This window comes from Bacillus vallismortis, from assembly GCF_004116955.1.
Classification (GTDB): domain Bacteria; phylum Bacillota; class Bacilli; order Bacillales; family Bacillaceae; genus Bacillus; species Bacillus vallismortis.
In genome coordinates, this window is sequence record NZ_CP026362.1 from 3,743,014 (window position 1) to 4,204,386 (window position 461,373).

446 protein-coding genes, 19 pseudogenes, 4 riboswitches and 4 other annotated features (1 of these 473 only partly in view) are annotated in these 461,373 nt (G+C 44.2%); of the genes and pseudogenes, 322 read left to right on the forward strand and 143 right to left on the reverse strand.

Annotated features, from left to right (window positions below):
* The first annotated feature begins 161 nt into the window (after positions 1-161).
* The 8 genes from BV11031_RS19845 (at position 162) to BV11031_RS19880 (ending at position 7,801) form a co-directional block, all read left to right on the forward strand.
* Entirely contained in the window at positions 162-2,000 is a 1,839-nt protein-coding gene (locus tag BV11031_RS19845; RefSeq protein WP_129550928.1) for a beta-glucoside-specific PTS transporter subunit IIABC, read from the forward strand.
* Between the two features lie 22 nt (positions 2,001-2,022).
* The gene (gene bglH / locus BV11031_RS19850; RefSeq protein ID WP_129550929.1) at positions 2,023-3,432 is read left to right on the forward strand and encodes an aryl-phospho-beta-d-glucosidase; all 1,410 of its coding nucleotides are present in this window, start codon (positions 2,023-2,025) and stop codon (positions 3,430-3,432) included.
* Positions 3,433-3,534: 102 nt separating this feature from the next.
* Entirely contained in the window at positions 3,535-3,981 is a 447-nt protein-coding gene (locus BV11031_RS19855; RefSeq protein WP_129550930.1) for a universal stress protein, read from the forward strand.
* 378 nt (positions 3,982-4,359) lie between these two features.
* Positions 4,360-4,914: an SdpA family antimicrobial peptide system protein gene (locus BV11031_RS19860; RefSeq protein ID WP_039075011.1), complete on the forward strand. Its 555-nt coding sequence runs from the start codon at positions 4,360-4,362 to the stop codon at positions 4,912-4,914.
* Entirely contained in the window at positions 4,905-5,876 is a 972-nt protein-coding gene (locus BV11031_RS19865) for a sporulation-delaying protein SdpB family protein (RefSeq protein ID WP_039075012.1), read from the forward strand. The genes BV11031_RS19860 and BV11031_RS19865 overlap by 10 nt, the downstream gene beginning before the upstream one ends.
* Before the next feature lie 19 nt (positions 5,877-5,895).
* A complete protein-coding gene (locus BV11031_RS19870; protein WP_039075013.1) occupies positions 5,896-6,465 on the forward strand; it encodes a sporulation delaying protein family toxin in 570 nt (189 codons plus the stop codon).
* 107 nt (positions 6,466-6,572) lie between these two features.
* Positions 6,573-7,508 carry a MerR family transcriptional regulator gene (locus BV11031_RS19875; protein ID WP_129550931.1) on the forward strand — a complete coding sequence of 312 codons (936 nt, stop codon included), beginning with the start codon at positions 6,573-6,575 and terminating at the stop codon, positions 7,506-7,508.
* The gene (locus BV11031_RS19880) at positions 7,508-7,801 is read left to right on the forward strand and encodes a hypothetical protein (RefSeq protein ID WP_231559193.1); all 294 of its coding nucleotides are present in this window, start codon (positions 7,508-7,510) and stop codon (positions 7,799-7,801) included. Before BV11031_RS19875 ends, BV11031_RS19880 begins: the two co-directional genes overlap by 1 nt.
* Positions 7,802-8,359: 558 nt before the next feature.
* On the opposite strand, the gene BV11031_RS19885 is transcribed toward BV11031_RS19880, so the two are convergent.
* A complete protein-coding gene (locus BV11031_RS19885; protein ID WP_121643648.1) occupies positions 8,360-9,124 on the reverse strand; it encodes a TerC family protein in 765 nt (254 codons plus the stop codon).
* Between the two features lie 446 nt (positions 9,125-9,570).
* On the opposite strand from BV11031_RS19885, the gene BV11031_RS19890 reads away from it, so the two are divergent.
* From BV11031_RS19890 to BV11031_RS23100, 20 genes and pseudogenes are all read left to right on the forward strand, one after another.
* The gene (locus BV11031_RS19890; protein WP_129551032.1) at positions 9,571-10,506 is read left to right on the forward strand and encodes a DMT family transporter; all 936 of its coding nucleotides are present in this window, start codon (positions 9,571-9,573) and stop codon (positions 10,504-10,506) included.
* 169 nt (positions 10,507-10,675) lie between these two features.
* A pseudogene (locus BV11031_RS19895) lies at positions 10,676-17,450 on the forward strand (DNRLRE domain-containing protein); the annotation flags it as partial.
* A 265-nt stretch (positions 17,451-17,715) separates the two neighbouring features.
* Positions 17,716-18,189: a hypothetical protein gene (locus BV11031_RS19900; RefSeq protein ID WP_129550932.1), complete on the forward strand. Its 474-nt coding sequence runs from the start codon at positions 17,716-17,718 to the stop codon at positions 18,187-18,189.
* Between the two features lie 170 nt (positions 18,190-18,359).
* Positions 18,360-19,124 (forward strand): annotated as a pseudogene (locus BV11031_RS19905) (RHS repeat-associated core domain-containing protein); the annotation flags it as partial.
* Between the two features lie 87 nt (positions 19,125-19,211).
* A complete protein-coding gene (locus BV11031_RS19910; protein WP_129550934.1) occupies positions 19,212-19,571 on the forward strand; it encodes a YxiJ family protein in 360 nt (119 codons plus the stop codon).
* A 67-nt stretch (positions 19,572-19,638) separates the two neighbouring features.
* Positions 19,639-20,532, forward strand: a pseudogene (locus BV11031_RS22710) (RHS repeat-associated core domain-containing protein); the annotation flags it as partial.
* Between the two features lie 13 nt (positions 20,533-20,545).
* Positions 20,546-21,103: an SMI1/KNR4 family protein gene (locus tag BV11031_RS19920; protein ID WP_041906188.1), complete on the forward strand. Its 558-nt coding sequence runs from the start codon at positions 20,546-20,548 to the stop codon at positions 21,101-21,103.
* Between the two features lie 13 nt (positions 21,104-21,116).
* Positions 21,117-21,578 carry an SMI1/KNR4 family protein gene (locus BV11031_RS19925; protein WP_164998442.1) on the forward strand — a complete coding sequence of 154 codons (462 nt, stop codon included), beginning with the start codon at positions 21,117-21,119 and terminating at the stop codon, positions 21,576-21,578.
* 253 nt (positions 21,579-21,831) lie between these two features.
* Positions 21,832-22,242: a YxiG family protein gene (locus BV11031_RS19930; RefSeq protein WP_129550936.1), complete on the forward strand. Its 411-nt coding sequence runs from the start codon at positions 21,832-21,834 to the stop codon at positions 22,240-22,242.
* 142 nt (positions 22,243-22,384) lie between these two features.
* Complete coding sequence (locus BV11031_RS19935; RefSeq protein WP_129550937.1) at positions 22,385-22,807, forward strand: WapI family immunity protein; 423 nt, start codon at positions 22,385-22,387, stop codon at positions 22,805-22,807.
* Between the two features lie 100 nt (positions 22,808-22,907).
* Positions 22,908-23,288 (forward strand): DUF2750 domain-containing protein, encoded by a 381-nt coding sequence (locus BV11031_RS19940; RefSeq protein ID WP_129550938.1) that lies wholly within the window; start codon positions 22,908-22,910, stop codon positions 23,286-23,288.
* A 75-nt stretch (positions 23,289-23,363) separates the two neighbouring features.
* Positions 23,364-23,516, forward strand: a complete 153-nt coding sequence (locus tag BV11031_RS23095; RefSeq protein ID WP_238930363.1) for a hypothetical protein — start codon at positions 23,364-23,366, stop codon at positions 23,514-23,516.
* Positions 23,517-23,535: 19 nt separating this feature from the next.
* On the forward strand, positions 23,536-23,844 hold the full coding sequence (locus BV11031_RS23410; RefSeq protein ID WP_425267089.1) for a YxiG family protein: 309 nt from the start codon (positions 23,536-23,538) through the stop codon (positions 23,842-23,844).
* Between the two features lie 207 nt (positions 23,845-24,051).
* Positions 24,052-24,507, forward strand: coding sequence for a hypothetical protein (locus BV11031_RS23200; RefSeq protein WP_276569927.1), 456 nt, complete (start codon positions 24,052-24,054; stop codon positions 24,505-24,507).
* On the forward strand, positions 24,504-24,902 hold the full coding sequence (locus BV11031_RS23205; protein ID WP_276569926.1) for a hypothetical protein: 399 nt from the start codon (positions 24,504-24,506) through the stop codon (positions 24,900-24,902). The genes BV11031_RS23200 and BV11031_RS23205 overlap by 4 nt, the downstream gene beginning before the upstream one ends.
* A 158-nt stretch (positions 24,903-25,060) precedes the next feature.
* Positions 25,061-25,447, forward strand: a complete 387-nt coding sequence (locus BV11031_RS19955; RefSeq protein ID WP_206702312.1) for a hypothetical protein — start codon at positions 25,061-25,063, stop codon at positions 25,445-25,447.
* Between the two features lie 17 nt (positions 25,448-25,464).
* A pseudogene (locus tag BV11031_RS19960) lies at positions 25,465-25,938 on the forward strand (DUF2716 domain-containing protein).
* A 26-nt stretch (positions 25,939-25,964) separates the two neighbouring features.
* Complete coding sequence (locus BV11031_RS19965) at positions 25,965-26,261, forward strand: YxiJ family protein (RefSeq protein WP_129550939.1); 297 nt, start codon at positions 25,965-25,967, stop codon at positions 26,259-26,261.
* Positions 26,262-26,274: 13 nt separating this feature from the next.
* Positions 26,275-26,730 carry a hypothetical protein gene (locus tag BV11031_RS19970; RefSeq protein WP_129550940.1) on the forward strand — a complete coding sequence of 152 codons (456 nt, stop codon included), beginning with the start codon at positions 26,275-26,277 and terminating at the stop codon, positions 26,728-26,730.
* 17 nt (positions 26,731-26,747) lie between these two features.
* Positions 26,748-26,876, forward strand: a pseudogene (locus tag BV11031_RS23100) (hypothetical protein); the annotation flags it as partial.
* Between the two features lie 213 nt (positions 26,877-27,089).
* On the opposite strand, the gene BV11031_RS19980 reads toward BV11031_RS23100, so the two are convergent.
* On the reverse strand, positions 27,090-27,611 hold the full coding sequence (locus tag BV11031_RS19980; RefSeq protein WP_129550942.1) for a DUF2812 domain-containing protein: 522 nt from the start codon (positions 27,609-27,611) through the stop codon (positions 27,090-27,092).
* Positions 27,612-27,613: 2 nt separating this feature from the next.
* Positions 27,614-27,946 (reverse strand): helix-turn-helix transcriptional regulator, encoded by a 333-nt coding sequence (locus tag BV11031_RS19985; protein WP_129550943.1) that lies wholly within the window; start codon positions 27,944-27,946, stop codon positions 27,614-27,616.
* A gap of 164 nt (positions 27,947-28,110) precedes the next feature.
* Between BV11031_RS19985 and BV11031_RS19990 the strand changes: the two genes are divergently transcribed.
* Positions 28,111-29,259, forward strand: a complete 1,149-nt coding sequence (locus tag BV11031_RS19990) for a rhamnogalacturonan acetylesterase (RefSeq protein ID WP_129550944.1) — start codon at positions 28,111-28,113, stop codon at positions 29,257-29,259.
* 81 nt (positions 29,260-29,340) lie between these two features.
* Positions 29,341-30,780, forward strand: coding sequence for an ATP-dependent RNA helicase DbpA (gene dbpA, locus BV11031_RS19995; RefSeq protein WP_129550945.1), 1,440 nt, complete (start codon positions 29,341-29,343; stop codon positions 30,778-30,780).
* Positions 30,781-30,799: 19 nt separating this feature from the next.
* On the opposite strand, the gene BV11031_RS20000 is transcribed toward dbpA, so the two are convergent.
* A complete protein-coding gene (locus tag BV11031_RS20000; RefSeq protein ID WP_129550946.1) occupies positions 30,800-32,086 on the reverse strand; it encodes an MFS transporter in 1,287 nt (428 codons plus the stop codon).
* Between the two features lie 206 nt (positions 32,087-32,292).
* On the opposite strand from BV11031_RS20000, the gene BV11031_RS20005 reads away from it, so the two are divergent.
* The 5 genes from BV11031_RS20005 to BV11031_RS20025 all read left to right on the forward strand — a co-directional run bounded on the left by BV11031_RS20005 (position 32,293) and on the right by BV11031_RS20025 (position 38,689).
* Complete coding sequence (locus tag BV11031_RS20005; protein ID WP_129550947.1) at positions 32,293-32,973, forward strand: hypothetical protein; 681 nt, start codon at positions 32,293-32,295, stop codon at positions 32,971-32,973.
* A 94-nt stretch (positions 32,974-33,067) separates the two neighbouring features.
* A complete protein-coding gene (gene licT / locus BV11031_RS20010) occupies positions 33,068-33,901 on the forward strand; it encodes a transcriptional antiterminator LicT (RefSeq protein ID WP_129550948.1) in 834 nt (277 codons plus the stop codon).
* 313 nt (positions 33,902-34,214) lie between these two features.
* Positions 34,215-36,047, forward strand: coding sequence for a beta-glucoside-specific PTS transporter subunit IIABC (locus BV11031_RS20015; RefSeq protein ID WP_129550949.1), 1,833 nt, complete (start codon positions 34,215-34,217; stop codon positions 36,045-36,047).
* A 20-nt stretch (positions 36,048-36,067) separates the two neighbouring features.
* Positions 36,068-37,492, forward strand: a complete 1,425-nt coding sequence (locus tag BV11031_RS20020) for a glycoside hydrolase family 1 protein (RefSeq protein ID WP_129550950.1) — start codon at positions 36,068-36,070, stop codon at positions 37,490-37,492.
* A gap of 93 nt (positions 37,493-37,585) precedes the next feature.
* Complete coding sequence (locus BV11031_RS20025) at positions 37,586-38,689, forward strand: hypothetical protein (RefSeq protein ID WP_129550951.1); 1,104 nt, start codon at positions 37,586-37,588, stop codon at positions 38,687-38,689.
* 38 nt (positions 38,690-38,727) lie between these two features.
* Here the strand turns inward: BV11031_RS20025 and BV11031_RS20030 are convergent, their stop codons facing one another.
* Together BV11031_RS20030 and citH are read right to left on the reverse strand one after the other, a co-directional pair.
* Positions 38,728-39,309: a DUF421 domain-containing protein gene (locus BV11031_RS20030; protein WP_129550952.1), complete on the reverse strand. Its 582-nt coding sequence runs from the start codon at positions 39,307-39,309 to the stop codon at positions 38,728-38,730.
* 96 nt (positions 39,310-39,405) lie between these two features.
* Entirely contained in the window at positions 39,406-40,686 is a 1,281-nt protein-coding gene (gene citH / locus BV11031_RS20035; RefSeq protein WP_121643626.1) for a citrate transporter CitH, read from the reverse strand.
* A 200-nt stretch (positions 40,687-40,886) separates the two neighbouring features.
* On the opposite strand from citH, the gene BV11031_RS20040 reads away from it, so the two are divergent.
* The 3 genes and pseudogenes from BV11031_RS20040 to BV11031_RS23415 all read left to right on the forward strand — a co-directional run.
* Positions 40,887-42,947: a catalase gene (locus tag BV11031_RS20040; RefSeq protein ID WP_129550953.1), complete on the forward strand. Its 2,061-nt coding sequence runs from the start codon at positions 40,887-40,889 to the stop codon at positions 42,945-42,947.
* 49 nt (positions 42,948-42,996) lie between these two features.
* A complete protein-coding gene (locus tag BV11031_RS20045; RefSeq protein ID WP_129550954.1) occupies positions 42,997-43,287 on the forward strand; it encodes a protein YxiS in 291 nt (96 codons plus the stop codon).
* Between the two features lie 82 nt (positions 43,288-43,369).
* Positions 43,370-43,697: pseudogene (locus BV11031_RS23415) on the forward strand (DUF3298 and DUF4163 domain-containing protein); the annotation flags it as partial.
* Positions 43,698-43,753: 56 nt separating this feature from the next.
* On the opposite strand, the gene BV11031_RS20055 reads toward BV11031_RS23415, so the two are convergent.
* A complete protein-coding gene (locus BV11031_RS20055; RefSeq protein ID WP_121643623.1) occupies positions 43,754-44,947 on the reverse strand; it encodes a NupC/NupG family nucleoside CNT transporter in 1,194 nt (397 codons plus the stop codon).
* A gap of 127 nt (positions 44,948-45,074) precedes the next feature.
* A riboswitch (purine riboswitch) is annotated at positions 45,075-45,176 on the reverse strand.
* A 326-nt stretch (positions 45,177-45,502) separates the two neighbouring features.
* On the opposite strand from BV11031_RS20055, the gene BV11031_RS20060 reads away from it, so the two are divergent.
* A complete protein-coding gene (locus tag BV11031_RS20060) occupies positions 45,503-46,219 on the forward strand; it encodes a CoA transferase subunit A (RefSeq protein ID WP_129550955.1) in 717 nt (238 codons plus the stop codon).
* Positions 46,216-46,872: a 3-oxoacid CoA-transferase subunit B gene (locus tag BV11031_RS20065; RefSeq protein WP_129550956.1), complete on the forward strand. Its 657-nt coding sequence runs from the start codon at positions 46,216-46,218 to the stop codon at positions 46,870-46,872. The genes BV11031_RS20060 and BV11031_RS20065 overlap by 4 nt, the downstream gene beginning before the upstream one ends.
* Before the next feature lie 51 nt (positions 46,873-46,923).
* On the opposite strand, the gene BV11031_RS20070 is transcribed toward BV11031_RS20065, so the two are convergent.
* From BV11031_RS20070 to BV11031_RS20085, 6 genes and pseudogenes are all read right to left on the reverse strand, one after another.
* The gene (locus tag BV11031_RS20070) at positions 46,924-48,060 is read right to left on the reverse strand and encodes a 5-methyltetrahydropteroyltriglutamate--homocysteine S-methyltransferase (RefSeq protein WP_129550957.1); all 1,137 of its coding nucleotides are present in this window, start codon (positions 48,058-48,060) and stop codon (positions 46,924-46,926) included.
* Between the two features lie 77 nt (positions 48,061-48,137).
* Positions 48,138-48,244: riboswitch (SAM riboswitch) on the reverse strand.
* Between the two features lie 68 nt (positions 48,245-48,312).
* Positions 48,313-49,446 carry a 5-methyltetrahydropteroyltriglutamate--homocysteine S-methyltransferase gene (locus BV11031_RS20075; RefSeq protein ID WP_129550958.1) on the reverse strand — a complete coding sequence of 378 codons (1,134 nt, stop codon included), beginning with the start codon at positions 49,444-49,446 and terminating at the stop codon, positions 48,313-48,315.
* An 85-nt stretch (positions 49,447-49,531) separates the two neighbouring features.
* Positions 49,532-49,638, reverse strand: a riboswitch (SAM riboswitch).
* A 343-nt stretch (positions 49,639-49,981) separates the two neighbouring features.
* Positions 49,982-50,235: pseudogene (locus BV11031_RS22720) on the reverse strand (hypothetical protein).
* Between the two features lie 303 nt (positions 50,236-50,538).
* Positions 50,539-50,664 carry a hypothetical protein gene (locus tag BV11031_RS23210; RefSeq protein ID WP_052245596.1) on the reverse strand — a complete coding sequence of 42 codons (126 nt, stop codon included), beginning with the start codon at positions 50,662-50,664 and terminating at the stop codon, positions 50,539-50,541.
* A 109-nt stretch (positions 50,665-50,773) separates the two neighbouring features.
* Complete coding sequence (gene pepT, locus BV11031_RS20080) at positions 50,774-52,006, reverse strand: peptidase T (protein WP_129550959.1); 1,233 nt, start codon at positions 52,004-52,006, stop codon at positions 50,774-50,776.
* 202 nt (positions 52,007-52,208) lie between these two features.
* Positions 52,209-53,087 carry a LysR family transcriptional regulator gene (locus BV11031_RS20085; RefSeq protein WP_129550960.1) on the reverse strand — a complete coding sequence of 293 codons (879 nt, stop codon included), beginning with the start codon at positions 53,085-53,087 and terminating at the stop codon, positions 52,209-52,211.
* A gap of 131 nt (positions 53,088-53,218) precedes the next feature.
* On the opposite strand from BV11031_RS20085, the gene BV11031_RS20090 reads away from it, so the two are divergent.
* Positions 53,219-53,725, forward strand: a complete 507-nt coding sequence (locus BV11031_RS20090) for a YbhB/YbcL family Raf kinase inhibitor-like protein (protein WP_121643616.1) — start codon at positions 53,219-53,221, stop codon at positions 53,723-53,725.
* Positions 53,726-53,839: 114 nt separating this feature from the next.
* Positions 53,840-54,862 (forward strand): UDP-glucose 4-epimerase GalE, encoded by a 1,023-nt coding sequence (gene galE / locus BV11031_RS20095; RefSeq protein ID WP_129550961.1) that lies wholly within the window; start codon positions 53,840-53,842, stop codon positions 54,860-54,862.
* Positions 54,863-55,485: 623 nt separating this feature from the next.
* Here galE and BV11031_RS23420 read toward each other — a convergent pair.
* Positions 55,486-55,824, reverse strand: a pseudogene (locus tag BV11031_RS23420) (DUF4352 domain-containing protein); the annotation flags it as partial.
* A gap of 276 nt (positions 55,825-56,100) precedes the next feature.
* Positions 56,101-56,203, forward strand: a riboswitch (guanidine-I (ykkC/yxkD leader).
* Between the two features lie 71 nt (positions 56,204-56,274).
* On the opposite strand from BV11031_RS23420, the gene BV11031_RS20105 reads away from it, so the two are divergent.
* Positions 56,275-57,111 carry a YitT family protein gene (locus tag BV11031_RS20105; protein ID WP_121643613.1) on the forward strand — a complete coding sequence of 279 codons (837 nt, stop codon included), beginning with the start codon at positions 56,275-56,277 and terminating at the stop codon, positions 57,109-57,111.
* 40 nt (positions 57,112-57,151) lie between these two features.
* Here the strand turns inward: BV11031_RS20105 and BV11031_RS20110 are convergent, their stop codons facing one another.
* A complete protein-coding gene (locus tag BV11031_RS20110) occupies positions 57,152-58,609 on the reverse strand; it encodes an aldehyde dehydrogenase family protein (protein WP_129550963.1) in 1,458 nt (485 codons plus the stop codon).
* Positions 58,610-58,791: 182 nt separating this feature from the next.
* Between BV11031_RS20110 and BV11031_RS20115 the strand changes: the two genes are divergently transcribed.
* The 4 genes from BV11031_RS20115 (at position 58,792) to BV11031_RS20130 (ending at position 62,674) form a co-directional block, all read left to right on the forward strand.
* A complete protein-coding gene (locus BV11031_RS20115) occupies positions 58,792-59,685 on the forward strand; it encodes a PucR family transcriptional regulator (protein WP_129550964.1) in 894 nt (297 codons plus the stop codon).
* A gap of 118 nt (positions 59,686-59,803) precedes the next feature.
* Positions 59,804-60,901 (forward strand): maltodextrin ABC transporter ATP-binding protein MsmX, encoded by a 1,098-nt coding sequence (gene msmX, locus BV11031_RS20120; RefSeq protein ID WP_129550965.1) that lies wholly within the window; start codon positions 59,804-59,806, stop codon positions 60,899-60,901.
* Positions 60,902-61,003: 102 nt separating this feature from the next.
* Positions 61,004-61,732 (forward strand): ZIP family metal transporter, encoded by a 729-nt coding sequence (locus BV11031_RS20125; RefSeq protein ID WP_129550966.1) that lies wholly within the window; start codon positions 61,004-61,006, stop codon positions 61,730-61,732.
* Between the two features lie 102 nt (positions 61,733-61,834).
* Entirely contained in the window at positions 61,835-62,674 is an 840-nt protein-coding gene (locus BV11031_RS20130; RefSeq protein WP_129550967.1) for a polysaccharide deacetylase family protein, read from the forward strand.
* A gap of 13 nt (positions 62,675-62,687) precedes the next feature.
* Here the strand turns inward: BV11031_RS20130 and BV11031_RS20135 are convergent, their stop codons facing one another.
* The 3 genes from BV11031_RS20135 to cimH form a co-directional block, all read right to left on the reverse strand.
* Positions 62,688-62,891: a hypothetical protein gene (locus tag BV11031_RS20135; RefSeq protein ID WP_039075055.1), complete on the reverse strand. Its 204-nt coding sequence runs from the start codon at positions 62,889-62,891 to the stop codon at positions 62,688-62,690.
* A gap of 57 nt (positions 62,892-62,948) precedes the next feature.
* Positions 62,949-64,637, reverse strand: coding sequence for a M56 family metallopeptidase (locus tag BV11031_RS20140; protein WP_129550968.1), 1,689 nt, complete (start codon positions 64,635-64,637; stop codon positions 62,949-62,951).
* Between the two features lie 122 nt (positions 64,638-64,759).
* Positions 64,760-66,112 (reverse strand): citrate/malate transporter CimH, encoded by a 1,353-nt coding sequence (gene cimH, locus BV11031_RS20145; RefSeq protein ID WP_039075056.1) that lies wholly within the window; start codon positions 66,110-66,112, stop codon positions 64,760-64,762.
* A 558-nt stretch (positions 66,113-66,670) separates the two neighbouring features.
* Here cimH and cydA point away from each other — a divergent pair.
* The 5 genes from cydA (at position 66,671) to BV11031_RS20170 (ending at position 73,424) form a co-directional block, all read left to right on the forward strand.
* Positions 66,671-68,074, forward strand: coding sequence for a cytochrome ubiquinol oxidase subunit I (gene cydA / locus BV11031_RS20150; RefSeq protein WP_129550969.1), 1,404 nt, complete (start codon positions 66,671-66,673; stop codon positions 68,072-68,074).
* Positions 68,061-69,074, forward strand: a complete 1,014-nt coding sequence (gene cydB, locus BV11031_RS20155) for a cytochrome d ubiquinol oxidase subunit II (protein WP_129550970.1) — start codon at positions 68,061-68,063, stop codon at positions 69,072-69,074. The genes cydA and cydB overlap by 14 nt, the downstream gene beginning before the upstream one ends.
* Positions 69,074-70,786, forward strand: a complete 1,713-nt coding sequence (gene cydD / locus BV11031_RS20160) for a thiol reductant ABC exporter subunit CydD (protein WP_129550971.1) — start codon at positions 69,074-69,076, stop codon at positions 70,784-70,786. The genes cydB and cydD overlap by 1 nt, the downstream gene beginning before the upstream one ends.
* Positions 70,783-72,510: a thiol reductant ABC exporter subunit CydC gene (gene cydC / locus BV11031_RS20165; protein ID WP_129550972.1), complete on the forward strand. Its 1,728-nt coding sequence runs from the start codon at positions 70,783-70,785 to the stop codon at positions 72,508-72,510. The genes cydD and cydC overlap by 4 nt, the downstream gene beginning before the upstream one ends.
* 83 nt (positions 72,511-72,593) lie before the next feature.
* On the forward strand, positions 72,594-73,424 hold the full coding sequence (locus BV11031_RS20170) for an NAD(P)H-hydrate dehydratase (RefSeq protein ID WP_129550973.1): 831 nt from the start codon (positions 72,594-72,596) through the stop codon (positions 73,422-73,424).
* A gap of 27 nt (positions 73,425-73,451) precedes the next feature.
* Here the strand turns inward: BV11031_RS20170 and BV11031_RS20175 are convergent, their stop codons facing one another.
* On the reverse strand, positions 73,452-74,825 hold the full coding sequence (locus BV11031_RS20175) for a cytosine permease (protein ID WP_129550974.1): 1,374 nt from the start codon (positions 74,823-74,825) through the stop codon (positions 73,452-73,454).
* 210 nt (positions 74,826-75,035) lie between these two features.
* Here BV11031_RS20175 and sigY point away from each other — a divergent pair, with 210 nt between their 5' ends.
* From sigY to BV11031_RS20205, 6 genes are read left to right on the forward strand one after another with little or no spacing between them, the layout of a single operon-like run.
* Positions 75,036-75,572, forward strand: a complete 537-nt coding sequence (gene sigY, locus BV11031_RS20180) for an RNA polymerase sigma factor SigY (protein WP_129550975.1) — start codon at positions 75,036-75,038, stop codon at positions 75,570-75,572.
* The gene (locus BV11031_RS20185; RefSeq protein ID WP_129550976.1) at positions 75,565-75,882 is read left to right on the forward strand and encodes a YxlC family protein; all 318 of its coding nucleotides are present in this window, start codon (positions 75,565-75,567) and stop codon (positions 75,880-75,882) included. The genes sigY and BV11031_RS20185 overlap by 8 nt, the downstream gene beginning before the upstream one ends.
* On the forward strand, positions 75,882-76,088 hold the full coding sequence (gene yxlD, locus BV11031_RS20190; protein ID WP_129550977.1) for a sigma Y negative regulator YxlD: 207 nt from the start codon (positions 75,882-75,884) through the stop codon (positions 76,086-76,088). The genes BV11031_RS20185 and yxlD overlap by 1 nt, the downstream gene beginning before the upstream one ends.
* Entirely contained in the window at positions 76,085-76,273 is a 189-nt protein-coding gene (gene yxlE / locus BV11031_RS20195) for a sigma Y negative regulator YxlE (RefSeq protein ID WP_121643596.1), read from the forward strand. Before yxlD ends, yxlE begins: the two co-directional genes overlap by 4 nt.
* A gap of 6 nt (positions 76,274-76,279) precedes the next feature.
* A complete protein-coding gene (locus tag BV11031_RS20200) occupies positions 76,280-77,167 on the forward strand; it encodes an ABC transporter ATP-binding protein (protein ID WP_129550978.1) in 888 nt (295 codons plus the stop codon).
* Entirely contained in the window at positions 77,164-77,940 is a 777-nt protein-coding gene (locus BV11031_RS20205) for an ABC transporter permease (protein ID WP_129550979.1), read from the forward strand. The genes BV11031_RS20200 and BV11031_RS20205 overlap by 4 nt, the downstream gene beginning before the upstream one ends.
* Here BV11031_RS20205 and BV11031_RS20210 read toward each other — a convergent pair.
* From BV11031_RS20210 to katX, 4 genes are all read right to left on the reverse strand, one after another.
* A complete protein-coding gene (locus BV11031_RS20210; RefSeq protein ID WP_129550980.1) occupies positions 77,937-79,139 on the reverse strand; it encodes an MFS transporter in 1,203 nt (400 codons plus the stop codon). The two genes, BV11031_RS20205 and BV11031_RS20210, sit on opposite strands and share 4 nt — an antisense overlap.
* A gap of 91 nt (positions 79,140-79,230) precedes the next feature.
* Complete coding sequence (locus BV11031_RS20215) at positions 79,231-80,154, reverse strand: DMT family transporter (RefSeq protein ID WP_129550981.1); 924 nt, start codon at positions 80,152-80,154, stop codon at positions 79,231-79,233.
* Positions 80,151-81,128 (reverse strand): guanitoxin biosynthesis L-arginine gamma (S) hydroxylase, encoded by a 978-nt coding sequence (gene gntB / locus BV11031_RS20220; protein WP_164998444.1) that lies wholly within the window; start codon positions 81,126-81,128, stop codon positions 80,151-80,153. Before gntB ends, BV11031_RS20215 begins: the two co-directional genes overlap by 4 nt.
* A 131-nt stretch (positions 81,129-81,259) precedes the next feature.
* Positions 81,260-82,903, reverse strand: a complete 1,644-nt coding sequence (gene katX, locus BV11031_RS20225) for a catalase KatX (protein WP_129550983.1) — start codon at positions 82,901-82,903, stop codon at positions 81,260-81,262.
* Between the two features lie 128 nt (positions 82,904-83,031).
* On the opposite strand from katX, the gene BV11031_RS20230 reads away from it, so the two are divergent.
* The 7 genes from BV11031_RS20230 to licH all read left to right on the forward strand — a co-directional run bounded on the left by BV11031_RS20230 (position 83,032) and on the right by licH (position 89,609).
* A complete protein-coding gene (locus tag BV11031_RS20230) occupies positions 83,032-83,622 on the forward strand; it encodes a DNA-3-methyladenine glycosylase (RefSeq protein WP_121643589.1) in 591 nt (196 codons plus the stop codon).
* A 28-nt stretch (positions 83,623-83,650) separates the two neighbouring features.
* Positions 83,651-83,809, forward strand: a complete 159-nt coding sequence (locus BV11031_RS20235; protein ID WP_129551034.1) for a hypothetical protein — start codon at positions 83,651-83,653, stop codon at positions 83,807-83,809.
* A 387-nt stretch (positions 83,810-84,196) separates the two neighbouring features.
* Complete coding sequence (gene licR, locus BV11031_RS20240) at positions 84,197-86,122, forward strand: transcriptional regulator LicR (protein ID WP_129550984.1); 1,926 nt, start codon at positions 84,197-84,199, stop codon at positions 86,120-86,122.
* 128 nt (positions 86,123-86,250) lie between these two features.
* Positions 86,251-86,559 carry a PTS lichenan transporter subunit IIB gene (gene licB / locus BV11031_RS20245; RefSeq protein WP_003218755.1) on the forward strand — a complete coding sequence of 103 codons (309 nt, stop codon included), beginning with the start codon at positions 86,251-86,253 and terminating at the stop codon, positions 86,557-86,559.
* A gap of 15 nt (positions 86,560-86,574) precedes the next feature.
* Positions 86,575-87,933, forward strand: coding sequence for a PTS lichenan transporter subunit IIC (licC, locus tag BV11031_RS20250; RefSeq protein ID WP_121643587.1), 1,359 nt, complete (start codon positions 86,575-86,577; stop codon positions 87,931-87,933).
* Positions 87,934-87,951: 18 nt separating this feature from the next.
* Entirely contained in the window at positions 87,952-88,284 is a 333-nt protein-coding gene (gene licA, locus BV11031_RS20255) for a PTS lichenan transporter subunit IIA (RefSeq protein WP_129550985.1), read from the forward strand.
* Positions 88,281-89,609: a 6-phospho-beta-glucosidase LicH gene (gene licH, locus BV11031_RS20260; protein WP_121643586.1), complete on the forward strand. Its 1,329-nt coding sequence runs from the start codon at positions 88,281-88,283 to the stop codon at positions 89,607-89,609. The genes licA and licH overlap by 4 nt, the downstream gene beginning before the upstream one ends.
* A 30-nt stretch (positions 89,610-89,639) precedes the next feature.
* On the opposite strand, the gene BV11031_RS20265 is transcribed toward licH, so the two are convergent.
* From BV11031_RS20265 to BV11031_RS20295, 7 genes are all read right to left on the reverse strand, one after another.
* On the reverse strand, positions 89,640-90,731 hold the full coding sequence (locus BV11031_RS20265; protein ID WP_129550986.1) for a branched-chain amino acid aminotransferase: 1,092 nt from the start codon (positions 90,729-90,731) through the stop codon (positions 89,640-89,642).
* 141 nt (positions 90,732-90,872) lie between these two features.
* Positions 90,873-91,631 carry an SDR family oxidoreductase gene (locus BV11031_RS20270; RefSeq protein ID WP_129550987.1) on the reverse strand — a complete coding sequence of 253 codons (759 nt, stop codon included), beginning with the start codon at positions 91,629-91,631 and terminating at the stop codon, positions 90,873-90,875.
* Between the two features lie 87 nt (positions 91,632-91,718).
* Positions 91,719-92,897, reverse strand: a complete 1,179-nt coding sequence (gene dltD / locus BV11031_RS20275) for a D-alanyl-lipoteichoic acid biosynthesis protein DltD (RefSeq protein WP_129550988.1) — start codon at positions 92,895-92,897, stop codon at positions 91,719-91,721.
* Positions 92,897-93,133 (reverse strand): D-alanine--poly(phosphoribitol) ligase subunit 2, encoded by a 237-nt coding sequence (gene dltC / locus BV11031_RS20280; RefSeq protein ID WP_039075079.1) that lies wholly within the window; start codon positions 93,131-93,133, stop codon positions 92,897-92,899. Before dltC ends, dltD begins: the two co-directional genes overlap by 1 nt.
* A gap of 16 nt (positions 93,134-93,149) precedes the next feature.
* Positions 93,150-94,337, reverse strand: coding sequence for a D-alanyl-lipoteichoic acid biosynthesis protein DltB (gene dltB, locus BV11031_RS20285; protein WP_129550989.1), 1,188 nt, complete (start codon positions 94,335-94,337; stop codon positions 93,150-93,152).
* Positions 94,334-95,845 (reverse strand): D-alanine--poly(phosphoribitol) ligase subunit DltA, encoded by a 1,512-nt coding sequence (gene dltA, locus BV11031_RS20290; RefSeq protein ID WP_129550990.1) that lies wholly within the window; start codon positions 95,843-95,845, stop codon positions 94,334-94,336. The genes dltB and dltA overlap by 4 nt, the downstream gene beginning before the upstream one ends.
* A gap of 17 nt (positions 95,846-95,862) precedes the next feature.
* A complete protein-coding gene (locus BV11031_RS20295; protein WP_003227330.1) occupies positions 95,863-96,012 on the reverse strand; it encodes a teichoic acid D-Ala incorporation-associated protein DltX in 150 nt (49 codons plus the stop codon).
* 448 nt (positions 96,013-96,460) lie between these two features.
* On the opposite strand from BV11031_RS20295, the gene BV11031_RS20305 reads away from it, so the two are divergent.
* Entirely contained in the window at positions 96,461-97,396 is a 936-nt protein-coding gene (locus BV11031_RS20305; RefSeq protein ID WP_129550992.1) for a 1,4-dihydroxy-2-naphthoate polyprenyltransferase, read from the forward strand.
* A gap of 141 nt (positions 97,397-97,537) precedes the next feature.
* On the forward strand, positions 97,538-98,170 hold the full coding sequence (gene ywaC / locus BV11031_RS20310; protein WP_100739848.1) for a GTP pyrophosphokinase YwaC: 633 nt from the start codon (positions 97,538-97,540) through the stop codon (positions 98,168-98,170).
* Between the two features lie 28 nt (positions 98,171-98,198).
* On the opposite strand, the gene BV11031_RS20315 is transcribed toward ywaC, so the two are convergent.
* The 3 genes from BV11031_RS20315 to BV11031_RS20325 form a co-directional block, all read right to left on the reverse strand.
* Positions 98,199-99,566 (reverse strand): M28 family metallopeptidase, encoded by a 1,368-nt coding sequence (locus BV11031_RS20315; protein WP_129550993.1) that lies wholly within the window; start codon positions 99,564-99,566, stop codon positions 98,199-98,201.
* 151 nt (positions 99,567-99,717) lie between these two features.
* Positions 99,718-100,959 (reverse strand): tyrosine--tRNA ligase, encoded by a 1,242-nt coding sequence (gene tyrS / locus BV11031_RS20320; protein WP_129550994.1) that lies wholly within the window; start codon positions 100,957-100,959, stop codon positions 99,718-99,720.
* A gap of 41 nt (positions 100,960-101,000) precedes the next feature.
* Positions 101,001-101,213, reverse strand: a binding site (T-box leader).
* Positions 101,208-101,723, reverse strand: coding sequence for a MarR family transcriptional regulator (locus BV11031_RS20325; protein WP_129550995.1), 516 nt, complete (start codon positions 101,721-101,723; stop codon positions 101,208-101,210). It overlaps the preceding feature by 6 nt.
* Before the next feature lie 150 nt (positions 101,724-101,873).
* On the opposite strand from BV11031_RS20325, the gene BV11031_RS20330 reads away from it, so the two are divergent.
* Both BV11031_RS20330 and BV11031_RS20335 read left to right on the forward strand, forming a co-directional pair.
* Entirely contained in the window at positions 101,874-102,587 is a 714-nt protein-coding gene (locus BV11031_RS20330) for a YwaF family protein (protein ID WP_129550996.1), read from the forward strand.
* 110 nt (positions 102,588-102,697) lie between these two features.
* Positions 102,698-103,558 carry a glycosyltransferase family 8 protein gene (locus BV11031_RS20335; protein ID WP_129550997.1) on the forward strand — a complete coding sequence of 287 codons (861 nt, stop codon included), beginning with the start codon at positions 102,698-102,700 and terminating at the stop codon, positions 103,556-103,558.
* Positions 103,559-103,608: 50 nt separating this feature from the next.
* Here the strand turns inward: BV11031_RS20335 and sacY are convergent, their stop codons facing one another.
* The 3 genes from sacY to BV11031_RS20350 form a co-directional block, all read right to left on the reverse strand.
* Entirely contained in the window at positions 103,609-104,451 is an 843-nt protein-coding gene (gene sacY, locus BV11031_RS20340; RefSeq protein WP_039075088.1) for a transcription antiterminator SacY, read from the reverse strand.
* A 53-nt stretch (positions 104,452-104,504) separates the two neighbouring features.
* Positions 104,505-105,884, reverse strand: coding sequence for a sucrose-specific PTS transporter subunit IIBC (locus BV11031_RS20345; protein ID WP_121643555.1), 1,380 nt, complete (start codon positions 105,882-105,884; stop codon positions 104,505-104,507).
* A 451-nt stretch (positions 105,885-106,335) separates the two neighbouring features.
* Positions 106,336-108,273, reverse strand: coding sequence for a minor protease Epr (locus BV11031_RS20350; RefSeq protein WP_129550998.1), 1,938 nt, complete (start codon positions 108,271-108,273; stop codon positions 106,336-106,338).
* 227 nt (positions 108,274-108,500) lie between these two features.
* Here BV11031_RS20350 and celB point away from each other — a divergent pair, with 227 nt between their 5' ends.
* The 3 genes from celB (at position 108,501) to BV11031_RS20365 (ending at position 112,240) form a co-directional block, all read left to right on the forward strand.
* Positions 108,501-109,817, forward strand: a complete 1,317-nt coding sequence (gene celB, locus BV11031_RS20355; protein ID WP_129550999.1) for a PTS cellobiose transporter subunit IIC — start codon at positions 108,501-108,503, stop codon at positions 109,815-109,817.
* Positions 109,818-109,915: 98 nt separating this feature from the next.
* A complete protein-coding gene (locus tag BV11031_RS20360; RefSeq protein WP_121643553.1) occupies positions 109,916-110,593 on the forward strand; it encodes a DUF2711 family protein in 678 nt (225 codons plus the stop codon).
* Positions 110,594-110,902: 309 nt separating this feature from the next.
* The gene (locus tag BV11031_RS20365; RefSeq protein WP_129551000.1) at positions 110,903-112,240 is read left to right on the forward strand and encodes a Kelch repeat-containing protein; all 1,338 of its coding nucleotides are present in this window, start codon (positions 110,903-110,905) and stop codon (positions 112,238-112,240) included.
* 216 nt (positions 112,241-112,456) lie between these two features.
* On the opposite strand, the gene glxA is transcribed toward BV11031_RS20365, so the two are convergent.
* Positions 112,457-112,837, reverse strand: coding sequence for a glyoxalase GlxA (glxA, locus tag BV11031_RS20370; protein WP_039075093.1), 381 nt, complete (start codon positions 112,835-112,837; stop codon positions 112,457-112,459).
* A 122-nt stretch (positions 112,838-112,959) separates the two neighbouring features.
* On the opposite strand from glxA, the gene BV11031_RS20375 reads away from it, so the two are divergent.
* On the forward strand, positions 112,960-114,147 hold the full coding sequence (locus BV11031_RS20375) for a class I SAM-dependent rRNA methyltransferase (RefSeq protein WP_129551001.1): 1,188 nt from the start codon (positions 112,960-112,962) through the stop codon (positions 114,145-114,147).
* A gap of 35 nt (positions 114,148-114,182) precedes the next feature.
* Here the strand turns inward: BV11031_RS20375 and BV11031_RS20380 are convergent, their stop codons facing one another.
* The 4 genes from BV11031_RS20380 to BV11031_RS20395 all read right to left on the reverse strand — a co-directional run bounded on the left by BV11031_RS20380 (position 114,183) and on the right by BV11031_RS20395 (position 116,765).
* Positions 114,183-114,380, reverse strand: a complete 198-nt coding sequence (locus tag BV11031_RS20380) for a YwbE family protein (RefSeq protein ID WP_121643551.1) — start codon at positions 114,378-114,380, stop codon at positions 114,183-114,185.
* Positions 114,381-114,414: 34 nt separating this feature from the next.
* Positions 114,415-115,617: an MFS transporter gene (locus BV11031_RS20385; RefSeq protein WP_129551002.1), complete on the reverse strand. Its 1,203-nt coding sequence runs from the start codon at positions 115,615-115,617 to the stop codon at positions 114,415-114,417.
* A gap of 102 nt (positions 115,618-115,719) precedes the next feature.
* On the reverse strand, positions 115,720-116,397 hold the full coding sequence (locus BV11031_RS20390; protein ID WP_129551003.1) for a CidB/LrgB family autolysis modulator: 678 nt from the start codon (positions 116,395-116,397) through the stop codon (positions 115,720-115,722).
* Entirely contained in the window at positions 116,379-116,765 is a 387-nt protein-coding gene (locus BV11031_RS20395; protein WP_015714922.1) for a CidA/LrgA family holin-like protein, read from the reverse strand. The genes BV11031_RS20390 and BV11031_RS20395 overlap by 19 nt, the downstream gene beginning before the upstream one ends.
* A 105-nt stretch (positions 116,766-116,870) precedes the next feature.
* On the opposite strand from BV11031_RS20395, the gene cidR reads away from it, so the two are divergent.
* From cidR to BV11031_RS20425, 6 genes and pseudogenes are all read left to right on the forward strand, one after another.
* Positions 116,871-117,776, forward strand: coding sequence for a cidABC operon transcriptional activator CidR (cidR, locus tag BV11031_RS20400; RefSeq protein WP_039075098.1), 906 nt, complete (start codon positions 116,871-116,873; stop codon positions 117,774-117,776).
* Between the two features lie 7 nt (positions 117,777-117,783).
* The gene (gene thiM, locus BV11031_RS20405) at positions 117,784-118,599 is read left to right on the forward strand and encodes a hydroxyethylthiazole kinase (RefSeq protein ID WP_129551004.1); all 816 of its coding nucleotides are present in this window, start codon (positions 117,784-117,786) and stop codon (positions 118,597-118,599) included.
* The gene (thiE, locus tag BV11031_RS20410) at positions 118,599-119,267 is read left to right on the forward strand and encodes a thiamine phosphate synthase (RefSeq protein WP_129551005.1); all 669 of its coding nucleotides are present in this window, start codon (positions 118,599-118,601) and stop codon (positions 119,265-119,267) included. The genes thiM and thiE overlap by 1 nt, the downstream gene beginning before the upstream one ends.
* A 146-nt stretch (positions 119,268-119,413) precedes the next feature.
* A pseudogene (locus BV11031_RS23110) lies at positions 119,414-119,791 on the forward strand (Efem/EfeO family lipoprotein); the annotation flags it as partial.
* A gap of 18 nt (positions 119,792-119,809) precedes the next feature.
* A complete protein-coding gene (gene efeB / locus BV11031_RS20420; RefSeq protein ID WP_129551006.1) occupies positions 119,810-121,060 on the forward strand; it encodes an iron uptake transporter deferrochelatase/peroxidase subunit in 1,251 nt (416 codons plus the stop codon).
* Positions 121,061-121,151: 91 nt separating this feature from the next.
* A complete protein-coding gene (locus BV11031_RS20425; protein WP_121643546.1) occupies positions 121,152-121,754 on the forward strand; it encodes a DsbA family oxidoreductase in 603 nt (200 codons plus the stop codon).
* Between the two features lie 87 nt (positions 121,755-121,841).
* Here BV11031_RS20425 and BV11031_RS20430 read toward each other — a convergent pair whose 3' ends face one another.
* Positions 121,842-123,383 (reverse strand): solute symporter family protein, encoded by a 1,542-nt coding sequence (locus tag BV11031_RS20430; RefSeq protein ID WP_010329043.1) that lies wholly within the window; start codon positions 123,381-123,383, stop codon positions 121,842-121,844.
* Complete coding sequence (locus BV11031_RS20435; protein ID WP_010329042.1) at positions 123,380-123,688, reverse strand: DUF485 domain-containing protein; 309 nt, start codon at positions 123,686-123,688, stop codon at positions 123,380-123,382. The genes BV11031_RS20430 and BV11031_RS20435 overlap by 4 nt, the downstream gene beginning before the upstream one ends.
* Before the next feature lie 129 nt (positions 123,689-123,817).
* Between BV11031_RS20435 and BV11031_RS22730 the strand changes: the two genes are divergently transcribed.
* Positions 123,818-123,958 (forward strand): hypothetical protein, encoded by a 141-nt coding sequence (locus BV11031_RS22730; protein WP_162985568.1) that lies wholly within the window; start codon positions 123,818-123,820, stop codon positions 123,956-123,958.
* Positions 123,959-124,128: 170 nt separating this feature from the next.
* Here BV11031_RS22730 and slrA read toward each other — a convergent pair whose 3' ends face one another.
* Positions 124,129-124,287 carry a transcriptional regulator SlrA gene (gene slrA / locus BV11031_RS20440; protein WP_010329041.1) on the reverse strand — a complete coding sequence of 53 codons (159 nt, stop codon included), beginning with the start codon at positions 124,285-124,287 and terminating at the stop codon, positions 124,129-124,131.
* A gap of 332 nt (positions 124,288-124,619) precedes the next feature.
* Between slrA and BV11031_RS20445 the strand changes: the two are divergent.
* The 4 genes and pseudogenes from BV11031_RS20445 to galT all read left to right on the forward strand — a co-directional run bounded on the left by BV11031_RS20445 (position 124,620) and on the right by galT (position 128,494).
* A pseudogene (locus BV11031_RS20445) lies at positions 124,620-125,308 on the forward strand (TetR/AcrR family transcriptional regulator).
* 17 nt (positions 125,309-125,325) lie between these two features.
* Complete coding sequence (locus tag BV11031_RS20450; protein ID WP_026014464.1) at positions 125,326-125,709, forward strand: GtrA family protein; 384 nt, start codon at positions 125,326-125,328, stop codon at positions 125,707-125,709.
* 67 nt (positions 125,710-125,776) lie between these two features.
* Positions 125,777-126,949, forward strand: coding sequence for a galactokinase (locus BV11031_RS20455; protein WP_010329038.1), 1,173 nt, complete (start codon positions 125,777-125,779; stop codon positions 126,947-126,949).
* Positions 126,950-126,952: 3 nt separating this feature from the next.
* Positions 126,953-128,494 carry a UDP-glucose--hexose-1-phosphate uridylyltransferase gene (gene galT / locus BV11031_RS20460; protein ID WP_010329037.1) on the forward strand — a complete coding sequence of 514 codons (1,542 nt, stop codon included), beginning with the start codon at positions 126,953-126,955 and terminating at the stop codon, positions 128,492-128,494.
* 69 nt (positions 128,495-128,563) lie between these two features.
* Here the strand turns inward: galT and BV11031_RS20465 are convergent, their stop codons facing one another.
* Positions 128,564-128,809 carry a GlsB/YeaQ/YmgE family stress response membrane protein gene (locus tag BV11031_RS20465; protein WP_003222176.1) on the reverse strand — a complete coding sequence of 82 codons (246 nt, stop codon included), beginning with the start codon at positions 128,807-128,809 and terminating at the stop codon, positions 128,564-128,566.
* A gap of 512 nt (positions 128,810-129,321) precedes the next feature.
* Between BV11031_RS20465 and qoxA the strand changes: the two genes are divergently transcribed.
* Genes qoxA through qoxD form a run of 4 tightly spaced genes read left to right on the forward strand, consistent with a single transcriptional unit; the run spans position 129,322 to position 133,268 of the window.
* On the forward strand, positions 129,322-130,287 hold the full coding sequence (qoxA, locus tag BV11031_RS20470; RefSeq protein WP_082246315.1) for a cytochrome aa3 quinol oxidase subunit II: 966 nt from the start codon (positions 129,322-129,324) through the stop codon (positions 130,285-130,287).
* Positions 130,288-130,314: 27 nt separating this feature from the next.
* Positions 130,315-132,264, forward strand: a complete 1,950-nt coding sequence (qoxB, locus tag BV11031_RS20475) for a cytochrome aa3 quinol oxidase subunit I (RefSeq protein ID WP_010329035.1) — start codon at positions 130,315-130,317, stop codon at positions 132,262-132,264.
* Between the two features lie 13 nt (positions 132,265-132,277).
* On the forward strand, positions 132,278-132,892 hold the full coding sequence (qoxC, locus tag BV11031_RS20480) for a cytochrome aa3 quinol oxidase subunit III (protein ID WP_010329034.1): 615 nt from the start codon (positions 132,278-132,280) through the stop codon (positions 132,890-132,892).
* Position 132,893: 1 nt separating this feature from the next.
* The gene (gene qoxD / locus BV11031_RS20485; RefSeq protein ID WP_010329033.1) at positions 132,894-133,268 is read left to right on the forward strand and encodes a cytochrome aa3 quinol oxidase subunit IV; all 375 of its coding nucleotides are present in this window, start codon (positions 132,894-132,896) and stop codon (positions 133,266-133,268) included.
* A gap of 41 nt (positions 133,269-133,309) precedes the next feature.
* Here qoxD and ywcE read toward each other — a convergent pair whose 3' ends face one another.
* Positions 133,310-133,576 (reverse strand): spore morphogenesis/germination protein YwcE, encoded by a 267-nt coding sequence (gene ywcE, locus BV11031_RS20490; protein ID WP_081638379.1) that lies wholly within the window; start codon positions 133,574-133,576, stop codon positions 133,310-133,312.
* Positions 133,577-134,071: 495 nt separating this feature from the next.
* Here ywcE and BV11031_RS20495 point away from each other — a divergent pair, with 495 nt between their 5' ends.
* From BV11031_RS20495 to BV11031_RS20505, 3 genes are all read left to right on the forward strand, one after another.
* Positions 134,072-135,256: an FtsW/RodA/SpoVE family cell cycle protein gene (locus BV11031_RS20495; protein WP_010329031.1), complete on the forward strand. Its 1,185-nt coding sequence runs from the start codon at positions 134,072-134,074 to the stop codon at positions 135,254-135,256.
* Positions 135,257-135,361: 105 nt separating this feature from the next.
* Complete coding sequence (nfsA, locus tag BV11031_RS20500; RefSeq protein WP_010329030.1) at positions 135,362-136,111, forward strand: oxygen-insensitive NADPH nitroreductase; 750 nt, start codon at positions 135,362-135,364, stop codon at positions 136,109-136,111.
* Between the two features lie 174 nt (positions 136,112-136,285).
* Entirely contained in the window at positions 136,286-137,287 is a 1,002-nt protein-coding gene (locus BV11031_RS20505) for an LLM class flavin-dependent oxidoreductase (RefSeq protein ID WP_010329029.1), read from the forward strand.
* Positions 137,288-137,321: 34 nt separating this feature from the next.
* Here BV11031_RS20505 and vpr read toward each other — a convergent pair whose 3' ends face one another.
* Positions 137,322-139,742, reverse strand: coding sequence for a serine protease Vpr (gene vpr / locus BV11031_RS20510; RefSeq protein ID WP_010329028.1), 2,421 nt, complete (start codon positions 139,740-139,742; stop codon positions 137,322-137,324).
* A gap of 527 nt (positions 139,743-140,269) precedes the next feature.
* On the opposite strand from vpr, the gene BV11031_RS20515 reads away from it, so the two are divergent.
* Together BV11031_RS20515 and sacT are read left to right on the forward strand one after the other, a co-directional pair.
* Positions 140,270-140,572: a hypothetical protein gene (locus BV11031_RS20515; RefSeq protein ID WP_010329027.1), complete on the forward strand. Its 303-nt coding sequence runs from the start codon at positions 140,270-140,272 to the stop codon at positions 140,570-140,572.
* 39 nt (positions 140,573-140,611) lie between these two features.
* Positions 140,612-141,442, forward strand: a complete 831-nt coding sequence (gene sacT / locus BV11031_RS20520; RefSeq protein WP_010329026.1) for a sac operon transcriptional antiterminator SacT — start codon at positions 140,612-140,614, stop codon at positions 141,440-141,442.
* A 37-nt stretch (positions 141,443-141,479) separates the two neighbouring features.
* Here the strand turns inward: sacT and BV11031_RS20525 are convergent, their stop codons facing one another.
* Complete coding sequence (locus BV11031_RS20525) at positions 141,480-142,250, reverse strand: formate/nitrite transporter family protein (protein ID WP_010329025.1); 771 nt, start codon at positions 142,248-142,250, stop codon at positions 141,480-141,482.
* A 301-nt stretch (positions 142,251-142,551) separates the two neighbouring features.
* On the opposite strand from BV11031_RS20525, the gene scrA reads away from it, so the two are divergent.
* The 3 genes from scrA (at position 142,552) to BV11031_RS20540 (ending at position 145,715) form a co-directional block, all read left to right on the forward strand.
* Positions 142,552-143,937 carry a PTS system sucrose transporter subunit IIBC gene (gene scrA / locus BV11031_RS20530; RefSeq protein WP_010329024.1) on the forward strand — a complete coding sequence of 462 codons (1,386 nt, stop codon included), beginning with the start codon at positions 142,552-142,554 and terminating at the stop codon, positions 143,935-143,937.
* The gene (sacA, locus tag BV11031_RS20535) at positions 143,934-145,373 is read left to right on the forward strand and encodes a sucrose-6-phosphate hydrolase (RefSeq protein WP_010329023.1); all 1,440 of its coding nucleotides are present in this window, start codon (positions 143,934-143,936) and stop codon (positions 145,371-145,373) included. The genes scrA and sacA overlap by 4 nt, the downstream gene beginning before the upstream one ends.
* Before the next feature lie 93 nt (positions 145,374-145,466).
* Positions 145,467-145,715: a hypothetical protein gene (locus BV11031_RS20540; RefSeq protein ID WP_010329022.1), complete on the forward strand. Its 249-nt coding sequence runs from the start codon at positions 145,467-145,469 to the stop codon at positions 145,713-145,715.
* A 90-nt stretch (positions 145,716-145,805) separates the two neighbouring features.
* On the opposite strand, the gene BV11031_RS20545 is transcribed toward BV11031_RS20540, so the two are convergent.
* The gene (locus BV11031_RS20545; protein ID WP_010329021.1) at positions 145,806-146,621 is read right to left on the reverse strand and encodes a bifunctional hydroxymethylpyrimidine kinase/phosphomethylpyrimidine kinase; all 816 of its coding nucleotides are present in this window, start codon (positions 146,619-146,621) and stop codon (positions 145,806-145,808) included.
* A gap of 143 nt (positions 146,622-146,764) precedes the next feature.
* Between BV11031_RS20545 and BV11031_RS20550 the strand changes: the two genes are divergently transcribed.
* The 5 genes from BV11031_RS20550 to BV11031_RS20570 all read left to right on the forward strand — a co-directional run bounded on the left by BV11031_RS20550 (position 146,765) and on the right by BV11031_RS20570 (position 149,900).
* Positions 146,765-147,103: a PadR family transcriptional regulator gene (locus BV11031_RS20550; protein ID WP_010329020.1), complete on the forward strand. Its 339-nt coding sequence runs from the start codon at positions 146,765-146,767 to the stop codon at positions 147,101-147,103.
* Entirely contained in the window at positions 147,096-147,731 is a 636-nt protein-coding gene (locus tag BV11031_RS20555; protein WP_010329019.1) for a permease prefix domain 1-containing protein, read from the forward strand. The genes BV11031_RS20550 and BV11031_RS20555 overlap by 8 nt, the downstream gene beginning before the upstream one ends.
* Positions 147,732-147,778: 47 nt before the next feature.
* Positions 147,779-148,312, forward strand: a complete 534-nt coding sequence (locus BV11031_RS20560; RefSeq protein ID WP_010329018.1) for a hypothetical protein — start codon at positions 147,779-147,781, stop codon at positions 148,310-148,312.
* Positions 148,313-148,401: 89 nt separating this feature from the next.
* Complete coding sequence (locus BV11031_RS20565) at positions 148,402-149,208, forward strand: glycosyltransferase family 2 protein (protein ID WP_010329017.1); 807 nt, start codon at positions 148,402-148,404, stop codon at positions 149,206-149,208.
* A 14-nt stretch (positions 149,209-149,222) separates the two neighbouring features.
* Positions 149,223-149,900, forward strand: coding sequence for a uracil-DNA glycosylase (locus BV11031_RS20570; RefSeq protein WP_010329016.1), 678 nt, complete (start codon positions 149,223-149,225; stop codon positions 149,898-149,900).
* 25 nt (positions 149,901-149,925) lie between these two features.
* Here the strand turns inward: BV11031_RS20570 and BV11031_RS20575 are convergent, their stop codons facing one another.
* On the reverse strand, positions 149,926-151,296 hold the full coding sequence (locus BV11031_RS20575; RefSeq protein ID WP_010329015.1) for an aldehyde dehydrogenase: 1,371 nt from the start codon (positions 151,294-151,296) through the stop codon (positions 149,926-149,928).
* A 167-nt stretch (positions 151,297-151,463) separates the two neighbouring features.
* Between BV11031_RS20575 and BV11031_RS20580 the strand changes: the two genes are divergently transcribed.
* The 3 genes from BV11031_RS20580 (at position 151,464) to BV11031_RS20590 (ending at position 153,560) form a co-directional block, all read left to right on the forward strand.
* Positions 151,464-151,781: a YwdI family protein gene (locus BV11031_RS20580; RefSeq protein ID WP_010329013.1), complete on the forward strand. Its 318-nt coding sequence runs from the start codon at positions 151,464-151,466 to the stop codon at positions 151,779-151,781.
* 20 nt (positions 151,782-151,801) lie between these two features.
* Entirely contained in the window at positions 151,802-153,127 is a 1,326-nt protein-coding gene (locus tag BV11031_RS20585) for a purine/pyrimidine permease (RefSeq protein ID WP_010329012.1), read from the forward strand.
* Positions 153,128-153,188: 61 nt separating this feature from the next.
* Positions 153,189-153,560 (forward strand): DUF423 domain-containing protein, encoded by a 372-nt coding sequence (locus BV11031_RS20590; protein WP_010329011.1) that lies wholly within the window; start codon positions 153,189-153,191, stop codon positions 153,558-153,560.
* Between the two features lie 42 nt (positions 153,561-153,602).
* Here BV11031_RS20590 and gerQ read toward each other — a convergent pair whose 3' ends face one another.
* Positions 153,603-154,136 carry a spore coat protein GerQ gene (gene gerQ / locus BV11031_RS20595; protein WP_010329010.1) on the reverse strand — a complete coding sequence of 178 codons (534 nt, stop codon included), beginning with the start codon at positions 154,134-154,136 and terminating at the stop codon, positions 153,603-153,605.
* A 319-nt stretch (positions 154,137-154,455) separates the two neighbouring features.
* Between gerQ and spsA the strand changes: the two genes are divergently transcribed.
* The 18 genes and pseudogenes from spsA to BV11031_RS20690 all read left to right on the forward strand — a co-directional run bounded on the left by spsA (position 154,456) and on the right by BV11031_RS20690 (position 173,092).
* Entirely contained in the window at positions 154,456-155,226 is a 771-nt protein-coding gene (spsA, locus tag BV11031_RS20600; RefSeq protein ID WP_010329009.1) for a spore coat dTDP-glycosyltransferase SpsA, read from the forward strand.
* A gap of 4 nt (positions 155,227-155,230) precedes the next feature.
* Positions 155,231-156,655, forward strand: coding sequence for a CDP-glycerol glycerophosphotransferase family protein (locus tag BV11031_RS20605; RefSeq protein WP_010329008.1), 1,425 nt, complete (start codon positions 155,231-155,233; stop codon positions 156,653-156,655).
* 22 nt (positions 156,656-156,677) lie between these two features.
* Positions 156,678-156,782, forward strand: a pseudogene (locus tag BV11031_RS23425) (hypothetical protein); the annotation flags it as partial.
* 93 nt (positions 156,783-156,875) lie between these two features.
* Positions 156,876-157,745, forward strand: a complete 870-nt coding sequence (locus BV11031_RS20615) for a GNAT family N-acetyltransferase (RefSeq protein ID WP_010329006.1) — start codon at positions 156,876-156,878, stop codon at positions 157,743-157,745.
* A 473-nt stretch (positions 157,746-158,218) separates the two neighbouring features.
* On the forward strand, positions 158,219-158,959 hold the full coding sequence (locus BV11031_RS20620; RefSeq protein WP_010329005.1) for a sugar phosphate nucleotidyltransferase: 741 nt from the start codon (positions 158,219-158,221) through the stop codon (positions 158,957-158,959).
* Complete coding sequence (gene rfbB / locus BV11031_RS20625) at positions 158,959-159,906, forward strand: dTDP-glucose 4,6-dehydratase (RefSeq protein ID WP_010329004.1); 948 nt, start codon at positions 158,959-158,961, stop codon at positions 159,904-159,906. Before BV11031_RS20620 ends, rfbB begins: the two co-directional genes overlap by 1 nt.
* A 12-nt stretch (positions 159,907-159,918) precedes the next feature.
* Positions 159,919-160,770: a dTDP-4-dehydrorhamnose reductase gene (rfbD, locus tag BV11031_RS20630; protein WP_010329003.1), complete on the forward strand. Its 852-nt coding sequence runs from the start codon at positions 159,919-159,921 to the stop codon at positions 160,768-160,770.
* Positions 160,763-161,218, forward strand: coding sequence for a dTDP-4-dehydrorhamnose 3,5-epimerase family protein (locus BV11031_RS20635; protein WP_010329002.1), 456 nt, complete (start codon positions 160,763-160,765; stop codon positions 161,216-161,218). Before rfbD ends, BV11031_RS20635 begins: the two co-directional genes overlap by 8 nt.
* A gap of 324 nt (positions 161,219-161,542) precedes the next feature.
* Positions 161,543-162,007 carry a biofilm surface layer hydrophobin BslB gene (bslB, locus tag BV11031_RS20640; protein WP_003222098.1) on the forward strand — a complete coding sequence of 155 codons (465 nt, stop codon included), beginning with the start codon at positions 161,543-161,545 and terminating at the stop codon, positions 162,005-162,007.
* 171 nt (positions 162,008-162,178) lie between these two features.
* A complete protein-coding gene (gene rocG, locus BV11031_RS20645; RefSeq protein WP_010329001.1) occupies positions 162,179-163,450 on the forward strand; it encodes a glutamate dehydrogenase in 1,272 nt (423 codons plus the stop codon).
* A 239-nt stretch (positions 163,451-163,689) separates the two neighbouring features.
* Positions 163,690-165,237: an L-glutamate gamma-semialdehyde dehydrogenase gene (pruA, locus tag BV11031_RS20650; RefSeq protein WP_010329000.1), complete on the forward strand. Its 1,548-nt coding sequence runs from the start codon at positions 163,690-163,692 to the stop codon at positions 165,235-165,237.
* 319 nt (positions 165,238-165,556) lie between these two features.
* Entirely contained in the window at positions 165,557-166,795 is a 1,239-nt protein-coding gene (locus tag BV11031_RS20655; protein WP_010328999.1) for an MFS transporter, read from the forward strand.
* A gap of 403 nt (positions 166,796-167,198) precedes the next feature.
* Complete coding sequence (gene bacA, locus BV11031_RS20665) at positions 167,199-167,813, forward strand: prephenate decarboxylase (protein WP_010328998.1); 615 nt, start codon at positions 167,199-167,201, stop codon at positions 167,811-167,813.
* Complete coding sequence (gene bacB / locus BV11031_RS20670) at positions 167,803-168,516, forward strand: 3-((4R)-4-hydroxycyclohexa-1,5-dien-1-yl)-2-oxopropanoate isomerase (RefSeq protein WP_010328997.1); 714 nt, start codon at positions 167,803-167,805, stop codon at positions 168,514-168,516. The genes bacA and bacB overlap by 11 nt, the downstream gene beginning before the upstream one ends.
* Positions 168,513-169,274, forward strand: a complete 762-nt coding sequence (bacC, locus tag BV11031_RS20675; protein ID WP_010328996.1) for a dihydroanticapsin 7-dehydrogenase — start codon at positions 168,513-168,515, stop codon at positions 169,272-169,274. The genes bacB and bacC overlap by 4 nt, the downstream gene beginning before the upstream one ends.
* Positions 169,275-169,292: 18 nt before the next feature.
* Positions 169,293-170,711, forward strand: coding sequence for an alanine--anticapsin ligase (gene bacD, locus BV11031_RS20680; RefSeq protein ID WP_010328995.1), 1,419 nt, complete (start codon positions 169,293-169,295; stop codon positions 170,709-170,711).
* On the forward strand, positions 170,708-171,892 hold the full coding sequence (gene bacE / locus BV11031_RS20685; protein WP_026014463.1) for a bacilysin exporter BacE: 1,185 nt from the start codon (positions 170,708-170,710) through the stop codon (positions 171,890-171,892). Before bacD ends, bacE begins: the two co-directional genes overlap by 4 nt.
* Positions 171,893-173,092 carry a transaminase BacF gene (locus BV11031_RS20690; RefSeq protein WP_010328993.1) on the forward strand — a complete coding sequence of 400 codons (1,200 nt, stop codon included), beginning with the start codon at positions 171,893-171,895 and terminating at the stop codon, positions 173,090-173,092.
* 14 nt (positions 173,093-173,106) lie between these two features.
* Here BV11031_RS20690 and bacG read toward each other — a convergent pair whose 3' ends face one another.
* Together bacG and hemQ are read right to left on the reverse strand one after the other, a co-directional pair.
* On the reverse strand, positions 173,107-173,886 hold the full coding sequence (bacG, locus tag BV11031_RS20695; RefSeq protein ID WP_010328992.1) for an NADPH-dependent reductase BacG: 780 nt from the start codon (positions 173,884-173,886) through the stop codon (positions 173,107-173,109).
* Between the two features lie 135 nt (positions 173,887-174,021).
* Entirely contained in the window at positions 174,022-174,786 is a 765-nt protein-coding gene (hemQ, locus tag BV11031_RS20700) for a hydrogen peroxide-dependent heme synthase (RefSeq protein ID WP_010328991.1), read from the reverse strand.
* A gap of 268 nt (positions 174,787-175,054) precedes the next feature.
* Here hemQ and pta point away from each other — a divergent pair, with 268 nt between their 5' ends.
* The 4 genes from pta to BV11031_RS20720 all read left to right on the forward strand — a co-directional run bounded on the left by pta (position 175,055) and on the right by BV11031_RS20720 (position 179,025).
* Positions 175,055-176,026, forward strand: a complete 972-nt coding sequence (gene pta / locus BV11031_RS20705; protein ID WP_010328990.1) for a phosphate acetyltransferase — start codon at positions 175,055-175,057, stop codon at positions 176,024-176,026.
* A 145-nt stretch (positions 176,027-176,171) separates the two neighbouring features.
* A complete protein-coding gene (gene cysL, locus BV11031_RS20710) occupies positions 176,172-177,071 on the forward strand; it encodes a cysJI operon transcriptional regulator CysL (protein WP_129551007.1) in 900 nt (299 codons plus the stop codon).
* 47 nt (positions 177,072-177,118) lie between these two features.
* Positions 177,119-177,964, forward strand: a complete 846-nt coding sequence (ywfL, locus tag BV11031_RS20715; RefSeq protein WP_129551008.1) for an octanoyl-[GcvH]:protein N-octanoyltransferase — start codon at positions 177,119-177,121, stop codon at positions 177,962-177,964.
* 170 nt (positions 177,965-178,134) lie between these two features.
* Positions 178,135-179,025 (forward strand): carboxylate/amino acid/amine transporter, encoded by an 891-nt coding sequence (locus BV11031_RS20720; RefSeq protein ID WP_026014462.1) that lies wholly within the window; start codon positions 178,135-178,137, stop codon positions 179,023-179,025.
* A gap of 143 nt (positions 179,026-179,168) precedes the next feature.
* On the opposite strand, the gene BV11031_RS20725 is transcribed toward BV11031_RS20720, so the two are convergent.
* The gene (locus BV11031_RS20725; protein WP_010328987.1) at positions 179,169-179,951 is read right to left on the reverse strand and encodes an RsfA family transcriptional regulator; all 783 of its coding nucleotides are present in this window, start codon (positions 179,949-179,951) and stop codon (positions 179,169-179,171) included.
* A 214-nt stretch (positions 179,952-180,165) separates the two neighbouring features.
* On the opposite strand from BV11031_RS20725, the gene BV11031_RS20730 reads away from it, so the two are divergent.
* From BV11031_RS20730 to BV11031_RS20755, 5 genes are all read left to right on the forward strand, one after another.
* On the forward strand, positions 180,166-180,390 hold the full coding sequence (locus BV11031_RS20730) for a YuzB family protein (RefSeq protein WP_003222050.1): 225 nt from the start codon (positions 180,166-180,168) through the stop codon (positions 180,388-180,390).
* A 160-nt stretch (positions 180,391-180,550) separates the two neighbouring features.
* Complete coding sequence (locus tag BV11031_RS20735) at positions 180,551-181,852, forward strand: HD domain-containing protein (RefSeq protein WP_010328986.1); 1,302 nt, start codon at positions 180,551-180,553, stop codon at positions 181,850-181,852.
* A 35-nt stretch (positions 181,853-181,887) separates the two neighbouring features.
* Positions 181,888-182,388, forward strand: a complete 501-nt coding sequence (locus BV11031_RS20740) for a YwgA family protein (RefSeq protein WP_010328985.1) — start codon at positions 181,888-181,890, stop codon at positions 182,386-182,388.
* A gap of 96 nt (positions 182,389-182,484) precedes the next feature.
* Positions 182,485-182,712 (forward strand) — a binding site (T-box leader).
* Between the two features lie 32 nt (positions 182,713-182,744).
* Positions 182,745-182,967 (forward strand) — a binding site (T-box leader).
* Between the two features lie 32 nt (positions 182,968-182,999).
* Positions 183,000-183,221: a binding site (T-box leader), on the forward strand.
* Positions 183,222-183,275: 54 nt separating this feature from the next.
* On the forward strand, positions 183,276-185,192 hold the full coding sequence (thrS, locus tag BV11031_RS20750) for a threonine--tRNA ligase (protein WP_010328984.1): 1,917 nt from the start codon (positions 183,276-183,278) through the stop codon (positions 185,190-185,192).
* 119 nt (positions 185,193-185,311) lie between these two features.
* Positions 185,312-185,731, forward strand: a complete 420-nt coding sequence (locus tag BV11031_RS20755) for a MarR family transcriptional regulator (RefSeq protein ID WP_010328983.1) — start codon at positions 185,312-185,314, stop codon at positions 185,729-185,731.
* Between the two features lie 42 nt (positions 185,732-185,773).
* Here BV11031_RS20755 and BV11031_RS20760 read toward each other — a convergent pair whose 3' ends face one another.
* Positions 185,774-185,962, reverse strand: coding sequence for a 2-hydroxymuconate tautomerase (locus BV11031_RS20760; RefSeq protein WP_003222038.1), 189 nt, complete (start codon positions 185,960-185,962; stop codon positions 185,774-185,776).
* A gap of 108 nt (positions 185,963-186,070) precedes the next feature.
* Here BV11031_RS20760 and BV11031_RS20765 point away from each other — a divergent pair, with 108 nt between their 5' ends.
* Positions 186,071-186,730 (forward strand): site-2 protease family protein, encoded by a 660-nt coding sequence (locus tag BV11031_RS20765; RefSeq protein ID WP_010328982.1) that lies wholly within the window; start codon positions 186,071-186,073, stop codon positions 186,728-186,730.
* A 12-nt stretch (positions 186,731-186,742) separates the two neighbouring features.
* Complete coding sequence (locus tag BV11031_RS20770; protein ID WP_010328981.1) at positions 186,743-187,261, forward strand: YwhD family protein; 519 nt, start codon at positions 186,743-186,745, stop codon at positions 187,259-187,261.
* Positions 187,262-187,572: 311 nt separating this feature from the next.
* On the opposite strand, the gene BV11031_RS20780 is transcribed toward BV11031_RS20770, so the two are convergent.
* Complete coding sequence (locus BV11031_RS20780) at positions 187,573-189,648, reverse strand: transglycosylase domain-containing protein (RefSeq protein ID WP_010328980.1); 2,076 nt, start codon at positions 189,646-189,648, stop codon at positions 187,573-187,575.
* A gap of 201 nt (positions 189,649-189,849) precedes the next feature.
* On the opposite strand from BV11031_RS20780, the gene speE reads away from it, so the two are divergent.
* Complete coding sequence (gene speE / locus BV11031_RS20785; protein WP_003227543.1) at positions 189,850-190,680, forward strand: spermidine synthase; 831 nt, start codon at positions 189,850-189,852, stop codon at positions 190,678-190,680.
* A gap of 61 nt (positions 190,681-190,741) precedes the next feature.
* Positions 190,742-191,614, forward strand: a complete 873-nt coding sequence (gene speB / locus BV11031_RS20790; RefSeq protein ID WP_010328979.1) for an agmatinase — start codon at positions 190,742-190,744, stop codon at positions 191,612-191,614.
* Between the two features lie 277 nt (positions 191,615-191,891).
* On the opposite strand, the gene BV11031_RS20795 is transcribed toward speB, so the two are convergent.
* From BV11031_RS20795 to rapF, 6 genes are all read right to left on the reverse strand, one after another.
* A complete protein-coding gene (locus BV11031_RS20795; RefSeq protein WP_041952542.1) occupies positions 191,892-192,452 on the reverse strand; it encodes a hypothetical protein in 561 nt (186 codons plus the stop codon).
* Positions 192,445-193,092 carry an ABC transporter ATP-binding protein gene (locus tag BV11031_RS20800; RefSeq protein ID WP_010328977.1) on the reverse strand — a complete coding sequence of 216 codons (648 nt, stop codon included), beginning with the start codon at positions 193,090-193,092 and terminating at the stop codon, positions 192,445-192,447. The genes BV11031_RS20795 and BV11031_RS20800 overlap by 8 nt, the downstream gene beginning before the upstream one ends.
* A 1,475-nt stretch (positions 193,093-194,567) precedes the next feature.
* Positions 194,568-195,356: a membrane protein gene (locus BV11031_RS20815; RefSeq protein WP_010328974.1), complete on the reverse strand. Its 789-nt coding sequence runs from the start codon at positions 195,354-195,356 to the stop codon at positions 194,568-194,570.
* A gap of 156 nt (positions 195,357-195,512) precedes the next feature.
* Positions 195,513-195,986, reverse strand: coding sequence for a DUF2712 domain-containing protein (locus BV11031_RS20820; protein WP_010328973.1), 474 nt, complete (start codon positions 195,984-195,986; stop codon positions 195,513-195,515).
* Between the two features lie 244 nt (positions 195,987-196,230).
* A complete protein-coding gene (phrF, locus tag BV11031_RS20825) occupies positions 196,231-196,350 on the reverse strand; it encodes a phosphatase RapF inhibitor PhrF (protein WP_003222023.1) in 120 nt (39 codons plus the stop codon).
* Positions 196,334-197,479, reverse strand: a complete 1,146-nt coding sequence (gene rapF / locus BV11031_RS20830) for a response regulator aspartate phosphatase RapF (RefSeq protein WP_010328972.1) — start codon at positions 197,477-197,479, stop codon at positions 196,334-196,336. The genes phrF and rapF overlap by 17 nt, the downstream gene beginning before the upstream one ends.
* Before the next feature lie 229 nt (positions 197,480-197,708).
* Between rapF and BV11031_RS20840 the strand changes: the two genes are divergently transcribed.
* From BV11031_RS20840 to BV11031_RS20850, 3 genes are read left to right on the forward strand one after another with little or no spacing between them, the layout of a single operon-like run.
* Entirely contained in the window at positions 197,709-199,064 is a 1,356-nt protein-coding gene (locus BV11031_RS20840) for a YncE family protein (RefSeq protein ID WP_010328971.1), read from the forward strand.
* Positions 199,065-199,104: 40 nt separating this feature from the next.
* The gene (locus BV11031_RS20845; RefSeq protein ID WP_010328970.1) at positions 199,105-200,478 is read left to right on the forward strand and encodes a YncE family protein; all 1,374 of its coding nucleotides are present in this window, start codon (positions 199,105-199,107) and stop codon (positions 200,476-200,478) included.
* Positions 200,479-200,517: 39 nt separating this feature from the next.
* The gene (locus BV11031_RS20850) at positions 200,518-201,891 is read left to right on the forward strand and encodes a YncE family protein (RefSeq protein WP_129551009.1); all 1,374 of its coding nucleotides are present in this window, start codon (positions 200,518-200,520) and stop codon (positions 201,889-201,891) included.
* A 6-nt stretch (positions 201,892-201,897) separates the two neighbouring features.
* On the opposite strand, the pseudogene BV11031_RS23430 reads toward BV11031_RS20850, so the two are convergent.
* The 5 genes and pseudogenes from BV11031_RS23430 to BV11031_RS20865 form a co-directional block, all read right to left on the reverse strand.
* Positions 201,898-201,999 (reverse strand): annotated as a pseudogene (locus tag BV11031_RS23430) (bacteriocin biosynthesis protein AlbG); the annotation flags it as partial.
* A pseudogene (locus BV11031_RS22735) lies at positions 201,993-202,136 on the reverse strand (ATP-binding cassette domain-containing protein); the annotation flags it as partial. The pseudogenes BV11031_RS23430 and BV11031_RS22735, both read right to left, overlap by 7 nt.
* On the reverse strand, positions 202,133-202,294 hold the full coding sequence (gene albB, locus BV11031_RS20855) for an antilisterial bacteriocin subtilosin biosynthesis protein AlbB (RefSeq protein WP_010328969.1): 162 nt from the start codon (positions 202,292-202,294) through the stop codon (positions 202,133-202,135). The pseudogene BV11031_RS22735 and the gene albB, both read right to left, overlap by 4 nt.
* 54 nt (positions 202,295-202,348) lie before the next feature.
* Positions 202,349-203,653, reverse strand: a pseudogene (albA, locus tag BV11031_RS20860) (subtilosin maturase AlbA).
* A gap of 134 nt (positions 203,654-203,787) precedes the next feature.
* A pseudogene (locus BV11031_RS20865) lies at positions 203,788-203,916 on the reverse strand (subtilosin A family bacteriocin); the annotation flags it as partial.
* Between the two features lie 313 nt (positions 203,917-204,229).
* On the opposite strand from BV11031_RS20865, the gene BV11031_RS20870 reads away from it, so the two are divergent.
* The 4 genes from BV11031_RS20870 (at position 204,230) to fnr (ending at position 208,464) form a co-directional block, all read left to right on the forward strand.
* Positions 204,230-204,658 carry a YwiB family protein gene (locus BV11031_RS20870; RefSeq protein ID WP_010328968.1) on the forward strand — a complete coding sequence of 143 codons (429 nt, stop codon included), beginning with the start codon at positions 204,230-204,232 and terminating at the stop codon, positions 204,656-204,658.
* Positions 204,655-206,325 carry an arginine--tRNA ligase gene (gene argS / locus BV11031_RS20875; RefSeq protein WP_010328967.1) on the forward strand — a complete coding sequence of 557 codons (1,671 nt, stop codon included), beginning with the start codon at positions 204,655-204,657 and terminating at the stop codon, positions 206,323-206,325. The genes BV11031_RS20870 and argS overlap by 4 nt, the downstream gene beginning before the upstream one ends.
* A 135-nt stretch (positions 206,326-206,460) precedes the next feature.
* Positions 206,461-207,648 carry a nitrate transporter NarK gene (narK, locus tag BV11031_RS20880; RefSeq protein ID WP_010328966.1) on the forward strand — a complete coding sequence of 396 codons (1,188 nt, stop codon included), beginning with the start codon at positions 206,461-206,463 and terminating at the stop codon, positions 207,646-207,648.
* Positions 207,649-207,747: 99 nt separating this feature from the next.
* Positions 207,748-208,464: a fumarate/nitrate reduction transcriptional regulator Fnr gene (fnr, locus tag BV11031_RS20885; protein ID WP_010328965.1), complete on the forward strand. Its 717-nt coding sequence runs from the start codon at positions 207,748-207,750 to the stop codon at positions 208,462-208,464.
* Positions 208,465-208,496: 32 nt separating this feature from the next.
* Here fnr and BV11031_RS20890 read toward each other — a convergent pair whose 3' ends face one another.
* On the reverse strand, positions 208,497-209,216 hold the full coding sequence (locus tag BV11031_RS20890) for a YwiC-like family protein (RefSeq protein ID WP_010328964.1): 720 nt from the start codon (positions 209,214-209,216) through the stop codon (positions 208,497-208,499).
* 143 nt (positions 209,217-209,359) lie between these two features.
* Here BV11031_RS20890 and BV11031_RS20895 point away from each other — a divergent pair, with 143 nt between their 5' ends.
* The 8 genes from BV11031_RS20895 to BV11031_RS20930 all read left to right on the forward strand — a co-directional run bounded on the left by BV11031_RS20895 (position 209,360) and on the right by BV11031_RS20930 (position 220,824).
* Complete coding sequence (locus tag BV11031_RS20895; protein ID WP_010328963.1) at positions 209,360-209,836, forward strand: cyclic nucleotide-binding domain-containing protein; 477 nt, start codon at positions 209,360-209,362, stop codon at positions 209,834-209,836.
* Between the two features lie 415 nt (positions 209,837-210,251).
* The gene (locus BV11031_RS20900; RefSeq protein ID WP_010328962.1) at positions 210,252-213,938 is read left to right on the forward strand and encodes a nitrate reductase subunit alpha; all 3,687 of its coding nucleotides are present in this window, start codon (positions 210,252-210,254) and stop codon (positions 213,936-213,938) included.
* Positions 213,928-215,391: a nitrate reductase subunit beta gene (gene narH, locus BV11031_RS20905; RefSeq protein WP_010328961.1), complete on the forward strand. Its 1,464-nt coding sequence runs from the start codon at positions 213,928-213,930 to the stop codon at positions 215,389-215,391. The genes BV11031_RS20900 and narH overlap by 11 nt, the downstream gene beginning before the upstream one ends.
* 25 nt (positions 215,392-215,416) lie before the next feature.
* On the forward strand, positions 215,417-215,971 hold the full coding sequence (gene narJ / locus BV11031_RS20910; RefSeq protein ID WP_010328960.1) for a nitrate reductase molybdenum cofactor assembly chaperone: 555 nt from the start codon (positions 215,417-215,419) through the stop codon (positions 215,969-215,971).
* Positions 215,968-216,639, forward strand: coding sequence for a respiratory nitrate reductase subunit gamma (gene narI, locus BV11031_RS20915; RefSeq protein WP_129551010.1), 672 nt, complete (start codon positions 215,968-215,970; stop codon positions 216,637-216,639). Before narJ ends, narI begins: the two co-directional genes overlap by 4 nt.
* A gap of 139 nt (positions 216,640-216,778) precedes the next feature.
* A complete protein-coding gene (locus tag BV11031_RS20920; protein ID WP_129551011.1) occupies positions 216,779-217,408 on the forward strand; it encodes a YitT family protein in 630 nt (209 codons plus the stop codon).
* Positions 217,409-217,506: 98 nt separating this feature from the next.
* Entirely contained in the window at positions 217,507-219,009 is a 1,503-nt protein-coding gene (gene cls, locus BV11031_RS20925; protein ID WP_010328957.1) for a cardiolipin synthase, read from the forward strand.
* 90 nt (positions 219,010-219,099) lie between these two features.
* Entirely contained in the window at positions 219,100-220,824 is a 1,725-nt protein-coding gene (locus BV11031_RS20930; protein WP_010328956.1) for an ABC transporter ATP-binding protein, read from the forward strand.
* 50 nt (positions 220,825-220,874) lie between these two features.
* Here BV11031_RS20930 and BV11031_RS20935 read toward each other — a convergent pair whose 3' ends face one another.
* From BV11031_RS20935 to cls (BV11031_RS20955), 5 genes are all read right to left on the reverse strand, one after another.
* Positions 220,875-221,168 carry a hypothetical protein gene (locus BV11031_RS20935; RefSeq protein WP_010328955.1) on the reverse strand — a complete coding sequence of 98 codons (294 nt, stop codon included), beginning with the start codon at positions 221,166-221,168 and terminating at the stop codon, positions 220,875-220,877.
* Positions 221,165-221,374 (reverse strand): helix-turn-helix transcriptional regulator, encoded by a 210-nt coding sequence (locus tag BV11031_RS20940; RefSeq protein ID WP_010328954.1) that lies wholly within the window; start codon positions 221,372-221,374, stop codon positions 221,165-221,167. Before BV11031_RS20940 ends, BV11031_RS20935 begins: the two co-directional genes overlap by 4 nt.
* 134 nt (positions 221,375-221,508) lie before the next feature.
* Positions 221,509-221,781 (reverse strand): hypothetical protein, encoded by a 273-nt coding sequence (locus tag BV11031_RS20945; RefSeq protein ID WP_010328953.1) that lies wholly within the window; start codon positions 221,779-221,781, stop codon positions 221,509-221,511.
* 80 nt (positions 221,782-221,861) lie between these two features.
* A complete protein-coding gene (gene uvsE / locus BV11031_RS20950; RefSeq protein WP_010328952.1) occupies positions 221,862-222,824 on the reverse strand; it encodes a UV DNA damage repair endonuclease UvsE in 963 nt (320 codons plus the stop codon).
* Between the two features lie 12 nt (positions 222,825-222,836).
* On the reverse strand, positions 222,837-224,033 hold the full coding sequence (cls, locus tag BV11031_RS20955) for a cardiolipin synthase (RefSeq protein ID WP_010328951.1): 1,197 nt from the start codon (positions 224,031-224,033) through the stop codon (positions 222,837-222,839).
* A 154-nt stretch (positions 224,034-224,187) separates the two neighbouring features.
* On the opposite strand from cls (BV11031_RS20955), the pseudogene BV11031_RS20960 reads away from it, so the two are divergent.
* The 4 genes and pseudogenes from BV11031_RS20960 to pyrG all read left to right on the forward strand — a co-directional run bounded on the left by BV11031_RS20960 (position 224,188) and on the right by pyrG (position 230,001).
* Positions 224,188-226,304: pseudogene (locus tag BV11031_RS20960) on the forward strand (heterodisulfide reductase-related iron-sulfur binding cluster).
* On the forward strand, positions 226,301-227,440 hold the full coding sequence (locus BV11031_RS20965) for an acyl-CoA dehydrogenase (RefSeq protein WP_010328949.1): 1,140 nt from the start codon (positions 226,301-226,303) through the stop codon (positions 227,438-227,440). Before BV11031_RS20960 ends, BV11031_RS20965 begins: the two are co-directional and overlap by 4 nt.
* Before the next feature lie 182 nt (positions 227,441-227,622).
* Positions 227,623-228,156, forward strand: coding sequence for a DNA-directed RNA polymerase subunit delta (gene rpoE, locus BV11031_RS20970; RefSeq protein ID WP_010328948.1), 534 nt, complete (start codon positions 227,623-227,625; stop codon positions 228,154-228,156).
* A gap of 237 nt (positions 228,157-228,393) precedes the next feature.
* Complete coding sequence (gene pyrG / locus BV11031_RS20975) at positions 228,394-230,001, forward strand: glutamine hydrolyzing CTP synthase (RefSeq protein WP_010328947.1); 1,608 nt, start codon at positions 228,394-228,396, stop codon at positions 229,999-230,001.
* A gap of 83 nt (positions 230,002-230,084) precedes the next feature.
* Here the strand turns inward: pyrG and BV11031_RS20980 are convergent, their stop codons facing one another.
* Positions 230,085-230,606 (reverse strand): DUF2529 domain-containing protein, encoded by a 522-nt coding sequence (locus tag BV11031_RS20980; RefSeq protein ID WP_010328946.1) that lies wholly within the window; start codon positions 230,604-230,606, stop codon positions 230,085-230,087.
* Between the two features lie 165 nt (positions 230,607-230,771).
* On the opposite strand from BV11031_RS20980, the gene spo0F reads away from it, so the two are divergent.
* From spo0F to BV11031_RS21035, 11 genes are all read left to right on the forward strand, one after another.
* Positions 230,772-231,146 carry a sporulation initiation phosphotransferase Spo0F gene (spo0F, locus tag BV11031_RS20985; protein ID WP_082022673.1) on the forward strand — a complete coding sequence of 125 codons (375 nt, stop codon included), beginning with the start codon at positions 230,772-230,774 and terminating at the stop codon, positions 231,144-231,146.
* A gap of 178 nt (positions 231,147-231,324) precedes the next feature.
* A complete protein-coding gene (locus BV11031_RS20990; protein WP_010328944.1) occupies positions 231,325-232,182 on the forward strand; it encodes a class II fructose-bisphosphate aldolase in 858 nt (285 codons plus the stop codon).
* A 118-nt stretch (positions 232,183-232,300) separates the two neighbouring features.
* Positions 232,301-232,939, forward strand: coding sequence for a fructose-6-phosphate aldolase (gene fsa / locus BV11031_RS20995; RefSeq protein WP_010328943.1), 639 nt, complete (start codon positions 232,301-232,303; stop codon positions 232,937-232,939).
* 378 nt (positions 232,940-233,317) lie between these two features.
* Positions 233,318-234,607, forward strand: a complete 1,290-nt coding sequence (locus tag BV11031_RS21000) for a UDP-N-acetylglucosamine 1-carboxyvinyltransferase (protein ID WP_010328941.1) — start codon at positions 233,318-233,320, stop codon at positions 234,605-234,607.
* Positions 234,608-234,638: 31 nt separating this feature from the next.
* Complete coding sequence (gene glpX, locus BV11031_RS21005; protein ID WP_010328940.1) at positions 234,639-235,604, forward strand: class II fructose-bisphosphatase; 966 nt, start codon at positions 234,639-234,641, stop codon at positions 235,602-235,604.
* Positions 235,605-235,817: 213 nt separating this feature from the next.
* Positions 235,818-235,979, forward strand: a complete 162-nt coding sequence (locus BV11031_RS21010; protein ID WP_052245600.1) for a hypothetical protein — start codon at positions 235,818-235,820, stop codon at positions 235,977-235,979.
* 30 nt (positions 235,980-236,009) lie between these two features.
* On the forward strand, positions 236,010-237,293 hold the full coding sequence (gene rho / locus BV11031_RS21015; protein ID WP_010328939.1) for a transcription termination factor Rho: 1,284 nt from the start codon (positions 236,010-236,012) through the stop codon (positions 237,291-237,293).
* A 118-nt stretch (positions 237,294-237,411) separates the two neighbouring features.
* Positions 237,412-237,612, forward strand: coding sequence for a 50S ribosomal protein L31 (gene rpmE, locus BV11031_RS21020; protein ID WP_003151132.1), 201 nt, complete (start codon positions 237,412-237,414; stop codon positions 237,610-237,612).
* An 86-nt stretch (positions 237,613-237,698) separates the two neighbouring features.
* Entirely contained in the window at positions 237,699-238,286 is a 588-nt protein-coding gene (locus BV11031_RS21025) for a thymidine kinase (protein WP_010328938.1), read from the forward strand.
* A gap of 287 nt (positions 238,287-238,573) precedes the next feature.
* Complete coding sequence (gene malS, locus BV11031_RS21030; RefSeq protein ID WP_197156061.1) at positions 238,574-240,271, forward strand: oxaloacetate-decarboxylating malate dehydrogenase; 1,698 nt, start codon at positions 238,574-238,576, stop codon at positions 240,269-240,271.
* An 83-nt stretch (positions 240,272-240,354) separates the two neighbouring features.
* Positions 240,355-241,311 carry an AEC family transporter gene (locus BV11031_RS21035; RefSeq protein WP_010328937.1) on the forward strand — a complete coding sequence of 319 codons (957 nt, stop codon included), beginning with the start codon at positions 240,355-240,357 and terminating at the stop codon, positions 241,309-241,311.
* A gap of 38 nt (positions 241,312-241,349) precedes the next feature.
* On the opposite strand, the gene racA is transcribed toward BV11031_RS21035, so the two are convergent.
* Both racA and gloA2 read right to left on the reverse strand, forming a co-directional pair.
* Positions 241,350-241,904: a chromosome-anchoring protein RacA gene (racA, locus tag BV11031_RS21040; protein ID WP_010328936.1), complete on the reverse strand. Its 555-nt coding sequence runs from the start codon at positions 241,902-241,904 to the stop codon at positions 241,350-241,352.
* A 121-nt stretch (positions 241,905-242,025) separates the two neighbouring features.
* Entirely contained in the window at positions 242,026-242,412 is a 387-nt protein-coding gene (gene gloA2 / locus BV11031_RS21045; protein ID WP_082246313.1) for an SMU1112c/YaeR family gloxylase I-like metalloprotein, read from the reverse strand.
* Positions 242,413-242,537: 125 nt separating this feature from the next.
* Here gloA2 and prfA point away from each other — a divergent pair, with 125 nt between their 5' ends.
* From prfA to BV11031_RS21060, 3 genes are all read left to right on the forward strand, one after another.
* On the forward strand, positions 242,538-243,608 hold the full coding sequence (gene prfA, locus BV11031_RS21050; RefSeq protein ID WP_010328934.1) for a peptide chain release factor 1: 1,071 nt from the start codon (positions 242,538-242,540) through the stop codon (positions 243,606-243,608).
* Position 243,609: 1 nt separating this feature from the next.
* A complete protein-coding gene (gene prmC / locus BV11031_RS21055) occupies positions 243,610-244,476 on the forward strand; it encodes a peptide chain release factor N(5)-glutamine methyltransferase (RefSeq protein ID WP_129551013.1) in 867 nt (288 codons plus the stop codon).
* A gap of 61 nt (positions 244,477-244,537) precedes the next feature.
* Positions 244,538-244,828: a DUF5316 family protein gene (locus BV11031_RS21060; protein ID WP_010328933.1), complete on the forward strand. Its 291-nt coding sequence runs from the start codon at positions 244,538-244,540 to the stop codon at positions 244,826-244,828.
* A 12-nt stretch (positions 244,829-244,840) separates the two neighbouring features.
* On the opposite strand, the gene BV11031_RS21065 is transcribed toward BV11031_RS21060, so the two are convergent.
* Complete coding sequence (locus BV11031_RS21065) at positions 244,841-245,203, reverse strand: UPF0715 family protein (RefSeq protein WP_010328932.1); 363 nt, start codon at positions 245,201-245,203, stop codon at positions 244,841-244,843.
* A 140-nt stretch (positions 245,204-245,343) separates the two neighbouring features.
* Here BV11031_RS21065 and spoIIR point away from each other — a divergent pair, with 140 nt between their 5' ends.
* The 18 genes from spoIIR (at position 245,344) to BV11031_RS21155 (ending at position 259,618) form a co-directional block, all read left to right on the forward strand.
* Positions 245,344-246,021, forward strand: coding sequence for a stage II sporulation protein R (spoIIR, locus tag BV11031_RS21070; protein ID WP_010328931.1), 678 nt, complete (start codon positions 245,344-245,346; stop codon positions 246,019-246,021).
* Between the two features lie 66 nt (positions 246,022-246,087).
* The gene (locus tag BV11031_RS21075; RefSeq protein WP_010328930.1) at positions 246,088-246,531 is read left to right on the forward strand and encodes a GNAT family N-acetyltransferase; all 444 of its coding nucleotides are present in this window, start codon (positions 246,088-246,090) and stop codon (positions 246,529-246,531) included.
* 157 nt (positions 246,532-246,688) lie between these two features.
* Entirely contained in the window at positions 246,689-247,729 is a 1,041-nt protein-coding gene (locus BV11031_RS21080; RefSeq protein WP_010328929.1) for an L-threonylcarbamoyladenylate synthase, read from the forward strand.
* 77 nt (positions 247,730-247,806) lie between these two features.
* Positions 247,807-248,364, forward strand: a complete 558-nt coding sequence (locus BV11031_RS21085; RefSeq protein WP_010328928.1) for a manganese efflux pump MntP — start codon at positions 247,807-247,809, stop codon at positions 248,362-248,364.
* A gap of 74 nt (positions 248,365-248,438) precedes the next feature.
* Complete coding sequence (locus BV11031_RS21090; RefSeq protein ID WP_010328927.1) at positions 248,439-248,891, forward strand: low molecular weight protein arginine phosphatase; 453 nt, start codon at positions 248,439-248,441, stop codon at positions 248,889-248,891.
* 156 nt (positions 248,892-249,047) lie between these two features.
* The gene (gene rpiB, locus BV11031_RS21095; RefSeq protein WP_010328926.1) at positions 249,048-249,497 is read left to right on the forward strand and encodes a ribose 5-phosphate isomerase B; all 450 of its coding nucleotides are present in this window, start codon (positions 249,048-249,050) and stop codon (positions 249,495-249,497) included.
* A 12-nt stretch (positions 249,498-249,509) separates the two neighbouring features.
* The gene (locus BV11031_RS21100; RefSeq protein ID WP_010328925.1) at positions 249,510-250,052 is read left to right on the forward strand and encodes a TIGR01440 family protein; all 543 of its coding nucleotides are present in this window, start codon (positions 249,510-249,512) and stop codon (positions 250,050-250,052) included.
* Positions 250,053-250,256: 204 nt separating this feature from the next.
* Positions 250,257-251,504, forward strand: coding sequence for a serine hydroxymethyltransferase (glyA, locus tag BV11031_RS21105; protein WP_010328924.1), 1,248 nt, complete (start codon positions 250,257-250,259; stop codon positions 251,502-251,504).
* A 135-nt stretch (positions 251,505-251,639) separates the two neighbouring features.
* Positions 251,640-252,269, forward strand: coding sequence for a uracil phosphoribosyltransferase (gene upp / locus BV11031_RS21110; protein WP_010328923.1), 630 nt, complete (start codon positions 251,640-251,642; stop codon positions 252,267-252,269).
* A 417-nt stretch (positions 252,270-252,686) separates the two neighbouring features.
* A complete protein-coding gene (atpI, locus tag BV11031_RS21115) occupies positions 252,687-253,070 on the forward strand; it encodes an ATP synthase subunit I (RefSeq protein WP_010328922.1) in 384 nt (127 codons plus the stop codon).
* A 7-nt stretch (positions 253,071-253,077) separates the two neighbouring features.
* Positions 253,078-253,812: a F0F1 ATP synthase subunit A gene (gene atpB / locus BV11031_RS21120; protein WP_003221896.1), complete on the forward strand. Its 735-nt coding sequence runs from the start codon at positions 253,078-253,080 to the stop codon at positions 253,810-253,812.
* 45 nt (positions 253,813-253,857) lie between these two features.
* Complete coding sequence (gene atpE, locus BV11031_RS21125; RefSeq protein WP_003151167.1) at positions 253,858-254,070, forward strand: F0F1 ATP synthase subunit C; 213 nt, start codon at positions 253,858-253,860, stop codon at positions 254,068-254,070.
* A gap of 162 nt (positions 254,071-254,232) precedes the next feature.
* Positions 254,233-254,745 (forward strand): F0F1 ATP synthase subunit B, encoded by a 513-nt coding sequence (gene atpF, locus BV11031_RS21130; protein WP_003221894.1) that lies wholly within the window; start codon positions 254,233-254,235, stop codon positions 254,743-254,745.
* Positions 254,742-255,287 (forward strand): F0F1 ATP synthase subunit delta, encoded by a 546-nt coding sequence (locus BV11031_RS21135; protein ID WP_010328921.1) that lies wholly within the window; start codon positions 254,742-254,744, stop codon positions 255,285-255,287. Before atpF ends, BV11031_RS21135 begins: the two co-directional genes overlap by 4 nt.
* Before the next feature lie 16 nt (positions 255,288-255,303).
* Positions 255,304-256,812: a F0F1 ATP synthase subunit alpha gene (gene atpA, locus BV11031_RS21140; RefSeq protein WP_010328920.1), complete on the forward strand. Its 1,509-nt coding sequence runs from the start codon at positions 255,304-255,306 to the stop codon at positions 256,810-256,812.
* Positions 256,813-256,888: 76 nt separating this feature from the next.
* A complete protein-coding gene (gene atpG, locus BV11031_RS21145) occupies positions 256,889-257,752 on the forward strand; it encodes an ATP synthase F1 subunit gamma (RefSeq protein WP_010328919.1) in 864 nt (287 codons plus the stop codon).
* A 25-nt stretch (positions 257,753-257,777) separates the two neighbouring features.
* On the forward strand, positions 257,778-259,196 hold the full coding sequence (atpD, locus tag BV11031_RS21150; protein WP_010328918.1) for a F0F1 ATP synthase subunit beta: 1,419 nt from the start codon (positions 257,778-257,780) through the stop codon (positions 259,194-259,196).
* A 23-nt stretch (positions 259,197-259,219) separates the two neighbouring features.
* Positions 259,220-259,618: a F0F1 ATP synthase subunit epsilon gene (locus tag BV11031_RS21155; protein ID WP_010328917.1), complete on the forward strand. Its 399-nt coding sequence runs from the start codon at positions 259,220-259,222 to the stop codon at positions 259,616-259,618.
* Between the two features lie 32 nt (positions 259,619-259,650).
* Here the strand turns inward: BV11031_RS21155 and BV11031_RS21160 are convergent, their stop codons facing one another.
* On the reverse strand, positions 259,651-260,124 hold the full coding sequence (locus tag BV11031_RS21160) for a hypothetical protein (RefSeq protein WP_010328916.1): 474 nt from the start codon (positions 260,122-260,124) through the stop codon (positions 259,651-259,653).
* 177 nt (positions 260,125-260,301) lie between these two features.
* Here BV11031_RS21160 and BV11031_RS21170 point away from each other — a divergent pair, with 177 nt between their 5' ends.
* The 20 genes and pseudogenes from BV11031_RS21170 to BV11031_RS21260 all read left to right on the forward strand — a co-directional run bounded on the left by BV11031_RS21170 (position 260,302) and on the right by BV11031_RS21260 (position 275,741).
* Positions 260,302-260,532 (forward strand): DUF1146 family protein, encoded by a 231-nt coding sequence (locus tag BV11031_RS21170; RefSeq protein WP_010328914.1) that lies wholly within the window; start codon positions 260,302-260,304, stop codon positions 260,530-260,532.
* 133 nt (positions 260,533-260,665) lie between these two features.
* Complete coding sequence (locus tag BV11031_RS21175) at positions 260,666-261,406, forward strand: YwmB family TATA-box binding protein (RefSeq protein ID WP_010328913.1); 741 nt, start codon at positions 260,666-260,668, stop codon at positions 261,404-261,406.
* A gap of 33 nt (positions 261,407-261,439) precedes the next feature.
* The gene (murA, locus tag BV11031_RS21180) at positions 261,440-262,750 is read left to right on the forward strand and encodes a UDP-N-acetylglucosamine 1-carboxyvinyltransferase (protein WP_010328912.1); all 1,311 of its coding nucleotides are present in this window, start codon (positions 261,440-261,442) and stop codon (positions 262,748-262,750) included.
* A gap of 194 nt (positions 262,751-262,944) precedes the next feature.
* Entirely contained in the window at positions 262,945-263,976 is a 1,032-nt protein-coding gene (gene spoIID / locus BV11031_RS21185) for a stage II sporulation protein D (RefSeq protein ID WP_010328911.1), read from the forward strand.
* A gap of 392 nt (positions 263,977-264,368) precedes the next feature.
* Entirely contained in the window at positions 264,369-265,052 is a 684-nt protein-coding gene (locus BV11031_RS21190) for a vWA domain-containing protein (protein ID WP_010328910.1), read from the forward strand.
* A 131-nt stretch (positions 265,053-265,183) separates the two neighbouring features.
* Positions 265,184-265,324 (forward strand): hypothetical protein, encoded by a 141-nt coding sequence (locus tag BV11031_RS22740; RefSeq protein WP_010328909.1) that lies wholly within the window; start codon positions 265,184-265,186, stop codon positions 265,322-265,324.
* 52 nt (positions 265,325-265,376) lie between these two features.
* Positions 265,377-266,051, forward strand: coding sequence for a vWA domain-containing protein (locus BV11031_RS21195; RefSeq protein WP_010328908.1), 675 nt, complete (start codon positions 265,377-265,379; stop codon positions 266,049-266,051).
* Positions 266,052-266,143: 92 nt separating this feature from the next.
* On the forward strand, positions 266,144-266,305 hold the full coding sequence (locus tag BV11031_RS21200) for a hypothetical protein (protein ID WP_010328907.1): 162 nt from the start codon (positions 266,144-266,146) through the stop codon (positions 266,303-266,305).
* A 244-nt stretch (positions 266,306-266,549) separates the two neighbouring features.
* Complete coding sequence (fdhD, locus tag BV11031_RS21205) at positions 266,550-267,338, forward strand: formate dehydrogenase accessory sulfurtransferase FdhD (protein ID WP_010328906.1); 789 nt, start codon at positions 266,550-266,552, stop codon at positions 267,336-267,338.
* Positions 267,339-267,353: 15 nt separating this feature from the next.
* Positions 267,354-268,379 carry a GTP 3',8-cyclase MoaA gene (moaA, locus tag BV11031_RS21210; protein WP_010328905.1) on the forward strand — a complete coding sequence of 342 codons (1,026 nt, stop codon included), beginning with the start codon at positions 267,354-267,356 and terminating at the stop codon, positions 268,377-268,379.
* A 186-nt stretch (positions 268,380-268,565) separates the two neighbouring features.
* Positions 268,566-269,699, forward strand: coding sequence for a response regulator aspartate phosphatase RapB (rapB, locus tag BV11031_RS21215; protein WP_010328904.1), 1,134 nt, complete (start codon positions 268,566-268,568; stop codon positions 269,697-269,699).
* A gap of 162 nt (positions 269,700-269,861) precedes the next feature.
* Positions 269,862-270,341, forward strand: coding sequence for a hypothetical protein (locus BV11031_RS21220; RefSeq protein ID WP_010328903.1), 480 nt, complete (start codon positions 269,862-269,864; stop codon positions 270,339-270,341).
* A gap of 71 nt (positions 270,342-270,412) precedes the next feature.
* The gene (locus BV11031_RS21225) at positions 270,413-270,601 is read left to right on the forward strand and encodes a stress response protein CsbD (RefSeq protein ID WP_010328902.1); all 189 of its coding nucleotides are present in this window, start codon (positions 270,413-270,415) and stop codon (positions 270,599-270,601) included.
* Between the two features lie 410 nt (positions 270,602-271,011).
* A pseudogene (locus BV11031_RS23120) lies at positions 271,012-271,380 on the forward strand (transporter substrate-binding protein); the annotation flags it as partial.
* A gap of 95 nt (positions 271,381-271,475) precedes the next feature.
* A complete protein-coding gene (locus BV11031_RS21235) occupies positions 271,476-272,006 on the forward strand; it encodes an ATP-binding cassette domain-containing protein (protein WP_244215811.1) in 531 nt (176 codons plus the stop codon).
* A gap of 98 nt (positions 272,007-272,104) precedes the next feature.
* Positions 272,105-272,422: an urease subunit gamma gene (ureA, locus tag BV11031_RS21240; protein WP_010328899.1), complete on the forward strand. Its 318-nt coding sequence runs from the start codon at positions 272,105-272,107 to the stop codon at positions 272,420-272,422.
* The gene (gene ureB, locus BV11031_RS21245; protein ID WP_010328898.1) at positions 272,419-272,793 is read left to right on the forward strand and encodes an urease subunit beta; all 375 of its coding nucleotides are present in this window, start codon (positions 272,419-272,421) and stop codon (positions 272,791-272,793) included. The genes ureA and ureB overlap by 4 nt, the downstream gene beginning before the upstream one ends.
* Positions 272,790-274,499: an urease subunit alpha gene (gene ureC, locus BV11031_RS21250; RefSeq protein ID WP_010328897.1), complete on the forward strand. Its 1,710-nt coding sequence runs from the start codon at positions 272,790-272,792 to the stop codon at positions 274,497-274,499. The genes ureB and ureC overlap by 4 nt, the downstream gene beginning before the upstream one ends.
* Before the next feature lie 132 nt (positions 274,500-274,631).
* Positions 274,632-275,033 (forward strand): Rrf2 family transcriptional regulator, encoded by a 402-nt coding sequence (locus tag BV11031_RS21255; RefSeq protein ID WP_010328896.1) that lies wholly within the window; start codon positions 274,632-274,634, stop codon positions 275,031-275,033.
* A 66-nt stretch (positions 275,034-275,099) separates the two neighbouring features.
* Complete coding sequence (locus BV11031_RS21260; RefSeq protein WP_010328895.1) at positions 275,100-275,741, forward strand: NAD(P)-dependent oxidoreductase; 642 nt, start codon at positions 275,100-275,102, stop codon at positions 275,739-275,741.
* Between the two features lie 250 nt (positions 275,742-275,991).
* Here BV11031_RS21260 and BV11031_RS21265 read toward each other — a convergent pair whose 3' ends face one another.
* Positions 275,992-276,381, reverse strand: a complete 390-nt coding sequence (locus tag BV11031_RS21265) for a DUF5362 family protein (RefSeq protein ID WP_010328894.1) — start codon at positions 276,379-276,381, stop codon at positions 275,992-275,994.
* Between the two features lie 145 nt (positions 276,382-276,526).
* Between BV11031_RS21265 and BV11031_RS21270 the strand changes: the two genes are divergently transcribed.
* Positions 276,527-277,300, forward strand: a complete 774-nt coding sequence (locus BV11031_RS21270; RefSeq protein WP_010328893.1) for a MerR family transcriptional regulator — start codon at positions 276,527-276,529, stop codon at positions 277,298-277,300.
* A 20-nt stretch (positions 277,301-277,320) separates the two neighbouring features.
* Here the strand turns inward: BV11031_RS21270 and cls (BV11031_RS21275) are convergent, their stop codons facing one another.
* Entirely contained in the window at positions 277,321-278,769 is a 1,449-nt protein-coding gene (gene cls, locus BV11031_RS21275) for a cardiolipin synthase (protein ID WP_010328892.1), read from the reverse strand.
* A gap of 243 nt (positions 278,770-279,012) precedes the next feature.
* Between cls (BV11031_RS21275) and BV11031_RS21280 the strand changes: the two genes are divergently transcribed.
* Complete coding sequence (locus BV11031_RS21280; protein WP_010328891.1) at positions 279,013-279,447, forward strand: DUF5392 family protein; 435 nt, start codon at positions 279,013-279,015, stop codon at positions 279,445-279,447.
* A 131-nt stretch (positions 279,448-279,578) separates the two neighbouring features.
* On the opposite strand, the gene pseI is transcribed toward BV11031_RS21280, so the two are convergent.
* The 9 genes from pseI to BV11031_RS21325 all read right to left on the reverse strand — a co-directional run bounded on the left by pseI (position 279,579) and on the right by BV11031_RS21325 (position 287,723).
* A complete protein-coding gene (gene pseI / locus BV11031_RS21285) occupies positions 279,579-280,628 on the reverse strand; it encodes a pseudaminic acid synthase (protein ID WP_010328890.1) in 1,050 nt (349 codons plus the stop codon).
* Positions 280,629-280,674: 46 nt separating this feature from the next.
* The gene (pseH, locus tag BV11031_RS21290) at positions 280,675-281,265 is read right to left on the reverse strand and encodes a UDP-4-amino-4,6-dideoxy-N-acetyl-beta-L-altrosamine N-acetyltransferase (RefSeq protein WP_010328889.1); all 591 of its coding nucleotides are present in this window, start codon (positions 281,263-281,265) and stop codon (positions 280,675-280,677) included.
* A gap of 15 nt (positions 281,266-281,280) precedes the next feature.
* Positions 281,281-282,372: a UDP-2,4-diacetamido-2,4,6-trideoxy-beta-L-altropyranose hydrolase gene (gene pseG / locus BV11031_RS21295; RefSeq protein WP_010328888.1), complete on the reverse strand. Its 1,092-nt coding sequence runs from the start codon at positions 282,370-282,372 to the stop codon at positions 281,281-281,283.
* 15 nt (positions 282,373-282,387) lie between these two features.
* Positions 282,388-283,146, reverse strand: coding sequence for a cytidylyltransferase domain-containing protein (locus BV11031_RS21300; protein ID WP_010328887.1), 759 nt, complete (start codon positions 283,144-283,146; stop codon positions 282,388-282,390).
* Between the two features lie 11 nt (positions 283,147-283,157).
* Positions 283,158-284,354 carry a UDP-4-amino-4,6-dideoxy-N-acetyl-beta-L-altrosamine transaminase gene (gene pseC / locus BV11031_RS21305; RefSeq protein WP_010328886.1) on the reverse strand — a complete coding sequence of 399 codons (1,197 nt, stop codon included), beginning with the start codon at positions 284,352-284,354 and terminating at the stop codon, positions 283,158-283,160.
* A 14-nt stretch (positions 284,355-284,368) separates the two neighbouring features.
* Entirely contained in the window at positions 284,369-285,313 is a 945-nt protein-coding gene (locus BV11031_RS21310; RefSeq protein WP_010328885.1) for a dTDP-glucose 4,6-dehydratase, read from the reverse strand.
* A gap of 19 nt (positions 285,314-285,332) precedes the next feature.
* On the reverse strand, positions 285,333-286,337 hold the full coding sequence (locus tag BV11031_RS21315) for an SDR family NAD(P)-dependent oxidoreductase (protein WP_010328884.1): 1,005 nt from the start codon (positions 286,335-286,337) through the stop codon (positions 285,333-285,335).
* A 379-nt stretch (positions 286,338-286,716) separates the two neighbouring features.
* Entirely contained in the window at positions 286,717-287,235 is a 519-nt protein-coding gene (locus tag BV11031_RS21320; protein ID WP_010328883.1) for a DUF5362 family protein, read from the reverse strand.
* Complete coding sequence (locus tag BV11031_RS21325; protein WP_082246312.1) at positions 287,232-287,723, reverse strand: GNAT family N-acetyltransferase; 492 nt, start codon at positions 287,721-287,723, stop codon at positions 287,232-287,234. The genes BV11031_RS21320 and BV11031_RS21325 overlap by 4 nt, the downstream gene beginning before the upstream one ends.
* 140 nt (positions 287,724-287,863) lie before the next feature.
* Between BV11031_RS21325 and spoIIQ the strand changes: the two genes are divergently transcribed.
* Together spoIIQ and BV11031_RS21335 are read left to right on the forward strand one after the other, a co-directional pair.
* A complete protein-coding gene (gene spoIIQ / locus BV11031_RS21330; RefSeq protein WP_010328881.1) occupies positions 287,864-288,736 on the forward strand; it encodes a stage II sporulation protein SpoIIQ in 873 nt (290 codons plus the stop codon).
* 95 nt (positions 288,737-288,831) lie between these two features.
* Entirely contained in the window at positions 288,832-289,269 is a 438-nt protein-coding gene (locus tag BV11031_RS21335; RefSeq protein ID WP_010328880.1) for a VanZ family protein, read from the forward strand.
* Between the two features lie 24 nt (positions 289,270-289,293).
* On the opposite strand, the gene BV11031_RS21340 is transcribed toward BV11031_RS21335, so the two are convergent.
* From BV11031_RS21340 to amtB, 3 genes are all read right to left on the reverse strand, one after another.
* Positions 289,294-289,875: an undecaprenyl-diphosphatase gene (locus BV11031_RS21340; RefSeq protein WP_010328879.1), complete on the reverse strand. Its 582-nt coding sequence runs from the start codon at positions 289,873-289,875 to the stop codon at positions 289,294-289,296.
* Between the two features lie 176 nt (positions 289,876-290,051).
* The gene (locus BV11031_RS21345) at positions 290,052-290,402 is read right to left on the reverse strand and encodes a P-II family nitrogen regulator (RefSeq protein ID WP_010328878.1); all 351 of its coding nucleotides are present in this window, start codon (positions 290,400-290,402) and stop codon (positions 290,052-290,054) included.
* 11 nt (positions 290,403-290,413) lie between these two features.
* Positions 290,414-291,628, reverse strand: a complete 1,215-nt coding sequence (amtB, locus tag BV11031_RS21350) for an ammonium transporter AmtB (RefSeq protein ID WP_010328877.1) — start codon at positions 291,626-291,628, stop codon at positions 290,414-290,416.
* A 258-nt stretch (positions 291,629-291,886) separates the two neighbouring features.
* Here amtB and BV11031_RS23125 point away from each other — a divergent pair.
* The 3 genes and pseudogenes from BV11031_RS23125 to BV11031_RS21360 form a co-directional block, all read left to right on the forward strand.
* Positions 291,887-292,206, forward strand: a pseudogene (locus BV11031_RS23125) (hypothetical protein); the annotation flags it as partial.
* Between the two features lie 216 nt (positions 292,207-292,422).
* Complete coding sequence (gene pucI, locus BV11031_RS21355) at positions 292,423-293,895, forward strand: allantoin permease (protein ID WP_010328876.1); 1,473 nt, start codon at positions 292,423-292,425, stop codon at positions 293,893-293,895.
* A gap of 104 nt (positions 293,896-293,999) precedes the next feature.
* On the forward strand, positions 294,000-295,406 hold the full coding sequence (locus tag BV11031_RS21360) for a right-handed parallel beta-helix repeat-containing protein (RefSeq protein WP_010328875.1): 1,407 nt from the start codon (positions 294,000-294,002) through the stop codon (positions 295,404-295,406).
* A gap of 93 nt (positions 295,407-295,499) precedes the next feature.
* Here the strand turns inward: BV11031_RS21360 and BV11031_RS21365 are convergent, their stop codons facing one another.
* Together BV11031_RS21365 and BV11031_RS21370 are read right to left on the reverse strand one after the other, a co-directional pair.
* Positions 295,500-296,690, reverse strand: coding sequence for an MFS transporter (locus BV11031_RS21365; RefSeq protein WP_010328874.1), 1,191 nt, complete (start codon positions 296,688-296,690; stop codon positions 295,500-295,502).
* A gap of 21 nt (positions 296,691-296,711) precedes the next feature.
* Complete coding sequence (locus BV11031_RS21370; RefSeq protein ID WP_010328873.1) at positions 296,712-297,125, reverse strand: MarR family winged helix-turn-helix transcriptional regulator; 414 nt, start codon at positions 297,123-297,125, stop codon at positions 296,712-296,714.
* Between the two features lie 222 nt (positions 297,126-297,347).
* Here BV11031_RS21370 and BV11031_RS21375 point away from each other — a divergent pair, with 222 nt between their 5' ends.
* The 5 genes from BV11031_RS21375 to flhP all read left to right on the forward strand — a co-directional run bounded on the left by BV11031_RS21375 (position 297,348) and on the right by flhP (position 300,752).
* Entirely contained in the window at positions 297,348-297,458 is a 111-nt protein-coding gene (locus tag BV11031_RS21375; protein ID WP_082022679.1) for a protein usd, read from the forward strand.
* Between the two features lie 14 nt (positions 297,459-297,472).
* Positions 297,473-297,754 (forward strand): sporulation transcriptional regulator SpoIIID, encoded by a 282-nt coding sequence (spoIIID, locus tag BV11031_RS21380; protein WP_010328872.1) that lies wholly within the window; start codon positions 297,473-297,475, stop codon positions 297,752-297,754.
* Between the two features lie 180 nt (positions 297,755-297,934).
* Complete coding sequence (mbl, locus tag BV11031_RS21385) at positions 297,935-298,936, forward strand: cell shape-determining protein Mbl (protein ID WP_003221803.1); 1,002 nt, start codon at positions 297,935-297,937, stop codon at positions 298,934-298,936.
* 161 nt (positions 298,937-299,097) lie between these two features.
* On the forward strand, positions 299,098-299,910 hold the full coding sequence (locus BV11031_RS21390; RefSeq protein ID WP_010328871.1) for a flagellar hook-basal body complex protein FlhO: 813 nt from the start codon (positions 299,098-299,100) through the stop codon (positions 299,908-299,910).
* Between the two features lie 32 nt (positions 299,911-299,942).
* Positions 299,943-300,752, forward strand: a complete 810-nt coding sequence (flhP, locus tag BV11031_RS21395; RefSeq protein ID WP_010328870.1) for a flagellar hook-basal body complex protein FlhP — start codon at positions 299,943-299,945, stop codon at positions 300,750-300,752.
* Positions 300,753-300,772: 20 nt separating this feature from the next.
* Here flhP and rapD read toward each other — a convergent pair whose 3' ends face one another.
* Positions 300,773-301,837, reverse strand: a complete 1,065-nt coding sequence (rapD, locus tag BV11031_RS21400) for an aspartate phosphatase RapD (RefSeq protein ID WP_010328869.1) — start codon at positions 301,835-301,837, stop codon at positions 300,773-300,775.
* A gap of 192 nt (positions 301,838-302,029) precedes the next feature.
* Here rapD and fabZ point away from each other — a divergent pair, with 192 nt between their 5' ends.
* Positions 302,030-302,455: a 3-hydroxyacyl-ACP dehydratase FabZ gene (gene fabZ / locus BV11031_RS21405; RefSeq protein WP_010328868.1), complete on the forward strand. Its 426-nt coding sequence runs from the start codon at positions 302,030-302,032 to the stop codon at positions 302,453-302,455.
* Positions 302,456-302,528: 73 nt separating this feature from the next.
* Complete coding sequence (mscL, locus tag BV11031_RS21410) at positions 302,529-302,921, forward strand: large conductance mechanosensitive channel protein MscL (RefSeq protein WP_010328867.1); 393 nt, start codon at positions 302,529-302,531, stop codon at positions 302,919-302,921.
* A gap of 156 nt (positions 302,922-303,077) precedes the next feature.
* Here the strand turns inward: mscL and BV11031_RS21415 are convergent, their stop codons facing one another.
* Entirely contained in the window at positions 303,078-303,488 is a 411-nt protein-coding gene (locus BV11031_RS21415) for a YwpF-like family protein (protein WP_010328866.1), read from the reverse strand.
* A gap of 174 nt (positions 303,489-303,662) precedes the next feature.
* Between BV11031_RS21415 and BV11031_RS21420 the strand changes: the two genes are divergently transcribed.
* From BV11031_RS21420 to BV11031_RS21435, 4 genes are all read left to right on the forward strand, one after another.
* Positions 303,663-304,046, forward strand: a complete 384-nt coding sequence (locus tag BV11031_RS21420; protein WP_010328865.1) for a hypothetical protein — start codon at positions 303,663-303,665, stop codon at positions 304,044-304,046.
* Between the two features lie 76 nt (positions 304,047-304,122).
* The gene (gene ssbB / locus BV11031_RS21425; protein ID WP_010328864.1) at positions 304,123-304,464 is read left to right on the forward strand and encodes a single-stranded DNA-binding protein SsbB; all 342 of its coding nucleotides are present in this window, start codon (positions 304,123-304,125) and stop codon (positions 304,462-304,464) included.
* 224 nt (positions 304,465-304,688) lie between these two features.
* Entirely contained in the window at positions 304,689-305,465 is a 777-nt protein-coding gene (glcR, locus tag BV11031_RS21430) for a transcriptional regulator GlcR (protein WP_010328863.1), read from the forward strand.
* Positions 305,466-305,470: 5 nt separating this feature from the next.
* The gene (locus BV11031_RS21435; RefSeq protein WP_010328862.1) at positions 305,471-306,328 is read left to right on the forward strand and encodes a Cof-type HAD-IIB family hydrolase; all 858 of its coding nucleotides are present in this window, start codon (positions 305,471-305,473) and stop codon (positions 306,326-306,328) included.
* Between the two features lie 120 nt (positions 306,329-306,448).
* Here the strand turns inward: BV11031_RS21435 and BV11031_RS21440 are convergent, their stop codons facing one another.
* Both BV11031_RS21440 and BV11031_RS21445 read right to left on the reverse strand, forming a co-directional pair.
* The gene (locus tag BV11031_RS21440) at positions 306,449-309,217 is read right to left on the reverse strand and encodes a DEAD/DEAH box helicase (protein ID WP_010328860.1); all 2,769 of its coding nucleotides are present in this window, start codon (positions 309,215-309,217) and stop codon (positions 306,449-306,451) included.
* Positions 309,204-310,814, reverse strand: coding sequence for an SWIM zinc finger family protein (locus tag BV11031_RS21445; protein WP_010328859.1), 1,611 nt, complete (start codon positions 310,812-310,814; stop codon positions 309,204-309,206). The genes BV11031_RS21440 and BV11031_RS21445 overlap by 14 nt, the downstream gene beginning before the upstream one ends.
* Positions 310,815-311,018: 204 nt before the next feature.
* Here BV11031_RS21445 and BV11031_RS21450 point away from each other — a divergent pair, with 204 nt between their 5' ends.
* From BV11031_RS21450 to BV11031_RS21495, 10 genes and pseudogenes are all read left to right on the forward strand, one after another.
* Complete coding sequence (locus BV11031_RS21450; RefSeq protein WP_003221769.1) at positions 311,019-311,162, forward strand: YwzD family small protein; 144 nt, start codon at positions 311,019-311,021, stop codon at positions 311,160-311,162.
* Between the two features lie 230 nt (positions 311,163-311,392).
* Complete coding sequence (tkmA, locus tag BV11031_RS21455; protein WP_010328858.1) at positions 311,393-312,139, forward strand: protein-tyrosine kinase activator TkmA; 747 nt, start codon at positions 311,393-311,395, stop codon at positions 312,137-312,139.
* On the forward strand, positions 312,129-312,845 hold the full coding sequence (locus BV11031_RS21460) for a CpsD/CapB family tyrosine-protein kinase (RefSeq protein ID WP_010328857.1): 717 nt from the start codon (positions 312,129-312,131) through the stop codon (positions 312,843-312,845). The genes tkmA and BV11031_RS21460 overlap by 11 nt, the downstream gene beginning before the upstream one ends.
* Positions 312,846-312,894: 49 nt before the next feature.
* Positions 312,895-313,659 (forward strand): tyrosine-protein phosphatase, encoded by a 765-nt coding sequence (locus BV11031_RS21465; RefSeq protein ID WP_010328856.1) that lies wholly within the window; start codon positions 312,895-312,897, stop codon positions 313,657-313,659.
* Positions 313,660-313,853: 194 nt separating this feature from the next.
* Positions 313,854-315,176, forward strand: coding sequence for a UDP-glucose dehydrogenase family protein (locus tag BV11031_RS21470; RefSeq protein WP_010328855.1), 1,323 nt, complete (start codon positions 313,854-313,856; stop codon positions 315,174-315,176).
* 372 nt (positions 315,177-315,548) lie between these two features.
* Positions 315,549-315,971, forward strand: a complete 423-nt coding sequence (locus BV11031_RS21475; protein WP_010328854.1) for a YwqH-like family protein — start codon at positions 315,549-315,551, stop codon at positions 315,969-315,971.
* Between the two features lie 9 nt (positions 315,972-315,980).
* Entirely contained in the window at positions 315,981-316,241 is a 261-nt protein-coding gene (locus BV11031_RS21480) for a YwqI/YxiC family protein (protein WP_010328853.1), read from the forward strand.
* Positions 316,242-316,259: 18 nt separating this feature from the next.
* On the forward strand, positions 316,260-318,227 hold the full coding sequence (locus BV11031_RS23435) for a T7SS effector LXG polymorphic toxin (RefSeq protein ID WP_010328852.1): 1,968 nt from the start codon (positions 316,260-316,262) through the stop codon (positions 318,225-318,227).
* An 18-nt stretch (positions 318,228-318,245) separates the two neighbouring features.
* Positions 318,246-318,602 carry a hypothetical protein gene (locus BV11031_RS21490; RefSeq protein ID WP_010328851.1) on the forward strand — a complete coding sequence of 119 codons (357 nt, stop codon included), beginning with the start codon at positions 318,246-318,248 and terminating at the stop codon, positions 318,600-318,602.
* 8 nt (positions 318,603-318,610) lie between these two features.
* Positions 318,611-318,700, forward strand: a pseudogene (locus BV11031_RS21495) (endonuclease V); the annotation flags it as partial.
* A 30-nt stretch (positions 318,701-318,730) separates the two neighbouring features.
* Here the strand turns inward: BV11031_RS21495 and BV11031_RS21500 are convergent.
* The gene (locus BV11031_RS21500; RefSeq protein WP_010328850.1) at positions 318,731-319,597 is read right to left on the reverse strand and encodes a helix-turn-helix domain-containing protein; all 867 of its coding nucleotides are present in this window, start codon (positions 319,595-319,597) and stop codon (positions 318,731-318,733) included.
* Positions 319,598-319,753: 156 nt separating this feature from the next.
* Between BV11031_RS21500 and BV11031_RS21505 the strand changes: the two genes are divergently transcribed.
* A complete protein-coding gene (locus BV11031_RS21505) occupies positions 319,754-322,042 on the forward strand; it encodes a beta-L-arabinofuranosidase domain-containing protein (protein ID WP_010328849.1) in 2,289 nt (762 codons plus the stop codon).
* A gap of 58 nt (positions 322,043-322,100) precedes the next feature.
* On the opposite strand, the gene BV11031_RS21510 is transcribed toward BV11031_RS21505, so the two are convergent.
* Positions 322,101-322,982 (reverse strand): LysR family transcriptional regulator, encoded by an 882-nt coding sequence (locus tag BV11031_RS21510; RefSeq protein ID WP_010328848.1) that lies wholly within the window; start codon positions 322,980-322,982, stop codon positions 322,101-322,103.
* Positions 322,983-323,104: 122 nt separating this feature from the next.
* Between BV11031_RS21510 and BV11031_RS21515 the strand changes: the two genes are divergently transcribed.
* Together BV11031_RS21515 and BV11031_RS21520 are read left to right on the forward strand one after the other, a co-directional pair.
* A complete protein-coding gene (locus tag BV11031_RS21515) occupies positions 323,105-323,650 on the forward strand; it encodes a flavodoxin family protein (RefSeq protein WP_010328847.1) in 546 nt (181 codons plus the stop codon).
* The gene (locus BV11031_RS21520; RefSeq protein WP_010328846.1) at positions 323,647-323,871 is read left to right on the forward strand and encodes a hypothetical protein; all 225 of its coding nucleotides are present in this window, start codon (positions 323,647-323,649) and stop codon (positions 323,869-323,871) included. Before BV11031_RS21515 ends, BV11031_RS21520 begins: the two co-directional genes overlap by 4 nt.
* A gap of 27 nt (positions 323,872-323,898) precedes the next feature.
* Here the strand turns inward: BV11031_RS21520 and chrA are convergent, their stop codons facing one another.
* From chrA to chrS, 3 genes are read right to left on the reverse strand one after another with little or no spacing between them, the layout of a single operon-like run.
* On the reverse strand, positions 323,899-324,435 hold the full coding sequence (chrA, locus tag BV11031_RS21525) for a chromate efflux transporter ChrA (RefSeq protein WP_010328845.1): 537 nt from the start codon (positions 324,433-324,435) through the stop codon (positions 323,899-323,901).
* Entirely contained in the window at positions 324,432-325,025 is a 594-nt protein-coding gene (chrB, locus tag BV11031_RS21530) for a chromate efflux transporter subunit ChrB (protein ID WP_039075273.1), read from the reverse strand. Before chrB ends, chrA begins: the two co-directional genes overlap by 4 nt.
* A 14-nt stretch (positions 325,026-325,039) precedes the next feature.
* Positions 325,040-325,516, reverse strand: coding sequence for a chromate efflux transcriptional regulator ChrS (gene chrS, locus BV11031_RS21535; RefSeq protein ID WP_010328843.1), 477 nt, complete (start codon positions 325,514-325,516; stop codon positions 325,040-325,042).
* 213 nt (positions 325,517-325,729) lie between these two features.
* On the opposite strand from chrS, the gene ggt reads away from it, so the two are divergent.
* Positions 325,730-327,307, forward strand: coding sequence for a gamma-glutamyltransferase (ggt, locus tag BV11031_RS21540; protein WP_010328842.1), 1,578 nt, complete (start codon positions 325,730-325,732; stop codon positions 327,305-327,307).
* A 4-nt stretch (positions 327,308-327,311) separates the two neighbouring features.
* On the opposite strand, the gene BV11031_RS23140 is transcribed toward ggt, so the two are convergent.
* The 4 genes from BV11031_RS23140 to BV11031_RS21555 all read right to left on the reverse strand — a co-directional run bounded on the left by BV11031_RS23140 (position 327,312) and on the right by BV11031_RS21555 (position 329,240).
* Positions 327,312-327,512 carry a DUF4181 domain-containing protein gene (locus BV11031_RS23140; protein WP_276569925.1) on the reverse strand — a complete coding sequence of 67 codons (201 nt, stop codon included), beginning with the start codon at positions 327,510-327,512 and terminating at the stop codon, positions 327,312-327,314.
* Between the two features lie 18 nt (positions 327,513-327,530).
* Positions 327,531-327,662: a hypothetical protein gene (locus BV11031_RS23215; protein ID WP_010328841.1), complete on the reverse strand. Its 132-nt coding sequence runs from the start codon at positions 327,660-327,662 to the stop codon at positions 327,531-327,533.
* Positions 327,663-327,818: 156 nt separating this feature from the next.
* On the reverse strand, positions 327,819-328,436 hold the full coding sequence (locus BV11031_RS21550) for a flavin reductase family protein (RefSeq protein WP_010328840.1): 618 nt from the start codon (positions 328,434-328,436) through the stop codon (positions 327,819-327,821).
* A gap of 168 nt (positions 328,437-328,604) precedes the next feature.
* Entirely contained in the window at positions 328,605-329,240 is a 636-nt protein-coding gene (locus BV11031_RS21555) for a CotG/ExsB N-terminal domain-containing protein (RefSeq protein ID WP_010328839.1), read from the reverse strand.
* Positions 329,241-329,385: 145 nt separating this feature from the next.
* Between BV11031_RS21555 and cotH the strand changes: the two genes are divergently transcribed.
* Positions 329,386-330,477, forward strand: coding sequence for a spore coat protein CotH (gene cotH / locus BV11031_RS21560; RefSeq protein ID WP_010328838.1), 1,092 nt, complete (start codon positions 329,386-329,388; stop codon positions 330,475-330,477).
* Between the two features lie 37 nt (positions 330,478-330,514).
* Here cotH and alsR read toward each other — a convergent pair whose 3' ends face one another.
* Positions 330,515-331,402 carry an acetoin biosynthesis transcriptional regulator AlsR gene (alsR, locus tag BV11031_RS21565; RefSeq protein WP_010328837.1) on the reverse strand — a complete coding sequence of 296 codons (888 nt, stop codon included), beginning with the start codon at positions 331,400-331,402 and terminating at the stop codon, positions 330,515-330,517.
* Between the two features lie 158 nt (positions 331,403-331,560).
* Between alsR and alsS the strand changes: the two genes are divergently transcribed.
* From alsS to BV11031_RS21580, 3 genes are all read left to right on the forward strand, one after another.
* Entirely contained in the window at positions 331,561-333,273 is a 1,713-nt protein-coding gene (gene alsS, locus BV11031_RS21570) for an acetolactate synthase AlsS (RefSeq protein ID WP_010328836.1), read from the forward strand.
* Positions 333,274-333,334: 61 nt separating this feature from the next.
* A complete protein-coding gene (gene budA / locus BV11031_RS21575) occupies positions 333,335-334,102 on the forward strand; it encodes an acetolactate decarboxylase (protein WP_010328835.1) in 768 nt (255 codons plus the stop codon).
* 97 nt (positions 334,103-334,199) lie between these two features.
* Positions 334,200-334,727 carry an NAD(P)H-dependent oxidoreductase gene (locus BV11031_RS21580; protein WP_010328834.1) on the forward strand — a complete coding sequence of 176 codons (528 nt, stop codon included), beginning with the start codon at positions 334,200-334,202 and terminating at the stop codon, positions 334,725-334,727.
* A 39-nt stretch (positions 334,728-334,766) separates the two neighbouring features.
* Here the strand turns inward: BV11031_RS21580 and BV11031_RS21585 are convergent, their stop codons facing one another.
* The 8 genes from BV11031_RS21585 to BV11031_RS21620 form a co-directional block, all read right to left on the reverse strand.
* Entirely contained in the window at positions 334,767-335,069 is a 303-nt protein-coding gene (locus tag BV11031_RS21585; protein WP_010328833.1) for a DUF3892 domain-containing protein, read from the reverse strand.
* A 155-nt stretch (positions 335,070-335,224) separates the two neighbouring features.
* On the reverse strand, positions 335,225-335,764 hold the full coding sequence (locus tag BV11031_RS21590; RefSeq protein ID WP_010328832.1) for an SH3 domain-containing protein: 540 nt from the start codon (positions 335,762-335,764) through the stop codon (positions 335,225-335,227).
* A 108-nt stretch (positions 335,765-335,872) separates the two neighbouring features.
* Entirely contained in the window at positions 335,873-336,790 is a 918-nt protein-coding gene (gene rbsB, locus BV11031_RS21595; protein ID WP_010328831.1) for a ribose ABC transporter substrate-binding protein RbsB, read from the reverse strand.
* A 12-nt stretch (positions 336,791-336,802) separates the two neighbouring features.
* The gene (gene rbsC, locus BV11031_RS21600; protein ID WP_010328830.1) at positions 336,803-337,756 is read right to left on the reverse strand and encodes a ribose ABC transporter permease RbsC; all 954 of its coding nucleotides are present in this window, start codon (positions 337,754-337,756) and stop codon (positions 336,803-336,805) included.
* Between the two features lies 1 nt (position 337,757).
* Positions 337,758-339,239: a ribose ABC transporter ATP-binding protein RbsA gene (gene rbsA, locus BV11031_RS21605; protein ID WP_010328829.1), complete on the reverse strand. Its 1,482-nt coding sequence runs from the start codon at positions 339,237-339,239 to the stop codon at positions 337,758-337,760.
* 15 nt (positions 339,240-339,254) lie between these two features.
* Positions 339,255-339,650, reverse strand: a complete 396-nt coding sequence (gene rbsD, locus BV11031_RS21610) for a D-ribose pyranase (protein WP_010328828.1) — start codon at positions 339,648-339,650, stop codon at positions 339,255-339,257.
* On the reverse strand, positions 339,647-340,528 hold the full coding sequence (rbsK, locus tag BV11031_RS21615; RefSeq protein WP_010328827.1) for a ribokinase: 882 nt from the start codon (positions 340,526-340,528) through the stop codon (positions 339,647-339,649). The genes rbsD and rbsK overlap by 4 nt, the downstream gene beginning before the upstream one ends.
* Positions 340,521-341,510, reverse strand: a complete 990-nt coding sequence (locus tag BV11031_RS21620) for a LacI family DNA-binding transcriptional regulator (RefSeq protein ID WP_010328826.1) — start codon at positions 341,508-341,510, stop codon at positions 340,521-340,523. The genes rbsK and BV11031_RS21620 overlap by 8 nt, the downstream gene beginning before the upstream one ends.
* A 781-nt stretch (positions 341,511-342,291) precedes the next feature.
* Here BV11031_RS21620 and pgsB point away from each other — a divergent pair.
* From pgsB to BV11031_RS21645, 5 genes are all read left to right on the forward strand, one after another.
* Positions 342,292-343,473, forward strand: a complete 1,182-nt coding sequence (gene pgsB, locus BV11031_RS21625) for a poly-gamma-glutamate synthase PgsB (RefSeq protein WP_010328825.1) — start codon at positions 342,292-342,294, stop codon at positions 343,471-343,473.
* A gap of 14 nt (positions 343,474-343,487) precedes the next feature.
* The gene (gene pgsC, locus BV11031_RS21630; RefSeq protein WP_003227889.1) at positions 343,488-343,937 is read left to right on the forward strand and encodes a poly-gamma-glutamate biosynthesis protein PgsC; all 450 of its coding nucleotides are present in this window, start codon (positions 343,488-343,490) and stop codon (positions 343,935-343,937) included.
* An 18-nt stretch (positions 343,938-343,955) separates the two neighbouring features.
* A complete protein-coding gene (pgsA, locus tag BV11031_RS21635) occupies positions 343,956-345,098 on the forward strand; it encodes a capsular polyglutamate synthetase PgsA (protein ID WP_010328824.1) in 1,143 nt (380 codons plus the stop codon).
* A 14-nt stretch (positions 345,099-345,112) separates the two neighbouring features.
* Positions 345,113-345,280, forward strand: a complete 168-nt coding sequence (gene edmS, locus BV11031_RS21640; RefSeq protein WP_010328823.1) for an extrachromosomal elements maintenance protein EdmS — start codon at positions 345,113-345,115, stop codon at positions 345,278-345,280.
* A 140-nt stretch (positions 345,281-345,420) separates the two neighbouring features.
* Entirely contained in the window at positions 345,421-346,662 is a 1,242-nt protein-coding gene (locus BV11031_RS21645; protein WP_010328822.1) for a C40 family peptidase, read from the forward strand.
* A gap of 34 nt (positions 346,663-346,696) precedes the next feature.
* On the opposite strand, the gene ywtE is transcribed toward BV11031_RS21645, so the two are convergent.
* Entirely contained in the window at positions 346,697-347,557 is an 861-nt protein-coding gene (gene ywtE, locus BV11031_RS21650; protein ID WP_010328821.1) for a 5-amino-6-(5-phospho-D-ribitylamino)uracil phosphatase YwtE, read from the reverse strand.
* 156 nt (positions 347,558-347,713) lie between these two features.
* Positions 347,714-348,700: an LCP family protein gene (locus tag BV11031_RS21655; protein ID WP_010328820.1), complete on the reverse strand. Its 987-nt coding sequence runs from the start codon at positions 348,698-348,700 to the stop codon at positions 347,714-347,716.
* Positions 348,701-349,029: 329 nt separating this feature from the next.
* Here BV11031_RS21655 and BV11031_RS21660 point away from each other — a divergent pair, with 329 nt between their 5' ends.
* A complete protein-coding gene (locus BV11031_RS21660) occupies positions 349,030-350,403 on the forward strand; it encodes a sugar porter family MFS transporter (protein ID WP_010328819.1) in 1,374 nt (457 codons plus the stop codon).
* 38 nt (positions 350,404-350,441) lie between these two features.
* Here BV11031_RS21660 and BV11031_RS21665 read toward each other — a convergent pair whose 3' ends face one another.
* Genes BV11031_RS21665 through gerBA form a run of 3 tightly spaced genes read right to left on the reverse strand, consistent with a single transcriptional unit; the run spans position 350,442 to position 354,126 of the window.
* Complete coding sequence (locus tag BV11031_RS21665; protein ID WP_129551014.1) at positions 350,442-351,566, reverse strand: spore germination protein GerBC; 1,125 nt, start codon at positions 351,564-351,566, stop codon at positions 350,442-350,444.
* The gene (gene gerBB, locus BV11031_RS21670) at positions 351,563-352,669 is read right to left on the reverse strand and encodes a spore germination protein GerBB (protein WP_010328818.1); all 1,107 of its coding nucleotides are present in this window, start codon (positions 352,667-352,669) and stop codon (positions 351,563-351,565) included. The genes BV11031_RS21665 and gerBB overlap by 4 nt, the downstream gene beginning before the upstream one ends.
* Before the next feature lie 5 nt (positions 352,670-352,674).
* Positions 352,675-354,126, reverse strand: coding sequence for a spore germination protein GerBA (gene gerBA, locus BV11031_RS21675; protein WP_010328817.1), 1,452 nt, complete (start codon positions 354,124-354,126; stop codon positions 352,675-352,677).
* A 262-nt stretch (positions 354,127-354,388) separates the two neighbouring features.
* Here gerBA and manA point away from each other — a divergent pair, with 262 nt between their 5' ends.
* Both manA and BV11031_RS21685 read left to right on the forward strand, forming a co-directional pair.
* On the forward strand, positions 354,389-355,339 hold the full coding sequence (gene manA, locus BV11031_RS21680; protein ID WP_010328816.1) for a mannose-6-phosphate isomerase, class I: 951 nt from the start codon (positions 354,389-354,391) through the stop codon (positions 355,337-355,339).
* Positions 355,340-355,467: 128 nt separating this feature from the next.
* A complete protein-coding gene (locus BV11031_RS21685; protein ID WP_010328815.1) occupies positions 355,468-358,113 on the forward strand; it encodes an N-acetylglucosaminidase in 2,646 nt (881 codons plus the stop codon).
* A 38-nt stretch (positions 358,114-358,151) separates the two neighbouring features.
* On the opposite strand, the gene BV11031_RS21690 is transcribed toward BV11031_RS21685, so the two are convergent.
* The 6 genes from BV11031_RS21690 to BV11031_RS21715 all read right to left on the reverse strand — a co-directional run bounded on the left by BV11031_RS21690 (position 358,152) and on the right by BV11031_RS21715 (position 365,048).
* Complete coding sequence (locus tag BV11031_RS21690; RefSeq protein WP_010328814.1) at positions 358,152-360,011, reverse strand: CDP-glycerol glycerophosphotransferase family protein; 1,860 nt, start codon at positions 360,009-360,011, stop codon at positions 358,152-358,154.
* 18 nt (positions 360,012-360,029) lie between these two features.
* Positions 360,030-361,199 carry a CDP-glycerol glycerophosphotransferase family protein gene (locus tag BV11031_RS21695; protein WP_010328813.1) on the reverse strand — a complete coding sequence of 390 codons (1,170 nt, stop codon included), beginning with the start codon at positions 361,197-361,199 and terminating at the stop codon, positions 360,030-360,032.
* Between the two features lie 3 nt (positions 361,200-361,202).
* Positions 361,203-362,228 (reverse strand): ribitol-5-phosphate dehydrogenase, encoded by a 1,026-nt coding sequence (locus tag BV11031_RS21700; protein WP_010328812.1) that lies wholly within the window; start codon positions 362,226-362,228, stop codon positions 361,203-361,205.
* The gene (locus BV11031_RS21705) at positions 362,225-362,938 is read right to left on the reverse strand and encodes an IspD/TarI family cytidylyltransferase (protein ID WP_010328811.1); all 714 of its coding nucleotides are present in this window, start codon (positions 362,936-362,938) and stop codon (positions 362,225-362,227) included. The genes BV11031_RS21700 and BV11031_RS21705 overlap by 4 nt, the downstream gene beginning before the upstream one ends.
* Positions 362,939-363,027: 89 nt before the next feature.
* Positions 363,028-364,179: a CDP-glycerol--glycerophosphate glycerophosphotransferase gene (locus BV11031_RS21710; protein ID WP_010328810.1), complete on the reverse strand. Its 1,152-nt coding sequence runs from the start codon at positions 364,177-364,179 to the stop codon at positions 363,028-363,030.
* A gap of 95 nt (positions 364,180-364,274) precedes the next feature.
* On the reverse strand, positions 364,275-365,048 hold the full coding sequence (locus BV11031_RS21715; RefSeq protein WP_010328809.1) for a WecB/TagA/CpsF family glycosyltransferase: 774 nt from the start codon (positions 365,046-365,048) through the stop codon (positions 364,275-364,277).
* A 508-nt stretch (positions 365,049-365,556) separates the two neighbouring features.
* Here BV11031_RS21715 and tagD point away from each other — a divergent pair.
* From tagD to tagH, 6 genes are all read left to right on the forward strand, one after another.
* Positions 365,557-365,946, forward strand: coding sequence for a glycerol-3-phosphate cytidylyltransferase (tagD, locus tag BV11031_RS21720; protein ID WP_010328808.1), 390 nt, complete (start codon positions 365,557-365,559; stop codon positions 365,944-365,946).
* A gap of 94 nt (positions 365,947-366,040) precedes the next feature.
* Entirely contained in the window at positions 366,041-367,231 is a 1,191-nt protein-coding gene (locus BV11031_RS21725; RefSeq protein WP_010328807.1) for a CDP-glycerol glycerophosphotransferase family protein, read from the forward strand.
* A 35-nt stretch (positions 367,232-367,266) separates the two neighbouring features.
* Positions 367,267-370,488 carry a CDP-glycerol glycerophosphotransferase family protein gene (locus BV11031_RS21730; protein WP_129551015.1) on the forward strand — a complete coding sequence of 1,074 codons (3,222 nt, stop codon included), beginning with the start codon at positions 367,267-367,269 and terminating at the stop codon, positions 370,486-370,488.
* 17 nt (positions 370,489-370,505) lie between these two features.
* Positions 370,506-371,720, forward strand: coding sequence for a glycosyltransferase family 4 protein (locus BV11031_RS21735; RefSeq protein WP_010328804.1), 1,215 nt, complete (start codon positions 370,506-370,508; stop codon positions 371,718-371,720).
* 208 nt (positions 371,721-371,928) lie between these two features.
* A complete protein-coding gene (gene tagG / locus BV11031_RS21740; protein WP_010328803.1) occupies positions 371,929-372,756 on the forward strand; it encodes a teichoic acids export ABC transporter permease subunit TagG in 828 nt (275 codons plus the stop codon).
* A 19-nt stretch (positions 372,757-372,775) separates the two neighbouring features.
* Complete coding sequence (gene tagH / locus BV11031_RS21745; protein WP_010328802.1) at positions 372,776-374,359, forward strand: teichoic acids export ABC transporter ATP-binding subunit TagH; 1,584 nt, start codon at positions 372,776-372,778, stop codon at positions 374,357-374,359.
* A 38-nt stretch (positions 374,360-374,397) separates the two neighbouring features.
* Here the strand turns inward: tagH and galU are convergent, their stop codons facing one another.
* A complete protein-coding gene (gene galU, locus BV11031_RS21750) occupies positions 374,398-375,276 on the reverse strand; it encodes a UTP--glucose-1-phosphate uridylyltransferase GalU (protein ID WP_010328801.1) in 879 nt (292 codons plus the stop codon).
* Between the two features lie 342 nt (positions 375,277-375,618).
* On the opposite strand from galU, the gene BV11031_RS21755 reads away from it, so the two are divergent.
* From BV11031_RS21755 to wecB, 4 genes are all read left to right on the forward strand, one after another.
* Positions 375,619-376,983, forward strand: coding sequence for an alpha-glucosyltransferase N-terminal domain-containing protein (locus tag BV11031_RS21755; RefSeq protein WP_010328799.1), 1,365 nt, complete (start codon positions 375,619-375,621; stop codon positions 376,981-376,983).
* Positions 376,984-377,017: 34 nt separating this feature from the next.
* Complete coding sequence (locus tag BV11031_RS21760; RefSeq protein WP_121643397.1) at positions 377,018-378,538, forward strand: glycosyltransferase; 1,521 nt, start codon at positions 377,018-377,020, stop codon at positions 378,536-378,538.
* A gap of 73 nt (positions 378,539-378,611) precedes the next feature.
* On the forward strand, positions 378,612-380,522 hold the full coding sequence (locus BV11031_RS21765; protein WP_026014459.1) for a glycosyltransferase: 1,911 nt from the start codon (positions 378,612-378,614) through the stop codon (positions 380,520-380,522).
* Positions 380,523-380,544: 22 nt separating this feature from the next.
* Entirely contained in the window at positions 380,545-381,687 is a 1,143-nt protein-coding gene (wecB, locus tag BV11031_RS21770) for a non-hydrolyzing UDP-N-acetylglucosamine 2-epimerase (protein WP_010328797.1), read from the forward strand.
* Between the two features lie 39 nt (positions 381,688-381,726).
* On the opposite strand, the gene tagU is transcribed toward wecB, so the two are convergent.
* Positions 381,727-382,647, reverse strand: coding sequence for a polyisoprenyl-teichoic acid--peptidoglycan teichoic acid transferase TagU (gene tagU / locus BV11031_RS21775; protein ID WP_010328796.1), 921 nt, complete (start codon positions 382,645-382,647; stop codon positions 381,727-381,729).
* Positions 382,648-382,858: 211 nt separating this feature from the next.
* On the opposite strand from tagU, the gene BV11031_RS21780 reads away from it, so the two are divergent.
* From BV11031_RS21780 to BV11031_RS21840, 13 genes are all read left to right on the forward strand, one after another.
* The gene (locus BV11031_RS21780; protein ID WP_010328795.1) at positions 382,859-383,182 is read left to right on the forward strand and encodes a hypothetical protein; all 324 of its coding nucleotides are present in this window, start codon (positions 382,859-382,861) and stop codon (positions 383,180-383,182) included.
* Positions 383,183-383,209: 27 nt separating this feature from the next.
* Positions 383,210-385,363, forward strand: a complete 2,154-nt coding sequence (locus BV11031_RS21785) for a SpoIID/LytB domain-containing protein (protein ID WP_010328794.1) — start codon at positions 383,210-383,212, stop codon at positions 385,361-385,363.
* A gap of 88 nt (positions 385,364-385,451) precedes the next feature.
* A complete protein-coding gene (locus BV11031_RS21790; protein WP_010328793.1) occupies positions 385,452-386,939 on the forward strand; it encodes an N-acetylmuramoyl-L-alanine amidase in 1,488 nt (495 codons plus the stop codon).
* 225 nt (positions 386,940-387,164) lie between these two features.
* Positions 387,165-389,072, forward strand: a complete 1,908-nt coding sequence (locus BV11031_RS21795) for a glycosyltransferase family 2 protein (protein WP_010328792.1) — start codon at positions 387,165-387,167, stop codon at positions 389,070-389,072.
* 234 nt (positions 389,073-389,306) lie between these two features.
* Complete coding sequence (locus BV11031_RS21800) at positions 389,307-389,966, forward strand: exopolysaccharide biosynthesis polyprenyl glycosylphosphotransferase (RefSeq protein ID WP_010328791.1); 660 nt, start codon at positions 389,307-389,309, stop codon at positions 389,964-389,966.
* 55 nt (positions 389,967-390,021) lie between these two features.
* A complete protein-coding gene (tuaB, locus tag BV11031_RS21805) occupies positions 390,022-391,473 on the forward strand; it encodes a teichuronic acid biosynthesis protein TuaB (protein ID WP_121643782.1) in 1,452 nt (483 codons plus the stop codon).
* The gene (tuaC, locus tag BV11031_RS21810; protein ID WP_010328789.1) at positions 391,470-392,645 is read left to right on the forward strand and encodes a teichuronic acid biosynthesis protein TuaC; all 1,176 of its coding nucleotides are present in this window, start codon (positions 391,470-391,472) and stop codon (positions 392,643-392,645) included. Before tuaB ends, tuaC begins: the two co-directional genes overlap by 4 nt.
* Positions 392,646-392,699: 54 nt before the next feature.
* On the forward strand, positions 392,700-394,085 hold the full coding sequence (gene tuaD, locus BV11031_RS21815; RefSeq protein WP_026014458.1) for a UDP-glucose 6-dehydrogenase TuaD: 1,386 nt from the start codon (positions 392,700-392,702) through the stop codon (positions 394,083-394,085).
* Between the two features lie 84 nt (positions 394,086-394,169).
* Entirely contained in the window at positions 394,170-395,636 is a 1,467-nt protein-coding gene (gene tuaE / locus BV11031_RS21820) for a teichuronic acid biosynthesis protein TuaE (RefSeq protein WP_010328787.1), read from the forward strand.
* 29 nt (positions 395,637-395,665) lie between these two features.
* Complete coding sequence (gene tuaF / locus BV11031_RS21825; RefSeq protein ID WP_010328786.1) at positions 395,666-396,346, forward strand: teichuronic acid biosynthesis protein TuaF; 681 nt, start codon at positions 395,666-395,668, stop codon at positions 396,344-396,346.
* Between the two features lie 24 nt (positions 396,347-396,370).
* Positions 396,371-397,129: a teichuronic acid biosynthesis protein TuaG gene (tuaG, locus tag BV11031_RS21830; RefSeq protein WP_129551016.1), complete on the forward strand. Its 759-nt coding sequence runs from the start codon at positions 396,371-396,373 to the stop codon at positions 397,127-397,129.
* A 28-nt stretch (positions 397,130-397,157) separates the two neighbouring features.
* The gene (tuaH, locus tag BV11031_RS21835) at positions 397,158-398,351 is read left to right on the forward strand and encodes a teichuronic acid biosynthesis protein TuaH (protein WP_129551017.1); all 1,194 of its coding nucleotides are present in this window, start codon (positions 397,158-397,160) and stop codon (positions 398,349-398,351) included.
* A 144-nt stretch (positions 398,352-398,495) separates the two neighbouring features.
* Positions 398,496-399,572: an MraY family glycosyltransferase gene (locus tag BV11031_RS21840; RefSeq protein WP_010328783.1), complete on the forward strand. Its 1,077-nt coding sequence runs from the start codon at positions 398,496-398,498 to the stop codon at positions 399,570-399,572.
* Between the two features lie 72 nt (positions 399,573-399,644).
* On the opposite strand, the gene BV11031_RS21845 is transcribed toward BV11031_RS21840, so the two are convergent.
* Entirely contained in the window at positions 399,645-400,757 is a 1,113-nt protein-coding gene (locus BV11031_RS21845) for an LCP family protein (protein ID WP_010328782.1), read from the reverse strand.
* Complete coding sequence (locus BV11031_RS21850; RefSeq protein WP_129551018.1) at positions 400,757-401,410, reverse strand: YigZ family protein; 654 nt, start codon at positions 401,408-401,410, stop codon at positions 400,757-400,759. Before BV11031_RS21850 ends, BV11031_RS21845 begins: the two co-directional genes overlap by 1 nt.
* 215 nt (positions 401,411-401,625) lie before the next feature.
* On the opposite strand from BV11031_RS21850, the gene degS reads away from it, so the two are divergent.
* From degS to minJ, 30 genes are all read left to right on the forward strand, one after another.
* The gene (gene degS, locus BV11031_RS21855) at positions 401,626-402,783 is read left to right on the forward strand and encodes a two-component sensor histidine kinase DegS (protein ID WP_010328781.1); all 1,158 of its coding nucleotides are present in this window, start codon (positions 401,626-401,628) and stop codon (positions 402,781-402,783) included.
* Positions 402,784-402,865: 82 nt separating this feature from the next.
* Positions 402,866-403,555 carry a two-component system response regulator DegU gene (gene degU, locus BV11031_RS21860; protein WP_003219701.1) on the forward strand — a complete coding sequence of 230 codons (690 nt, stop codon included), beginning with the start codon at positions 402,866-402,868 and terminating at the stop codon, positions 403,553-403,555.
* Between the two features lie 97 nt (positions 403,556-403,652).
* Entirely contained in the window at positions 403,653-404,498 is an 846-nt protein-coding gene (locus tag BV11031_RS21865) for a DegV family protein (protein ID WP_010328779.1), read from the forward strand.
* Between the two features lie 104 nt (positions 404,499-404,602).
* Entirely contained in the window at positions 404,603-405,976 is a 1,374-nt protein-coding gene (gene comFA / locus BV11031_RS21870) for an ATP-dependent helicase ComFA (RefSeq protein ID WP_010328778.1), read from the forward strand.
* Positions 405,977-406,035: 59 nt separating this feature from the next.
* Complete coding sequence (comFB, locus tag BV11031_RS21875) at positions 406,036-406,332, forward strand: late competence protein ComFB (RefSeq protein WP_010328777.1); 297 nt, start codon at positions 406,036-406,038, stop codon at positions 406,330-406,332.
* A complete protein-coding gene (locus tag BV11031_RS21880) occupies positions 406,296-407,018 on the forward strand; it encodes an amidophosphoribosyltransferase (protein ID WP_010328776.1) in 723 nt (240 codons plus the stop codon). Before comFB ends, BV11031_RS21880 begins: the two co-directional genes overlap by 37 nt.
* Before the next feature lie 71 nt (positions 407,019-407,089).
* Positions 407,090-407,509 carry a TIGR03826 family flagellar region protein gene (locus BV11031_RS21885; protein WP_010328775.1) on the forward strand — a complete coding sequence of 140 codons (420 nt, stop codon included), beginning with the start codon at positions 407,090-407,092 and terminating at the stop codon, positions 407,507-407,509.
* Positions 407,510-407,588: 79 nt separating this feature from the next.
* Entirely contained in the window at positions 407,589-407,855 is a 267-nt protein-coding gene (flgM, locus tag BV11031_RS21890) for a flagellar biosynthesis anti-sigma factor FlgM (protein ID WP_010328774.1), read from the forward strand.
* Positions 407,856-407,869: 14 nt separating this feature from the next.
* Positions 407,870-408,352, forward strand: coding sequence for a flagellar protein FlgN (flgN, locus tag BV11031_RS21895; RefSeq protein WP_010328773.1), 483 nt, complete (start codon positions 407,870-407,872; stop codon positions 408,350-408,352).
* Between the two features lie 18 nt (positions 408,353-408,370).
* Positions 408,371-409,894 (forward strand): flagellar hook-associated protein FlgK, encoded by a 1,524-nt coding sequence (flgK, locus tag BV11031_RS21900; protein ID WP_010328772.1) that lies wholly within the window; start codon positions 408,371-408,373, stop codon positions 409,892-409,894.
* Positions 409,895-409,903: 9 nt separating this feature from the next.
* Positions 409,904-410,800, forward strand: coding sequence for a flagellar hook-associated protein FlgL (gene flgL / locus BV11031_RS21905; protein ID WP_010328771.1), 897 nt, complete (start codon positions 409,904-409,906; stop codon positions 410,798-410,800).
* Between the two features lie 46 nt (positions 410,801-410,846).
* The gene (locus tag BV11031_RS21910; protein WP_010328770.1) at positions 410,847-411,422 is read left to right on the forward strand and encodes a DUF6470 family protein; all 576 of its coding nucleotides are present in this window, start codon (positions 410,847-410,849) and stop codon (positions 411,420-411,422) included.
* A 20-nt stretch (positions 411,423-411,442) separates the two neighbouring features.
* The gene (gene fliW, locus BV11031_RS21915; protein WP_010328769.1) at positions 411,443-411,874 is read left to right on the forward strand and encodes a flagellar assembly protein FliW; all 432 of its coding nucleotides are present in this window, start codon (positions 411,443-411,445) and stop codon (positions 411,872-411,874) included.
* Positions 411,868-412,092 carry a carbon storage regulator CsrA gene (gene csrA, locus BV11031_RS21920; RefSeq protein WP_010328768.1) on the forward strand — a complete coding sequence of 75 codons (225 nt, stop codon included), beginning with the start codon at positions 411,868-411,870 and terminating at the stop codon, positions 412,090-412,092. Before fliW ends, csrA begins: the two co-directional genes overlap by 7 nt.
* Before the next feature lie 143 nt (positions 412,093-412,235).
* On the forward strand, positions 412,236-413,150 hold the full coding sequence (gene hag / locus BV11031_RS21925; RefSeq protein ID WP_010328767.1) for a flagellin Hag: 915 nt from the start codon (positions 412,236-412,238) through the stop codon (positions 413,148-413,150).
* 231 nt (positions 413,151-413,381) lie between these two features.
* On the forward strand, positions 413,382-413,711 hold the full coding sequence (gene flaG, locus BV11031_RS21930) for a flagellar protein FlaG (RefSeq protein WP_010328766.1): 330 nt from the start codon (positions 413,382-413,384) through the stop codon (positions 413,709-413,711).
* Between the two features lie 16 nt (positions 413,712-413,727).
* Positions 413,728-415,224 carry a flagellar hook-associated protein 2 gene (locus tag BV11031_RS21935; protein ID WP_010328765.1) on the forward strand — a complete coding sequence of 499 codons (1,497 nt, stop codon included), beginning with the start codon at positions 413,728-413,730 and terminating at the stop codon, positions 415,222-415,224.
* Positions 415,225-415,245: 21 nt separating this feature from the next.
* Positions 415,246-415,647: a flagellar export chaperone FliS gene (gene fliS / locus BV11031_RS21940; protein ID WP_010328764.1), complete on the forward strand. Its 402-nt coding sequence runs from the start codon at positions 415,246-415,248 to the stop codon at positions 415,645-415,647.
* Positions 415,644-415,985: a flagellar protein FliT gene (fliT, locus tag BV11031_RS21945; RefSeq protein ID WP_010328763.1), complete on the forward strand. Its 342-nt coding sequence runs from the start codon at positions 415,644-415,646 to the stop codon at positions 415,983-415,985. The genes fliS and fliT overlap by 4 nt, the downstream gene beginning before the upstream one ends.
* Before the next feature lie 9 nt (positions 415,986-415,994).
* The gene (locus BV11031_RS21950; protein WP_010328762.1) at positions 415,995-416,372 is read left to right on the forward strand and encodes a DUF8042 domain-containing protein; all 378 of its coding nucleotides are present in this window, start codon (positions 415,995-415,997) and stop codon (positions 416,370-416,372) included.
* Between the two features lie 195 nt (positions 416,373-416,567).
* The gene (hpf, locus tag BV11031_RS21955; RefSeq protein ID WP_010328761.1) at positions 416,568-417,137 is read left to right on the forward strand and encodes a ribosome hibernation promotion factor; all 570 of its coding nucleotides are present in this window, start codon (positions 416,568-416,570) and stop codon (positions 417,135-417,137) included.
* Positions 417,138-417,305: 168 nt separating this feature from the next.
* Positions 417,306-419,831, forward strand: a complete 2,526-nt coding sequence (gene secA / locus BV11031_RS21960; RefSeq protein ID WP_010328760.1) for a preprotein translocase subunit SecA — start codon at positions 417,306-417,308, stop codon at positions 419,829-419,831.
* A 69-nt stretch (positions 419,832-419,900) separates the two neighbouring features.
* A protein-coding gene (prfB, locus tag BV11031_RS21965) for a peptide chain release factor 2 (RefSeq protein WP_121643378.1) occupies positions 419,901-421,002 on the forward strand; the annotation gives its coding sequence in 2 pieces (ribosomal slippage) (positions 419,901-419,972 and positions 419,974-421,002; 1,101 coding nt in all).
* Positions 421,003-421,168: 166 nt separating this feature from the next.
* Positions 421,169-422,014: a YitT family protein gene (locus tag BV11031_RS21970; RefSeq protein WP_010328758.1), complete on the forward strand. Its 846-nt coding sequence runs from the start codon at positions 421,169-421,171 to the stop codon at positions 422,012-422,014.
* A gap of 48 nt (positions 422,015-422,062) precedes the next feature.
* Positions 422,063-422,404, forward strand: coding sequence for a cytochrome c551 (gene cccB / locus BV11031_RS21975; protein ID WP_010328757.1), 342 nt, complete (start codon positions 422,063-422,065; stop codon positions 422,402-422,404).
* Between the two features lie 236 nt (positions 422,405-422,640).
* Entirely contained in the window at positions 422,641-423,327 is a 687-nt protein-coding gene (gene ftsE / locus BV11031_RS21980; RefSeq protein WP_010328756.1) for a cell division ATP-binding protein FtsE, read from the forward strand.
* Positions 423,320-424,210 (forward strand): permease-like cell division protein FtsX, encoded by an 891-nt coding sequence (gene ftsX / locus BV11031_RS21985; protein WP_010328755.1) that lies wholly within the window; start codon positions 423,320-423,322, stop codon positions 424,208-424,210. The genes ftsE and ftsX overlap by 8 nt, the downstream gene beginning before the upstream one ends.
* A gap of 136 nt (positions 424,211-424,346) precedes the next feature.
* Entirely contained in the window at positions 424,347-425,789 is a 1,443-nt protein-coding gene (gene ctpB / locus BV11031_RS21990) for a carboxy-terminal processing protease CtpB (protein ID WP_129551019.1), read from the forward strand.
* A gap of 384 nt (positions 425,790-426,173) precedes the next feature.
* Positions 426,174-426,527 carry a swarming motility protein SwrAA gene (gene swrA, locus BV11031_RS21995; protein WP_052331638.1) on the forward strand — a complete coding sequence of 118 codons (354 nt, stop codon included), beginning with the start codon at positions 426,174-426,176 and terminating at the stop codon, positions 426,525-426,527.
* 80 nt (positions 426,528-426,607) lie between these two features.
* A complete protein-coding gene (gene minJ / locus BV11031_RS22000; protein ID WP_010328752.1) occupies positions 426,608-427,804 on the forward strand; it encodes a cell division topological determinant MinJ in 1,197 nt (398 codons plus the stop codon).
* Positions 427,805-427,851: 47 nt separating this feature from the next.
* On the opposite strand, the gene BV11031_RS22005 is transcribed toward minJ, so the two are convergent.
* The 3 genes from BV11031_RS22005 to BV11031_RS22015 all read right to left on the reverse strand — a co-directional run bounded on the left by BV11031_RS22005 (position 427,852) and on the right by BV11031_RS22015 (position 432,357).
* Positions 427,852-429,186 carry an MFS transporter gene (locus tag BV11031_RS22005; RefSeq protein ID WP_010328751.1) on the reverse strand — a complete coding sequence of 445 codons (1,335 nt, stop codon included), beginning with the start codon at positions 429,184-429,186 and terminating at the stop codon, positions 427,852-427,854.
* Between the two features lie 31 nt (positions 429,187-429,217).
* Positions 429,218-429,784, reverse strand: coding sequence for a TetR/AcrR family transcriptional regulator (locus BV11031_RS22010; protein ID WP_010328750.1), 567 nt, complete (start codon positions 429,782-429,784; stop codon positions 429,218-429,220).
* A 77-nt stretch (positions 429,785-429,861) separates the two neighbouring features.
* Positions 429,862-432,357 carry a PEP/pyruvate-binding domain-containing protein gene (locus BV11031_RS22015; RefSeq protein ID WP_010328749.1) on the reverse strand — a complete coding sequence of 832 codons (2,496 nt, stop codon included), beginning with the start codon at positions 432,355-432,357 and terminating at the stop codon, positions 429,862-429,864.
* Between the two features lie 439 nt (positions 432,358-432,796).
* Between BV11031_RS22015 and BV11031_RS22020 the strand changes: the two genes are divergently transcribed.
* From BV11031_RS22020 to hag (BV11031_RS22035), 4 genes are all read left to right on the forward strand, one after another.
* The gene (locus BV11031_RS22020) at positions 432,797-433,027 is read left to right on the forward strand and encodes a CsbA family protein (protein ID WP_010328748.1); all 231 of its coding nucleotides are present in this window, start codon (positions 432,797-432,799) and stop codon (positions 433,025-433,027) included.
* 184 nt (positions 433,028-433,211) lie between these two features.
* On the forward strand, positions 433,212-435,197 hold the full coding sequence (gene uvrB / locus BV11031_RS22025) for an excinuclease ABC subunit UvrB (RefSeq protein WP_010328747.1): 1,986 nt from the start codon (positions 433,212-433,214) through the stop codon (positions 435,195-435,197).
* A gap of 7 nt (positions 435,198-435,204) precedes the next feature.
* Positions 435,205-438,078 (forward strand): excinuclease ABC subunit UvrA, encoded by a 2,874-nt coding sequence (uvrA, locus tag BV11031_RS22030; RefSeq protein ID WP_010328746.1) that lies wholly within the window; start codon positions 435,205-435,207, stop codon positions 438,076-438,078.
* Positions 438,079-438,434: 356 nt separating this feature from the next.
* A complete protein-coding gene (gene hag, locus BV11031_RS22035) occupies positions 438,435-439,349 on the forward strand; it encodes a flagellin Hag (RefSeq protein ID WP_010328745.1) in 915 nt (304 codons plus the stop codon).
* Positions 439,350-439,551: 202 nt separating this feature from the next.
* Here the strand turns inward: hag (BV11031_RS22035) and BV11031_RS22040 are convergent, their stop codons facing one another.
* Positions 439,552-439,788 carry a hypothetical protein gene (locus tag BV11031_RS22040; RefSeq protein ID WP_010328744.1) on the reverse strand — a complete coding sequence of 79 codons (237 nt, stop codon included), beginning with the start codon at positions 439,786-439,788 and terminating at the stop codon, positions 439,552-439,554.
* 220 nt (positions 439,789-440,008) lie between these two features.
* Here BV11031_RS22040 and BV11031_RS22045 point away from each other — a divergent pair, with 220 nt between their 5' ends.
* Genes BV11031_RS22045 through BV11031_RS22060 form a run of 4 tightly spaced genes read left to right on the forward strand, consistent with a single transcriptional unit; the run spans position 440,009 to position 442,020 of the window.
* On the forward strand, positions 440,009-440,335 hold the full coding sequence (locus BV11031_RS22045) for a hypothetical protein (protein ID WP_010328743.1): 327 nt from the start codon (positions 440,009-440,011) through the stop codon (positions 440,333-440,335).
* A gap of 24 nt (positions 440,336-440,359) precedes the next feature.
* Positions 440,360-441,457, forward strand: a complete 1,098-nt coding sequence (locus tag BV11031_RS22050; RefSeq protein ID WP_010328742.1) for a DUF4097 family beta strand repeat-containing protein — start codon at positions 440,360-440,362, stop codon at positions 441,455-441,457.
* Positions 441,458-441,461: 4 nt separating this feature from the next.
* The gene (locus BV11031_RS22055) at positions 441,462-441,659 is read left to right on the forward strand and encodes a PspC domain-containing protein (RefSeq protein ID WP_003219770.1); all 198 of its coding nucleotides are present in this window, start codon (positions 441,462-441,464) and stop codon (positions 441,657-441,659) included.
* A 1-nt stretch (position 441,660) separates the two neighbouring features.
* Positions 441,661-442,020, forward strand: coding sequence for a phage holin family protein (locus BV11031_RS22060; protein WP_010328741.1), 360 nt, complete (start codon positions 441,661-441,663; stop codon positions 442,018-442,020).
* A 26-nt stretch (positions 442,021-442,046) separates the two neighbouring features.
* Here BV11031_RS22060 and BV11031_RS22065 read toward each other — a convergent pair whose 3' ends face one another.
* Together BV11031_RS22065 and BV11031_RS22070 are read right to left on the reverse strand one after the other, a co-directional pair.
* The gene (locus BV11031_RS22065) at positions 442,047-443,258 is read right to left on the reverse strand and encodes an MFS transporter (RefSeq protein WP_010328740.1); all 1,212 of its coding nucleotides are present in this window, start codon (positions 443,256-443,258) and stop codon (positions 442,047-442,049) included.
* A gap of 20 nt (positions 443,259-443,278) precedes the next feature.
* Positions 443,279-443,779, reverse strand: coding sequence for a MarR family transcriptional regulator (locus BV11031_RS22070; protein ID WP_010328739.1), 501 nt, complete (start codon positions 443,777-443,779; stop codon positions 443,279-443,281).
* Positions 443,780-444,214: 435 nt separating this feature from the next.
* On the opposite strand from BV11031_RS22070, the gene pchC reads away from it, so the two are divergent.
* A complete protein-coding gene (pchC, locus tag BV11031_RS22075; protein ID WP_010328738.1) occupies positions 444,215-444,961 on the forward strand; it encodes a cyclo(L-leucyl-L-leucyl) synthase in 747 nt (248 codons plus the stop codon).
* 14 nt (positions 444,962-444,975) lie between these two features.
* Positions 444,976-446,193 carry a pulcherriminic acid synthase gene (cypX, locus tag BV11031_RS22080; RefSeq protein WP_010328737.1) on the forward strand — a complete coding sequence of 406 codons (1,218 nt, stop codon included), beginning with the start codon at positions 444,976-444,978 and terminating at the stop codon, positions 446,191-446,193.
* Between the two features lie 39 nt (positions 446,194-446,232).
* Here the strand turns inward: cypX and BV11031_RS22085 are convergent, their stop codons facing one another.
* A complete protein-coding gene (locus BV11031_RS22085; RefSeq protein WP_010328736.1) occupies positions 446,233-446,706 on the reverse strand; it encodes a MarR family transcriptional regulator in 474 nt (157 codons plus the stop codon).
* A 164-nt stretch (positions 446,707-446,870) separates the two neighbouring features.
* On the opposite strand from BV11031_RS22085, the gene BV11031_RS22090 reads away from it, so the two are divergent.
* Positions 446,871-450,746 (forward strand): lamin tail domain-containing metallophosphoesterase family protein, encoded by a 3,876-nt coding sequence (locus BV11031_RS22090; RefSeq protein ID WP_010328735.1) that lies wholly within the window; start codon positions 446,871-446,873, stop codon positions 450,744-450,746.
* A gap of 19 nt (positions 450,747-450,765) precedes the next feature.
* Here BV11031_RS22090 and BV11031_RS22095 read toward each other — a convergent pair whose 3' ends face one another.
* Genes BV11031_RS22095 through nagA form a run of 3 tightly spaced genes read right to left on the reverse strand, consistent with a single transcriptional unit; the run spans position 450,766 to position 453,430 of the window.
* Entirely contained in the window at positions 450,766-451,497 is a 732-nt protein-coding gene (locus tag BV11031_RS22095; protein WP_010328734.1) for a GntR family transcriptional regulator, read from the reverse strand.
* A gap of 17 nt (positions 451,498-451,514) precedes the next feature.
* Positions 451,515-452,243 carry a glucosamine-6-phosphate deaminase gene (gene nagB, locus BV11031_RS22100; protein WP_010328733.1) on the reverse strand — a complete coding sequence of 243 codons (729 nt, stop codon included), beginning with the start codon at positions 452,241-452,243 and terminating at the stop codon, positions 451,515-451,517.
* Entirely contained in the window at positions 452,240-453,430 is a 1,191-nt protein-coding gene (gene nagA / locus BV11031_RS22105; protein ID WP_010328732.1) for an N-acetylglucosamine-6-phosphate deacetylase, read from the reverse strand. Before nagA ends, nagB begins: the two co-directional genes overlap by 4 nt.
* A 181-nt stretch (positions 453,431-453,611) precedes the next feature.
* Between nagA and hprK the strand changes: the two genes are divergently transcribed.
* The 5 genes from hprK to BV11031_RS22130 are packed head-to-tail and all read left to right on the forward strand — an operon-like array spanning position 453,612 to position 457,498.
* Positions 453,612-454,544: an HPr(Ser) kinase/phosphatase gene (hprK, locus tag BV11031_RS22110; protein WP_010328731.1), complete on the forward strand. Its 933-nt coding sequence runs from the start codon at positions 453,612-453,614 to the stop codon at positions 454,542-454,544.
* Positions 454,545-454,557: 13 nt separating this feature from the next.
* Positions 454,558-455,367, forward strand: coding sequence for a prolipoprotein diacylglyceryl transferase (gene lgt, locus BV11031_RS22115; protein WP_010328730.1), 810 nt, complete (start codon positions 454,558-454,560; stop codon positions 455,365-455,367).
* Between the two features lie 23 nt (positions 455,368-455,390).
* On the forward strand, positions 455,391-456,329 hold the full coding sequence (locus tag BV11031_RS22120; RefSeq protein WP_010328729.1) for a nucleoside recognition domain-containing protein: 939 nt from the start codon (positions 455,391-455,393) through the stop codon (positions 456,327-456,329).
* On the forward strand, positions 456,326-456,976 hold the full coding sequence (gene ppaX / locus BV11031_RS22125) for a pyrophosphatase PpaX (RefSeq protein ID WP_010328728.1): 651 nt from the start codon (positions 456,326-456,328) through the stop codon (positions 456,974-456,976). Before BV11031_RS22120 ends, ppaX begins: the two co-directional genes overlap by 4 nt.
* 3 nt (positions 456,977-456,979) lie before the next feature.
* Entirely contained in the window at positions 456,980-457,498 is a 519-nt protein-coding gene (locus BV11031_RS22130; protein WP_010328727.1) for an acyltransferase, read from the forward strand.
* 23 nt (positions 457,499-457,521) lie between these two features.
* Here BV11031_RS22130 and pelC read toward each other — a convergent pair whose 3' ends face one another.
* Both pelC and BV11031_RS22140 read right to left on the reverse strand, forming a co-directional pair.
* Positions 457,522-458,187, reverse strand: a complete 666-nt coding sequence (gene pelC / locus BV11031_RS22135; RefSeq protein WP_010328726.1) for a pectate/pectin lyase PelC — start codon at positions 458,185-458,187, stop codon at positions 457,522-457,524.
* Positions 458,188-458,427: 240 nt separating this feature from the next.
* Positions 458,428-459,177: a C39 family peptidase gene (locus BV11031_RS22140; protein ID WP_010328725.1), complete on the reverse strand. Its 750-nt coding sequence runs from the start codon at positions 459,175-459,177 to the stop codon at positions 458,428-458,430.
* 237 nt (positions 459,178-459,414) lie between these two features.
* On the opposite strand from BV11031_RS22140, the gene BV11031_RS22145 reads away from it, so the two are divergent.
* The 3 genes in view from BV11031_RS22145 to hisD are tightly spaced (each overlapping or abutting the next) and all read left to right on the forward strand, a layout consistent with a single transcriptional unit that may run on beyond the window.
* Positions 459,415-460,590: an ATP phosphoribosyltransferase regulatory subunit gene (locus BV11031_RS22145; RefSeq protein ID WP_010328724.1), complete on the forward strand. Its 1,176-nt coding sequence runs from the start codon at positions 459,415-459,417 to the stop codon at positions 460,588-460,590.
* The gene (hisG, locus tag BV11031_RS22150; RefSeq protein WP_010328723.1) at positions 460,583-461,224 is read left to right on the forward strand and encodes an ATP phosphoribosyltransferase; all 642 of its coding nucleotides are present in this window, start codon (positions 460,583-460,585) and stop codon (positions 461,222-461,224) included. The genes BV11031_RS22145 and hisG overlap by 8 nt, the downstream gene beginning before the upstream one ends.
* On the forward strand, positions 461,221-461,373 hold the beginning of the coding sequence (gene hisD / locus BV11031_RS22155; RefSeq protein ID WP_010328722.1) for a histidinol dehydrogenase. The gene runs 1,131 nt beyond the window's last position; the window shows 153 of its 1,284 coding nt (coding positions 1-153); it begins with the start codon at positions 461,221-461,223; the stop codon falls past the right edge of the window. The genes hisG and hisD overlap by 4 nt, the downstream gene beginning before the upstream one ends.

A 461,373-nucleotide genomic window follows, 5' to 3' on the forward strand; every position in this document is an offset into this window, starting at 1 on the left:
ACCTAAATGGTGCAGGTGCAGGAGGAGACTCTCGCAATCTGTGTCATTTAGGTTTTTTTATTCTCAATGTAGGAGGTGATGCGGCAATTGATACAAAAAAAGCTGGAGAAAGGCGGCCACCTTTCATCCAGCGGGTCCCCCCAAAAAAAGGAGGTATACACATGGATTATGATAAATTATCGAAAGACATATTACAACTCGTAGGCGGTGAAGAAAACGTTCAGCGCGTGATTCACTGCATGACGAGGCTTCGTTTTAACCTTCATGACAATTTGAAGGCGGATCGCGGTCAATTGGAGCGGCTGCCGGGTGTGATGGGCACAAATATCAGCGGCGAGCAGTTTCAAATTATTATCGGAAACGATGTGCCGAAGGTGTATCAGGCGATGCTGCGGAACAGCAATCTCAGTGATGAGAAGAGCGCGGGTTCATCCTCGCAAAAAAAGAATGTGCTGAGTGCGGTCTTTGATGTGATTTCTGGTGTGTTTACCCCGATTCTTCCGGCGATTGCAGGAGCAGGGATGATTAAAGGGCTTGTTGCGTTAGCTGTTACATTCGGCTGGATGACAGAGACGAGCCAGGCACATGTGATTCTTTCGGCTATCGGTGACGGCGCGTTCTACTTCCTGCCGCTTCTGCTTGCGATGAGCGCGGCGAGAAAGTTCGGAAGCAATCCATATGTAGCGGCGGCGATTGGGGCGGCGATTCTGCACCCGGATTTGACGGCGCTGCTTGGAGCGGGGAAACCGATTTCCTTTATCGGGCTTCCTGTAACCGCTGCCACGTATTCGTCAACAGTCATTCCGATTTTGCTGGCGATTTGGATCGCATCGTATGTTGAGAAGTGGATTGACCGGGTCACCCACTCTTCTCTGAAGCTGATTGTGGTTCCGACCCTGACATTGCTGATTGTTGTACCGCTGACGCTGATTACAGTCGGTCCGTTAGGCGCTATTTTAGGAGAATACTTGTCTGTCGGTGTAAACGTTTTATTTGATCATGCAGGGCTTATTGCAATGATTTTGCTTGCGGGAACATTCTCTTTAATCATTATGACGGGCATGCACTATGCACTGGTGCCGATTATGATTAACAACATCGCCCAAAACGGGCACGATTACTTGCTGCCAGCTATGTTTTTGGCGAATATGGGGCAGGCCGGGGCATCCTTTGCCGTTTTCCTTCGCTCCAGAAACAAAAAGTTTAAATCACTTGCGCTCACAACGAGTGTCACGGCGCTGATGGGGATTACAGAACCTGCGATGTACGGCGTGAATATGAGATTGAAAAAACCGTTCGCGGCGGCTTTGCTGGGTGGCGCGGCCGGCGGAGCATTTTACGGTGTGACGGGTGTTGCTTCCTATATTGTCGGGGGGAATGCGGGTCTGCCGAGTATCCCTGTCTTTATCGGCCCAACGTTTATTTACGCCATGATCGGTCTTGTGATTGCGTTCGCGGCGGGAACAGCGGCAGCTTATCTCATTGGTTTCGAGGATGTGCCGTCTGACAGTGATCAGCAGCCGTCTGTGACAAATGGCCATGAAGGCAGCGGAGAAATCATTCACAGTCCGATTAAAGGTGAAGTAAAGGCATTAAGTGAAGTCAATGACGGAGTGTTTTCTGCCGGGATCATGGGGAAAGGATTCGCGATTGAGCCGGAAGAAGGAGAAGTAGTTTCACCTGTGAATGGCAGCGTTACCACCATTTTTAAAACAAAACACGCGATTGGCATTACGAGTGATCAGGGAGCTGAAATTCTCATACACATTGGATTGGACACGGTGAAGCTGGAAGGACAATGGTTCACCGCTCACGTCAAAGAAGGCGACAAGGTCGCGCCGGGCGATCCGCTCGTTTCCTTTGATCTCGAACAAATCAAAGCGGCGGGATATGACGTCATTACCCCGGTGATCGTGACCAACACAGATCAATATTCGATTTCGCCGGTGAAAGAAATCGGCAAAGTGCAGACAAAAGAGGCGCTGCTTGCTTTATCTTAAAAAAACTGATGGGGTGATCAATATGAGTTCAAATGCAAAACGATTTCCAGAAGGATTTTTATGGGGCGGCGCGGTTGCCGCTAACCAAGTCGAGGGTGCTTATAACGAGGGCGGCAAGGGGCTTTCAACGGCTGACGTATCACCGAACGGCATTATGTCTCCATTTGATGAGTCGATGACGTCCTTGAATCTGTATCATCACGGAATTGATTTCTATCATCGGTATAAAGAGGACATCGCTTTGTTTGCGGAAATGGGGTTTAAGGCATTCCGCACATCCATTGCGTGGACGAGGATTTTTCCGAATGGCGATGAAGAGGAGCCAAATGAAGAAGGCCTCAACTTTTACGACGATCTGTTTGATGAGCTGTTAAAGCATGAGATAGAGCCTGTTGTCACCATCTCTCATTATGAAATGCCGCTCGGTTTAGTGAAACAGTATGGCGGCTGGAAGAATCGCAAGGTCATCGAGTTCTATGAACGTTATGCCAAAACTGTTTTCAAACGTTATCAGCACAAAGTGAAGTACTGGATGACGTTCAATGAAATCAACGTGGTGCTCCATGCGCCATTTACCGGCGGCGGGCTTGTTTTTGAAGAAGGAGAAAACAAATTAAACGCGATGTACCAGGCCGCGCACCACCAATTTGTGGCCAGTGCTCTTGCCGTCAAAGCGGGCCACGAGATCATCCCTGATTCGAAAATCGGCTGTATGATAGCGGCAACGACAACTTATCCGATGACACCTAAGCCGGAGGATGTCTTCGCGGCACTGGAGAATGAACGCAAAACCCTTTTCTTCTCTGACGTGCAGGCTAGAGGCGCGTATCCGGGCTATATGAAACGCTTCTTAGCAGAAAATCATATTGAAATTGAAATGGCTGCTGGCGATGAAGAGATTTTAAAAGAACATACGGTGGATTACATCGGATTCAGCTACTACATGTCGATGGCGGCAAGCACTGATCCAAAAGAACTCGCAAAATCAGGGGGCAACCTGCTGGGCGGCGTCAAAAACCCTTACCTGAAATCATCCGAATGGGGCTGGCAGATTGATCCGAAGGGCTTGCGAACCACGCTCAACACCTTATATGAACGCTACCAGAAGCCGCTGTTTATCGTGGAAAACGGCCTTGGTGCGGTAGACAAAGTGGAGGAGGACGGCTCTATTGAGGATGATTACAGAATCAACTATCTGCGAGAGCACCTCATTGAAGCCCGGGAAGCGATTGCTGACGGTGTCGACCTAATCGGATACACGTCGTGGGGGCCGATTGACCTTGTCAGCGCATCCACGGCAGAAATGAAAAAACGCTACGGCTACATTTATGTTGATCGGGACAATGAAGGCAACGGAACATTAAACCGCATCAAGAAAAAAAGCTTCGACTGGTATCAGCAGGTCATCGCCACAAATGGAGAGAGTCTCTGACAACTTTTTGAATACTCATGCGCCTCAATTGACAATAACCGGAAGCAGGCGGACAATAAAAGAGAAAGATGAACCACCCACAGTCTGAAAGGCGGGAAGAGCATGTTTAACAAAATGATAGTTGCGATTGACGGATCAGACATGAGTGCAAAAGCGCTTGAAGCCGCAGTGCATTTGGCCAAAGAACAGCAAGCGGAACTAAGCATTCTTCATGTGGGGAGAGAAGCCGTCGTCACGACTTCTTCTCTGACGGGAATTGTCTATGTGCCTGAACATTTTATTGAAGAAATCAGGGGCGAGGTTAAAAAAGAAGGCCTGAACATCCTTGAAAAGGCAAAAGAACAAGCAGCCGAGAACGGCGTTCAAGCTGAAACGATTTACGCGCAAGGCGAGCCTGCGTATGAGATTCTAAACACCGCAAAAGAGAAAAGCGCCAGCCTGATCGTAGTCGGCAGCCGGGGCATCAGCGGACTGAAAGAAATGATGCTTGGAAGCGTCAGCCATAAAGTGTCTCAATTATCGCCCTGCCCTGTATTGATTGTTCGATAAAAGAATAAGTGATTAGGTCTAATAGAAAAATAAAAAATTGAATTACGAAATATGAAATTAAGAAATCTTATAAACATCGAAAAAATTAGAAAAGGGTTAGTGATTTATAGTAAAAGAAATTCGGATGATTTTGAATAATTTGTAGAGGGAGCTAATAAGCTCTCTTTTTTTTATCAAAAAAACTTGAATGTATAGTGAGTAAAAACGGGTTACTAATATATTGAATAATAGAAAATAAAAATAAACATACAGAAAAACAAAAAGGAAATTAAATTTATTAAAGAATAAAACAACCAAATAAATACAGTTCTATTTTACCTTTTTCTTTTATGTAAATATATGTATAATAACCATTAACAAATATACAGGAGATTCGATATGAATAAAAGTTCGATAAAAAACAAGAGTTTTCTAATGTTAGTAGTCATTTCTGCTGTGTGGATGGTTTTTATAGGTAAGTCGATCATTGCCGTTTTACCCGCAAATCCATGGTCTTCAAATTTAGATGAACAAAGTTTCATGAAAACTCTATATCCTCAGGGTTGGGGGTTTTTCAGTAAAAATCCTAGAGAAGAAATGGTAAATGTCTATGAAACTAAAAATTATACACAGGCAGTTTCTTGGCCAAATAATAGCTTTAAGAACATTTTCGGGTTAGACAGACATGGAAGAGCGCAAGGGATTGAGTTGGGATATTTAATCGAACAGATTCCAAGCTCTATAGAATGGAAGAACTGTCATGACGGATCAAGAGCTTGTTTAAAAAAGACTGATACTTTATTTGCTATAAAAAATAAAACACCTAATCCATCTTTGTGCGGAAACTTAGGTTTATCCAGAGAAACACTTATACCTTGGGCATGGAGCAATAAAAGTAGAAGTAATATTTCAAAAGAATCTAAAGTATTGAGAGTTGAAGTTAAATGTTCTTAAATGGAGGTGTTTATAAGACATTCAATGAAAAAACTTTTAATTGGGTTAATTGTAACTATCCATGGACAAATGTTTATGGATTAGCAAGAAGTTTAATGGCTTTGTCGACAGCTCTAACACTTATTTTTAATGATGCCAGTGTGTTTTTTAGACCAGCTAGCGGAATAGATACTTATCCTTATTGTCCAAAAACTATTCCAAGTGTTTTTTGCCTTACCTCAAATGATTATTCTCATCTGAATATAGTACGGTGGATTTGTGTATTGTTATTGATAATTATAGCAACTGGCTGGCGACCGAGAATCACTGGGTTTTTCCATTGGTGGATCTGTTATAGTTTGCAAGTTTCTGCACTTACGATTGATGGTGGCGAACAGGTGAATGCGGTATTTACTCTATTGCTCTTACCTATAACATTAACCGACGGTAGAAAATGGCATTGGTGTAATAATAAAGTAAGTGACATTAAAAGCAACGGAGAGTTTTATGCTAGGATGATAGCGTTGGTCTCTTTTGTTGTAATAAGAGTACAAGTTTCTATATTATATTTTAATTCATTTATAGCTAAGTTAGGTGAGGAAGACTGGATTAATGGAACAGCAGTTTATTACTATTCTCAACATTTAATGTTGGGATTTCCAGAGCCGATACTTCATGTGTTTCAATTTATAATCACTAGTAAATATATTGTGGTAGCTACTTGGGGAACATTGCTCATTCAGTTTTTATTATTTGCAGCTATACTGGCACCGAAAAAAAGTTGGAATCTTTTATTCTATATAGGACTGCTCATGCATGATATTTTTGCAATTATGTTTGGTTTGATTAGTTTTTCTATGATTATGTGCAGTATTTTAATTTTATATTTAAGACCTTTAGACAAACCTTTCAAGTTTAAAAAAATGAATCTTAAAAAAGGTTTATTAGAAAGGGGGGATAAACAAAAGGTTCTGAATTATTAAATAAGAAGGGGGAAAAGAAATGAAAGGGAATTTCATCAACAAAAAAAACTTAATATTCATTCTTTTTGTATTGTTAGTTTCATCAATTACATGTCATTTTAACTCTGCTGAGGCTATCGAAGGCCATAAATTTTCTGGTGAAGAAATTTATGCTGGTGTAGCCTTTGGGCAAGGAGATGTAGCAAAACTTTTTCCGGAAGTTTGGAGCAAAGAGAATTTGAAAAAATTGTCTACAAAAGAATCGAAGAGAAAAGCACTTAAGTTAATCGCAGAAATGAAGGAAGTAGATCCAGACTACTTCAATAATTTAGAGAAAGCCATTTATGAAAAAAAGGATCCAAAAGAAGTCAAGGAACTTCTTACAAGAAGCGGAAAAATTCTAAAAAAAGTTGATCCAAATATTTCTGAAAATACTCAAGTTGACTCTGCCGAAGGAGCTTGTGTCACATTTGTTACGTGGACGGCAGTAGCTGCTATATGGGTAGCTGTTGTGGCCGGAGCAGTTGTTGTAGCTTCCACTGTGACTAATGATAAAACCTCTTTGATGAATGAAATGCTTACTAAAAACATGGTGGAGAGATTAAATTAAACTCTAAAATGGATCTTAATTTTAAAAAGTTAAGATCCATTTTTTTATTGACATATCCCTCACGGACACCTTTAAGATAAAAGTGAAAACTCTAAGGGGTGAATGTAATGAATATTAAACAAGTATCTGAATTAACAGGTTTAACCAAAAAAGCGATTAAGTATTATGAATCTGAAGGATTAATTGAAGTTAATAAAAACCCAACGAATCAGTATAGAGAATATTCGGAAAAAGAAGTTTCTCAGTTGAACTTAATTGCGTCCCTTCGATTGCTTCATATGCCTATAAAAGAAATTAAATCTCTTCTAATTGGAGAAAGAAGGCTTTCAGAATTACTAAATGAACAGTTAAATCAAATTAATATAAATTTAAAGCAGCTTGAGCAACAAAGATTATTAACAGAGACTCTCATACAAAATATAAATGAAATAGACGATTTTAGTGATAAGGTTAAAATTTTAGAAGACACTTTGCAGTTAAAAGATCAAGAAAAGAAAGAATATATACTGGATAAAATCTTGAGAATATTCCCGGGTAAATTTGGTGAATTTGTTGTTGTTATGTTTGAGCCTTTTTTAGAAGTTACTATTGATAATGAGAGTAAACGCTTGGATTGGTTAAATTTAGTTAGTTATTTGGATGACATAGAAGAGGTAGAGGATAATCATCCGATTATGAAGTTAATTATGGAAAATGAGCAAGAGTTGGAAAGACTTAAGAAGAGCAATTATGATACTGTAAATAAAATAATTAATAAAGACCCTGAACTAATTGAGCAACAAAAACAAGCAATAATAGACTTGGTTAAAAATGTTAAAACAAGTGAAGAGTTTAAAGAGAATTTTATTAAACAAGTAAATAGCGGAAATGACCTTCCACAATTAAAAGAAGGAAGTAAATTTAGTGATATGTTATATAAAATAAGTTCTAAGTATAAGCTCTTTTTAGACAATCAAACAGAAATAAAAAAACAAGCCGATGCAGAGTTAGGATTTGATTCAAAGCAATTTTTAGAAGCCATTATAAAGGGTGAAAGAGATTGATGAACTATATTATTGGCGGGATTATATGCTTATTATTTGCCTATTTAATTGGTGTAAAAAAAATATTAGTGCTATTAATAAATTACAATGACTTTACTTTTTTAGGTGATAAGGATAAGTTATCAAAAAGAATGGGGATTATACTATTTATAATTGGAGTATTCACTATATTAATGCCTTTGTTACTTATGGTTTTTGGCGTTTTAATAAAAAGCATATATACAGTCATAATAATTGCTTTAGTCTTACTTGCTTCTTTATTTATTGTAGTTCCATACTTTCAAATCAAATAAATGACTTCATTCAATGTAATCTAGTCTAAGGAAAAAATCTGAGAATTTATACACAATATGCAATCAAAAGAACAGAGTTATTTTCCTAGACGGTAAACCATAGAAGATATAACCTATTGTGACCATTATTCTGGACAAAAGTTTATGGTGTTTAATTGCTTGATGAAAGCGCCAATTTTGATTTTTAATATGACTAGTGTGTTTCTTAGACAGTTAGCGATACATATCTTCATTTTCCAAAAACTACTCGTTTGAATTTTTGTATTGCTAATTTTATAGTGACTAGCTGACGTCCGAAAATCACACTTGAGTAATTCAATGGTAGACTTGATTAAATGGCTGTATAAGTGAACACTGTTTGAAGAAGAGTAGAGTTTGTATTTTCTGTAATTTTGTAACTGTTATTCTTATGTTCCAAGAAAACACAACTAAAAATACAAGATGTTTTTTGGTGCGAATCTTTACCAAAAGAGGCGACTCCCATTGATACCTAAGGGATGACGCCTCTTTTTGTTTTCAATGCGTGTAGCGGCCTTGTTCACATAATAGTCCCGTATGCTATTTCTTTGCTGCTTTATTGGCCGGCGCAAACCAACCGAATAATGCAATGGCTATTAAGACGCCGTAGAAGATCAGCGTCCAGGTGGTGCTGTGCGGAAAGTGGTGATCCAGAATCCCAATATCCTCATGGGCAAGGGTAATGACCACCAGTTTGACACCGACCCAGGCCACAATGGCATAAGCGGTTGTTTCCAGTGCAGGGCGTTGATTAAGGAGCTTAACAAACCAGGTTGCTGCAAACTTAATCAGGATCAGGCCGGCAATCCCGCCGAGGACAACAACAGCAAACTGTCCTCCATCCATGCCGCCGAAATCATCAAGCGGTGAATCCGGAAGGCCGAGCGCTAAAGCAACCGCAGCTAGAATCGAATCAATGGCAAAAGCGAGGTCCGCTAAAGCAATCTTTCCGACTGTGGGCCAGAAACCTTTTCCGGCAGCCTCCTCTTTCGCTTCCTCATGAATGTTTTCATTTTTTTTCCCGAAACGGGCTTTTATCACATGCTTTAAGCCCAGGTAAAGAAGATACGCTGCTCCTATCGCCTGAATCTGCCAGACATTTGCGATAAACGAAATGGCAAAAAGCGCCCCAAACCGAAAGGCAAATGCCATGAGGATTCCATAATTTATCGCTCTTTTTTTCTGATCATCGGGTAAATGCTTGGCGATCACTGCCAGTACAAGGGCATTATCAGCCGACAGCAGTCCTTCTAATCCAATTAAAATGAGTAATGTCCAAGCATATTCCAACCAGATAGACTCCATCAACATCTTTCCTTTCTAAAACGTAAAGTGTGCTGTAAAAGGTGCGATATCAACAGCATTCCCCTTCTCATCTATCGTTAACCCAATTGAGTAGGTTGGTATTTATTGGGGGGCTTCTTGCTGGCAGAAACCAGGAATGTACATTGCAATATGCGAAATGATTTGTGATACATCATTTAAGTATAGTGTCCGTATTGTTTAAAATTACCAAAGAATAATGTAAAATAGCGAAAAAAAGAATATAATAAATACAGGTGCACAGACTTTGAGGCGTAAAGCAACTTCTAGCGGTCAGCGTGTCGTTGGAGTAGAAAATGAAACGGATGAGATGTCAGAATTTATAGTGAATAATGCTCAAACCCTGTATAGACGATGGCTGAATAATGGGGAAGCAACTTGCAGTTGGGGTGCTTTCCCTATACATAACTGGAGGTAGAATACGCTTGATGCAACAGGATTTTTCCATTTCGTCGAAACAAAAATCAACAGCCGTGCTGAAAATGGTCATCTCCATGGTGATTTTCGGTTCCATCGGCTTTTTCTCGGAGCATACCAATCTGCCGTCATTTGAATTGGTATTTGTCCGCTGCCTTTGGGCGACGCTATTTTTAAGCTTCTGCTGGCTAGCGTCCGGCCAGTATAAAACTGAAAAGTGGAGCAAGAGGGACGTGCTGCAGACATTGGCGTGCGGTTTCTTTCTTGTATTCAACTGGGTGTTCTTATTTAAGTCTTTTGAAGAAACATCTGTCACGATCGCCATCTCCGTGTATCATCTTGCACCGGTGCTTGTTCTTCTTCTGGGGAGCATCATCTACAGAGAAAAATTAAACGTCATCTCCGTCAGTTCCATCATCATCTGTTTTCTGGGAACGGCGCTGATTTCCGGAATTAATGGCAGCACATCACTAACACAGCTGATGGGATCAGGAATCATTTGGGCCGTTCTCGCCGCGTTGTTTTATGCGTTTACCACTTTATTGGGAAAAGGCATTCAAAACCTCAGCCCTTACACGACCACCTTCCTGCAAACGGGTTTAGGGATCATCATCCTGATTCCGTTTATTCACTTCGGCGCTTTTGCCGGACTGTCTCAGGGGAACTGGATCATGGTGGTGTCTACCGGAATCATCCATACGGGTATTGTCTATTTGCTGTTTTTTGATAGTTTACGATTTTTATCAACGAAATTTATTTCCATCATTGTCTTCCTCGACCCGGCTGTCGCGATCGTGCTGGATACCGTCTTCACAGGCTTTCGCCCGGACCTCTACCAAACACTAGGCATCGTGATGATCTTTGCTGGCATGGCTTTGACGCTTGTCAGGAAGCGGGGGAAGGCGGAGTTGGTTGCTGAGGATAAGGATGTTGAACAAGTTCAATAATGACAGGAAGAGTGTGAAAAGGCCTAATGGGCCTTTTTTTGTTTTAGGTCAATTGACTCTCGCTATTCCTTAAAATAACATAAACTTTCTAGAAAAATATTGTAATAATATTTCATTCTAGTTAAGATTATTGGGTAAATATTACGTTTGTTACAAAAGGAGAGAGGAAATGAAAAAAAGAAAGAGGCGGACCTTTAATAGGTTCATTGCGGCATTTTTAGTGTTGTCTTTAATGATTTCAATATTGCCGGCAGATGTACTGGCAAAAACCACAGAAGAAGAGGCTGGAAATCGTATCGTTGCTGATGATCCAGAAGAAACGCTTCAGAATGAACAAACAAAACAAGCGGTGCCTTTTCCTCAACATGATATAAACAAAGAGGGAGAGATCACCTCAGAAAGAACAGAAAATACAAAGCTTTATTATGAAGGAGACGGTGTTTATAAACAGGAAGTATATCCTGAGCCTATTCATACAAAGGAAACACCGAATGCTGACTGGGAAGACATTTCTCCTGAGTTAAAAGAGTCGACAAGCAAACAAGTCGAGACAGAGAATGCCACCCTGAAGTCAGATTTTCAAAAGCAAATGAACAACGGGCTTTATGCGACTTTTGAGCACAATGACCACAAACTTACATATTCACTTGTAGAAGCGAAAGGCCCAAATAAAACTTCACTTACTCCGAAAGATACCTCAGCAGACTATAAGACCGACAGTAATGAGATTGTGTATCCGGATGTGTTTCCGAATATTGATCTTCAGACTTTCACATTCAACGAAAACATCAAAGAAGATGTAGTCCTCCATCAGTATGATGGATACAACACATTTACATTTCAGGTCAAAACCGATTTACAGGCTAAAGAACAAGAGGATGGATCCATTGATTTTTCTGATGAAAAAGGCAAAGTTGTTTTTTCTGTGCCTAGACCTTTTATGACGGATTCAAAGTTAGATGAACTTTCCGGTGAGGTTGAACGGTCGGACAAAGTCAGCTACAAGCTGGAAAAGAATGAAGAAGGGTATTTGCTTCACCTCACAGCAGACGAGAACTGGCTGAAAGACCCGGAACGCGTATATCCAGTATCTATCGACCCGTCAACATCTTTATCTGTTTCATCAGATACGTTTGTCATGAGTGCCTATCCGACGACAAACTATTCGGCGTCCTCGCAAAAATGGGATGCTAATTTAAAGGCTTATGTGCTGAAAACGGGCTATTATGACAAAACAACAGGCACAAACTATGCGTTCATGAAATTTAACAACCTAAAGCCAATTCAAAATATGACTGTCACTAAAGCTACATTAAAAACATACGTCGCCCATTCCTATTATGGAACAAAGGCAACCGGTCTCTGGCTGGATACAGTCAACAGCAATTATGATCATGCAAAAGTAACTTGGAACACGAAACCCGCATCTAAAAATATCGGAAAAGCAGACGTCCATAAAGGACAGTGGGCGAGTTACGATGTGACTGCGGCTGTAAAGTCATGGAATTCCGGTGGAGCCAACTATGGATTTAAGCTTCATGCAAACGGAAACGGCAAAGAATACTGGAAAAAACTGATTTCATCAGCGAACTCCGCCAATAAACCGTATATTGAAGTGACATACACCATACCAAAGGGAAACACACCTGCTGTTAAAGCATACAGTAACGGGAACGGCACTGGCTTTTTCAATATCAGCTGGAAAAAGACCGATGGTGCAAAAGGTTATAAGGTGTGGATTTATAATGGGAAAGAATATCAAGCGATCTCAGTCGGCAACACGACATCCTGGAGCTCAAAAGGGAAAAACATTTGGCCGACAAGTGCAGAAATTTCATCCGGTAAGTACAAGCTTCACCTTGATGGAAAAGGCGGAACTGAATTAGCGCTAGATCCATCCCCCGTGTATAAGAATTCCGGCGGAAGCTATGCCACAAGCAAAAACTATTGGATTGGCGTCAGTGCGATCTTTGACCAGGGAGAAGGAGCAATGTCCGCACCGGCAAAGCCTGTTATCCCTCATGTAGGAAAAGCGCAAGCACCGTCAACAAAGGGCTACAATAATGGGAATGCCACAGGGTACTTCGATCTTTCTTGGAAAGCTGTATCTGGTGCAACCGGCTATAAAGTTCAGGTGTTCAATGGGAAAGGCTTTGAGACACTTGATCTCGGAAATCAGACGTCTTGGACCACCAAGGGAAAAAAGATCTGGCCGACAAGTGCAGAAATCAAAGCGGGAAAATATGCTCTCCACCTAAAGGACGGAAATGGAGCAGAGCTGCCGATCAATCCCGGACCAACCTATAAAAACGCTGGTGGCGATGCAGCCAAAAAAAATTACTCATTTAAAATCATCGCCTATAACAAAGACGGCGAAGCCATTGCATCACCGGCTGCCAACCCGACACTTCCTGATATCGCTAAACCAAAGAACTTATCCGGTTATGTGTATACAAACACAAAATCAAGCAAAACCGGCTATGTGAATTTGATATGGGAAAAGGTTCAACATGCGAAAGGCTATAAAATTAATATCTATAACGGCAAAGAATATCAGTCCTATGATGTTGGGGACGTGGATCATTGGACAACCCAAAATAAAAACATCTGGCCGACGTCTGAGGAAATAAAAGCCGGAAGCTACAAACTGCATACAGACGGAAAAGGCCGTGAATTGGCACTTGACCCGTCACCTGTCTATAACAATGCAAATGGAAATTACAAAGGGAAGAAGAATTATTCTTTCACTCTTTCCGCCTATGATGCGAATGGTGAAACGATTCCGACAGCACCCTTTAACCCAACGTTCCATGAAGGCGCAGAATTCCTTGGAACAGAAGAATACTGGTCTATCATTGAATATCCCAAGCGGCCAGTTAAACGGTGCGACAGGAAATGTCATTGTAAATGAAGAAGATCTGTCAATTGACGGGCGCGGGCCGGGACTTGGATTATCGAGAACCTACAACAGTCTTGACAGCTCCGATCACTTATTTGGACAAGGCTGGTATGCTGATGCAGAAACATCTGTCATCTCGACGGACGGCGGGGCAATGTATATTGATGAAGATGCTTCGACTCATCGCTTTACGAAAAAAGCCGATGGCACGTATCAGCCGCCGACCGGTGTCTATCTTGAATTAACAGAAACAGCTGATCAGTTCATATTAAAAACAAAGGATCAAACCAACGCTTATTTCAATAAAAAAGGCGGCAAACTCCAAAAGGTAGTGGATGGCCATAACAATGCAACTGTCTACACTTACAATGACAAAAATCAACTGACAGCCATTACAGACGCATCAGGCCGCAAGCTCACATTCACATATGATGAAAATGGCCATGTGACTTCCATCACCGGACCTAAGAATAAGAAGGTTACCTACTCATATGAAAATGATTTGCTGAAGAAGGTTACGGATACAGACGGGACTGTCACAAGCTATAACTATGATGCGGAAGGGCGTCTTGTCAAACAGTATTCAGCCAATAGTACCGAAGCAAAGCCTGTCTTTACCGAATATCAGTATAGCGGACATCGTCTTGATAAGGCGATCAATGCTAAGAAAGAAACATATGTCTATAGCTATGATGCTGATAAAAAGACGCTTCTCATGACACAGCCGAATGGCCGGAAAGTAAAGTACGGCTATAATGAAGCGGGAAATCCCATTCAGGTCGTTGATGATGCGGAAGGGCTCAAAATTACAACGAATACAAAATATGAAGGCAATAATGTCGTAGAAGATGTAGATCCAAACGACGTCGGAACCGGAAAAGCAACAGAAAGCTATCAATATGACAAAGATGGCAACGTTACATCGGTTAAAGACGCATATGGAACAGAGACATACGAATACAACAAAAACAACGATGTCACAAAGGTGAAGGATACCGAGGGGAATGTCACGGATATTGCCTATGACGGACTGGATGCTGTATCCGAAACCGATCAGAGCGGAAAATCATCTTCAGCAGCTGTTTATGATCAATACGGAAATCAGATTCAATCCAGCAAAGATTTATCAGCCTCAACCAATATTCTAAAAGACGGAAGCTTTGAAGCGCAAAAATCCGCCTGGAGTTTGACTGCATCTAAAGACAGCGGCAAAATCTCAGTCGTCGCCGCTAAAAGCGGAGTCCTTTCCGGATCAAAGGCACTGGAAGTCTTAAGTCAATCAACGACTGCCGGAACAGATCTCGGGTATTCGTCAGCGACACAAACAGTGGAGCTGGAGCCGAATACAACCTATACATTAAGCGGGAAAATCAAAACAGATCTATCGAAATCAAGAGCCTATTTTAACATTGATTTGCGAGACAAAGATCAAAAACGTATTCAATGGATTCACAATGAATACAGTGCATTAGCCGGGAAAAATGATTGGACCAAACGGCAAATCACTTTTACGACTCCAGCACATGCAGGAAAAGCTGTTGTGTACATGGAAGTCGATCATAGAGATAAAGATGGCAAAGGAAAAGCATGGTTTGATGAAGTCCAGCTGGAAAAAGGAGAAGTTTCGTCAAGCTATAACCCAGTTCAAAACAGCAGTTTCACATCGGCAACGGAAAACTGGAGCGCAAGCGGGGCATCCGTTGATTCTGAAGAAGGCTTTAATGATGAGGTATCATTAAAAGCTGCCCGGACCAGTGCGTCCCAAGCCGGATCAGTAACAAAACAAACCGTTGTCTTAGGGCAAAGCGCAAACGACAAACCGGTTTATCTCACACTGACAGGCATGTCGAAAGCCAGCAACGTCAAATTTACAGATGAAAAAGACTATTCTCTGCAAGCGAATGTCACTTACGCGGACGGCAGCACAGGTGTATACAATGCGAAATTCCCTTCTGGAACACAGGAATGGAACCGCGCAGCTGTTGTTATACCAAAAACAAAGCCGATTAATAAAGTCGATATCAGCATACTGTTCCAAAAGAGCGCGACAGGAACCGCGTGGTTTGATGATATCCGTCTGATTGAAGGAAGCCTTCTAACAAAAAGCACGTATGACAGCAATGGTAACTATGTGACCAAGGAAGAGGACGAACTAGGTTACGCCACTTCAACTGATTACGATGAAACGGGTAAGAAAACAGCTGAAACGGATGCAAAAGGCGACAAAACAACCTATACGTATGATCAGGCAGACCAATTGACAAACATGACGCTCTCCAACGGCACGTCTATCCTTCACAGCTATGATAAGGAAGGCAATGAGGTAAGCAAAACCATTCGGGCGGGAGCAGATCAAACCTATCAATATGAATATGATGTCATGGGCAAGCTTGTCAAAACAACTGACCCTCTGGGTAATGTGCTAGCAAGCGAATATGATGCCAACAGCAACCTGGCCAAAACCATTTCACCAAATGGCAACGAAGTGTCTCTTTCTTATGATGGAACAGATCGGGTGAAATCAAAATCGTATAACGGTACAGAAAAATACAATTTCACGTATGACAAAAATGGAAATGAAACATCGGTCGTTAATAAAGAGCAGAACACCACAAAGAAACGGACATTTGACAACAAAAACCGTTTAACCGAATTGACTGACCGCGGCGGCAGCCTAACGTGGACATACCCTAGTGACTCCGATAAGCTGAAAACCTTCTCGTGGACTCATGGGGACCAAAAAGGAACGAATCAATTTACGTATAACAAGCTGGATCAAATGATTGAGATGAAAGACAGTACATCTTCATATTCATTTGATTATGATGAAAATGGAAATGTCCAAACCTTTATTACGGGCAACGGCGGCGGAACAAGTTTTTCATATGATGAAAGAAACCTTGTAAGCTCGCTGCATATCGGCGACAAAAATGGCGGAAGCATTCTGACAGAAAGCTATGAATACGACGCCAACGGAAACCGTACCACTATAAACAGTTCAGCAAGCGGCAAGGTGCAATATGAGTATGGGAAGCTGAATCAGCTTGTCAAAGAAACCCATGAAGACGGTACTGTTATTGAATACACATATGATGGATTCGGCAACCGGAAAACCGTTACAACTGTAAAAGACGGTTCGAGCAAAACGGTGAACGCTTCTTTCAACATCATGAACCAGCTGACAAAAGTCAATGAAGAAAGCATCTCTTACGATAAAAACGGCAACCGCACATCCGACGGTACATTCACATATACGTGGGATGCGGAGGATAACCTGACCGCCGTTACAAAAAAAGGCGAAGACAAGCCATTCGCAACATACAAATATGATGAAAAAGGAAACAGAATCCAAAAAACCGTCAACGGAAACGTCACGAACTACTTCTATGACGGAGACAGCCTGAACGTCTTGTATGAAACGGACGCAGACAACAAAGTTACAAAATCATACACGTACGGTGACAGCGGCCAGCTGTTATCCTACACAGAAAATGGCAAGAAATATTTCTATCACTACAACGCACACGGCGACGTCATTGCCATCTCAGACAGCACTGGAAAAACCGTTGCCAAATATCAGTACGACGCATGGGGAAATCCAACAAAAACCGAAGCAAGTGATGAAGTAAAAGACAACCGCTACCGCTACGCAGGCTACCAATACGACGAAGAAACCGGCCTGTACTATCTCATGGCCCGCTACTACGAGCCAAGAAACGGCGTGTTCCTCTCACTTGACCCAGACCCGGGCAGCGACGGTGATTCATTGGATCAGAATGGGTATACTTATGGAAATAATAACCCGGTGATGAATGTTGATCCGGATGGGCATTGGGTATGGCTTGTGGTAAATGCCGGATTTGCAGCCTATGATGGGTATAAGGCATATAAATCAGGTAAAGGGTGGAAAGGTGCTGCTTGGGCAGCTGCTTCTAACTTTGGTCCTGGGAAGATATTTAAGGGAGCTAGTCGGGTTTATAAAGCGGTTAAAAGTTACAAATTCGTTCGAAAATCAAAAGGTGTAAAATATAGAGGGAAAATAAGGAAGAGTAATAGATATGTTACATTTAAAAAACCAGTAGCGAAGGGGGGAAAACGGAACAGCACTGTATATTGGATAAAGAAGAAGAAAATGCATCAAAAAAGAAGATATGATCATCGAGGATGGGCAAAATACGATATTGATTATACTAATCATGGAAACGCAAAAGAACATCCAATAGTTCCTCATAAGCATAGATGGGATTGGAGTAAAGTGAAGCCAAGACAACGATGGGAGAGACCATAAGGTATAGATTAGGAGGCAAAGAATGAGAATTGTATTAGAAGATAATGATCAATACTTTAATTTAAAACTCTTATTAGACAAGATAGATTTGAAAATAGAAGAATATAATTGGCTTATCAGTGATCTTTCTGATATAACATTGTTTGAAAATAAAAATTATATTGAGCATGAATTATTCTCAAGACACTTAGAATTCGTGTATATAAAAGGTGAAAATTTAAAGGAGATACTCAGTACTTATGACATCGTTCCCACTTTTGGAGTATTTACAGCTGTCTCTAAATCATTGAATAAACTGTCTCTATCCTCGGTACCAGTTATTAATGAGAATAGGGCTTATTGGGATAAAGACTACAACTCGCCAGTAGAAGGAGCTGTATTCGAAGTCGGTTTTTTTGACTCCTCTGATATTGTCTTCACGGGCTGCCCTGAGTTAATAGTTAATCTCAAAAGGCTATTACCAAATGTAAAAACAATTGAGGAATATTTAGGATAATACTTAGTGTAGTGTGGTTATGGGAAACAAATTAATTTGTTATAAGAGCAAAAAAAGCTTGTATCAATAAGCGATACAAGCTTTTTTTAGAACAAATCTGAATGATAAATGACAAAGAAAACAAGAGAAAGAATAATCAAATGAAAAGAACTTGAGAAATTGGCGTAGATGGTGACAGCGGCCAGCTGTATCCTACACAGAAAATGGCAAGAAATATTTCTATCACTACAACGCACAAGGTGACGTCATTGCAATCTCAGACAGCTGGAAAAACCGTTGCCAAGTATCAATATAACGCATGGGGAAATCCAACGAAAACCGAAGCAAGTGACGAAGTAAAAGACAATCGCTACCGCTACGCAGGCTACCAATACGACGAAGAAACCGGCTTGTACTATCTCATGGCCCGCTACTACGAGCCAAGAAACGGCGTGTTCCTATCGCTCGACCCAGACCCAGGAAGCGATGGAGATTCACTAGATCAAAACGGATATACCTATGGAAACAACAACCCGGTCATGAATGTCGATCCAGACGGCCATTGGGTATGGTTTGTTGTCAATGCAGGATTTGCGGTATATGATGGATACAAAGCTTATAAATCAGGCAAGGGTTGGAAAGGCGTAGCGGTTGCAGCCGCATCAGGATTTGTAGGTGGTGGAAAGTTAAAATTAACAAAAAAAATCGGAAAATGGGCCACCTCAAGACATTGGTATAAAGGAACATTTAAAACTAAAAGAAAGTCATTGGACTATCATCATAATAAACATATTGTGAGAAATGGTAAATCTTACAGTAAAAAGAGATATACAAAAGTTGCTAGAGCATTTTATAGATCTAATAAGCATTTACGCGAAAAAGTAATACTAGCTACTGGAAAAAAAGGTTACAGGATTAAGAATGGAAAAAGAACTGGTTATTACACAAGAAGTTGAAAGGTAGTTACATTTGTGAATAATAAATGGAAGAAAAAGAAAAAGCGTTAATTTTAATTTCTACAATATAGAAGGGCCTGAATATGGATGAAATTTTTTAAAAGATATAATATTGATCAAAAAACATTAGATGAGTTCAAAAAATATTATGTATTATTACATGGTCCGTTTCCAAATGATATGTATGATTTTGAAGACGAAACAAATACTTCTTTAGATGAATTTTATGAATTTTTTTCCTTAATAACTGGAAGTTTAAATTATATAATTGAAGATAAAAAAATTCCTAGATATCAAAGAGAAATGTTGAAAAAAACGTTCTATGAACATTATCCTCATTTTAGGAATTATAAAAGTGATATTTTAAAATATCAAGAATTAAGTGAATGCTTAGAATTTCATGAAAAAATTAGGATTTTGATTAATAAGCTTATAACAGGAGTATGAATCTTTAAACTAAAATAATAAACAAAAACAGCTGTCAAGTATATTTGACAGCTGTTTTAATTAATTCGGGAAAGACACAATTTATTTTTACAGCGACAGTCTGAATGTGTATACTTTCACAAAAGCATACACATACGGTGATAGTGGACAACTGCTAGCATTCACGCAAAATGGCAAGAAATATTTCTATCACTACAACGCACAAGGTGACGTCATTGCAATCTCAGACAGCACGGGAAAAACCGTTGCCAAGTATCAATATGACGCATGGGGAAATCCAACAAAAACCGAAGCAAGTGATGAAGTAAAAGACAACCGCTACCGCTACGCAGGCTACCAATACGACGAAGAAACCGGCCTGTACTATCTCATGGCCCGCTACTACGAGCCAAGAAACGGCGTGTTCCTATCGCTCGACCCAGACCCGGGCAGCGACGGCGACTCATTGGATCAAAATGGGTATGCTTATGGAAATAATAACCCGGTGATGAATGTTGATCCGGATGGGCATTGGGTATGGCTTGTGGTAAATGCCGGATTTGCAGCCTATGATGGATATAAGGCATATAAATCAGGTAAAGGGTGGAAAGGTGCTGCTTGGGCAGCTGCTTCTAACTTTGGTCCTGGGAAGATATTTAAGGGTGCTAAGAGGGCGTATTCTTTTGCGAAAATCGCTAGTAAAAGAAGGTCCGCTGTAAAAAAGGCTTGGCAGCAAGAACGGGACTTAATTATTCGAACAGGAAAAGGAACTAGAAAATGGTCTAATAAACGGAAAGCTGAAATTGTTCGAAAGGGGAAGGCTAAAGGAATAATTGGTCATCACATTAATAATGTCAAACATCACCCAAGATTAGCAGGAAATCCAAATAATATTAGACTTGTAACAAGGAAAGAGCATTATCGTTTGCATCATAACGGAAAATGGAGAAAGAAAACTACAGGAAAAATGATAAAAAGATAAGGAATGAGTTTTATTGGATATAATTAAAAAAATTGAAGAACTATATCATGAAGACCATAGGAAACTTCGAACTGGAACAATTTTATATGGGAATGTAAATGATGGTATCTGGCACACAACTATTCATGCTCCACTTGACCTGAACGACCTTAAAGAATTGAATTGTGAAATATCTAATATTCAAGGCCAACTTCCAGCGAGTTATCAAAATTTCTTAATGAAAACAAATGGAGCCTATTTATTTGACCTCATTCATATTACCGGAAAGAGCAGAAATCAAAAAGGAATGTCTCATGAGGAAAAGATACATGAACCCAGGTATTTAGAAGAGTTCTTAAAAGATTTTACTCTTTCTAAAAAAGGGAAGGCTTTGCTGGAGAATTATTTCTTTTTTGCAGAATCATACGTTAACGGTACAGTATATGCCTTTGATAAAGATGAACATGTTATCGAGTTTACAGACGGGCGCTATAAGAAAATTCGAGAATTTGAGAGTTTAGATGTTTTATTGGCCAGAGTATTTGAGACTGGCTCTGAAGACTATCGACAAAGAAATTTTCTAGAATTTTAAAGAGGTGAATTTTTTGAATCAAAAGTTAGAAATTCAACTCAAACGGATATCTAAAAACAAAAATTTTCGGTTAAATAAGGGTGCAAGTACAACAGTCATCAATCATTTTGAGAAAAAATGTAAGGAAATAATACCTGAAGAATATAAGATTTTCTTTAGTTACATTAATGGCGGGGATATGGATGGAATTGAAATCGCCTGTATACATGATCCGACAGAATCTTATCAAAAAGAAACCCTTTATCTCAAGCCGCTTGAGAGGTCTGATTTTCTAGCTATAACAGATAAACGGGGCCTATTCATATTTGGAGTAGAGACTTATGGAGATCTTTATGTGTTGGAAATGAAGACGGGGGTCATTTTCTGGTGGGATCATGAAGAAGATTGTTTACGAAAAAAATGGAAAAGTTTAAATGATTTTTTAAAAGAAAAACTAGATGAGATAGAAGAGGATACAGTAGAACTATTCTTTTAATTCGGCATAAACTTATATCTTTGGAGAATACAGAATTGAACGAAACAGGATTCTGGACATATGGCTGCTTGCTGCTAATGTCATATCTTTTAGAAATAAACTTAATAAATTTATTAACATTTTTAAGTAGAGATAGAAGGTGTAAACCATATAACGTGTACTGATTAAACTAAGTACTAGTAAGCCTTCTTAGAAGTGGTGAACACCAAGCCGCTCTTATTAAAGAGTTTATGGGTTTAGTTAGGAGATGGAAATGTACAAAACAATAGAACAATGGATTGATTATATAGACGGGGGATGCAGTGTTTTAAAGGTCGATTATCAGTTCTTTAAAAAAGAACTCTTACTTGAGATTCAGGTTGCTCAAAATAAAGCTGAATATACGCATAATATTCTATTTCAAAATGTAGCTTCTGTTTATTTTAATGGAGGTGATGGTGATATCAGATTGGAAAAGGTTGTTCCGGAGGAGTTCAATTGGCAAGTATTTGAGATGAGTTATCATCCAGAAGGAATCGGGAATCTATCAAATCCGGAAATTCCAGAGTATCAATCAAATGCTAACTTTCTCATTGACATGAACAGAATGCTGATTGCTATAGAAGCTGAAACAGTTCGCTTTGATGATCAATCGTTTTATGCATACCATTCAAATCATAAATAAACACCTCACATAAGAAAGGTTGTCAGCCTTTTACGAATTAACAGGGGCCAGACAATATGTAAACGGCGATGGCTTCACAATTTTAAACAGCATTAAAAGGAAATAAATGATTATTATAATAACCGCCATAAAAGGAGGCAGCATGGCCAAAATTAGAGACGATTGTCTTGAACTTGAACTAACACCGAGAAGGTATCAGGAAATGGACGATGATCCATTTATTTTATCCATATTTGAGTTGTTGGAAAATAAGAAAGCGATCATTCGCGATTTTTCCGCTGTTTTATTAGAAAGTGAATATAAATTGCTGATATCTGGAATTAAAATGTTGATAATGGGAAATCAAGATAAGATAAATGTAGAAACCATTGAACCACTTTTAATTCTCAGTATTAATAAAGAAAACGGAAATTACAGCTTTAAGATTAAAATTATACTTGAAGATGATAGGAAGTTTAACTCTAATTTGTTTGAGATTACCTGTAATAAAGAGAAGCTAGAATGCTTTGCAGAGGGATTAAAATTAAATCTGGAAAATGTTAAAAAACCTTCAAAACTCCCCTAACTGTTCCGCTGACTTATCGAAAGAATAATCAGATGTTATATCCGGAGAGGCATTAGATAAGGTCAAGGACTAGCCGATTGCTTATAAGGATGAGTGAAAAATGAATGAAAAAGAATTTGAGATGACATTAAAGTTAGATCCTGATAAAAGATATCGTTATTTTATTAAGAAAGTTGTTGACTATGAAGAAGTCTGGTCATTATGTAATGACGAGGGATGGGTTACATCAGAAGATGAAACCGGTATACTACAGCTGCATTTTTGGGCGACAAAAGAACATGCAAATCATTGTGCTATGAAGCAATGGAAGGACACAAGTCCAGAATCAATTTCCTTGGATGATTTTATAGAAAATTGGCTCCCTGGAATGCTTGAAGATGGAGTCGGTATATCAATATTTTTTAACAATCGTGATTCAGTTTCAAAACCAATACCTCTGGTTCTTGAAGATATTGAAGAAGAATTACAAAACTATTCCTGAAAAAGTATTTTAATTGTCTAAAGTATTCCATCTGTATGTTAAACCTTTTACTAAAAGTTTAGTGAGGAGTAAGATATGAACAGTATTGAGCAATGGATAGACTATATAAATCACGATGTTAATTGCTTTTTGCACGATATTAATTTTGAATTTCTAGAGAATAGATTAACTATTTATCTTAAGTTATATGAAGGAGGAGAAAAAGCCACTTTAAAAGAAATTTCATAAGAATGTTAGTGGAATTTATATCAATTGTAGTGTTCATAGTAAATTTGATAAAACTGTACCCATTGATACTAATTGGTACCTTGAAGAGATAAGTTATTTCAAAGAAGGAATTGGAAAACTACAAAATGATATATTAGGTAGTCAAGTCTTAAATGCTAATTTTCTTATAGAATTTAACGGGACTTTACTTGCCATAGAATCAAAAAGTGTATCCTTTGATTCTAAAGAATATCAAGTGCTTCATTCTCATGAAAAAACTGAAAAAAACCAAAGAAATCATATATTGTCTGGGATCAAGAAATTTTTTTCAAGAAGGGAGGATTCCTGATTGATTCGGAATTGAAGATTATGAATCGAATGCAAACGTTTTGATTGGGATTAATCAAGCAGTTTATGCAGTTGAAAATGAAAAGGTTTTCTTTGATTCAACTGAAATATATGCTTCAGTATAAGAAGCAATCGTAAGGATGACAACAAATATTATCTGGGAGTACTTGATGAGATTTTGTCGAAAGCTTCTTGAAAGGTGGCATATATGTCTGATTTACTTTTTAAAGAATTACACAGAGTAACAGAGAAAGGCAAAATTTTATTATCAATGAATGATTCAGTATTCATTGTGTTGACCCAGCAGGAACGAAATGAATATGGATACATCAATCATATAGCTCTTTATTCAAGCACTGACGGCCGATTCATAAACAGCTATAACGTACATACCGACAAGCAAGTCATAAATGTTCAAAAATTTGATGATTCATTTTTGTTTTTAATTGATAAAGAGTACGAGGATGGAATAAGTAACGCAGAACCCAACATATCCGTGTGGAGTCCGCTCAAAGGATTCTATCAATCTTTTTATGCGCGGCGATACATTAATTCAATGAGGATAGATCAAAATAAAAATCTATGGGTTGGATATGATGAAATGGGCATATTTTCAGGCGTTGATCAGGAAATACGCGCAAGAGGAATGAAAAATTCATTTTGAAAAATGAAGAATATGAATTGTACTCCGATGATGGTAGTTCATGCGTGATTGACCAATATTATTCTACTTTTGTAAGTGAAGACGCCATCTATTTGCATTACAGATCGATGGGAGAAGACTATATACAAAAACTCAAATTATCGGGAGAAACATTAGGACAATATAAGGCTGAAATAGAGTTTCATTCCTGTATCCAAAACGGCTCGGATCTTTACTTATTCATATGGGATGACTCATATCATATAAAAAAAGCAGCCAAGACAACTGATATGCAAAGCTTTGTAGAACATAAGATGTTGAATGAGAATACTGGTGAAGATCTATGTTTTGCCCAAGTAGCTGTATATAAAGATAAGTGTGTAGGAATTGATCGTCATCATAATTTTATCTGTTAAATAATAAGCAGCTTGTTTTGGATGAGAAACAAAATCTATGGGTCGGTTTATGTGATGAAGGGATTTATCATGATGAAAATCCCAATGGACATAGTGTATGGTGTTTTTCGTTAGATGGTCAGCAGAAGGAAATACACATTGATAGAAAGCTCGAAGAAATGGATGCACCGGCTGTAGATGATTGTTATGGGCTTGCAGAAAAAAACGGCTTGATTTATATGCTGTATTACGGAGATGCAGTCATTGCCGCATTTGATGAAACGGTCGTGAGACGGGTGTGGATTCTGTCGGATAAAGAGCCGAACTCAGAAGCTTTTGATCAGCTCGTGATATCCGAAGAAGGTTTTTTGGTTACGTTCAATTGTTACAGTGCAGACCTTAAGTCATCTCTTTATTTGATTTCTGCCGATGTGAGTCAAGAGATGGAAGAGATCACATGCTGTGATTCGAACGATGAAGCCCTAGACGTTCAACAGCTGAAACTGACAAGTAACGCTGTTTACGCAGTGACCTCTTCTGGTGTTTATAAGCAGGATATCCAATAATGTGTAGGGGTGGGATGATGGTGAATTGGCGCGCTATAAGTCATACAAAACAAGACCGCATCTGGTCAAAAGTGAACAAGCTCATAAAATGGAAGCCCGGAAGCAGATTTCATCATATCATCCCGTCTGATCCATATCGAGTGTTTGATATCTCAAGCGCGAGTCATAATGATGTGAGCGGAGTGCTGAGTGATTTAGAGACTTCTATTTTAAAAGCATTTCAATTATGTACTGGAAAGAACGATGTGATGTACGCATTAGATTGGCAGCATGACGGATATACTTTTAGTCCTCATCAGGCAATGCCTCAGGATGAATTTGGCGAATGGTCTGTTCCCGTATTTCCAAATGGAGACTATTATTTCTTTTTTCATTAGGACTTCTCTTGGGGACTTTTGGGAGACCCGTGGAAATGTACAATCACTGTGTTTGGTGAAGAGCTGTTGGAGGCGATAGATAATGATCCGCCTATCTTGTTTCAAAATAAATGAGATTGTTGCGGAAGGGAGAGGATCGCGTGTTTGAAAAACTGAGAAAAAGACAGCAAGAGCTTGAAGAAACGCCGTATCCTGATGAATTGTACGGCTTTGAAGCGGAAATATATGAGTTTTTTATGCTTATTGCCGGCAGTTTGGGTTATGTGCTGGCGAATAAAAGGATGCCCCGGCATCAGCGGCATTCGTTGGAGAGAAGCTTTTTTGAGGTGTATCCTGACATCCCGCTGGATATGATCAAACACGATACTGATTTGTATCATCACATTCTTTTGTACGAGCAAGTCAGACAAGAGATTTGCGCTGCGCTATCCAACTAATAAGGAGGATTATATGGAAAAAACCTCTATAAGCAGTATCGGCAATTTGGGCATGATCGAGCTTAAGCCCGATCAAAATGTTAAGTCATGCGAACTTGGAGATGCTGAGTCTTTTTATCGTTTTTGGCAAGGGCTTGTCTATGAGCGAATCATGATACAGGTGATAACGACTGGTTCATTTATAGAAGACCTGTCCGAGTACTTTGAAGGTTATGCTTACAAGGTGACGAAGCTGGCGAAACGAGAATTCCATTTCCAATGCGTATTACATGATGCAGACCGGGACATTGCAGGTTTTCTCTTTCTGTTAGCTTCTATCAATGACGATGTTTTTCTGATCACTGATCCTCAACCGGATAAAAGCTATTTTTCAGAAGGGAAGCTCCAACGCCTCACGGACTCAGGCGAACGGATCATGTGGTTTGAATACGATGCTGTGGACATCTATATGGTTGGCGATGAATCATAAAAATAGGAGGAATCCATATGAATATCACACAATATGAGAAAATGAAAAAGCATCTTTCTCACACGGATACAGGTCCATTTACATTAAACGAGTTTACTTTCTATATGAAAGCAGATGAACGTTATATTCAAATTCCTGTGTTTGAATTAAAACTATCAGCTCAAACCTGTGACATTCATCTGCGGTTTGAAGACATCAGTGCATCGAAGCTGGATGATCTTGAATCCATCGATGGGGTTGAGTTGGAGATTGAACCGACTGATGATCAATGGGAAAGGCTCCGCTATTATGTGTATGATCAAGAAAACCAAATGAGTTTCTATTGTGGAGGATGGGATGTGATCAAGTGTGACAAGAAGTCACACTGATTTTCGCCACTTTCCAAGCGTTCTTGCTATTGTTGCGGCATATGTCACAAGAAACGGGATAGTCACAATTAGGAAAAACAAAGGCACCCAATTTGATAATCCGGTTACATAATGGAGTGTAATGGACAAGAGAGTCAGGAAACTCAAGGTGCAGGTGACGTTTCGCACGTCTTTTTCGCTTCTTTTATATTTCTCTTTCATGGTGGATTGATCACTGTATATCGGCGAAGTCCCGGGCTCAGCCGAAAAGATATGCATTCCATGGAAAGAGCAAACACGCTCCCATCCGGCCGCTTCAAACATCTCAGTGTATTCTGCCAAGCTTTCTTCCCCAACATCATGATAATCAATACTGTAGATCAATTTCCGCGGCTCAGCTTTTCTAAGCTTATACCCCATAAACGCAAAAGAATCGAGCACCCAGCCCTTGCTGGCCATATCACTGAGTTTCTTCATATCTTTTTCTTCTGAAAAAGCCAAGCCGTCGGACATCATATATTTTTTCTGTTTCATGATTAATCCCCTTTCAATTGTTGAAAAGCGCGTTCGCCGTGTTCAGCCATCACTTTTCTGCGCAGAATTTCTTTTTTGAGTAATTCTTGGCCGTGCAGGGTGGTCTGGTACACTTTGCGGCGCGGGTTGTCATTGTTGACAAGCTCAATGATCTCTCCCTGCAGTAATTTCTTTAACAATGTATATAAAGTAGCTGGGCCGATCGTAAAGGAGTCATCGGTCATTTCCTCAATCTCCTGCATGATCGAATATCCATGCTTTGGCTCCAGCAATGTTAAGACAATATAATAGGCTGGATCGGTAAGCTGATCCATTTCCTGACGTTGCTTTGGCAAGGTGTCACCTCATTTCTTATATCAATAAATGATATATCACTTACTGATATACTAAAATCTTCCTTTTTGTATGTCAACGCTATTTTTTTCTGCACTCAATCATCATAAAGAAACAATCACCGAGTATGCATTAATGTATGCGTTTTCATAGAGGGGGAGTCTTGATGAAAAAATGGATGGCTGCGGTTTTTGTGATGATATTGATGCTGGGTTTGGGCGGGGTTAAGAGTGTGAAGGCTGCAGAGCCGAAGGTGTATCAGTTTGACTTTGGGAGCGGTTCGGTTGAGCCTGGTTACATTGGTGTCAGGGCGTCTGATCGGTATGACCGGTTAAAGGGCTACGGTTTTCAAACACCGGAGAATATGAAAGATGTGGCGGCATCCGGGACTGGTGTGAAGAGCGATGCGGTTCAGTTTTTGGCGTATGGGACGAAAAGCGACAATACGTTTCATGTGGATCTCCCGAACGGCCTTTATGAGGTGAAGGTGACGCTTGGCAATACAGCAAGGGCCAGTGTGGCGGCGGAGGGTGTGTTTCAGGTCATCAATATGACGGGGGACGGCGCGGAGGATACGTTCCAAATCCCTGTCACTGACGGGCAGTTGAATCTGCTGGTGACAGAGGGGAAAGCAGGCACCGCTTTTACGCTCAGCGCCTTGAAAATCAAGAAATTGTCTGATCAGCCTGTGACGAATCGAACCATTTATGTCGGCGGTGATTCGACGGTGTGCAATTATTATCCGCTCAACAGCAGCAAGCAGGCGGGCTGGGGGCAGATGCTGCCTCACTATATCGATAAACATACCTTTCAAGTGAGAAACATGGCGTCTGGAGGGCAGATCGCGAGAGGGTTTCGAAATGACGGACAGCTGGAGGCGATCTTGAAGTACATTAAGCCGGGGGATTATTTTGTGTTGCAGCTGGGCATTAATGATACAAATCCGAAGCATAATGAATCTGAAGCGGAATTTAAGGAGTTGATGCGTGATATGATCCGCCAGGTGAAAGCAAAGGGGGCGGAAGTCATCCTTTCCGCACCACAGGGACGGGCGACAGATTTTACGCCTGAAGGCATCCATTCGTCTGTCAACCGATGGTACAGGGCTTCTATTTTGGCCTTGGCCGAAGAGGAAAACACACACCTCATTGACTTAAATGTCCTCAGCTCGGCTTACTTTACATCAATCGGCCCGGAAAAAACTCTCGCGCTATACATGGACGGAGATACGCTGCATCCAAACCGCGCGGGAGCCGACGCACTGGCGCGATTAGCCGTTCAGGAGTTAAAACGCCAGGGAATCGATGGTTTTTAATACGTCATTTTTCGACAAAACACATATGCCCTCGCCAATTAGAGTATAATGAGAACATCTGCAAGAGACAGGAGTTTATACATGAGTCATTTTACAAACTATCAAATCAGCCATGACATTTTACGAGCATTAGATGGACTGGGATATACAGAACCGACCAAGGTGCAGCAGAGCGTGATCCCCGCTGCTCTTGAACGAAAAGATCTTGTCGTCAAATCACAGACGGGAAGCGGAAAAACGGCTTCATTCGGGATTCCTCTTTGTGAGCTGGCGGATTGGGATGAAAACAAGCCGCAGGCGCTTATTTTAACACCGACCCGGGAGCTTGCGGTGCAAGTACAAGAGGATATCACAAACATCGGACGCTTTAAACGGGTCAAAGCGACCGCGGTGTTTGGAAAGTCATCCTTTGACAAACAAAAAGCTGAATTGAAGCAAAAAAGCCACATCGTTGTCGGCACGCCGGGGCGTGTTCTGGATCATATTGAAAAGGGCACGCTGCCGTTAGACCGTCTCTCCTATTTGGTCATTGATGAAGCAGATGAGATGCTGAATATGGGCTTCATCGAGCAAGTAGAGGCGATCATCAAGCATCTGCCGACTGAGCGCACGACAATGCTGTTTTCGGCGACGCTGCCGGAGGATATTGAGAAATTAAGCCGTCAATACATGCAAAACCCCGAGCATATCGAAATCAAAGCGGCCGGGCTAACGACAAGGAATATTGAACATGCGGTAATTCAAGCAAGAGAAGAGAATAAGTTTTCTTTGCTGAAGGATGTGCTGATAACGGAGAACCCCGACAGCTGCATCATCTTCTGCCGGACGAAAGAGCATGTCAATCAGCTGACCGATGAATTGGATGACTTAGGGTATCCATGCGATAAAATTCACGGCGGAATGATTCAGGAAGACCGTTTTGACGTTATGAATGAATTCAAACGGGGCGAATATCGGTACCTCGTCGCGACAGATGTCGCCGCGCGCGGGATTGATATTGAAAATATCTCCCTTGTCATCAACTATGATCTGCCGCTTGAAAAGGAAAGCTACGTCCACCGCACGGGCCGGACGGGGCGCGCAGGAAACAAAGGAAAGGCCATTTCGTTTGTCACAGCCTTTGAAAAACGGTTTTTAGCTGACATTGAAGGGTATATCGGGTTTGAGATTCAAAAAATAAAAGCCCCTTCTCAAGAAGAAGTGGCCAAGAAGAAACCTGATTTCCTAGCTAAACTAAATGACCGTCCGGCATTCAAAAAGGAAAAAAGCGAAGAGCTGAATAAAGACATTATGAAGCTGTATTTTAACGGCGGAAAGAAAAAGAAAATCAGAGCCGTTGATTTTGTAGGAACGATTGCCAAAATTGATGGTGTGTCAGCTGATGACATCGGCATTATCACGATCATGGATAACGCCTCCTACGTGGAGATTTTAAACGGCAAAGGCCCTCATGTTCTCAAAGTGATGAAGGATACAACCGTCAAAGGGAAAAAGCTCAAGGTGAATAAAGCGAATAAATGATAAAATGACCTGCTCCCAGTTAAAGGGGCAGGTCGTTTTTTTGCTGGCTGACATCGGTGCCAGTCTCCTCCGGAACGAAAGCAAGGATCACAATACCGATCACAAATAAAACAATCAGGCTGAACACCGCGGTTGACGATTTTCCAGTCAGCTGAGCGGTAACGGCGATGAGCAGCGGCCCCATAATGGAAGCGAATTTACCGAAAATGTTGTAGAAGCCGAAGAATTCATTAGCGTGGCGCTTTGGCACGAGCTTGGCGAAATAGGATCGGCTCAGGGCTTGAATGCCGCCCTGTGAGGTAGCGACAAGCATAGCCAGTATCCAGAAATCAAGCGTTGTTTCCATAAAGTAAGCATTTACACAGACAATCATATAAATGACGATCCCAACGTACAGCATTGTTTTCCCCGTAAAGCGTTCCGCAAGCCTCCCGTATACAATAGAAAACTGCGCGGCGACCACCTGGGTGACAAACAGGATGATCAGGAGGCTGGTGGGACTGATCCCTAAATCAGACCCATAGGAGGTCGACATCGTAATAATCGTGCCGACTCCGTCGATATAAAAGAAATAAGCAAGCAAAAAAAGGAATAACGCCCGATACTGCCTAATCCGCATCATCGTTTGGCCGAGCCGCTTAAAGCTGTTAAGGACGATATGCGGCTCTCTTTTGATGGAATAGCGCTGATGGACATGTTTCAGCATCGGAATGGTAAACAGCCCCCACCAGGCAGCCGTTATGAAAAAGGATAGCTGGCTTGCGGCAGATACAGACATCGGTATCTTCTCTGATTGTGCAAGCAGGATAACAGCAATGCTGATGATAAATGGAATCGTGCTTCCTATGTAACCCAAACCAAATCCCCGCGCAGAGACGACATTCATCCGTTTTTCCGACGTGACGTCAACGAGAAAGGCATCATAAAACACGTTGGCGCCGGAAAAACCGATCGCCGATATCGTATAAAACAGCAATAAAAGCAGCCAATGTTCACTCGGAATAAAGGCAAGCGTCGCGGTGCTGGCGACACCGGCTGACACAAAGAAACCAAAGAACTTTTTTTTGCACCCTTCATAATCGGCGATCGTGCCTAAAATCGGACTGAGCATGGCAAGAATAAATGTTGAAATCGCAATGGTGTATCCTAAATAGGCAGTCGATTGAGCGGCTCCGACGCCGCTTTGTGCAACCGCCGCTTTATAAAATAACGGAAACACCGCGGTGGTTACGACAATCGAGTAAGCGGAATTTGCCCAGTCATATAACATCCAGCTGTTTTCTTGTTTCGTAAAACGTTTCATCATCAGAGCCCCTCTCCGGTAACGATATTTCTATTGTACGAGAAATGGGACAGAAAAGAATGGAATGAACGTCAATTTTTACAAAATATTTATGTTTTTGTACTTTAAATCATACTTTTGGTTTATTGCTGGGTGTAGGTGTATCTGGTACCATTTATCTATATTTTGCCGTATTTTCCAGAAGGGATTCAGCAGAGAGGAGACAGAGCATGAGGCGAATAGGCTTATGCATAAGCCTGCTGATCACAGTTCTTGTGATGAGCGCATGCGAAAGTGAAGATGAGGCTCAGACGTTTGCAGATTGTAATCAAGAGACAGTAAAACAAACCACAACCAAACCGATGACCAATAAGAATAAGTGGGACTTCCAGACCCTCCCAAGCGATATGCAGCTGGCCATTGTATTCAGTTCCATGATACGTGTAAGCGAAGCATTTGATTATGGAATCGGCAATCCTGAATACTTCGTCCGGAGCGGCATGACGGAGGAAGAAGCAAACATTGCGAGGCAGAATCTCGAATCGATTCAACTTAAAAGTAAATCGCTCAAACAACAAAATAGTGAGGCAATCGCTTTGATTCAAAAAACCAGCAATCAAGAAATGAGCCGCAACGAAGTGCAGCAGCTGAAGGAAAACCGAGCCGCTTTTTTTGAGGTCACAGACAGTATGATCACACTCATCAGCCAAGTCACACCGAAAAACGCGAAGAAGATAAGACAGCAGCTGGATCAGCTGAAAACACAATATACGCAATACAGCGCTGAAAGCGTGAAAATCATGAACAGCATTGTCGAAAAGCAGGGAGCAGACAAGGCATCATTTGAGCGCCATCTGGAGGAGCTGCTTCAGAAACACCCCGGACAGCCGGTGCTGAGTGGATTGTATTGACCTGCCCGACTCTTTCCCTGATGATATTGACCTAGTACAAAAAGAATGTACAATCAAGGTGTAGTCTGTTCTTAGTTGATTGGAGGAACATATCATGAAAATTGCGAAGGTGATCAACAATAATGTCATCAGCGTGGTCAATGAGCAGGGAAAAGAATTGGTCATTATGGGCAGGGGGCTCGCATTCCAGAAAAAGACCGGTGATGATGTCGATGAGGCCCGCATTGAAAAGGTGTTCACGCTCGATAACAAAGATGTATCAGAAAAATTCAAAACCCTTTTGTATGATATACCGATCGAGTGTATGGAAGTATCCGAAGAGATTATTAGCTATGCGAAATTAAAGCTTGGCAAAAAGCTCAATGACAGCATCTATGTGTCGCTGACCGACCATATTAACTTCGCGATCCAGCGCAATCAGAAAGGGCTTGATATCAAAAACGCCTTGCTGTGGGAAACAAAGCGGCTGTACAAAGACGAATTTGCGATCGGCAAAGAAGCGCTGCAGATGGTGAAAAACAAGACTGGCGTGTCTCTGCCGGAGGATGAAGCAGGCTTTATCGCACTGCATATCGTAAACGCCGAGCTCAATGAAGAGATGCCTAATATCATCAACATTACAAAAGTCATGCAAGAGATTTTGAGTATTGTAAAATACCATTTTAAGATTGAATTCAACGAAGAATCGCTTCACTATTATCGGTTTGTCACCCACTTAAAGTTTTTCGCCCAGCGTCTTTTTAACGGCACACACATCGAAAGCCAGGACGATTTTTTGCTGGAGACAGTAAAAGAAAAATATCATCGCGCATATGAATGCACGAAGAAAATTCAAACTTATATTGAGCGGGAGTACAAACATAAACTCACCAGTGACGAGCTGCTGTATGTAACGATTCACATAGAAAGGGTCGTCAAACAAGCATAATGAAAGCGTTGACATTTTCATTTCCTTATGTTAATTTTTTCTTACATTCATATATGATGTTGTTAGGATTGTTACTGATAAGCAGGCAAAACCTAAATTACAATAAGTGCGGATGATCTCTGTCTGTGCTGATGTAATTTAGGTTTTTATTTTTTTCGGAGGGATGGTGATCATAGCGTTTTACAGAAAAAAACGAATAAGAGCGTATCATAGGATTGTTACTGGTCAGGCAGGCAAAACCTAAACTACTTGTTCCTATTGCGGTAGGGGTAGTTTAGGTTTTTTATTTTTTAACAGAAGGGATGAGAGGGAAATGGGGGTTCAAGCAGCGGCAAAAGACATTTTACAGCTGGTCGGCGGGGAAGAAAATGTGCGTTCTCTTGTACATTGTGCGACACGCTTGCGTTTTACATTAAACGATCGGTCGAAAGCAGACAAAAATAAAATTGAAGCTTTGGACGATGTCGTCACGGTCGTGGAAAGCGGCGGGCAGTTTCAGGTCGTGATCGGCAATCGCGTTTCAGAGGTATATCAAGAGATTGGAAGAATATCTAACCTGCTGAATGATGACCGAGATGAACGTTCTGCCCAGAAAGGGAATCTGTTCGGGCGGCTTGTGGACATCGTATCAAGCATTTTCACTCCTTTGCTTGGCGTGATGGCGGGAGCGGGAATTTTAAAGGGCCTGCTGATGATATGCACAAATGCCGGCTGGCTCAAAACAGAGGAAACGACGTATACCATCCTGTATGCCGCTGCGGACAGCCTGTTTTACTTTCTTCCGCTCTTGCTGGCCGTCACCGCTGCCCGAAAGTTTGGCGCGAATCTCTTTGTTTCTGTCACAGTTGCCGGAGCGCTTATTTATCCAACGATCATTGAGCTGAAGAACGGCAATGCGGAAACGGACTTTTTCGGGATTCCAGTCGTGTTAATGAACTACACTTCAACTGTGATACCGATCATTCTGGCGATTTTTGTGATGAGTTATGTTGAGAAGTATTTGAACCGGGTGATTCATGACAGTGTGAAAACCTTCATCATCCCGCTGATTTGTCTGGTAACCATTGTGCCGCTTACACTAATCGTCTTTGGCCCGGTTGGTGTAAACGCGGGAAATGCCATCGCGTCTGCGATACTGGCCATCTTCAGCTTTAACCCGATGCTGGCCGGCGCTGTGATCGCGGCACTCTGGCAGATTCTTGTCATCTTCGGCATCCACTGGGGGATTGTGCCGGTTATTTTAAATAACATTGCGGTCAATGGGCAGGATTCGATCAAACCAGCTACTGCCGCGGCCGTATTTGCACAAACAGGAGCGGCTCTCGGTGTCATGCTGAAAACGAAAAACAAAAAATTAAAGGCGCTTGCCGGTTCCGCCGCTGTCACAGGGATTTTTGGCATTACAGAACCAGCCGTGTACGGCGTGACGCTCAGACTGAAAAAACCTTTTGTATGCGGTGTCATTAGCGCAGCCGTTGGCGGAGCGATTATCGGGCAGGCCCACAGCGTCGCCATCGCTTCTGGCGCACCGGGTCTGTTGACAATTCCGATTTTCTACGGACAGGGCTTTGCCGGGTTTATCTTGGGAATCTCGGTATCTTTTATTCTATCAATCATCCTCACGTACATTGTCGGGTTTGACGATCCCGCGGAGCAAACAGAAACCAGAGCAGAACCATCTGCACCCTCCATTCGCCGTGAAGAGATCAGCAGCCCGTTAGAAGGAAAAGTGGTTCCGTTAACAGAAGTGAAGGATAAAGTGTTTTCATCTGAGACACTCGGAAAGGGAATCGCGATATTGCCGGTAAAAGGGAGACTTGTCGCGCCAGCGGATGGCGCAATATCAACCGTTTTCCCGACTGGCCACGCATTTGGCATGGTGACTGATCGGGGTACAGAAATCCTTATTCACCTCGGATTTGATACGGTAAAGCTGGAAGGAAAACATTTTTATCCTAAAGTCGTGCAGGGGCAAGCCGTCAAACAAGGTGATTTGCTTGCTGAGTTTGACCTTGATGACTTGCTAAAGGCGGGATTTGATATGAACACGCCGATCGTCATCACAAACGCAGCGCATGATACTGACGTCATTCAAACAGATCAAAAGCATGTCAAAATAGAGGAACGAATTTTTTCTTTAATCTAAAACCATTGGAGGAATAGACGATGAATTATCAAACACTTGCAGCATTTCCAGAGCATTTTTTGTGGGGGGCATCGACTTCAGCCTATCAAGTGGAAGGGGCGTGGAACGAAGACGGGAAAGGCCCGTCAGTGATTGACGCGCGCGACAGCTATCCTGAGGGAACGACTGACTTTAAAGTCGCCAGCGACCATTACCATCGCTATAAAGAAGACGTTGCCTTGTTTGCTGAAATGGGCTTTAAAGCGTACCGTTTTTCCATCGCGTGGACGCGAATTATTCCTGACGGCGACGGTGACATCAATCAAAAGGGAATTGAGTTTTACAGCAATCTGATTGATGAGCTGCTCAAATATAAGATTGAGCCGATCGTCACGATGTATCACTTTGATCTGCCGAATGCCCTGCAGAAAAAAGGAGGCTGGTCGCAAAGGGCGACAATTGACGCGTTTGAACGGTATGCCAAGGTATTGTTTGCGCACTTCGGCGACCGTGTGAAGTACTGGCTGACTATCAACGAACAAAACATGATGATCCTGCACGGCAGCGCTTTAGGCACACTTGACCCGAATCTCAAAAACCCGAAAAAAGAGCTGTATCAGCAAAACCATCATATGCTGGTGGCGCAGGCAAAGGCCATGAATCTCTGCCACGACATGCTGCCGGCAGCGAAAATCGGCCCCGCCCCAAATATCGCGCTCATCTACCCGGCGTCTTCGAAACCGGAGGATATTATGGCGGCTTTCAACTATAATGCGATTCGAAACTGGCTCTATTTAGATATGGCCGTTCATGGGCGCTACAATACGACGGCGTGGGCTTATATGAAAGAAAAAGGCTATACGCCGGTTATTGAAGATGGTGACATGGAGATTCTGCAATCCGCGAAGCCTGATTTTATCGCCTTTAACTACTACACCTCCCAAACAGCAGAAGCAAGCAAAGGCGACGGATCGGATGAATCGGCCCGCGGAGGGGACCAACATTTGAAAACGGGAGAAGACGGCGTTTACCGCGGCAGCAGCAACCCGCATTTGAAGAAAAATGACTTCGGCTGGGAGATTGATCCGGTCGGTTTCCGCTCCACACTTCGAGAAATCTATGACCGTTACCAGCTGCCATTGATCATCACAGAAAACGGGCTTGGCGCTTTTGATCAATTAGAAGAAAATGATACGGTCAATGACGAGTACCGCATTGACTACTTAAAACAGCACATCGAACAAATTCAATGGGCGATCACAGACGGCGTCGATGTATTTGGCTACTCCCCATGGTCAGCTATTGACTTGATCTCTACACACCAAGGCTGTTCGAAACGCTACGGCTTCATTTACGTCAACCGGGACGAATTTGACCTGAAGGACCTGCGCCGCATCCGAAAGAAAAGCTTTTATTGGTATAAAGAACTGATTGCTTCAAATGGCGAGGTATTGAAAAATAGTTAATTGTATACAAATTGTGAATATTGAGTTATAAATGTAAATGGGTTAACATTCCCTGCCGATATGTACTGTATAAAATCTGGAAGGAGTTTGTATATGAAGAACAAAAAAAGATTTTCATTGCCCTTTTTGTGTACGGTCTTGATTGTGGCCTTTAGCTTTTGCCTGACTTCACATGCTGCTGCACAAAGCGTTCCAAAAGAGAAGGCGATCATGAAGCAGCAGGAAACATTGAAAAACCATAAGGAAATGAAGGATGTTTCTTTAAAGCAAGCAGATGCAGGAAGCCTTAAAATGGATCAACATGAAGAAACCATGAAAGTAAAGAAACCGGCTAATGAGAATGTGTTTAAGACAGCTTCCATGTACAACTCCGAAGACCAGGTATTTGATACTTCCTCTGTACTTAACGAAAGTAACCCGGACGATATGTACTTTTTCAGTACGTCGTCAGACCGAACGCTGATTACACGAATTTTGTCTGCCAACAGCCAGTATCATTTAACATTGTATGTGGTCAATTGGGATACGGGTGAAGCACAGCCGACTACTATCGAAATGGATGCGGGGAACCTAGTGCTTTTAAAAGAGCTTCCGGCCGGCGATTATATGATTCGGGTGTATTCTGAAGGAACGCTGGGCGATTCATATCACATTCAGTTAAATGCAAAAAACCCTGCAAATTACACGAGCGTGCAGTCGATCACCTCTAATCTGCAAACCTTTGTAGCTGAGTACGCAGACGGTTCTGTTTATGCAAACGGGACATTGTTATACAATACCGGCACAAAAACATCTTCATTAAGCTGGGAAAGAGAATATTATTTTTCGCATGGCGGCGGGTATAATCAGCGTACCCACTCTATTTCGGATGTCAAAGTGAAAAGTGTTTCGGCTCCTGTTACCTATCATTCAAGTTATGCCAGCTCAAATTCGGCAGTAATGGTTTACTTAGATACGGGCACTTTGTTTATGCACCATGTATCAGCGTATCAGTCAGGGGGAGGCTACGAAGACTCTTTTCTTGATACATTGGGCAAAAAAACCCCTAGAAGGCTAGATGCGGATGATCAAACTTACGGAGACCATATTTTAATCGTAGATACAAAAACCGGCAAAGCAATCGATTTTTTCAGTGTTTTAAATTACTACTATGCATCGGGTGTAGAAAGCTTGCCGGTCATTTCATATATCCAATAAGTTCAATCACTCGGGCTGTTTCTGCACAAGGAACAGCCTTATTTTAGTTTGCCAGATGGAGTGGAATGACCGTTTTTAATTTCTTGAAAAATGTTTTCTTGCTTTTCTGGCTCAGGCTGTTGAACTGTGGTTTCGGCCGGCATGTTCATCAGTTTCTTAAAATCGCCCATCGTGAGCGGTTTCTTGTCATCTTGTAATTCATATCCGATTTGGCCGTTTGCTTCAATCGTTGCATGCTTAATGTCCTTTATGCTGGAAACTCCATGAATCCTGATTCGCATTTCAAGCTGGTCAGCTGTCAGCCGGAGTTTTTTCATGTTTTCTACATGGAGTTTGCCATCTTCAATCACTAATTTCGCTTTGCCGGTTAAGAACTTTTCCATCCAATTGGCCTTCACTTGGAACCATTCCATGAGGATGAGAGCAACAGTAAAAATACTGGCTGCCACAAGGGTTTTCCATAAACTTGTCTCTATTATTGGCTGGACAATAATCGTACCAATGGAAATCATCACCACAGTTTGTGCCAACGTCATTTGAGAGATTGACTTTCTCCCTGAAATTCTGAGTAATATGATGCCGGATACAATTAAAATGAGTGCTTGCCAAGCAAAATTCATGCGATCACCTTTTTGTTTTGATTTTTTCATAGTATGATCTTAGGGTTTCGGATTATACAGGAGAAAAGAGATTCAGCCAGCGGAATCCTTTTCTCATTAAAACGAAATAATCCCAATCAAAAGCGCCGCAATCGTCATCACAATCGTTGTCCCCACTGCCCATTTGATGGTAAATTTTTGATGGTCGCCAAAGCTGACGCCTGCCATACCGACTAATAGATAGGTGGAAGGCACAAGCGGGCTGAGCAGATGCACTGGCTGGCCCAGCAATGAGGCCCTGCCGATCTCGGCTGCGTCTATTCCGTAAGCGGAGGCGGCTTCTGCAATGATGGGAAGGACACCGAAGTAAAAGGCGTCATTCGACATGAAAAAGGTGAATGGCATGCTGGCGATAGCTGTGATCAATGGCAGGTGCGGGCCCATAGCATCGGGGATGAGTGATACGAGAGAATGGGCCATCGCATCCACCATTTTCGTGCCTGAAAGAATGCCTGTGAATATACCTGCCGCAAACACCATTGAGACAACGTTTAGCGCATTTCCCGCATGAGCAGAGATCCGTTTTTGCTGCTCTTTAACATTTGGATAGTTGATCATCAAGGCGATGGCGAACGCCGTCATAAAAAGAACAGGGAGCGGAAGCAGGCTGGTGATCAGTGCAGCCATGAGAGCGACAGTCAGCAGAAGATTAAACCATTGAAGAGCGGGACGCTTGAGCGGTGCTGTATCTGAATCGGAGGACGGTGCGTGCTCAATTGACATGACGCCGAGACGCTTTCGCTCTTTTCTTCCAAGGATATAAGCAACGGCGATCACCCAAAGAATGCCGGCGATCATAGCGGGAATCAGCGGAGTGAAAACCTCCGATGTGTCCAATTTTAAAGAAGACAAAACCCTCGCCGTCGGCCCGCCCCACGGAATAATGTTCATCACCCCCGAACCAAGCATCGCAATGCCCGCTAATACCAAACGGTTCATGCCAAGCCGTTTGTACAGAGGCAGCATCGCCGCAATGGTCATCATGTAGGTGGTTGTTCCATCCCCGTCCAGCGAAATGGTCATCGTTAAAACCGCTGTGCCGATGGTGATTTTTAACGGGTCTCCTTTGACAATTGATAATATTTTTGCAATGAGAGGATCAAACAAACCTGAGTCAATCATAATCCCGAAATAGAGAATGGCGAATAACAGCATGATGCCGGTCGGAGCGAGGTCTGTTACCCCTTGAATCATCATCTCGCCAAGGTCTTTTCCAAATCCGCTGATCAGGGCAAACGCAACAGGGACAACAATCAACGCAATAAGTGCGGAGAGCCGGTTAGACATAATCAAGTACATAAAGACAATGATCATCACAAAACCGAGTAGGGCAAGCAAAATATGACCTCCCTCTATCAATTATAAGTAAGCGCTCCCACTCATCCGCGCAGAAGGCTCATTTCCTATATGTATGTCCCTATCATGATAGGCAGACCAAAAATCCTATTGAGCGGATCAGCAGTTTATCTGGAGAATGCAGCGGGTAAATGTGCTGTAGAATGTTTCACTTTGGGAAATCAATAAAAGGGGGAACGGACATGAGTGATGATCAAAACAAACGTGTAAATGAACATGCAAAGGACGAGCAGCTTGAGCAGTACAGGGTTGATAACAGCGGGAAGAAAATGACGACCAACCAAGGCTTGCGGGTGTCAGAGGATGAGCACTCGTTAAAAGCCGGGGTTCGCGGCCCGACGCTGATGGAGGATTTTCACTTACGGGAAAAAATGACACACTTTGACCATGAGAGGATTCCGGAGCGTGTTGTGCATGCGCGCGGATTTGGCGTGCATGGCTTTTTTCAGGTTTACGAGCCGATGACAGAATTCACACGGGCCAAATTTCTTCAGGACCCTTCAGTGAAGACACCGGTATTTGTCCGATTTTCTACAGTCGCGGGTTCTAAAGGCTCCGCAGACACGGTGCGGGATGCCAGAGGATTTGCGACGAAATTTTATACGGAAGAAGGAAACTATGATCTCGTAGGAAATAACATCCCGGTGTTTTTCATTCAGGACGCGATCAAATTTCCAGATTTGGTTCACGCGTTTAAGCCTGAACCTCACAATGAAATGCCTCAGGCCGCGACCGCTCATGATACGTTTTGGGATTTTGTCGCCAATAACCCTGAGTCAGCGCATATGGTGATGTGGACGATGTCTGACAGGGGCATCCCTCGCAGCTACAGAATGATGGAGGGCTTCGGCGTTCACACATTCCGTTTTGTCAATGAACAAGGAAAGGCGCGTTTCGTGAAATTCCACTGGAAGCCAGTGCTCGGTGTGCATTCTCTCGTATGGGATGAAGCGCAGAAAATTGCCGGGAAAGATCCTGATTTCCACCGCCGCGACCTGTGGGAAACAATTGAAAACGGCGGCACGGTAGAATATGAGCTCGGCGTACAGATGATTGACGAAGAAGATGAATTCAAATTTGATTTTGATATTCTTGACCCAACCAAGCTATGGCCGGAAGAGCTCGTGCCTGTGAAAATCATTGGGAAAATGACACTGAACCGCAACCAGGACAATGTGTTTGCGGAAACAGAACAAGTCGCATTCCACCCGGGAAATGTCGTGCCGGGCATCGATTTTACAAATGACCCGCTTCTGCAGGGGCGGCTTTTCTCCTACACAGACACGCAGCTCATCCGACTTGGCGGCCCGAACTTCCACGAGCTGCCGATTAACCGCCCGGTATGTCCGTTCCATAACAACCAATACGACGGCTATCACCGGATGACGATCAATAAGGGGCCGGTCGCTTATCATAAAAACTCACTGCAAAACAACGACCCGTCGCCTGCGACAGCCGAAGAAGGCGGCTACATTCACTACCAAGAAAAAGTCGAGGGCAAAAAAATCCGCCAGCGCAGCGACAGCTTCAACGATTATTACTCACAGGCGAAGCTGTTCTGGAACAGCATGTCCCCGGTTGAGAAGAAGCACATGATTTCCGCTTTTTGCTTCGAGGTCGGGAAGGTAACAAGCAAAGACGTGCAGCGGCAAGTCGTTGACGTCTTCAGCAATGTGGATGCAGGCTTGGCAGAGGAAATCGCCAAAGGAGTAGGTGTGGCGCCGCCAGTGAAACGTAAGGCGTCTAAAGAAATTTTGACCTCGCCTGCGTTAAGCCAGATCAATACAGTGAAAACAGCATCCTCAAGAAAAGTCGCTGTTCTCGCCGGAAACGGATTTCATGAAAAAGAGCTGCAAACTGTGCTGGACGTTTTAAAGCAAGAAGGAATCATAGCGGATATCATCAGCGAAACGCTTGGATACATCACAGGCGGAAATGGGCAGCAGCTTGAGGCCGGCGGCACGTTCTTAACGGCTGACTCTGTTCTGTATGATGCCGTCTATGCCGCGGGAGGGCCAGCGTTAAAAGACAACAAACAAGCGATGGCATTTATGAAAGAAGCTTACAATCACTATAAAGCGGTCGGTGCGGCAAATGAAGGAATTGATCTTCTCCAAGCAGCTGTCGGCACAATCGAGGGGCCAGGCATCGTAACTGCTCAGGGCGAAGCTGACTATACCGCCTTCAGCAAGGCGTTTATCGAGGCGATCGCCGCTCATCGCCATTGGGATAGACGAATGTGACCCGCTCCTGTATCTTAAAGGAAGATACTTTTCATAAGGAGCATGACAGATGAACGAAAAACAGCTCGCTGAAGCTTACGAACGCGATGAAAATATGATGATTTTGGTATTTGCCCAATGGTGCGTCAACCATGACATAGATCCGCTGGAGCTCTACGCCAAAGCGTATCCGCAGCAAAAACTAAATAAAAGCTTAAAAAAAACCATGGACGAACTGACCGTGCCCAAACACGAGTCAGAGCATATTCCGGACCAAACCGTCATTGCGGTGTTAGAGATGTTCGGAAATATAGATTTGGCACAAGCGGTTCATGAAGCGATTTTGGAGCGTAAACAGTAAAAAAAGAGGCATCTTGTCTCTTTTTTTATTTAGACACTTCTTTTGAGTTGATCAGCCCTAAAAGGGACGGATAAACGAAGACATCGAAGGAGGAGATCGTATCACCTGCTGAAAACCGCTGGGGTTGCGGTTTTGCTTTTTTCTGTATGTGCATATGCTGTCCCATTTTTAAAAGCGGTTCCAGGGCAAAACACCAACTGTCAGCAGCCATACGTACAAAAAGATCCATGGTTTAACGTCTGTTCAGTCCTTCAACTATCTCTTGATAACCAAAAAGCGTGTGACGCTGGATCAGATACTGCATACCAAAACAAAAGTCAGCAAAACGAAAGATGGCCTATACAGCTACGAAAAACGGAATCGCCATTGTCTTCGGCCAATATGACTTAGGGCCATATACAGCCGCCATCCTCTATTTATCTATAATCAAAGAGCCATATCCGCAAAGGGATATGGCTCCATATTTCTACCACACAAACAGGCCGACAATCGCGGCACTTAGTAAAGATACCGCAATTCCGCTGACGAGCAGCTTCCACACGTTTTTCCCGATGACCGTTGACTTTTCGCCGTCAAGGATCGAGTTGTACGTGCCGTAAATCATGCCGACCGTACTGAAGTTGGCAAATGACGTCAGGAATGTCGTCGCCACCGCAACAGTATGAGGCGGAAGGGATGTGAGATTTTCTTTCAAGTCAAGCATCGCAACAAACTCATTCGTTGCCAATTTCATTCCCATCAGCTGAGCGACATACATCGCATCGTGTACCGGCAGCCCAAGCAGGAATGCAAACGGGCTGAAGAGATAAGCGAAAATCGTCTGGATGGTCAGGCCGTGTACGAAAACGCCAAGAATGCCATTGACCGCTGACGTTAACGCGACATATCCGATTACCATTGCCAAAATGACGATCACCATGTTCATGCCGACAAGCATACTGTTAGAAATCGTAGAGAAAAAGTCTTTCTTCTCCTCTTTAGGCGGCGTATAGATGATATCTTCATCCTCCGGCACGTGAACAGGATTCAGCAGGTTTGCGATAATCAGCGCGTTTAAGCAGTTCAACGGAATCGCTGTAAACACGTATGTCGCCGGCACCATTGACAGGTAAGATCCAATAATGGAGCCGCTGATGCTGCTCATGCTCATTAAGCCGAATGTGAGCAGGCGGTTGTTGTTTAATACCGTAAGCTGCTGGCGGATGACCGCAAGTGCTTCTGTATTTCCCAAAAACATCATTTGAATAGAGAAAAAGCTCTCTAATTTCGGCAAGCGGGAAGCCTTTGAAATCAACCAGCCGATTTTATCAATCAGCCAAGGCAAAATGCCGAAATAGGTTAAAATATCAAAGAATGTGACGATAAAGATAATTGGAAGAAGTGCGCTAAAGAAAAAGTCTACTGTTTCATTCGCCATCACTGACGGAAAGACAAACGCGATACCGTCACTCGCACAAGCAATCAACCAAGTGAAGAAATCACCAATTTTACCGATGGTCCAGCCCCCGACTTTTGTTCCCAGCATAAACCAAGTAATCAGCAATTCCAGAACAATTAACGTAATGATCGGCCGCCACTTGATTTTCTTTTTCTGCGGAGAACATAGGAATACAACTGCCATAATCACAATGAGACCGACAAGGTTTAATAAAAAGTACATGATAGCAACTCCTATGAGGTTTATTTTGGAAACAAAAAAAGCTCTTATCCTTCACAAATTCTGGAAAAGCAGAAAGTGTGAAAAATAAGAGCAAACAGAAAAGAACATGTCCTTTTCAACTCGTTCAAATTTATTCAAACTTTCTTGTAGTCTAGTTTTTTACGGTTACTAGGTAGAAACAATCAGACCATATTACTGATCATATACAAGAATGTCTATTTTCTAAGTTGATAGCAGTATTTTATCCTTTCACTTTTTGAAAATCAACCTTTTTAACTATTTTCACAATAATAAAATTTATATTTTGAAATGAGAAAATAAAGGCAGGACATGTTGGATTGTTATGTTGAAATGATGTTGATGGGTAAAACCATTTGATCCGCGCGTTTTTTCTTCTGTAACTGCTTTCTTTGATGGGAAGCGGGAAAATGCATATTTTAATCGGAATAGTCGGCCTCTGCTCCCCGTACATATGGAAAGGGAAAAAAAAAAACCGAGAAGATTGTAAACGCTTTCGTCCTTAAAGTTGATGGAGAAAACGAAAGGAGCATCAATATGGGGAAAGTACTATCATCAAGCAAGGAAGCCGCGGAGCTGATTCGTGATGGAGATATGCTGATCGCAGGGGGATTCGGGCTGTGCGGCATTCCTGAACAGCTCATTTTGGCGATCAGAGATCAGGGAGTCAAGGATTTAACCGTGGTCAGCAACAATTGCGGAGTCGATGACTGGGGGCTCGGTTTGCTTTTGGCTAACAGGCAAATCAAGAAAATGATTTCATCTTATGTCGGCGAAAATAAAATTTTTGAGCGGCAGTTTTTAAGCGGAGAGCTTGAGGTCGAGCTCGTTCCCCAAGGCACGCTCGCCGAGAGGATTCGCGCAGGCGGTGCGGGCATACCGGGATTTTATACAGCGACAGGCGTTGGCACTTCAATAGCAGAGGGAAAAGAACATAAAACATTCGGAGGCCGGACGTTTGTGCTGGAGCAAGGCATTACCGGCGACGTGGCGATTATCAAAGCGTGGAAAGCGGACACTATGGGAAATTTGGTTTTTCGGAAAACGGCGAGAAATTTCAATCCCGTTGCCGCCATGGCAGGCAAGATCACGATTGCCGAGGCGGAAATCATCGTGGAAGCGGGAGAGCTCGATCCAGATCACATCCATACGCCGGGCATTTACGTACAGCATGTGGTGCTTGGCGCGAGCCATGAAAAACGGATTGAAAAGCGGACAGTCCGGCAAGCGGCGGGAAAGGGTGAGGCGAGATGAAAGAGGCGAGAAAACGAATGGTCAAACGGGCTGTACAAGAAATTAAGGATGGCATGAACGTCAACCTTGGGATTGGAATGCCGACGCTTGTCGCAAATGAGATACCCGATGGCGTTCACGTCATGCTTCAGTCAGAAAACGGCTTGCTCGGGATCGGCCCGTATCCTGTGGAAGGAATGGAAGACGCGGATTTGATCAATGCAGGAAAGGAAACAATCACTGAAGTCACGGGCGCTTCCTATTTTGACAGCGCTGAGTCATTCGCGATGATAAGAGGCGGGCATATCGATTTGGCTATCCTTGGCGGCATGGAGGTTTCTGAGCAGGGGGATTTGGCCAATTGGGTGATCCCCGGCAAAATGGTCAAAGGGATGGGAGGCGCCATGGATCTCGTCAACGGCGCGAAACGGATCGTTGTCATCATGGAGCATGTCAATAAGCATGGCGAGCCAAAGGTGAAAAAGACATGCTCTCTTCCGCTGACGGGGCAGAAAGTTGTTCACAGGCTGATTACGGATTTGGCTGTGTTTGATTTTGATCACGGCCGCATGACACTGACTGAACTTCAGGAAGGCGTCACAATGGATGAGGTTTATGAAAAAACAGAAGCCGATTTTGCTATCAGCCAGTCTGTGCTCAAATCAAACGCTTGATATGAAAAAACACACTTGCTCCGCCAGGGAATCAAGTGTGTTTTTCTTTGCTTATTTCCAAACATCGTTCGCGATTTCAACCACATGGCGCAGCTTCGCCCATTGCTGTTCTTCAGTCAGCTTGTTGCCTTCTTCAGTGGAAGCGAATCCGCATTGAGGGCTGAGGCACAGCTGGTCTAAGTTCACATAGCGGGACGCTTCTTCGATACGGCGTTTCACATCGTCCGGATGTTCAAGCTCACCGAATTTAGAGGTTACTAAGCCAAGGACAAGCTGAAGATCGGAGCGCTTCACATAACGGAGCGGTTCAAAGCCTCCTGAACGCGAATCATCGTATTCCAAGAACAGGCCGTCAAGATTCAAACCGTCAAAAATGGTTTCAGCTGCTGCGTCATAACCGCCTTCAGCTGTCCAAGTGGACTGGAAGTTGCCGCGGCAAATGTGCATTGTCACCGTCAGGTCATCCGGGCGGTCCGCAATCGCGTCGTTAATGGATTTTGCAAACAGCTGGCGAAGCTCGTCAGGCGTTGTTCCGAAGGCTTCAATTTGTTTTAAGCCTTTTTCAGATAAGAAAACAGCCCATGCTGTATCATCAAGCTGCAGGTAGCGGCAGCCTCTGTCATAAAACGCTTGAATGGCTTTTTTATATGCTTTGGATACATCGTGCTGGAAAAGCTGATAGTCGTTTTTGTATGCGTCCTTTTCAAGCTTTCCGCGGAAAAACAGCATATTTGGGCTTGGGATCGTCATTTTTGGTGTCGCATCACCGGCAATGCTATGGAGAAAAGAGTAATCTTCAAGCATTGGGTGAGTCGAAAAGTCGATATCACCTGTGACTTTAATGCCGCGTGCTTTTGTCTGTACGTTATGGAATTGAATGCCTTGCTCAGGAATAAACGGCTCAACCCCATCCAGATTTTCCAGGAAATCAAAATGCCACCACGCTCTGCGGAATTCACCGTCTGTCACGACGTTCAGGCCGGTTTCCTTCTGTTTTTCCACAATGCGGATGATTTCATCGTTTTCAATTTGGCGGAGCTGCTCAGCTGTAATCTCGCCAGCCGCTTTTTGCAGCCGCGCTTTTTTGACGGGCTCAGACCTCAGCAGGCTTCCAACTTGATCCGCGCGAAACGGCGGCTTTTTTCTTTGAAGTGTATTTTGTTCTGTGTGTGTTGTTTGTTGTGGCATGTTGTCCATTCCTTCTTTCCATTCGAATATAAAAAAGCTCTTCCTTGAGATAAGGAAGAGCTTGTGTGACAATCTCAACCTTATCTTCAAGAGCAATCATTGCTCTAAAGGATTTAGCACCATTCTGTTAAACAGCGGTTGCCGGGTATCGCAGGGCCAGTCCCTCCACCTCTCTTGATAAGGAAAACCTTTTTATGAAATTTTCTGATGATATCTATTATTCACACATTTTCTGTTTCTGTCAATGATAGATTATCTCCACACATCGTTGGCGATGTCGATGACGTGGCGCAGCTTCGCCCATTGCTGCTCTTCTGTCAAAAGATTGCCTTCTTCCGTAGAGGCGAAACCGCACTGCGGGCTGAGGCACAGCTGATCCAAGCTGACAAAGCGCGCCGCTTCATTGATTCGCCGCTTCACATCCTCGGGATTTTCCAACTCGCCGTATTTTGATGTAACCAAGCCGAGCACAATTTGCAGATCCTTGCGTTTCACGAAACGGAGCGGATCAAAATTTCCTGAGCGGTCATCATCATATTCCAAGAACAGGCCGTCTAAGTGTAAGCCGTCCAAAATCGTTTCCGCTACAGCGTCATAGCCTCCTGATGCCGCCCAAGTCGACTTGAAGTTGCCGCGGCAAATGTGCATTGTGATTGTTAAATCATCAGGCCGGTCAGCCACTGCATCGTTAATCGTTTTGGCGAACAAGGCAGGCAATGTCTCAGGGTCGCCGCCGAGGGCACGAACGACCTCTCTGCCTTTTTCCTCAAAGAAGAGAGACCATGACGTGTCATCTAGCTGAAGGTAGCGGCATCCAGCGTCATAGAAAGCGATGATTGCTTTTTTGTACGCTTGGGCCAGATCATAAAAGTATTCCTCTTGGTCGTCATAAATTCCTTTATCGGCCTTTTCACCGAAAAACAGCATATTCGGGCTCGGAATCGTCAGCTTTGGTGTCGCATCACCGGCAATCTTATGTAAAAATTGATAATCGGCAAGCGCTGGGTGGTTCGTAAAATCGAGTTTTCCCGTCACTTTGATGCTGCGTGCTTTTGTTTTCACATTATGGAATTGAATCCCTTCAGCCGGGATGAACGGCTCCACACCGTCAAGCCCTTCGAGAAAATCATAATGCCACCAGGAACGGCGGAATTCACCGTCTGTTACCACCTCGAGTCCGATTTCTTTTTGTTTTTCCACAATGCGGCTGATTTCCTTGTTTTCGATCTCACGAAGCTGTTCCGCCGTGATCTCGCCGGCCGCTTTTTTTAACCGGGCTTCTTTCACCGGAGCGGAGCGCAGTAAACTGCCGACATGATCGGCGCGGAAAGGGGCTTTGCGTTGTTTTTCTGTTTTTTGTCCTGCAACATTTGTTTGTTGAGCCATGCGATTCGCCTCTTTTCTAGAAATATGGTAAGCATGAAAAAAGCTCTTCCTTTGAGTAAGGAAGAGCTTGAATAATCAAATCTCCGCCTCATCTGCAAGAACGCAATGTTCTTAAGGATTTAGCACCATTCTGTTTGAAACAGCGGTTGCCGGGTATCATAGGGCCAGTCCCTCCACCTCTCTTGATAAGGTAAAACGTCATATTTGCATTTCAATTATCTTAATATTATTACTTTTGGATCAATTGTCAATACTTTTTCAGAAAATACTTTCGGCTTTGTCGCTACATAAGATATTAGCAGTTAGCGAATGGGCGTGTAATTCAGCACATCCACCTCGTTTGCAATCTGCAAATGACAGGAATCCTATCCTTCAGCTGAGAATCATACCTCTACATGTTGACTCATAGATAAATGGCTCATTGCTAAGTGATTGCGGATAGTAGGCGATAGAAATACTGCTGGTTGTTCTTATAGTGAAAATGGAAAAGAAAAAAGCTGCGTGATTCAGCAGCCTTTTCAGTTGAAATATCGTGTTAGGAAAGATGCATCCGGCGTTTTTGGCGGATGGCGTCAAGGTCGATTAGGTTGTTTTGATGAGGTGCGGCTGCTGGCTGAGGGCTTGTCTTTTGCGGTTTGCGGCGATTGTCTTTGCTGAAAGAAAAAAGAAGATAGCCGCATAATGCGATGATAACAACTAGGATCATGTTACATACCTCCCAAAAAAGTTTTGGTATTCTCTATTGTACGGATAAATGGTCAAAAAGTATTCAAAAAATTCAAAATAAATCCAATGTTACATAGCTGCCCCTCTAAAACAGTCTAACCTGATAGCCTGAAAATAGTCTTATATCATGGTGATTTCTCTTGTTGATGATTGGTTCTATCGTTACTATCGACAGAAAAATAAATTCCTTTATATTACTTTTAACCTAAATTTACGTGATTCCAATTGCCTGTTTTTGGATGTTTTTTTCGTGCTTGTTTGATGTATACCCTATTTTGCGCCATTGAACACAAAAAACCCAAATCACGGAGCATTTGGGTGGTACGAGGAAACGCAGATAGTGGTTTTGGGGAATGGGATGACTGATTAGAAGAAGCGTTTGAACATTTTTCTGATTTTTTGAAATGCGCTTGATTTCTTTTGGATGATAGGCGGACGGGTCATGAACCATTTTTTTAATAGACTTTTTGCAGCAATTGCATGTTTTGTCATTGTTTCTCCTCCTCAACCGTTGATACTTGTTTTACGGAGGACGCATGAGAAATGTTTCATTTTCACGTAAAAAACCAGTCCTTTTTTGGACTGGCTTTGGCATTAGGCATTATGCCTGTTCTTCAAACAGCTTTGCAATCTCAATGATGACGTTGACGGCTTTGACCATGTTATCGGCTGAAATGTATTCGAATTTGCCGTGGAAGTTTTCTCCGCCGGTAAAGATGTTTGGCGTCGGGAGTCCCATATAGGACAGCTGGGAACCGTCCGTTCCGCCGCGGATTGGAGAAATTTTTGGTTCGATGCCGAGGTTTTCCATCGCTTGCTTTGCAATGTTGACGATTTCGATGACAGGTTCGATTTTCTCTCTCATGTTGTAGTATTGATCGTTCATATCAAGCTGAATCCGGTCTTGTCCGTATTCGTTTTGCAATTCCTCGACGACACGCTTCATCGTTTGTTTTCTGCTTTGGAAGTTCTCTTTGTCAAAGTCTCTGATAATGTAGTGCAGCTTTGTTTCCTCTACATCTCCTTGAATGGAGAGCAGGTGGTAGAAACCTTCATAGCCGTCTGTATACTCAGGCGCTTCGTCTGCCGGCAGCAGGCTGTTGAGCTTCATCGCGATTTTCACGGAGTTGATCATTTTTCCTTTTGCGGTGCCGGGATGTACGTTGTTGCCTTTGACTGTGATTTTTGCGGCAGCGGCATTGAAGCTTTCGTATTCAAGCTCGCCAAGCGGGCCGCCGTCAACTGTATAGGCGAAGGACGCATTGAATCGTTTCACATCAAATTTGTGCGGCCCTCTTCCGATTTCTTCATCCGGCGTAAAGGCGACTCTGATGGTGCCGTGTTTGATTTCAGGGTGTTTGATGAGGTAATCCATGGCTGTCATGATTTCGGCAATCCCGGCTTTATTGTCCGCGCCGAGCAGGGTTGTGCCGTCTGTGGTGATGAGTGTGTGGCCCTTATAGCCAGTTAGCTCTGGGTATTGATTAGGTGACAGGATGACCTGCAGCTTTTCGTTCAGAACGATGTCTTTTCCATCATAGCTTTCAACGATTTGCGGATTGACATTTTTGCCGGTAAAGTCTGTGGCGGTGTCAACATGGGCGAGAAAGCCGATTGTCGGAACGTCTTTATTTGTATTGGAGGGAAGAGTCGCCATGACATAGCCGTTATCATCAATGGTTACGTCTTGCATGCCGATTGATTTCAATTCATCAACAAGCATATTTCCTAACGTCAATTGGCCGGGTGTGGAAGGGCAGGTGTCGACCGATTCATCAGACTGTGTATCGACTTTTACGTATGTAGTAAACCGTTTCATGATTTCTTCTTTCATTTCCAATCATCTCCTTTGTCTTATCTTATCATGGCGGGGCGAGACATTTCTATTGCACAATACCGTTACGAATGGCAAACACGACTGCCTGTGTCGGTCTTGGAATATAGGGGCTCATCGCCATGTCATCAAATCCTTTCTGCATGAAGCATAGCGAATATCGGAAAAGAAAACGTCAACCGGCAGATTGATTTTTCAGATGCTATACTTGTTCGCGCTGCATAAAGTCATGTAACATAGCGTGAAAGTGCTGAATGTCCTCGTTGTTTCTTTTCCACATAATAAACGTCTGGGACGCCGGCAATTTAAGTTGCGGGGGCGTGCTTACAGCCATCAGCTTTTTTTCTGCCTCTTCCTGCTTGATGATGTAGGTGAGGAGGAATGATGCCCCCATTCCCGCTTTTATCATATGGACAGCCGCATCAATCTGCCCGGCAGCCATCGTTTGAAGGTGAGGGTAATGTGAACGGATGTTGTATAAAAAAGCATCCTCATATGCAGGGTGATCATGCGTGAGAAGCCGAAAATGGCTGAAGATAGAAGCAGCATCAGCAGTCGTGTTTTCCTGGAAAGGAGCCGCCAAACACAGCGTGCCTTCGCATATGTGCTGATAATAGAGCGTGTTTGCGTTCGGATCTTTCCGCGACAAACCAATATCAGCTTCATTTTGTTCCACCGCTTTTTTGATCTCATCAGATCCAGCCACATGAGTTGAAAGTTCAACATGCGGGTGTTTTTGGATATAAGCCGGGAGAAAACGAGGCAAGATATAGGACGCAATGTAGGGATGGACGGCCAGTGTAAGTGAACGGCTGTATCCTTGCTTCCATTGGCTGACTTTTTGCTTTCCCGCTTGGTATACATGGATCATTTCTTTGGCATAAGGCAGAAACAGCCTGCCTTCGTCAGTCAGGACGACGCGTCTCCCGGGATGCAAAAACAGCCGCATGTCCAGTTCATTTTCTAATTTTCGTATATGTTGAGAAACAGCCGGCTGGGTGAGGTAAAGACGCTCAGCCGTTTCTCTGAAGTTCTCTGATTCCGCTGCGACGATAAAGGTTTGCAGCCATTTTAAATCCATAACTTATCTCCTTCACTGCAAGTAATCAATAACAAATTGTTAAGTGAACATACGCATTTGCTTTTCACTGATTATACATCCATTCGTTTAGTATACCTATAGAATGAGAAAATAGAGAGAGGGATTCATATATGAACATATACGTAGAAGCAAATCCGTATTTACATGACAAGTTTTCAAAATACACTGATGAAAAATATAAAAGAGAAGGGAATCCATTTGTATCCTTTCCGATTCGTTTTGAGGACGTCCCGCCCGGCGCAAAGACGCTCGCGCTTACTTTCATTGATCATGACGCCATTCCCGTATGCGGATTCAGCTGGATTCACTGGACAGCGGCAAACATTCCGGCGCGCATCGCAGAGCTTCCTGAGCATGCGAGCGAGGAAAGACAGGACTTGATGATACAAGGGCAAAACAGCTTTGCTTCACCGCTTGCGGGAAGCTGCAATCCAAAGGTGATTCATCAGTATTGCGGGCCGACACCGCCTGACAAGGATCATGCTTACACGCTGACGGTCTATGCTTTAGACACAGAGCTGAATCTTCAGCAGGGCTTTTATATGAATCATCTCTATCAGGAAATGAAGGGGCACATTCTCGCTGAGACCTCTATTGAAATACTGGCAAGGGTGTAAGAAGAATATGAACAAATGATTAATAAACGATTAAACTTCTTGAAAATGGATGTGGAAAGCTTCTGAAAACTTTATAATAGGAAACAATACATTCTCTTTAGGAGGTTATACATCATGGCAATACTTGTTACAGGCGGCGCGGGGTACATCGGAAGTCACACATGTGTTGAATTATTAAATAGCGGCTATGAGATTGTCGTTCTAGATAATCTGTCGAATAGTTCGGCTGAGGCGCTGAACCGCGTCAAGGAGATTACAGGAAAAGATGTAACGTTCTATGAAGCCGATCTATTGGACCGGGAAGCGGTAGAAACAGTCTTTGCGGAAAACGAGATTGAAGCTGTGATTCACTTTGCGGGGTTAAAAGCAGTCGGTGAGTCTGTTGCGATTCCGCTCAAATATTATCATAATAATCTCACAGGAACGTTTATGTTATGTGAGGTCATGGAGAAATACGGTGTTAAAAAAATCGTGTTCAGTTCGTCCGCGACAGTCTACGGCATTCCGGAAACATCGCCGATTACGGAGGACTTTCCGTTAGGCGCGACTAATCCTTATGGACAGACAAAGCTTATGCTGGAACAAATTTTGCGTGATCTATATAAAGCCGACAATGAGTGGAGCGTTGCGCTGCTTCGTTACTTTAATCCGTTCGGCGCGCATCCAAGCGGACGGATCGGTGAAGACCCGAACGGCATTCCAAATAACCTCATGCCATATGTGGCGCAGGTAGCGGTAGGCAAGCTGGAGCAATTAAGCGTATTCGGAAATGACTATCCGACAAAAGACGGGACAGGCGTACGCGATTATATTCATGTCGTTGACCTCGCAGAAGGCCATGTCAAAGCGCTGGAAAAAGTATTGAACACCACAGGAGCCGAAGCGTACAACCTCGGAACAGGCACAGGCTACAGCGTGCTAGAAATGGTCAAAGCCTTTGAAAAAGTGTCAGGAAAAGAGGTTCCGTACCGTTTTGCGGACCGCCGCCCTGGAGACATTGCGACCTGCTTCGCAGATCCCGCAAAAGCCAAGCGGGAACTGGGCTGGGAAGCAAAACGCGGCCTTGAGGAAATGTGCGCCGATTCCTGGAGATGGCAGTCTTCTAATGTGAATGGGTATAAGAGTGTAAAATCATAAACAAAAGGACTGGGGGTTTCCCCCAGTCCTTCTTTCTATTGATCTAAGTTTACTTCAAATGTAAATGGATTGATTGTTATATCGTAATTTTCGGAAGATCCTTCTAATATAATTTTTGCTGTTTTGCTTTCGATTTTAGGGAAAACAATAACCCCTTCAGTGTTAACTCCTGGTAAGATTTCACTTTGAATTTTAGGATAACTTGATAGGTCGTCTTTACGCTCAAGCTGTTTATTATCAGCGATGATTTTGGCATTGAAGTCATAAAAATTGATTTCATCTTGTGATTTGTTTTCTATCTTAACATAAAGACGAGTTTCTTTTTCCGCAAGTTCAACTTTTTGAAGCGTAAGTGCAAATCCGTGCTGGTTCTGTGTTTTATCCACGTTAATTGTTTTTTGAGCTGGGGCGAAAGCTGTTGCATAGTCGCTTTTTTCAATGGAATCGGCAATGATTCTCGGCGCTGAAACAGAACCACCCAATGCGTTTTCACCATCATATTTGTCTTTCACCGTACCGACGACATGAATAATATCGTCATCTTTAATATCTAAATCAGAGTCGTCGCTCATAATAAGTGTATTCTTGCTTAACTTTTCCGGATTGTTATAGCCTTGAAGGTATGTGCCATCGTCGTCTTGTTCAACGTCAAAAACCTTTACATACAGATCGACTTTATAATTTTTAAATTGATCGGCATTAGTATATAGTTTTTCTATATCAGCCTTTTGTACTGTTTTTGTTGACTTTTTAGAATCGGAGCCGGTTGTAGTAGAAGCTTGAGAGTCTTCGCTGTTTCCGATGTTTGCAAGAATGATAATGACTACTATCGCTAGAATAAACGTAATGATTTTATGCCTCATAAAAAAGTTACGTTGATCTTTACCGCAATTCGGACATTTCTTAACACCTTTTGCGATCTCTTGGCCGCAAGCTTTACAGTGTAGTAGCTTTCCTGACATTATATTTCCTCCTATGTAATTAATTTCTTTAAATATATGTTCTATTTTGCCTATATATTTTCATGTAGTCAATGATAAATCGGAAAAAATATTTTAATTTATATCTTATTAAAAAGGTACTTTTTATCATATCGGCCGAATCTTTCATTTATTAACAGATAATGATCTTTTTTGTTTCTCTTAACCTAATGAATAAATCTCCGCAAATACCCCTTGAACCAATTCACACCGTCCCTTATAATGCTAATATTGGAAAGTAAAGAAGATATGATAAAAACAATGGTTTTCTAGGGTTCCGCAATGCATATTGGACTGTGACCGAGAGAAAACACATAACAGCCTTGCTGTTGTGACACGGTGGGATAAAAGCCCAGGAGTTTCTGCTCTTTTTGCGAGAGCGTACTCCTGGGTTTTTTTGTTGATACTATCTGGAGAAGGAGTGTTTTCGTGATGAAAAAAAGAATACTGGATGTGCTTATGCTTGTAATTGGCGCTTTTTTCTTCGCGCTTGCGGTGAATTTGTTTGCGATTCCCAATGACCTTGGGGAAGGCGGGGTCACTGGGATTACGCTGATCTTGTATTATGTATTTGAATGGTCTCCTGGGATAACGAACTTTATCTTAAATGCGTTTCTGCTTTTAATCGGCTACAAGTTTCTGGACGGTAAAACCACTGTCTATACCATCATTGCCGTAGCGGCGAATTCGCTATTCCTCCATCTGACACACGGGTGGAGCACGCCGTCTGATGAATTGATCATCAATACGATTTTCGCGGGTGTATTTGCGGGAATCGGTATTGGCATGATCATTCGTGTCGGCGGGACGACAGCCGGTTCTGCGATTCTGGCGAGAATCGCAAATAAATATTTAGACTGGAATATCAGCTATGCGCTCTTGTTCTTTGATTTAATTGTGGTATTCAGCTCTTATTTTATTATTGGCGCGGAAAAAATGATGTTTACGATCGTGATGCTGTACATCGGTACGAAAGTGATGGACTTCATTATTGAAGGCTTGAATACGAAAAAAGCGATTACGGTCATTTCGGAACATAAGAGTGAGATTTCAGAGCAAGTAAATACCTTGATGGATCGGGGCGTGACGATTTTATCAGGGAAGGGGAGCTATACGGGCCAATCAAAAGAGATTTTGTATATCGTCATTAACAAACAGGAGCTGTCCATGCTGAAGAAAATCATCAGAAGCTGTGATAAAAAAGCGTTTGTGATCGTTCATGACGTACGCGATGTGTTTGGCGAAGGGTTTGTTGATATATCGAAATAAAGAAAATCCCTCTGCGGGTGAAGCAGAGGGATTTGTTCGTTTAGAACGGATACTTGCGGTATTGCTTCTGAATCGAAATCCATTTTGTCACGGTAAACTCCTCGACCACCCAAGGGTTTCCGAAGCGGCCGACACCGCTTGCTTTGTTTCCGCCAAAGGCGATGTTCGGCGAATCATTGACAGACTGATCGTTAACATGGGTCATGCCGCTGTCAATTTGCAGGGCGAATGTTTCACCTTTTTCTAAATCAGAAGTGAAGACCGCCGAGCTGAGCCCGTATTCAGTATCATTTGCCATATCAATCGCTTCCTGATCGCTGGAGGCTTTGATAATGGTGGCGATCGGGGCGAACAGCTCGGTTTGGGCGATTTTGCTGTTGTTGTCAGCGCCGACGAAAACATACGGTGTGAGTACGTTTCCGACGCGTTTGCCTTCAACCGCAAGCTCGATGCCGTCTGCTTTTGCCTGCTCAATGATTTCCAGCGCTTTCTCGATTTGGCCCTCGTTGATCAGCGGGCCGACTACGGTTTTCGGATCGGTTTGATCGCCGTACGGGAGCTGTTTGACACGGGCGGTGAATTTTTCAACAAACTCATCATACACATCTTGGTGAACGATGATCCTGTTGATAATCATACAGATTTGTCCTTGGTGAATAAACTTCCCGAAAATCGCTGCGTCTACAGCACGATCGACATCCGCGTCTGAAAGGACGGCAAATGGGTTGTTGCCGCCGAGCTCAAGAGCCATTCGCTTGAAGTCGCGCCCGGCGATTTCACCGATGTGGCGTCCGACCGCGGTTGATCCCGTAAAACTGATTAATCTAGGGATTGGATTTGTCAGCATGCCGTCACCGATTTCTTTTAAGTCCGTCAACATGACGTTAAGGACACCCGCAGGAAGACCGGCGTGTTCGAATGCTTTCGCAATGATCGTTCCGCCGGAAAGAGCGGTTTGAATATCAGGCTTGTGAACAATGCTGTTTCCTAGCGCGATTGCGGGAGCAATTGTTCTCATTGATAAATTCATCGGAAAATTAAATGGAGAAATCGATGAAATCACGCCGAGCGGAAGGCGGTAAATCTTATTGATTTTCCCTTCAATATCAGATGGAACCTCTTTGATGCCGCCTAATTCACCGGTATACGTGATGGCTTCATCTATAATTGCAATGGTTTGTTCAAGCTCGATTGTGGCTTTAATAATGGTTCCGCCCGTTTCGCGGGAGATCATCATGATGATGTCATCACGATTTTCCTGTAAATAGCCGCGTGCTTTTTGCAGGACTGCTTTTCGGTCTTCCGTTGTGCTCTTGGCCCACTCTTTTTGCGCCCGCTGTGCAATGTCAAACGCATCCTCCAGCTGCTTGCTTGTTGCCAGAGATGCTGTTGTAATCACAGACTGGTCGTATGGATTCAAGATATCCTCCGTACGTCCGCTTTCTCCTTCTGTCCATTTTCCATTGATAAAACTTTTGTTTAACGCTTCTAAAGCCATTGATGATCATCCTCCTTTGGTCCTGCATTACTCTTCTATTTCCGTTGAGACCGATATGTAAACGAATCGGCTTTCCCTTTCAGTTTCTCCTTCCTGTGCCGGATATACGCTTTTTTATTGGAGAACCTGTGTGTTTCGCCTTATACTGGATATACAGATCCTTACATAAGAGAGGAGACCATATGAAATCGCTGCTGGCTATTTATCCCGGTTCAATTGTGTCTGAGGAGCTTTGCGTACAGGAAGGCTATTTATGTTTTTTTGATGAGAACAGCCAGAGATATATTTCCATTCCGAAAACAGAAATCAGCGAAAAAGAGATATTGCTGCTTCAGTCATTTTTGACGCCTGCGGATGAGATCAATCAAATGTCTTTGAAGTCGCCGGAAGAAAACAAGTGGTTCCAGTTTCTTTTTTCGAGAGGGGAAGTGCCGGCGAATATCAAGAAGCGGACGAGATTTGTTCATTTTCATTTGATCGGCAAAATAGAGCGGACGTCATTTGCGGAAGCGGTTCGCCATTTTTGGCCGGTGCCTTTTGTGATTGTGTGGATGCATGAGGACAGAGGCGTGATTGTCGAGCAGGAAAGTGAAGCGGCGGCGGGGAAGGATGAACTGGAATCGCTTGCTAAGGTTCTTGAGAGTGATTTCTACTTCAGTGTCCGTTTTTACACTGGGAGATTTTATGAAACAGATGAGAGCCTTCGTACACATTACACCCGCGAACAGACGTATTTTCTCTTTGCTGAAAAACGGCTGCCACAGATGCAGAGTATGACCTTTGAGGTCATTTTTCCCATTTTATTATTGGGGACAGAAAAAGAAAAGCTGAAAACGCAGCTCTCAGAAGAAGCTGAGCTTTTATTTGAAAATGAGCCTGAGTTGAGAAAGACCATCAAGCTCTTTATTGAAAACAACTCAAATGTGACGTTAACAGCGAAACAGCTGCATCTGCACCGCAACAGCCTGCAATATCGAATTGATAGATTTATTGAGCGGTCGGGGATAGACATTAAAACATATAAAGGCGCGCTAGTCGCTTATTTTATCTGCCTGCAGAGCGAAGGTTCAGAATAAATTGGAAATCTGCACGAAAAATGGTTGCTGATTTTATGAACCCTGCCCATTTCAACGATATGGAAATGCTGTTACACTCGAATTAAGAAAGCGTTTACAAAAACAAGGGGGATATAAGATGGCTGAATTGCGGATGGAGCACATTTTTAAATATTATGATCAGAAGGAAGCGGCTGTTGATGACTTTAACCTTCACATTGCCGATAAGGAATTTATCGTATTCGTCGGCCCGTCCGGCTGCGGAAAATCAACGACGCTGCGGATGGTGGCAGGACTTGAGGAAATTTCAAAAGGCGACTTTTATATTGAAGGAAAACGTGTAAATGATGTAGCGCCAAAGGACAGGGATATCGCGATGGTCTTTCAAAACTACGCGCTCTATCCGCATATGACGGTCTATGATAACATCGCATTCGGGCTGAAGCTTCGGAAAATGCCCAAGCCTGAAATCAAAAAAAGGGTAGAGGAAGCCGCTAAAATTCTAGGGCTGGAGGAATATTTGCACCGTAAGCCGAAAGCGCTCTCAGGCGGACAGAGACAGCGGGTCGCGCTAGGCCGTGCGATCGTGCGAGATGCAAAGGTGTTCCTGATGGATGAGCCTTTGTCAAACCTTGACGCGAAGCTGAGGGTGCAAATGCGGGCGGAAATCATCAAGCTCCACCAGAGACTGCAAACCACAACGATTTACGTGACGCATGACCAGACAGAAGCGCTGACGATGGCGACACGGATCGTGGTCATGAAAGACGGAAAAATCCAGCAGATCGGGACGCCGAAGGATGTATACGAATTCCCTGAAAATGTGTTTGTCGGCGGTTTTATCGGATCACCGGCAATGAACTTTTTCAAAGGAAAGCTGACGGAGGGCGTCATCAAAATCGGTTCTGCTGCATTAACCGTCCCGGAAGGAAAAATGAAGGTGCTGCGTGAAAAGGGCTACATCGGGAAAGAGGTTATCTTCGGCATCCGTCCAGAGGATATTCATGATGAATTGGTTGTCGTGGAGTCATATAAGAATTCCTCAATTAAAGCGAAAATCAATGTCGCAGAGCTGCTTGGTTCTGAAATCATGATTTATTCGCAGATTGATCATCAAGATTTTATTGCGCGGATCGACGCCCGTCTTGATATTCAATCTGGGGATGAGCTGACGGTTGCGTTTGATATGAATAAAGGCCACTTCTTTGACAGTGAGACAGAAGTGAGAATTCGATAGATTCAGAAAACCGGACATGGAGACATGTCCGGTTTTTTCTTTCTCTAAGGTTTACAGAAAAAACCGCAGCGGGTAGTGGTTGGTAAGAAAGGGGAGATAGAAATGTGGCATGCGGCAATGTGGGGCGGGATCTCAGGCTCTGCTGTTTTGCTGGGCGCGCTGGCGTCCATGTTTTTTTCGATTCGCAAACAGATCATCGGTTATATTATGGCTTTTGGCACAGGCGTATTAATTGGCGCGGCGGCTTACGAACTTCTCGGGGATGCAGTGGCTGAAGGCGGAATTGTATCGACAGGCGCCGGATTTATTGCGGGAGCGGTCGTTTTTACGATTTTTGATTACGCGGTTTCTAAAAGAGGCGCGTCACATAGAAAACGATCGGGACAAGCAGCTGCCAGCGGCGGAGGAATCGCCATTTTTATCGGAACCGTCATGGACGCTGTACCCGAATCGATTATGATTGGCGCCAGTCTTCTTGAGGAACAATCGGTCAGCCTCCTTTTGGTGATCGCTATATTTATCAGCAATATACCTGAAGGGCTGTCCAGTACAGCAGGCATGAAAAGCAGCGGGTATACGAGAAAGAAAATTTTGCTGCTTTGGGGCGCGGTGCTCATGATTTCAATTCTCGCTTCATGGTCAGGGTATTTCTTTCTCGACGGCGCTTCTGAAGAAGTAATGTCAGCAATCGCGGCGTTTGCAGGCGGGGGGATCATTGCGATGATTGCGTCGACGATGATGCCCGAGGCGTACGAAGACAGCGGTCCGATGACAGGGTTAATCGCGGCTCTTGGGCTGTTAACCTCGCTGGTTTTGAATCAGTTTTCTTAAATGTGAGCCGGTCATGCTTCCATGTCCGGTTTTTTAAGCTTGAAAATCCCAGAAAAAAACCGATGAAAAAGGAGGAAGAAATAGACAGAAAGCAGGAGAACAATGAAACGATTGATGGTAAGCATATTTCTTTTGGGGAGCTGCTTGGCTCTGGCGGCTTGCGCTGATCAAGAGGCGAACGCGGAGCAGGAGATGCCGAAAGCGGAACAACAGAAACCGGAAGAAAAAACAGTACATGTTCAGAAACAAGAAGAAGATACATCCACATGGATCAAAACAGAGAAACCAGCAAAGCTGCCGATTTTGATGTACCACAGCATTTCCTCTGGAAACAGCCTCCGTGTCCCAAAGGAAGAATTCGAAGCGCATATGAAGTGGCTGCACGATAACGGCTATCAGACAGTAACGCCAAAAGAGGCATATCTTATGCTGACGCAGGATAAAAAACCGAGTGAGAAATGCGTATTGATCACGTTTGATGACGGATACACCGACAATTACGAGGACGCGTATCCGGTGCTGAAAAAGTACGGGATGAAGGCGACGATTTTTATGATCGGAAAATCGATCGGACATCAACATCATCTGACAGAGGACCAAATGAAAGAAATGGCGCAGAACGGCGTATCAATTGAAAGCCATACAATTGACCACCTTGAACTGAACGGGTTATCGCCTGAACAGCAGTACAGTGAGATGGCTGATTCGAAAAAGCTGTTTGACAACATGTTTCATCAGGAAACCTCCATGATCAGCTATCCGGTAGGGCGCTACAATGAGGAGACGCTGAAGGCAGCCGAAGAAACGGGCTATCAAATGGGTGTGACGACAGAACCGGGCGCGGCATCGAGAGACCAGGGAATGTACGCCCTCCACCGAGTGCGCGTATCTCCGGGCATGTCAGGCGCGTCATTTGGCGCGTACATTGAATCGATGAAATAAAAAAAGGCGGCGCTTAAACGCCGCCGTCTCCTCCACCGCCACATCCGGAATCGCTGAAGCCTCCGTCATTGCCGCATCCATTATGGTGCGAGCCATGATCTGAATAACCGAAAAAACCACTGTCCGCCTGTTGGCGGCTTTTGTTTTCCGAGGGCTGCGGCTGTATGACTGAAAGAAAAACGATAATAGCTATAATCAATAAGATGATCACAATCACTTCTCAACACTCCCTTTTTTCACCATATCTGTTATACGGATGAAATGGAGATCGGTTTCACTTCAAAGAGATCGATTCTTTCAGCCGGTCTCTGAGCCAGCGCTTCAGCACCCCGTGCCCTTTATTTGACAATAATGTGCTGACACGCCAATACATGGGGGGATGTGGTGCGAACTGAAAATCAATGAACCTGAAAAGCCAGCTTTTATCGCGGGTGAGAGAGTCGATCTGAAGCTCGTCTTCATCTGCCTCAGCGCTGTAGGCGCTTTGTTTCTGTATATCCTCATCCTGCCGAATCGCCAAGATCCTCAAGGCTTCGGCCATTTGGCTGTACCCGCCTTCCAGCAGTGATGCGCCAAGGTTGTCGGCGCGCACCTCCATCCATTGTGAACAAAAGGATTGATACAGCTGAAACAGAAGGATGATTGCCATAATGAAAGCCCAAAGCGCGATTTTGTAAGCCTCGGGGTGGACGACATGCCGCTGAAATAAGAGGATGATGCCAACGACGGCTCCAAGATATAGAAAACGCAAAAGCTGTGACGACAGAACATCACGTTTTTTAATATGAATCGCTTCATGGGCCAGAACCCCTTCGATGACACGCTGCGGAAGTGTTAGTGTGGCGTTTGTCAGAATGACCATTGACCTTCCGACATTCATGCCGACTGCCATTCCGTTGTAATCATCACTCTCCGTTTCGTATATGCGGACATGAGGAATGCCGGCCTTGCGGAAAATCTTGTCGGCCGCTGCCTGTACATGCGGATGATGACAAGGCCTGGCGTCCATTGCCGCCCGCAAAACACGGTCTGACAGATACATGTTGAATACCCAGTACAGCATCACAGCGCCGCCCATGATCCAAGGGGAGGCATGTAATGCGTATAACGCGAGCACCAATAAGGCGTAAGCTGATACGCCTTTTACGCTGGCGGCAAAATAAAGCTTCCCAAGCAGCCGCTTCACATTTTTTCTATGATAAAACGGCAAAACAGAAATCACAGTGTCCTCGTTGTTTTCTGAATCTGTGTATTCCCGTAGAATCGCTTTCCACCTTTGCGGTTCCTTCACCGTCAAAAACACCGTTTCACCGGGAAGAGACAGCTTCATGACCTGCTGAAAGCTTGTGGTCAGATCCAAACGGGATGAATACATCGTCAGAAGCGGGTGAAGCTTTAAGAGGTCAGCCGTTGATTCAAGCTGAATGTCTTTCAAATCAGTAAGCGGGTATGTACGGGTTTCATAACGAGAGCTAATGTGCAACTTTTCTAAGGACGCCGAATACAAAACGTTTACACTGAAGACATTCCATATTCGTTTCACCAGTGCCCCTCCGCCGGAAATCACGCCCAAAAGGATCACATATTTGAGGGGGCTCGAGTCGGGCCCATAGATGAAAAAAATAATGGCGCCCGCAAACACTGCGGCGGTCAGGGTGACGTCTGATAGGAGGCGTGTTTTGTTTCTGGAAAGCTCGATTTCCTGCCAGTCTCCCGTTGGTGTTTCCGCGCGCTTTGAGACAGTGAGATCCATGGCGGTCCAGTAACAGTAAAACATGGTCGCGATCGAGACAATGCCGTCCATGAATGATTGATGAGAGAAGGTATACACAGCAACACAAACCCAAAGAACGATATCGATCCAGAAGTCTATGACCGGAATGAGTTTTGCTGCCAGGGCTGATATCAAATAAAGTCCCAGCCCGAGAATCATATAGAGAAATAGATGTGTTCCCATAGGCATGCCAGAGTCCTTTCTATCTAGTATTTCCAACTATTACTATAGCATGGCGCGGGAACTTGAAAAAACAGGAATATGCTAAAAAGCAAGCTCTTTCGTTTGACGAAGAACTTGCTTGCGGTGCATCAATAAAACTGGTGAAGCAGCAATAGGGTTAAGGATACTGTAATCGCTCCCCCGATTCGGGTAGATACCTGGGCGAATGGCATGAGTTCAAGCCTTTCGGCGGCGCTTAAAATGGCGACGTCCCCGGTGCCGCCTTGTCCTGAGTGGCACGCATTGATAATGGCGGTCTCAATTGGATACATGTTCAGCCATTTTCCAGTGAAAAAGCCGACGGCCATCATGGTCACAACGACAGACAGAATGGTTATGATATTGCTGAGGTTAAAAGCGGCGACAAGCTTGTCCCACGGCGTCATGGACACCCCGATCGCAAAGAGCAGCGGGTAGGTCACAGCTGTTGAAAAGAAGCGGGACACCCCAAACGCGCCATTTTCAATTGAGGCGGGCGCCAATCTGAACAGTTTAATCAGAACAGCCAGTAACAGCATGGCAACCGGTGCCGGAAATCCAAAAAAGTCGTGAGCGAGCATGCCGACTAAGTATAAAGAAACAGCAAGAATACCGCCTGACGCAAATAAGGAGAGGTTGAACATTTGCTGTCCGCTTTGCGATTCCTCCAGCGCAGGGTGCTCTTCCTCGGATTGGTCCACTTTGCCGTTGCCTGTCCATTCCGGTCTTTTTTTTCCGATTCTGTTCAGCAGCCCCGAAAGAATGATCGCGCACAGGCTGCCCAACATGATAGACGGCAGAACAAGTGCAAACGCTTCCCCTTGAGACATGGGCATGATGTCGGAATACCCGATGGACAGCGGGATAGCGCCTTCACCGACACCCCCGGCCATGATCGGAATGACGATGTACAGCAATGTGTGCTGAAATCCGAGCCCGAGTAATGTGCCGACAGCCAGTCCGACAATAGCGGCCGCGACAGAACCAACAATAAGCGGAATAAAGATTTTCATAAATGCTTTTACGAGTGTTTCTCTTTTCATGCCGAGGATGCTTCCGACGACAATCCCGGCGATAAATAAGTAAAGGAAGTTTGAGTTTTCTGTAAATTCTGTGGTGGATTTGACGATATCATTTGGCAGCAGGTGATAGTAGACGACAGCGGACGGAATAAACGTAGCTAGGATGGCCGGACCGCCGATAGAACGAACAATCGGTATCGATTTGCCGATTTGGGCAAAAGTAAACCCGAAAAATGCCATGACGGCAATGGATGTCAAGATGTCACTTTTTACATCGTGATGCATCACAAAAACAGTGATTAATATAAACAACAAGGCATACACAGGAAGCGGTATGATGCCTACTTTTATATTCATGGCTCTCGCAAACCAATTCTCTTTTCGAACCCCTTCTTGAATTGTATCCGTTTGCAATTGCAGTTGTGTTTGAAGCTCTCCCATTGAAAAACCTCCCCTATTCTTGATGCAGTGAAATAGTTCACTACAATAAATATACTAAAAAATTGAAATTATTAATATATTAAAATTTTACTATTATACCTTTCGGGTTCTCCCGCTCCAAAGGAAAAGAGGCATTCTGACTAAAAATGGTCCATGACGGAGTGCTGAGAAACGAGTGCGGGTGCCGGATAAGCATTTTATTCGCAAGCAGCGGAGTGTTGATGTACGATGATAAAGGGTCATTTATCCTAGCAGCCGTCAAAAAACATCAACAAAATAGACAACAATCCGTCACATAATGTGGGACTTTTTAGGTATTTTAGGCTTTATTTTTGAAATAAATCGTTGTAAAGTACTTAATATGAACCAGTAAGAGAATGTGTCATTAGATCAATCTGGCAATCTGGCATCAGATTGGTTCATCTTTTGACATGTTTGTGAAATATTGAACAAATATTTTTTTCGTCTACTTTGTGAATTGGTGATCAAAGTCTTGGTTTAATTTGTGAAGTAGTGAGCAAGTAGCACAAGTTTTTAACCGGAAAAGGAGGAGAAAGCATGAGTGAATTGGTTTTAGCCCGCATTCAATTTGCATCAACAACGTTGTTTCACTTCTTGTTTGTGCCGTTGTCTATCGGGCTTGTATTTATGGTTGCGTTGATGGAGACTCTTTATCTTGTGAAAAAAAATGAGCTGTACCTCAAAATGGCAAAGTTTTGGGGACACTTATTCTTAATAAATTTCGCAGTCGGTGTTGTAACGGGGATTTTGCAAGAATTCCAGTTTGGCATGAACTGGTCTGATTATTCCCGTTTTGTCGGAGACGTATTTGGCGCTCCGCTTGCAATTGAAGCATTATTGGCGTTTTTCATGGAATCTATCTTTATCGGATTATGGATTTTCGGATGGGACCGCCTGCCGAAAAAAATACACGTTCTCTGTATTTGGCTCGTTTCATTTGGAACGATTATGTCGTCTTTCTGGATTTTAACCGCCAATTCCTTTATGCAGGAGCCGGTCGGCTTTACGATCAAAAACGGCCGCGCGGAAATGAACGACTTTGCCGCACTGATCACAAACCCTCAGCTTTGGGTTGAGTTTCCGCACGTCATTTTCGGTGCGCTTGCCACCGGGGCTTTCTTTATCGCCGGTGTGAGTGCTTTTAAACTATTGAAGAAAAAAGAAGTGCCGTTTTTCAAGCATTCTTTTAAACTCGCAATGATCGTCGGCCTTTGCGCAGGTCTTGGCGTCGCACTTAGCGGCCACGCGCAGGCTGAGCACTTGATGGAATCTCAGCCGATGAAAATGGCTGCCAGTGAAGGCCTTTGGGAAGACAGCGGTGACCCTGCTGCTTGGACAGCTTTTGCCATGATCGATACAAAAAATGAAAAAAGCTCAAATGAAATCAAAGTTCCTTATGCATTGAGCTACCTGGCGTATCAAAAATTCAGCGGAAGCGTCAAAGGGATGAAAACACTTCAGGCTGAGTACGAAAAAATCTACGGAAAAGGCGACTATATTCCGCCTGTTAAAACGACATTCTGGAGCTTCCGCATCATGGTTGGCGCAGGTGTTGTCATGATTCTTACCACGTTAGGCGGCCTTTGGCTAAACCGCCGCAAAAAACTTGAAACCAGCAAATGGTACTTGCGATTGATGATCGCCTTGATTTCCTTCCCGTTTATCGCCAACTCCGCGGGCTGGATTATGACAGAAATCGGGCGTCAGCCGTGGACGGTCATGGGCTTGATGACAACCGCTCAATCCGTGTCGCCTAACGTAACAGCGGGCTCCCTGTTATTCTCAATCATCGCATTCGGTGTGATGTACTTGATTCTGGGCGCACTGCTTGTCTTCTTATTCGTCCGTGAAATTAAAAAAGGCGCGGAGCATGGTGATCATCATGATGTTCCTGTATCAACAGACCCATTTAGTCAGGAGGTATACCATGTCTCTTCATGATCTTTGGTTTATACTCGTTGCTGTATTGTTTGTAGGTTTCTTCTTTTTGGAAGGCTTTGATTTCGGAGTCGGCATGGCGACCCGTTTTCTTGGCCATAATGAATTAGAACGCAGAGTGCTGATCAACACGATCGGGCCGTTTTGGGACGCGAATGAAGTATGGCTATTGACTGGTGCAGGCGCCATTTTCGCGGCGTTTCCGAACTGGTATGCAACGATGCTGAGCGGTTATTACATTCCGTTTGTCATTGTGCTTCTAGCGTTAATGGGCCGCGGGGTCGCGTTTGAGTTCCGCGGCAAGGTGGAGCATGGAAAATGGGTGAAGGTTTGGGACTGGGTCGTTTTCTTCGGCAGTCTGATTCCTCCGTTTGTGCTCGGTGTATTGTTCGCGACATTATTCCGCGGGATGCCGATTGATGCCGATATGAACATTCACGCGCATGTATCCGATTATATCAATGTGTACTCTGTACTTGGCGGTGTGACTGTAACACTTCTTTGCTTTCTGCATGGATTAATGTTTATCACACTGCGTACGATCGGTGATTTGCAAAAACGCGCCCGGAACATGGCGCAAAAGATAATGGGTGTTGTTTTTATAGCGGTTCTTGCCTTTGCGGCTCTTTCTGCCTATCAGACAGACATGTTTACACGCCGCGGCGAGATTACCATTCCGCTCGTTGTTTTGATTGTCATCTGCTTTATGCTGGCGGCTGTCTTTATCCGTAAGAAAAAAGACGGCTGGACATTTGGGATGACTGGCGCGGGGCTGGGGCTGACGGTAGGGATGATCTTTATTTCATTATTCCCTCGGGTCATGGTCAGCTCGCTTCAAAGCGCGTACGATTTAACAGTAGCTAACGCTTCTTCCGGTGATTATTCGCTTAAAGTCATGTCAATTACGGCGTTAACGCTATTGCCGTTTGTCATCGGCAGCCAGATCTGGAGCTATTATGTCTTCCGGAAGCGCGTCAGCCATAAGGAGCCTATGACTTATTAATGGGAAAAGACCTGTTTCGATATAAAGGAATGAAGCGGATTCTCACCGTGATTACTTGTTTAACGCTAATTCAGACAGCCGCCATTATCATGCAGGCAGAGTGGCTGAGTGAAGCCGTAACCGGGCTGTTCAATGGGAAGAGCGTGGCCTCCCTGTTTCCGGTGATCGGCTTTTTCCTCATCGCTTTTGTCGCCCGGCACGGGGTCGCGGTGGCGCGCCAGAAAATCGTCTATCAATATGCTGCCCGGACAGGAGCAGATGTGAGAAAGAGTTTTCTTGATCAGCTGTTCCGGTTAGGTCCCCGTTTTGCAAAGAAAGAGGGGACGGGGCAAATGGTGACGCTGGCGATGGAAGGCATCAGCCAGTTCCGCCGTTACCTTGAGCTGTTTCTGCCGAAAATGGTCAGCATGGCGATTGTGCCTGCGGCTGTTGTCATTTATGTGTTTTTTCAGGATCGCACATCAGCCCTTATTTTGGTTGCGGCGATGCCGATTCTCATTATATTTATGATTCTCCTCGGCCTTGTCGCGCAGAGAAAAGCGGATCGCCAGTGGAAATCCTATCAGAGGCTTTCCAATCATTTCGTTGATTCTCTTCGCGGGCTGGAGACATTGCGTTTTTTAGGTTTGAGCACCTCGCACAGCAAAAACATTTTCTACGTGAGTGAGCGGTATCGCAAAGCAACGATGAGCACGCTTCGGGTGGCATTTTTATCTTCATTCGCGCTCGATTTTTTCGCCATGCTGTCGGTGGCAACAGTTGCCGTGTTTCTGGGCCTGCGCCTGATTGACGGCGATATTTTGCTTGGTCCGGCTTTAACGGCGCTTATTCTCGCACCTGAGTATTTTCTGCCGGTGCGGGAAGTGGGGAATGATTATCATGCGACGGTGAACGGACAGGAAGCAGGAAAAACCATTCAAGAAATTTTGTCGCAGCCTGGTTTTAAAAAAGAGGCGCCGCTTCAGCTTGAGGCTTGGTCCGATCAGGATGAGCTGAAGCTGTCAGGCGTGTCAGTCGGCAGGTCAGTGTCCGATATTGATCTGTCATTCAAAGGCAAGGAAAAAATCGGCATCATTGGCGCAAGCGGTGCGGGAAAATCTACTTTAATTGATATCCTCGGCGGGTTTTTGGAGCCAAATGGCGGTACGATAGAAGTCAACGGTTCAGAACGGTCCCATTTGCAGGACGGCAGCTGGCAGAAAAACCTTCTTTATATTCCGCAGCATCCGTACATTTTTGATGATACACTGGCGAACAACATTCGCTTCTATCATCCAAGCGCTTCAGATGAGGATGCGGCCCGCGCAGCTGCCGCGGCGGGACTGGCAGAGCTGGTGGACAAACTTCCAGACGGACTAGAGGGATGGATCGGGGAAGGCGGCCGGGCGCTCAGCGGCGGCCAGGCTCAGCGTGTCGCCCTAGCCCGCGCCTTTTTGGGAAACCGCCCGATCCTGCTGCTGGATGAGCCAACCGCCCATCTTGATATCGAAACAGAATATGAAATCAAAGAAACGATGCTGGATTTATTTGAGGATAAGCTCGTCTTTCTCGCGACTCACCGCCTTCACTGGATGCTCGATATGGATGAAATAATCGTGCTGGACGGAGGCAGGATTGCGGAAATCGGGACTCACGATGAATTGCTGAAGAAAAACGGTGTGTACGCCAAACTCGTGGAGGCACAACTGGGGGAAAGAGGGGAAAGAGCATGAAGAAAGAAGAATGGATTCTGCCATATATCAAGCAAAATGCCCGTCTGTTCGTTCTGGTTATCCTTTTGGGCGCGGTGACAATTTTTTCTGCTGCTTTTCTCATGTTCACCTCAGGGTTTTTGATCTCAAAGGCGGCGACAAGACCGGAAAACATCCTGCTCATTTATGTGCCGATTGTCGCTGTCCGCACCTTTGGGATTGCACGGTCTGTGTCACGATATGTGGAACGCCTCGTCGGGCATCATATCATTTTGAAAATCGTGTCCGACATGCGTGTCCGCCTGTACAACATGCTTGAACCGGGTGCTTTGATGCTGCGTTCCCGTTTTCGCACGGGGGATATGCTCGGCATTTTGTCTGAGGACATTGAACATTTGCAGGATGCCTTCTTAAAAACGATTTTTCCTGCGATCTCAGCCTTGCTCCTGTACGCTGTTTCAGTGATTGCACTCGGGTTCTTTTCTTGGCCGTTTGCCGTATTGCTTGGGCTTTACTTGTTTGTTCTCGTTGTGCTGTTTCCAGTTGTGTCTTTGCTCGTGACAAGAGCGAAGAATGCAAAGCTGAAAAGCGGGAGGAACGTGCTGTACAGCCGACTGACAGATGCCGTGATGGGTGTCAGCGACTGGATGTTCAGCGGCCGCCTGCATGAGTTTGTTGACTCCTATGAAAAAGAAGAACTTGCTTGGTTTGAGCTTGAACGGAACAAACACCGCTTTATAAGATGGCGGGACTTTGCCGCACAATGCCTTGTCGCCGGCCTTATTTTGCTGATGCTGTTTTGGACGGCTGGGCAGCATGCGGACGGCGAACTCGCCAACACGATGATCGCAGCTTTTGTGCTTGTGGTGTTCCCGCTGACAGAAGCCTTTTTGCCGCTGTCCGATGCCTTGGGAGAAGTGCCCGGCTATCAGGATTCCATCAGACGCATGAACAAGGTGGCCCCTCAGCCGGAGGCGTCACAAACAGAAACTGCGGCTGAAACACTCGATCTCCAAGATGTCACACTGTCCTTTCGTGATGTGGCGTTTTCGTATGACAACACCAGCCACGTGCTGCACGACTTTTCTTTTACACTGCGCCAAGGAGAAAAAATGGCGCTGCTCGGCCGAAGCGGGTCTGGGAAATCAACGTCGCTCGCATTAATCGAGGGCGCCTTGAAGCCGGATTCAGGATCTGTAACGTTAAACGGAGTGAAGACTGTGTTGGTAAAGGATCAAATTGCCGATGCGGTAGCTGTGTTAAACCAAAAACCGCACCTCTTTGATACAAGCATTCTAAACAACATCAGGCTTGGAAATGGAGACGCAAGCGACGAGGATGTGCGCCGCGCCGCAAAGCAGGTAAAGCTCCATGATTATATTGAGTCACTCCCTGACGGATATCATACCTCTGTTCAGGAAACCGGCATCCGCTTTTCCGGAGGGGAGCGCCAGCGGATTGCGCTCGCCCGCATTTTGCTTCAGGATACGCCGATCATTATTCTCGATGAGCCGACAGTCGGCCTTGATCCTATTACAGAGCGTGAACTAATGGATACGGTGTTTGACGTGCTGAAAGGAAAAACAATCTTATGGATTACGCACCACCTCGCCGGAGTGGAAGCGGCCGATAAAATCGTGTTTCTTGAAAACGGAAAAACAGAAATGGAAGGAACACACGAAGAACTGCTGGCGGCAAACGAACGGTATCGCCGCCTGTACCATCTTGATGTTCCTGTAAAATAGAAGGCAGCCCTAAGGCTGTCTTTTTTGTTTGAAATAGAAAAGGTGCAGGAAAAATAGGAAGAGAATGCAGAGGAGGGATAGAGATGAAGATTCCAATTTGGACGGAGGAGCATGTGAGGGCCTCGCTTCCTGAAAGAGAGGCGGAGAGCCATAAAGGCACGTACGGTACCGCATTGCTTCTGGCGGGAAGCGACGATATGCCGGGCGCAACGCTTCTGGCGGGGCTTGGGGCTATGCGGAGCGGTCTCGGAAAGCTTGTCATCGGCACGTCGGAAAACGTGATCCCGCTGATCGTTCCTGTTCTGCCCGAGGCGACCTATTGGCGTAATGGCTGGGAAAAAGCGGCGGACGCTCAGCTTGAAGAGACGTACCGGGCCATTGCCATCGGTCCGGGTCTTCCGCAAACCGAAAGCGTGCAGCAGGCAGTTGATCATGTGCTTGCGGCGGATTGCCCTGTTATTTTGGATGCCGGAGCGCTGGCCAAGCGCACGTATCCGAAACGGAAGGCGCCCACCATCCTCACGCCGCACCCGGGCGAGTTTTCCCGCATGACAGGGGTGCCTGTAAAAGAGCTGCAAAACAAAAGAGCCGAATATGCAAAGGAATGGGCGGCTCAGCTGCAGGCTGTCATTGTGTTAAAAGGAAATCAAACCATGATCGCGTTTCCCGATGGCGACTGCTGGTGCAACCAAACTGGAAACGGGGCGCTCGCCAAGGGCGGCACCGGTGACACGCTGACAGGCATGATATTGGGCATGCTCTGCTGTCATGAAAACCCGAAACATGCGATATTAAACGCGGTCTATTTGCACGGTGCGTGCGCCGAGCTCTGGACCGACGAGCACTCCGCCCATACCCTGCTCGCTCACGAGCTTTCGGATGTATTGCCTCGCGTGTGGAAACGGTTTGAATAAGAATAGCAGTAACATAAAAAGCTGTCTTCACAAGGAAGACAGCTTTTCTTGATAACCGGCTTGTTTTTTCAGACGCGGTTTCATCAATACATAATATAGAACAGAAGGCACGACCAAGCCGACAATCCATGCGATGTCTCCGCCGCCAAACATTTTGGCCAGCGGCCCGATGTAAAAGGATGTATTGATAAACGGGATCTCTAGCAAGATGGAAAGAACAAACGCCATCGTCGTGATCCAATTGACCTTTCCATATGGCCCGTTTACATCGAACATGGCTTTGACTTGATAGTTTCCATGGCGGACGAAGTAGTAATCGACTAAATTGATTGCCGTCCATGGAATTAAGAAATAACTGATGAAAAAGATAAAATTCAAAAACAGCTCCATAAAATTACTTTGTCCGAGCAGGCTTAAGACTGTACCGACAAGCGTGACACCGAGGATCATGATGATTCTGACGTTGGGCGTGACTTTTAACTTCAGAAACGGCTCAAGCGTTGTGGTTGTGGACATGAAAGCCCCATACAGGTTAAAGACATTGATCGCCATTTGCCCGAATAACACAATGATCAGCATAATGAACGAGAAAGGGCCGAACAGTTGGACAATCTGGCTCCCTGAGTTTGTTGTAAAGTCAGGCAGTGCCGTCGTCAGTAAAGCGCCGAGCAGCATCATCCAGATGGAGCTGACAGATGTGCCTGCGTAGCTGTACCAAAATGTTTGAGAAGCCGGTGTTTGAACTGGCAGATATCGTGAATAATCGGCAACATACGGCGCGTATGCCAGCTGCCACGTCGCGACTGCGCTGACCGCAACTAAGAAAACAGGCAGATCAACCGCCCCGGGAATCCAGCTGCCTGCCGGGATCGGCAATTGAAAAATAAGAATCGTTGCAGCAAAAAATACAGCAAAAGAGGTCCAAGACAGGATTTTTTGCATTTTGTGAATCAAATCATGGCCGAAAATGGTGAGTAAAAAACATACGGCGCTTAAGCCTATAATGCTCCATGATCCCGGGATGGGAACAAAGCTGCTTAAGGTTCCGGCCGCCAGAATCGTGCTGCTTGCGAAGAAACCAAGGTAGATAAACATGACTAAGAAGAGGGGAAGAATCGCTCCGATGACGCCGAATTGGGCACGGCTTTGAATCATTTGCGGGATGCCAAGCTGAGGGCCTTGCGCGGAATGAGACGCCATAAATATGGCACCGAGTAAGGTTCCGCAAATAATAGCGGCAACACTCCAAAACAGATTAAGTCCCATTGCAACGGGAATCGTGCCAGTCACTAACGTGGTGATATGCATATTAGCCCCGAACCATACGGGAAATAAATCTTTCGCTTTACCATGTCTTTCTTCATTTGGAATATGTTCAATCGTTCGCCTTTCTACTTTCAATGCATCGTCCTCCATATTGGATGTTATTTTAAAATCGACATAAAGACATAGCTTAACAGACTATGAGGGGGTTTACAAATGAGGATATGCGGCCAATCGGCCGGGAAGCCTATCTGTCCATAGCTGAATAGAGTTGTAAAAAAAATGAACGGCTTTGAATCCGGTGTCGTCTCATAAGGCAGAAAAACAAAAAAGGGGGGATCGCGGCCATTGGATACACATGAAGAACAGAAGCTGATTCAGCAGGCGAAAGAGGGGAACGACGAGGCGTTTACAGCCCTATTCCACTATCATTATTCTTTTTTATATAAATACTTGTTGAAGCTTTCCCTTCACCCTGATCTCAGTGAGGAACTTGTTCAGGAAACCTTTCTAAAAGGGTACATTCATTTAAAGAGCTTCCAAGGCCGTTCCAAATTCTCCACGTGGCTGATCTCTATTGCGTCGAGGCTCTACCTCGATCACCAGAAAAAGAGAAAGAGAGAATGGAAACGGAATCAGGCGGTTACAGAGGAAACAATACGCAAAATAAAGTGGGACATGTCAATGAAAGGATCTGAGTGGAGCGAGACGCTTGATCTCTTTTCCCGGCTTGACCCGAAGCTGCGCACGCCCGTTTTATTAAGGCACTATTACAGCTATACCTACGCCGAAATCGGGCTGATGCTGCAAATCAAGGAAGGCACGGTTAAGTCTAGGGTTCATAAAGGGCTCCAGCAAATCAGAAAGGAGTGGACTGATGAATAAAGAAAAGCGATCTGTTCAGTTAAAATCGGAATTGCAGAAAATCGACCAATGCGCCAACCCGAATATACCGAGTCAAAAAGAGTTGCTTGATCAATTGGCACAAATGAAAGCCGAACGAAGAAAAAGCCTGCTAAAAGAAGTGATGTTATTTATGTTCTGTGCGCTGGCGATGGTAAGCGCGGCGATGCTGGCATTTCATCAAGTTCCCGTTGTTTTTGTCGTGCTTCAGGTCTGTGCGCTGGCTGTCCTGCCGGTTTTGATTGCGGCCGAGAAAAAACGATACCTCGGCGAACGTGAGGTGAAGCGCTGATGTCCCAAACAGAAATGATCGTAGCGGTGGCTGCTTGTCTCATCCTTTTGGCACAGGGAATCTTTTTATTCATTGATGCGAAAAAACGGGATCGTCTGGCATGGGTCTGGGGAATTGTCGGGTTAATTCAAGCGCCGATGCCTCTGATTTGCTATTACTTTTTTGTGATTAGGCCAGACCGGAAGAAAAGGGGGATAAAGAAATGAATATTTCTTGGGAAATGATTTTGCCGCTGATTGGATTGCAGGTTGTACTGGCTGTATTCGCTCTTATTTGCTGTATAAAGGAAGAGCGGACAAACGGGCCAAAGTGGATATGGGCAGCGGTCATTGTGTGTATCAATATCATCGGGCCGATTTTATTTTTTACCGTCGGCAGAAAGCAAAGGTGAGCGGGCATGCTGTCTATCGAGTCATTATGCAAATCGTATCGGCACCATCCAGCTGTAAAGAATGTCAGTTTTCATGTGAATAAAAACGAATGTGTCGCACTATTAGGCCCTAATGGTGCAGGTAAAACCACAACGCTCCACATGCTGGCCGGGCTGCTTTCACCAACCTCCGGCACCATAAAACTGTTAGGGGAGAAAAAGCCGGATCGGCGTTTGATCGGATACCTTCCGCAGTACCCAGCCTTTTATTCGTGGATGACCGCAAACGAATGTTTAACCTTTGCCGGGAGACTGTCCGGCCTCACGAAGAAAAAATGCCGAGAGGAAGTCGGCGGGATGCTTGAATTTGTCGGCTTGCAGGAATCGGCACACAAAAGAATCGGCGGTTATTCAGGCGGCATGAAGCAAAGACTCGGTCTGGCACAGGCGCTGCTCCATCAACCGAAGCTTTTGATACTGGATGAACCGGTGTCCGCTCTAGATCCGGCAGGGCGGTTCGAGGTGCTGGATATGATGCGGGAGCTGAAGAAGCACATGGCTGTCCTGTTTTCCACACACGTTTTGCACGATGCGGAGCAGGTGTGTGATCAGGTGGTCATCATGAAAAGCGGGGAGGTTTCTTGGAAAGGCGAGTTACAACAGTTGAAAAAACTGCATCAAACGAACGTTTTCACCCTTTCAGTGAAAGAGAATTTGAAGGGCTGGCTTGAAGATAAGCCTTACGTATCAGCTATTGTCTATATCAACCCGTCCCAAGCTGTTTTCGAGCTGCCTGGTATACACGCTGGGCGGGCATTGTTGAGTGATTGTATCCGGGCGGGATTGACCGTCACCCATTTCGAGCAGAAAACGGAGTCTCTTGAAGACGTCTATCTACAGGTGGTGCACGCATGAAGGTGTTGATGACGCTATTTCAAAAAGAATGGCTCGAGGGGTGGAAAAGCGGCAAGCTGATTTGGCTGCCGATCGCGATGATGGTCGTGGGGCTGACACAGCCGCTGACCATATATTATATGCCGGAAATCATCGCACACGGGGGAAACCTTCCCGACGGCATGAAAATCAGTTTTTCAATGCCTTCCGGGCCTGAAGTAATGGTCAGCACGCTTTCTCAATTCAATACGCTTGGCATGGCTCTGGTCATCTTCAGCGTCATGGGCAGCGTGGCGAATGAAAGAAGTCAAGGCGTTACGTCGCTGATCATGTCGCGGCCTGTTTCGGCAGTACAGTATATCTTGAGCAAATGGCTTATCCAAAGCGTGATAGGCATCGCGTCGTTTGCCGCTGGATACGGGCTTGCCTATTATTACGTCCGGCTGCTGTTTGAGGACCCATCCTTCAGCCGCTTTGCCGGAAGCCTTGGCCTTTATGCTCTTTGGATCATGTTTATGGTGACTGCCGGCCTTGCCGGAAGCACGATGTTTCGGTCTCTCGGAGCAGCCGCGGCTTCCGGAATCGGGCTTACAGCTGCCGTTTCCTTTGCGGCTTCGCTATTTCCCGAAGATGCGAAGTGGCTTCCGGCTGCGCTTTGCAAGCAGGCGGAGCATATCCTTCTTCATGGAGAGCGGGCGGATTTCTTCGGATGGTCGCTTACATGTTCCTCTTTGTGCATCGTGCTTCTGGCCATGTTTTCAGTGTGGCGCTTCCGGCGGTATGAAAGCTATTAATTGCTCATGCCACGCTTTTGCGCAAACATCACAAGAAAGGCGGCAAATGCCAGCGCCCCGGCTCCATAAAAAACTCCCGCAAGCCCGAAAAGCTGTGCGATTTTTCCGGCAAGAAGGGGCCCGAGGAAGATGCCTAGCGCATAAAATGATTGATAAAATCCCATGGCCGACATTTTTAAACGGGCCGAACTGATATCGACGACTCGGCTGAGCAGCAGAGGAAACACGAAACCGAGCGCCAGCCCGATGCAGGCATGCGTGATGCAAATCGTGAACAACGTAGCTGAAAACGGAACGAATAGCAAACAGGCTCCGGTCACAGCAAAACTTGAGAGCAGCACGGAGTAAGCGGTTCGGCTTGTCATGCGCAGAAATACAACGCTTAATGTGGCGGCTGCATGAGGGAGGAAAAAGGCGCTCATCACCCAAAGCAGCTCCGCGTCACCCATTCCGAGCTGATGAATGTAAAGCGGTGTAAAACCAAACACGGTCATAAATAACACCGCGTGGGCGGTCATAGACAGGATGGTGAAAAGCTTGAGCTTCGGCAGCCGCAATGTGTCTTTGATGGATTGCGGCACACGGATTGTGTCGCGATTCGCTGGAGCAGCCGAAGGGTCTTTAATAAAGCAGCAGATCACCAAGCCGATGGCCGAGGCCGCCAGCGCCATCCAAAACGGAACCTGCCTGCCTAAGCGGGCTGCCGCAAGCCCGCAGAACACAATGCTGGCGAACTGAGGCATGACAGTGAAAAACTGCATCATGCCCATTGCTTTTGAGGCGTTTTCGCTGTTGAAATACTGCGCGTATAAAATGGTCGCCATGACCCACATAGAGGCGGTGATTCCCGCAAACAACCGTGCGGCCAGCACGAAGAAGAAAGAATCAAACAGCAGAAAAAGCAGGCTGCTGAGGACGGAAAAACCAAACCCGCAGATTAACAATTGCTTGCGTATAGAAAACAGGATGTCTGACAGCAAACCGAGCGGAAATCGAAGAAGGATTTGCGTCACCCCGTAGCTGCCGAGAATGATGCCGATGGCGCCGTATGAAAAGTGCAGGTCCTCCAAATACAGGCTGAAAACAGGCACGTAAATATAGCCTGAAAACCATAAACAAAATACCATGCATAAAAAAACGGCGTGATCTAAAGCGCCGATTGTTTTTTTCTGAGACATCATGTCCTGCTGTAATTCCATCTTTCCTCTCCACCCTTTTCTTCCAGTACAACACAAATGCTGAAGGCGTTTCAATACAAAAATAAAAAACAGGACTGCAAATAAGTCCTGTTCATAACTTCTTCCCGCTATTTATGCTATCTTGTGGAACTGCTGCTTGTTTAGGCTGATACTCTGACGTATAAATGGCAAGAAGGATTAATATTGCACCAAGCCATTCAAAACCCTTTATCATTTCGTTTAATAACATAAACGCGAATAGAGTGGCAAAAATAGGTTCTGTTAATTCATAAAATTGAACTTGATTCGCTTTAAGGTAATTTAATGCTTTTGTTGTGCAGTAGAAACCTCCAATTGTCGGCAAAAGCGCAAGTGCTATGAGCGATGGATACGCATGAGCCTGAGGCAACACAAATCCTTCTGCAACAAACGGGAAAAAAAGATAGATGCTTCCGAAAAGTGTAAAATACCATACTAAAGCAAGCCCACTCTTTAAATCGAACTTTTTAGTGGCTACTAAAAACAAGCCATAGCCCATACCAGCAATGATTGCCAACAAGGTACCGATTGAAAAATGAAAATTCATTGTTCCTTCGCCCATATGCATGAAAAGCAACCCGGCAATTAGTAAAATTAATCCAACCATTTGGAACATATTTTTTTTCTCACGCAGGAAGACTGCCCCGCAAAGAAATGTAGTAAGCGCTGAGGTTCCCAATAATATAAAGACGACGATCGAAACTTGATCGTATTGATAAGCAGCTGTTTCAAAATAATAGAGAATAAATATGCCTAAGAAAGAGCAAATAATTAATTGTTTACTCCTACCCCTGAGTTCTCTTATTTCTTTTTGTATTCCTTTATGAAACAAAGCTGCAATTGAAATGAATAGAAAAGCAAATAAACATTTATAAAATGAGATGGCGGCGGAAGTTAGATTTGACATGAATAGATTTTTGCTGATGATTCCAACACTTCCGTTCAGTAAAGCTGCTAAAAGAGCCAAAGTCGCTCCTATTACATAATGATTTTTCATCCTGCCACCTTTCCTGAAATCGGTAGTTTTTGATTCTTAATAAGATCTTTTATTAACGGCGGATTTGAATTGGAAGAGAAAAACACTCCGCCCATATAGCTGTTTAATGTTTTATAATTTTCATCTTTCATCATGATGAGATGGGCTTTTTTTATGTTCCAATAGGGAATGCTGGCTTGAAGGTGATGGGTTAAATGATAGGCTTCTCCATGAATGCTTAAAAAAAAGGCTTCCAGCCAATGGCTATAACGATTGCGGGTCATTTTTAAGCTTTCATTATTTCGATAAACTAATGGATAATGCTCGGCCAATTCAATAAACCAACCAATTGCCATAAATGAAGTAAAGAAGGGAACCACCCAGAATAATAGAAAATAATGAAACACGCCAAAATAAATGATAACTGCTAAAATGATAAGCCAGTAAACAGACATATAAAAATATTGTCTAGGGTGTTTTTTAAATTGAAGCATTCTATTTTTAAATACATAATAAGAATAACTTATAACATTTAATAAAAATAGGGGCTTAAGTATATATTTGTATAAAAAATGCTTATGGCTATTTAACTTGTATAAACCTATATCGAGATGGTATTGATAGTCGGGGTCCTTATCGGGATTGCCTAAATGGGTGTGATGGCCCTTGACGTGTGAATCTTTATAAATATTGAATTCTTGTCCAATTAAATAACCGGAGAGATATGTACCTAAGAAATAATTAAGTTTTTTGTTTTTTGCTAAGCATAGATGTGATGCATCATGAAGAATTGTGGCTAGTGCTCTTTGCCTCGACCCAATTAACAAAACTGATAAAGGGTAGAATAAATAATTAAGCTGGCATAAATAGATGGCAACAGCAATAACTAGAAAATCATAAACAATACCTGCCAGCCCGCGATAATTATTTGATTTGTACAAGGGCCTTAATTCAGTTGTGATTTCTTTTGAGAAACGGTAATGAAGATAATCCACGTCTGCACTCCTTTTTTGAGAATATTTACATGAACATATTAATCGCATATTTGTTAAAATTCAACATTATATTCAAAAAGTATACAAAAATTATACAAAAAGAGCTGCCTGATCGGCAGCCTTTTTGTATATTAATACGGATCAGACGGATGGCTCTCCTGTTCAGCCTGCATGGCAGCCTGCTCAGTCTCTGTTGTGCCGATCGGTCCGTTGCTATTGTTTTCTGAGACTTTTTTCAGCCCTTCCGCTACACGTTTTCCATAGTCGGGATCAGCTTTTGTAAAATTTTCAATCATCTGATCCTGAATTTCTTTTCGGCATGTGGAAAGGGTATTGACCAGATTCGTGATCAATTCGTTCCGTTCAAATTCAGAAAATCTCCGGTAGGTCTCTCCAGCCTGCCCGAAGTTGTTCGTTCTGTCGATCGCTTCACGCTTCACATCACCTTCGACATGCGGCGTATGATCTTTGCCATCCTGCTTCGCTTCCGTCAGCCCGCCCATAATGGATGGCTCATAGTTGACGTGCGGGTTTTGGCCTTCTGCTCTATCGGTCCGGTATAGCATTTGTCCGCCTTCCTGGTTGGTGGCGACATGCTTTTTCGGCGAGTTAATCGGAAGCTGCAGGTAATTTGCGCCTACACGGTAGCGCTGCGTATCAGAGTAGGAAAACGTCCGCCCCTGAAGTAATTTATCATCTGAGAAATCAAGCCCGTCAACAAGCACTCCCGTTCCGAATGATGCTTGTTCCACTTCCGCATGGTAGTTTTCAGGGTTTTTGTTCAGAACGAGTTTGCCGATCGGCTTCCATGGGAAATCGTCTTTATACCACAGCTTTGTCGGATCAAGCGGATCAAAGTCCAGTTCAGGATGCTCATCGTCGCTCATGATTTGGGCATAGACTTCCCATTCTGGATAATCGCCATTTTCAATCGCTTCATACAAATCCTGTGTTGCATGGTTAAAATTCTTCCCTTGAATCTCTTCCGCTTCCTTTTGTGTCAGGTTGCGGATGCCCTGCTTTGGCTCGAAATGATATTTCACGAGAACGGCCTTGCCCTCCTCATTCACCCATTTATAGGCGTGTACGCCCGAACCCTGCATTTGCCGGTAGTTGGCCGGAATGCCCCAAGGCGAAAATAAGAAAGTGATCATATGTGTCGCTTCAGGAGACTGAGAAATGAAATCGAAAATACGTTCACCATCTTGGATGTTGGTCACTGGATCAGGCTGAAATGCGTGTACAAGATCCGGGAATTTCAGCGGGTCACGGATAAAAAAGATTTTCAGGTTGTTCCCGACCAAATCCCAGTTTCCGTCTTCGGTATAAAGCTTAACGGCAAAACCGCGCGGGTCTCTCAATGTTTCAGGTGAGTGTTTGCCGTGATTCACCGTAGAAAAACGGACAAATGCCGGCGTTTGCTTGCCTTTTTCCTGAAAGAGCCGGGCCCTGGTGTACTTTGAGATCGGCTCGTCTCCAAAGGTTCCATAAGCTTCAAAATACCCGTGTGCACCCGCTCCTCTGGCGTGGACAACCCGCTCCGGAATGCGTTCCCTGTCAAAGTGGCTGATTTTTTCAAGAAAATCGTAGTTCTCAAGCGTCGTAGGCCCTCTGTTCCCGACCGTCCTCACATTTTGGTTGTCAGTGACAGGGTGCCCCTGCCTGTTCGTCAAAGTATCCTCTGACTCGTTTTTCCCGGATGTCTTATGAGAAAGCGCATCCTCGCTGCTTTGGGCATTTGTTCCGTGATGCTTGTTTTGATGATCATCTTTCATTGGTTGACCCTCCTTTTTTGAACGGTAACAATATTCCCTGAATGGAAAGATTTTAAAACAGCTGTTTTTTTTCAGCGGGTTCGGGAATGGTACAATGTACAAAAATCGGTAAAAGGAGAGGTCGCTTTGTGACGAGAGAAAGACATCCGCTGCCCATCACGTTTTACCAAAAAAACGCCCTTGAGCTTGCCCCGGCGCTTCTCGGCTGCCTTCTGGTCAAAGAAACAGACCAAGGCACAGCGTCAGGCTATATCGTGGAAACAGAAGCTTATATGGGGGCTGAAGACAGAGCGGCCCACAGCTTTAACAATCGCCGGACGAAGCGGACTGAAATTATGTTTGCGGATGCTGGGCGCGTGTATACATACGTCATGCATACCCATACGTTGCTGAATGTCGTCGCCGCAGAAGCAGATATCCCGCAAGCGGTATTAATCAGGGCGATTGAGCCCCATGAAGGCCAGCTGTTAATGGAAGAAAGGAGGCCGGGCCGTCGTCCGAGGGAATGGACAAACGGACCCGGAAAGCTGACCAAGGCGCTCGGCGTTACGATGAATGACTATGGACGCTGGATCACGGAACAGCCGCTTTACATCGAAAGCGGGTATACACCGGAGGACATTTCAACGGGCCCGCGCATCGGCATTGACAACAGTGGAGAGGCGCGGGATTATCCGTGGCGTTTCTGGGTGACGGGAAACAGGTACGTGTCGCGTTAGCATGTTTATGCAAAAGGCAATCAGGGGAATGGTTGAGAAAAAAGAAGGGGGAATCGGAGCGTTGAAAAAGATGATCAAAACCGTTATCAAATGGGCGCCGGTCGTTTACCCGATTGTTCGGAAAATCATGAAGGAACGCAAGGCGTCTAAACAAAAGAACACGTCCTCATCCCGAACAGCCGGCTGAACCCGGCTTTTCAGCATATCGGCAAACCCTTGCATTCGTGGTAAAACTCCAAGTGGGGAACGGCTGCTACATTCTCGGGGCGTCCTGCCTATACGCCGCCGTCATCACTTCGTTTGAAAGTCCGCTCCCAATGTTTGCCCGCCCTAGACTTCAAGGGTTTTCAATTCTGCGGAAAAGCCTAACACGTAAACGTGTTAGGCTTTTGCCAGCAATCTGATAGCCGGCTGAACCCGGCTGTTTTTTATGGGCCCGTTTTCCCTATTGCCCTCCGGATGTTCATTGACTTGCCATTCTCTCCATTATAGAATTTATGTACATTTCATTCCTTCACCATCCTTTCTGCCTATTCACTTTATTCCCGCATCTACTTGATAGGAGGTTTTTCTCATGCTTCATGGGCGACTTCGTGAAATTCTGCGCTTGCTGATGGCGGCTGAAGCCCCGGTGACGAGCTCGTTTTTTGCCGCGCAACTAAACGTAACGGCGCGGACGGTCCGCAATGATATAAAGGAATTGCAAAGCGTGCTGAGCGGCCATGGCGCCTTAATCCACTCGGCCAGAGGCTCCGGCTACAAGCTCCGCATTCATGACGAGCAGATATTCAGAACCTTGCTGCAAGATGTGCTTCTGCAAAAAAAGGGCCTGCCGGTGTTGCCGGAGGAGAGAATGGCCTATCTTATGAAACGGCTGCTGCTGGCGGAGCATTATCTCAAGCTAGATGAACTGGCTGAAGAACTATTTATCTCAAAATCTACACTCCAAACGGATTTAAAAGAAGTAAAGAAACGGCTTCTGCCTTACCGCATCGTCATGGAAACCCGTCCGAATTACGGCTTCAAACTGCGCGGGGACGAGGTGCAAATGCGGTACTGTATGGCCGAGTACATTGTTGATGAAAGAGAAACGGAGATTGATGTTCTGAATGAAAAGGCTGATATTTTGCCAAAAGAAGAAATTGAGATCATCCGGTCCGCCATCCTGAAAAAAATGAAAAGCGACCGTATTCCTCTCTCTAACTTGGGACTGAATAACCTCATCATCCATATCGCCATCGCCTGTAAACGGATCAGGACGGAAAACTATGTTTCTTTTTTTCAGGATGATATGGATCATATCTTGCATCAAAAAGAATATCAGGCTGCCGAAGCCATTATAAAAGAGCTGGAATCAGCTCTCGCCGTTACATTTCCGCAAGACGAGGCGGCTTATATCGCCATGCACCTCCTCGGCACAAAACGAATGACGCTGCCACAATGCGGGGAGGAGACAACGTCAATAGACGAAGAAACCGATCAGCTGACTTTTGCTATGATCAAAGCCGTTGATCGAGAACTGAAGCTTGGCATTCTGCATGACAAAGAGCTGAAAATCGGCTTGGCGCTGCATGTGAAGCCGGCGATCAGCCGCAACCGATACGGCATGAATCTTCGGAATCCGATGCTGGCAGCGATCAAGGAACATTATCCGCTCGCTTTTGAAGCCGGAATCATTGCAGGGATGGTCATAAAGGAACAGACGGGCATCGGCATTCATGAAAACGAAATTGGATATCTGGCTCTCCATTTTGGCGCCGCGATTGAACGGAAAAAAACAGAGGTCCCGCCGAAACGCTGTATTATTGTGTGCGCATCTGGCGCGGGAAGCGCCCAGCTGCTGCGAGAAAAACTCCGCTCCCATTTCGGAAGGCGGCTCGATATTCTTGGAACCGCTGAGTATTACAGTCTTGACCAAATGTCCTATGACTCTATTGATGTAGTCATCAGCACCATTCCGATCAAAAAAGAGCTCCCTGTACCAGTGCTAAAGGTCAACACACTCTTGGGCGGAACCGACTTTACAAAAATCGAATCCATTCTAAGCGATGAAAAAGAAAAAGCGGTCCGCTACCTAAAAAAAGAACTCGTTTTTTTACAGAAGGATCTGCGCTCAAAACAAGAAGTGATTCAATTTTTAGGGCAGAAAGCGGTTGATTGTGGCTACGCCGATGAAGAAATCATAGATTCCATTTTTGAAAGAGAAGACATGTCGCCAACGTGTTTTGGCAATCTTGTCGCCATCCCGCACCCGCTCGTTCCGCAGACAAAAACGACGTTTTGGGCCGTTTGCACGCTCGAAAAGCCGATAGATTGGGAGGACCAGCGTGTTCAATTTGTCTGTCTGCTTTGTGTTGAAAAGGAGAACAAAGCGGATTTGCAAAGCATGTATAGATTGCTCGGCAGCATCTTGGATGACCCGGCAGCGGTGAACCAGCTGATCAAATGCCGTTCGTATCAAGAGCTGTCAGATGTGTTTGACAAAAAAATGCCGAGCTGACAGCCTGTATATACCTTTTTTCCGTTTCCTGCGGAAAAACCTTGAGTGTTTATGAAAGCGATTTCATAATATGATGATAGCAACAGCAGGACATAACAAAATTGATCAAACTCTAGGGGGTCTTTTATATGAATATATTACTCGTTTGTGCAGCAGGAATGTCTACCAGCTTACTGGTAAGCAAGATGGAAAAAAGTGCGCAGGAACAAGGAAAAGACTATACCATTTGGGCAGTTTCAGGCGATTCTGTACAGAATCATATCGATAAAGCGGATGTACTGCTTCTCGGCCCGCAAGTCCGTTACATGCTTCCGCAGCTGAAAAAATTAGGAGAGTCAAAGGGGGTTCCGGTAGACGTCATTAATACCGTCCATTATGGCACGTGCAACGGGGCGGAAGTGCTGAAATCAGCTGAGCAGCTTGGACATGTGTCATAGAGAGGGGCGGGCTATGTGAATAAAGTCAATCAGATCTTAGAAGAAAAGGTCATGCCTATAGCGGGAAGAATTGCGGGACAGCGTCATTTGCAGGCGCTGCGTGACGGTATCATCCTCACGATGCCGCTAATTATCATCGGTTCCTTTTTTCTCATCATCGGCAACCTCCCGATCCCGGGATACGCTGAGTTTATGGCAAAAACGTTTGGCAGCTCCTGGTCTGAAAAACTGGCCTATCCAGTCGACGCGACCTTTGAAATTATGGGGCTTGTCGCCGCGTTCGGCATCGCCTATCGGCTCGCCGAGAAATACGGCGTTGACGCCCTGTCAGCCGGAGCCATTTCACTAGCGGCATTTCTATTGGCAACACCTTATCAAGTGCCGTTTATACCGGACGGTACGACGAAAGAAATCATGGTCGGCGGAGGAATTCCGCTCTCGCTGATGGGGAGCAAAGGCCTGTTTGTCGCCATGATTATCGCGATGGTCTCGACAGAGATATACCGCCTCATTATCCAGCGCAATTTGGTCTTCAAAATGCCGGATGGCGTTCCGCCGGCAGTCAGCAAGTCATTTGTCGCGTTAATTCCCGGCTTTGCCGTCATCTTCCTGATTTGGGCGGCCCGGCTGATTGTTGAAGCGACACCGTTTGAAAGCCTTCATAATATTGTAAGCGTTTTACTTGGAACGCCGCTTTCTATTCTTGGAGGAAGCCTCGGGGGGAGCCTTGTGGCAGAAGCTGTCAAAATGCTTCTATGGGCCTGCGGACTTCACGGAGCTAACATTGTCGGCGGCGTCATGGCACCGATATGGTATGGCGCCATGGATGCCAACAGGATTGCCTTCCAAGCCGGTGAGGAGCTGCCTAAGATTTTCACCCAGCAGTTTTTCGATATATGGGTCAATATCGGCGGAAGCGGCGCCACTTTGGCACTGGTTGTCACGATGTTCCTGCGCGCCCGAAGCAAACAAATGAAACAGCTCGGCAAGCTTGCGATCGGGCCGGCCATCTTTAATATCAACGAACCGATTATTTTCGGAATGCCAATCGTCATGAACCCGATGCTCTTGCTTCCGTTTATCATCACGCCGCTTGTCACACTGACACTCACCTACATTGGAATGAGCACCGGCCTTGTCGCCAAACCGGCGGGAATCGCAGTGCCGTGGACCATGCCGCCGATCTTTTCAGGGTACTTGGCGACAGGGGGGAAAGTCTCAGGCGCGGTCATGCAAGCCATTAATATCGTTGTATCCTTTGTTGTCTACTATCCGTTTTTTAGAATGTGGGATAAGCAGAAGCTGAAAGAAGAAACCGATCTGGAGCTAACTCAAAAGCCGGCCATATTAGATGACAAAGAAGCGGCTCTCTAGAGAAAGGAAGTGAATCGCGTGAATGAGAAAATGGAGCACATTATTTTTCAAATCATCCTTCACGGAGGAAACGGAAGAAGCTCCGCAATGGAGGCCATTGCCGCTGCGAAAAGCGGTGACGCAGAAGAAGCGCGGAACAAGCTTCAAGAAGCCGCAGAGGAATTGTCAAAAGCCCACCACTATCAGACAGAGCTGATTCAAAGTGAAGCGGGCGGAGAAAAAACGGAAATGACGCTTCTGATGGTTCATGCACAGGATCATTTAATGAATGCGATGACAGTGAAGGATATGGCGGCGGAAATCATTGCGTTATATGAAAAGATTACCGAGCAAAGGAGAGCAAGCATATGACAAAAGGATTAAAGATTGTAACGATTGGCGGAGGTTCAAGCTACACGCCCGAGCTCGTGGAAGGATTGATTAAACGGTATGATGAGCTGCCTGTTCGTGAATTATGGCTCGTCGATATCCCGGAGGGCGAAGAAAAGCTCAATATTGTCGGCACGCTCGCCAAACGGATGGTTGAAAAAGCCGGTGTCCCGATCGACATTCATCTTACGCTCGACCGGAGACAAGCGCTGAAAGACGCAGACTTTGTCACGACTCAATTCCGCGTGGGACTTCTGCAGGCAAGAGCCAAGGATGAGCGCATCCCATTAAAATACGGCGTCATCGGCCAGGAAACGAACGGCCCGGGAGGCTTGTTTAAAGGGTTGCGCACGATTCCGGTCATCCTTGAAATCGCAAAGGACATGGAAGAGCTTTGCCCGAACGCATGGCTCGTTAACTTCACAAACCCGGCCGGCATGGTGACAGAAGCACTGCTTCGCTACTCTAACCTGAAGAAAGTCGTTGGTCTCTGTAACGTTCCAATTGGCATCAAAATGGGCGTGGCCAAAGCGCTTGATGTGGATGTGAACCGCGTAGACGTCCAATTCGCCGGACTGAATCATATGGTGTTCGGGCTTGATGTTTTTCTGGACGGCGTCAGTGTGAAGGATCAAGTCATCGAAGCGATGGGGGACCCGAAAAACGCGATGACAATGAAAAACATCGCAGGCGCAGAATGGGAGCCGGAATTTTTAAAAGCGCTCAATATCATCCCTTGCGGCTACCATCGTTACTACTTCAAAACAAAAGAAATGCTGGAGCACGAACTGGAAGCATCACAAACGGAAGGCACCCGCGCTGAAGTTGTGCAGAAGGTTGAAAAAGAACTGTTTGACCTTTATAAAGACCCGAATCTCGCGATCAAACCGCCGCAGCTGGAAAAACGGGGCGGTGCTTATTACAGCGATGCCGCGTGTAATTTAATCAGCTCCATTTACAATGATAAACACGACATTCAGCCGGTGAACACGATGAATAACGGGGCAATCGCGAGTATCCCAGACGATTCCGCGGTGGAAGTGAACTGTGTAATGACGAAAAACGGCCCTCAGCCAATTGCTGTCGGCGACTTGCCGGTATCTGTCAGGGGTCTCGTCCAGCAAATCAAATCCTTTGAGCGTGTCGCGGCAGAAGCGGCGGTTACAGGCGACTATCAAACAGCGCTCCTCGCCATGACGATTAACCCGCTCGTTCCGTCCGACACAGTGGCAAAAGAGATTTTAGACGACATGCTGGAGGCGCACAAAGCGTACCTGCCGCAGTTCTTTAACAAAATTGAAGCGTAAAAAAAGCCGGCCTTCAGTGGGCCGGTTTTTTTACTTGCTTTCAGTAAGCGCTGCGATTTCGGTCGTCCATCCGAATTCGTCTGTGACAGCGCCTTTTTGAATGCCAGTAATCGTGTCATACAGTTTTTTGGCGATTTCTCCTGTTTCGCCGTTGTTGATCGCAAGTGTTTCATCCTGCCAGATCAGCTCGCCGACTGGAGAAATAACTGCTGCTGTACCAGTTCCGAAGGCTTCTTCAAGGATGCCGTCTTTATGGGCTTGGATGACCTCATCGATCGCAATTTTCCGTTCTGAAACAGGAAATCCCCAATGCTTCAGCAAGGCGATGACGGAATTTCGCGTGATGCCTTCCAGGATGCTTCCGTTCAGCACCGGCGTTATGATTTCACCGTTGATTTTGAAGAAGATGTTCATGCTCCCGACTTCTTCAATGTATTTCTTCTCAATCCCGTCCAGCCAGAGCACTTGTGAAAATCCTTTCTCTTCGGCTACCTGTTGCGCTTTTAAGCTTGAAGCGTAATTTCCAGCGGTTTTGGCATTTCCCGTTCCGCCTTTTACCGCACGGACAAATTCACTTTCAACAGCGATTTTGACTGGTTTGATGCCTTCTTTATAATAAGAGCCGACCGGGGAGAGAATGATAAAGAGCTTATACGTATGAGATGCCGCAACACCAAGGAAAGGCTCGGTGGCGATGATGAACGGGCGGATATAAAGGGATGTGCCCTCCGCATTCGGAATCCAGTCTTTATCAATCGCGACAAGCTGTTTCAAGCCCTCGAGTACCTGTTCTTCATCGATTTGCGGGATGCAGAGGCGGTCGTTTGATTGATTGAGGCGCTCCATATTTTTTTCCGGTCTGAAAAGCAGGACATGGTCATCCTCTGTGACGTAAGCCTTTAACCCTTCAAACACGGTTTGGCCGTAGTGATATACCATTGCAGCTGGATCCATTGAAAAGGATTGATAAGGAATGATTCTTGGGTCGTACCATCCTTTATCCGCCGCATAGTCCATTACAAACATGTGGTCTGTAAACACTCTTCCGAACGAAAGCTGATTTGGATCTGGTTTCGGTTTTTTTGCCGTTGTCAATTCAACGCGAATCTCTTGTTTAGTCATGGTCAATCTCCCTGTTGTTAAATTGTTTGTATTATCAAACTTATTTGAAAATAATTTATATTCTATTGTATACCTTCAACAAATATTCGCAATAGGTTTGCTCAAATTTGTAAGAAATTCATAAGAAAAAAGCAGGAGACATTAATTCTCCTGCGTGTTCATTTGCTCAAACACCCTGTCGTAATCGGCTCGAGTGGCGTTCCGAAGACCTTCGACACGTTCATTTGTAATCTCTTGTTTGCCTTCCTTCAACCCGTCCAAGACATACTGAACATATTCTTCGGCTGATATGCCGCGGTACGTCAGGCCTTGTTTATCGCGTGATTTTTGGTTTAAACCCCTGTCAACCATAGGCGGCGCCATTTCAATCACTTCCACGCTCGTGTCACGGAGCTGGTGTCTCAGCGTAAGCGAGAACGAGTGAAGGGCCGCTTTCGTTGCGCAGTACACCGGATAAACAGCTAACGGATTAAACGCAAGCCCGGATGTGACCTGAACGATTGCCGCCTCGGGCTGCTTCATCAAATGAGGCGTGAAAAGGGCTGATAAATGGACAGGCGCTTGGACATTAAGTTCAATTTCATCTCCGTCCACAAAAAGCTCTTCCGTCCCTTTTTTGAAGTCAATTTCCTTTTGAATGCCGGCGTTGTTGACGAGAACATTCAGGTCCGGAAATTCCTTTAAAGCCCATTCATACAATGCTTCCCGCTGCGAACGGTCTGAAACATCACATTGCTTTGTATGGATGTTTGGAAGCTGCTGCTTCGCTTCTGTAAGCCGCGCTTCGCTGCGTCCGCAAATGATAACTTCATTGCCAAGTTCCAGCAGGCGCTTAGCAAGTTCAAGACCGATGCCAGCGGAACCCCCTGTAATTAAAACCGTATTGCCTGTCAATTTCATTGTTGGAACACCTCTTACTAGTTGGCTGTGATTCCTTTACTATTTCAAATCTTAGCAGGAAATATGCAGCTGCGTCCTATGAGATGCTCAGGATGAAGTGACTTTTCCGGTTTTATAAAACTCGTCAATTGCTTTATCGACATACACCCAGCCTTTCCAGCCGATGTGAATGGTGTCTTTCATGAAATACGGATCGTATTCATGCTTTGAGAAATCAGCAACCTGGAAGCCCTTGGCTCTGATCTGTTTATTCACCTTTTGGTAATAATCAGTACGTCCTTTTTTCGGGAAGCCAGTGTAGTCGTACCACTTTCCGTTAACAGGGATGGTGACAAACATAGGCTCTGCCCCTGCATCCTTCAGGATATCAAGCATCATTTCAAAATCACCGTATTCCGGTGACACTGCATACGATTTTCCTTTGTTTTTCCCTTTCAGCTTAGGCACTTTCGGCTTCAGCTTTTTATAAACAGGATTGTCAATGTAAAAATCGTTAGACCCGGAGTGGCGTTTTCCTGACTGATCTGCGAGTTTATTTAATTCAGACCATGACTGGCCCTTTACTGACTGCGAGATATAACGCTTTGGACCGGATGATTCCGTCGCTGAATAATACATGTCCTTCTTTTCCAGCATGCTGTAATAGACTTTTGCCGCCGGCTTCAGCGCGTTCGCTTTCCACGTTTGGCCGTTTACGATTGCTTTGTACAGCTCGCATAGAATCGCGTCATTTTGCACGGCCTTAAAGCGCAGCATGCGTTTCATCATTTTCTTTTTCACATCGGGGTCGATCCGCTCGTTAAATGCCAAATCAAGCCCTTGCAGCGCGGAATAGTTCGGCGCGAAATGCTGTTCATCAGACCCGCGCTTAATAAACCATTGCGGAGACACGATGAATACGATTTTTTTGCCCTTCAGCTGATCCATATGGGCAGCGAAGTTTAAAGAGTGAATCAATGACTGTGATCCGCCTTTGCCGACAAGGTACGGCGTGAACCCCTCATTGTTCACCTGAAAATAATTAGATGGGTGGAACTCGTCCAGCCGGGAAAGCTCAGAAGATCCGTAAATCGGAAGGTATTCCGGATCTTTGAGCATTTGATCTTGTAAATAAAGCCCTTGAAACATACTCGGGTTCAAGGCTGTTGCCGACTCTTTCACCCGCTTATCGGTGATGAAGCCTGACAGCCATGAAGATGGAACTGCGATGGCGCCTGCGAATAGAATAAACGCCAAAATAATTGGACCGAAAAAACGCTTTTTCATTATTTCAACTCAGACAGCTGATTTACAATGTTGTTAGGCGTATTCCAAACATCCCGGTCAAATTCAGTGATCGGCACTAAAATATCAAAACGGTTTTCAATCGCAAGCAGCAATTCTACTGTTCCAAAAGAATCAAGCAAACCTTCTTCAAAAATGTCAATATCAGGATTTTCCTTTACGATGTCATCCTGGCAAACCTCTGCTAAAACGTCTAATACCTCTTGTTTAAATTCCATAGCTTTCTATTCTCCTTTAATGGTGGTGATGAAATAGTTTTCCTGAGAAAATATAAAATCCGAAGCAAACGAAATGGAAAGTGATCACAATTGCAAGAGCGGTTGTCCAGCGGTTGGACGGCAGCCATTTGTATTTCTTATTCCACTTCTCGAAAAAGTTGTAACACGTCATCAGCACGGCGTGATAGAGGCCGTAGATGATATATTGCGGCGCAAGCCCGTGCCAAACCCCCATCAGCATAAACAGCAGGAAATACCCGATGTTTGAGACGGCCATGCGGTTTTTGATCCACTTTTTCTTTGTCATCCAAAATACGAATCTCATAAACACATAATCCCTGAACCAAAAGGACAGAGACATATGCCAGCGATTCCAGAAATCTTTAATATTTTTACTGATAAACGGTTTATTAAAGTTTTCAGGTGATTTAATGCCCATAATATAGCTGACCCCGACGGCAAACATCGTGTAGCCGGCAAAATCAAAGAATAAATACATGCTGTAGCCATACATGTACAGCAGGTTCCCGAGAATCTTATGATGCGTGATCGCGGGAAGGTTCATGATGAAGTACGTGTTGATTGCGTAGCCGATAATAAACTTGTACAGGAAACCGATAAAGATTTTATGAATCCCTGTATATAATAGATCGGCGTATTCGTCTTTCGTCCAAGCCTTCTGTTCATCCTTGACGAACCGGCGGTATCTGTCGATCGGACCGGAGGAAATCGTCGGGAAAAACAGGATGAAATACAGCAGGCGGTGCAGCGGCAGCTGTTCTTTCAGCAGGCCGTCTCTTGCTTCCATAATCAGCTGAACGCCTTTAAAGGTTAAATACGAAATCCCTAAAAAGCTGATCAGGTTATGTGGCGGATGATGCGGCTGCGGGTGTGAAAGAAACGGCCATATTTTTGACAGAAATAAAGGCAGAATCGCCGCGATCACAGCTCCGCAAAAGACAAAGCCGCTGTTCGCTTTCTGCCGGTACGCCAGATAGCCGCTGATCAAAAGCACTTGCCATATCGTAAACAGACACAGTGCGATGACCCCGTGTACGTCGTGCGAAAAAATTAAAGCCAATATGATGATAGATATGAACATGTTGTATGCTTGAAATCTTTTTCCGTTCAGGCCGAGAATGATCGTCGGCAGAAGAAGAATGCCAAGCAGTATAAAAAATAAAAACGAACTGTAAGGCGTCATACAAGAACCTCTTCGCCGATGCGTTTCCGGTCAATTTTGCCGTTGGCCGTCATTTGAATGTGATCCTGATAAATGAATTTTCTCGGGATCATATACGCCGGAAGGGAAGCGGCAAGCTCTTTTTTAATGGCGCTTGTGAGCTGGAATTCCTTCTGGAACTCATGCTCCTCAGGCACAATAGCGGCGATCAGGTACTCGACTGTTCCGTTTGGCTGATACGGGATCACGACAGCAGAGCGAACGTACTGAGACTGTCTGACATGGAATTCGATTTCCTCAAGCTCCATTCGGTAGCCGTGAAGTTTAATTTGGAAATCCAAACGCCCTTGGCAAAAAATCTGACCATCTTGGATATAGCCGGCATCGCCAGTCCGGTATGCCCACTGGCCTTCATAAGAGAAAAACGCTTTTTCCGTCAGCTCTGGCTCACCTAGGTAGCCTCGGCTTACGCTCGGCCCAGCGATGACGATTTCTCCTTTTTCTCCATCAGGAAGCGGCTGTCCCTGTTCATCCATAATGAAAATGTTCATATCAGGCTTGGCGAAGCCCACTGGAAGCGATTCGCTGCGGCTGATGACGTCATCCGTAATTTCAACGGATGTGACAGCCACTGTCGCTTCAGTCGGACCGTACGTATTAAAGATTCTTGCTTTCGGAAAACGCTCAAGCAGCGCTTTTGCAACAGAAACCGGAAGAACCTCTCCGCAAAACATAAATGTGTCCGCTTCAGGCAGCAGCTCCTGTGAAAAACCGGGGTCCATCAGGCACATCTGCACAAAGGAAGGTGTTGATGTCCATACATTCAGTCCGGACTTTTTCAGCTCTTCGAATAAGATTTTCGGCTTATTCACAGCATCCTTTGTCACGCAGTGCAAAGTCCCGCCTGATTGAAGGCACGGATAAAGATCCATGACAGATAAATCAAATGAAAACGGCGCTTGGTTTAAAAATGTTTTTCCTCCGTTGACTGGAAAGTCTGCACAAATCCAGTCTGTAAAGCTCTGAAGATTCGCAGCGGAAATCTGCACGCCTTTCGGATTTCCCGTGCTTCCGGAAGTGTAAATGATATAAAATGTCTCGTGATCCTTGACCCATTGATCTTGGCTGACAGTGCCGTCCGCGTTTTCCAGCAGTTCTTCTGCTGAAACCGCCTGAATCTGCTGGCCGAGTTCGTCAACTGGAAGCCCGGCTGCGTGGATCAGCAATTCTGCTCCAGAGCTTTCGATAATTTTCGCAATCCGCTCGGACGGAATCGACAGGTCAACTGGAATATAAGGGTGTCCCGCTTTGACGCTTCCTAAGAAGGAAACGATCATGTGCGGCTCCATATGGCCGTACACAAGGATAGGCGATTTCTTTTCCCCAGAAATGCGTTTTTGGATCGCGGCACCCGCACGGTCAGACTGCTCCCATAATTCCTGATATGTGAGCGACTGGCCTTGAGAGCGGAAGGCATCGGTTTGCGGATAAGATTCCGCATGTGTTTGAATAGCATGTAAAAGTTTCATCGTTATTCTCTCTCCAATTAGAAATCGTTATAAATATATGAACCGGTATTCGCGGTGTGAAAACCATACATGAAAAACAAAACAAGAAGTATCATCAAATAAAAACCTGTATGACATGTCCACTTGACAGCGGGCTTTTCATACAGCTGTTTCATCAATTGCAGCATATCAAAAGTTCCTTTCCCGTTTTTTCGACAATCACATGAGTATTGACGATTAGGTGCGCAAAAAGTTTCATCTTTTCCCTAAACTCCCTCAAATAAATATATCGGCGTTTTTCTATTGAAAATGAATCTTTATGCCTGATAGGGAAAAAAATGAATTGCCTTGTGATCATTTATAATAAAAGGATAAGACACAAGGGGTTAAAACGATCTTTTTAACTTTTAAAAAGCGTAAAGCACTTAAAAAAATTTCTCTGTATCTGTTCGTTCTAGTGAAAGCAGAAACCTGATGAAATCGGGGCGGAAAGCGTATAATAAGAAAGAAAACGCCTTCTTTCGGTATCTTGTGAAATGGGGGAGAAGTCATTATGATAGATAAGGAAGCAAAAGGAGTTTTTATCAAAGCGCCGGCTGAAAAAAAGTAAGCCTTTTAATAGAAAGGAAGAGGAAGATGAAACAAACAAATAAGGGTGAGGGTCAGACTGCGCCGGAAAAAGAAAGCATGGGGCAGATCCTTTGGCAGTTAACCCGTCCTCATACGTTAACGGCATCATTTGTGCCTGTGCTGCTCGGAACGGTATTGGCGATGTTTTATGTCAAGGTTGATCTGCTGCTGTTTCTGGCTATGCTGTTTTCTTGCTTATGGATCCAGATCGCGACGAACTTATTTAATGAATACTACGATTTTAAACGCGGGTTAGATACAGCAGAATCTGTCGGAATCGGAGGGGCGATCGTACGCCACGGAATGAAGCCAATTACAATTTTGCAATTAGCCCTTGCATCATATGGGATCGCTATATTGCTCGGCGTCTATATTTGCGCAAGCAGCAGCTGGTGGCTGGCTCTGATCGGCCTCGTCGGCATGGCGATCGGATACCTGTATACAGGCGGGCCGCTGCCGATTGCGTACACGCCGTTCGGTGAGTTATTCTCGGGCATTTGCATGGGTTCGGTATTTGTGCTAATTTCGTTTTTCATTCAGACAGATAAAATCAATTTGCAAAGCATCTTGATTTCGATCCCGATTGCAATTCTTGTCGGCGCGATTAACCTATCGAACAATATTCGCGATATTGAAGAGGACAAAAAAGGCGGACGCAAAACATTGGCGATTTTGATGGGGCATAAGGGAGCTGTTACGCTCTTAGCCGCGTCGTTTGCTGTCGCTTATATTTGGATTGTCGGCTTGGTCATCACCGGTGCCGCTAGCCCGTGGCTGTTTGTCGTCTTTTTGAGCGTGCCTAAGCCGGTTCAGGCAGTGAAGGGCTTCGTCCGAAAAGAATTGCCGATGAACATGATTGTGGCGATGAAATCCACAGCCCAAACCAACACATTTTTCGGATTCCTGCTCTCGATCGGGTTATTGATCAGTTACTTCCGGTAAAAAGAAAGACCGTATGTTTCGTGCGGTCTTTTTTTGTTACATTCGACCGCATTTTGTAAAAAAATTCACAAAACCATACTGGAAGCAAGGACGTCTAGTACATGGACAGCGGATAAAGATCCGTTAAAGGAGATGATGGAAATGGATTTATCTGTAACGCATATGGACGATTTGAAAACAGTAATGGAAGATTGGAAAAATGAATTATTAGTTTATAAATTTGCGCTGGATGCATTGGATACAAAGTTCTCCATTATCAGCCAGGAGTATAACCTTATTCACGGACACAACCCGATTGAACACACGAAATCCCGTGTCAAAAGCTTTGAAAGCATCGTGAATAAGTTAATGAGAAAGGGCTGCGAGATTACGACGAAGGAAATGAAAGAGCACATTCACGACATTGCCGGCGTGCGCATCATTTGTTCTTTTATATCCGATATTTATAACGTCGTGAATGTCTTAAAGCAACATGATGACTTGCGAATCGTAAAGGTGAAGGATTATATTCAGACGCCAAAACCGAACGGCTACCGAAGCCTGCATTTGATCATTGAGATGCCTGTGAATTTAACAAACCGTGTGGAATACGTCAAAGCAGAAATTCAAATCCGGACGATCGCGATGGATTTCTGGGCGAGCCTTGAACATAAAATTTACTATAAATTGAATAATGACGTTCCGAAGCAATTAACAGACGAACTGAAGGAAGCAGCGGAGATCGCCCATTATCTTGATGAGAAAATGCTGGGGATAAAGAAAGAGGTGGATTAGAAAAGACGGCAGCTAAGTGCCGTCTTTTTTATTTGATATCTTCATAAATGTCAGAGGCTTTGGCCTTCATTTGTTTCTTATTGGTTTTCGATTTCTTCTCTTTTTTCACAGCCTGATAGACAGCGGCTGTCACAAGATCGCCGGCCTGCTGGAGGCGATCTTTGCTAATATGCTCGATCGAGTCTTCGGGGGTGTGATACCACGGCTCGACTTCTTCGGTTTCTGGGTCTCCCCAAATAAAGTTGGCGGAATCAATACCGGCTTCGTGGAATGGCACGTGATCGGATGACCCTCCCTGTGTCAGAGACAGGCTGTCAAACCCGATATTTTCAGCAGCCGTCCGGCTGGATTCCCAAACAACGTTCGATTGGCCGTCCAATGTGTTGACATACAGCTCAGACGCATTTTCCCAGCTTGTGCCCACCATGTCAAAGTTGAAGTTCACTTCGCTGCGTTTCAACTCTTTTTCCGACAGATGATCTACATAATAAGATGAGCCGAGCAGGCCCAGCTCTTCTGCGCCGAAAGCGATAAAGCGGATTTCTTTATCAGAAGGAACGCTTTTTAAGACGCGCGCCATTTCCAGCATGACAGAGGTGCCTGAGCCGTTGTCATTTGCGCCGGGCGAAAAAGGAACACTGTCGTAATGGGCCGTCACGTACACAATGTCTGGATGTTTGATGTTCTTCGGTTTTTTGATCCCAATGATGTTCTGGGAGGTCTGGTTTGTGAATGCTTTTAGGTGTAAGGTTGCTTCTTTTTGCTGGGCAAGGGCTTCTCCGTCTTCTTTCTTAATGCCGACGACAGGGATGCCGACTTCATTGCCTGACAGATTTGGCGTCACAGGCACGAGGCTTTCTTTGTTGTTATAAATGATGACAGCCTTGGCTCCGGCGGCTTCGGCATGTTTGGCTTTCTCGTAAAACGTAAGGTCTCCTCTGGAAATCAAGGCGATTTTGCCCTGGGCGTCAGCGGTGAAGTCCTTTGGGTAGCCCAAGCCGGCATTGAAAAGCGGAGCCGTCAGCCCTTGTTTGTCAGTCGGGGCTGAGCCGGATGCCGCCCGTAGAAGAATATCGCTTCCTTCTGAAGACAGCGTTCCCTCGAGCCGGTCAGGAATATCGAATCGTTGTACCTTCACATCAAGCTTTACTTTTCTCATGGATGAAGCAATGAACAGGGCGCTCTTTTTTTCAGCGGCCGTTCCGGCTATTCTGGGGCCGATGGCTTCACTTAGCTGGGAAATGGTTGAGTACGCACGCTTTGCTTTGAAAGGAAGCTCTCGCTCGCTATCTGATATTTGTACAGCACGCGCGGCAGGGGTGATACTCTGTGCCGGCAAAAGAACTGTTCCGGCAGTTAAAACAGCCAACGTCACTACAGTCAAAAGCTTTTTCATCGAAATAACCCTCCCTAATGTATGGATGGGGAATATTTCGGGAAGCTAAGGGAATTTCCTGCAAAATGGAGAGCATTTTTGAAAAGACAGTGCTTTATACCTGCAAAAAACGCTTATGAATGATGAGTCATAAGCGTTTTGGGTTATTGGGCTATTGGATTTTTAAAAACTTGCGTTTGCCGACTTGGATGATCATATTTTCCTTTATCTCTGCATTGGCATGAACATCTGTTATTTTCTCTCCGTCGATGCGGATACCTCCGTTTTGAATCATGCGGCGTGCCTCGCTCTTTGAAGAAAGGAGTTTCAATGTAACGAGCAGATCGACAATCGCGATTGTTTTCTCGCCTTCCCATTGCACTACCGGAATATCGTCTGGCAGGCTGTTTTCCTGAAAGACGGTTTTAAACGATTGCTCGGCAGCTTCAGCGGCTTCCGCCCCGTGATACATTCGGACGATCGTTTTGGCTAAGAGTATTTTGGCATCCCTTGGATGAATGGCGCCGGTTTCTAAGTCTTTCACGAGCTGTTTTTTCTCTTCAAGCTCTAAGTCAGTTGCCAAATGAATGTATTTTTTCATCAGGCTGTCGGGCAGTGACATCGTTTTCCCATACATGTCGTTTGGGTGTTCATCAATGCCGATGTAGTTATTTTTCGACTTCGACATTTTCTCAACGCCGTCCAAGCCTTCCAAAAGCGGCATGAGGATGACGACCTGTTTTTCTTTGTTGTATCGTTCTTGGAAATGCCGGCCCATGAGGACATTGAAATGCTGATCTGTCCCGCCTAATTCAATATCACTTTCAAGAACGACGGAATCATAACCTTGCATCAACGGGTAAAAGAATTCATGAAGCGAGATCGGCTTTTGCATGGCGATGCGTTCTTCAAAGTCGTCGCGCTCCATCAGTCGGGCTACGGTTATTTTTCCTGCCAATTCAATGACATCCTCCAGACTCAATGTTTTCAGCCATTTCGAATTGTAGTGAAGCTCGACTTTTTCAGGATCCAGAACTTTTCCAAATTGTTGAAAATATGTTTTGGCGTTATGCTGCACTTCTTCATCAGTCAGCTGCTTTCTGGCTGCTGATTTTCCGGTTGGATCACCGATTTTTCCTGTGAAATCCCCAATTAACAGCTGGACAATGTGGCCGTTTTCTTGAAATTGGCGAAGCTTGTTTAACACAACCGTATGGCCCAAATGCACATCCGGTGCAGAGGGATCTAATCCAAGCTTAATTTTTAATGGTGCGCCTGTAGAAATAGATTTCACAAGCTTGGCCTTTAGTTCCTCCGGCGGTATGACTTCGTGGGCGCCTGTCATGTATATCTGAAGCTGTCTTTCGACTTCTTTTTGCTGTGCTGCTGTGAGTTGCTCAGTAGTTTTCATCATTCTTCCTCCTTTTTTAAAAAACACAAAAAGAGCCCATCCCAATAAGGGACGTGGCTCTATGCACGCGGTACCACCCTGGTTGAAGACATTGTCTTCCGCTCATTCGAATAACGGTTTCCCGTTCTTTGCTACTAAGGTTCACAAAGAAAGCTCGGGGAGGTAATTCGCGTTTGCCTGTGTGCCGGCTCGCACCTTCCGCCGGCTCTCTGAAACAGGGAGACAAACCGCTACTGGATTCCCGTCAAAGCTTATGTTGTATGAAGATTGTCAGCTACCTTTCTAAGCAGCTCTGTCAATGTTTTTTGTTCGTCTATCGTCATGCCCGCAATAAGCTCAGTTTCCCCTTTGTGAAACTCAGGGTAGAGTTCTTCAATAGCTTGTTTGCCGGAATCAGTGATGGAGACAAAAACGAGTCGCCGATCTCTTGTGTCGATGCTTTTACGGCAAAAATTCTTTTTTTCGAGCGTTTTGATCACGTTGCTTGCTGTAGCTGTTGAAATGCCTGACAGCTCAGCAGCTTTTCTCGTTTCGAGTGCTCCCCATACCCATAGATCATAAAGAATAGAGAAAGCGGTCCAAGAAAGGTTATAGGAAGAAAGAACTTCAGCTTCCATTTTGATACGGAGCTTTTGCGCAGATCGATACAGATTCGTCGCAATCGATATGGCTTCCAGGTTGAGTGACTCGATGGGCATTTGTTTAAGCTTAGAAAGTGTGTCGTGTTCTTCTTTCCGAAGCTGCTGATGTTGATAGGAACGTTTCACTATTTATGCCTGCCTTAAATTATCAGAATCATTAGCTATGAAATGAATTGTAACAGAGTTTGTTCTGAACTTCAAGCCCATATATCGGTTGTATAAAAAAGACCCATACAACACCACAATAAACAAAAACCCGCAAACGGGGGTGCCATCTTGCAAAGGTATGTTCAATCCGTCTATAAACATGATCCGTTTCATCTCTTTTCAGCAGAGCATGTGGTGACATTAGCGATAATCGCTCTCTTGGCCATTTTGTTGTTTCTATTCCGCGAGGCAGCCAAGCGGCCTCAACTAAGCTTGTTTCTGCGCTATTTGTTTGTGTTTCTGCTGCTTGCTTCGCAAATCGGTTATCAAATATGGATGATCGCTACGGGCAGGTGGTCGGTGCGCACTTCATTGCCTCTCCAGCTCAGTGATCTATCGGTGTATTTGTCAGCCATTATGCTGGTGACTAAAAGCTGGAGACTGTTTGTATTTTTATATTTTGTCGGCATTGCAAGCTCGATGCAGGCACTTTTGACACCTGACCTCGGTATGTTTTCATTTCCGCATGTCCGATATATCCTCTTTTTTATGTCGCACGGGTCCGTGTTTCTGTCCTGTCTGCTGATGGCGGTGATTGGCACTTACAGAATGGGCCAGCGCTCTTTATGGATGACTGTCCTGATTGTCAATGTGTACGGCGTCTGCATTTACTTGATTGATCGTTGGCTTGGCGCGAATTATATGTATTTGACGAAAAAACCGGGCGGCTCTTCTCTATTGGATGTTCTCGGGCCGTGGCCATGGTATATTGCCTCGGCTGAAGCCATTACGATCGCAAGCTTTTACATCCTTTATTGGCTTTACCGCATGTTCAAAAAGTGATTCCTTTTTTGTTGTATAGCACATTCTGTTAAAAAAAATATTGATGAATAGTGTTTAATTTTCTGAAATCGGGAATGTAACTTGTACAACACAAAGGGAGATGAATACCATTGAAGAAAGATGAAATTATGCATATCGTGTCATGCGCAGATGATAATTATGCTCGTCATTTAGGTGGAATGTTCGTTTCTTTATTGACAAACATGGACCAGGAGAGAGAGGTCAAATTATACGTCATTGATGGCGGAATTGAGCCTGATAACAAAAAAAGACTGGAAGAAACCACATTGAAATTCGGTGTGCCGATTGAATTTTTAGAAGTGGATACTAACATGTATGAACATGCGGTAGAAAGCAGCCATATTACAAAAGCGGCGTATTACCGCATCTCAATTCCTGACTTAATTAAGGATGAGAGCATCAAACGAATGATTTATATCGATTGTGACGCGATTATTCTTGAAGATATTTCAAAATTGTGGGATCTGGATATTGCGCCATATACGGTCGCTGCTGTTGAAGATGCGGGGCAGCATGAACGCCTGAAAGAAATGAATGTCACTGATACAGGGAAGTATTTTAACTCAGGTATCATGGTGATTGATTTTGAATCTTGGAGAAAGCAGAACATCACAGAAAAAGTCATCAACTTTATCAATGAACACCCAGACGAAGATTTTCTTGTGCTGCACGACCAAGACGCGCTGAATGCGATCTTATACGATAAGTGGTATGAACTTCATCCACGCTGGAACGCTCAAACCTATATCATATTAAAACTAAAAACGCCTGCGACGCTGTCAGGCCAAAAGCTTTATAGAGAAACGAGAGAGAACCCGGCCATTGTCCACTTCTGCGGCGGAGAAAAACCTTGGAACTCCAATACCAAACATCCGTATCGCGATGAGTATTTCCATTACATGTCGTATACGAAGTGGAATACAATCAGCAATCCGGCGATGAACCAATAAATTTTTAAAAAACGCTTTTGATCATCTCAAAAGCGTTTTTTTTGTTTGCCTCAGCGCGCGACAGAGCGTTGGTAAAAGCGCTGAATATGCATGGCGATATAGCATAATTCTTTTTCAGGGAACACAAAGCCGTATTCCTTTTTCACAAATGTGCCGATGCTTTGGGCACAAAGAAATGCATCCTTAAATCTCTCTTTAATAATCTCGATCATTTCTGCATCCAGCTCGTAAATGGATTCGCCCGCTTTGATATGCTGAATCGCAAAGCGGAGATGGGTCACAAGCCGTTCATAAGAAATGGTATCTTCCACAATATTGATGGACAGCTGAATTTCAATAATCTCGATGATATCACGGATCATTGTTGTAATATCTAACGTCTGTGTCATATCCCCGGCATTGTTTCTTGCTGTGTGGATATGCATGGCGATATTGCCGATTTCATCATCAGGAATGTGAATCCCCAGTGTGTCTTTAATCAGTGCTCGAGCCCATAAGCCAATCTGAAATTCCTTCGGATAAAGGACTTTGATTTCATTCAGCAGCGGGTTTTTGATCACCATTCCATTGCTCAGGCGTTCGATCGCAAAGGACAGATGGTCTGAAAAAGCGACGTGAATGCGCTCGTTGATTTTGATGTTTAGCTCTTTTTCGGCATGGGAGATAATTTGCTCAGAAATCTGAATATGGTCTTCCGGCAATGTTTCTAAAATCTCTTCGAATTGCTTATAATCAGGAGTATCTTTTCTGACAAACGTTTTTTCTATTTTTGACGGATCGACAATATCATTTTTCTTTTTGTCGAACGCAATTCCTGCACCTAAGAGAATCTTCTCTTCATTTTGATCCTTTACGACGATAGCATTATGATTTAAGATTCTTTTAATTTTCATAGCTTTTTTGTCCTTTCATCCCCCGTTTTATGAATGAAAACGAATAAATCCAGTTATTCTGTCTCTTCTTTAAACCCGAGAAACAGTGTAGCTATAAAAGCAGAGACGGCCGCGGCCAAAAAACCGATCATATAATGAACGAAATTGGCGGCACCGAACGGCAGCACGATTGAAATCATCGGAATGCCTGTCAGCCCGTAGGAATTCGACACCACATGTACCGCAACCACGTATGCTCCGCCAATCGCGCCGCCGATGGCAGCTCCGATAAAAGGCCGGATCAATTTGACATTTACTCCGAATACAATCGGCTCCACAATGCCTAAAAACGCGGTCAGGGAAGCGGGGAGCGCAATTTTTTTCAGGCTTGATTGTTTCGTTTTGAAGAAGACCGCAAGTCCCGCTCCGCCTTGGGCCACGTTCGCCATCGACCATATCGGCACTAAAAAGTTCACACCGACATGCGGGTCAGCAAGCAATGTTGCTTCGATCGCATAAAAGCTATGATGCAAGCCAGATAGAACGATAGTAGAGTAGATGCCTCCGAATAGGGCGCCTGCGGCAATGCCAGCGTGATCATAAATATAAACAATCGACTGTGTCATGATCTGGCCGATGATGGACGCGGCGGGATTCATGACAATCAGCGCGAGGAACCCAGTCATCAAGATCGTAGTAAAGGGAATGATGACGACATCAAGCGACTTCGGCACGATCGACTTTAATAGCTTCTCGATTCGGCTCATGACATAAACGGAAAAAAGAATCGGTATAATGGAGCCTTGATAGCCCATCATTGGAATATGTAGCCCCCATATGTCTAAAGAAGCGGGGGTTTTGCTGCCGAGCATAGACGGGTCCAGAAGATCGGGATGCGTCAGAAGCCCCGCTATCACTGCCCCTAAATAGGGATTGCTGCCAAATTGCCGTGCGGCACTGAAGCCGACCAAAATCGGCAGCAAAATAAAGGCTGTGCTGGACACGAGGTCGAGCATTTTGATCCAAGGGCTTCCGGCTGCGAACCAGTGAAACACTTTAATCATGCCAATCAATCCCATGAGCAGGCCGCTTGCGGTTATGGCCGGAATGATCGGCACAAAAATATCGGACAGCGTTTTTGCAAAAGCTGCGACAGGGTTCAGCTTCCGGCTGGAGCTTTTCTGTTGGCCAGGCTCTTCAGATGGCGCGTTCTCCCACACGTGAATGAGTTCTTTATATATTTTGTTGACGACGCCTGCTCCAAAGATAATCTGGAATAACCCATATCGGAAAAAGGTGCCCTGCACACCTTGCAGCTGTTTAATGGCATGTATATCGATTTTCGTCTCGTCTTTTACCTCAAAACGAAGACGGGTCGTACAATGACTGATGCTGATAATATTGCTTTTTCCTCCTATGAGGACCAACAATTCGTTTGCAATCTCTTTTTGCAATCAATCAAAACCTCCTTTGCTGAAAAAAGTCGGCTTGTTCATCCTATCAAATGAAAAGTTGACAATCAAAATGAAAAAAGTGAGAAATACCGGCTCAAAATGACAAAACGAGCAGGGACAACAAAAAATGCCCGCGTCGGTGACGGAGCATGAAAAAAGGATAGGGGTTGTCCATGGCGCCGTTATAAGCCCAACACGAAAAGAAGGGTTAAAATGCCCTGTTTATTAGGCACTAATACTCCCTTTGCATCATTGGGTCTTGCCTGCTGACCAGTCACAATCCCTCCATATGTGGTGATAACTGTAATAACGTTCATTTTATGCTGTTCATGACTGGATATCAATAGTAGGAAAAGCCTGCGCGGCGAATGGGAAAAAGGTTGTGTGTGATGTTCTTTAGAATGGAAAAAGCCTGTCAGGCCTAGAATGAGAGGCTGACAGGCTTTTTTGGCTACCTTTTCGGTTTAACGGCATTCAGCCGTTTTTGCAGTTTTGTTTTTTCATTGGATTTTTGTAATTGATTCACTGCAGACTGAGCGGATGTTTTTGCTTTTTTCGTTTTGTCTTTTTCCGCTTTCTTCACTTTGTCTTTAGCGGTTTTAACCTTTTTTGTTTCGGCTGTTGCCACTTTTTTCTTCACTTTGTCTAACCGTTTTTGCAATGACGTTTTGTCCTTGCCTGATTGAAGCTGATTGACGGCTGATTGCGCTTTTGCCGCATTGGTGTGAGTTGATTTCTTTTCTGCTGCAGATACGGATTGCTTCGCCGTTTTCAAATTGTTGTTTTTTACTTTGGCAAGGCGTTTCTGCAGGGATGTTTTTTCTGAACCTTTTGGCAGCTTGCTGACGGCTGATTGTGCGCTGTTAACATCTGTTTTCTTTTTGCTTTTTTCCGCCTTCGCCACTTTTTCTTTCGCCTGCTTTGATGCGATATAGCGTTTTACTTGGTCTAAGCGTTTTTGCAGGTTCTTTTTGTCCGTTCCATTCGGCAGATTATTAATGGCAGCTTGTGCTGTATCAACGGTTTGCTGTGTTTTATATTTTTCAGCTTTTACGACTTTATCTTTCGCGTCTTTTACATTTCTGAATGACTGTACTTTATCCAGTCTTTTTTGCAGGGCTGTTTTGGCGTCAGAATTCGGCAGCTGGCTGACGAGTTCTCTCGCTTTGTTGATATCGGCTTGCGTTTTTGTTTGTTCCGCTTTCTTCACCGCTTGCTGTGCGGCAGCATACGCAGAATCTGCTTCCTGTGATTTAAACTGGATGAACCCATAGCCAAATTGTTGATCGCGGCCTGCGGTTCCAAGATCAACGACATGTTTTTGCATAGCTGCGCGAAGCTGCACGTTTGTCTCGGCAGGATGACGCTGCTGTAATAAGGCAAACATGGCAGCGGCGTGCGGTGTCGCTTGGGAAGTTCCGCTTCCTGTCGCATAAAATTGGTTTAAGTACGTGCTCGTGATGTTGGTTCCCGGCGCTGAAAATTCAACTTCATCTCCAGTTGTAGAGAATCCGGCAACCTGATTCTTTTCGTTTGTTGCTGAAACAGCCACGACACTGCTGTATGCCGCCGGATAGTTCACTGGCTTGCCATTCCCGTCGTTACCGCTGGCCGCGACAAGCAGAATGCCTTGTTCATATGCTTTGTCCATGGCATCATGAAGGATTTGGCTGTCTGATGTCGTGCCAAGGCTCATATTGACGATGTCCATCCCGTGTGAGATCGACCAGTCGATTCCTTGGAGAAGGCTTTGTAGATCGCCCGAACCGTTCTGATCAAGCGCTTTAACCGCGTATATTTGGGCTTCCGGTGCGATGCCGTCAATTCCGTAGCCATTATGCTTGGCTCCGATAATCCCAGCGACATGTGTTCCGTGGCCGTTATCATCTTTGTAAGAAGAGGTGTAACTGGCAGCTGAATACCCGCCGGCAATCGACAGGTCTTCGTGGGGGGAGATTCCACTGTCAATGACTGCGATTTTGACACCTTTGCCGGTTAGTCCTTCCTTCCAAGCCTGCTTCACTTGAATGGGTTCAAGGTTCCATTGTTCAAAGTTTTCAGTATCCTCAGTGCCGTCTGTCAGCACTTTGAAATCCGCGCTGCCTGCTGCGGTGAATGAGACATTGTTTTCCACATACAAAATATCAGGATCTTGTTTTAATTCTTTCACTGTCTCCTGATCTGCTGTGACGGCAACAGCCGGAAGATGCTTATACTGCTGCTCGACCTCAGCATCGCTGTCAAGGACGGTTTCCTTGCCGGCTTTGTTTTTATAAACCACAATAACTTCTTTCCCGCTGCTGTTTTGCGCATGCGCGAAAGGGCTTATGGCGAGAAAACTGAAAAACAGAGTGACTGATATGGCAAGCTTGCACGACACGTTTTTCATGATTCTTCTCCTTCTTTCTATGATGTTTGATATATATATCGGAGAAAAAAGAGAGTTTAATAGTTAGGAGGAAAAATTTTTTCATTGACAAGACTGTTCAGCAGAATGCAGTTTTTTTCCGCAGGAAGAGGAAATTTTCCAAATGAATTTGTAAGCGTTTTCAAAATAAGATAAAGAAAACATTGCGAAGGTTGTTTACAAAGCAATGAAAAAAGGGGGCTTTTCAGATGAGCACATTCACTCGGGTGATGGAAGAAAAAATCATGCCTGTCGCCGGGAAAATTGCCGGGCAGCGGCATCTCAGCGCTTTGCGTGACGGCATAATCCTGACCATGCCGTTGATTATTATCGGGTCTGTCTTTTTAATTTTAACGAGCCTGCCGATTCCCGGTTATGCTGATTTCATGGCGAGTGTGTTTGGAGATCAGTGGGCCGATAAACTCGGTTATCCCGTTAATGCTTCGTTTGATATTATGGCGATGATCGCCGCATTTGGAATCGCCTATCGGCTGGCGGAGAGCTATGGTGTCGATGCGCTGTCGGCCGGCGCGATATCAATCGCCGCATTTCTGTTGGCAACGCCGTTTGAGGTGCCGTTTACGCCGAATGGCTCAACGGAATCCATCATGGTCGGGGGCGGAATCCCGATCACACTGCTTGGCAGCAAGGGTTTGTTTGTCGCCATGCTGATCGCTTTGTTTTCGACTGAAATCTATCGGTACATTATTCAAAAGAATATCGTCTTCAAAATGCCAGACGGTGTGCCGCCGGCGGTAAGCAAATCATTTGTCGCGCTGATTCCCGGCTTTATCATTGTATTTCTCGTGTGGCTGGCGCGTCTACTGATTGAAATGACGCCTTTTCAGAGCCTGCACAATGTCGTAGGAGACTTGCTTGGCACACCGCTTTCCATCCTTGGAGGCAGTCTCGGCGGAAGCTTGATCGCTGAATTTGTGCAGATGCTGCTTTGGTCGTGCGGGATTCACGGAGCTTCCATCATTGGCGGAATTATGGCGCCGATTTGGTATGGCGCGATGGATGCCAACCGTCTCGCGTTTCAGGCGGGCGAGGCGCTGCCGAGTATTTTTACGACTCAGTTTTTTCAAATTTGGATCAATGTCGGCGGAAGCGGAGCGACGCTGGCGCTTGTCCTGACGATGCTTGTGCGCTCCCGTAGCAAACAAATGAAGCAGCTTGGCCGACTAGGGATTGGCCCTGCGCTATTTAATATCAACGAGCCAATCATTTTCGGCATGCCGATTGTCATGAACCCGCTCCTCATCGTTCCATTCATCATCGCGCCGCTCCTCACGATTACCGCAACCTATATCGGCATGAGCACAGGACTGGTGGCAAGGCCGGCGGGAATCGCCGTACCATGGACGATGCCGCCGCTCATATCAGGCTACCTGGCGACAGGCGGAAAAGTGTCCGGAGCCGTTATGCAGCTGGTGAATCTTGTGATCACCTGTGCTATCTACTATCCGTTTTTCAGAATATGGGACCATCAAAAATGGCGGGAAGAGAGTGCGGGTGAATCTTGAGATAATGTGTGTTGTTAAAGCTAATCAGCCTGGGCCGTTGGGATGATTAGCTTCTTTCAATTAAAAGCGGATGTTAGAATATGTAAAGGGGGTGCGTAATGCTAGAATACATATGGTTCGATGATGAATCACCAATCTTAAAACAAATACCAGCAGAATATACATCAGCAGCTATTTTATTTTCTCCTTTTATTCAAATGCCTGAAGGATGGGAGAAAGAAAAGAGAAAAAATGAGTATGAACATATCTATCCAAATGATGAGGAAGTAAGGGAAAAAGGCAAAGCCGTTTCATGGAAGAAGGTCAAGTCCTCTTGCGGCTTTCAAACAAATGCCGAGCTGGCGTTGGCTTTAATGACGTCGATAGGCGCCTTAAGGGATGAGTGCGGGAGAGAGGATTTGGCTGAAGTTTTACATGGGAATATAAATGAAGGCCTCTTTTATCCCAGTGAGGACCATATTTCAAATTTTCATATTTCCAGTTTGGTAGAAGTGTTTCGTTCGAACGGGGCCAATCAGTTTTATTACTCAGAACCAATTATAGAAAACAGTGGCTTTCTGGAGATAACTGAGACTAACTTACAGACAGTTCTTGATGATGCCGCCGCAGAGCTCATGTTGACTGATAAAAAAATGGATTTTGTGTTGATGAGTGTATATGACTCCTTCATTACTGTCTTTTTAGCGAAAGGTGGAAACATCAATGAGTTGGTTCAGCGTATGGGCTGGGAAGCCATGATTTGCGATGAGGGCACACATATCAGTTGGTATAGATGAAAAAAGAACGTAAATCACAAAATGTTGAAATCTCCCTATTGTTTTATTCTGTGCGAAGATCAAACGGTTCATTTAGGAGTCTTCTCTTTAAGCTCTTAATGATAAGGAAAAAGCTACTCGGTGATACCCCTGATACAATATCTGTAAACTATCAATTCCTTGATGCCTAATTCCAGTTAGATTTTATTTCAGTTTTAAAAGACATTCCTATCAGAGTGCATTTTAACATAAAATTCAATAAAACATATGAAAAATTGGTAAACGATGTCGATATTGGTTAAGTGCACCTATTAAAAAGGAGTGTTTATTTTGAAGAAATACTTAATTGTGTTACTTTTGTTGATCATTTCAGTGACTCAATCGTTTCAGACGGCGAGTGCAGCTGAAGAAGTTAAGTGGGAAAAAAAGGCGGATTTACCAGAGTCACGCGTTGCTGCAAGTAGTAGTGTCGTGGATGGGAAAATTTACGTAATTGGTGGTGGAAGCGCAACAGAATATGCTGAAAACCAAACATTTATGTATGATCCAAAAACAAATGAATGGACTAAGAAAGCTGACATGCCAACAGCGAGAGCAGGTGCTGCTACTGTTACCGTTAATGATAAAATCTATGTGATGGGAGGCAGATCATTAGAGGGGAACGTCAATACAGTAGAAGTATATGATACAAAAACAGATACTTGGGAAAAAATAGATGACCTTCCGTTTGAGATGAAAATTCCAGCGTATAGTTTATACGCAGGGGTCATCGGAAATAAAATATATGTGGTCGGATATGGAGGTACTTTAGCTCATAAACGTTATGAGAATACCTATAGCTATGATCTTGAAAATAGAAAGTGGGAAAAAAAACAACGCTTTAATTATGAGGTAACTGCCGGTACTTCCGCAGTGATCAATGATAAATTATATATAGCGGGCGGCACACAAGCATTGAATCGAAATGTGTATGAATATAACCCAGTGAGTGGTAGCTGGACAGCGAAGAAGGGAGGATTTTCAGGAAGTTATCTCTCATCTGTGGTATATAAAGGGAAGATGCTGGTCACTGGAGGTGTCGCTGGAATTAAAGTGTATGATCCAGAGACAGAAACGTTTTCGTCTTTATCTGTTCCAAAAACAGACTATTACAAAATGGCGCATTCAGCTGTAATAGTTGATGATACTCTTTACCTAATAGGTGGGAGGGAACAAAATGGCAGTTTTTCTGGAAAAGCGCCGTATAAATATAAATCAGTTGATGCAATTTCATTAAAAGATTTAGGTATAAAATCAGATAGTAGTACAGAAGACAAAAATGATAAGCCCTCTGGTGATACGACAACACCAGGAGATAAAAATGATAATGCAACACCTGGCACAGATGAGAATAAAAAGCCAGATAATTCAACTGATGATAAGCAGTCATCAGTTGAGGGGCAAGCTCTACTTGTAGTCACGATGACCAACGGTTTGCAAAAAGAATATGAACTTTCCATGAAGGAAGTAAATGATTTCATCAAATGGTACGAAGCACGTGATAAAGGGGAAGGCCCCGGTTTTTATGCAATTGATGAGCATGACAATAACAAAGGCCCGTTTGAAAGCAAAAAAGATTATGTTGTCTTTAATAATATCTTAATGTTTGAGGTTAATAAATATAAGTAAGCATGTTAGGCCATTCAGTTCACTGAATGGCCTTTTCATTATCCTTTTTATCATGGAAACCGGATGTGCACCCGGATACGGCTTCGCTTCATTACATCTTCATGTAAATTGGGAATTCATACGTGAAACTGCTGTCATATCGATGGACTTCCTGTTATGACATACTATTTTTTCAACAGGTTCGAACGTACACCACAAAATGTACGTTCTTTATTTTTACCGCTGAAAGAACTCAATCCACTCACCATCAGGACCTTCGATATAGAAATAACGATACCCGTTTGGGAGTGTTGTGATCTCTTCGTCGATGAATGTCGCGTTCATTCTTTCCGCTTTTGTATATTCAGCCGCAATGTCATCCGTCAGCAGGGCTATGTGGTGCACTTTTCCTTCGGTCGGAAGCTCGCTGCTGTAGCCTTGAATCAGTTCGATTTCTGTTTCCGGGCCGTCTTCAAAGCCGAGAAAAGCAAGCTCGATTACACCGTTCGTGTGTGTGATGCGATCCTTCAATTTCATGCCGAGAACCTCTTCATAAAATGTGATGGACGCGTTGATATCTCTTACCATAATGCCTGTATGGTCAATTCGTTTTGCCATGCTGCTCCTCCTCGTAACTCTTATTTGTCTATCGTAGAAAAACCTTTCCTTTCTGTCAATGCAGACATCTTGGTGTTTTGTGGTACGATAAGAGAAAGCAAACAGAAAGAGGACGAACACACATGAAGCTACTCACCCTAAAAAAAGCACACACTGCAAAAATCAAAAAAGGCTACCCCCTCATCGAAAAGGAAGCGCTCGCAGGGAGTGCGGGGCACGTGAAAGAAGGAGACCTCGTTGATATCGTATCTGAGAGCGGGGAGTTTCTCGCGCGTGGTTATTACGGCCTGCAAAACAAAGGGGTCGGCTGGACGCTTACCCGCAATAAACAAGAACAGATTGACCAAGCATTTTTTCTCAGCAAATTATCCAAAGCGGTCCAAGCACGCGCCAAACTTTTCGAGGCTCAAGATACAACAGCTTTCCGTATGTTTAATGGGGAGGGCGACGGTATCGGCGGTGTCACGATCGACTATTATGGCGGCTACCTGCTGGTTCAATGGTACAGCAAAGGCATTTACGCCTTTAAAGACATCCTGATTTCCGCTTTGGATGAGCTTGATCTTGATTATCAAGCGATTTACGAGAAAAAACGCTTCGACACAGCTGGACAATACGTCGAAGATGATGACTTCGTGAAAGGAAAAAGAGGCGAATTTCCGATCATCATTCAGGAAAACGGCATCCAATACGCGGTCGATTTGAATGAAGGCGCCATGACGGGAATCTTTTTGGATCAGAGACATGTGCGCAAGGCGATCAGAGACCGATACGCAAACGGAAAAACCGTCTTAAACACGTTTTCTTATACGGGTGCATTCTCCGTGGCAGCGGCGCTTGGCGGAGCGGAGAAAACAACGAGCGTGGACGTGGCAAACCGGAGCCTGGCCAAAACGATCGAGCAATTCAGCGTGAACAAGCTCGATTACGAGGCACACGACATAAAAGTGATGGACGTATTTAACTATTTTTCGTATGCGGCGAAAAAGAATCTGCGTTTTGATCTGATTATTCTAGACCCGCCTTCCTTTGCGCGCACAAAAAAACGCACCTTCAGCGCGGCCAAAGATTATAAAAATCTTCTGAAGGAAACGATCGCCATTACAGCTGACAAGGGCGTCATCGTTGCTTCCACAAACAGCAGCGCCTTCGGCATGAAGAAATTCAAAGGCTTTATCGACGCAGCCTTTAAAGAAACCAATGAACGCTACGCAATCATTGAGGAATTTACGCTGCCGGAGGATTTTAAAACGATTTCGGCGTTTCCGGAAGGCAACTACCTAAAAGTGGTCTTTCTGCAGAAAAAATAAAGCGAAAAGCTGCCCTGTTCAGGGGGCAGCTTTTTTTATGTAGAAATGATCTGCTGGACGCGGCCGATGCGGCCATCTTCAAGACGGACCTTAATGCCGTGTGGATGAAAGCTCGACTTCGTCAAAATATCCTTCACTGTCCCTCTCGTCAGTTTTCCTGTTTTTTGATCTGCTTTCAATACAATATCCACCTGTAATCCTTTTGAAATGTTGCTTCGTTGTTGTCCGTTCATCACGCTCATCCTTTCTTTTTATTCATTATCGTCATTATGGTTTAAAAGTAACAGCCGGCTGATGAAGTGTGTGTTTGTTTTTTTCAGCCTTCATTAAATAGAATGTCAGCCCAAAGCCTGCTATGCCCAGAATACCAAAAAGCAAGTAGACTGCGAAGATCGACACGTAATCAAAAATATACCCGCCCGCAAATGTGCAAAACCAGTTGCCGAATCCGTTGCCGATGGCAGCATACATGGTCAGCGCCGTCGCTTCAACGTGGCTTGGGGTGATTTTTTTCACGTATTGAAGCGCAGCCGGGATAAATAAACCGATAGCCACTCCCTGAAGAAAGACCGTCGCATAAATGATCCATAATGAAGGCGCTGTGAAATAGAGCGCCCACCTGAATAAAGAGACCCCGCCTGACAGCATAATGACGTTGAGCAGTCCCATTTTATCTATAAATGTTTGGGCGAATCGCATAAATGGAATTTCTGAGATCACGCCGATAAAAAATAAAAGGCCGATAGCGGAAAGTGACGCGCCGCTTTTGTCCAGAAATAGACTGAAATACGTATTGTTCGCTAAATTCGGAGCAAATGTCGTAAAGGTGATGATCATAAAGATGAGGAACGTTTTGTTGCTGATAAGCTCCCGGAATCCTTTGCGGATATTGACCTTTGTTTTTGTTTTCTGCTGGCCGGGCATTTGTGAGGCCAATATGGCGGCAATGCACAGGAAGGCACAGCCAAAAATAAAAATGACGTGAATGGGGTACAGCTGATTCGTCACCTGGCCCATGACAAACACCGCGACGCCGAAGCCGAGAGAACCAAACAGGCGGATTCCGCCGTAGTTGCCGTTTGTTTTTAGTGTGTACCGTAGTGAAATGCTGTCCGATAATGGAATAATCGTGCTTTGAAAGGCTGCAAAACAGGCCGCAACCAAAATAAACAGGGGAAAGCCGTCAAATGCAAGATAGCCTAATCCAATGATGCCCGTGATTGCTGTGCAGATCGCCAGCAGACCCTTTGTTTTTTGCGTATAGTCGCTCAGCATGCCCCAAAACGGCTGAAAGAAAATCATCACAATCGGGCCGAGTGACATGATCAAGCCGACCTGTGAGCCGCTTAACTGCTGTTCTTTTGTTAAATACATGCTGAGTAAGGGAATGATGCTGCCTGTGCCGAGAAAAGCAAACAAATAAAATCCTTTTAACGCGGCATAATGCCGTCTCACCTGCAAGTTGTGCATGGGGTGCCTCCTTTAGTATCCACAAAATACATTATATTGTAATCGGCCAGCTTTTCAATAAGGAGCAGCACATAAAAAAACTGCCCTGAGAGGACAGTTTTCTTACATAAATGATAGTAAAAACGGCGCCGCGCAAAGCGTCATAATCGCAGCTAAGATCATCGACACGCTGGAAATCGTGCCGGATACAGAGCTGAGTTCAAATGCTTTTGACGTTCCCGCTCCGTGCGCGCTTGTGCCGAGCAGCACGCCCCGCGCAATTTCGTTATCAATGCGGAAATAGCGGATGACCATCGGGCCGATCACTGTGCCTAACAGCGCGGTCAAAATCACAAACACGGCTGTGACGGCAGGCATTCCGCCGATCATTTCTGATACGTTCATAGCGATCGGCGTGGTCACTGATCTTGGAACAAGGCTGTCGATTAAGCCGGTGCCGAGGTGAAGCCATTTCGCAATAAGAGCAGTTGAAATAATGGCGATGCATGAGCCGACGGCTACGTTCAAAATAATTTCCACTGCGTATTTCTTTAAAACAGGGAAATATTTATATAGCGGGATCGCAAAAGCTACGGTGGCCGGCTGTAGCATATCGGTCAGCAATTCGCCGCCGAGATTATAGGACTCGTACGGGACATTCGCGAGCAGCAGCAGACCGACTAACACAGCGGGCGTTACCAATAGCGGCGACGTATAGACACGCGGAAAGCGTTGATATACCTTTTTTGCTCCTATATACACCAAGACTGTTAAAAACAAACTTACAATTCCGATGAACACGTATGCTTTTTCTCCTTTCTTTTTGCAATGATTTGTGTAAGCGTTCCTGTAGACACCATCACGACAAACGTGCTGATGATGACAACAAGCAAAATGCTGACACCAAATTTCGACATAATGTCTCCGTATTCAATCACTCCGACGGCAGACGGGATAAAAAATAAAAGCAGCTCCCCGAGAAGCCACGCCGCGCCAAGCTCTATCCATTCAAGCTTGATAATGTTAAAGTGTAATAATGTGAAAAGAATCACAATCCCAATTATACTGCCGGGAATATTTATATGAAGAAGGGCTGTCACCCAATTAATCAGCCTAGCAAATATAAATAACAGAGCGATTTGAATAACGGTTAGCAACAGTTTTTTCATATTGATGCCTCCCTTATATTCATATTGTACATAAGGTCTCGCTATAGGTAAAATATATATAAAGAATAATAAGTATTCCTTTTGTCTATAGAAAGGAGGAAGCACATGGATATCCGCCATTTAACATATTTTCTGGAAGTCGCCCGTTTAAAAAGCTTTACGAAGGCTTCTCAATCTCTCTATGTGTCGCAGCCGACGATATCAAAAATGATCAAAAATTTAGAAGAGGAGCTCGGGATTGAACTGTTTTACCGAAACGGCAGGCAGGTGGAACTGACTGACGCCGGCCATAGCATGTATGTGCAGGCGCAGGAAATTATTAAATCATTTCAAAATCTAACGTCAGAATTAAATGATATTATGGAGGTCAAGAAAGGGCACGTACGAATTGGACTGCCCCCGATGATTGGATCGGGATTTTTCCCGAGAGTGCTCGGCGATTTCCGTGAAAACTATCCGAATGTCACCTTTCAGCTGGTGGAAGACGGTTCTATAAAAGTCCAAGAAGGTGTTGGGGACGGTTCACTTGATATCGGCGTTGTGGTTCTTCCCGCAAATGAAGACATCTTTCATTCGTTTACAATCGTAAAAGAAACCTTAATGCTTGTCGTTCACCCTTCCCACCGGCTGGCAGATGAAAAAGAGTGCGGGCTGCTTGAACTGAAGGACGAGCCTTTTATTTTCTTCAGGGAGGATTTTGTCCTGCATAATCGAATTATGACGGAATGTATCCGGGCCGGATTTCGGCCTCATATCATTTATGAAACCTCACAATGGGATTTTATCAGTGAGATGGTGTCAGCTAACCTTGGGATCGGGCTTTTGCCGGAACGAATCTGCCGCGGGCTTGACCCGGAAAAAGTGAAGGTCATTCCGCTTGTCGATCCGGTCATCCCCTGGCACCTCGCCATTATTTGGAGAAAGGACCGCTACTTGTCATTTGCGGCCAGAGCCTGGCTTGAACATACGAAATCGTATTTATGGGACCCGAAAAAAGAGAGTAAAGGATGATGCAAACATGGATGCACAATCAGCAGCAAAATGTCTAACCGCTGTCCGCCAGCAGAGCCCTCTGGTGCATAGCATAACCAATAATGTCGTAACGAATTTTACAGCAAACGGCCTGCTCGCCCTCGGCGCATCACCTGTGATGGCGTACGCGAAAGAAGAGGTGGCCGACATGGCGAAGATGGCGGGTGCGCTTGTTTTAAATATCGGAACGCTGAGCAAGGAATCAGTCGAAGCGATGATCATTGCGGGAAAATCAGCCAATGAACATGGCGTCCCTGTCATTCTTGATCCTGTCGGCGCTGGAGCAACACCATTCCGCACGGAATCAGCGCGTGACATCATTCGTGAGGTGCGCCTCTCAGCGATCAGAGGAAACGCGGCGGAAATTGCTCATACCGTAGGCGTGACCGATTGGCTGATCAAAGGTGTTGATGCGGGAGACGGGGGAGGCGATGCCATCCGGCTGGCTCAGCAGGCGGCGCAAAAGCTCAACACGGTCATTGCGATCACTGGTGCAGTCGATGTCATAGCCGACTCATCAACCGTATATACCCTCCATAACGGGCATAAGCTGCTGACGAAAGTGACAGGCGCCGGGTGCCTGCTGACTTCCGTTGTCGGAGCGTTTTGCGCTGTGGAAGAAAATCCATTGTTTGCCGCTATCGCTGCCATTTCTTCATACGGGGTCGCAGCCCAGCTTGCCGCACAAGAGACAGCTGACAAAGGTCCGGGCAGCTTTCAGATTGAATTGCTTAACAAGCTTTCATCTGTTACTGAACAAGACGTCCAAGCGTTGGCGACAATAGAAAGGGTGATTCTCTGATGACACGTATTTCTCGGGAAATGATGAAAGAGTTATTGTCTGTTTACTTCATTATGGGGTCAAACAATACGAATGCCGATCCTGTCACTGTTGTACAAAAAGCGTTAAAAGGCGGCGCCACGCTGTTCCAGTTTCGTGAAAAGGGAGGGGGCACGCTGACAGGGGAGGCGCGGCTTACATTCGCTAGAAGCGTGCAGGAAGCCTGTCGTGAAGCCGGTGTTCCTTTCATTGTCAATGATGACGTAGAACTGGCTCTGAAACTGAAGGCTGACGGAATCCACATCGGCCAGGAAGACGCTAACGCAAAAGAGGTGAGAGACGCCATAGGCGATATGATTCTTGGCGTTTCCACCCATACAATGCCTGAAGTGAAGCAGGCTGAAGAAGATGGGGCGGACTATGTCGGACTCGGGCCCGTTTATCCGACAGAAACGAAAAAGGATACGAGAGCTGTGCAAGGCGTATCTCTCATTGAAGCGGTTCGCCGCCAAGGCATCGGCATTCCAATTGTCGGCATCGGCGGCATCACAATCGAAAATGCCGCATCTGTTATCCAAGCGGGGGCTGACGGTGTCAGTATGATCAGCGCCATCAGTCAGGCGGAGGATCCAGAGGGTGCCGCGCGCCAGTTTTATGAAGACATTCAAACGTATAAAAAGGGCAAATAAACATGATCCCATCTGAAGGCTGTCCGATAAAGGGCAGCTTTTTGCTGTTGTTTCAAATTTTCCGCCGCGGTGGTTTTGATCCGTAAATACGACCGTGAAGTCGATGCAGATAGCCATTTCGGGAGGATCGAAAAGGCAACAGCTGAAAAAGAACTGACCGTTTCATTGAATCAATGGCAGTACCAGAACAACATGGAGCAGGCGCGAAAGGAGCCGGCATTTCGAATATCACTAGAGAAAAGGAGCGCAACTCACGAATGATATGAGTTGAGCTGATGGCGAATCTTGAAGGCTCCCAAGCTGTATATCAAACAGTAACAAGCGCGCTTGTGAAAGATCACTCTGACCTGACGGGAAAACTGGATACGGAATTCAGCGAATTTGAAGTTTTAATGGCAAAATACAAAACAAATGATCAGTTCTATACGTCTTATGATACATTAAGTGAAGATCCAATCAGAGAGCTGAGCACAAAGCTGACGACTCTTCCTGAAACGATGTCGGAGATTGCGAATGTGCTATAAAAGGAGTTTTGTCACAGCATGAGCGATGAACAAAAAAAGCCAGAACAAATTCAGAGAAGGGACTTTTTAAAATGGGGAGCGATGGCAGGCGCGGCGGTTGCAATCGGCGCCAGCGGACTCGACGGTCTTGCTCCGCTAGTTCAAACTGCTGCTAAGTCATCAAAAAAGGATGAACAAGAGGAGGAGCAGGTTGTTCCGTTTTACGGAAACCATCAGGCCGGGATCACAACTGCCCATCAGACGTATGTCTATTTTGCCGCGCTGGATGTAACAGCAAAAAAGAAGAGCGACATCATTACATTATTCAAAAATTGGACAAGTCTGACACAAATGCTGACGTCTGGAAAGAAAATGTCGGCTGAGCAGAAAAATCAATCTCTGCCGCCGCAGGATACAGGTGAATCTGCTGATTTATCCCCTTCCAACTTAACGGTTACATTCGGATTCGGGCCTGGCTTTTTTGAAAAAGACGGAAAGGATCGCTTCGGGCTGAAAAGCAAAAAGCCGAAGCACCTTGCCGCTCTTCCCGCGATGCCGAATGACAATCTTGATCAAAAGCAGGGAGGCGGAGACTTCTGCATCCAAGTATGCGCGGACGATGAACAAGTGGCGTTTCACGCGTTTAGAAATCTGTTGAATCAAGCGACCGGCACCTGTGAGGTCCGCTTTGTGAATAAAGGCTTTTTAAGCGGAGGAAAAAATGGAGAAACGCCGCGAAACCTCTTCGGGTTTAAAGATGGTACAGGCAACCAGAGCACGAAAGATGACACCTTGATGAACTCGATCGTGTGGATTCAGTCCGGTGAGCCCGACTGGATGACGGGCGGCACCTATATGGCCTTTCGGAAAATCAAAATGTTCCTTGAAAAATGGGACCGCTCTTCCCTCAAGGATCAAGAGGATACCTTCGGGCGCATAAAAAGCTCGGGGGCGCCTTTCGGCCAGAAAAAGGAAACAGATCCCGTGAAGCTGAATCAAATCCCGCCACATTCACACGTCAGCCTTTCGAAGTCTACGGGAAAACAAATATTGCGCAGAGCTTTCTCTTACACAGAAGGACTTGATCCGAAAACCGGCAATATGGATGCGGGTCTCCTGTTTATCTGTTTTCAAAAAAATCCCGACAATCAGTTTATCCCCATGCTGAAGGTTCTATCGGCAAAGGATGCATTAAATGAATATACGCAAACAATCGGTTCTGCATTATATGCATGCCCAGGCGGCTGCAAAAAAGGAGAATATATTGCCCAGCGTTTGCTGGAATCATAAAAGTAGCCTTTATCGGCTTCTTTTTTTAAAAAAATATTTGTAACTTTTATTGTTACAGGTTACAATCAACCTATTACGAGAGGAGCGTATTATGACAGTACACATTAAAGTTTATTCAGATTACGTCTGCCCATTTTGTTTCATTGGAAAAGCCGCTTTTGAAGAAGCGATAAAAGGCAAGGATGTTGACGTTGAGTGGATGCCATTTGAACTGCGCCCAAGCCCGTCTCCCCAGCTTGACCCGGTCAATGATCCTTCCAAACAGTACATGTGGCGGACATCCATCCAGCCAATGGCGGACAAATTAGGAGTCGAGATCAATTTTCCAAATATCTCGCCTCACCCATATACACATCTGGCGTTTGAAGGCTTTCACTTTGCAAAGGAATACGAAAAAGGACATGAATATAACACCCGTGTCTTTCAGGCGTTTTTTCAAGAGGGCCAAAATATCGGAGACATTGATATCTTGACGAAGCTTGCCGAGGAAGTTGGGCTGGACGGAGACTCATTCAAATCCGCGCTGGAAGTCAGAACATATCAAGACGTGCAGAGCCAAGCCTTAAAGCACGCCTACGAAGAAGCTGACATCACAGCCGTCCCAACCTTTATCATTGGCGATACTGTGATCCCGGGTGCTGCCGGCAAGGACGTATTTGAAAAAGTGATTTCTGAGGAACAGCAGAAAAAGTAAGGAAAGCTCCCTATACAAGAGAGCTGAGGCTGTCGAGAGTACCTCGACAGCCTTTTTTAAATGTCAACCACACAAGCGGTTTTTCATTTACTCCCGTTCCATATGAATGCCGGTATGCGCCTTCACCTGAATTTCCGCAAACGTATCATCATCGACTGTTTTATCCGACGACAGCAGCGTTCCAAGCCACGCGCCAAGGAAGCCGAGCGGAATGGAAATAATGCCCGGATTAGAAAGCGGAATGAGCGGATCGCCGGTCAATATAGCACCTCCGGACGGGTCCCACACACTAGGGCTCATCGACACGAGCACTAGCGCGCTAATCAGGCCTGTCAGGCTGCCCCATAATGCGCCTGAGGCATTGAATCTCTTCCAGAAGACCGTAAACACAATCAGCGGGAGGTTTGCGCTTGCCGCCACCGCAAATGCAAGTGCGACAAGGAACGCCACATTTAAGGACTGTGCAAAAATCGCGAGGAGAATGGAGAGCACTGACACGGTGACAGAAGCCCATCTGGCCGCTTTCATCTGTTCTTTTTCAGTTGCTTCTCCCTTTCTGATGATCTGGCTGTAAATATCATGGGCAAACGCCGAGGCGGCAGACAGCACCAACCCTGTCACGACAGCTAAAATGGTAGCGAAGGCGACGGCTGACACAAATGCAAACAGAAAATCTCCCCCGAGCGCTTTCGCGAGAAGCGGAGCCGCCATATTTCCCGCTGAATCGGCCGCCGTAATCGCGTCAAAACCGACAAACGCAGCGGCGCCAAAACCGAGAAACACCGTCATAATGTAAAAGACACCGATAATCCATGTCGCTGACACAACAGATGTCCGGGCCGTCTTAGCATCTTTAACGGTATAAAACCGGATCAAAATATGCGGAAGGCCGGCGGTTCCCAGCACGAGTGCCAAATTTAACGACAGAGTCTCAAGCGGCACCTTGTATTTATTTCCGGGGTTTAAAAAATCAGCGCCAAGCGGAGTGGCCGTTTTCATCTGCTCAAACATGGTATTGAGGTTAAAGCCGAATTTTGAAAACACGATGATAGAAATCACGAGTGTGCCGGCCATCAGCAAAACGGCTTTAATAATTTGTACCCAGCTTGTCGCGATCATGCCGCCAAACACGACATAAATGGTCATCAGCACCCCGACGATGAGAACCGCTACGGTATAATCCAGCCCAAGCAGCAGTTTGATCAGCGCACCCGCCCCCACGAGCTGGGCGATCATATAAAAAGTAGAGATGGCGATGGTATTCAGCGCCGCGACGCCGCGGATCTTCTTTTCTTTAAAACGAGCCGCAATCATGTCCGCCATCGTATACTTCCCAAGATTCCGTAGCGGTTCCGCCACGATGTACAAGACTACGAGATAAGCGACCAGAAAACCGATGCTGTAAAAGAATCCGTCAAACCCATATAACGCAATCATTCCGGCAATCCCCAGAAACGAAGCAGCAGACATGTAGTCGCCGGCAATTGCCAGTCCATTCTGAACACCGGTGAGCCCGCCGCCAGCTGTATAAAACTCACTCGTCGTTTTCGTCTTCCTCGCGGCAAAATATGTGATGACAAGCGTCAGGCCGACGATGGCTAAAAATAATAGAAAAGCAGTCATGTTCATGTCTGTTCACCCTTCAGGTCCGATTTTAAAGCGCTTACATATTGATCGAAATGGGCTGCCCTTCGGGAATACATCGTACTCAGGATCCAGGTCATGGCGAATTGGGCGATGGCAAACAGCCAAGCCCATGAAACAGCTCCAATGGCCGGCGCATTCAAAAAAGTGAAGTAAGACGTCAAAACAGGAAGTGAAAAATAAAAGACGAAAAAGAAAATCGCAGAAGGAACAATAAAGGCGCGTTTCTGCTTTAAAAAGGCTTGGAAAGACGGCGTTGCAGCAATCTGTTTGTAATCAGCTTTGTACATGGCTATCCTCCTTTTAGTGGTTAAACGTAAGCAAAAAGGTACACCAATAGGTATGTACTGAAAGTCTGGTTTATGCGTTGAAGAATATCTGGAGGATGAAAAAAGAAGGAAGCCGTGAAGGTATACGCAATGGCAGAAAGACAAGCGAAGGTTTTCCAGCTCGGCCGCGTATATACGAATTTGCTTTCAAAACCTCACCGAATAACGCTTGTTCTCGGCGAAGCTGCTGTTTACCAGAGCCTGGTTATGGAGGTTCGCATCACCTCTTAATAGCAATGCATGTGCCAAGAGGTGATTGCATCACCGGCTGTCTGTCGTATGGTAGCTGACACACCGTTTGTCCTCAAGCTCGGCGCAGCAATCGCTTTCGAATAGAGGATATGGTGAAAACTCAGGTCAGATGATAGAAAAGCCAGAGGTAATAGATCCGCCTGTTCGGATTAGTCTTGGCGGACGGTTTTTTTGTGATTGTTCTTTCTCAATGCTGTCTCAGATTCTAAAAACTGCCTCACATCATGAATGCCTAACCCCATGGATCTAGCTTCTTGCATTAACATATGCCAATCTTTGTCCAAATCTTTTTTAACATGAGTTTTCATAGTAACCTCCAATTGTATAAAATGTTTTCCTGCAACATGCGGGCAATAACACCAGCCGGCGCAATGATGAGGCGAGTACAACAAATTTCACACATAGTTGCTCGGTGTTCACAAACTGAAGGAAAAACCACCTACCTATTCCCTAAAAAAATGACTAATATAACCAATGAATCTTATTTATAATAATAAACAATTAAATACTGACTGGATAGTATGTAAATGAAAATAAATCATTTAGCCTATTAAAAATGACCCCAGAGAAACCGAATAGCATAGGCGTTCAAAGAAATAAATACCGCTAAAGATTGATCCGTTGTAAGATAAGGGTAATCATGCCGCCTGGAGAAAAATATGAAAAAAACAAATTTAAAATGAAAAGAGAAGCAACATTTGAAAGTTTTATAGACGCTGGCTTGAACTTGTTGATTGACCGAGCGTATGATCCGGTTTCTGTAGAGGATATCAGCAGAGCAGCCGGGTACAGCAAAGGAGCGTTTTATGTCCACTTTGTCAGCAAGGAGGATTTTCTGCAGCATCTTCTCGAAAAACGCCAGATGAAAAAAAAGATCATCATCGGGTATCTTGATCAAATGGAGCGGGTTTCAGTGAAACCGCTGACATTGGACGAGGCTGCAAAACATGCCGCAGAACTGCTTTATTCCTATTACATAAATAAGCCGTCATGGGATATTACCTCATTTGCCATGAATATGCCGACGTATAAAGTCGTTCAGAGATGCAAGGCCTATGTCCGGCTGTACGAATTGTGGGTTGAGGAAAATGCGTTATATATTAAGTGGCTGAAGGAGAGAAAGCTGATTGACGCCTGTATTGATCCGGGATATACGGCTAAAATAATATGTGCAGTGCTTGACGGAATCATTAAACAAGCATATGTATTGGGACAGCCCGCCACATTCCGCAGCTTTTTAGACGCACTCTCGGTTTTTTTACTCTGGACAGAGAACATGTGAGGCCAAAAATGTTAAAAAGTTTTTCAGAAAGCGAGGAACATCAATGAAGTATAGAGAAATGATTATGTACATCATTATGGGGATTTTCACCACCATTGTGAACATCGCCAGCTTTTATATATTGGTAGAGATCATGAATATCGATTATAAAGCCGCCACTGTCGCCGCTTGGATTTTGTCCGTGCTGTTTGCTTACATCACGAATAAATTATATGTGTTTCAGCAAAAAACAGATGACCTGCAGAGCCTGTTGAAGGAGCTCACAGCTTTTTTCAGCGTTCGGGTTCTGTCTCTCGGCATTGATTTAGGCATGATGATCATTCTTGTCGGCCAGTTCAATACAAATGAAACCTTGGCCAAAATACTCGATAACGCGGTCATTGTTGTCGTCAACTATGCTGCAAGCAAATGGCTCGTCTTTAAAAAGGCAAAAGAAGAAGGCGTGTGACAGGGACATCGTTTCACGTAAAAAATAAGGGGAAATAAAAAAATAAAACCATGAAAGGTGATTGCACATGCGGGAAGAGCTAAAGGGGATATATGCAAGTGTATTCGGAGAAATAGAGGGAATACGGTTTTTTTTCGCACCTGGAAGAGTGAATCTGATTGGAGAACATACAGACTATAACGGCGGGCATGTGTTTCCATGCGCGCTGACAATGGGTACATATGCTGCTGTAGCAGAAAGAAAAGACGGTCTTGTCCGGATGTATTCTGACAACTTTAAAGAGGCAGGCATCAAGGAATGCAGCCTTGACGACATTCGCTATCAAAAAGAAGACGACTGGGCCAACTACCCGAAAGGCGTCATTTATGAATTTCAGCAAAGGGGCTATTCAATTCCCCATGGCTTTGACATCGTGTTTTCAGGGAATATCCCAAACGGGGCGGGGCTCTCGTCCTCCGCTTCGATTGAGCTGCTGATGGGAGTCGTGCTTCAAAGCTATTTTCACCCTGAAGTGGAGGCGCTTGAGCTTGTAAAAATGGCGCAGCATGCGGAAAACACATTTATCGGTGTCAATTGCGGGATTATGGACCAATTCGCGATCGGAATGGGCAAAAAACATCATGCGATGCTGCTGAACTGCGACACGCTGGATTATGAATATAGCAAACTCGATGTCTCAGGCCTCGCGCTCGTCATTGCGAACACGAACAAAAAAAGGACATTGGCAGACTCAAGCTATAATACGAGACGCCAAGAGTGCACTGACGCGTTGATTGATCTGCAAAAAGTGCTTGATATTGCCTCGCTGGGCGACATCAAGCCCGCTGAATTTGACGCGCATTCCAGCCTGATTCGAAATGAAACGAACAGACGCCGGGCAAAGCACGCCGTATATGAAAACCACCGGGCCATCAAGACGGCCGAGATGTTCAAAGAAAACAATGTAGATGAAATCGGGCGGTTAATGAAGGAATCCCACCTTTCATTGAAGGATGATTATGAAGTGACTTGCCCTGAACTTGATGAGCTTGTGTTTGCGGCGTGGGACCACGAAGGAGTCATCGGATCAAGAATGACGGGAGCGGGCTTCGGAGGCTGCACCATCAGCATTGTAAAGGATGCGTTTGTTGATGATTTTATCCAAAAGGTTGGCGACAGATATCAAGAAAAAACAGGTCTCAAAGCGGAATTTTATGTTGCTGATATCGGAGAGGGAGCGAGAGAACTAAAGGGGGAGTGACACATGAGTATCATTGAACATCTGGAACAGCTGCTAGAGTATGGCCTGGAACGAAAACTGATTTCGATCTGGGATCGGGAATATACGAGAAACCGTCTATATGAAGCGTTGGACATCAAACAACCCGAGCAGGTCTCCCGCACATGCATCAAGGAGGCCGAAAGCCTGCCGGACTTGCTTGCTCCCATTTACAAATGGGCGGAGGAAACCGGCCGAATGGAAGCGGATACAGACACGTATCGCGACTTGCTCAGCGCCAAGCTGATGGGATGTTTCGTACCTGCTCCATCCGAGGTCATTCGCAAGTTTGAAGAGACAAAAGCATTATACGGTCCAAAACAGGCGACAAAGGAATTCTATCAATATTCAGAGGATGTCTACTATATCCGGTCTGACAGGATCGCCAAAAATGTGCATTGGACGGTGCCGACCGAATATGGCGAACTGGAAATGACCATTAATCTATCAAAGCCTGAAAAAGACCCAAAAGCGATTGCCGCTGCAAAAGACCAAACGCAGACGAATTACCCGATGTGTTTGCTGTGTAAAGAAAATGTCGGATTTGAGGGCAGCGTGAATCATCCAGCCCGCCAAAATCACAGAATCATTCCGGTTATCCTGAAAGGCGAAGAATGGTATTTGCAGTTTTCGCCATACGTCTATTATCCTGAGCATTGCATCGTCTTAAAGGGTGAACATGAACCGATGGAGATCAGCAGAAAAACATTTGAAAGGCTGCTGTCATTTCTCGGGCAATATCCGCATTACTTTATCGGATCAAATGCGGATCTGCCGATTGTCGGCGGCAGCATCCTGAGCCATGATCATTTCCAAGGCGGGGCACACGATTTTCCGATGGCGCGTGCGGAAGCGGAGGATGTATATGAATTACATGATCATCCCGGTGTGTCGTTGGGCTTAGTGAAGTGGCCGATGTCGGTTCTCAGGCTCCAAGGAGACAAACCGGATCATGTCGTTGGAGCCGCTGATCATATATTCCGCACATGGCAAACGTATTCAGATGAAAAAGCCGGCATAGCCGCTTATACAGACAGTACGCCCCATAATACGGTTACGCCGATCGCGCGGCGCAGGGGTGGCTTGTACGAACTCGATATCGTGCTAAGAAACAACCGGACGGATGAGGAGCATCCGTTAGGAATCTTTCATCCTCATCAGGACGTTCACCATATTAAAAAAGAAAATATCGGCCTGATTGAAGTCATGGGATTGGCGATATTGCCGGGCCGTTTACAGGAAGAAATGAAAGAAACGGCAGCGGCGCTGTGCTCTGCTGATCCGGAAACAGCCTTAAAACAAAATCCGCTAACGGCAAAGCATAAGGACTGGGCGCTTCGGCTGATGGAAAAAAGAACGATAACAAGAGAGAATGCCGATCAAGTGATAAAAGAAGAGCTTGGACATGTATTCGCTCGGATTCTTGAACACGCCGGTGTATTTAAACAAACTCCGGAAGGAAAACAGGCCTTCAAAAGGTTTATTGATCATTTAGGCGTGAAACCAATCAAAAGCCTCAACCGCTAGGGTTGAGGCTTTTTCAATTTTATCGCAGAACAAACGCCCAAAGCACTGACGCTTTGGGCGTTGTCACTCTTATCCTCTTTTTCTCGCTAACAGGCTTACTAGGAATACAACAATGGCAGCGCCGATCACCGCTGGGATAATGGCAAATCCGGCTAGGTTCGGCCCCCATGTGCCAAGCAGTCCGTGTCCGATCCAGGCGCCGATAAGACCCGCGATCATAGACCCGATAATTCCTCCTGGCATATCTCCTTTCACAAACAGGCTGCCAAGCCATCCGATAATAATAGCGACAATAAGTGAAATGATAAAACTCATCGTGCAACACATCCTATTTTGAATTTATTTGCTTATAACATACCTCTGTTTGGTGTAAGCTAAACCATTGGATGCTCTCTTAATAAATGGGAACAGTTTAGAGCATATCGCCGCATGATTAAGCCTTTCCTTTCAAAAATCCGTGCGTTAAAATGGTAATCGTGTGAAAAGCTGCTAGACAAGGAAAAATTAATTCCTAACTAGAAAGTTTAACAAAATGAAGTTTTTGATTGACCTAAGTTTTTTATTGTGGTAAACCTTTATTTGTCAGAATCAGTTTATCATCATCTTTTCTTACTTATATGCGGAAATAACTAGAAACTTTTCATCTTAAGCGATAGATGTGAATAAAGTTGGAGCAATTTTTGTCGATTTTATGACATTTAAGCGAAAATGGGATGAAGTTTAGAAAAAAATAAAGCTAATAAGTGAACTTTTTGATAGCATAACAAAGTAGAGAAAAGATTTTGAGGAAGTATGCACTCAGATTTATTACATCAATAGGAAGGATGGTGATCTTCTTGTTCAGAGCATTAAAACCGTTGCTTGTATTAGCGATGTTAACTGTGATTTTCGTCCTTGGGGGATGCAGCAATGCTTCAGTACTAGATCCGAAAGGGCCTGTAGCTCAACAGCAAACTGATTTAATCCTGTTATCTATCGGATTTATGCTGTTTATCGTCGGGGTCGTCTTTGTTCTATTTACCATTATTTTAGTAAAATACCGCGACCGTAAAGGCAAAGATAATGGATCTTATAACCCAGAAATTCATGGTAACACGTTCTTAGAAGTAGTCTGGACAGTGATCCCAATTTTAATCGTCATTGCACTTTCTGTGCCAACCGTACAGACGATATATTCGTTAGAAAAAGCTCCTGAAGCAACAAAGGACAAAGAGCCTCTTGTTGTTCATGCTACTTCGGTAGATTGGAAATGGGTATTCAGCTACCCTGAGCAGGATATTGAGACGGTCAACTACTTAAACATTCCTGTAGACCGCCCGATCTTGTTCAAAATTTCATCTGCAGATTCAATGGCTTCGCTATGGATTCCTCAGCTTGGAGGACAAAAGTACGCGATGGCGGGAATGCTGATGGACCAATACTTACAGGCTGATGAAGTGGGAACTTATGAAGGCCGCAATGCGAACTTCACAGGTGAACATTTTGCAGACCAAGAGTTTGATGTGAATGCAGTCACAGAAGAAGACTTTGACAGCTGGGTGAAAAAGACTCAGGATGAGGCGCCTAAGCTGACAAAAGAGAAGTATGATCAATTGATGCTTCCAGAAAATGTAGATGAATTAACGTTCTCTTCTACTCACTTAAAATACGTTGATCACGGACAAGACGCAGAATACGCGATGGAGGCGCGCAAACGCCTTGGCTACCAAGCCGTTTCACCGCACTCTAAAACAGATCCGTTTGAAAACGTAAAAGAAAATGAATTTAAGAAGTCTGATGATACAGAAGAATGATATTGATCAGGAAAGGAGGAAGCCCGCATGAAATTCAAATGGGACGAATTTTTCGTAACTGGTGACCCATTAATCCTGGGCGCACAAGTTTCCATTGCGCTTTCAACCATTGCCATCATTTTTGTACTGACTTACTTCAAAAAGTGGAAATGGCTCTGGTCTGAATGGATAACTACTGTTGACCATAAAAAACTCGGAATCATGTATATTATAGCTGCTGTAATCATGTTATTCCGCGGCGGTGTCGACGGTCTGATGATGCGTGCCCAGCTAGCGCTTCCGAATAACAGTTTTTTAGACTCAAACCACTATAATGAGATTTTTACAACGCACGGTACGATCATGATCATTTTCATGGCGATGCCGTTCTTAATCGGTCTTATCAACGTTGTTGTGCCTCTTCAAATCGGTGCGCGCGACGTTGCGTTCCCTTACTTGAACAACCTGAGCTTCTGGACGTTCTTCGTAGGGGCGATGCTTTTCAATATTTCTTTCGTTATCGGAGGTTCTCCGAATGCAGGCTGGACGAGTTACATGCCGCTTGCAAGTAACGAGATGAGCCCTGGGCCGGGTGAGAACTACTACCTCCTCGGACTTCAGATTGCCGGTATCGGTACCCTGATGACAGGGATCAACTTTATGGTCACAATCTTAAAAATGAGAACAAAAGGCATGACATTAATGCGTATGCCAATGTTCACATGGACAACACTGATCACAATGGTTATTATCGTGTTTGCGTTCCCTGTGCTTACAGTAGCTTTAGCACTTTTATCATTTGATCGTTTGTTCGGCGCTCACTTTTTCACACTGGAAGCAGGCGGTATGCCGATGCTTTGGGCTAACTTGTTCTGGATTTGGGGACATCCTGAAGTATATATCGTTATTCTTCCGGCGTTCGGTATTTTCTCTGAGATTATTGCAAGCTTTGCGAGAAAACAATTGTTTGGTTACACAGCGATGGTCGGATCTATTATCGCCATCTCCGTATTGAGTTTCCTAGTTTGGACTCACCACTTCTTCACAATGGGGAACAGTGCGTCCGTTAACTCATTCTTCTCAATTACGACAATGGCCATCTCAATCCCGACCGGGGTCAAAATCTTTAACTGGCTCTTTACGATGTATAAAGGCCGAATCAGCTTTACAACGCCTATGCTGTGGGCGCTTGCGTTCATTCCTAACTTCGTCATCGGCGGGGTGACAGGGGTTATGCTTGCGATGGCAGCAGCGGATTATCAATATCACAATACGTACTTCCTTGTATCTCACTTCCACTATGTGCTGATCGCGGGTACTGTATTTGCTTGTTTCGCCGGATTTATTTTCTGGTATCCAAAAATGTTCGGCCACAAGCTGAACGAAAGAATCGGAAAATGGTTCTTCTGGATCTTTATGATCGGTTTCAATGTATGTTTCTTCCCGCAATATTTCTTGGGGCTTCAAGGCATGCCTCGCCGTATTTACACATACGGACCGAATGACGGCTGGACTGCATTGAACTTTATCTCAACTGTCGGAGCTTTCATGATGGGTGTAGGATTCTTAATCCTTTGCTATAACATCTACTACAGCTTCCGCTACTCCACTCGTGAAATCAGCGGGGATTCATGGGGTGTGGGACGTACGCTTGATTGGGCGACTTCTTCTGCGATTCCGCCGCATTACAACTTTGCGGTGCTTCCTGAAGTCAAATCTAAGGATGCGTTCCATCAGATGAAAGAAGAAAAAATAGAGTTATACCCTGAAAGCAAATTCAAGAAAATCCATATGCCAAGCAACTCAGGCAGACCGTTCCTTATGTCTGTTGCCTTCGGTATCGCCGGCTTTGGACTTGTCTTTGAATGGTACTGGATGGGCGTAGTCGGATTGATCGGAGTCTTGCTCTGCATGGTTCTGCGTTCATTCGAATACGACAACGGCTACTACGTTAGTGTTGATGAAATAAAAGAGACGGAAAGAAAGATTTCCGAATAAGGAGGCGTGAGTTATGGAACATGCAGAACACGGCAATTCTAACGCGCCTATGGAATATCAATCTGAAACCGGCAGACTTAATATTCTCGGGTTTTGGATCTTTTTAGGGGCAGAAATTGTGTTGTTCTCAACACTATTTGCAACCTTCTTCGTTCTTCAAAACAGAACAGCAGGAGGTGTCTTACCGGACGAACTGTTTGAAGTGAATCTGGTAATGATTATGACGTTCTTGCTGCTTATCAGCAGCTTTACCTGCGGGATCGCTGTTCATGAAATGCGCCGTGGAAGTTTAAAAGGCGTCGTCATTTGGACAATTATCACTCTTCTTCTCGGTGCCGGCTTCGTCGGTTTTGAGATTACCGAGTTTGTCCACTATGTACATGAAGGAGCATCTCTCGGTACAAGTGCGTTCTGGTCTGGATTCTTTGTTTTACTTGGAACTCACGGAACTCACGTAACAATCGGTATTTTCTGGATTATAGGGATTCTGATTCAGTTGAAGAAACGCGGCTTAACTCCGCAAACTTCATCTAAAATCTTTATCTCAAGCTTATACTGGCACTTCTTAGATGTTGTATGGATTTTCATCTTTACGGGTGTCTATCTCATGGGATTGGGGGGTCTGTAAAATGGCAAACAAATCTGCTGAACACAGTCACTTTCCATGGAAGCACATTGTAGGATTTGCCCTGTCTATCGTTTTGACCCTGCTGGCTCTATGGGTTGCGGTGTATACTGAATTGAGTCCATCTGCTAAACTTTGGATCATTTTCGGTTTCGCCTTCATTCAGGCGGCGCTGCAGCTTCTCATGTTCATGCACATGACAGAGAGCGAAAACGGCGGTATCCAAGTCGGAAACACGCTGTTCGGATTCTTTGGCGCGATCGTCATCGTTCTTGGATCCATCTGGATTTTCGCGGCTCACTATAATCATGGTGACCATATGGATGGAAATCCTCCTGAAGGCGCTGAACACTCAGAGCATTCAGGCCACCACGAATAATACAAAAACCCTCTTCGTTAGAAGAGGGTTTTTTGCTGTCTTTAGCTGCTGCTTCGCTTTCTTCGAAGATACGGAAGACCGTAAATGATAAATGCGGCGATATGAGCGACAATGACATTGACGGCAAACAAGATAATCATGAGAGTGTGTCCTAGTGGAGAAAGGCTTTCAGTTGCGTAAAAGAAGAAGAATACCCACATTAAGATAATTGGTGGAATTGCTGAGAGTGCGACTTTTTTGTTATCAAGCCAAATAAAGAGAGGCGTTGCGCTGGCAACCAATAAATAAGCAAAAAACATGTCCATCATACCCATCTCCTTTCATTTTGTGATAACGTTTACAAAAATGAAATAGAGGAACTGAGTTGTGTCTGTTTTATGATTGTTTTGTGAACATTCTGTTAAAATTATTATACCATGTTTTCCAGAAATTGATACATGTTTTTGCGGAAATGGTCTGGACCCATCGTCTTATTTTTTTAGATTCATTCGCTAGGAGAATGTATGGACACGTAACTCAGATTCTATTTTAGGAACACCGAGTTGATCAAACGATTTGAGATTAAAGCACGCACTTTTATATTAGTACGTTAACCTAACCCATTGAAATGGGTTTTTTATTTGGAAAGTTTGATACCAATCGAAACATTTCGGTTTATGATACGTCTTATCTCGTGTAGCTGAAAAAGCGCCGTTGTGCGCACAAAAAACATAAATGGAAACGAGCTTCACGTGTCATCTTGAACGTGGTTCATGTATAATAAACATTAGTGATTTTCCGATGAAAAGGTAAGGCGGGATAGAATGAGTCGATATAAGAAACAGCAAAACCCCTTTTACCAGGGGGATTTGATTTTTATATTTGGTGTGTTTTTTATCATTAGCGTTGTGGCGATTTATGCTGCCGGCCAATTTGGGCAGTATGGTGATAATGCTTGGATGAAACAAATTATTTATTATGTTTTGGGAGCGGTCGCCATTTCGGTCTTGCTATATTTCGATTTGGAGCAGCTCGAAAAACTTAGTTTATATGTATTTTTATTTGGAATTCTGCTTCTCTTGATATTGAGAGTCAGTCCTGAGTCTATTGCGCCAGTGAAAAACGGTGCGAAGAGCTGGTTTCAGTTCGGTTCTGTAACGTTACAGCCCTCTGAATTTATGAAAATCGGCCTCATGATGATGGTAGCCTCAGTCATTTCAAAGGCAAGTCCTAAAAAAATCCGATCACTCAGAGATGATGTCCATCTTTTATTGAAGATTGCAGGTGTATCAGTAGTACCAATCGGACTTATCCTTCTTCAGGATGCTGGTACAGCCGGGATATGTATGTTTGTTGTGATTGTCATGATCTTTATGTCAGGAGTTAACTGGAAGCTGATCGCGATCATCGGCGGTTCAGGTGCCTTATTTATTTCTCTTATCTTGTTAGTTATGATTAATTTTCCTGATGTTGCTAAATCAGCGGGTATTCAAGAGTATCAAATCAAGAGGGTTACATCTTGGGTTTCTGATTCAAACGGAACAACTCAGGAAGATGCAAATAGCGGCTGGCAGGTAGATCAGGCCGTTATGGCTATCGGTTCAGGCGGCATCCTCGGAAATGGTGTTCACAATTTGAAGGTGTATGTCCCAGAAGGACAGACCGATTTTATCTTCGCCATTCTGGGAGAAAGCTTCGGATTCATAGGCTGTGCGATTGTCGTCATCATGTTCTTTTTCTTAATCTACAGGCTTGTCGTTCTGATTGATAAGATACATCCGTATAACCGTTTCGCATCATTCTTTTCCGTTGGGTTTACGGCGTTAATCGTGATTCACACGTTCCAGAATATCGGTATGAACATCGGCATTATGCCTGTTACCGGGATTCCGCTGCTGTTTGTCAGCTACGGGGGAAGCTCCACGCTATCCACCTTAATTGGCTTTGGGATTGTGTATAACGCAAGTGTACAGCTGACGAAATACAGAAGTTATCTCTTTAATTCTTAATATGCAGACAGCCTTGGCAGAGGCTGTCTTTTTTGTTGTAGAGCATTTTGCTTTTGAGTTCACTTTTTTTCGGATATGATAAAAAGAGATAAGGAGGTTCTTGTGATGAATAACACAATTGAAACCATTTTGAATCATCGGTCGATCCGGTCTTTTACTGATCAGCTTTTGACAGCTGAAGAAATTGATATATTAGTGAAAAGTGCGCAGGCTGCGTCTACGTCCAGCTACGTGCAGGCGTATTCCATTATCGGTGTTTCCGATCCTGAGAAGAAACGTGAGCTGTCTGTGCTTGCAGGGCCTCAGCCTTACGTAGAGAAGAACGGGCACTTTTTTGTATTTTGCGCGGACTTGTATCGCCATCAACAACTTGCTGAGGAAAAGGGCGAACATATTTCTGAGCTGCTTGAAAATACGGAAATGTTTATGGTCAGTTTGATTGACGCGGCGCTGGCAGCGCAAAATATGAGCATTGCCGCAGAATCAATGGGGCTTGGCATTTGTTATATCGGCGGCATTCGAAATGATCTGGACAAAGTGGCAGAGGTGCTGCAAACGCCTGACCATGTGCTTCCGCTTTTCGGTTTGGCAGTAGGCCATCCTGCGAACCTTTCCGGCAAAAAACCGAGACTGCCGAAACAAGCTGTCTACCATGAGAATACGTACAATGTAAACGCAGACGATTTCCGCGAATCCATGAACGCGTATGACAAAACGATTTCTGATTATTATAGAGAAAGAACCAACGGTCAGCGGGAAGAAACATGGTCTGATCAAATTTTGAACTTTATGAAGCAGAAGCCGCGCACGTATTTAAATGACTATGTGAAAGAAAAAGGCTTTAATAAAAACTAAAGCAAACCTCTCCGTTCGGAGGGGTTTTTATGTTTCACGTGTAACATATTCCGACAAATACAGACACGCTGTCACAAATAAATGGCGAATGATCGGGAGACACTGATAAGCGGTGTGAGCGGTTTTTGAGAAAAAATAAGGGATCAGTGATACGATGAGGATGAGGTGGTAGGGATGATTTCATTAAGTATATTAGATCAATCTCCAGTATCAGAGGGCAGCTCTGCAGAAACAGCATTACAGCAAACTGTTGCGCTTGCACAGGCTGCTGAGGATTTTGGATATAAGAGATTCTGGGTTTCTGAGCATCATTTTTCAAAGCGGCTGGCTGGATCAAGCCCAGAGGTGCTGATCAGTCATATAGCGGCGAAGACGAAACGAATCCGTGTGGGGTCAGGCGGTGTCATGCTGCCCCATTACAGCGCATACAAAGTAGCTGAGAATTTCCGTGTGCTGGAGGGGCTGACACCGGGAAGAATTGATCTTGGGCTTGGAAGAGCACCGGGGGGCATGCCGATTGCCTCATGGGCGTTGAATGACGGCGGGAAGCGCAATGCTAATCAATATCCGCAGCAAATCAAGGAGCTGACGATGTATTTGCATGATTTGGCGGATGATAAACACCGTTTTCCGAATCTGACGGCGGCGCCGCATGTTTCGACCGCGCCGGATGTGTGGCTGCTCGGCTCATCTGGAGAAAGCGCGCTGCTCGCCGCTGAGTCAGGCGCTGGCTATATGTTTGCCCACTTTATCAATGGAGAGGGCGGAGAAGAGACGGTCAGACAGTATAAGAGACGATTCAAGCCGTCTGTGTTAGGAGACATGCCTCGAGCTGCAGTTGCTGTATTTGTTCTTTGTGCTGACACTGAGGAGAAGGCAGAGGAGCTTGCGGCAGTGCTAGATTTCACGATTTTGGCGGGGGAGCAGGGCATCCCTTTAGAAGGAGTTCCTTCGTATGAAGCTGTTCGGGAAAATACGTACTCACCGTATGAACAGAGGCGAATTGCTGATAATCGAAATCGAATGATTGTCGGCACGAAAGAACAGGTGAAGGAGCAGTTGTTAGCTTTGAGTAAGGCGTATGGAACAGAGGAAATCATGGCGGTGACCATTACGCATCATTTTGAAGATAAGCTCCATTCTTATCGGCTATTACAGGAAGCATTTGCGAATTAATCTGAAAAGCCCCGCCAATCGGCAGGGCTTCTTCTTATTCCACGGTAAAAGGCTCTTCGGTCAGAACCTGGCTTGATTTCCCTTTGTTTGCGGCATAGGCGAGCAAATAGTATTCTCCGGCTGGAAGCTTTGTTCCGTCATTGATCGTGCCGTCCCAGTCAAAGTACTGATAGCCCTTCCCTTGGTTTTTATAGATGCCGGCTTGGCCTGCAAAATCAAGGTTGCTGTCATAAACGAGGAACGCCAACTCTTCTGCTCCCGCTGGAAGGTAGGTTTCAATTTGATAGGTGCCTTGTGCTGTTCCTTCGCTGACGGAGACAGAGGTGACTCTCGGATAATCCGGCTCTTTGACGACCAGCAATGTAGGCACTTTAGCGACGGTTTTTCCGCCTTCTCTGACAATAACGGTTCCTTCATAGGTGCCAGCTTTTGTTTTCTTTGTATTGACCTTTACTTTTGCAGTGGCTTTTCCGGTTTTATGTGCCGGAATCACAACCCGGCTTGTGCCGGATGTGGAGATGCCGCTGCCGTTAAATGAGTATTCAAGTGTGTATGACTTTCTAATGGAAGATTGGTTTTCAATCGTAAACGTTTCTTTTTTCGTTTCTTTTCCGTTTTCCTTCAAGAATGTGCCGTATGAATAGCTTCCAGGTGAGACGAGTGAGTCGGCTTTGATCGCGCTCATGATTCTCGCGCTCCCCGCACCTTGTGCGTTATGCGGATACACTTCTCCGTCGCCGTCCTTTAAGGTGACAGCGGTATTCATGATCGCGGCTTTGATCTGTTCAACGCTCCACTTTGGTTTGGCTTGTTTGATAACGGCAACCGCTCCGGCAATATGAGGTGAAGCCATGCTTGTTCCTTGTTTTGATCCGTACCCGTATGGGTTGTTAGGATCGTGTGTCGGGATGGTGCTGACGATATTGACGCCTGGTGCGGAAATATCAGGCTTGATCATCCACGTATCCATAACAGGGCCGCGTGATGAGAAATCAGCGATTTGCTCACCGAGCGCTTTTGAAACACTTAACCTGAATGTTGCTTTTGTTTCACCAGCTTTCATGGCACTGACGAGTTTTTCACCGTCTTCTAATGACAGTTTAATCGTTGGCACAGACATGCCTGGCACGTCGGCTTCAATTTCTCCAGAGAGGTTGTTATACACAACCATGCCGATGGCGCCGGCTTTTTTCGCATTGTCCGCTTTTTCCACAAACGCAATGCTGCCCCGTTTGACAACGGCGACTTTGCCTGTCAGATCTTTTCCTTCAAAGTCCTTTGCTTCGCCGATTCCCGCTTCGACAAGCTCAACTTCTTTGTTATTGAGCGCTTTAACGTCATTCTCTTTGTCATAGCCCATCACTTTTGCTGAAGAGTAGGAGCCGAATGTGACGGCGTATTCATTGATCGGGAGTTGAGTCGCACCGACAGAAATCGCTTCTCTTGATGTGCCCGGCGATCCGACTGTCCAGCTGTTTGGTCCGCTGTTGCCGTTCGATGTAACCGCGACAACGCCTTCTGACATGGCCCAGTCAAGCGCTGTGCTTGTCGCCCAGTCCGGATTGTTTATAGAGTTTCCGAGAGACAGGTTCATCACATCTGCACCGTCTTGGACTGCACGTTCCACGCCGGCAATGACGTTTTCCGTTGTGCCGCTTCCGCCAGGGCCTAACACGCGGTAAGCGAGAAGTGTGGCATCAGGGGCAACCCCTTTAATCGTTCCGTTTGCGGCCACAGTACCGGCTACATGTGTTCCGTGTTCCGTGGCACCGCCCCTTGGATCGCCAGTTGGTGTTTCCCTTGGATCGTAATCATTGTCTACAAAATCGTATCCTTTATATTGTCCGAAGTTTTTCTTCAGATCAGGGTGATTGTATTCAACCCCGGTATCAATAATGGCTACCTTGACGCCTTTTCCTGTGTAGCCTAAATCCCATGCGTCGTTTGCTCCGATATACGGCGCGCTGTCATCCATTTGCGGAGATACGGCATCCTCGGAGATTGTGACGTCTTTATCCTTTAGATTGTCTGTTTGATATGTGACGTTCGGATATACGGCTTTTACGTCTTTTACCGCGAGAAGTTTTGGAATTTCATTAGCTGGAAGTTTCATAGAAAAGCCTGAGAATACCTGCTCATATTCCCGGTTTACTTTCCCGTTTTTCACCGCTTTAACGGCTTTGTTTTTTGCTTTGCTGCGAGCGGTTTTCAGCTTGCTTTTCGTTTGGCTTTCGCCCGCTTCCTTCGCCTCTGCCAAGGATTTTTCTTTTAACTCCACGATTACGGTTGTTTTTTTGCTTGTTGTCATGTCGATATCACCGAATATCTCGGCTTTTTCCAGGTCAGCCGACGTTTTTGAAGCAGCTGGAGCTGCCTGTACGCCTGTCAAGCCTGTGGATAACGTGAAAAATAAAATGAAACTTAGTAGCAGAAAGCGAATGATCCCATTCTTCAATGTGTTTCCCCCTTTGTGTTTTAAAAAAATATGAAGATCTAGTATATATTTCTTGAAAATTCAAAAAAATCCTTGTGTCATTTGAACCATTTATTGAATTTCTTTTGTGTATAAGGAAGGAGTTATACACAGAACCCTGTGTATAAGTGAATAAATCTGTGTATATATGTAGGTGGGAATATATGTTCCTACACAAAATATAGATGACGATTGTGGACATGTGGATATCTCTTGTGATTAAGTTGTTCTTAACTTTGGGATAACTTGTGTATAAAGTTTTTGAAACGGTTCTCCAATTTTCATTTCATTTCTTTCAGCTTTCAACAAAACTTCTAAAAACTAGTTGGTTTTTTCACTCATATTGTGACAAAGAATTCTCTTTCAACGGTCTATCATAGAGTCATGAGTTTTGCTAGAGCCGCTAGTTTGCGAGAAAAGAAATCGGCCGTCTTTTCCCGCGGGCTGCTGCTGAGAAAACGGGCTGCTAAAAGGCTGCCTGCCAAAAAGAAGCGGAGGGATGTTTTTCAATGAAACGTTTGCTTGTATCTTTACGGGTGTGGATGGTCTTTTTGATGAATTGGGTGACGCCGGACAGAAAAACTGCGGCTGCCGCGGTCTATTCGGCTCAGCGTACATACCAAAGAAAAGCGGCGGTGCAGGCCGCAGGACTTGTTTCGTTTTATGAGTGGCGGATGGCTGTGAATGAAGAAGAAAAGCAGAAAGCGAAAGCCTCCGCGCTTTATAAAAGAAGGTGTTTGCAAGCCTTCAAGGAATCGCCAAAGCAGGAGAGAGCTGGCCCGCACCTTTACATGGCGGTCAAAAGGAGGTAAAATCCCAGTCAAAAGCAAATTGGCGGGAGAGATAGCCTCTTGAAAATCTATAAGGTGTTAAACAACAATGCGGCTTTAATAAAAGAGGATGATCAGGAAAAAATCGTCATGGGACCGGGAATCGCATTTCAAAAAAAGAAAAATGATCTCATTCCTATGAATAAAGTGGAAAAGATCTTTGTCGTGCACGACGAGAATGAAAAGTTTAAGCAAATCCTGCAAACGCTGCCGGAGGAGCATATTGAAATCGCTGAGGATATCATCAGCCATGCAGAAGGGGAGCTAGCGGCGCCGCTAAGCGACCACATTCATATCGCGCTTTCTGACCATTTGTCCTTTGCGATCGAAAGGGTTCAAAATGGGCTGCTTGTGCAGAATAAATTGCTGCATGAGATAAAGGCGCTCTATAAAAAAGAATATGGGATCGGACTGTGGGCGATCCGACATGTAAAAGAGACATTGGGCGTGTCCCTGCCTGAAGATGAAGCGGGTTATATTGCCCTCCACATCCATACGGCGAAGATGGATGCGGATAGCATGTATTCAGCGCTGAAGCATACGACCATGATTAAAGAAATGATAGAAAAAATAGAAAACTACTTTAATCGAAAGGTGGATGAAAACAGCATTTCCTATCAACGCCTTGTCACGCATTTGCGATACGCGGTCAGCCGGTTGGAATCAAATGAAGCGCTCCATCATATGGACGAGGAGATGCTTTATTTCATCCAAAAAAAGTATTCATTTGCCTATCAATGTGCGCTGGAGCTGGCGGAGTTTTTGAAAAATGAATATCAATTGCATTTGCCGGAGTCCGAGGCCGGCTATATCACGCTGCATGTCCAGCGTCTTCAAGATCTCTCGGAATAACCGCTTTGACTTGCAGAGAGTGATCTCTGGAAGTTTTTTATTTATCGGGATTGAGCTTGTAGTACATCCATCCCATCATGACCATTCCAGCGGCCAGATTTCCGAGTGTAACAGGAATTAAGTTTCTGACCGCTCCCGTCAGTGTCACTGTATCAGGGTGCTCGATCAAAAGTGAGATGGCGAATGTGCACATATTGGCAATGCTGTGCTCAAAACCGGAAATAAAGAAGCAGAAAACAAAAAGCATCATGGTAAACAGCTTGGCTCCTTCTCCTTTGAGAGACATCGGGATGAAAAAGGCGAGGCACACAAGCCAATTGCACAGCATTCCTCTGAAAAACAGTTCGGAAGCGGACGGCTCCATTTTGTGCGCTGCCAGATGAATCAAAAAGGAGTGAACAGAAGCCTCCTTAAAAAGTCCTGTCGCGCTAATCAGAATGGCAAATAGGATGGCGCCAATTAAATTGCCGGCATAGCTTGTCATCCACAAGTACAGGGTGTCCCGCCAGCGAAGTTTTTTTCGAAGTGCGGTATAGGTGAAATAAAAGGTATTGCCGGTAAATAAATCCCCGCCGCCGTAAGCAATCAGCAGAATAGCTGCCCCGAATGTGACAGCGGCTGCCGGAAAGGCAAACGGAGAATCAGCGATGAAGAAATAGCTGCCTGTTTTGCTTGCGGCTGTAATGCCGAAACCGATAAACATGCTGGCCAAAATAGATCTGAGCACATAACGCATTTTGCTGGAAACAAATATATTTTGTTTTTGTAAAGCGTACTGTTCAACCTTTTGCAATGCTTGAGTTTCCATGTTCTTTTCCTGCTTTCTTTGATGGTTGAGCATAGTATAGCATGATATTGTGAAGTATTTCACAATTAAATTTTACGAATTTATGTCTAAATGTTTTATCAAACTTTTTAACTAAAAAACAGTTGACGAAAACGCTATCATGTTTTATGATGAAAGCGTATTCTTAATCTGAATAAGCGGGATTGTGACTGGTAAAGCAGGCAAGACCTAAAATTTGCGTAAATGAAAAAGGATCGCTGTGTCCTTTATTCATTGCCGAATTTTAGGTCTTTTTTGTTTAAATAAAAGGAGGAAAGACAAAATGGATTACAAAGAGACTGCAAAACGACTCATCGAGCTTCTCGGGGGCAAAGAAAACATTATCAGCGCGGCTCATTGTGCAACAAGACTGCGTTTAGTGATGAAAGATGAATCAAAGATAGATCAAACACAAGTAGAAGAGCTTGATGGCGTCAAAGGCGCTTTCAGCAGCTCGGGCCAGTACCAGATCATTTTCGGAACAGGCCTTGTCAATAAGGTGTACGATGCTTTTTCGAAGGAAGTTGATGTCGAACGTGACGAACCTGTAAATCACCAGGATGCGGCAAAAGACAAACTGAATCCAGCTGCGAGATTTGCGAAAACGCTTTCAAATATTTTTGTTCCAATCATTCCGGCTATTGTCGCCAGCGGTCTATTAATGGGATTGTTGGGAATGATCAATGCGTTTCAATGGATGAGCAAGGATTCTGCTTTGCTGCAGCTGCTTGATATGTTTTCAAGCGCGGCCTTTATTTTCTTGCCGATTTTAATCGGGGTCAGTGCTTCAAAAGAGTTTGGCAGCAACCCTTACTTGGGAGCGGTTATCGGGGGAATCATGATTCATCCGACGCTTTTGAATCCTTGGGGATTGGCGGAAGCAACACCGGATTTTATGCATCTTTTTGGAGTTGATATCGCGCTTCTTGGCTATCAGGGAACTGTCATCCCTGTCCTGCTAGCGGTTTATGTGATGAGCAAGATTGAGAAATGGACAAGAAAAGTGGTTCCTCATTCCGTAGATTTGCTTGTTACACCTTTTGTCACAGTGATTGTCACCGGGTTTGTAGCTTTTATCGCGATTGGTCCTTTAGGCAGAGCGCTTGGCTCCGGCATTACGGTTGCTTTAACGTATGTATATGATCATGCCGGTTTTGTCGCGGGTCTGATTTTCGGGGGCACGTATTCACTTATTGTTTTGACAGGCGTCCATCACAGTTTCCATGCGATTGAGGCAGGACTTATTGCGGACATCGGCAAAAACTACTTGCTGCCGATTTGGTCAATGGCGAATGTCGCACAGGGCGGGGCCGGCCTTGCCGTCTTCTTTATGGCAAAAAAGGCAAAGACAAAAGAAATCGCGCTTCCGGCTGCATTCTCTGCTTTTCTGGGCATTACTGAACCAGTCATATTCGGAGTCAATCTTCGCTACCGTAAGCCATTTATCGCCGCGATGATCGGTGGCGCATTAGGCGGTGCATATGTCGTATTTACTCAGGTTGCTGCAAACGCTTACGGGTTAACGGGTATTCCGATGATCGCCATTGCTGCGCCGTTTGGTGTTGGCAACTTGATCAACTATCTGATTGGAATGGCCATTGCGGGAGTGTCAGCATTCATCGCAGCGTTTATCATGAAGATTAATGAAGATGAGGGGAGAAAAAAATGACATCACATGATCAGGAGCTTCGTCGCCGGGCATATGAAGAAGTGGAGAAAAAAGAGCGGATCGCTAACAGCGATCCGCATCGCCAGCATTTTCATATCATGCCGCCGGTTGGGCTGCTGAATGATCCGAATGGCGTGATATATTGGAAGGGTAGCTATCATGTGTTTTTTCAGTGGCAGCCGTTTCAGACAGGGCATGGCGCGAAATTCTGGGGCCATTATACGAGTCCGGATGCTGTGAATTGGAAGCGGGAAGAGATTGCGCTGGCACCGAGTGATTGGTTCGATAAAAACGGCTGCTACTCGGGTAGCGCTGTCACCAAAGACGGTCGTCTTTATCTGTTGTACACTGGTAATGTCAAGGATCAGGATGGCAATCGAGAAACATATCAATGCCTTGCTGTATCTGACGACGGGCTGACTTTTGAGAAAAAGGGTGTCGTCGCCCGCCTCCCGGAAGGATACACCGCACATTTTCGCGACCCGAAGGTATGGGAGCATGAAGGCACATGGTATATGGTGATCGGCGCGCAAACGGAGAATTTGAAAGGACACGCTGTGTTGTTTGCTTCGGATAACCTGACGGAGTGGAGATTTCTCGGCCCGATAACCGGTGCGGGTTTCAACGGGCTTGACGATTTCGGGTACATGTGGGAATGCCCTGACTTGTTTTCTCTTCAGGAGTCCGACGTGCTGATTGTCTCGCCTCAGGGTCTTGAGACTGATGGTTTTCGATATCAGAACGTGTATCAATCAGGTTATTTTGTCGGGCGTCTTGATTATAACCAGCCTGAACTAAAGCACGGCCATTTTTCAGAACTTGATCAAGGTTTTGATTTCTACGCTCCGCAAACACTTGAAGACGATCAGGGAAGGCGGATTTTGTTTGCGTGGATGGCTGTGCCTGACCAGGATGAAGGGTCTCATCCGACGATTGACTATCACTGGATTCACTGTATGACGCTGCCGAGACAGCTGACGCTATCAGGAGAGAAGCTGATTCAGCAGCCGCTGCCTGAGCTGAAAGCCATGCGCAGGAATGAGAAAAATATACAAATCAACATGCACGGGTCATCTGGTACGATTCCGGTTGAAAACCCTGCAAGAGCTGAGATCCTCATGAAAGACATTGATACGGAGTCCGGTTTTTCAATCCGTATCCGCGGAGCGGCTGCGTTCTCCTTTGATAAGGAGAAGGGAGTTGTTACGCTGGAGCGGACGAGCTTCGACGGAACACGAACAGAAGAGAGACATTGCCGCATCAAGGATGTGCATGCCGTGCACATGTTTATCGATGCGTCTTCTATAGAAATCTTTATCAATGAGGGAGAAGAGGTCTTCAGTGCGAGATATTTTCCTTTCCCGGGAAATCATGAAGTGAAAGCCAGCTCGGCGGGAAAATCTGCTATGAACGTCGGAATCTGGACACTTATGTAGAAAATCCTTCTATTTTCTTATGTGAAATCTGAGCCATCTGTGCTATTCTTCAACGATAACCTACTATTTTTTTCTGTAAAAGGAGTTGTTTTCTTGAATATACATGAACAGAAGATAACACCGGAATGTTTGGAAAAGGCTGCGGACCAAGTTGAAGATAAGCGGGAAGAATATAAGGATGTGCTGCTGCAGCTGAAAAAAATGCTTGGCGGGACCTCACCGCACAGTGAAACAGCGGAAGTTCTTTCACGGGCATATGAGCAAATGAAGGAATATGCACTTTTTGTTCAGTCGATAGAAACGTTTTTGAGGAAATCAGCGAACAACTTAAAAATCAAATAAACAGGCTGCCGATGGTATCGGCAGTTTTTTCTGTGAAAAGTGATCGATCATATAAAAAAGGCTGCCTCTCTGGAAGGCAGCCGATGTTGTTTATGATGATTGATCCATACGATGTGCGGAATGCTTCGTAGGTCCAACATACTGGTTGAGCGGGAAGGATTCTTTAATGGCAGCGGTAATGAATTCTTTCGCTGCGTAAATGGCTTCTTTGACTTCCGCACCTTTGGCGAGCTCCGCTGTCACGGCAGCTGAGAAGGTACAGCCTGCGCCATGTGTATAAGGTGTATCGATCATATCGCTTTCAAGAACCTCCGCTTTTTCTCCGTCATAGAGAACATCAACGGCTTTTTCGTGTTTGAGTTTGCCTCCGCCTGTAATCACGACATATTGAGCGCCGAGTGCGTGAATTTTTTTCGCGGCTTCGATCATATCGTCAACTGTTTTTAATTCATCCATGCCGCTGAGCTGGCTGGCTTCAAACAAATTCGGTGTAATGACAGTGGCTAGCGGCGCTAATTGCTCGCGCAGGGCTTGGGCGTGCTCCGGATAAAGGACTTCATTTGCTCCTTTGCAAACCATAACGGGGTCAATGACCACATTTTTTAATTGTTTTTCTTTGATCGTTTTTGCCGCAAGCTCGATAATATCAACGGTTGGCAGCATTCCTGTTTTCATGGCGTCCACTCCGATGCCGTCCGTAATCGTTGCAAGCTGGGCGCGGATTGTATCAATATCGATCGGGAATACCTGATGGTCCCAGCTGTTGTTCGGGTCCATCGCAACGATCACCGTTAAGGCAGTCATCCCGTATACGTTTTTCTCTTGAAATGTTTTTAAATCAGCTTGAATCCCAGCACCGCCGCTGGAATCTGAGCCGGCAATGGTGAGTGCTTTATGCATAGACATGTCTTGAACCTCCATCATGTTTTATCTTTCATTATAGTTAGATTTTCTCTGTATCACAATATAGAAGACCTATAGGAATCATTTGACAATACCAATGAGCTTTCGTAAAATGCTACATAAGAAAACTAGGTAGGGGTTTTGTGATGTTAAATCGTGAGCTGGTGAAGGGCAGTACTGTGATTTTGATATTGACGCTTCTGAACGATCGGCCGATGTACGGCTATGAGCTTGTAAAAGAAATGGGAAGCCGCAGCGGAAATGAACTGCAGATGAAAGAAGGGACCTTGTATCCTTCTCTTCACAAGCTTGAACGTCAAGGGTTTATTTCTTCCTATTGGGAGAAGCAGGAGAAAGGGCCGGACCGTAAATATTACCGGATTACAGATGAAGGCAAAGAGGTGCTTGCGGAACGCACGAAGGAATGGAGTATATTTTCCGCTATGATGAACCGAATGCTGAAGCGGGGCGGGCAGAATGGATAAAGAAACATATTTATCTGAAATGAAAAATGGGCTTAAAGGGCTTCCTGAAGGCGAGACGATCATAGAAGAAATGGAGAGCCATATTGAATATCATATGTTCCACTCTTTTCAGCAAGGGAAGAGTGAGGAGGAGGCGATGCAGACTTTAATGCAGTCGTTTGGTACACCATCTGACATTGTTTCTTCGTTTAAAAAAGAACAGCCGGTAACGTTCCGTGCATTTTTGATGTTCCATCTTTTCTGTAACAGCGCACTATTCGCTGTCGGTATCGCCATTACAATGATGTATGTCTGTTTTGAATCGCCTATTGTTCATGCTATATGGAAAGGCATTTCTGTTTCTATGTGGCTAATCTTAGCTGGGTATATGATCTACTGGGTGCTGATTGGGTATCAAGGGGTGAGGGAGTTTGGAAAACGCGGAGAACAGCTTGTTTTACATACGATTTTGATCTGCATGGTGCCAAACGTCATTTTTATGCTTGTTTTTCTATTTCATGTGATCCCTGCTGCGCTGTTTCAATCCTTACTGACACCTTGGTTTGTCGGAACTTGTGCTTGTGCAACGCTGTTATTTCCGTTATTTGGACGAATGGGCTGTTATATTGGCAGGCGTCAGCTTGCCTGATTTTTTAGGTGTATACATAGAAATTCTATGTAGTAGGAGGTTATGTCGTGAGGATTAGTTCTTGTTTATATGGTTTTGTCATTCATGGGGCAGTATTTTTGTTTACTGGCTGCTGCATGCTCTTGGCTATGTTAGCCAGCTTGCCTTTTGTTTTTTTGCTTGATTGGCTGCCTGATGTCGTCTTTACAGCCGGTGCCATTCTTATGCTGTTATGTTCATATGCTTATATTTGGTTTTTGGCAATCCGTTTTGCATATAACCAGAAAATGCGCCTGTTTGAGGTTCAATTGGGCTCCTTTGTGTTGCTGGCCTTCATGATATCTTTGTTTTTCTTGGATGGATCCAGTATGAAAGACATTGTGTTGAATTGGGACGATACAGGCTGTGCTTTTGTTCCGCCGGCTTTTACATTTTTGTGTCTTTCTTATGCGCTTATGCTGCTGCCGGTCTATCAATCTAAGCTATGGCATCTGATCCTTCCGAATGGTGTCCGCCTAAAAGATCTCTTTCATGTATTAGGAGATTTGGTACTGATCTTGATGCTTTTGATCGGTGCCACATTACTGTTTCTCTCATTCTAATTTGCTGTTTCAGTAGGATATTCCCACTGATCTCCCGTCCAATATATGTTTTAATAGTACATGACTATGAAAATGAGAAGGAGAGCATCATGAAGATTTCTATCGTAATTGTGACCTATAATCGGATTCCGGCTTTGTGTGAGCTTCTGGAGTCGATTTCGCAGCAGACCTTGAAGCCGTATGAAGTGATTATTGTGAATGATGCCGGGGAATCGGTCGTGCCGGTCAAAGCGCTATATCCGGAGCTGCCGATTGCTGTCATCAATTTAGAAAAGAACTCGGGGCATGTGGCTGCGAGAAATGCCGGGGTAAAAGAGGTGTCTGGCGATTGCATTATGCTTTGTGATGACGATGATTTCTTTACGCCGGGGCATGTGGAGAGAATGGCGAAGGAAATAGAAACGGCAGATTTCGTTCATTCCGATGCGGAAATTGTCTCGTTTGAAGAGAAAAACGGAACAAGATATCCAGTGTCGCGGAAGCTGTTTGCTTATACCGCGGACTTTGAGGATATGAGAGTGTTTTCTACATACGTGCCGTCGGGCAGCATGTACAGACGTTTTCTCCATGATGAAATCGGGTATTTCGATGCTGATGTGCACAATTATTGGGACTGGGATTTTTATTTGCGCGCGGCCAAGGAATACCGGGTGAAGCGTGTCCCTTGCGCCAGTGTGATTTATGCCTTCAGTGACGCGGGAGACAATCAGTCCGCGGACCTTGGCGCCAAGCGGAAACAATATTTGGATCGTTTAAGTGAAAAGCACGGACTCGGGGAACTGCCGACGAAAAACTTTGCCGTCTTGCTTGAAGAGCCTGAGATGAAAAGACGGGAAGCACAAAGTGAAATTGTGTGGGATGGCAAGCCTGTCTATTCCAGACTTCATCGTTCGTAAGGGAGGCCTGAATCTTGAAACAGATGTTAGAAGACAGCTGGTGGGATCAGCTGAAGGAAGAGTTTGAGAAACCGTATTATCAAGAGCTCAGAGACATGCTGAAGCGGGAATACGCGGAGCAAACAGTTTATCCGGACAGCGGGGATATTTTTAATGCGTTGCATTATACGCCATATGATGATGTCAAGGTGGTCATTCTCGGCCAAGATCCGTATCACGGGCCAGGACAGGCTCAAGGTTTAAGCTTCTCCGTAAAGCCGGGTGTGAAGCAGCCGCCTTCATTAAGAAATATCTTTCTTGAGCTGCAGGAGGACATCGGATGCAGCATTCCAAATCACGGGTCGCTCGTCAGCTGGGCAAAGCAAGGGGTTCTCTTGCTGAATACTGTGCTGACCGTCAGGCGCGGACAGGCGAATTCCCATAAAGGAAAAGGCTGGGAGCGTCTGACTGACCGGGTGATTGATGTACTGAATGAAAGAGAGCGCCCGGTTGTCTTTATGTTGTGGGGCCGGCATGCCCAAATGAAAAAAGAACGGATCGACACGTCCAAGCATGTTATCATTGAATCGACGCATCCGAGCCCGTTTTCGGCAAGAAACGGATTTTTCGGAAGCAGGCCGTTTTCTCGGGCGAATGCGTGCTTGGAGAAAATGGGAGAGGCTCCGATTGATTGGTGTATAAAGGACTTATAAAAAAGCGCAGATCATCTGCGCTTTTTTACTTGAGTATTTTCCGAATCATCCGCAGCCCGTTTTTGGAAGAAGGATAACGGAAAGCGAAGTCAAAGCGGTTCGTTTGTTTGACGACGCTTTTTTTGTGCGTAAATGTGTTGAAGCTGTCAAAGCCGTGATAGCTGCCGATGCCGCTTTCCCCGACGCCTCCGAAAGGCAAATACGGTGTCGCGACGTGCATTAATGTATCATTGACACAGCCGCCGCCAAACGACAGGTTTTCTAAAACAGCCCGCTCGATTTCTTTGTTTGTGGTGAAAACATACAGAGCGAGCGGCTTTGGGCGTGATTGGACTTTCTCAATGGCTTCATCGATATCGCCATAAGTAAACAGCGGAAGAATCGGCCCGAAAATTTCCTCCTGCATCACTGGAGAGTCATCCTTCACTTGATCAAGAATCGTCGGCGCTATTTTGTGATTGACAGGATCAGACTGTCCGCCTGTGAGCGGGACGCCATCATTCAGAAAATCGAGCAGCCGCTGATAGTGGCGTTCACTGACGATTTTGCCGTACTGCGGATTTTGTTCAGGCTGAGTGCCAAAAAATTCACTGATCACACGCTTCATTTCTTCTGTGAGCTTTGTTTTGATGTCTTCATGGACAACTACATAATCCGGTGCGATACAGGTTTGTCCCGCATTTGTGAATTTCCCGAAGACAATGCGTTTGGCGGCAAGCTGTATATCAGCATCCTTATGGACAATGCAGGGGCTTTTGCCGCCGAGCTCCAAGGTAACCGGAATTAATTGTTTGGAGGCGGCTTCCATGACGATTTTTCCAACGGCAACACTGCCGGTAAAGAAAATATGGTCAAAGGGCTGCTGTAATAACGCTGTGCTGACGTCGGGCCCGCCTTCTGCCATCGCGACATAATCACACGGAAAAACGCTGCTGATGAGGTTGGAAAGAACAGCGGAAACAGCCGGCGTATACTCCGACGGTTTGAGAACAGCCGTGTTCCCGGCGGCAATAGCTCCAATCAAGGGTGAAAGCGCGAGCTGCAGCGGATAGTTCCAAGGCGCAATCACCAACACGGTACCGTACGATTCAGGGATGATGATGCTTTTCGAGCCTAGATGAGTCAGCGGCGTTTTGACTCGTTTCGGCTTGGCCCATTTTCTGAGCCGTTTCATCACAAAGCTGATTTCCTTCAACACGATTCCGATTTCTGTTGTGTATGCTTCTTGTTCGTTTTTGTGGAGATCCTGATAGAGAGCGGCTATGAGATCGGCTTCATGTGTTTTGATGGCTTGTTTCAGCTTCTGCAACATGTCCAGTCTCGATTCGAGAGGTCTCGTATGCCCTGCCGCAAAGTAGGCTTTCTGCTTGCTGACGATAGAGGGGATGCTGTTCATTCCGTTTCTCCTTTTTTTATTAGGTATGGTGACTTATTATGTGAAAAATCTCTTTTGCTTGTCAAATACGTAATGTTGTCAGAAAAAATCACAAACTCATATCTGCGTTTATGGCGGGAATTTGATAAAATGCAGGAAGACGATAAATATTTCTTGGAGGGTTCTTGATGAACATTCATATATCTGCTTTGATTCAAAAAATGGAAGAGGAGCTCAAAAAAGCGAAGACGGCTGAGCTAGATGAGGAGCTGAAGCGCTCGGTAGCGGTTGTCCGTTCTTTGTGTGATGTCGTGCTGGATCAGCCGGAGACAGCGAGTGCGCCCCGCATCCAGCCGAGCAGCACGCCGAGCCCTGCCGCGCCGCCATCGACAGATCAGCTGATGATGGAAAAAATGATGGGAAGCGCGGGATTAAACAAATATCGAAAGCAGGAAAAAGAGAAGCAGGAAGAGGACGGAAACGGAGAGTCTTTATTTGATTTTTAATTGAGAAAGGTTGAGCTCATGTGAAGTTGATTCTTGGCGCGCTGCAATGGACAGCGTTTATCATTGCTGCGGCGATTGTTGTTCCGGTGGCGGTTGCCCAGTCGTTTCATCTGGATCACTCAGCTTCTGCGAGGTTGATCCAAAGCACCTTTTTTGTATTGGGAATTGCCGCCGTCATTCAGTGTGTGAAAGGCCACAGACTGCCGATCAATGAGAGCCCCGCCGGCTTGTGGTGGGGAGTGTATACGATCTACGGCGGGCTGACGGGAACTGTTTTTGCAACATATGGGGATACACTGCGCGGTTTGCAGGGAGCTCTTCTTGTAAGCGCTGTATGTTTCTTTTTGTTAAGCATCTTCAAGGTCATTGACCGGCTTGCAGCATTATTTACCCCGGTTGTAACAGGTGTCTATTTATTGCTGCTAGTCATGCAGCTGAGCCAGCCCATTATAAAAGGAATTCTCGGAATCGGCTACCGAAAGGACGGTGTGGACGGCTTAGTATTTGGTCTGGCCCTTGTAGTCGTTGCCGCCGCCTTTATGATGACCAATTCAACCATTTCGTTTTTTAAGCAATATTCGATTTTATTGGCCCTGTTCGGCGGGTGGCTGCTTTTTGCGGCTGCCGGAGCGGCAAAGCCGATGGAAATGCCGGATCGGCTGTTTCAGCTGCCTTCCTTGTTTCCTTTTGGCAAACCATTATTTAATAGCGGTCTGATTATCACCTCCATTTTTATTACCATCCTGCTGATCGTAAATATGCTGGCGAGCATGAAGGTTGTGGACATTGCTGTGAGGAAATTCGGCAAACAGCCGGATGGACACCATCATGAACGCCATGCCGGTTTTGCCGCCTCATTCAGCCATCTGCTGAGCGGTTTGACGGGAGCTATTGCCCCAGTCCCGATTTCGGGAGCAGCAGGTTTTATTGAGACGACGAAAATGCCGTCTAAAAAACCGTTTATGCTCGGCAGTATTCTTGTTGTCTTCATCAGCGTGATCCCGTTTTTTATGAATGCGTTTGCGAGCCTGCCGTCACCCGTTGGCTTTGCGGTAAACTTTGTCGTGTTTTCCGCGATGGGCGGTCTGGCCCTTGCAGAATTTGATTCGTATGAGAAAGCGGAACTGAAAAGGGTGCGGTCTGTGATCGGCACCTCACTGCTGACAGGGGTCGGTATCATGTTTGTTCCTGAAACGGCCTTAAAAGGTTTGCACCCGGTATTTATTTCGCTGTTAAGCAACGGGCTTGTATTAGGAACGCTTGCAGCAATAGCGGCAGACCAGTTCCAGCTTTGGCGGCGCAGGAGAAAATCCGACAATCTCGTGTCATCGGAGAACAAGCATTGAATTTTAGTATAGGTGCGATAAGATTAAGGATATGAGATTAACGAAAAGGCGGGAGAGATAGATGAAATTGTTTATCATATTAGGTGCCATTAATGCCCTGCTTGCCGTGGGGCTCGGGGCATTTGGCGCTCACGGTTTAGAAGGGAAAATTCCTGATAAATATCTTCAGGTTTGGCACACAGGCGTGCAGTATCATATGTATCACGCCCTTGGGCTTTTCGTTGTTGCCTTCCTGGCTGATAAATTATCCGGCATCGGCAGTGTCACGGCAGCCGGCTGGCTGATGTTCGCGGGAATTGTGCTGTTTTCCGGAAGCTTATATATTCTCAGTTTAACGCAAGTCTCCATTCTAGGGGCGATTACCCCGCTCGGCGGTGTGGCGTTTATTATTTCTTGGATTATGATCGTTGTCACAGCCGTTAAATATCTATAATAAAAAAGCCAATCCTCATCATATGAGTGATTGGCTTTTACTTTATCTAGGGGAATAGGATGCCATGGAATACGGATACGTATACGCAATTTCTTCGTCAAATGTGATGTAATCGAGATAAATGGTCAGAAGCAGGTAGCGTGTTCCTGATTTCGGGTCGCTAAGGATAATGTGATCCCGGCCCGCTGCCTCGATAACGCCGCGAAAGATCTTTGAGCCCCATTCCTTGCTGTTTTCAAATGTCATATAAATAGTGGCCGTTTTTCCCCGGTTTAGCCGTAAAATGTTCTCAATGTATGATTCCTCAACAGGCAGCATGCCGGGAATGCTTTGGCCCGGCGCCGACGGTGTCGGGCCCGATGGGATTTGGAACCCGCCGCCCTGCTGGCCCGGGAATCCGAAGCCCTGCTGTCCTTGCTGTCCCTGCTGCATTGGCATCATGGGCTGCATTCCCATCGTCTGCATTTGTCCGCCTTGGCCTTGCTGCGGGTACGGATTTGCGCCGTACTGAGGCTGATACCCCTGCATGTTATCAAATCCCTGCATTTGCTGATATTGATTTTTTTTCGGTTTCATATCGTTCCTCCTTTTTATGAAAACCACTCAAAACAAGTTCCGGATGTATAGATGAACGCTCCGCGATGACTCACCTCCGATGGAAAACGATCTTAGTCGCTGGTGCGATTTTTATCTCTTTCACCTTATGAGGCTGATGCTTGGAATATGCTGAAAAAGAACAGCAGACGGGCCGGATTTCAGTCTGGGCGGCCGCTGTTTTTCATAGAAATACACAAACTTTTCGCATATTGGTTTGTATCCCTAGCGCAACTTGCGTATAAGCAACATAAGATAACGTTAGTTTCAGGTGTGAAGTTTCAACAAGGAGGTGTAGGATTTGCCGAAAGTATCTGTCATTATGACGAGTTATAACAAAAGCGATTATGTGGCAAAGTCCATTTCCAGCATACTCTCACAAACGTTTACAGACTTTGAACTGTTTATTATGGATGACAACTCCAATGAAGAGACGCTAAATGCAATCCGTCCTTTTTTGAATGATAACCGAGTGCGTTTTTATCAAAGCGATGTATCTGAAGTAAAAGAAAGAACGGAAAAAACGAGATACGCGGCGCTGATCAATCAGGCCATTGAGATGGCGGAAGGTGAATATATCACCTATGCGACGGATGACAACATTTATATGCCGGACCGGCTCCTCAAAATGGTTCGGGAGCTCAATGCTCATCCTGAAAAGGCTGTGATTTACTCAGCCTCCAAAACCTATCACTTAAACGAGGATCGCGACATTGTAAAAGAAACTGTCAGGCCGGCCGTTAACGTGACGTGGAATGCGCCGTGCGCCATCGACCATTGCTCGGTGATGCACAGGTATTCTGTGCTTGAAAAGGTAAAGGAGAAATTTGGCTCCTATTGGGATGAAAGCCCGGCGTTTTACCGGATTGGTGATGCCCGGTTCTTTTGGAGGGTCAATCATTTTTATCCATTTCACCCGCTGGCTGAGGAGCTGGATCTGAATTATATTACCGACCAATCGATTCACTTTCAGCTGTTTGAAGCAGAAAAAAATGAATTTGTACGGAACCTTCCCCCGCAGCGCAATTGCCGCGAGCTGCGTGAATCATTAAAAAAGCTTGGAATGGGGTGAGAGCTTGTCGGCCTATTTAAGCAATTATTGGGTGCTGTACCGGAAGTATGTGGAGCTTTTTGACAGACTGTGCTATAAGGGGATTCCGCTAGGGCTTATCAGTAACTTTTATCAATACATCAGCCCTGAGCTGCGAGTGATGATGGAAGAAGAACCAGAGTTATTCGGGCCGGTGGATCAGCATATCGACGAAGGGCAGATTCAGCCGTTTTTTGAAGAAAAAATACGCAGTATAGCCCAAACAAATAACAAACCAGGTAAGGGAAAAGTCATTTTGCACTATGATTATCTGCGTTTTACAAACGAAAATTACTATCAGTTTGATCCTGAAAAAACAGCTATTTTGGCCCGGTGGAGTTTGCCTGATTATTGTGATCTGCCTGTGATAAGCAAGCGTGAGATTGCGGAATCATGCAAAAAAGGCGATCCGAAGCAATATCTCGAAACAGCCTGTTCGATTCTCGCACCTTTTGATGACCACCCGGCATTCGGTGATCAAGCGTTTCGCGACCGGCTTTTCAAAGATATACCTTTATTTATGGAAGCCATTGATACGGTTGATGCGCTGTTTGAGCAGGAGGAGATTTCAGCCGTTGTCGTTGGAACGGCAGAAGATATTTACAGCAGGGTGCTCGCTCTTATGTGTCACAGGAGAGAAGCCGTCAGCATTTGTCTTCAGCATGGCGCATTGATGGGAGATGAAGCCTTTATTCCTGTTTTTACAACCTATCAGGCTGTTTTTGGCGCTTATGAAGCGGATTGGTACAAACGAAAAGGCTGCAAACCTGAGCAGATTCTCGTCACGGGACACCCCCGCTTCGATCAGATTTTTAACAGAACCCCTATCGACATGTCCGCATTTTATCGAAAACTTGCTTTTCATCCGACTAAAAAAATCGTGCTCATCGCGACTCAGCCTTTTTCGGAAGATTTTTATTCCGGTGTGCTAGAAGGGCTTGCCGATCAGAAGCAGCTGCAAATCATCATCAAACCACATCCTTGGGAAATCGGAAAAAACAAACTCGATCTGTATCATGCTGCGGCGAAAAAACATAAAGCATGCAGAGTTATCAAAAAGGAGCTGGACCTGTATGATTTGCTGCCGTATGCTGACGCCGCGGTGACGCAAACCTCAACGGTCGGACTTGAAGCCATGCTGTTTCAAAAGCCTGCGCTGATCGGGAAATCATCCGGAAACCGCACATACCCGTATTATGAGTCTCTTGGACATTTTATGTTAGATCAGCCGGATAAACTGGTGCGGACCTTGGTGGCGGTTCTGCAAAGTCCCACCGTGCATCAAAAAGCAGAAGAGGCGCGTCAGGCATTCATAGCGGCTAATTACCCGGTGGCAGAATCAACAAACGCTTTATTTGCGCAATTGAAAGCCAAAACGGGAGTTGATTACAGGCGGGAAGATACTGAATAAAATGATAGGAGTACAACGAATTATGAAAAAGAGACATCTTTTTCTTCCTTACTCATTGACGTTCATCGGCAAGGAAGAAAATCAGGAGGTTACAGAAATGCTTGAATCGGGATGGCTCTCCATAGGCAAGCCATTCAAGTTTCTGTCACTCCCGCTCTCAGGCGAAGGTGCACAGGATGTCCTTGAAACTGCGCGGGATATCGTAAAAGGGGCTGGTTAAGTGTATACGGTAAAAGAGAATATCTCCCCAGAAGTGATTGGCGAATTTCTTCAAAGCAGGAAGCTGACTCTGGACGTTCCATATCAATTTTCGCTCGGCCTTTTTGAAAACAGCAGGCTCCAAGGCGTCTTGCTTTACGAAGATTCTCTGTGGGAAAGCCAGATGCTTCAGAAGAAAGTGATGAATGTCAAACTTCTTGCGGCAAACCGCACCGGGCAATTGAAGAAGCTTTTTCGATCCTTTTATTCTGTACGCCAAATGGATGAAACCGATTTGATCTCTGTTCGTGTTCCAGCTGAAGATATCGGTGCCGTGCATGTGATACAGCAGCAACCATCCTCTTACTTTGTCGGCAGTTTTCTTAAGATGGCGAAACCCCCGTCTTTCTATGACAAAACACCGCCATTTTTTGAACTTGGCCCGCCTGAGCCTGAAGACACAGAAGCGATATGTGAGCTGGCCAGAGACTCGTTTGCAAAAAGCAAATATTTTCAAGATCCTCTTCTCAGCCGCGAAGCAGCAAACAAGATCTATCAGGAGTGGACAAGAAACAATCTCAATGGAAGGGCGGCTGTCAATGTTGCCGCTAAGTACAATGGAGAGATCATCGGCTATATTCAAGGCTTGTCAAAAGGTGATGAATGTATTCTCGATCTGATGGCGGTGAAGCCAGGGTTTGAAGGTAGGCGAATCGGGTTTCATTTATTGGCGAATGTCATAGAACACCTTGAAACCCAGAAGCATAAAACGGTAACAGTGGGGACGCAGCTTCACAATGTAAGGGCGATTCGCCTTTTCGAGAGAATGGGCTTTACAGCTGAGCAATCTTATTACGATTATCATATTTGGCCGAACAAGGAAGCGAAATAATGAGTGTTTTAGATTGCGAATAAAACCTTGGCAAAAGTGAATGGCCAGGGCTTTGCGCTGATGAATGCAGCAGCATGTATTTATTTTCTGGGAAATAAAAAGCTAGAAGCCTGATCTGTTGTTGTTTAAGTTCTCGGTGTGCCCGATGATCTATGAAGGAAAATAAAAGCGGAAACAGTGCAAGAATCGGACTCTTTGAAGTGACATAGTGAACGGAAATTACAGGATATCCGAAGCAGGGGGCATGATCAGAAAACATCCTTATCGATGAAAGGCAGAATCACTTAAACTCACCCTGCTTTCGAGGCTGCAAGAGGATGATAAACGGCAATACTCCCCTGAGTTCACAGGGGGGAAACGATTCAATGCAAATGTAAGTGCTGGCACCCGCGGAATTCCTCAAGCGGGTATCAGCTATTCTTCTAGCATTATATGATCAAAAGCTATAAAAATGCAGTGAAGGAAGTGTTACTGTGAAAGGTGTTATTTTAGCCGGAGGAAACGGCTCACGCCTTATGCCCTTAACGAAAGCCGTCAACAAGCATTTGCTTCCTGTAGGCCCATATCCGATGATTTACTGGTCGATGATGAAGCTGGAGGAAGCCGGTATAAAAGACGTTTTGCTCATCAGCCAAAAAGAGCATATGCCACTATTTTTTAAACTGCTTGGGAACGGGGAAGAGCTAGGCGTCACAATCACTTATCAGGTCCAGCCGGCCGCATCGGGCATTTCGGATGGGCTATCCTATGCAAAACGCTTTACGAAAAAAGAGCCTTTCATTTTATTATTAGGTGATAATATATTCGAAGATTCATTAAAGCCTTATACGGAACGCTTTGAACAGCAGGGAAAAGGAGCAAAGGTGCTGCTGAAAGAAGTTGATGATCCGGAGCGCTTCGGGATTGCTGAGATTGATGAGAAAAACAAGCGGATTCGTTCTATCATCGAGAAGCCCGCACATCCGCCGACCAACCTTTGTGTAACCGGTATTTATATGTATGATGCGGAGGTATTTTCGTATATTGAACAAATCTCACCGTCAAAGCGCGGCGAGCTGGAAATCACCGATGTGAATAATCTATACATCGAAAACAGCCAGCTTACGTATGATGTGTTATCAGGCTGGTGGGTCGATGCCGGAACTCACGAATCGCTTCATCTCGCCTCTCAGCTTGTACACCAGGCATTACAGAAAGGACAGGACGAAAAGTGATGGCAAAATCATATTTAATTACGGGCGGGGCCGGCTTCATCGGGCTCACGTTTACAAAGCTCATGCTACAGGAAACGGATGCGCGCATAACCGTTTTAGATAAACTGACGTACGCCAGCCACCCGCAGGAAATAGAAAAACTAAAGGGAAACAGCCGATTTCGCTTTGTGAAAGGGGATATCAGCGTTCAGGAGGATATCGACCGCGCGTTTGATGAGATGTATGACGGCGTGATTCACTTCGCTGCGGAATCGCATGTAGATAGAAGCATTTCCCAAGCGGAGCCGTTTATCACCACAAATGTTATGGGGACATATCGTTTGGCGGAAGCGGTATTACAGGGAAAAGCCAAGAAGCTGATTCACATTTCAACAGATGAGGTGTACGGGGATTTAGAAGCGGATGATCCCGCGTTTACTGAAGCGACGCCGCTTTCTCCTAATAATCCTTATTCAGCCAGCAAGGCAAGCTCTGATTTGCTCGTGTTGTCGTATATCAAAACCCACAAGCTTCCGGCCATTATTACACGATGCAGCAACAATTACGGCCCTTACCAGCACAGCGAAAAAATGATTCCGACGATTATCCGCCATGCGAAGCAAGGGCTTCCGGTTCCGCTGTACGGCGATGGGCTTCAAATCCGAGACTGGCTGTTTGCGGAGGACCATTGCCGCGCCATCAAGCTGATTTTAGAAAAAGGAACCGACGGTGAGGTATATAACATCGGCGGCGGAAATGAACGCACGAACAAAGAGCTGGCGAGCACCATCATGAAGCATCTGGGCTGTGAGGAATTGTTCGCTCACGTGGAAGACAGAAAAGGGCATGACCGGCGCTATGCGATCAATGCATCAAAGCTGAAAAACGAACTGGGCTGGCGGCAGGAAGTGCCGTTTGAAGAAGGCATTGCGCGTACGATTCGCTGGTATATAGATAATGACCGATGAGAAGGTGATCCGATGACAAAGGTATTGGTGACTGGAGCTGGAGGACAGCTTGGCCGGGAACTATGCCGCCAGCTGAAACAAACCGGATATGAGGTCATTGCGTTAACAAAGAAGATGATGAACATTGCTGATCAGCGCTCAGTCCGGCATTCGTTTGACCATTATCAGCCGGATATCGTAGTCAATACGGCCGCGTTTACATCGGTTGATAAATGCGAGACAGAACTTGATAAAGCGTACTTGATTAACGGAATCGGCGCTTACTATACGGCGCTGGAGGCAACCCGCATCGGCGCTCAATATGTTCATATCAGTACGGATTACGTTTTTGACGGGAAAGGGACCCAGCCTTACAGGGAAGACGATCCTCTCGATCCGAACACCATCTATGGCAAAAGCAAAAAGCTCGGAGAAGAACTGATTCGATTAGCGACAAAAGACAGCACGATCATCAGAACGTCGTGGGTGTACGGACACGGCGGCAGCAACTTCGTTGAAACGATGTTAAAGCTTGCTGAAACGAAACAGGAGCTGCGGGTTGTAAGTGATCAAATTGGATCGCCGACATTCACAAAGGATTTAGCAGAAGCAGTCATCACGCTGTTCAGCCATTCGCCGGGCGTCTATCATGTCAGCAATTCAGGCATATGCAGCTGGTATGAATTTGCGAAGGCCATTATGGAAGAAAACGGGCTGGCCACAGTCATTTTGCCTGTCACAACAGAAGCATACGGGAACAAAACGCCCCGTCCGGCTTATTCTGTGCTGAGCCATCAGGCCATTGAAGAAGCCGGCATCCGCCCCCGCCACTGGCGGGAAGCGTTACGGGAGTATTTGCGGGAAAGGAGCAGTGCACGTGATTGATGGAGTCAAGGTGAAAAAATTGACGAAACATAGTGATGACAGAGGCTTTTTTGCCGAGCTGGTTCGGGATGATGAGAACCTTCTTGAGCATTTTGGGCAGGCCTCTTGGTCAAAAAGCTATCCGGGTGTGATTAAGGCATTTCATTATCATGAGAAGCAGGATGATCTTTGGTTCTTCCCAACAGGCCATGCTCAGGTTGTCCTTTACGATCTGCGCGAGGGCTCAAAGACAAAAGGAGAAACCGACGTGTATTACATGGGCGAAGACAACCCGATGCTGTTATTGATCCCTAAAGGGGTTGCCCACGGATACAGAGTGCTGGGAGAAACACCGCTGACGATTATCTATTTCACGACCATGTCGTATAATCCGGATCAGCCGGATGAAAAAAGAATTCCGTGGAATGATGAGATGATCGGTTTTGACTGGAATACCGAATTCAGATAAAGATAGGAACATGATCAATCGAAGAGCGGAGGCATCTTCGCTTTTTTTTGGCCTTTTTCAAAATAGGATAAAAGATAGAGATCAACAGGCGGGTGTAGGTAGAAAAAGAGAGAAAAAATAGTCTGTAGGAACCTTGTATAAATAGGATATAACTTACAAAAAAACCAAGTTCTAATATTCCTAAAAAAGCATTTACTTCCATCTGGATTGGTGTTAGATTAATTTTTAAGAAAAAGAATTGGAAATTCGCGAATGACAGAAACATACTTTTTCTGCAGAGGACGCTCTGGCCAAATATTAACTGTGATTTGAGGGGGAAATGTCATGTTAAAAAGAACTTCATTCGTATCTTCACTATTCATCAGTTCAGCTGTTTTACTATCAATCTTGCTTCCTTCAGGCCAAGCTCATGCGCAGTCTGCATCAATTGAAGCTAAAACGATCAACAGCACAAAAGAGTGGACCACTTCCGATATTGAAGTGACGTATAAACCAAACGCGGTGCTTTCTCTAGGAGCGGTAGAATTCCGATTTCCTGACGGGTTCCATGCCACGACAAGAGATTCAGTGAATGGAAGAACACTGAAAGAAACACAGATTTTAAACGATGGAAAAACAGTCAGACTTCCGCTTACGCTTGATTTATTAGGCGCAACTGAATTTGACCTCGTCATGGTGCGCAAAACCCTTCCACGCGCAGGCACTTACACGATTAAAGGCGATGTGGTAAACGGTTTGGGAATCGGCAGTTTTTACGCTGAAACGCAGCTGGTGATTGACCCTCGTTAATCAATAGATATGACCAGAGACTGAGACGTTTTCAGTCTCTTTTTTGTCGTTTTAAAAAACTGGTACGGATCTTGCATGATGATAAGGGTGGAATCCAACAGATAAAAATTGGCCGTCCGCATTTTTTAAAGCGCTTACAATTCAAACGGTCAAACAATGAGGTGAAAAATGATGTCAGCAAAGGTTACGAAAGACGAGGAAAAAGAAGCTCTTAACTTATTTCTGTCTACCCAAACGATCATTAAGGAAGCAATTCGGAAGCTTGGCTATCCGGGAGATATGTATGAACTCATGAAAGAGCCGCAGAGAATGCTTACCGTCCGCATTCCAGTAAAAATGGATAACGGGAGTGTCAACGTGTTTACAGGCTACCGGTCCCAGCACAATGATGCGGTCGGTCCGACTAAGGGAGGCGTGCGTTTCCATCCTGAAGTCAACGAAGAAGAAGTCAAGGCATTATCCATTTGGATGACGCTCAAATGCGGGATTGCCAATCTTCCTTACGGCGGCGGAAAGGGCGGTATTATTTGTGATCCGCGGACCATGTCATTTGGAGAGCTGGAAAGGCTGAGCAGGGGATATGTTCGTGCCATCAGCCAGATCGTCGGCCCGACAAAGGATATTCCGGCTCCTGATGTGTACACCAACTCGCAAATTATGGCATGGATGATGGATGAGTACAGCCGGCTGCGTGAATTCGATTCTCCGGGCTTTATCACAGGAAAACCGCTCGTTTTAGGCGGATCGCAAGGCCGGGAAACGGCAACGGCACAGGGCGTCACGATTTGTATTGAAGAGGCCGTGAAGAAAAAAGGGATCAAGCTGCAAAACGCACGGATCATCATACAGGGATTTGGAAACGCGGGAAGCTTTCTGGCCAAATTTATGCACGATGCGGGCGCAAAGGTGATCGGGATCTCGGATGCCCATGGCGGGCTCTACAATCCGGATGGTCTTGATATCCCTTATTTGCTTGATAAGCGTGACAGCTTCGGCATGGTTACCAACTTATTTACAGACGTCATCACGAATGAGGAGCTGCTTGAAAAGGATTGCGATATTTTAGTGCCGGCGGCGATTGCCAATCAAATCACAGCCAAAAACGCACACAACATTCAGGCGTCAATCGTCGTCGAAGCAGCGAATGGCCCGACAACCATTGATGCCACGAAAATCCTGAATGAAAGAGGCGTGCTCCTCGTGCCTGATATCCTTGCGAGTGCCGGCGGCGTCACGGTTTCTTATTTTGAATGGGTGCAGAACAACCAAGGATATTATTGGTCAGAAGAAGAGGTCGCAGAAAAACTGAGAAACGTCATGGTCCATTCGTTCGAAACCATTTATCAGACAGCAGCGACACATAAAGTCGATATGCGCTTGGCGGCTTACATGACAGGCATCAGAAAATCGGCGGAAGCGTCGCGGTTCCGCGGATGGGTATGATTACGGAAGGAGAGATATCCCTTTTTGGTGCAAAGGAATTTTGCGTTTAACCTTTTCGTAAAATCGAAACCTGCAAAAGAAATTTGCGTTTCGTGATCGGAAAAAGAGAAAAGTGCTCTCCTGCTTGACAAATTTCTGTAGGATTCAACAAGTTTTTTCAGCAAAAGACAGGATATTGGTATGGTTCTTGCATTTTCATTCAATCGAAGACATTTTTCATGACATGAGGGGGATTACATATGACAGTTTCATACGCACACGAACCATTTACTGATTTTACGGAAGCAAAGAATAAAACAGCATTTGGGGAGTCATTGGCCTTTGTAAACACGCAGCTTGGCAAGCATTATCCGCTTGTCATCAATGGAGAAAAAATAGAAACGGACCACAAAATCGTTTCTATTAACCCGGCAAATAAAGAAGAGATCATTGGGTATGCGTCTGCAGCTGATCAAGCGCTTGCCGAAAAAGCGATGCAAGCCGCATTGCAGGCATTTCAATCTTGGAAAAAACAAAGACCGGAGCACCGCGCGAATATCCTCTTTAAAGCAGCGGCTATTTTGCGCAGAAGAAAGCATGAATTTTCAAGCTATCTTGTAAAGGAAGCGGGAAAACCGTGGAAGGAAGCAGATGCGGACACGGCTGAGGCGATAGATTTTTTAGAGTTCTACGCGCGCCAAATGTTACACCTTAAGGAAGGGGCTCCGGTGAAGAGCCGGTCAGGCGAGTTCAATCAATACCATTATGAAGCGCTTGGCGTCGGCATCGTCATTTCTCCATTTAATTTCCCGCTTGCGATTATGGCAGGTACAGCGGCGGCTGCCATTGTGACAGGGAATACGATTCTCTTAAAACCGGCTGACGCGGCCCCGGTAGTCGCTGCGAAGTTTGTCGAGGTCATGGAGGAAGCGGGCTTGCCGAACGGCGTTCTGAATTACATTCCCGGAGATGGGGCGGAAATCGGTGATTTCTTAGTAGAGCATCCGAAAACGCGCTTTGTCTCATTTACAGGTTCTCGAGCGGTCGGCTGCCGGATTTATGAGCGTGCCGCCAAAGTGCAGCCGGGCCAAAAATGGCTGAAACGGGTCATTGCAGAGATGGGCGGCAAAGATACGGTGCTCGTCGACAAGGACGCTGATCTCGACCTTGCTGCATCCTCTATCGTGTATTCAGCGCTTGGATTCTCAGGACAGAAGTGTTCAGCAGGCTCCCGAGCGGTCATCCATCAGGATGTTTATGATGAAGTGGTGGAAAAAGCTGTGGCGCTGACCAAAAACCTGACTGTCGGCAATCCGGAAGATCCTGATACGTATATGGGCCCAGTCATTCATGAAGCGTCCTATAACAAAGTCATGTCATATATTGAAATCGGCAATTCAGAAGGAAAACTGTTGACCGGCGGGGAAGGTGATGATTCAAAAGGCTACTTTATCCAGCCAACGATCTTTGCAGATGTTGATGAAAACGCGCGCCTGATGCAAGAAGAAATTTTCGGCCCGGTTGTTGCGGTCTGCAAAGCGCGTGATTTCGATCATATGCTGGAGATTGCAAATAACACGGAATATGGATTAACAGGCGCTCTGCTGACGAAAAACCGCGCGCATATTGAACGGGCGCGAGAGGATTTTCATGTCGGAAACCTATACTTCAACAGAGGCTGTACCGGAGCGATTGTCGGCTATCAGCCGTTCGGCGGTTTTAATATGTCAGGAACTGATTCTAAAGCAGGCGGCCCGGATTATTTAATTCTTCATATGCAAGCCAAAACAACGTCCGAAGCTTTTTGATATAAGAAACAAAACCGTGCGATTCTGTAGCGGCCCGCACGATGTCAACAGGCAGAGGCGCAATAGAAAAGCTCTCCGGAGAACCGGAGAGCTTTTTGCGGTTTCGTCTGATCATCCGAATACGCTTAAGTGCCTTCGGCTTTCCCCTAGTAACATTAAAGTTTTTCCGCATTTTTAAATGAAATATTTAAATTTGTATTAATGTTTAAATGAAAACAATAAAAATAATAAAGGTTTCGTTCGGATTGTAAATGTTGTAAAAACAATGCTAAAATGAATTCAACTTTATGAAGAATATGGAAGAGGTGTTTGTAGGAGAATGAATGGCAAACAAAACAATGACATCAAAACAAAACATCATTTTCCGCTATTGTTGGCACTGGCTTTAACAATGGGGGTGTTTGCGGCTGGCTCTGAAGAACTTGTCATCTCGCCGCTGCTGCCGGATTTAGCAAAAGCCTTCAACTCAGATGTCAGTGTCCTTGCGTTATCTATCAGTATTTACGGCGTGATGATTTTTATCGGTGCGCCGCTCTTGGTTCCTTTAGGCGATAAATACTCCAGAGAACTAAGTGTAATGGCGGGGCTTATGATCTTTATCATAGGAACAGTAATTTGCGCTTTAGCTCAAAATATCTTTTTCTTCTTTTTAGGCCGGGCGCTGTCGGGATTGGCTGCGGGAGCATTTGTGCCGACCGCTTATGCAGTTGTCGGGGATCGTGTTCCTTATACATACCGGGGCAAGGTGATGGGACTGATCGTTTCTAGCTGGTCGCTGGCACTGATCTTCGGTGTGCCGCTCGGATCATTTATCGGCGGCGTCCTGCATTGGAGATGGACATTTTGGATTTTCGCCTTGATGGGCGTTCTGGTTGTTCTGCTGATCCTGCTTGAAATGCGCCGCCACGCCAAACAGAAAAACAGCGGCAAGGAAGAAAAAGAAGAGCCTGCCGGAACATTCCGGGACGCGCTGAAAGTCCCGCGCGTACCCGTTTATATCACGATCACCTTTTGTAATATGATTGGTTTTTACGGTATGTATTCATTTTTAGGCTCCTATCTTCAGGACGTTTTTACCGGAGGAAATACAGCTGCGGGTTTATTTATCATGATTTACGGCATTGGGTTTTCCATGAGTGTCATTACAGGAAAGATAGCCGACCGCATCGGAAAAATGCGTTCCCTATTTATTACACTGGGGGTCATCAGCGTGCTGCTGGCATGTTTAGCATATGCGCCGGCTTCAATGTTTCTGTTAATGGCCAGCCTGTTTATTTGGGGATTAATGCAAAGCTTGACGGTGACACTGCTTAGCACCATTTTGAGTGACTGTTCAGAGCATCATCGCGGGAAAATCATGGTGTTTTACAGCCTCGCCTCGAATTTGGCTGTGACATTAGGATCTGCTTTAATGGGACCTGTATATGTGGAATACGGGTATGCAGCTGTCGGATTGATTTGCGCCGCCATCACAGTGCTCGGATTTGTGCTCAGTGTATTCGCGTATAAAAAGTACGGCAAGCATGAGCAGAAAGCAGATCGTTCCTTATTTCAATAAATAAATGTCTAAATGCCTATAACAAAACCCTTTCTTAAGGGTTTTTCAGCGTGTCGACAAACTCTCGCATTCGTTGTCAGCTTTGCGCGTTGTGCTCACGGCTTACGAAAGGAACGGCGGCTGTATTTAGGCGTCCTGCCTAAATACAGCCGTCATCACATCCTGTGAAAGTCTGCTCCAATGCTCGTTCTTCCTAGACTTCAAGGGTTTTCAATCACGCTGAATAGATGACAAAGTCCTAAAACAAAAACCGTTTTAGGACTTTGTCTACAAACAACAAAACCCTTTCTTAAGGGGTTTTGTTGTTTGTATGGGAATAATTATCAATATTTTCAAAAAATGTTGACAGTTTGATTAACGCTGGATAAAATTTACTTAAAATTTAAAAGATTGGTTGGTGCTCATGATCATATTGGATAATAGCATTCAGACAAAAAAAAGAACTGATTCGATATCCAAACTCATTACAGTCAACACGCTCGGCCCTGAGGGGACAAGCAGTGAGTACGCAGCAAAACATTTCATCTCCAATTTTACTCTTCTACAGGGGCTAAACAGTAAATTGTCCTTGCATGATACGTTTGAATCGTGCATCGAAAGGACGCTTCAAAGCCCTCTGGAATATACCATCGTCCCACACGCTTATGACGGCATTAAGCATTTCTACATGAGGCCGGATTTGCAGCTTTTGCAGATCTTCAGGTGCGATACACCAATGTACGGCCTGGCTGTTCGTCCTAATTTTGAATTTAGCGACGATATGCTTGATTCATCTGTTATCGTTTCACATCCTTCACCCATTAATTTAATCAAATATTTTACCCGTAAAGATGTACGTTTCAAACTCGTCAATTCGACCAGCCAAGCTGCAAGAAAAGTAAAAGAAGGCTTGTATGACATTGCCTTAACCAATGAGCTTGCGCGGCAAAAGTACGGGCTTGCATTTGTGAAAACATTTAAAACAATTCCTATGAGCTGGTCATTATTCGGAAAAGGAGACGTTGATGATGAAAACTAAAGAAGATATGCAGGAGCTTTATTTCCCGACACCGAAAGTAATCGAATGGGAAAACGGAGTGAGACAGTATTCAACCGTACGCGGTGACACTGAGGTATTAATGTCTTACGTTCCGCCGCATACCAATGTAGAACCCCATCAGCATAAGGAAGTCCAAATCGGCATGGTCGTTTCAGGCGAGCTGATGATGACTGTCGGAGATGTGACGAGAAAAATGACGGCCTTGGAATCTGCCTATATCGCGCCGCCGCATGTGCCTCACGGGGCAAGAAACGATACAGACCAAGAAGTCATTGCGATAGACATCAAGCGGCTGAAAGCTGATGAAACCTATACAAGTCCTGAGGACTATTTTTTGACTATTTTTAAAACAAGAGACCTATTGCCTGGCATGGAAGTCACGTTCTTTGTTGAGGACTGGGTGGAAATCATGCTGGCCAAAATCCCTGGAAACGGCGGTGAAATGCCCTTCCATAAACATCGGAATGAACAAATCGGCATCTGCATCGGCGGCGGTTACGACATGACGGTCGAAGGCTGCACGGTAGACATGAAATTCGGTACAGCCTATTTCTGTGAGCCTCGAGAAGATCACGGCGCCATCAACCGTTCAGAAAAAGAATCAAAATCCATTAACATCTTCTTCCCGCCGCGCTACAACAGAGCAAAAGCAAAAAAAATAAAGGCGGATGAGTCATCATGAACCTCATCGGTAAAACCGTCCTCATAACAGGAGGCGCATCTGGCATTGGTTATGCGGCGGTTCAGGCTTTTTTGAAACAGAAGGCCAACGTGGTTGTGGCGGATATTGACGAGGCGCAGGGAGAAGAAATGGTCAGGAAAGAAAATCATGACGGGCTGCACTTTGTGCAAACGGACATCACAGACGAAGCTGCCTGTCAACAAGCTGTTCAATCGGCGGTCGATACATTTGGAGGATTGGATGTATTGATTAATAACGCGGGCATTGAAATCGTGGCTCCCATTCACGAGATGGAGCTCAGCGATTGGAACAAGGTGCTGCAAGTCAATTTGACCGGCACGTTTTTAATGAGCAAGTACGCACTTAAACATATGCTGGCTGCCGGCAAGGGCAACATCATTAATACGTGCTCAGTCGGCGGAGTCGTGGCATGGCCTGACATTCCTGCCTATAACGCCAGCAAAGGTGGCGTTTTGCAGCTGACACGGTCAATGGCCGTTGATTATGCGAAACATCAAATACGTGTCAACTGCGTATGTCCGGGGATTATCGACACACCGCTAAATGAAAAATCATTCCTTGAAAATAACGAAGGCACACTTGAAGAGATCAAAAAAGAAAAGGCAAAGGTAAATCCGCTGCTGAGGCTCGGGAAACCGGAAGAAATCGCAAACGTAATGCTGTTTTTAGCCTCAGATTTATCAAGCTATATGACCGGAAGCGCCATCACCGCAGACGGAGGATACACCGCACAATAGAGAAGGAGTGTTTTACATATGGAGAGAAAAACAGTATTGGTCATCGCTGATCTTGGAGGCTGCCCGCCGCATATGTTTTATAAAAGCGCTGCTGAAAAATATAACCTGGTCAGCTTTATTCCAAGACCTTTCGCAATTACAGCCTCCCATGCAGCACTGATTGAAAAATACTCGGTCGCGGTCATAAAGGATAAGGACTATTTTCAAAGCTTAGCTGATTTTGAGCACCCTGATTCCATTTATTGGGCTCATGAGGATCATGACAAGCCTGAAGAAGAGGTCGTCGAGCAAATTGTTAAGGTTGCCGAAATGTTTGGAGCAGACGCCATCACCACAAACAATGAATTATTCATTGCCCCGATGGCGAAAGCCTGTGAACGCCTTGGCCTGAGGGGTGCCGAAGTGCAAGCTGCCGAAAATGCAAGAGATAAAAATAAAATGAGAGACGCTTTTAATAAAGCGGGAGTGAAATCGATCAAAAACAAACGGGTCACAACTCTCGAAGATTTCCGTGCCGCACTTGAAGAAATCGGCACACCTCTAATCTTAAAGCCTACATACTTAGCGAGTTCAATCGGTGTTACGCTGATTACGGACATTGAGACGGCAGAATCTGAATTTAACAGAGTCAATGACTACCTAAAATCGATTAACGTGCCGAAGGCGGTCACGTTTGAAGCGCCGTTTATTGCTGAAGAATTTTTACAGGGTGAATACGGAGACTGGTATCAAACCGGAGGCTACTCCGACTATATCAGTATAGAAGGCATCATGGCGGACGGGGAGTATTTTCCGATTGCCATTCATGACAAAACGCCGCAAATCGGATTTACGGAAACCTCACATATTACGCCGTCCATATTGGATGAAGAGGCGAAAAAGAAAATTGTTGAAGCCGCCAAAAAGGCAAATGAAGGGCTTGGACTGGAAAATTGCGCAACACATACAGAAATCAAGCTAATGAAAAACAGAGAACCGGGTTTAATAGAGTCGGCAGCGAGATTCGCCGGCTGGAATATGATTCCTAATATTAAAAAAGTCTTTGGCGTTGATATGGCGCAACTATTATTAGATGTTCTTTGTTTCGGAAAAGGCGCTGATCTCCCGAACGGATTACTGGATCAAGAGCCTTGCTATCTCGCTGACTGCCATTTATACCCTGAGCATTTCAAGCAAAATGGCCAGATTCCTGAAACGGCGGAGGATTTGGTGATCGAAGCGATCGATATTCCGGACGGGCTTTTGAAGGGTGATACTGAAATCGTTTCATTTGAGGCTGCGGCACCAGGCACATCAGTGGATTTGACACTGTTTGAAGCCTTCAATTCCATTGCTGCCTTTGAACTGAAAGGCAGCAATTCGCAGGATGTGACCGATTCAATTAGACACATTCAGCAGCATGCGAAGCTGACGGCAAAGTATGTGCTGCCAGTATGAAACAGTTAAAGCCCAACTCTAAATACTTGCTTTACGGGCAGGCGCTATCGTTTATGGGAGACTATTGTGTTCTCCCGGCCCTGCTCATTTTGTCTACATATTATCATGACTATTGGGTGACGTCTGGGGTTATCGTGGTCAGAAGCATTCCGATGGTGTTCCAGCCGTTTTTGGGGGTTCTGGTCGACAGGTTAGACAGAATGAAGATCATGCTGTGGACGGATATCATCAGGGGTTTGATCTTTTTGGGGCTCACATTTCTTCCAAAAGGAGAGTACCCGCTTGTATTTTTGGCCCTTCTGTTTATTTCTTATGGAAGCGGCGTGTTTTTTAATCCGGCCCGTCTCGCTGTCATGTCATCATTGGAGTCTGATATTAAAAGCATCAACACGTTATTCGCAAAAGCGACGACCATCTCCATTATCGTCGGGGCGGCTGCCGGAGGGCTTTTTCTGTTAGGCGGATCTGTAGAGCTTGCTGTTGCCTTCAACGGTGTGACATACCTCGTTTCGGCCTTTTTTATCAGCCGCATCAAGCTCCAATTCGTGCCGATTCAATCTGAAAACATAAAAGAGGCCTTTCATTCTTTTAAAGAAGGGCTAAAGGAAATCAAAACAAATGCTTACGTATTAAACGCTATGTTTACAATGATTACGATGGCTTTGCTGTGGGGGATTGTGTACAGTTATTTTCCAATTGTCAGCCGCTTTTTGGGTGACGGGGAAATCGGCAACTTTATTCTCACGTTTTGCATCGGCTTTGGCGGCTTCATCGGAGCGGCGCTTGTCAGCAAATGGGGTTTTAACAACAATAGAGGACTGACGTACTTTACCGTACTATCCATTGTTTCGCTGGCGCTGTTTTTATTTACGCCGATTTTCGCTGTCGCTGTCATCGCTGCTGTCCTCTTTTTCATCGCGATGGAATATGGGGAAGTGCTTGCAAAGGTGAAGGTTCAGGAGAACGCGGCGAATCAGATTCAGGGGCGCATTTTTTCGGTGGCGGAAGCGTCAATTGGATTTTGTATTTCTGTTGGTTCGATGTTAATCAATGTCTTCAATGCCCCGGTCATTATGGGACTGATAATTGTGATCGTAAGCGGATTGTTTTTGCATACGAAGCTCGTCAATAAATCGTTTTTGGAACGGGATAACAAAACGGAGCAAAAAGGAGTCTTTTAGATGGAAATAACACCGTCCGACGTCATCAAGACACTTCCAAAGCAAGAGTTTTCTCTCGTTTTTCAAAAGGTGAAGGAAATGGAAAAAACGGGGGTCGATATCATTAATCTCGGGCAAGGAAATCCTGACCTTCCGACTCCCCCACATATTGTGGAAGCTTTGCGTGAGGCGTCTCTGAATCCTTCATTTCACGGATACGGCCCATTCAGGGGTTACCCTTTTTTGAAGGAAGCCATCGCTGCTTTCTATAAAAGAGAATACGGAGTTTCGATCAATCCTGAAACGGAAGTTGCGCTCTTCGGGGGCGGGAAAGCCGGCTTGTATGTGCTGACACAATGCCTGCTCAATCCGGGAGACATCGCTTTGGTTCCGAATCCCGGCTATCCTGAATACATGTCAGGGATTGCGATGGCGCGAGCTGAGCTTCACGACATGCCGCTGTATGAGGGAAATGGCTATCTTCCCGATTTTGAAAAGATCAACCCCGCCGTGCTGAAAAAAGCGAAGCTCATGTTTTTAAACTATCCGAATAACCCGACGGGAGCTGTGGCGGATACGGCTTTTTATGCAAAAGCGGCAGCTTTTGCGAAAGAGCACAAGATCCACTTGATTCATGATTTTGCATATGGCGCGTTTGAATTTGATAAAAAACCGGCCAGCTTTCTTGAGGCAGAGGATGCCAAAGCTGTCGGGGCAGAGCTGTATTCATTTTCAAAAACATTTAACATGGCCGGATGGAGAATGGCGTTTGCCGTCGGGAATGAAAAGATCATTCAGGCCGTCAATGAATTTCAGGATCATGTATTTGTCGGCATGTTCGGCGGACTGCAGCAGGCGGCGAGTGCAGCACTTTCGGGAGATCCGGAGCAAACGGAATCGTTGAAACGAATCTACGAGGAACGAATTGACTTTTTTACGGAGATGTGTGAAAAAGAACTGGGCTGGAAGATAGAAAAGCCAAAAGGGACGTTTTACGTATGGGCTGAGATTCCGAAAGTGTTTGAAACATCTCATCAATTCTCCGATTACTTGCTGGAACATGCCCATGTTGTGGTCACGCCGGGCGACATATTCGGAAGCAACGGAAATAGGCATGTCAGAATATCAATGGTGTCGAAGCAGGAGGATCTGCGGGAATTTGTCATGCGGATTCAAAAGCTGAACCTAAAGTTTGCATCATTACAAGAAGCATCCCGCTAAAAAGCGGGATTTTTTTATATGCTTTTCATGCTGCCGCCATCAGCGGAAATTTGCTGTCCGGTGATATAGGAGGCTTCCTCAGAGGCGAGAAACGCGGCGAGCGCCGCGGTTTCTTCGGCTGATCCGACACGTTTCATCGGAATCCCGGAGGCAATCTGTGCTTCTGCTTCTTGTTTGGATATGCTGTTCTTTTTCATCACATTTTCCACAAATTGATGGTAACGGTCTGTAGCGATAAAACCAGGATTCAGGCAGTTGACAGTAATGTTGTGAGGGGCAAGCTGGATGGAAATATTTTTACTCGCGTTAACTAAAGCAGCATTCATCATACTGTTTGTGAACATATTGGCGCCCGGTTCTTTCCAAAGATTCCCGACGATGTTGATGATTCTGCCAAACTCATTTTGTTTCATCAGTGAGGCGGCACGCTTGATAGCGTCAATATAGGCGACGGTTTTCTGTGTAAACGTGGCCGTCATATCCTCTGTATTGCAGTTTTCGAATGTGTCAGGCGCGCCGCCCGGGATATTATTAATCAGAACATCAAGCCGTCCGCACTGAGATTCGATTTGATGAAAAATGCCGGCTCTCGTATCTTGGTTAGACATATCGCCCGCAAGGACTATGACACTCGCATCAGGATGCTTGGCCAAAATGTCTTTTTTGACAGGCTCAATATTGTCCAAGTTTCGTGAATTAATGACGAGAGAAAAATGCTGGTCTGCTAGCTTCAGAGCGATTGCTTTTCCGATCCCTTGACTGGCTCCCATAATAAACGCGGTTCGTTTTGACAAATTACTGCACCCCTTTGAAAAAAATGGATTATGATTATCTCCATCGTAAGAAAAAACAGAGAAAATAGCAAATTTTATTTAAATTCTGATAAAGGGGAATTGAAAAACTCCCGCCGGCCAGGGCGGGAGCAGGTATTATACATATAGGAATTGTGGAAGTGTCTCAAGCGAAAGGCGGTTGCCGACAAAGAATGAACCGAATTCGCCGTAGCGGGCGCTGACTTCGTCAAAACGCATTTCATACACAAGCTTTTTGAATTGAAGCACATCATCACTGAATAGTGTAACGCCCCATTCGTAATCGTCAAAGCCGACTGAGCCGGTGATGATTTGTTTGACTTTGCCCGCATAGCTGCGGCCGATTAAGCCGTGGCTCCTCATCAAATTTCTGCGTTCTTCCATTGAAAGCATGTACCAGTTGTCGTTACCGGATCTTCTTTTATCCATTGGATAGAAACATACATATTTTGATTCAGGCAGTTCAGGGTAAAGGCGCGCACGCACATGCGGATTTTCGTAAGGGTCGCCGTCGCCGCTTGCCAAGTAGTTGCTCAGCTCTACCACTGATACGTAGGAGTAAGCCGGAATGGTGAACTCGGCAAGTCTTGATTTGTTGAATTCGAGCTCAATTTCATTCAATTCTTCCATTGTAGGACGAAGAATCATCAGCATAAAATCTGCTTTTTGGCCGACGATGCTGTAAAGAGTCTGTGACCCTTTTCCTTCTTTTTGGGCTACGCCCCATTTTTCAAGCAATCCTGTGAATTCATGTATGATAGATTGGCGCTCATCACTGGACAGCATCTTCCAGGAAGTCCAGTCCATTGTGCGGAAATCATGAAGCGCATACCAGCCGTCAAGCGTTTTCGCCGCTTCATTGGTCATTTGCTGTTCACTCATTTATCTTCACTCCTATTACTTTTCATGATTGCCTTCACTATATCATAGTTTATCCGATTCTACTGTGGAGAAACCTTGAACATCCAATTCGCATAACTCCATAAAAATAAGAGATGCTATAAGGAAAGAATGAGCCACTTAAATTAATTAGAAAAATAAGATTTTTTCATGAAAGCGCTATAATGAAAGTTGGCTGTTTGAATTTGATTGGAAGAAGAGTATGCTAGTAAAAGAAAGCGTTTTTGTAACTTTTTGAGGAGGTTTTATCGTGGCAGATTTATTTTCAACAGTGCAAGAAAAAGTAGCTGGAAAAGATGTTAAAATTGTATTCCCTGAAGGCTTAGACGAGCGTATTTTAGAAGCGGTCAGCAAGCTTGCAGGAAACAAAGTGCTGAATCCGATTGTGATCGGCAATGAAAATGAGATCCAAGCAAAAGCAAAAGAGCTGAATCTGGCGCTGGATGGCGTTGAGATTTATGATCCTCATACATATGAAGGCATGGAAGACCTTGTACAAGCATTCGTAGAACGCCGTAAAGGCAAAGCGACAGAAGAACAGGCTCGTAAAGCGTTATTAGATGAGAACTACTTCGGTACTATGCTGGTGTACAAAGGCCTTGCACACGGCCTTGTGAGCGGAGCGGCTCATTCAACAGCCGATACTGTCCGCCCTGCTCTTCAAATCATTAAAACAAAAGAAGGCGTGAAAAAGACTTCCGGCGTTTTCATCATGGCTCGCGGAGAAGAGCAATATGTATTCGCCGATTGCGCGATCAACATTGCGCCTGACAGCCAAGATCTTGCCGAGATTGCGATCGAAAGTGCCAATACAGCAAAAATGTTCGACATTGAGCCTCGCGTGGCAATGCTCAGCTTCTCGACAAAAGGCTCAGCAAAATCTGATGAAACAGAAAAAGTAGCTGATGCTGTGAAAATCGCCAAAGAAAAAGCGCCTGAACTGACACTTGACGGCGAATTCCAATTCGATGCTGCATTTGTTCCATCTGTAGCTGAGAAAAAAGCGCCGGATTCCGATATCAAAGGGGATGCTAACGTATTCGTATTCCCAAGCCTTGAAGCAGGCAACATCGGCTATAAAATCGCTCAGCGTTTAGGCAACTTTGAAGCGGTAGGACCAATCCTGCAAGGCTTAAATATGCCTGTAAACGACCTTTCAAGAGGATGTAACGCTGAGGATGTTTACAACCTCGCATTAATTACAGCTGTTCAAGCACTGTAATAAAATGAAGACGATGGCAGCTCTCTTCCGGAGGGCTGCTTTTTTTGCGCCTTCGTATAGCCTTCTTTACCAAGACTGATGATATGAGTACAATAAAGAAAACGAATCATAACGATGTATTTCATTAATGACAGGGGTGGGGTTTTTGTATTACGACGTGCTGAAAACATTTATAGCGGTAGTAGAAGAAAAAAACTTCACAAAAGCGGCGGAAAAGCTGATGATCTCCCAGCCCAGCGTCAGCCTGCATATCAAAAATCTTGAGAAAGAATTTCAAACAGCCCTCCTGAACCGATCGCCAAAACACTTTACGACAACGCCGACAGGGGACATTTTGTATCAAAGAGCAAAGCAAATGGTATTTCTCTACGAGCAAGCAAAGGCTGAAATCTATGCGCATCATCACTATGTGAAAGGCGAATTGAAAATAGCTGCCAGCTTTACGATCGGAGAGTATATTCTTCCGCCGCTATTGGCCCAGCTGCAAAAGCTGTATCCAGAGCTGAACCTCGATGTCATGATTGGCAATACAGAGGAGGTCAGTGAACGTGTGCGGATGCTTCAGGCCGATATCGGGCTGATTGAAGGACATACAAATGAGAATGAACTTGAAATTGAGCCGTTCATGGAGGATGAAATGTGCATTGCCGCGCCGAATCAGCACCCGCTGGCGGGACGGAGTGATATTTCAATCAGCGATTTGCAAAACGAAGCGTGGGTGACAAGAGAGAAAGGCTCCGGAACGAGAGAATTTCTCGACCATGTCCTCAGCTCAAACGGACTGCGGCCAAAGTCGATGTTCACCATCAGCAGCAATCAAGGGGTAAAAGAAGCGGTGATCAGCGGCATGGGACTGTCGGTTTTATCCAGAAGCGTGCTGCACAAGGATTTGATCCATCGAGAAATTTCCATTCTCCAGATAAAAGATTTCTCGTTGAAGCGCAAGTTGTCTTACATTCATTCACCTCTTATGGAGAATACAAAAAACAAAGAAATTTTCATTACAATGCTGAAAAGCAATTATCAATCACAGCGGCTGAAATGATATAATAGTGTTCGTTCATAAGCCTAACATGAAAGGGTTTTACATAGATGGCAAACCAACCGATTGATTTACTGATGCAGCCGACATGGAGAGTCATTGACCAATCCAGTCTCGGCCCTTTATTTGACGCGAAGCAATCCTTCGCAATGGACGATACGCTGTGCATGTCCGTCGGAAAAGGCGTGTCGCCGGCGACAGCGCGCTCCTGGGTGCACCACAATACAATTGTCCTTGGAATACAGGATACGCGCCTCCCGTTTTTGCAGGACGGTATCTCTTTCTTGGAGAACGAAGGATACCGTGTGATTGTACGCAATTCCGGCGGCCTTGCCGTCGTTTTGGATGAAGGCGTTTTAAATATCTCGCTCATATTCGAGGATGAAAAGAAAGGCATCGATATAGACAAAGGATACGAAGCGATGGTTGAGCTGATGAGACGGATGCTAAGCCCATACAACGCAAAGATCGAAGCCTATGAAATTGAAGGCTCGTATTGTCCGGGCAGCTATGACCTCAGCATCAATGGCAAAAAGTTCGCCGGCATCTCTCAAAGACGCGTTCGCGGCGGAGTCGCAGTTCAAATTTATCTATGCGCGGACAAAAGCGGCAGTGAAAGAGCCGATTTGATCAGACGGTTCTACGAAGCGGCGCTAAAGGACAGACAAAACGATAAAAAAGGCGTCTATCCCGAGATCCGTCCGGAAACGATGGCGTCCCTAAGCGAGCTATTGCAAACAGACATCTCCGTACAAGACTTAATGTTCGCTTTACTGACAGAATTAAAAGCGTTAAGCACCCATCTATACTCAGCCGGGCTGTCCATCGATGAGGAAATGGCATTTGAGAAAAACCTCGTCCGAATGGCTGAACGGAATGCAAAGGTATTTGGGTGAACGTTCTTCGCATGCCAGCCGTATCCGGCGGGCATGCATTTTTTATTTCAAGCGGCATGTTATCTCCAATCATCTTGTTTTCAGATAAATCCTTCTTACATGCGGATAACCATGACAAAAAGAAAAACGGTAAAATGAAATCAGCATCCATATACAAAGGGGAGAGGCAGATGAAAGGGAATGTTTACAGCCTGTTTGTGCTGATCGCGGCTTTTTTCTGGGGAACCACGGGAACCGTTCAGGCAATGGCTCCAGAAAACTCCACACCGCTGGCATTTGGAGCGTTCAGATTATTAATAGGAGGAAGCGCCATGCTGCTAGCGGTTTGGATGAGCCGTGAGCTTGACGTGAAAAATTGGTCATGGCCGCTCGTGTTATCGGCAGCAGTTTGTATGGCGTGTTACCAGCCGCTGTTTTTCACAGCTGTTAAAGAAACCGGAATTGCGGTAGGGACTGTGATTGCGATCGGAAGTGCGCCTATTATTGCCGGGAGCATGGAGTGGGCTGTCTTGAAAAAACGCCCGCAAAACTCGTGGTGGATCGCGACTGTATTGGCTTTAGCCGGTTGCTGGCTCCTGTTTTCCGACGGTTCGAATGTCCGGATTGATGTGGCTGGCGTGCTTATGGCGCTTGGAGCTGGTGCTTCTTTTGCTGGTTATACGCTCATCAGTAAAGCGATGATGAAAACCCAGCCTCCACGAGCAACCTCCGCCGTTGTCTTTATGATCAGCGCCATCCTGCTGACGCCGCTTTTATGGCAATCAGATATCTCGTGGATATTGACACCGAGAGGATTCGGAACGAGCCTTTATATCGGCCTAATCGCAACATGCGCCGCATACTTTTTGTTTGCGAAAGGGCTTACCGGGGTTCCGGCCTCGGCGGCAGTCACGCTTTCTTTAGCTGAACCGCTGACGGCCTCATTGCTGGGCGTATTTTTCATAGGGGAAATGCTTTCACTTTCCTCGTGGTTCGGCATTGCGCTGATGATGCTGGGGCTTCTGGTCATTTCCGCTGCGCCGCGTAAACAAAAAACGGCCGAGGCAGCTCACTTGTCTTAATAGATTCACATAAGCTTGGCCTCATTTTACAAGAATAGAGTAAACTGCTGCAAAATGATAAAAACCTCTTTTCTCAATGGAAAAGGGGATTTTGCGCATGCCGAAAATCCCAAAACAGCTGCTGGTTTTGGGATTTCTCTAACTTATTCTGCCATTTTTTCTAAATTGCCGTTTCGGTCCATTTTGAAGGACGGAGAGGCATGTTCATCTTCTTCAAATAAAACTAGCTTTCTGGCTCTATTCATAATTTTCACTAAGGTTTCGTAATCTTCTTGGATTGTTTTTTGGTCTTTTTCCAGCTTTTGAACTTCTGCCTCAAGCTGTTCCGTTTTGCTTTGCAATTCTTGATTTTCTTTCTTTAAACGTTCGTTTTCCATCCTTAATGCCGATGATTGCTCGTTATTTCCTTCATAATTCTGCAGGAAGCGGATCACATCATCCATCGTCATCTCAGGCGCGGCTGAAGGCGTTTGAGGAGACAATAAGTGTGATAGACTAGCTAACTCTTCCTTAAAGCTTTCGTCTACAAAAGGCATGTGTTCGCCTGACAGTAAAGGCTGCTGCTCATTTTCGGCTGTCGGAGTTTCAGCTTTCGCCTGTTCCTCCAGCATTGCAGTTTCTTGAATTGTTTCAGGATCAACCGCAGGTGGCTGATATAATAGTCTTTTCTTTGCGGGCTGCCCGTTTCCGAGCGCTCTCATTCGCTGTTTTCGCTGTTTTTTCGCAAGCTGAAGCGCTTTTTCATATTGATGGCGGACGACCGCGTTCCATCTGAATCCGCAGGCTGCGGATGTCCGGTTTAATTGATCTCCGACTTCTTCAAAGGCGTTCAGCTGAGTGCTGCCCTCCCTCACATGCCGGAGCACTGTTTCGGCTAAAAGCAGATCATTTTCTTCTGACCAAGCGTCTTGTCGCTGTTTTGTCATTTATCTCAACTCCCATTTTTCGTTTCATGGTATTAGAGTGTCCAATTTGGAAAATATTTATACAAGTTGGCTGAAAGAATAGGAGATACGAAGGATGGAGCGGCTTGCAGGAACAGTCGAATCCTTGTAAAATGAAGAGCGATGTGATTTTTTTGAAAAGCGATTTTAAGTTTATTCACATAGATGAACATAGAAATGAAGGGAAGCGTACGTCATGGCTAATGAATTTCGAGTGTGTGATGATTGCCAAGCCACTAATATCAAAACATTGCTGCCGCGTTTAAAAGAAGTGGACCCGGATGCAAAGGTTGAGGTAGGGTGCCAATCTTATTGCGGGCCCGGACGGAAAAAATCATTTGCTTTTGTGAACAATCGCCCGCTGTCAGCTCCGACAGAGGATGAGCTGATTGATAAAGTAAAAAAGAAAATAAAAAAGTAAAAACATATTTTTTCATAGCCTCGGCCTCAGGTCAGGCTTTTTTGCTTCGCAGAATGTGTGTTTTGTGAAGGTGGAACAAATCGCCGGGCAAATTCAAGGATGTTTTCAAAGAATAGAGTCGATATAATAGAAACACGGCTAAAAAAAAGAGGGAATGACGATGGCGTATCCAAATGGAAAATTATCAGAAGAAAAAGTGTTTAAAGATCCGGTGCACCGCTATGTTCATGTTCGGGACAAGCTGATATGGGATTTGATCGGTACCCGTGAATTTCAGCGTCTCCGCAGAATTAAGCAGCTCGGCACGACGTATTTGACGTTCCACGGCGCTGAGCACAGCCGGTTTAACCATTCTCTCGGTGTCTATGAAATTGTCAGGAGAATGGTCGATGATGTCTTTAAAGGCCGCCCTGAATGGGATGACAGTGAGCGCGAACTCTGTTTGGCCGCGGCGCTGCTTCATGATCTCGGGCACGGACCGTTCTCACATTCATTTGAAAAAGTCTTTCACCTTGACCACGAAGATTTTACAAGGGAAATCATTTTGGGGGACACAGAGGTCAATCAGGTGCTCAGAAAGGTGAGCCCGCGTTTCCCGCAGGATGTTGCTGAAGTCATTGCCAAAACATATAAAAACAAGCAAGTGGTCAGCCTGATTTCGAGTCAAATTGACGCGGACCGCATGGATTACCTGCAGCGCGACGCTTATTATACAGGCGTCAGTTACGGCCATTTTGATATGGAGCGGATTCTTCGCGTGATGCGCCCGCGCGAGGATCAGATCGTCATTAAAGAAAGCGGGATGCACGCTGTCGAAGACTATATCATGAGCCGCTACCAAATGTACTGGCAGGTATATTTCCATCCAGTGACAAGAAGCGCGGAGGTTATACTAACGAAGATTCTTCACAGAGCGAAGCAGCTTCATGATGAAGGCTATGTCTTCACTCACGCTCCGGTTCATTTCTATTCTATTTTTGAAGGGAAATTGATACTGGAGGATTATGTGAAGCTGGATGAATCTATTATTTTGTATTACTTCCAGGCCTGGGAGGATGAAGAGGACGCGATTTTATCCGATTTGTGCCGCAGATTCATTAACCGCCAGCTGTTCCAATACGTTGAATTCAATCCGAATGAAGAAATGTCGGCTTATTTTGAGCTGACTTCATTGTTCAAAGAGGCGGGAATCGATCCGAGCTATTATTTGGTCGTTGATTCTTCTTCTGATCTGCCATACGATTTTTACCGTCCGGGAGAGGAAGAGGAGCGTCTGCCGATCCATCTCTTGACGCAAAACGGCCAAATTAAAGAACTGTCCAGACAGTCGGCTATTGTGGAATCCATCTCCGGGAAACGGCGGACGGACCACAAGCTGTACTATCCGAAGGACTTGATTTGTGACGGCTCTGAATACCCGGAAGCGAAAATGAAAATCCGGCAGCTGCTGGGACTGACATAGAAATTGGAAAGAAGGAAAAAGGAGATGTCGGGAATTTGTTGAAAGAACATGCAAAACTGATGAAGGTGTTCTCGGATTCTGGAGAAATCATCGGGCGGAAGAAGCTGCAGAAAATGATTTATATCGCCAAGAAAATGCAGTTTCCTTTCTATGAGAAATATGATTTTCACTTTTATGGACCGTATTCAGAAGAACTGACGCTCCAGATTGAAGAGCTGTGCAACCTTGGATTTCTGGATGAGGTGAAGGAAAAAAAGGGCGGCTACTTTCAATACCGTTATTCACTGACCGAGACAGGCTCCGCATTTTTAGACCATGCAGATTTGGATATGCCAGACATTAAGGGCTATATCGACAGTGTGAACAGCCGTTCATCGCGGTTTTTAGAGCTGGTTTCCACGATCCTTTACTTTGACGGGCTTGAGGCCGAGGAAAAGAAAGAAAAAGTCTTTACAATCAAAAGCAAGCAAAAATATACGAATGAAGAATATGACGAAGCGCTTCAATACATAGAGGAATTGAAGCAGATTTGTTAACCATACAGAGCATCTTTTGCTTTTTTTAACAAAAAAGATTGCTGTTTTAAAAAATTTATTGTAAAATATATGAAATCATTTAACAATCAGTAATGTATACAGGCACTGATAAGGACATGAGATGCTTTTTACGGTTTCCAGAGAGGGAAGAACAGCTGAGATCTTCCTAACGCAGGGAAAGCAGCTTACCGCCTTTGAGCCGTATCGGGGAACTAAAGTATCCGATACCGTCATGCTGCGTTAAAGCACCTTAAAGCCGATACACCATGTGTGTGATCGGGAATTTGGGTGGAACCACGGATCATAAACACATTCGTCCCTTGTAGAGGGATGGATGTGTTTTTTTTATGAGTTGAATACATGCGAAGAAAAGGATACGAATGATATTTACGGTTTTCAGAGAGGGAAGGAAAGGTGAGAGCTTCCCAGCTTAGGAATATCGTTTACCGCCTTGGAGCAGCATTGGGGAACTGAAGTATCCAATGCCGTCTATGCTGCGTTACAGCACCGAGCCGATAAACATAGCGTTTGTCGGGAATTTGGGTGGAACCACGGATCATAAACACATTCGTCCCTTGTATAGGGATGGATGTGTTTTTTTTATGAATTGAATACATGCGAAGAAAAGGACACGAATGGTCGTTACGGTTTTCAGAGAGGGAAGGAAAGGTGAGAGCTTCCCAGCTTAGGATGATCATTTACCGCCTTGGAGCAGCATTGGGGAACTGAAGTATCCAATGCCGTCTATGCTGCGTTATAGCACCAAGCCGACAACATAGCTTTTGTCGGGAATTTGGGTGGAACCACGGGTGAATCACACACTCGTCCCTTTCAGCGGGACGGGTGTGTTTTTTTATATACAAAAATAATGAAGGAGTGTTTAAAAAATGAATAAACATGTACACATTGAGCTTCCCGACGGACAGGTCAAGGAATACCCGAAAGGCATTGCAGTCAAAGATGTAGCGGGTTTTATCAGCTCCAGCCTGCAAAAGAAGGCGGCTGCGGGGCAGGTCAACGGCAAGCTCGTTGATCTCAGTTTTAAGCTGGAGGAGGATGCCAAGCTTTCGATTATCACCCTTGATTCACAAGAAGGCTTGCAGGTATTCCGCCACACATCAGCGCACATATTGGCTCAAGCTGTGAAACGCCTGTATGGAGAAGTGTCATTGGGGATAGGTCCAGTGATTGAAGACGGCTTCTACTATGACATGAAGCTGGAGCACAGTTTGACATCAGGAGACTTAGAAGCCATCGAAAAAGAAATGAAGAACATTATGAATGAGAACCATGAGATCAAACGAATTGAGGTTTCTTACGAAGAGGCAGAAGAGCTGTTTGCCAAAAAAGGCGAGCCGTTTAAACTGGAGATTTTGAAGGATCTTCCGCGCGGAGCGGATATCACGCTGTACCAGCAGGGAGAATTTGTTGACCTGTGCCGCGGGCCGCACCTTCCTTCTACAGGAATGATCAAGGCGTTCAAACTGACAAGAGTATCCGGCGCTTATTGGCGCGGAGACAGCGAAAATGAAGTCCTGCAACGGGTGTGCGGGGTTGCGTTTCCCAAGAAAAAAGAGCTCGATGCGCATCTGCATATGCTGGAAGAAGCGGCAAAACGAGACCACCGCAAGCTGGGCAAACAACTAGGGCTGTTTATGTTTTCTGAAGAAGCACCGGGCATGCCGTTTTATTTGCCGAAAGGGCAGGTTGTCCGTAATGAGCTGGAACGCTTCTCGCGTGAGCTGCAAACAAAGGCCGGCTATGATGAGGTGCGTACGCCGTTTATGATGAATCAGCGGTTATGGGAGCAGTCTGGCCACTGGGATCATTATCGCGACAATATGTATTTTTCAGAAGTGGATGAGACAAAATTCGCCATGAAGCCGATGAATTGTCCCGGCCATATGCTCATCTTTAAAAACAGCCTTTATTCTTATCGGGATCTGCCGATTCGCATGGCGGAATTCGGCCAGGTGCATCGCCATGAATACAGCGGTGCTTTAAATGGAATGCTTCGCGTTCGGACATTCTGCCAGGATGACGCGCATATCTTCGTTCGTGAGGATCAAATTGAGAGCGAGATCAAAGAAGCGATTGGGCTGATTGACGAGGTATATCGCACTTTTGGTTTTGAGTATTCGGTTGAGCTTTCGACTCGCCCGGAGGATTCTTTAGGCGATGACAGCCTTTGGGAATCATCGGAACGCGCCTTAGCACACGTCCTTGAGAAGCTTGGCCTCCCTTATGAAATCAACGAAGGTGACGGGGCGTTTTACGGGCCGAAAATCGATTTTCACATCAAAGATGCCCTGAAACGAAGCCACCAATGCGCGACCATTCAGCTTGATTTTCAAATGCCGGAAAAATTTGGTTTAACATATATCAATGAACACAATGAAAAGGTTCGGCCCGTCGTCATTCACAGAGCGGTATTCGGCTCGATCGACCGTTTCTTCGGCATTTTGATCGAGCATTTCGGCGGGGCTTTCCCAGTCTGGCTCGCACCGGTCCAGGCACAGATCATACCGGTTTCGCACGTTCACTTGGACTATTGCAGAAAGGTGCAGGCAGAGCTGAAGCAGCTGGGAATACGAGCTGGCATTGATGAGCGCAATGAGAAACTTGGATACAAAATCAGAGAGTCCCAGATGCAGAAAATCCCGTACGTGCTTGTGCTTGGAGATCATGAAGAGCAGCATGATGCGGTAAACGTCCGCCAATTCGGGCATCAGGAGAGTGAACACGCCCCTTTTCAGACATTTAAAGATAAGCTTGTCAAACAGGTGAAAAATCGAGGCATGTAGGAGAAAAGCTGCGGATTCTCATTTTGCTTTTTTGACTTTCCCTATTCGGAATCAGTAAAATAATAAGTAAATCAAATCGTTCGTATGTTTTGAATGCATCTCGAAATGGGGAAATTGACATGGACCATGACAAACTGGAAGCAAATTTGCTGGATCACGCACTTACAAAATACTTGAAAACCACCAAGCAATTAGATGAAGCGACCGTTCCGAAACACGTAAATAATGTAAGAGGATTTATTCTGCGGATCATATACAGACATGGGAGCTGCACCATAAAGGATATACTAAAGGAAGTCACATTGTCTCCTTCTGCCACAACCACCGCTCTCAATCATTTAGAGCAGGAGGGGTTTATTGAGCGATCGAGAAATAACAATGACCGCCGCACTGTATGGATTACGCTTTCTGATTTGGGCCGGGGAGCGGCTCAGCAAATGATCGAAAACCGCCAGCAGCTGATTGACGGCATGTTTGAACGTTTAACAGCCGAAGAGAAACAGTCGTTATTATCAATTATTGAGAAGCTGACCCAATAGGGATAGAAAAAGCCGGTGTGCGAAACGCCGGCTTTATAGAGACTATTCCATATCGCTCAGGCGTTTGCCCGCGACGGCATAATGGTCTTTTCTCATTTCTTCTATAAATACAACAATTTTTTCTTCAGAAGCACCGGTTGTTTCCTTTACGGCTTCTGTTACTTTCTCGACAAGGTTGCGTTTTTGCTCGTCTGTACGGCCTTCGAGCATTTTGACGGTTACGTATGGCATGGGTGTTGAATCCTCCTTTATCTCGTTTCCTCTCTTTAGAAAAAGAGGCTTCTTATAGTATACTGAATAAAGTAAATTCTTGCATTTTTAGAAAGAGGGATATCTCACTTGGACCGTTTTTTTTATTATCCGTTATCTTTAATGCCATACCTCGTCATCACGTTAATTGTGTCGTTTACGGTGCATGAGCTTGCCCATGCTTATGTCGCTTACAAGTTCGGTGATGATACGGCGAAAAAACAAGGAAGACTGACGCTCAATCCCATTAAACACCTTGATCCGTTAGGAACCATTTTGATACTGGTGGCCGGCTTCGGATGGGCGCGTCCTATTCCCGTCAATCGCCGCTTCTTTAAGAAACCTCGGCTTGCCGGCGTGCTCGTATCAATCGCCGGACCCGTCAGTAACCTGATTCTTGCGTTTATCGGTTTCTTTTTGTTAGTGTTGATGCATGCATACGGAATGGAGCAGCTTGCGGCATTCAGCACTGGACTTGATCAGTTCTTTTCGATTTGGATTCAGCTGAATCTTGTTTTGTTTTTATTCAATCTGCTGCCGCTGCCGCCGCTCGATGGCTATCGAATCATTGAAGATCTCGTTCCGCCGGGGGTGCGTGCCAAGATGACGCAGGCGGAGAGCTACGGCTTTATTGTCTTTTTGGTTCTGTTTGTGACACCGCTCGGATCTTACGTGCTTTGGCCGATGCTCAATGCCGGAAGAGATCAGATTTTACAGCTGTTTTCAGCGATATTTCAACCGCTTTTGTAGGAGGTAGAACTCATGGAAGAAAAAAAGAAAAAATCAATCGGGTTTAATATTATCAAAAGTGATCCGACAGACGGACACGGCGGTTTCGGCGTAGGAGCGCTCAGCCTCGATAACATTTCCCCCGTATTCGTCGATGTAGAGGAAAAAGAAGCGTTCGTTGATATCGGCGCCATGCACGCCCGCAGCACCGTTGAAAAAGGAATTAAATTTCTGCCGAACAAAGAAGAAGTTCCGAACGGCAAACCATACTGGCTTGTCTGGGTGACGATTGACAGAAGAGAAGAGGGGCCTTATTACGCTGGTGTGACAGCCTGTGAACTGACGGTTGACAGAAGCATCAGAAGAGGCTACAAATCGCTGCCTGAGCATGTGAATCTGATGGATAAATCCATGAAACGGAACATTATCATTGATAAAATGGACGACAGCTCGAAGCGTGTGCTCGGCGAGTTTCTGAAAAATCATGATCAGGGACTATGGGATCGGTCACCAGATGAATTAAAAAAAGGCCTTTTTCCGGAAGATAATTAGTTTGTGAACGTTCTGTGAACTTTTAGAAAATTTGTACTATTTTTCGTAAACATTGAGTAAACTGGTGATACAGAAATAGGACATGGAAAATCCCGAGCCGAACCAAGACTCGGGGTTTTTCATTTTTTAGGGGGATAGGATGTACGAAACCATTCGAATCGGTGATTGGGTATTAAAGCCGATATGGAAGAAACGAGAAAACAACACTTTATCCCCGAAGGATTCCCGAAACCGATTGTTCAGCTCGATTGCATCCAAGGATTATGAAGGAACCATACGAATAACCCGGCCTCCGAGAAGCCGGGTTATTTTCAATGATTCCGCCCCAGCCATTTGTCCCACCATTTTTTCGGGGAAACGGGGCTTTCTTTGACTGGAAGCCGGTCTTTTGTTGGTTTTGCGGGTTCAGCGCCATAGCACACGTTCGACGGTTCAGTGCCTTTCACAAAATACGTGTAGTGCTTGGCTGCGCAGCCGGGGCCGGATGTGTAGCCCGTTGCCGGATCAATGTATACGCCGGTTACGCCTTTTGGCGGTTTGAATGCTGTTTCTGGTTCTCCTTTGAGCGCATCCTCCATGAAGTCCGCCCAAATCGTTTTGGCATAGCTTTTCTCTTCGACCGAGTCGATGGTGCTATTTTTGTCATAGCCCGTCCACACGCCTGCGGCCAGATTCGGATTGAAGCCGATCATCCAGCTGTCTGCGCTGGTGGTGCCTGATTTTCCTGCATACGTTCTTGTCAGGCGGTTGGCGATCGTCCGTCCGGTTACCGATGTATAGCCGTTTAAATCTGTATCAAACATGCCTGTCATCATATTCGCCGTAACAAAGGCGGCTTTTTCATCAAGCACCTGTTTATGCTGATTCGGATTTTCATACAGCACATGCCCCGCCGCGTCTGTGACCCTTGAAATAAAAGCCGGTTCGATTTTCTTCCCGCCATTGGCGAGCATGGCGTAGGCATTGACCATCTCAATCGGGCGCACGGGTTCGGTGCCGAGTGCCAGAGACGGCAGTTTTTGAAAATGGGCAGTGATGCCGAACTCTTTTGCCGCCTGTACGAGCTTGTTCATGCCGAGAAATAGATGTGTTTTCACAGCGTAAATGTTGTCGGAAAGCGCCAGCGCCTGCAGAAGCGTAATGGGCTTGTTGGCGTAGTATCCGTTATAGTTGCTTGGAGAATACGTTTCTCCCTTCGCGTCAATTTGAAACTCGGTTTCTTCGCTTTTCATCAAGGTGACAGGCGTAAATCCGCTCTGAATCGCTTTGTAGTATAGCAACGGCTTGATTGTCGAAGCAGGCTGGCGTTTCGCCTGTGTCGCCCGGTCAAATGGGCTTTTTTGATAATCTCTGCCGCCGACTAGAGCGAGAACGTTTCCGGTGCGGGGATCAATGGCTGAAAATCCGACTTGAATATCTGAGCCGGCGTTAACCGTTTCGGTAATGGTCTCCTCGGCGATGCGCTGCATCCGTTTATCTACCGTTGTATAGACATTTAACCCGCTCGTTTCAATTTGCGCCCGCGTCATGCCGAGCTTCTTCTCCAGCTCTCTCATCGCATTGTCATAGAAATAAGGGGCTTTTCTCTTGGAAACTTGTTTATTCAAAGGCTGATAGGAAAGAGGTTCCCGGATCAGTTCATCCGCTTTTTTCTGGCTGATCATCCGTTGCTTTTCCATCATCCGCACAATCGTTTTCTGGCGATCCTTGGCCTTCGTTTCATTGACATACGGCGAATAGCCGGAAGGGCCTTTCGGGATTCCCGCCAAAAGCGCCGCCTCCGCATCGGTCAGGTTTTTCGCATGCTTGCCGAAATACAGGCGGGAAGCTGCTTCAATGCCGTAGGCGCCGTGGCCGTAGTAAATCGTATTTAAATAGCCTTCTACTATCTCGTCCTTAGAATAGTTTTGTTCCAGACGGATCGTATAAAACGCCTCATTCCATTTCCGTTTCCACGTTTTATCGTGTTCAAGGTATAAGTTTCTCGCATATTGCTGGGTGATGGTGCTTGCGCCCTGAACCTTGGCAAATGCTTTCAGATCAGCAAGCGCCGCACCGGCCATGCGTTTATAGTCAAAACCGTGATGATCGTAGAAATTCTGGTCTTCAACCGCCACTGTCGCTTTTACAATTGTCGGATTCATGTCCTTTAAGGGGACCCAATAGCGCTTTTCACCGTAATTCGTTTCCCCGAGCTTTGAGCCGTCACTCGCATACAAAATCGTGGATTGCGGCACTTGCACGGAGGGAGCGCCTTGGTATTTGGCTATCAGAATGACAGTCATAAATACAGCAGCTGCCGCTAAGGCCGCAAGAGCCCCTAAAAAGATACAGGCGCGAACGGTTTTCAGCGTCAGTTTCAGCCGTTTATTTGTCATTGCATCCACAACGGGTTCCCCCTTTTTTTATGTTTCTACTATTATGAGGAAAAAAGACCGTTTTTAAACATCGCAGAACAGGACGCATCTTTACTTTTTCCCCGCCATCCTCTATACTTTTTCCTTAGGTGAAAAAGAGATTTCAACCGAGAATAAAAGCTGATAAGACGCTTACAATAAATGAATACAGCCTTGAAAGGGAGATGACAATTGAGCGAACTTTGGTACACAGAGAAGCAGACGAAAAACTTTGGCATTACGATGAAGGTCAACAAAACATTACATACAGAACAAACGGAATTTCAGCATCTAGAAATGGTGGAAACAGAAGAGTTCGGCAACATGCTGTTTTTGGACGGAATGGTGATGACATCTGAAAAAGACGAATTCGTTTATCATGAAATGGTGGCGCATGTCCCATTATTTACGCACCCAAATCCGGAGCACGTTCTTGTTGTCGGCGGCGGTGACGGCGGCGTCATTAGAGAAATCCTCAAGCATCCGAGTGTGAAAAAAGCGACACTCGTTGATATTGACGGCAAGGTCATCGAATACTCTAAAAAATTCCTTCCATCTATTGCAGGAAAACTGGATGATCCGCGCGTTGACGTGCAGGTGGATGATGGATTTATGCACATTGCAAAATCTGAAAATCAATATGACGTGATTATGGTAGATTCAACTGAACCTGTCGGACCGGCTGTAAACCTGTTTACAAAAGGATTCTACGCGGGAATCGCGAAGGCGCTGAAAGAAGACGGCATTTTCGTCGCTCAGACGGACAACCCATGGTTTACGCCGGAATTAATCACAAATGTACAGCGCGACGTGAAGGAAATCTTCCCGATCACGAAGCTGTATACAGCGAACATTCCGACATACCCAAGCGGTTTGTGGACATTTACAATCGGCTCGAAAAAATATGATCCGCTTGCAGTGGAAGACAGCCGTTTCTTCGATATTGAAACAAAATATTACACAAAAGATATTCATAAAGCGGCGTTTGTTCTGCCGAAATTTGTGAGTGACCTGATTAAATAATGTTGGCAATGGCGCAGGAGCGAATCTTGCGCTTTTTTAAAGGAAAGCGAGGGTATTATAGATGAGATTTGATGAAGCTTATTCAGGAAAAGTATTTATCGCGAGCCGTCCAGAGTGGGAAGGGGCGGACGCCATCCTTTACGGCATGCCGATGGACTGGACGGTCAGCTATCGCCCGGGCTCACGCTTTGGCCCGAGCAGAATCCGCGAGGTGTCAATCGGCCTTGAAGAATACAGCCCGTATTTAGATCGTGATCTGGCCGATCTCAATTTCTTTGACGCCGGCGACATTCCGCTGCCGTTCGGAAATCCGCAGCGAAGCCTTGATATGATCGAGGAATATGTGGACAGCATTTTAGAAAAAGGGAAATTCCCAATGGGCATGGGCGGGGAGCACCTCGTGTCATGGCCTGTCATAAAAGCAATGCACAAGAAATACCCAGACCTTGCGATTATCCATTTTGACGCACATACGGATCTTCGCGTTGATTATGAGGGAGAACCGCTTTCTCACTCCACGCCGATCCGCAAAGCGGCAGAATTGATCGGACCGCAAAATGTATATTCATTCGGAATCCGTTCTGGCATGAAAGAAGAGTTTGAATGGGCGAAGGAAAACGGCATGCACATCTCAAAATTTGAAGTGCTAGAACCGCTGAAGGAAGTGCTTCCGAAGCTCGCGGGCCGTCCAGTGTACGTCACAATCGACATTGACGTATTAGACCCTGCACACGCACCGGGAACAGGAACGGTTGACGCCGGCGGCATCACGTCTAAAGAACTGCTTGCATCCGTCCATGAAATCGCGCGTTCAGAGGTAAACGTGAAGGGCGCTGACTTGGTGGAAGTCGCACCGGTTTATGACCACTCAGAGCAAACGGCAAACACAGCCAGCAAAATCATCCGTGAGATGCTGCTTGGGTTTGTGAAATAAGGAAGTAGGCCCGTGTTGAATGGTATAAGCCTTTCAGTACGGGCTTGTTTTATTTTTTCTAATCTTAATAATTGCTTAAATTAGAATGAACTAGAGAAAGAAGTGATTTTGCATTAATATGATTCCAATGTAAATTATTGAAGTGGTGTTGGCAATCATGAAAATTAAATTGAAAGATATTGAATTCTATATAATTTGACTGTTCAGAGGAGAAGGAAGAGAATATAAAAATACAATTCAGGAAATATGACTTGATTTCCTGAATTGTAATAAAATATTAATTAAGTGGGAATTTATATGTTATTCTTTTTGATTTATTTATCAAGGAATAATAAACACATAATTTAGAAGTTGTGGGATCAAAATTTTTATAATTAAAGTTTACGTCTTTGCCTTTTGTCATCTTCAATCCGACATAGCCTCTTACAGTTTTTCCAGCAGGAATTGAAGTATTGAATTGATACTTTTCTGGAAGATCTAAATTATACGCCATTAAATTATAATAGTGATCAAAGCCACCAAAAAAAAGATATTTCATTCCATCAGGTGAGAGCTGTTCCAGCGTTATTTCTTGCTTGGATGTGTTTGTTATATCCAGCGGCAAAATGTATAATAATCTTTTCATATTAAGGTCCTCATCCATAAATTCAATTGGTTTTAATGGTTGGAGAACATGATAAGTAATCCCGGCACCTGTATCGATCATACGATTTTTCGGAAGGTTTGTGATATGAGGAGAGTAATTATCATTATGGTTATTCAGTTTATAATAACGAAAACTACTACCAGCTACTATAATTAAAAAAATGGTTATTAACAATATTACTCGTTTATTCATTATCCTCACCCAGTCTACCGTTGCTTATGTGTATAACTCTGTCTACAATATTGTTTTCAGTCAGAGTTTCATCATGACTCGCAACGACTATTGTAGTTCCCTTTTCTTTTTCTTTTTTCAATAAATCAGTGATTAGCTGAATTCCTTTTTTGTCCAGTGCGTTAGTCGGTTCATCTAAAAGCAGCAGTGACGGAGACTCCATTAGGGCTTGTGCTAGTCCTAAACGTTGCTTCATTCCTAAGGAATAACGTTTTACCTTACGTTTGTCTTCAGGATCTAATCCTACTTGCTCAATCATTTTTCGTATCTCTTGGTCTGAAACTTTCTTATTAATTGAAGCTAAGAATTTCAAGTTTTGATAACCGGTGTAGACAGGTATAAAACTGGGGTATTCAATTAATATCCCTGTATTTCTAGAAAAATCTGTATCTTTTCCTATAACGAGATTGTTGACAGTAATTTGCCCTTTGGTTAATTTTAAAAGCCCTGCGATTGCTCTTAAAATCATTGTTTTTCCAGAGCCGTTATGTCCTTTTAATACTATAAACTCATTTTTTTTGATAGTTAAATTAATATCATTAAGTACGAAATTTCCTTTTAACTTCTTATATACATTTGTACATTCTATAAATGTAGTCATAATTAATCTCCTAAAATGTCTAATTTTTTTATGCGAGTCATTCCTACAAAACAGCATAATATGCAAAATAAAGTAATTATACCAATAAATATTGGGAAATGAATAGCAGAGCCATAAGAATACATCATATTTATTGATGAATGATCGGCGAAATACCATCTGCCTGGTATGGCTAACGAAGTAAAAAAAAGTTTTGAATGAACAAATATGGATATGATGAGATACACAATTGAAATAACTAATGAAATAATAAACGAAAAGAAATACGTTAATGTTTCAAAAAATAAAGTATATACAGTTGTCACTAAATATTGAATTAACATTAAAGAAAGAACAGGTTTGATTTCTCCAATTGTAATTGTGCCTTTGAATATTAGATAAAAAATGAAATAGAATGAAAACCAGACAGCCCAGATTATCAAGCAAAAAATCCATAAGGAAAACAGTTTGCTTAACCAAAAAGCTAATTTATTGTTTAATTTAGATATTAATAAAGTTCCTGATTTTTGAAAGTCGTTATATGAAAAATGGCCAATAATAAGCAAAGGGAATATCTGAAGGCAAATCCATGTAAAAGGAATTGAAAATTTATGTTGTGAATAAAGCTCATGTAATTCAAAAAAGTTTAGTGAATGAAAGACATTCATATAATTATTTAAAATATTGTGCTGGTCTAGTTGGCCAGATTTATAACTATTCCAAAAAGAAACAAAATAGATTAGCAAAGCTGCTAAACTTATAAAAAGAAAAGTTGCTTTACAATCATGCAGCCTCATCATAATATCCCTTTTCAACAAATGAAATCTAGAATTCATCAGTACGTTCCTTTCTGGTCGTTAGGCTTCAAATAGTCATGTTTTTTAACTATCTGAATACATACTCCGAACAAAATAAACATCAGCCCTACTCTGAATACCAATAGATCCTTTAAAACATCAAAATCTAATAAAAATCCGTTTAAGAAGAGAATGCCGTTACATTCTAGATAATCAAATAAAAATAAAATTAATTCTATTATTACAACTAATATTTGATTTGTTAAAAGAATTAAAAACGATGTCAAATAAGCAATGAATATATATGCGAATACATGAGTTAAAAAGTTACTAACAGTTAACAAATTTTTATCAATATTATGTATAAAGCACAATATGTATAACTCTGTCATAACAATAATGCCTAGTATAGCTGAAAAAGAAACGCTTTTAAGGAAGTAGTACCCCGCTATCTTAAAAGAACTATTCAGCCGAATCACAGCATGATCCATAAAATAATCGGAAGATACTAATAGAGTAAATACTACAATTAATGGTGCTATCAATAATACAAGGTGCTGATATGTAAAGATTTGATCAATAATATGGTCATTTTGCGTATTTATTGAACGCTTAAAAAATGTAAATATAATTATTATATTTATAGAAAAAAGTATAAAAAAACCTAAATATTTACTAATGAATTTTTGTTTTAAAAGATTATAATAAAACACGGCGCTTTTTACCCCATAAAAATATTAAAAGACCTAATATGATTATTCCTAAGTTTAATAAAGAAAATATTTTCAAATTGAAAAAACCATTGTTACTAATGATATATCTTTGAGGATTATAATCAGGGTTCAAGATAGTAATGCCAATTAAGTTCACAACAAACGGTATAATATATACAAAATAAGTTTTCTTAATGAAAAAAGAAAAAGATAGCCCGATTGTTGATAAGACAGCACCGTATAATCCATTTATAAGTATTAGGATTAACGTATAGAGCAGTGGATGTTCATAATAAATATTAGCAAGGTCACTACCATTAGAAACCACATTTTGCATATAATTTATGATTCCATCAGGTTTGATGGATGGATAAGTCATCATAAATAAATATAAATTAATACTTAAAGGAATTATAATAACAAAAAAAGAACATAAGAAATTAAACACGATAAGTGTATTAAAGTACTTTCCTTTGGTTGTTTTCATTATAGTGTTCATAAAATATCCAGAATTCACATCAAATCTATATAGACTTGCAATTGGTAAGGTAGCCAAAATAGGAAGTATCATCAACCATACTGTTGAAGGAATAACAGAATTACCCTGCAATATATTCGATAAAAAAGGTGATTTGTGAACTTCGTAAGGCAGATTTGAATGATTATCAAACACTGCAATATTCAAGTACTGGTATAGTACTATGAGAGTACTAGATATAAGTGAAAAATATAGTGTCTTGCTTTTTAGAAGCCTGTAAGTAAAAAAATAGGCCATATTTCTACCTCCTGTTAATAAAATGAATTATGGTAATCAATTTCATATATTACCACATTTATAAATCATCATGATGAATTTAAGGGAAAAATAAACTTTAAAAAGCGGTTTTACATATCGTAAAACCGCTCAAACCTTATGAGAAGCAAAATTCCATTAATACACTATGTATTTGCCTTTAGGTCTAACACTGTCAGGGCTCCAATTTGTTTTGTACGCATTATTTTCCCAGCTGTAACCGCCAAATCGAACAGGGACATTTTTACCGTAATTTTCAACTGCTGAGTTCCAGAATAAATAAGTGTTTCCTGGCTTTACGGATCCATCATGTTTGCCTGATACGTTTTTCCAGTTTCGTCCTTTAGAGTGAACATTAGCATCTGCTTCAGTCCAAACATTAAAACTGCTGTTCTTGTCAGAGCTTATCACTTTCATATACATAGAGCTTTTGTTCTGTTTTCTGCGTGCATTTGTATAATCATAAGGAGACCATACTCTAAAAGTAAAATGAACAGTTGAATCAGAAGTATTAGCAGCGGCATGTACAGCACTTGTCACTCCAAATGATGAAATAGCAAGTCCAAATATTATAAACAGTTTACTTATATTTTTTTTAACTTTAAATTTCATTTGTTATTATTCCTCCGAGTATTCTTCAATTGAAGATTAAAATAACTTAAGTCCTATATATAATAAAGTATAATACAGGAAAAGTAAATGAAATTTAAGGAAAAAGTTAGTGTATTTATGTTTCTTAGTATCTAATTTAAAGGAAGCAAAATGACTGATAAATTTCCAAGTGAATAAATGAAAAATATAAAAAGGGAAATGTTAACGAAATAACATTTCCCTTTTTATACTATATTTTATGTGGTTAAATCATTCCTCGCTGTGCAACTTCAATTTGGTGTGTGGGTGCATTTGCAATATTCGTTGCGATGAAAACAGTGCTTAGGGCCAGACAAGAGAGTAATAGTTTAGACTTCAATTTCATACAATCTCACTCCTCCTTGAATAAGTTGCCTTACTTGTTCCACCTTTAGGAAATAAGCAGAGGCTTTTTGAAAGTTTTCACGTTCATGATAATATTTTGCCACATCAAGAGCGAAATCTTCAAGATCAGCATACAACATTTTACTTTCGAGGAAATCAAAGAATCTTTGAATTGCTTCTTCATCAGGGCCTGATAAGTATAAAGATTTCAAAAATTCAAACTCTGATAAATAGATTGAATCTCCGGCCTCTTGAGAATAAGCTGTTCCCTTACTATGATATGCATGGGCTTTATCCATTTTCCCCAATTTATAATGTATTTGTGTAATCAAAAAATAGGCTTGGGGCAGGGACGGAAGAATGTTAGATTCTTCAAAAACAGTTATTGCTCTTTTGAAATAGGTTACGGCGTCCTCATATTGGCTTTGGCTGTTTTTACAAAGCCCGATGTTGTACAATGTTCTCCCCATTAATTGGGGCTGATTCTCAGCTTCCGCCATAGAGTAAGCTTTTTTAAAATGTGATATGGCGTCCTCATATTGTTTCAGATCTAAGAAATTGGTAGCAAATAAAGAGTGACACTGAAGCAATCTTATATTATAAGCTTCATGTTCTTTGTATATTTCATATGCCTGCCGGGCATAGTCCATTGAAAAATACGTTTGTTTCATATAGTAATAAGACTCAGACATCTTAAAGAAAAACTCTGCCTTCTCGATCCGATCCTTAACGAATATTAACTTGCTTTCGGCCTTTTTAAAAAATTTAATAGCCGACAGATATTCCCGCTGATCCAGTTCGTACATGCCCCTGAAGAAATTAAAGTAATAATCAAGGACTCCGGTTAAACGAGCCTGTTTTTTATCAATCTCAACCAGCAAATCAGACAGCCGCGGCTGTTCCTCGATCCGCATTTTTTCTAGTGGTTCAAGGTACTCAAGCATCAGGTTGTGCCGGAATTCCATCAGTGAATAGTACAAATGAAGATCTTGATCTTCTTCCATTTGATCCAGCTCTTGTTTGATTTCTCTTCGTAAATACTCTGCATCGGGTATGCTGAATCGGCGTATGTACATATACCATTCGTTAATCTTTTCTCCGACGGAAGAAGAAGATATGACACCTGTCACGTTTGCAAATCCCTCCCTTCATTATTCTATATATGTCATATTTTATCATCATCATTCCTATGAGAAGCGCAAAAAAACCGCAATCTTTTCTTTCGTTACCCCGCATGTTAGAGGAAATATTTTCAAAAACCGCTTATACCCTCGGTAATTTGTACAAGCAAACACGTTTACCTTCCATATCCTGTTGTATCTGCGTGAGCAGTGTATGTTTGAAAAGGAAGTGAAGGGATTGAGAAAAAACAAGCTTTCCTTTAGAGAAAAAACTCAAGCCGCACAAGAAGAGTGTTTATGTTTTTGTGGGGAAGATGTAAGCCGTGAAGCGATGTTTCAAGCGCCGATTGAATTGCCTGAGGGGTTTGTCGTTGATCCGGCTGAGGCTGTTGCAAACGTCACGTGGAATGCAGATAGCCTTTCTTGTGTTAGTGAACGTTGCTTAATTGAGACGGGGCCTGAGCCTGATGAAATTGGTGTTCAATTTGCAGTACGCCTGCAGGGAACCGTAACGCTTCTCGTCAGCGTCTCACCTGTGCGAAATCAATATGGACAAGGGGACGGGGCTGTTTCCGTCATTCACAATGCGGAGATCGATCAAGTCGTCTATTATTCTGATGAACCGGATGATTGCCTGGATTTTAGTGAGATCACGATCGAGAACCTTATTGTCGTCCCGCCTTTCTACGGCAGTCCTTTATCAGTGACGGGCACGATTGTGCTTGTACCGGAATCGGAGCCTGTTTATGCGTTTACAGCGAATCCAAATGATCAATCAGTTTCTGTGATTGATACAAACACTCATAGTGTTGTGACAACGATTGCTCTTCCGTACCGGCCGACAGGTATTGAAATAACTCCAGATAAAAGCTCTGTGTTTGTCTTACATCCCAACAATAATCTGATTTCTGTCATTGATTATGACACATTGACAGTGACAGCATCTATTTTGCTGGATCAGCCGCCTGAAACTATTCGATTTATGCCTGAACATGATTTCGCATATGTTCTCGCCGGTAATGCCATTTATGTGATTAGAATGGAAACGTCAACTGTAGAAAGGTCTATTCCTGTTGAAGGGTATGATATTGCAATTGATCCCAATGAGTTGTTCGCCTATGTTCTTGATTTTGGTTTAGTGCAAAAAGTGGACTTATCTACCGGTGAAGTTACAGGAACAATTGAACGAGGGCTTATTGTAAATTCCATAGAAACAAAGCCGCCGGAGCGGTATGCCTATGTATTAGAACAAGATCACTTCTTAAATTATTTGACGATTATTGATTTAGATACGTTTACGATCAGTAGCACCCAAGAGCTGGAGTATGAGGGTGAGTATCAAATGTTTAAGAGCGGATCAGGGTTGTATTTGTTTGATGATTTCACTCACAATCTATATTCCGTCAGTCCAAGCGGTGCAGGCGTAATAGGAAATCTTCCGCAATCGGCAAGAGATTTTGCGTTTACCCCAAATGGAAGATTTTTGTATGCTACTCGTTTTATAGAGCAAAGCATCATTGTATACAACACGGATGACTATTCTGTGGAAACTGTCATATCGCTAGGCGTTTCACCGAGTGACATTGCGATTTAACCAACTGTATATTGTGCATGTCTAAAAGGGATGTGAAATCATGAAAAAGAATGATCTTTCTGCTTTACAGGAAAATTGTTTCTGTTTTTGTAATGAAGAAGTCAGCCGTGAAGCGCCATTTCAAGTGCCGATTGACGTTCCGGAGGGGTTTGTTGTTGATCCGGCTGAAGCCGTCTCCGCGGTTACATGGAGTACAGATCAGCTTTCCTGTGTCAGCGAGCCGTGCTTAACAGAGATAGGACCTGGTACTGAGGATATTGGGGTGATCTATGGAATGCGTCTTCAAGGAACCATCACGCTTCTCGTCAGCGTCTCACCTGTGCGAAATCAATATGGACAAGGGGACGGGGCTGTTTCTGTCATTCACAATGCAGAGATTGATCAAGTCGTCTACTATTCTGATGAACCGGATGATTGCCCGGATTTTAGTGAGATCACGGTAAAAAATCTTGTCGTTGTTCCACCGTTTTATGGAAGCTTCTTAACGGTGACAGGCACAATGATTCTTGTTCCTGAGCCGGAACTTGGATCCTATGCGTTTACAGCTAATCAAAGCAACAAGACAGTAACAATCATTGATACGAATACTCACACCGTGGTCAAAAACATTTCTGTTCCTTATACGCCATATGAGCTTGGAGTTACACCAGATAAACGATACACCTATGTTTTGCATCATAACTATGATCTCGTAACAGTAATTGATAATACAACATTAAGAACATCTGCATTCATACCGGTTGAGGGCAGACCATTTCAAATTGCGTTTGATCCTGCCGGTGCATTTGCATATGTGTTAACCAATTCGTCAGATGCCGTTTATGTCATTAATACAGAAACTAAATCAATAGACCGTGTGATTGGCAATGTTGCTGTTTTGCCGGCAAGTATTTCGGTCGATACAACTGGAGAGTTTGCTTATGTAGTGGATAATGCAAGCGGATCTATTAATAAAATTGATCTCGTTACCGGTTCGAGCGCAGGGGTTCTGACTGGATTGTATTCTCCTAATAACATGGCCATAGCACCAAACAATCAGTTTGCTTATGTGACGACAAGAGAACCAAACGATTTGAATTTGAGTTACGTTTGGGTGATTGATTTAAATACGTTTGAGGAAAAGGATTTACTTAGCGACTTGTTCCTTGGAAGTCCGAAAATGATCTTTTCATCTGACAGTACACGAGTATATTTGCTTGTTCCAGAACGACTCTATGTGTTTGATACAGCCACCTATACAGAGATTGCCGATGCCGATCTTCTTGGTGCCGGTGATTTCGCGCTAACAGCTGGTCAGGAGTTTATATATACCACGCAGCCAGAGCAAAACACAGTAACCGTCTATCGCACTGACGATTTATCTGTTGAAACGGTAATCACCGTTGTTGGCGGGCCGATGGCAATTGAGATATAAAATACTGATTGAAAAAAGTCTCAAAGGAAGTGAAGGACTATGAAGAAGGGTGAATTCTCTCTTAATAAAAAGGCCCGTTTAAATCAGCTAGAGTGTCTATGTTTTTGTGAGGAAGAGGTCAGCCGAGAAGTGTCATTTCAAGTGCCTATTGAAGTGCCGCCAGGTTTTACTGTTGATCCGGCTGAGGCGGTTGGGAATGTGACGTGGAATACTGGTAATCTTGCATGTATCAGTGAACCATGTTTAACCGAAACAGGGGTTGAATATGGCATTCGCCTTCAAGGGACGATTGAATTATTAGTCAGTGTTGAACCGGTACGGAATGAATATGGACAGGGAGAGGCAGCGATCTCCAAGATTGAGACAGCGGAAATTGATCAAATGGTTTATTATTCTGAACAGGCTGAGGACTGTCCTGATCTGAGCCAAGTCACAGTAGAACATATCGTGATTGTTCCGCCTTTTTATGGAAATCCACTGACTGTAACGGGAACGATCATTCTAGTACCGGAGCAGGAGATACGTTCTTACGTGTTTACAGCCAATACTGGAGACAGCACGGTTTCCGTTATTGATGCAGAATTACACACTGTTGTAAAAACCATTCCATTTTCTGCTGTCCCGACTAATTTAGGTGTTACTTTTGATAAAGCATACACGTATGTCCTCCATGGGAATACCAACCTTGTCTCAGTAATTGATAACAAAACACTAACGATTATCAATACTATTACTGTTGGAGGAGGGCCAAGAACGATTGAATTTGATCCAACAAACGAATTCGCGTATGTGATGGCCGCTGGCTCAATTTATATGATTAACATGGCCTTGCAATCAGTGATTCATGTCATATCAGTGCCCGGTTCCATAGACTTTGCTTTGGATCCAAATGGACAGTATGTCTATACCGTCAATACGAGTAGTTGGTCAGTTGATCAATATGATGTGAATACAGGCCAGCTTGTTGGCAGCCTCGTGAATGAGTTAGAATATCCAAGTTTAATTGAAATGTCATATGACGGAGACTTTGCGTATGTGATGAATAGTGAATTATGGCCAAAGGTTGTCACAAAGATCAGTTTGTCACCCTTAAGCGTGGAAGGTAATTTGAATCGTTTTTTCGATGTTCTGAGGACGATTGTATTTTCGTTTGACAGTACACGAGCTTATCTTCTAGAACCATATTTCGATCCGTCTCTCATTTATAATCTCACTGTCGTCAATACAGCCACAAACGAAATTATCGCGAGTGTTTCTCTCCCCGGCGCCATTGACCTCGCCGTAACGCCGGACAATCAGTACATTTACGCGGCACAGCCCGATGACAATACTGTGACCGTATACCGCACAAGTGATTATACAGCCGTGACGGTGATCCCGGTTGGCGCGGGTCCGTCCGCGATTGCGATGTAGAAGCTGTTACAGCTCAAAAGAAGCGGGGCCGCGGTCAGAGATGTGCTTATAGATGGATAGTCCGATTTGCTGAATCGCCGCTAGGATGATTAGGAACAGCAGTTCACTTCATGTTGTTTTCCGGCGCCGTTTACCCCAAGCAATCCGTAAACAGCGCCTTTTTCTAAATGTAATTCTACGTTTTCTAAGATGACGTTGTCCCGTTCATACCAAACGGATACATCGTGTATATCCAAACTGCTCATCGCGAGTCAGCCTTCCGCGCGCGCATTCCGAAAAGAATGGCAATGGCAATGAAAATCACTGTAAATAGATAATCGCTTTTGACAAAATAGACGACTGCGCCGATGACAAAGATAAATGAAAGGAGATACAGTAAAAGTCTTCTTTGTGCTGATGACAAATCGTTTCCCTCCTACATAAGCTGGACCACGTCTTCTACTCGTTCATTTTTCGCCTAGGAGCACATGTTTTTCCGGGGATAGTTTGTTAGCGTTCAGCCCTTTTAAATAACAGCCTCCGCGATAGCCGCTGAATGGCATTTGTCTTTCATGCAATGCTTGCTGAACCTCGACGCCTGCGCTTCCCACAATTTATGGACGAGGGGAGAGTTAAAGATGCTTTCATATGAGTCATGAAAAATATTCCCCAGTGAAACTTCCTTCGGAAAGAGCGCGCCCGGACGCACTTCTCCGAGCGGGCTAATCACGATGGACTTCCAGCCAGCGCCGCAGTTTGCCGCACGTTTTCTCTCATAAGGAATAATCGGGATCAGATCTTTAAATTCATCAATGAGATGTTGCTCGTATTCCATAAATTTGCGGTGCTGCTCGGCATTTTTTGTGGGCTGAACCATGTCTCTGCCTCTTCCGAAATCATCAACCCAATTGTAAGAGAAGGCCTTTGCCCCGAGATCCCGGACCTTTTGGGCCATATCATGGATTTCCCACATGTTTTTTTCGAAAACGGACATGGCAACTTTGACAAATATCCCATGGTCACTCAACAATTTTATCGTTTTGCAAGTTTGGGCAAAAGAGCCTTTTCTCCCTCTAAAGGAGTCATGGATCTCGGAATGGACACTATCGAGAGAAATGCCGACAATGATTTTTTGCTTGTAGTCTTTTAATAGCTCAAGGCTCTCTTTTCGCATAAGTGTTCCGTTCGTTAAGACAGCGACTTTTTTGAACTTTTTACACACATAGTCAAGAATCTCATTGGCGTTCGGATGGACAAAGATTTCTCCGCCTGTGATTTCGCATGTCAATACACCGTTGTCAAACAGCGTATCAGCCGTTTTCTTGAGTTGCTCAATCGACACGGTGCCGAGCGCTTCCGGCGAGCTTGCCAAATAACAGTGGGCGCATTTCAAATTACAGCGATGCGTCAGCTCAAAGGTGGCGTGCAGCGGCATCGGAAATTCATCGCTTCCGCTCGTGTTGATTGCTTGGCTGCCGGGCTTGTTTCCAAACTGAATGACCTGCTTGTTCAAAAGCATGTTGAGCATGTCGTAAAACCAGTCTTTGTGGTCTTCCGGTGATTCATCGTAGACGGCGCATTGCTCCGCCAAAATCTGATCAGCTGTTGTTTGCCCATCCATTCGCATACAAAGCTCGTAAGCCGTTTTGTTAAGATCCAAATACTCGAAGTCAGAAATGGAAACTTTATCGCGCAAGTAGTCGATTTCTAACACGCCTCCCTGAGGAAACTGGTGCACTCTTACATTTTCATTAATAAATGGAAATATACGTTCTGTAAACAAAATACCATCCCCTATACATATGATTCAAATGAAAAACGATTGTGTATGTATAACTAAGAGGTAGCATGTAGTTAAAAACTGTAATTACTTAAAAAGGACATAGCAGAAAGACTATGCCCTTTTGGAGAACTTATTCCCCATAGACCGAATAGACCTGTAACACCGCCAATTTCAAAATCAGGGATAAAGCCGTCCACTAGACAAACGGCTCCGATCGAGCATGTCGCACAACCTTTGTTTTCTGCAATGACAGCTTTTTTCAACCATTGGGTATTCCCTTTTTTTTGTTATTCTAACAGATCTATGTTGTGCTTTTATCATAAAACTAACAAATTACCAATTCAATACATATATTTTGAAGAAAATGTGAAATGGAAACAATAGATTTCGGAAAAGTATAACTTTTTTTGAAGGTAACTAATGATATGCTTTTCTCTTCTATTAAGGAAATGCTTTTTATGAGGTTTATCTTCAAATCTGATGAGCAATGATGGTAAGATAGAAGCAGTTGAAGTTTACAAACCGAATGATTATACTATTCAAGTCAAAGTGGAATGATGAAAAGGACGTGTCAAAATGAAGCAAGAGACACCGATAACACTCCATGTGAAATCTGTGATCGGAGATGACGGAAACCAGGAAGTCATCCAATTCCGCACCACCGGATTTTACTATGTTAAACAAAATAAAGTGTATCTATCTTATTATGAAGAACACGACTTAGGCAAAGTAAAAACAATTGTGAAAGTAAGCGAAGGCGAAGTGCTGGTCATGAGGTCAGGCGCTGTCAAAATGAATCAGCGTTTCGTAACGGGAGCTTCCACAATTGCCAAATATAAAATGTCATTTGGTGAGCTTGAGCTGAAAACTAGCACAATATCGATTCAATCTGATCTCGGTGAAGAAAAAGGCCGTATCAGTATCGCATATGACATGCATGTCGGAGACGAGCAGCAGCATTTACATCATATGACGATCACGTATGAGGGAGGAACTCACGCATGAACATTGCGGAACAAATGAAGGACGTGCTGAAAGAAGAAATCAAAGCGGCCGTTCTGAAAGCGGGGTTGGCTGAAGAAAGCCAGATTCCGAATGTCGTTTTAGAAACACCGAAAGATAAAACACACGGCGATTATTCAACAAATATGGCGATGCAGCTGGCGAGAGTCGCAAAAAAAGCGCCGCGCCAAATCGCTGAAGAGATTGTCGCTCATTTTGATAAAGGAAAGGCTTCGATTGAAAAATTGGATATCGCCGGCCCGGGTTTTATTAATTTCTATATGAACAATCACTATTTAACGAAGCTGATTCCGTCTGTGTTAAAAGCGGGAGAAGCGTACGGGGAAACGAATATTGGAAACGGTGAGCGCGTTCAAGTAGAATTTGTATCAGCGAATCCGACGGGGGACCTTCACCTTGGCCATGCGCGCGGTGCGGCTGTCGGCGATTCTTTGTGCAATGTGCTTTCAAAAGCGGGCTACGATGTGAGCCGCGAATACTACATTAACGATGCCGGAAACCAAATCAACAACCTGGCGCTTTCTGTGGAAGTCCGTTACTTTGAAGCGCTCGGCTTGGAAAAACCGATGCCGGAGGACGGCTACCGCGGCGAGGATATCATTGCGATCGGAAAGCGTCTCGCAGAGGAATACGGCGACCGTTTCGTCAACGAAGACGAAAGCGAACGCCTCGCGTTTTTCCGTGAATACGGCCTAAAATACGAGCTGGAAAAGCTTCGCAAGGACTTGGAAAACTTCCGTGTGCCGTTTGATGTGTGGTATTCCGAAACATCGCTGTATCAAAACGGAAAAATCGACAAGGCGCTTGAAGCGATCCGCGAAAAAGGCCATGTCTATGAAGAAGACGGCGCGACTTGGTTCCGCTCCACGACGTTCGGCGATGATAAAGACCGCGTATTGATTAAGAAGGACGGCACGTACACGTACCTGCTGCCTGATATCGCATACCATAAAGACAAGCTTGACCGCGGCTTTGATAAGCTGATTAATGTTTGGGGCGCCGATCACCACGGCTACATCCCGCGTATGAAAGCGGCAATCGAAGCGCTGGGCTATGAAAAAGGAACGCTTGAAGTCGAAATCATTCAGCTCGTTCACCTTTACAAAAACGGCGAGAAAATGAAAATGAGCAAACGGACGGGTAAAGCGGTAACGATGCGCGACCTGATTGAAGAAGTCGGCTTGGATGCCGTGCGTTACTTCTTTGCGATGCGCAGTGCCGATACGCATATGGACTTTGACTTAGATCTTGCTGTATCAACATCTAACGAAAACCCTGTGTATTACGCACAATACGCTCATGCCCGTATTTGCAGCATGCTTCGCCAAGGGGAAGAACAGGGACTTAAGCCGGCGGCGGATCTTGATTTCAGCCATGTTCAATCAGAAAAAGAATATGATCTGCTGAAAACAATCGGCGGCTTCCCGGAAGCGGTGGCGGAAGCGGCGGAAAAACGAATTCCGCACCGCGTCACAAATTATATTTATGATCTGGCTTCTGCTTTGCACAGCTTCTATAACGCAGAGAAAGTCATCGACCCTGAAAATGAAGAGAAAAGCCGCGAGCGCCTTGCATTAATGAAGGCAACGCAAATTACGCTGAACAATGCGCTTCAGCTGATCGGCGTATCGGCTCCGGAAAAAATGTAATCATAAAAAAAGGACAAAGTCTTCGGACTGTGTCCTTTTTTTTATGCGTAAAACGTGTGATGTAATTCACAAACCCGTTTGCCGAGTTTTTGTATGATAGGACTGATTATTGAATCATTGAAAGGGGCAAGCCGAATGTTCAACCGTCAACATATCCAATTATCGTTACAGTCATTAAGCTTGGTGGCAGGGTTTATGGTTTGGGTGCTGATTTCATCACTCATTAGCCAAATCACATTAGATATTCATTTAAGCAAAGGCGAGATTTCTTTGGTGACGGCGATTCCCGTCATCCTCGGATCGCTTCTCCGCATTCCTTTAGGGTATTTAACGAACAGGTTTGGCGCGCGGCTGATGTTTATGATCAGCTTCATCCTGCTTTTGTTTCCGGTGTTTTGGATCAGTATCGCGGATTCCCTGTTTGATTTAATCGCGGGCGGTTTTTTCTTAGGGATCGGAGGAGCGGTTTTCTCCATTGGGGTAACATCCCTTCCGAAATATTATCCGAAAGAAAAGCACGGTTTCGTCAATGGGATTTACGGGGCCGGAAACATCGGAACCGCGATTACCACATTTGCGGCGCCGGTTATCGCCCAAGCGGCGGGATGGAAAGCAACCGTGCAAATGTATATGGTTCTGCTGGCTGTTTTCGCATTGCTGCATGTTTTGTTCGGCGATCGGCATGAGAAGAAAGTGAATGTTTCCATAAAGGCCCAAATCAAAACCGTTTACCGAAATCAAGTTCTGTGGTTTTTGAGTCTGTTTTATTTTATTACGTTTGGCGCCTTTGTCGCCTTCACCATTTATCTCCCGAACTTTCTGGTAGAGCACTTTGGGCTGAACCCTGCGGACGCCGGTTTGCGGACGGCTGGGTTTATTGCCGTCTCTACGCTGCTCAGGCCTGCGGGCGGATTTTTGGCTGATAAGATGAGCCCGCTCCGCATCCTGATGGTTGTTTTTGCGGGACTTACGTTATCGGGCATTATCTTATCGTTCTCGCCGACGATCGGCCTTTATACGTTTGGGTCATTAACGGTGGCAGTTTGCTCAGGTATAGGAAACGGAACCGTTTTTAAACTGGTGCCTTTTTATTTTTCGAAGCAAGCGGGGATTGCCAATGGTATTGTGTCTGCCATGGGCGGATTAGGCGGTTTTTTCCCTCCGCTGATATTGGCGAGTGTTTTTCAGGCCACAGGCCAATACGCGATCGGCTTTATGGCGCTATCGGAAGTGGCGTTAGCCAGCTTTGTCCTTGTCATATGGATGTATTGGCAGGAAAGAATGAAAGCACACACGGAGAGAAACAGCCAGAGCATCAGCTAACACTGGGCATTCACAAGATTGTTAGTTTTTTCTTGATGGGTGCAAAACAATTCACGTTACAATAAACATACGCAACGTGACTTTCTTCGAGGTGAGCTCATGAATATTCTCTCTGTTCGACCATCTGATAGTGATCTTCTGTCCAGCGATCTCTTTGAATTGCTGGAATCGATCAGTACGAAAAGAAAAATGGAAAAACACACGTATTTGTTTCGAGAAGGAATGGATGCAGAAGAACTGTATCTGCTTCAATCAGGACTCATTGAAATCGGCAAACTGACATCTGACGGAAAAGATCTGACCCTTAGAATTTGCCAAAGAAATGATATTGTCGGGGAATTAACACTTTTCACTGAAGAACCGAGATATATGCTCAGTGCAAAGGTGCTAGAGGATGGCGAGGTGCTCGTCATTAATAAAAACAAGCTGGAAAAGGAACTCATTCAAAACGGTGCTCTGACATTTGAATTTATGAAATGGATGAGCACCCATCTCCGGAAAATTCAGTCTAAGATCAGGGATCTGCTTCTTCACGGCAAAAAGGGGGCGCTCTACTCCACCCTTATCCGCTTATCAAACAGCTACGGGGTGGAACGAAGCGACGGCATTCTGATTAACATCGCGCTGACAAATCAGGATTTGGCAAAGTTTTGCGCGGCGGCAAGGGAAAGCGTCAACCGTATGCTGGGAGACCTCCGCAAACAAGGGGTGATTTCGATAGACGAATCCGGAAAAATTATTTTGCACAAGCGGGACTATTTACGATGTGAAATTGAGTGTGAAAATTGTCCGCTGGAGATTTGCAATATTGATTGAAAAACCAAGGGCCGCCGGCGGTCCTTGGTTTTTTATCTTGTGATTGCTAGGCACATGGCGGCAAAAAAGAAGCAGGCATTCACCATTTCCAGAATGCCGATCGTTTTCACGGGCCAATCTCTTCCGTAAAAAAACCAAGCCCGCAAACTGCTTGGGATAAAAGCAAGAAATGCCCATCCGGCTCCGAGAAGAGCGGATAAAAAGGGGAGCAGCAAGTGGTATCCCCATGACCAGTATGCAAAAGTGCTGTTTTTTCTCTCCCGGATCACCGACTTTACATAAAAGGAACTCCCGATAAAAAATATAGCAGATTGCAAGAATATAAACCAAGCCCTGCCGTCAAGGATTCCTGTCCCAAGCCAGCAGCTCGCAAGCCCCCCTGAGCAAAAGAACAAGACACCCGCAATATCATTCACTAATGCTCGTTCGTTTTTACGGCGGGCATAGCACACATGGATGAGAAAAAGCGGCAATAACGAAATGCCAATCCAGATGAGTGCCGGTTTATGAAAAATGGAGATCATCAAAAAGCAGCAGGCCGAAACACCGTAGTAACATATCCACTTTTGGTAAAGTTTGATCTGCTTCTTCTTCAAGGCGAGGGTGACGGGATAGACCGTCAAATAAAGGAAAAGCCACCCTAGGAAGAGCGGAATATGCCAGAAAACGGGACCGCCCTTGACCATCCCGAGTGAAAATGGAATCAGAAGCATGGCCCACGCGCCGTGCTGTTTTGGAATCATCGTCTTCATCGAAATCCTCCTTTTTTATTTAATTATAAATAGAGACAGTCTTTCGATTAGTGACATTCATCATACAGGCTGTGAAATACATCACTGCTGTACAGGCTTAATCGGGCTACACTAAAGCTATCCTTAGCACAGGAGGCTTTCCTATGAATCAGTGTGACTATTTATTATTTCTGAAACAACTTCCTATGTTTAATGGAGTGCCTGTGTCCATTGTTGAAACCTTGCTGAAAAACGGGACGTTGATTAGCGGCTCATCTGATCAGTCTTCATCCTTTCTTCATTGTCAATCCGTTTATGTCGTATTAAAAGGCAGTGTCCGTTTGATGGACAGCAGGCTCCCGGAAGGATCGAAAACCGTTGCGCTGTGGGAAAAAGGCGATGTGTTTCCGGTTGATGAAAAAGGAGGGCTGTACTTATCGCCTTTTATCTCAGTCAATGTCTCTTCAGACGTTCTTATTCTCAATATCCCTTATTACATATTTAAAAAAATGATGTCTTACCATCCGCAGCTGCAAATGAACTTTTTGGCCATGCTACAGCAAAATGTTTTTTGTTCCTATCAATTATTTTTGCGTTATCTGCACACATCACAGGATGAAAACGCCAAACCCGGTTCTTAAAAAGAACCGGTCAGCGTGTCGACAAACCCTCGCATTCGTTGTCAGGCCTGCGCGTCGGTGCTCACGAATATCTACATTCGCTGTGCTCCGATGCTCGCCCTTCCTAGACTTCAAGGGTTTTCAATCACGCTGAAAAGATGACAAAGTCATAAAACGAAAACCGTTTTATGACTTTGTCAACAATCTGCCCGGTTCTTAAAAAGAACCGGTTTTTTTGATCTTTGAATGAAAGGCGGTTCATGACTCAGGTCCTGCCTGAACGCCGCCGTCATCACGTCCTGTGAAAGTCTGTTCCTTCTTCTCAATGTGAACATTTTGTGAAAAAAACAAAGTGTGTGACATAGTTCACAAGGAAACACGCTTTCTCTGTTTATAGTGAACTTAGCATTACCTGACTCGGAAGGAGTGAACGCTCATGAAGAAAAAGAAAATGAGTCCGTTGTTTAGGAGATTAAACTATTTCTCTCCTATCGAACACCATTCAAATCAACATAGCCAAACGACCCGCGAAGATCGCGATTGGGAGAATGTATACAGAAACAGATGGCAGTACGACAAAGTCGTCCGCTCCACCCACGGCGTCAACTGTACGGGGTCCTGCAGCTGGAATATTTATGTGAAAAATGGAATTGTCACATGGGAAGGACAAAACTTGAATTATCCATCAACAAGCCCTGATATGCCTGATTTCGAACCGAGAGGCTGTCCGCGAGGGGCCAGTTTTTCTTGGTATATTTACAGCCCGCTTCGTGTGAAATATCCATACGTGCGCGGTGTGCTGATCAATTTGTGGCGGGAAGCACTGCAGGCCCATCAAAATCCATTGGATGCTTGGAAATCGATCGTTGAAAATCCTGAAAAAGCAAAGTCCTATAAACAGGCAAGAGGGAAGGGCGGTTTTGTGCGCGCTGAATGGCCGGAGGTGCTGAAGCTGATTTCAGCCTCTCTGCTCTATACCGTCATGAAATACGGGCCTGACCGGAATGTCGGTTTTTCTCCGATTCCGGCCATGTCCATGATCAGCCATGCCTCAGGCTCCCGGTTTATGTCTTTAATCGGCGGACCGATGCTCAGTTTTTATGACTGGTATGCGGATCTTCCTCCGGCGTCCCCGCAAATCTGGGGTGACCAGACGGACGTTCCGGAAAGCAGTGATTGGTACAACTCAGGCTATATCATGACATGGGGCTCCAACGTTCCGTTAACAAGAACGCCTGACGCGCATTTTTTGGCTGAGGCCCGTTATAAAGGCGCTAAGGTTATTTCGATCAGTCCGGATTTTGCGGAATCCTCAAAGTTCGCGGATGACTGGCTGAGTATCCGCCAAGGGACTGACGGAGCGCTTGCGATGGCTATGGGCCACGTCATTTTGCAGGAATTTTACGTGAACCAAGAGACGGAACGTTTCATTGACTATGCGAAGCAATACACAGATTTTCCGTTCTTCGTCACCCTGTCGAAAGAAAATGGCGTATACACAGCGGGGCGGTTTCTGCATGCGAAGGACATTGGCCGGAAGACAAAGCATGATCAGTGGAAGCCTGCGGTCTGGAATGAGAAGACAAACGCATTTGCCATACCGCAAGGGACAATGGGCTCCCGCTGGGACGGGCAGCAGAAATGGAACCTGCACATGGTCGATGAAGAAACCGGGGAACCGATAGAACCCCGTCTCTCTGTACTCGGAATAGAGGACGAAATCGGCACGGTGCGCATCCCTTATTTTTCAAATGACGGCAACAAAGTGCTTGAGCGGGATTTGCCGATTAAAAAACTGGATCTGAACGGCGAAGAGGTTTGTATCACGACCGTATTTGACTTAATATTGGCCAACTACGGCGTAAACCGGGGCATCGGCGATCAATCAGCTGCCTCTTATGATGATCCTGAGCCGTTTACACCTGGATGGCAGGAACAGATGACAGGAATCAAAAAAGAAGCCGTCATTAAGATAGCCAGAGAGTTTGCCCAAAATGCGATCGATACAGACGGCCGTTCCATGATTATCGTAGGGGCGGGGATCAACCACTGGTTCAACTCCGACACGATTTACCGGGCGGTGTTAAATCTTGTTTTGCTGGTAGGCGCCCAAGGTGTAAACGGAGGCGGATGGGCCCATTATGTAGGGCAGGAAAAGCTCCGTCCCGCTGAAGGGTGGCAGACGATTGCCAACGCAAAAGACTGGGAGGGCGTGCCCAAGCTGCAAAACGGCACCTCGTTTTTCTACTTTGCGACAGATCAGTGGCGATATGAGGACCAGCCGATCAGTGACTTGGCTTCACCGATCGCTGCGTCATCCCGCTATAAGCATCACGCCGATTACAATGTGCTGGCAGCGCGTTTAGGGTGGCTTCCGTCTTACCCGACATTCAATCAAAACGGTATTGACCTTTACAAGGAAGCTGAACAAGCGGGGGCAGTAACACCTGAAGAAGTTGGGGCGTACGTGGCCTCACAGCTTCAAGAGAAAAAGCTGAAATTCGCGATTGAAGATCCCGACAATGAAGTGAATTTCCCAAGAAATCTCTTCGTATGGCGGGCAAATCTGATCTCCAGCTCAGGAAAAGGGCATGAGTATTTTCTCAAGCATTTGCTGGGAACGACGAATGGCTTGATGAATGACGACAGCGACAGCATCCGCCCCGAAGAAATCAAATGGCGGGAGCAAGCGCCGGAAGGAAAGCTCGACTTGTTAATCAATCTTGATTTTCGAATGGCTGGTACGGCACTCTATTCTGATATCGTGCTGCCGGCGGCGACATGGTATGAAAAACACGATCTCAGCAGCACAGATATGCATCCGTTTATTCATCCTTTCGCTCCGGCGATCTCGGCTCCGTGGGAATCGAAGTCAGACTGGGATATTTTCAAAGCCCTGTCGAAAGCCGTTTCCGATCTGGCAGAAGAAGTCGATATGGAGCCTGTGAAAGAAGTAGTCGCGACGCCGCTTCTTCATGACACCGCGCAGGAATTGGCTCAGCCGTTAGGCAAAATCAATGACTGGAGCAAGGGCGAATGTGAAGCCATTCCGGGAAAAACGATGCCGAACATCCATGTCGTTGAACGGGATTACAAGCACATTTTTCATAAAATGACCGCGCTCGGATCTCACGCCGGATTAAAACCGAGCGGAACAAAAGGGATGAGCTGGTCGATAGCTGATGAATATGAATCACTCAAAAAGAGACTGGGAGACATCTCAACGGACAGTGTCGCCAAGGGATGTCCAAATATAAGTGAAGCGAAGCAGGCGGCAGAAGCGATTTTAACCCTATCGTCCACTTCAAATGGAAAAGTCGCCGTGAAAGCATGGGAATCGCTTGAAAAGATCACAAACCTGAAGCTAAAAGACCTGGCGGAAGAACGAGAGGAAGAATGCTTTACGTTCGAACAAATTACAGCCCAGCCGAAAACGGTCATCACCTCTCCGGCATTTACCGGCTCGGAAAAAGGCGGACGCAGGTACTCGCCGTTTACGACGAACGTAGAAAAATTAATCCCGTGGCGAACCCTGACCGGAAGGCAATCTTATTATGTCGATCATGAACTGATGATGGAATTCGGTGAAACGATGGCGACATTTAAACCGATCCTCCAGCACCGTCCGTTTCTGAGCAAGCGGCCTGATCAAGAGGGAAAAGAAATCGTCCTCAATTATTTGACACCGCATAATAAATGGTCCGTCCACAGCATGTATTTTGATTCTTTGCCGATGCTTACCCTGTTCCGCGGCGGGCCGACCGTGTGGATGAATAAAGATGATGCAGAGGACACGGATATCAAAGACAACGATTGGATTGAATGTTTTAACCGAAATGGTGTTGTCGTCGCGAGAGCGGTTTTGTCTCACCGGATTCCTAAAGGTATGGCGTTTATGCATCATGCCCAGGATCGCCACATCAACGTGCCCGGCACGAAGCTGACGAATAACCGCGGAGGCACCCATAACAGTCCGACAAGGATACATGTCAAGCCGACACAGATGATCGGGGGCTATGCCCAGCTCAGCTACGGCTTTAACTACTACGGTCCAACGGGGAATCAGCGCGACCTGAACGTCGTCATCCGTAAGCTGAAGGAGGTCGATTGGCTTGAAGATTAAAGCGCAAATCGGAATGGTCATGAACTTGGATAAATGCATCGGCTGTCACACGTGCAGCGTCACCTGCAAAAACACGTGGACAAACCGTGCCGGTGCGGAATATATGTACTTCAATAATGTAGAAACAAAACCGGGCATCGGCTACCCGAAGCACTGGGAGGACCAGGACAAATATAAGGGCGGCTGGACATTGAAAAAAGGAAAGCTCGAGCTGAAATCCGGGCCGAAAACAAATCGGCTCGCAGGCCTTTTCTATAACCCGAATCAGCCGTCAATTGATGATTACTATGAACCTTGGAACTATGATTATGAAACATTAACGAACAGCCCGCAGAAAAAACACCAGCCAGTGGCGCGCCCGAAATCGTCCTTGACAGGGGATTTTATGAATATCGAATGGGGGCCGAACTGGGAGGATGACCTTGCAGGCGGCCACATTACAGGGCTTGAAGACCCAAACGTGCAAAAGATGGAGGAATCGATCAAAACAGAATTCGATGAGGTCTTTATGATGTATCTGCCGCGTATTTGCGAGCACTGCATCAACCCGGCGTGCGTGTCCTCTTGTCCATCGGGGGCCATGTACAAACGCGAGGAAGACGGCATTGTGCTTGTGGATCAAAACGCATGCCGTTCATGGAGATATTGTGTTTCATCCTGCCCTTATAAAAAGGTTTATTTTAACTGGCAAACGAACAAAGCGGAAAAATGCACCCTCTGCTTTCCGCGCTTGGAGGCGGGGCTGCCGACCATCTGCTCCGAGACGTGTGTAGGCAGAATCCGCTACCTCGGCGTCATGCTGTACGACGCAGACAAAGTGGAGGAAGCGGCATCTGTTGAAAATGAAAAGGATCTCTACCATTCCCAATTGGATGTTTTTCTTGATTCGAATGACCCTGAAGTTGCCAAACTGGCAAAAGAACAAGGCATCCCGGCTGAATGGATAGAGGCCGCGCAGCAATCGCCGATCTATAAAATGATCATCGACTGGAAGATTGCGCTGCCGCTTCACCCTGAGTACCGGACGCTGCCGATGGTTTGGTACATTCCGCCGCTGAGCCCGATTATGAATCTCTTTGAAGGAAAAGGCAGCCAGCAAACGGCGGAAGATATTTTTCCGGCTATCGACCAAATGAGAATTCCGATTGACTATTTGGCACAGCTATTAACGGCCGGTGATACGGATCATATTCGGTCAACATTAAAGAAAATGTCTGTCATGCGCCAGTATATGAGAGCGGTCCAGACGAATAAAACCGTCGACCAGGCACTGATCTCCAGTGTCGGCTTAACAGAACAGCAAATCGAAGACATGTATCGGCTGCTTGCCATCGCCAAATATGATGACCGCTTTGTGATTCCGAGCAGCCACCGGGAAGAAGTGTCCGATTTATATGCTGAACAGGGGAGCTGCGGCTTATCATTTTCAGGCGGTCCCGGTTCTTGTTTCTAATTTTTGATAAACGAGGTGTAACAAGATGAACACCACAGACAGGCAAATCACGTTCTCTGCTCTTTCCGCTCTTCTTTCCTATCCGGATGAGGAGTGGAGAGCCGAGCTTCCCGATTGGAAGGCTCTTATCTATGAAATCAGCAACCGGCACATCCGGGAGAAGCTGCTGCGCTTTTTCGAGGCGTCTGCGAACTTTACTCAAGAAGCGCTGATTGAACACTATGTCTATACATTCGACTTCGGGAAAAAAACGAATATGTACGTCACTTATTTCAACTCAGGCGAGCAAAGGGAACGCGGGATTGAATTGCTGCATTTAAAAAACACCTACCAGCAATCCGGTTTCATGCCGACAGACAAAGAGTTGCCTGATTATCTTCCGCTTATGCTGGAATTTGCCGCGGTTGCGGAGATCGAAGCTGTGAATAGCGTATTTGAAACCTATTTGTCCAATGTGAGGGAGCTGGCATCCCGCCTCGAAAAAAATGACAGTATCTATGCGGAGTTGCTGCACGTGCTGCTGGCCGCGCTGGAAAATATCGGCTTGCGTGAAAGCGTTGAAGGGGCTGTTCAGCCATGAGTGGGCAGATCCTGTGGGGCGTGATGCCATACATTGTCATGACGATCTTCATCGGCGGCCATATTTACCGCTATCAGCATGACCAATTTGGCTGGAACGCGAAATCAAGCGAGCTATTAGAAAAGAAAAAACTTGCGGCGGGCAGCACCCTTTTTCACTGGGGCATGCTGTGCGTGATCGGCGGCCATGTCATGGGCATTCTGATCCCGGAAGCCGTGTATTCTTCCCTTGGCATTTCAGAGCATATGTATCACAAAATGGCGATTGGCGCGGGCCTGCCGGCGGGGATTGCGGCTTGTATCGGACTTTTCATCCTGACGTACAGAAGGCTGTTTGACAAAAGAATCCGCAAAACCAGCACGCCATCGGATATTCTTACGCTGATTCTGCTGCTGTTTATGATGCTGTCGGGCCTTGCCGCCACATTTCTCAACATTGATTCAAAAGGATTTGATTACCGGACAACAGTAGGGCCGTGGTCCAGGGAGATCTTTTTGTTCAGGCCTGACGCCTCTTTGATGGAGAATGTCCCGCTATGGTTTAAGCTTCATATCATCATAGGTTACGTCGTTTTTATCCTCTGGCCGTTTACAAGATTGGTACACGTGTTCAGTCTGCCGCTCAAATATCTGACACGAAGCTATGTCGTGTATCGGAAACGCTCGTGAAAATCCCCCTTGGCAAGAGGGGGATTTTTTATCAAATTAATATGATGGAGATATGATCTGCCAAGGCAATGGCTGGGCTGCCGGGTATCCTGTTATGTTTGTATGTGGAAAACACATCATCTAACAAGGAGAGTGAAGAATGAAGCGGATTTTACTCATTTTAACTGCTTGTCTTATCACAAGCGCCGGAGTCCTGACACTCAGGCATTCTCACGTATTAACCGGCGGCACAGCAGGATTGTCACTAAGCCTGTCTTACTTGTTTCATTCCTCGTTTGCTATGATCTTCTTTCTGGTCAATATCCCGTTTTATGTTTTTTCATTCATCAGAATGGGCATCACATTTACCTTATCTACTGTATTTGCAGTCACAGCGCTGACTCTGTTTACAAGCGCGGATCACTGGCTGCCGTCTGTCTCTTTTTCACCGCTTGGCGGGGCGATTTGCGGCGGAACGCTGATTGGATTCGGCCTGTCGCTCATGTTTTATCATCAGGCATCGCTCGGGGGAGCCAATATCCTGGCTTTATTTCTGCAAAAGCGCTACGGATGGAATCCGGGTACGGTTAATTTCATCTTCGATTTTGGCGTAGTGCTGGCCGGCATTTACTCCGTTGGATTGATGAAAGGCCTCTTCTCCATAGTGTCGATTGCGGTGACGGGTTTGATCGTCAGCTTCTTCAAAAATAAAATCAAAAGCAGCTACTCACTCAAGCCCGGGTTACTCCGGAACATCACACCCGGCCAATCACAGGAAGCTTCATCTTAAGCCTTTCCGCCTCGTGCGGAGGGGCTTTTTTTGCAAGGTTTACAGACGAGAGAAAAGAGGTATAAGGAGGTAATCGAATCAGATTGGAGAGAATGAGAATGCTAAAAAGGAGACTGGAATTTTTCTTTTTATATATGATGCTCATCGGGGCATATGTCATATGGTTTTTTCCGGTTTCCAGGCTTGAATTTTACGGGGGATTGCTTTGCTATGTCAGCATTATTTTTTTCAGCATCTATTCGTTAATTCTTGAAAATCGCACCTCTCAGCACACGCTGTTATGGATCCACATTCTCATCTTTTTTCCAATCGTCGGCTACATGTTCTATCTGTTTTCCGGACAGCTTTATGTGAAGGGAAAGCTGTTTAAAACAAAACGAATGTACAACAGGGAAAAGCTCAGGAAGCTGTTTCACATGGAGGAAACGCCGGAAGTGACAGGCCTTAAGGACAATCAGGAGAGGTTTTTTACGTATTCCATCAGGGCCGCCCATATGAATATCAATACGAAAAGCGATATGAAAGTGCTGAAAAACGGCGAAGAAACGTTTCCTGATCTTTTCAAAGCGATGAGGCAAGCGGAATCTTATATACATATTGAATACTACATGTTCAAGTCGGACATGCTCGGCCGCGGCATGATGGACATTATGATGGAAAAAGCGCGTCAAGGCGTCGAGGTGCGGTTTTTATATGACGCCGCAGGAAGCATCAAGCTGGCAAGAAGAGATATTATGAAAATGAAACAAGCGGGAGTGGAAATCGTGCCGTTTTCTCCGCTGAAATACGGATTTTTCAACCAGAAACTGAATTTCAGAAATCATCGGAAAATCGTGGTCATCGACGGGAAAATCGGTTTTGTGGGAGGATTAAATGTCGGGAAGGAATATATCAGCAGAGATCCGTATATCGGGTTTTGGAGAGACACTCACTTGCGGCTGGAAGGAGAAATTGTCCAAACGCTTCACGCTATTTTTATGCTGGATTGGGAATACGTCTCCAATGAAGTGTTGATAGATCAAAAGGAGTACAATACGCCGGTTCCCGTGGAGGGAGGGGGCATATATCAAATTGTCGCGACTGGCCCTGATGCGAAAGAAAGCATGAGCGACTTATATTATGAAATGATTACCTCAGCGCAGAAATCAATATGGATCGCCACGCCCTATTTTGTCCCGAATGAGTCCATTCGCACGGCGTTGAAAGCAGCGGCGACAAAAGGCGTAGAGGTAAGGGTCATGGTGCCGGAAAAGAACGACAGCTTTTTGACGCAATACGCGTCAAGATCCTATTTCCCGGAGCTGCTCCTTGAGGGCATTGAAGTGTTCTCTTACCAAAAAGGCTTCATGCATCAAAAAGTCATGATTGTTGATGGCGATCTCGCCACGGTCGGCACTGCGAATATGGACATGCGCAGCTTCCAGCTCAACTTTGAAGTAAACGTGTTTTTTACGGATGCCGAAGCGATCCGCACCCTTGAAGGCCATTTCGAAGAGGATATGCTGGAGAGTGAAAAGCTCAGCCCTGTCGGCTTTTATAAAAGGGGAGTGGCCGACCGGACAAAAGAATCCTTTGCCCGTCTATTTTCAGGTGTTCTGTAAGAAAACAGAAATCCGCCCTTTCAAAACAGCCAGTGTATAGTATAATTTTGAGAAAAGTGATCAGTTATTTATGCATTGGGGGAAAATAGGGTGCTGCGGCAATTTTTTTCGTATTATAAACCATATAAAACGTTGTTCTTTCTTGATTTTTTCTCGGCGATCGCGGGAGGCTTAATGGAGTTGAGCTTTCCTTTGATCGTCAATTATTTTATTGATACCTTGCTTCCGGGCAGGGACTGGGGGCTGATTATCGCGACCTCAATCGGTTTATTTGCGGTGTACGCGCTCAGCTCGGCTCTCCAGTATATCGTGACATACTGGGGGCATATGCTCGGGATCAATATTGAAACCGATATGAGAAAGTCGCTTTTTGACCATTTACAAAAGCTCTCGTTCAAATTTTACGACAACAACAAGACGGGAACGCTCATGTCGAAGCTGACGAACGATTTAATGTATATCGGCGAAGTTGCCCATCACGGCCCGGAGGATTTATTCATTGCCATCATGACCATTCTGGGGGCATTCGGGGTGATGCTGTTTATTAATTGGCAGCTGGCATTACTCACGTTTATCATCATGCCGATTGTCATTTGGCTAGCGCTTTATTTCAACAAAAAAATGACCAAAGCATTTACCACGCTGAACAAAGATATCGGAGACTTCAGCGCTCGTGTAGAAAATAATATCGGCGGCATCCGGCTCGTGCAGGCGTTCGGCAATGAAGCGTTTGAAAAAGAACGCTTCGACGTCAACAATCAGCGTTTCCGTATCACAAAGCTTTCCTCATACAAAATCATGGCGAAAAACGGCTCAATCAGCTACATGCTGACTCGGTTTGTCACGCTGTTTGTGCTTTTGTGCGGAACGTGGTTTGTCATTCGCGGCTCCTTATCGTACGGGGAATTCGTGGCCTTTGTGCTCCTGACGAACGTGCTGTTCAGGCCTATTGACAAAATTAACGCCATTATCGAAATGTATCCAAGGGGAATCGCCGGTTTCAAAAGCTATATGGAACTGATGGAGACAGAGCCGGATATTCAGGATTCCCCTGATGCGAAAGACGTTTCCGGCCTGAAGGGCAACATCCGCTATGAACATGTTTCGTTTGGCTATGATGACCAACACAATGTCCTCAATGACATCAACTTATCCATTCAAGCGGGGGAAACGGTTGCGTTCGTCGGTCCGTCAGGCGCGGGGAAATCAACGCTTTGCAGTTTGCTACCGCGCTTTTATGAAGCATCAGGGGGAGACATTACGATCGACGGCGTCAATATTAAAGATATGACGCTGTCTTCGCTGCGGGGGCAGATTGGCGTCGTACAGCAGGACGTTTTCTTGTTCTCGGGCACGCTTAGAGAAAATATCGCCTACGGCCGATTAGACGCATCAGAAGAAGACATTAGGCAGGCAGTGAAGCAAGCGCATCTGGAAGAGCTCGTCCATCACTTGCCGGATGGGCTGGATACCATCATCGGTGAACGCGGCGTGAAGCTTTCCGGCGGACAAAAGCAGCGCTTGTCCATTGCGCGGATGTTCTTGAAAAATCCGTCGATCCTGATTCTCGACGAAGCGACCTCAGCTCTTGATACAGAAACAGAAGCGGCGATCCAAAAGGCGCTTCAAGAATTATCCGAAGGGCGCACAACGCTCGTCATCGCCCACAGGCTGGCGACGATCAAAGACGCGGACAGAATTGTGGTTGTCACAAAGAATGGAATAGAAGAGCAAGGGCGTCATCATGACCTGATTGAAGCCGGCGGTCTTTACAGCAGGCTGCATCAGGCGCAATTCGGAGAAATGTCAATGTAAGTGTAAAAAATAGAAAGAGCATGTTTTGGAACAAAACATGCTCTTATCGTTTATATATGTTTTTTCACTTGAATAAATTGAATGACTGGATGAGTGATATATGCAACACATAAAGCGATAAATAATGTATAGTTTGTTCCGTTACCCATTTCATCCTTCTTTACTTCTTTTTTTGACTTCCACGTAAAGATTTGGCTCCAAGCCACTACTAAACTAATCAATAGTAACCAATCCGTCGCACTAAAAGATGCTCCTTCAATTTTAAAATAGCTAAGTAAAGTACCACCGAAGTATAAGGTGATCGCAATAAGAGAAAACAAACTAAGTACTTCTATTCTTTTCATTTCTTACTCTCCTCCTGTTCGAATTGAAACAATTGATCAACTGTTATCCCTAAACAATAAGCCAATTGAAAAGCAAGAGATAAACTTGGATCATATTTATTATTCTCAATAGCATTAATGGTTTGCCGGGAAACACTGCATGCCTTAGCCAAATGCTCTTGAGAAAATCCTTTTTCCTTTCTTGCCTGTTTAATCTTGTTTTCCATAAGCGCTCCTCTATGTAAAAGATGTTTTACACTTCTATCGTAGATGAATCTTTTTGTAATGTCAAACATATTTTACATTTTGTTAAACCATAAGAAAAAGGATAGACATCTTGTCTATCCTTTTTATATGTAAGTCAGAGCGCTTCTTTTTCAGCAGGCTCGATGATATTTTGAAACTTTTCTACCAGCTGGGACGCTTTTGTGCCCTCCACTACAATGAGATATTCTTTCTCATCATGAGCCATGCGGAACGTCTCGAGCTCAATTAAGTTTTTGATTTTGCACATCGTTTTCTTCGAATAAATATAGACCTCGTGGCTGCCGGAATGGCACATTTTATAAAGATGAATCAAATTTCTTAAAGTAAATGCCTGTGCGGCTACTTTTAGAGACTTGATGTTTTTCATAATCTTTCTCCTCCATCGGTTGTTGTCTTATATAGCGTATGTTCCCAGAGCGGACGAGCTTTAAACCTGGTGATGCACATTTATGATTTCCATTGCAGTGTGCCGCCGCCGATGCGTTTGACGCCGCGGATGGAGCTTAATTCATCCATCAGGCGGAGAAGCGCTTTGTCTTTCTGCTTTGCTTCAATCATGAAATCAATATTGGTCCCCCATTGCCTGAAGCGTTCCAACAGCGGCAGCAAAAAGTTGGCGTCAACATAATCGGCATGGCTGCGTATGGCCTGCTCCGATTTTGGGGAAGACAGATGAACCTTCGGCTGCAGCCCAATCCGCTCCCACGTTTTGATCATCCGGGGCAGTGCTTCATTCAGGTCTGCGTGATCATCTGGATTTGCGTAAAAATGATGAAAATCAAAGACGAACGGAACATGTTCTCGTTCGCAAACCTGAAGCGTTTCTTCCGTCGTATATGTTTTATCATCATTTTCAAGCGTCATCCGCTGTTTGATCTCCTCCGGAAGCTGCTTTACATTTTGGTGAAACTGGGCAATGGCGGTGTCTTTATCTCCGTAAGCGCCGCCTATATGAATGTTAATGACAGAGCGCCCGGCAATGCCCATGGCGTCAAGCATGCGGTAGTGGTAAGCCATATCGGTTACCGCATTTTTTGTGACGTTTTCCTTCGGGCTCGTGAACAGAGTGAATTGGTTTGGATGGAAGCTTGTTCTCAGATGATGTGTTTTGACAAGCTCCCCGATCTCCCGAAACTCCTTTTGAAAAGGCGTCACAAAATCCCACATGACTTCGGGATGCGTGGCCAGCGGCACAATCGAGCTGGAAAAACGGTACAAAGGAATGCCGTGGCCGATGATATAGTGAAGGGTTCTGAGTGTATTGTGCAAATTGGCTTTTGTCACAGTTAACAGCGCTTCTTTTCTTTCATCCTTTGATAGCTTTGAATAACGCGCGAATGTCAGTGTTTTAGCGGGAGACGCCTCCCAAAGGCTCATCGCGTTTGAAACGAACCCGAATCTGAAAATCATAGGAATTCTCCTTTATAAAAAATAAGATAATGCTCGGCCAAGCCATTCCGCCGGGCGCTGCCTGAACGTGCGCTTTTTGAAGTTGTCCTTTGTCAGCAGCTCTGACCTTTTCATATCCTCTTCAATCGTGGCATAGACTTCTTTTGTAAATGCTTCATTATCAATTTCGATATTCACTTCTTCATTTAAAAAAAAGCTGCGCTGATCAAAATTGGCGGTCCCGATGATGCTGAAATGATCGTCTATGATCAGGGCTTTCACATGATAAAACCCCTGGTAAAAACGATAGATCAGACAGCCGGCATCTAAGAGTTCCGAATAATAGGTATAAGCTGCTTCCCGGACCAGCGGATGATCTGATTTCATCGGCACGATGATCGTAACGGCTACACCGTTTTTTCTTGCTTTGACCAAGGCCTGTTGAAGCGGTTTTGTCGGAATATAATAAGGCGTGCAAATCGTAATGCGTTCTTTTGCCTGCGCGATATTTGCCAAATACGTTTTTTCAAGAGAATAACCGTCAGTCGCATAAATCTTATGAGAGATATTCCCTTGCGGAAGCTCCGGCCAAACATCCGTGCCAAGTTCAATACCGGTATTTCGTTTCAGATCGGATGCAAAAAGCGTTTGAAGATCATGCACGCCTTCTCCCTTCATGCGCAGATGATAATCCTCCCAATTGCCGAACTTCGCCTTCTTTCCAAGGTATTCCTCACCGATGTTAAATCCGCCGATATAACCGATTTTTCCATCGATCACAGCGATTTTTCGGTGATTCCGTTTTTGCATATGAAAAAAGAAAAAAGGAAAACGGGGCTTATTCAGAAAATGCACATGAACCCCGGCATTTTTCATCGTTTCCAGCGCCGGTTGTTTAATTTTTTGGCATCCCGACCAATCCAGCAGCAAATAAACAGAAACACCGGCTTGTGCTTTTGTTTTCAGCAGCGTAAACATATTGTGGCTGACCTCATCGTTTTTCATAATGAAAAACATCACGTGAACAGAGGAAGCTGCCTGGCTGATATCTTTCATCATCCGTTCCACAAGATCAGCGCCGCAGTGGATCAATTCGATATTACTTTTCTTTTTTGAAAAAACAGGTTCGTACGCGTTTTTTTTGTAAACGGCACGCCCCATGAAGATATCAAGCAGTATGAAAGCCAATAGTATAATGACGATGATAAGAATCGCGAAAAATATCTTCATCCCGGCACTCCTTTCTGTAGTAAAGGTAGTGTGCCCTAACAGCAGGAATTTAATTATTGACTGAACACTCATTCATTATTTATCATAAAGGTAATCTTATACAGATTCGAGGGTAGGGGATCGCGGTCTTTATCAGTAAAAAGGGGGAATTGGAATGAGCGGCTTTCTCATCGCAAACGCATTGTTATTTCTGATTGTAACCGCTTACGCTGTCTATTTGTTTGTATATTTGATCAAAACGAGACTGGCCTATATCAGACTCGGCCAAATAGAACAATTTGATCAAAGGATCAAGGAACGGCTTCGCGCCATATGGGTGAATGTATTCGGACAGAAAAAACTGCTGAAGGACAAGAAGAGCGGAATCATTCATGTCATGTTTTTCTACGGGTTTATATTGGTTCAGTTCGGAGCAATCGACTTTATCATCAAGGGACTGGCTCTTGACCGGAATTTGCCGCTTGGCCCTGTTTATCCCGCCTTCACCTTTTTTCAGGAAATTGTTACGTTTCTCATTTTAATCGCTGTGGCTTGGGCATTCTACAGACGTTATATTGAAAAGCTCGTCAGGCTGAAACGCGGCTTCAAAGCAGGGCTTGTTCTCATTTTTATCGGAGGATTAATGCTGACGGTACTGCTGGGAAACGGAATGAATCTCATCTGGCATGAGCATGGGCTTTCTTGGAGCGAGCCGATTGCCTCAGGTATCGCGTTTTTGCTTGGCGGAGTCGGAAAAACGGGCGCGGCGGTGATTTTCTATATCGCATGGTGGGTGCATCTTCTCTTTTTGCTGAGCTTTTTGGTATACGTGCCGCAGTCAAAGCATGCCCATCTCATCGCAGGCCCTGCCAATGTCTTTTTCAATAGAATGGAAGCGGCCGGAAAGCTTGAAAAAATCGATTTTACCGATGAAACGAAAGAAAGCTACGGTGCGGGGAAAATTGAAGATTTCAAGCAGTCTCAGCTGCTTGATCTGTACGCGTGTGTTGAGTGCGGCCGCTGCACCAATATGTGTCCGGCAACAGGCACCGGAAAAATGCTGTCGCCGATGGACTTGATTTTGCGTCTCAGAGATCATCTCACAGAAAAAGGAGCCGCCGTCACTTCACGCTCGCCTTGGGTGCCCGCGGCAGCGTTCCGTCATACGAGAGGCAATCAGCTGGCGGCGGCCTCATCAGGAAGCGGATCGCAGGAAGCCGCTGCCGCGCTGGATGACGAGCTGAGCTTGATTGGCGATGTCATCACCGAGGAAGAAATTTGGGCGTGCACCACTTGCCGAAACTGTGAGGATCAATGCCCGGTCATGAACGAGCACGTGGATAAAATCATCGATCTCCGCCGCTACCTCGTGCTGACAGAAGGAAAAATGGACAGTGACGCACAGCGCGCCATGACAAGTATCGAGCGGCAGGGAAATCCGTGGGGCCTCAACCGCAAGGAACGTGAGAATTGGCGTGACGCGGCGCCGAATACAGAAATTCCGACCGTAAAAGAATTGAAAAAAGAGGGAAAAGAATTTGAGTACCTTTTCTGGGTCGGTTCGATGGGGTCTTACGACAACAGAAGCCAGAAAATCGCAATCTCCTTTGCCAAGCTGCTCAATCACGCGGGTGTGTCCTTCGCGATCCTTGGCAATAAAGAAAAAAATTCAGGGGACACGCCGCGCCGCTTAGGAAATGAGTTTTTATTCCAAGAGCTGGCTGAAAAGAATATTGCTGAATTTGAAAAAAATCATATCAAAAAAATCGTGACGATCGACCCGCACGCATACAATTTATTTAAAAATGAGTATCCTGATTTCGGCTTTGAAGCCGAGGTTTATCACCATACAGAAGTGCTGGACTATCTTGTGAAGAATGGAAAATTAAAGCCGCAACACCCGCTTCAAGAGGCGATTACCTTCCACGATTCATGCTACTTGGGCCGGTACAACGAAGTCTATGATCCGCCGAGAGAGATTTTGAAAGCCATTCCGGGCGTGCAGCTGATTGAAATGGAGAGAAACAGGGAAACCGGCATGTGCTGCGGCGCCGGCGGAGGGTTAATGTGGATGGAGGAAGAAACGGGCAACAGGATTAACGTCGCGCGGACAGAGCAAGCGCTTGCGGTCAACCCATCGGTGATCAGCTCGGGCTGCCCTTACTGTCTCACGATGCTTGGGGATGGCACAAAGGCAAAAGAAGCCGAGGACCGGGTCAAAACGTATGATGTTGCCGAGCTTCTGGCTCAATCTGTCTTAGGGGCTGTATGAAAATGGGGGAGAAGCCATGAATTTTTCATTGTCAGAAGAACACGAGATGATACGGAAATTGGTGCGCGACTTTGCAAAGCATGAGGTAGCTCCGTCAGCCGCAGAACGAGACGAACAAGAACGATTCGACCGCGAACTGTTTCGGGAGATGGCGCATTTAGGGCTGACGGGAATTCCGTGGCCAGAAGAATACGGAGGAATCGGAAGTGACTATCTGGCCTATGTCATTGCGGTGGAGGAGCTTTCGAAAGTGTGCGCCTCCACCGGTGTGACGCTTTCCGCCCATATCTCACTATGCAGCTGGCCGCTGTTTGCCTATGGGACGGAAGAACAGAAGGCAGAGCACTTAACACAGCTGGCCCTCGGGGAGAAAATCGGCGCTTTCGCTTTGACGGAAGCGGGGTCCGGCTCTGACGCCGGCGCCATGAAAACGTCTGCTGAACGAATCGGTGATGATTATGTGTTAAATGGCGCCAAAGTGTTTATCACAAACGGCGGCGTTGCGGATATGTACCTTGTTTTTGCAGTCACGGATCCCGAGAAAAAGAAAAAAGGCATTTCCGCTTTTATTGTAGAAAAGGATTTCGAAGGATTTTCTGCAGGCAAGAAAGAAAAGAAGATGGGCATCCGCTCGTCTCCCACAACGGAAATCACGTTCGAAGATTGTGTTGTTCCCGCGGCGAACCGTCTCGGAGAAGAAGGGGAAGGCTTCAAAATCGCGATGAAGACGCTTGATGGAGGCAGAAACGGCATTGCCGCCCAAGCCGTGGGCATCGCTCAGGGGGCGCTTGATGCCGCGCTTCAGTACGCAAAAGAAAGAGAACAATTCGGAAAATCGATCGCCGATCAGCAGGGCATCGCATTTAAACTCGCAGATATGGCTACAATGATAGAAGCTTCAAGGCTATTGACCTATCAGGCGGCATGGCTGGAATCATCAGGCCTTCCATATGGAAAAGCTTCCGCCATGTCCAAACTGTTGGCGGGGGATACGGCGATGAAGGTGACGACCGAAACCGTGCAGATTTTTGGCGGCTACGGCTATACAAAGGATTATCCGGTTGAACGCTATATGCGTGATGCGAAAATCACGCAAATCTATGAAGGCACTCAAGAAATTCAAAGACTTGTCATCTCCAGAATGCTCGCGGATTGACGCAAAATATCTATCAGTCGGACCACTCTTGTAAAATTATTTAAATTAACGCTGTTAAGGGTAGCATATTCTGTTTTATTTTGTTTATAATGAGAGGTATGGTTTGTATAAGAACGATACAAAATCGCTTTCATTATTGATAAAACAGATACATATAAGTAATAGAAAGGGAGTGTCCGACCTTGGGTATCAAACAATATTCACAGGAAGAGCTAAAGGAAATGGCTTTAGTGGAAATCGCTCACGAATTATTTGAAGATCATAAAAAACCAGTTCCTTTTCAGGAGCTTTTAAATGAAATTGCATCTTTGCTCGGTGTGACAAAAGAAGAGCTTGGAGACCGCATCGCTCAATTTTATACAGATTTAAACATTGACGGCCGCTTCCTGGCGCTTTCTGACCAGACTTGGGGGCTTCGCAGCTGGTATCCGTATGACCAGCTTGATGAAGAAACTCAGCCGACAGTTAAAGCGAAAAAGAAAAAAGCGAAGAAAGCAGTCGAAGAAGATCTTGATCTTGACGAGTTTGAAGAGATCGATGAAGACGACATTGATTTGGATGAAGTCGAGGAACAACTTGATCTTGATACCGGTGATTTTGATGATGAAGATATTGACGAAGACGACGATGAACTTGAGATCGAAGAAGATCTGATTGATGAAGATGAAGATGAAGATGACGACTATGATGAAGATGAAGAGGAAATCAAATCGTAAAAGATCATCTTTAAAACAATCTTGACTTTCAAAGTCGAACTATGTAGTATGTATTTTGGGCTCTTCAAAAACGAAGAGAGAACATAGTGCGTTTTGCTCCCTTTCAAGAAATTGAAAGGGAGCTTTCTTATTTTCACCCCTCATTTTTCTTAATAAATCATTTAAAAGGCTAAATGATTTTCTATAAAACAGTACATTTTAAACATGTAGCTAAGAGCGAAGAGAGGAGCAAACGAAATGACGAAATATATTTTTGTAACCGGGGGAGTTGTATCCTCACTTGGAAAGGGTATTGTAGCTGCTTCATTAGGACGTTTGCTGAAAAACCGCGGAATGAACGTGACAATTCAAAAATTCGATCCATACATCAACGTCGACCCGGGAACCATGAGCCCGTACCAGCACGGTGAAGTATTCGTAACGGATGACGGCGCTGAAACAGATTTGGACCTTGGTCACTATGAGCGTTTTATCGATATCAACCTGAATAAATTCAGCAACGTGACTACAGGTAAAATTTATTCAACAGTTCTTAAAAAAGAACGACGCGGTGATTATCTTGGCGGAACGGTACAGGTCATCCCGCACATCACAAACGAACTGAAGGACCGTGTGTACCGCGCGGGGAAAGAAACAAACGCAGATGTCGTGATTACGGAAATCGGCGGTACTGTCGGGGATATCGAATCACTGCCATTCCTTGAAGCCATTCGCCAAATGAAGAGCGACATCGGCCGTGAAAATGTCATGTACATCCACTGTACGCTTGTGCCTTACATTAAGGCTGCGGGCGAATTGAAAACAAAACCGACACAGCACAGTGTAAAAGAACTGCGCAGCTTGGGCATTCAGCCAAATATCATCGTTGTTCGTACAGAAATGCCGATTTCTCAAGATATGAAAGATAAAATCGCGCTATTCTGCGATATAGATACAAAAGCGGTTATTGAATGTGAAGATGCGGACAACCTCTACTCCATTCCGCTTGAGCTTCAAAAACAAGGGCTGGATAAGCTTGTTTGCGATCACATGCAATTAGATTGCAAAGAGGCGGAAATGTCCGAGTGGAAAGAGCTTGTTAACAAGGTCAGCAATCTGTCTCAAACGATCAAGATCGGCCTTGTCGGGAAATACGTTGAGCTTCCTGACGCGTACATCTCTGTCGTTGAATCACTCCGCCATGCGGGTTATGCGTTCGACACAGATGTAAAAGTGAAATGGATCAACGCGGAAGAAGTAACAGAAGGCAACATTAAAGAGCTTACGAACGGAACGGACGGCATCATCGTACCGGGCGGATTCGGCGATCGCGGTGTTGAAGGCAAAATCGTCGCAACAAAATACGCGCGCGAAAACAACATTCCGTTCTTGGGCATCTGCCTTGGCATGCAGGTTGCATCTATTGAATACGCACGGCATGTATTGGGCTTAAAAGGCGCCCACTCAGCCGAAATTGATCCGTCAACTCAATACCCGATCATCGACCTTCTTCCTGAACAGAAGGATGTTGAGGACCTCGGCGGAACGCTTCGCCTCGGCCTTTACCCTTGTAAGCTTGAAGAAGGCACAAAAGCCTTTGAAGTGTATCAGGATGAAGTGGTGTACGAGCGCCACCGCCACCGTTATGAATTCAACAACGAATTCAGACAGCAAATGGAAGACCAAGGCTTCGTATTCTCAGGCACAAGCCCTGACGGACGCCTTGTTGAAATCATCGAGCTGAAAGACCACCCTTGGTTCGTGGCTTCTCAGTTCCACCCGGAATTCAAGTCAAGACCGACAAGACCTCAGCCTCTATTCAAAGGCTTTATCGGAGCGTCTGTCGAAGCTGCAAATCAGAAGTAATAAAAAAGACTTGCCGTTTTTATCAAAAGCGGGCAAGTCTTTTTTATTTGTTTCCGGCAACATACAGCATGTACAATAAGATATTATGCATACTCTTGCAGAATTTCTTTTAATGTAAACGATAGAGCATGGTAGACATACAGTGCTGTCATTAAAGAGGGAAATCCGTAACGGGTGCCGTCTTCATCGGGAACAAGCGGCATTTTTAATTTGGAATCAATATTCACATCGCAATATGGTTCCATTCCCGCACTGTCTTTGGCTGCCGGCGATACGCATACGACTCCCGCACCCTTTTCATAAAGCTCTTTTGCGAGCGCCTGCTCTTCGGCTGTGCCCGTCCCTGAGCAAAACATCAGCACTCTGTCACTTTCTGTCACTTCATCAGCACTTTTTGGAAAAGGTTTGACGGAAGGCAGCGGTTCTGTGCTTTCGGCAGCCTCGTATAAGACGCCCTGAAGCTCATTTGCTCCGTATATATATATGGAATGCCCGCTGACCACCGCTTGGGCAAGCAGCCGCGCCCCATCTTCAATCGCGTCAGATTCCTTATCCTGAATGCGGGAAAAAATACCTGTTAACTGTGTCGTGAATATTTTCAACATAAGTGAATCCTCCTTTATAACGTACAATATCAGTATACAACAAAAGAGAAAATGCTCAGAAAATGTCGTAAAGTAGACTATTATAATTAAAGGAAATAGGAAAATCAAACAGAATACATACACTACTGCTTACTTTTGACGAAAATCATAATATTGGGGTGTAAAATGATGAATGAAAAAATTTTAATCGTTGATGATCAATACGGCATACGTATTTTGCTTAACGAAGTGTTCAATAAAGAAGGCTACCAGACATTCCAGGCTGCAAACGGATTGCAGGCGCTTGACATCGTGACAAAAGAACGGCCCGACCTTGTGCTTCTGGACATGAAAATTCCCGGCATGGACGGAATTGAAATCTTAAAACGGATGAAGGTCATTGACGAAGATATCCGGGTGATCATTATGACGGCATACGGAGAGCTCGACATGATCCAGGAATCAAAAGAACTGGGCGCTCTGACGCACTTTGCGAAGCCTTTTGATATCGATGAAATCAGAGAAGCCGTGAAAAAATATCTGCCCCTGAAGTCTAATTAACAAAGAAGATACAAATGTATGATGTCATTGTGTTGCCCATTTGTCGAAAAGTTGGTATTCTAGTTATGGAGAAAAAGCGATCTGAGTATTTACATATGACAGCAATTTATGGGTCATGCTAGGGTGGAAAGCTTTTTTCGCTAGAAGACAATCAGGCTACATAAGGAGGACATTCGACATGCCTTTAGTTTCTATGACAGAAATGTTGAATACAGCTAAAGAAAAAGGTTATGCAGTAGGACAATTCAACTTAAACAACCTTGAGTTTACTCAAGCGATTTTACAAGCAGCTGAAGAAGAAAAATCTCCAGTGATCCTTGGTGTTTCTGAAGGTGCGGGACGCTACATGGGCGGCTTCAAAACAGTCGTTGCTATGGTGAAAGCACTTATGGAAGATTACAACGTGACAGTTCCTGTTGCGATTCACTTAGACCATGGTTCAAGCTTTGAATCTTGTGCGAAAGCGATTCATGCAGGTTTCACATCTGTCATGATCGACGCTTCTCACCATCCATTTGAAGAAAACATCGCAACAACTTCTAAAGTTGTTGAGCTTGCTCATTTCCACGGAGTATCTGTAGAAGCTGAGCTTGGAACAGTCGGCGGACAAGAAGATGATGTTATCGCTGAAGGCGTAATCTACGCTGACCCTAAAGAGTGCCAAGAGCTTGTTGAGCGCACTGGCATCGACTGCCTTGCACCAGCATTAGGTTCTGTTCACGGCCCTTACAAAGGCGAACCAAACCTTGGTTTCAAGGAAATGGAAGATATCGGTAAAACAACTGGCCTTCCATTAGTTCTCCACGGCGGTACTGGAATTCCGACTGCTGACATCAAAAAATCAATTTCACTTGGTACAGCTAAAATCAACGTAAATACTGAAAACCAAATTTCTTCTGCAAAAGCTGTTCGCGATACTTTGGCAGCTAAGCCTAACGAATACGATCCTCGTAAATATCTTGGACCTGCTCGTGAAGCGATTAAAGAAACAGTTATCGGTAAAATGCGTGAATTTGGTTCTTCAAACCAAGCTTAATTCAATTGGAATGTTTATAACCGCCTGACAGCTTGACAGGCGGTTTTCCGTCTACCTTTAGAAAGCGCAATCATATTCGCAATTCAGAAAATTTCTTACTCAAGGAGGCTTTTTGAACATGTTATTTTTTATTGATACAGCCAATATTGATGAAATTAAAGAAGCGAATGAATTAGGAATTCTTGCCGGTGTAACGACGAACCCTAGTTTAGTAGCGAAAGAAGCTAATGTATCATTCCACGACCGTCTTCGCGAGATCACAGAAGTCGTAAAAGGCTCTGTAAGCGCAGAGGTTATTTCTTTAAAAGCTGAGGAAATGATCGAGGAAGGTAAAGAACTGGCGAAAATCGCTCCGAACATTACGGTGAAAATCCCGATGACGTCTGACGGCCTTAAAGCGGTAAGAGCGCTTACTGAATTAGGCATCAAAACAAACGTCACATTGATCTTCAATGCAAACCAGGCGCTTCTTGCCGCCAGAGCAGGGGCGACGTATGTATCACCTTTCCTTGGACGCTTAGATGACATCGGCCACAACGGACTTGACCTGATTTCAGACGTCAAAGCCATTTTTGACATTCACGGTCTTGACACGCAAATCATTGCGGCGTCAATCCGCCATCCGCAACACGTGACAGAAGCCGCTCTAAGAGGGGCCCATATCGGCACTATGCCGCTGAAAGTCATTCATTCACTCACTAAGCATCCGTTAACAGACAAAGGTATTGAACAATTCCTGGCAGACTGGAATAAATAATGCAAAGGGCGGCAAACAGTTTATGCCTGTTTGCCGCAGCCTTTGTTTTTCACCGTCCTGATACAGCGGACCTACAGACACTGACGCCGCTTTACAGAGAAGGAATCATTGGGCTGCAGAAGCTGATATCGGAATGAAGTGTTTGCGTACTGCTTTTGCCGGATGACGATATGTTTCTCGAGCCGGCGGGTCTCTGTGCAATTTTCGAAACCTGTGCCCTGCAAAAAGCTTCGCTATTTTCTTCCTGATATTTTACAATGTGTTGTATTCTTTCTCTTCGAATTGGCTAGATTTTGGACATGAGCTTTATTTGCAGAGACAGAATAAAATGACATTTTATTTAGCTCCGCAGCTATCTTCTTATGGAAGGAGACTATCATGGAAAAGTTGAATATTGCCGGCGGTGACTCGTTAAACGGTACAGTACATATCAGCGGCGCTAAAAACAGCGCTGTTGCTTTAATACCAGCAACCATTTTGGCAAATTCCGAGGTGACTATTGAAGGGCTTCCAGAGATTTCAGATATTGAAACGCTGCGTGACCTGTTAAAGGAAATCGGCGGAAACGTACATTTTGATAATGGTGAAATGGTCGTTGACCCGACGTCGATGATCAGTATGCCGCTTCCTAACGGAAAAGTAAAAAAGCTTCGCGCGTCCTATTATTTAATGGGAGCGATGCTAGGCCGCTTCAAGCAGGCCGTCATCGGATTGCCCGGCGGCTGCCATTTGGGGCCCCGGCCGATTGATCAGCATATTAAAGGCTTTGAAGCGCTCGGAGCTGAAGTGACCAACGAACAGGGCGCCATTTATTTGCGTGCTGAAAGGCTGAGAGGCGCACGTATCTATTTAGATGTCGTGAGCGTAGGGGCAACCATTAACATTATGCTTGCCGCTGTTTTGGCAGAAGGGAAAACGCTCATCGAAAACGCTGCGAAGGAGCCTGAGATCATTGATGTTGCGACACTGCTTACGAGCATGGGCGCCAAAATCAAAGGTGCGGGAACCAATGTGATCCGAATCGACGGCGTGGAGGAGCTGCACGGCTGCAAACATACGATTATTCCGGACAGAATTGAGGCCGGGACATTTATGATTGCGGCTGCTGCAATGGGCAAGGAAGTCATGATCGATAATGTGATTCCCACTCATCTAGAGTCGTTAACGGCAAAGCTGAGGGAAATGGGATACCATATCGAAACAAGCGATGACCAGCTTCTCATTGTCGGCGGGCAGAAGCACTTAAAGCCGGTTGATGTCAAAACCCTCGTATATCCGGGCTTCCCGACAGATTTGCAGCAGCCGATGACGGCGCTCCTGACAAGAGCGAAAGGGACAAGCGTCGTAACGGACACCATTTACTCGGCAAGATTCAAGCACATTGACGAGCTGAGACGGATGGGTGCGAATATGAAAGTAGAAGGCAGATCTGCCATCATCACAGGTCCTGTCGAGCTTCAAGGCGCAAAAGTGAAGGCGAGCGATCTGCGTGCCGGAGCCTGTCTGGTGGTAGCCGGCCTGATGGCTGACGGCGTGACGGAAATTACGGGTTTGGAGCATATTGACCGCGGATACAGCAGTCTTGAAAAGAAACTCGAAGGGCTTGGAGCGACAATCTGGCGTGAAAGAATGACTGACGAAGAAATAGAGCAGCTGCAAAATTCATAAATGGTTATTTGTGGAGAGGAGCTCGTGTTGAATGGAAAGAAGTTTATCAATGGAATTGGTACGTGTGACAGAAGCTGCTGCATTGGCATCTGCAAGATGGATGGGCCGGGGAAAAAAAGACGAGGCTGATGAAGCGGCAACAAGCGCAATGAGAGACGTTTTTGATACCGTTCCGATGAAAGGAACCGTTGTGATCGGTGAAGGCGAAATGGACGAAGCGCCGATGCTGTATATTGGGGAAAAGCTCGGAAACGGATACGGTCCGCGCGTGGATGTCGCAGTTGACCCTCTTGAAGGCACAAACATTGTGGCAAGCGGCGGCTGGAACGCGCTGACCGTTATTGCAGTCGCAGACCACGGCACGCTTCTGAACGCCCCTGACATGTATATGGATAAAATCGCAGTCGGCCCGGAAGCGGTGGGCTGCATTGACATTGAAGCCCCTGTCATTGATAACCTTAAAGCGGTGGCAAAAGCGAAAAACAAGGACGTTGAGGACGTCGTTGCCACCATTTTAAACCGTGATAGACACGCAAACATTATTTCTCAACTTCGTGAGGCGGGAGCCAGGATCAAATTGATCAATGATGGCGATGTCGCAGGCGCCATCAATACGGCTTTCGACCACACGGGCGTCGACATTCTGTTTGGATCAGGCGGAGCTCCTGAGGGGGTGCTTTCTGCTGTTGCGTTAAAAGCGCTGGGCGGAGAAATCATTGGTAGACTCCTTCCGCAAAATCAAGAAGAAATCAAGCGCTGCAACAACATGGGCCTTGATGTAAGCAAAGTCCTTCGCATGGAAGATCTTGTGAAAGGCGATGACGCGATTTTTGCAGCTACCGGGGTAACTGACGGTGAGCTGTTAAAAGGCGTTCAATTCAAAGGCTCTGTCGGCACAACTGAAAGCTTAGTGATTCGTGCGAAATCCGGAACTGTCCGCTTCGTTGACGGCAGACACAGCTTGAAAAAGAAACCAAATCTTGTAATCCGTCCATAACAAACAGAGAAAGCGGGGATGAGCCCGCTTTTCTTTTGCAAAAAAGAGTCAACTCTATCAATTCAGTGTCAAAACCTTATTTCAGTTGAATAATTTTCTGAAATAAGGTAAAAATAAAGAGTGCTGCGAATTTTACTGCGTAATTCCTTCTTTTAAGCACTAGGAATGTTTCAATTTCTACCGCATACAGACGATATAAGTATTGATCTTCTCATGTTTTTGTCCTCGCTTCCTTCAAAACTCATTAAGACAATCCTTTTAACAAAAGCGCCGATCATGGGTGGAAGTGTTACCGATAGAAGTTCCTTTATGTTGAAAAAAGAATGTGCTTTGGCGGATGTTGTGCAAAAGCAGCAGATGATATGTGCAGAGTAAGATATTGACTATGAAAAGCGTGGTGTTTTTATGAAAAATGTATCTATTTCCTCTTTGGAAAATATGAAATTGAAAGAGCTTTATGAACTTGCAAGACATTATAAAATCTCCTATTACAGCAAACTGACAAAAAAAGAACTCATTTTCGCCATTCTGAAAGCAAACGCAGAACAGGAAGACCTGCTGTTTATGGAAGGCGTTCTTGAGATCATCCAGTCTGAAGGTTTCGGCTTCCTAAGACCGATCAACTACTCTCCAAGCTCAGAAGACATTTACATCTCAGCTTCACAAATTCGCCGCTTCGATTTGCGAAACGGAGACAAAGTATCAGGCAAGGTTCGCCCGCCAAAAGAAAATGAGCGTTATTACGGACTTTTGCACGTTGAAGCGGTAAATGGAGATGATCCCGAATCAGCAAAAGAGCGTGTGCATTTCCCGGCGCTTACACCTCTTTATCCAGACCGTCAAATGGTGTTGGAGACAAAGCCAAACTTCTTGTCTACCAGAATTATGGACATGATGGCGCCGGTCGGATTTGGACAGCGCGGTTTGATTGTCGCGCCGCCAAAAGCCGGAAAAACGATGCTGCTGAAGGAAATTGCCAACAGCATTACAGCGAACCAGCCTGAAGCAGAGCTGATCGTGCTTTTGATCGACGAAAGACCGGAAGAAGTGACTGATATCGAACGCTCTGTGGCTGGGGATGTCGTCAGCTCAACGTTTGACGAAGTGCCGGAAAACCATATCAAAGTTGCCGAGCTTGTGCTTGAGCGCGCGATGCGTCTTGTGGAACACAAAAAAGACGTCATCATCCTGATGGACAGCATTACACGCCTTGCCCGCGCCTACAACTTAGTAATTCCGCCGAGCGGAAGAACGCTTTCCGGAGGGATTGACCCAGCGGCGTTCCATCGTCCGAAGCGTTTCTTCGGGGCTGCGAGAAATATCGAAGAGGGCGGCAGCTTAACCATACTAGCTACAGCTCTGGTCGATACAGGATCACGTATGGACGATGTGATTTATGAAGAATTCAAGGGAACGGGCAACATGGAGCTTCACCTCGACCGCTCTCTGGCAGAGCGCCGCATCTTCCCGGCCATCGATATCCGCCGTTCAGGAACGCGCAAGGAAGAGCTGCTTGTGCCTAAAGAGCATCTTGATCGCTTATGGTCGATCCGCAAAACGATGTCTGATTCACCTGATTTTGCGGAAAAGTTCATGAGAAAAATGAAAAAAACCAAAACAAATCAGGAATTTTTCGATATCCTCAATCAAGAATGGAAACAGGCAAATCTATCATCGGCAAGACGGTAAATTGTATTTGCAAAAGAAGTAAATCACTGATATAATTTTCTCATATGCGTTTCGGACAACGCTCCGAAATAATAACTCTGTTTCCACACGGGATTCAGGGCGGAAGGAGATGGATACAATGAAAGCAGGAATTCATCCTAATTTCAAAAAAGCAACAGTGAAATGCGCTTGTGGAAATGAATTTGAAACAGGCTCAGTAAAAGAAGAGGTACGCGTTGAGATTTGCTCTGAGTGCCACCCATTCTATACTGGCCGTCAAAAATTCGCTTCTGCTGATGGTCGTGTTGATCGCTTTAACAAAAAATACGGTCTTAAGTAATAATAGATTTTTCAACAGGCAAGAAGCAGTCTTGCCTGTTTTTTATATTGTCTAAAACAGCTGGCAGAAAGAGGGGAACAGAGCCTATGTACATAATGAAACAAAGCGGTTGGCTTGAGCTGATTTGCGGCAGCATGTTCTCGGGGAAATCTGAAGAGCTGATCAGAAGAGTGAAGAGAGCGACTTATGCCAAGCAGGAAGTCAGGGTTTTTAAGCCTGTGATTGATAATCGATACAGCGAAGATGCCGTTGTCTCCCATAACGGAACATCCATGAAGAGCTATGCCATTTCTGCTGCTGCGGATATTTGGGAACACATTAGCGAAAGTACGGATGTGATTGCGGTTGATGAAGTTCAGTTTTTTGACGAGGGAATTGTAGAGGTTTTATCATCCCTTGCCGATAAAGGCTACCGTGTGATTGCAGCTGGTCTTGATATGGATTTTAGGGGAGAGCCGTTCGGCGTCGTCCCGGATATAATGGCGATCGCGGAAAGTGTGACGAAGCTGCAAGCCGTCTGTTCCGTCTGCGGATCGCCTGCGAGCAGAACGCAGCGCCTGATTGACGGCAAACCTGCTTCTTACGATGATCCGGTCATTTTGGTGGGGGCATCCGAATCCTATGAAGCAAGATGCAGACATCATCATGAAGTTCCAGGAAAACCTAAAAAATAGCCCGAAACAAGGGTATAAAGCTAGAAAGCACCGGCTAAAAAAACCGGTGTTTTTTTTATTTTCTGACAATACTTAATTAAAAAATTTAATTAAGTGTATTAAAAAATTAAGTAATTTTCTTCCCTTGAATTTTGATTTTGACAGGCATACAATAGCTTACGTAATGTAAATAGTTTTTAGACATTGTTCGAATAATTGTCATAAAGTCGTATAAAGATCATGATCGTATTTTTTAGATGGGTTATTACTTAACTTGGTTAACTATTTCAAGAAAGAAGGAGATTTGCTTGAATAACATAAAAAAAACTAAGGAAGGTCATTTAGAAACCACTCTTAGAGGAAAAGAAGTTTTATCTATTCCTACATTGAATAAAGGTGTTGCTTTCTCATTAGAAGAAAGACAAGAGCTTGGCTTAGAAGGACTTCTTCCGCCAACAGTACTTTCTCTAGATCAACAAGCAAAACGCGCATATGAGCAGTTTAAAGCTCAGCCAGACCGCCTTCGTCAAAATGTTTACTTAAATGATCTGGCAAACCGCAACGAAGTTCTTTTCTATAAATTGCTGAAAAACCATCTTCGCGAAATGCTTCCTGTTGTTTACACACCGACAGTTGGCGAAGCGATTCAGGAATACAGCCATGAATACAGAAGACCTCAAGGTATCTACTTGTCAATCGACAACATTGAGGGTATTGAAAAAGCGTTTGAAAACCTTCATGCGACAGCCGGCGACATTGATTTGATCGTTGCAACTGACTCTGAAAGCATCCTCGGAATCGGTGACTGGGGTGTAGGCGGTATTAACATCGCGATCGGTAAATTGGCTGTTTACACTGCAGCAGCTGGTATTGACCCAAGCCGTGTGATCCCGGTTGTGCTTGATGTCGGTACGAACAACGAAAAACTTTTAAATGATCCTTTATATATCGGTAACCATCATGAACGTATTTCAGATGAACGATATGAAGAATTTGTTGATGCGTATGTAAAAGCAGCGCTGAAATTCTTCCCTAAAGCGCTTCTTCACTGGGAAGACTTCGGTAATAAAAATGCGCGCAATATCATGAAGAAATACAACAACGACATTCTGACATTCAACGATGATATTCAAGGTACAGGCGCGATTACACTTGCCGGTGTGCTTGCTGCTATGAAGAAAACAGGTGCATCTATTAAAGATCAGCGTGTTGTTGTCTTCGGTGCGGGTTCAGCGGGTATCGGAATCGCTGACCAGATCCGTGACACAATGGTGCTTGCGGGATTATCTGAAGAAGAAGCGAACAACCGCTTCTACACAATTGATTACAGAGGCTTGCTGACTGAAGAAATCGAAGGCATCCTTGATTTCCAAAAACCTTACCTCCGCACTGCGGACGAAGTGAAAGATTGGAAACGCGATGAAAAAGGCCAAATTCCATTCGATGAAGTGGTTCGCCAATCGAAACCAACAATCTTAATCGGTACTTCAGGCGTATCAGGCGCGTTTACAGAGGAAATTGTAAAAGAAATGGCTTCTCACACAGACCGTCCGGTAATCATGCCGATGTCAAACCCGACTCACCTTGCGGAAGCGACTCCTGAAGATCTATTCAAATGGACTGACGGAAAAGTGCTTGTAGCAACAGGAAGCCCGTTTGAAAATGTGGAATACAACGGTGTTTCTTATGAAATCGGACAATCTAACAACGCATTCGCGTTCCCTGGTCTTGGACTTGGGTCAATTGTAGCGGAAGCACGTGTGATTACGCCTGCTATGTTTGCTGCAACTGCTGATGCGATTGCTGAAATGGTTGATTTTGAAACGCCTGGAGCAGGATTGCTTCCAAGCATTGATAAGCTTCAAGAAGTTTCTATTCAAGTTGCGATTGCTGTTGCGGAAGCGGCTATTAAAGACGGCGTAGCAAATCGCCAGCCTGAAGATGTGAAACAAGCGGTTCTTGATGCGATGTGGACACCAGAATACAAAAAAGTCATCGCAAAATAATTAACTATGAAATATATATCGTCCGAGGGAAAGCTTTTTCGGAAAGCTAAAGTATACGGACGTAGGATTTGGAGGAGAATATTTTGAGCATCTTAGATATCTTAATCCTCCTGGCACCGATCTTCTTTGTGATCGTGCTGGGATGGTTTGCAGGACATTTTGGAAGTTATGATGCCAAGTCGGCAAAAGGGGTAAGTACGTTAGTAACGAAATACGCACTTCCAGCTCACTTTATCGCTGGTATTTTGACTACTTCCAGAAGTGAATTTTTATCTCAAATTCCATTAATGGTTTCTTTAATTATTGGGATTGTTGGTTTCTATATCGTTATTTTACTGCTTTGCAGATTTGTGTTTAAATATGATTTAACGAACTCATCCATATTTTCTTTGAACTCAGCACAGCCGACATTCGCATTTATGGGTATTCCTGTACTGGGAAGCTTGTTCGGTGCGCAAGAGGTTGCGATTCCGATCGCGGTTACAGGTATCGTTGTTAATGCGATTCTTGATCCGCTTGCGATTATTGTTGCTACTGTCGGTGTGTCTTCTAAGAAAAACGAAGAGGGCGGCGACAGCTTCTGGAAGATGACAGGGAAATCAATCCTGCACGGTCTTTCTGAGCCGCTTGCAGCTGCTCCGTTAATCAGTATGATCTTAGTGCTTTGCGGTGTGACTCTGCCTGAGCTGGGTGTTAAAATGCTCGATCAGCTTGGAAGCACAACATCTGGTGTGGCTCTCTTTGCTGTCGGTGTTACTGTTGGTATCCGCAGTATCAAACTCAGCGTACCGGCATTTGGCATTGCGTTGCTCAAAGTCGCGGTTCAGCCTGCGTTAATGTTCTTGATTGCTCTTGCAGTCGGACTGCCAGCTGACCAAATGACAAAAGCGATCCTTCTTGTGGCATTCCCTGGTTCTGCCGTAGCAGCCATGATTGCAACTCGATTCGAGAAACAAGAGGAAGAAACGGCTTCTGCATTTGTCATCAGTGCGATTCTGTCATTGATTTCACTTCCGATTATTATTGCGCTTACGGCGTAAATCGAAAAAAGCTCCCTTTTTACGGGGAGCTTTTTATATTAGGTTTGAAATTTGAACAGTGACAGCAGCGGTTTTTTTCTTGATTTGGTTTTTTCGGCAGCGGCAGCGGTCTCGGGGATCGGCTGAGCGGTGAATTCTTGCATTTGTGAGGTCAATGATTGCAGGTCTGCAAGGATGTCATCCATTTCCCTGCGATGCTGAAGCAGTTGATAAGATACACCCTCATCGGCTTTTTGCTTCAGCTGGCGTTCCAGTTCCTCGATCCTTGACAGAAGTTCGTTTTCATCCTGCTTTTGCTGCAATAGGGTGTTGAGCTTCTGTTCGAGCAGCTCGATTCTTCGTTCTGTGTCGCCAGTTGTTTTTTGGACAATGAAGCCTGTCCGCTTTTTCGTGCTTTGCGGCACATGGATATCCTGAATCGCCGTGCCTTCAGAAATTTGTTTTTGAACAGATTTTAGAATCTTCACGTCTTCTGCCGTGAACGAATAATGTCCGAGCTCATTGCGTTCGGCCGGGAGCTTCAGCTGCTTCACCCACCGCTGCACCGTTTTTGCGGAGACGCCGAGTTCACTTGCTACCATATTTGTATTCATGATCCCATACCTCCTTTTTAGCTAGGTATTCGACCATCGCATGCGGTTCCCTTCTTGTTAGACAAAACAAGAAAAGATTCGGCAAAGAAAGTGGGTATCTCCTTTTTTTCTTCAAAAACCGTTATTGTTCATACAGTTCTAAAGGAAGCTGGTCAGGATCAAAAAAGAAGGTGAACCGCTTGCCGGTCAGCGGATCTGTTCTGATGGGCTCTGTTTCGATTCCTTTTTTGTGAAGCTCCTGAACCGCCTCCTCTAAGCTGCTGACTGTAAAAGCGAGGTGGCGCAGGCCTGCCGCTTCAGGCCGGGTTTGGCGTGCGGGCGGATCGGGAAACGAGAACAGCTCAATGGCATACGCCCCGTTAAGCGATAAATCAAGCTTAAAGGAGTTCCGTTCTTCTCGATACGTTTCTTGAATCACTTGAAAACCAAGCTTATGTACGTAGAAAGCTTTCGACTTTTCATAATCTGAACATATGATTGCAATATGATGTATGGATTTCAGCATGATCATCACTCCTCGATTCCCAGTATAGCAGAGGAGGCTTTTCCAAATGGGATTGAAATGCTTTTGACTGGGGTTCATCACTATACTATAATGAGAATGTTACGCACAGGAAAACAGAGGTGAAGACCGTGTTAGACCGTTTACAATCAATCGAAGAACGATATGAAAAATTAAATGAGCTTTTAAGCGATCCAGAAGTAGTCAATGATCCGAAAAAGCTAAGAGAATATTCAAAAGAGCAATCTGATATACAAGAAACAGTTGACGTCTATAGACAATACAGAGATGCGTCAGAACAGCTGACTGATGCAAAAGCGATGCTGGAAGAGAAGCTGGACGCTGAGATGCGCGAGATGGTGAAGGAAGAGATTTCTGAACTCCAGAAGGAAACGGATACACTGTCAGAGCGCCTGAAAGTGCTCCTGATCCCGAAAGATCCTAATGATGACAAAAACGTTATTATGGAGATCCGCGGAGCAGCGGGAGGCGAGGAAGCCGCTTTATTCGCGGGTAACCTGTACAGAATGTATTCCCGTTATGCTGAGCTGCAAGGCTGGAAAACAGAGGTCATGGAAGCGAGTGTAACAGGAACGGGCGGCTACAAAGAGATCATCTTTATGATTACGGGAAGCGGCGCGTATTCTAAACTCAAATATGAAAACGGCGCCCACCGCGTACAGCGTGTTCCGGAAACAGAATCAGGCGGCCGTATCCATACATCGACCGCGACCGTAGCGTGCCTTCCTGAGGCCGAAGAGGTAGAGGTTGACATTCATGAGAAGGATATCCGAGTTGATACGTTTGCTTCAAGCGGACCGGGCGGACAAAGCGTAAACACCACAATGTCTGCCGTTCGTCTGACACACTTGCCGACAGGTGTTGTTGTATCATGCCAAGATGAGAAATCTCAAATCAAAAACAAAGAAAAAGCAATGAAAGTTCTTCGTGCCAGAATCTACGATAAATTTCAGCAGGAAGCACAAGCTGAATATGATCAAACGCGAAAATCAGCAGTCGGATCAGGTGACCGTTCTGAACGTATCCGCACATACAACTTCCCGCAAAACCGTGTGACGGATCACAGAATCGGCCTGACGATTCAAAAGCTTGATCAGATTCTTGAAGGAAAACTTGATGAAGTGGTTGAAACGCTGATCGTTGAAGATCAGGCAAGCAAGCTTCAGCAAGCGGAAGGTTAAGATGAAGACGATATTTGAAGCCCTGAAATGGGCTTCTTCTTATTTAACCGAAGCGGGAAGAGAAGAAAACGCTGCTGAGCTTCTTTTGCTTTATGATACCGGAATGGACAGAAGCAAGCTGCTCGCCAGCTTACAGGAACCGATTGGCGAAGATGAGCTGTATCGCTTTCGGCGTCACGTTGAGATGCATAAAGAGGGCGTGCCGGTTCAGTACATTATCGGAAAAGAGTTTTTTTACGGACGGGAGTTTATGGTAAATGATGATGTGCTGATCCCGCGGCCGGAAACAGAAGAGGTTGTCTATCATCTGCTGCAAAAGTATCGACATGTCTTTTCGGAAGACGGCTGGCTTGATGTTGTTGACGTCGGTACAGGGAGCGGCGCGATAGCCGTCACGCTTGCGCTTGAAAACGAAAATTTTTCTGTGTCGGCGGTCGATATTTCAAAAGAGGCGCTTCAGGTCGCTTCTGCCAATGCGGAAAAGCTCGGAGCTGATGTGCGCTTTTACCAGGGCGATCTGCTTGAGCCTTTGATTACGGCAGGAAAAAAAGCGGATATGATCGTCTCGAATCCTCCTTATATTTCAGAAGAAGAAATGGCTGATCTATCAGAGATTGTCCGTTTTCATGAGCCGTTGCACGCTCTCACCGATGGCGGAGACGGGCTCAAATTTTATAAGCGGTTTATGGAAGACATCCCGCTTGTCATGAAAGATAAAGTGTTTGTCGTTTTTGAAATCGGATGGCAACAGGGGGCGGCGGTCAAAGAGCTGATTCTCAAGACGTTTAAGGATGCGGAAGTGGAAGTGCTGAAAGATATTAATGGAAAAGACAGAACCATATGCGCTGTGATTCATAAAAATAAGTAAGCAGCTTGCTGTCGAGTTGATGAATCGAGCTGTTTGATCACCGGCAAAGGGGATGTGAAAAATGAAAAAAGCCCTTGCAGCAGGAATCTTGCTCATTGCAATCGAGAGCATGGTGGGCACCATTTTTCCGCAGGTACTTTCATATGAATCCATATTTGGCATCGCGTCTCTTGTTTTGATTGGGCTTGCAATCATCACATCGGGCTTGGCTGTAAGCGGAAGCGATCAGCGGGCGAACTACCATTCAGAAACGAGAGAAGGCCGTACAGTCCGCTTGAAAATGGCGGCTGCTTTCTTTGTTGCGGCGATACCTTCTATTCTTTGTTATCTGCTGACGGTTTTGTTTTCATGAAAAAGGAAGCCCCTAGGCTTCCTTTTTTTGCAGTAAAACAGAATCCCATATCCAATAAACAACAGCTGTTAGAACAGCGAAGATGTAAAAGGCTGTATTTTGAAACAGAGATTGTCCTGAAGGCTGCAGCAGGCCGAAAATAATCGCGTTGGCCACAAAAGCCGCAGCAAAGTAATACAGCAAATACAAAGGGTTGAACCGCTTCGGCTTTTTATTCATCATGAATTGAAGAGGAAGCGCGAATATCAGATAAGGAAATAGAAAATAAAATGCCATCGTGATCAGAGCGGCAATAATAAATGAATGAATATAAATCACCGAATAAAGAACCGACATCGTAAATGCCGATAACAGCACTGTATAATTATATTTCATCTTAAACCTCCTAAAACACTATCGTACCATAAATAAGATTACCAGCTTGCTAGATTTTTTTCACCCTGCACGTTTACCCCGGGCTTCCCTTGTCCATAATAGGGCTAGAAACAAAGCACGGAGAGGAACGGTGGGGACCAATGAAAAAAACAGTTATCATTTGCATATATATCTTTCTTTTATTATCTGGAGCACTTGTAGGGCTGGCGAAAGAAGAGACGGCACAGCTATCAGAAAATCAGCCGGTGGTCATACCGGATGAGGCGATTCGTTTGAGAATATTGGCAAACAGCGATAGGGATCAAGACCAGCAATTAAAACGGCATATCAGAGACGCGGTCAATAAAGAAATCACAACCTGGGTAGAGGATATTGCTTCTATAGAAGAGGCGCGGCGTGTGATTCGCTCAAAGCTTCCTGAAATCAAAGAAATTGCAAAGGAAACAATGGAGAACGAAGGGGCGAACCAGTCCATATCTGTTGATTTTGACAAAATCTCTTTTCCGACAAAGCTTTACGGCAACATGGTATATCCCGCTGGTGAGTATGAAGCGATCCTGATTACGCTTGGAAACGGTGACGGCGCCAACTGGTGGTGTGTGCTGTTCCCGCCGCTCTGCTTTCTTGATTTTTCGAATGGGGAAGCTGTGAAAGAACAAGAAGATCAAGAAGCCTCGAAAAAACAGACTGAAAAAGTGCTTGAGGACGTAACCGCCAAAGCGGAAAAAGCCAAAAAAGAAGAGAAAGAAGAGAAGGAAGACGGCGGCACAGAAGTGAAATTCTTCTTAGTCGAATGGATTTCCGACCTTTTTTCCTAATCACCTGGTCTAAAAATAGATTTGCCTCATAGATTGGAAGAAAGAATGCAAAAACGGGGTGAACGGATGTTTTATCAACTGCGGGTGGCAAGGGAAAAAGACGGGGACGTGCTCGAGGAATTTTTAAAACAGGCGAAAGCCAACCATGAAGGCGTGAAAGAAGGCTTCACCCAGTTTCTGATGCTTGAGGATAGCGAGAAGAACATTGCCGGCTGTCTCGGAATTGAAAAAATAAGCTGTGATCAAGGGCTGCTGCGATCACTTGTGATATCGGACAAGCTTCACCAAGGCCATATTGTGACCCTCTTTCAGAGCATGGAGCTTCTGTGCGAAAAGCACCAGATCAAAACAGTATATTTAATTGCGAATCAGCATTCCTCTGCTGATTTCCTTACGGCCATGGGGTTTGAACAAGCTGAGAGTGTACCTGAAGAGCTGTTTTCTTCTGGGCATTTCTGTGAGTCGCGAAAAACAGAAGGGGCCGTCTTGATGAAAAAAGCGTCTGGATAAGTGTGATTTATACACAGACTTATCCACTTCTTCATTAGCGTTGTCCACAATTTGTGGATAACGCTTGTTTTATTACAGGACATCTTTTATACTTTCAAAAGGATTACACGCGTAAAACAATCGTTTTATTGTTGTGAATAAGGAGTTTGGTCAGAAAATGAAAACGAAAAGGTGGTTTGTGGATGTAACTGGCGAGTTATCCACAAATGGTCCACAAATTGCACAAGCAGCCGCTTTGCTCCGGCAAAATGAGGTCGTTGCGTTCCCGACAGAAACGGTATACGGCCTCGGCGCAAATGCGAAAGACACAGATGCTGTCAAAAAAATATATGAAGCGAAAGGGCGTCCGAGTGATAATCCCCTGATTGTCCACATTGCGGACATTACCCAGCTTGACGACTTAACGGGACCGGCGCCAGGTAAGGCGAAAACATTAATGAACCGGTTTTGGCCAGGGGCACTTACCCTTATCCTCCCCTGCAAACCTGATGCGCTCTCACCTCGTGTAACGGCAGGGCTTGAAACGGTTGCCATTAGGATGCCGGATCATCCGCTTGCTCTTGCGTTGATTCGCGCGTCGGAATTGCCGATTGCGGCACCGAGCGCCAATCTATCAGGAAAGCCAAGCCCGACAAAGGCGGAACATGTGGCTCACGACTTAGATGGCCGCATAGCTGGCATCATGGACGGAGGTCCTACCGGGATTGGGGTCGAATCGACCGTCCTTTCATGTGCGGGCGACATTCCTGTGCTTCTTCGTCCGGGGGGCATTACGAAAGAGCAAATTGAAGCGGAGATCGGACCGATCCTTGTGGATAAAGGGCTCAGTGATCAAAATCAAAAGCCGATATCTCCAGGGATGAAATATACACATTATGCCCCGACTGCACCGCTTGCCATTTGCGAAGGCAGCCCAGAGCGCATTCAGCATCTCATTCAGGAGCACCAACAGGGCGGCAGACGGGTCGGTGTCCTGACAACAGAAGAAAACGCTGACGTGTATTCGGCAGATTACGTGAAGAGCTGCGGCAGACGGGCGCAGCTTGAGACTGTTGCGGCGGCGCTGTATGATGCTTTACGCAGCTTTGATGAGGCAAAGGTAGATTTTATTATAGCGGAATCCTTTCCGGACACGGGTGTCGGGCACGCTATTATGAACAGGCTGATGAAAGCCGCGGGCGGAAGAGTGATTCGCTGACGAAGTCAGGTGTTCTAACCCTTTTTGGACACGCATAGGCTAAAAAAGCGGGGCGTGTCCAAGGGGGTTATTCATGTATGTCGGATATGTTTATAGGCGAACTGGTTACATTAAGCATCATGGCGTTTGCGTTAGGGATGGATGCTTTTTCTGTCGGCCTCGGAATGGGCATGGTCAAACTCAGAAAAAAGCAGATATTCTATATTGGTTTGATCATCGGCCTCTTTCATGTCATCATGCCTCTCGGAGGGATGGCGGCCGGTAACATGCTGTCAGGGCTCCTCGGCGTGTTAGCGGTTTATATCGGGGGTTCGCTGCTTTTTGTTCTTGGTGTTCAGATGCTGATGGCTTCATTTAAACAGTCGGAAGAACGATTCATGTCTCCGGCAGGGCCGGGCTTATTGCTGTTTGCCGTCGGCGTCAGCCTTGACAGCTTCTCCGTCGGCTTGAGCTTGGGGATATACGGCTCACATCCGCTTCTCACCATTACCCTGTTCGGGCTGTTTAGCATGATATTGACATGGCTGGGCCTGCTGATCGGAAAACAAGTACAGTCATGGCTTGGCGCATACAGCGAAGCGCTTGGGGGCATCATCTTAATCGCATTCGGCCTAAAGCTGCTTCTGCCAATTTAATATATCAATAAAAGAAACGAAGTCGCCGTTTCTTTTTTCTTCATATATAATAGAGAAAATAAGGGGTGACTGACATGAACATTATTTTTGTCTGTACTGGAAATACGTGCCGCAGCCCCATGGCTGAGGCGCTTTTTAAGTCAATTGCAGAAACGGAAGGGCTGAATGTCAGTGTCCGCTCGGCTGGCGTGTTTGCTTCGCCTAATGGAAGAGCGACGCCTCATGCAGTCGAAGCGTTGTTTGAAAAACACATTGCCCTTAACCATGTGTCTTCTCCATTAACTGAAGAACATATGGAATCGGCTGATTTGGTTCTGGCTATGACCCAGCAGCACAAACAGATCATTGCCAATCAATTCGGACGTTATCGTGATAAAGTGTTCACGCTAAAAGAATATGTCAAAGACAGCCATGAGGATGTCATCGATCCGTTCGGCGGCTCAATTGATATCTATAAACAAACGAGAGATGAGCTTGAAGAGCTTCTTCGTCAGCTGGCAAAACAGCTGAAAAAAGACGGCAGGTAGATGGCAGAAAATCTGCAAACAGGTCATTTGCAAATCCTGCGTGAAGGAGTAGAATATAGTGAAAAGCACATCATATGGTGTGAATCTTAAGAGCGGACAGGCTGCGCGGTCAACATAGCGGGCGGGCCGCATCACACACGCTGGGAGGAAAAGCTGATGAAAGTAGCCATTGCATCGGATCATGGCGGTGTTCACATTCGAAATGAAATCAAAGAGTTAATGGACGAATTGCAAATTGAATATATGGATATGGGCTGTGACTGCGGCAACGGATCTGTCGATTATCCGGATTATGCTTTTCCGGTGGCCGAAAAAGTGGTTAGCGGCGAAGTTGACAGAGGCATTTTAATTTGCGGGACAGGGATCGGCATGAGCATTTCCGCTAATAAGGTCAAAGGCATTCGTTGCGCGCTGGCGCACGATACATTCAGCGCAAAAGCGACGAGAGAGCATAATGACACAAACATCCTCGCGATGGGTGAACGGGTGATCGGCCCCGGTTTGGCGCGGGAAGTGGCGAAAATCTGGCTGACTACTGAATTTACCGGCGGAAGACATCAAACCCGGATTGGAAAAATCTCGAACTATGAAGAGAAGAACCTATAGGGGTGCTGTTCAATGAATGAGATCAAGCTAAAATGGAGTACGATGCTGTCTGAGTTTCAGGAACAAGCGGGATTGAAACAGGATCAGCTCTTTGTCCTTGGATGCAGCACGAGCGAAGTGGCCGGCAGCCGGATCGGCACATCGGGAAGCGAAGACATCGCGGAAAGCATCTACAGCGGACTTGCCGAGCTCAAGAGAAAAACAGGCATCCATCTCGCATTTCAGTGCTGCGAGCATTTGAACAGAGCGCTTGTAGTAGAGGAGGAAACGGCTCAGCTGTTCAGGCTGCCGGCCGTTTCGGCCGTACCTGTTCCAAAAGCGGGTGGGGCGATGGCTGCTTATGCATTTAAGCAGATGAGGTCTCCTGTTCTTGTTGAAAACATACAGGCTGACGCGGGAATAGACGTAGGCGATACGTTTATCGGCATGCATCTGAAGCCGGTAGCTGTCCCTGTGCGTGTTTCTCAAAACAGTCTGGGTGAAGCCCATGTGACATTAGCGCGTACGCGGCCGAAGCTGATTGGCGGAGTACGCGCGGTTTATGAGTGCGAATGAAAGGACTGCGAGGCCAGTCTTTTCTTTATTTTGAGGCGGAAAAATAAATTCCGAACTTTAATTTAAATTCAAGTTATTAATATTCGTTTTTACCAACAAAATTTTTGATTTTTTAAAAATAATCTTTTACATCGGCCTAAAAAACCATGTACAATAGTGATGGTAAAAACAAAGAACAGGATACGGATAGGAGAGGATCTCGCGATGAAACATTTACCTGCGCAAGACGCACAAGTGTTTAACGCCATTAAAAATGAGCGTGAACGCCAACAGACTAAGATCGAATTGATTGCTTCTGAGAACTTTGTAAGTGAAGCGGTTATGGAAGCACAAGGATCTGTTTTGACAAACAAGTACGCTGAAGGATATCCGGGCAAACGCTACTATGGCGGATGTGAGCACGTTGATGTCGTTGAAGATATCGCTCGTGACCGCGCGAAGGAGATCTTTGGAGCGGAGTATGTAAACGTTCAGCCGCATTCAGGCGCACAAGCAAACATGGCAGTATACTTCACGATTTTGGAGCAAGGCGATACTGTACTTGGGATGAACCTCTCCCACGGCGGCCATTTAACACACGGAAGTCCAGTCAACTTCAGCGGTGTTCAATATAACTTTGTTGAGTACGGCGTAGATAAAGAAACTCAATATATTGATTATGATGACGTACGTGAAAAAGCCCTCGCTCATAAACCGAAGCTTATCGTGGCAGGAGCAAGTGCGTATCCTCGTACAATCGACTTTAAGAAATTCCGTGAAATTGCCGATGAAGTCGGCGCTTACTTCATGGTGGATATGGCGCATATCGCGGGACTTGTTGCGGCGGGCCTTCATCCAAACCCGGTTCCTTACGCTGATTTCGTGACAACAACAACACATAAAACACTTCGCGGACCTCGCGGAGGTATGATCCTTTGCCGCGAAGAGTTTGGCAAGAAAATTGATAAATCGATCTTCCCTGGCATTCAAGGCGGCCCGCTGATGCACGTAATTGCTGCAAAAGCTGTTTCATTCGGCGAAGTATTGCAGGACGATTTCAAAACATATGCACAAAACGTCATCTCAAATGCAAAACGTTTGGCTGAAGCGTTAACGAAAGAGGGCGTTCAGCTTGTCTCAGGCGGAACAGACAACCACCTTATCCTTGTTGACCTTCGTTCTCTCGGACTGACAGGTAAGGTTGCGGAGCATGTGCTTGATGAAATTGGTATTACGTCTAACAAAAACGCGATTCCATATGATCCGGAAAAACCTTTCGTAACAAGCGGCATCCGTCTTGGTACAGCTGCTGTGACAAGCCGCGGTTTTGACGGAGACGCATTGGACGAAGTTGGGGCTATCATTGCGCTTGCATTGAAAAACCACGAAGATGAAGGGAAACTTAAAGAAGCAAGCCAGCGTGTAGCTGCTCTGACAGATAAATTCCCTCTATATAATGAATTAGATTACTAAGATCCTAAAAACCCGCTCAGGCTTATGCCCGGCGGGTTTTTTGACGATGTTCTTGAAACTCCATGTCTTTTTTTGTAGAATCAATAGAAGTGTGTAATTGTTGATGTGACAATAAAAAAGGAGCTGAAACACAGTATGGGTAAGGTTTATGTATTTGATCATCCTTTAATTCAGCACAAGCTGACATATATACGGAATGAAGAGACAGGTACGAAGGATTTTAGAGAGCTTGTAGACGAAGTGGCAACGCTTATGGCGTTTGAAATTACCCGTGATCTCCCTCTGGAAGAAGTGGATATCAACACACCGGTTCAGGCTGCGAAGTCGAAAGTCATCTCAGGGAAAAAACTCGGAGTGGTTCCTATCCTCAGAGCCGGATTGGGAATGGTTGACGGCATCTTAAAGCTTATTCCAGCGGCAAAAGTGGGGCATGTCGGCTTGTACCGTGATCCTGAAACCTTAAAACCAGTGGAATACTATGTCAAGCTTCCTTCTGACGTGGAAGAGCGTGAATTCATCGTGGTTGACCCGATGCTGGCCACAGGCGGCTCCGCGGTTGAAGCCATTCACAGCCTCAAAAAACGCGGCGCGAAAAACATTCGTTTCATGTGTCTGGTAGCGGCGCCGGAGGGTGTGGAAGAATTGCAGAAGCATCATTCGGACGTGGATATTTACATTGCGGCGCTTGATGATAAATTAAATGAAAAAGGTTATATCGTTCCTGGTCTCGGAGATGCGGGAGACCGTATGTTTGGAACAAAATAAAATAGAAAACCCCGAAAAAGGGTTTTCTTTTTTTATCCAGTTATTTGCTGTTCGGCCAATCTGTATACAATTATAGGTGAAAATGTGAACATTCTGTGGATGCTCACAGTATAAAAAGTTTTTTAACTTTAAACAGATTGACACTTGTTAGGGGCTATTGTATGCTAAACGAGGGTATTATGAGAAGGTTTTCATAGCTTTCATTATAGTCCCCATCCTCAATGTAAATCCTCTCAGAAAACCCGTATTATGAGGATTTATTAAGCGAATGAAACAGCATCCTTGCAAGGCTTGCGGATGAATGATTTTTTCGAACAGGCCCGTTTTGCCGGTCAAAAAAGGTCTTCTACTAGGGTTAACCGCTGATTTTGCCGTATCTAAGAAATACATTATTTTTCATCAGGAGACAGATAGTTGATGGACGATCCCAAGCTTACATTTAGCAGACAACGAAAATATCTATTATGCATTTTGGCAGTGTATGTACTGGGTTATGGTTTAACAGCGTATAAAACCGTTTTTTTAGGCCTTATTCTGGGAACTGTTTTCAGTTTGTTTAATTTTTTACTGCTCATCAGAAGAATGAACGCTTTTGACAGAGCTGTTGAGAAAGGAAAGTCCATACGATCTTTGGGGAGCGCAGCGCGGTGGTGCAATGCGATTCTTGCAGCAGCTGTCGCCTATAAAAACCCTGAGCATGTTCATATGGCAAGCACAATAATTGGATTAATGACAATATACCCTGTCATTATGATAGATTCTATTATCCAGCTTAAACGTTCATCAATGGAAGAGAGGTGAAAACCCTTTGAATCATGAATACAGAACTATCGAATTTCTAGGTCTTACTTTTAATCTGACAAACATTCTGATGATTACTGTGGCGAGTGTGATTGTTTTATTGATTGCGATATTAACGACAAGAACGCTTTCGATCCGTCCCGGAAAAGCCCAGAATTTTATGGAATGGGTTGTTGATTTCGTCCGCAATATTATCGGCAGTACAATGGATTTGAAAACAGGGGCGAACTTCTTGGCACTTGGTGTCACATTGCTGATGTACATATTTGTGTCGAATATGCTGGGGCTGCCGTTCTCTATTACAATCGGACATGAGCTCTGGTGGAAATCTCCGACAGCCGACCCTGCCATTACATTAACGCTAGCCGTGATGGTTGTCGCTTTAACCCACTACTATGGTGTGAAGATGAAAGGGCTCAAGGAGTATTCCAAAGACTATTTAAGGCCTGTTCCATTCATGCTCCCGATGAAAATCATCGAAGAGTTTGCCAATACGCTGACTCTCGGGTTGCGGCTTTATGGTAACATCTTCGCCGGTGAGATTCTTCTCGGCCTGCTTGCGGGTTTAGCGACAAGCCATTATTCGCAAAGCGTGGCTCTCGGTCTTGTCGGTACAATCGGCGCCATTCTGCCGATGCTGGCATGGCAAGCATTCAGTTTATTTATAGGCGCCATCCAAGCGTTTATCTTTACAATGCTCACGATGGTGTACATGTCTCATAAAATCAGTCATGATCACTAAAACATTATATCCAAACGGATAACATTTTAAAGGAGGAACTTTTTCATGAATTTAATAGCAGCTGCGATTGCAATTGGTTTAGGCGCACTTGGTGCAGGTATTGGTAACGGTTTGATTGTTTCACGTACGGTAGAGGGGATTGCCCGTCAGCCGGAAGCAGGTAAAGAACTTAGAACGCTTATGTTCATGGGTATCGCATTGGTTGAAGCCCTTCCTATTATCGCTGTCGTTATCGCATTCTTAGCGTTCTTTGGCTAAGCATAAAAGCCTTATATGAACTAAAAATGGCGAAGATCATTCCAAGAGAACCTTCGCCATTGCTTTATGTCTGATAAGCAACCCGCCTTGCCGGCTGAAAAGAGACAAGTGCGGCTGCTGGATCAGCAAAGAAAAACCTGCAGAAGGGAGTTGCCGTAGTAGATGTCTCAATTACCACTTGAACTAGGATTATCGTTTAACGGCGGAGATATCCTGTTCCAACTGTTAGCTATGTTAATCTTATTAGCGCTTCTTAAGAAATACGCTTTAGGGCCGCTATTAAACATAATGAAACAGCGTGAAGACCACATCGCTGGAGAAATTACGTCTGCTGAAGAAAAAAATAAAGAAGCGCAGCAGCTGATTGAAGAGCAGCGCGTTCTTTTAAAAGAAGCAAGACAGGAATCCCAAACTCTTATCGAAAACGCAAAGAAACTGGGAGATAAGCAAAAAGAAGAAATTATCCAGGCTGCACGTGCAGAATCTGAACGTCTGAAAGAAGCAGCGAGAACTGAAATCGTGAAGGAAAAAGAACAGGCGGTTTCTGCTCTCCGTGAGCAAGTAGCGTCTCTATCTGTCATGATTGCGTCGAAAGTGATCGAAAAAGAACTGGATGAACAAGCTCAAGAGAAATTGATTCAGGACTATCTTAAAGAGGTAGGAGAAAGCCGATGAGTGGATCAGCTGTCTCTAAACGATATGCGTCAGCTCTTTTTGATATTGCCAATGAGTCCGCTCAGCTGAATCAAGTAGAAGAAGAGCTAACTGTTGTAAAACAAGTATTTCAAAATGAAAAAGCGCTTAATGATGTGTTAAACCATCCGAAGGTGCCGTCTGCGAAGAAAAAAGAGCTGGTTCAAAATGCATTTGGCTCTTTGTCGCATTCCGTGCTCAATACGATTTTTCTTTTGATTGACCGCCATCGGGCGGCGATCGTGCCTGATCTCACAGATGAGTTTATCAAACTCGCAAATGAGGCCCGTCAAACAGAAGACGCAATCGTATATTCAGTGAAACCGCTGACGGAGGCGGAAATTTCATCATTATCACAAGTGTTTGCAAAAAAAGCCGGAGTCGCTTCACTGAGAATCAAAAATGAAGTGCAGACGGATTTAATAGGCGGCATTAAAGTCCGCATTGGAAACCGGATTTTTGACGGCAGTGTAAGCGGAAAGCTTCAGCGCATTGAACGTCAACTAGCCGGGGAAAATCGATAGAAGGGGTGAAACCTAAGTGAGCATCAAAGCTGAAGAGATTAGCACGCTGATAAAACAGCAAATACAAAATTATCAATCTGATATTGAAGTTCAAGACGTAGGTACAGTCATCCAAGTCGGTGACGGTATTGCGCGTGTGCACGGCCTTGACAACTGTATGGCCGGTGAACTTGTCGAGTTTTCAAACGGCGTTCTGGGCATGGCCCAAAACCTTGAGGAATCAAACGTAGGTATCGTTATCTTAGGACCTTTCAGTGAGATCCGTGAGGGAGACGAAGTAAAAAGAACAGGACGCATCATGGAGGTTCCTGTCGGTGAGGAACTAATCGGCCGTATTGTGAACCCATTAGGCCAGCCGGTAGACGGACTTGGCCCGATTCTTACTAGCAAAACGCGTCCGATCGAAAGCCCTGCACCAGGCGTTATGGACCGTAAATCCGTTCATGAACCGCTCCAAACGGGAATTAAAGCGATCGACGCACTGATTCCAATTGGCCGCGGCCAGCGTGAGCTGATCATCGGTGACCGTCAAACAGGTAAAACTTCTGTTGCGATCGATTCCATCCTGAACCAAAAAGACCAAGACATGATCTGCGTGTACGTAGCGATCGGTCAAAAAGAATCAACAGTCCGCGGCGTAGTAGAAACATTGCGTAAGCACGGCGCGCTTGATTACACAATCGTTGTAACGGCGTCTGCGTCACAGCCGGCACCGCTTCTGTACCTGGCTCCGTATGCAGGGGTTACAATGGCAGAAGAATTTATGTACAACGGCAAGCACGTTCTTGTTGTATACGATGATCTTTCTAAACAAGCGGCTGCTTACCGTGAGCTGTCCTTGCTTCTTCGCCGTCCGCCAGGCCGTGAAGCGTTCCCTGGGGATGTATTCTACCTTCATTCCCGCCTGCTAGAGCGTGCAGCAAAGCTTAGCGACGCGAAAGGCGCGGGATCAATTACAGCTCTGCCGTTCGTAGAAACACAAGCCGGAGATATCTCCGCTTATATTCCAACGAACGTTATCTCTATCACCGACGGACAAATCTTCCTGCAATCTGATTTGTTCTTCTCAGGCGTACGTCCAGCGATCAACGCCGGATTGTCTGTATCCCGTGTCGGTGGTTCAGCGCAAATCAAAGCGATGAAAAAAGTATCAGGAACACTGCGTCTTGACCTTGCGTCATACCGTGAGCTGGAAGCCTTCGCTCAATTCGGATCTGACCTCGACCAAGCGACTCAGGCGAAACTGAACCGCGGTGCGCGTACAGTTGAAGTGCTGAAGCAGGATCTGAACAAGCCGCTTCCGGTTGAAAAGCAAGTAGCCATTCTTTATGCGCTGACAAAAGGACATCTTGATGATATTCCTGTTGCGGACATCAGACGTTTTGAAGAAGAGTACTACATGTACCTTGACCAAAACCATAAAGAACTGCTTGATGGAATTGCGAAAACAGGAAACCTTCCTGCTGATGAAGACTTCAAAGCGGCAATCGAAGGCTTCAAACGCACATTTGCACCAAGCAACTAACTCGAATGCTGATGAGAGAAAAAGGTTCTCTTTTTCTCTCTTTTTACGCAGATGAAGAGAAAAGGTGGTGAAATCTTTGGCCTCATTACGCGATATTAAGTCAAGGATCACGTCAACAAAAAAAACGAGCCAGATTACAAAAGCCATGCAGATGGTATCTGCGGCTAAACTGAATCGTGCTGAAAACAACGCAAAATCATTTGTGCCATATATGGATAAGATCCAAGAGGTTGTGTCAAACGTCGGAAGAGTTTCCGGCAACGTGAAGCATCCGATGCTTCTCAGCAGAGAAGTGAAAAAGACAGCATACCTAGTCATTACGTCTGACCGCGGTCTTGCCGGCGCTTTTAACAGTTCGGTCTTACGAAGTGCTTATCAGGCCATGCAAGAACGTCATCAGTCTAAGGATGAGTATGCGGTGATCGTCATCGGAAGAGTGGGCCGTGATTTCTTTAAGAAACGTGAGATTCCGATCATTTCCGAGTTAACAGGACTTGGAGATGAAGTAACGTTTGCACAGATTAAGGATCTTGCCCGGCAAACGATCCAAATGTTTACAGATGGTGCGTATGATGAATTGCACCTTGTTTATAACCATTTTGTCAGCGCCATTTCTCAAGAAGTCACGGAGAAAAAACTTCTGCCGTTAACTGATTTGGGCAGCGGCGGCGGAAAGAGAACGGCGTCATATGAATTTGAACCGTCTGAAGAAGAGGTTCTGGAGGTTTTGCTTCCTCAATATGCAGAAAGCTTAATTTTCGGTGCGCTTCTTGACAGTAAAGCAAGTGAGCACGCTGCAAGAATGACGGCGATGAAAAACGCGACAGACAACGCGAAAGATCTTATCGATTCACTTTCGCTTTCTTACAACCGCGCTCGCCAAGCAGCCATCACACAAGAAATTACGGAAATTGTCGGCGGAGCAGCCGCTTTAGAATAGAAAGATTTTGTCAGGAGGGATAGCGATGAAGAAAGGACGCGTTAGCCAGGTATTAGGGCCGGTCGTCGACGTACGTTTTGAAGACGGTCACTTGCCTGAAATTTATAATGCGATTAAGGTTTCACAGCCAGCAAGTGAAAACGAAGTAGGTATTGATTTAACGCTTGAGGTCGCTCTTCATTTAGGCGATGATACAGTCCGTACAATCGCAATGGCGTCTACGGACGGTGTTCAGCGCGGAATGGAAGCTATTGATACAGGAGCGCCAATCTCAGTGCCAGTTGGTGATGTAACACTCGGCCGTGTATTTAACGTACTCGGAGAAAATATTGATTTGAATGAGCCGCTTTCTGCGGATGCGAAAAAGGATCCGATTCACAGACAGGCGCCTTCATTTGATCAGCTTTCAACAGAAGTTGAAATTCTTGAAACAGGCATTAAAGTTGTAGACTTGCTTGCTCCATACATCAAGGGCGGTAAGATCGGATTGTTCGGCGGTGCCGGTGTAGGTAAAACCGTATTAATCCAGGAATTAATCAACAACATCGCGCAAGAGCACGGCGGTATCTCTGTATTCGCCGGTGTAGGAGAGCGTACTCGTGAAGGAAACGACCTTTTCTACGAAATGAGCGATTCTGGCGTAATCAACAAAACAGCCATGGTATTCGGACAAATGAACGAGCCGCCGGGCGCTCGTATGCGTGTTGCTTTGACAGGCCTTACAATGGCTGAGCACTTCCGTGATGAACAAGGACAGGACGTACTGTTCTTCATCGACAACATTTTCCGTTTCACGCAAGCGGGTTCCGAAGTTTCTGCCCTTCTTGGCCGTATGCCTTCAGCGGTTGGTTATCAGCCGACGCTCGCGACTGAAATGGGTCAGCTTCAAGAGCGTATCACATCTACAAACGTTGGATCAGTTACATCTATCCAGGCGATCTACGTGCCTGCCGATGACTACACTGACCCAGCGCCGGCAACAACGTTCGCTCACTTGGATGCGACAACAAACCTTGAGCGTAAGTTAACGGAAATGGGTATTTACCCTGCGGTTGATCCGTTGGCTTCTACATCACGCGCCCTTGCTCCTGAAATTGTCGGAGAAGAGCATTATGCAGTTGCCCGTGAAGTACAGTCAACGCTTCAGCGTTACAAAGAGCTTCAAGATATCATTGCGATTCTCGGTATGGATGAATTAAGTGATGAAGACAAGCTTGTCGTTCAACGCGCACGCCGCATTCAGTTCTTCCTTTCTCAAAACTTCCACGTGGCTGAACAGTTCACTGGACAAAAAGGTTCTTACGTGCCTGTAAAAGAAACGGTTCAAGGTTTCAAAGAAATCTTAGCAGGCAAATACGACCATCTTCCTGAAGATGCGTTCCGTCTAGTGGGCCGTATCGAAGAAGTTGTTGAGAAAGCAAAAGAAATGGGTGTAGAAGTTTAATCTGGTCCTAGGAGGGTAAAAGCATGAAGACCGTTAAAGTCAATATCGTTACTCCCGACGGCCCAGTATACGATGCGGATATCGAAATGGTGAGCGTGAGAGCCGAAAGTGGCGATCTCGGTATTTTGCCAGGCCATATTCCAACCGTGGCTCCTCTTAAAATCGGCGCTGTCCGTCTGAAAAAAGACGGGCAGACTGAATTGGTTGCCGTCAGCGGCGGATTTGTAGAAGTCCGCCCTGATCATGTAACCATCCTTGCCCAAACCGCGGAACAAGCGGAAGGCATTGATAAAGAGCGCGCTGAAGCTGCACGCCAGCGGGCGCAGGAGCGTTTGAATTCTCAATCATATGATACTGACATTCGTCGGGCTGAGCTTGCGTTACAGCGGGCTTTGAACAGATTGGATGTAGCAGGGAAATAGACAAAATCCTTCTCTTTATGAGAAGGATTTTTTTATGACCGCACAAGAGAATCAAACAGCGAGAGCAGCGGTTGGCTCTCTTTTTGCCGCAAGTATAAACGATCGCAGCAATTCACGGTATGCCATGATTTCCGGTGTCTTCTGAAGCCCATTGTATAAGCGCCGTCTGTGTACGGATAAGGTTTTACAATCCATTCCGCATCCTCATGATGGGCAATCACGCAATCTATAAGATACACACTGATCATTTTCTCAAATTCTTCAATAGGAAGGTTCCAATCAGTAAGCAATAGCTCTTGTATACTTTGAAAATAAAGGTTTTCAAGCTCTTCAAGGCTTTCTCTCGCATAAGTAAGAGAAATGTTATAAAACTGACACAATTCATTCAGTTCTTCAATCTGTGACTGTCTATAATCATAATAGAATGCAATTGCTTCCCATTCCTGTTCAAAAATTGGCAGGTCCTCACCGTATTGCTTTTCAGGCTGAAAAAAAGAATGATTCACATTTGCCAGCTCCTTTCCAATTCAGTATACCATGTAAAAGAATCGTACTTTAAGCGGGGATTAGCCCTATATATGGGTGATTATTCCATTCTGTATAAAATGTATCATCTTTATCTGTGCTTCTTATATAATAAGAAAGGGTATAAACGCGGAGAAAGGATGAAAGGAGTGGAATAGATGAGTGTATTGGGACAGCAGGCTGCTATCGGCATTGTCGTGCACCTGATTTTTATAGCGGTGACTTGGTGGGCACTGCAGGCCGTCAATATCGATCCGTTAATTAAAAAAGGCAAAGTTGTGCAGGCTAGGCTCCTGATGATGTTGCTGACAATCGCCATTGGAACGGCCGTTGCAAATTTCTTTTTAGATTACCTCAATTATTCACAGCAGCTTCCCTATCTATTTTAATAGGTTTGGAACCTCATCATCTAGGGAATGGTTGGGGAAGGGGTTGAAGCGAATAGCTCGAGTTTTGACGAAGATTTTTACGTATGGCGCCTCTTGCCTCCGGTAAAACTGGGGATAAGGGGGAGAGATGAACATGAACAAAAAACAAGTAAGCCGCGCTATTATCATTTCCGTGATGCTAAGCTTCGTCATAGCTGTTTTCCATACCATTCATGCGAGTGAGTTAACGCCGTTAGCACAACTGGCAGAGGGGCTGAATCGCCAAGATGTGTCAATAGATAAGTGGACTTTGCATGCCAAACAAAACATGTCGCTGACCGAAAAAGAATTTTATCAAAAAGTGCAACGTTTACAATCAGAGTATCGTCAATATGATTGGGAGCTTGCACAGGAAGATAAGGTCGTAAAGGTCATTGGCACATATACTGACAAAAAAAATCGCACTTCTTTTAGGCTGCAGCTTGTCACAACCCTCAAAAAACACAACCCAACTTCGTATTTATTATATGAGCAAATGAGTCTTGAGACACCGAATAGCTGGAATGATACATATGAACAGTTTGAACGTGAGACACTCGGGATATTCCAAGAAAAAGTAGTTATTTTTACTTGTCTAAATGGTCATTTAAATGATAATATGAATATTGTTTTGCAAAAAAAAGCAAATCAGTTATTAAATGAATTTCAAGCAAGATCTGTAGAACATGTAGTTGAGCCAAATTTCGTTTCTATTTCTGCGTTTACAGATGAGTGGGAAGAGTACATCATGACCTCGAAACATAAAATGAATTTGCAAATTGCACTTAGAAGTGCAGGAATGGGCGGAAAACATACCGTTACGGTTGGCACACCAATCGTTACGACTGAATATTAATATAGAGAATTTAGGGACGCGGAGGGGAATACCTTGGAAAAAATCATCGTCCGCGGCGGTCAAAAGTTAAACGGCACAGTCAAAGTTGAAGGCGCTAAAAATGCTGTTTTACCTGTTATCGCTGCATCTTTGTTAGCAAGTGAAGAAAAAAGCGTAATTTGTGATGTACCTACGCTCTCCGATGTATATACAATTAACGAAGTGTTGCGTCATTTAGGAGCAGATGTGCATTTTGAGAATAATGAAGTGACTGTAAATGCTTCATACGCTTTGCAAACTGAAGCACCTTTTGAATATGTTCGTAAAATGCGTGCGTCTGTGCTTGTCATGGGGCCGCTTCTTGCGCGTACAGGTCATGCAAGAGTTGCGCTTCCGGGCGGATGCGCAATTGGTTCCAGACCGATCGATCAGCATTTAAAAGGTTTTGAAGCAATGGGCGCAGAAATCAAAGTCGGCAATGGCTTCATCGAAGCTGAAGTAAACGGCCGTCTGCAAGGCGCAAAAATCTACCTGGACTTCCCAAGTGTAGGAGCTACAGAGAACCTGATTATGGCAGCCGCTCTGGCTGAAGGAACAACAACGCTGGAGAACGTGGCGAAAGAACCTGAAATCGTTGATTTAGCAAACTATATCAACGGCATGGGCGGTAAAATCCGCGGAGCTGGCACCGGCACCATCAAAATTGAAGGGGTCGAAAAGCTTCACGGCGTAAAACACCATATTATTCCTGACCGCATTGAAGCGGGCACATTTATGGTTGCTGCTGCTATCACAGAAGGAAACGTATTGGTGAAAGGAGCGGTTCCTGAACACCTCACCTCTTTAATTGCGAAAATGGAAGAGATGGGTGTAACGATTAAGGATGAAGGTGAAGGCTTGCGTGTCATCGGCCCGAAAGAACTCAAACCGATTGACATTAAAACAATGCCTCACCCAGGCTTCCCGACTGATATGCAGTCACAAATGATGGCGCTTCTGCTTCGTGCAAGCGGCACAAGCATGATTACAGAAACTGTTTTTGAAAACCGTTTTATGCATGCGGAAGAATTCCGCCGTATGAATGGAGATATCAAGATTGAAGGACGTTCTGTCATCATTAATGGTCCTGTACAGCTTCAGGGAGCTGAAGTTGCAGCGACTGATTTGCGTGCAGGTGCAGCGCTGATTCTTGCGGGGTTAGTGGCTGAAGGTCATACGCGTGTTACTGAACTGAAGCACTTAGACCGCGGTTACGTTGATTTCCATAAGAAGCTTGAGGCTATTGGCGCAGACATCGAACGTGTAAATGATGAGTCTGCTTCTGAGCAAGAGAACAAAGAAGTCGTATCTGACTTAAACGCATAAACCACATGAAAATCAGTATGTCACTCTGGCATACTGGTTTTTTATTTTTCGTGTATTATCATCATTATGCGCAAAATAGCAAAAAAGAATACGTAAATGACAAATAAAGTTTCTGTCCAAAACGAGAGTCATATTAGCTTGTCCCTGCCCATAGACTAGACTAGAGTCGAATCCCGAGCAGGAGGCAGCTGAATATGAAACAATTCGTAATTACACTATCCGTACTATGTGCATTGATTCTCTTGATCCCCACACTCTTGGTCATACCGTTTCAGCATAACAAAGAAGCGGAAGCCAGTGCAGAATCAGGAAAAACAGCAGTCAGCACGAAACCGGCATCAAAAGGAGCGGAAACGTTGAAAGCATCGCCTGTTTCTATTCCCGTCTATCGGACCGCAAATCAATCCGTAGAAAACATTCCGCTTGAAGAGTATGTCATTGGAGTCGTCGCCTCCGAAATGCCCGCAACCTTTGAAACTGAGGCGCTGAAAGCTCAGGCTCTCGCCGCCAGAACGTTTATTGTCAGACTGATGGTGTCAAATTCAGCGGTAGAGGCTCCTAAAGGCTCACTGGTCGATGATACACAGATGTTCCAGGTGTATAAAAGCAAAGCGGAGCTGAAAAAACAGTGGGGGGCAAGCTACGAGCGGGATTTGAAAAAAATCACAGATGCGGTTGCCAGCACGCAAGGCAAAATCTTAACGTACAACAACCAGCCGATTGAAGCCTCTTTTTTCTCTACAAGCAACGGCTACACAGAAAATGCAGAAGCCTATTGGACAAGTGCCATCCCTTATTTAAAAAGCGTCAAAAGCTCATGGGATAAAAAGTCTCCAAAATATAAGGCGACGAAAACCTTCACAGCCTCAGAGTTTGAGCAAAAGCTTGGCGTCAAGCTGGATGGGTCTGGCACAGTCGGACAGATTACCGGAGAAACACCGGGCCGCCAAGTCGCAACTGCCGTTATTAACGGCAAGACGCTGAAAGGAAGAGACATACGAGAGAAGCTGGGCCTTAATTCAGCCGATTTTGAATGGAAGCGAAGCGGAGACACGATTACTGTCACGACGAGAGGATTTGGACACGGTGTCGGGATGAGCCAATATGGCGCCAATTTTATGGCGAAAGAAGGCAAAACGGTTAATGACATTGTGAAGTACTATTACAAAGGCACACAAATTTCTGAAGCAGATTCGTTTTTGAATAAATATATGGCCAAGAAGTAGAAAGGACGCTCAATGAGCGTCTTTTTCTGTTTCTGAATGTCTTTTATCCAAGAGCTGTTGAAACGGTTTAGAGGAGCTCCTGGCAACCTTTAGAATGAAAAGGAAATCAGTTCTTTTATCCTAATAGCGGACTTCGAGATTGGAAAAGTAATCCACATGTATCGACAGACTTCGACAGACTCATATAACGAAAGCCAAAAGGCCGGCAATGTTGTTTTTTAATCTTATCATTAGGTTGAAATCACTAATAAAAACAAAGGTTTCTATGCAAAAGTAAATAACACGATTGAGGAAGCCCGCCCTATTTATCTCTCTGTTTTTGTCGATTACGATTAGTTATGTTCAGCGTTGAACATCTGCACGCAGAAACCAACTTGTAAAGGGGTACGAACATGAAGAAAAGATTTTCACTGATCATGATGACAGGCTTGTTATTTGGATTAACGTCACCTGCTTTTGCGGCTGAAAAGGAAGAACCGAAGGCTGAAGCTCCGGCAAACGTGGCAGTCTTGCTTGATGCCAGCGGAAGTATGGCGAAAAGAATAGACGGTGTATCTAAATTTAATTCAGCTAAAAAAGAAATTTCTAAGTTTGCAAGCTCACTGCCGGAAGGAACTCAAGTGAAAATGAGCGTGTTTGGTTCAGAAGGAAACAATAAAAATTCAGGAAAAGTTCAATCATGTGAATCTATCCGCAATGTTTACGGCTTCCAAAGCTTTAATGAGCAAAGCTTCCTCAATTCTCTCAATGCAATCGGGCCGACTGGCTGGACGCCAATTGCCAAAGCGCTGAACGAGGCGAAATCTTCGTTTGATCAGCTTGATACAAAAGGGGAAAAAGTAGTGTATCTGCTGACAGACGGTGAGGAAACGTGCGGTGGAAATCCGATTAAAACAGCAAAAGAACTGCATAAAGACAATATCACTGTGAATGTGATCGGTTTTGATTATAAAGAGGGATACAAAGGCCAGCTGAACGCGATTGCGAAAGTAGGCGGCGGTGAATACTTCCCTGCGTATACTCAAAAAGATGTTGAGAAAATCTTCACTCAGCAGTCATTGATGTTATCTAAATAAGGAAAAAGAGGCTGACTGATGTCAGCCTCTTTTTTGTATGTAACAAAATGTTCAATAGTGATTAGCTGTCTGCTTGTATCATAGTATTAGATTTCCGTTTCTCTGTCGTATTCAAGGAGAAAAAAGAATGAATGATGTCACAGTCTGTATCTGCTTTATGGGCGAAAATTGCTAAAAATCATCGGCATATCAAGCGATTTTGTACAGAAAGTGAAAGCGGCACAAAAGGCAGCTTGCCCTATATCTTTTTGCATTTTGATATTCTAGCATAAAGAAGAATCCAACATAAAGTTGGAAAATATGAGAAAGAAAGGAAGTTGTAGTATGAAAAAATTGCTGGCTGCCGGTCTCATTGGATTGCTGACTGTCTCTTTTGCATCCCCGTCCTTTGCCGCTGAGAAACAGGCTGATACAAATGTGGCTGTTTTGTTTGATGGAAGCGGAAGCATGGTTCAAAAAACAGGAGGAGAGCGCAAAATAGATATTGCTAAAAAATCCGTAAAGTCGTTTGCCGAGCTGCTTCCGAAGGATACAAATTTGATGCTTCGCGTTTTCGGGCATGCTGGAAACAATAAACTGTCAGGTAAAGCTCTTTCATGCGGCACGACAGAAACCATTTACGGCCTTCATCCATATGAAGGATCACTGTTTGACAATTCATTGAGCGAGATCAAGCCAACAGGCTGGACACCGATTGCCAAAGCACTTTCAGATACAAGAAAAGAACTTGAAGCATTTGACGCAAACGGAAAAAATGTGGTGTATGTCATCACTGATGGTGAAGAAACGTGCGGCGGAGATCCAGCGGCGGAAATTGAAAAGCTTCGCGAAGCAAATGTGGATACGATTGTAAACATTATTGGGTTTAACTTTGATGTAAAAGGGAACGAAGAGATGAAACAGGCGGCTGTTGCTGGCGGAGGAGAATATATCTCAGCGGCCAGCGCAGATGAATTCGAACAGACTTGGGAAAAAGAAGCACAAAAATTTACTGAGTAATTGTTTGTATGAAGGCGCTCCCCCAGGCGCCTTTTTCTATTGGTTTAAAAACGATCTGTGCGGGAAAGATACCCTTAAAAGGGGTTGAATATATGAGATTATTAGGCATGATTTTTCTTATAGCCGCCGTGGCGTTTGTTTTGCTCGGTGTTTTTCTAAAACTGGCAGCCTTCTTTTTTGTCAGCATTCTCACCTTGATCGCAGCGATTGTGCTGTTTGTGATCCTGAAAAAAAACCAGCATCATCACACGTAGAGCCCTTTATACAGAGGGCTCTCAGCGTGTCGGCAAACCCCTCATTTATTGTCAAGGCACCTCGGTGCTCAGGTGTTATGAAACGAACGGCGGCTAAATGCTTAGGCGTCCTGCCTACACACCGCCATCATCACATCCTGTAAAAGCCCTTTATACAGAGGGCTCTTTTTGTGTCTCAGAATTCGACAAATTCCGGGGAGTGTGAAAAAATATAATGGCAGGAACATTGCGGAGGGGAAAGAAATTGAACGATAAAGTAACTGCGGTCAGGGATGTATGGCGTTATGAACAAGGGGAAATCAGTAAAATAGAAGACCGGATGGTGACGGAGCATCCATTGACAGTGGTACTAAACGGGAATGAATTTGTGACACTCGTTTGTACGCCGGAGCATATGAAAGAGCTTGTCATTGGATTTCTCGCATCAGAGGGTGTTATACGATTTCAAAAAGAGATTAAAAGGTTTACAATAGATGAAAGTCTCGGTTTTGTTTATGTCGATCTCATTCATCCTGAGACGTTGGATCAAAAGGATTATACAAAACGGGTGATCGGCTCATGCTGCGGGAAGGGCCGCCATTTTTACTTTCAGCAAGATGTCAAAACCGCCAAAACGGCTGTCAGCCAAATGAAGATATCGCCTGAAGCATGTCTGGCGCTGATGAAAGATTTGCAAAATGGGAGCGGAACGTTTCAGGATACGGGAGGCGTCCACAATGCGGCGCTTTGCGACACAGAAAAACTGCTGTTGATGCGCACGGATATCGGCCGGCACAACGCGCTTGATAAATTATACGGACACTGCCTGCTGAACGGGATATCTGTCCGCGACAAACTGATTGTGTTCAGCGGCAGAATCTCATCAGAAGTCCTGTTAAAAGCGGCAAAAATCGGCGTGTCGATTGTGATTTCCAAATCGGCACCGACGGAGCTTGCGATTCAAATGGCAGAAGAATTAAATATCACAGCGATCGGTTTTGTCAGAAACGGATCGTTTAATGTATATACACACCCCGAGAGAATCGGGGGATAGGAAGGGGCTGTAGCTATGATTACAGAATCGCGCCAGATGTTGGATAAAAGAAACAGGCCGCTGAGAGACCTTCGCATATCTGTTACAGACCGCTGTAACTTCCGATGCACGTACTGTATGCCCGCCGAATTATTCGGCCCGGATTATCCTTTTTTAAAGAAGGAGGAGCTGCTTTCATTTGAGGAACTGGAACGGCTTGCGGCGCTGTTTGTCACAAGGTTCGGCGTTGAAAAAATCCGCCTAACCGGCGGAGAGCCTCTCATGAGAAAGGATATGCCTGAATTAATTAGAAAACTGGCCCGTATTCCGGGTGTCCGTGATATTGCGATGACGACAAATGGATCTTTGCTGCCTGTTTATGCGGAGAGGCTCAAGGAAGCCGGGCTGAAAAGGGTCACGATCAGCCTTGATTCTTTAGAGGACGAGCGTTTCAAAAAGATAAACGGGCGCGGGGTTTCTGTCAGCAAGGTGCTGGAAGGCATTGAAGCGGCGAAGGAAGCGGGTCTCGGTGTGAAAATCAACATGGTTGTCCAAAAGGGCGTCAATGAAAAAGATATCCTGCCTATGGCCCGTTATTTTAAGGAAAAAGGGCACATCCTGAGGTTCATCGAATTTATGGACGTGGGCAACACCAACCAATGGGAAAAGAAGGACGTTATGACAAAGGCGGAAATCATTGATTTGATCAATGGACACATGCCGGTTGAATCGATAGCCCCTAATTATAAAGGTGAAGTGGCTTCCAGGTTCCGCTACTTGGACGGATCGGGGGAAATCGGCGTCATATCGTCTGTATCTGACGCGTTTTGCGGATCATGCAACAGGGCCCGTCTTTCTGCAAGAGGGGAGCTGTTTACCTGCTTATTCGCTGCAAGCGGGTTTGACCTCAGAGCGCCGGTGCGGCAGGAGTTAAGCGATGACGAACTGGCAGAGATGATCGGCACGGTATGGAAAAATCGGATTGATCAATATTCGGTCGACCGTACGCTATCAAAAGCATCAGATAAAAAGAAAGTGGAAATGTCTTATATTGGCGGCTAAATTCATGTAAAGAGCTTATCGGCACTGTCCGATAAGCTTTTTTTATATAAGGGCAAAAAGTATTTGCAAACACCGTATTATATAAGGATAGGCATAAAGAAGGAATCATTGTAAGAATTTTTAATTCCAGTGCCATACATTATGATAAAATATAACCAATTAGATAATAGAAAGGGTTGGAGGGGCATGGCCGCGTACGAGATCCCGTCATCTCAAGTAGGAGTGAAAATCAATAAGTGGTATAAGCACATTTTAGCATTTCAAGTGGCTGATGCCGTAAAGCTGAAGGAAGAAATTGATCAAGACATAGAACAGATGGAAGAGGATCAGCTGCTTCTCTTGTATTATCAGCTGATCAGCTACAGGCACCAAATTATGCTGGATTATGTAAAGCCCGACCTGCACGAGGAATCTCAGCTTCAATATCGTGAATTGATCAAAACGCTGGAAAGCAATCAAGACAGCATCTCCGGATTATCTGAGTATTATTTTCACTTGTTTAGAGGAATGTACGAGTTTGAACAGAACAATTACATCTCGGCTATATCCTTTTACCGGAAAGCTGAGAAGATGCTTACGTTTGTAGAAGATGAAATTGAAAGAGCGGAATTTCATTTTAAAGTGGCGGAAGTCTTTTATATTATGAAGCAGACGCACTTTTCCATGAACCATGCCATACAGGCGCTTGAGACATATAAGGATTATGATTTTTACAGAGTCAGAAGAATTCAATGCCATTTCGTCATATCGGGCAACTATATTGACTACAGAAATTATGAAAAAGCGCTTGAGCATTTGGATGACGCGTATCGCCTTGCTTTATTGGAAGGCCAGCCCCGTTTGATTGGATCTGCCCTCTACAATATAGGGAATTGCTATGACGATAAAGGCGAGCTGGATCAAGCTGCGGCTTACTTTGAAAAAGCGCTGCCTGTCTTTGAGGAGCATCAGCTGGAACAGCTCCCGAAAGCGCTCTTCAGCCTGACTCGCGTTCTTTTCAAAAAAGAAGATGCCCAAGCTGCGACGCGGTACTATGAAAAAGGGATTGCCATCGCTCAAAAACGAAACGATTTCTTCAGTCTGGCAAAATATAAATTTCTGCAGGCCTTATATGTGGAATCTGTCAATGTCGATATGATTCAAGAAGTATTTGACTATATGGAAGAAAAAGCACTGTACGTATATATTGAAGAATTCGCCTTAGACGCTGCCGCCTATTTCAGTCATCGCGAACATTACAAAGAAGCGGTGTATTATTATGAAAAAGCGGTTGGCGTAAGAGACATGATCCAAAGGAACGACTGTTTATATCAAGTGTAAGACGAAACCATCTGCTGGCAGATGGTTTTTTTTATACAAAAAAAGGGGAGCATTGGAACGTTTATTTCCGGACAAAACAGGAAAAATCGCTACATATGCTTTTAAACAATTGGCTGGATTCATTCGGTGTTTGGGTCAATGACAAGCATGAGGGGGAATTGAATGTTTGGTTTCAATGATATGGTGAAGTTTCTATGGTCTTTCCTCATTGTTCTGCCGCTTGTACAGATCATACATGTTTCAGGGCACAGCTTTATGGCTTTTATTTTTGGGGGAAAAGGATCATTGGATATTGGGATGGGCAAAACGCTGTTCAAGATTGGGCCGATACGGATCAGAGCGATCTATTTCATCGATTCTTTTTGCAGGTTTGGTGAGCTGAAAACCGACAATCGGTTCTCACATGCACTTGTGTATGCCGGGGGCAGCCTGTTTAATCTGATAACGATTTTCGCTGTCAATTTGCTGATTATACACAGTGTATTAAAACCGAATGTATTTTTCTATCAGTTCGTCTATTTTTCTACGTATTATGTGTTTTTCGCCCTGCTGCCGGTTCGATATTCAGAAAAAAAGTCATCAGACGGGCTGGCGATTTACAAGGTGCTTCGCTACGGAGAGCGCTATGAAATCGATAAATAACATTCAATTGTTTACCGTCTCTCAGATCGGGAAGATAACAAGTACACAGATCTTGAAGGGAGAGAATCAACATGGGTAATGATAGTGTAAAAGATAAAATGAAAGGCGGCTTTAATAAAGCCAAAGGAGAAGTGAAGGACAAAGCCGGAGATATGACCGATAAAGCGGACATGCAGGCTGAAGGCAAAAAAGATAAAGCGAAAGGCGAGATCCAAAAGGATATCGGGGAAGCGAAAGATAAATTCATAGATAAAGATTAATCTTACGGAAAAGGCAGGAAACGATATGTTTCTTGCCTTTTTTTGATGTAACCAAATGTAACAAAAAAGTCCATTGATTTGGTTAAAGTATCCAAATTTTTTAAATATTCTTTGAATTAATATCCCTCTTCTATATAATAATGACATGAGTTGTTAACTTTTATTACATTTAATGGTGAAATTTAGACAAAGGGAGGCTCTGAATGAAAAACTAAAGGGTTGGCATACAATCTGTTTTTCTGTTGTTTCTGCTAATGATTCTGATAACGGGATGCGCTGCGCCGAAGAAAGTGTCGGAAGCCAGCGGAGATGCGAAAAAAACGGTTGATATCGACACAAGCGGGGATGCAGTGAAGGTTGGGATTCTTCACTCGTTAAGCGGGACAATGGCGATCAGCGAAGTGTCCGTTCATGATGCGGTATGGAATTACTTCCAGACAACCAATACGAGCGTAAATCAAACGTTCGTGAAGAACTATAAAAAGATGAACGGCGGTAACAGGGTGACGAGCGACCCGATTGAAGCGGGTTATAATGCGGTATATCTCTGGGCGGCGGCTGTTGAAAAAGCCAAGTCCTTTGATGTCGATAAGGTGAAGAAAGCGGCTGACGGGATTACATTTAATGCCCCGGGCGGCCCAGTGAAAATCGACGGAGATACACAGCATCTTTACAAAACGGTCAGAATCGGGGAAATCATGGGGGATGGACAGTTTAAAGAAGTATGGAACTCAGGTGACCTGGTAAAACCTGATCCGTATGTTGGGCAAAGGGGTTAACTAAATAAATCAAAGCCGTTTGCGGCGGAGGAGGTTCATTATGACACAATTTATTAAAAGGGGTCATAGGCCTGCTTCCGGCTAAACAGGGGGATATTTGTTTTAAACAAACGTTTATTCAAAACGAAAAGGCAGAAAAACGGGCAAGAATGGGGATTGCGTACGTTCCGCAGGGAAGAGATATCTTTGCCTCCTTAACCGTTCGTGAAAACCTGCTGCTCGGGGAGGAGCCGCTTCTGAAGAAGAAGCGGACGGGGCAGGTAAAGGAAGAGATTTTTCAGTGGTTTCCTGTTTTAAAGGAAATGCTTGACCGCAAAGGCGGTGATTTAAGCGGAGGGCAGCAGCAGCAGCTTGCAATTGCCAGAGCGCTGATGGGAAATCCAAAAATTATTTTACTTGATGAACCAATGGAAGGAGTTCAACCTTCAATTGTCGAACTAATCAGACAAGTTATCATAGAAATTTCCAGAAAAAATGACATTTCCGTTATGTTAGTCGAGCACAGTTTGGAAAACGCGTTCACATGTGCTGACTATCTTTATGTGATCGACAGGGGAATGGTTGTCGACCATGGAAAGGCGGATGAAGAAACGGCACGCCGCTTTGAAAGGCATCTTATTGTATGAACATCACGTGAAGAAAGGGAGGTGATGTCCCGCCTGCATGTTCCGTAAATTCGCAGTAATAGTATCCGATTAATAAGACAAAAGAAGGAGGACTACAGTTGAAACTGACACCGGTTGAACAAGAAAAATTGCTTATTTTTGCAGCGGGAGAATTAGCGAAACAGCGAAAAGCACGGGGCGTTCTGCTGAACTACCCTGAGGCTGCCGCTTATATTACCTGCTTTATCATGGAAGGCGCCCGTGACGGAAAGGGAGTAGCGGAGCTAATGGAAGCCGGACGTCATGTGTTAACGGAAAAAGAGGTGATGGAGGGTGTGCCTGAGATGCTCGACAGCATTCAGGTGGAGGCCACATTTCCGGATGGGGTGAAGCTTGTTACGGTACATCAGCCCATTTCTGCGGAGGTGAAGTCATGAAGCCGGGAGCATTCCAAATTGTTGAGGGAACCATTACGATTAATGAAGGCCGCCAGACACGGGAGATAGCGGTAAAAAACACCGGATCACGCTCCATTCAAGTCGGCTCACATTTTCATTTTGCGGAAGCCAATGGGGCATTAACATTTGACCGCAAGCAGGCAATCGGCATGCGCCTGGACGTTCCATCAGGCACGTCGGTCCGTTTTGAGCCGGGCGAGAGGAAAACGGTTACGCTTGTGGAAATCGGAGGACGAAAGACAATCAGAGGCCTGAACGGAATGGCCGACACGTTTATCGATGAACGCGGCAAAGAAAAAACGGCAGCCAACTTACATCAAGCCGGCTGGATGGAAGGTGTTATCCGATGAAAATGTCACGGGAGCAATATGCGGAGCTGTTTGGTCCGACAACGGGCGATAAAATTAGATTGGGCGATACGGATTTATGGATCGAAGTCGAAAAGGATTTTACAGTATACGGTGAAGAAATGATCTTTGGCGGCGGAAAAACGATCCGCGACGGCATGGGCCAAAACGGCAGAATCACAGGGAAAGACGGCGCTTTGGATTTGGTCATCACCAATGTCGTGCTCTTGGATTACACAGGCATTGTTAAAGCGGATGTCGGTGTGAAGGATGGACGGATTGTCGGCGTCGGGAAAAGCGGAAACCCTGATATCATGGACGGAGTCGATCCGCATATGGTCATCGGCGCGGGTACAGAGGTGATATCAGGTGAAGGCAAAGTCTTAACAGCCGGAGGTGTGGATACGCACATTCATTTTATATGTCCTCAGCAGATGGAAGTTGCGCTTTCTTCAGGTGTGACAACCCTTTTGGGAGGCGGAACAGGACCCGCTACAGGAAGCAAAGCGACAACATGCACATCCGGCGCGTGGTATATGGCAAGAATGCTGGAAGCAGCCGAGGAGTTTCCAATCAATGTCGGCTTCTTAGGAAAAGGGAACGCGTCCGATAAAGCGCCGCTGATCGAGCAGGTGGAAGCAGGCGCCATAGGTCTTAAGCTTCACGAGGACTGGGGCACGACGCCAAGGGCCATCAAAACGTGTATGGAAGTCGTGGATGAGGCTGATATTCAAGTCGCCATCCATACTGATACAATTAATGAAGCAGGCTTCTTGGAAAACACGCTCGATGCGATCGGGGACCGGGTCATTCATACTTATCATATTGAAGGAGCAGGCGGCGGCCACGCCCCGGATATAATGAAGCTCGCCTCTTACGCAAACATTCTGCCGTCATCCACAACGCCAACCATTCCTTACACCGTTAATACGATGGATGAGCATCTTGATATGATGATGGTCTGCCACCATTTAGATGTGAAAGTGCCTGAAGATGTGGCGTTCAGCCATTCCAGAATCAGGGCTGCGACCATTGCGGCAGAGGACATTCTCCATGATATCGGCGCGATCAGCATGACATCATCGGATTCCCAAGCGATGGGACGGGTCGGTGAAGTGATCATCCGAACGTGGCAAGTAGCCGACAAAATGAAGAAGCAGCGCGGCGCTCTTGCCGGTGAAAACGGAAACGACAATGTGCGGGCAAAACGCTATATTGCCAAATACACAATTAATCCGGCGATTACACATGGCCTCAGCCATGAAGTCGGCTCGGTGGAAAAAGGGAAGCTCGCAGATCTGGTTCTGTGGGACCCGGTATTCTTCGGTGTAAAACCGGAACTGGTCTTAAAGGGCGGCATGATTGCCCGTGCGCAAATGGGAGATCCGAACGCGTCCATTCCGACGCCTGAACCGGTATTTATGCGCCAAATGTATGCATCGTACGGAAAAGCCAATCGCTCAACCTCAATTACATTTATGTCTCAGGCAAGCATTGAGCGGGGTGTGGCGGAAAGCTTAGGGCTGGAAAAAAGAATTTCACCAGTCAAACATATCAGAAAGCTCAGCAAGCTGGATATGAAATTGAACTCAGCATTGCCGAAGATCGAAGTTGACCCAAAAACCTATCAGGTCTTCGCGGACGGAGAGGAATTGTCTTGCCAGCCTGTCGATTACGTTCCGCTCGGACAACGATATTTCTTATTCTGACAAGACGCGGCCGGAGTGAATCCGGCCGTACTATTGACTCAAAACGGTGCACAAGAACCCCTCGGTAGTGTATATTAAATGTTGACAAATGAATCAAGTGTAACTATTATAGTTACAACGGTGGTGAAAAACATGATTAACAGCCGTCTTGCTGTTGCCATTCATATTTTATCCCTCATTTCGATGGATGAAAAAGAGTCTTCAGAAACCATCGCTGGCAGCGTCAACACCAATCCGGTTGTCGTGCGAAGAATGATCAGCATGCTGAAAAAAGCGGATATTCTCACATCCCGCGCCGGGGTTCCGGGTGCAAGCCTCAAAAAAGATCCGGCTGATATTTCTCTTTTAGAAGTATATCGAGCTGTCCAAAAGCAAGATGAACTCTTTGCGGTTCATGAAAACCCGAATCCAAACTGTCCGGTAGGGAGAAAAATTCAGAACGCACTGGATGAAACATTTGAAAGTGTGCAAAAAGCGATGGAAAATGAACTGGCAAGCAAGTCATTAAAAGACGTTATGAATCATCTCTTTTAATCAAAAGGGATGACTTCTCACCGCCAACATGTAACTAAAATTGTTACAACAAGGAGGATATGAAACATGAAAATTGGAATTATCGGTGCAAGCGGAAAAGCAGGGAACGAGATTTTGAAAGAAGCGAAAACAAGAGGCCATGAAGTGACTGCCATCGTCCGAAACGCTTCAAAAGTGCAGGAACAGGGCATAGCGATTTTGGAGAAAGATGTGTTTGAACTGACTGCAGAAGATATCAAGCCTTTCGATGCGGTCGTCAACGCTTTTGGAGCAGCGCCTGGTGAGGAGCATCTTCATGTGGAGGCAGGCAGAGCGCTAATCAGCATCTTAAAAGATGCGAAAAACACAAGATTGCTTGTCGTCGGCGGAGCAGGAAGCCTGTTTGTTGATGAAGCCAAAACAACACGTTTAATGGATACATCGGAATTCCCGAAAGAATATGTGCCGACTGCATCAAATCAAGGGGAGAACCTGAAAGATTTGCAGCAGACAGACTCCATTTCCTGGACGTTCCTCAGTCCAGCGGCATTTTTTGATCCAGCAGGAAAACGGACGGGTACTTACCAAAAAGGAAAAGACAATGTCATCGTAAACGAAAAAGGCGACAGCTATATCAGTTATGCAGATTACGCCATTGCCGTATTGGATGAGCTTGAACAACCTGCACACTTAAATGAGCGCTTCACAGTGGTAAGCGAAGCGGAATAATAAAAAAATCGGAGCCTCCTTCGGTTCCAACGTGACGGCAAATCCGTGTCTTATGACAGGAACGGCGGCTAATCGCCTCAGGCGTCCTGCCTAAATGGCGCCATTATCACATCCTGTAAAAGCCTGATTTGATGCTTAGACTTTAAGGGGTTTCCAGCACGCTGAAAAGATGACAAAATCCTAAAACGATAAACCGATTTAGGATTTTGTCAACAATCAGAAACCCGGAGCTTCCTCCGGGTTTTTCTCATTAATAAGTGTTGTACGTATCATAGTCGCTGAAAATGCCGTCAGCAATTCCTAGCATTAAAAAGATGAAAAAGGCGATAATCGCAAGAACCGATACAGCAATGCTCACGATTAGATAAATCCCTTGCATCTTCACAAACTTCGCGTAATTCTCCAGCATTAAGTCTTCAGACTGTTCGCTGTTGTGCTCAGCCATTTGGCCTGCTTCTTTCGCTGATCGCATCAAAAAGATTCCGGCAATGATTTGCAGGACGCCCGGCACAGCACCAATTAGAAAGAAAAACGCGCCTGAAAGCGCGGTAAGAGCGCCCATAATAATAAATAAGATGCCTGTTGCTTTCCCCCATTTTGAAATGCTGACGAGGGTTTTGTTCATTGTTTCAGGATTCATATACACTGGCTCCCCCTTTACAAAAAAATACTCACTTTTCATTTATACACTATTTGTGAGAAGTTTTATATATCGAAAATAACATTTTTGGGATTGACCCTGACGTTGCGTGATTGTTTACGATGAAAAAGAGGAGGCGGCATTTATGAAATACCAAGTCAAACAAGTGGCGGACATAGCGGGCGTCAGCATTCGGACCCTTCATCACTATGACGATATTCAGCTTTTGAATCCTTCAGCGATTACTGACGCGGGGTATCGTTTGTACAGTGATGCAGATTTGGAAAGACTGCAGCAGATTTTATTTTTCAAGGAAATTGGGTTTCGTTTGGATGAAATTAAAGAGCTGCTGGATCATCCGAATTTTGACCGGAAAGAGGCGCTTCAGTCGCAAAAGGATATTTTAATAAAGAAAAAACAAAGAATGGAAGAGATGATTCAAACGATTGACAGAACGCTTCAGTCCATGAAGGAGAGAAAACAAATGAGTAAGCGGGATTTATTCGCCGGATTAAGCATGAAAGACATTGAAGAGCACCAGCAGACATATGCCGGTGAAGTCAGAAAGCTGTATGGAAGGGAAATGGCAGAAGAAACAGAGAAAAGGACATCTGCATATTCGGCGGACGATTGGCGGATGATCATGGCAGAATTTGATTCAATTTACAGACGGATCGCGGCGCGAATGGAGCACGGACCCGGTGATGCAGAGGTTCAGGTTGCTGTGGGGGCGTTTCGCGACCATATTTGTCACTATCATTACGACTGCACACTCGACATTTTCAGAGGGCTTGGGGACCTGTATATCACTGACGAACGATTTACCGATTCAATCAATCAATATGGAGAAGGCCTTGCCGCTTTTTTGCGGGAAGCGATGATGATCTACTGTGACCATCAGGAAAACCCCCGTCCGTAAAAGCCGGGGGTTGGCGCATCTTATAAAATCGGTGACAACAGCCGCGAGATGGACTCCTTTATTCGAATCCATAAGGGGCGCTGCAGGTATTCCTCATAGGTGTATTTTCTGGATACGAGCAAATCCTCTTTAAATGTAGAAACCAGTTTTTTCGCAATGGTGATATCGTAAATAAACGCATTCACTTCAAAATTCAGCCTGAAGCTTCGGACATCGATGTTCGCTGTGCCGACTGATGCGATTTCGTCATCCACCACGATGGTTTTGGCGTGAATAAAGCCATTATCGTAAATATAGACAGTGGCTCCGGCTTTCAGCAGATCGCCGATGTTCGAAAGTGTCGCCCAGTATACAAAGGCATGATCAGGTTTGTTCGGGATCATAATATTGACGTCAACACCAGACAGGCATGCGATCCTTAAAGCATCCAGCAGGCTTGCGTCAGGAATAAAATAAGGCGTCTGAATCAAAATAGAACGCTTGGCATTCGAAATCATTTTAATGTAGCCATTTTTAATTTGTTCCCATTCGGAATCCGGACCGCTCGTGACAATCTGCATCCCGACATTGCCTTTTGGGCCGTAATCAGGAAAGTGATTCGGAATATATGTCAGGGTATGGCGGTGGGAAGCTTGGTTCCAGTCTAGGATGAAACGTGTCTGGATGGCATGTACGGCCGTCCCCTGCAGCCGGATATGCGTATCCCGCCAATAACCGAATTTCGGATTAAGACCGAGGTACTCATCTCCGACATTAAATCCTCCGACATAACCGGTCATCCCGTCTATGATGACAAGCTTTCGGTGGTTCCGATAATTCAGCCGCAAGTTAATCGGCCTGAGCTTTGAAGGGAAAAAGACCTCCACATGCCCGCCGGCCTCACGTAGCTCTTTAAAAAACTTTTTTCTCAGTGTTCTGGATCCAAGCTCATCATAAAGCACCCGGACTTGAACGCCTTCTTTCGCTTTTTGGATGAGAGCATCCCGTAATTTTTTGCCTAATTCATCACCTTTATAAATATAATATTGTAAGTGGATATGATCCTTAGCCTTTGAAATGTCATGCAGCAGCCGCTGAAACTTATCCCGTCCGTCTGTGATCACGTCAACTGAATTATCCTCGGTGAACACAGCGTGATTATTCATAATAAGCATATAAATTAAATCTTTGTTATCAAAGGTTGCCCGGTTGTTGAACTGAAATTGCCTGGTTTCTAAATCTTCTAGCTGATGCTTCAGCAGCTTTTCGATACCGATCTTTTTCCGGTCCTCCCATTGAAACAATTGTTTGCGTCTGAGGTTATGGCCGAATAATAAGTATAAAATAAAGCCTAAAACGGGAATAAAGAAAAGAACAAGCAGCCACGCCCAAGATGCGCTGGCATCGCGCCGTTCTTTGAAAATGACAATGATGGCCAAAAGAATATTCAAAATGAAAAAAAGTGATAAAAGGATGGAAGAAATACTCACTTTGTAACCCCGCTCATTCATATTTATCAAGAAGATTGCCATTAGTATTCCATGATTAACAGCGATCTGATTCCCATTACAAATTATAACACTCACATTTTAAAAGAATAAAGAGCGGCGATCCAGATTCTTCGTGAAAAAACCGGGCAGATTTCTTTAAAACCAGTTTGCACCTGCGGTAAAATAAGCACATATGATAACGTTCGTAAAGCCTTGCAACATCAAATAAAGGGGGAGGATTACATGAACTTTTACAGAGTCGAACAAATGCCGGGGTTCATTAAAACAGAAATGCAAAAAATTCAAAAGGCTGTACAGCCCTTCATGAAGAAAACCGTCATTTACCGTTTTCTTGCGATTCCGCTTGCTGCATTCTCTCTCTTTCATTTGGCCGCTTATTTATTTCACGCTTCAGCTGACAGGGAGTCCCTGGTCAGCATAGGAATATTCGCCCTTCTGGCGGCGCTTGGATTGGCATTTTTCAAAGAAGCAGGCTACCAGCGCAAACAAGTCCAAAAAACGGTACACATCTACATGCTGAACAGGATCAAAAAGAGCGACATCCTTTCAGAAGAGCGAAAAAACTCTTATACCCGACAGATTAAGGAAGAACCGTTTGCGATGCGCAGTTTTGTGGAATTTCTGACAGAAGAAGACAGACGTAAAAAAATGTATTAAATTAAAAGCTGCAAACCAGAACTGCACCCCGATTTGCCGGACATCAGGGTGCAGTTTTTTAATGGCGATATATTCTCTATTTCTGTAAAGCGGAGCGGGGGAGCATGGTTTATTAAGAGGCGGTATTTAAACTATAGAGAATCCCATCTCAGCGGTGTCCCTGCTGCAATATGTTTCTTGGCTGTTCTGCCAATCACGACCTCATAGTATTTTGGCTCCAAGCCATAACCGGGTCGCACAACTTGAATATTGTCTTTGGTGAACATGTCTCCGGCTTTTATATCTTTTTTTACATAAATAGAACGGCGGAATTTAAGCGAAGCTTTTTCCTCGGAAGTGGGTCCGTACGTGATCCGTCCTAATGCTTGCCACGCTCTTTTCGTTTCAACGACAAGCTCCTTCAATTCGAGGGGTTCCAGCGAAAAGGCAGAATCTACGCCGCCATCGGCTCTTGATAAAGTAAAATGTTTCTCAATCACAGTTGCGCCCAAGGCGACACTAGCCACAGCAACTCCTGTTCCCATTGTGTGATCTGATAAGCCAACTTGGCAGTTGAATAATTGTTTCATATGAGGAATCGTGGAGATATTGGTATTTTCCGGTGATGCCGGGTAGGTGCTCGTGCATTTCAGCAGTATGAGTTCTTTACAGCCGGCTTCTTTGGCGGCCCTCAAGGATTCATCAATTTCCGCTACTGTAGCCATTCCGGTAGAAATGATCATAGGTTTACCAGTAGCAGCGACCTTTTTGATAAGAGGGATATCGGTATTTTCAAATGAAGCTATTTTATAAATAGGAACCCCCAAGTCCTCCAGAAAGTCGACAGACGATTCATCGAATGGCGTACTCAAAGGGATCATTCCAAGTTCCCGGCATTTATCGAAGATTGGTTTATGCCATTCCCAGGGGGTGTACGCTTGCTCATATAATGTATAGAGCGTTCTGCCGGACCAGAGGCTATTTTCATCCTCGATTTTAAAATCTTTCGTATTCATATTTAATGTCATCGTGTCAGCGGTATATGTTTGTATTTTCAGTGCGTGTGCACCTGCTTTAGAAGCTTCCTCTATAATGTGAAAAGCACGTTCTAATGATTGATTATGGTTCCCGGACATTTCAGCAATAATAAACGGGGGATGATTCGGCCCGATTTTTCTTCCTTCCAACATGATTTCGTTCATTTTTGCACCTCCTTTTATTTATAGTCAAACCTCCTAAAGATTGGGCTCAGCTCTTCAGTACATTAAAATTTGTATCAAGGTCTTTGTGATCTATTCCTCTTTCAGCTAATTTCTTCAGCACTTTCGGTTTTTCCGCTATCCATTCTTCCTTTAAAAGGCCGTATCTGATGACATCAAGATATTTGTTCTTCCTTACGATGTGGTTTCGGAAATGGCCTTCTTTGCGAAAACCGAGTGATTGGTGGTATGACAAGCTTTTTTCGTTATTCGACAGGACTTCTCCGTAAACTTTCTCAACCTCTAACTGTTGAAACGCCCATTCTAATGCTAAAAACCCCATGACAGAACCGGAGCCTTTTGGACTCTGGGCCTCTCCGATATAAAAACCCCAGTAGCAGTGGTGATTATGATGATCCACATCTTTAAAACTGACAAAGCCGGTGTCTGTTTGATCAATGGTAAAGATAAAATAATGTTCTGTTTTTGAGGAATTCACATTCTTGAACCATTGATGATGCTGTTTTTCAGTTATGATTTGGTCGTTATACATCGATTGCCTGATTCTTTCATCGTTCCGCCAACGGAGAACTGTGTCTAAGTCTTTTTCTTTTAATGTCCTAAGGGAGTATGTGAACACAGATTTATCCCTTCCTTACTTTAAAATTTCCAATAAGAGATTTTGGCGACTATCAATATTTCCTTCTAGTAGCATGCGGGCTTTTTTGGCCATTTGTATGAATGACAAGGGGTTATTGATCATGTCGTGAAGGGCGGAGACGATATGTGATTCTTTGACTGATTCTTTAGGCCCCAGATATTGAATAGCGCCTATTTGATCGAGTGTTTGAGCGATCAGTTCTTGATTTTCAGCGACTGTGATCACGATGGCTGGAAGGCCGAGAAAGCAGCGCTCCCATGCAGCAGTTCCGCCCGCACCTATCGCAAGGTCGGCATTGTACATTAATTCTGCAATATGATTGACTTGGCAGTGAAAGTTGAAAAAAACATGTTTATTACAAATGGATTCAATTTCATTCTTATGAACATTGGTGCTTCCAATCACGATGTCCAGCTCAATATCACGGGAGGAAAGCTGCTGAAAGGCTTTCATGGCCTTTTTCGTTTCATTAGTGGGATCAGTGCCTCCAAAAAAGACAAGAATCTTTCTTATGCTTCCATCGCAGTTTTTGTTACTGGGACAAAATGAATAAAATTCGTCTCGCAATAAGACATACTCTGGCCCTAAAAATTGTTTGCAGCTTTTGGGGACCAAAGGAACATAACGGTCTTTATAATGAGGATAAAGATTCTGGTCTAATAAAATATCACAATCATGGAAACGGTCAGCCAGATCATCAATTACCATCATTTTTTTGACATGTTTTTTCACTTTCTTCTCCCAATTGATATCAATTGAGTAGTGATCAACGATAAGGAGAGAGATTTCCTTGTTTAGGTTTTTCATCGCATGAATGGTTTCGTCTGAGTCAACATGCCAAGGGACACCAAGCCAATCAGAATGGGGAGTTGCTTTAGGAATGAAAACATTCTTTTTAGGTTCTGGAAGCATAATGAGATCAAACTGCTGCTCGCGAATCACATCAGCTAGATGTCCCTGTAAGTGTCGGCAAACAAATATAATATGAGCTCCCTTTTTACGCAAAGCATGAGCAAGCGTGAGGCACCTCATGATATGGCCTGTGCCTATTTCAATTGAAGCATCTGCTCTGAAAAGAATATTCATAACAGCACCCCATCATCACTTATCTTTGTCATTGTTTTCATTGAAGAGTTCTTTTTGTTCTATTCGGGCGTTGAGTAAAGACCACTCCGGAAACGTGTTCAATAATGCTAATGTATCCTCTAAGCTAAAGTCAGGTTTAGTTGGATACAGATTTTCAATGATCTTTTTGATTAATAAAAAGTCCTCAGGTGTGTCCACAGTCCATCTATGCTGTTTTTGATTTTCGGCATTGGTGATATTAGCCAATTTGAAGCGGGCGGGATTCATGAAAATAAAGGGTGTTACGTGCTCTCGTTCATATTCAAGACTGGACTCGGCATGAGCTTTTTCTAACGACGAAGCTGAAAAAACTTCTATATCCATTCCGCGGGGGTACGTTCTATTTAAAGTGTTAGACACATAATCATAGTGACCGTTTGCATCTAGATAATACGTAATGACTTTGTCAATGACACGATGATCAATAATAGGGCAGTCAGAGGTTAAGCGGACGATCGTTTCCGCTTTGCTCATTTTTGCAGCTTCGTAATACCTTGATAGAACATCATTTTCCGACCCGCAATAATAAGCAAGAGATAACCTCTTACTTAGCTCAACAATTGGTTTATCTATAGCATTTGTCGTTGTGGCGATCACAATCTCATCAATAAGGGCTGACCTCTTTATTCTTTCAATCTGATATTCCAGCAGAGGTTTATTCAAAACTTTTTTTAATACTTTGCCTGGCAATCTGCTGGAGCCCATCCGTGCTTGGATAATAGCCGTTACTGTCAACTCATCACCTCCTACGAATAAAAATCCACTACTTTTTTTAGTGCTTTGATCACGTCATCTGCATCTTTTTCGTTCATTGATTGAAACAGAGGCAAGGTGATGATTCCTTTATAAAGGGCTTCTGCATGTGGACATAGGCCGGCTTGATAACCTAAACGTTGATAGTAAGGATGTAGATACACAGGTATATAGTGAACGTTAACTCCAATATTTTCTTTTTGCATAGCGTTAAAAATGTCATCGCGAGTTCCCTTTAGCTGATCGAGATGTAAGTTGATAATATAAAGGTGCCAGCTTGAAGTTGAGGCTGCATCTTGGCTTGGGAGATGAATGTGGGAGATGGTTTTTAATTTTTCATTATAGATTCTGGCAAGATGATTTCGTGTGTTAATAAAATCATCTATTTTTTTCAGTTGGCTGACCCCTAATGAAGCTTGGATATCTGTCATCCGATAATTGAAACCAAGGAAGTGCATTTCATAGTACCACGATCCATGGTCTTGGGTTAATTTTTTCGGATCACGGGTTATACCGTGACTGCGAAATTGGAGCAGCTTTTCATAATATGTTCTATTATTAGTCGTTATCATTCCGCCTTCGCCGGTTGTGATATGTTTGACGGGGTGGAAGCTAAACATCGTCATATCACTGATAGAACCGATTTTTTTTCCTTTATATGAAGCGCCTAATGCATGTGCAGCATCTTCAATGACGATTACGTTATTGGCTTTTGCGATTTTTTGAATTTGGTCGTGGTTCACCGGCTGTCCCGTGAAGTCTACGGGGATAATAGCCTTTGTTTTTGGGGTAATCAGCTTTTCAATAGAATCAGGGTCGATATTGTATGTGAGCGGGTCAATATCTGCAAAAACCGGTTTGGCGCCCATGTACAAAATACAATTGGCGCTTGCCGCGAAGGTGATGGGTGTAGTAATCACTTCATCTCCCTGTGAAATTCCCGCAGCAAAGCAAGCTGCATGCAAAGCAGCTGTGCCGCTGGAAAATGCAACAGCATATCTGCTGCCAGCATATTCAGCGACTTTCTGTTCGAATAAGTCAATGGTTGGGCCCGTCGTCAAATAGTCTCCACGTAAAACATCAACTACCGATTGGATATCTTCCTCATCCAGCCATTGTCTGCCGTATGGAAGGTAAGAATCTCTGACGGGCTTACCGCCTGCAATCGCCAATTTATTTTCATTATTCATATTCCATTCTCCTATTAAATAAGATTCGTGCCTTTAATCCATTCTTCTGTTTTTCTTATTCCTTCCTCCAAACTGACCTGAGGGCTCCAATTAAGGATTTTCTTTGCTTTTTCGTAGTTGCATAACAATTTTGGAATTTCACTTTGAGGATGGATATGCTCTACATGGTGAATGTTTTGTCTATCGCCTGCAATTAATGCTGCTAAATCATTAATAGAGATATCTCTTCCAAGGCCTGCGTTTATAATTTCACCGTTTGCTTTTTGGGAATAACCGGCCTGCACGACGAAATGAGCACAATCCTCAACATATAAAAGATCTCGTGTTTGAGTGCCATCCCCATATATATGCAGCTTTTTCCCGTCCAATTTATTTTTTATAAAAATCGCGACGACTCCGCCTTCGCCACCTGTTTTCTGGAAAGGCCCATACGTGTTAAACGGACGTATCACCACTGCTGGAAGACCATACGCATGATAATAGGAGAGCACCATGTTTTCAGCGGCGATTTTTGCACCTGCATAAGGAGAAGCGGGTTTAATAGGGTCTGTTTCTTTAATGCCTTCTGCAAATGCAGCTCGGTCATACACCATACAGGTACTCATAAAAACAACTTTCACATTATGCTTTTTACATAATTCTAAAATGTTAAAAGTACCGATTGTGTCATTTTCAAATGTGGTTTTCGGATCGTCGATGCTGTCTTGTACGTTTATGCTTGCACCCAAATGATAGCAAATATCAAATTGGTTCAAGAAAAGATCTTCTAGTGTTTTTAGATCCTTTATATCTCCATTAATAAACTCGATAAATCCCGGAGCGTTCTTCAGCTCTTCAATATTTTCTAAACGCCCGTTCGACAAATCATCCAGCACCCATACTTGATGACCGTCTTCTAATAACTTTTTCACAACCCATCTGCCAATAAAACCTGCTCCTCCGGTAACAAGAATATTCATGACCATCTTCCTTTCCAGATTAAATGAGTTTTTGCGATTTTAATAATGTCAGGACTTCTCCTTTTGACATTTGCTCCTGATCATTTGAACTATAAGTTCCTTCAGTTGCTTTTTTTGCTTGAGTATATTGATTTTTTTTCCCGAATGATGAAGGAATCACAAACATTTCAGGCAGCTCAAAAGCCATAGTTGATTCATCATGCGTCATCAGTTCTTCATACATTTTTTCTCCGGGGCGCAGCCCGATCTCTTGTATTTCAATTTCATCAACATTCAGATTGTGATTTTTGCATGTTTCTTCAACAACGACTGACACTAAGTCACGCAGTGAGATCACAGGCATTTTTAATATGAAAATTTCTCCGCCTTGAGATTCTTTAAGCGCACTAATTAATAATGACGTCGCCTGATCCAGTGTCATCATAAAGCGGTTCATGTTTAAATCCGTCACAGTCACTTTTTTTTGCTTTAAGATTTGTTTTGTAAACAAGGGAACTACAGAACCCCTTGAACCCATGACATTTCCAAATCGAACACACGAAAAAACCGTCTCGGCTCTTCCCTTGCTGTATTGTGCAGCGGAAATTAATCTTTCAGCTGTGAGTTTTGTTGCGCCATATGCATTCGTTGGTGAGATTGCTTTATCGGAACTTGTAAAAACGACTTTTTTCACGTTTTGGGCAACGGCTGCTTTGATGACATGATTGGTTCCTATAATATTTGTCAGGACCGCTTCATAGGGATTGTATTCGCAAGCGGGAACATGCTTCATGGCAGCAGTATGGAAGACGTAGTCAATGCCGTCCATTGCATGTAAGACCCGGTCATAATCTCGTACATCTCCTATTAAAAATCTAATATCCTTTCTTGGCCCGATTTCGTTTTCTAGCATAAATTGTTTATATTCATCCCTGCTGAAGATTCGCACAACCTTTGGCTGGTCCTTCAAAATATGTTGTAGAAGGCTTTTTCCAATCGTGCCTGTTCCGCCAATGATGAGTATTTTTTTATCTTTGAAAAACACTAGTCTGCTCACTTCCTTTTTCCGAATGGTAAAACAATGTCGGTTATTGGAGTATATGCTTGTTAGTAAACTCTGTGTTTGCTCTAGCCTATTTGGTTTCACCTATTATTTTGCTAGTAGAGCGGCTGTAACAGGGGCGGGGAGGGCAGCTGATAAAACATAGAGAGAAACACCTGTCTTCTAAGAATGAAATGGAGAGATTGGAAGGGAGAAACGATCATGATGGTTTAAAAGGTTGTGTTATATGAAGGATGTCTGACGAAGGAGCGCGTTATGGAGAAATGGAGATAACGCAGTGAAACATAATAAAAAGGCATGAGTCTGGTTCATTTAATACCAAACTCACGCCTATGCGATTTGTGTCTATCTTATTAAATCACTATTCAAACACCGGATCATCCTCATAGTAATAAGAATCCGGATCTTCATATGTGTCGGTGCTTTCATAAGCGGCAATACCGATAATCACGAATATGAAAATGAGCAGAGCGATCCCAATCAGGGCCGAAATAATACTGGATGCAGCGTAAAACAACTGCATCTTTATAAACTTTCCGTAATTCTCAAGCATGTTTTCACCAGCACTGCCGGCAAGATTTCCTTCGGCTTCCGCAGCTGCTTTTGCTGAACGCATCAAAAAGACGCCTGAGATAATGAGTAGTACGCCCGGAATGGCGCCGATCACTGTCATCAAGGTAGACAGTGTGGCAAGCGATCCCATAACGATCAGCAAAATGCCTGACACTTTGCCCCACTTGGCGATGTCTGATAGCGACTTGACAGCAGAGGTACTCAGCTGGCGGCTTTCACTTTCCTCAGCCGCAATCTCCTGTTCAACGGCATCATTTCCTTCGTTCTGATGTTCAATCTCGTTTTCATCTTTATCCAGACTAATCATGATAGCTCTCTCCCTAAAATTTTTAAATCGTATCTTTTGCCGTCCATTTCGGCGATGCCGGGGAATAGTCCCCATTCCGCAAACCCGTGCTTTTCAAACAGCTTCAAGCTTGGTTTATTATGTCCGAAAATGAAGGCCATAAGTGAACGGATTCCAAGTTCCGGCGCAATGCGAAGCGCTTCCTTGAGCAAATACGATCCGACGCCTTTGCCGCGGCATGCTTCGTCAATGTATATGCTGACCTCCGCTGTTTTATTATAAGCGGGCCTTCCGTAAAATGTTTCAAAGCTGATCCAGGCAGCAACGTTCCCGCTTCCGTCTTCGGCAACATAGAGCGGCCGCGACTCTGTATGCCCCAAAAACCACTCCATCCTGTCTTCGGGTGTTACCGGTTCTGTATCGGCTGTTACCATTCTCGAAGCAATCGTTGAATTATAAATTGCAACAACAGCCTCCAGATCTTTATGTTCAGCAAGACGCAATGTCATGTTCATACATTTTTGCACTCCTCTCAAAAAAGTCACATATTTTCGTATCAGCCTGCGCAAACTACATGTAAAAAAAGTTTTTTGTATAGGTGTATATATTTTCAGAAAAGTGTTCAGAATGTTGCTGAGGTGATGAAACAATGAGAGAGGAAGAAAAGAAAACTTCTCAAGTCAAAAAACTTCAGCAGTTTTTTCGTAAACGCTGGGTGTTCCCTGCAATTTACTTAGTCAGTGCGGCCGTCATTTTAACAGCTGTCCTTTGGTACCAATCTGTATCAAATGATGATGTAAAGGATCAGTTGGCTGATAACGGCGGAAACTCCGCATATGACAACAACGACGATGCAGTTGAAGTAGGAAAGTCAATGGAAAATGTCGCTATGCCGGTTGTTGATTCTGAAAACGTATCTGTTGTGAAAAAGTTCTATGAAACCGATGCCGCAAAAGAAGAGAAAGAAGCAGCACTCGTTACCTATAATAACACGTACAGCCTAAGCAAAGGAATTGACTTAGCTGAGAAAGACGGAAAAGATTTCGATGTTTCTGCTTCTTTGAGCGGTACGGTTGTCAAGGCTGAAAAAGATCCGGTGCTGGGATACGTAATTGAAGTTGAACATGCCAACGGCTTATCAACTGTGTATCAATCTCTTTCTGAAGTAAGTGTTGAGCAAGGTGACAAGGTAAAGCAAAACCAAGTGATCGGAAAGTCTGGCAAGAACTTGTACAGTGAAGACAGCGGAAACCACGTGCATTTTGAAATCCGTAAAGACGGAGTCGCCATGAACCCGCTGAACTTTATGGACAAGCCGGTTTCTTCTATTGAAAAAGCTGCAGCAGCAGAAGAAAAAGCTGCCGCTGAAGAAACAGAAGAATCCATTCAGCAATCTTCCGAGAAAAAGGATGGAGCAACTGAAAAAGGAACAGAAGAAAAATCCGATGAGAAAACGGATGATTCAACTGACAAATCTGGTTCTAAAGAAAGCAGCACAACAGAAGACACTGAACAATCTTAATGTAGAAAACGTCTATCCGTGTGATAGGCGTTTTTTTCTTTACTTTTGCTTATGTCGCTATATATCGGTACATACGCTATAAAGGAGGTTATATCATGAACCGTCTATTGCTCGGAGGCTGGACCCTTTTTATGCTGCTTTCTGTCTGTACGGAAAGTTTCAGCGGCATGGTCTTAACGCAAACGGTAGCCTTTCATTTTCAGCCGCGCCCCGACCTGTCTCAATTTTTGGTGTTGGATGTTGCTGAGCTTGCTGTACCTGAAGCGTTTATTCAAAAAATCGGGCACGCGTTTTCCTTCTTTGTCCTGACCTATTTGCTGTGGAAACAGCGGTGCGGCATAAAATTGGCTGCAGCCGGCTCATTTGTATTTGCGTTTTTTACAGAAGTTCTTCAGCTCTTCTTCAGCAGAAATGGATGTATGCGGGATGTGCTCATCGATGCTGTTGGAATTGGATTGTTTTGTGGTTTATATGTGTTGGCGAAGCGGAGAAAACATAAGATGCATGAAAAATATGAAAGCCGGCTGTCTTAATTCAGACGCCGGCTTTTGTCTTTTCTAGAAATTTTGATCGGTTGGTTTTTTCGTCAGTTTATTGATGATGGCTTCATAGATTCTCACAATCCAATCGACCAATGGGCGAAGCAGATCTGAAAACCTAAAGAATAGGAACCCGATAATGATAGAGACAACGAGGCTGCCCAATACATCTACGGGATAGTGATGCCCTACCCAAATTCTTGAAAACCCTGTCAATAGCCCGAAAATGACAAGCGGCCAGCCGATCTTGCGGTTTCTGAATAGCATCGCAATCGAAATCGCTAACGCGCCTGTCGTGTGGTCACTCGGAAATGAAGCATCCGCATCGTGCGGAATCAGTGTATGCACAGTGTGCGCGACGAACGGGCGCGGTTCGAAATAAACTTGTGAAATCAAAAAGTTGATGACAAGACCCGCAATTCCTGTAAGGCCCGCGTAAAGCACATTTTTTCTGCTTTGCGTGTTCCCGAACACCCAGATAGCCAGCAGGATGAGAGCATAAGCGAGAATGGCATATTCCGTTATGAAGACCATAATGGAATCAAGAACCGAATTGTGATGAGATAGTCCATGGATGGCTTTAAATAGTTCGTAATTCAAATAATCACCTTTTGCATTTTTTATAATAGACCCATTATACTCATAAAAAGTTTCAAATCAATAAAGAATTTGCCGGAAATTGTGATGCTTGAAGAGAATTCGAAGGGGAAACAGTCTTTCTGGGGGATTCTATGCAAAAAAAAGAGATCCGGAATTCCGAATCTCTTCAAAAACGATTACAGTGCGTCAGGTCCTTCCTCGCCGGTGCGGATGTTGATTGTATTGCTGATTTCGTAGACAAATATTTTTCCGTCGCCGGGTGAACCCGTTTTCAGGACTCTTTTAGCGGTCTCAGTCACTTGATCAACAGGGACTTTGCTGACCACAATTTCAATTTTTAAACGCTCGTATACATTGCTTTCTATTTTTACCCCTCGATAGAGCTCCGTATGCGCTTTTTGAAGGCCGCAGCCGTGAACATTGGAGAAGGTCAGAGAGGTCACTCCGATTTTTCCAAGTTCCTCCTTCAGCTTTTCGAAATTTGCCGGACGCGTTACAATTTCCACCTTGAACATTTGACCGCTCATGACGTCACTCCTCACATAGTATCTTGATATGCTTTTTCCCCGTGCATCGTTAAATCAAGCCCAAGTGATTCTTCTTCTTCGGTTGCGCGAAGGGGAAGGAAGAGGCCTACAATTTTAATGATAACGAATGTGACTATAAATACAAAAACGTAAGTGGCAACGATCGCTACGATTTGTTTCCAGATTAAGCTTGCATCACCATAAAATAATCCATCTGCTCCCGCTGAATTAACAGAGGTTGTCGCGAATAATCCTGTTGCGATGCCGCCCCATGTGCCGCCGATGCCATGCAAGCCAAAGGCGTCGAGTGCGTCATCGTATCCGAATTTCTTTTTGAGCGAGAAAACGCCCCAGAAACAAACCGCACCGCCTATGATGCCGATAATAATAGAAGCGAACGGGGTGACAAATCCAGCTGCCGGTGTAATCGCCACAAGCCCGGCAATTGCGCCGGATACCGCTCCGAGCATCGTCGGTTTCTTGTTAATGATCCATTCTACTAAGATCCAGCCGGCAATCCCGGCTGCTGCGGCAGTGTTTGTGTTGATGAAGGCGTACATGGCCACATCATCTAAGGTCAGGGCGCTGCCGACGTTAAAACCGAACCAGCCGAACCAAATCAAAGCCCCGCCTAAGAAGGTGTAAATGAGATTGTGCGGGGAAGGCGCTGTGCCTTCTTTCCGTTTTCCGAGCACAATAGCGAGAACAAGGCCTGCCACACCGGAGGAAATATGAACAACGTTGCCGCCGGCGAAATCGAGCGCGCCAAGCTGGCCGATCCAGCCGCCGCCCCATACCCAGTGCGCAACCGGTGTGTAAACGAAGGAAACCCATAAAACAGAGAATAAAAGAAAAGCGGCGAATCGCATCCGCTCTGCGAAAGCGCCGGAAATAATGGCTGTTGTCAGAACAGCGAACGTCATTTGGAACATCATAAATAATGAATGGGGAATGGTATCACTGTAATCTCCCGGATCAAATCCGACCCCTTTCAGACCGGCCCATTCCAGCCCGCCAATGAGTGAATTGCCTGGTGCGAAGGCGAGTGTATATCCGAACAGCACCCAAACGATGGAAACGATGGCAATGGAAGAGAAACTGTGCATAGCGGTGCTCAGCACATTTTTGCTTTTTACCATTCCTCCATAAAATAACGCTAATCCCGGGGTCATCAGCCACACGAGTAAAGCGCAAAAGAACATAAAAACTGTATCGCCCATTTGCATGTCTCATTCCTCCGTATTTTTCAGAATAAAAGAATTATTATATTTCCTCATTATAGAGAAAAAAGAATGATAAAACATTTTCATGTAAGATTTCCTTACGTGGTTTTTTAGGGGATGTTATCGAGGGATGGAATAACAGCAAATGGACAATTGAAAGATTATAAGACTTTATATCTATAAAAGTTGCTATCCATAAGAGCGGAACTGGGAATTTACAATAAGAAGAAGGTTTTATATGACACTAAGGAGAGGATCGTGATGACCAAAGGCGGCAGGTTCAGGAGAGTAGCAGCCAGCGACGGTCCGATTATTTTTAGCCTTTCATTTTTTCGTGTACGGTCTGGCTCAACGCCTGAAATCGAGGCAGCTGCTGGGGAGGAGGTTGGCATTGCGTAGACATTTTTCAGGGATTCCCATGTTTACGAACCGTTCATAGATTTCGGTGAAATCATTGCGGCGGTCTTATTGTAATCCCGCGAAACAGCTGTATGAGGGGGCAGTTATATGTATATGATTATTGTGAACGGTGATTTGGTTAACGATTGTTTGACATTGGCACGCAGGATCTTAGTGCGATATGAATGGCGATGTGCTTTGCGGGAAAACTGCATCGTGAGAAAAGAGACCGGAGCTAGGTCTGTCTTTTTTCTTGTTTAAGCTGTTCAAATAGAAATAGGAAAATTGTATATCATAGCTAATGTTATTGTCTGACTTTTCAGTTATATTAGGTGACATCGAATGTCAGAAAACTGAACATGTGACGAAAACAGACAATATCGAAAGGGGAGCCGGCTATGACATTAAAAACGAGCCAGCATCAATCCAACAAACTGAGCAATGAAGATCTGTTGCCTTTGGGACAGGAAAAACGGACGTGGAAAGCAATAAACTTTGCCTCCATTTGGATGGGATGTATTCATAATATACCGACCTATGCGACGGTGGGCGGATTAATTGCGATCGGCCTCTCGCCTTGGCAGGTGCTGGCGATCATTATTACAGCTTCGCTTATCTTGTTTGGCGCTTTGGCTTTAAATGGCCATGCGGGGACAAAATACGGGCTGCCGTTCCCGGTAATCATTCGGGCTTCTTACGGAATATATGGGGCGAATATCCCAGCGCTTCTCAGGGCGTTTACAGCGATTATGTGGCTCGGCATTCAAACCTTTGCCGGAAGCACGGCGCTGAATATTTTGCTTTTGAATATATGGCCGGGCTGGGGAGGAATTGGCGGCGAGTGGAACATTCTCGGCATTCACTTGTCTGGTTTGCTTTCTTTTATATTCTTTTGGGCCATTCATTTGCTTGTATTGCATCACGGCATGGAATCGATTAAGCGTTTTGAAGTATGGGCGGGTCCTTTAGTGTATCTGGTATTTGGCGGCATGGTATGGTGGGCTGTCGATATTGCCGGAGGATTGGGGCCGATTTATTCCCAGCCGGGAAAGTTCCATACGTTTTCAGAAACATTCTGGCCGTTTGCCGCCGGGGTTACCGGCATCATCGGCATCTGGGCGACATTAATCTTAAATATCCCCGATTTTACACGGTTTGCTAAAACGCAAAAAGAGCAAGTCAAAGGGCAATTTTACGGCTTGCCGGGAACCTTTGCACTGTTTGCGTTTGCCAGTATTACAGTGACCTCCGGTTCTCAGGTTGCTTTCGGCGAACCGATTTGGGATGTTGTGGATATTTTGGCGAGGTTTGATAACCCATACGTCATCGCATTGTCCGTGATCACACTCTGCATCGCCACGATCTCTGTAAACGTCGCGGCGAATATCGTATCGCCCGCTTATGATATAGCAAATGCCTTGCCGACATATATTAATTTCAAACGCGGCAGTTACATCACTGCACTGCTCGCTTTATTTACGGTCCCGTGGAAGCTGATGGAAAGTGCGACAAGCGTATACGCGTTTCTCGGCTTAATTGGCGGCATGCTTGGTCCGGTGGCAGGCGTGATGATGGCTGATTACTTTATCATTCGCAAACGGGAGCTCTCGATAGATGACCTGTATTCTGAAACAGGGCGTTATGTGTATTGTAAGGGCTACAATTACCGTGCGTTTGCAGCCACGATATTGGGTGCGCTGATCTCACTGATTGGTATGTATATTCCTGCTTTGAAGAGCTTATACGATATTTCCTGGTTTGTCGGTGTGCTCATTTCATTTCTTTTCTATATTGTTCTGATGCGTGTTCACCCGCCGGCATCATCTGTGATTGAGACGTTTGAAGCTGGGCAGGTTCGCCGGGCTGAATAAGATCTATCTCACGGTATATTTTCATATTTTCGAAATGGTTTTCCATAAATAGAACATTTATAATTGTTTTGGAAATCTATTCTAAAACGAAATGGGAATCGAATATGAGAAAATGGTATTTTATTCTTTTGGCAGGTGTGTTAACGTCCGTGATCCTCGCTTTTGTTTATGATAAGACAAAAGCGAATGAGGAAGGGTCTGGAGATTACCTATATGTTTCGCCACATGGCAGTGATCAAAGTGAAGGGACAAAAGAAAAGCCGTTTCGCACACTGGCACACGCTTCAGATGAGGCTAGCCCCGGCACAACCGTTATGATTCGGGGAGGAACGTATCATGAACCACTTGTTGTAAAGCACAGCGGTGCGGACGGAACGCCTATCACATTCCGAAACTACGAAAATGAAAAAGTCGTGATTAGCGGAGAAACCGTTGCGGACGCAGAATATGAAACACCGCTCATTCATATTCACGATAAACACGACATTGCCATCAGCGGTTTAACGATTCAAGATCTTTCTGTTTCATCTGAGGAAGCAACTGCTATGGGGATTTATCTATCGGGCTCCAGCAGTCATATTGCGATTCAGAACAATCATGTCCGGGACATTAAGACAACAGCGGATGAAGGAAATGCCCACGGAATCGCAGTCTATGGGACTGGCAGCATGAAAGACATTCAAATCGAGGACAATATTGTAGAGAATCTGACGCTTGGAGCGAGTGAAGCGGTAGTGCTGAACGGAAATATTGACGGCTTCACTGTTGCGGGCAATGTGGTCCGCAACAATAACAACATCGGGATCGACCTTATCGGTTATGAGGGAACCGCGGCCAAAAACGATTACGTGCGAAACGGAGTCGTAGAAAACAATACGGTTTATCAAAATTCAACTTACGGAAATCCTGCTTATGGAGATGATTACTCAGCGGGCGGGATATATGTCGATGGAGGGCATAGTATCGAGATTAAGAAAAACACAGTTTACAATAATGATATTGGGATTGAAGCAACGTCTGAACACAAAGGGAAATACGCAACCGCTATTCAGATAACAGACAACAAAGTGTACAACAATGCGTACACCGGTATTTCAGTCGGGGGGTATGACAAAAAGCGGGGCGGCACCAGCAATTCTCTGATTGCCCGCAACATGATGTACCGGAATGACACAAAGGGGCTGTATGGCGGACAGCTGCTGCTGCAGTACGATACAAAAAACAACACAATCGAAAAGAATATATTGACGGCCAGCGATTCAAGATTATTTATCGGAAACGACTTTACGGCAAATGAAGGCAATACGGTCAATCATAACGTGTACCATAAGGAAACGGATCAAGACGGTATATGGATGTGGAAAAAGGATGAATACGATTCGTTTGCGGTGTATCAAAAAGCGACAAATAACGATCAGCAATCCATTTATGCCGATCCGATGTATCGTGATGAAGAGTCCTATGACTTTACGTTAGATCCTGATTCACCTGTGCGGCCAGTCATTGAATAACATGCAATCATCGGCGTCCTCTCCCATTCAACGGAGCAGGACGCCGTTTTTTGATATGAAAAAAGACCGCCGGATTTTCCGGCAGTCTGAGCATTATTCTGCAATAGACACTTTTCCTTCAGCTTTAGCAGGTTGTTTCTGGCTCCACGTATAGAGAAGCAGCGCAATCAGAACAAACAGTCCCGCTGATAAATAAATGGCAGAGAAGCCGGCAGACGCTACAAATAATCCGAACACATACGATCCTACAGCAATTCCGCTGTCAAAGAAGGTAAAGAACGTTGCCGTCGCAAACCCTGAGCGGTGAGCCGGAGATTTCTGGATCGCCAATGTTTGCATGCAGGGAACGATTGATCCGTATCCGAGACCGATAACGGCTCCTGAAAGCAGAAGCATCAAGCCGCTATTTGTGAAGGACAGCATGCAGAGCCCCACCGAGAAAATCAAGATTGATGGGTAAATGACAATGCCCGGTCCAACTTTGTCGAACAATTTCCCTGTGAACGGGCGTGCGATCATCATTGTCACCGCGAAGCAAACAAAGAAATATCCGCTGACATCCGAAAGATCAACTGATTTGGCGAATACAGACAGATATGATGTAACAGTTGAATAACAGAAAGAAATGAACAAACCGACCGTCGCAATCTTTAGTGCGCCTTTTTCAAACATATCCGAGAACGCAAAACGGAATACAGTCGTACCGCTGTCTTTGCTTTGCGGCACTTTTATCAAAAATGAAACAAGCAAGCCCGCAACCATAAACAGCGCAAAGGCTGTAAAGAATACAGGGAAGCTTACCACTCTCATCAAATTCAGGCCAAGGAAAGGCCCGATCGCCATAGCGAGGTTCATGGACATGGCAAAGTATCCAAGCCCTTCTCCGCGCCGTTTGGCGGGAATGATGTCCGCGGCAATCGCGCCTGTAACAGTCGTTAAAATGCTGAACCAAATCCCTTGGAAGAATCGCAATCCGAGCAGCAAGGAAAAGTTATGAATCGGCATATACAGAAAAGACGATAGGGCGAATAACGCCATTGATACAATCGCCATTCTTTTCTTCCCGAAGCGCTCAACAATGGCTCCGGAGAAAGGCCGTGTAATGATTGCTGACAGAAGGAACAGGCTGATTAAAAGCCCGCCCTGTGATTCTGTGCCGCCAAGTTCTTGAAGCGTATAAATCGGCAGTACGGTTAAAAATGTATAAAAGAACACAAACACAAATAAATTGACAAGCAGGACCATAATAAAATCCTTGGTCCATATCGCATCCGCTTTTTTCAAATGTATGTCACTTCCCTATTTTCATTGTTGTAAAAACTTGCGAAATAAATGAGAAAAAGCTTCCTTATCTTCATCCCGGAAATCCGCAAGCAGCTCTTCCTCGAATTTCAGCATTTTCACATTGATGTCTTCGTATTTTTTCTCAGCTTCTTTTGTGAGGACAACAAGTTTCTCCCGTTTGTCTTCACCTTGCTGTCTCTGTACCCAGCCGTTTTCTTCAAGGCGTTTGATCGTCCGTGTCACAGTCGGCGCCTCCACATTTAAATAGGACCAAATCTCTTTTTGAGTCATTGGTCCGATCGTGCGCAAACAATATAAAACTGACCATTGAGAGGAATAAAGGCCAAATGGCTCCAGCTGTTCATTGGCTTTCTTGGCAATCAGGCGGGCGCTTTGGTTGATTTGATGAATGAGGTTTCTGTTGACGTAGGTCATGTCGGTCTCCTTCTAAAAAACTTACCTAAGTAACTAATTGCTTTTTCATTCTACAGGAGGGGTGGATGAATGTAAAGATAAAAATGTAGTGACACGAAATAGTTTGCTGAGCTGAAAAAGTTTGTTTCACCCCTTGTCCTTATTGAGTTTTTAGCATATTCCCAAAAGAATGCTAATACACTGTTACAAACCTAACAAAGAGAGTGTTTGAGGTGAGGGATCGTGGGCATATTTCACAAACTTACTTTTAAAACCATACAACGAAGAAGCGGCATACTGTACGACTCTTTACAGAATACGGATCTCATTTCACACTTCTCACATCCATTTTAGGGAGGTCGAGTGGTGTGCACGATTACATCAAAGAGCGAACAATCAAGATAGGAAAGTACATCGTGGAGACAAAGAAAACCGTTCGTGTCATTGCGAAGGAATTTGGTGTTTCCAAAAGTACAGTACACAAGGATTTGACAGAGCGTCTGCCTGAAATTAATCCTGACTTGGCAAACGAAGTGAAGGAAATACTCGATTATCATAAATCCATCAGGCATTTAAGAGGAGGGGAAGCGACAAAATTGAAATATAAAAAAGATGATATTCTTGAAGGTGAACCTGTTCAGCAACCATAATGACCTGCTTTCATCAAGCTGGCGGTGTCTTCCCTGAAATCGTTCATAAAACATCCGCAAAAATTTGTAAAGAACTTAATGTGCTTCCAACTTTTTTTCTATATTTTATGATAATATATATAATTAGGGCACAATGTGGATATTTACTGTGAAACAGATTTTCAAGGAGGATATAAATAGATGTTTGCAAGGGATATTGGTATTGACCTCGGTACTGCAAATGTACTGATCCATGTTAAAGGTAAAGGAATTGTTCTGAATGAACCTTCCGTAGTTGCACTTGATAAAAATAGCGGCAAAGTGCTGGCGGTTGGCGAAGAGGCAAGACGAATGGTTGGACGTACACCTGGGAATATTGTTGCGATTCGCCCGCTGAAAGACGGAGTTATCGCTGACTTTGAAGTAACAGAAGCAATGCTGAAGCATTTCATTAACAAGCTGAATGTAAAAGGCCTGTTCTCAAAACCGCGCATGCTCATTTGCTGCCCGACGAATATTACATCCGTTGAGCAAAAAGCAATTAAAGAAGCTGCAGAAAAAAGCGGCGGTAAACATGTGTACCTTGAAGAAGAACCTAAAGTTGCCGCTATCGGCGCGGGTATGGAAATATTCCAGCCAAGCGGTAACATGGTTGTAGACATCGGAGGCGGGACGACGGATATCGCGGTGATTTCAATGGGCGATATTGTCACCTCCTCTTCTATTAAAATGGCTGGGGACAAGTTTGACATGGAAATCTTAAATTACATCAAACGCGAGTACAAACTGCTGATCGGCGAACGTACTGCGGAAGATATTAAGGTTAAAGTCGCAACGGTTTTCCCAGACGCACGTCACGAGGAAATTTCCATTCGCGGACGGGACATGGTTTCCGGTCTTCCAAGAACCATTACAGTAAACAGTAAAGAAGTTGAAGAAGCCCTTCGTGAATCTGTCGCTGTTATTGTGCAGGCTGCGAAACAAGTGCTTGAAAGAACACCGCCTGAACTTTCCGCTGATATTATTGACCGCGGCGTTATCATTACCGGCGGAGGCGCGCTCTTAAACGGCCTTGACCAGCTGCTGGCTGAAGAGCTGAAAGTGCCGGTTCTCGTTGCTGAAAATCCTATGGATTGCGTAGCCATCGGCACAGGTGTCATGCTTGATAATATGGACAAGCTTCCTAAACGCAAACTAAGCTGATTTCACAAACCTCATTCTGAAAAAGAATGAGGTTTTTTTATGAAAAAGCCTTCACGAATGGATGATTAATGACGATAATAGGATAAAATACTGATTTTTATTATAGAACGAACGTTCCCTACATGACAACTGGAAAAAATGCCATTTTAGAGGTGGAAAATTTGTTAAAAGGATTATATACAGCAACATCCGGAATGATTGCCCAGCAACGCAGAACGGAAATGCTTTCAAATAACATTGCAAATGCCAATACATCAGGATATAAAGCAGAACAAGGCTCTATGCGCGCCTTTCCTGAGATGCTGCTAAACAGAATAGAATCAAAATCTCCGTCCGGAACATCGAAGACAGAAATCGGTTCTGTGAATACAGGTGTGTATATGCAGGAACTTAAGCCTCTTTTCACACAAGGAAGCTTAAAGTCCACAGATCAGCCTACAGACATCACATTGGTCGAAAATCAAGTCCCGGTTCATGCGGAAACCAATGAAAACGCGGCTCTTTTTTACCCGGTTCAGACAGCGGACGGAATCCGTTATTCTAAAAGCAGCACATTTTCGCTAAATGGGGATAATCAGCTGACGATCAATGGAAATCCGATTTTATCTACGGATGGCCAGCCAATCACAGTTGATAATGAGAATTTCTCTGTGTCTGAAAATGGTACTGTCACAACGAACGGGCGGACAGCAGGCCAAATTGACGTCAGAATGGTGGAGGATGTCCGCGATTTGAAACGAGACGGAAATGATTTATACAGCACGGCGGACGGCAACGATCTGCCAAGCGCAGCCGGAAATAACCAGGTATCCTATTCATTAAAGCAAGGCGTTTCTGAGCTTTCAAACGTGGATGTGACAAGCGCTTATACAGAAATGACTGAAGCGTACAGATCGTTTGAGGCCAATCAGAAGGTGATTCAGGCTTACGATAAAAGTATGGATAAAGCAGCCAATGAAATCGGTAAAATCTAAGATAATGGAAGAAAAAACGGGGGACATCAACCATGCTCAGGTCAATGCTAACGGCATCAACAACCTTAAACCAGCTGCAGCAGCAAATTGACACAATCAGCAGCAACCTTTCAAACAGCAACACAACCGGCTATAAGGCAAAAGATACGAATTTTTCCGAGCTAGTCAGACAGCAATTCGCTCAAGTTGATGAAAAAAACGAGGAAGTGGCAGAGGCCCGAAAAACGCCGCCCGGCTTGCGCCTTGGCGTCGGAGCGATGATGCATTCACGCCTTGTGTCTGATCAGGGAAGCATTCAGAAGACGGATCGCGACCTGGATATCGCGTTTACGTCTCCATACCAATATCTTCAGGTGAACGTAAATGGCAGCCGCCAGTACACGAGGGACGGAGCGCTGTATGTAACGCCTTCAGCTGCGAATGCCAACCAGCTTCAGCTCGTTACTGGAGATGGGTATCCGGTGCTTGATGAAAACGGCAATACAGTGAACATCGACAGCACAATGAAGAATATCACCATCAATGAAAACGGCACCTTAACCGCATCAGACGGAAACGCGGTCCAGCGGTTTAATCTCGGAGTTGTCCAAGTGAATAACCCTCAAGAGCTGAAATCGGAAGGGAATAACCTTTTCACGATTGATAATGAGGCAGCTTTTGAAGAGCTGAATGGCGCGAATAGACAAGATATCGGCATGCAGCAAGGCTCGCTTGAGATGTCCAATGTTGATATTTCAGAACAAATGACAGATTTGATCACGTCCCAGCGTTCTTATCAGCTGAACAGCAGAACAATTACAATGGGAGATCAAATGCTCGGTTTAATCAATTCAGTGAGATAATAAGAAATGGGCGTTTTCAATCAGCCGCGCATGATAAAAAAAGCGGCTTTTTCGAAATCGTCCTTTTTTTTGTAGTATTCCGTGATATCTTCTACAAGCACTTCTAAATCCACCCAAGCTTCAATTTTTTCTAACTCAAGCACATATTCGAGCAGCTGGTCATAGGGGTCTTCAACTGATGTATAGAGCGCCTCGAGCGTTTTTAATTTTAAATAAATGGTTTGAATGTCTACCTTTTCAGATAATTCTTTCCCTTTTTGCAGGATGGCTTTCGCTTCTGTGATCTGACCTGTTTTAAAGAGCGCTCTGACAGATTCGTACACACAGTGCAAATACGAGACTGGAGAATTCGTTTCAAACTCCTGATTCTTCAGTACTTTTTTAAAGTAAAGAAGCGCTTCCTGGTCTTTTTTTTCGGTCGCCTTTAAAAAGCCAAGATTATAATAAGCGTGGCACAGCAGGTTTTCATCATGTAATTGCCGGGTTTTCCTAATGATTTCTTCGAAAAGCTGCTCAGCTTTTTCATAGCGTTCTTGATCAATATAATTAACGGCGAGCAAAAGCTTGCAGGTGATCACCTTTTTGATATAGCCGAATTGCTGTAAATAGATATCTAATGCTTTTTTGACGTATTGGATGGAAAGCGGCGGTGATTTCATCAAGTAATAGGCGCCGGCGGTTTGATAATATAATTCAGCGGCTTCAAACCTGTTTTGAATGGCTGACAGGTACTGTTCAGCTTTTTTAAAATGATTCACTGCATGTTTCGGAGCTGTTTTTACCATTTCGTATAATCCTGAAAAAAAATACAGATAATATTTCAATTCATCATTCATTTTGTCTTCCAGGCCGTATAGATCTTCGAACAATTCGTCAAGTCCGTTCTGGTTTTCAAAAAGAAGCTGATGGCGCGCCTGAAACAATTGATAACGCATCCAAAGTTTTGTGTTCTTTTTGAGCTTCGGAAGGTGCTGGTCAATTTTCTCTTTTACTGAGCGCACATGATTCATTTTGCGTTTGCTCATTGCAGAGTGCCACTCGTCTAACATGGTTTGCATCCTTTTTTCAATAAACTTCGAAATCATTTTCCTACCTCTTTGCTATTGGTAAAATCTATAATTATCATATCATAACTATTGACGGCTCTCATTGACAGTTGGTTACATATTAGCGCCGGTTGAAAAAGAGATTAATTCATAATATACTTTTCAGATGTACAGATTGGATCTTTGATGATTGCTATACATACAAATGCAGATGAAGGAGATGTCAAGAGAATGCTTGATACTCAGCAAATTAAAGAAATTATTCCTCACCGTTATCCGTTTTTGCTTGTAGACCGGATTACGGAAGTTGAAGAAGGCAAACGGGCAAAAGGCTATAAAAATGTAACCGCAAATGAAGAGTTCTTTAACGGACATTTTCCCCAGTATCCGGTCATGCCCGGCGTATTAATCGTAGAAGCGCTTGCCCAAGTCGGAGCTGTTGCGATGCTGATTAAAGAAGAAAACCGCGGCAGGCTGGCATTCTTTGCAGGCATTGATAATTGCCGATTTAAAAAACAAGTTAAGCCTGGTGATCAGCTTCATCTTGAAGTGGACATCATTCGTGCGCGCGGCACAATCGGGCGCGGAAAAGGCGTGGCTACAGTCGATGGCGAAGTCGTTTGCGAAGTTGAATTGACTTTTGCTCTCGGAGAATAAATGTTTAAAGGCAGATGGGCGGCGGCACATTTGTCTTTTTTCTTTCAAAACATGAGAAAAAGCAGGTGATTGTATGTGGAATGAATTTAAGGCTTTTGCCATGCGCGGGAACATCATGGATCTCGCGATTGGTGTTGTAATAGGCGGCGCGTTTGGAAAGATCGTCACATCTCTAGTCAATGATATCATCATGCCATTGGTGGGCTTGCTGCTGGGAGGGCTTGATTTTTCAGGGTTGTCGTTTAGCTTTGGCGATGCTGTAGTGAAGTACGGCAGCTTTATACAGACGATCGTGAATTTCTTAATCATATCGTTCTCTATATTTATTGTGATTCGGATTTTGAATGGGTTAAGACGCAAAAAAGAAGCAGAAGAAGAGGCGGCCGAGGAAGCGCCAGATGCGCAAGAGAAGCTGCTGAAGGAAATCAGAGATCTGCTGAAGCAGCAAACAAGGTCGCCGGAATAAGAAGACTGCCGTTTTGAACGGCGGTTTCAGATTGTTGACAAAGTCCTAAAACGGTTTTCGTTTTAGGATTTTGTCATTTAATATTTCAGCCCGCACCGATAAGAGAAAAAAGACTCCTTGCATCTTTCGCTCTTCAACCCGGCATCTCTCTCATTTCTATATTTTTTGCTTAAACGCCTCAATCAGTTTATTTCCTGTATAGCCCTCTTTGACAAGGGACTCCAGAAGGGTTTCTGTGCCATGCTGTTTTCTTGTGACCATTTGTCCGTAGATTAAAACCTGTATGCTTTCTTCCAGCTTGACGATATTTTTCACTGCCGCTGTCAGCTGGGCGGGGCGATTGCTTTGTTTGGTGATCGTTACAAATACTGTGGCTTCCGTTTGGCTGTTTTGAAGCTGTTCAAAAAAAGACAGATGTTCTTTCGCTACAAGCGCCTCAATCAGCCAGTGATTTTCACCGTCTTCTTTATTTATAATCAGTCCGTCAATAAGGGGAAACTGTTCAATTGATTTCTCTTCCTTGTCCACTCGTTCCACATTCAGGTCAACCAGTTTAAAGGTTTTCATTTCTATTCTCACCCCGATTACTTCCAAAGTTTTCTTGTCTTCCATTATAACATAAACGTTTTTGCGGAAAAAACGTGCAATGCAGGGACTTAAGAACTTTGTATTGGTGAAACATTTAATAATTTCTATTTTTTCATTATACTGTAACTGACTAAGGATTACGGAGAGATGTATATGAATCAGTTTCGTTTAAAAGAAATTTATATTGACGGCACTCCTTCTGAAAATCGTATGATTCAAAAGGAAGTAACCTATATGTTAAGCCGTAAAGAAGTATTTGAGGTTCATCTGAACAAAAAAAGAAGGGTAAGCTTTTTATACGAGACGCATGATGGCATGGAACAGTATAAAATTGAGCTGTCGATGCCGGAAAAAAAACTGAGCTTTCAGTGGTTTGCATGGGATGGCTCTTCCTATGTGTGCATGAATACGCAAAATTGGCTGACAAGGCAAATATTTTTCAGGTTTTTAAAAAGTACATATTTCTTCAAAGGGAAAAAACAAAAGATGTTTTTAGCTGAAGGAAAAATGAGAACAAAAGATAAAAACATAGGCTGAAAGCCATTTTTAAGCGTTTTTCTTTTCTTATTGCATCATCTACAATACATGTAACCGCAAGGAGAGGAGGAATCGCATGTTCAATCAGGTCATGCTTGTCGGCCGTCTTACAAAAGATCCTGAGCTTCGCTACACTTCTGCCGGAGCGGCAGTTGCACACGTTACGCTCGCGGTAAACCGCAGTTTCAAGAATGCTTCAGGTGAAATCGAAGCCGATTACGTCAACTGCACGCTTTGGAGAAAAACCGCTGAAAACACGGCGCTATATTGCCAAAAAGGTTCTCTCGTTGGCGTTAGCGGACGGATTCAGACAAGGAGCTATGAAAACGCAGACGGCGTTAACGTGTATGTAACGGAAGTGTTGGCTGACACTGTTCGTTTTATGGACTCTAAACCCCGGGAAAAAGCTGCCGATTGACAACCCCTGATCCTCCGTTTTCTATCCATTCATGATGATTCGACTCTTCGCAGCATCCCCTCGCAATTGACCAGTCGACCAGACTGGTCTGTTTTTTTGAATGGATTTAGGAAAAATTGGTTCATAAGATGCATTTTTGCTTAAAAACACTTAAAAATATTGATTGTACTTTTGTTAAAACTTATAATTACTTAAAGATGATAGATCAGAAAAGGAATGAGGGCGTGTACCAAGAAGAAAGATTAGTAGCCATTTTGGATTTTTTAAAACAGCATAACCGAATTACAACGGAGCAGATCAGTACGCTTCTTCAAGTGTCAAGAGATACAGCCAGACGGGACCTTGTGAAGCTGGAGGAACAGAAAGCCATCATCCGCACAAGGGGCGGCGCCATTTTGCCGACTGTGCATCAGAAAATTCAAAGTTATTCCGGGCGCCTGAAAACAGTGTCGGAGGAAAAAACCGAGATCGGCAGGCTTGCCGCATCACTCATTCATAATGGTGAGCGGGTGATTTTAGATGCTTCTACAACCGTTCAGGCATGTGCGGAGCATTTGAATGCGGATGATTGCACGGTGATTACCAACTCAATTAACCTCGCTGAAGTGCTGTCAGATAAGGAAGGAATTGAAATCTATCTGCTCGGGGGCAAGCTGGAAAAGGAGCACCGCTTTCTGTACGGCGCCTCTGTGATTGAAAAGCTCTCAAGCTACCACGTCGATAAAGCGCTGATCGGTGTGGTCGGCATTTCCGAACATGGCATTACAATTGCGCATGAAGAAGATGGCATGGTGAAGCGAAAAATGATTCAGCAGGCAAAGCAGGTGATCGCGCTTGCAGATCATTCAAAACTGGGAAGTACCAGTTTTTATCAGTATGCGGAGCTGAGCGAAATCGATCTCTTGATCACAGACAGGCTGCCGAGTCAGGCGTTTTGTGATTTGCTTGACCGAAACGGGGTGGAACTGCTCGTGACAGAGCAGGATGAAGGAAAGGGCTGACAAACGTGAAATTAATTGCGATTGACTTAGACGGAACCTTACTCAACAGCAAGCATCAGGTAAGCGTGGAAAATGAAAATGCGCTGCGGCAGGCGCAGCGAGACGGCATTGAAGTGGTGGTGTCGACCGGGCGCGCTCATTTTGACGTTGAGTCGATCTTTGAGCCGCTCGGAATTAAAACGTGGGTCATCAGCGCGAACGGTGCTGTCATTCACGATCCCGACGGCAGGATTTATCATCAGGAAACCATTGATAAACAGCGGGCGTATGACATTCTCACATGGCTTGAGTCGGAAAATTATTATTACGAGGTATTCACAGATTCAGCCATATATACGCCGCAAAACGGAAAGGAGCTTCTTGATGTTGAGCTGGACCGATTCAGAAGCGCGAATCCGGAAACGGATCTTTCTGTCCTTATGCAGGCGGCCGAGGTGCAATACAGCCAATCGGGCTTCGCTTACATTGACTCGTTTCAAGAGCTGTTTGGAACTGATCAGCAGATCAACTTTTATAATATTCTCGGATTTTCTTTCTTCAAGGAGAAGCTTGAGGCAGGATGGAAAAGATATGAGCATGCTGAAGATTTGACGCTTGTCAGTTCGGCTGAGCATAACTTTGAGCTCTCTGCCCGCAAAGCATCCAAGGGACAGGCGCTGATGAGGCTTGCGGAACGGCTGAATATCCCAATCGAAGAAACCGCCGCTGTCGGTGACAGCTTAAATGACAAATCGATGCTGGAGGCGGCGGGAATCGGTGTAGCGATGGGCAATGCGCGGGAAGATATCAAAGCGATGGCCGACGCAGTCACTTTGAGCAATGACGAAGACGGCGTCGCACATATGATTAACAATTTGCTGTAGGTTTATATGCTGCACCAAAAGTGCATCCTGTTGGTAACCGGCGTAACGGATTCTTTGGAAATTCGGCGTGACGGCTATGAACGGAAAAAAGCTGGCTCTTTCAGGAGCCAGCTTTTTTAATCATCGCGCAGAGGCGCTTAATGTAAACAATTCTTCGAGTTCCTGTGTGGAAAGCTCGGTAATCCAGTTTTCACTTTGGATAATTTGGTCGTTCAGGGTTTGCTTCGATTCAAGCATGACATCAATTTTTTCTTCGATTGTTCCCGTTGTAATCATTTTATGAACGTGAACAAAGCGCTCTTGGCCAATGCGATAAGCCCGGTCAGTCGCTTGATTTTCGACCGCCGGATTCCACCATCTGTCATAATGGATGACGTGATTGGCGGCGGTCAAATTGAGCCCGGTGCCTCCAGCTTTGAGTGAAAGAATGAGTGTCGGGTATTCTTTCTTCTGGAATCTCTCAACGAGTGAATCCCGCTCCTGCTTAGAGAGGCTCCCGTTTAAAAATTGCACGGGTTCGCCGAACGTTTTTTCAAGCAGCCGCTTCATCATGTTCCCCATCTGAATGTATTGCGTAAAAATGAGGCAGCTTTCATTTTGGGCGCGGATCGCCGTCATCAGGTCCAGCAATTTTTCGAGCTTGACTGATCTGCCGGCCAGTAGCTCAGTTTGATCTTCTTTTAAATAGAGCGCGGGGTGATCACATATTTGCTTAAGGCGTCCAAGCATGCTGAGGATCAGCGCTTTTCGCTGCATGCCGGTCAGTGATGTCATATGGTCAAATGTGTCTTTGACGAGCTGCTCATAAAGTGACGCCTGTTCGGCTGACAGCGGGATAAATTCTTTTTCTTCCAGCTTTTCAGGAAGATTAAGCGCGACCTCTTCATCCCGTTTCGTCCGCCGGAGAAGGAATGGCCGGATTAATTGCTGAAGCTGTCCGATTCTTTTTTCGTCACGGTCTTTTTCGATCGGCAGAACATAGCGTTTATGGAAGCCCGTCAGACTGCCGAGGTAGCCTTTATTCATAAAGTCAAAAATGGACCACAGCTCGGTCAAACGGTTTTCCATTGGCGTGCCGCTCAGCGCGATATGGTGAAGCCCTTTCAGCTTTCTGATTGCGCGTGATTGCTTCGTATGCGCGTTTTTAATATTTTGCGCTTCATCAAGGCAGATCGCGTTCCATGTCACAGAAGACAGCTCTTCCGAATCGGCATGAGACAGTCCGTAAGAAGTGAGTACCACGTCTGCGTTTTCGTAATGCGCCTCGAAATCATCACCTTTTGGACGGCGCGGCCCGTAATGGAGTGCGACGGACAGGTCAGGTGCAAAGGTTTGAAGCTCTCGCTGCCAGTTACCGAGTACGGATGTCGGCGCAATAATCAAATTGGGCGTTTTTTGCCGTCCGCTTTCCTTCACATGAAGAAAATAGGCGATCATTTGAATGGTTTTCCCAAGACCCATATCATCAGCCAGACAGGCGCCAAAACCGCTGTCCCGCAGAAACAGCAGCCAGTTCATGCCGTATTTCTGATAAGGGCGTAGCGTTCCTTGGAAAGAAGGACTGACTTCGTGCTCCGGCAGATTTTCCGCGGCCGTGAGCTTACGAATCAGTGACCTGAGCTGTTTGGACAGATCAAATTGTATGCCGGCAAAAGCGGATGAATCAATCAGATCTGAATCCTCAAGCCCGCCTTCTCCCTGATCCATTAGTTCGCGCGCCAGAATATCAGACATGTGAAGTCCTTCTGATTCCGCTTTTTCCATCAGGCGTTTCATTTGTTTGATAAACTGCGGATCGATTTTGACCCATTGTCCGCGGATATTTACGAGGCGCCTGTTGCTGGCGACAAGCTCGTTAAATTCAGCCTCGGTCAGCTCAATTCCATTTGTCGCAAACCGCCAGTTGAAATCAAGCAACGCGTTCATGCCGACAAATGACTCGCCGCGCGGGGCGGACGACACCTTTGCCTTTAGCATCATGTTGCTGTCTCTGACAATCTGCCACCAGGAAGGCAGAAGAATTTCAACGCCCATATCGACCAGCGTCTCACTTGCTTCTGACAGGAAGATCCAGGCTTCTTCCTCTGAAATCAGCGTTGTCCCGGAATCAAATGACAGCCACGGAACCGTTCTATGAAAGCGATCCTGCTCCCGCGCGATTTTATCGCTGTACGTCTGCCACGATTTTTTAAGGCTCTTCAGCCCGTCAAAGAATTCAACGGCGCCGCTCTTTTTATCGCGTAAAAACATCTCGATTTTCCAATCGTCTCCGTCAAAGTCCGGTTCATTTAAGCGCAGGCCGACGGTAAATGGAGATTGATCGTCAATCCAGCCAATACCTTCAAGAAAATCCTCTTCATCGAGGAAATGTCCGCGAAATGACGTGACCGCAGGCGACTTCTCCGTGATATGCTCCCATCTCTCCCGCAGGTCATCGTCGTATTGGATGTAATCCTGCACAGCGGCGGAAAACCAATCCGCCGTAAAGCCTTCCAGTATATCGTCGCTGTCCTTCCAGCGAAAAACACCGTTTGTCCATGCTTCATAGTCAGGCAGAAAATCGCCATCCGCAATAAATTCATAGATGGTCGATGCCGCCTCGATCAGCGGCTCCGTTTCTTCTGTGAGCTGCACGGAACTGAATGAGTTGAACGAGTTTTTGCCGAGAAGCTCAACAGTCATCCATGGAGAAAGCAGAACAGCGGTTGTCCCGATGAAGCTGACATCCTCAAGAAAGGTACCGTAAAATGAGGATTCGTGCCATTGGAACAAATGTCTTTTCATATGGCTGTAGGGAAGGGGCTGCTCATTCTCATCAAAGGCTGAGAGCGTAAATGACCCATCTTCCATTTGTTCTACGTGGATGAGAATTTCTTTAAGACTCGCCATCAATCAACTTTCCTTTCTGCAGTTCTTCTTGAAGCGCGCGCAGGCGCTTGTAATGCGAGCTCAGCTGCTGAATATACCGCTCCCACACCTTCAGTTTTTTCGCTTTTCTGTACAGGGTGCGCAGTTTTTTCAAATACCGGGCGGCTTCCTTGTACGAGCTGCGGTTCTTCTGATCGATAAAAAAGGCCACTTCTCTGTGGTAAGCCGGAATAAGCGCTTCAGGATCGCTCGCAGCAATTTCCTTCAGCATCATTTTATCCATTTCATAGATGGAAAAGCCCACAAGACTGTGAATTTCGATCCACTCGGCGTACCTTTTTTTCTCATATAAATGATGGCTGTATTCTGTGAACGTATACGGCAGACAGCCCGCAGCATAGCGTTCAAACAGCGCTTGGCCATTGGTTTGCTTCACATAGGCATTCAGCAGAAGAAACAGCTCGCCGATCACATCTCGAATCTCTTTAAACGGCTTATCGAGTTTCGTATAACCTATCGCAATCGGTTCAATTCGCTGATACCAAGTTTTCAGCCGTTTCCAATCCTTCTTGGCAGTCATTTCACTCAGCCACTGAAACGTATACGGCAGCGCTTCCGGCGGGAATTGGCCAGCTTCCTCAAAAATCACATCATCACTCTTTTGCAGGAATTCCAAATGCAAACGCCCGAATTGCAATTCAGGAGAAAAACGCCGTCCGGTTTCTTTATTCAATATGTCCCTTTCACGCGCCACCCACTTTGGCCGCGACAGCAGCGCGCTCCAAATTTCACCGAAAATGCGGATGCGTTCATATTGAAAAATGTCTTCTTTCAAAAGCAAATGCCGGATCACATCCGGTGTTTTCTCCAAAAATGGATCAAGCGCAAATGAAAGCGCGTATGTTTTTAATTTATCAATAGAGCTGTAGATCGTATCCATCAGCTGTTCAACATAAGGATTGAGGGAATAAAAGTCTTGCTCGGGGTTCAGTTTGCCCGCTTCAATCAATGTAAACATGCGAAGCCACACCGCGATCGCGGAATGAATCTGGTACAGGCTTTTCAGCTCCGGCTTGTTTGGCGTGTGCTTTTTTAAAGCGGACAGGTAGCCGTAATAGAGGCCTTGCATGTTTTGGCTGCCTTCCGGCGTTCGCGCCTGCCAGAGGGAGAACTCTGAATCAAAAAAAGCAAGCCAGCTGGAAAGCGATTCTTCATTGGGAAGCACTTTTTCCTGGAATTTCCGGCGGACGAGCTCTTTGCTTTCCTCGAGCTTTTCCCTCTCCAGCCAATGCTCTGTAAAGGTACCCACTCGCTCGAACATTGCATATACATATAAAAAAACAGCCAGCATATGGCGGCAGATTCTTCCGGACGGACATGAACAGCCGCTTTTGGCTATGACAAACAAGTTCAATGTGACCCGCACAGGCACAACATCCTGCACATAAGCCGTAACTTCCGTCGGACTCACTGCTTGTAAACGATAGACTGAATCCTGCCGATATAAAATAAGTGCTTTTTTAATCAGCTGAACATGTTCCTCATTGTAAGGAAGCAGTTCTTTCAACTGTTCAGCGGATGCCAGCACATCGTCTTTGGAAATCATATTCTGAAGCATGATTATCGCTCCTAACCGAGTCACGTAATAAAAAGATCCAATTTCTCTATTATATCGCAACACACCGGCCTGAAAAAGTTTTTCCTAAAAAAGGACATAAAAAATGGGATGTGTCGAATGATGTATTAGAGATTGCAAATTGAGAATCGGCATCATATAATAATCGTGTTTTCAACTTAATGGAAGCTGAAAGGAAACAAGAAGATGAGTGAAAAGAAATTGAATCAAGAGGAATTTCTGAAAATTTTGATGCATGCACATGAGATTGGTGAACGGTCATCTGAGATGACGACAAAGGAAATGCTTGAAAATTTGATTTCTCATATTAAAAACGGATATGCGACATAAGAATCCCGCACGCTTCATGCGGGGTTTTTTTATGCGAGATGACGTGACTGCCTGAATAGGAGAAAAAAGGAAGTTTTGCAAATGGTGAAGATAGCGCTTTCGAAAATGTTCGCAACATAAGGTCTTGTAAAAAAATGTCGAATAATGTCATGTGAAAATCTGGAGAAATGCGGTTTCTACGTTGTATAATCGTAGATGGAAAAGGATGCTATAAGAGATTTGGAGGTATCATGGGAGAATCTACTAGTTTAAAAGAAATATTTTCAACGTTAAGAAAACGCATGCTTTTGATTATGATTGTAACAGCGGCTGCCACTGCTGCCGGCGGACTTATCAGTTTCTTCGCACTTACACCCATCTATGAAAATTCAACTCAGATTCTGGTCAATCAATCGAAAAACGATCGAAAAGAAGTCCAATTTAACGATGTCCAAACCAATCTTCAGTTAATCAATACGTATAACGTCATCATTAAGAGCCCTGCCATCTTAGATGAAGTCATTAAAGAAATGGGTTTGTCGATGACGTCTCAAGAGCTGAATGACAAAATTACCGTATCCAGCGAGCAGGATTCCCAAGTGGTCAACATATCAGTCAAGGATGGAAACGCGGAAACGGCGGCTCATATTGCCAACACCATCGCATCTGTCTTTCAAGACAAAATCACAACCATTATGAATGTTGACAATGTCAGTATTCTGTCAAAAGCCGAGGTTTCAGGACATTCATCACCTGTATCGCCAAAGCCGCTCCTAAACATTGCGATCGCGTTCGCGGCGGGATTGGCGGGAAGCGTTGGACTGGCCTTCCTGCTTGAGTATTTGGACAATACGATCAAATCGGAAGAGCAGCTCGAGTCCTTGCTGGACATACCTGTTTTAGGGACGGTTTCCACCATTGCGAATGAGCAGAAAACAACGACTAGCTTACACGGCATCCAATCTGAAAAAGCGGGGAGTGGACATTTTGGCGCTTAGAAAAAGCAGAGGGTCTTGGATGCGCAGGAATGTCATTGCGATGTCAGAGCCGAAGTCCTTGAACTCAGAGCAATATCGGACGATTCGTACAAATATAGAATTTGCTACAGTGGACCGCCAAATGAAATCTGTGATGATTACATCGGCCAGTCCTGGAGAAGGAAAATCAACGACGGCCGCTAATCTTGCTGTCGTATTTGCCCAGCAGGGAAAAAAAGTGCTTCTGGTTGACGCTGATTTGCGAAGGCCAACAGTGCATACAGCCTTTCATCTTGAAAATATAATCGGTTTAACTTCTGTTTTATTAAGGAAAAGCTCATTGAAACAGGCTGTGCAAGCCTCAAATGAAAAACAGCTTGACGTGCTGACGAGCGGCCCGATCCCGCCAAACCCGGCCGAGCTTCTCTCCTCAAAGGGGATGAAAGAACTTGCCGACGAAGCGTGTGCGGCATATGACATGGTTATCTTTGATACGCCGCCTATTCTCGCTGTAGCGGACGCACAGATTTTAGGGAGCGTGGCTGACGGTTCTATTTTGGTTATTTCAAGCGGGAAAACAGAAAAAGAACGAGCCGCAAAAGCGAAAGAGGCACTTGAATCGTGCAATAGCAAGCTCCTTGGAGCGATTATGAATGGGAAAAAGCGTTCGAGGAATGCAGCATACGGATACTATGGAAACAAGGATAACTTCATACAAAATAAATAACGTGCATTTTGCCCGTTATTTATTTTTGCGAAAAAAAGGGGGCTAAGACATGATAGATATTCACTGTCACATTCTTCCGGCAATGGATGACGGGGCAAGCGCTTCGGCCGAAAGCATAGAAATGGCAAGAGCCGCTGTTCACCAGGGAATCCGAACCATTGTAGCGACACCGCATCATAAGAACGGTGTGTATGAAAACGAGCCGGCGGCAGTTAAAGAAGCGGCAGCTCAGTTAAACAAACGTTTAATCAAAGAAGACATCCCGTTAACCGTGGTTCCGGGTCAGGAAATCAGAATATACGGCGATTTGGAGCGGGACCTTGCTGAACGGCAGCTGCTCCCGCTGAATGATACAAAATACATCCTGATTGAGTTTCCGTTTGATCAGGTTCCCCGCTACGCGGAGCGGCTTTTTTATGATTTGCAGCTGAAAGGCTATATTCCGGTTATCGCCCATCCGGAACGGAACATGGAAATACGCGAAAACCCGTCGCTTCTGTATCATCTTGTGGAAAAAGGAGCGGCAGCTCAGATTACGTCAGGTAGTCTTGCGGGGATTTTCGGAAAACAGCTGAAAGCCTTTTCTCTTCGGCTGGCTGAAGCCAATATGATTCATTTCGTAGCCTCAGATGCCCATAATCTGAAAACAAGAGACTTTCGTTACCAGGAAGCTTTTGCTGTTCTTGAGAAAAAATTCGGAACGGATTTACCCTATATGCTGACGGAAAACGCCGAGCTCCTGCTGCAAAATCAGACAATCTTCAGACAGCCTCCGCAGCCGCTCAAAAGAAGAAAATTATTTGGGCTCTTGTAAACAGCCGATTCTCCTATCACCACTTTCTTTCTGAGCGCGATATAATAGTATATTGTATGATTGAATCACATTTCAGAAATCTGTACAGGCTGCACCCGACAGGCTAAGCGGGAGATCATCCGCATTCATGATAGGATGTTCTCATACGATAATACGAAGCTGCAAAGCAGCAATTTAACTGTTGGAGGGAAACAATGAATATAACAGTCATCGGAACAGGTTATGTCGGTCTTGTGACAGGTGTTTCTCTTTCTGAGATTGGACATCATGTAACCTGCATTGATATTGACGCTCACAAGATTGATGAAATGAGAAAGGGCATTTCCCCCATATTTGAACCGGGTCTTGAAGAGCTGATGAGCAAAAATACAGCTGGTGGACGGCTGAATTTTGAAACGAGTTATGAGAAAGGCTTGGCGCAGGCAGACATTATTTTTATAGCGGTCGGAACACCGCAGAAAAGCGACGGGCACGCCAATCTGGAGCATATTACAGATGTGGCCAAACGCATCGCCCGGCATGTCAAACGGGATACTATCGTCGTAACGAAAAGCACAGTGCCCGTCGGGACAAACGATTTGATTGAGAGGCTGATCCATCAACATCTTGCGGAGCATGTCAGCATCTCGGTCGCATCCAATCCTGAGTTTTTGCGTGAAGGATCGGCAATCTATGACACGTTCCACGGCGACAGGATCGTCATCGGAACAGCGGACCAGACAACAGCCAAGACGCTTGCGGAGCTTTTCCGCCCGTTCCAAATCCCGATTTATCAGACGGATATCCGAAGCGCCGAGATGATCAAATATGCCTCAAATGCTTTTCTAGCCACTAAGATCAGTTTTATCAATGAGATTTCGAATATATGTGAAAAGGTCGGCGCTGATATTGAAGCGGTCGCGTCTGGCATGGGACAGGATCAGCGGATCGGAGGCCAGTTTTTAAAAGCCGGCATAGGCTACGGCGGCTCTTGTTTTCCGAAGGACACTAACGCCCTCGTGCAAATTGCCGGCAATGTCGAGCATGATTTTGAGCTGCTGAAATCGGTCATCAAAGTCAATAACAATCAGCAGGCGATGCTGGTAGATAAAGCGCTGAACAGGCTCGGCGGGGTGACGGGAAAAACGATTGCCCTTTTGGGACTGTCATTTAAACCAAATACGGATGATATGAGGGAAGCGCCGTCGATTGTCATCGCAAACCGTCTCGCTGCGCTCGACGCCCATATGAGAGCCTACGATCCCATTGCCGCGGACCATGCGAAGCGTGTTCTGCCAGAAGCTGTTGAATATAAAGAGACAATTGAGGAAGCCGTCAAAGGCGCTGACGCTGTCATGATTTTAACCGACTGGGCCGACATTAAACAATTCCCGTTAGCGGCCTATCAGAACTTGATGGAAACGCCGCTCATCTTTGACGGCAGAAATTGCTACACATTAGATGAAGCAGCTGCTGCAGGGGTGGAGTATTATTCTGTTGGACGGAAGGCTGTTGTTCCGGCAGGTGCAATTCAATAGTTGGAAAAGAGAAAACTGGCTGGGAGCCAGTTTTTTTCTATTTTACTAAGATCTAAAGCGAAAAAAATAACAAAATCAGAATGTGCTCTTTCGACAAGAGACACATCATGAACATCTGTTTCTTTCAAGTGCCTTTATAACTACGACTTTAGGTGTTTTTATATTTGAAATCGCTCTCATTAGCTGCAAGACGAACAAAAACAAGATGATAGACCTACGAATTGTGAGGGTTATAAGTTTAATTTAAGCCGTTTACCCTATTTATGCCGCCTTTCGGCTATTTTAAAATATAATATATGGAAATAAAGTATGGAAAAGTCTATCTTCATCAGCTCATCCATACGACTTTTTGAGTATTAAGAGGTGATTCAGATGGGTTATGAAAGTAAGCTGGCGGATATCAAAAGTTCGCTCAACGGAAAAATTTCCGATATCGAAGACAAGATCGAAAAGCTGAAAAAAGCAAAAAAGGACATAGACACACTGCAAGAAGAGGCCATTACTGAAATCAAAGACATTGTGAAACCGGATTTGGGCAAGCACTGGACGGGAACAAAAGCGGATGATTTCGACAAGGGCAGAGAAGAGGCGAAATCGGAAGCTTCCAAGATTGTGAATGATAAGTATAACGAGTATATGGCTTCTATTAACGGAAAAATTTTAAATCTTGAATTGGATAAAGCCACTTATGCGTCGGAATTGTTCATAGCAAATGGTGCAGAAAATCTTCTTAAAAAGGGAGAAGAATTCGCGGAAGAAGTCGGAAATACAATTAGACAACTAAAATGGTGGTGATCTTTTTTTATGTCAGAAATTAAGCTGAAATACGACACTGTTATCAAAACATTGGATTCTGTCAAAGATGCGCTGGCTGATGTATCAATCGGAGCCGCCGGATCCAATGGCAAGAACAATCTGGAATATACGAAAAAATACCATGAGCGCGAGGCAAGCATTAAAACCATGCTGGGCGATTATAAAAAAGCCGTCCAAAAAAACATAGAAGACACGAAAGACAATGTTGACTCACTGAAGGAGCAGGACGAGGCAATTGGCGCAAAATAGCATAGAAAGGGCTGTGCAATGAGTAAAGTATTCGAATCAAAGACTTTAATCGAAGAAGCGAAAAGCAGAAAAAAGCAATATGAAACGCTTGAAGAGCAGTTAGAAACCCTAAAAAAAGCGTTTCAGGCTGTAGCCGATCTAGGTCAAGATTTTACAGGGAAAGGCGCAGACAACATCAAAGATTTTTTTCAAGGACAGGCGGATATTGTAGACACGTGGCTGAAGCTTGTCTCGGCACAAATCGCTTTTTTAAAAGGGATTTCAGGGGATATCAAAGAAAAAGAATTAAAAGATCATTATGTGGAAACGTCATATCTGGAAAACGAGCTGACAAACGGGAGTTTGAAAGCGTCTGAAATCGTCTCCGCGCACAAATTGGAGATTGATAACATTCTCGCCGATCTTGTCGGCATTTTGGATTTATCCTCTTATTCTCTTAACGATTACGCAGACAAGATGTACGACGCACAAAAAATCCGGCGCGATACGATTACAGCGGTTGATGAATTGGACGAGTCGCTGACCACAGAATATCAAAATCTGCAGTCGCTCGATAATGCCGTGCTTGCTAAGTACACCGCTTTAATGCAAGCAACAAGCAAAGGAAAAAGCGCCTCTCCCATTCACTACAACAAAAAAGCATTCACCTCAAGCGAAGTGTATAAAGGTGCGATAGAAGCGGAAAAACAAGCGACGTCTTATATTGAGGCGAAAGAACAGCAAGCAGAAGCAAGGCGCCTTCAAGAAAAAGCGGAAGAAGAAGCGAATAAACCATGGTACGAAAAAACATGGGATGGCGTCTGCACCTTCACAGGCGAAGTCACCGGCTATTATGATACGATAAGAGCAACCGAAGGCTACGACCCTGTCACAGGAGAAAAACTTTCCACAGCCGAACGCGTCACAGCCGGCGCCATGGCAGCCGCAGGGTACATCCCGGTCGTCGGCTGGGCAGGCCGCGCCTTCAAAGGCGGAAAAGCCATCTACAAAACCGGAAAAGCGGCTATCGCGGCCGAACACGCATTAGACGCCTACAAAACAGGCAAATCCTTAGACATTCTCAAAATGTCAGAAATGGGCGCATACGGCCTTGTTGCTTCTAACGGATTCTCAGAAGCGGTTACTGGACGGGATATGTTTGGTAACGAAGTGTCAGAGGAGAAGCGGAAGCAAGGTGGGCTGGAAGCGGCTTTGAGTTTAGTTGGTGCAGGGGCACTGGCGAAACATGTAGATAAAGGCATACCGTTTGCAACTCATTCAAAAGTCAAACAAGCTAACAAGACACTAGAAAAAGTCAAACAATTCAAAGTCCCAACAAACGTCCGCGTGTACGCAGAACGCCCTGTAACTCCGGATGGCTCCACATTCGGAATCCCGACTGTCCGTGTAGATGTGGAAAGAACGGCTGTGAAGGATCTTGGGATTGTGAAGATGGCTAGTGGTGGTAAAGGTAGTAAGGGTACGGGTAAAGCTCTGAGTAATAAAAACGTAGCAGTAGGAGAAGAGATTATTATCCAAAGGGTACTGAAAGCAGAACTTGATTTAACGCCCAAAATTACACCATACAAATCTTTGAGTAGGGGTCAGCAGAAAAAAATAAAAGAAAAGATTGAAAATCGTACAGTAACAAAGGAAGAATATAAAAGATATCAATGGGATAAAAGATTTTCAAAAAGAAGAGCTGCAGGGGTTAATGAATTTTGGAAGCAAGAAAAGAAAAGAATTTTAGATGGAGAACCTACAACAAGGGATTGGACTAATGAACAGATACAAGAGATTTTAAAAGGAAAAAAACCTAAATATAATGGGCACTCAATAATTGGACATCATACTTATAATGCTATGAATTATCCACATATATGTAATAGAGGAGAATTAATTTATCCTGTAACTGGCAGGGAACATTTAAAGGGTTGGCATGGAGGAAGCTATAGAAAAAATGCCCCTGGTAGACCTGTTAACCCAAATTATTTAGAAGAATTTTAATGGAGAGGAGAAAAATAGATGAGTAAAATAGCAATTAAGATAAGCTATAACGGTTCATTTAGTAAATGTGTAGTACCCTTAAGAAAGTACACTGGTTTAGGAATTACAGAGATAAAAAATAAAATTGAAAACAAAGATTTTATTGCCGAAACGGATGCAAATGATATTGATGATTTGGAAAATTTAAAAGGATTAATTGATAACTTGTTGAAGTTAGGTGCAGATGTGAAATTATTTGATAGCGATGAGTATGGTGAAGGAATTTTCGATTATCAAGAGATTTCTTACGACGAATTTATAAATAATATTGACCGATTAAAAGAAATTATGGAAGAATTACAGGATTACGATGACGCTATATCTGACGAAGTTTAAAATGAGGAAATCAACAAAGCAGGCTGCCAATCCCTGTCCGTCTAGCTGATCTAGAGACACATGTCTTGCGAACGTTCTATCGGAAAAACCACGTGTAACACTTGCAGACCAAGAACTGCAAGTGTTTTTTATGGGTTCCTGTATAGCTCGTTTATATATACAGACGGGGCTACTCCTGTGACCCGTTTGAACACTCTGCTGAAGTAATAAGGGTTAGAAAAGCCTAATGTGCTGCTGACCTCAGTTACGTTTAAGTTGCTTGTTTTGAATAGATCAATTGCCTGTGCGATCAGCAGTTCATTTTTATAGGCTGTGATGCTTTTCCCAGTTTGCTTTTTGAAAAGGGAGGAAAGGTAGGCATAATTCATTTCTAACTCGTTCTCAAAATCTTTGCTGACCAGTTTTGCATGCTTGTTACGATGCAGAAATTCAATTATTCGGCTGATGATCCTTGAAGAGCGGGTGCCGGCCTGGCCATTTATCGCATTGCTATACAGGTCAATAAACAATTGATAGGTGAGTGAACACGCTTGGAGCGCGCTGAAAGCGCTTGGCGAGTCTAAGGCATGAATCATGCTGCTCAGTTGTTTTTCTGTGTACTCACAATGAGAGACAGATCCACTTTTTGGAAAGGTTAATTGCGATGAATAGGTGCGATCGAGAAGGATTGGTGAATTGTGAAATGGATAAAACTCGTCCTTCTGATCCAGAGAAGGATCGGCATAAAAATGAATGTAGTACCATTCGGTGCCGGGTGTGTAAAAATCGCCTCCCCAATGTGTTGTATTATTTTTAAGAAAAAGATATCCTCCCGCTTGAATGCGGTACTCATTTTCTTTCTCAAATACATGGATTGCGCCGTGTTTTACGTAAAAAAAGACATTGATGCTTTCCATCGTCCTGTCAGGATGCCGTAACGTCCCTTCTGTATCCTTCATATGTCCGGCTTCACGGATTTTAGGGAGATGATTAGCTTGGAGTTTGACTTCATACATGGCTTCACCATCTTTCGCTATACTTATCTCCAGTGTAACGGGTTTCATCTAAAAAAAGGATATGTTTTTGATAAATAGTGAATTCACATTCCTTATCATCATCTGGATAATGAAAGCATCACCATGAATGATGAAACGTGATAGGGGGAGATCAAGATGGAAGATGTAACATTGTTAAAAGGCATGTTTTATGATTCTCAGATGAAAGGGAAGGAATATTTGCTTTTTTTGGATGTAGACCGCCTTTTGGCTCCTTGTTATGAGGCTGTATCACAGACGCCTAAAAAACCGCGCTACGGCGGGTGGGAGGCAAAGGAGATTGCTGGGCATTCGGTCGGCCATTGGCTGTCCGCCGCATCAGCTATGTATCGGGCATCCGGGGACGAAGAGCTGAAACGGAAAACAGCGTACGCAGTGAATGAACTGAGTCATATCCAGCAATTTGATCAAGAGGGATATGTAAGCGGTTTCTCTAGGGCGTGTTTTGATGAGGTGTTCAGCGGTGATTTTCGGGTGGACCACTTTAGTCTGGGAGGTTCTTGGGTGCCGTGGTACAGCCTCCATAAACTGTTTGCGGGATTAATAGATACGTATCGGCTGACCGGCAATCAGACGGCTTTACGTGTTGTCGTCAAACTGGCTGACTGGGCAAAAAAGGGGCTGGATCGCCTGAACGATGAGCAATTTCAGCGAATGCTGATTTGTGAGCATGGCGGTATGAATGAGGCGATGGCTGATCTTTACATGCTGACGAAAAACAAAGCATATCTTGAACTTGCGGAACGTTTCTGCCATCGCGCCATTCTTCAGCCTCTGGCGGAGGGGAAGGATGAGCTTGAAGGAAAGCATGCCAATACCCAAATTCCAAAGGTGATCGGCGCCGCCAAGCTGTACGACATTACTGGCAATGAAGCGTATAGGAATGCAGCGCTCTTCTTTTGGGAACAGGTTGTCTATCAGCGTTCCTACGCAATTGGCGGCAACAGTATCGGAGAGCATTTCGGAGCAGAAGGCAGCGAGGAGTTAGGGGTGACGACCGCGGAAACGTGCAATACGTATAACATGCTGAAATTGACAGCGCATTTATTCCGGTGGTTTCAAGAATCCAAATTTATGGATTACTATGAAAATGCGCTTTATAATCACATACTTGCTTCCCAAGATCCCGATTCGGGCATGAAAACCTATTTTGTTTCTACACAGCCGGGGCATTTTAAGGTGTATTGTTCACCGGAAGATTCTTTTTGGTGCTGTACCGGCACGGGAATGGAAAACCCCGCGCGCTATACGAAGCATATCTATCATATAGACCGAGACGATCTGTATGTGAATTTATTTATTCCTTCTCAAATACATGTGCGGGAAAAACACATGCTAATCGCCCAGGAAACCTCTTTCCCAGCAGCGGAACAAACCAGGCTGATGGTGAAAAAAGCCGATGGCGTGCCTATGGCGCTTCATATTCGCATACCTTATTGGGCACATGGCGGCCTTAAAGCTGCGGTCAATGGGAAACGAATTCAGCCGGTTGAGAAAAACGGGTATCTTGTGATTCATAAACATTGGAACACAGGTGATTGTATTGAGGTTGATCTGCCGATGAAGCTCCATCTGTATCAAGCGAAGGACGATCCTAAAAAAAACGTCCTGATGTATGGACCGGTCGTATTGGCTGGAGCACTTGGGACCGAGCGCTTTCCTGAAACAGATATACTTGCTGATCATCTCGCTCTTAATAACCATCCGTTAATTGATGTCCCTGTATTGGTAGCGGATCAGGGTCAGTTGGATCAATGGGTGACGCGGGTAGATGAATCATCACTCGTTTTTCAAACGAAACCGATCGGCCAGCCGGGGAATAAAGAAATGACTTTAATGCCGTTCTACAATGTGCATCATCAGCGATATTCCGTGTACTGGTACGTGATGAGCGAAGAGGAATATCTTGATTTTACAGATGAAGAAAAAGAAAAGCAGGAAATCATCAGACGCATAACAGTAGATGCCGTTCAGCCGAATGAACAGCAGCAGGAGATAGAACACCACCTGAAAAAACAAAACTCTTACTCCGGTTACGCGGATATTGTTCACAGAGGCTGGCGAGACAGCAGAGGAGACGGCTTTTTCAGTTATGAGTTGAAAACAGAGCCAAGTCAACCCATGTATTTGCTAGTCACGTATTTTGGAAGTGATGATACCTTTCAAGCGGAAGAACAAACATACGAAAGACATTTTGAGATCATGATCGATGATCAATTACTGGCCAGGCAGCAGCTGAAGGCAAATCACCCGGGAAAGCTTTTTGATGTATGTTATGACATTCCAGTTGCTTATACGAAAGGAAAAGAAAGAGTAACCGTCACGTTTAAATCTAGAGAGGAAACAGCAGCTGGCGGAGTGTTTGGGGTCAGGATGATAAATGAAAAAACGGTTTTCAATAAATAATATCACTATCAATTGCTTGTTCACTCAAAAACTTGCGACCCATAGGCCGCAAGTTTTTTTATTTAAATGTTTTCCGCGTCAAATCGATAAAAGCCTTTAATGGCGCAGACATCCACTTGTCCTTATGCCATGCTAATTGAGTGAAAACGGGGCAATCGCTCTGCCAATTGAGTTCTTTCATCTGGCCTGCTGCAATATCATCTTTTACTGTCATTTCAGGCAAGATTCCGATTCCAAGTCCGGCCATGACGCATTGTTTGATGGCTTCTATGCTGACGAATTCCAGTTTGTTAGGGTAGACACCGGAGTTATGTAAAGTGTTCTCAAAGAGCGTGCGGTACGAGCAGCCGTCCTCTGTCAGCAGAAGAGTTTCGTTTTGAAGATCCTTCAATGTTACTGGTGAATCCACAGGAAAAAGATGGTCGTTAGCAGCCACCATTTTGATCTCATCCTGAATCAAAGATTCCACGTGCAATGTGTCGTCCGGCCTGTTTACATCCAAGATGAAGGTAATATCAAGCTGGCCCTGTATGAGCTGTTCTTTCGCTTGTTCATTGGAGATATATGGTTTGAATATGAGCTTTACTTGTGGAAAAGCGAGCTTAAATTCTTTTATGATAGGCGGAAGGCGGTATGTGCACTGGCTTTCCGTCGCCCCGATTTTTAAAGTGCCTGTTGTTTCTTTTACTTGATTTGCGGCCATTTTTGCTTCTTCTGTTAATGTAATGATCTTCTCCGCATAGGACTTGAATGTTTTACCGGCTTCTGTCAGGACGAGCCGCTTGCCGAGCCGCTCGAATAAAGGAGTCCCGATTTCTTCTTCAAGTGATTTGATCTGGGAGGTAACGCTTGATTGCGCATAATTAAGCATCTTGGCGGTAAGGGTGAAGTTTACCTGTTCTGCCGCTGTAATAAAGGTGATCAACTGCTTCAATTCCACCTGTTCTCTTCCTTTCTAAATCGGTTTTATCGATTGAATTCATCGAAATAATCATCTGTATTGATTGATGAATCCATTATATGATGAAGAAAATCATTCGTAAACAAAGGAGCAGATGCATCATGAAAATTGCGGTTATTAACGGCGGAACTCGGCCTGGCGGGAATACGGATATTCTTGTGGAGAAAATTGTTCAAGGATTCGACGCGGAACACATTTATTTGCGTCAATATCATATTCTTCCAATGGAAGATTTGCGGCATGCTGAAGGCAACTTCTGCCCGGTTCAAGATGACTACGATTCAATCATTGAGCGGGCATTGCCATGCGATATTCTTATATTCGCTACCCCCATTTATTGGTTCGGTATGTCAGGAACGTTAAAGCTATTTATTGATCGCTGGTCTCAGACATTGAGAGATCCCCGATTTCCTGATTTTCAACAACAAATGTCGATGAAGCAGGCATATGTGGCGGCAGTGGGCGGAGACAGCCCTAAAATAAAGGGGCTACCGTTGATTCAGCAATTTGCGCATATTTTTGCATTCATGGGGATGCCTTTTAAAGGCTATATATTGGGAGAAGGCAATCGTCCCGGCGATCTTCTTCATGATCATCAGGCGCTGTCCGCTGCGAGCCGATTATTGAAAAGAAATGATACGATATGAAGTTTCTGTTATCAATCATTGCTGGCATGCTGATGCTGGCATTCTTTTTCATTTGGATAGCGCCGCCTGCTGATTGGGTTCAAATTGAAACTACTAATTCGTATCAGACTAAGAAATCTGTGAGGATGGCAGGGGCTACGCTGCAAATCAAGCACATCAAGAAGAATGATGCAGGCGAAGAAACAGTTATCATATCGTACGGTATTTCGGGACCAAAATAAAAAAGCACCTGTTTCGGGTGCTTTTCTTTACAAATGAGGGATCACAAGGCCGCCATACAAAAATGCCGCGATAATCAGAAATGCGGGATGCATCTTGAATTTGGTCATGGCAAGGAGGGAAATCCCTGCAATCACTCCCGATTGGATCCAGCCGATAGCTTGAATGCCATCAGCGCCGATTTGCCAAGTAAGAATGAGCATCATGACCGCGATGACAGGCTGGACGGATAGCGTCATGCCCTTGATGATGGGCGATTGGCGGAAGCGCTGAATGATGCGCAGCAGGACGATCAATGCGAGCGCCGACGGTACGACGGTTGCGATCAGGGCAACCAGAAAGCCGGGCCATCCGCCGGCGCTGTACCCGACATAGGCGGCGATTTTGGTTGCGATCGGGCCCGGCAATGCGTTCGCAAGCGCGAGCATATTAGAGAATTGCTCGTTAGAGAGCCAGCTGTATCTGTTGACAACTTCTTCAAACATCAGCGGGATAGACGCGGGTCCGCCTCCGTATCCGAGCAGGTTTGCGATTAAAAACGCCATAAATAAATAAATCATGGTCATGAGGCTGACATTCCTTTATCTTTTGAATGTTTATTTGTCATTTTGTCTTTCAATTTAAAATGAAACGCTCCGTACGCTAAGAAAATGATAATGACAAGTCCGGGATTGATCTGTAGCGTTTGCAGGCCGATAAAAGCGATAATGAAAAATAGGATACCGGTGACCCAGCCGAAACCTTTAAGCGCTTTTTGGCCAAACTCGTACGCCATAATGCCAAGCATTACTGCAATCACTGGTGTTACGGCACCTATCATGCCAGCAACAACGGCTGAATGGCTTAAGACATTTACAGCTGCAAACAGGCCCACCATCGCAAGACATGTAGGCAGAATGTGGGCGAGTGTCGCCACGATTGCACCTAACGTGCCTTTCAGCTTGAAGCCAAGATACGCAGCCATTTTTGTGGCAATCGGTCCGGGAAGCGCATTCGCAATCGCTAATATTTCTCCGAATTCGTCATCATCAATCCATTTATATTTATTGACCGCTTCATGGCGGATCAGCGGAATCACAGAAGGTCCGCCGCCGAACCCTAAAATTCCGGTGCGTACCATTGCGGCCGTCATATCCCGATAAGGATGGTTTTTCATTCGTTTCTCTCCTTTTACAGCTTCATTCCCATGCGGCTTTTGTATCGTTTGATCAGCATCTGGCAATCAACGCTGACGACGCCTCGCAGCGGATACAGCCGTTTTGTTAAAAACTCTTCCATTTCTTGATCGTTGGCAAAGATCCCGTGCATATGCAGCTTGCTCGGTCCTGTCATGTGATAAAGGCTGGTGACCGCGGGCTCTTCCTCAAGCTTGAGAGCGACCTCTTCTAAAAACTGCGGCTCGACCTCGACATTGAAAAACACGGATACATGGTTGCCGATTTTAGCAGGGTTAATGACAGCGGTGAATTTTTCAATAACACCGGCTTCGATTAACTGGTTGATGCGAGACTGTACGGCGACTCGTGATAAATCAACTCTTTTGCCAAGATCCGTATAAGATATCCTGCCTTCCTCGTGCAAAATGGTGAGAATTTGTTTGTCGATCTCATCAAGAACAAGGTTGGGGATTTGATATTCATGACTCAATTGCTCCACCTGCTTTCGTTGCCTTTTAGCCTTCATTTTATCACAAAAATTACGTTTTGAATGAAAATTTTTTCGTTTGTTTTCAAAACGAATAAAAAATTGCCTTTTTGTTTTCGAAAAGGAAAAAATTCGTCAGTTTTTCTGCCGGATTTGTAGATGTGGAATATCAGGCTCTCTATACTGAAGAAAATTTCTTCAAAAAGGGGACTTGTGATGAACAAATCTGTCATCGGTACAAAGCAAATGGTCGTCAGCCCGCATTATCTTGCTTCTCAAGCTGGAAACCGCATTTTGGATAAGGGAGGAAATGCGTTTGATGCCGCTGTTGCTGTGAGTGCTTGTCTGGCAGTTGTGTACCCGCATATGACAGGGCTTGGCGGGGATTCCTTTTGGCTGGCCTTTCATCAGAGAACAAAGAAGGTGAGAGTTTACAATGGAAGCGGCCGTTCGGGAAAAAATGTGACGAGAGCTGTATATAAAGGGAAAAAGGCGATCCCGCTGCGGGGAATTCACAGTGCCATTACAGTGCCGGGGATGGTTGATAGCTGGGATGCGGTACTGAAGGAGTACGGACGTATGTCGCTTGCGGAGGTGCTGGAGCCTGCACACGGCTATGCCCAACATGGTTTTCCAGTATCAGCTGATCAGTGCCGTCACACAGAAACAAATCTTGAACTGCTGGCCTCCACGCCTTATACGGCCGACATCTTCACAAGAAGCGGCAGAGCGCCTGTCCCGGGAGAGCGGTTTGTGCAAAAAGAACTTGCAGACAGTTTGAACATGATTGCTGAAAAAGGAAGAAGCGCGTTTTATGAAGGAGACATCGCTCAGCGAATGGTCTCGTATTTACAGCATAATGGCAGCTGCATGTCACTCGATGATTTTAAAGCGCACCAAGGCGAGTGGGCTGAGCCTGTATCAAGTGATTACAGAGGGTACAGGGTGTATCAGGCACCGCCGAACTCGCAGGGATTCACCGGTTTACTGACGTTGAACATTTTGGAAAACTATGATTTCCGTCACATTGAGCACGGCTCTTTTGAGTATTATCATGTGCTTGTGGAGGCGTTGAAAAAGAGCTTTATAGATCGGAATGCCGTCCTGACTGATCCGGCGTTTGCTGACATCCCGCTTGAAAGGCTTTTGGACAAAATATATGCGAAACAATTGGCGGAAGAAATCGGTTATCTGGCGGAACCGGCGAAAAGCAGGCCGGTTGGAAGCGACACGGCATATGCGGCCGTCATCGATGCGGATGGCAACGCAGTGTCATTCATTCAAAGCTTGTACTTTGAATTTGGCTCGGCAGTCACTGCTGGCGATACAGGCATATTACTGCAAAACCGAGGGTCATTTTTCTCATTGGATCCAAATCACGCCAATACGCTTGAACCGAGAAAGCGCAGCTTCCATACACTGATGCCGGCTATGGCCTGCAAAGACGGAAAACCGAAAATCCTGTACGGCACACAAGGCGGCGAGGGCCAGCCGCAAACCCAGACAGCCATCATTACAAGAATGCTGGACTACGGAATGCATCCGCAGCAGGCAATCAGTGAAGCGCGCTGGGTATGGGGCAGAACGTGGGGAGAGGAATATGAAGGTCTTAGAGTCGAGAGCAGGTTCACAAAGGATACCATTGAAAGGCTGAAAGACAGGGGACATCTCGTGGAGGTTGTCGGTGACTATGATCCATTGATGGGACACGCTGCGGCGATCATAGTGGATGAGGAAGGCTTCCTCCAAGGCGGAGCCGACCCGCGGGGAGACGGAGCGGCTGTGGGGGTTTGAGGTGCTAGATGAAAATACAAATACAAATATAAATGAAAATGATGAGAGATAAAAAAGTACTAAATAAGTAGTGTACGTATTGTTTTTCTTCACGCTCATATTTCCATTCCATAAATGTACGGAAACCATTTATCACGAATAGAAAGAAAACAAGCATCATCTCTGGCGGAAAGCGTAATAAAGAAAAACCTAATAAAATGAGCAAAATGACTTCCAGCAGTCCTTATGTGCTATTCACAGGTTTATACCACCAAGACGGTTTAGAGATGCCTAGTTTTTTTCGGGCATAGACATAAAAAACAGTATTGATAAAAACCGCGACCAGTATCACAATCAAAAAATGAGTGCCTGACATATAAATCCCTCCTAATCTATCTGTATATACGGCGTAAAGAGGAAAAACGTTTCATAAAAGAACACCCGATGTTCACCGGGTGTTCTTTTTATAGGCAACACTTTATGATCTCAAGGTCTTTTTGACTAGTTTCTTCTATTTAAATAGTCCTTTTGTTCAGCTGGGGCGAATGAGCGTAAATTCTTCGCCGAGCTTCGCATAGTGGTTGCCTGCTAATCTTGAGGCGGGTTTTAATTCGTCAGTCAAAACATATCCTTTTTTTGCATCATACACCTTTTCATCGAGGTGGAAACAGACGACTCTGCCGATGAGCAGATCCGCTGTGGTGACGCCTTGGTCATTGTCGAACGTCATATGCCGCTCTAGTGTGCATTCAAAGCGAATGCGGGCTTCCTTAATGCCGGGAACCGAAACAGCTTTGCTTTCGACGGAGTGAAGCGAGGTGCATGTGAGTTCGCTTTCGTCCGGCCCTAAGCTTGCCGCCGTTTCATTGATGTCTTCAATGATGGCTTCATCACTGACATGAACGACAAATTCTCCGTTCTCCACCGCGTTTCGAGCTGTATCTTTTTGGCGTCCTCCCGCCCGGTTAACAGAAATGCTGAGAAGCGGAGGATCTGAGCTGACAACGTTATAAAAACTAAAAGGCGCGGCATTTACCGCTCCGCTTGAAGAAAGTGTGGTTACAAAGGCAATAGGGCGGGGGATGACGGCACCTGACAATAGCTTGTATGTGTCTTTGGCACTTAGCTGATCAGCTTGAAATATGTACATAGCAACAACCGTCCTTTATCGTTAGAATACCTTGATTATAACGGAATGGTCTCAAGGAAACCAAATGCTGGGTGGTTGCATATGTTATGTCATGACATATATCTAATATAGGGAAATGAAAAATAGGCTCCGTACGTCTGCCGGCAGCCTATGGATTGATAAACATATTTATTTGTATTTCTTTTTGACTACCCAGCAATTGCCATCTTTCCAGAACTCTTTTTTGCTGTGAAAATCATCGTCTTTTTTGTGGCGATAGTGGTGGTGCGGTTTTTTGTAGTGCTTTTTGTGAGATTTTTTATCTGGATAATATGGTTTGTTGTGTGACCGGTATGACTTTTTGCAGCTGCGGGATCTTCTCTTGTGAGAACAGTACGATTTTTTATGGCTGCGAGATCTCTTGTGAGAACAGTACGATTTTTTATGGCTGCGAGATCTCTTGTGAGAACAGTACGATTTTTTATGGCTACGAGATCTCTTGTGAGAGCAGTACGATTTTTTATGGCTGTGGGATCTCTTGTGAGAACAGTACGATTTTTTATGGCTGCGGGATCTCTTGTGAGAACAGTACGATTTTTTATAGCTGCGGGATCTCTTGTGGGAGCAATACGATTTTTTATGGCTGCGAGATTTTTTGTGGGAGCAGTATGATTTTTTATGGCTGCGAGATTTTTTGTGAGATCCGCACGACTTTTTATGGCTGCGTTTTTTTCCTTGAGGCTCCTGATATAAATAGTCTTTTAAACCTTCTTTTTTTGCGGATTTCACCGCTTCTTTGATGTCAGAATGGGAATAGTGGCCCAATTTGAAATCCTCCTTTTTTGAAAATGATGTTAAGGATTTAAGATCCTTATTACCCACATAGTACGCAAGTGTTTAAAAAGTGTATAAGTGTTCCGCTGAGATCACACAAAAATAAAAAGCCTAAATAGATAAGGGGGGCGTATGGATGAAGAATCAATCTCATTTACCGCTTTATCAGCTGTTTGTTCATCCAAAAGATTTGCGTGAATTAAAAAAGGATATATGGGACGATGAGCCGGTGCCGGCTGTCATGAAAATCAATCAAAAAAGGCTGGATATTGATATTGCTTATCGGGGATCACATATCAGGGACTTCAAAAAGAAGTCATACCATGTTTCTTTTTTTCAGCCGAAAACATTCCGCGGCGCACGGGAGATTCACTTGAATGCGGAGTATAAAGATCCTTCCATGATGAGAAACAAGTTGTCTTTGGATTTTTTCTCAGAGCTTGGGACGCTGGCACCGAAGGCAGAGTTTGTGTTTGTAAAGGTGAATGGGAAAAATGAAGGGGTTTATCTTGAACTTGAATCCGTTGACGAGTTTTATTTAACGAAAAGGAGGCTGGCGGAAGGGGCAATTTTTTATGCGGTTGATGATGATGCTAATTTCTCTCTAATGAGCGATTTGGAAAGGGAAACGAAGACATCGCTTGAGCTTGGATATGAAAAGAAGACAGGGACTGAGGAAGATGATTTTTATTTACAGAATATGATCTTTAACATAAATACTGTCCCTAAAGCTCAATTTAAATCAGAAGTGACAAAACATGTGGATATCGATAAGTATTTGCGCTGGCTCGCCGGCATTGTATTCACCTCAAACTATGACGGGTTTGTCCACAACTACGCGTTGTATAGAAACAGCGAAACCGGATTATTTGAGGTGATTCCTTGGGATTATGATGCCACCTGGGGCAGGGATATCCATGGCGAGCGGATGGCTGCCGATTACGTAAGAATTCAAGGATTTAATACACTAACCGCCCGGATTTTGGATGAACCCGATTTTCGGAGGTCTTACAAGCACCTGTTAGAAACAACGCTCCACTCTCTTTTTACAATAGAATATATGAAACCGAAGATAATGGCGATGTATGAACGGATTAGGCCGTTTGTCCTGATGGACCCATATAAAAAGAATGACATTGAGCGTTTTGACCGTGAGCCAAATGTGATATGTGAATATATATTGAAAAGAGCTGACTATCTCAAAAGTGAGCTTGATGTGTTATCCTGACGATAAACAGGCGATCCGGAGAACGGGGCGCCTTTTTTTATTTCCGGTCATTTACCGATTTGCATATATCAACAAATTGTCCCAGTACAGGGTTTTGGCTGTCTTTTCGATAGGCGATGATCCATTCTGCTTTGAGCTGAAAATGGTCAACGCTTCGATACGTAACATCAAGATTAAACAGCCGTCTGGCCGAGGATGGGACAATGGTAATGCCGATACCCGCTGTCACCAATCCGATCACCATTTGATATTCTGTCGCTTCCTGAACGATATTCGGCACAAAACCCGCGTTTTCACAGAGTTGAATAAAATCGGTATATAACGTGGGCCACGCTTCTTTGGACAGGGTGATGATCGGTTCGTTTTCCAAATCTGTAATGTCGATTGATGTTTTTAATGCAAGCGGATGCTGCTTTGGCAATGCAAGGATGCATGGACTGCTTTGGGTTGTCTCAATTTGCAGCTCGGGATGTTCTAACGGCGGATGGAGAATGCCGATGTCGATATTTCCTTTGAGCAATTCCTCCTGCTGCCGGTATGAAGCGATTTCTTTCAGTTCAATTTTCACAGAGGGAAATTTTTTACGGTATTCCCGGATGATCGGCGGCAGAAATTCATATGTAGCTGATCCGACAAAACCAATGACGAGATGGCCGTGCTCGCCGCGAGCCGTTCGCTGGGCCAGTTCAATTGCTTGATCAATTTGCATCAATGCGGTGCGGCAATGATGCAAAAATATTTCCCCTGCCGCGGTAAGCTCCACAAATCGTTTTGTCCTCTTGAGAAGCGTCACCCCGACTTCTTTTTCCAGCTGTTTGATCTGCTGGCTGAGAGGAGGCTGTGTCATGTTCAGCCGAAGCGCAGCTTTTCCGAAATGAAGCTCTTCGGCTACTGCGATAAAGTATTGAAGATGGCGAAGCTCCATTCAATATGCATTCCTTTCTTAGGTTAATAATTCGTAATACATATTAATCATAAGGCGAATCGATATTGGAGGTCAATTTCCAAAGAGTGTATAGTGAAACATATCACAAGAAATATTTAAAATTTTATGTTTAAAATGCATAATAAGGAGTGAGGGTGTTGACAAAAGCAACAAAAGAACAAAAATCCCTTGAGAAAAGCAGAGGGGCGGAGCTTGTTGTTGATTGCTTAGTGGAGCAAGGTGTCACACATGTATTTGGCATTCCAGGTGCAAAAATTGATGCGGTATTTGACGCTTTACAAGATAAAGGGCCAGAGATTATCGTTGCCCGGCATGAACAAAATGCAGCATTTATGGCGCAAGCAGTCGGCCGTTTAACTGGAAAACCTGGAGTTGTATTAGTCACATCAGGACCAGGTGCTTCTAACTTGGCAACAGGACTGCTGACAGCAAACACTGAAGGTGACCCTGTCGTTGCGCTTGCTGGGAACGTGATCCGTGCAGATCGTTTAAAACGGACACATCAATCTTTGGATAATGCGGCGCTATTTCAGCCGATTACAAAATACAGTGTAGAAGTTCAAGATGTAAAAAATATACCGGAAGCTGTTACAAATGCATTTAGGATTGCGTCAGCAGGTCAGGCTGGGGCCGCTTTTGTGAGCTTTCCGCAAGATGTTGTGAATGAAGTCACAAATACAAAAAGCGTGCGTGCTGTCGCAGCGCCAAAACATGGTCCTGCAGCAGATGATACAATCAGTGCGGCCATTGCAAAAATCCAAACAGCGAAACTGCCTGTTGTATTAGTCGGCATGAAGGGCGGAAGACCGGAAGCGATTAAAGCGGTCCGCAAGCTTTTGAAAAAAGTGCAGCTTCCATTCGTCGAAACCTATCAAGCAGCCGGGACTCTTACAAGAGACTTGGAGGATCAATATTTTGGCCGTATCGGTTTGTTCCACAACCAGCCGGGCGATTTATTGATTGAGCAGGCGGATGTTGTTCTGACAATCGGCTATGATCCAATTGAATACGATCCGAAATTCTGGAATGTCAATGGTGACCGGACGATTATCCATTTGGATGAAATACTGGCTGACATTGATCATGCTTACCAGCCGGAGCTTGAATTGATCGGTGATATTCCATCTACAATCAATCACATTGAACACGATGCTGTGAAAGTGGAGTTTGCTGAACGTGAGCAGAAAATCCTTGCAGATTTAAAACAATATATGCATGAGGGTGAGCAGGTTCCTGCCGATTGGAAATCAGACAGAGTGCATCCTCTTGAAATTGTAAAAGAACTGCGAAACGCAGTCGATGATCATGTGACAGTGACTTGCGATATCGGTTCACACGCGATTTGGATGTCTCGTTATTTCCGCAGCTATGAGCCATTAACATTAATGATCAGTAATGGTATGCAAACACTCGGTGTTGCACTTCCTTGGGCAATCGGCGCCTCATTAGTGAAACCGGGAGAAAAAGTCGTATCTGTCTCTGGTGACGGCGGTTTCTTATTCTCGGCGATGGAATTAGAGACGGCAGTTCGTTTAAAAGCGCCAATTGTCCACATTGTATGGAACGATAGCACATATGACATGGTTGCATTCCAGCAACTGAAAAAATATAACCGTACATCTGCGGTCGATTTCGGAAATATCGATATTGTAAAATATGCGGAAAGCTTCGGAGCAACCGGCTTACGCGTAGAATCACCAGACCAGCTGGCGGATGTGCTGCGTCAAGGTATGAACGCCGAGGGTCCTGTCATCATTGATGTACCGGTTGACTACAGTGATAACATTAATTTAGCAAGTGACAAGCTTCCGAAAGAATTCGGGGAACTCATAAAAACGAAAGCTCTCTAGCACTCTGCACATCACGACACTGTTTGATGAACAGCACTAAACAAAAGGAGTGAAGGGAATTATGAAACGTGAAAGCAACATTCAAATGCTAAGCCGCGGACAAAAAGAGAAGCCTGTGAGCCAGATTTATCAAGTATCAACAATGACTTCTCTATTGGACGGGGTGTATGACGGGGATTTTGAACTGTCAGAGATACCAAAATACGGAGACTTCGGTATCGGAACCTTTAACAAGCTTGACGGAGAGTTGATTGGATTTGATGGTGAATTTTACCGTCTCCGTTCTGACGGTACTGCCACTCCGGTCCAAAACGGGGACCGTTCTCCATTCTGTTCATTTACGTTCTTTACACCGGATATGACGCACAAAATTGATGCGAAAATGGCACGTGAAGAATTTGAAAAAGAGATCAACAGCATTCTGCCAAGCAAAAACTTATTTTATGCGATCCGCATTGACGGATTGTTTAAAAAAGTGCAGACAAGAACGGTAGAACTGCAAGAAAAACCTTACGTACCGATGGTGGAAGCGGTCAAAACGCAGCCAATTTTCAACTTCGACAATGTGAGAGGAACAATCGTAGGTTTCCTGACACCAGCCTATGCAAACGGAATCGCCGTTTCTGGCTATCACTTGCATTTCATTGACGAAGGCCGAAATTCAGGCGGACACGTTTTTGATTATGTGCTTGAAGATTGCACGGTTACGATTTCTCAAAAAATGAACATGAATCTCAGACTTCCGAATACAGCGGATTTCTTTAATGCCAATCTGGATAACCCTGATTTTGCTAAAGATATCGAAACAACGGAAGGAAGCCCTGAATAACAGAAAAAAGAAAGCCTTTTTGTACAGGGCTTTCTTTTTATTTGGCTCTTTTCCTGAATTTAGATAAAATAACGTCAAAAGGGCAAGGAGTGGTCTGATGAAAATATTGGTGCTGGCAGTTCATCCACATATGGAGACTTCAGTCGTGAATAAGGCATGGACAGAGGAATTGAGTCAACATGAGAATATCACAGTACGGGAGCTCTATAAGGAATACCCGGATGAAGCGATAGATGTTGCGAAGGAGCAGCAGCTTTGCGAGCAATATGACCGGATTGTCTTCCAATTTCCGTTTTATTGGTACAGTTCCCCGCCGCTCTTAAAAAAATGGCAGGATCTTGTGCTGACTTTTGGCTGGGCTTTTGGTGCAGAAGGAAACGCCCTGCATGGCAAGGAGTTGATGCTGGCTGTATCAACGGGGAGTGAAGCGGAAAAATATCAAGCGGGCGGAGCGAATCACTACTCAATCAGTGAGCTTTTGAAACCGTTTCAGGCCACGAGCAATCTAATCGGGATGAAATATCTGCCTCCATATGTGTTCTATGGCGTGAAATATGCAACCCAAGAGGAGATTGCCCTTAGTGCCAAACGGTTAACCGAATACATCCAACAGCCTTTTGCTTAAAATAAGCCCTGTCCAGCATGCGACAGGGCTTTTTTAAAATTAAAAATCCGGCAGCTCGGACAGGTTATTTTCCTTCAAACCGTCCGGTTCACTTCGCAAAATATCTCGACCATATTTATGGAAGACATCAACATGAGCGAGTTTTCCCTCTTTTGCTTCTGACAGTGCAGAAGGATAGTCGAGCTCTCTACCTATGTTTGTTTTCACTGCGATAATATTGTCTTCCTCATTTCTTCTGACGGCAACTATTTCTTCTTTTCCAGGTGGTGGAACAGATTGCTGCTGCTCCGCCGTTGTTTCCCGGTCTTTATACGCTTCATAGACTGCTTCAAATTGATCCATACGTACACCTCCTTTTTTTAACGTGAACTAAAATACTGACGATCATGTATGCATTCGACAATATTTCCTGAGAAATATCTATGGGTTTTGACAAATCGATCCATGATTTGCGAAGAAAAAAGGGATTCCGCATGAGAAACGGGATCCCTTTCAATTTATTTTGACATGTGTAAGTCCTTTGTTTTCATATAGCCTGTCGCGCCGCCATAATCAACGAACACCCAATCAAAATCAAAACCGCCTTTTTTCGTCTTACTCCAGCCTAGAAAAGAAACGCTTGTGCCTGCTGGAAGAGTTGCAATGCTTTTTCCTTCAACGGATGTATACACATTCGTTTTTGCTTTTGTTTTTACCGTTGTAGCTGCTTTTACAATGTAATGAGTGGAGACAAAGCCTGTTTTGCCGTTTTTATAATGAATCTTTGCCCAGTCTGCGTTTGAGAAGGAAATCAGTTTTAAACTGTCGCCTAAGTGCAGTATGCCTGCTTTAGGGCTTGAGGCGGAAGCCTTCGATCTGACGTTTAGTGCCTCTGCTGACACCAAATAAGAATCAATCGGATAGCTGTATAAATCATCAATGCTTACAGTTGTTTCTGGCTGTTGTGCATGGATCGTGCTCGCCGCGCCCCCGGCAGAAGCCGCAGTCATTCCAGCTGCAAGTGCTAGAGTTGATAATGCTTTTGTCGTTTTTTTCATGTCGTTCCTCTCCTCACGTAAGAGAAATCATTCATCTCTATCCCTATTCACGTTTTCATAGATTCTTAAACATGAAAAAGGACCAGATAAAAATCTGATCCATGGAAATCACTTTTGTGTTTCAAGTTTGAGAGGCGCGGATATCATTTTTTTCACCTTTTTTCCGTGTAAAATATCATCTGCGGCTTCTGTAGCCAGTTTGCCGATCAAGTCAGGCTGCTGGGCGACAGTGGCCGAGAGCTTTCCATCTTTAATGGAAGCGAGAGCATCTTTATTGCCGTCAAAACCGATTACTGCAATGTCTTTTCCCGAGCTGTTAATTGCCTCGAGAGCACCGAGCGCCATTTCATCATTGTGGGCAAAAACAGCTTGGATTTCCGGATGCCCCTGCAGCAGGTTTTCCATGACAGTCAGGCCTTTGGTGCGGTCAAAGTCAGCTGATTGTTTTGTGACAATGTCGAGCTTTTGATCTGCGATATGATGGAATCCCGAACCGCGTTCCCGCGTGGCAGAAGCGCCGGGTACGCCCTCAAGCTCTGCCACCTTTGCACCTTTTCCAAGCTTGTCGGCAATGTATTCCGCGGCCATTTCACCGCCTTTTACATTATCGGAAGCAACGAGGGTTTCCACTTTTCCTTTTTCGGCGGATCGATCAATGGCGACGACGGGCACATCGACTGAATTTGCATATTCTACTGCCGTTGAAATCGCCGAAGAATCAGTCGGGTTGATTAGCAACGCATCAACACCTTGTTGAATTAGATCTTCCACATCACTCGTCTGTTTCGATGAATCATTTTGAGCGTCGACAATGATGACTTTCATTCCCCGTTTTTCAGCTTCTTTTTCGATGCCCTTTTTTAATGAGACAAAAAAGGGATTGTTAAGCGTTGAGACGGACAAGCCGATGGTGAATTCCTTTTTGTTCCCCGAGTGTGACGGCTTTGCCCATTGGGGAGGCTCAAGCGAACAGGCAGTTAATAAAAACAATGATAATGTTAAAATGACGGATATAGCCTTTTTCATGAAAAAAACCTCCTATGCTGACTTCTTGCGGTCTAATAATACCGCAATTAAGATGACAATCCCTTTGACAACCAGCTGATAAAACGATGAGACGCCAAGCAGGTTGAGCCCGTTATTTAGTGTGCCGATAATCAGCACCCCGATGAACGTGCCGATAATGCGTCCGCGTCCGCCCGAGAGACTGGTCCCTCCTAAGACGACCGCCGCGATAGCATCCAGTTCGTACGATTCTCCGGCAGTCGGCTGTGCTGAATGCAGACGGGAGGTCAATATGGCGCCGGCAAGGGCGGATAAAAGCCCTGCTAACGAATAGATCATCACTTTCACGCGCGTCACTTTAATGCCCGAGATGAGCGCAGCTTTTTCATTGCCTCCAATTGCGTATGTTCGGCGTCCGAACGGTGTTTTATGAAGAATCACCCAAAGGATGGCAAAGGCGAGAACCATCGTAATCGCCGGTACAGGAATGCCTAAAAAGTAACCGCGTCCGAACAGCTGAAAAGCATAGTTTGTGCCAAGTCCGGTAATCGGATTTCCGTCTGTATACACAAGCGTCAGTCCGCGAAATACAGTCATGGTCGCAAGCGTAGCGATAAAGGGCGCCATTTTTCCTTTTGTGATCAATAGTCCGTTGATCATCCCGAGTACGGCACCAATGATACAGCCGAGGATGATCGCGAGAACCGGATCGACACCAGATACAATCATCCCCGCAACTAAAGCGCTGGACAGAGCCAGAATAGCGCCGACAGAAAGATCAATGCCGCCTGTTAAAATCACAAAGGTCATGCCGAACGCGATTAATCCGTTAATGGCGACCTGGCGAAGCAGGTTCAAAATATTCAGCGGTTCAAGAAAGCTGGGATTTAAAATAGATACAATGATAACGAGAATAAATAAACCGAGAAACGGGCCGAGTTTTTGCATGACTCCGTCGAAGTGAATCCGTTTTTGTTCCGTTTTCATACTACCGCCCTCCTGTGGCAAGTGTCATAATTCGTTCTTGAGTTGCTTCCTGCGCATTGATTTCTCCGCTGATTCTTCCTTCATGGACAACGATAATGCGATCGCTCATTCCGAGAATTTCCGGCAGCTCTGATGACACCATAATGATGGCGACCCCGCGCTCAGTCAGCTCATTCATCAGCGAATAAATCTCCCGTTTTGCGCCAACATCCACACCTCTGGTCGGTTCATCCAAGATGAGCACTTTCGGGCCGATGCCAATCCATTTGGCAATCACCACTTTTTGCTGGTTGCCTCCTGATAGATGGCGTGCGTGCGTTTCCGGTGATGCTGTTTTGATAGTCAGGCGTTTGATTAAAAGATCGACAAATTCGGCTTCTCGCTTGTGATCAATGAGACCTTTTGGAGAAAAACTGGCCAGATTGGGCAGCGCAATATTCTCGCGAATCGAAGTGTCGAGCAGCAGCCCTTCATCTTTGCGGTTCTCTGTAATAAAGCCGAGCCCTTTTTTCACCGCATCCTGCGGGTTCTTAATGACCGTCTTTTTTCCTGCGATCCATATCTCACCCGAGTCCAGCCTGTCAACACCGAACAGCGCTCTCATGATTTCTGTCCGGCCGGCTCCCATCAATCCGGAAATACCGACGATCTCACCTGAACGAACAGAAAAGCTGACATCTTCAAAACGTCCTTTGACGGAGGCGTTTTTTACCTCGAATATGTTATCGCCGAGAGAGAGAGTCCGGTTCGGATATCGTTCAGTCAGCTCGCGTCCGACCATTTTTTTGACGACTTCATCAAAATCGGTTTCCGAGATGTTTGTTGTATCTACCGTTTTTCCGTCTCGCATGATGGTGATTCTGTCGCAAATCGCAAAAATTTCTTCCATGCGATGCGAAATATATACGATGGATACACCGTTCTTTTTTAACGCTGTAATGACCTCAAAGAGTGTGCTGATTTCCCGTTCCGTCAACGCTGCTGTCGGTTCATCCATAATGATGACCTCGGCATTTGTCATAAGCGCTTTTGCGATTTCGATCATTTGCTGCTGTCCGACGGAACAATCGCCCGCTTCCTGATCAAGAGAAAGAGAGACGGACAGTTTATCAAATTGCTCTTTTGCTAGCGCTTTCATTTTTCTTGTTTGTAAAACGCCTAGCTTAGAGGATATTTCTTTCCCGATAAATAGATTCTCAAGAACGGTCATTTCCGGCCAGATATTCAATTCCTGATGGATAAAGGCGATTCCATGCTGTTCCGCTTCTTTCGGATTGGAAAAGTACGTTTCGTTCTCGTTTATGCGGATTTGCCCTTTATCCGATTTATGCAGGCCTGTCAGTATATTCATAAGCGTGGACTTGCCGGCGCCGTTTTCTCCCATTAATGCGTGAACCTCACCAGGCGCGAGCTGAAAGGAAACACCTGACAGCACTTGGTTTTTTCCGAATGCTTTATGAATGTCTTTCATTTCAATCTGCATGTTCCATCCTCCTTTCTAGAAAAGCACACCCGCCTGCAGAATGCAGTTGGCATATGGTGTAAATTCACCTGTTCGTATGATGGCTTTTGCTTCTTTTGTCAGCAGCTTAAACTTCTCGTGAGAAAGGTATTCAATCTCCTGTTCAGAAAAAAGGGTCTCTAGAAATCTCGCATTCTCCTGATTAGCCGTTTTCATTTCAGACGCCGCAATGACTTTTTCGACCACCATTTCGTCCGCGAGCACTGCCGCGGTATCCTCGAAAGCCGGAAGACCCGGCTTTAGTGAGAGATCAATTTTCAAAACGCCGTCAGGAACAGGCAGCCCCGCGTCTGCGATAACAATTTGGTCCGTGTGGCCAAGGTCGGCCAATAGCTTGGCTAGATGGCTGTTCAGTATACCGTGTTTTTTCATGACAACAGCTCCTCTATTTCTTGTCTTGTCGGCATTCCGCCTTGAGCGCCGAAGGAACAGACGGAAAGGGATGCGGCACGATTGGCAAACCGCAATGCGGCTTCAATGTCTTTTCCCTCTGCGAGAGCCACGGCGAAAGCTGCGTTGAACGTATCACCGGCTCCAGTTGTATCAACAGGCTCAACAGGGAAGGAGGGGATAAGCCGCTCTTTGCTTCCGGCTGAATAGCGGACGCCTTGTTTCCCTTCGGTAATAAAGAGCTTCGCCGGGTAAAGCGCCAAGGCTTCAGAAACGGTAAGCTCTGGGAATAAGATTGACGCCTCGTGTTCATTCGGCGTGAGATAGGTGGCGTGATCAATTGTTTCCTGTTTCAGCGGCCGAGCCGGTGCCGGGTTGAGCATGATCGGAATATCGTGAGAATGGCAGTACCTGCACACCTCATCAACCGTTTCCTCCGGTATTTCCTGCTGGATCAGGACCATATCGACCCTTTCGATCTGGTTAAGCGCGTCTATCGCATAGGATGGAGTGATATCATCGTTCGCACCTTTGACGACAACAATGCTGTTATCACCCTCGGCAAGCACGATATGGGCTGTTCCGCTTTTTTTATATGTAACCGGTTCCATATAGTCGGTGCGAACACCGTTTGCTTTTAAATTATCCAAAATGGCTGTTCCATAATGATCGTCTCCAACCTTGCCGACCATAAACACGTGTGCGCCAAGTCTGGCAGCAGCAACGGCCTGATTTGCTCCTTTGCCGCCAGGAACAGTCTGAAAAGACGTGCCAAGTACTGTTTCACCGGCTTTGGGCCGTATGTCCGAGGTAACCACTAAATCCATTGAACAGCTTCCAATTACACAAATATTACGCATTATGATCTTCCTTTCTTGTCGTCTTTCTTCTTATATAGGTGACGGGCATTTGAATGGCCGTTTCTGACAGCGGCTGTTTTTTGATGATACGCACAAGCAGTTTGGCGGCTTCTTTTCCCATATCATATGCGGGCTGTTTAATTGTAGATAGGGGAGGGAACAGCAGCTCGCTTTGCGGTATGTCATCATAGCCGATCAGTTGAATATCCTCCGGCACGTTTTTTCCGCGGCGCAAAGCTTCATGTAAAACCGCAGCGGCTTGAATATCATTACTCGCAATCACACCGTCTGTCTCAGGATAAGCGGCAAACAGCTCCTTCGCCATCGATTGCGCATCCTTGAAAGAAAATGAAAGCGTCTCGATGATCTGAAAATCAACGTCAGCCTGCTGTAAGGCTTCCAAAGCGCCGTGAAAGCGGTCTTGAGCGGTCGGCAGGTGTGCGGGGCCCCTCAAGAGTGTAATGCGCTGGCTTTTTCCGTGAATGATGGCTTCGGCCGCTAATTTTCCTCCGGTACGGCCGTCACTGGATACAGATGGAGCGCCTTCAGGTGTTCGATCCAGAAAAACGACTGGGTGATTCATGCCGCTGTATTCCTCAAGGTCCGGATAATTCGTTGCGGCAATAATGCCCGCGACATGATTTTGCTTAAAGGTTTGAAGGTACTCAAGTTCTTTTTTCAATTCCTCGTCACTGTTTCCGAAAATAAGGCGATAGCCTTCCCGGTTCAATTCATCCTCAGCACCGCGGGCAAGCTGGGGGAAGAAAGGGTTTGTGATATCCGGGAGCAAAAGCCCTATCAGCCGGGATTCTCTTTTGTAAAGAGAGCGGGCGACTTCGTTCGGAAAATAGTTCAGCCTCTCCATTGCCGCTATGACACGCGTTCTCGTTTCTTCGTGGACATAGCCGTTTTCATTCAGGACGCGTGAAACCGTCGCAACAGAAACGCCCGCCGCTCCGGCGACATCTTTAATAGTAGCCAAAACAGCTCCTCCTTATTTATGTAACCGTTTACATAGATAGATTATCATGAGTAATCCGAAGTTGGCAATCAAAATATCGAAAGACCTCTATTGTAAATGATAGATATATTTGTGAAATGTAAGGTTATCACTCTTTTTTTGACAAAGACTTCACAATTCTGGATGAAGATTTCTTGAACGAATATTAAGTTTTATTAAAATTGTTTCAAAGTCATGCGTTTAGACCTGTAAATGAGTAGAAATAGAAAAGACTATACGCCCACAAAATGTTTAATTATGTTAGAGAATTCGGACCGGTATGATTGGCGTTTTCTTATATGAGCCCATTAGTCTTTTTGGAATAGGCCCCAGATTGCCTTTTCCATGCTGAAAGGATGACATGATGCCCTTGCCCTTAAGAAACAGGATAAACGATTTTGTGTTCATAAGACCCGGAAACACGCATGGTAGCGGGAAAAGGTTGAGATCACAGGCTGAAAAAAAGATTGATTTGAAATGCATATTATATGCACACACCAATGGGTGACTATACGTCCAGAAGGATACAATGGAAGAAATGAAAGCGCATTCCTTTTGCTTTTTAAAAAAAGAGATAAGGTGTAAGTCCTGCTGTTTTCCAAAATTAGAAAACAGTTTGTAGGTACAAAATCTCTTTCAAAAGAGAAGTTTGGCTTAGTGGATGAGGGAAGATTATGTTACATAATGCCGATTGAGAATTCATAGTGATTCTATATACTGATGAATGAATTTACAACAATATAGAAGGAGATGTCGAAAAGCAATGTGGTTACTCATTATAGCCTGTGCTGTCATACTGGTCATCGGAATATTAGAAAAACGACGACATCAGAAAAACATTGATGCCCTCCCTGTTCGCGTGAATATTAACGGCATCAGAGGAAAGTCCACTGTGACAAGGCTGACAACCGGAATATTAATAGAAGCCGGTTACAAAACTGTCGGTAAAACGACAGGAACGGACGCAAGAATGATTTATTGGGATACTCCGGAGGAAAAACCGATCAAACGGAAACCTCAGGGGCCGAATATCGGCGAACAAAAAGAAGTCATGAAAGAAACAGTAGAAAGAGGGGCTAACGCTATTGTCAGTGAATGTATGGCTGTTAATCCGGATTATCAAATTATCTTTCAGGATGAACTTCTGCAAGCCAATATCGGCGTGATTGTCAACGTTTTAGAAGATCATATGGATGTCATGGGGCCGACGCTCGATGAAATTGCGGAAGCGTTTACGGCTACTATTCCTTATAACGGCCATCTTGTCATTACAGATAGTGAATATACCGAGTTCTTTAAACAAAAAGCAAAAGAACGAAACACAAAAGTCATCATTGCTGATAACTCAAAAATTACAGATGAATATTTGCGTAAATTTGAATACATGGTATTCCCTGATAACGCTTCCCTGGCACTGGGTGTGGCTCAAGCACTCGGCATTGACGAGGAAACAGCGTTTAAAGGAATGCTGAATGCGCCGCCAGATCCGGGAGCCATGAGAATACTTCCGCTGATCAGTCCGAGCGAGCCTGGGCATTTTGTAAATGGGTTTGCCGCAAACGACGCTTCTTCTACTTTGAATATATGGAAACGTGTAAAAGAAATCGGTTATCCGACCGATGATCCGATCATCATTATGAACTGCCGCGCAGACCGTGTAGATCGGACACAGCAATTCGCAAATGACGTATTGCCTTATATTGAAGCAAGTGAACTGATCTTAATCGGCGAAACAACTGAGCCGATCGTAAAAGCCTATGAAGAAGGCAAAATTCCTGCAGACAAACTGCATGATCTAGAGTACAAGTCAACAGAAGAAATTATGGAATTGTTAAAGAAAAGAATGCACAACCGTGTCATATATGGCGTCGGCAATATTCATGGCGCCGCAGAGCCTTTAATTGAAAAAATCCACGAATACAAGGTTAAGCAGCTCGTAAGCTAGGAGGAAATGCAGACATGTTCGGATCAGATTTATACATCGCACTTATTTTAGGTGTACTACTCAGTTTGATTTTTGCAGAAAAAACAGGAATCGTGCCGGCAGGGCTTGTTGTACCGGGATATTTAGGACTTGTGTTTAATCAGCCGGTCTTTATTTTACTTGTTTTGCTAGTGAGCCTGCTCACTTATGTGATTGTGAAATACGGTTTATCGAAATTTATGATTTTGTACGGACGCAGAAAATTCGCTGCCATGCTGATCACAGGGATTGTCCTGAAAATCGCGTTTGATTTTCTATACCCGATTGTACCATTTGAAATCGCAGAATTTCGAGGAATCGGCATCATCGTGCCAGGTTTAATTGCCAATACCATTCAGAAACAAGGTTTAACCATTACGTTCGGAAGCACGCTGCTATTGAGCGGAGCGACCTTTGCTATCATGTTTGTTTACTACTTAATTTAATGTAAGGTGTGTCAAACGATGAAAAAAGAACTAAGCTTTCATGAAAAGCTGCTAAAGCTGACAAAACAGCAAAAAAAGAAAACCAACAAGCACGTATTTATTGCCATTCCAATCGTTTTTGTCCTCATGTTCGCTTTTATGTGGGCGGGAAAAGCAGAAACACCGAAGGTCAAAACGTATGCTGATGACGTTCTCTCCGCCTCATTTGTCGGCGATATTATGATGGGCCGCTATGTTGAAAAAGTAACGAAGCAAAAAGGGGCAGACAGTATTTTTCAGTATGTTGAACCGATCTTTAAAGCCTCTGATTATGTAGCCGGAAACTTTGAAAACCCGGTGACCTATAAAAAGAATTATAAACAAGCAGAAAAAGAAATTCATCTCCAGACGAATAAGGAATCAGTGAAAGTCTTGAAGGATATGAACTTCACGGTCCTCAACAGCGCAAACAACCACGCAATGGATTACGGCGCTCAGGGCATGAGAGATACATTAGAAGAATTCGCGAAGCAAAACCTTGATATCGTTGGAGCGGGATACAGCTTAAGCGATGCAAAAAAGAATATCTCGTACCAGAAAGTCAATGGGGTAACGATTGCGACACTTGGCTTTACGGATGTGTCTGGAAAAGGCTTCGCAGCTAAAAAGAAAACACCGGGCGTGCTGCCCGCAGATCCTGAAATCTTTATCCCGATGATTTCAGAAGCGAAACAACATGCAGACATTGTCGTTGTGCAGTCACACTGGGGACAAGAGTATGACAATGATCCAAACGACCGCCAGCGCCAGCTTGCAAGAGCCATGTCTGATGCGGGAGCTGATATTATTGTTGGCCATCACCCGCACGTTTTAGAACCGATTGAAGTGTATAACGGAACCGTGATTTTCTACAGCCTCGGCAACTTTGTCTTTGATCAGGGCTGGACGAGAACGAGAGACAGCGCACTGGTTCAGTATCACCTGAAGAAAAACGGAACAGGCCGCTTTGAAGTGACACCGATTGATATCCATGAAGCGACGCCTGCGCCGGTGAAAAAAGGAAGCCTTAAACAAAAAACGATTATTCGCGAACTCACGAAAGATTCTAATTTCGAATGGAAAGCCGAAGACGGAAAATTGACGTTTGAAGTTGATCATAGCGACAAACTAAAATCTAAATAATCGGAGTGATAAAGATGAAATTTGTTAAAGCGATCTGGCCGTTTGTTGCAGTAGCCATCGTATTCATGTTTATGTCAGCTTTTAAATTCAATGATCATCTGACAGATCAGGAAAAGCAGAAAATTGATACGGAAATGCACAAAATCCAGCAGCAGGAAGAAACGGCAAGTACCAATAAATAATTCAAAAAAGAGAGTGCCTGTGGAGGCATTCTCTTTTTATTTGCCCAGCATACTCAGTTTGTAAAAATATCAAAAAGTCCCTTAACATATTGAAAAAATTACCGATGATAAAACTGCAAAAAGAGGAGGAGATAATAAAAGTGAACACACTGGCAAACTGGAAGAGGTTTTTGCTTGTGGCGGTTATCATTGTTTTTATGGGTTCAATTATCACAAAAGCGGAAATTGCGGAGGCTGATACGTCATCTGAACTGATGATCAGCCAAGCGAAAAAACTGCTTGGGTATCAGTATAAATACGGCGGCGAAACGCCGAAAGAGGGATTCGATCCGTCGGGGTTGATTCAATACGTGTTCAGCAGGGCTGAGATTCATCTGCCGAGATCTGTGAAAGATCAGTACAAAGTCGGAACGGCCGTAAAGCCGGTAGACCTGAAGCCGGGAGACATTTTGTTTTTTAAGAAAAAGGGAAGCAGCGGGACTTCTCCGACACATGTCGCTTTTTACATCGGAGACGGCCAAATGATCCACAGCACACAGTCAAAAGGGGTTATCATCACCAATTACACAAAAAGCAGCTATTGGAGCGGCTCTTATATCGGCGCGAGACGCATCTTAGCCGATCCGGCAACTGCTAATGTTCCAGTCGTTCAGGAGGCCGAAAAATATATCGGCATTCCATATGTGTTTGGCGGAAGCACACCGTCAGAGGGCTTTGATTGCTCAGGGCTTGTGCAATATGTGTTTCAAAAGGCACTCGGCATTTATCTGCCGCGATCAGCCGAACAGCAGTGGACAGTCGGAGAGAAGGTAGCGCCTCAGAACATCAAGCCAGGTGATGTCGTGTATTTCAGCAATACGTACAAAACCGGCATTTCACATGCGGGCATTTATGCAGGCGGAGGAAGATTTATTCAGGCAAGCCGGTCAGAAAAAGTAACCATTTCCTACTTGTCTGAGGATTACTGGAAGTCGAAGATGACAGGCATTCGCCGATTTAACAACCTGGCCATTCCGAAAGAAAATCCAATCGTGTCTGAAGCAACGCTTTATGTCGGAGAGGTTCCTTACAAAATAGGCGGGGTTTCGCCAGAGACTGGGTTCGATACAGCTGGTTTTGTCCAGTATGTATATCAGAAAGCAGCCGGTATTTCTCTGCCTCGATACGCAACAAGCCAATACAAAATCGGAACTAAGGTTCAGAAGGCGGATCTGAAACCGGGAGACATTGTGTTCTTCCAATCAACTAGCTTAAATCCCGCGATCTATATCGGAAACGGACAAGTTGTTCATGTCACATTATCAAATGGTGTAACCATTACCAATATGAACACGAGCACGTATTGGAAAGATAAATACGCTGGCAGCATACGGTTGCAATAATAAAAAGACTCCAGAATCTCTGGAGTCTTTTTGTTTATGCATATTGCCCGGAAAGAAGCTGGTCAATAAAGTAAGCCACACCATTTTCATCATTGCTTTTTGTGACAAAGGTGCTTTTTTCTTTTAATTCATCGATTGCATTTTCCATGGCGATGCGGTGTCCGGCGATCTCGAACATCGACAAATCGTTCGGACTATCGCCGATCGCATAGATATCCTTTGTGTCAATCCCGTATATGCCAGCCAGCTCTGTCAGCGCGCGTCCTTTTCCCGAAGAGGCCGGCAGGATTTCGATAATATGTTTTCCGGAAGAAGTTTGCGCCAGTTTTTTATGATGCTTTAGCTCTTCTTTCGCTTGTTTCAGCTTGTCCATATCAAAGGAGAAGCATAGAACCTTATAAATGTTTTCGCTGCCGTCAAAAACCGATTCAATTTGAGGGATCGGTTTAATGCCAAACTGCTTGAACTGAGTCATGGCCCCTTGCCATAATTCATCCGTCTTTTCGCTTGGATTAGCGCTCTTTAAAATATCAAGCTCCGCATGCAGCTTATCCTCGCCGTCAAAAGGAGAAAGCAGATGATCATCTGTATAGACCTCAAAGTAAATGTTTTTTGACAGTAAGTAATCAGCGATCGCCTTACCGGCCTCCTGATCCATTAACGTCCGGCTGATCAGGCGGTAGCCTTTGTCGTGAACCGTTCCGCCATTTGCCGCAATGATAGGGATGTCAAGGTCGTCCAGCAGCGCTTTTACATCAAACGTTGCTCTTCCCGTGCAAATGGTGACGAGGATGCCGGCATCAATGGCCCGCTTGATCGCCGCTCTGTTTTCAGCAGAAATGACGCTTTCCTTATTCAGTAATGTTCCGTCTAAATCAATCGCAATACATTTCATATGTAGGGGAACCTCCTTAAAAATGAAGCTGCTTCGTGTAGTATGTTCAGCTTTCCTGCGAAACATTTACCATATATATCAGGCTAAACGTTACTTTGAAAATTTTCAACAAAATAGGTAAAAAAAATCGGAATGGCAAAGGCCATTCCATTCAAGTCAGTTATTTAGGGCATTTTTTAGTTCAGTTTTAACTTCTTCAAGTTTTTCGTCATCAAGTCGCAAATAATACAGTTTTTTACCTTCACGTGAGCTATATTGGTACATGTCTGATCCAGTAAGCTGCTCAGAATCAACTGATTTTAAAGATGTTATAAAAGGAAATAAACCGATGGCATCATTTAACGATAAATTCATTTTTAAATTTTTCCCTAAACTATCAACAATATCATCATAAGCTGGAATAGAGCTTAAGGACTTTGATTTTGTCATAATGGCATTTAAGACTTCCATTTGTCTTTGACCACGTTGAAAGTCTGTATCAGCTTTTCTCGTTCTAACATATGCAAGTGCCTCTTCACCATCAAGAGTTTGAACACCAGTTTTTAAGATAACTTTTCCTTTGGTATCTTTTTTGATTTGCTTCGCAACTTTTTCACTTTTCACGTCTACACTCACACCATTTAACTCATCAACAACATCTTTAAAGGCATCAAAGTTACTTTCTACTACATAATCTACTGGAATATCCAACAGATCTTCAACTGTTTTGGCCGTGAGTTTTACGCCGCCGTATGCATGGGCATGAGTAAATTTATCATAGCCATAGCCTGGAATATTTACATAGGAGTCCCGAGGGATGCTCAACATTGTAGCTGTTTTGTTTTTTCGGTTAAACGTAACCAATACATTAGCGTCACTCCGGGCATCATCAACTGTCTCACCCTTTTCATCTCTGGCATCAATACCGAGAAGCAGTACAGTAAAAGAATCTTTTTTTGGATCAAATTCTTTAATACGTTTAACGGACTGACCATTTTCATTCAAATCGATATGAGCTTGTTTTGACGCATTGCTCAGCTTGACATAAGCATAGGCGCCGACAGATCCTGCCGCAATGACTAGAAAAGCCATCAAACCGGCAACGATTTTCACCCATTTTCTAAGTCTTCTCTTTTTCTTTCTGCGGTGTGTTCGTTCTTCCATATCAATAACCTCTCGTTTCTTTAATATTTGAAGAGTACCATTTATTTTGCCATGGGGCAACTCCTTGAAAGACATTTTTCGATAAATATTCCTATATTTATATGATCCTATTCTTGAGAATAAATATTTTTAATGCACTGAATCACCTTATATTGGACGCTGTAGCAAATAAAATGTTTCGATGACGAAGAAAAAAATGTGAGAGAATGATTGGAAATGTTGTAGTCTGCGAGAGCGAAAAGGTTTAATGGCCAGAAAAAGAGGCTAAAAGATTTCTAATAAACTTCGCAACGATGTCATTAAGCTGATGGAGAAAGGGAGTCATTGTTATGAAAAAACAGTCGAATATATGGCTTTATTTTTTCGGCGCTCTTGGAGGCGCGCTATACGGGTATGATACCGGAGTCATTTCCGGCGCTATTTTATTTATGAAAAAGGATTTAGGATTAAATGCGTTTACAGAAGGGCTTGTTGTCAGCTCTTTATTGGTAGGGGCCATATTAGGTTCAGGCACGGCAGGCAAGCTGACTGACCGTTTCGGGAGAAAAAAAGCAATTATGGCGGCCGCGCTGCTGTTTTGTATAGGCGGTCTGGGTGTGGCACTCGCCCCAAATACGGGAGTTATGGTGCTGTTTCGCATGATATTAGGACTTGCAGTCGGAACTTCGACGACGATCGTGCCGCTCTATTTATCTGAACTGGCGCCGAAGCATAAGCGCGGGGCGCTGTCATCGCTGAATCAGCTGATGATCACGGTCGGTATCCTTCTTTCCTACATTGTCAATTACATATTTGCCGACGCCGAAGCGTGGCGCTGGATGCTTGGATTGGCTGTTGTGCCGTCGCTGCTGCTTCTCATTGGCATTTTGTTCATGCCGGAGAGCCCGCGCTGGCTGTTCACGAATGGCGAAGAAGGCAAAGCGAAAAAGGTTCTTGAAAAATTGCGTGGCACAAACGATATTGACGAGGAGATACATGATATTCAAGAGGCCGAAAAACAGGATGAAGGCGGCCTGAAGGAACTGTTCGATCCATGGGTGCGTCCCGCGCTGATTGCCGGCTTGGGACTGGCGTTTTTGCAGCAGTTTATCGGAACGAACACGATCATCTATTATGCGCCAAAGACCTTTACAAACGTCGGATTCGGAGACTCCGCTTCGATTTTAGGAACGGTCGGAATCGGCACAGTTAATGTTCTCATGACATTAGTAGCGATTAAAATCATCGACAAGATCGGAAGAAAGCCCCTATTGTTATTCGGGAATGCCGGCATGGTGATCAGCTTGATCGTTCTCGCTCTGGTGAATCTCTTTTTCAATAACACTGCGGCTGCTTCATGGACGACAGTCATTTGCTTAGGTGTGTTTATCGTAGTCTTTGCGGTCAGCTGGGGACCGGTTGTCTGGGTGATGCTTCCTGAATTGTTCCCGCTCCATGTCAGAGGAATCGGAACAGGTGTATCAACCTTGGTGCTTCACTTTGGGACATTGATTGTTTCACTAACCTATCCAATCTTAATGGAGGCAATCGGCATCAGTTATTTATTCCTGATTTATGCCGCGATTGGTATCATGGCGTTCTTGTTTGTCCGGTTTAAAGTGACAGAGACGAAGGGAAAAAGCCTTGAAGAAATTGAGCAGGATTTACGGGACAAAAACGGACAGGGAGGTTCGTCTGGAAAACAGCAGACGGCCCAAACATAAAAAAGGGTGCGCGATCCTGCGCACCCTTTTGCTATGGCTCACTTTCCTACTGTGCCGAAGTTAATGATTTTGAAAGAAATATCGTACGTGAGATCTGCCTCAGAAAATACGTCATCCCAATGTCCTTTTACCTTATGCCAGTATTCTGGGTATTGAACCCGAATATGGTCGGAAAAAAAGACCGGATCGGTTTTATACTCATGCTGCAGTTTATTCATGACCTTCTTTACATCGCGCTCAAGTTTTTCCTCGAAAATATTTTCCAGCCTGTTCAAATAGCTCTTGCTAAAGGAGTTTTCATTCGGATTTTGGTCTTCTGTCAGGATGCCCTTTGTTTGGACAGAAATCTGAAAAACAGGCTTTCCGTTTTTAATGGCCGGCTTGATTTTCGTTTTTGATTTTTTGATCTCAAACGTAATCGGATGTCCTTTATCTGTCGTTGGCATGACGCCGCCTTGAATCGTCCCCATGACCCATGTCAGCGCTTGTGTTTCATCTGCTGACAGAAATCCAACGAGTTTATTGCTGCCGCTTTTAATAATGCCCGCCCCATCATACTTTGCTTTTCCCTTTTGGTTTTTCACGGCTTGAATGAGGAAGCTGTAGCCATTTTGGCAATATACGGAGGCTCTGCCGATGCGAAGCGGCATCATAATCTTACCGTTATATCCTCTGTGAGTTGTCAGATCAATCAGTTTTTCGGTGGGCATCGGCTGCTGCTGGTTGGGGCTTCCTTTTGTGAAGATATCAGCCGCTTTCCCTTTGGCTGCCATCAAATAGCTGCTTCGCCGCAGCTCGTCATCTCGAATAAAATGGTTAAGGACTTGATCTATGCTTTGATTCTTCATCAGTTTTTCTCCCAAAAGAATCACTTTTAAATGATCGCTATAAATAGGAGGGTCCTTGATAGATACATCACTGACTGCTTCCAGAATGGTTTTCCCGTTGGATGTCACATGAACAAATTCAGGTTTACCGGATGCTTGGCTGTCTTCACTTTGGGGCAGAAGGTTTTGGTACATTAATTTATACTGATCATCCTCTGTCTCATCAATTGCCAGTCCTCTGGCGAAGGATAGTTTCTCTATATTTTTGACATCCCAGCACCCGCAGAGCATCTGCAGCATGAGAAACATGACCGCAAGTTTTATTATGATCTTCATCCAAGCCGCCCCCTCCCAAGTTTTTTCTGTACCCAGCTTACAAACCAGGTGAAGAATGGGATTAAAATTACAAATAAAAAAACATATCCGAGAAGTGTCCCGTAATAAAATACGTCATTCAGGTCCTTGGGATACATCGTAATGAAATATGTAGCAGCCAGCATTGCCGCCAAGAGCCATGGATTGTTTTTATTTTTCAGATGAAAGATTTCTGTTAAACCGATATGGGCCCCTTTGAAGGACCCGAGCATACAGGCAAACTGCTGTGCTGTCCAGGTCAGCTGCAGGAACAGGTCAAAACGTTCAATAAAAATGCCAGGAACCTCTAGTGCGTGAATAAGAGAAATGGTCGGCCATGTCACTGTTTTTGCCTCAGCTACAGTCATACAGCCAATTACAATAAACAATGTAATGCTGTAGAACACGGTGGAAGTCGCGATGCCTAAAGCGACAGCCTTTTTCGCTTGCTTCGGATCTCTCATAAACGGGACAAGATAAAAAATGATTTCAAATCCCGAGAAATATAAAAGCGTTTTGGGAAATAAAGAGAAAAAACTTTGATATCCCCCTTCAAATACTGGCCGGATAAAATCAAGCTGGAACAAGCGAAAGCTGAACATTAGGAGCATCATAAAAATGATAAGGGTGATAGGAAAAATATAAGCGTATACCTTTGCAATAGGGTAAACGCCTCCGCCTACATGATAGATGGCAACTGCAAGAAATAGAAACACGACAACTGACATTGGCGTATTTTTCAATAGAAAGAATCCGACGACCTCTCCTAAAATCCGTGCTTGGTAGCAAACGATTCCAATGAAATATAGACAGATAAGCAAATTCAATAAAGTCCCTACCCATTTACCGGCCACGGTTCGGTTGAGTCTAAATAGTGTTTTTCCGCTGTTTTTTTGAAGGGAAGGCAAAAAGAGCAGAGCGATGATAATAAATATTACGCCTTGGAGCAGGATCATAATCCATCCGCTAGGACTGTCGGTTTCAGCTGCTGATCGGGGAAGGGTTAAGACACCGGCGCCGATCAGCGTGCTGCTTACCATAATAAGCGTCTGCATAAATGTCAGTTTATGCTCTGATTTCTTCATAGCCATCACCTTTGTCTGATGTTATCTTCTGGATCGTTTCGTGTCGGCCTTCTTTTTAAAAATAGAGTTGGAATGCGGATCACTGTGTCTTTCAAATCCTGTCCGGGCTGTGCCATAATCGGAATAATGTAATCCTGGCCAAAACTTTTCAGGCGCATTAAATGGCCGATCACAAACAGATAAACCATAATCACTCCATACATGCCAAGCGCTGCCGCACTGAGCATGGCCCCAATCCGAATAATCCGCAGCGGAAAGTTATAGGCGTATGAAGGAACGGTAAAGGATGCCAGTGCAGTGACAGAAACGACAATGACCATCAACGCGCTGACGATTTGCGCCTGGACAGCGGCTTGTCCTATGACAACTCCGCCGATGAGGCCAATCGTCTGTCCGATCGGTTTTGGCAGTCTCAATCCGGCTTCTCTGATCAGCTCGATTGTAAAGATCATAAAAAAGGCTTCTAAGAAAGGCGGAAACGGCACATTAAGCCGGCTGCCTGCAATGGATATCGCCATTCTTGTCGGCAAAAGCCCGGTGTGGAAAGAAACGAGAGAAATATACAGGCCGGGCAAATAAATGGTGATCAGGATGCTGGAATAACGAAGAAGACGTATAAGTGACATTGGAATCCAGCGCTGGCTGTAATCGTCCGGCGAATGAATAAATTCGTCTACCGTAGCCGGCATAACCAAAGCGAACGGCGTGCCATCTACCAATATGGCTACTCGCCCTTCTAACAGAGAAGCAACTACACGATCAGGCCGTTCTGTGCTTAATATCGTGGGAAAGATAGAAAGTGGTTCATCCTCAATCAGCTGTTCAAGCGTGCCTGATTCTGGCACATCATCTATCTTGACCGATTCCAGCCTTTCAAACACCTCTTTTACAACGTAGTCAGGAGAAATATCATGAATATAAGCGATAGCGATTTTCTTTTTCGTCCTTTTTCCGAGGATCATTTCCTTTATGACAAGGTTAGGATCGCTTGTTCGTTCACGCAAAAGCGCTGTGTTTGTCCGCAGCTTTTCAATAAATCCTATTTTCGCACCGCGTTCAACGATTTCGGATGAAGGTTCTTCAAGACTGCGTGTTTTTAATGTTTTCGTGTCAAAAGCTAATCCTCCGCAATAGCCGTCAGCCAGCAAAATGGCTTTCCCTGTAAAAACGAGCTGCTCTATTTCTTTCATTGTGCTGACAACAATGTGGTGAAAACCGAAAAAAAAGGCGGATAAATCTTCAATCGAGCTTTCTCGATGGGATAACGCTTCACGTTGTAGAGGAGAAATTACGTATTGCGCCAGCATTTTATTCTCTGTCAGACCGTCAATATACAGTAAACACGCCTTCTGTCTTCTGTCTCCGAAAGCAAATGTATAAAACATCATATCGTCGTTTTGCCCCAATGTTTTTTTGAGGGTCTCTAAATTGTTCTGGAGATCAGGATCGATTTGCATATGTTCACTCCTTATCAAAATTGACGGTTTTTATTAATTTGTATCAAAAAAGGACAATTATTCTTATTAAGGAAAAGCTTGAAACAAAGCTGCTTTTTGGCATGATATAATAAAAAGGAAGCGTTTTCTTTAATGGGGTTGCTAAAAGATGATGCTTTGTACATATGTTGTCATAGGAAAACCGGCAACTTATACGGGCGTTTGCAAGGGGGGCGCACCGGGAAAATAATGACAAGTTATTTACAGGGGAGGGGTACGGATCATGACACAATCACCGATTTTTCTAACGCCTGTTTTTAAAGAGAAAATCTGGGGCGGCACCGCTTTACGAGATCAATTCGGATACGGCATTCCTTCCGAAACAACGGGAGAATGCTGGGCCATTTCCGGCCATCCAAAAGGATCGAGCACTGTAGCGAATGGCCTGTATAAAGGAAAGACATTGATCGAGCTTTGGGAAGACCACCGTGAACTATTCGGCGGCGTGGAGGGGGATCGATTTCCGCTTCTGACAAAACTTCTGGACGTGAAGGAAGATATGTCGATAAAAGTTCACCCTGATGATTATTATGCCGGAGAAAATGAAGAGGGGGAACTTGGCAAGACAGAATGCTGGTACATCATCGACTGTAAAGAAAACGCGGAGATGATTTATGGGCATACGGCCCGCTCAAAAACAGAATTAGTCACAATGATCAACAGCGGTGACTGGGAAGGCCTGCTGCGAAGAATCAAAATGAAACCTGGTGATTTCTATTATGTGCCGAGCGGAACGCTACACGCATTGTGCAAGGGGGCGCTTGTGTTAGAAATACAGCAAAATTCAGATGCCACATACCGGGTGTACGACTATGACCGCCTTGATCACAATGGGAGTCCGAGAGAGATTCACTTTGCCAAAGCGATCAACGCGGCAACGGTTCCCCATGTGGACGGATATATAGACGAATCAACCGAGTCAAGAAAAGGAATAACCATTAAAACATTTGTCCAAGGGGAATATTTTTCGGTATATAAATGGGACATAGATGGCAAGGCTGAGCTCTCTCAGGATGAAGCCTTCCTGCTTTGCAGCGTAATAGAAGGCAGCGGTTCACTGACGTATGGAGATAAAACATGTCCGCTCAAAAAAGGCGATCACTTGATCCTGCCCGCTCAAATGCCCGATTTTACGATTAAAGGAACTTGTACACTGATCGTGTCTCATATGTAAACTTAATCTCACTTCGAGATTAAGTTTTTTTATTAAAAAATGGAAGGGATTCACCTATAAATGAAGCATACGCGTGCCGATAAATAAACTAGTTTTATATACTCATTGAATAAGAAAGAGGAGAAGGAATGAAAAAGAGATTAATCGCACCGATGCTTCTGTCCGCCGCGTCCCTTGCCTTTTTTGCCATATCCGGTTCTGCCGCACAGGCTGCAGCCTATACCGACTACTCGATATATGAGATAGAGCCTAGTAAAACGTTCAGTACAGAAAGCCAAGCCGCACAGGCTGTCGCCATGCTGAAAAAAGATACTGGCTGGGATGCTTCTTATCAGGCTTCAGGCACAACAACGACGTACCAAATTTCCGCTCCTGGCATACATAGCGAAGCAGAGGCGAAAGCCATCCTAAGCGGGCTCACCAAACAGACAGCGATTACAGGCACGACTAGCCCTGTCGGAAGCAAGCAGCCGTATGTCACCATCACCTCAGGCGCCATGTCGGATGAAAAGCAGGCAAACACATTGCTTGCCAAGCTTAAACAAGAAACGGGAGTGGCTGGCGCTGTAAAAGCGTCCGGAACAGCCCAGTCCTATGTGAACGTTATCACATCAGAAATCCCTGAAGAGACAAAAGTGAAGGCGCTTGTCCAGAGTCTGGCTAAGCAAACGGGAATTAAAAGCTCGTATCAGCCCGTCTCACATACGGTTTCTGTGACAACCATTCAGTCAGGCGCAATCGTAGGAGACAGCAAAGCAGAGCAGATCAAAAATGCCTTCCAAAAGGAATCGGGGCTTAAGGCTTCATTAGAAGAAACGGTGAAAGGACAAGCTTATTATACATTCACTACAGCCGCCGTATCAGGTGAAGCGAATGCCAAGAATCTATTAACTCAATTGAAACAAACCACGGGTATTACAGGAAGCTACAAGCCAACCAATCAAAAAACAACTGCTGAGACATACAATGTCCAATCAGCTTATTTCAAAGGGCTGAATACAGTCAAGGACGCCATTAGCCAAATCAAGAAAAACACCGGCGTATCCGGCAGCTATCAAAAGGTTGGCAAAAGCACATCATATGTTGTGAATATGAAGGGTTTAACGAAACAGCAGCTGCAAAAAGTGAACACTTTCTTTAAAAAGAAAAAATGGAGCTATACGTCATCCAGCATCAAAAAAACGACAACATCTACAGCCTATCAAATAACGACGGCAAAAATTTTAGGCGAGCAGCAAGCAAACAAAGCCGCAGCCTTCTTTTCTCAGAAAAAAGTAAAGGCAGCGAAAAAAGCAACTGGAACAACTGCGGAAAACCAATATCAGCTTATTTCAGAAGAAACATCAGATCAAGCAAAAGTGACAAAGGGCTTGAACATGTTAAAGAAAAATCAGCTGAGCGCTTCCGCAAAGTCAGTCAAAAAACAAATCGCAAACACGTTTACAATTACAACTGAAGCTCTGCTTGATGCTAAGAAAGTCAATCAGGCACTCACATTTTTTCAATCTAATCACATATCAGCATCTAGCCAAAAAAACGGTCAGACCACAGCGAGCAGCTATCAAATTATAACTGAAGCCATCATCAGCCAAGAAGACATTGACCGCGTTTTAGCGCTATTCAACCAAAACAATGCCGCCGGCACAACAGCAAAAACAGGCGAGACGGCATATACACAATACAAAATCGTAACAGCCCAGATCAGCAGCAAAACAGCATTGAATAATGGGATAACCTATCTGAAAGCCCAAAGCTTAAGCCCAAGTTACACAACCAAAAGCAATACGATTTATAACATCAGCTTAAACAAACAGTTCACAGGCAATAATGAAGCTGCTGCGGCAGCAACGAAGCTAAAACAATTATACGGATGGGCATCATCTATCGTAAAAATTAAAAACGGGCCGCAAATTATGAAAACAAATTACAATCTCTCGCTGGGTGAGATGGTCCAAAAACAAATGACAGTGAGCCCGCAAACAGATGGAGCCGCTTATATATCACTCACTTATATTCATACAGCAACATCAACGGTCACAGCTGATGTTCTGAATATCAGGTCAACGCCGGAAGTCATCCCGACGAACGTGATCGGCCAATTTAAAAAAGGCGATAAGGTAAAAATCATCGGCCAGATCAACGGCTGGGCCAAAATCAATTTGGGCTGGCGAAACGCAAGCAGTGATGAAGTGGTTCAATATGTAGATCCGAATAACTTTTCCAGAGACAGTAAATACTACTTCCAATTTCTCAAGCTGTCACAGACAGCCGGACTCAGCATCACTGAAGTCAATCAGAAAGTGCTTGCGGGTAAAGGCATTCTGACAGGGAAAGCAAAGGCATTTATCGATGCCGCCAAACAATACGGCATCAACGAGCTATATTTAATCTCACACGCTCTCCTCGAAACAGGAAACGGAACATCCGAATTAGCCAATGGATTAACCTATAACGGAAAAACCGTATATAACATGTACGGAATAGGCGCATACGACAGAAACCCGAATTACTATGGCGCCAAATATGCGTACGAGCAAGGCTGGTTCACACCAGAAGCAGCCATTATCGGCGGGGCCAAATTTATAGGCTCTTCGTATATACACAACACAGCCTACAATCAGGACACACTATACAAAATGAGATGGTCAGCCACTGCGACACACCAATACGCAACAGACATCGGCTGGGCGTACAAACAAGTAAACCGCATGTACAGCCTGTATTCATTGCTGGACGGTTATACGCTTTACTATGATGTTCCGGAGTATCAATAAAAAAACCACCTTTTGCGTTTGCAAAAGGTGGTTTTGCTTTATCTTTTAAGGACTTTATCTTCTAATGGCTCCTCTTCCTGAGGAAAGACAATTTGATCGATCACACGTTCACTTGCTTTTCCGTCAAGATCGTCGAAGAAATAATGAACAAATGAATCAATTTGCTCAAAGTTATACTTCTCTTCCTTAATGATCGAAATCATTTGATCAGACGTTTTCGCAAGCGGGCCAGGAATAAAGTCAAAGTAATCGTAATAGAAATCACGTTTGCGAATATAGTCATCTACATCATAGCTGAAGAAAATCATCGGTTTATTTAATAACGCATACTCAAAGCACACAGAAGAGTAATCCGTAATTAGAACATCTGTTACTAGCAATAGCTCATTGATTTCCCTAAACGAAGAGAAATCATAAAAGAAATCGCTGTACTGATAAGGAATATTGGCATCGTTTCGAACGAATGGATGAATCTTAAATAAGAAGATATACTCATCCTTTAACTCATGATACAGACGGTCAAAATCAAGCACTTCAAAAGGATAATGAGCGGATTGCTGACCGTTTCCGCGGAAGGTTGGTGCAAAAAGAATGACCTTCTTGTCCTTCAGAAATGGATATTCCGTATAAAGACGTTCTTTTACAAATGCCTTCTTCGCTTCATCAAAGAAAAAGTCTGTTCGCGGCACGCCGGTAGCGATGACGTTCTCTATATCTACGCCGAAGCCCTCTGCATAATGTTTTCGTATATTCTCAGAGCTGACAATCACCTTGGTGTAGTTTCTATGGTTTTTCGAATGCGGCGACGGTCCTCCCGGCAGCCCGATTCGGCTGTAGCCGAATGTTTTAAAGGCGCCGACAGCATGCCATAATTGGACAAGGTCCGCATTTTTACGGATTTTTAGCGGATAAATAATCGGATAAAAATCATCTATAAAAATAATTTTGCTTGTCGCAAAATGATAAGCCATAGACATCAGTTCAGATAGGCTTTTTCTGTCTCGAATGCTGCTCTTTAAGAAAAATTTGAAATCAAAATTTTCTTCGCGCTTTAGCAGTTCTTCATAAACAAATTCGAAGTTGCCTGTCAAATCAAGCCGGCTGTCAGAAGCAAAGACGATCTTATTGGACTTAATCGGCAGCAGGCGGAACACATCATAAGCAAAATGAAATAAGCTCGTATTCAGCTTGCGCAAAAAGCGGTTCGCTTCTCTTCCGGTGTCCAGTTCCAAAAGGCTTGGATCAATTTCCTGCAATTTGTTGCAAGACAGGTTAATCGTCTTTTCGCCCTCATCATAGTTCACAATTAAATTGAACTTCATTAGCTTTTTAGCAGAATGAAACTCCATTTTTGTGGCATAGACATCATTAGAGAGGAAATTGCTGACGTTTCCGACCGTATGCACTTCCTGGTGTTTGACATTCTGGTCATCTACAGCTTCAATTTCTAGAAACAGCTTATATTCGCCCTGCGGAAGCGGTTTGTCATTCATCAGCTTAGAAAAGTTAATCTGCTGTGAAAATCCTGCCCACTTATAAGCTCCAGGCACATTAGAAGTATCGATTGACAGCTGATCTACCCGAATATCCCGCAGCGAAACAGCTGTAAATAAAACACCGTTGTGCACCAATAATAAACGTTTTCGTACCTGATCTTCTTTTTGAAGAGGCAGGCCCTTGATGTACATATAACCCGCAATTTTAAGAATGGATCCATTCCAAGAAAACTCAGAAATTTTTCTGACAGGGACTTGCTGGTTTTCTTCAATTCGCTTGGTTTTATCGAAAAGAGAAAAAACCCTGTTATCTGTCGAATGGACACTGAAAGCTGTATCTTCTGTTTTCGTTCTCTTTTTTGATCTGAAAAGTCTGTTCTTAATCTTTCTGGCCAGCTTCACTTTGTACCTCACTTTCTCCTAATCGGCACCAGATGTTAAAAATGATGAAATAAAATCGGCTACCCGTTCTGAAGATTTGCCGTCTTGATGGGTGATAAATGTCTTTGAAAAATCTTCAATCCGTTTTGTATCAGCCTCATGATCACTCTCGATATCATGCACAAGCGATGGAACGTCTTTCGAGATCGGCCCGGGTACAAACGATTCAAAAGGATAGTAGAAATCACGTTCTTCCAAGTAGTCTTCTAAATCCGGGCAGTAAAAATACATTGGACGTTTCAGCAGGCTGTATTCGAAAATGACTGAAGAATAATCGGTTATCAGCCCATCGGAGATTGCCATCAAATCGTACAAAGAGTACGAATCGGTTAAATCCAGCACAAAATCATCCTCTTCCGTGCGCGCTTGATTGCGCATATACGGATGAAGATGGAGCATCACGACATAATCTTTATGGTTTAGCGCCGATTTTAATTGTAGCAGATCAAGCGGGGTAGCGTCACCCTCTTGATGATGTCCGCTGCCTCTAAAAGTAGGAGCATACAAAAGCTTTTTCTTATGTTTAAGTTCTGGATAAACCTGATGAAACTCATCCAGTACATGGCGAATATGTTCCTGATGATAAAAATAATCCGTCCTTGGAATGCCCAGCGGCAAAATCTGCTTTTGCTCCATTTGAAAGGCTTCGGCAAAGTGCGGCACGGCAGCTGGTGCACTGACAACGGCATAATCATAGTTAGAATGCACGGGAACAATCTTCAGATAATCAGAAGAAGGGCCGAACGGCTTGTCCACAATGCTGTAGCCGAATTTTTTAAACGCGCCGCAAGCATGCCAAAGCTGGATGGCGACCGTTTCCTTTCGTTTTGGCACAACATACAAAGGAAAATAATAATCATCTAACAAAAGCACACGGCATGTGGCAAGGTGATATAAAGAGCTGAAAAGGTGAAGCAAATATGCAGCTCGTCCAATCAGCCCCTTATCCATCTTGCGGAAAAGCAGGACGATGCGAAGAGACGGATCTTGCTTCAGCTTTTCATACACACCTTTAAAATTATCACCTAAATGATCCTCACGATAGGAAGCGATCACAACTTTATTGTGCTGTACTGGTAATAAGGCGCTCAATAGTTTATAAGCAGTGCCGAATACTCCTTTTACAATTCGTGTAAGGAATGTCTTCACTGTTTAAATGTCCCATTCGATAACAGTTTTTCCCCAAGATGAAGTCAAATCTGCTTCAAACGCGTTCGTAATTTCCTCAATACTGCGTACCGGGAAACGTCCGCCTACTAAGGTTTCTAAATAATCAACGACTTCAGGGTATTGAGCTAAAAAGTCCACAGTACGGGCAAAATCCTCGCGTCCGCTGCGGCTGCTGCCGATCAGCGTAATCCCTTTTTCAAGCACCATTCTGGTTTCAATTTCAACAGGGTATTCAGATACGCCTAAGAGCGCTACACAAGCTTCAGGATGAACTTGGGCAATGATCTGATCAATTGCGCTTTCACTGCCTCGTCCGCCTACACATTCAAAGGCATGGTCGATTTTGACATCCTCAGGAATGTCGTTAATTTGATAAGCTGCGTCAACAAAAGAAAAATGATCAAGCTTATAAGGTGTTTTTCCGAAGATAAACACTTTGCTGTCCGGATATTTCTTCTTCAATAGAAGCGTCATGATAAACCCGAGATTTCCGTCTCCCCAGACACCGAATGTGTCACGCTTCTTGTGCGCCATACGCTCAAAGCGGGAAAGCGCGTGAACAGCAATCGTAATAAGCTCAGTAAAAGCTGCGACATGCGGATTAATGCTTTCTGGAAGTTCAACGAGCCGATCCGGAGCCATGAACATATAATCCTGCATAAATCCATCATAGCCGCTTGAACGGAATCTGCTGGAACGCAGGTAATTCTCCGCGATGACTTCATGCTCTTCAACCGGTGTATTCGGCACCATAACAACCCGGGTTCCGACTTTAAATGTGCCTGTCGGATCAAACATGACTTTCCCGATTCCTTCATGGATCAGAGCCATCGGCAATTTTTTATCCATCGCTTCTTTGCCGCGTGAGCCGGTATAATAGCGCTGGTCGGCAGCGCAGATGGATAAATGGGTAGGCCGGATAACGACCTTATCAGAATGGACAACTTTATCTTTATATGTCACTTCAAACTGTCGGGCAGAAACTAAACGATATGTTTGATTAATCATTGTGAAATTCGCTCCTGTAAAATGGCATTAGCCACCTTTAAGTCATATGGTGTCGTTACTTTAATATTAAAGACTTCACCGCGGACCAGCTTCACTTTTTCACCTGCTAACGAACAGATCTTGCAAGCATCGGTTAAGACAGCTTTTTGTTCATCGGACAGCTTGTTATAAAGCTCAACCAATGTGCTGATCCGAAAGCTTTGAGGTGTTTGCCCTTGGTACATGTTATCGCGGACAGGGATATCAGAAATGAATTCCTGGTCTTCTGAAGCAATAATCGTATCAATGGCTGAGATCACAGTATCGACCGCGCCGTATTGAAGAACCGCATCAATGTTTTCGTCAATAATGCGATGAGTCAGAAATGGGCGCACAGAATCATGAGTGATGATCACGTCATCATCCTGAATGCCGAATTCTTTTTCGATATAGCGGATGCCGCTCATAATAGATTCATTTCGGTCACTGCCCCCTTCAACGACAACCAGGCGATCATTATGGCCGATGAATTTCTTTAAAATGTCTTTTGTATGGTTAATCCACTCTTTAGGTGAAACGATTAAAATCTTATCGAACCGGTCATTTAATAAGAATTTTTCCACCGTGTGAATGATAATAGGGCGCTTATTTAACGGCAAAAACTGTTTTGGCATATTGACGTTCCCCATGCGGGAACCTTTTCCACCGGCTAAAATCTCAGCATAAATCATAAAAATGACTCCTTCCTTGCTACAACTCATAATGTTTGATAAAAGGTTTTACTATTATTTGCAATAGTGATCTCTATTATATATAAAGATCAGCTTAATTTCTCATTTATATAGCTTAAAAGCTGCTTACTGGCATTCCCTATCGAGTACCGATTCCATTCACGTGAAAAGCGCTCCACTTCTGATTGGAGCTTGTCCATATCTTTCAGCTGGTCCAAGAGCATTTTTGAATCACGGCAAGGAACCCCGGGAATCACTTCTTTATAATTCCGTATTAAACCGCGGGTTCTGTTATAAGCCTCCATATCATACGCATAAAACAAAATGGGTTTGTCCAAGAGCGCGAATTCAAATGGGACTGAAGAATAATCTGATATTAACAGATCACCCATTTTCAAAAGGTCTGCAAGAGGGAGATCTGACACATCTTTTATCCACGCGCTATCTTCAGGTAATTCAGCAGAATGCTTCATCACAGGATGGAGTTTTACCGCAAGTACATATTCTCCTTTTAAGTCATGCTCCAGCTGCTTTTCTGAAAACGGCAGGGAAAAGCTTTCGAACTGATGGTCCCTAAAAGTCGGCGCATACAGCATGATTTTTTGGTCTGCCGGCAGATGATATTTGTTCTTAAGATCAATCCTGTTTTCCCGTGCCTCATAGTAAGCATCGGTTAAAGGCACACCGAACCGAAGAAATGGGTCACCTTTTATGTCGAAAAACTCCTTGAATATGCCAGCCATATGTTCAGAACCGACAACAATTCGGTCAAATGAAGCATACACTTTGCGAAAACGGCTTACATCAGCCCGCGAACGGTTCTGTGTGTTGACATCCTTTAACCCAAATCGCTTAAACGCCCCGTTTGCATGCCAAACTTGGATACACTCAATCTCAGGCCTGCTGGCCAAAACAGTTGTCAAAACAAAATAGTTGTCAACGATCACAGCCTTACTGCTCAGCATAGAAAAGACCGCTTTACAAATATGAAGCGGGTGTTTTTCGTTAATAACGGAAGCAGTAAGAGAAGGAAATTCTTTTTCCAGTGACTTGGCATGCTGGGTAAGCAGCACATGAATGGGAAATGAATAGTGTCCCTTCTGGTATTCCTTTAAGATTGCACGGGCATTATCAGGAAAGGAAACCAGAAGCGTCACTTCATTGCCCGGTTTGACCCAAAACAGCAATGTGCCAATGGTTTTGATGAACAAATAATAAAATAATGCAATCCAGGATTTCAATCTGTCATCAGCTCCAAAGGGCTGTCACAGATTGTCCTCAGGCCCAGCGAAAGATTCATGCATTTCATTACATACCATAACTCCTTTAAGGCCGATTACAGATGGCGTGATTGATCTTTGACCTGCCCCGTATATTGCGGCTTTGCTGCAGCTCGTTCATGCTTCAGCGTGGCTGTAACATACTTAGGAATGCTCAGCATTCTTCTCCAGCGCGCAGGATTGGTGATCAGCCTGTACATCCATTCAAGATGAAAACGGATAAAAAATGACGGCGCTCTTTTGACATTGCCGCTGAACACATCAAAGCTTCCGCCCAGCCCTGCAGCAACAGCCTGAGGGAATAAATGGCGGTATTGATGGATAAAGAACTCCTGATTAGGATAACCTAACGCGACAAATACCATATCTGGATTTGCGGCCGCAATCTGGTCCGCCACCTCACGTTGATCCTTCACATAGCCGTCAGAGTATCCGGCAATTTCAATCCCTGGATAATCACGTTCAACGCGCTCAATTGTCTGTTCAATGACATGTTTAGCAGCACCGTAAAAGAAAACGCGCTTTTTCTTTTGATTAGCTTTATCCAACAGCGACGTAAACAAATCATAACCGGCAATTCTGGATTGAAGCGGCTTCCCGATTAACTTCGAAACCATTACAACACCAATGCCATCCGGCAAAATAAAATCAGCAGACGAAAGAACCGCTTCATAACGCGGATTCTGCATCGCTTCAAATCCGATTTCAGGATTCGCTGTTACGATGAACGCACCTCTATTCTGGTCCAAGTATGACGTTTCTAAATGTGATACAAATGAAGTTAGTTCACCGTCTACAAAATCTAATTGATTAATGGGTTTTGTTTGCATCGTAACCAACCCTCCTTTTTCATCTACATGTCTATAAAAATCACGTGTCATTCGTATAGTTTCATTAAAGCCTCTTTGCCTGAAAACATCTTACTCTATCTTACCACAAAAATCTTTAGGAACTTTTAACATTCACATTACAATTCCTTCACGTTTTGACGATGAATTAATATGACAAGGGCGTACAGAATAAATGACGCAGCAGAAAGAAAATCGTTTCACTTAAAAGTGTGACAAAAGAATCAATTTTTCCACAAAAGAAAACTTGTTATAATGGAGATGGTTGAGACATTAGTCCTGCGAATTTATAAAACAATACAACGGTAATACCAAAAAATGCTTGCGATTGACATTTTTAAAGTGCCTTAACTTTTATAGGAACTTATGCTATTATTGTTCAATATTAAAGGTACGTGAAAATTATGTCGAAATTATAAACAATCTGTTAAAGGTTTTGGTTTTTTTCTGTTACTCTCAGTTGAAAACGCTTGGAAGGTGATGTTATCTAATGAAGAAAGTGATAACGTACGGAACATTTGATTTATTTCACTACGGACATATGAAGCTGCTGGAAAGAGCAAGAGATCTGGGTGACTATTTAATTGTAGGATTATCTACAGATGAATTTAATCTTCAAAAACAAAAAAAATCGCATCATTCATATGAACATCGAAAATTCATTTTAGAAACGATCGAATTTGTTAATGAAGTCATTCCCGAAAAAAACTGGGAACAAAAAATCTCAGATATTCAAAAATACGGAATCGACATATTTGTCATCGGCGATGACTGGGAAGGGAAGTTTGATTTCTTAAAGGAATATTGTGAGGTCGTTTACCTTCCAAGAACAGAAGGCATTTCAACTACCCAGATCAAAAAAGACATGGCTAGTTTATAGAAGCACTAACTAAAAGAGGCTTGAAGTAAATTCAGTTGCTTCTTTTTTTCTTGTTTGCGCAAGTATAAATTTTTCACTCTTTAAGGAGTTCATGATGAAATCTTTTATTTTTATAAAATGCAGAAGTTTATTAATCAGAGGCTATTCATTTCTTTTTAAGATTTTCTCTCTTCTGCCAAGAAACAACAAATTGATTTTGTTTGAAAGCTATTCTGGAAAGCAGTTTAGCTGCAACCCCCGAGCAATCTACGAATATCTGCAGGAAAATAAAGATCAATATCGTTATAAATTGATATGGAGCATTGATAAACGGTATTTGTCAGCATTAGAAGGTGTTGACGCGGCATATATAAAAAGGTTTTCTTTTAAATGGATTTGGTACATGGCAACAGCGAAATATTGGATTACAAACAGCCGTCTTCCTTTATGGATTCCAAAACCCAAAAATACACTGTATATACAAACATGGCACGGAACTCCGTTAAAAAAACTTGCCAATGACATGGACGAAGTACACATGCCCGGAACAACAACGGAGAAGTATAAACAGAATTTTTTGCGGGAAGCAAGCAAATGGGATTATTTGATTTCGCCTAATGCCTATTCGACCGAAATTTTTAAACGAGCTTTTCAATTTGAAAAACAAATCTTAGAGACTGGTTATCCGAGAAATGATTATTTATTTTCACCAAAAACTAATTTCGAGAAAAATAAGATAAAACAGAAGCTTGGTATAGGTATAAATAAAAAAGTGATTTTATATGCGCCTACGTGGCGGGATAATTTATATCATAAAAAAGGCGCTTATAAGTTTGATATACATTTGAATTTAAAACAACTAAAAGAACATCTAGGTGATGAATATGTTGTTGTACTTCGAATGCATTATTTAGTGGCTGATGTTATTGATTTAGAGGGTTTAGAAGACTTTGCATATGACCTGTCTAGATATAATGATATCCGTGAACTATATTATGTTTCAGATATCTTAATTACTGATTACTCTTCTGTATTTTTTGATTTTGGGTCACTTAAGAAACCGATCATTTTTTTTGTTCCTGATATTGATGTATATAGAGATAAATTAAGAGGGTTTTATTATAATTTTGAAAATGAAGCTCCTGGACCGTTATTGATGACTACAGAGGAAGTAATTAAATCTGTTGATAATGTAGAAAGTTTTGATTACGATGCTAACGATAAATATCAGAAATTTCACAGTAAGTTTTGTTATTTAGAAGCAGGCGAGTCAACAAAGAGAGTTGTAAAAAAGCTTTTTGGATAAACGATAATTCAGCAAGCAAAGAAAGGCGAGACTTAATGGACTACGGCATATATTTAATAAACATGAAAGTTGAAAATGAAAATATCGTATTTGATCTGATGTGTGAAAAAAAAGATTTTTATGAACACTTTTTCAGCAGGATAGAGAATGTTGCGCTTGCGACTTCTAACAGGCATATTGATCTCTTATCGAATATCTCTTTACTTAGCGATGAAGGCATTATGAAAGTTGTTATCCCATTAGATGAGCTTAAGTCTTGTTCGGATAAATCAGTTTTTAAACTAAAGCTTATTTTAGATAAAGATGAAGTTTTTATTGATATTCTAAATCAGTTAAATGATACTTTTAAACTAGTTATTGATGGATCTGTGTTAGAGTTTGCTCCTGGAGTGGATGGAATTTTAATGGCAAATAAAACAAGCCTTTCCGAATCGGCTTTTGTAATTGAAAATGTCCAAATGTCAGCAAATTCCACGACTTTTATTGGATCTCATACATTTTTGTTTTTAAATAGCTCTGTCAAATTCATAAAATGTTATTTAGAAAACGAGGCAACAAAAGAACAATTAATAATACCAAAGAACTCTTTGTTAATTTCAGAAGACTCAAGTTTTGAAATATCCTTAACACTGAATGGGTATCCTTTATATCAAGGAAACTGGTATTTTTATACCGAAGTGAAGATAGGTGAATATCAGTTTACAATTAAAGTGAAAACTGATATAGATACTGCTTTACAAACCAAAGAGATCTATACTGAAAATGGCGAACTATTTGTTCATAATGTTTCCCAGACTCAAAATAAAGAATTGCTAATTAACATTTCTAGGTTTAATGCAAAGTTAGTTCAAACGAAAATTCATCAATTAAGCATTGATAATAATGACCTTCATTTGAATTGTAAAATTACTCCAACTAGGGACGAACAGATTTTTATTAAACAGTTAGTGTTTATCAATAGAAAAACTGTAGATAAGCACATTATTCGTCTGCAGGAAAAAGATTATAATAACGGCTTTTTACAAGTAAGCATCCCTTTATTAACACAACGGTTTTTTGAAACTGATGGAATATGGGACGTTTATCTAGAGTTCGATACAAATGGATTAACAGTAAGTCAAAGATTATCATTTGATTCAGAAAATGATAAATCTACGGGTAAATTTATCAGTCTGCCAAAAACCATTTACAATTCTAAAGGATTCATAAAAAGAGCACGTATGTATGCTACTTTAGATAACAACTTGGCGGTTTTAATAAAAGATTCAGCAATTAATGGAGAAATATCTTATATACATCATGATGGTGTTGATTTAATAGTTAAAGGTTCTATAGAGGTTTTAGATAAGGAAATTGAAATTAAAAACGTTTTTTTAGCTAATGAAAGTGAGCAGAAAATTTATTTTATTAATAACCTAGAAAAAACTTCTTCTTGTTGGCATTTTGAGAGCAGGCTTAACATAAAAAAAACAGATATAGAGGCAATGAATCATTTTATTTTTGATTTTTATATTTCAATTCTTGTTAAGAATCAAGAATATGCTGTGAAGCTGAAGTCGAACTTAGATGATATTTTAGACAAATCACAATCTCATGTTTATCCGGAGTTTGTAATTAAAGATATAAAACCGTTCTCAATACAGCCCAAATTTAATCAATTAAATGAATTATCTTTTGTTTTTTCTTCATATATCAATGCTGAATGCACAGATATAATCAGTAAAAATAAAGAGATAGAAATTCATTTATCGATTGAAAAAAATCATTTGATATACGATAAAATGTATTTAAAGTTAAAAGATAAGAATAGCCGTTCGGTTCTGGTTGAACCTGCGTTCGAACAGGAGCAACAAGACTATAAAAAATTTGTATTTATATTGAATGAAGGCGAAGCTGGGTGTTACGGCTTGGAAAACCAAATGCAATACGATGTCGGTCTATGCTTATTAATTAGTAATAAGTATGTTGATTCATCAATAAACATAAAAAATTTAAAACTAATAAATAGTAAGTCAACATTTAAATCTGGTGCAATTAAAATTAATAAGTCTCTCTTTTTATCTGCTTTTATTGATAAAAGAAACGCTCTTTTAAAGCTAGAGATGAGAGATATAAAGGCTACTGAAAAGAAATTGGAAAAAATAAGATTCCTATTTGCAGGAGTAATAGCAAAAGTTTTAAAACCTTTTGCTAAAAAACCAGTGTGGTTTGTTGGAGAGAATTTAGGAGAAGTCGCACAGGATAATGGGTTTGCATTTTTTGAATACTGTGTTCAAAATAAAAATCAGGAAAAATACTACTATGTAAGTAAGAAAGATAATAAAAACCCTGGCAACATTTCGAAGTATCCGAAAAATATTATAACTTATGATAGTTTTAAACATCTCGTCTTTTATCATTTAAGTAAATATTTAATTGTAAGCCATGGTATTAGAGATGTAATTCCTAGTGTCATTCATAATAAAATGAGTGAAAATCCAAAAGATATTATTTATTTGCAGCATGGTATCATTGCAATGAAAAAATTGAGCTTTAATAGAAAATCATATAACAGTAAAATTAAAAAGTTTGTCGTTTCATCTGATCACGAAAAGCAGATTTTAGTGAAGGACATGAATTTTAAAAAAGATCAAATAATGGTAACAGGACTATCGAGATTTGACACGTTGATTGACGACAGTAAAAAGATGAAGTCTAAACAAATACTTCTTATTCCGACTTGGAGAGAGTGGATTGATGACTTTGAAAATTCTAGTTTTTATCTCAATTACAGTGGATTTTTAAATAATAAAAAACTGCATAAACTTTTAGAAGACAACAATATTATATTGAAATTCTTCATGCACATAGAATTACAGAAAAAATATAGTAATTATTTTGAAGATCTACACAAAAATATAAAATTAGTACAAGTAGGAGAAGAGAGCGTTAAAAGTCTTGTAAGTGAAAGCTCTCTAATGATAACGGATTACTCAAGCGTAGCTTTTGACTTTAATTACCTAGAAAAGCCTGTAATCTTTTATCAATTTGATCTACCTGATTATTTACATTACAGAGGGTCTTATATCAATTTAAAAACAGATCTATTCGGACAAACAGCTTATACAGATGGAAGTTTATTGGAAATCGTTCAAAAGCAAATTGAAAATGATTTTAAGTATGAAAAAAAATATAAGGTGAAGTCAAAGAAATTTTATAAGTATCAGGATAAACAAAATTCAGAACGTATTTATAACCAAATAAAATTGCTAAAATAGGAAAGGAGGACAATGGAGTGAAAATCACTTTTTTGGTTTACAATATTTATGGCATGGGTGGTACAGTGAGAACTGTTGCCAACACAGCCAATTATTTAGCTGCCCAAAACTATGATGTTGAAATTATAAGTGTTAGAAGAACAAGGGGTAAACCCATGTTTGACCTTGACAAGAGGATTAAATTAACACCCATATTTGATGCAAGAAGAGGAAAGCTCTTTGGCAAAAACACACCTTTATACAAGAAAATCATTAAAAGAATTTTAATGAAGATGCCAAGTGTGTTTATTGATAAAAATGAAGATCTATATCATATGTTTAATTTGTTTGTAGATCTTAAAATTCTAAAAAAACTTTCAGAAATTAATCAGGGTGTACTTATAACAACTATTCCATCTTTTAATTTCTTATCAGCTAAATTTGTTAATCGTAATGTCATCAAAATTGGCCAAGAGCACAAATTTTTTGGCGGGTATGAAAGGTCAATTCAAACGAAAATCAGAAAGTATTACAAAAAACTGGATGCTCTAACATGTTTAACTGATGCTGAGATTAATGATTATAAGCGTCTTTTAAATAACAACACCACAGATTTATATAAAATAGAGAACGCAACACACATGCCAAAAGAGAGCTCAAACCTTGTAGAAAAAACAGTAATAGCTGCTGGAAGATTTGTTCATGAAAAAGGTTTTGACCAATTAATTGATGCATTTGAAAAAGTGTCCCAAGAATATCCAGAATGGAGATTAAAAATTTTTGGTGATGGTGTGGAGAAGGATTCATTACGTCAAATGATATTCGATAAGAAGTTGTATAATAATGTTTTTTTAATGCCGAAAACAGATAATATTATCAAGGAGATGGCCAATTCCTCAATATATGCATTGAGTTCAAGAAATGAATCATTTGGAATGGTTATCATTGAAGCTATGTCCGTAGGGGTTCCTTGTGTTAGTTATTCTTGTATTGGTCCTGCTGAAATTATCAAAGATGGTGAAGATGGGTTATTAGTCGAAAGGAACGATGTAGACAAGCTAGCCGAATCTTTAACCACTTTAATAAAAGATGAGAGTTTGAGGAAAACAATGGGGAGAAATGCAAAGGAAAATGTGAAAAGATACTCATTTGAAGTTGTAGGATCAAAATGGGAAAATCTTTTGCATGAGCAAGAATTCAAAAAAAACAAAACTTCCTTGAAAAAGATTTATTCACAAATTGAGGTCCAATAGTGCTGTAATTAGTATTTCGAGACAATATCTCGAAATACTTTTTTGTTTTACTTTGGCTATCATTAAATAATTTGAGAGCATTTTTACTGATCTTAAACCTGCTATGATGTGAAAAAAACTCTATTATCTGTTACAATATTCACCGGTGCTTTCAAATTTCTTTAACCGAAAGATCCAAAAAATCATTTAAGTCTAAGGAAGATAAATAATGAATGCATTAGTAAGAATCGTAAAAGAGCAAGTGACATCGTTTCCTTTAATTTTGCGCTTGGCTTCGTATGAGACAAAGTCTCAGTATCAGATGAATTATCTTGGCGTATTATGGCAGTTTTTAAACCCTCTCATCCAAATGCTGGCGTACTGGTTTGTATTTGGTATGGGAATTCGCAACAGTAAGCCAATTTTAACGGGTGTCGGAGAAGTGCCTTTTATTGTTTGGATGCTGGCTGGTTTGATTCCATGGTTTTTTATTAGCCCAACTATACTTGATGGATCAAACAGTGTGTTTAAACGGATTAATATGGTCGCGAAGATGAATTTTCCAATTAGTTCACTGCCTTCTGTTGTGATTGCTTCAAATTTATTTAGTTATTTCGTAATGATGGGCATCTTTTTGATCGTACTTTTGACTAACGGAATTTATCCAAGCTTACATTGGATACAATATATTTACTACTTAGCCTGTATGATCATTTTTATGTTTTCATTCAGTTTGTTTAACTCGACGATAAGCGTCCTGGTACGCGATTATCAATTTTTGCTGCAATCTGTAACAAGATTATTGTTCTTTTTACTTCCGGTTTTTTGGAATATTTCAGAACAGCTTGGAAAAAATCATCCGAACCTTCTGCCAGTGCTTAAGCTGAACCCGATTTATTATCTGATAGAAGGGTTCCGGAATACGTTTTTAGACGGGCAATGGTTTTTCCAAGACATGAAATACACGCTGTATTTCTGGCTGTTCACATTCCTTTTATTGTTGGTAGGTTCTATCCTGCATATGAAATTTAGAGACAAGTTTGTTGACTTTCTTTAATACGTAAGGAGATTGTACGATGAAACTAAAAGTTTCGTTTCGAAATGTTTCAAAGCAGTATCATTTGTATAAAAAACAATCGGACAAGATTAAAGGGTTGTTTTTTCCAGCTAAGGATAATGGTTTTTTTGCTGTGCGGAATGTCTCCTTTGACGTGTATGAGGGAGAAACAATCGGCTTTGTAGGAATAAACGGGTCGGGGAAATCGACCATGTCTAACCTGCTGGCTAAAATTATTCCGCCGACCAGCGGTGAAATCGAAATGAACGGCCAGCCGTCGCTGATTGCGATTGCAGCCGGTTTAAATAATCAATTAACGGGCCGGGACAATGTCCGGCTCAAGTGTTTGATGATGGGATTAACCAATAAAGAAATTGATGATATGTATGACAGTATTGTGGAATTTGCCGAGATTGGCGATTTTATTAATCAGCCGGTTAAAAACTATTCCAGCGGCATGAAATCGCGTCTTGGTTTCGCGATCTCCGTGCATATCGACCCTGACATTTTAATTATTGACGAAGCGCTCTCCGTAGGGGACCAAACGTTTTACCAGAAGTGTGTAGACAGAATAAATGAGTTTAAAAAACAAGGAAAAACGATTTTCTTTGTCAGCCATTCCATCGGCCAGATTGAAAAAATGTGTGACCGCGTCGCTTGGATGCACTACGGCGAGCTGCGTATGTTTGATGATACAAAAACGGTTGTTAAAGAGTATAAAGCGTTTATTGACTGGTTTAATAAGCTGTCGAAAAAAGAAAAAGAAACCTATAAAAAGGAGCAAACGGAAGAGCGGAAGAAAGAAGATCCTGAAGCGTTTGCCCGTTTCCGTCAAAAGAAGAAAAAGCCGAAATCACTGGCAAATGCAGTTCAAATTGCTATTTTGTCTATTTTGACGGTCTTTACTGCAGGAACCATGTTCTTTAACACCCCGCTTCGAACCATTGCTTCGTTTGGCGCTATTCCCCAAAACGAAGTGAAGAACCATCATGGCGATGCAAAGGGAAAGACAGAGGAACGTTTAACCGCAGTCAATAAACAAGGGTTTATTGCTGATGAAAAAGCGTCTGTTTATAAGGATCAAGCTTTGAAACAGAAGGCTGACATGACACTGCCATTCGGTACCGAGGTGACGGTAGCTGCAAAAGGAAAGCAAGCAGTAAAAATAAAGTTTAACGGGCAGCCTTATTTTGTAAAGCAGAGCGCTGTTGCAACAAACGTAAAACATGCTGAGTTGCAGGCGGCGGCCTTTACGCCTTATGTTCCGCAAAACGCGGCTTCTTCCTATGAATACTTCCTGAAATTCTTGGGAGACAGCAGCACCAACATCCAATCGAAATTGAATGGATATACTGTAGGAGATACGGCTGACGGCAGAAAAACCCTGGATTTTGATTATGAAAAAATCAGCTATGTGCTGGAGAATGATAAAGCATCTGAGCTTATCTTTCATCATATTTCTCCCGTTACTCCTGCGTCATTATCATTAAGTGACAGCGATGTGTTATATGATGGCAAGAAGGATCGTTTCCTTGTCAATACAGATGATGAGGTCTTTGCGGTTGATAATGAAGAGCATACGCTGACCTTGATATCGAAATAAGAAAAGGCTATTGGATGAATGTCCAATAGCCTTTTTGTTTACACTTCTTCTTTGTTTAATAAGTTTTCCATAAATGGAACGAGTTGCTCCCGAAGCTCTTTATCCTGCATCGCAAACTCAAGAGTTGTTGTGATAAAGCCAAGCTTTTCACCAACATCATAACGCTTGCCTTCAAAGTCGTACGCAAACACTCTTTGAATTTCATTCAGCTTTTGAATGGCGTCTGTCAGCTGGATTTCTCCGCCGGCACCAACCCGCTGCTCCTCTAAGTACATGAAGATTTCAGGCGTGAATACGTAACGGCCTAAGATGGCAAGGTTAGAAGGAGCTGTGCCCTTAGGCGGCTTCTCAACGAAGTTTTTCACCTGATAACGGCGGCCTTCGCTTGTCAGCGGATCGATAATGCCGTAGCGGTGTGTTTCTTCTTCAGGCACTTGCTGAACACCAATAATAGAGGAAAGCGTTCTTTCGTACTCATCCATTAACTGGCGCAATCCAGGCTTTTCAGCTTGAACAATATCGTCTCCAAGCAGAACCGCAAACGGCTCATCACCGATAAAGTTGCGCGCGCACCAGACAGCGTGCCCGAGTCCCTTAGGTTCTTTTTGGCGGATATAGTGGATATCAGCCAGATTCGTAGCTTTTTTCACTTTTTCAAGGAGCTCAACTTTACCTTTTTCTTCTAGGTTTCTTTCAAGCTCAGGAGAGTAATCAAAATGATCCTCAATCGCACGCTTGCTTTTACCTGTGACGATAATAATATCCTCAATACCAGCTTCAACAGCTTCTTCAATTATGTATTGAATGGTAGGCTTATCAACGATAGGGAGCATTTCTTTCGGCATTGCTTTCGTAGCCGGCAAGAATCTCGTTCCGAGACCAGCGGCAGGGATTATGGCTTTACGTACTTTTTTCAATGTCAAAGCACCTTCCTTAAAAACAGATTTAGGGTTCAGCTTTGTGAAATGCTGATTATTTAAAATGTTTAAGTTTCTTTTCTCATCAATACCCTATTTTCATTAGGTTAAACACATTTAATCATATAAGAAAAACCAATTTTAAACAAGAGTCAATACAGTAACTTTGAGATCAAGGAATGACAGAAAATAATCCAATAGATAGGAAAAGCAGCTTGTGTTAATCAAAAATATTCCAGAGGTGTAACAACTCCTTCATGTATAGAGACAGCTCAGCAAAAATGATATAATGTAGTTCTGAAATTGTGACTGTACGAATTTTTTCGAAAGGTAATAAAAAAGATGACGATGAAGGTTTCTACCCCACAATTAGCATATGTTTGTTCAGGACTTCATACTGCAAAAAAGTTCAATATTAATATAATTGATTGGAATTATCAAATGGAAATTGTCACTTTGCATCATGAGCCTAATGGGCCTTCTTCTTTTAAAGATGCTGCTGTTATGAATATGTACAGCTACTTTAAAGGACCTGAACCTCAGAAAGTTAAAATAAAGCATCCGATAGAACAAGAAGGTTTAACATATATTCAAGAACCGAACAAGCCCATTTACCGCTATTATGACAATGGTCGTTATATCAAATATCAAAGGTTTACAGAAACAGGAGAACTTGTTGTCATTGATTACTTTAATGAAAACAGGCAAAGGTTTATAAGAGAAGAATATGATTTATCCGGCTATGTACACAGCTTAATATACATGGACCTGGAGACGAACAAACCGAAACAGCATCTTTATTTAAGAAAAGACGGCACCTGTTATATGACCAAATGGTATAAGAATAACGGAACAACTGAAAAAATTATTATTTTTGACGAAAAAGACAATATAGTCAAAGTATTGTCCTCAGAAAATGAACTCTATTATGAATTTCTGAGCCGCCTGATAAAAGAGAAGGAATATTTGTTCTTAACCTCAGAAGTGGGCGTATATAAAACATTGAAGTCTCTTTCTGCTGAATATTCTTCCATATATTTAGGTTTTATGGAGACGGATGAGATATTGGAAAATCCTGAAAAGGAAATAAGCTGCCTTCATGCTTTCGTGGCTCCTTCTTTGAAGAGATATCATGACACAATTGAAAAAACGGGGCCTCGCACAACTATTTATAATGTTTCTGAAGGCACATTTACCTGGAAAGGCTTTGTGGACAAACTCATTGATCAGGTGCCTTTTCATAACCAACTGAAAGATATGCATGTTAAGCTCTCAGCTGCAGAGTGGCAATCAAAATCCGATTTATATTTATCAGCCGAGGTCGACTTTAAAGGCGGCGTTCCGGCCCATTCTGTTGGCCGTTATCACATGTATTGGAAATTAAAAAATAAGAAAAGCGGCACTGAAAATACGTTTAACGCAAATGTAAACAGCGAGGAAGAGCTGATATTTACTGTAAGCGGTACGCTCCATGTTCTTTCTGTAGTAGATCAGCTATCCGCTTTAGAGTTGTATCTCTGTTGCGAGTGGGATAATAGCTTCTTTGCATCGAGTGTAGAAGTAACCGATCCGAAGAAACTTCCAGCCGCAGAACAAAGCATTTCAGGCTGGCGATTGAAATTGGAAGAAGAAAAAAATCATTTGTGTGTTCATACAGCCGAGGGTTTTCGGAGAAAATTAATGAAGCGGCTGTTCGCCAAAAAATAGCAGAGTAAGCTTTACCAGAAGAAGGAGCTTAAAAATGAGAAGGATCTTTTCACTAATATATGAAATAGACATTGAAAAAGGCGGCATTACAAGTTCTATGATGTCAAGATCTTTTACATTTGCGGAGCGCGGCCATAAAATCGATTTGGTCACGCTTGATTATAAAGAGAATTACGATCAAATTGAGAAAGTGCTGAAGAACGCTGGAAGACTCCATGCTGATGTTAATATCCTTAATATTTATGACGACTATAAAAATCAGCATAAACATATAAAAGTCGGGGATGAACAACAAAGCTATTATGAACAAAATCGTATTCGCTTTGAAGAACCCTATGCTGTTTATCACAATGAGGAAAAGTTAGAGACGGAATACTTCAAGAATGGTTTATATATCAAAAAGAAAAAGTGGGATGAATCGAATAACCTTTTATATGTAGATCATTTCAATGAAAATATGCAAATAACAAAGCGTGAATTCTTTCATGGCGCTTATGTAAATAAAACGGTGTTATTTGATACAAGAAGCGGAAAAATCAATCAAATTCACTACACAGCACCAGACGGTTTTTGTTATTTAACGGAATGGCATCATTTTCATACGGGAGCCAGCCAAGGAGTTATGGTGTTTGAGCGAGAAAAAAAAGAAGCTGTCTTTTTCAAAAGCAGGCACAAGTTTCATACACATTGGCTTGAGAAGCTATGTGAAAAAGAAAAAGACCCGATTATCATCTGTGATGGTGTCGGAAGTGCTTCAAAAGTAAATGAAATGCGTCAAGGATTGGCAAAACGATATTACTGTGTTCATTCAAATCATTTAGATTATCCACACACACTAGGCAGCAAAGTTCGGAAAAATCATCAATATGTGATGGAGCATATTAAAGATTATGACGGTCTGATCGTCTTAACGAATGAACAAAAAGAAGATATTATGAAGGATTTTGAGTCGGACCATAATATTTTTGTTATTCCCCATGCTCCAAGAAGGCTGGAGAAGCTAAAAACGTATGAAAAGAAGAAAAACGAATTTGTCATGGTGGCCAGATATCATGAGGAAAAAGGGATCGATAAGGTGATAAAAGCAATGGGAATTGTAAAAAAATCGCGTCCTGAAATTGTCCTTCATATTTATGGCAGCGGTCCGGGCCACGAGGAATATCAGCAATTGATCAATGATCTTAAGCTGGATAATGTGCATTTAAAAGGTTATATCGCAAATCCTGCCCCATTTTATCAGCAGGCGCTTGCCACTTTATTGACATCAAAATTTGAGGGTTTCAGTCTTGCCATTTGTGAATCGTTTTCTTGCGCAACCCCGGTGATCAGTTTTGATGTGAAATACAGTCCAAGAGAGCTCATAAAAGAACACGAAACGGGCATGCTTGTAGAACCTGATCATATTGAAATGCTTGCTGAAAGCATCATTTATATGTACGACAACCCTGATAAAGCCATTCAATATGGAAAAAACGCAAAGAACTTAATGGATACAGAATATAGTGAAGACCGGTTGTTTGAAAGATGGGAAAAAGTATTTGAAATGACGAAATAGTGCATTTTATACCATGTTTGTTCATTATATGAGCTTTTGTGAAGAAATAGAAGCGGATAAGGATAGAGGTGTCATGTTGAAAATTACTGCAGCAGTACCCACATACAACTCAGAACAGTTTATCTCCCGCTGCCTGGATAGTCTGGTTCAACAAACGATGCCGAATAATGAGTACGAAATTATTTGTGTAGATGATTGTTCTCAGGATGGCACGGTTTCAATTTTGAAAAAATACAGTGAACAGTATTCTCATATAACGGTTATAGAACGAAAGGAAAACTCGGGAGGGCCGGGCGAACCAAGAAACCAAGCGATACGCGCAGCCAACGGAGAATACATCTTTTTCATTGATTCCGATGATTATCTTGGTATTGAATCATTTGAGAGAATGTATCAATTTGCCAAACAGCATGATTCTGACATTGTGCTAGGAAAAATGGTCGGTGTGAACGGCAGATCAGTCCCGCAAGCTATTTTTAAGGAAACAAAAGCTGAGGCGGATCTTGTTACATCACCGCTTGTCTACTCCATTGGCCCGACAAAGCTTTTTAAAGTTTCATTGCTTAGAAATCATGACATCTATTTTCCCTCTAACATACAAGCGACTGAGGATCAGGTGTTTGTCATGAAAGCTTATTTAGAAGCGAACAAAATTTCTGTCTTGGCCGATTATGATTATTACTACGCTGTACAGCATGACGGCGTGCATATGACATTTGCATATGTGGCGCCTCAAAGCTATTATGGCGCAATGAAGGTTATTATAGATATGATCAGTGAGAGCCGTCTATCGCCTACAAGGAAAAAGAAGTTTTTGGCAAAGTTTTTAAATCGCCATTTTGACTTTTCTAGAACAACGGACTTTACCGTCACAATCGAGGATGAGCAGGAGCAGCAAACATGGATGAAAGAGCTGCACGATTTTGTTGACCAAACTATCCCGCGGGAAATTGATAAGCTTGTTCATTCTCATACACGGTTAAAATTATACTTTGTACGTCATAATGACTTAAATGGCTTGAAGCAGTTTGAAGCTGATAAAGAAAATATGACGCAATTTACGTCTGTTCAAAATGGTCATATCATAGCAAACTATCCAAGCCTTATGCCGTATCATTTAACAGAGAACGAACGAATCGTTGATGACAGAAACAAACTCAGTCATTACGTGAGCGATTTTCAAATGAAGAATAACACCTTTTTATTAAAAGGAACGGTTACACACTCGGCATTACAACCAGAGCATCAAGAGCTGCAAATGTTATCTGGCATCTGGGTGCACCGTGAGAGAAAAACTGAAAAAGTCATTTCCCCGGTGTATGCCAATGGCGGAGAATTTGAGTTTCTCACGAAGTTTACTGATTTGGCTGTTCATGAAGGAGATATTGGTGTTTGGGACTTCTTTATTGAATCAGAGATTGACGGATACACAAAGCGCGCCCGAATTGGCAACAGCAGAGAAAAGTATCCCTATCCAAAGCATGCTAAATATATTGGGAATAACGGAAAATATGCTTTTAGCGCAAGGCCTTATTTTACAAAACCATATGATAATCTGTCAGTCGATATCAGAGAACAGGAAGATTTGAAAGTCGAAATCAGAACGAGTGAGTCTGATGAGGATTTAATGTTTGTATTTCCTGGAAGCCAATTGTTTTTCCCGAAGCGTTCTTTATTGCTGCTGGAATTTAAAAACCAAGAGTTTTTAATCCCAATCAATAAACAAATCAGTTCCGCTAAAGAGACAGTGATCCAGATTGACCGGAATCTTGTGGAACAAAAATTTGCCCCTGCTCATTTGCAAAACACCAATATCGCCTTATCTATCAATTCATATAAGACGGCATTGGTTCCAAAAAAGGATGTCAGCGTATACTTTTGCAGTAAAAATATTGAAAAAAAGCTATGGTGCTTTAAAATAAAGAAGAAAGTAGACCTATATATACAGTCAGACGAATCAACATTTTATCTGACAGCCCGTTAAACAAAGAAACCAGGTGACAAATATGAAAAAACTAAAAGTCATGACCGTCTTCGGGACCAGGCCTGAGGCGATCAAGATGGCACCGCTTGTGCTTGAATTGAAAAAATATCCTGAAATAGATTCCTATGTGACGGTCACTGCCCAGCATAGACAGATGCTCGATCAGGTGTTAGATGCGTTTCACATCAAGCCTGATTTCGATTTGAATATCATGAAGGAGCGGCAGACGCTGGCAGAGATTACGTCCAACGCGCTTGTGAAATTGGATGAACTGTTCAAAGACATCAAGCCTGATATTGTGCTTGTCCATGGTGATACGACGACGACCTTTGCCGGAAGCCTTGCCGCCTTTTATCATCAAATCGCTGTCGGCCATGTGGAGGCCGGGCTCCGTACGGGCAATAAGTATTCACCGTTTCCGGAAGAGCTCAACCGCCAGATGACAGGAGCGATTGCTGATTTGCATTTTGCGCCGACAGGCCAGGCAAAAGAAAATTTATTAAAAGAAAATAAAAAGGCTGATTCTATTTTTGTGACAGGAAATACAGCGATTGACGCACTTCGTACAACGGTGAGGGACGGCTATTCGCATCCTGTTCTCGATCAGGTGGGCGAGGATAAGATGATTCTGCTGACCGCGCACCGCCGGGAAAATTTGGGTGAGCCAATGGAAAACATGTTCAAGGCCATCCGCAGAATTGTTGAGGAATGTAACGATGTACAGGTCGTTTACCCTGTGCATCTGAATCCTGTTGTCCGGGAAGCCGCCCAGAAGCATTTTGGAGATTCTGACAGGGTGCACCTGATTGAACCTTTGGAAGTCATTGATTTCCATAACTTTGCGGCAAAATCGAATTTTATTTTGACAGATTCGGGCGGCGTGCAGGAGGAAGCGCCATCTCTGGGGAAACCAGTGCTTGTGCTGCGCGATACGACGGAACGGCCAGAAGGAGTAGAAGCAGGTACGCTGAAACTAGCGGGAACGGATGAGGAAACCATTTATAAGCTGGCAAAACAGCTGTTAACTGATGCTGACGAATACAAGAAAATGTCCTACGCTTCTAATCCATACGGAGATGGAGAGGCTTCCCGCCGGATTGTGGAGGAATTGCTATTTTATTACGGATACCGGAAAGAGCAGCCGGATTCATTTGCAGGCAAATAAAAAAGAAGCTTTGCACACTGTGCAAAGCTTCTTTTTGTTTTAGCTATCCAGATTTTCCTTCAGCTCTTTTGTGATATTGGAAAGGGCGGTTTCATCAGCTTGGTAGTAGTAGATGCCGTTGATTTTTGTGCCGTCGCCTTTCAGTTCGTGCTGCTCAATATTTTTGCGCGCGCCCTTGTAGTCGGACTGGATATCCCACATGTCATCAAAGGTCAAGTTCGTTTTCACATTATCTTCAACCACTTTGAACATATCTCCAAATTTCGTAATGGAAGAGATATTCGCGCCTTTATTAATGATTCCTTGAATGACTTGGCGTTGGCGGTCCTGACGGCCAAAATCGCCTCTTGGATCTTCTTTTCTCATCCGGCTATAGGCGAGCGCCTCTTTGCCGTTTAGCGTGATTTCGCCTTTTCCGAATGAATAACCGTCATAGCTGAACGCGAATGTGCTGTTAACTGTAATGCCTCCAAGTGTATCAACAACGTCTCTAAAGCTTTCCATATTCACTTTCACGAAATAATCTACTGGAACATCGAGGAAGTTTTCAACCGTATCCACTGTCATCTGCGTACCGCCGTATGCGTATGAATGGTTGATTTTATCCATTGTGCCTTTTCCGATTATTTTGGTATATGTGTCACGCGGAATGCTGACCATGTCAGTTGTATTCGTTTTTGGGTTAACAGTCATATAAATGAGCGTATCGGCACGGCCTACATCTCCGTCGCGTTCATCTACACCCATAATTAAGACGGAAAACGGATCTTTTTTATTGATGTTGACCTCTTTATCCCTTTTTTTAGATTTATCAATACTCTCATGAATACTTGCCACAGTTGAAGCAGCTTTATGCCATAAGTAGTAGGCATAGCCGCCTGTTCCGAGCACCAAAACAGCCACAATGGCTAAAATGACAAGTAATGCCTTTCTTTTTTTCTTTCTTTTTTCAGCTCTCATATAAAGTCCTCGCTTTTTTGTCATCTAGTATGATTATAAGTTTCTTAATATTTGAAAACAACTAAAATTTGTCTAGTTCTTTACAATAGACGGCTGCTTGTAACAAATGTTTCGGTATTTTAAGAAAATCCGCAAAAACTTTTCGTTGTTTCGAAAGATATCTTAAAATAAGCTTAAAATTGTCGATAAAAACAGGAGAGGTGATATAGGAATGAAAAAACTTGCTATTTTAATGTTCTCAATGCTGCTTCTATTATCTGCTTGCGGCACAGCTGAGAACTCATCAGGTTCAGAAACAAATTCAGATAGCCAGGATGCGGCTGCTGAAGAAACTGTAACGAAGGAAGGCACGTTTGCCGGTTTGGCGGACAGCCATACGATTGCAGTCGATATTGATGGTAAAGAAACAATGATTCAGGTTGGTTCAGACCTTCAGGACAAAATGAACAGCATGTCAGAAGGACAAAAAGTGGATGTCGAATACACAAAAGATTCAAATGGCGTCTTAACGCTAAAGAGTCTTGAGACGAAGTAATAAAAACTTCTTAGGGGGTTCTATGTTTTGAAAAAAGTGAAGCTCTTGCTTCTTGCGTCAGTCACTGCGGCGGCTTTTGCATGCCCGGCGTTTATGCAGTCTGCGAAAGCCGCTGATAAGACTATTTCGGTGAAGCTGAGTAATTATGTAGGCAACAAATCAAGCTTGAATGTCGATATCACTGGCGGCTATGAAATTCCCGGCTCAAGAATTGCGGATACAGAGCGATACGGGGGGGCTACCCGTTTTGACGTTGCCAATCATGTAGCGTCAGCCGGCTGGACAAATCCAACGACTGTGGTCATTGTGAATCGAGACGCTTTTGCCGATGCGCTCTCAGCAACACCGCTTGCCAAAAAATACGACGCGCCGATTTTATTAACAGACGCAGGTTCGCTAACACCCAAAACAGAAAGTGAAATAGCAAAACTAAATCCTGACAACATTCTCATCATTGGCGGGACAATCAGTGTTTCTAAAAATGTAGAAAATACATTGAGAAAATATGGTTCTATCGATCGGATTGGCGGAGCAACCCGTTACGAGGTTTCCAAAAACATAGCCGATCGAATGGGGAATTACAGCCAGGCAGTAGTGGCTACAGGCATGGTCTTTACAGATGCCTTGTCAATCGCGCCATATGCTGCAATGAACGGTTATCCGATTTTACTTGCGGGAGACAACAACATCCGCAGTGATTACAAAATTCCAAGTAAAGTAACAATTGTCGGCGGTCCGTTGAGTGTCAGCACTGGCGTGGAAAGCACATTAAAAAAACAGGCGGCTGTGAAGCGGATTGGCGGGGTTTCCCGGTATCAAGTATCTGCCAATATCGTAAAAGAATTAAATATGAAAGCGACAAAGGTCTTCATGTCAAACGGTAAAACCTTTGCGGATGCTTTAACGGGATCAGTACTTGCAGCGAAGCAAGGCAGCCCTTTACTGTTGGTTGAATCCGGCAGCCTCCCGTCACCAGTCGCTGATGTGGTGGCGTCAAAAGGAACTCAGTCATTTGCACTCCTTGGGGGAAACATCTCCGTGAGTGATACGCTAAAAAATAAACTGGCAGATACTTTCTCAGGATCTGGATATTCAGTTAAGCTATCAGGCGGAAACCTGGTACTTTATAAAAACAGCACTGCTATCAAGACGCTTGGAACTTCTTTCACAGCAAATCCTAAAAAATATGCAACGACTAATTCCATCAGTCTGAATGGAAAGCCGTATCTTGGAAATATGAAATTCACGATCGAGTCAGGCAAATATGTTCGTCCGATCAATGTGAATATTCCTTTCGAAGATTACTTAAAGGGTGTTGTACCTCATGAGATGCCGGCTAGCTGGCAAAAAGAAGCACTTAAAGCTCAAGCTGTCGCTGCCCGTACCTATTCCATCAGATCGGCCGGAAAAGAAGTACAAGACACCACCGCTTTTCAGGTATATGGCGGATATGACTGGAATTCGAGAACGTCAGAGGTTGTAGAAGCCACAAAAGGAAAAGTGTTGAAATACAACGGCAATTTGATTTCAGCTACGTATTCATCAAGTAACGGCGGGTACACAGAAGCAAGCGGCGAGGTGTGGAGCAGCCAGCTTCCTTATTTAATCGCCAAAAAAGACTCCTATGACCCGCAGAGAAGCTGGTCTCTGTCATTAAATAAAACCCAGCTTGATAAAAGCAGCTTGAATCTTAAAAGTCCGGGATCTTGGTGGGGCACTAAAAATGAAATCAACTCCGCGTATTTGAGCGGTTTGAAAAGCTGGTTTATCAAAAACAAATACAGCAATGCCGAGTCTATTAAAATCACGAAAATATCCAGTGTGACATTCAGTACGGCAAAAACTGCCGGTCAGCGGCCGGAAACAGCAAGTGTGACATTCTCTTATTTCGTGAAAGAAAAATCAAATGGCTACATTCTTTCAAATGGAAGCCTGAGTGAAAAAACAGCAACAATTTCTGTACCTGCGACACAGCTGAGAACGATGCTTGGCGCTTCAAATATGAAGAGTACATACGCTTCTGTCTCAAGCAATACGAATGCCTTTCTCATTAGCGGTAAGGGATATGGACACGGCATAGGCATGAGCCAATATGGAGCGAATGCCAGAGCGGCTGCAGGACAATCGTATACAACAATTTTAAGTTTTTACTATCCGGGAACGACTCTATCAACCTATTAAAAGATTGGTAGAAGTTCAAGGGGGCGATATGCCTCCTTCGTTCGTTATTTGATTTATGAATCATTATCAATCTTTGGAGGGACTATCTTTGCGGATCTTTCTTAAAAGCTTACCAATCTTGATATTGGGAGTCGTGTTGTTTGTACCAAATGCTTTTGCAGCCAACTCTGTCACAAGGCTGGATGGAGCAAGCAGATATGAGGTTGCTGTGAATGTGTCAAAACAAGGCTGGAGCAGTGCGAGCACAGTTATTGTGGCGAACGGAACAGCATATGCCGACGTATTAACTGCCGCTCCTCTGGCTTATAAATACAATGCTCCAATTCTATTGACGGAATCATCCAAGCTGACAACACCGACCAAAGACAGAATCAGCCAGCTCAAACCGAGCAAGGTTATCGTCATTGGCGGAACGATCAGTGTTTCCAACAACGTTGTAAGTGACATTAAAAAATTGGGTGTTTCCACTGTGGAACGGATCGGCGGAAGAAGCCGCTATGAAGTTGCCCAAAATATTTCAAAAAAATTGTCTTCAAATTCAAGAGCGGTCATCGCAAATGGAACGGCATATGCCGACAGTCTGGCGATCGGCTCTTATGCCGCTCGCAATGGTATCCCGATTCTGTTAACAACGGCAAGCTCAATTCCAACACCGACAAAAAATGCGATGAGTGGAAAAGGAACAACTTCGACAATCGTGGTCGGAGGAGCAATCAGTGTGTCTAATAGTGTTTACAGCCAGCTGCCTTCACCAACAAGAATTGGCGGAAACAGCCGTTTTGAAGTGGCTGCGAACATAGCGAAGAAGTACTATTCTTCATCAAAGGCTGCATTTGTCAGCAATGGCTATAAATATGCCGATGCTTTAGCCGGTTCTGTGCTGGCGGCTAAGCAAAATCGTCCAATGCTGTTTACAGATGCCGGTTCACTGCCGACTGCCACAAGAACAGTCATCGGATCAAATAGCAAGAACACATTCACTGTACTGGGAGGAACCATTTCAGTTACAGGAAATGTCACGAACCAGCTGAAAAATGTCATTGTAGGCAAAAAGATATTTGTGGACGCCGGACACGGGGGATACGATAGCGGAGCGGTCGGTAATGGTTTAAAGGAGAAAGACGTGAACCTTGCCGTAGCAAAGCTTGTAAACAGCAAACTGTCTAAAGGCGGGGCTGTTCCGGTTATGGCTAGATCTACAGATTTCTTCTTAGAGCTTTCTGAGCGGGTTGCTAAAGCAAAAAGCAATCGTGCAAATCTGTTTGTAAGTATTCATGCCAACTCAGCAGTCTCTTCTGCAACCGGTACCGAAACATTCTATTATACAAAGTATGAGTCAGCAAACAGCAAACGTCTCGCGACCGAGATCCAAAACAGGCTCTACAAAGCGCTCAATACTCAAAATCGCGGCGTGAAAATCGGTAATTTCCATGTGATCAGGGAATCAACGATGCCGAGCAGTTTAGTGGAATTGGCATTTATTTCAAATGTGAACGATGCAAGTAAGTTGAAAAGTGCTTTGTACCAGGAAAAAGCAGCTCAAGCGATATATGAAGGAATTATCGGTTATTATTAGGAAAAATGATTCACAGTTTTATACATTCATACAGCTTGCCGGCAGAACCCATCAGGAGTTGCCGGCAAGTTTTTTATACGATAAAATGATAAAAATTTTAAAGTATAGATGCTATGTAAAAGTTTAACAAAATTTAAGCTAAGCCCTATTTTTATTGACAGATGTTTTTTGGTATAATGATCAGGCAAAAAATATAACCGAACCATTATGGTAGTGAGGTAATCGATGAAGATAAGCATTGTTATCCCTGTATATAATTCAGAAGATCTTATTTCCGAATGTCTTGACAGCTTAGTTAATCAAACGATGCCAACAGACGATTATGAGATTATATGTGTCGATGATAAATCTGCGGATTCATCTTTAGACATTTTGAAGCAATATAAAAAGAAGTATGAAAATATTGTTGTTATTGAAAGAACGGAAAATTCAGGCGGTCCAGGTGCACCCCGCAATGATGGGATAAAAATCGCCAAGGGTGAATACATTCTATTTGTGGATTCCGATGATTATCTGGGAAATGAAGCATTATTGAGGTGGTATAATTTCTCAAAAGAGAATCAATCAGATATTACTTTAGGAAAATTAAAAGGGGTTAACGGCAGAGGCGTTCCAAAATCAATGTTTAACGAAACAAACGCTGATGTGGATCTTGTAAACTCCAGAATTATCTTTAGTCTGGGACCTACAAAATTGTATAGGAATTCACTTTTAAAAGAGAATCAGTTAACGTTTCCTACTCATATAAAGGCGGCAGAGGATCAGGTCTTTACTATGAAGGCATATTTGAAAGCAAAGAAGATATCTGTTTTAGCAGACTACGATTATTACTATGCGGTCAAACGAGACGGAGATCATATGAGCGGCGCTTATGTTTCTCCAGATAATTTTTATGAAGCGATGGAAGATATTATTCACGCAATCAAAGCCAGCGACCTTGAAGAAGACAGAAAAATGAAGCTGATGGCCGTTTTTTTAAATAGGCATTTTGATTTTTCACGGACCAGAAATGTCACGATTAAATTGAAAAAAGACGAAGAAAGAGCAGAATGGTTTCACTATCTGGCATCATTTATACGAACAGTGCCTGAAGAAGTGGATCAATTTGTGCTTTCGCATATCAAATTAAGGCTGCTGTTTATTCGGAATAACGATTTGCAAGGGTTAGCCCAGTACGAACGAGAGGAACAGGATATTAAAAAGTACTGTACTGTGCATAACGGGAATATCATTGCGCGTTATCCGAGCTTAGAGGGTTATTCCATTTCTGAAGAACTGTTAAAGGTAAATGATAAAAACAAGCTTGAACATCATCTGAAAAATATTGAATTCAACGATCACAGCCTCAGCATTGAGGGAACGATGAGACACACATTGGCAGATGAAGAAACAAATAATAACCAAACGCTTACAGGAGTGTTTGTTCATCGCAGTACAAAAGCAGAAAAATATTTTTCTCCAGTTTCATTTGAAAACTCAACGTTTACATTTGAGTGTACGTTTGATGAATTAGCATCTGCTGAAGAAGACTTAGGCGTTTGGGATTTCTTTATTGAATCAGCTATAGACGGCTACAAACTAAGAGGAAGAATCGGAAACAAACGGGTGCCGTACAAATATTCAACCAAAACAATGTATTTAGGACATAATTCTTTATTTGTATACAGCGCCAGACCATACTTCACAATGAACTATGATAATCTTTCGGTTGATATCAAGAAACATGCTTATACAGAAGCTGAACTTTCTTACGAAACAGAATCAAAAGATTTATCATTCCTTTTTAAAGATAAGCAAATCTGTTTGCCAAATCATTCGAAAATTATTGTCAATACCGCCCAGGCTGAAATTTCATTGCCTGTAAAACATATTGATTTAGAGCCTGATTGTACGAAATTGACGGTAAACGTGCAGAGTTTGCTGGAGCAGCTGGCTCATGTCCAGAAAGAACATCGATTAATTGAATTTGCAATAAATACTTCTCAAAATAAAATCAGTGCAAAAGAGGATAATCAAGTCATTATCCTCGATACGAAGAGCGTGGAACGGAAATCAATGTTAGTCTTTCGTAAAACAGTGGAGGTTCAATACAAGCTGTTAACCTCTAAATCAAAATTTTACTTTCAATATTAAATGCTTCGCAGAGTAAAGAGACAAATCTGGAAAATGGTTTGTCTCTTTTTTTATACAATATGCTTAATTTTAAAAAAAAGTGTCTAAAACAATAAAAAGTTTACGATTAAATGTCAGAAAAAATAACAAATTCACACTTCTTAACATACCATTTACATCCAATTAACATCTGTCTGCTAAACTGACTGGCATAGGTCATCATAACATCCCAAACAAATCGTGAGGTGTGTGTCAGTGAGTGCAGAGAAAAGCATGAATGTGAGCCGTGAATTCTCAGTTCAGCAAATACATTCTTTTACATTATCGGAAAAGACGGCTCGTTACTTGGCGGTTAAGCGCGTAATGGATATTTGGTTTGCGCTCATTGGATTGGCGATTGCGCTGCCAATGATTGCGGTATTTTCAATACTGATTTGTTTGGAGACGCCGGGGCCTGCCATTTATACGCAGGAACGTGTAGGGAAAGGCGGGAAACGATTTAAGCTTTATAAGCTTCGTTCCATGAAAATAGATGCCGAGAAGTCTGGGGCTGTTTGGGCGCAGAAGCAAGATCCGCGGGTGACAAGGATCGGAGCTTTTATCAGAAGAACGAGAATTGACGAGCTTCCTCAGTTATTTAATGTGCTGAAAGGTGATATGAGTATGATAGGCCCTCGTCCGGAACGTCCTGTGTTTACGGAAAAATTCCAGAATGAAATTCCAGGTTTTACACAGCGTTTGGCTGTTAAACCGGGATTGAGCGGCTGGGCTCAGGTGAACGGCGGTTACGATATGACGCCGAAGGAAAAACTGATATTTGATTTATATTATATTCGGAATCTGACTTTCACTTTAGAATTAAAAATTATGTTAAAAACTTGTAAAGTAGTGTGGACAGGTGATGGTGCAAGATAAAATAGAAAGCCTGCATTCACCATCAATCTGAGCTTAAAAAGAAGTAGGGAATATGATGCCAAGTATTACAAAACAAATCATGAGCGGCGCAAAGTGGACAAGTATTTCAACAATGTTCATTACAGCCATACAAATTGTTCAGTTTGCCCTGCTAGGAAATATGATGACCTTAACGGAATTTGGACTCGTCGGCATGATCACAACGGTTACTGTGTTCGCTCAGATTGTGCTTGATATGGGGTTTGGCGCGGCGTTAATTCAAAGAGATGACGCGACGGAGCGCCAGCTGTCAACTTTATATTGGCTTAATATGATGACCGGCGCTTTGCTGTTTGTTCTTTTATATGTGAGCAGTCCCGTTATTGCGGGATTTTATCAAAGGGAAGAGCTGGTGTTTCTGATTCGGATTTTAGCGATTATGTTTTTGATCGCGCCAATCGGGCAGCAGTATCAGTATATGCTGCAAAAGCAGCTGCACTTTAATACGTTAAGCAAAATTGAGATTTTTTCAAATGTATTGTCCTTTGGATATTTAGCGATTGCGGTGTTTATGATGGACGCGATTTTGGCGTATGTCATTTCTCAAGTGCTGCTGCAGTCCAGTAAAGGGATTTTATATTGGGCCGTCTACCGGAAAAATTGGCGCCCCGCTTTTGTTTTTGACTTGAGGGGAATGAAGGCGTTCTTTTCCTTTGGAGCCTTTCAGCTTTCATCCCGACTTGTGAACAGGCTGGGAGCGAATCTCGATATGATTTTGATCGGCCGGTTTATCGGTGCAGAAGCGCTGGGGATTTATAACCTTGCTTACCAGATTGTCACGATTCCGGTTTTGAAGATCAATCCGATTGTGACACGGGTGGCATTCCCTGTTTTCGCAAAAAACAAATATGAAAACAGCGTAATCAGAGAAGGCTTTTTGAATATGACAAAGATGCTGGCGCTTATTTCGTTTCCGTTGTTAATCGGGCTCGTGTCTGTGTCAGACGCTTTTGTTGCTACCGTTTTTGGAGAAAAATGGCTTGCTGCGGTTCCGGTTCTCAATGTGCTGGCCATTGTCGGGATACTTAGAGTGCTCATGAATCCAAATGGATCTGTGCTTCTAGCTAAAGGAAGAGCAGATTTAGCGTTTTATTGGGATTCCGGAGTGTTGATGCTGTACGGATTGTCATTGTTTGCAGCCGTTCAGACGGGAAATCTGCTGACAGTCGCATGGGTATACGCCATCATCAGCGTATTCAATTTCCTGATCGGTCGCTGGCTGCTGTCGTATGTCATCAAGCTTAATCTTTCGGCTTATTTCCAGTCGATTTTGAAGCCGTTTTTCATCACAGCCGTAATGGCCATCATCGCATTTGGTGTAAGCCTAAGCGCGGAACATTTCAGTCTGCAGGCAGAAATGCGGCTGGCGATTTCAGTGGCGGCCGGGGCGCTGTGCTATCTCTTTCTTTTGGTAAAAGCGTACCCTCAAACGAAAAGCAAACTACTAAGAAAAGGACGTTTGTCATGAAGATTTTGTGGATCACAAGCGTATATCCGAGCAGTCTGAAACCCGGTGAGGGTGTGTTTCACGAAACACAGGTGCAAGAGCTGCAAAAACTTGGGCTTGATATCACGGTGGTATGCCCAAGGCCTTTTCATTCGGTGCCTGTCCGCATGCTAAAAAAAGCATATCGAAAAAAGGATGCCAGACCGGAGTATGAGATTAGGAAGGGGATACCGGTTTACCGGCCTTTCTATCGAGCGGTTCCCGGCCAGCTGAAGTGGGCGCAGCCTCACGGGAGAATCGCATCATCCGTTCTAAAAACGATGCAACAGTTCGACTTACATCCGGATCTGATTCATGCGCATTTTGCCATGCCATCGGGCGGGGCTGCGGCAATGGTGTCGGAGTCAGAGCGAATTCCGTATGTCCTGACCTTGCACGGCAGCGATGTGAATGTCTACCCGCATTACAGCAAAGGGGCGTTTAAAGCCTTCCATCGTGCTGTAGGCTCCGCGTCAGCTGTTTTAGCTGTCAGCCATAAGCTTCAGGAAGAGACCAAAAAGCTTACTGGCGTTGACAGCTCGGTTTTGCCGATCGGCATACAGCTCAGCCGCTTTCAGGAAAATGAGCAGACAAAAGAAGAAGTCAGAAAAAAACTCGGGCTCCCGCTCGATCAGCGTCTGGCCGTGTACGTCGGCAGGCTCGTCAGGGAGAAAGGCATTTTTGAACTGTCAGACGCCATTGAATCGCTGAAGGAGCCTCCTAAGGCAGTTTTTGTCGGGGATGGTCCTGCAAAATCAATGCTGATCCAGAAAGGGCATATCGTCACAGGCCAAGTGCCAAACTACAAGGTAAGAGACTATTTGCTTGCGGCAGACATGTTCGTGCTTCCTTCTTACAGTGAGGGGATGCCGACAGTCGTGATTGAGGCGCTTGCGTTAAGGGTTCCTGTCATCTGTACGGATGTTGGCGGAGCGGCATCGTTATTCGGAAAGCATCGGCATCTGCTGATTAAACCGAAATCTGCTCAAGCCTTGGCGGAAGCAATCGATCTGTACGAACAGGAGCAAATATGGAAACCGGAAATAGCAGATGATTTGTATGAAATCGTGCAGGCTCAATTTGATGCTGGAAAAAATGCCAAGGCCTTGCATCATCAGTATCAGACGGTCATAAAAACGTTGGTTTCATTGTAGAAAACTGCGACCAATAGAAATAGGAAGTTATTTTACAGGAGAGGGATGAGCGCTGTGAAAAAAATAGCTGTCATTGGAACTGGTTATGTAGGACTCGTATCAGGCACTTGTTTTGCGGAGATCGGGAATAAAGTTGTTTGCTGTGATATCGATGAATCAAAAATCAGAAGTCTGAAAAATGGAGTAATCCCGATCTATGAGCCAGGGCTTGTAGATTTAGTCGAAAAAAATGTGCTGGATCGGCGTCTGTCTTTTACTAACGATATCCCGTCCGCCATTCGGGCCTCTGACATTATTTATATTGCAGTCGGAACGCCAATGTCCAAAACAGGTGAAGCTGATTTAACGTACGTGAAAGCGGCAGCGAAAACAATCGGTGAGCACCTCAATGGCTATAAAGTGATCGTAAATAAAAGCACAGTCCCGGTTGGAACAGGAAAACTGGTTCAATCTATCGTTCAAAAAGCTTCAAAAGGAAGATACTCATTCGACGTTGTATCTAATCCTGAATTCCTTCGTGAGGGCTCAGCGATTCATGACACGATGAATATGGAGCGTGCCGTGATTGGTTCAACAAGCCATAAAGCGGCCGCTATCATTGAGGAGCTGCACCAGCCTTTCCGCACTCCTGTCATTAAAACAAACTTAGAAAGTGCAGAAATGATTAAATACGCAGCGAATGCTTTTCTGGCGACAAAGATTTCTTTTATCAACGATATCGCAAATATTTGTGAGCGAGTCGGCGCAGACGTATCAAAAGTTGCTGACGGCGTAGGGCTTGACAGCCGTATCGGCAAGAAGTTCCTAAAAGCAGGCATTGGGTTTGGCGGCTCCTGTTTTCCAAAGGATACAACCGCGTTGCTTCAAATCGCAAAAACGGCTGGCTATCCTTTTAAGCTTATAGAAGCTGTTATCGAAACGAACGAAAAGCAACGCGTCCATATTGTAGATAAACTTCTAACTGTTATGGGAAGCATCAAAGGAAGAACCATTTCCGTTCTTGGATTGGCTTTCAAACCGAATACAAACGATGTGAGATCCGCTCCTGCTTTAGACATTATCCCGATGCTTCAGCAGCTTGGCGCACATGTAAAGGCATACGATCCGATTGCGATTCCTGAAGCCTCAGCGATCCTTGGCGATCAGGCTGAGTATTACACAGATGTATATGAGGCGATTGAGGACACGGATGCTTGTCTCGTTTTAACGGATTGGCCGGAAGTAAAAGAAATGGAGCTTGTAAAAGTGAAAACTCTTTTAAAACAGCCAATCATCATTGATGGAAGAAATTTATTTTCACTTGAGGAGATGCAAGCAGCCGGATACATTTACCACTCTATCGGCCGTCCCGCTGTTCGGGGAACGGAACCTTCTGCCAGGTATTTTCCGGGCTTGCCGCTTGAGGAAGTAGCTAAAGACTTGGGGAGTGTCAATTTATAAAAAGAAAAATTGTGACTTGGCTGAAATTGCCGGCTGCTTGGCTCGGCCGCCGGCTCCTGAAACATCAGGAAAGGGGTTAAACATGTGAGTATCAAACGTTCAGCGGTCCAAACGCTTGCGTTACTGGCCGCTGCCATATTTGGAATCATCCTATTGCTGGGAGCCATCCGCACCGATACAGGTTTCATGCAGATGGCTGCCGTGCTCGCGGTATTGGTGATCGGGCTGTTTGCCCTAGCGCTTGCAACCGCATTTACAACAAAAGAACGGCTCTTTATGGCTGTCATCTATATTTTGATCGCCTGCACTTTTTTAAACAATGCCTTTTACTCGATTGATCTAGGTTTTTTCAGTTTGTTCCTTTACAGGCTTTTGCTCATTGCGGCGGGATGTCTGCATGTGATTGGTATGGTCCGTAATCGAACACATATTGAAAGATGGAACGGACTGCAAGTGAAAGGGATATTGCTCTTTTTCGCCTTTTGGTTTATATACGGCCTTGTTTCTCTGCTGTGGGCCAAGTCGGTGACAGACGGAATCAAATATTTGTCTTTATTGGCTATGGGAATCTTCTTCATTTACCTCATTGTTATGTATGTGCAAAAAATGGAGCGGCTGATGATGGTTTATGCCATTTGGCTTGTCATGACAGTGGTTCTGATGATCATTGGTTTTTACAATCATTTGACTCATCATCATCTCCCGAGTTCAACGCTATACAGCGGGCCGGAATATAAGCAGCATTATCCGACATCGGTCTTTTTTAACCAAAACGACTTTGCGACCTTTTTATCAATCAGCTTCTTTTTTTACATCACAATGGTGAAAAATATTAAAAATGGATACATCAAGGCGATTGGCTTTGTGCTCTCGCTCTGTGCGCTGTATTTAATTTTTGCTACCGGTTCAAGGGCCAGCCTTCTGGGGATTTTTGCTGGCATTGCTGTCTACATTTTCATTGTATTGCCGCCCGTTCTTAAGAAAGTGGCCATATGGGTGTCAGCGGCAGGGGTTGCCATGTTTGCAGTTCTATTCGCCAGCCGAATTTATTCAAAGTTTTGGGAGCTTTTTCTCGCTCCGCAGACGCTGCACTCATTTCATGATAGGCTTCCATCAAATGTGGGCCGTGCCAATCTGCTGAAAAACGCATGGCACTTTTTCCTTGATTCATACGGATTCGGAGTCGGAGCAGGGAATGTATCCTATTATCTTGAGCACTATGCTTTATATGATACTGACAATGTGACAGAGGTGCACAACTGGCTCGTTGAAATCCTTGCTAACTTTGGCTTGTTTATCATGCTTGGATATCTGGCCGTTTATGCCTATCTCATATGGGTGCTTTACAAGTTCTATGAAAGAAAACTAGAAAAGCAGTCAAAACTGATCACAGAAGGGCTTATTACCGCTCTGGTCAGTTTCTTGGCATCCAGTATCAGCCCAAGCTCTGTTTCAAATTTATTTTTTCATTGGGTGTTTCTGGCGCTCGTCATCGCCGCTGTAAATGTGTTAAGGCGGTCTAGAAAGATGCCTGAACCGGTGTACAAATAAAACAGACTACAAAAAGCAGGGAGACTTATATGAACGATATATTGACAAGAATAGCCCGTCGCATGAAAAAAAATATCATTTGGATGATAGCAGTGCCCATTATATTAGGTGCGGCTGGGTATATCCTGCCGTCCCAGATCGCTGACCAAAAGCGCTATACAGCTGAAGATACTTTAGCTGTGGGGAGATATGATCATCCGGTTTACAACAGCATAGAGGAAATTCCTCTTTTGCTTAAGAGTGACTCTTTTTTGAAGGAGGCTCTTCCTGACGAAAAGGATGAAGATTTGGCTGAGATCAAGGAAAAACTCACCATTAAAATGGAATCCAAATCTTTGCTGACATTGAGCTATAGCGATAAGGACAAGGATAAAACGGAATCCGTCTTAAACGCCATTTCCTCCGCCTTTCTCAAAAACGATCAAAAACTGTATGCGGAAAGAGAAGCGGTTATCCGCAGCAGCATAGACGCACTCGAAGGCGAGACGGTCAGTGAGGACTCCAAGGTGGATAAAGAGAGATTTTTATATGAACTGAAAAACACGCAGCTTAATCTGAAAGCTGCCAGTGTCACTGATTCTGAAACCGTAAGTGAGGCAGCGGGCGGCGGAATGTCCCCGAAAAAGAAAGCGGTTCTTGGCGTTATGATCGGCCTCACGATTGCCTTTATGTTCGTTGTCATTCCTGAATTTTTTAGAGAATCCTTTTAAAATCATACCGATGGAGATGTGATCATGACCAATTGGAAACCTCTCGTATCTGTCATTACACCTTCTTATAATGCGCGTGACTATATTGAAGACACGATTCAGTCAGTGTTGGATCAGAGCCACCCTCACTGGGAAATGATTATCGTGGATGATTGCTCAACGGATGGGACACGCGGCATTTTAAAGCAGTATGAAGAAAGAGATGAAAGAATTCATGTGGTGTATATGGAAGAGAACGGCGGAGCTGCGGTTGCTCGCAACAAAGCGTTAGAGCGCGCTCAAGGACGATTTGTAGCTTTTTTGGACAGTGATGACAAATGGAAAAAAGACAAACTGGAAAAGCAGCTTGATTTTATGATGGAGCGCTCCTGTGCATTTTCTTTCACAGGCTATAGCTTAATGGCGCAGGACGGGACTCCGCTCGATAAGTTTATTCATGCCCCGGAAAGCCTGACGTACGACGATGCCCTGAAAAATACGATTATCGGCTGCTTGACGGTCATGATTGACAGAGAGCAAACGGGACAGATCCAAATGCCGAATATCAGAACGAGGCAGGACTTGGCCACTTGGCTGTCTCTTTTAAAAAAAGGGTTTACCGCTTATGGGATGAGTGAATGCCTGGCTGAATACCGGCTTGTGAATAATTCGATATCCAGCAACAAATGGAAGGCTGCGAAAAAAACGTGGTTTGTCTACAGGGAGATTGAACGGCTTCATTTCATCAAAGCAACATGGTGTTTTGTCCAATATGCAAAAAATGCGGTGAAAAAAAGATTATAGCCGCAAACAGAGAGAAAAGGTGATGAAGGTGGAAACAAATAAAGCAATCATTCATGTCATCGTTGCCACTGCTGAATGGGGAAAAGACCAATTAAGATACAGGCGGCATAGGCTGGCGGAGTTTTTAGCTGCACAGGAGGAAACAAAGGAAGTCATTTGGGTGTGTCCGGCTCCGCGCGCCCAAGAGAATGAGTTTCAGCAAGTTCATTCAGGCATCAGGCAATTCGCTGTCAAAGACTTGCTGCAGAAAAAAATGTTTCGTTTTGGACGTTATACAGATGTTTTTTACAGGCATAAATTATCACCATTACTTGATGAGCTGGCATCTGCTTCTGCAAACGGTGAACGCTGCTGTTTATGGTACACGTTCCCCGGCTTCCCGTTGCTGTCTTTGCTGTATTCTTGGGATCAAGTGATTTATGATTGCAGTGATTTATGGGCGGCGCCGATCAGCGGCCGGTCAAATTTGCTGTCTGAATTCCGGCGAAAAGTCATTAAGTCGGCAGAGCTGAGAATTATCCATCGAGCCGATTCCATTACTTGTTCATCGGATTATCTCCACAAAGAAGTAGATAAGAAACTGACAGCGGGTCGAGAAAAGGTGCATACTGTCGAAAATGGTGTGGAATATGAGCTGTTTTCTGCAAATCAAGCGGCTTCCGATCGCAGCATCTTGCAAGGAAGAGAAGGATTTGTATTAGGTTTTATCGGCGGAATTAAGCCTAAGCTCGATTTTAAAATGATTGAAGAAGCAGCGCTTCAAAAACCTGATTGGACATTTTTATGGGTTGGGCCAGATGCCACTAATGGCGATGTCTCGTTTCAAGAGCTGCTGAGGCTTCCCAATGTGATATGGACAGGTCCGGCAGATCCAAAAGAAGTTCCGCATTATATGGAGCTTATCGACATCGGCATCATGCCATATAAAAAATCATCGTATAATCAAGCTGTGTTTCCACTGAAACTATTTGAATTTTTAGCGGCGGGAAAGCCTGTCGTCGGCTCTAATCTTCCGTCAACCTCAAAAATGAAAAAGCCGTATGTATACGAATATGTAGAAGGCGGTCACCCGCTCGATTTTATCGCCGCATGTGAAAAGGTGCTCGGCCAACACGGGGATGAAACGTATATAGAAATGCGCCGAAACATCGCCCGCGCACAAGATTGGAATTGCTTATTTAAAAAAATCATGAAATATACAGGGATTCAAAAACATGCGTAGTCCTATAAATTGGGATGCGCGTTTTTTGATTATGCGTGTTTCTTTTTGATGAAGCTTGTTATAATAACTAGGGAGAAGGTATAATGGAAGGAACGGTTCTCTATATAAATAAAGACTTTATTTGATCCCAAAGGAGACTTCTTTATGCTTGACGAACGCATGATTCGCATTGTTGTTGCGTTTATTGTCTCGCTGCTGACAGTTTTAATCATAACCCCAATCGTAAAAAGGATTGCGATTAAAATAGGTGCAGTTGACCAGCCCAGCAATCGAAAAGTACATGACAAAATCATGCCCCGGATGGGCGGGCTGGCCATTTTTATCGGAGTGGTTGCAGGTGTGCTTGCAGCCGGTATTTACACAGAAACAAAAATGACGGCTATTACAGTCGGAGCATTCATCATTGTTGTGTTAGGTATTCTTGACGATAAATATCAATTAAGTGCAAAAGTTAAGTTTTTGATTCAATTAGGCGTAGCCATTATGATTGTAAGCACCGGTTTAAAAATGGACTTTTTCTCAGTGCCTTTTTTAGCAGAACGGTTTGAGCTAGGATGGCTGGCTTATCCTCTGACAGTATTATGGATTGTCGGCATCACAAATGCAATTAACCTGATTGATGGATTGGATGGCCTTGCAGCCGGTCTTTCTGTTATCGGCCTGTCAACGATCGCCGTTATGGCGCTATCTGGAGGAAAAGTACTTATTCTGTCACTCTCATTGGTGGTTATCGCCAGTACACTTGGATTTTTGTTCCATAACTTTCATCCGGCAAAAATCTTTATGGGTGATACAGGATCGCTTTTTCTAGGGTATTGTATTTCGATTCTTTCATTATTAGGGCTGTATAAAAGTGTAACATTGTTCAGTATCGTTATCCCGATTATTATATTAGGCGTGCCGATATTTGACACAACATTTGCTATCATCAGAAGAATTTTAAACAAACAGCCGATTTCGGCACCCGATAAGTCCCATATCCACCATAGACTGATGGCCTTTGGCCTTTCACACCGAATGTCGGTCATTGTGATATATCTCATTGGATTTATTTTCAGCATCAGTGCAATTGTGCTTAAAAGTGCCACAATTTGGCTCTCTTTGTTTATTATCTTCATTTTAATTATTTTTATGCAAATCATAGCAGAAGTGACAGGACTCGTGAATGAAAAATTTAAGCCGTTTACGAAATTTTATAAACGGCTGGTGAAACGAAACTAAAAACTCCGGCGAAGATGCCGGAGTTTTTTCTGCGCAAAAATGCCCGATCTCTAAAGAAGATCGGGCATTTTTTTAATAGGATGAATCCGTTGTTGAATTCGTTGTACTGTTTGAGTTTGTGCTGCCGTCATTCGAATACGTCGTACCGTCAGTTGTTGTGCTTTCATCTGTGCCGGTGCTGTTTGTATCTGGACTATAATGTAAATGATCTTGGAGCGTTTTTCTGACAATCTCCAGATTTGTTGCGTCTGGTTCAAAATAATATATGTTGTTCGGCCCTAAATATAAATCAGATCCTGTAATGCTCAACGTGTCGATTTTCTTGCTGGTAAAGCCGCTGTAAATCTGCTGCAGCGCTAAACCTTCCGTAATGCGAATATTGGTTTCAACGTTTTCGCTTGCTTTTTCTGCGATTTTATCGATCTTAGCAATGTTGCTTGCACTTGACATTTGGTCAATCAGCGCATTTAAGATTTGTTTCTGTCTGTCATTACGGCCAAAGTCTCCGCGTTTATCCTGTTTCCTCATACGGGCATACGCCAAGGCTTCTTCGCCGTTTAAATGCATCTCGCCTTTTTTGAAGTAAATCCGTTTGCTTTCGTCTACGTCACTTTTTTCATCAAAATCGAAAGGCACATCTACATCAATACCGCCAACTTCATTAATAACATCTTTAAATCCGTCAAAATCAACTGTGACATATTTATCGATCGGGATTTGCAAGAATTTTTCAACAGTTTCAACTGTCTCATCTTTTCCGCCTTTGCTGTAAGCGGCATTAATCTTTGCTTTGCTTCCGGTTGTGTTACTGGCTAATTGCACTCGTGTATCACGCGGAATACTCAGCATTTTCATGGTTTTATTTTTGGGATCCAGGGTAACGACAATAAGAGAGTCTGATCTCCCTTTTTGTCCTTTGGTCGCGTAATCCTCTATCCCCATAAATAAAATAGAAAACGGCTTTTTCTTCATATCAACAACTTCGCTGCGAAGATTTGATTTATTTCCGCGGGAAAGAGCATCATATGAATCATCCGCAGCGCTAATGGTTTTATAAAGTTTATATCCTCCAAGCCCTACGACCACCAATAAGGCAAGGGTGAATAATAACATCATTCTTTTTAAAATTTTCCTGCGTTTGCTCTTTTTCTTCTTTCGCACACGCACTCTAACGCGTTCAGCCATTATTCAGTCTCCTTTATGTGATTGACGGCTTTTTCAAGGTACGTCAACTCTCCCTCTTTAATATCACTCTTTCCATTTGTCAGTTCTGTCATCCACTCAGAAAATGCGTTTGTTTCTTTTTCTTCCACATATACTTCGAATTCAACATTTTCGGCATAATGGATGTCCTTTAGCAGAAATTGTGATTCTCTTAGTTCATTTTCAATCTTGCCGAGCCACGTGTAATCTGCGGAAGTATGCATGACCCGCATGAGCTTACGTTCTACAACACCAATATGATTTAATCCTTCAGACACTGATTTCCCATAAGCGCGAATTAATCCGCCGGCCCCAAGTTTAATGCCTCCGAAGTATCGTGTAACAACGGCGCAAGTATCTTTAAGGCCGCGTTTTTTTAATACTTCAAGCATCGGCACTCCCGCTGTGCCGCTTGGTTCTCCATCATCATTGGCTTTTTGGATATGGTCGTTTTCGCCAATGACGTAAGCCGAGCAATTATGAGTCGCATTCCAGTGCTGTTTTTTTATTTTCTGTATAAACTCCTGTGCCTCTTGTTCAGTAGAAACACGGCTTAAATGACAGATAAAACGCGATTTTTCTATAACAATCTCGTGTTCTCCTGCTTCTTTCACAGTAAAATAGCTGTGCAGCATGCTTGCTGACCCCCTGCTAAGCATAAAAGACTGCCTATACAAATTCGTACAGTCTTTAGAATTTTTGTGCGTATTTTGGTATCATAAAGAATAGAAGGTATATAAAATTGTTTTTTTCTAGAATATACGCATTCTTTCATTATAATTCGACATAAATTGCAGATCAATTACATTTATAATAAAAATATATAACAACGCCGTGACGGAGGGAAATTATGAATAAAACAAAGATGGATTCCAAAGTTTTGGATTCTATTTTGATGAAGATGCTGAAAACCGTTGACGGGAGCAAGGACGAGGTTTTTCAGATCGGGGAACAGTCACGCCAGCAGTATGAACAGCTGGTTGAAGAACTGAAACAGATTAAACAGCAGGTTTATGAAGTGATCGAGCTAGGCGATAAACTAGAAGTGCAAACCCGCCATGCGAGAAACCGTTTATCCGAGGTCAGCCGCAATTTTCATCGATTCAGCGAGGAGGAAATTCGCACTGCTTACGAAAAAGCCCATAAGCTACAGGTGGAATTGACGATGATCCAGCAGCGGGAGAAGCAGCTGCGCGAACGCCGGGATGATTTAGAGCGCAGATTGTTAGGCCTTCAGGAAATCATTGAACGGTCGGAATCATTAGTAAGCCAAATTACAGTTGTCCTTAACTACTTGAATCAGGATTTGCGCGAAGTCGGACTGCTTCTTGCTGATGCTCAGGCAAAACAGGATTTTGGCTTAAGAATTATTGAAGCGCAGGAAGAAGAACGAAAAAGGGTCTCAAGAGAAATTCATGACGGACCCGCTCAAATGCTGGCAAATGTGATGATGAGATCGGAATTAATAGAGCGGATTTTCCGTGACCGCGGCACTGAGGACGGTTTCCAAGAAATTAAAAATCTCCGTCAAAATGTGCGAAATGCCCTTTACGAAGTGAGAAGGATTATATATGATTTAAGACCGATGGCCCTTGATGATCTGGGCCTGATTCCAACTTTGAGAAAATATCTATATACAACAGAGGAATATAACGGTAATGTTAAAATACATTTTCAGTGCATCGGTGAAACAGAGGATAGGCGGCTTGCGCCCCAGTTTGAAGTGGCGCTATTCAGGCTCGCACAGGAAGCTGTGTCTAATGCACTAAAGCATTCCGAATCTGAAGAAATTACTGTCAAAGTTGAGATCACAAAGGATTTTGTGATTTTAATGATAAAAGATAACGGCAAAGGGTTTGACCTGAAGGAAGCGAAAGAGAAGAAAAACAAATCATTCGGCTTGCTTGGCATGAAAGAAAGAGTAGATTTATTGGAAGGAACCATGACAATAGATTCGAAAATAGGTCTTGGGACATTTATTATGATCAAGGTTCCGTTATCTCTTTGACTATGATTTGTAAAATAGAGCCAAATGGCTTATTGACCGAATGCTAGCGTATATAGAACAATAATACAAGGAGGCGTGGCTTGTGACTAAAGTAAACATTGTTATTATCGACGACCATCAGTTATTTCGTGAAGGTGTTAAACGGATATTGGATTTTGAACCTACCTTTGAAGTGGTAGCCGAAGGGGACGACGGAGATGAAGCGGCTCGTATTGTCGAGCACTATCATCCTGATGTTGTGATCATGGATATCAATATGCCAAACGTAAATGGTGTGGAAGCTACAAAACAGCTTGTAGAGCTGTATCCTGAATCTAAAGTAATTATTCTATCAATTCACGATGACGAAAATTATGTAACACATGCCCTGAAAACCGGCGCGAGAGGTTATCTGCTGAAAGAGATGGATGCCGATACATTAATTGAAGCGGTTAAAGTAGTTGCCGAGGGAGGTTCTTATCTTCATCCGAAGGTTACTCACAACCTCGTTAACGAATTTCGCCGTCTTGCAACAAGCGGAGTTTCTGCACACCCTCAGCATGAGGTCTACCCTGAAATCCGCAGACCATTACATATCTTAACTAGACGGGAATGTGAAGTGCTGCAGATGCTTGCAGACGGAAAAAGCAACCGCGGTATCGGTGAATCATTGTTTATCAGTGAGAAAACCGTCAAAAACCATGTGAGCAATATCTTGCAGAAAATGAATGTAAACGACCGGACGCAAGCCGTTGTGGTCGCCATTAAAAATGGCTGGGTAGAAATGAGATAGTATAATACGAGACTTGCCTTTTATTAGGCAGGTCTTTTTTTAGTCTGCCGTTTGGCTTACAATAGATTTATTAAGCAATAAGGCAGGTATCGAATCTATGAATATTGCAGTCGTAACAGACAGCACGGCATATATCCCGAAAGAAATGCGTGAACAACATCAAATACATATGATCCCACTCCAGGTTGTGTTTGGTGAAGAAACGTATCGGGAAGAAATCGAATTGGACTGGAGAAGCTTCTATGAGGAAGTAAAGAAACATACTGAGCTTCCCACGACTTCACAGCCGCCAATCGGCGAACTGATCGCTTTGTATGAAGAGCTTGGCAAGTCTTATGATGCGGTTATCAGTATCCATCTTTCCAGCGGAATCAGCGGCACGTTCAGCAGTGCAGCAGCGGCTGACGCAATGGTGGAAAATATTAAAGTGTATCCATTTGACTCAGAGATCAGCTGTTTGGCTCAAGGTTTTTATGCTCTTAAAGCTGCTGAATTAATCAAAAATGGAGCGTCATCACCGGAAGATATCATAAAAGAACTGGAAGAAATGAAAAAAACAGTTCGGGCGTATTTTATGGTAGATGATTTAGCGCACCTTCAGCGGGGCGGACGATTAAGCAGTGCCCAGGCCTTTATTGGGAGTCTTCTAAAGGTAAAGCCTATTCTTCACTTTGACAATAAGGTAATTGTGCCTTTTGAGAAGATTCGCACACGTAAAAAAGCAATTTCACGAATTTATGAGCTTTTAGACGAGGATGCGAGTAAAGGATTGCCTATGCGTGCTGCTGTTATTCACGCTAATCGAGAAGAAGAAGCAGCGAAAATCATTGAGGAGCTTTCTGCAAAATATCCTCATGTTGAATTTTATAACAGTTATTTTGGAGCGGTAATCGGCACTCATTTGGGTGAGGGCGCGCTTGGAATTTGCTGGTGTTTTCAATAACATGAAATCTCCGTTTTAGCAGCGGAGATTTTTTTATATTCATATTTTGACCACTGGACAGAAAATATTCAATCAGCCATACTTTCTCGAAAGGAGGCGGTGCTATGAACATGACTTTCTCAAAAGAATTACAGCAGACGCTTCAAGGCCGTCATTTGCTCAGAACTGAAGTCCCATTTTCCGATGAGCTGATTGAATGGCATATCAAGAACGGTTATATTGGCGCTCAAAACTCAATATCCAAAAATAAACGGGAGTATAGGTGTAATAGGTGCGGCCAAAATGATCAGCGTTATTTTTCTAATTATCACTCATCTGGAAAGAAGCAGCTGTATTGCCGTTCCTGTGTCATGATGGGAAGAGTAAGTGAGGAAGTGCCTTTATATTCATGGAAAGAGGAGGATGAACTCCATTGGAAGCCTATCAAGCTGACTTGGAATGGCGAGCTCTCAAGGGGACAGCAAAAAGCCGCCAATGTCTTAATTGAAGCAATATCCAGAAAAAAAGAACTCCTCATCTGGGCAGTTTGCGGCGCTGGCAAAACTGAGATATTATTCCCCGGTATAGAGTCAGCATTAAATCAAGGACTGCGTGTATGTATTGCGACACCCCGCACCGATGTTGTATTAGAGCTAGCTCCGAGGCTCAAGGCCGCTTTTCAGGGCGCTGACATTGCGGCACTATACGGGAGCAGCGAGGACAAAGGGCGTTTATCTCCTCTTGTGATTTCCACTACACATCAGCTTTTGCGATATAAAGACGCATTCGATGTTATCATCGTTGATGAAGTTGATGCTTTTCCGTATTCCGCTGATCAAACTCTTCAATTCGCTGTTCAAAAAGCCAAAAAGAAAATCAGCACGCTGGTTTATTTAAGTGCAACACCTTCTAAAGAACTAAAAAGAAAAACAATGAACGGACAGCTGCATTCAATTCGCATTCCAGCAAGACACCACCAGAAACCTCTTCCAGAACCGCGTTTTCTATGGTGCGGAAACTGGAAAAAGAAATTAACCCGAAATAAAATCCCGCCAGCGGTAAAAAGATGGATAGAGTTTCATGTGAAAGAAGGGAGGCCTGTGTTTTTATTTGTTCCCTCCGTTTCTGTTTTAGAAAAGGCAGCGGCCTGCTTTAAAGATATTCATTGCCGAACGGCGTCTGTTCATGCGGAAGATAAGGACAGAAAAGAAAAAGTACAGCAATTCAGAGATGGTCAGCTTGATCTTTTAATCACAACAACAATATTAGAAAGAGGCGTTACGGTTCATAAGGTGCAAACAGGGATATTAGGGGCGGAATCACCTATCTTTACGGAAAGCGCACTTGTGCAAATCGCAGGAAGAACCGGCCGGCATAAAGAATACGCGGACGGCGATGTTACTTTCTTTCATTACGGAAAAACAAAGAGCATGCTGGATGCAAGAAAGCATATAAAAGAAATGAATGCTTTGGCGGAAAAAAATGAAAGAACAGACTAGCCATTATTTGAAAACATGGTACAGTATACTCATATAACTGATGATGAGGGGCTGTAAAAATGCTTGTCAATTCCAAAGAAATCATAATGAAAGAACTGCTCGACCGATATATGGACCAGCTTCATATGACTTGCACTTGCCAAGTATGCAAAAACGATGTATTGGCACTTTCTTTAAATCAAGTAAGACCATCTTATGTTACTGATCTTAAAAAGATCGCATATACGAAAGCTGAGCTGGTAGATAAACAAAAAAATACGGCTATGCTTGTGATTTTGGCTGAATCTGCTGCAGCGGTTTCAGATAGTCCAAACGATTTATGCCAAAAGAAGCAGGAGGGGGAATTCATAAACTGATCTGTCTATTATGTGATACGCCATTTTCTCAACCTGTTACATGGAGAGCTCTTTTTTTATTAAAGCTTGAAGAAAAGGTCTGTCATTCCTGCAGAAGCAAATTTAAAAAAATCACAGGGCATATCTGCCCGCTATGCGGCAAGCCTCAATCCATTCATGAGCTATGCAAGGATTGCGAGACGTGGAAATTAAGGATGAATGACAGCTTGCTGCTGCGCCAAAACCGTTCAGTTTACACATATAATGATATGATGAAAGAAACACTCTCCCGTTTTAAATTTAGAGGAGATGCAGAAATCATAAATGCATTTAAAAGTGATTTCTCTTCAACCTTCTCAAAGGTTTACCCCGATAACCATGTTGTTCTCGTTCCTATTCCGCTGAGCAAGGAACGGGAAAAGGAGCGTGGGTTTAATCAGGCACAGCTCCTCGCAGAATGCTTAGACCGTCCTATCCGCCATGCCCTCTTCCGCTTGAATAATGAGAAACAGTCTAAGAAAACGAAAGCAGAACGCCTGCTTTCAGAGCATATTTTTGATACAAAAAACAATTCAGTCGAAGGTATGAATATCATTTTAATAGACGATCTTTATACAACAGGCGCTACTTTGCATTTTGCAGCCCGCTGTTTATTAGAGAAGGGGAAAGCCGGTTCTGTGGCATCTTTTACCTTGATCAGAAGCTAAATGATTCTGTTTTTCTGCCGATATAATCACTAGAAATTAACAGGTATATTATCGAATAAGGAGAAAAAAAGATGGGAGAACTGGCGAATTGCCCAAAATGCAATGCTTTATTTTTTAAAACAAAGCTGCAAACTGTATGTCAGGCGTGTATTAAGGAAGAAGAAAAATCATTTGAGACTGTATATAAGTTTTTAAGAAAACAGGAAAATCGGAAATCAACTTTGGACCGCATAACAGAGGAAACAGGTGTAGAAGAAGAGCTGATATTGAAATTCATCAGGCAGAAACGGATTCAAATCACTCATCTTCCTAATTTGGCATACCCATGTGAGAGGTGCGGGACATCGATTCGAGAAGGCAAGTTCTGTAAGGCTTGCCAGTCAGATATAAAGGCTCAAATGGATCATTTGGACCATGAAGATGCACTGAAAACCGAGAGGGAAAATAGTAAAAAAGACACGTACTATGCCTATAATACCAAAAACAGCTGATTCCCTAAACTAACTGAAACCGCAGTCGATAAAAGGGTTAGATTGTTTAAAGACTGCAACGGAAAGCGAGAGGAATCCTATGAAAATCAATCAATTTGGAACACAATCCGTTAATCCATACCAAAAAAAATATGAAAAGCAAGCGGTGCAAAAAAATGCTGCACAGCCCCAAGATAAAATTGAGATTTCATCACAGGCTAAAGAAATGCAACATGCATCTGATGCAGTCACTGGTTCGCGCCAGGAAAAAATTGCGCAGCTTAAAGCGCAAATTGAAAACGGGTCATACAAAGTAGACGCTAATCATATAGCGAAAAATATTGTTAACTTTTATAAAAAGCAATAAAAAGGAGAAAGCCCATGTCAGCAAAGCCAATTATTGACCAATTGAAGCGACTTTGCGTTCTTCATGAGCACCTGCTCACGCTGTCTCAGGAAAAGACGGAAGCGCTCAAGGCCGGCAAAACGAAAGAGCTTTCTAACATTTTGACAAAAGAGCAAAAATATATACAAGCAATCGGACAGACAGAAGATGACCGGATCAAAGCAACTTCCGCTTTTCTCGGATACAGTGAAAACAACACCATTTCCGCATGTATCGCCAAAACTTCAGGCAGTGAAAAGGAAGAGCTGGAACAACTATATGAGTCTCTTTCTAACGCTATCGGACGTCTGAAGGAAGTGAATGAGATGAATAGGCAGCTCACAAGAGATGCGCTGCAATTCATTTCAATTTCGTACGATATGCTGGTTCCTAAGGAAAATAACTTCAATTACAGCAAATCAATTAAAGCTGAGCTTCCGAAGAGCAGCCGAATGAAGCTATTTGATTCAAAAGCTTAGCAGAAAGGAATTCAGAACATGACATCTACCTTTATGGGGCTTGAAACTGCAAGGCGGGCGTTAAGCGCTCAGCAAGCAGCGTTAAGCACTACTGCAAATAACGTGGCAAATGCCAATACAGACGGTTATACAAGACAGCGGGTCTCATTGGAAGCAACTGACTATTTTCCTGCTGTATCAAAAAACGCAGAAAAAACCGCGGGACAAATGGGAACGGGCGTTCAAGGCAAGTCAGTTGAGAGAATAAGAGATATCTTTCTTGACTACCAATACCGCCTTCAAAACAACAGTGCCGGTTACTACGACACTAAGGCCAAAGCTTTGTCCCAGATGGAAGGCATCTTAAATGAGATGGATGAAAGCGGCTTAAACAGTGTGCTCAATTCATTTTGGAATTCCCTTCAGGAGTTATCAAACAATACAAACGAAGACAGCGCGCGTTCTGTTGTTGCTGAAAAAGGAAAAGCTTTAGCAGAAACGTTTAATTACCTTTCTGAATCACTTACAAATGTTCAATCGAACTTAAAAGCGGAGCTAGATACTACTGTATTAGATGTCAATTCTCTGCTTTCTCAATTAAACAGCTTAAATAAGCAAATTGCGCAAGTAGAGCCAGTCGGGCTTCTTCCGAATGGTTTATATGACCAGCGAGATGTGCTGATCGATAAATTATCCTCAATGGTTGATATCAAACTCAGCTATAACAAATCAGGCGGGAATGCACTTGCTTCTGCTGAAGGAACTGTATCAATTGAAATAATTGATAAAAATAAACAGTCGCTGGGAACTGTTTTGGACGGTAAAAATTACGAGGTTTCAGAACTTGCAGCCAATTATGATAATGAAACTGGTTTAGTATCAAGTGTTTCAATCGGAGGCGCTGCTGTACAGGCTGGGTCATTCAGCAGTAAAGGGTCTCTTTTAGGATTTATAGAATCTTACGGATATGTAACAGCAGGCGGCGAAGTAAAGGGCGCATACCCGGATATGCTTTCTGACCTTGATAATATGGCGCTTGAATTCGCTAAAGCTTTCAATGAGGTTCACAAAAATGGTTTGACCAAAAGCGGTGAGCAAGGCGGAGACTTTTTTGATTTTACCGGAGGCGAATCTGAGCCGGCAAAAGGAGCAGCGGGCAAGATTAAAATTGCTGACAGCATATTAGATTCAAAAGGCGCGAACATTGCTTTCTCACTAACTGGCGCAGCCAATGACAATGCAAATGCAACAAAGCTAGCGAATGTTTTAACTGGCGATATTACCATTAATGGCACAAAAACAAGTGTGCTGGATTACTATGCGGGACTGATTGGCGAGCTTGGAATTAAAGCGCAAGAAGCGAATCGGCTCGCGTCTAATACTGAAACACAGCTTAACGACGCCGACATCAACCGTCAGCAAATGAGCGCAGTTTCTTTAGACGAAGAAATGACGAATATGATTCAATTCCAACACGCATACAATGCTGCTGCGAGGATGGTGACTTTACAAGACGAAATCCTTGATAAAGTGATTAACGGCATGGGTGTCGGAGGAAGGTAGGTAGATCAAATGAGAGTAACACAGGGCATGATTCAGCAAAACTCATTGAGATATATCGGTTCAAGCTACTCGAAGCTGGATAAACTTCAATCACAGATTTCTTCAGGGAAAAAAATCTCAAAAGCATCCGATGACCCTGTCGTAGCTATGAAAGGCCTAAAATACCATACGCAATTATCCCAGGTTCAGCAATACCAAAGTAATGCTTCTCAAGCTTTTACCTGGCTTGAAAACACAGAAACGAATATTACTGAAGGAATTGACATTTTAACGAAAGTCAAAGACTTGGCTATTCAGGCTAAAAATGACACAAATGGTGAAGATGAGCGGCAAGCGATAGGCGTAGAAGTAAAGCAGTTAAAGGAACAGCTTTTAAAAATTGCGAATACACAAGTAAACGGCAGATATATCTTTAACGGAACGAATTCAGACACGCCTCCGGTTACTGATAACGGAGACGGAACTTATACCATTTCCGATACTGCTGATGTTGTGGTCAATATATCAAATAATATGAATTTAAAAGTGAATTCAGATCCAAAGTCAGCTTTTGGGGGCACGTCTGAAAGCGGACAGAATGTATTTGAAATGCTTGACTCATTTGAGCAAGCACTTAGTACGGGTTCAATCGATGGCATGGACAATGTTTTAGAGGATATTGATCAATTTTCTAACGGCATGAGTGCTGAACGCTCTGATCTCGGAGCTAGATATAATCGTCTTGAACTGATTAATACTAGGCTTTCAGCTCAAGAAGAAACAGCAACAAAAGTGTTGTCTGATAATGAAGATGTAGAACTGGAAAAAGTAATAACAGAATTTATTGCGCAGCAAAGCGTGCATAGGGCTACCCTTGCTGTAAATGCGCAAATTGTTCAGCCTACATTGATTGACTTTTTAAAGTAAGCGGCTCTCAGGAGTTCGCTTTTTTTATAGTTTAGGAGGTAGAATGATGCAAATTCCCAGATTGATTATGCACAGTGTTCAAGGGAAAATTGGTTTAACGACGACGCCCGCCACCTTAAAAATGGAGCAGCCGCAAGCCGATCTCGAAATTGAACAGCCAAGCGCGGAAATGGAAATATCGGTTACGTCTGGAAAACTCACGATTGACCAAACGCAAGCATGGGAAGAATTAGACAGAAAGCATGTTTTCAAAAGAATTGAAGAAGCCGCACAACAAGGGCAGGAGGATGTAATGGCGGGAATAGCTCGAACTGTAGAAGAAGGAGAGGAGCTTATGAGAATTGAAAACAAAGGGAATCCAATTGCTTCACAAGCAAAGAGGAACTCTGAAATGCAACAAATTCAATTAGGCGAACATTATGTCCCGTCTCTTTCAAGAGTGAAAATCCAATATACCCCGTCACAGCTTGATATTCAGATTACGCCTCAAAAGCCTGTCATTCAGGCTGAACCGAATAAGCCAATTGTGGATTATACGCCGGGGAACGTTAAGGTTGACATGCTGCAATACCCTGATTTAAAAATAGATGTAGAATACCCGAAAGAATCATTCGAAAAGTAAACAGAAAAGGATCGTGAACAATGATCATTCAAACGAAGTACCATGGCCAAATGAACGTAAAAGAAGAACAAATTATTCTTTTTGAAAGCGGGATTCCAGGCTTTTTAGAAGAAAAACAGTTCGTTATTCTTCCGCTGTCAGAAGACTCTCCATTTGTGGCGCTGCAGTCCGTCACTTCAGAAAATCTTGCGTTCATCGTTGTCAGTCCGTTCATCTTTTTTAAGAACTATGAATTTGACCTTGATGCATCAACCGCCGAACTTTTGGCTATTGATAACATTGAAGACGTGGAAGTCATGGCCATATTGACCATGGCTGAGCCGTTCGAAAAATCGACTGCCAATTTATTGGCTCCCATTATTGTGAACCGCAAGAACATGAAGGCTAAGCAAGTCGTTTTACACGACTCCTCATATACGACAAAGCATCCGATTGGAGGAGAATCATGCTAGTTTTATCGCGGAAAATAAACGAAGCGATTCAAATAGGTGCTGATATTGAAGTGAAAGTCATTTCGATTGAAGGTGATCAAGTGAAGCTGGGAATTGAAGCCCCAAAGCATATTGATATTCACCGAAAAGAAATATACTTAACCATTCAGGAAGAAAACAACCGCGCGGCAGCGTTATCCAGCGATGTCATCTCCGCATTATCCTCACAAAAAAAGTGAGGATTTTTTTATTTTTCTATTAACAAAATCAGAGACAATCCGATATTAATGATGTAGCCGGGAGGAGACGCAAAAGACTCCGCCAGTTATAAAAAATGAGGCACAAGGACGTGCCAAAAACATATTCAGGGAGGAACAAAACAATGAGAATTAACCACAATATCGCAGCGCTTAACACACTGAACCGTTTGTCTTCAAACAACGGTGCGAGCCAAAAGAACATGGAGAAACTTTCTTCAGGTCTTCGTATTAACCGTGCTGGAGATGACGCAGCAGGTCTTGCGATCTCTGAAAAAATGAGAGGACAAATCAGAGGTTTAGAAATGGCTTCTAAAAACTCTCAAGACGGAATCTCTCTTATCCAAACAGCTGAGGGTGCATTAACCGAAACTCACTCAATCCTTCAACGTGTTCGTGAACTAGTTGTTCAAGCAGGAAACACGGGTACTCAAGATGGTACTGATCTTCAAGCGATCCAAGACGAAATTGACTCTCTAGTTGAGGAAATTGGTGGAGGAACTAACGCTAACGGTATCTCTGACCGTACCGAGTTTAACGGAAAAAGTCTTCTTAACGGAGATTTCAGCTCTGCAAGCGGAAATAAATTAACTTTCCAAATTGGTGCTAACGGAGGACAACAGCTTTCTGTTAATATCGAAAGCATGGCTGCTACAGCTATCGGTGCTGTAGATGGTACAGGTGCTCTTGTAGCAGGAGAAGCAGTTTCTGACATTGATGTAACTCAATTTGCTACTAACGATGCTACTGTTGCAACTGTAGGATTCAATGCTCAGTTAAAAATTGTTGATGATGCGATCAATACAGTTTCAAAACAACGCTCTGAATTAGGTGCGGTACAAAACCGTCTTGAGCACACAATCAACAACTTGAGCGCTTCTGGTGAAAACTTGACAGCTGCTGAGTCTCGTATCCGTGACGTTGACATGGCGAAAGAAATGAGCGAGTTCACAAAGAACAACATTCTTTCTCAAGCTTCTCAAGCAATGCTTGCTCAAGCGAACCAACAGCCGCAAAACGTACTTCAATTATTACGTTAATTTTAAAAGGACCTTGGCATTGCCGGGTCCTTTTTTTATATGTTTAACTCCGAATGATTCCCCTGCTATATATCCCTAACTCATGATATAATAATCGGATTGCCCGCTAGCTTGATAAAAGTATATCTAAATAAGAAATCTAAAACGGATGAGTTTTTTTCCAAAAATATGTGTAATCTTCTCTCTACTCAGTCGATATAAACGGTAGATTGGGACATAGGGGATGATCAATTGAACATTGAAAGGCTCACTACGTTACAACCTGTTTGGGATCGTTATGATACTCAAATACATAATCAAAAAGATCATGAGAGTGAGGTTCCTGTTCAGCAAGTTTCATATACCAATCTCTCTGAAATGGTAGGGGAAATGAACAAGCTTTTGGAACCTTCGCAAGTTCACCTGAAGTTTGAGCTTCACGAAGAGTTAAATGAATACTATGTAAAGGTAATAGAGGACTCTACAAATGAAGTCATCCGCGAAATTCCGCCAAAACAGTGGCTTGATTTTTATGCGGCTATGACTGAATTTCTTGGGTTGTTTGTAGATGAAAAAAAGTAGATGAGGAGTGTTTGAAATGGTCATGAGAATAACAGGTTTGGCGTCAGGAATGGATATAGATGATATCGTCTCAAAGCTGATGCAGACAGAAAGAGCGCCGCTTGACAGGCTGACGCAAAAAAAGCAGACGCTTGAATGGCAGCGTGACAGCTATCGGGAAGTAAATACTAAAATAAAAGAATTGCAAGATTATATGTCTAAAAATACGCTGACATATCCGAGTACGTATCAGAGCAAAACTGTGACTAGCTCAAACGAGTCTGTGTTAACTGCTACAGGAAGTTCAACTGCGCCAAATGCGTCTTCTACTGTTGAAGTAGCGAGCTTGGCAACTTCAGCAACGTATAAGGCCGATAATTATGCGGGATACACTCAAGGTGACTATAATTTGGCATTTAATGTTGTTGCGCCTGGCGAAACAACGGCAAAAACCGTCAACATCAGTGTGACGAGTGCTGATACGATTGATAATGTGATATCTAAAATTAACAAATCTGATCTTGGAGTATCAGCCTTTAAAGATAAAATTTGGAATGGTACCGAGTATGTAGAAACGATTGCGTTTTCTTCTAAAGCAACAGGCGCAGGAGGCAGCATACAGGCAGCAGACTCAGCTACAGCCGACTTTATGTCCGGCCAGCTTGGTTTTTCTTTAGACGCTGATAATAAGCTCATTGCATACAAAGAAGGAACAAATGCAAAAGTCACAATCGATGGCTTTGAAATGGAGAAGCTGTCAAACAACTTTACGGTTAACGGAGTTACCTACTCGCTCAAAAATACAACAGCAACCACAGGCCCTGTTACTACATCTGTTTCTACTGATGTGGACGGGATTTATAACCAAATTAAAGAGTTTGTAGATAAATACAATGAATTGGTTGACAGCTTGAATGAAAAGCTGCACGAAGAAAAATACAGAGACTATACTCCGTTGACGAGTGAACAAAAAGAAGCAATGTCCGATAAAGAAGTCGAACTCTGGGAAGAGAAGGCAAAAAGCGGTTTACTGAGAAATGATACCAGTATAAGCACGGGTACGAACCAAATGAGAACCGATTTTTATTCTCAAGTAACGGCTGATGGAAAAACGCATCAATTGACTGAGTTTGGCATCACCACTTCAAGCACTTATCAATTGCGGGGACATTTAGAGATTGATGAAAAAAAACTAAAGGCAAAAATACAAGAAGATCCGCAAAGTGTTGCCGCTTTATTTACAAACGGGACGAACAGCAGCCCTTATAGTGAAAAAGGAATTATGAAACGTATCGGTGACACACTGAAAAGCACAGTGAAAAGCATTGAAGCAAAAGCCGGTAACTCGACAATGGGCACCACTGACTACTCAATCGGTAAAAATTTAAATACAATCAGCACGAATATTATTAAAATGCAGGACCGATTGAATACCATTGAAACCCGCTACTATAAAAAATTTAGTGCAATGGATTCTGCGATTCAAAAAATGAATGAACAAGCGTCCTATTTATCACAGCTTCTTGTACAATAAAAGTAATTTGGAGGATGACACATGGCGATCCAAAATCCTTATACAGCTTATCAGCAAAATTCAGTGAATACCGCTACACCCGGTGAACTGACGCTAATGCTGTATAATGGCTGTTTGAAATTTATAAGACTTGCATCCCAGGCTATCGAGAATGATGATATGGAACGTAAAAATGAGAATCTGATTAAAGCGCAAAATATCATACAGGAATTAAATTTCACACTGAACCGTAACATCGAGCTTTCCAATTCCATGGGCGCGATGTACGACTATATGTATCGTAGATTGGTGCAGGCAAATATCAATAGTGATATGAGCATGCTGGCTGAGGTTGAAGGCTATGTAACAGATTTTCGCGATGCATGGAAACAAGCCATTCAAAGTGAACGGAAGGACCGGCACGGATCAGGCGGAATGGCATGAACAACATAGATCGACTATACACTGAGACGAAGAGTATGCTGTCACACATACAAGATACACCGGAAAGCGATGAACTTTTAACGGAAATCGAAGACTTTGTGGCTAAACGGGCAGAACTTATTCAGGAGATCTCTCCGCCGCTTTCAGAAGAAGAACGGAAGCAGATGAAACTGATTCTGACATGGGATCAGCTTATTGTGAATGAAATGGGAAGACTTAAGCAGTCGATCGCAGACGAGCTCCAGCAAGTGAAAAGAAAACGGACGATGCATACGACGTATTTAAATCCTTATAACAACATCACGATAGACGGCAGATATTATGACAAGCGTAAATAGGTGAGTGCCGTGAAGAGCATTGAAGATTATACGCTTTTATCAGCTTATTATCATCTTCTTTTTACCATTGAAGAAGGGCTGTGTTATTTGATAGAGGCTGAACAGAATTTATCAAAAACAGAAGGGGATCGGATCTACCAAGATCTGATCCAAGCCTTTTTTTATTTGGATTCATCACATTCAACCCTTCTTTTTATTATGAATACGGGATGTGCTGAATGTAGTATTAAAGCATTTGACGAAATTTTTGCGGAGTTTGACCAATTGGTTTCTTTCTCTTTTCCCTCTCATGAGTTTTTCGAGTATTTAAAAGAACATTTTCTGATTCACTATAGACAATGGATGCTGTCCATTCATCAATGTATGGAGCCCTTTGTCATCAATTAATTTAGGCGAGGGTGAGGTATTTGTTTCTTATAATCAGCATATACATATACCTCAAAACCGCCCATAACAGCAGCATATAAAACATCATTCGACAAAGTTCACTGAATTTTCACAAAAAAGTTACGTTTGGGCAGGGATTGTGAAGGGTAAAGGAGAAATAGATACATATCCTTAATAAAAGGGAGGCGTTCTTTGATGAACTATAACATCAGAGGAGAAAATATTGAAGTGACACCCGCGTTAAAGGATCATGTCGAGAAGAAAATCGGCAAGCTGGAGCGTTATTTTGACCATAGCGTGAATGCCGATGTGAACGTCAACTTGAAGTTTTACAATGACAAGGAGTCTAAAGTTGAGGTTACGATTCCGATGATAGATCTGGCGCTTCGGTCTGAGGTGCATAACGAGGATATGTACAACGCAATTGATCTCGCAACAAACAAACTGGAACGTCAAATCCGTAAGCATAAAACGAAAGTAAACCGCAAATTCCGTGAGCAGGGCTCTCCAAAATATCTATTAGCGAATGGTCTCGGCTCTGATACAGATATCGCGGTTCAGGATGAAATAGAAGACGAGGATAGCTTGGACATTGTCCGTCAGAAACGATTTAATTTAAAACCGATGGACAGTGAAGAAGCAATCTTGCAAATGAATATGCTTGGCCACAATTTCTTTGTTTTCACCAATGCGGAAACAAACCTTACAAATGTTGTATACCGCAGAAATGATGGGAAATATGGCTTGATTGAACCGACTGAATAATGAAGAGCAACCTTCCGTGATCGACACGGAAGGTTTTTGTTTTTTCTTATTTGCAAATTCTTTGGAAATAACCCAAGGTATGATATGATAATGAGAGGTATACATGGGCTAGTAAATTATTTATACATGCCTGCACATCAGGCATGTGAAGATAGAGGAGCGTTATAAATGCTTGGAATTTTAAATAAAATGTTTGATCCAACAAAACGTACGCTGAACAGATACGAAAAAGTAGCTAACGATATTGATGCGATTCGCGGAGACTATGAAAATCTCTCTGACGATGCACTGAAACATAAAACGATTGAATTTAAAGAGCGCCTTGAAAAAGGGGAGACAACCGATGATCTTCTTGTTGAAGCATTCGCCGTTGTTCGGGAAGCTTCACGCCGCGTAACCGGCATGTTTCCGTTCAAAGTCCAGCTCATGGGGGGCGTAGCGCTTCATGACGGAAATATCGCGGAAATGAAAACAGGGGAAGGGAAAACGTTAACGTCTACTCTGCCTGTTTATTTAAACGCGTTAACAGGAAAAGGCGTTCACATCGTGACTGTCAACGAATACTTGGCGAGCCGTGATGCTGAGCAAATGGGGAAAATTTTCGAGTTTCTCGGTTTGACTGTCGGCTTGAATTTAAACTCATTGTCAAAAGACGAAAAGCGGGAAGCTTATGCCGCGGACATTACTTACTCCACAAACAACGAGCTTGGCTTCGACTATTTGCGTGACAATATGGTTCTTTATAAAGAGCAGATGGTTCAGCGCCCGCTTCATTTTGCGGTAATAGATGAAGTTGACTCTATTTTAATTGATGAAGCAAGAACGCCGCTTATCATTTCTGGACAAGCTGCAAAATCCACTAAGCTGTACGTACAGGCAAATGCTTTTGTCCGCACATTAAAAGCAGAGAAGGATTATACGTTTGATATCAAAACAAAGGGTGTACAGCTGACTGAGGAAGGAATGACGAAAGCGGAAAAAGCGTTCGGCATTGATAACCTGTTTGATGTGAAGCATGTCGCGCTCAACCACCATATCAACCAGTCCCTAAAAGCACACGCTGCGATGCAGAAGGACGTTGACTACGTTGTAGAAGACGGACAGGTTGTTATTGTTGATTCGTTTACGGGACGCCTGATGAAAGGCCGCCGCTACAGCGAAGGCCTTCACCAAGCGATTGAAGCGAAGGAAGGGCTTGAGATTCAGAACGAAAGCATGACCTTGGCGACAATTACGTTCCAAAACTACTTCCGCATGTATGAAAAACTTGCCGGTATGACAGGTACGGCTAAGACAGAGGAAGAGGAATTCCGCAACATCTATAACATGCAGGTTGTCACGATCCCTACTAACAAGCCTGTTATCCGTGACGACCGTCCGGATTTAATTTACCGTTCGATGGAAGGGAAGTTTAAGGCCGTTGCGGAGGATGTCGCACAGCGTTACATGACGGGACAGCCTGTTCTTGTCGGTACGGTTGCGGTTGAAACATCTGAACTGATTTCTAAGCTGCTCAAAAACAAAGGGATTCCGCATCAAGTGTTAAACGCCAAAAACCATGAACGTGAAGCGCAGATTATTGAAGAGGCCGGCCAAAAAGGAGCAATTACGATTGCGACAAACATGGCGGGACGCGGTACGGACATTAAGCTTGGCGAAGGCGTAAAAGAACTTGGCGGTCTTGCTGTTGTCGGAACGGAACGACATGAATCACGCCGGATCGACAATCAGCTGCGGGGGCGTTCTGGACGTCAGGGAGACCCGGGGATTACCCAATTTTATCTTTCTATGGAAGATGAATTGATGCGCAGATTCGGAGCTGAGCGGACAATGGCGATGCTTGACCGCTTCGGTATGGACGACTCTACTCCAATTCAAAGCAAAATGGTATCCCGCGCGGTTGAATCGTCTCAAAAACGCGTCGAAGGCAATAACTTCGATTCACGTAAACAGCTCCTGCAATATGATGACGTTCTCCGCCAGCAGCGTGAGGTCATTTATAAGCAGCGCTTTGAAGTCATTGATTCTGAAAACTTGCGTGAAATCGTTGAGAATATGATCAAGTCTTCTCTTGAACGTGCTATTGCAGCTTATACGCCAAGAGAAGAGCTTCCTGAGGAGTGGAAGCTTGACGGTCTTGTTGAGCTTGTCAACACGACTTATCTTGATGAAGGCAAGCTTGAGAAAAGCGACATCTTCGGCAAAGAGCCGGATGAAATGCATGAGCTCATTATGGATCGCATCATGACCAAATATAATGAAAAAGAAGAGGACTTCGGCGAAGAGCAAATGCGTGAATTCGAAAAAGTCATCGTCCTTCGCGCCGTTGATTCAAAATGGATGGATCACATCGACGCAATGGATCAGCTTCGCCAAGGGATTCACCTTCGAGCTTACGCGCAGACAAATCCGCTTCGTGAGTATCAAATGGAAGGCTTTGCGATGTTTGAGAATATGATTGAATCGATCGAGGACGAGGTCGCAAAATTTGTGATGAAAGCTGAGATTGAAAACAATCTGGAGCGTGAAGAGGTTGTACAGGGCCAGACAACGGCTCATCAGCAGCAAGAAGGCGACGACAGCAAAAAAGCAAAAAAAGCACCGGTTCGCAAAGTGGTTGATATCGGCCGAAATGCCCCATGCCACTGCGGAAGCGGAAAAAAATATAAAAATTGCTGCGGCCGGGCTGAGTAATTCGATCGGGCAAGGTTATTGACCGCGGCGCCTGCAGGCGCCCGCGGATCTTTTAATGAGGTGAATGGAATGGAATTATCAGAAATCAGAGCAGAGCTCGAAAATATGGCTTCTCGTTTAGCGGACTTTAGGGGGTCTCTTTGACCTCGAATCAAAGGAGGCCCGCATTGCTGAGCTAGATGAACAAATGTCTGATCCGGAATTCTGGAATGATCAGCAGAAAGCTCAAACGGTCATAAATGAAGCAAACGGTATAAAGGATTATGTCAATTCGTATAAAAAACTGAGTGAATCCCATGAAGAATTGCAAATGACCCACGATCTTTTAAAAGAAGAGCCTGACACTGACCTCCAGCTTGAACTTGAAAAAGAACTAAAATCGCTAACAAAAGAGTTTAATGAGTTTGAGCTTCAGCTTCTTCTCAGTGAGCCGTATGATAAAAATAACGCGATTTTAGAACTGCACCCTGGTGCTGGCGGTACAGAGTCACAGGACTGGGGCTCTATGCTTCTTAGAATGTATACCAGATGGGGAGAACGCCGCGGCTTTAAGGTGGAAACACTCGATTACCTTCCAGGAGATGAGGCGGGAATTAAATCAGTGACTTTACTGATTAAAGGACACAACGCTTACGGTTATCTCAAAGCGGAAAAAGGTGTCCATCGTCTCGTGCGGATTTCGCCGTTTGATTCATCAGGCCGCCGGCACACGTCTTTCGTTTCGTGTGAAGTGATGCCTGAATTTAACGATGAGATTGATATTGATATCCGTACGGAGGATATTAAAGTTGATACGTATCGCGCAAGCGGAGCGGGCGGACAGCACGTCAATACGACGGATTCAGCCGTTCGGATTACGCACTTGCCGACGAATGTGGTTGTGACGTGCCAAACAGAGCGCTCACAAATTAAAAACCGTGAAAGAGCCATGAAAATGCTGAAAGCCAAATTGTATCAGCGCAGAATTGAAGAACAGCAGGCTGAGCTGGATGAAATTCGCGGTGAACAAAAAGAAATCGGCTGGGGCAGCCAAATCCGCTCTTACGTATTCCATCCGTATTCCATGGTGAAAGACCATCGCACCAATACAGAAATGGGGAACGTTCAAGCGGTAATGGACGGAGACATTGATACATTTATCGATGCCTACCTGCGTTCTAAGCTTTCATAAAGCAGAAAAACACGCCTGATGTATGCAGGTGTGTTTTTTATTGCTTCATATCCTTGATTTCACTGCTGCTTTAGCATATTACCACTGCGTTTGGGTGTTATTTACATCTGATCAGGGAAGGATTAAAATGCTATCGGAGAGCATTGGAAGAAACGGAGGATATGCAATGGATTTACGGAATCAAACACTTCGGGTTTTGCGGGATTATGTATATATACTGATAGGAGCAGCGATTACAGCCGTGTCCTTTAATGTATTTTTGCTTCCAAACAAAATTGCCGCCGGCGGTGTCAGTGGAATCAGCACGATTTTGCAGTCATATGGTTTTGAAGCAGCATATGTACAATGGGTGATTAATATCCCTTTATTTATTGCGGGTGTCATTTTGTTAGGCGGAAAGTTTGGGCTTAAAACGCTTGCGGGTTCTGTTTTTTTGCCGCTTGTTGTGTTTTTGACAAGAGATATTCAGCCCGCCACCCATCATGAGCTCCTAGCGGCGATCTTTGGCGGTGTCGGCATCGGTGTCGGAATTGGCATTGTATACTTAGGCAAAGGCTCAACGGGAGGAACGGCCTTGGCTGCACAGATCATTCATAAGTACTCCGGGCTGTCATTGGGGACGTGTCTCGCAATCATTGACGGACTGATTGTCGTTACGGCTATGATCGTATTTAATATTGAGCAAGGCTTATATGCTATGCTTGGCGTCTTTGTGTCCAGCAAAACGATTGATGTCGTTCAAGTCGGCTTTAATCGATCAAAAATGGCGCTCATTATTACAAAGCAGGAGCAGGCAGTCAAGGAAGCCGTTTTACAGAAGATTGACAGAGGCGTGACGAAAATTTCCGCGGTCGGGGGGTATACTGACGATGACCGCCCGATTTTAATGTGCGTGGTTGGGCAAGCGGAATTCACCAAATTGAAACAAATCGTCAAACAGATTGATGAGTCTGCTTTTGTGATCGTAGCAGACGCGAGCGAGGTGCTGGGCGAGGGTTTCAAACGCGCTTAAACGGGGTTATAATATGGGAGAGATCGTAAAGGAGTTGTGCTTCTCAATATGAAATCAAAGTTATCGATATTAATGCTTGGATTTGCGCTTTCTGTTCTGTTGGCTGCCTGCGGTTCAAACGATGCAAAAGAAGAAGAGAAGACAGACACCGGCAGCAAGACTGAAGCCTCTGCATCTGAAGGGGAAGAATTATATCAGCAAAGCTGTGTAGGCTGCCATGGCAAGGATTTAGAAGGTATGTCAGGGCCTAATCTCCAAGAGGTCGGAGGCAAATACGACGAAGACAAAATTGAAAACATTATTAAAAACGGGCGCGGCAATATGCCGAAGGGGCTTGTAGACGATAAGGAAGCCGCCGTTATCGCCAAATGGCTGTCAGAAAAAAAGTAAGATGAGAAAATCTTTGCCTCAGTACAGGCAAGGATTTTTTTATGCCATGACAATATGAATGAAAAGAAACTGTAATAGTATTATGTCTAAATTTGACGTATAATGAAGTGTGTTGTGAAAAATGAAACTTTCAGATTTTTCGTCTTTTTGCAAATGAATAAGTCATAAATTATCGAATGCATTCGAAGAGTATGACCGTGTGATAGATAAAATGATATAAAAGATTAGGTGATTTCATGATAGAGATGAAGGAAGTATACAAAGCCTATCCGAACGGCGTAAAAGCGCTCAATGGGATTTCAGTAGCCATTCATCCCGGCGAATTTGTTTATGTTGTCGGTCCGAGCGGAGCGGGTAAATCTACTTTTATTAAAATGATATACAGAGAAGAAAAACCGACAAAAGGACAAATTTTAATCAATCATAAAGACCTCGCTGCAATTAAAGAAAAAGAGATTCCTTTCGTGCGCCGTAAAATAGGCGTTGTCTTCCAGGATTTCAAGCTTCTGTCGAAACTTACTGTTTTTGAGAATGTGGCATTTGCCCTTGAAGTGATTGGAGAACAGCCGTCTGTTATTAAGAAACGTGTCCTCGAAGTGCTTGATCTTGTTCAGCTGAAGCATAAAGCAAGACAATTCCCTGACACGCTTTCAGGCGGGGAACAGCAGCGTGTTTCTATTGCCAGATCAATTGTGAACAATCCCGATGTTGTCATTGCTGATGAACCTACAGGAAACCTTGATCCGGATACGTCCTGGGAAGTTATGAAGACGCTGGAAGAGATCAACAACCGCGGGACGACAGTCGTGATGGCGACACATAATAAAGAAATCGTAAACACCATTAAGAAACGTGTCATCGCAATCGAAGATGGTATCATTGTGCGTGATGAGTCAAGAGGGGAGTATGGTTCATATGATTAAAATTCTCGGGCGCCACTTGCGTGAGAGTTTTAAATCTCTCGGGAGAAACACGTGGATGACGTTTGCATCCATTAGTGCTGTAACCGTTACGCTGATTTTAGTCGGCGTGTTTTTAGTGATTATGCTGAATTTGAATAACATGGCTTCGAATGCTGAAAAACAAGTCGAAATCAAAGTTTTGGTTGATTTGACTGCAGATCAAAAGGCACAGGACAAGCTGCAGAACGATATTAAGGATTTAAAGGGCATTCAGAGTGTCACTTTTTCATCAAAAGAAAAAGAGCTTGACCAGCTGGTTGACAGCTTTGGCGACAGCGGAGAATCCCTGACCATGCAGGATCAGGAAAACCCGCTTAATGATGCGTTTGTCGTCAAAACGACAGATCCGCATGATACGCCGAACGTAGCCAAAAAGATTGAAAAAATGAATCATGTCTATAAAGTCACTTACGGAAAAGAAGAGGTTAGCCGTTTATTTAAAGTGGTCGGCGTTTCCCGCAATATCGGAATCGCGTTAATTATCGGCTTGATATTTACGGCGATGTTCTTAATTTCCAACACCATTAAAATTACCATTTTTGCTAGAAGAAAAGAAATTGAAATTATGAAGCTTGTCGGCGCGACGAACTGGTTTATCCGCTGGCCGTTTTTCCTTGAAGGATTGCTGCTTGGCGTATTCGGCTCAGTGATTCCGATCGCACTGGTGCTGAGCACTTATCAATACGTCATCGGATGGGTCGTTCCGAAGGTTCAAGGATCATTTGTCTCTCTTCTTCCTTATAACCCATTTGTATTCCAAATATCGCTAGTGCTGGTTGCAATCGGCGCAGTTATTGGCGTATGGGGAAGTCTCACTTCCATCCGCAAGTTTTTGCGAGTATAAGAAAAAGCTGTCCCGCTTCCGGGGCGGCTTTTCTTTTGCCTTCTTTTTCTTCTATGATTACATGAAATCTCCATCCTTTACATATACTATCTCTAGGTTTTGAAAGAAACAGTCTGGCATACAGGAGGAGTATAGGATGAATCAAAAAATAATGGCTGTGATAGCAGCAGGAAGCATGCTCTTCGGAGGCGCCGGTGTATATGCCGGAATGAACCTGCTTGAGGTGGATAAGCCCCAGACTGCAGCAGTTCCTGCGACCGCACAAGCTGACTCTGAGCGGGATAAGGCCATGGACAAAATCGAAAAAGCGTATGAGTTAATTTCGAATGAGTACGTAGAAAAAGTTGATAGAGAAAAGCTGCTCGAGGGAGCCATTCAAGGAATGCTGTCTACGCTAAATGATCCTTATTCTGTCTATATGGACAAGCAGACGGCTAAGCAATTTTCTGATTCTCTTGATTCCTCGTTTGAAGGCATCGGTGCTGAGGTTGGTATGGAAGACGGCAAAATTATTATTGTTTCTCCATTTAAGCAATCGCCGGCGGAGAAAGCCGGACTCAAGCCCAATGATGAAATTATCAGCATCAATGGTGAATCAATGGCGGGCAAGGATTTAAACCAAGCTGTGCTCAAAATAAGAGGAAAGAAAGGCTCCAGTGTCTCTATGAAGGTGCAACGTCCGGGGACGAAGAAGCAGCTGTCATTCCGGATCAAGAGAGCTGAAATCCCGCTCGAAACGGTTTTTGCTTCAGAGAAAAAAGTGCAAGGGCATTCTGTCGGATATATCGCCATTTCTACTTTTTCTGAGCATACCGCGGAAGACTTTGCAAAAGCGCTGGGGGACCTTGAGAAAAAAGGAATTGAAGGCCTTGTCATTGATGTACGCGGAAACCCGGGCGGATACCTGCAAAGTGTGGAAGAAATTCTCAAACACTTCGTCACAAAGGATCATCCGTATATTCAGATTGCTGAACGGAATGGTGATAAAAAACGGTATTTTTCAACATTGACTCATAAAAAAGCGTATCCTGTCAATGTCATCACGGATAAAGGAAGTGCCTCCGCATCAGAAATTCTTGCCGGCGCATTAAAAGAAGCGGCGCATTATGATGTTGTAGGCGATACGTCTTTTGGTAAGGGAACGGTTCAGCAGGCTGTTCCGATGGGAGACGGCAGCAACATTAAATTAACCCTTTATAAGTGGCTGACGCCAAAGGGGAATTGGATTCATAAAAAAGGCATTGAGCCGACCATTGCCATTAAGCAGCCGGATTATTTTTCCGCTGGCCCCTTGCAGCTGAAGGAGCCGCTTAAAACGGATATGAACAATGAGGATGTCAAGCATGCTCAGGTTTTATTAAAAGGTCTCAGCTTTGATCCGGGACGTGAGGATGGCTATTTCAGCAAGGATATGAAAAAAGCGGTTATGGCTTTTCAGGAACAAAACAAGCTGGATAAAACGGGTGTCATCGACACTCACACCGCGGAGTCATTAAATCAGCAGATAGAAAAGAAAAAATTAGATGAAAAAAATGATTTGCAGCTCCAAACAGCGCTGAAATCATTATTTGTCAATTAAAGGAGATGGTGTTCCATCTCCTGTTTCTTTATACTTAATGAAAGACTGAACAAAAAGTCACAGAAAAAATGAAGTTTTAACAAGAAATTAAAAAAATTTTCACAAATAAACATTTATAAAGGACTTGAATTACCCGATATCAATATATGAGAGAGACTTTCTAACGAGTTAATATGCATTTAAAATGAAACTTTTGCAAGTTGCCTAGTCTTTGTTTACTTCATACAATATAAGAAGGTTCTAAAAAGAACAGTAATCAGGTTTATGGCAGCTGAACGACAGGTATTTAAAAAATAACGTTAGCGAGAATGCTTGTTTAGCACTCCAGTACTGCTGCTTATACTGGCCCGTGCTTATCTGTATAAAGAAAATGGGGGTTCACAATTGAAGAGGGCAAGTATTGTGCGTGAAAAAAAATATTATGAATTAGTGGAACAATTAAAAGACAGAACACAAGATGTAACATTTTCGGCTACAAAAGCACTAAGTCTTCTTATGCTGTTCAGCAGGTATTTGGTCAATTACACCAATGTCGAAACAGTAAATGAAATCGATGAAGAGTGTGCCAAGCATTATTTTAATTATTTAATGAAAAATCATAAGCGATTAGGAATCAATCTGACAGATATCAAAAGGTCGATGCACCTGATCAGCGGTTTATTGGATGTGGATGTGAACCATTATTTAAAGGATTTTTCACTATCGAATGTCACGCTGTGGATGACGCAGGAGGGTTAAACCATCCTGAGGATATCCAAGCCATTTAATATTTGATAGAATATGAGTAACATGTTTGGCTTGAGGCGGTGAAAAAGATAGTGTCTGTTCAATGGGGATTTGAACTGTTAAAAAGTGCGGGCCTGTTCTTCTTACACCCGCTTTTCTGGTTTTTTATCATGATAAGCCTTGCTTTCGGCTATGTGAGAATCAAACGGGAACGAAGAACCTTTCATACAAAAATAGCCGATATTTATGACGACCTGACATTCACTTATACAAAGGGATTGATTCCAGGACTCCTTTTGTCAGTTGTTTTAGGCGTACTAGGCATCTCGATTCCTCTCGGTGTACTTGCAATTATTGCCGTTATCACTGCGGCGGCAGCGCTCACTCTTCGCGCAAACTGGATGTCTGCTGCATATATCGTCGGTGTGAGTATGCTGATAGGTTTTGGACTGCAAATCAATCAAGCGGAACCTTTTCTAGAGAGATTTCCGCAAGGCTTTGCGGTCGTTTGGCCGGCTATGGCTGTGTTTTTGGGCTTGTTGGTTATCATTGAAGGAGTAGTAGCTTATCGCTCTGCACATGTGAGAACATCACCGGCACTTGTGGTGAGCAGCCGCGGTTTGCCGATCGGCCAGCAACTGGCAAACCGGATATGGCTTTTGCCGCTGTTCCTTCTCGTTCCGGGAAACGGATTAGAATCGCACCTTAGCTGGTGGCCAGTGTTTACTGTTCCCGGCGGGTCATTCCATTTTCTGTGGATTCCTTACTTTGTCGGATTCGGGCAACGCGTGCAGGGGTCGCTGCCTGAAACGAGCATCAGGATCACAGCGAAACGCATTTGTATTCTCGGTCTTGCCGTCACCGCTCTCGGTGCAGCGAGCTTACTGTGGACGCCGCTTGCGGGTGCCGCCGTCATTACCGCTTTGTTAGGACGTGTTTTTCTGTCCATTAAACAAAGAGTGAACGATAACGCGGCTCCGTTTTATTTCTCAAAACGTGATCAAGGCTTAATGGTGCTTGGGATTATACCAAATACGCCGGCTGAGGATCTGGAATTGAAAATTGGGGAAATCATTACGAAAGTGAATGGCATACCCGTTAAGAACGTATCCGATTTTTATGAAGCGCTCCAGCATAACCGCGCATATGTGAAGCTTGAAATTATCGGTTTGAATGGAGAAATTCGTTTTGATCAGCGAGCTTCTTACGAGGGAGAACATCATGAATTAGGTATCCTGTTCGTAAAGGATGAACGTGAAGGCGAAGCAGCCGCTTTGTCCGGATCATAAAAAACAGCCCGGCGCCGCAGTTTCTTGCGGTGCCGGGCTGTTTTGAGTTACGCTGAGTTTTTTTCCAGCCGTGCCATTTCATCAGGTTTGATGCCTAATGAAACAAAAACGCCAATGATGGAGACGGCAAAGAGAATGATAAATAGGTTGTGATATCCCGATATCAGGCCGATTAAGGCTGAGGAAATGATGCTTCCGAAATAACGGAAGGTCGAGAAAATGCCTGACGCCACTCCTGACATGCCGGGATCTACTGTGGCAAGGGATGACACCTGCATGCTGGTCAGTCCGACTCCGGACGCGAGCCCGCCCAAGATAAGAGAGATCATGAGGAACAAGACGGAATGCGAGCTGCTTAACAGCATAAATAATAGATTCGCTCCAGCCATCATGGCAAATGAAAGGAAAATGATTTTCTTTGCCCCCCATTTGTGGTGAAGCTGTGCGCCCGCCCAGTTGCTCGCCGACATAAAGATCGAAAATACAGAAAGCGCCATCCCGCTGTTAGACGTATTAAGCCCAAATTGGCTCTTCATGAATAACGGCATGATCAATAAGACGGCATACATCATCAGATTGCTCAATAGGACTGATAGATTGGCATTTGTAAACGTTGAGCTTTTAAACAGTGTAAAATCGATGATGGGGTGCTCTGTACGTTTTTCTCTTCTGAAAAAAAGCGGGACAAATAGAAGGATTAACACACTGTATGCCGCATAACCCCATGAAGCCTCATTTTTCGTCAGCAGGATAATTGAAACGATGCTGCCCGCAAGCAAGAGAGAGCCGATAATATCCAGCGGCGCGTCAGATTTAATTTCTTGATATGGAGGGAACATGGTAAATGCCGTAAATAAGGCAATGGCGAGAAACGGAATGTTGACCCAAAAAATCGAGTGCCAGCTGAAGCTGTCAATCAGCATAGAGCCGATGAAAGGCCCGAGTGCTGCCCCAAGTCCCGCCCCGAGCCCGAAAAATCCAAATACTTTCGGAAGGCGTTTTTCTGAAACAACGTGACGGATAATAGCAATGCTGTTTGGCGTAAGCAGCGCGCCGCCGACAGCCTGCAATGCGCGAAAGACAATCAGCAGCAGCAGGCTCGGTGAGAGGGCGCAGCCTAAGGACGCGATAAGAAAGAGACCGACACCCCATAAATACATTGTTTTGTTGCCGTACATGTCACCGAGTTTTCCAGCGATCGGCTGTGTGACTGCCATGACGATTAAATAAACGGTAACCACCCAAGTGATGCTCGAGATGGACTCGTTATACGTATGGGATATAGATGAGAGCGCGACCGCAATCATCGTTGAGTTAATGGGAACCAGGATAGCCCCCAATAATAGCGAGACGATCAGCGCCCATTCTTTTCTTGAACTCATGGAGATCCTCCTTTTTGTTATGCCAAGGAGTTCATCGAGAGATTCCTTTGACAAATAAAGCAGTGCTGTGCTCCAGCATTTTTTTCTGGGACATTGAAATCACCCGGTCTCCTAAATGGAGGCGGTGAATAAAATAACCGAAAACGATCGACATGAACACGTCTGCATGCTCCGCTTCATCTCCTGTCTGAATAACCCCTTTTTCACTCATTCCTTTGAGATAATCAATCAATAGCTGTTTCATAGATTGGGGATATTCAGTTACGTGGTTGATGACATCTTGGAACATGGCCGGTTCACGAAAGCTGATTTTAATCAAATCTTTTCTGCGTTCGAGCTCTTCCAAGAGACAGGTTCCGATATGAAGCAGGTCTTTGTGCAAATCGCCTTCTGTTTGCTCCAAAATGCGGCTTCTGTTTGGAGAATGCTGAGAAAGCAAAGCCTCGACTAGTCCCTGTTTATTTTTAAAATTCCTGAAAATCGTTGCTTCACTTACTTTTGCTTTTTCTGCGATTTGTTTTGTAGTCGTTGCGCGATATCCTTTTTTGACGAGCAGCTGCATGGCAGCGTCAAGGATTCTCTTGTTTGTCGGTCTCAATACGTTTCACCTCACGAATATACTGGCAGGTCAAGTATACACCTGCCCCGCTTGTATAAGAAAGAGGGGAGAACGCGTCAGGCCCGGCTGACAACCGTGATTTTGCCGTTGCTTCCGTCAACAGTAATGATGTCTCCGTCCCGAAGTCTTTCTGTTGCTGTACGAGTGCCGAGAACAGCGGGAATGCCGTATTCGCGGGCAATAATCGCAGCGTGGGATAAAATGCCGCCTGTATCTGTAATAATCGCTTTGGCATCTTGAAACAGGCTGGTCCATAGCGGTGTGGTCATTTTGCAAACGAGGATGTTCCCACACGCGAATCGAGAAAATTCACTCGCGTCTCGAATCACTTTGACCGGGCCTGTTGCAATGCCGCTTGATGCCGCAATGCCGAAAATATGGTTTTCTGTATTTTTTTCATCCTCAATCACAGCGCCGACAATTTCTTCAGCGATTTTGATCTGTTCTTTTGTCGGATTTCCGAGATAGGCAGGGGCTTTGGCAAGCTCATACTCGTGAAAGGCCTGTCTGCGTTTTTCAGCCTTATCTTGCAGGGATACAGGGTGAAGCAGCGCGTTTTCCACGTCATCATCATACAAGAACCAAAGGTCTTCCCGATCTTGAATGACCCCGTTTTCCGCTAACAATTCACCTACCTTGAGCAGAAAGGCTCTCGCCTTGGCATCCAGCATGGCGTCAATATAAAAGTGGTGGTCATCCATTATATTTGCAGCGTTCAGCGTCCACTGATAATAACGGTCAAATTCTTTACGTAAATTGGGGTCTTCTATATTTTCCAAGAATTCACTGTATAATGCCTCTCGTTTTTCTTTCGTTTTCTGAAATTCATTGTCAAAATGATAGCCATTGCGGACGTAATTTTGAATATTGGCCAGGGCATAATAAGGATTTTCAGCCCAGGTCTGTTCAATCAGATCATGGCTCTTTACAGATCTCCACCCGTATTCCTGTAAAAATTCATGAATGTTCCTCAGAAATTGTTTGCCCTCATCAGTTTGTTTCAATTTTTCCTGCAGCTGTTCCGGCTTGGTGTTTTTAAAAATAGACAGCAGATTCGGGTTTTCCTGCACTTCAACGGAAAATAGCCATAGGAGGCGGTCTGTTTCCAATGATTTGTTCATTTTACCTGTCAGCATTTCGTAAAAATGAGCGTTTTCGGATTCGCCTTGAATGTGCTGGTACATTGCTTGCAATTTGTTTGTCAGAAGCATTTGCGGGAAAACAATATTGAAATGCTCATCATAAGCCGTGAGATAAAAGGCTTTTAGTTTCCGAAAAGCATCAAGTGCGCTTTCAGCAGTATGGTCAGTTTGTGTGAGCTGATCCAGCGTCTCGTAAAATGGAAGGTACGTGTGTTTGATGATGTCATACATACGCTCCGATAATATCGGAAAAAGCTCTTCTCCGCAGTCATCAGTCTGAGGCTGCTGTCCGTCTTGGCTTTTGGAATAAACATGTCCGCGATAAAGTTTTACTTCGTCAACGACTACACCAATCGGGAATTTTTGCATGTTTTTCTTTAAGCCGTATTCCATGGCCGGTACAATGATCGAAGAAAATAACGGACTTATCGGACCTTCAATATTTGATTCCATGTTGATCCAGAAATCATTCATGTCAGCGTCTGTTATCATGAAGCTGCGTTCTTCTTCTGCCGCTTTTTTGTCCTGTTCAATGGTTGTAATCGGGCGGGCCTGCAAAAGGTATACGTGATGGTCAGCGATTCCGAATTCGATATCGACTGGATATCCGTACAGCTCTTCGGTTTTTTTCGTGATTTCAGCCAGTTCACTCACTTGTTCATCTGTAAGGCAAAAACGGCTCCGCATGTCTTCGCTCGTTGTTCTTTCAGCAATTCCTTCTGCCGCGGACTCCATGTAGATTTCTTTTGCACCTATTTCTTTCTGAATCTCAAACGAAGATTTATTGACTATAAATGTGTCTGGGGTGACACTTCCTGAAACGATAGCTTCTCCCAAACCATAGCTGGCGCTGATTAATAGCTCTCTATCATCATGGGTAACGGGATTGCGGCTGAAAATAACACCTGATACGTCTGAATCGATCAGGCCCTGAACGACAACGCCCATTAACGGCTCTGCGATTTGGTTGTTCATTTTTTTCTTATAGCTGCTGACTCGGCCTGAGAAAAATGAGGCCCAGCATTCTTTCACTTTAGCTAGAAACTCTTCTTCTGTTTTAATATTTAAGTAGGTTTCGTATTGACCCGCGAATGAAGCGCCTTCTAAATCTTCCGAGGCAGACGAAGAGCGCACGGCAACGGAGCGGTATGAGTCTCTTAACTTGTAAAAGGAATTTGTCAGCTCGTGTTTCAGTTCATCTGAAAATGTTCCGGCGATGATCTCCTTTTCGATGCCTTCGCTAGTTTGATGAAGGTGGTTATCCTCCATAAAACGGGAGAGCGCATTCGTCTGGATAACAAACCCGTCCGGAACAGGAAGCCCGTGTTTGGTCAGTTTAATTAAATTCATGCCTTTTGCGCCAGCCAGCTGGCTGGACGCTTCTGCCTGTCGAAATAAAACAGAATACATATTTGAAACCCCTCTTTCCTTCATTTTGTTTTTCTCTTTAGTCTTTTATGACGGAGCCTGTGTTCAAAAATGATAGTGAACACTATCGCTCAATTGTAAGTTTTCAGGAAAATGATGTCAAAAGCAGAAAGTCCTAAATAAAATGAATCGTTAAGTTAGTTGAATGATCATGAAAAATGCAGTCAAACTAGTGCTGTCCGCCTATTTATTCTCGCCGGCGTTCTGCTATGGAGGCGGGCTTCGATATCAAGCTAAGACATAATGCCCTCATGCAAAAGTGCCGCAAATGCTTCTTGTGCCTGGAGCCAAAGTGCAAAGATGATGATTGATTTAAGCAGAAAAAGGGTATGGTGTAGAAAGGGGAACGATTGCAGATTGTCCGATTCTTCATTTTTTACTATAATCAAATCAGATGAAGAATCATTGAGGAGGGTTTTTGTTGATTACAAAAGCCGTTTTTGCATTATTTTTCCCTTTTATGCTGGTTGTCTTATTTACAAGAGTCACCTTTAATCATTATGTGGCGATCGCTCTGACAGCTGCATTGCTGTTTGCCTCTTATTTAAAAGGCTATACAGAAACGTATTTTATTGTAGGATTGGACGTTGTGTCTCTTGTGGCTGGCGGACTGTACATGGCCAAAAAAACTGCTGAGAAAAAAGAAGAGTAAATCGGACATAATGAATATAACGAATGAATTCCTGCTTTTACGTTTTAAAAGCAGGTTTTTTATACACGAAAACAGCTGGAAATAAAAAACCACCGAACTTTAGTTCGTATTTTTGGTGATTTTCCATTCCATTGTGTTACTATATCTATAGGAAGATTTCGTTAAAGAAACGGAGGCTTATTTTGTGAAAGATCGCTTTGAGTTAGTCTCGAAATACCAGCCCCAGGGAGATCAGCCGAAAGCCATTGAAAAACTTGTAAAAGGAATTCAGGAGGGCAAGAAGCATCAGACTCTGCTGGGTGCGACAGGAACGGGCAAAACATTTACGGTGTCCAATTTGATTAAAGAAGTCAATAAGCCGACCCTCGTCATTGCCCATAACAAAACCCTTGCCGGACAGCTTTACAGCGAGTTCAAGGAGTTTTTTCCGAACAACGCTGTCGAGTATTTTGTCAGTTACTATGATTATTATCAGCCGGAGGCGTATGTGCCTCAAACGGATACGTTTATAGAAAAAGACGCCAGTATTAATGATGAAATTGATAAACTGAGACACTCCGCCACATCGTCTCTGTTTGAGCGGAGAGATGTCATTATCATCGCGAGTGTATCTTGTATATATGGCCTCGGTTCGCCTGAAGAATACCGGGAAATGGTCGTGTCACTGCGGCCTGAAATGGAAATTGAGCGCAACGAGCTGCTCAGGAAACTTGTAGACATCCAATATGCCCGCAATGATATCGACTTCCAGCGCGGGACATTTCGTGTGCGCGGAGATGTAGTGGAAATCTTCCCTGCCTCTCGTGATGAACATTGTATCAGGGTTGAATTTTTCGGTGATGAAATCGAACGGATCAGGGAAGTGGACGCCCTGACAGGAGAAATTCTCGGTGACCGTGACCATGTTGCGATTTTCCCGGCGTCCCACTTCGTAACGCGGGCCGAGAAAATGGAGAAAGCGATTCAAAATATCGAGAAGGAGCTTGAGGAGCAGCTGAAGGTCATGCACGAAAACGGCAAGCTGCTTGAAGCGCAGCGTTTAGAGCAGCGGACAAGGTACGATCTTGAGATGATGCGGGAAATGGGTTTCTGCTCCGGCATTGAGAACTATTCAAGACATTTGACGCTTCGGCCTCCAGGTTCAACGCCGTATACGCTTCTTGATTATTTTCCTGACGATTTTATGATCGTGGTAGATGAGTCGCATGTGACGATTCCTCAGGTGCGCGGCATGTTTAACGGAGACCAGGCGCGGAAACAGGTGCTTGTGGATCATGGGTTCCGTCTTCCGTCAGCGCTTGATAACCGTCCGCTCCGTTTTGAAGAGTTTGAAAAGCATATGCACAATATCGTGTATGTATCAGCAACGCCAGGGCCGTATGAGATTGAGCATACGGATGAAATGATTGAGCAGATCATCCGTCCTACGGGGCTTCTTGACCCGCTGATTGATGTACGTCCGATTGAAGGCCAGATTGATGACTTGATCGGCGAAATTCAAGCAAGAGTCGAACGGGATGAGCGGGTTCTCGTGACAACCTTGACGAAGAAAATGTCAGAGGACCTGACGGATTATCTGAAGGAAATTGGCATTAAAGTAAACTATCTGCATTCAGAGATTAAGACGCTTGAACGGATTGAAATTATCCGTGATCTGCGCCTTGGGAAGCATGATGTTCTCATCGGCATCAACCTGCTGAGGGAAGGCCTCGATATTCCCGAAGTATCTCTCGTTGCCATTTTGGATGCGGATAAGGAAGGCTTCCTCCGTTCGGAGCGGTCGCTGATCCAGACGATCGGACGGGCAGCGAGGAACGCTGAAGGCCGCGTCATTATGTATGCAGATAAAGTAACGAAGTCGATGGAAATTGCGATGAATGAAACAAAACGCCGCCGCGAGCAGCAGGAGCGTTTTAACGAAGAGCACGGCATTACGCCGAAAACGATAAATAAAGAAATTCGCGATGTCATTCGTGCCACAGCAGCAGCTGAGGATAAAGCCGAATACAAAACAAAAGCCGCGCCTAAGCTGTCGAAAATGACGAAGAAAGAACGCCAGAAAATCGTTGAACAGATGGAGCACGAAATGAAAGAAGCCGCCAAGGCGCTTGACTTTGAAAGAGCCGCGGAGCTTCGCGATTTACTTTTAGAGCTAAAAGCGGAAGGATGATGAACATATGGCTATGGATCGGATAGAGGTGAAGGGAGCAAGGGCGCATAACCTGAAAAATATAGATGTAACGATTCCAAGAGATCAGCTTGTCGTTGTCACGGGTTTGTCCGGATCAGGAAAATCCTCCCTTGCCTTTGACACCATATATGCGGAAGGGCAGAGACGGTATGTCGAGTCGCTGTCTGCCTATGCCCGACAATTTTTAGGGCAGATGGATAAGCCTGATGTTGATGCAATTGAGGGGTTGTCTCCGGCTATCAGCATCGATCAGAAAACAACGAGCCGCAACCCGAGGTCAACTGTCGGTACGGTAACTGAGATCTATGATTATCTGCGTCTTTTATATGCGAGAGTAGGGAAGCCTCATTGTCCGGAGCACGGAATTGAGATTACATCGCAAACCATCGAGCAAATGGTCGACAGAATTCTGGAATACCCGGAACGTACGAAGCTTCAGGTACTGGCCCCGATTGTCTCTGGCCGAAAAGGCGCTCATGTGAAAGTGCTTGAACAGATCAGAAAACAAGGCTATGTCAGAGTTCGAATTGACGGCGAAATGGCTGAGCTTTCTGATGATATTGAATTAGAAAAGAATAAAAAGCATTCGATTGAGGTTGTCATTGACCGGATTGTGGTGAAAGAAGGCGTGGCGGCCCGCCTGTCAGATTCATTGGAAACGGCGCTCCGTTTAGGTGAAGGACGGGTTATGATTGATGTCATTGGTGAGGAAGAGCTGATGTTTAGTGAGCATCATGCCTGCCCGCACTGCGGATTTTCAATCGGCGAGCTTGAGCCGCGGCTTTTTTCATTCAACAGTCCGTTTGGCGCGTGTCCGACATGTGACGGCCTCGGAATGAAGCTCGAAGTGGATGCGGATCTCGTCATCCCCAATCAAGATTTGTCATTGAAGGAGAATGCGGTCGCTCCTTGGACACCGATCAGCTCCCAATATTATCCGCAGCTGCTTGAGGCGGTCTGCACCCACTACGGCATTGATATGGACGTGCCGGTAAAAGATTTGCCGATGCATCAGCTCGATAAAGTGCTGTACGGCAGCGGAGACGACTTGATTTATTTCCGTTATGAAAATGATTTTGGGCAAATACGTGAAGGCGAAATACAATTTGAAGGCGTATTGCGCAATATTGAAAGACGCTATAAGGAGACAAGCTCCGATTACATCCGTGAACAAATGGAGCAGTATATGTCCCAGAAGTCTTGTCCGACATGCAAAGGCTATCGGTTAAAGAAAGAGGCGCTTGCCGTACTGATTGACGGACGCCACATCGGTAAAATTACCGAGTTGTCTGTCAGAGACGCGCTTGATTTCTTCAAAGGCCTTACCCTTTCTGAGAAAGATATGCAGATTGCCAATTTGATCTTGCGTGAAATTGTAGAGCGTTTAAGCTTTCTGGACAAAGTCGGCCTTGATTACCTGACACTGAGCAGGGCAGCGGGAACATTGTCCGGGGGAGAGGCGCAGCGTATCAGGCTGGCCACTCAAATTGGTTCGCGCTTATCAGGTGTGCTTTATATTTTAGACGAGCCGTCTATCGGCCTGCATCAGCGTGATAACGACCGCTTGATCAGCGCTTTGAAAAATATGAGAGACCTTGGGAACACGCTGATTGTTGTCGAACACGATGAGGACACGATGATGGCAGCCGATTATTTAATTGATATTGGGCCCGGCGCCGGCATTCACGGCGGACAGGTGATATCCGCGGGTAAGCCGGAAGAAGTGATGGAAGATGCCAACTCATTAACGGGCAGCTATTTATCAGGGAAAAAATTCATCCCGCTGCCTCCTGAAAGAAGAAAGCCGGATGGCCGTTTTATTGAGATTAAAGGCGCTTCAGAAAATAACCTGAAAAAGGCGAATGCCAAGTTTCCGCTAGGAACGTTCACAGCGGTTACAGGAGTTTCCGGCTCAGGGAAGAGCACACTCGTCAATGAAATTTTGCATAAGGCGCTGGCGCAAAAGCTTCATAAAGCGAAAGCGAAGCCTGGCAGCCATAAAGAGATTAAAGGTTTGGATCACCTGGACAAAGTCATAGATATTGACCAAGCGCCAATCGGCAGAACGCCGAGATCCAATCCAGCGACATACACCGGTGTGTTTGACGACATTCGCGATGTATTCGCACAGACAAATGAAGCGAAAGTCCGCGGCTATAAAAAAGGTCGTTTCAGCTTTAACGTGAAGGGCGGGCGATGTGAAGCCTGCCGCGGAGACGGGATTATTAAAATTGAAATGCACTTCCTTCCTGACGTGTATGTTCCGTGCGAGGTGTGCCACGGCAAACGCTATAACCGGGAAACGCTTGAAGTGACATACAAAGGAAAGAGCATCTCTGATGTGCTTGATATGACGGTGGAAGATGCTCTTGCTTTCTTTGAAAATATCCCGAAAATCAAGCGTAAGCTCCAAACCCTTTATGATGTTGGTTTAGGTTACATTACGCTCGGACAGCCGGCAACAACTTTGTCGGGTGGAGAAGCGCAGCGCGTAAAGCTTGCATCTGAGCTGCACAAACGGTCAACAGGGCGAACGCTTTACATTTTAGATGAACCGACAACAGGTCTGCACGTCGATGATATCGCCAGACTTCTTGTCGTGCTTCAGCGTTTGGTTGACAATGGAGATACAGTACTCGTCATTGAGCACAATCTTGATATCATTAAGACGGCGGATTACATTGTCGATCTGGGCCCAGAAGGCGGAGACGGAGGCGGAACCATTGTCGCATCGGGAACGCCTGAAGACATTACTGAAGTCGAAGAGTCGTATACAGGACGATATTTGAAGCCTGTTATGGAGCGGGACAAAAAACGAATGAAATCGCTCTTGGACACAAAAGAAGCGGCTACTTCTTAATAATAAGCTTTTCAGAGGGAGCTTGTCAGCGAGTCCATGATTGGGCTTAGCAGGCAAGCTTCCTTTATAGTTTAACGAGAAAAGAAAAATAATTTGCGATATTTAGAGGCATTTTTTTAAATGGGGAAAATTTCTTTGGAAAAACGCCTAAACATTTACAAAATACTGCCGATATATTGAAGGGCGGACAATGTGTTCCATATTAAGCAAAAAAGCCCTTTATATGAAGGGATTTGAAGGTATCCTTTATGAAGGATCTACATAACAGCCAGAAGCTTTACTGGAATCACAGTGCCAGAAATCGAAGAAAAGGAAGTCTTTGATTTCAAAAACATATACACATGGAGGTATTTTACATGAGAATTAACCACAATATCGCAGCGCTTAACACACTGAACCGTTTGTCTTCAAACAACAATGCAAGTTCTAAAAACATGGAGAAGCTTTCTTCAGGCCTACGGATCAACCGTGCGGGTGATGACGCAGCAGGTCTTGCGATTTCTGAAAAAATGAGAGGACAAATCAGAGGTCTAGAAATGGCTTCTAAAAACTCTCAAGACGGGATCTCTCTTATCCAAACAGCTGAGGGTGCATTGACCGAAACTCACTCAATCCTTCAGCGTGTTCGTGAACTAGTTGTTCAAGCAGGAAACACAGGTACTCAAGATACTACAGATCTTGGCGCTATTCAAGACGAAATTGATTCCTTAGTTGAGGAACTTGGTGGCGGAACTAACGCTAACGGTATCTCTGACCGTACCGAGTTTAACGGTAAGAAACTTCTTAATGGAGATTTCAATTCTACTGATGGAAAAGAGCTCACATTCCAAATTGGTGCAAATGGCGGTCAGCAGCTATCTGTACACATTGAAGATATGAGTGCTAAGGCTATCGGAAAAGTTGATGAAACAAGTGGTGCTCTTGTTACTGGGAAATCTGTGCAAGATATTAATGTGAAAAATTTTGAGACTATTAAAGCTGGTGAAGATGGCGGTTTTAATGACCAATTGGCTATCGTTGATGGAGCAATCAACACAGTTTCAAAACAACGTTCTGAATTAGGTGCGGTACAAAACCGTCTAGAGCACACAATCAACAACTTAGGCGCTTCTGGTGAAAACCTGACAGCTGCTGAGTCTCGTATCCGTGACGTTGACATGGCGAAAGAAATGAGCGAGTTCACAAAGAACAACATTCTTTCTCAAGCTTCTCAAGCAATGCTTGCTCAAGCGAACCAACAGCCGCAAAACGTACTTCAATTATTACGTTAATTTCTAAACGGCTATCGTTTTTTCTGGCCGTCACAGCTTGCCGACAGTCCATTCGTTGGATATGCCGGCAGGCTTTTTTTGTTACAATGATGGTGTGGCGCCCAGAGAATCACTTGTTACCTTCAAAACAAAAAAGGCAAGATATTGTCATCTAACCTTTAGCATTTGTTTCGGTTATAATGATTTGCAGCTTTTTCTGCCATTACAATGTCTCCGTCTTCTTATACAGCTGCCTGCTTACATTTATTAAATCTTGAACAATGTGTGTATTGCTGCTGTCGAGCAGCACTTTTATATATTGAATATCGTGAGAGATCGGAAGAGGTCCGTGAATCTGTTCAAGCTCAGCGATCATTTCACGATTCATTCGTTTTTGTTCATGAATCAGCTTTAACAATGATTCTTGTGTTACTGTATAGTCACCGGTATCTTTCTCCATTGCTTGTCCAGCCTCCTTGATTGCCGTAAGCTTTTTACATATTGTAATCGGTACAGCCGGAAGATTCTACTTCTAAAACTTTTTAAAATCCAAATTCCGTAAATCGAAGCATGTCTTTAGCATGAATATGAAACCTTATGAGGTTTTAAACGTATGAATAAGTAAAACGTCCCTGACCTTTTGTCATGGATAATTCACTGTTATGGGAGTGTGAAATGAATTGAACCGTAATCAAGCCATTATCGCATCACTTTGTTATTTTAGTGTGTTTATCGCGCCGATCATTGTGCCGATTGTCGCTTACTTTGTTGTAGATGAGAAAGAAACAAAACGCCACGCGATACGTTCTCTTATTTCTCATATTGTTCCTTTTGCCGGCTGGCTGGTCCTTTTTATCGCTTTTCTGGGCGGAGCCATTGCAATTGATGGAGACAGCCTGCTGCCTGTATTTGTGATGATTGGGGGAGCGGTTATTTACTTCTTAGTTGTCATTGGCATTATGGTTTGGAATGTGATTCAGGGTATTAAGGTGCTGCGCGCAGCATAAGTAGACAATGGGGAGGAGATCGTAATGAAGCAAGAAAAGGAACGCATCCTTAAGCTTGTGGAAGAAGGAAAACTTACAGCACAAGAGGCATTGACATTGATTGAAAAGCTTGAAAGTGACTACAAGGAAAAAGAAGAAAAAATCACAGCGCTTTCAGTTCATGTACATGACGAGGAAGAGCCGTTTACAGCAACAAAAAAAGAAAGCGGCAAACCGTCTTTAGGAGCTAAGCTGTTTGACTGGATTGATTCTGCGGTGAAAAAGGTCAAGGAAGTTGACCTTGATTTGAACTTTGGCCATGCGTATGATGTTCAACACATTTTTCAATTTAAAGATACTGACCTTTCCAGCATTGACCTGCAAATCGCCAACGGCAGCGTAAATATCGTCCCTTGGGAAGATGAGGATATCAGGGCGGAATGCCAGGCGAAGGTATATCGCGCTGACAGCCAGGATGCGGCGAGACATGCATTTCTTCAGCATATTGAATGTGAAATGAAAGGAAATAAGTTTTTTATCCGCACTGAGAAGAAAACGATGAAAACGAATGTGGCTTTATATATTCCGCAGAAGGAGTATGATAAGATTCGGGTGAAGCTGTTTAATGGTCCAGTCAGAGGGGAACATTTACATGTAAAAGAGTTCTCGGCGAAAACGACAAACGGCGTGCTGTCGTTCACGCACTTAACAGCTGAAAAAGCCACAGCAGAAACGGCCAACGGGCAAATTAAGCTTGCCAGCCACAACTGCGGCTCGATAGAAGCGGAAACCATTAACGGATTGATTGATCTCCGCGGGAGAAGCGAATCCATTGACGTTCAGAGCTTTAACGGAAATATTGCGATGAACGTAACTGAATCAGACTGCCGCTCCATTTATGCAAAAACAACGACTGGAAATGTGGAACTTGCGATTCCGGAAGACCTTGCCGTAAAGGCAGAGCTGAAAAGCAACCTTGGTTCGCTGTCCCATGAATTAATGGATGTCGAGATGCTGAAAGAAAAAAATGATACCATTCAAAAAGAATTGATGTTCACTTCAAATCAGGCACATGATCAAAACATCACCGTCTTTTCAGAATCATTAACAGGCGCTATCAAACTAAAGTACTCACAGAGGTGATCGAATGAATAGGCTTTACCGTTCAGAAAAAAACAAAAAAATGGCCGGTGTCATCGGCGGTCTCGCGGAATATTTCAATTGGGACGCATCACTCCTCAGGGTCATAACTGTCATCTTAGCTGTTATGACAAGTGTTTTCCCTGTTTTGCTGATTTATATCATTTGGATTTTTATCGTCCCGTCAGAAAGGGATATGAAATGACATGGTAAAATGGGCAGTCAGCATTTTAGTCAATGCATTGTTATTAATCGTCATTGATGGATACATTGACTCCATCCATATCAGCAGCTTCGGGGCAGCGATTATCGCCAGCCTCATTTTATCGATCTTAAACGTGCTGATCAAACCGCTGTTGATTATCTTCACACTGCCAGTCACCATGGTGACGTTCGGTCTCTTCTTGTTTGTGATTAACGCCATTACGCTTATGATGACCGCGTCCATTATGGGTGACAGTTTTCAAATTGGCGGCTTCGGCACAGCGATTTGGGCATCTGTTATTCTATCGGTGTTCCATTTGCTGATTCAAAAAGGAATTTTAGAACCTCTGCAAAAGAGATAAAAAGCTGCCATCAAAGGGCAGCTTTTTTACATGTGGTGCTTTTTTTGTTTCATGCGCTTTTGCGGCGGATACAATTGCGGCAGAAGGCAAAAGCTCAATGCGGCAAATATAAGGCCTAAGAGGCCAAACGACATGACAGACGGCATCATGGTGAGCAGATAGGCAGATATCATCGGGCCTGCCGCCATGCCTGTGTATCTGATAAAGTTAAACATTCCGATTGCACTCCCCCTGTTGTGTTCAAATTCGTTGGTGATCATTGTGGAGTACAAGGGAGGAATGATCCCCATTGAGATGCCAAACAATGCCAGTGTGAGAGCCATGAGAATAAGAGAAACGGAATGTGTAACGGCGAATAAAATGATGCTGCAGGCCGCCATCACATTGCTGCCGATAAACAAAGTGTTCAGCGCGACTTTTGCCTGTATCCGTTTAAACAGAAACGTACCTGCGATTGTACTAAGGGCCAGCGGCAAATACAACAGCCCTGCTATGCTCACATCAATATGATAATGCTCCGTCAGCAATATCGGGAGGTAGACGATTACCGCAAAATAAATGAAAAAGAGGACAAAGCTTAAGGTTAAAATGACGTTTCCTGTTCGATTTGTAAATATTGATTTGTAATGGGCAAAAACATTGCCCTTAGCTTTCTGCTTAGATTCAGCGGGAGCGTCCTTGGGAAAGATCATGGCGTTTGCCGCCAGCATAATGACAGAGATGGCCGTAAGCATCCAAAAGATCCCTTCGTACCCGGCTGCTCCGCCAATCAATCCCCCGAGGACAGGTGCGATAGCCGGGGCGGCGGAAAGGAGCATTTGATACGTTCCCATGGCACTTCCGCGTTCACTGCCTGTAAACAGCTTTCCGATCGTTGTGGCAGCAATAAGAGGCAGTGCTGCGGACCCGGCCGCCTGTATCATTCTGAATATCAGAAACAAAGTAAAATCGGTGGTCACCGCGCAGCCGACGCTGGCAGCTGCCGTTGCCAGAATTCCAGCGATCAAAACAAACCGTGCGCCTTTAAAATCGATGATGGTCCCTAAAATAATTTGCATAATCGCTGTCACAATCATAAAGACTGAGACTGACAGATTGACCATTGCTGCGGAAACATGGAACGATTCTTTAATAATCGGGATGATAGGTGAATAAATGTTTTGGCTTAAAGACGCAAAAAAAGCGCTGAAGCAAACAATATATAAGATCAATACCGCCTTTGATTTCGTTTGAGCCATTGTGTACACCGCCTTTTGTGTTATTTGTCCGGAGTCTCGTTGGTTTGTTCTGCTTCAAGTGAAGACGTCAGCTGCTCTAAAAATTTCAGTACAGCATTTTGCTCATCTTGTGAGAATGAGTCGAGGAATTGGTAAAACGCCAGCTCCTTTTTTTTATGCAATTTCTCATGCAAGTCGAAAATCCGTCTGCCTTTGCGGGTTAATTTGAAATACACTTCTTTCTTGTTATCTGTCAGCTGATAGCTGTTAATGAATTCTTCCTTAATCAGTTTTGTGCTGATTTTCGTGACATTCGCCTTCGATAAGTTCATTTTTCTGGCGATTCCCGCATTGTTAATGGGTTCATGCTGGCCGATACAGTCAATAACATGAATGCTTGTCATGTTTTTAGGAACATCCATCACATCCTTTTCTGCGGCCACCTTGAAAAACTGCTGAAGCGAAGTGTTCGCTTTTTGTTCATTAAGGTGCAGAAGTCTCACGTATATGTCGTATATCATCTGCTTTGTCAAATCAGACATAGGCTACCCTCTTTCTGAGAAATAATCGTTTACAATAAAACAATAAACAATATTGTTTACTGGTGAACGATTTAATTTTATCTTTTCTTGTTTTCGTTGTCAATTGCTGGTGTTTAAACTTTATTTGCTGTTAGTCATGTGGAGCATCAGTGTAAAAAGTGTGTGAAAAATGTGACATTAACATTTATTTTCAAGTATTTGGGTGCTGATCGTATTGACGAAAGGAAGAATAAGGGATAAAATGACTAATGTTTACTAGTAAACATTAATTATGATGTGCATTGTAATAATGAAAAAGAAGTTGGAATCTTACTATAATTCACTTGGAAACTTTAAGTGCTGCCTGTCATTCGTCTTGTTCAGTTGTGCCAGTTGTTCTATCTCATCTTTGAGGGTGCTGACTTAAAGCGGGATAAGTTTTTAGGGGTGAATGAGATGACCGAAATGGTGACGGAAAAAAAGCCTGTGCATTTTACTGCTGAGTCTCTGACACAAAATTGCAGAGAAATATTTGAACGGCGCCGGCATGTTTTGTTGGGGATCAGCCCGTTTAACAGCAGGTTTTCTGAGGACTATATTTACAGATTGATTGGATGGGCAACCGCTGAATTTAAGAGTGTTTCTGTTTTGCTTGCAGGGCATGAGGCGGCTAATCTTCTTGAAGCCCTCGGAACTCCCAGAGGCAAGGCGGAACGAAAAGTCAGAAAAGAGGTATCGCGAAACCGAAGATTTGCTGAAAGGGCTCTTGCGGCTCATGGCGGAGACCCGGAGGCGATCCATACATTTTCTGATTTTACGGAAAACAAAGCCTATCAGCTGATGAGACAAGAAGCTGAACATGCGTTTTTTGAACAGCCTCATTTTCGCCAGGCTTGTTTGGATATGTCTCGTGAAGCGTTGGTTGGACGCGCGCGCGGCATTAGTTTGATGATGGAAGAAGTCAGTGAGGATATGCTGAATCTGGCTGTTGAATATGTCATAGCTGAGCTGCCGTTTTTTATCGGGGCTCCGGATATTTTAGAGGTGGAAGAGACGCTCCTTGCTTATCATCGTCCGTGGAAACTGGGTGAGAAGATCAGTGATCATGCATTTTCTATTCGCATGCGGCCGAATCAAGGATATCTCATTGTGCAGGAAATGGAGCAGATGCTTTCTGAATCACCGATCACATCTGAAGGATGATAGGGGGAGTAAAGATGAGTCAATCGATTAAATTATTTAGTGTGCTTTCTGACCAATTTCAAGAAAATCCATATGCCTATTTTTCACAGCTGCGGGAGGAAGACCCTGTTCATTATGAAGAGTCGATAGACAGCTATTTTATCAGCCGCTATCACGATGTCCGCTATATCCTTCAGCATCCGGATATCTTTACGACAAAATCTCTTGTTAAGCGTGCTGAACCGGTTATGCGCGGTCCTGTGCTCGCCCAAATGCACGGGAAAGAACACTCCGCCAAAAGAAGAATTGTAGTGAGAAGCTTTATCGGGGACGCTTTGGACCATCTGTCTCCATTGATTAAACAAAATGCAGAAAACTTGTTAGCTCCTTATCTTGAAAAAGGCAGAATCGATCTCGTCAATGATTTTGGGAAAACGTTTGCGGTGTGTGTCACGATGGACATGCTCGGGCTGGATAAAAGAGATCATGAAAAAATCGCTGAGTGGCACAGCGGAGTTGCCGATTTTATTACGAGTATCTCTCAGGATCCTGAAGCTCGGGCGCATTCTTTATGGTGCAGCGAACAGCTTTCACAATACTTGATGCCTGTCATCGAGGATCGCCGCGTCAATCCGGGGTCAGATTTAATTTCAATCCTCTGTACCTCTGAATATGAAGGCATGGCGATGTCGGACAAGGATATACTGGCGCTGATTCTCAATGTGCTGTTAGCCGCAACGGAACCGGCGGATAAGACGCTGGCGCTGATGATCTATCATTTGCTCAACAATCCCGAGCAGATGAATGATGTTTTGGCTGACCGTACGTTAGTGCCAAGAGCTATTGCCGAGACGCTGCGTTATAAACCGCCGGTTCAGCTGATTCCGCGGCAGCTGTCCCAAGATACGGTGGTCGGCGGTATGGAAATCAAAAAAGATACGATTGTGTTTTGTATGATCGGAGCGGCTAACCGAGACCCTGAAGCGTTTGAATGTCCCGACGTGTTTAACATTCATCGGGAAGATCTCGGCATCAAGAGCGCTTTTAGCGGCGCCGCCCGGCATCTCGCTTTCGGATCCGGCATCCATAACTGTGTAGGAGCAGCTTTTGCCAAAACCGAAATCGAGATTGTAGCCAATATTGTGCTGGATAAGATGCGGAATATTAGGTTAGAAGAAGGTTTTCAATATGCTGAATCCGGCCTGTATACACGCGGACCCGTTTCACTTCATATTACGTTTGACAGGTGTTAATAAAAATCAAAGGTCTCTCCCATGCGGGCGAGGCTTTTTTTACATATGTTTTACCCATAAGTTAAAAAACGCAGTCACTGTTTTTAAATCATCAATTGAAAATTCATTGAAGAGCTGCTCGTATTTCTCCATAGCTTTTTCGTGCAGCTGTTCATGTAATGCTGCCAGCTCTCTGCCGCTTTCAGTTAACGTATAAAAAATTTCTTTTTTATTGCCGGGCTTTTTTGCCACTGTGATGATCTTGTGTTTCAACAAAGCTTGCACCGCTTTTGAAACCGCTGCTTTTGAGATGTGTAAGCGTGATGCCAGAAAGCTGTTATTCACATTTTGGCTGGTATGTATGCAGGAAACAATGTGCAGTTGGGTCAATGTCCAGTCTTTTTTGAGATGTTCGAGATGTTCTGAGGACATATCCCGGGACGGAATCTGCACCTTTTGCAAGACGCGTTTATCCCTTTTTAATGCGAATTGTTGTATCGCTTGAAATAATTCCTCATGAATGCTGTTGGTCATTATTGTGCCTCTCCGATTTAATTGTTAACTGGTTAACTATTCTTATTTTACTGGGGAATAGTGGGATTTTCAAGAGGCAGACGCTTTTTTCTTCTTTTTGTACAAAAATGAACTCATAAGCTGCCCTGTTCAGACGCAAAATACGTGAAAAGGGAGGTGCTTCGATGAGGAAATACACTGTTATCGCTTCTTTATTCTTGTCTTTTCTTTCAGTTTTGTACGGCGGTCACTATGAACCGAAAGCTTTCCCTATTACAAAACAGGAACCATTCCAAACGCCTCATTACATCCCCTTGCTTGAAAATCCTCCTCACATTGATGTAAAAGCTGAAATGAAAAGCAATCTGATGATTGAGGCTCAAGTACGTGACAATGAGTATCAAGCATTTTCTGCCTTTCTGTTTTATAAACAAAGTAATGAGCTGGGCTACAAAATGGTGCCGATGGACCCGACACCCGGAGCGATCCGAAAGTTTATGGCACAAATTCCGAAACGATTGATTTGGAACAGCGAGCTTGAGTATTACATTGTGGTTTCAAATGGGAAGCAGCGGGCCGAGTCGGAGACGAAAAAACTGAAGCTGGAAGGATATCAAGCGGCTCTTTCCCATATTCCGGAGCTTCTGATCACAGAGCTTGCTGTTGATACGAAGAACATAGGACACGCAGACGGTTATGAATTTATTGAGTTGTATAATACGACTGACAGAACGATTGATTTTAAAGACTATCATATCCGTTACCGCTATCCGAAAGAAGGGCCAGAATCCGATCTGATTTGGAGGCCGGAAGAAAGGATCACGATTCCACCCGGCGACACGTTTGTGGTTTGGCTGAAGCCTGCCGGGCATCCGGAATTGACGGCGGAAGATTTCAATCGATATTACGAGACACAATTAACAGAAGGGAAAAATTTGGCGGTGATAGAGGAGACAGAGGGCATGGCTAATACGAGGCCGCGGGCAGTTGTGATATCAACGAATACAGGAAAAGATATTTCGGTTGCGCATTATCGAAAACATGCGTTTCGCCGGCTCTCGTCTGTGCTGTACAAATATCCGCTGAACGGAACCGCAGAACTTCTCAATATTTCTACCGGGGAAAAGAATCCGTCTCCAGGAACCGTATTACAGGCGCAGGTGCCTGAGCAGAAACGAAAAATCAAGCTTGATAAAGAAAAGCCGGTGATAGAGGATTTGACTGACCGCAAGCCTGTCCGTCCTGCTGAAAGCATTGAGCTGCGGGCAGACATTCGGGACTACAGTCTTGTGAAAACCGCGGCCTTTTACTATCGGACAGACGAAAACAAACCGTTTAAGCGCATTTTTGCTGAAAAAGACCGCAACGACAATCTTTACCATTATATCGTGTATTCGCCTGAACTGATCGGGAAAGATCAGCTCGAGTATTACGTTGCGGCAGGGGACGGGGTCAATGAAGCGAAAACGCCGGTCAAAATGATTGATATTAAACAAACAAGCAAATCGCACGGTTTGCGGATGAACATTGAAAACAGAGACACGCTGTCGGGAACCCAATTTCTTAAAGTGACGACAGACGGGGGCACTGACAGCATCAAGCTGTGGATTGACGGAAAAAAACAAGTGACAGAGCCCGCTATGGAAAAAGAAGTGTATTTTGCGTTTGATACAAGAAAAACGAATCTTTATTTTAAAAATGCGGTAACGATGGAAGGCAAAGTGTTAAAGGTGTTTGATGATACGACAAATAAATACCGGACCTATTCTGTTCCGTTGCCAGAAACGCTGCTTCGTAAGGGGAAGCAGCTCCAGCATATTACGATTCGATCAGGTTCTAAGGTATCGCCGTTTGATACGGCTGAAAACCGTGATGATTTCTTAGTCAAAAACGCCAGATTGGTGTTATCGGATGGAACGGTGATCAGGGATCAGAGGGTTTCTCCCGAGAAGGAACTCTTTATTGGAGATAATCAGCGCTCGAATAAAAGCTGGCAATTTCAATTCAATCTGCCTGACGGACTGTTTACGTCACAGCTGCTGGAGTGGGATACATCAAAGCTTTCTGAAGGCGTTCACCATATTCAAGCAAGCGACGGGAAGGAAAATGTCAGCTTGGTTGTGCGGGTGGACAATTCAGGGCCGCACATTGAGCCGAATATGAACGAAGGACAAACGTACAAAGGAAATCTCATTCTGCAGGCTGATATGTATGATAAATGGAGCAAAATTGAGGAGGCGGAGGCGTTTTTAGATGGTGAAAGCATTACACTCCCATACCATACGTCATCTTCTGAACTATCGCCGGGAAAACATTCGCTAAAAGTGACAGCGATGGACCTCGCGGGCAATCAAACGGTCATTGAGCGGACGTTTAAAACAGAACGTGAGCATCCGGACCAGCCGGAGGTCATAGACAGCGAAGCCGGCACGCATGGGGCAAAGCTTTCTGTGCGGGTGAAGGACCCGACGAATGACGACATGAATGTCGCTTTTTATAGAGGGTTTCAATATACAGCACGAAACAATGTGAACATATTCAAGCACGCGTCAGTGACTGAACCGCCGAAACGTTTTGTGCCGAAAAGTGAGACCCCGTTTACGAATCAAGAATTGGAGCGGGTATCTGCTGCTGACGGAAAAACAGTTTCGACAGAAAAGAAGGAGCTGTTCCCTTATCATCGCTTTGAAGTGACGGTTGATTCGTCAGTTGATGAGAATGACTTGGCGGAAGCGGTTTGGAAGGGGAGTTCTTTGTCGGGAAGAAAGGTGACGATGTATGCTTGGAATTATCGGACAAACGAGTGGCAGCCGATTGACAGCTTCGTTGCCAAGGATGACAAACCGTTTATGCTGAAGGCGTCTGTGATCGCCTCCGATTTTGTACGGCAGTCGAAGATGAATGTGATTGTACAGGATGAAATTCCTCCAGCGAAGGATATGTACACATTTGTCTGGATGTCCGATACACAGTATTACGCCGAAAGCTATCCGCATATTTTTGATAAACAAACCGCATGGATCAAAAACAATCAAAAGCGGCTCAATGTCAAATATGTGTTTCACACGGGTGACATTGTAGATGATTCCGCCGATATCAGACAGTGGAAAAACGCTGATCGGTCAATGTCCGTTCTCGATAAGAACGGGATTCCATACGGCGTGCTGGCAGGAAACCACGATGTCGGGCATAAGGACGGCTCCTACAGGGCGTTTGGCCAATACTTTGGCAGTGATCGTTTTGATAAAAAATGGCATTATGGAGGTTCTTATAAAAATAACCGCGGCCATTACGACCTGGTTTCAAGCAACGGCAATGATTATATCATGCTGTATATGGGGTGGGGCATTACCGATGAAGACATCGCATGGATGAATCAGGTGTTGAGGAAGCACCCTGACCGGATGGCTGTTTTAGCTTTTCATGAGTATTTGCTGGTCAGCGGAAACAGAAGCCCGATTGGAGAGAAAATATTCAAGAAAGTGGTTAAACCGAATCCGAATGTGGTGATGGTGTTAAGCGGACATTATCATAGTGCGATGAGAAAAACTGATGAGTTGGATGATGATGGTGATGGAAAACCGGATCGCCTCGTGCATCAAATGCTGGCTGATTATCAGGGCGGGCCTGAAGGCGGACAAGGATATTTGCGTTTGCTGCAATTTGACCAGGCGAATGATATGGTGCATGTATCGACGTACTCTCCGTATTTACATGATAAAAACTTAAACTACTATGATACGGATACCTATGGCAGCAAGGACGAGTTTTCCCTTTCGCTTGATTTGAAGCCGAGGATCAAAAAGGTGGAAACCGATTATTTTGAATGTAATGTGTATACCAATGAAGAGCTTGGAAAACGGAAGCAGGTGAAAAGCGGGGATATCGCTGAGTTCCGCTGGGATCACCTTGAGCCGGACTCTGTTTATTATTGGTACACCATTGTGGAAGACAGTTTTAACGGCAAAACGAAATCACCGATCTGGAAGTTCAAGACGAAAAAAGAGACGTATCATCCCGCGCCAGACCAGTTTGATTTTCGCCATGTCTCCAATCCTTAAAAAGGGTTGGAGATTTTTTTCATGAAAGCCGATCCATGTAGTGGACAAATGTATAACGGTCGCCTCTGTATACAGATTTGGCATGTTCAAAAGCAATTCCGTTCTGTAAATACGTTGTTCGTTTGATTAACAGGACAGGCGCTCCCGTTTGAATGCCGAGAATGCTTGCTTCTTCCGACGTTGCGGCACTTGGCTCAAGCTCCTGTTTTGCGCGGGAAATCGGTATGCTGTTGTACCTTTCAATATGCTCGTAAATCGACGAATGAAAATGCGATTCATTTAACTCACCCGCAAGCTTAAACGGAATATGCGAGGCTTCGATCGCCATCGGAATATCATTTGCCAGCCGCACCCGAGTGATTTTATGGATGGAGGAGGGGTGCCCGCAGCCTAATACAGCGGCGAGCTCCTCCGTTGATTCAATAAGCCGATAGTCAATGAGCCTGCTGCCAGGTTTCATCCCGCGGCTTTTCATATCCTCGGTAAAGCTTGTCAGCCCTTGGAGTGTTTGTTCCATTTTTGGCTTGCTGACAAAGGTGCCTCGGCCTTTTAGGCGGTAGAGAAAGCCTTCATTGACTAAATTAGAAAGCGCTTGGCGAACCGTCATCCGGCTGATTCCGAATTGTTCGGCATATTCACGCTCGGAGGGAAGAGACATATCCGGCTGAAGCTCTCCACTCTTTATTTGGGCTTTTAATTGCTCCATAATCTGATAATAAATCGGAATAGGGGATTGTTTATCGATATTCATAAATCAGCATGTTCCTTTCAAGGTCTTAATGCTGCTGCTTCACGATCAATCAAAACCGTTACATCGGAATGCAGGCGCAAAGCAGATGCGGGGAAATCTTCACTTATGTCTCCTTCTAACAGCTTTTTCGCAGCTTCTGCCTTGCTTTTGCCGGAAACAAGCAGCAGGATGCGTTTGCTTGTGAGAATCGTCTGGATGCCCATTGTGAGCGCTTTTGTCGGCACACTGTCTATTGAAGAAAAATATCTTGCATTCGCCTGCCTAGTTTGTTCATTTAATGTCACAATGTGTGTGCGTGACTGGAAAGGCGTTCCCGGTTCGTTAAAGCCGATATGTCCGTTTCGGCCGATGCCGAGAAGCTGAATGTCAGTGCCGCCGAGGGATTTCACTAATTGTTCGTACCGTCTGCATTCGGATTCCAGATCGACTGCATGTCCATTCGGAATAAAATGCCGGCTTGGCTGGCTGTCAATATGCTGAAAAAAACGATGATTCATATAGTAGTGATAGCTGTTCGGATCATCGCTTGAAAGTCCGGCGTATTCATCCAAATTAACCGTGGTGACGTTTTGAAATGAGAGGTTCTCAGTTTGGTGCAGGCGGATCAGCTCGCGATACGTGCCTTCAGGTGTGCCGCCTGTTGCTAAGCCGAGAACGGCGCCAGAATTTTTCTTGATCGTGTCACCGACTATTCTTGCTGCGGTTTGGCTTAGCTCTTCATATGTTTGACATTCCATTACTTTCATATCTGGTCAGCCTCCTTGGATATAAATGCAATGTTTCCGCGGCAAATGGTGAGAATCACCTCGCAATCACTGTTGACAATGACAAGATCCGCATCTTTTCCCTCTGTCACACTGCCTTTACGGTCAAAGATGCCCAGCTGTTTGGCCGCGTTTGCAGAAGTTATATTAGCTATATCCGTCCAAGAACAATTTGTAAACTCACGCATATGCCGTGCGCCTTCGTTCATTTTGAGAATTGAACCGGCAAGTGTTCCGTCTGAAAGAAGAGCTGTTTTTCCTCTCACCGTCACACTTTGGCCGCCGAACTCGTACACACCATCTTTCAGGCCTTTTGCCCTCATAGAATCAGTAATTAAAATGAGCTTGCTGCTGCCTTTTGCCAAAAAAGCAAGCTTTGCCGCTAAAGGATGGGAATGGATGCCGTCGGCAATAAGCTCTGTCACAAACCCATCATGGGCTAGCGCCGTTCCGATTACGCTGGGCTCTCGGTGATGAAAGGGGCTCATCGCGTTGTAGAGGTGGGTCATATGGCTCGCGCCTGCTTTCGCGGCCTCTGACAATAATGCGGAGTCGGCATCTGTGTGCCCCATCGACGCGATAATCGATTCGTCTTTCAAATAGCGGATCAGTTCAAAATGCCGATCTTCCTCAGGTGCAAGTGTGACAATGTGAATCAGCCCGCCTGCCTCCTGCTGCCACTTTTTGAAAAGTGCAACATCTGAAGGCCTAATCCATTCCTTTGGCTGCGCTCCGGCTCTTTTAGGTGAAACAAAAGGGCCCTCCAAATGAATGCCGAGCAGTTCCGCACCTAATAAAGAGGCCTCTTCAGCCGCTTTCCACTCTCTTGCATTCACCAAAGCTTGAGAAATATGCCCATGTTCCTGGGTAATGGTTGTTGCTAAAAAGCTCGTCGTGCCTTCTTCGGGCAGCCTTGACGACATGGTGTCGAGGGCAGAAAAGCTTGCATCCATTGTATCTGCGCCATAGCCGCCGTGAATATGGATGTCAATCATCCCGGGAAGCAAAACGGAATCTGCCGGTGCTTGAATCTCTTTTGCATAGGTCTCTTTAGGCCGTTCACTAGTGACTGTGCTGATCTTTCCGTCAGTGATTCCGACATAGCCTTTTTTGATTCCTTTGTTTTCTGTCACGATCGCGATGTCTTTGATAAGAAGACTTTCTGCCATAGGTGATCCGCCTTTCTGGTATATGAATACATTTATTTTACTCCTTTTCAGACTAGTGATCTAGACCAGCTGAGGTGTTTTCCCGTCTTTTATAAAATCTGTTTTAGGTTCAAGCCCGAAAGTGATAAAATGAAAGTATTGTGAGCAAGCTCGGGTCAGCCCGGAACAGGAGGAACATATCGTGGCAAAAGTTCGCACAAAAGACGTAATGGAACAGTTCAATTTGGAATTAATCAGCGGAGAAGAAGGGGTTAACCGCCCGATTACCATGAGTGATTTATCAAGACCAGGCATTGAAATTGCCGGATATTTTACATATTACCCGAGAGAACGCGTGCAGCTTCTCGGAAAAACAGAGCTTTCTTTCTTTGAGCAGCTGCCGGAAGAGGATAAAAAGCAGCGAATGGAATCTCTGTGCACGGATGTAACACCAGCTATTATTCTTTCTAGAGATATGCCCATTCCGCAGGAGCTGATTGACGCTTCTGAGAAAAACGGTGTGCCTGTCCTCAGATCGCCGCTGAAAACAACAAGGCTGTCAAGCCGGTTAACCAACTTTCTTGAGAGCCGTCTCGCGCCTACCACGGCGATTCATGGCGTTCTTGTTGACATATACGGCGTCGGCGTGCTGATCACAGGGAAAAGCGGTGTCGGGAAAAGTGAGACCGCGCTGGAGCTTGTGAAAAGAGGACACCGCCTCGTTGCGGATGATTGCGTTGAAATCCGACAGGAGGACCAGGATACCCTTGTCGGAAACGCTCCGGAATTAATTGAACATCTTCTGGAAATCAGGGGGCTAGGCATTATCAACGTGATGACGCTGTTTGGTGCCGGCGCAGTCAGAAGCAATAAACGAATCACGATTGTCATGAATCTTGAACTCTGGGAGCAGGGCAAGCAATACGACCGTCTCGGACTTGAGGAAGAAACGATGAAAATCATTGATACGGAAGTGACAAAACTGACGATTCCCGTCCGTCCGGGCCGAAATCTCGCAGTCATTATCGAAGTGGCAGCGATGAACTTCAGATTGAAGCGGATGGGCCTGAATGCCGCCGAGCAATTTACGACTAAGCTGGCGGACGTCATAGAAGACGGTGAACAAGACGAATAGGAGTTGGCGTTAAATGAATGAAGCGATAGAACCGCTCAATCCGATAGCTTTTCAGCTGGGGCCGTTAGCCGTCCATTGGTACGGAATTATTATCGGTCTCGGTGCTTTGCTTGGACTTTGGATCGCGATGAGAGAAAGTGAGAAACTGGGGCTGCAAAAAGATACGTTTATTGATCTTGTCCTGTTTGCCATTCCGATTGCGATTATTTGCGCCCGAATTTATTACGTTGCATTTGAATGGGATTATTATGCGGCACATCCGGGAGAAATCATTAAGATTTGGAAGGGCGGCATTGCCATTCATGGCGGATTAATCGGGGCGATTTTAACAGGTTATGTGTTTTCGAGGGTGAAAAACCTTTCGTTCTGGAAGCTTGCGGACATTGCCGCACCGAGCATTTTACTCGGCCAGGCGATCGGCCGCTGGGGAAACTTCATGAATCAGGAGGCACACGGCGAGGCAGTCAGCCGAGCCTTTTTAGAAAGCCTGCATCTGCCTGACTTTATCATCAATCAGATGTATATTAACGGACAATACTATCACCCTACTTTCTTATATGAATCACTATGGAGCTTTGTCGGCGTCGTTGTTTTGCTGCTCCTGCGCAAAGCAAATTTGCGCAGAGGCGAGATGTTCTTGATCTATATCATCTGGTATTCAATCGGAAGATACTTTATTGAAGGAATGCGGACTGACAGCTTAATGCTGACTGAGGCACTTCGCATCGCTCAGGTGATTTCAATCGTATTGATTGTTTTGGCTGTGGCGGCCATCATCTTCAGACGCGCCAAGGGTTATTCGAAGGAGCGGTACACGGAGTAGACGTCAATAAAGGGGGATGAGGGATGAAGAAGATCTTTCTGGCCGGTCTGGCGGCAGGTCTTCAAACAACATGGACACTCGGCAAAGTCATTTTCCCGGTAACACTATTGGTTACATTGCTTCAGCATACGCCTGTCATGGATTGGCTGGTACGGCTGATCACACCGGTTATGGGCCTGTTCGGGCTTTCTGGAGAAGCAGCCATTCCGCTTGTGCTGGGGAATATGCTGAATCTGTATGCCGGCATTGCCGGGATTTTGACATTGGATTTATCTGTGAAGGAAGTTTTTATTTTAGCTGTGATGCTGTCATTCTGCCATAACTTGATTATCGAATCGACAGTGGCCGCAAAGGTTGGCATCAGAATTGGCGTCATATTGGCGGTGCGCATCGGTTTGGCCGCTGTCTCAGCGATCGTCATTAACCTGATTTGGCATGGCGGACAGGAAACCGCGCAGTACGGTTTTATCACCGCGAAGAGCGCGGCTCCTGACGGCTGGCTGGCAATGCTTGCCGAGGCTTTAATGAAAGCCGGGCTCGGTGTTTTGCAGCTGGCGGCCATTGTGATCCCGCTGATGATCATCATTCAGCTTTTAAGAGATTTAGGCTGGCTGCACCGTTTTTCCAGATGGCTGTCTCCGTTTACGCAGCTGCTTGGCATGAATAAAAATACGTCCATGACGATGGTGGCAGGACTGACGATCGGTTTGGCCTACGGAGCGGGTGTCATGATCAAAGCTGTTGAGGATGACGGCGTGAGCAGGCGGGATATGACATTGGCATTTATTTTTCTCGTTGCTTGCCACGCGGTCGTGGAAGATACACTCGTCTTTATTCCGCTCGGCATACCGGTCTGGCCTCTTCTTCTGATACGTGTCACCACCGCGGTGCTCTTGACAATGGCTATTGCGCACACATGGAAAAAGTGGAAACCCTCAGCGGTTGGAAAGGAAGCAATATGAGTGACAAACAAGTAACGACGATTCTGTTTGATTTAGACGGAACCCTTATTAATACGAACGAATTAATTATCGCGTCCTTTTTGCATACACTGGAGCATTATTATCCGAGCAAGTATAAACGAGAAGACGTACTCGCGTTTATCGGGCCGTCTCTTTATGACACATTCTCCTCGATGGACGCTGATCAATGCGATGATATGATCGCCATGTACAGAGCATACAATCACGACATGCACGATTCACTTGTGACTGAATATGAAACCGTGTATGAAACCTTAGATGCATTGAAAAAAGCCGGGTTTAACTTAGGGATTGTAACAACAAAATTAAGGGATACTGTCAATATGGGCCTCAAGCTGACGGGCATCGGCGAGTTCTTTGAAACGGTCGTCACCCTCGATGATGTGACACATGCAAAGCCTGATCCCGAGCCGGTTCTGTTAGCGCTCAAACAGCTTGGAAGCGAGCCGGCGGAAGCTATGATGGTCGGTGATAATTACCATGATGTGCTGGCAGGAAAAAACGCCGGAACAAAAACGGCTGGAGTGGCATGGACGATTAAAGGGCCGGAAATGCTTGCGAAGCATGAGCCTGATTATATGCTTGACAAAATGAGTGATCTATTACAAATCGTTGGAGTGAAGTAATCTGTGAGAAAAACAGATCGTCATCCGGTCTCAGGAGCTAACTCACTATGGCATGTCTATCAAACGGTCCCTTTTTTAAAGGTTGTCAAAAATTTCATTGTCATTCAAATGGCGAGATATACACCGTTTATAGGGATGAAAAACTGGCTGTACCGTACGTTTCTGCGGATGGAGATTGGGAAGCAGACATCGTTTGCCTTGATGGTGATGCCGGATATTATGTTTCCGGAAAAGATCATAGTCGGAACAAATTCAATCATCGGGTACAATACGACCATTTTGGCCCATGAGTATTTGATTCAAGAATACCGGATCGGCAAAGTCCTGATCGGAGACGAAGTGATGATCGGCGCCAACACGACCATTTTGCCCGGGGTGGAAATAGGCGATGGCGCAGTGGTTTCCGCCGGAACGCTTGTCCATAAAGATGTGCCTGCCGGCGCGTTTGTCGGAGGAAACCCGATGCGGATCATCTATACGAAGGAAGAAATGAAAGAAAGAATGAAAAGGTCCGCTGAATAAACATTAGCGGGCCTTTTTTTATATTAAAATGGAGTATTGTTATTTTCATAAATATGCTGAACGCCAATCCATTTCTGGCCGACATTGGAGTAGCGTGTATTTGTCATTCTGACCGTGCTTGTTTTGCTGTCTGTCCGGAAGATCGCTTCTTTCATATTCGTGATGGTGCACTTGTCAATGATCACATCAACGTGGAAGGTTGAACCGCCAAGCTGTCTAATGAATTTACCGCCATTGTCCGCCGTGAAGTTTTTCACTGTAAATGTGCTGGCTTTATTGATTTGGAAAATCTTATCCGACGCTTTTTGGGCGGAGCCGCCATCGATGGTCACTTTTCCTTCTTTCTTCACCGTTAACGCATCCTCGCCCACATCTTCCCACTTTACATTCTGAATGTTAACGTTTCCATAAGTGTGCACGCCATCAGCAGCAGGTGCGCCGAGCACCACATTTTTCAGAGTTGCTCCATCCTCCACACGAAAAACAGGTTTTTGGTTTTCGGACTGGCTTCCGTCACCTAATTCTTTCCCTGCTACAAACCGCTGTCCCTTCCCGTCATATGTTGTATTTTTTGGCACAATAATTGTTTCATGAACCACTTTGTCAGCTGCAAAAGCAGTTGATGACTGAAACTGGCTGAAACCGATAACCAAACTGAACATAAATAGGATAGACACGATTTTTTTCAATGATAAAATCCTCCCCGGATATCAATAAATTTTGTAAGAGAAGCCTCAGCGTCTTGCACCGGCTTCTCTCACATAGATCGGGGCAAGGCTGAATCTGCTTTAATCATAAAAACAGACAGCCTGAAAGTAAAGATATTTTTGGATATTAAATGGAAAATGAATCGATATTACCGATTGAAACAAAAAGCATGAATATTGTCGTGTTTGCTCAGGGTAGAGCATAGTGGGGTGTTCAGCTGTTTACTTTTGGATAACGATGGCCTGGCTGCCCATTTGTTCCCACGCGTTTTCAAAACTGGTTCTGTCCGTTTTTCTGTTTTTATAGCCATACGGATCATTGAGATAGACATATTTTTCATCATAGCCCGTAACGGCGACACTGTGGACACTGAACGTGATATCAATTGTTCCATTTGGTGTTTTCCATGTCTGCATGTTGTCAACTGGCGCCAAGCTGGCGGTCGTAATGACCCAAACAGGATTGCCCTTCTCCAGTTGTTGATAGACTGCAGAAATGCTTTTTCCAGTCAGGTCAGACACTTTGTCTCCGGCATAGGTTTTTGCTAATTGATAGATCGGTCCGTGGTAGACACCGAGACCGGGGCCATTCGCCATATCCCCGACAAATCCGTCATTCGGATCCCCTTTTAATCCGCTGCTATATGTCAAAGGCACTGTGGCAATCTGGTTTGCCAATGTGTTTTTTGTCACGTCATATCCCGCGTAATTCAGCACCATCGCAAGGCTTGTTACTTCACAACCATTATAGAGCCGAGGGGCGTCCATTTGATTGTAAAGCACGACATTCAGCGGTTCCGCGCTTCCTTGCAGCTCGTTTTCGCTATTTGCAGCTGTTTCCGAGCCTTCTTCAGCTTCTCTTTTAATGCTATTGAAAAAAGGGATATCTATATCTTTTGCATATATTTTGAGTCCGAAAAAAATAACGCCTGATAGAATGATCAGGACACATAGAGTTCGCAGTGTTTTCATCTGTATCTCCTTGTTCTCTATTTGATTTGTATTATAGCATGCCAAACATAAAGAATTTAAGATATGACACACCTTTAATGATTTGTTCATGTTTTTTTCATAATGAGGAGGAGGACATCTGAGCAAAAAAGTTAAGCATTGATTTTCATTCTTTCATCTGCTAACATATTATCATATTAGCGAACTAAAGGATTCGGAATTTTCCTTCAAACGATGACAACGGAGGTGCTTGGGTTGATGTTTATGTTTGAAAAACCGCACGGTATGAGAGATACACTGCCGGGTTTATACGAGACGAAAAAAAAGGTGAGACAATCGTTAACCGATTTGATTGATAAATGGGGATACCGGTTTATGGAAACACCGACATTGGAATTTTACGATACCGTTGGCGTGCAGTCAGCGATTGAAGAACAGCAGCTGTTTAAGCTTCTTGACCAGGACGGCAAGACATTGGTGCTTCGCCCTGATATGACAGGGCCGATTGCTAGGGTGGCGGGATCTAAGCTTCTAAAACACGATCATCCGCTCAGAGTCGGTTATGCGGCAAATGTATTCAGGGCTCAGGAACGGGAAGGCGGACGTCCCGCCGAGTTCGAGCAGGTCGGAGTGGAATTAATCGGTGACGGGACGACAAGCGCGGATGCGGAGGTCATTGCCTTAGCCGTCGGTGCATTAAAAAGCGCCGGGCTGTCTTCCTTTAAAATTGCTATCGGCCACGCCGGTATAGCGGATGCCTTGTTTGTTGAGGTGCTCGGAAACGTTGAACGCGCTGATGTGCTGCGGAGGTTTTTATATGAGAAGAACTACGTTGGCTACAGAGAACATGTCAAATCTCTCCCGCTTTCCTCCATTGATAAAAGCAGGCTGCTTGAGCTGCTTGAATTGCGGGGCGGCATAGAAGTATGCGGACGTGCTGAGAACCTCGTTGATTCTGCGCAAGGAACAAGCGTGATTGATGAACTCAAAGCGCTGTGGGACATACTTGAGGATTATGGATGTACGGAAAATGTCCGTCTGGATCTGAATATGGTCAGCCATATGAGCTATTACACGGGAATTCTATTTGAAGTGTACGCGGAAAATGTCGGCTTTGTCATTGGAAGCGGCGGCCGTTATAACAAGCTCTTAGGCTATTTTGATTCACCCGCGCCGGCGACAGGCTTCGGACTTCGGATCGACCGGCTGATTGAAGCGCTTCATATGAAAGAAGAAGCTTGTGAAATCAACGCTGTTATTTTCAGCAAAGAGCAGCGGGTGCAAGCCATCGCTTATGCGAATGAAGAACGCATGAAAGGGAATAAAGTGGTGCTTCAGGATTTATCGGGAATCGAAAATATCGATCAGATGACAAAATCTTTTGCGAACGTCACCTATTTTATCGGTGCCAGAAAGGAAGAGCAAAATGGGTAAGTTACTCACAATGGCGATGCCAAAGGGCCGGATATTTGAAGAAGCGGCAGTGCTGCTTCGGCAGGCGGGCTATAAGCTCCCAGAGGAGTTTGAAGATTCGAGAAAACTGATCATCGATGTGCCGGAGGAAAATCTCCGTTTTATATTGGCTAAGCCGATGGACGTAACCACATATGTGGAGCATGGTGTGGCTGACGTCGGAATTGCGGGCAAGGATGTCATGCTGGAGGAGGAGCGCGATGTGTATGAGGTGCTCGATTTGAAGATCAGCAAATGCCACTTGGCAGTCGCCGGACTTCCGAATACAGACTGGAGCGGCGTAGCCCCAAGAATCGCGACAAAGTATCCGAATGTAGCTTCCGGTTATTTTAGAGAGCAGGGAGAACAAGTCGAAATCATCAAGCTCAACGGTTCAATTGAGCTGGCTCCGCTCATCGGGCTTGCAGACCGCATTGTGGACATCGTTTCCACCGGACAGACGCTAAAGGAAAACGGACTTGTTGAAACGGAGCACATTTGTGATATTACGTCCCGCTTTATCGTCAACCCGGTAAGCTACCGGATGAAAGACGATGTGATTGACGAAATGGCCTCCCGCTTATCTCTCGTTGTGGAAGGAGAAACGGCAAAATGAAGATCAAAACCATCAGCGGCGCAGACCGGCTTTCTCTCAAACGGTCCATAGATGCCGGAACGGAAGAGCAAAGAAAAGCGGTCCGAACCATTATTGAAGCTGTCAAAGCAAACGGTGATCAGGCGGTCCGCACATATACGGCGAGATTT

What these genes read in the sequence shown, in the direction of transcription:
- BV11031_RS19845 (WP_129550928.1), top strand. Translation starts at nt 162, where the DNA reads ATGGATTATGATAAATTATCGAAAGACATATTACAACTCGTAGGCGGT.
- bglH (WP_129550929.1), top strand. Translation starts at nt 2,023, where the DNA reads ATGAGTTCAAATGCAAAACGATTTCCAGAAGGATTTTTATGGGGCGGC.
- BV11031_RS19855 (WP_129550930.1), top strand. Translation starts at nt 3,535, where the DNA reads ATGTTTAACAAAATGATAGTTGCGATTGACGGATCAGACATGAGTGCA.
- BV11031_RS19860 (WP_039075011.1), top strand. Translation starts at nt 4,360, where the DNA reads ATGAATAAAAGTTCGATAAAAAACAAGAGTTTTCTAATGTTAGTAGTC.
- BV11031_RS19865 (WP_039075012.1), top strand. Translation starts at nt 4,905, where the DNA reads ATGTTCTTAAATGGAGGTGTTTATAAGACATTCAATGAAAAAACTTTT.
- BV11031_RS19870 (WP_039075013.1), top strand. Translation starts at nt 5,896, where the DNA reads ATGAAAGGGAATTTCATCAACAAAAAAAACTTAATATTCATTCTTTTT.
- BV11031_RS19875 (WP_129550931.1), top strand. Translation starts at nt 6,573, where the DNA reads ATGAATATTAAACAAGTATCTGAATTAACAGGTTTAACCAAAAAAGCG.
- BV11031_RS19880 (WP_231559193.1), top strand. Translation starts at nt 7,508, where the DNA reads ATGAACTATATTATTGGCGGGATTATATGCTTATTATTTGCCTATTTA.
- BV11031_RS19885 (WP_121643648.1), bottom strand. Translation starts at nt 9,124, where the DNA reads ATGGAGTCTATCTGGTTGGAATATGCTTGGACATTACTCATTTTAATT.
- BV11031_RS19890 (WP_129551032.1), top strand. Translation starts at nt 9,571, where the DNA reads ATGCAACAGGATTTTTCCATTTCGTCGAAACAAAAATCAACAGCCGTG.
- BV11031_RS19900 (WP_129550932.1), top strand. Translation starts at nt 17,716, where the DNA reads ATGAGAATTGTATTAGAAGATAATGATCAATACTTTAATTTAAAACTC.
- BV11031_RS19910 (WP_129550934.1), top strand. Translation starts at nt 19,212, where the DNA reads ATGAAATTTTTTAAAAGATATAATATTGATCAAAAAACATTAGATGAG.
- BV11031_RS19930 (WP_129550936.1), top strand. Translation starts at nt 21,832, where the DNA reads ATGTACAAAACAATAGAACAATGGATTGATTATATAGACGGGGGATGC.
- BV11031_RS19935 (WP_129550937.1), top strand. Translation starts at nt 22,385, where the DNA reads ATGGCCAAAATTAGAGACGATTGTCTTGAACTTGAACTAACACCGAGA.
- BV11031_RS19940 (WP_129550938.1), top strand. Translation starts at nt 22,908, where the DNA reads ATGAATGAAAAAGAATTTGAGATGACATTAAAGTTAGATCCTGATAAA.
- BV11031_RS23095 (WP_238930363.1), top strand. Translation starts at nt 23,364, where the DNA reads ATGAACAGTATTGAGCAATGGATAGACTATATAAATCACGATGTTAAT.
- BV11031_RS23200 (WP_276569927.1), top strand. Translation starts at nt 24,052, where the DNA reads ATGTCTGATTTACTTTTTAAAGAATTACACAGAGTAACAGAGAAAGGC.
- BV11031_RS19955 (WP_206702312.1), top strand. Translation starts at nt 25,061, where the DNA reads ATGGATGCACCGGCTGTAGATGATTGTTATGGGCTTGCAGAAAAAAAC.
- BV11031_RS19970 (WP_129550940.1), top strand. Translation starts at nt 26,275, where the DNA reads ATGGAAAAAACCTCTATAAGCAGTATCGGCAATTTGGGCATGATCGAG.
- BV11031_RS19980 (WP_129550942.1), bottom strand. Translation starts at nt 27,611, where the DNA reads ATGAAACAGAAAAAATATATGATGTCCGACGGCTTGGCTTTTTCAGAA.
- BV11031_RS19990 (WP_129550944.1), top strand. Translation starts at nt 28,111, where the DNA reads ATGAAAAAATGGATGGCTGCGGTTTTTGTGATGATATTGATGCTGGGT.
- dbpA (WP_129550945.1), top strand. Translation starts at nt 29,341, where the DNA reads ATGAGTCATTTTACAAACTATCAAATCAGCCATGACATTTTACGAGCA.
- BV11031_RS20000 (WP_129550946.1), bottom strand. Translation starts at nt 32,086, where the DNA reads ATGATGAAACGTTTTACGAAACAAGAAAACAGCTGGATGTTATATGAC.
- BV11031_RS20005 (WP_129550947.1), top strand. Translation starts at nt 32,293, where the DNA reads ATGAGGCGAATAGGCTTATGCATAAGCCTGCTGATCACAGTTCTTGTG.
- licT (WP_129550948.1), top strand. Translation starts at nt 33,068, where the DNA reads ATGAAAATTGCGAAGGTGATCAACAATAATGTCATCAGCGTGGTCAAT.
- BV11031_RS20015 (WP_129550949.1), top strand. Translation starts at nt 34,215, where the DNA reads ATGGGGGTTCAAGCAGCGGCAAAAGACATTTTACAGCTGGTCGGCGGG.
- BV11031_RS20020 (WP_129550950.1), top strand. Translation starts at nt 36,068, where the DNA reads ATGAATTATCAAACACTTGCAGCATTTCCAGAGCATTTTTTGTGGGGG.
- BV11031_RS20025 (WP_129550951.1), top strand. Translation starts at nt 37,586, where the DNA reads ATGAAGAACAAAAAAAGATTTTCATTGCCCTTTTTGTGTACGGTCTTG.
- BV11031_RS20030 (WP_129550952.1), bottom strand. Translation starts at nt 39,309, where the DNA reads ATGAATTTTGCTTGGCAAGCACTCATTTTAATTGTATCCGGCATCATA.
- BV11031_RS20040 (WP_129550953.1), top strand. Translation starts at nt 40,887, where the DNA reads ATGAGTGATGATCAAAACAAACGTGTAAATGAACATGCAAAGGACGAG.
- BV11031_RS20045 (WP_129550954.1), top strand. Translation starts at nt 42,997, where the DNA reads ATGAACGAAAAACAGCTCGCTGAAGCTTACGAACGCGATGAAAATATG.
- BV11031_RS20055 (WP_121643623.1), bottom strand. Translation starts at nt 44,947, where the DNA reads ATGTACTTTTTATTAAACCTTGTCGGTCTCATTGTGATTATGGCAGTT.
- BV11031_RS20060 (WP_129550955.1), top strand. Translation starts at nt 45,503, where the DNA reads ATGGGGAAAGTACTATCATCAAGCAAGGAAGCCGCGGAGCTGATTCGT.
- BV11031_RS20065 (WP_129550956.1), top strand. Translation starts at nt 46,216, where the DNA reads ATGAAAGAGGCGAGAAAACGAATGGTCAAACGGGCTGTACAAGAAATT.
- BV11031_RS20070 (WP_129550957.1), bottom strand. Translation starts at nt 48,060, where the DNA reads ATGCCACAACAAACAACACACACAGAACAAAATACACTTCAAAGAAAA.
- BV11031_RS20075 (WP_129550958.1), bottom strand. Translation starts at nt 49,446, where the DNA reads ATGGCTCAACAAACAAATGTTGCAGGACAAAAAACAGAAAAACAACGC.
- BV11031_RS23210 (WP_052245596.1), bottom strand. Translation starts at nt 50,664, where the DNA reads ATGACAAAACATGCAATTGCTGCAAAAAGTCTATTAAAAAAATGGTTC.
- pepT (WP_129550959.1), bottom strand. Translation starts at nt 52,006, where the DNA reads ATGAAAGAAGAAATCATGAAACGGTTTACTACATACGTAAAAGTCGAT.
- BV11031_RS20085 (WP_129550960.1), bottom strand. Translation starts at nt 53,087, where the DNA reads ATGGATTTAAAATGGCTGCAAACCTTTATCGTCGCAGCGGAATCAGAG.
- BV11031_RS20090 (WP_121643616.1), top strand. Translation starts at nt 53,219, where the DNA reads ATGAACATATACGTAGAAGCAAATCCGTATTTACATGACAAGTTTTCA.
- galE (WP_129550961.1), top strand. Translation starts at nt 53,840, where the DNA reads ATGGCAATACTTGTTACAGGCGGCGCGGGGTACATCGGAAGTCACACA.
- BV11031_RS20105 (WP_121643613.1), top strand. Translation starts at nt 56,275, where the DNA reads ATGAAAAAAAGAATACTGGATGTGCTTATGCTTGTAATTGGCGCTTTT.
- BV11031_RS20110 (WP_129550963.1), bottom strand. Translation starts at nt 58,609, where the DNA reads ATGGCTTTAGAAGCGTTAAACAAAAGTTTTATCAATGGAAAATGGACA.
- BV11031_RS20115 (WP_129550964.1), top strand. Translation starts at nt 58,792, where the DNA reads ATGAAATCGCTGCTGGCTATTTATCCCGGTTCAATTGTGTCTGAGGAG.
- msmX (WP_129550965.1), top strand. Translation starts at nt 59,804, where the DNA reads ATGGCTGAATTGCGGATGGAGCACATTTTTAAATATTATGATCAGAAG.
- BV11031_RS20125 (WP_129550966.1), top strand. Translation starts at nt 61,004, where the DNA reads ATGTGGCATGCGGCAATGTGGGGCGGGATCTCAGGCTCTGCTGTTTTG.
- BV11031_RS20130 (WP_129550967.1), top strand. Translation starts at nt 61,835, where the DNA reads ATGAAACGATTGATGGTAAGCATATTTCTTTTGGGGAGCTGCTTGGCT.
- BV11031_RS20140 (WP_129550968.1), bottom strand. Translation starts at nt 64,637, where the DNA reads ATGCCTATGGGAACACATCTATTTCTCTATATGATTCTCGGGCTGGGA.
- cimH (WP_039075056.1), bottom strand. Translation starts at nt 66,112, where the DNA reads ATGGGAGAGCTTCAAACACAACTGCAATTGCAAACGGATACAATTCAA.
- cydA (WP_129550969.1), top strand. Translation starts at nt 66,671, where the DNA reads ATGAGTGAATTGGTTTTAGCCCGCATTCAATTTGCATCAACAACGTTG.
- cydB (WP_129550970.1), top strand. Translation starts at nt 68,061, where the DNA reads ATGTCTCTTCATGATCTTTGGTTTATACTCGTTGCTGTATTGTTTGTA.
- cydD (WP_129550971.1), top strand. Translation starts at nt 69,074, where the DNA reads ATGGGAAAAGACCTGTTTCGATATAAAGGAATGAAGCGGATTCTCACC.
- cydC (WP_129550972.1), top strand. Translation starts at nt 70,783, where the DNA reads ATGAAGAAAGAAGAATGGATTCTGCCATATATCAAGCAAAATGCCCGT.
- BV11031_RS20170 (WP_129550973.1), top strand. Translation starts at nt 72,594, where the DNA reads ATGAAGATTCCAATTTGGACGGAGGAGCATGTGAGGGCCTCGCTTCCT.
- BV11031_RS20185 (WP_129550976.1), top strand. Translation starts at nt 75,565, where the DNA reads ATGAATAAAGAAAAGCGATCTGTTCAGTTAAAATCGGAATTGCAGAAA.
- yxlD (WP_129550977.1), top strand. Translation starts at nt 75,882, where the DNA reads ATGTCCCAAACAGAAATGATCGTAGCGGTGGCTGCTTGTCTCATCCTT.
- yxlE (WP_121643596.1), top strand. Translation starts at nt 76,085, where the DNA reads ATGAATATTTCTTGGGAAATGATTTTGCCGCTGATTGGATTGCAGGTT.
- BV11031_RS20200 (WP_129550978.1), top strand. Translation starts at nt 76,280, where the DNA reads ATGCTGTCTATCGAGTCATTATGCAAATCGTATCGGCACCATCCAGCT.
- BV11031_RS20205 (WP_129550979.1), top strand. Translation starts at nt 77,164, where the DNA reads ATGAAGGTGTTGATGACGCTATTTCAAAAAGAATGGCTCGAGGGGTGG.
- BV11031_RS20210 (WP_129550980.1), bottom strand. Translation starts at nt 79,139, where the DNA reads ATGGAATTACAGCAGGACATGATGTCTCAGAAAAAAACAATCGGCGCT.
- BV11031_RS20215 (WP_129550981.1), bottom strand. Translation starts at nt 80,154, where the DNA reads ATGAAAAATCATTATGTAATAGGAGCGACTTTGGCTCTTTTAGCAGCT.
- katX (WP_129550983.1), bottom strand. Translation starts at nt 82,903, where the DNA reads ATGAAAGATGATCATCAAAACAAGCATCACGGAACAAATGCCCAAAGC.
- BV11031_RS20235 (WP_129551034.1), top strand. Translation starts at nt 83,651, where the DNA reads ATGGTTGAGAAAAAAGAAGGGGGAATCGGAGCGTTGAAAAAGATGATC.
- licR (WP_129550984.1), top strand. Translation starts at nt 84,197, where the DNA reads ATGCTTCATGGGCGACTTCGTGAAATTCTGCGCTTGCTGATGGCGGCT.
- licB (WP_003218755.1), top strand. Translation starts at nt 86,251, where the DNA reads ATGAATATATTACTCGTTTGTGCAGCAGGAATGTCTACCAGCTTACTG.
- licH (WP_121643586.1), top strand. Translation starts at nt 88,281, where the DNA reads ATGACAAAAGGATTAAAGATTGTAACGATTGGCGGAGGTTCAAGCTAC.
- BV11031_RS20265 (WP_129550986.1), bottom strand. Translation starts at nt 90,731, where the DNA reads ATGACTAAACAAGAGATTCGCGTTGAATTGACAACGGCAAAAAAACCG.
- BV11031_RS20270 (WP_129550987.1), bottom strand. Translation starts at nt 91,631, where the DNA reads ATGAAATTGACAGGCAATACGGTTTTAATTACAGGGGGTTCCGCTGGC.
- dltD (WP_129550988.1), bottom strand. Translation starts at nt 92,897, where the DNA reads ATGAAAAAGCGTTTTTTCGGTCCAATTATTTTGGCGTTTATTCTATTC.
- dltC (WP_039075079.1), bottom strand. Translation starts at nt 93,133, where the DNA reads ATGGAATTTAAACAAGAGGTATTAGACGTTTTAGCAGAGGTTTGCCAG.
- dltB (WP_129550989.1), bottom strand. Translation starts at nt 94,337, where the DNA reads ATGACGCCTTACAGTTCGTTTTTATTTTTTATACTGCTTGGCATTCTT.
- dltA (WP_129550990.1), bottom strand. Translation starts at nt 95,845, where the DNA reads ATGAAACTTTTACATGCTATTCAAACACATGCGGAATCTTATCCGCAA.
- BV11031_RS20295 (WP_003227330.1), bottom strand. Translation starts at nt 96,012, where the DNA reads ATGCTGCAATTGATGAAACAGCTGTATGAAAAGCCCGCTGTCAAGTGG.
- BV11031_RS20305 (WP_129550992.1), top strand. Translation starts at nt 96,461, where the DNA reads ATGAAACAAACAAATAAGGGTGAGGGTCAGACTGCGCCGGAAAAAGAA.
- ywaC (WP_100739848.1), top strand. Translation starts at nt 97,538, where the DNA reads ATGGATTTATCTGTAACGCATATGGACGATTTGAAAACAGTAATGGAA.
- BV11031_RS20315 (WP_129550993.1), bottom strand. Translation starts at nt 99,566, where the DNA reads ATGAAAAAGCTTTTGACTGTAGTGACGTTGGCTGTTTTAACTGCCGGA.
- tyrS (WP_129550994.1), bottom strand. Translation starts at nt 100,959, where the DNA reads ATGATGAAAACTACTGAGCAACTCACAGCAGCACAGCAAAAAGAAGTC.
- sacY (WP_039075088.1), bottom strand. Translation starts at nt 104,451, where the DNA reads ATGAAAATTAAAAGAATCTTAAATCATAATGCTATCGTCGTAAAGGAT.
- BV11031_RS20350 (WP_129550998.1), bottom strand. Translation starts at nt 108,273, where the DNA reads ATGAAAAACGTGTCGTGCAAGCTTGCCATATCAGTCACTCTGTTTTTC.
- celB (WP_129550999.1), top strand. Translation starts at nt 108,501, where the DNA reads ATGAGCACATTCACTCGGGTGATGGAAGAAAAAATCATGCCTGTCGCC.
- BV11031_RS20360 (WP_121643553.1), top strand. Translation starts at nt 109,916, where the DNA reads ATGCTAGAATACATATGGTTCGATGATGAATCACCAATCTTAAAACAA.
- glxA (WP_039075093.1), bottom strand. Translation starts at nt 112,837, where the DNA reads ATGGCAAAACGAATTGACCATACAGGCATTATGGTAAGAGATATCAAC.
- BV11031_RS20375 (WP_129551001.1), top strand. Translation starts at nt 112,960, where the DNA reads ATGAAGCTACTCACCCTAAAAAAAGCACACACTGCAAAAATCAAAAAA.
- BV11031_RS20380 (WP_121643551.1), bottom strand. Translation starts at nt 114,380, where the DNA reads ATGAACGGACAACAACGAAGCAACATTTCAAAAGGATTACAGGTGGAT.
- BV11031_RS20385 (WP_129551002.1), bottom strand. Translation starts at nt 115,617, where the DNA reads ATGCACAACTTGCAGGTGAGACGGCATTATGCCGCGTTAAAAGGATTT.
- BV11031_RS20395 (WP_015714922.1), bottom strand. Translation starts at nt 116,765, where the DNA reads ATGAAAAAACTGTTGCTAACCGTTATTCAAATCGCTCTGTTATTTATA.
- cidR (WP_039075098.1), top strand. Translation starts at nt 116,871, where the DNA reads ATGGATATCCGCCATTTAACATATTTTCTGGAAGTCGCCCGTTTAAAA.
- thiM (WP_129551004.1), top strand. Translation starts at nt 117,784, where the DNA reads ATGGATGCACAATCAGCAGCAAAATGTCTAACCGCTGTCCGCCAGCAG.
- thiE (WP_129551005.1), top strand. Translation starts at nt 118,599, where the DNA reads ATGACACGTATTTCTCGGGAAATGATGAAAGAGTTATTGTCTGTTTAC.
- efeB (WP_129551006.1), top strand. Translation starts at nt 119,810, where the DNA reads ATGAGCGATGAACAAAAAAAGCCAGAACAAATTCAGAGAAGGGACTTT.
- BV11031_RS20425 (WP_121643546.1), top strand. Translation starts at nt 121,152, where the DNA reads ATGACAGTACACATTAAAGTTTATTCAGATTACGTCTGCCCATTTTGT.
- BV11031_RS20430 (WP_010329043.1), bottom strand. Translation starts at nt 123,383, where the DNA reads ATGAACATGACTGCTTTTCTATTATTTTTAGCCATCGTCGGCCTGACG.
- BV11031_RS20435 (WP_010329042.1), bottom strand. Translation starts at nt 123,688, where the DNA reads ATGTACAAAGCTGATTACAAACAGATTGCTGCAACGCCGTCTTTCCAA.
- BV11031_RS22730 (WP_162985568.1), top strand. Translation starts at nt 123,818, where the DNA reads ATGGCAGAAAGACAAGCGAAGGTTTTCCAGCTCGGCCGCGTATATACG.
- slrA (WP_010329041.1), bottom strand. Translation starts at nt 124,287, where the DNA reads ATGAAAACTCATGTTAAAAAAGATTTGGACAAAGATTGGCATATGTTA.
- BV11031_RS20450 (WP_026014464.1), top strand. Translation starts at nt 125,326, where the DNA reads ATGTACATCATTATGGGGATTTTCACCACCATTGTGAACATCGCCAGC.
- BV11031_RS20455 (WP_010329038.1), top strand. Translation starts at nt 125,777, where the DNA reads ATGCGGGAAGAGCTAAAGGGGATATATGCAAGTGTATTCGGAGAAATA.
- galT (WP_010329037.1), top strand. Translation starts at nt 126,953, where the DNA reads ATGAGTATCATTGAACATCTGGAACAGCTGCTAGAGTATGGCCTGGAA.
- BV11031_RS20465 (WP_003222176.1), bottom strand. Translation starts at nt 128,809, where the DNA reads ATGAGTTTTATCATTTCACTTATTGTCGCTATTATTATCGGATGGCTT.
- qoxB (WP_010329035.1), top strand. Translation starts at nt 130,315, where the DNA reads ATGAAATTCAAATGGGACGAATTTTTCGTAACTGGTGACCCATTAATC.
- qoxC (WP_010329034.1), top strand. Translation starts at nt 132,278, where the DNA reads ATGGAACATGCAGAACACGGCAATTCTAACGCGCCTATGGAATATCAA.
- qoxD (WP_010329033.1), top strand. Translation starts at nt 132,894, where the DNA reads ATGGCAAACAAATCTGCTGAACACAGTCACTTTCCATGGAAGCACATT.
- ywcE (WP_081638379.1), bottom strand. Translation starts at nt 133,576, where the DNA reads ATGATGGACATGTTTTTTGCTTATTTATTGGTTGCCAGCGCAACGCCT.
- BV11031_RS20495 (WP_010329031.1), top strand. Translation starts at nt 134,072, where the DNA reads ATGAGTCGATATAAGAAACAGCAAAACCCCTTTTACCAGGGGGATTTG.
- nfsA (WP_010329030.1), top strand. Translation starts at nt 135,362, where the DNA reads ATGAATAACACAATTGAAACCATTTTGAATCATCGGTCGATCCGGTCT.
- BV11031_RS20505 (WP_010329029.1), top strand. Translation starts at nt 136,286, where the DNA reads ATGATTTCATTAAGTATATTAGATCAATCTCCAGTATCAGAGGGCAGC.
- BV11031_RS20515 (WP_010329027.1), top strand. Translation starts at nt 140,270, where the DNA reads ATGAAACGTTTGCTTGTATCTTTACGGGTGTGGATGGTCTTTTTGATG.
- BV11031_RS20525 (WP_010329025.1), bottom strand. Translation starts at nt 142,250, where the DNA reads ATGGAAACTCAAGCATTGCAAAAGGTTGAACAGTACGCTTTACAAAAA.
- scrA (WP_010329024.1), top strand. Translation starts at nt 142,552, where the DNA reads ATGGATTACAAAGAGACTGCAAAACGACTCATCGAGCTTCTCGGGGGC.
- sacA (WP_010329023.1), top strand. Translation starts at nt 143,934, where the DNA reads ATGACATCACATGATCAGGAGCTTCGTCGCCGGGCATATGAAGAAGTG.
- BV11031_RS20545 (WP_010329021.1), bottom strand. Translation starts at nt 146,621, where the DNA reads ATGTCTATGCATAAAGCACTCACCATTGCCGGCTCAGATTCCAGCGGC.
- BV11031_RS20550 (WP_010329020.1), top strand. Translation starts at nt 146,765, where the DNA reads ATGTTAAATCGTGAGCTGGTGAAGGGCAGTACTGTGATTTTGATATTG.
- BV11031_RS20555 (WP_010329019.1), top strand. Translation starts at nt 147,096, where the DNA reads ATGGATAAAGAAACATATTTATCTGAAATGAAAAATGGGCTTAAAGGG.
- BV11031_RS20565 (WP_010329017.1), top strand. Translation starts at nt 148,402, where the DNA reads ATGAAGATTTCTATCGTAATTGTGACCTATAATCGGATTCCGGCTTTG.
- BV11031_RS20575 (WP_010329015.1), bottom strand. Translation starts at nt 151,296, where the DNA reads ATGAACAGCATCCCCTCTATCGTCAGCAAGCAGAAAGCCTACTTTGCG.
- BV11031_RS20580 (WP_010329013.1), top strand. Translation starts at nt 151,464, where the DNA reads ATGAACATTCATATATCTGCTTTGATTCAAAAAATGGAAGAGGAGCTC.
- BV11031_RS20590 (WP_010329011.1), top strand. Translation starts at nt 153,189, where the DNA reads ATGAAATTGTTTATCATATTAGGTGCCATTAATGCCCTGCTTGCCGTG.
- gerQ (WP_010329010.1), bottom strand. Translation starts at nt 154,136, where the DNA reads ATGAAACCGAAAAAAAATCAATATCAGCAAATGCAGGGATTTGATAAC.
- rfbB (WP_010329004.1), top strand. Translation starts at nt 158,959, where the DNA reads ATGGCAAAATCATATTTAATTACGGGCGGGGCCGGCTTCATCGGGCTC.
- rfbD (WP_010329003.1), top strand. Translation starts at nt 159,919, where the DNA reads ATGACAAAGGTATTGGTGACTGGAGCTGGAGGACAGCTTGGCCGGGAA.
- bslB (WP_003222098.1), top strand. Translation starts at nt 161,543, where the DNA reads ATGTTAAAAAGAACTTCATTCGTATCTTCACTATTCATCAGTTCAGCT.
- rocG (WP_010329001.1), top strand. Translation starts at nt 162,179, where the DNA reads ATGTCAGCAAAGGTTACGAAAGACGAGGAAAAAGAAGCTCTTAACTTA.
- pruA (WP_010329000.1), top strand. Translation starts at nt 163,690, where the DNA reads ATGACAGTTTCATACGCACACGAACCATTTACTGATTTTACGGAAGCA.
- BV11031_RS20655 (WP_010328999.1), top strand. Translation starts at nt 165,557, where the DNA reads ATGAATGGCAAACAAAACAATGACATCAAAACAAAACATCATTTTCCG.
- bacA (WP_010328998.1), top strand. Translation starts at nt 167,199, where the DNA reads ATGATCATATTGGATAATAGCATTCAGACAAAAAAAAGAACTGATTCG.
- bacB (WP_010328997.1), top strand. Translation starts at nt 167,803, where the DNA reads ATGAAAACTAAAGAAGATATGCAGGAGCTTTATTTCCCGACACCGAAA.
- bacC (WP_010328996.1), top strand. Translation starts at nt 168,513, where the DNA reads ATGAACCTCATCGGTAAAACCGTCCTCATAACAGGAGGCGCATCTGGC.
- bacD (WP_010328995.1), top strand. Translation starts at nt 169,293, where the DNA reads ATGGAGAGAAAAACAGTATTGGTCATCGCTGATCTTGGAGGCTGCCCG.
- bacE (WP_026014463.1), top strand. Translation starts at nt 170,708, where the DNA reads ATGAAACAGTTAAAGCCCAACTCTAAATACTTGCTTTACGGGCAGGCG.
- BV11031_RS20690 (WP_010328993.1), top strand. Translation starts at nt 171,893, where the DNA reads ATGGAAATAACACCGTCCGACGTCATCAAGACACTTCCAAAGCAAGAG.
- hemQ (WP_010328991.1), bottom strand. Translation starts at nt 174,786, where the DNA reads ATGAGTGAACAGCAAATGACCAATGAAGCGGCGAAAACGCTTGACGGC.
- ywfL (WP_129551008.1), top strand. Translation starts at nt 177,119, where the DNA reads ATGGCAAACCAACCGATTGATTTACTGATGCAGCCGACATGGAGAGTC.
- BV11031_RS20720 (WP_026014462.1), top strand. Translation starts at nt 178,135, where the DNA reads ATGAAAGGGAATGTTTACAGCCTGTTTGTGCTGATCGCGGCTTTTTTC.
- BV11031_RS20725 (WP_010328987.1), bottom strand. Translation starts at nt 179,951, where the DNA reads ATGACAAAACAGCGACAAGACGCTTGGTCAGAAGAAAATGATCTGCTT.
- BV11031_RS20730 (WP_003222050.1), top strand. Translation starts at nt 180,166, where the DNA reads ATGGCTAATGAATTTCGAGTGTGTGATGATTGCCAAGCCACTAATATC.
- BV11031_RS20735 (WP_010328986.1), top strand. Translation starts at nt 180,551, where the DNA reads ATGGCGTATCCAAATGGAAAATTATCAGAAGAAAAAGTGTTTAAAGAT.
- thrS (WP_010328984.1), top strand. Translation starts at nt 183,276, where the DNA reads ATGAATAAACATGTACACATTGAGCTTCCCGACGGACAGGTCAAGGAA.
- BV11031_RS20755 (WP_010328983.1), top strand. Translation starts at nt 185,312, where the DNA reads ATGGACCATGACAAACTGGAAGCAAATTTGCTGGATCACGCACTTACA.
- BV11031_RS20760 (WP_003222038.1), bottom strand. Translation starts at nt 185,962, where the DNA reads ATGCCATACGTAACCGTCAAAATGCTCGAAGGCCGTACAGACGAGCAA.
- BV11031_RS20770 (WP_010328981.1), top strand. Translation starts at nt 186,743, where the DNA reads ATGGAAGAAAAAAAGAAAAAATCAATCGGGTTTAATATTATCAAAAGT.
- speB (WP_010328979.1), top strand. Translation starts at nt 190,742, where the DNA reads ATGAGATTTGATGAAGCTTATTCAGGAAAAGTATTTATCGCGAGCCGT.
- BV11031_RS20795 (WP_041952542.1), bottom strand. Translation starts at nt 192,452, where the DNA reads ATGAATAAACGAGTAATATTGTTAATAACCATTTTTTTAATTATAGTA.
- BV11031_RS20800 (WP_010328977.1), bottom strand. Translation starts at nt 193,092, where the DNA reads ATGACTACATTTATAGAATGTACAAATGTATATAAGAAGTTAAAAGGA.
- BV11031_RS20815 (WP_010328974.1), bottom strand. Translation starts at nt 195,356, where the DNA reads ATGGCCTATTTTTTTACTTACAGGCTTCTAAAAAGCAAGACACTATAT.
- BV11031_RS20820 (WP_010328973.1), bottom strand. Translation starts at nt 195,986, where the DNA reads ATGAAATTTAAAGTTAAAAAAAATATAAGTAAACTGTTTATAATATTT.
- phrF (WP_003222023.1), bottom strand. Translation starts at nt 196,350, where the DNA reads ATGAAATTGAAGTCTAAACTATTACTCTCTTGTCTGGCCCTAAGCACT.
- BV11031_RS20845 (WP_010328970.1), top strand. Translation starts at nt 199,105, where the DNA reads ATGAAAAAGAATGATCTTTCTGCTTTACAGGAAAATTGTTTCTGTTTT.
- BV11031_RS20850 (WP_129551009.1), top strand. Translation starts at nt 200,518, where the DNA reads ATGAAGAAGGGTGAATTCTCTCTTAATAAAAAGGCCCGTTTAAATCAG.
- BV11031_RS20870 (WP_010328968.1), top strand. Translation starts at nt 204,230, where the DNA reads ATGAAGCAAGAGACACCGATAACACTCCATGTGAAATCTGTGATCGGA.
- argS (WP_010328967.1), top strand. Translation starts at nt 204,655, where the DNA reads ATGAACATTGCGGAACAAATGAAGGACGTGCTGAAAGAAGAAATCAAA.
- narK (WP_010328966.1), top strand. Translation starts at nt 206,461, where the DNA reads ATGTTCAACCGTCAACATATCCAATTATCGTTACAGTCATTAAGCTTG.
- fnr (WP_010328965.1), top strand. Translation starts at nt 207,748, where the DNA reads ATGAATATTCTCTCTGTTCGACCATCTGATAGTGATCTTCTGTCCAGC.
- BV11031_RS20890 (WP_010328964.1), bottom strand. Translation starts at nt 209,216, where the DNA reads ATGAAGACGATGATTCCAAAACAGCACGGCGCGTGGGCCATGCTTCTG.
- BV11031_RS20895 (WP_010328963.1), top strand. Translation starts at nt 209,360, where the DNA reads ATGAATCAGTGTGACTATTTATTATTTCTGAAACAACTTCCTATGTTT.
- BV11031_RS20900 (WP_010328962.1), top strand. Translation starts at nt 210,252, where the DNA reads ATGAAGAAAAAGAAAATGAGTCCGTTGTTTAGGAGATTAAACTATTTC.
- narJ (WP_010328960.1), top strand. Translation starts at nt 215,417, where the DNA reads ATGAACACCACAGACAGGCAAATCACGTTCTCTGCTCTTTCCGCTCTT.
- narI (WP_129551010.1), top strand. Translation starts at nt 215,968, where the DNA reads ATGAGTGGGCAGATCCTGTGGGGCGTGATGCCATACATTGTCATGACG.
- BV11031_RS20920 (WP_129551011.1), top strand. Translation starts at nt 216,779, where the DNA reads ATGAAGCGGATTTTACTCATTTTAACTGCTTGTCTTATCACAAGCGCC.
- cls (WP_010328957.1), top strand. Translation starts at nt 217,507, where the DNA reads ATGCTAAAAAGGAGACTGGAATTTTTCTTTTTATATATGATGCTCATC.
- BV11031_RS20935 (WP_010328955.1), bottom strand. Translation starts at nt 221,168, where the DNA reads ATGAAAAGAATAGAAGTACTTAGTTTGTTTTCTCTTATTGCGATCACC.
- BV11031_RS20940 (WP_010328954.1), bottom strand. Translation starts at nt 221,374, where the DNA reads ATGGAAAACAAGATTAAACAGGCAAGAAAGGAAAAAGGATTTTCTCAA.
- BV11031_RS20945 (WP_010328953.1), bottom strand. Translation starts at nt 221,781, where the DNA reads ATGAAAAACATCAAGTCTCTAAAAGTAGCCGCACAGGCATTTACTTTA.
- uvsE (WP_010328952.1), bottom strand. Translation starts at nt 222,824, where the DNA reads ATGATTTTCAGATTCGGGTTCGTTTCAAACGCGATGAGCCTTTGGGAG.
- cls (WP_010328951.1), bottom strand. Translation starts at nt 224,033, where the DNA reads ATGAAGATATTTTTCGCGATTCTTATCATCGTCATTATACTATTGGCT.
- BV11031_RS20965 (WP_010328949.1), top strand. Translation starts at nt 226,301, where the DNA reads ATGAATTTTTCATTGTCAGAAGAACACGAGATGATACGGAAATTGGTG.
- pyrG (WP_010328947.1), top strand. Translation starts at nt 228,394, where the DNA reads ATGACGAAATATATTTTTGTAACCGGGGGAGTTGTATCCTCACTTGGA.
- BV11031_RS20980 (WP_010328946.1), bottom strand. Translation starts at nt 230,606, where the DNA reads ATGTTGAAAATATTCACGACACAGTTAACAGGTATTTTTTCCCGCATT.
- spo0F (WP_082022673.1), top strand. Translation starts at nt 230,772, where the DNA reads ATGATGAATGAAAAAATTTTAATCGTTGATGATCAATACGGCATACGT.
- BV11031_RS20990 (WP_010328944.1), top strand. Translation starts at nt 231,325, where the DNA reads ATGCCTTTAGTTTCTATGACAGAAATGTTGAATACAGCTAAAGAAAAA.
- fsa (WP_010328943.1), top strand. Translation starts at nt 232,301, where the DNA reads ATGTTATTTTTTATTGATACAGCCAATATTGATGAAATTAAAGAAGCG.
- BV11031_RS21000 (WP_010328941.1), top strand. Translation starts at nt 233,318, where the DNA reads ATGGAAAAGTTGAATATTGCCGGCGGTGACTCGTTAAACGGTACAGTA.
- glpX (WP_010328940.1), top strand. Translation starts at nt 234,639, where the DNA reads ATGGAAAGAAGTTTATCAATGGAATTGGTACGTGTGACAGAAGCTGCT.
- BV11031_RS21010 (WP_052245600.1), top strand. Translation starts at nt 235,818, where the DNA reads ATGTTTTTGTCCTCGCTTCCTTCAAAACTCATTAAGACAATCCTTTTA.
- rho (WP_010328939.1), top strand. Translation starts at nt 236,010, where the DNA reads ATGAAAAATGTATCTATTTCCTCTTTGGAAAATATGAAATTGAAAGAG.
- rpmE (WP_003151132.1), top strand. Translation starts at nt 237,412, where the DNA reads ATGAAAGCAGGAATTCATCCTAATTTCAAAAAAGCAACAGTGAAATGC.
- BV11031_RS21025 (WP_010328938.1), top strand. Translation starts at nt 237,699, where the DNA reads ATGTACATAATGAAACAAAGCGGTTGGCTTGAGCTGATTTGCGGCAGC.
- racA (WP_010328936.1), bottom strand. Translation starts at nt 241,904, where the DNA reads ATGAATACAAATATGGTAGCAAGTGAACTCGGCGTCTCCGCAAAAACG.
- prmC (WP_129551013.1), top strand. Translation starts at nt 243,610, where the DNA reads ATGAAGACGATATTTGAAGCCCTGAAATGGGCTTCTTCTTATTTAACC.
- BV11031_RS21060 (WP_010328933.1), top strand. Translation starts at nt 244,538, where the DNA reads ATGAAAAAAGCCCTTGCAGCAGGAATCTTGCTCATTGCAATCGAGAGC.
- BV11031_RS21065 (WP_010328932.1), bottom strand. Translation starts at nt 245,203, where the DNA reads ATGAAATATAATTATACAGTGCTGTTATCGGCATTTACGATGTCGGTT.
- spoIIR (WP_010328931.1), top strand. Translation starts at nt 245,344, where the DNA reads ATGAAAAAAACAGTTATCATTTGCATATATATCTTTCTTTTATTATCT.
- BV11031_RS21075 (WP_010328930.1), top strand. Translation starts at nt 246,088, where the DNA reads ATGTTTTATCAACTGCGGGTGGCAAGGGAAAAAGACGGGGACGTGCTC.
- BV11031_RS21080 (WP_010328929.1), top strand. Translation starts at nt 246,689, where the DNA reads ATGAAAACGAAAAGGTGGTTTGTGGATGTAACTGGCGAGTTATCCACA.
- BV11031_RS21085 (WP_010328928.1), top strand. Translation starts at nt 247,807, where the DNA reads ATGTCGGATATGTTTATAGGCGAACTGGTTACATTAAGCATCATGGCG.
- BV11031_RS21090 (WP_010328927.1), top strand. Translation starts at nt 248,439, where the DNA reads ATGAACATTATTTTTGTCTGTACTGGAAATACGTGCCGCAGCCCCATG.
- rpiB (WP_010328926.1), top strand. Translation starts at nt 249,048, where the DNA reads ATGAAAGTAGCCATTGCATCGGATCATGGCGGTGTTCACATTCGAAAT.
- BV11031_RS21100 (WP_010328925.1), top strand. Translation starts at nt 249,510, where the DNA reads ATGAATGAGATCAAGCTAAAATGGAGTACGATGCTGTCTGAGTTTCAG.
- glyA (WP_010328924.1), top strand. Translation starts at nt 250,257, where the DNA reads ATGAAACATTTACCTGCGCAAGACGCACAAGTGTTTAACGCCATTAAA.
- upp (WP_010328923.1), top strand. Translation starts at nt 251,640, where the DNA reads ATGGGTAAGGTTTATGTATTTGATCATCCTTTAATTCAGCACAAGCTG.
- atpI (WP_010328922.1), top strand. Translation starts at nt 252,687, where the DNA reads ATGGACGATCCCAAGCTTACATTTAGCAGACAACGAAAATATCTATTA.
- atpE (WP_003151167.1), top strand. Translation starts at nt 253,858, where the DNA reads ATGAATTTAATAGCAGCTGCGATTGCAATTGGTTTAGGCGCACTTGGT.
- atpF (WP_003221894.1), top strand. Translation starts at nt 254,233, where the DNA reads ATGTCTCAATTACCACTTGAACTAGGATTATCGTTTAACGGCGGAGAT.
- BV11031_RS21135 (WP_010328921.1), top strand. Translation starts at nt 254,742, where the DNA reads ATGAGTGGATCAGCTGTCTCTAAACGATATGCGTCAGCTCTTTTTGAT.
- atpD (WP_010328918.1), top strand. Translation starts at nt 257,778, where the DNA reads ATGAAGAAAGGACGCGTTAGCCAGGTATTAGGGCCGGTCGTCGACGTA.
- BV11031_RS21155 (WP_010328917.1), top strand. Translation starts at nt 259,220, where the DNA reads ATGAAGACCGTTAAAGTCAATATCGTTACTCCCGACGGCCCAGTATAC.
- BV11031_RS21170 (WP_010328914.1), top strand. Translation starts at nt 260,302, where the DNA reads ATGAGTGTATTGGGACAGCAGGCTGCTATCGGCATTGTCGTGCACCTG.
- BV11031_RS21175 (WP_010328913.1), top strand. Translation starts at nt 260,666, where the DNA reads ATGAACAAAAAACAAGTAAGCCGCGCTATTATCATTTCCGTGATGCTA.
- spoIID (WP_010328911.1), top strand. Translation starts at nt 262,945, where the DNA reads ATGAAACAATTCGTAATTACACTATCCGTACTATGTGCATTGATTCTC.
- BV11031_RS21190 (WP_010328910.1), top strand. Translation starts at nt 264,369, where the DNA reads ATGAAGAAAAGATTTTCACTGATCATGATGACAGGCTTGTTATTTGGA.
- BV11031_RS22740 (WP_010328909.1), top strand. Translation starts at nt 265,184, where the DNA reads ATGATGTCACAGTCTGTATCTGCTTTATGGGCGAAAATTGCTAAAAAT.
- BV11031_RS21195 (WP_010328908.1), top strand. Translation starts at nt 265,377, where the DNA reads ATGAAAAAATTGCTGGCTGCCGGTCTCATTGGATTGCTGACTGTCTCT.
- BV11031_RS21200 (WP_010328907.1), top strand. Translation starts at nt 266,144, where the DNA reads ATGAGATTATTAGGCATGATTTTTCTTATAGCCGCCGTGGCGTTTGTT.
- moaA (WP_010328905.1), top strand. Translation starts at nt 267,354, where the DNA reads ATGATTACAGAATCGCGCCAGATGTTGGATAAAAGAAACAGGCCGCTG.
- rapB (WP_010328904.1), top strand. Translation starts at nt 268,566, where the DNA reads ATGGCCGCGTACGAGATCCCGTCATCTCAAGTAGGAGTGAAAATCAAT.
- BV11031_RS21220 (WP_010328903.1), top strand. Translation starts at nt 269,862, where the DNA reads ATGTTTGGTTTCAATGATATGGTGAAGTTTCTATGGTCTTTCCTCATT.
- BV11031_RS21225 (WP_010328902.1), top strand. Translation starts at nt 270,413, where the DNA reads ATGGGTAATGATAGTGTAAAAGATAAAATGAAAGGCGGCTTTAATAAA.
- ureB (WP_010328898.1), top strand. Translation starts at nt 272,419, where the DNA reads ATGAAGCCGGGAGCATTCCAAATTGTTGAGGGAACCATTACGATTAAT.
- ureC (WP_010328897.1), top strand. Translation starts at nt 272,790, where the DNA reads ATGAAAATGTCACGGGAGCAATATGCGGAGCTGTTTGGTCCGACAACG.
- BV11031_RS21255 (WP_010328896.1), top strand. Translation starts at nt 274,632, where the DNA reads ATGATTAACAGCCGTCTTGCTGTTGCCATTCATATTTTATCCCTCATT.
- BV11031_RS21260 (WP_010328895.1), top strand. Translation starts at nt 275,100, where the DNA reads ATGAAAATTGGAATTATCGGTGCAAGCGGAAAAGCAGGGAACGAGATT.
- BV11031_RS21265 (WP_010328894.1), bottom strand. Translation starts at nt 276,381, where the DNA reads ATGAATCCTGAAACAATGAACAAAACCCTCGTCAGCATTTCAAAATGG.
- BV11031_RS21270 (WP_010328893.1), top strand. Translation starts at nt 276,527, where the DNA reads ATGAAATACCAAGTCAAACAAGTGGCGGACATAGCGGGCGTCAGCATT.
- BV11031_RS21280 (WP_010328891.1), top strand. Translation starts at nt 279,013, where the DNA reads ATGAACTTTTACAGAGTCGAACAAATGCCGGGGTTCATTAAAACAGAA.
- pseI (WP_010328890.1), bottom strand. Translation starts at nt 280,628, where the DNA reads ATGAACGAAATCATGTTGGAAGGAAGAAAAATCGGGCCGAATCATCCC.
- pseG (WP_010328888.1), bottom strand. Translation starts at nt 282,372, where the DNA reads ATGAATATTCTTTTCAGAGCAGATGCTTCAATTGAAATAGGCACAGGC.
- pseC (WP_010328886.1), bottom strand. Translation starts at nt 284,354, where the DNA reads ATGAATAATGAAAATAAATTGGCGATTGCAGGCGGTAAGCCCGTCAGA.
- BV11031_RS21310 (WP_010328885.1), bottom strand. Translation starts at nt 285,313, where the DNA reads ATGAATATTCTTGTTACCGGAGGAGCAGGTTTTATTGGCAGATGGGTT.
- BV11031_RS21320 (WP_010328883.1), bottom strand. Translation starts at nt 287,235, where the DNA reads ATGATTAGTCTGGATAAAGATGAAAACGAGATTGAACATCAGAACGAA.
- BV11031_RS21325 (WP_082246312.1), bottom strand. Translation starts at nt 287,723, where the DNA reads ATGACATTGCGTCTTGCTGAACATAAAGATCTGGAGGCTGTTGTTGCA.
- spoIIQ (WP_010328881.1), top strand. Translation starts at nt 287,864, where the DNA reads ATGAGAGAGGAAGAAAAGAAAACTTCTCAAGTCAAAAAACTTCAGCAG.
- BV11031_RS21335 (WP_010328880.1), top strand. Translation starts at nt 288,832, where the DNA reads ATGAACCGTCTATTGCTCGGAGGCTGGACCCTTTTTATGCTGCTTTCT.
- BV11031_RS21345 (WP_010328878.1), bottom strand. Translation starts at nt 290,402, where the DNA reads ATGAGCGGTCAAATGTTCAAGGTGGAAATTGTAACGCGTCCGGCAAAT.
- amtB (WP_010328877.1), bottom strand. Translation starts at nt 291,628, where the DNA reads ATGCAAATGGGCGATACAGTTTTTATGTTCTTTTGCGCTTTACTCGTG.
- pucI (WP_010328876.1), top strand. Translation starts at nt 292,423, where the DNA reads ATGACATTAAAAACGAGCCAGCATCAATCCAACAAACTGAGCAATGAA.
- BV11031_RS21360 (WP_010328875.1), top strand. Translation starts at nt 294,000, where the DNA reads ATGAGAAAATGGTATTTTATTCTTTTGGCAGGTGTGTTAACGTCCGTG.
- BV11031_RS21370 (WP_010328873.1), bottom strand. Translation starts at nt 297,125, where the DNA reads ATGACCTACGTCAACAGAAACCTCATTCATCAAATCAACCAAAGCGCC.
- mbl (WP_003221803.1), top strand. Translation starts at nt 297,935, where the DNA reads ATGTTTGCAAGGGATATTGGTATTGACCTCGGTACTGCAAATGTACTG.
- flhP (WP_010328870.1), top strand. Translation starts at nt 299,943, where the DNA reads ATGCTCAGGTCAATGCTAACGGCATCAACAACCTTAAACCAGCTGCAG.
- rapD (WP_010328869.1), bottom strand. Translation starts at nt 301,837, where the DNA reads ATGATTTCGAAGTTTATTGAAAAAAGGATGCAAACCATGTTAGACGAG.
- fabZ (WP_010328868.1), top strand. Translation starts at nt 302,030, where the DNA reads ATGCTTGATACTCAGCAAATTAAAGAAATTATTCCTCACCGTTATCCG.
- mscL (WP_010328867.1), top strand. Translation starts at nt 302,529, where the DNA reads ATGTGGAATGAATTTAAGGCTTTTGCCATGCGCGGGAACATCATGGAT.
- BV11031_RS21415 (WP_010328866.1), bottom strand. Translation starts at nt 303,488, where the DNA reads ATGAAAACCTTTAAACTGGTTGACCTGAATGTGGAACGAGTGGACAAG.
- BV11031_RS21420 (WP_010328865.1), top strand. Translation starts at nt 303,663, where the DNA reads ATGAATCAGTTTCGTTTAAAAGAAATTTATATTGACGGCACTCCTTCT.
- ssbB (WP_010328864.1), top strand. Translation starts at nt 304,123, where the DNA reads ATGTTCAATCAGGTCATGCTTGTCGGCCGTCTTACAAAAGATCCTGAG.
- BV11031_RS21440 (WP_010328860.1), bottom strand. Translation starts at nt 309,217, where the DNA reads ATGGCGAGTCTTAAAGAAATTCTCATCCACGTAGAACAAATGGAAGAT.
- BV11031_RS21445 (WP_010328859.1), bottom strand. Translation starts at nt 310,814, where the DNA reads ATGCTTCAGAATATGATTTCCAAAGACGATGTGCTGGCATCCGCTGAA.
- BV11031_RS21450 (WP_003221769.1), top strand. Translation starts at nt 311,019, where the DNA reads ATGAGTGAAAAGAAATTGAATCAAGAGGAATTTCTGAAAATTTTGATG.
- tkmA (WP_010328858.1), top strand. Translation starts at nt 311,393, where the DNA reads ATGGGAGAATCTACTAGTTTAAAAGAAATATTTTCAACGTTAAGAAAA.
- BV11031_RS21465 (WP_010328856.1), top strand. Translation starts at nt 312,895, where the DNA reads ATGATAGATATTCACTGTCACATTCTTCCGGCAATGGATGACGGGGCA.
- BV11031_RS21470 (WP_010328855.1), top strand. Translation starts at nt 313,854, where the DNA reads ATGAATATAACAGTCATCGGAACAGGTTATGTCGGTCTTGTGACAGGT.
- BV11031_RS21475 (WP_010328854.1), top strand. Translation starts at nt 315,549, where the DNA reads ATGGGTTATGAAAGTAAGCTGGCGGATATCAAAAGTTCGCTCAACGGA.
- BV11031_RS21480 (WP_010328853.1), top strand. Translation starts at nt 315,981, where the DNA reads ATGTCAGAAATTAAGCTGAAATACGACACTGTTATCAAAACATTGGAT.
- BV11031_RS23435 (WP_010328852.1), top strand. Translation starts at nt 316,260, where the DNA reads ATGAGTAAAGTATTCGAATCAAAGACTTTAATCGAAGAAGCGAAAAGC.
- BV11031_RS21490 (WP_010328851.1), top strand. Translation starts at nt 318,246, where the DNA reads ATGAGTAAAATAGCAATTAAGATAAGCTATAACGGTTCATTTAGTAAA.
- BV11031_RS21500 (WP_010328850.1), bottom strand. Translation starts at nt 319,597, where the DNA reads ATGTATGAAGTCAAACTCCAAGCTAATCATCTCCCTAAAATCCGTGAA.
- BV11031_RS21505 (WP_010328849.1), top strand. Translation starts at nt 319,754, where the DNA reads ATGGAAGATGTAACATTGTTAAAAGGCATGTTTTATGATTCTCAGATG.
- BV11031_RS21515 (WP_010328847.1), top strand. Translation starts at nt 323,105, where the DNA reads ATGAAAATTGCGGTTATTAACGGCGGAACTCGGCCTGGCGGGAATACG.
- BV11031_RS21520 (WP_010328846.1), top strand. Translation starts at nt 323,647, where the DNA reads ATGAAGTTTCTGTTATCAATCATTGCTGGCATGCTGATGCTGGCATTC.
- chrA (WP_010328845.1), bottom strand. Translation starts at nt 324,435, where the DNA reads ATGACCATGATTTATTTATTTATGGCGTTTTTAATCGCAAACCTGCTC.
- chrB (WP_039075273.1), bottom strand. Translation starts at nt 325,025, where the DNA reads ATGAAAAACCATCCTTATCGGGATATGACGGCCGCAATGGTACGCACC.
- ggt (WP_010328842.1), top strand. Translation starts at nt 325,730, where the DNA reads ATGAACAAATCTGTCATCGGTACAAAGCAAATGGTCGTCAGCCCGCAT.
- BV11031_RS23215 (WP_010328841.1), bottom strand. Translation starts at nt 327,662, where the DNA reads ATGTCAGGCACTCATTTTTTGATTGTGATACTGGTCGCGGTTTTTATC.
- BV11031_RS21550 (WP_010328840.1), bottom strand. Translation starts at nt 328,436, where the DNA reads ATGTACATATTTCAAGCTGATCAGCTAAGTGCCAAAGACACATACAAG.
- cotH (WP_010328838.1), top strand. Translation starts at nt 329,386, where the DNA reads ATGAAGAATCAATCTCATTTACCGCTTTATCAGCTGTTTGTTCATCCA.
- alsR (WP_010328837.1), bottom strand. Translation starts at nt 331,402, where the DNA reads ATGGAGCTTCGCCATCTTCAATACTTTATCGCAGTAGCCGAAGAGCTT.
- budA (WP_010328835.1), top strand. Translation starts at nt 333,335, where the DNA reads ATGAAACGTGAAAGCAACATTCAAATGCTAAGCCGCGGACAAAAAGAG.
- BV11031_RS21580 (WP_010328834.1), top strand. Translation starts at nt 334,200, where the DNA reads ATGAAAATATTGGTGCTGGCAGTTCATCCACATATGGAGACTTCAGTC.
- BV11031_RS21585 (WP_010328833.1), bottom strand. Translation starts at nt 335,069, where the DNA reads ATGGATCAATTTGAAGCAGTCTATGAAGCGTATAAAGACCGGGAAACA.
- BV11031_RS21590 (WP_010328832.1), bottom strand. Translation starts at nt 335,764, where the DNA reads ATGAAAAAAACGACAAAAGCATTATCAACTCTAGCACTTGCAGCTGGA.
- rbsB (WP_010328831.1), bottom strand. Translation starts at nt 336,790, where the DNA reads ATGAAAAAGGCTATATCCGTCATTTTAACATTATCATTGTTTTTATTA.
- rbsC (WP_010328830.1), bottom strand. Translation starts at nt 337,756, where the DNA reads ATGAAAACGGAACAAAAACGGATTCACTTCGACGGAGTCATGCAAAAA.
- rbsA (WP_010328829.1), bottom strand. Translation starts at nt 339,239, where the DNA reads ATGCAGATTGAAATGAAAGACATTCATAAAGCATTCGGAAAAAACCAA.
- rbsD (WP_010328828.1), bottom strand. Translation starts at nt 339,650, where the DNA reads ATGAAAAAACACGGTATACTGAACAGCCATCTAGCCAAGCTATTGGCC.
- rbsK (WP_010328827.1), bottom strand. Translation starts at nt 340,528, where the DNA reads ATGCGTAATATTTGTGTAATTGGAAGCTGTTCAATGGATTTAGTGGTT.
- pgsB (WP_010328825.1), top strand. Translation starts at nt 342,292, where the DNA reads ATGTGGTTACTCATTATAGCCTGTGCTGTCATACTGGTCATCGGAATA.
- pgsC (WP_003227889.1), top strand. Translation starts at nt 343,488, where the DNA reads ATGTTCGGATCAGATTTATACATCGCACTTATTTTAGGTGTACTACTC.
- pgsA (WP_010328824.1), top strand. Translation starts at nt 343,956, where the DNA reads ATGAAAAAAGAACTAAGCTTTCATGAAAAGCTGCTAAAGCTGACAAAA.
- edmS (WP_010328823.1), top strand. Translation starts at nt 345,113, where the DNA reads ATGAAATTTGTTAAAGCGATCTGGCCGTTTGTTGCAGTAGCCATCGTA.
- ywtE (WP_010328821.1), bottom strand. Translation starts at nt 347,557, where the DNA reads ATGAAATGTATTGCGATTGATTTAGACGGAACATTACTGAATAAGGAA.
- BV11031_RS21655 (WP_010328820.1), bottom strand. Translation starts at nt 348,700, where the DNA reads ATGGAAGAACGAACACACCGCAGAAAGAAAAAGAGAAGACTTAGAAAA.
- BV11031_RS21660 (WP_010328819.1), top strand. Translation starts at nt 349,030, where the DNA reads ATGAAAAAACAGTCGAATATATGGCTTTATTTTTTCGGCGCTCTTGGA.
- BV11031_RS21665 (WP_129551014.1), bottom strand. Translation starts at nt 351,566, where the DNA reads ATGAAGATCATAATAAAACTTGCGGTCATGTTTCTCATGCTGCAGATG.
- gerBB (WP_010328818.1), bottom strand. Translation starts at nt 352,669, where the DNA reads ATGAAGAAATCAGAGCATAAACTGACATTTATGCAGACGCTTATTATG.
- gerBA (WP_010328817.1), bottom strand. Translation starts at nt 354,126, where the DNA reads ATGCAAATCGATCCTGATCTCCAGAACAATTTAGAGACCCTCAAAAAA.
- manA (WP_010328816.1), top strand. Translation starts at nt 354,389, where the DNA reads ATGACACAATCACCGATTTTTCTAACGCCTGTTTTTAAAGAGAAAATC.
- BV11031_RS21685 (WP_010328815.1), top strand. Translation starts at nt 355,468, where the DNA reads ATGAAAAAGAGATTAATCGCACCGATGCTTCTGTCCGCCGCGTCCCTT.
- BV11031_RS21700 (WP_010328812.1), bottom strand. Translation starts at nt 362,228, where the DNA reads ATGATTAATCAAACATATCGTTTAGTTTCTGCCCGACAGTTTGAAGTG.
- BV11031_RS21705 (WP_010328811.1), bottom strand. Translation starts at nt 362,938, where the DNA reads ATGATTTATGCTGAGATTTTAGCCGGTGGAAAAGGTTCCCGCATGGGG.
- BV11031_RS21715 (WP_010328809.1), bottom strand. Translation starts at nt 365,048, where the DNA reads ATGCAAACAAAACCCATTAATCAATTAGATTTTGTAGACGGTGAACTA.
- tagD (WP_010328808.1), top strand. Translation starts at nt 365,557, where the DNA reads ATGAAGAAAGTGATAACGTACGGAACATTTGATTTATTTCACTACGGA.
- BV11031_RS21725 (WP_010328807.1), top strand. Translation starts at nt 366,041, where the DNA reads ATGAAATCTTTTATTTTTATAAAATGCAGAAGTTTATTAATCAGAGGC.
- BV11031_RS21730 (WP_129551015.1), top strand. Translation starts at nt 367,267, where the DNA reads ATGGACTACGGCATATATTTAATAAACATGAAAGTTGAAAATGAAAAT.
- tagG (WP_010328803.1), top strand. Translation starts at nt 371,929, where the DNA reads ATGAATGCATTAGTAAGAATCGTAAAAGAGCAAGTGACATCGTTTCCT.
- tagH (WP_010328802.1), top strand. Translation starts at nt 372,776, where the DNA reads ATGAAACTAAAAGTTTCGTTTCGAAATGTTTCAAAGCAGTATCATTTG.
- BV11031_RS21755 (WP_010328799.1), top strand. Translation starts at nt 375,619, where the DNA reads ATGACGATGAAGGTTTCTACCCCACAATTAGCATATGTTTGTTCAGGA.
- BV11031_RS21760 (WP_121643397.1), top strand. Translation starts at nt 377,018, where the DNA reads ATGAGAAGGATCTTTTCACTAATATATGAAATAGACATTGAAAAAGGC.
- BV11031_RS21765 (WP_026014459.1), top strand. Translation starts at nt 378,612, where the DNA reads ATGTTGAAAATTACTGCAGCAGTACCCACATACAACTCAGAACAGTTT.
- wecB (WP_010328797.1), top strand. Translation starts at nt 380,545, where the DNA reads ATGAAAAAACTAAAAGTCATGACCGTCTTCGGGACCAGGCCTGAGGCG.
- tagU (WP_010328796.1), bottom strand. Translation starts at nt 382,647, where the DNA reads ATGAGAGCTGAAAAAAGAAAGAAAAAAAGAAAGGCATTACTTGTCATT.
- BV11031_RS21780 (WP_010328795.1), top strand. Translation starts at nt 382,859, where the DNA reads ATGAAAAAACTTGCTATTTTAATGTTCTCAATGCTGCTTCTATTATCT.
- BV11031_RS21795 (WP_010328792.1), top strand. Translation starts at nt 387,165, where the DNA reads ATGAAGATAAGCATTGTTATCCCTGTATATAATTCAGAAGATCTTATT.
- tuaB (WP_121643782.1), top strand. Translation starts at nt 390,022, where the DNA reads ATGCCAAGTATTACAAAACAAATCATGAGCGGCGCAAAGTGGACAAGT.
- tuaC (WP_010328789.1), top strand. Translation starts at nt 391,470, where the DNA reads ATGAAGATTTTGTGGATCACAAGCGTATATCCGAGCAGTCTGAAACCC.
- tuaF (WP_010328786.1), top strand. Translation starts at nt 395,666, where the DNA reads ATGAACGATATATTGACAAGAATAGCCCGTCGCATGAAAAAAAATATC.
- tuaG (WP_129551016.1), top strand. Translation starts at nt 396,371, where the DNA reads ATGACCAATTGGAAACCTCTCGTATCTGTCATTACACCTTCTTATAAT.
- BV11031_RS21840 (WP_010328783.1), top strand. Translation starts at nt 398,496, where the DNA reads ATGCTTGACGAACGCATGATTCGCATTGTTGTTGCGTTTATTGTCTCG.
- BV11031_RS21845 (WP_010328782.1), bottom strand. Translation starts at nt 400,757, where the DNA reads ATGGCTGAACGCGTTAGAGTGCGTGTGCGAAAGAAGAAAAAGAGCAAA.
- BV11031_RS21850 (WP_129551018.1), bottom strand. Translation starts at nt 401,410, where the DNA reads ATGCTGCACAGCTATTTTACTGTGAAAGAAGCAGGAGAACACGAGATT.
- degS (WP_010328781.1), top strand. Translation starts at nt 401,626, where the DNA reads ATGAATAAAACAAAGATGGATTCCAAAGTTTTGGATTCTATTTTGATG.
- BV11031_RS21865 (WP_010328779.1), top strand. Translation starts at nt 403,653, where the DNA reads ATGAATATTGCAGTCGTAACAGACAGCACGGCATATATCCCGAAAGAA.
- comFA (WP_010328778.1), top strand. Translation starts at nt 404,603, where the DNA reads ATGAACATGACTTTCTCAAAAGAATTACAGCAGACGCTTCAAGGCCGT.
- comFB (WP_010328777.1), top strand. Translation starts at nt 406,036, where the DNA reads ATGCTTGTCAATTCCAAAGAAATCATAATGAAAGAACTGCTCGACCGA.
- BV11031_RS21880 (WP_010328776.1), top strand. Translation starts at nt 406,296, where the DNA reads ATGCCAAAAGAAGCAGGAGGGGGAATTCATAAACTGATCTGTCTATTA.
- BV11031_RS21885 (WP_010328775.1), top strand. Translation starts at nt 407,090, where the DNA reads ATGGGAGAACTGGCGAATTGCCCAAAATGCAATGCTTTATTTTTTAAA.
- flgM (WP_010328774.1), top strand. Translation starts at nt 407,589, where the DNA reads ATGAAAATCAATCAATTTGGAACACAATCCGTTAATCCATACCAAAAA.
- flgN (WP_010328773.1), top strand. Translation starts at nt 407,870, where the DNA reads ATGTCAGCAAAGCCAATTATTGACCAATTGAAGCGACTTTGCGTTCTT.
- flgK (WP_010328772.1), top strand. Translation starts at nt 408,371, where the DNA reads ATGACATCTACCTTTATGGGGCTTGAAACTGCAAGGCGGGCGTTAAGC.
- flgL (WP_010328771.1), top strand. Translation starts at nt 409,904, where the DNA reads ATGAGAGTAACACAGGGCATGATTCAGCAAAACTCATTGAGATATATC.
- BV11031_RS21910 (WP_010328770.1), top strand. Translation starts at nt 410,847, where the DNA reads ATGCAAATTCCCAGATTGATTATGCACAGTGTTCAAGGGAAAATTGGT.
- fliW (WP_010328769.1), top strand. Translation starts at nt 411,443, where the DNA reads ATGATCATTCAAACGAAGTACCATGGCCAAATGAACGTAAAAGAAGAA.
- csrA (WP_010328768.1), top strand. Translation starts at nt 411,868, where the DNA reads ATGCTAGTTTTATCGCGGAAAATAAACGAAGCGATTCAAATAGGTGCT.
- hag (WP_010328767.1), top strand. Translation starts at nt 412,236, where the DNA reads ATGAGAATTAACCACAATATCGCAGCGCTTAACACACTGAACCGTTTG.
- BV11031_RS21935 (WP_010328765.1), top strand. Translation starts at nt 413,728, where the DNA reads ATGGTCATGAGAATAACAGGTTTGGCGTCAGGAATGGATATAGATGAT.
- fliS (WP_010328764.1), top strand. Translation starts at nt 415,246, where the DNA reads ATGGCGATCCAAAATCCTTATACAGCTTATCAGCAAAATTCAGTGAAT.
- fliT (WP_010328763.1), top strand. Translation starts at nt 415,644, where the DNA reads ATGAACAACATAGATCGACTATACACTGAGACGAAGAGTATGCTGTCA.
- hpf (WP_010328761.1), top strand. Translation starts at nt 416,568, where the DNA reads ATGAACTATAACATCAGAGGAGAAAATATTGAAGTGACACCCGCGTTA.
- secA (WP_010328760.1), top strand. Translation starts at nt 417,306, where the DNA reads ATGCTTGGAATTTTAAATAAAATGTTTGATCCAACAAAACGTACGCTG.
- BV11031_RS21970 (WP_010328758.1), top strand. Translation starts at nt 421,169, where the DNA reads ATGGATTTACGGAATCAAACACTTCGGGTTTTGCGGGATTATGTATAT.
- cccB (WP_010328757.1), top strand. Translation starts at nt 422,063, where the DNA reads ATGAAATCAAAGTTATCGATATTAATGCTTGGATTTGCGCTTTCTGTT.
- ftsE (WP_010328756.1), top strand. Translation starts at nt 422,641, where the DNA reads ATGATAGAGATGAAGGAAGTATACAAAGCCTATCCGAACGGCGTAAAA.
- ftsX (WP_010328755.1), top strand. Translation starts at nt 423,320, where the DNA reads ATGATTAAAATTCTCGGGCGCCACTTGCGTGAGAGTTTTAAATCTCTC.
- ctpB (WP_129551019.1), top strand. Translation starts at nt 424,347, where the DNA reads ATGAATCAAAAAATAATGGCTGTGATAGCAGCAGGAAGCATGCTCTTC.
- BV11031_RS22005 (WP_010328751.1), bottom strand. Translation starts at nt 429,186, where the DNA reads ATGAGTTCAAGAAAAGAATGGGCGCTGATCGTCTCGCTATTATTGGGG.
- BV11031_RS22015 (WP_010328749.1), bottom strand. Translation starts at nt 432,357, where the DNA reads ATGTATTCTGTTTTATTTCGACAGGCAGAAGCGTCCAGCCAGCTGGCT.
- uvrA (WP_010328746.1), top strand. Translation starts at nt 435,205, where the DNA reads ATGGCTATGGATCGGATAGAGGTGAAGGGAGCAAGGGCGCATAACCTG.
- hag (WP_010328745.1), top strand. Translation starts at nt 438,435, where the DNA reads ATGAGAATTAACCACAATATCGCAGCGCTTAACACACTGAACCGTTTG.
- BV11031_RS22040 (WP_010328744.1), bottom strand. Translation starts at nt 439,788, where the DNA reads ATGGAGAAAGATACCGGTGACTATACAGTAACACAAGAATCATTGTTA.
- BV11031_RS22050 (WP_010328742.1), top strand. Translation starts at nt 440,360, where the DNA reads ATGAAGCAAGAAAAGGAACGCATCCTTAAGCTTGTGGAAGAAGGAAAA.
- BV11031_RS22055 (WP_003219770.1), top strand. Translation starts at nt 441,462, where the DNA reads ATGAATAGGCTTTACCGTTCAGAAAAAAACAAAAAAATGGCCGGTGTC.
- BV11031_RS22060 (WP_010328741.1), top strand. Translation starts at nt 441,661, where the DNA reads ATGGTAAAATGGGCAGTCAGCATTTTAGTCAATGCATTGTTATTAATC.
- BV11031_RS22065 (WP_010328740.1), bottom strand. Translation starts at nt 443,258, where the DNA reads ATGGCTCAAACGAAATCAAAGGCGGTATTGATCTTATATATTGTTTGC.
- BV11031_RS22070 (WP_010328739.1), bottom strand. Translation starts at nt 443,779, where the DNA reads ATGTCTGATTTGACAAAGCAGATGATATACGACATATACGTGAGACTT.
- pchC (WP_010328738.1), top strand. Translation starts at nt 444,215, where the DNA reads ATGACCGAAATGGTGACGGAAAAAAAGCCTGTGCATTTTACTGCTGAG.
- cypX (WP_010328737.1), top strand. Translation starts at nt 444,976, where the DNA reads ATGAGTCAATCGATTAAATTATTTAGTGTGCTTTCTGACCAATTTCAA.
- BV11031_RS22085 (WP_010328736.1), bottom strand. Translation starts at nt 446,706, where the DNA reads ATGACCAACAGCATTCATGAGGAATTATTTCAAGCGATACAACAATTC.
- BV11031_RS22090 (WP_010328735.1), top strand. Translation starts at nt 446,871, where the DNA reads ATGAGGAAATACACTGTTATCGCTTCTTTATTCTTGTCTTTTCTTTCA.
- BV11031_RS22095 (WP_010328734.1), bottom strand. Translation starts at nt 451,497, where the DNA reads ATGAATATCGATAAACAATCCCCTATTCCGATTTATTATCAGATTATG.
- nagB (WP_010328733.1), bottom strand. Translation starts at nt 452,243, where the DNA reads ATGAAAGTAATGGAATGTCAAACATATGAAGAGCTAAGCCAAACCGCA.
- nagA (WP_010328732.1), bottom strand. Translation starts at nt 453,430, where the DNA reads ATGGCAGAAAGTCTTCTTATCAAAGACATCGCGATCGTGACAGAAAAC.
- lgt (WP_010328730.1), top strand. Translation starts at nt 454,558, where the DNA reads ATGAATGAAGCGATAGAACCGCTCAATCCGATAGCTTTTCAGCTGGGG.
- BV11031_RS22120 (WP_010328729.1), top strand. Translation starts at nt 455,391, where the DNA reads ATGAAGAAGATCTTTCTGGCCGGTCTGGCGGCAGGTCTTCAAACAACA.
- ppaX (WP_010328728.1), top strand. Translation starts at nt 456,326, where the DNA reads ATGAGTGACAAACAAGTAACGACGATTCTGTTTGATTTAGACGGAACC.
- BV11031_RS22140 (WP_010328725.1), bottom strand. Translation starts at nt 459,177, where the DNA reads ATGAAAACACTGCGAACTCTATGTGTCCTGATCATTCTATCAGGCGTT.
- BV11031_RS22145 (WP_010328724.1), top strand. Translation starts at nt 459,415, where the DNA reads ATGTTTATGTTTGAAAAACCGCACGGTATGAGAGATACACTGCCGGGT.
- hisG (WP_010328723.1), top strand. Translation starts at nt 460,583, where the DNA reads ATGGGTAAGTTACTCACAATGGCGATGCCAAAGGGCCGGATATTTGAA.